Here is a 461,373-nt window from a genome sequence, read left to right as displayed (position 1 = left end):
CCGGTGGCTCGACCGGAGCCACGATGGCAGCCTCCCGCGTGGTATAGTCACAAGCAGCAAGGCCTGGCGCCAGCCAGCAACAGGTCAGCAGTAAAATGGCACGTCGCATAATTTTGTCCCCGCCCGGCCCAGCGGACTCACTGCACCGCACTCAAAATATCCCATCGCCCAACTCAATTACCTGAAGCCGCTACCTGCCCTCTGCCCGGCCGACTGGCACCGATACTCCCGCCGATGCTCCCGCACCCAATCCAGTTACGTTGACATTCTGCGTGACCGGAGGCCGCTGGCCCATGAGTTTCGTCGGATCGCCCATGTCGGGAAGCTGATCCACCGGCTGTTGCTGGTTGCCGTAACGCGTCACCGCGGAGCCGACGCGTCGAGCATCGTATGCGATCCGGCGATCGCCGACGTATCGCGGCCATGGATGGATTGTATGGGTGACGGCGTTGACCTCCTTGGCATTGCCGGCACTCATCGTGATGGTGTCGGAACGCTGAAAGTAGCGATCCACCTCGTCATGACCGGCGACGCCGTAACATCCCCCGAGGAGGAAGGGCGCAAACAGAGCCAGATACCTGATCGTCATCTCGCGCGTCCTCTAGTTTAGAGTTTTGACGACCGTCTGATCGGCACTCGCGGCCGGGACGACGACGGGGGCCCTGAGTTCAGGCGCGATGATGTGGCCATACGGTCCCTTCACCTCGCCTCCGGAGTTGACGTAGTCATGGTAACGCTTGCGGACTTCCATCTGGCCATTGAGGAAGAAATCAACGTCATTGGCCGGAAGGCGGGAGTCGAGCGGCGACGCCAGTTGCTGACCGGGTGCGGCCGGCGCGACCAGGCGTGGCGTCACGATGATGACGAGATCGGTTTCCTCCTGCTGGTACGACTTGCTGCTGAACAGGGCTCCAAGCACGGGCACCGAGCCGATCCAGGGCAATTGCGAAATGTCCTGACGGTTGCGGGTTTGCAGCAGGCCGGCGATTGCAAAGCTCTGGCCGTCGCGCAGCTCGACCGTCGTGCGCGCGTCGCGGCGGGTCAATGCTGGAACAGTCGTCCCCTGGATCGTCACCGCATTGGTGAAATCAAGCTCGCTGACCGACGGCTCGACGCGAAGATTGATCACACCGCGCGATAGCACGGTTGGCACGAAAGCCAGTTCGACGCCGAACTTCTTGTAGTCGATCGTGATGGTCGGAAAGCCGTTCGTCGTCTGGGTCGGTATGGGCACTGGAAACTCACCGCCAGCCAGGAAGCGGGCGGCATCGCCGGAAAGCGTGGTCAAGTTTGGCTCGGCCAGTCGGCGGGCCAATCCCTTGGTTTCCAGCGCGGAGATCAACAAATCCACCGAGCCGCCATTGCTGGTTCGAATGAGACTGGTCAACAGACTTCCGAACGGTGCCGGCGCGACCCCCCCTGCAGTCCCGGCAAGCGTCCCCAGAGTTCCGAGGATCGGAAGACTACCCGTCGGCGGAGCGCCGACAGCTCCTCCCCCGGCACCGAGAGGACCGTTGGCGGTATTGATTCCGCCAATCGGTGCTCGACCGGCGCGTGTCACACCGCCCAGCCCGCTGTTGCCAACGTTCGTCCCATTGGCATTCGCCGCATAGAGATTGACGCCCAAGTTGCGTCCAGCCTCCCGGCTCACCTCGAGAAAGCGCACCTCGAGCATCACCTGTTGCGGCGCCGCGACGCTCATCGCGTTAACGACGACGCCCCCTTTCGCGACCGTACTGGTGGCGATCGCCATGGCCCGCTCGGCGGTAACCGCGTCGGCTGCGGTCCCGCTGAGCACCACCTGTCCCTCGGAAGCCGACACGCGAATACCTTGGCCACCGGTGCTGGTCCGGATGTTCTGCTGTAGATTTCCGGTATCGATCACGACCTCGACGTCGAGGATCCCGATCTGCTTCATCGATGAATCAAATAGTATGACGTTTGTTGTGCCGGTCTGCTTGCCCTGCACGTAAATGAGGTGATCGCTGAGCGATTTCACGTCCACAATATCAGGCGAGCCGGCCACGATGGTTGCGAAAGCAGTATCGACCTTGAAGGTGCGTGACTTGTTGACGACGAGCTTGACCCGCTGGACGTCGTTCATTTCGCTGACGAAGACGCCGCCGGAGGACCCCCGCCGGTCTGCAGCCGTCGCGCGGTCAGGGGTCGCAAAGGAGGCGAGCGCCGCACCAAGACCCATCACGCCAAAGGCGAGAAGCCTCCCTGCAGCCCTACCCGAAACGCGATCACCACCCATTCGAGTCCCCCCACTGTAATCCGCGGCCATCCCCGCAAATCTACGTGCTCGATGCCCTCAACAATTCTCCTCCGCGTACCACGTCGCAGAGCTTACGATCTGTCCCACTACAATTCGTTACTACGTGCTTCCAAGATCATCGTCCTTCATGCAGGCAGCTTGCAAGACGAGATACTTACCGCACAGCCGCAAGCAGAAAGAAAACCCTGCAATGTTGCCAGCGCGCATCATTCTCTCTGGTTGTGGGGAACTATCCCGCGGCGCGACCGCTCTGGGCACGCGCTCCGGTCGTCGCTTTGCGATCGAAGGACGGTCGGTCGCACGCTTGGCGATTCGCTTGGCCGAGTAATTCCGCATCCGCGCGTTTGGCCCGCATGCCGCGGCCACGAGGCACTGCCGGGGGAAACATGTCAGACTTGCTGCCATATTCGCCCTAGAAGGGAATCTGGTTGGAGGCGCTCGGCGCATTGAGCGCTGTGCCCCATATGGGCATCAGCATCGTAAAGTTTGCCTGGGAAGCTGTAACACTCAAGCTGTTGCTGGTGGCCCCCACGGTCAACGTTGGCGTCAGACCTCCAAAAAACAGGAAGGGGGCCGCGGTCTGCTTGGCGGCGGTGGACAGGGGATCCCCGGTGCAGCCGGCCGGCGACTGCGGCGGGCTTTGAAGCAAGGCAGGCGTATAGCAGCTAATCATGACCGCACGGGCGCCAGCACTCGCGAGCGTCCGCAAGGATTGCATCGTGATGGCATAGCGTCCGAGATCGAAGATGACGAACATCAACGTGAAAAGCGGCACGAATACCATGATGAATTCAAAGGGCGCGATACCGCGATTGTCGAGCTTTCTCATTACTGCACCAAAGCGACAACTTGGGTGTAAATGATCGTGGCCGGAGCACAGCCTTCCGTGCTGAGGTAGCCGCCACCGCTCATGTCGATCGTTTTGGCGATCACTTGCGAACAGGTCGTATTGGTGCTGGCAGTCGTACCGGCCCAGCTAACGTCGACCTTGGGAAAGTAGATTGCCCCGCCCAGACTAACCAGACCGCCACCGTTGATGGTGACCTTGTTGCTGATCTTGCTCGGAGCCTGATCGTCGATCAGGACGCCATTTAGATCGGAGGAGAACGTGTTAGTGACAGGCGCGGAAAGATCCGCCGTACCCCCGTTGATGGTGAGCTGCGAGTCTCCAAGCAAGACGAGGGTTATGCCTACGCCTTTCAGTTGTCCGCCGGTCATCTTTATATTTGCTTTGTAGAAGAAATATGTTCCCGGGTCCAAAACGTACTTGTCGCCGTTCTGCACCGTGAAACTGCCGTAAGCCCCAGTCCCGGCGCTATTTGGCGCGCAATGCTTCCAGCCATCCGCCTGAAGGGTGCATGGCATATTTGTATTGCCCGTCCTGCTGTTGAACGATGCGGTGTCCAGTTTGCTGAGCGGATTGCTAGCGTACGTCATGAAATAGTTGTGCGGCACGCTAAGACCGCTGCAGGTGCCCGACGGGGTGCAGCCACTTACACCATAGACCGCCCATCCCGAGCCGGTGAAAGATGGAGTGCTGGCGAGTTGGACACTCGTATCCGACATCAGCGCGCAGCCAGTTCCGTTGTTGCTGAGATTGCCAGCCAGCTTGAGTGCGCCTGAATCAGGTCCAAGCGCGAGGACGCACGCCTTGGTCGGCTGCTGGACCAGTGCAATGGCTTGGGCGGGGATGTTGACGGTGGTCAAACCCAGCACTGCCGCCAAGTACGCCGGTTGTTGCTGGCTGACCCTGGCGCGAACGGCGTTGCCGGTGCCTGCAGGTGGTGTTGTGAACGTGCCCGCACTGTAGTCGCCGATATCGATCTGCACGGCCCGCGAGATTCCGGTCGGTAGGGTTGTCGGACAGTTTCTGCCCGGATAGCCGGTAGCGTCGTTGGGACTCGAGTTGCAAAATCCGTTCTGTGCCGCGAATTCCTTGCCGCGATAATCCACTGATTGCGTGTCGCAGGCCGCACCCGCCATCGTACATGAAAGCCGCAATGCGCCCGAATAGGCGGCCGAGTCGGCCGCGTTCTGCGCATGCTGGCGGGTGACGTACCACGATCCGGCCTCCGCCCCGAGTGCGACCACTCCGATGAGTGGCACGAGAGCGATGACTGTTGCGAATGCGATGGAGCCACGTTGGGAACGGAGTAGACTACGCATGGAAGCCCCCTACTGGAACCGTTCTGAGTAAGGCAGCGTGTAGGTACAAGTGGTGGGACACAGCACCCCTCTCCACACAATTGGAGCCAAGGTGATGGTTGTCGAGAATGTAATGTACTTGGGAGACTCCAGATTGCCTGGCGAACAGGTGGCCCCTGCGTCTCCGCACAAAACCTGAAGGTTGCTGATCGCATGACCGGCGACTGTCGTCTGTAGCCCTGTCTTCCAGCTCACCGTGCCGTCAGGGGCGAGCGGATTAGCGTACTGCACATACTGCCCGAAGGAGCGCAATGCGCTCCAAGCGGAGATAAACTGGAAGCCTGCAGCAGCCAAGTCGGCGAGCGGCATGAGCAGGAACGCCACCAAAACCGGGTAGACGATCAATGTCTCAAACGCGACGGCCCCGCGTTGATCCACGATGAACGACTTCTTGTGGCTCATGAGCCTACCTCGACCGCGGTCGTCGACCGGAACGGCAATCACCAAACATAGGGGATCACCCTCCAGCGCGAGGCTTCGTAACTCGAATATTCAGGGCAGTTGCGCCGAAGCAGGTCCTCTTCGTAATGAATTCGGCAAATCTGGACGCCGATATGCAGGACGAGCAGGATAGCGGTCAGCAGCGACGGGTTTTTCAGCACCACACCCAATACCGCGATTTCTTCCGCAAGGTAGAGCGGGTGCTTGATCCACCGATACGGACCTGTTTGCACCACGTTGCGCGCCTGTGGCACCAAGCTGAACGACCTGCCAAGATGCCTGATGGTGACCAGCATCATGATCATGCCGATCAACACGCAAGCGGTGGATGCGAGGTTTGGGAGCGCCTGGTCGGTCTTGCCGAAGAGCGCGATCGACCATGGCATGTAAGTGCCGACGAACGCCGCTATTCTCGGGCGAAGACCTTCCGCCTGCGCCTTTGCCGGCGGCCGCGTGATGGTCAACAGAGCCAGCAGTACGTAGAAGATCGCAAGGCACACGCTCGACAAGAGCGAGGGCCAGGGATCATCGGGCGACGAGCCAATCTTGAAGGCGACGCCAAGTGCCAGCAACATGAACCACATGCCGCCGAACAGCTGCATCGTCCGATCGTAAGAGGAGGCTTTCGACAGGACAACGGTGCTCATGGCTATTTACCGAAGCTGGCAAATGAACGTACGAGATGCAGAATGGGACTTCCTCCCAAAATGACGAACATGGCTGGAAGCAGGAACAGCACCATGGGAATGGTCAGCTTGGCGCCCAGCTTGTGTGCTCTTTCTTCGAGCTTGGTAATACGTTCCCGCCGCAGGTCGACGGCGATGCTCCGCAGCGCCTGGCCAATCGGCGTCCCGTATTGCAGGCTTTGGGCGAGCATAGTCCCGAATCGGCGCAGCCCATCCGACGTAGCTCCCAGCTTCTCGAATGCCTCGCTGCGGCTAGGCAGTATCCGCAGATCATCAAGAAGATTCCTCAAGACCCCGGCCATGGAGGGATTGGTCTCATTCATTTCCTGCGCAACGCGTGCCAGCCCGCTCTCCAGGCCCATTCCCGCTTCGCTGCACACAACCAGCAAATCGATCATATCCGGCGTGCCCAGACGAATGGCCGCATCAAACCGCCGCTTCAGCATCGCCAGTATCAACCGCGGTCCCACGATTCCGACCGCCACGCCCATCAGTGTGAAGACAAGCACGTCCAGCAGCGGCTTCCCCAAGAGCTGAGCGACCCCTCCGGCAATGATCGGGCATAAGAACATGCTGACGGCCTTGACACCGATCCAGGTCGGCAGGGCTCGACGGTGATTGAAACCGGATGATTGAAGAATCGCTCGCAGCTGATCCAGATTTTCCTCGGCGTAGAAACGGCGGTACCGCATGCCGAGCGACGAAAACCAACCGGTCATGTCTTGGAAGGGCGCTGACCGTCCAGCAACGCCCATCACGGCGTTCGAGACCCGCACGTCCAAAGCGCGAATGTGCATTTCGCGGATGATCAACACGCAGCTCGCAGCACCAGCTGCCAATGCGAGAGCCACCAGACCAAGACCGAGCGTCATAGTGCCGTTTCCCGTCTGACCATCCAACTTATCACCAAGGCCCCGACAAGCACCGAGACCACTGCGTAAGCCAGCAGCTTGTTTCCAACGGGATCAGTGAACAACAGGTCGACCGTTTGCGGATTGGCCGCGTATAGCACCCCGCCCCCAAGCAAGGGCGAGATCGTCAGCGCCCGCGAGGAAAAGATCACCTCTCCTGCCAGCGCCTTGGCCCGAGCAGCCAGTGCAACACGTTGCCTCACGGTGTCTCCCAGGTTCTGTAAGGTCTCCGCAAGGCTACCACCCGACTTCAACTGAACTGCAAGGGTCACCGCGAACATCGCATATTCCGCCACCTGCGTTCGCCGATAGACACTTTGGACGGCGTCCTCCGGAGGTCTTCCAAGGTTCACCTCGCTGCATACGATGGCAAACTGCCCAGCTGTTGGTTGCGGCATGTCGCGCGCGAGGGCGCGAAAAGCTTCGTGCACAGGCAGACCCGATCGAACGGTGCTCGTCACGAGCTGGATCGCATCAGGCAGCTGTCGAAAGAGCTGCCTGGCGAAGCGACGTTGCTGCCACCCGAAGAGGCCTCGCACGACGACGATGGCGGCAATTGCCGCCGCGACGGACACGTAAAGAATGGAGAATCCCAGCAGGCGATTGGTGTAAAGGATTGCTGCTGCTGCGATGGCACCGGCAAGCAACACATAGATTGGATGCCAGGCGTAAGGAATCTCGCGATTGTAATTGGCCACGCGATGGAGCAACAGCGACGAAGACCCCGCCTCCAACCGGCGAATGGATGGTAGGTTGACTGGATGGGAAGCTGGCAGAGCAACCGCCAGCCGGCGATTGATGCGTCGCTCCCGAGCATCGAGCCACAACGAAATGGCTGCCGCGCACATCGCGAGCGCCAGAAAGGACGCGATTACGGACTCCGGCATCATATCTGCCTCATTGCCTCGGCCCACGCTCCATCCAGCCCGTAATAGACAAGACGGCTCTTGAATTTCGGAGTCGCAAGGTTGCACCTATAGGTGCCCGATAGACGACCCTGCTCATCCTCCTCCTTGTATTCGAAGGCTGCGATGTCATTGGTGGTGATCACCTCCCCTTCGAGGCCGATGACCTCACTGATCTGAACGATACGACGTTGCCCGTCCCGCATGCGTTCGACCTGCACAATGAGATCGAGTGCAGCGACGATCTGAGCTCGAATGGCTCGCGACGGTAGATTGACTTGTCCCATCTGCACCATGTTTTCGATGCGGGTCAGGGCGTCCCGGGTACTATTGGCGTGGACCGTGGAGATCGAACCGTCATGGCCGGTGTTCATCGCCTGGAGCATGTCGAAAGCTTCCGCGCTGCGGACTTCGCCGACCACGATTCGGTCGGGACGCATGCGCAGGGCGTTCACCAGCAGATCGCGTTGCGTCACCTGCCCTGTGCCCTCCAGACTGGGAGGCCGGGTCTCCAGGCTGATCACGTGCGGCTGCTGAAGCTGCAACTCTGCCGCATCCTCGATCGTTACGATGCGTTCGCTGTGATCAATGAATTGACTCATCGCGTTCAGGAGCGTCGTCTTGCCGGATCCGGTACCGCCGGAGACCAGAACATTGAGCCGAGACCGGGCGGCGATCTCCAGCAGTTTTCCGATGGCCGCGGTCATTGAGCCATTTTCGATCAATCCACCAATGTCCAAACGCCGGGTTGGAAACTTCCGGATGGAGATGCACGGACTATGGATCGCCAGCGGCGGGAGAATGATGTTGACGCGGCTGCCATCCAGCAGGCGGCAGTCCACCATCGGGCTGGATTCGTCGACGCGCCGGCCAACCTGCGCGGCAATCTTCTGAGCGACGGAGGCGATATGATCATTGTCGCGGAATCGCACTGCGATTCGTTCCAGCCTGCCGCTTCGTTCCACGTAGACGTTGCTCGGACCGTTCACCATGATATCGTTGATCGATTGATCGAGCAGCAGCGGACGAAGCGGCCCGTACCCCGTCATGTCGTCGGCAATCTCGTCCGCAAGCTGAAGCTGCTCGCGCCCCGACAGCTCGAGCCGCTCCTGGTTGGCAATTTGATGGATGATTTCCTCGATCTGCCGCCGAAGAACTTCGCGCGAAACGGTTGCGGCCACCGCTGGCTCGATCTGCTCGATGACCCGTTCACGCAACGAAGCCGGTATCACCGGGTGGTGGATCGGGGGTTCGTCGCGCCTCGGCGCGGATGCGGGCACGTTTGACACGAGTGGAGCACTCGGCGCGGATGCAGCAACGTTGGGCATCGACAGAGGCAAGCCTGCCGCAGGACCAGGCAGCCCAGCCCCCAACGCACCTGCAAAAACGGACGCCTCTTCCTCACGCCGACCGAACTTTTTCATCCCAGATGTGCTGTGAGCACCCTCCTCCACCAGCTCTTCCGCTCGGCGCCGACACCGCTGATCTCCCGTACAATCGGCGCCAGGTGACGTCGCAACTTCCTGACGTGCTTCAGAGCCGGAATTCCGAGATTGACCGCCTCGGTCATCCCCTTGCCGAGATCGGGAACGACGATGTCCGGCTCTGCGCCCATCGCCTTGACGACTGCCGCCCTGGGAAGTCCACCGGGACGACCGGCCCGGTTGAGCAAGGTAAAGACCCGATCTTTGCCGGCTATGTTGATGACGGCGGTGCGCAGCGCGTGGGCGTTGCGAAGTCCGGTCACCTCGGCTTCGAGCAGCACCATCACGTGACGGGAAAGCGTAATCACCGGATAGATCGATGGCGGGAACGGGACGGGCACATCGACAACGATGTAGTTGAATCGTTGACGGAGCAGACCCAGCACGTGTCGTACGCCGGCTTCCGTGATTTCGAGCTGCGCATCGAGATCCTCGTCGGCCGAGACCAGACAGACCCGCTCGTTGACTTCGATTGCCGCCCGCTCGAGGAACAGCGTGTCCGCCCGCATCGGATTCTCCAGGGCGATGCGCAGCCCCGGCCCGGGACGGACACCCAACATCACGGCGGCTTCGCCGCCCTGCAGATGAAGGTCAAGCAGCGCCACCTTGGCCTTGGTGGTCTCGGCAAGCTGCAGCGCCAGATTGATCGCGATGCTCGTGGCACCGGCGCCGCCCTGTGCTCCGCAGATCGAGACCACATGCCCACCACGATCGATCTGGTTGGCCGCCGTATCGCCCAGCAGCTTGGGGCGCAGCTGATCCAGCACCAAATCGCGCGTGAGCGGCCGCGGCAGATACTCGGCCAGGCCGAGCTCCAGAAGCTCACGGTAGAAGGTGATCTCCCTGTTCTCGCCAATCACAGCTACGCGGACATCGGGCGGACAGAGGCCGGCCAGCCTTTCCAGTTCAGTGAAGGGATCATCGATGCCGCTGATGTCTGTTACCAGCGCGAACAGGTCTGTGTCGGATTCCAGCATCCGTATCGCATTGCGGATCGTGCCGCGCCTGATCGAGAGGTTGGCGCCTTCGAGGCCCTTGCGCAAAGCCGCGGCGCTGATCTCGTCGTTTACGAAACAGACGATGCGGTTACGCGTGACGATCGATGTCGATTCTTCGGGCGGAGCGGCTATGGCAATGTTCATCAACGTTTCTCCGAAAACCTGTTGGCATAAGCTTCGGCCGTTGCGGTCTGGTGCACAACTTCCGAGGCCCCCTCGCAGCTGACGAGAGCGTCCTCGTCTTGCTTTCTGACCGTATATTGCTTGGTCTCGCCGCCCGAATGAATGACGACTGCCGTTCTCTGACGTGCGATCGCGTACTGACGAGCAAGTTCCGGGGACACATCACAGCTTGACATCGCGCCAGTGTCGGCCTTGTCCCATTGATCGACTGCTGCACGCACGGCCAGAGACAGTGTTCCGAGCTGCTTTGCGACGGTGACTTTCTTGACCTGCTCCTGCGCAAGCTCCAGGGACACGGTTTGCGTTTGCTTGCCTGCCATTCCGCCAATTGGTCGTGCACCCTGCACGATCTCCTGGTCGATCGCGATCACTCGAACGTTGCGCAGAACGGTCTCGCTGAGGGCTCGACGTGCGGTGTCGACCTTCTCGAATACCTGGGTCAATACGACATCCACATGATCACCCGGCCTGATCAGGCCGGAGACGCCCGCCTCCTCGTCGACCTTGATGCTGATGGCACGGCTGTCCGGTGCCAGGACGCTGGCCAGGAAGCCTCGGTCCCGCGGACGCAGAATGTCCTGCAACGTCACGGGACTGCCTGCTTCAACGAACCTGCGGATCAGAGAACCGGGAAGTCCGGCCTTGGACTCGGGCGTTTCAAGGATCGCGCCCTGAGGAATGCGCTCCGGTGGCACCGATCGCACCGTGAAATCTTCTTCGCGAGCCAAAGTTCCCTTCGGCAAGGAACGCGCCGCGACGAAGTATCCGGCGGTCGTCGCCGGTGCCGGGGCCGTCTCCGTGACTTGCACCGGGGCCGGAGCGGGCGCCTTCGGCAGGTTCATGTTATAGGCAATAAGCCCGAACGCCGTGGTTGCGAGCAGAAGCACCATGATGATCGACAGACGCAGCGCGGATGACATCTCACAATCCTTTGCTCAAAATCGTCCAGATACCCCCGCACGCTATTGCAACTCCGTAGGGCAGCGGGGCGTGTCGCAAATGGCGCCAACGTTCGATCGCGTAGACCCGGCGCGGGAGTGACGATCTGGCGGGTGCCAGTTTGGGATGAGGCAGGTGGCGCATCATCAGATGCACCAGGGCAAGAACGCCGCCGGCCAGCGCAGTTATGGTCAGGAGCTGAATCTGGCCGGTCACTGGAAACCCGATCGCCAGCGCAGTCAGCAATTTGACATCGCCGCCGCCAATCCCTCCGCGCGCGTAGAGGACGAACAGCAGCAGAAAGAGAATCGCGGCCGATATCAGCGACTCGGCAACTTGCATTGGATTGGGCAATTGACTGGCGATCCCGAGCGCCGCCAGCGCCAGACACATTTCGTTTCGGATCAGGCGCGTCGCGACATCGATCGTTGCGACGTAGAGCAACAACAGGATTTCCAGTATCGAGGCGACGTATGAAACCCAGGTCATGAAAATGCATGCCTCAAAGAGGTGGAAGGCACACTAGGAATGCAGGAAAGAACATTCGAGAGGGGGACACATTCCGATGCCCCCCTCTGGTGTCAAATGGCCGCTTCAGCCAGCGATCGCGGTGGCGAAGGCGGTGGTGATAGCGGTGATCCCGGTCGTCAGGGCGGCCCCGATTTGGCCACCAGCTCCACCGCCGAACACGGCACCTACTGCGCCAACGATGCAAACCGCGACGATGATGTATTCGAATGACACCACGCCGTCCTGGTCCGTCCGCAGACGCTTCAACGCTTCCTTGGTCTCGATGAAATGATGCAACATAGGAGGAAACCCTTCTTTCAAGATGAATTTACAGACACCTCGGCAACTTCAGCGGCTGCGGATTTATTTCCGGCCCCGCCAGCGGTAAACTATCCATTAAATATTTATTATCGTCAACATTTAATGTATTAATGCCTTAATTGAATAACCCAGCGCAAAACGAGCCCGTCGCGACCGACCAGGAATCGACAAAAACGCCGTAATACGAACGCGATAGCTAACCTAGCAATCGAATCCTGGGCAGAGCACTGGCTGGAGCCGGCAAAGAATCACCGGGTTATTACGGATGAACATCGCTATAATAAAATTAATCGATGCTGCGCCCGCTCGGCACGCATGAAGCAACTTTCACGACGTGCGAAAAGTCGCAACAGGAGCGGGATTCGCTCAAACCCAACGAGATGCCGGCTACTCAGAAACGGCGGGATGCCTCAGGGCAGTCAGCAAGGCGTTAGGATATCCAGGCGAACCAGGTACCGACTTTGCAGTCGGCACCCTTAGCCATTTCCCCGCAACGCGTCAGACTAGATCCGCGTGGTAGCTGATAAGCGTTCCCATGTTCTTATCTGCCTCAGCCTGGAAGCTCGCGGGATCGTACTGGCCCAGCAAGCTGATATTGGCGGTATGAACTCCGTCAGTCACCGAAAGGATTCCGCCAGTGCCGGCCTGATTGGCGACATACCTTGTAGTCGTGCCGTCCCCGAATGCGACGTCGAGCAGATCCAGGTGGTCATCTTCGTTGAACCCGGACACGACGCCGCTGAAGTCGAAGGAGTCATGGAGCACGATTGTCCCAGTGGCTGCGGCATCAAGCGCAACATGCGCAGATGAAGCAGCTCCGAATTCGATCGTAGCCACGCCATCCATCAGGGCGGTGCCGCTGCCGCTTACGGTGCCATTGAGAGTGATGTTGGCGCCATGCACCCACAGCAGCCCCGAATTGTCCATGTTGCTGTCGACGACCAGACCGCCGCTGCCGCTGGCCGCAATCATTCCGGAATTGACGATGATGTTGCTACCGGTGTCAATCTCGAGCGCGTTGGTGCCGGTGGCGTTGATTGTACCTTGGTTGACAAGGCGCAATGTCCCCTCGCCAAGCTGTCCGGCTCCCGAAATGGTGTTATCGATGTTGGTCAGCGTGACGTCGGAAACAGCTCCACTGATAGTATTCTCGCTATTGTCGGACAACAGCACCTGACCGCCACCTTCAAGCAGAATGCCGTGCCCGACAAGTTGGAGGTTGGTCTCCGCGCCGGTCGCGTTCAACGAGATCGTGCCCGTATTGTGGATGTTACCAGACAAAGGCAGCATTGCGCCGTTGCCGATCATCATTGTGGCGGCGTTGTCGACTGTGGGCTCAAAGTCGAACACGAAGTCGTCCGCTGCGAGCGAGGCGGCATCGATGCCATTCAAGGTGATCGTTTGACCATCGGCCAGCGTAATGACGGCATCACCGTCATCGTCGCTAGACAGTTGCGTCTGGATGTCGGCGAACGTCTTGAAGCCGGCGTAGCCGATCAGATCGATCTGATCATGCGCAATGTCGAAATTATAGATGACGTCGTGGCCGATCGGCCGAGAGAATACAAGTAGATCGCTGCCACCTGACGCTGTGAGATAGTCATCGCCGGAAATAGCGATGATGGGGGAGCCCGTTGCAAAAGCTTCAACATTGTCGGCGAATGTCTCGATGACAGCCGAGCCGTCCGGCTGCATCCAAGTCACGGTCACGTCGAGGTGCAAAGCTCCGACGAAACTGATTGGCGATGTCACCATTAGCGAGCTGACGTCGGTCGTCTCGATCGTCCACTTGCCATCGCCGAGCAGCGTCCCACCATTCAGCGTCCAGCCGGCGGGCATGCTGGCGACAGTGACCGTGGCGAGTTGCCCCTCGTTGGCCGGCGAGTTGGTCAGACCCAGATTGATGGGCTGCCCCGATACGCCCGCAGGAGCAAGCGCCGTTCCAAACGCAAAGTCCGCCGCGCTGAAGGTACCGGTTATGCTGGCCAGAGTGGTCAGATTGTCCAAATCTGCAACGAGTATCGCGCCGCCCGCCACGCTCGGATTGGGATCGTAGTAGACCTGCGCGTGGCCCACTGTCGAATTGTGGAATACGAACAGGGCCCCTGTCGTGATATTCGAGTAACCGTTGATCGTTGATTGAACTGTCGCTGTCGTCACGGATGCGTCTGTTTTGATGCCGACTTCCGTGTTGGCGAGATTTATCGCAGCGTTGTTGCCAGTTCTGACGTTTTCAACACTTGTATCGACATCACCAATGACGAAACGCCCGGCGGTCACCGTGAATTCGAGCTTGTCCCCTGAGGTACTGAAGTCGGTGATGTGGTCACCGGCGTCGGTGACACGGAGATAGGCGAATGTATCGTTCCCACCACCACCAGTCAGCGCATCTGCGCCACCACCACCCACGATCCGATCCGCACCAGTACCTGCGCCACCGTTGATCGTGTCGTTACTGGAACCGCCCTTGAGGGTATCATCACCGCCGTTTCCCGAACTGCCCATGATGACAAACGATCCAGACGTGACTGCGCTGGCGTCTACGACCAGGTCGCCGTTACCAGTGATGCCAGATCCATCGATCGTGAGCGTTCCTCCGTTTTGGAATGTCGAAAGGAACGTCAAGGCGTCAGTGTGATTTCCGTTGTTGCTGTCACTCAGACTTATTGTCTCGAAATTTGTCAGCCCAATGCTTCCAGCACCATCGCCGAAGGTGAATGGCCCCAAACCGCCGCCACTGACTGCGAGAGTGTCCGTACCGCTTCCCCCAGTCAGCATGTCACCGTTGTTTAGCGTTAGGGGAGATTGCGTGCCGGTCACAGTATTGGTGCCCGATGCATAGATGACCGTATCGGTGCCGGTCGTGAGAGCGAAGGGGCTGGGGCTCGTGACCGAAATGGTCACGGTATCGACATCGGTCAATGCACCACCCGCTCCGGTGTGGCCATTGTCGCTCGTTGTCATCGTCAGAGTGCTCGTTCCGGCAAAGTTCGGTGTCGGAACGTAGCTGACCGTCGAGGCCAGCGTGGAATTGATGGCGCTGACTGTTCCGGTCAGCGTCACCGTGGATGTTCCGCTGCCGCTGATCCCTGCGGTACCTCCCGAAACGGTCAAGGTGCCGTCGGTTACCGACAATGTGATCGTTTCAGTGGCGCCGTCCGAGTCGGCATCGAAGATGCTAAGTCCAGTGATCGCCTTTGTCGTGTTGACGTTTGTCGTCTGTGCTCCCGGAACCGTATTCACCGGCGCGTCGTTGACCGGGATGACGGTGACTGTCGAGGTCACGATATTGCTGGCGTGGCTGACCGTCTGGCCGTCGTCAACCTGGTAGCTGATGGTGCGGGTCGCGCCCGACGGATTGTCACCGGAGTTCGAATATGTCACGGAGCGCAGAGCCGCCTGGTAGTTCGCCACACTCGACGAACCCGTCAGGGTCAGCACCCCAGTGCTGGCATTATAGCTACCGGTGATGCCGTTCTGATCGGTAAAACCGAGCACATCCTGGCCGGAGGCGAAGTTGCCCGTGATCGAGACCGTCGCGCCGGTCAGATTCGTGCTGTCAACATCCGACACGATCAGCGCGGTATCGATCGCGGTCGCCGCCTGCCCCTCGGTATAGGACAGTGAACCGCCATTGGCATTCAGCACCGGCGCATCGTTGCTGCCGGTGATGGTCACCGTCACCGTGCCGGTGGCGGTGCCGTCCTGGCTGGTGACCGTGAACTGGTCCTGGACCTGCTGGCCGGCGGTGAGCTCGTTGTGGGCACCGTTACCGGTGTAACTCCAGGCGCCGTTGGCATCGACCGCGAAGTCACCATAGGTCCCGTGAACATTGCTCTGAGCCACGAGATGGGCTTCGCCCGTATCCGGGTCGGTGATGCTGAGCTGGCCCGAGGTGTTGAGTGCCGATGCGGTATCGGCCTCGGTGACGGACTTCGAGTCCGAAGAGACCGTGGCAGTGTCGTTGGTGCCGGTGATGGTCACCGTCACCGTGCCGCTCGCGGTGCCGTCCTTGCTGGTGACCGTGAACTGATCCTGCACCTGCTGGCCGGCGGTGAGCTCATCGTGGACGTCGTTGCCGGTGTAGCTCCAGGCGCCGTTGGCATCGATGGTGAAGTCACCATAGGTGCCGTGGACGTTCGATTGCGCCACGACTTGGGCTTCGCCCGTATCCGGATCGCTGATGTTGAGCTGGCCGCTGGTGTTGAGCGCAGCTGCGGTGTCGCCCTCGGTGACCGCCTTCGAATCCGAGCTCAAGGCCGCGGTGTCGTTGGTCCCGGTGATGGTGATCGTGACGATGCCGCTCGCGGTGCCGTCCTGGCTGGTGACCGTGAACTGGTCCTGCACCTGCTGGCCGGCGGTGAGCTCGTTATGGGCGCCATTGCCGGTGTAGCTCCAGGCGCCGTTGGCATCGATCGTGAAGTCGCCGTAGGTCCCGGGAACATTGCTCTGCGCTACGACATGGGCCTGACCCGTGTCGGGATCCACAATCGTCAGCTGACCGGAGGCGTTCAATGCGGCGGCAGTGTCACCTTCCGTGACGGACTTCGAGTCCGAAGAGACCGTGGCAGTGTCGTTGGTGCCGGTGATGGTCACCGTCACCGTGCCGCTCGCGGTGCCGTCCTGGCTGGTGACCGTGAACTGGTCCTGCACCTGCTGGCCGGCGGTGAGCTCATTGTGCGCACCGTTGCCGGTATAGCTCCAGGCGCCATTGGCATCGACCGCGAAGTCGCCGTAGGTGCCGTGGACGTTGCTCTGCGCCACGACATGGGCTTCGCCGGTGTCGGGATCCACAATCGCCAGCTGGCCGGAGGCGTTCAATGCGGCGGCAGCGTCGCCCTCGCTGACGGGCTTTGCCTCGGAAGAGACCGTGGCCACATCATTGCTGCCGGTGATGGTCACCGTCACGATGCCGCTCGCGGTGCCGTCCTGGCTGGTGACCGTGAACTGGTCCTGCACCTGCTGGCCGGCGGTGAGCTCATCGTGGGCGCCGTTGCCGGTATAGCTCCAGGCGCCGTTGGCATCGATGGTGAAGTCACCATAGGTGCCGTGGACCTTCGATTGCGCCACGACATGGGCTTCGCCCGTATCCGGATCGCTGATGTTGAGCTGGCCGCTGGTGTTGAGCGCAGCTGCGGTGTCGCCCTCGGTGACCGCCTTCGAATCCGAGCTCACGGCCGCGGTGTCGTTGGTCCCGGTGATGGTGATCGTGACGATGCCGCTCGCGGTGCCGTCCTGGCTGGTGACCGTGAACTGGTCCTGCACCTGCTGGCCGGCGGTGAGCTCATCGTGCGCGCCGTTGCCGGTATAGCTCCAGGTCCCGTTGGCATCGATGCTGAAGTCGCCGTAGGTCCCGTGGACGTTCGATTGCGCCACGACATGGGCTTCGCCGGTGTCGGGGTCGGTGATGGTGAGCTGGCCGCTGGTGTTGAGCGCGGAGGCGGTATCGCCCTCGGTGACGGATTTCGAGTCCGAAGAGACCGTGGCAGTGTCGTTGGTGCCGGTGATGGTCACCGTCACCGTGCCGCTCGCGGTGCCGTCCTGGCTGGTGACCGTGAATTGGTCCTGGACCTGCTGGCCGGCGGTGAGCTCATCGTGGGCACCGTTGCCGGTGTAGCTCCAGCCCCCGTTGGCATCGATGGTGAAGTCACCATAGGTGCCGTGGACGTTGGTCTGGGCGACGACATGGGCTTCGCCGGTGTCGGGATCCACAATCGTCAGCTGCCCGGAGGTGTTCAGCGCGGACGCAATGTCGCCCTCCGTCACCGCCTTGGAGTCGGAGCTCACGGTCGCAGCGTCGTTGGTCCCGGTGATCGTCACCGTCACGATGCCGGTCGCGGTGCCGTCCTGGCTGGTGACCGTGAACTGGTCCTGCACCTGCTGGCCGGCGGTGAGCTCGTTATGGGCGCCATTGCCGGTGTAGCTCCAGGCGCCGTTGGCATCGATCGTGAAGTCGCCGTAGGTCCCGGGAACATTGCTCTGCGCTACGACATGGGCCTGACCCGTGTCGGGATCCACAATCGTCAGCTGGCCGCTCGTGTTGATCGCCGCCGCCGCATCGCCCTCGGTAATGGACTTCGCCTCGGAAGAGACCGTGGCCGCGTCGTTGGTGCCGGTGATCGTGACCGTCACCGTCTGGGTAGCTGTCGAGCCGTGACCGTCCTCGATCGTCACCACGAAGCTCTCGGTGACGGTCTGGCCCGCGGCGAGGTATTGCGCAGCCGCGTTGTTCAAATTGTAGTGCCACTGCACCGCGCCGTTGGCGGCATTGGCCGCCTCGTTGACGGGATCGAGCGAGAAAGTGCCGAGCGAAGTCGTGTTGGAAGAGGCTGCCGCGAACGAGGCCGAATGCGTGTCGCTGAGATCGGCGTCGTTGAAGCTGATAGTGCCGGCCGCGCTCTGCGAATCCGAGAGATCCGGTGTGGCATTCGCGTCTTCTACCACCGAGCCGCTCTGTGGACTTGATGTGGCGAAGACCGAATCGTTTGCGCCGTTGAACTGGAGTGTCACCGTCGCCCAGCTGAGCGTGCCATTGCCCAGCTGGATCGCGTAGGTGAATGTGTCAGTCAACATTTGCCCGACCGCCAGCGCCTGAAGCTGAGCGTTGATGTCGCCCTTGTCGTAATGAACGGTGCCGTCCGACTCGATCCAGATGCGGGCACCGAGCGCGCTGCGGTCACGGGTTCCAGCCATGCCGGCGGCGTCACTGCTGTACGCCACGTCCTTGACCAGCAGGTCAGCAGGTGCGTAGCTCTTGGTGGACGCGGAGGCGCTCGTGCCGTCGTCCAGCGAAAACAGCGTCTTGGCCGCGCCCCCGAGGTCATTTGCCAGCACGTTCAAGATGAGAATGTCGCTGGCCTCTTCCGTAAACGAGAAAATGTCCGAGTTAGCTTGCGGAGTATTGCCGAACGAAACCGTGCTGCCGCCGCCCGTTGTCTGCGTCGCCATAGCTCAAATCCTCTGGGTGATGCGCCGCCCGCATTCACGGACCGGCAGAAATTGCACAATGGCGCGGGGATGATCGCCCGTTGGCTTGTCTATGCTGTTGAAGAAGAATGCCCAGCTGCTCAGGATGCCTACCGTCCTGCTCAGCGCTTCGAAAATGTGCCAAGAGAGCACGTGCCGCTCAACTCCGCTCGAGGCTAGAGTCGCTCCGAGCCCGCGAGCGGATGTCGTGCGCACGGTCGCGCACCTGACAGCCGCCATGTTTGCAAACCGCAAACTTGGCTGGATCGAAGGATTGCAAATTGACGAAGAAGAATTCGAAACTGCCCGAGCCCCGCCGGACATTGCTACAAAATGCGTGCACGTCATTCGCAACCCTCGTCTGCCAATGCCGAGCAGAGAGCGTCGCCGCAAAATCAATTCACGCAAAACCGATAGCGCTCGCTCGGAGGGTGCTACGTCCACCAGCGACCATCGATCAATTGCTGCCAAGTTGCGTGAAAAGATCTGGAGCGGTATCCCCCTTGCCCATCGTGATCGGTGCTTGGCCGGCCACGTCTTGGCAACTTACTGATTCTGCAATATTCGCGGCTTCAGAAGCGACGACCGTGACTAGGAAGCGCCACGATCATTCAATCTCGATTAAATCGAACCTATTTTGAATTAAAGCCACTGTCCATTTATTTATTTATCTATTGATTTTTTGATTAATGCATCAAATTAATGACAATAAGGCTTTTGCGCCCCTCCTTGCGAGGCCGACACCGGAGTTCTACGGCTTGTCTCCCAGATGCTTTCGGTTCGCGATCTTTGCTTCGCTGCGACGCGTCGCCAACCAGCCAGACAACGCTTGAACTAACGCGGCGGCGAGACCGGCCGCCTATTCAGGATCGCGCGTTAGCTCCGACTTTCATTCGACGTTGCACTTCGGAACACCGCAACGAGTCGATCGCCTTCCCAAAGCTCAACGTCGTGCTCGTCATGCATTTGCTCGGCTCGGCGCCTCGCCGTCTGCTCGTCAATGCAGTCGAGCTTGGCAGCGCAGATCACTTGCCGGCTGCCGTCCACCACGAACACCTTGTACCGCATGATGCAGTCCGATCCAAAAGGGTGACCATCATCGTACCCGAATGTCCGGTTAAGGCAGTGCCAAACTAAGTGCGACGCAACGGAACCATTGTACGTGTGGCAGTTCGGCTATACCCATGCTTGGAGGCACGGCCATAGCGCAGTGAAGACATCGACGAGAATCTCAAGCGCGCGATGGCCCGTCTAGTCGCGATACCCTCTGAAGTGCCGCCTGACCGCATTCCACGCCCGAAGAGCTGGAAGGACGACGACGACGAAAAGAACTCTGATTGCAACCGGCGTCATCTCGCGCTTCAGAAGTGGTGGGTCGTGATCGTCCGAGCGACCGGCCGTCCTGTTGATCATCACCGGAGATGGAATTCCTGCGCGCCGAGTAGGTGCCGGTCTGCGCGAGGGCAGGACAGCTACAACGAACAGAACGTTCACCAGCAGCCAAATTCCTACCATGAGAAGGAAAGTACGCACGAGAACGACCATCGTTGATCTAATCTGCCGAGCTTACTCTGCCTCGTACCCGGCACGCAGCCGGCAACACAGCGTTCGCGGACGGAGCCGCTTCACCGCAGCCGGCACGTTTAGCATCCGCCGATGCCGTTGGGCCCTGAGCGCTTCGCGAGCGTCCACGATCGTTCGCAGCCTAGTCCGGCGCAACACTCGCGTCTGTGCGCTTTCGGACATTCAGCGCCCTTCAGGTATGCTAGTTCTATGCATCATCGGGCGAGCGCCGGACAGAGATGGCTCATCAGCCACGACTGCCGTCCTCAGGCCGCAATCCCTGAACAGGGGCCGGATCATGGAGCATGGCTAAATATCGCAGCACGAGGAGCGGCGAATTGGCGGTCCGCATAGAACCAGTCTCGAGTTCGGCAGTTGCCTCCCGGTGGATCCGAGCAAGCAATCTGATTGCTCGGGCCGAGGATAATTTTAAAAGCTAAGCCGGCACACATGAAGGACCTCCGACGACGTTTGGAAAAGGTCCGCGCTGACGCCAGAGAGTTTACGCTGATGAGTCAGCGGGCGACGGACATAGAAAAGCGCGAGCTGTTCAGGCGCTTGGCGGATGAACTCGCCTTCGAGGCTCTCGAGCTTGAGCTAATCGTGAAGAAGAATGAGCCACCTGATCCGTGTGACAAGCACGAGGTCGTGGAGTTTAAGTCACCCTCTCAGCGAAAGCGCGGCTGACGCGGAAGAGGTTAAGCCGGCTAGATCGTGCGTACACAATGAATCTTTGCGCCTGGCTCCGCCAGCGATCGCTGCCGCCTTCGCCGCATGGAATGCGCATTGCGGATCGGAGGGCTATCCGGAAGCGGTGATGGCATTGTGCGCCGCCGGCTTACGCGATCTCAGTCGCGAAGATGTGCTCGCGGTTGGTCAGTACCACGCGCCGCCCGATGGCGACTTGTCCATCTCGCGGATGATATCGCGGGTCACGGCGAAGCCGTCGTGATCGACCTTCCTCTTGAGGCCGCTCATTTGCTGCAGCGCAAATATGATTGCGGTCGACCCATCGCGCTCCGACAAGATCAAGACAGCGCCTGAATTCGCCCGGCTGACGGAACGGCTCGTCCAAGAGGAGCCGCACTGAGATCTTGACGGTTGTCGAACGCGCCTGACTAGCGGTGCTTGGCTTGCCAGGGCAAGTTGACGGACTTGAGCCTAGTGATACTTTTTGGCTGCGGTAGGCGGTAGCCAGTCGGGCCCCGGAATCAAGGCGTGACAGATAGGCCCGTAGTTTCACGAATTGCGCGCTCGTCGGGATCTCCTCGCCAGCACGCGCAAATAGAAATCTGCTGACGACGCCCCACTCTATGAGGCGACTTCAAGGGGAACGCAACGGCTCCTTCGGCTCGAGGGTGCGCGCATGGTTTACGGAGATGATCCTTCCTTCACTTTTGGGCGCAGGTTGGGCCCATGGACTACAGGTCCTCTGTGAAGAGGATGGAATTCTGTTGTGCCGTGCAGTTCGTGAATGCACTGAGGGCGAGCGCAAGACCGTGCTGGCCGTTCTCCCGGCAGCTGAACATCCGAATCCGCAGAGCATTGATCGCCTCACGCATGAATTCGGATTGATGAACGAGCTGGACGGCACGTGGGCAGCGAAGCCGCTAGAACTCCTGCGGGATCATGCCAAGCCCATTCTTCTGCTTGAAGATTTCGGCGGCGACCCACTCACCAGGCTGATGGAGGCGCCCATGGAGATGGGTGACTTCCTTTGTATAGCCGTTCAAATCGCAGCGGCCTTGGGCAGGGTCCACCAGCGCGGCCTCGTGCACAAGGACATCAAGCCGGCCAACATTCTGGTGAATCACACCAGGACAAACGTGCGGCTCACCGGATTCGGTTTTGCGTCGCGCCGACCGCGCGAACGACAATCTCCGGCGGCTCCCGAATCCATCGCCGGTACACTCGCCTATATGGCACCCGAGCAGACCGGGCGCATGAACCGATCAATCGACTCCCGCAGCGACCTGTACTCGCTCGGCGTCACGCTCTATCAGATGCTGACCGGCTCCCTCCCCTTCACGGCGGCCGACCCCATGGAGTTGGTGCATTGCCATATCGCGAGAAAGCCAACACTGCAAAGCGACAGATCGGAACATGTCCCACCTGCAGTGTTGCGGATCGTCATGAAGCTGCTCGCCAAGATGGCGGAGGAGCGTTATCAAACTGCGGCCGGCGCCGAGCGGGACCTGCAGCGCTGTCTTGCGGAGTGGAAGTGCCAGCGCCGCGTCGACGATTTCCCGCTCGGGCAGCACGACGCTCCCGACCGGCTGCTGATCCCCGAGAAGCTGTACGGAAGGTCGAACCAGGTTGAGACATTGCTCGCCTCCTTCGGCCGCGTCGTCGAGAGCGGCGTACCGGAATTGGTGCTGGTCTCGGGATATTCCGGCGTCGGCAAATCCTCGGTCGTCAATGAACTGCACAAGGTGCAGATTCCCTCACGCGGGCTGTTCGCGTCGGGCAAATTCGACCAGCACAAACGCGACGTCCCCTATGCGACACTCGCGCAGGCGTTCCAGAGCCTCATTCGACCGCTGCTTGGTAAGAACGACGCGGAGCTGAGCGGCTGGCACCGCGCGTTTCTGGAGGCGCTCGGTCCCAATGCACAGCTGATGGTCGAGCTGATCCCGGAGCTCGAGCTCATCATCGGCAAACAGCTTCCGCCTCCGGAGCTTCCGCCGCAGCGGGCGCAAGGCCGCTTCCAAGAGGTATTGAAGCGGTTCATCGGCGTGTTCGCCCGCGCCGAACATCCGCTAGTGCTGTTTCTCGACGATCTCCAATGGCTCGATGCTGCGACGCTCGAGCTGCTTGAGGACCTTTTGACGCGGTCAGATCTGAAGCACCTGATGTTGATCGCTGCCTATCGGGACAATGAGGTTGATGCCGATCATCCCCTGACGCGCATGCTCCACGGGGTCAAGCTCGCGGGCGGAACGGTCACCCAGATCACGCTTGCGCCGCTTGGCCGCGAGCACATCGGGCAGTTGCTCGCGGACACGCTTCGCTGCGAGCCGGAGCAGGGGGCACCGCTCACCCAGATGGTGCTCGAGAAGACCGGAGGCAATCCGTTCTTTGCTATTCAATTCATCTTCTCGCTAGTCGAAGAAGCATTGCTCACCTTCGACCACGCCGCTGCACGCTGGTCTTGGGATCTCGATGGCATTCACGCCAAGCGATATACCGATAACGTCGTGGACCTCATGCTCGGAAAGCTTACTCGCCTTCCGGCTGCGACACAGGCCGCCCTGCAGCAGATGGCCTGCCTCGGCAACACCGCCGAGACGGCAATGCTTTCGATCGTGCTTGGAATTCCGGAGGAGCAGGTCCATGCCGCGCTATGGCCGTCCGTTCGTCAGGAATTGGTCGAGCCGCAGCCAGGCGCCTATCGGTTCCTCCACGACCGATTTCAGGAGGCGGCCTACGCGCTGATCCCCGAGCGCGACCGGCCCGCAGTCCATCTGCGGATCGGCCGACTGCTCGCGGCACGGACGCCACCGGAAGCGATCGAGGAAAACGTCTTCGAAATTGTGAGCCAGCTCAATCGCGGAGCTGACTTGATCACCGATCCGGAGGAGCGGGAAAAATCGGCCGAGTTGAACCTCTTGGCCGGCCGGCGCGCGAAGGCCGCAACCGCCTTCGCCATGGCGCTCGCGCACTTCAGCACCGGTGAGGCGATGTTGTCGGAAGACCGTTGGGGGCGGACTTACGCCCTCAGTTTTGCGCTCGCCTTGCAGCGCGCCGAGTGCGAATTCTTGACCGGCGACCACGCCGCTTCGAAAGCGCGCCTTGCCGAACTGGCGGGCCGTACCACTACCCTCCCCGATTTGGCTGCCGTTACCCGGCTGCAGATGGAACCAAACGACCGTGACGTCGAAATCGGCCTCGCCTATCTCCGCCGCGTCGGCATCGCATGGCCCGAGCAGCCCACATTGCCGGAGGTCGCGCAGGAATATGAGCGGATGTGGCGGCAAATCGGCCCGCGCAAGATCGAGGCGCTGCTGGATTTGCCCCGGATGACCGACCCGGTTGCGCGTGGCACCATGGACGTCCTCACCGTCCTGGTGTCGCCCGCCTGGTTCATCGACGAGAACCTGCGTCGCCTCATCATCGCGCGCATGGCGAATCTGAGCCTGGAATTCGGCAACTCGGATGCGGCGTGCCTGGCCTATATCCTGCTCGGTACCGTGCTTGGGCCTGACTTTCACGATTACGAGGCGGGTTACCAGTTCACGCAGCTCGGCCTTGACCTGGTCGAAAGAAACGGATTGGACCGCTTCAAATCACGCGTCTACCTCGGCTTCGGCAGCTGGACACGGCATGTCCGAACCGGGCGGCCGCTGCTGCGGCGAGCCTTCGACGCGGCGCAGCAGGATGGCGACTTCAACTATGCCAGCTTCAGCCGTCACCACCTCATCACGCACCTTCTCGCCTGTGGCGATCCGCTCACCGAGGTGCAGCGGGAAGCGGAGGCCGGAATTGCGTTCGCGCGGAAGATGCGGGTTGACCTTGCGGTAGACAGAATCACTGGGCAGCTGCAGCTGATCCGGGCGCTCCGCGGCCTGACGACTAAATTCGGCAGCTTCGATGATGCTGATTTCAGCGAAGAGCAGTTTGAACGACGTCTGAAGGCTGACCCGCAGCTGGTGCATGCTGGCTACTGGTACTGGGTCCGCAAGCTGCAGGTGCGCGTCCTTGCCGACGATTCGACCGCGGTCACGGCGGCGGAGAACGCGGAAGAACTGTTGTGGACCTCCAAGGCCCTGTTCGATCGGGCGGAGCTGCACTTTTATGCCGCGCTGGCGCAGGCAGCTCACGGCGAGTCTGCATCCGCAGAGAAGCGAGCGCTGTGTCTTGAAGCGCTGGAACCCCACCGCAATCAGCTGCAGCAATGGGCGAGCATTTGCCCGGAGGATTTCGCGGACCGCGCCGCCCTCGTTGAGGCGGAGGTCGCGCGTATCGAGGGGCGCGAGTTCGATGCAATGCGCGCTTACGATCGGGCTATCGGCGCGGCGCGCGCAAGCGGCTTTGTCCATAATGAGGCTATCGCCAACGAGCTCGCCGGACGGTTCTATTTGGCGAGAGGGTTCGAGAAGATCGCTTATACCTATCTGCGCGACGCACATTATGGATATCTCCGTTGGGGCGCCGATGCCAAGGTGAGGCAGCTCGAGCGGCTTTACCCGCAATTGCACGTGATGGAAGACGATCGCACAGTCGCGAAGGCGGGTGGCTCGGTCCAGCAACTGGACGTCACCGCCGTCGTCAAGGCGTCGCAGGCTGTATCAAGTGAGATCGAGCTGCCAAGGCTCATCGAGTCGTTGATGAAGATCGCGCTGCAAAACGCCGGAGCAGACCGCGGCCTGCTGATTTTGCCGCGCCACGACGACTTCCGGATCGAGGCCGAAGCCCAGTCGAGCGCTGATCAGTTCACCGTGTCGATGCGTGAGGCCCTCGTCTCCGGTCCCGATTGTGCGGAGGCGCTGCTGCGATATGTCATTCGCACGCAAAAACCGGCCATCATCGATGACGCATCGCGGCCCGATTCACTCTGCGACGCCGAATACTTGAACAGCCGGCACCCCAGATCGATCCTCTGCCTGCCACTGATCAAACAGGCCAAGCTAACCGGTTTGCTCTATTTCGAGAATAGCCTGACCACACACGCATTCACGCCGGAACGTGTCGCGGTGCTGGAAATGCTGGCAGCTCAGGCCGCGATTTCGCTCGAGAACACCCTTCTGTACCGCGACCTGCAGGAGCGCGAGGCCCGCATCCGACGACTCGTCGATTCCAGCATTATCGGAATTCTATTCTGGGATGCTACCGGTAAAATCAGCTACGCCAACAAGGCCTTCCTGAGCATGACCGGCTATTCCAAAGAGGAACTGATGTCAGGAGCGGTGAGCTGGAGGGATATGACGCCGCCAGAATACGAAAATGACGATGCCGAGCGAATTGAGCAACTTCGCCGGTCGGGAGAGGTCGCGCCCCGGGAGAAGGAGTACTTTAGAAAGGACGGCAGCCGGGTTCCGGTGCTGGTCGGCTCGGCCGCAGTGGCCGGATCTTCCGATCAGAGCATCTCTTTCGTACTTGATCTGACAGAACGCAGGCGGGCTGAAGCCGAAGCGCACGAGAGCGAGCGGCGCTATCAGGAAATGCAGCTCGAGCTGGCGCACGCGAACCGAATCGCAACCATGGGACAGCTCACCTCATCGATCGCCCATGAGGTTAGCCAACCCATCAGCGCTGTTGCCATCAGCGCCGGCGCAGCCTTGAACTGGCTGCGCAGGAGCCCCCCTGCTCTCCAACAAGTGCAAGCTTCATTAGAGGCCATCGCCAATGACGCACAACGCGGCGGCGAAGTGATTAGCCAACTTCGTGCCCTCTACAGGAAAGCGCCGCCACGCAAGGAGCTCCTGAATTTCAATGAGGCGGTCGAAGAGGTGATTGTCCTGATCGGTAGCGAAACGTTCAAAGAGGGGATTTCGGTGAAGACGCAGCTCGCGGACCGTTTGCCTCTCATCAAGGGCGATCGAGTGCAGTTGCAGCAGGTTCTGCTCAACCTCTTTGTCAACGCGATCCAGGCCATGGCCACAACGGCCGATGGAGCACGAGATCTGTTCATTACAACCTGCTTGGCCGAACCTGGCTCTGTGCTCGTGAAGGTCGCTGACACCGGGCCAGGACTCGATCCACAAATGCTCGAAGCTGTTTTCGATGAATATTTCACCACCAAACCTCACGGAATGGGGATGGGTCTGGCAATCTGTCGTTCAATCATCAATGCGCACAATGGACACTTATGGGCGAGCGCCAACCAGCCGCGCGGCGTCGTCTTTCAGTTCACGTTGCCGGCGGGTCCGCAGGACGGAGTCTGACGGGGTCCGGGAAGCAAAAGCAGGCCTGCCGGAGGGGAACGGCGACTTTGCGTAGCGCCATTCGAGACTTGTCTATCGACCCGGGGACAAGTGAACGACATTCCAAGATGCCGGCTTCAGCGTTGCGCGCATCCGCGCGCCGTCGATGGTCACGCCCTGCAGCGGCTCCGGCTTCACGCGCTCGGTTGCGTCCCTGGTGTTGCTCGCCTGGAGATCATCGTGGCGCAACTCGAGCGCCTCGCTCACTGCGAGCGGGCCAAAGCTCCGCGCCTCGAGGCTCACCTCCATCTCCTGCATCAGGTCGCGGTTCAGCATGAACAGCGTAAGAGTGCCGGCTTCTCTTGCAACAGCCGCGATCTTGAGATACGGCACGTTCGGCACCGGAAAACTCAGGTCGTGGGCCCCACGGGGATCGTAATAGAAAGAATCGTAGGCATCCGACTCGACCTGAGTACGCAGCACCTTGCCACGTCCAAGACGGCTCATCTGGGCGAACGGAAAGAAAATGGTCTGGCGCCACGCCCCGCCGCCGGTTTCGGTCATGATCGGCGCAATCGCGTTGACGAGCTGCGCAAGGCAGGCCGCTCTCACCCGATCGGCGTGATTGAGCAGCGAGATGCAGGCGCCCCCGAAAGCGAGCGCGTCCTGCATGGTGTAGATTTCCTCCAGGATCGGCGGCGCCACCGGCCACCCTTCCTTGACACGATCGGCCCGATTGCGGCGGGTTCGATACCAGACATTCCATTCGTCGAAACTCAGCATCATGCGCTTGTGGGAGCGGCGCTTCGCCGCCACGGCGTCCGCGAGCGCGACAACCTCGTCGATGAAGCGATCCATCAAGTCGGGGCTGGCGAGAAACGATGCCGTATCCTGCCTGTAATTGTTCAGATACGTGTGGAGCGAAATGTACTCGGCGTGATCGAACGTGTGCTCGATCACCGTGTCTTCCCACTGGCCGAATGTCGGCATGTTTCGTCCGGACGAACCGCATGCCGCGAGCTCGATCGTCGGATCCACCCACCGCATCATCTTGGCGGCTTCGCGCGCGATCGCGCCATAGGCCTCGGCGCTCTTGTGTTCCATCTGCCAGGGACCGTCCATTTCGTTGCCCAGGCACCAGAACCTGACATTGTGCGGCTTCTCCCAGCCATGGGCGCGGCGCAGGTCCGACCACGTCGATCCACCCGGATGATTGCAGTATTCAACCAGGTTGCGCGCAGCGTCCCCACCCCTGGTGCCGAGATTGACCGCCAACATCGGCTCGACCGCAGCAGCCTTGCACCAGTCCATGAACTCATTGGTGCCGAAGCTGTTCGGTTCGGTGCTGAACCAGGCGAGGTCGAGGCGTACCGGGCGCTTCTCCACCGGGCCGACGCCGTCCTCCCAGTTATACCCGGAAACGAAATTGCCGCCGGGGTAGCGGATGATTGTCGGACCGAGCTCCTTGACCAGCGCCAGCACATCGCCACGAAAACCGTTCTTATCCGCGGTGGGATGGCCGGGTTCATAGATGCCGCCGTAGACGCAGCGTCCCAGGTGCTCGACGAAGGCGCCGAACAAACGCGGGTCCGTGTGACCGATGGCGAAATCGCGGTCAATCAGAACGTTTGCTTTTCTCATGTTCGCCTCTCAGGTGCCCTGGAGCTTGTGAGGTAGATCATGCCGACTTAAAGGCCCGCTGCGAAGTCAGGCAATAGCGCGGCCTCGCGCAACTGACGGGAATAGGGATGCTGCGGCGCATTCAACACCGCTCTTGCGTCGCCGCTTTCGACGACGCTGCCTTGCTGCATGATGATGATGCGGTCGCTGACGTAATAGGCGGTCGCCAGATCATGAGTGACGTAGATGATGGAGATACCGAGATCATCGCGCAACGTCTTGAACAGGTTGACGATGGATATGCGCAAGGATGCATCGATCATGGAGACCGGCTCGTCGGCCACGATCAGCTTCGGATTGGCGAGCAGCGCGCGGGCGATCGCGACCCGCTGAAGCTGTCCGCCGGAGAGCTCGTGCGGGTACCTTCGGCTTACCTCTTTCAGCGACAATCCGACCTTGTGCAGCGCCTCGTCAACAGCCATCTCGGGCGCGAGCCTACCATCGGCCGCGATGAAGCGGCGGTGCGTCATGAACAAATAGCGATCGATCCGCTTCAGCGGGTTGAAGGATTCGAACGGGTTCTGGAAGATCGGCTGCACCTTGTGCATGAAGGCGAGGCGGTCGGCGGCGGTGCGGATCGTTGCAAGATCGACACCGTCGAACCGCAATTTGCCGCTGGTGGGCGTGTCAATGTTGAGGATCATCCGAGAAAGCGTGGTCTTGCCGCTGCCGGATTCGCCGATGATCGCAAAGATCTCGGGCCGCCCTGCGGCGAGCCGGAAACTGACGTCCTTGACCGCCGCAACGCGTCGCCCCGTCAGCACCCCTCCCCGCATGAAGGTCTTGCTGACCTGGCAAACCTCGAGCAACAGGTCGCTCATGTCCCACCGCTCCGATTGACGGCAAAGCAGGCGACGCGATGCGCAGGCGCGTTCTCCCGCATGGCTGGGACCTCGTGCCTGCAAATCTCCATCGCCAGCGGGCATCGCGGATGGAAGCGGCACCCGGTCGGCGGATCGGCAAGATTTGGCGGAGTGCCGTCCAGTGCCTTCCGCGGGACGTCATCGCCGATGCGCGGCAGGCTGGAGATGAGATGCCTGGCGTAAGGGTGCAGCGGATGGCGGAAGATCTCCAGCGTTGCGGCCTCTTCGATCAAGCGGCCGGCATACATGATGCCGAGACGATCGGTCACATGCGCATGAACGCCGAGATCATGGCTAACCAGCAGGACCGACGAGCCGATCTCGCGACGGATGGCACTGATCAAGGCGAGCACCTCCTTCTGCACCACGACGTCGAGCGCGGTTGTGGGTTCGTCGGCAAGAATGACATCGGGCCGGCAGATGGTGGCGAGTGCAATGGTGGCGCGTTGCCGCATGCCGCCGGACAGCTCATGCGGATAGGCCTCCAGCACCGAGGGGTCGAGCTTGAGCCGCGCCAGATGGGCGACCACCTCCTGCTCGAATTGCCGGCGGCTCTCGCCAATATGCGGATATGCGAAGTCGACGAAGGCTGACCGGAGCCGGCGCACCGGGTTCAACACGTTCATCGAACCCTGCATGATGTAGGACAAATGCCGCCAGCGGATCCGCGCCACCTCGGCCTCAGGCGCGCAGTGCAGTCCGCCATAGCCTGGCAGGAAGGCGAAATCCACGCGGCCGCCGACCACCTCCAGTGGCGGCCTGACCGCGCCTGCGATCGTCTTGACCAGCGTGGTCTTGCCGGAGGAGGATTCGCCTGCGAGCCCGTAGATCTCGCCGCGGCCGACCACGAAGCTGATGCCGTCGACCGCCTTAACGGCCCGCTTAACCCCGTGGCGCTCGGTCCGGAAGTGGGCCTGCAGGTCGTGCACCGACAGGATCGGCTCCGCCTCCTTGGACGGGTCGCCCTGCATTGTTGCGGCCGGAATCACGGCGCGCCTCCCAAGCTGCCGAGACGGCTGCGCGGATCGATGTAGTCGTTCATCGACACCGCCAGCAGAAACAGCCCGATGAAGGTCATGATGACCGCGATCGTCGGAAAGGCGATCCACCACCAGACTCCCGCAACCATCGCGGTATGCTGGTTGGCCCAATAGATCATGCCGCCGATCGTCGGCGTGTTGATGTCGGTGAAGCCGAGCACCGCCAGCGTCACCTCCAGCCCGATCGACCATACCATGTTGTTCATGGTCGTCGAGAACACGATTGGCAAGACATAGGGCAAGTGCTCTTGGACTAGGATCTCGCGCGTGCTCATGCCGGAGAACAGGCTGCTCTGGGTAAATTCACGGGCCCGCAGGCTCATCGCCGCCGAGCGGATCAGACGCGCGTCGTAGGCCCAGCCGAGGCAGGCCATGATCAGCGCCAGCAGCAGCCAGGACATGCGGTCGCGCATCACGAAATAGAACAGCACTAGGATCGGCAGCAGCGGGATGACGATGAAGGTGTCGTTCACCGACATCAGCGCCCGATCGATCCAACCGCCCTTGTAGCCGCTGAGGAGCCCGACCATGAGCGCCAACAGACGGCTGATCAATGCCACGGTGCATCCGAACAGCAGGGTATTGCGAAGGGCAAAGGTCAGCTGCCAGAACACGTCCTGGCCGCGCGATGTGGTGCCGAACCAATAGGTCAGCGCCGGCGGCACATCCGGCGGCACCACATAGACGTCCTGCGGCGAATAGGGCGAGAAGCCCGCCAGCAATGACAACAGCAGCACGATGGCGATGAGCGCGGCCCCGATCCGGAATTCGGCGTGGTAACGCAGGAGGTCACGCAGGATTGCAGTCATCAGCTGACCCTCACCCGGGGATCGAGCAGTGGATACAGCAGATCGATCACGAGCACGCCGGTCGAAACGCCGAGGATGGAGACCGTGGTCACGCCGAGCACGAGCCCGTAGTCCCCCGCATAGACGGCATCGACCAGTAACGAGCCGACGCCTGGATAGCCGAATACCTTTTCGGTGATGACGGCACCGTTGAAGATTCCGCCAAGCGAGATGGCGAGCCCTGTGAGCTGGGGCGGCAGCGCGTTGCGCATCACGTAGGAAGACAGGATGCGCCCAGACCTGACACCCGCCAGCTCGGCATAGAGCACATAATCCTCGGTCACGACGTTGGACACCAGCGCGCGCATCCCGAGGAACCAGCTGCCCACGCCGATCAGGATCAGCGAGAGCGCGGGCAGGATGGCGTGCTGCAGTACGCTGACGACGAAATCGAATGTCAATGTCTGCGGCAGGTTCATCGCCGAACCGCCGGTGATCGGCAGCACCGGCCAGAGGAAGCCGAACCCGATCAGCAGCACGAGCGCCACGATATAATAAGGGATCGGATGCAGCCCCATCGCGACCAGCCCCATCAGCTTCAGCCCGCGGTTTTTCTGGTAGTAGCCGGCAAGTCCGCCGAGCAGGCTTCCGAGCCCCCAGGCGATGATTGTGGAGATCGCGAGCAGTCCGGCGGTCCAGGGTAGCGCACGGCCAATCAACGTTGAGACCGGCGTTGGAAACGCCGAGAGCGAAGGACCGAAATCGGCGCGCAGGATCCGCTTCCAGAACGCCAGATATTGCTGGGCAGGCGAGCCGCCAAGTCCGTAGAGCTCGCGCAGCGAAGTGCGCATCTGCTCGATTGCATCCGGAGCCGTGTTGCCAAAGGAGGTGACCGCCGAGATCGACTGCTCGACGGGATCGATCGGCGTGGCATGGGTAATCACATAAGCGAGGTTGACGCCGATGAAGACCACGAGCACGAACTGCGCCAGCCGTCGGCCAACATACGCAACATATCCGCTCATCGACACCCCCAGAAGGTCGGACCGCGGCGTTCGGACAGACGCGACCCGCCGCCTCCTCATGACTCCTAGCCGGCAGGCTTGAGCTTGACGAGCATATAGCGCGAATTACCCCAGTTCGGCACCGGATTGGTGTAGGGATTTTCCGACGTGGGATATCCCGTCCAATAGGTCTGGTCCATCGCCGTGAAGACGTTGTACGCCATCAGCGGGATGGTCGGCATCTCCTTCACCGCGAGCTTGATGTAGTCCTTGCCGAGCTCGATCGATTTCGGATCGTCAAAGCCCACCATCCGGATGGTCTCGATGATCTTGTCAAGCACGGGGCTGGACCAGCGCTGCCAGTTGCGCAGCGGTTGCGATTTGCCCGGCTCCGCGACGAACTGCGAATGCCAGCTGTCGAGGAAGTAGGACAGGTCGGGGTGGCCGCCCCAGGTCTCGACACTCCAGCCGATGAATGTGTCGAAATCGCCGGCCGCGCGCCGGGTCGGCAGCGTCCCCTGCGCCACATCGATCCGGGCGTCGATGCCCGCCTGTTTCCATAGCTGCACGATCATGCTGCCGGCCCGCGTCATCACCGGGCGTAGGTCGCCTTCGACCATCACGCGAACGGTGAAGGGCTTGCCATCCGGCGTGATCCAGGCGCCGCCGCGCTTGGTGAAACCAGCCCTCTCGAGCAGTTCCTGCGCGGCCTGCGGATCGACCTTCCACCAGCCCATGCCAAAGGCACGGGCGATCTCCGCGGGATCGGATGGTATCTGCTCGCCCATCGAAGGCCGCAGCATTTCGGCGATCTGCTTGCCGATCGTGGGATCGTACGGCTTGATCTTGCGCTTGCCGGTGTCGATCTCGAAACCCTTGAGCCATTCCTCTATCGGCTGATGGTACGTTGCCGGATGGGCGCCGGTTGGCGGCACGCCGATGGCGGATATGGTGGCGGCGCCACGGTAGGCCGCCATCGACACCGCCTTGATGTCGATCAACAGCGCGAGCGCCCATCGCACGTCGGGGTTCTTGAACAGCTCGTTCTGCGTGTTGAAGATCACCGCCGGGAGCGTCGGATCGGGATGGGCATAAGGAAATCCCTTGAACCATGCCCGTGTCACCTTGCTTTGCTTGGCGAGGGCAAACATGCCCTCGGGCGCGATGTCATGGACCACATCGAGCTCGTGGTTAAGCTGGGCAATGACCCGCTTGTCTGGCGGGCCGGGATCGATATACGCGAGATATTTCGGCCCGGGCTTGCCGTAGCGGGCGAGCGTGGTGCGCTGCCAGTCGTCCCGCAATTGCCAGATGTACCATTTGCCGTCGGGATCGTAGCTGTACAGCACATAGGCGCCGAGCGAAGCCGGCTTGTTGAAATCGAACTTGGCCGGATCATCCGCCTTCTCGAAAACATGCTTGGGCAATATCCATACCGCGCCCCAGCGCACAGTGAAATTGGCATGGAAGCGCGAGTTGGGTTTCTTGAGCTTGAACACCACCGTATACGGGTCTGGCGCCTCAACGGATGCCACGTTACTCGCGAGCACCGCGCTGAAGCGCATTCCCGGATGCTTGATCTGGATCGTCACCGTCGCGACGACATCATCCGCGGTGAACTCAACACCGTCGCTCCAGAAGATGCCCTTGCGGAGCTTCGCCGTCATCTCGGTAAAATCGGCATTGTATTGCGGCTTGTCGGCGGCCAGCGAGTTGTCCCAAACGCCGTCCACACCACTTTCGGGATCGATGTACCAAAGAGTATCGAGGGCGACCTGTTGCAGCCCGTTCGACTGCGATCCGGCGTTGATGGCCCAGATGTTGAACCATCCGGCGTTCTTGACGGTCCCTTCCGGGTTTTCAAGGATGAGCAGTTGCTTCCTAGGGATGTTCTGTAAAGTGCCCTGCGCGTGGCCCGGGGCCGCCGACAGCAATGCCACCATCACGAGAGCGCACGCAAGCAACCGAATTGCACGAAGGCAGCGCATCATCTTCCTCCCGGTGCAGCTTGGTTCGATACTTGTGCGACGAATGCTAAAGGTGGCAAAAACGAGTAACAACAGAAATCTTGCTCGGGGTGAAGGATCGGTTCCCTATGTTACGCGCATACGTCTGGTCAGCACGGCGGGGTCACAGCTCTGGCCCAGCAGCCTACGGCGTAGAGTGCGCAGCGACCTCGCATCGCGGTTTCGCAATCGCCACGAGGTGCTCTCTGCTCCCGTTGAACGCCGGAGGACACGCGACCGCTGCCCGCGGCGTCGTCCTGCGCGCCCGTCTAAACGACCGGATGTTTTTGCACACCCCTGGGCATCACCGCGGTGCACGATCGAGAACATCTCTCCGGACACTGCACGGGCGAACCGAACTTCGTTGCGTTGAAGAAAGCGTACGGCACACGATACATCTACGCCGGGCTTGGTACATCGCTGGTCATCGGGCCCGACATAATTCCAACGTCCGGCGCGAGCGATCTCGCGACCTATCGTAGGCTCGCCAGTGGCAAAGACTGATTTCAAGTCAACAGGAGGACTCGGTCATGACGAATGTCCCTCTCGAGTATCAGTACCGGCATGACCAAAGGCTGCCTTGGCCCGCTCGCATCGTCCTGTTCAGGTCACTTGCGCGAAGCAGACCTTTCGGCGCTTTGAGCTAAGGTCGGGCACGGGCCTGAAGCGACGGTCGTCAACCAGGGGACGATGCAAAGCATTCGCCCTTATGTTATTTCTGGCCGACGCAGGGGCCTAAAGTCGGGCAGGCATGCTATCGCTCGTTCCAGCTCTCTTGCGATTGCCTTGTAACGAGTGAGCGCCCGCGCATAGACATCGCGCTTGAGCTGGCTCCTTGCTGCCTGCTGAAGGCGCTCGCACTCGGCCATTTGCACGCGGAGCAGTTCCAGATGGGCCAGCATCTCTTTCATCGACAGGTAATCTATCCCACATCAGCTTCGGTTCAATAGCGAACGACGTTCGATTCATCTGAACGGGGGAATATTGCAGATGCGAACCATTCGGGGAGCTCAGCTTCTCCTCATCCATTCGTTTGATCCTCTGGCGCATCGCGCAGTAACACTCACAAGCGACGTTCTCGAGCCGCGTTCGATGGACCTCCAACGCGCCGCGCCGCTCCGATATGATGCGGCCGATTGCCCGAAGTTTACGCATGGTTAGAGTCACGGTCGTTCGCCGCACTCCGAGAAGTTGTGCGAGCGCCGCCTGCGTCAATCCAATCTCGCTGCTCGCAACACGGTCATGTATCTCGACAACAATCGAGCCATACGGCATTCCACCGGGTGCACCGCGTTGCAGGCAGCCACATTCTGAAGCTGCAACAATTGAGTGCGGAGATGGAGGCGCAGAACACGCTTGATGGCGCCGCTTTGCTCATAGGCTTGTTGGAACCGTGGGACGGGACTCTGGAGCGCAGCTCCGGCCACATAGGCCGTTGCTGTGACTGGCGAGTGCGAAGGACTTAGAATAGAGAGAGCCCCGACCGCTCCTTCCGAGCCCATGAGAGGGAAGCGACAATGTGTCCGTCCGACATCTCGACCAGGAACGCCAAGACCCCGCTGAGGGGAAAATAGACTTGTTTGAGCTCATCTCCGGTTCGCACGCGTACAGCATCAGATTCGAAGCGGGAAGCTCGAGGTGAACCAGAAGCGAAGACCTGAAGCCGGCCGCCGTTCGGAGAGTACGAAATCTAGAAGGCGCCGGTCCGGGGTCGTCCTTGAGAGCGCCGCGCCAGATCCGCGGCGAAGGCGCGGCTAAACGGTGGTGTAAACGGCGCTTATTTTGCCGTTTGCTTAAACCGCTAAGTGTTTGATTTATATGGTGGGCGCACCAGGGCTCGAACCTGGGACCCGCTGATTAAGAGTTCGAAACCGGCGCCTCTCTGCGATTTCTGAATCTGCGCCACACTACGATGAACTCGAGAAAGGTCTTTTATTTATAGAGACTTGTCGCATAGCTTCGCAGCCCAGCGAACTCTGACCTTCAAACACCTCAGTTCGCCAAAACCGTTTGAAAACCGTTTTAGCAGTTCACGTCGACCCTCATGACCGACATTCGCATTGCTCTCAACGATAAGGCCATCGCTCAGCTGCCGACTCCTGAAGATGGCTGGTATTTGGCTCGCGACACCGAGTTGAAAGGCTTCTTTGTGGTTGTCGGGAAGCGAAAAAGGACCTTCACTGTTCAAGGTGATCTTAGACAACGAGGAAAGCGGGCCTCCTCCATCAGAGTATCGATCGGTGACGCCAGCGAGTTGACCACCAGGGCAGCCCGCGCGATTGCCAAGGATTATATTGCTCAGATCAGCAAGGGACAGCACCCGAAAGCGAGGGAGAACGGAAACTCCGAACAGGCCGGGACCGATGGGAATGGTGCTGCAGGGGCCGCCACCCTGGAGCAGGCTTGGCAACGCTACCTGGAAGCCCACTTGATCCGAAAAGGCCGTAGCGAGAAAACGATCAGCGGGTATCGCGATCACGTTGAACGCCTCTTTTCGGAATGGCTGAAGACCCCTTTGCTGGATCTCGCGAATGATCCCGCTCGCGTCGCCAAAAAGCATGATCAGCTTACTAAGGAGAACGGTCCCTACATCGCGAATGGCAGCATGCGGACGCTGCGGGCCATCTACAATCATGCGCGGAAGACCAATCGATCGCTCCCGCGTGACAACCCCGCAGATGCTGTCGATTGGAATCAGGAAGAGCGCAGGAACACTGGTATGGGGACCGGCGATTTGAAAGGATGGTTTCTCGAACTGGCCAAACTAGAGAACCCAATCCGGCGCGAATTCCATCTTTTAGCATTGCTGTGTGGGTCGAGACCCACCGCCTTGCAGCAGGCCAGACCCGAACACATAAATTTTCGACGGCGTACGCTCCACATCCCAAAGCCCAAAGGAGGCAGCAAGCGAGCGTTCGACATCCCGCTATCTCGGCAAATGATCCTGTGTCTCATTCGGGTGCTTCGTTTCGGCAGGCAAATGCAGCCGTCTCAGGCGCAAAAGTGGTTGTTCCCCGCTGAGAGCGCCTCTGGACACTTAGCGGAAACAAAGGAGGATCGAGAGGTCTTGTCAAAATGGGGCAATGACCTTCGTCAAACATTTCGGACGATTGCCACCGCTGCCGGCGTTTCCGAATTCGATGCTAAGCTCCTCATGAACCATTCTATCCCTGGCGTGAACGCAGGCTATGTCACTCGGCACAAGCTGGTTGAAGACCACCTGCGCAGCCAACAGCAAGCTATCAGTACCGTGGTGTTCTCCGCACTTGGTGACTCGCTAATGGAACATAAAGCTCTGATCAATTGGCTCGGTCACGGGGCTAGCCGAAGAACCGTTAGCCAAGTCCGATGGGAGCCAAACACTCTGGGTGAGGGGCAAAAACAAATTCAGCAGGCAGCATGACTTCGAGTTGGCCCCCTGAGGAGTGTGGCAGTGTAACTCGGGAGACTGTTCTGGACGGTGTGCCGAGAGTTAGCAGCAGTTTCCAAACGCACCCCAAGGACCCGCGCCTAACGGCCTTCTGTACGTAACGAACTCAAGGGCTTAAGCGTCCTTTTGAGCGCAACGGATCAGAATCCGAATGGCGGAATCAAAAGTAACCGCTAAGCGGGAACCCTTGCTTCGGGACTGGGATGGCTGTGCGAAGAAGCCTCCGGTTAGGACGGAGGCTTCGGATGGGATTGGACAGCAAAAAGGACGTCTATTTGGACGGCTCATCGGCGGTGTCGGTGAGCCGGCTGGAGATTCTTGAAGGGCCGTCAGGACGTCGTGTGCGGTCGGAAGCTGACAGAGCTCGGATCGCCGCGGAGAGTCTGTTACCCGGCGCCCAGGTATCCGAGGTAGCGCGCAAGCACGGAGTGACGCGCTGGCAGGTCTACGATTGGCGACGGCGGCTTCGACAGCGAGGTATGTTGCCGCCGTGCGAGGCGTCTCCACCAACGTTTGCGCCGCTGGTTGTGGAAGATGCGTTGGAGGAGCGTCAGGCTCCGGCGGTCAAGCTTGAGATTGCGATCGGCGATGTCGTGCTGCGGACTGACACAGCCATAGATGCTGACCAGCTATCCCGGGTGATCCGTGCGGTGCGAGCGTCACGATGATCGCGGCCGGTGCTGATCTGAAGATTTACGTTGCCACGCGGCCGATCGACTTCCGCTGTGGCCACGACGGGCTGCGGCGAAGGTACAGGAGATGCTTCGTCTCGATCCGTTCAGCGGCGCAGCCTTCGTGTTCCGATCGAAACGAGCGGACCGGATCAAGATTTTGGTCTGGGATCGAACGGGTCTGGTGTTGGTGCACAAACGCCTCGAAGGTTGCAAGTTCGTTTGGCCAACGATCGCGGACGGAGTGATGCGCATGTCGCCGGCGATGTTCGCTGCCTTGTTCGAAGGGCTGGATTGGAGATTGGTCCGCCCGGAAGAAGCACGGCGCCCGCAGGTGGCGGGATAACTGCGGCAGAATGACTCGGCAGCTATTTTGATCGTGGCACGGGCGGCGGCGATGTGCTCGAAATAGCGCATGAGCATCGCGACACTGCGCGACGAAAACGAACGTCTAAAGGCGCTTCTGGCGCAAACGCAGGCGGCTTTGAGCGAGCATCAGGGGGCACTGGCGGCGTCGGAGGAGGCGCGGCGTCGGCTGGAGATCATTCTCGGCGAATTGCGACGCGACAAGTTTGGCGCGAAGTCCGAGAAGCTACGACCAGATCAGTACCATTTGCCGCTCGAAGACGTGGAGATCGCGCAAGGCATCTTGGATGCGGCGCAGGAGAAAGCCGAGCAGGTCATCCAGGGCCGATCGCGGAGCGTGACGGATCAAGAGTCTCATCGCAATCGCGGCTGCTTGCCTGCTCATTTGCCGCGGGTGGAGCAGATCATCGAGCCTGCGAGCACGCTCTGTCCGTGCGGTTGCGGCGCCATGACGAAGATCGGCGAGGATATCAGCAAACGTCTCGACGTAATCCCGGCGCAATGGCGCGTGCTGGTCACGCGCCGCCCGAAATACATCTGTCGCCGCTGCTCGGGCCCTATCGTGCAGGCGCACGCACCGGAGCACGTCGTGCCTGGCGGGCTGCCGACCGAAGCGGCCATCGCGCACGTGATCGTCTCCAAGTTTGGCGACCATACGCCGTTTTACCGTCAGGCCGAGATCTATGCGCGCCAGGGGATCCGGCTGGATCGGGCGACACTGGGCAACTGGTCTGGTCGCGCCTGTTTCCATCTTCAACCCATCGCGGACCACATGCGCCGCCACCTGGCCACGGCGGATCGCCTGTTCATGGACGAGACCACGGCGCCGGTACTCGATCCGGGGCGCGGCCAAACGAAGAAAGGTTACTTCTGGGCGATCGCCTCAGACGACCGCGGCCACAGCGGTCCAAGTCCGCCGGTCGTGCTGTTCCGATATGCCCCCGGTCGCAGCGGTGCCTTTGCTGAGCAGTTCCTCGAGGGTTTTGGCGGACGCTACCTGCAATGCGACGCCTATGACGGGTATGACCGGTTGACCGAAGTCGTTCGACCGCAAGGGCCATGGACGCTCGTGCATTGCTGGAGCCATTTGCGCCGCCGCTTTGTCAAGTTGGTGCGCAACAGCAAGTCGCCGATCGCCGAGGCCGCCGTTCGGCACATCGCGCAGCTTTACGCCATCGAAGCCATGGTTCGCGGCGCATCGCCGGACATCCGGTTGGCCGCGCGCAAGGAGCACTCGCTGCCCATGGTCGCCGCGTTGAAGTCGTGGTTTGAGAAACAGCTGTCGATGATCTCCAGCGGTTCGACGCTCGCCGAGGATATCCGCTATGCGCTCAATCATTGGCAGGGGCTGACCCGCTTCCTCGAAGACGGGCGTCTCGAGCTCGACACCAACCCGGTCGAGAACGCCATCCGGCCGATCTGCTTGACCAGGAAAAACGCGCTCTTCGCCGGACATGAAATCGGAGCGGAAAACTGGGCTTTGCTCGCCTCGATCGTCGCCACCTGCAAACTCAACGACGTAAACCCTGCTGCCTACATCGCCGAAACACTCGAGGCGATCATCGACGGCCATCCCCACAGCAGGATCGAAGACCTCATGCCGTGGCGATTCCGCAAAGCGTCAAGCCCGCATCAATAGGGTGACGGCTAAGCGCTTACAATCAAAACCTGCTTGATTATTCAATGATTTCAAAGCGGGCCTGGAAAAAAGGCTCAAAATGCCTTCCAAATTCAATAGTTTGGCAGCTGCTTCCAAATGAAAGCAGTGCTCCACGTGGTTCGCTATTTCTGACGATGGCGCTCAATGTCCCCAACGCCTAGACTAAACCAAAAGAGCCACCGCTTTGGTGGCCGACGTTTTCGTTGCTGTACGTCAGCAGACGAAGTGTACGATCTGGACAGCAGTCAGTTTTAGGGATGTGGACCGATTCCAGGTGAAAGCGTTTCCCGGTAGTCGCCAATGCTTCTGCGTGGGAGAGCGCTCCACGCCGCCGCGGAACGAGTTAGCCGCTGTGGTAACGTGCAGCCATCCCGCCACTCGCGTCGGACGGCGGAGGCGAACTCGTACGCGTATTGAAAAAGGCTCCAAACTGAGAGGTCCGATCTGAACGCTGGTGTGGTATGTGATTGGTCTGCCTGGCGGCGCATCAGGCTTCTAAAGCGGACCCGCTGATTAAGACACACGCTGCCAGCATTGATTTTCCTACCATTACATGTCAATGGCTTGCAGCGAAATTTCCAACCACGAGAGCGCCGTCGTCGGGAGATCCATCATTCAAGCGTCGTGGGTTCGAGTCATTTGCTCCGCTGCATGCGAAGCAATCAATCGCAATTGATCGAGTTTAGGAGGCGGTAGGCGAGCTTGGGCCGAGGCCAGTCGACTAAAACCAAGCAGGCCTCTCCAATCGAAACTCCGCAATGCCGTTGGTCGGCTGATCTGTGAAATACTCTCCGCTCAGGAGCTTGGTGTCCTGCCTTCCCACCTGGATGATGGCCACACCTCGATAGATTGTCGGGTAGCCCGGCTTCGTGAACTCCGGCTTCCTTCGGTTCTCGAAGACGTAGTAAACGTGGTACTGCGTGCCGGTGGGATCACGCGTGGCAACTACCGCCAGCGTGGTCGAAGTCGATTCCCTGGTCTCCAGGACGAGCGACATTTCGCTGAGACGGTGTCGGATGGTCAACACCGCGTCTCGGAGTTCCTGCCTATCTGGCGGACCATAACGCAGCACGCCGGTCCAGCGGCCGCCCAGATATGGGAAAGTCGCTCGTTGAAATGCAGGGATCGTGCGCCATGCCACGTACAGGGCTGCGACAAGGCCAGCCGGTATTCCGAGAACGTACCTAGCGAATTTCCAGACGTCCTCGTACGCGTTTCCCGTGAACGCGTCCGCGAATTTCAGCGAGGCGAATATCGCTATCGCGAGGCCAGCGACTATCGTAAACAGGTGCCGTGTCTGAAGAAAGCTGATCATGTCGAGGACCGCGCCCAAGATTACCGGATTTGACGAGATATTCAGAGGTCTGGCCGGACCTCCGGCGGTTTGCGATCCGCTAATTTGCTGTCTCTACGACTACGATAACCCACCACCCTTCGCCGAGCCAATGCCGCGGGATCCTCATCCTGAGGTCGGGCAGGTCGTCGACAGCAATTTCGCTGAGGTCGTAAGGGCGGCGATCGCACTCAATGAAGCCATTCACGACGGAGCGATCATGGCAGCCGTGGATCATGGTTCGCGGTGCACCATCAGCGGATGGTCCTATCGGCTCTTCCCACCGCCTGCTGAAATACCCCCACCTCCCAATAAGGGATCGGCATTCAACAGCTGCGCAGCGATGTCTCTCGTGCCAGGCGTCCTGGCTCTGTATCTGGTCTCGAAAGGATCGGCCTGGCGGTTTGAACGAGGCGGCGTCGATCGTCTTTAGCAGCCGCAAGCTTCAACCTGGTATCTCGATCGAGTCGATAGCGTCGCGCGCTACTCCCCAGGGAATGCCCAGGTCAAATGTCAATTGCGGCCTCTGCTCCTTGGCGACGTTCTTCACGAGATCATCGATTTCGTGGGAAAGTGCTTTCATGCCTTCGTACTTCTCCTGGGTATCGAAAATGACGCGCGAGCCATCCGGGACGCGCAACTTCTTTGCTTCTTCAGGATTGTGATAGAGATAGTCCAGATGCCGCTGCACCTCCGCGAGGATCCGGAGCTCGTATAGGTATCCGATTTTCAGGGCCGTCTGATCTGCATGGTACATAGTCGCGGCAATATCGAAGCTGGAAAAGTTAATCCTTGTACCCTCCTCGACAGCATCAGCTTTGACATTCTTACAGAGTCGTACGGCTTTCCTAAGTCCACCTAGGCACGAATTGCATCGATCTTCGATCAGCTTTATGTGCTTGAAAGGGAAGTTTTCGATCGTTTTTGGCACCTTGCGATCGAGAATGACCACTCCACGGTCGTGGAGCTGTCTAGACTCCTGGTAGGTGATGGTATCGTACCAGTGGGAGGGAACGACATCCACCGGTCGTGCCAGCGACCCTCCGGAAATGGCAATCGCTTTTCCGCCGGATGTATCCACCTCGGCCGCCGGAAAGCTTGCCGGCAGGATCTTCTCGATCGAGGAACGCAGGTCATCGAGCACTCCGAGCGACGTGCGTGCGGTCGGGCTGTAGGCGCTGGCCAAAGGACCCGATGCGTGGAAGATGAGGAAACCGGTCTCGAGCGTGAGGAGGTCGACGTCACTGACTCCCCGAATGTGAATATTAAGCGGAACCGAGCCTTGGATCCGGAATTCGAGCGTGTCGATACTTTTCGCGATCTGATTGCCGACGCGCTCTGCCGTTTCAATGCTGATCCTGGTGTATTCGGGCCCGACTTCCTGCATCGCACCGAGCGCGTATCGCGTGTAAGCATGCGTCGGCGCTCTAGTTTGCCATTTTTCCGCAACTACGCTTTTTGACAGGATTTCCTTGCGCGAGGCTTCATTGAGCCTCCCGAGACGATCGACGCCTTTTCGGCGGAGCCGTAATTTATCTAATCGACTATTGATGTCCCTTGCCATGGTCTCTCTTCAGACTCATCATTCCAAAAGTGAAGCGGCCGTGCCCGTTGAAATACTCTCCCTCCGCGGATTGGATATCCTTGGAAAATAAGAGCATGCATGAACCGAGATGACTCCGAAGTTCGACTTCGCCAATGTTTGGATCGTTACGATAGTTGTAGAGCAGTCTATAACCTTCGGCGTCATCGCAGATCAGAGCCGCAGCAATGCTGTCGGATCCTGATTGATCAGTCTTCATCCTGACCCGGATCTTGTCCCAGGTTTGAAAGATCGTGAGCGTAGCACTCCATGTGTATCCGACACTCCCATCGGGCTTCAGGCTTCGACCTTCGCAGGACCACCTCCCCGCGAGGTCGGGTACTTTGAGCGCCGCATTGAGAAAGGGCCATCTCCAAGCATACCGATTGAGAGTCCAGAAGAGCACGGTGTATACCATTCCCGCGCCGACGAGAGACAGGATGGCTGGCGGCAGGTTGACATTGAGCCCGTAGCGCTTCGCCACATCCACCGCGGAAAGAAGAACAAACACCACCGTCCCGGATATTGATGTGGCAACCAGCGTCAGATACCTTCCGACCTTGGCCCGGTTCAGTCCACCATGGAACGAATAATCGTGTTCTCTCACTTTGACGTCCTGCCCCGGATTGTTCGACTACGACCGGGGCCGTGTGGATCGACTCTCGCCCCACGGTGGCGCCCTGAACCGATCTCCGTAGCGGAATGTGAACGCCTGCGATGCATATCGTGCGAATTTGAGTTCTCGGTGAGATCACCACGCGAGATGTCACGGCTGTCCTGAGACAAGAGAATCAGGCTGACCAGCCTCGTGATGAAAGCGGGCTCGGCGAAAGAAGTCCATATTGGGCCGCGTCGTTCCCAGTCGAAATCGGCGCAAACGCGCAGGAATACTGCGTGCAAGCCAACTGCGATTCCGGAATTGCGGTCCGGGCACCAAGCAAGGCGCATTGCGGAGAGAACCTTAACACTAGCACTCTTATTGAGATCGCTTCTCTCTCGAATTCGAATGGATTGAGCGAGAGGAAAATCCCAAGCTCCTTCTGCTCATGTTGCTTGCGTGTGTCGATCTCCAACTCCTTCTGCGTGCCCCTCATGTTTTCTTCGACTCGAAACAGGGATCTTTCGTCCTGGTGCAATGGTGACATGGCGAATATCATAAGTGCCGCAGGCCCTGCCTTGACGCTCAAATTCCACGTTTTAGTGGCTATTTTCGACGAATTTCACCAGAGCGATTGTGCGAAGTTGCGGACGTGTTTGAATCGGCGGTTGGTGCCATCTAAAAGGCAACGAAGGGCGTTGCCCGGATCAGGCGCGGACCTGCCGCATGAGTGGGGCCAGCTTGGTGTGCCGGGAGCGCAGTTGGTGGGATCGCGATTGTCGGGTCAGCGCGCAGCACTTAACGGATCAAGGCCGCTCGGCCGCACAGCATTGGCCCCTCTTGAATGTTGCTAGCGCGAAAGAGTTTGCGGGTGGAGCTCCTGAGATCAGATGCCGCCAGATTTGCCCAGCCTGACAACAAGACGTGGGAGTGGCTCTGCTGCCCTTGCTCGCGCGCAACGGCGCTGCCGGGATCTCGAGGGTGAGGGAGACTTCGGGGATCGCCATCGATCCCCCGGCGGACTGAACGGGAGCTTCGATCCCAGTCCGCGAGCGAGCGCGGCGCGAATCGCGCGCCCAAGAGCCAGAGCTAACCGAAGTCAATCCAGCAATCCTGAACTCCCGCAGGAAAAAGTAGGCGCGCCGGCCCTTGCGCTCCCGAGAGAGTCCCGCCATTTCAACCACCAGTTTTAATCACGTCTTTCGGGATTCCACCAAAACCGTTCGGAGTCGCCGCGCGCTTTTGACTGACAGTCCGGCGCCGTAACGAGGCGCGCTTTGTCACAGCTTGCTGCGGGCTTCAACCTCTCCGCAAAATGGCGCAACGAACGAACAATTAGTCGACTTTGAGACGTATAGGCACGCGCGTGGTTGCAGGTACCGAGAAGGCCGGGGCAGAAGGATCGGTCGACGTCAAGGCCTACCGGGTGTTGAGCCTGGACGGCGGTGGCATGCGCGGGATCTACACCGCCGCGTTCCTCGATCGCCTCGTTATTCAGTTCGCGCGAACGCGCGGAGTAGAAAGCCTCGATCTTGGAAAAGGCTTCGATCTGATCACCGGCACAAGCACCGGCGCGATCGTCGGTTGCGCACTCGCCGTCGGCCGCCCAATGGGGGAGATCGTCAAGATGTACCGCGACCACGGTCGTCAGATCTTCCCGCATCGGATCAAAGGTACGTTCAGCGCGATCTGGCGCATGTTCATGGGCGGACGATACGTTCGCACAGGCGACAAGGTGCTGCGCAAGGCCCTCACGGATGTGCTCAAGGAGACGACCATGATGGACGTCTACCGAGAGCGCGGCATCTCATTGTCGATCCCGGCCATCCTGATGAGCAGCCATCGCTCCTGGGTCTTCAAGAAGACGCCGGCGAGCGGAGTACGCGACGACCACTACAAGCTGGTCGACGTGTGCATGGCGTCGAGTGCCGCACCAATCTTCCGGTCACTGGCGGCGATCGACGATCCCAACAACGATCACGGCGTCGTACAGGTGTTCGCCGACGGCGGCCTCTGGGCGAACAATCCCATCATGGTGGGGCTGGTCGACGCGCTCGCGTGCGCGCCCAAGGGCGCGCCGATCGAGATCTTTTCGCTTGGTACCTGCTCGCGGCCGGAAGGTGAACTCATCCCCGCACGCAAGGTGCACCGCTCGATCCTCGGCTGGAAGATGGGGGCGGAAGCCGCAGGCCTCAGCATCACCGCCCAGGAGTTTGCCTTCGACAACATGGCGCGGTTCATCGGCAATAAGCTGACCGAACTGGGACGGCCCGTCAGCAGATTGCGCTTTCCAAACAGGGATGTGCCTGCGGAAATGATGAAATTTCTGGCGCTCGATGACGCTCGCCCGGAAGCCGTGAACAGACTGATCCAGCAGGCGAGTAACGACGCCGACCTTGCCAAGAGCGCTTGCGACGATCCGAGTAATCCCGAGGGACGCATGGTGAAGACACTGATGATGAGCCTGCCCGAGATGCCCAAGGCCGGCGTGACGATGGAGGAGACGACGTGAAGGATTGCAGCGAACAGGTTGCAGGGTTCGAGCGCTCGGAAGTGCGCATGTCGGAAGACGACCGCGCCGACATCTTTGGAAAGGCCAAGACCAATCGCGGTCGGCTCAAGTCGGGCCTCGACCGCAACGGAAGTCCCAAGGCGATCGGGTCGCGCACGCAAGGGTCCTACGCGATGCGGACGATGATCCAGCACGATCGCGGTGACTACGATGTCGACGACGGGGTCTACTTCAAGCGCGACAGCCTGAAGAACGATCAAGGCGAGGATAAATCGCCCGAGGACGCCAGAAAGATGGTCAGCGACGCCCTGCAGGACGGGCGTTTTGCAGACCAGCCCGAGCCCCGGAACAACTGCGTGCGGGTCTATTACAAGCAGGAGGGCTATCACGTCGACGTGCCCGTCTACCGTGAGAACCGCACGACGGATCCCTTCACCGGCGCGGAGAAAAAGTGGTTCGAGATCGCCGCCGGCGACAAGTGGAGAAAATCCGATCCGCTCGCCAACACACAATGGTTCAAGGATGAGAATAAGAAGAAGTCGCCGGACGCCACGGCGAACGGAAACGATGGTCAGTTCATGCGGATCGTCCGCCTAGTCAAGGGTTTCGCCCGGAGCCGCTATGGCTGGTCGAACAAGATCGCGAGCGGGTTCGCGATTTCGAAACTCGTCTGCGACAACTTTGCGCGGGACGACGGACGCGACGATCGGGCTTTCCGGCAGACAATGAAAAACATCAGCTTCGCCCTAAGCTTGAGCGACGCCATCCGGCACCCGGTGCTGGACGAGAACATCTCAGAATCCGGCGACGCGAAGACCGCCTTCCTCAAGGAGAAGATCGACGAGAACCTGAAGCATCTCGACGTACTCGACGAGGCGGATTGCACGCATGAAGAAGCGATGAAGGCGTGGGATAATCTGTTCTTCACTGACTGGTTCTCTAAGCAGCCCGATCCCTCCAAAAAATCGAAGGTCGAGAAGGCCAGCGGCCCCGCCGTGATCAAGCAAGGTGAGAGCCGATACGCCTCGAAGGAGACGCGCCACGCGTGAGCCTTCCGCTTAAAGCGACGGCTGCGGCCGGCTCCACAGCTCAGGGCCTGGACGCCTGGTTCATCGGGCTCGGCGACGATTTTCTCGGCCGCGTGCCCGCAGACTCGCTGCGGCCCGCCATGGTCGAAGGCTGGCGGTTGCGATGGCGTGAGCGGGAGCTCCAGGTTGAGGTCGACGCGGACTTTCCCTACAGCGTGGCGCGGATCTATCTCGTCGGCTACGCGCGCGCGCAGGCTCAGCCACACATCGAGAAGGACGGTAAACTCTGCCTGGGCTGCAAGGCGGTGCCCAGTGATCGTGTCCGCACCGTCCAGATGGCGCTCGCCGAGGCCTTTCAGCTTCTCACCGAAAACGAAACAGGCAGCACGACGACGACTTCCGCGAGGATTTCGGCGCCTATTGGCTGACCTGGGCGGACCGAAGGGACCTACTCACCGAAGTTTTGCCCGGCTTGGGAGGGGCGCGCAAGACGACGCTAGCTCGCGCGGTGCGAACGGAAGGTCGGGTTTTCGTCTTTCCGGGCAAGGACAAGGCTGCGAGGTTTTGGGCCAATTTGACTGGTGATGCGCCGAAGTGGCTCAAGGAGACGCCGGTGATCTCCATCGATCCCCTTCCCGCCCCCAGCCGTTATCCCGACTCCGCGGCAGAGCTGTGGGCGCTCGTCCGTACGCGGTCGCAGGGCGGTACGGACCTGTTGGCGCGGTTGATGGCCAACACTCCGATGGAAGGGTTCGTCGTACTCGCCGGCATTGCCCCGTCAGGTCGCGAACACTATGCCGGGCTGCGGATCCGACGGCCCCTTGACCGCTCGGGGCAACCCATCAAGCGGCGCGCCATGCGCGAAGGCATCGAGCGCACAGAGGACCCTACGCGAACCCTCTTCGAGCGCTTCAAGGTCGAGCGTCTGCCCACGGATCGATTGGATGCGGGATCGACGCGATTGCCCGAAGGCGTCCAGCGCGAGATGTCGGCGGCCAAGGTCGTCGTCGTGGGCTGCGGTGCTCTCGGATCCGGCGTGGCCCGCATGCTGGCACAGGCCGGTGTCGAGCACTTGAGCCTCGTCGATCCCGAAAAACTCGGATGGGAGAACATCCGCCGCCACGAACTCGGGGGTCGCGTCGTAGGGCATGGAAAGGCGGAGGCCTTGGCCGATAGTATCCGTGCCGGCCTGCCGATGATCGGCTTCGCGCAGGGCTACAAGATGACGTTCGCAGCGTTTGCGCGCGAGCATCACGACTCACTCAGGCAGACAGATCTGATCGTGAGCTGCACCGGCGAATGGACGGCCGACGCATCGGTCGAACTTGCGTTGAGGCAGCCCGGCCATAAGGGTGCGGCCGTGTACGGCTGGATGGAGGCGCACGCTCTCGCCGCTCACGCTGTCCTGGTCGGAAGCTCCGGCGCGAGGTTGGCCGACGGCTTCGACGAAAACGGAAAATTCCGTCTGCCTGTCGTCGCCGGCGGCAGGCCGCCCCCGCCCGAATGCGGAGGAGCGTCGACGACGTTCGGTGCGGTCGAACTCGCCCACGCCCAAGCTCTCGTGGCCAGGCTCGCAATTGACTCGTTACGGAAGCTCGAAACCGGGCCGGCATGGCGTTCCTGGCTTGCGGACGCTGCGGCATTCGACGAAGCGGAAGCCACCATCGCTGCCGGCTGGGTGGCGGCGCGAGGGAAGCCGGACGACATGGGCGGCTTGTTCAGCGGCGAGTGGACGTTCCGGTGAGTGAGCCGCATCTGACGTTCAAAGTCGGGCGGATCTCGGTTCGTATCGGAGCACAAGCTCTTGCGACATTCGATTTGCACCGGCAACGTCGGTTCTTTCAGCGCGAGGCTGGTGGCCAGCTTTTCGCGCGGGTCCGCGACACCGAGTGGGAGATCGTCACGGCGACCGGGCCGCGGTCGCGGGATCGCCGGGGCCGCTTCTCGTTCTGGCCGCATCGCGCTTCCGAACAGGAGGAAATCTTCGAGAATCATGCCCTGGGGCTCGACTACGTCGGCGACTGGCATACCCATCCCCAAGACACGCCAACCCCCTCACCCGACGACCTGACGAGCATCGCCGAGGTGGTCCGCTGCTCCACCCACCACCTTCCCGGATTTCTGCTTATGATCGTGGGACGCAGCCCGTATCCCGAGGGTCTCTGGGCCTCATTCCACTCCGTGGACGGTGCTCGCCTCGTGGCTGAGGACATACGGGTCATGCCTGGTTCCGACGACCCGCTCCGGAACCTCGTAAGCTCCGCCGCAAGTCCTAAGGTTTCAAAGAGTTGCAAATGGCGGAAGACCACAACAGGTGCGAGCAGAGCGCTTTATCGTCCCGATCGGGACGATTAACGCAAATCCCAATCCAAAAATCGCCCTTAACATTCCCGATCGGTTCTTTTTCTTGGTAAACCTTCCTAGAACTAGGCAAAATCATCCCGATAGGGACGACCATGGCAAAAATCACAACCAGCAAAAGCCTCGGAGCACAGATCCGGGATGAGCGCAAGGGCCAAGGGCTGACCCAGGAGCAGCTTGCCGGCTTGACCGGAGTCGGCGTGCGTTTCGTCCGCGAATTGGAAGCTGGAAAAGAGAGTTGCCAGCTCGGTCGCGCCCTTCAGGTCGCTGCCGCATTGGGTCTCACCGTCTCGGTTAGCAGCCGCCGGGAGACTCCGCGATGAGCCATCTGCTGGATGTCTATTTCGGCAGGGTGAAGGCCGGCATCCTCAGCCAGGATGAAGCTGGCATGCTCAGTTACAGCTATGACGCCGGCTACCTTGCCGGCGAGGCACCTCGAGCAATCTCCTTTTCCATGCCGCTACAGGAGGCCCCCCACCCGGATCGCATTGCCCGTCCCTTCTTTTCAGGACTTCTGCCCGATGAGGGCGCCCGACAACGGCTCGCCGGCGCGCTGGGGATCTCCGCGGGAAATGCCTTTGGCCTGCTTGAAGTGATCGGCGGGGAGTGCGCGGGCGCCTTGTCGCTGTATCCAGCCGGCCAGGAGCCTCCCTCGTCCGATAACGACGGCGTCGAGGCATTGACCCCTGCCCGGCTCGAGGAAATTTTGGGTAAACTTCGCGAACGTCCCCTTCTCGGTGGGGAGGAGGGCGTGCGGCTCTCGCTCGCCGGAGTGCAAGACAAGCTCGCCATTTGTCTTGAGGAAGAGACAATTGGACTTGCCAAGGGAGGCCGCCCAACCACGCACATTCTAAAGCCTTTCATTCAAGCGCTGGAGGGCAGCGTTGAGAATGAACTGTTCTGTCTGCGCCTCGCTTCGCGCCTGAAGCTGCCTGTGCCTGACGTCCAGATGCGACGGCAGGGGGCCATTTCATTTCTTCTTGTCGAACGGTACGACCGTACAAGACAGGACGATGGCACCATCTCACGCCTGCATCAGGAGGATTTCTGCCAGGCATTGAGCGTTCCTCCGGAGCTCAAATACGAGGAAGAAGGAGGACCGGGGACCGAGCGTTCACTAGACCTGGTCAATCGGGCCACAGCACGACCGGCGGCCGACCGGCTGCAGTTCATCCGCATGCTGATCTTTCACTATCTCGTCGGCAATGCCGACGCACATGGGAAGAACTATGCCCTGCTCTATCGAGGCGAGGTGCCGGACCTCGCCCCGCTTTATGACGTCGTCTGCACAGCCGCTTACCCGCGGCTGGCAAAGAAGATCGCCATGGCGATTGGCGGGCGGTCGGTGCCGGATACGATTCAATTGCAGCACTGGCTGACACTCGTTCCAGCAACACGTGCCGCACAACGTCTCCTCATCAAGGATATCAAGGAAACGGCGGACAGCATCAGAAGCGCGGCCGACGGCCTCCTCCTAGAGCTGGAAGAGGCAGGAATCACGCACGCAATTCTGAAGACGATCCGGGACGTCATTGAGACCCGTGCCTCTCATCTGCTGCGAATTGCAGAGAAGGCGTGAGCCAGCGGACGCATGCGATAAACTACCGATGAATAGCGGATTACTAACGATGTCGAGTCTGCCAAGAAACTTCTTCGCGCGTGCCGTGGACCCACAGAGCCGTCAATCTACATTAGCCATGGCCGCGGCTCGCATGGCGGGAACGCTACACCTGCGAAATCCGTTCACGACAACGCCGCGGTCTATATCAATGCTGGTCAGAGCCTGAATCAGGAATCAGCGACGCGCCCCAGACCGAAATTGGCCTTCTGGTTTAGAGGGTTTGACCGCTCTCTTCGCTGGCCTCTTGCAGGCGCGCGGAATTGTCGTGTTCGGAGCTGACCTTTGGGCAAGCGATTGGGAGCACATAACTCCAGAGCAGGAGCTCACAATTCTGATCAATCGGCTCGAGGCCGCTCGTAAGGGCATCATTCTGCTGCATGATGCGCAGACGCGAACGGCGGCCATGCTGCCTGCGTTCCCTGCGCTACGTGCATCAGAACGGATATCGGATCGTGCATCCGGTGCCGGCTGCCGCCAAGAGCGCTGACGCCTCATTGACGTCTTGGCACCACGCCTTCCTGCAGTGAAGGCGCGCGAGAAGTGTCGGAGATGAACTCCTGGGGGGCAGAGACGGCTACGGGCGACTCATGGCCTGATCGGGTTCGATTTGCGAAGCCTCAACGTGACGAAGCTGTTCCTGCGGCACGGCGATCATGCCGCCCTGGACGCCCTTGCGCCAAGGCGAAACAAGAGCTGCCCCACTTCGGCGGCTGGCCTGGCGCCACTGAACAAGAATCCTTGCACCTCGTTGCAACCCTCGGCACGAAGCCAATCGAACTGCTCCGTGGTCTCCACCCCTTCCGCTGTCGTCGTGATGTTGAGGCTCCGGCCGAGGCCCGAGATCGCCCGCACGATGGCCCCGCAATCGGAGCGTTTCGCCAAATCCTTCACAAAGGAGCGATCAATCTTGATCTTGTCGAAGGGAAAGCTGCGCAAGTAGCTGAGGCTCGAATAGCCCGTTCCAAAGTCATCCAGCGATATGGAGACGCCGAGCTCGCGGAGCTGGTGTAGGATCGCAAGATTTGCCTCCGTCTCCGCCAGAAACACCGATTCGGTGATTTCAAGCTCGAGCCGCTTCGGGGCTAAGCCGGAATTCGCCAGCGCTGAAATCACCACCTGAACCAGATTGCGGCTACGGAATTGCACCGGCGACAGGTTGACCGCGACCTTGATCTCCGAAGGCCACTTTGCCGCCTCGTTACAGGCATCGCGCAGCACCCATTCTCCGAGGGGCACGATCAGCCCGATTTCCTCCGCAAGGGGAACAAACTCGGCCGGCGAGATCATGCCCTTCCCTGGGTGCGGCCAGCGCAAAAGGGCCTCAAAACCTGAGATCTTGTCGCTCGCGATGTCAATCAACGGCTGATAGTGCAGCTCGAACTCGCTGCTGGCAAAGGCGCGGCGCAAATCAACCTCCATCTCGCGCCGCCGCTGCACCTGCTGGTCCATCTCCCGCTCGAAAAAGCGATGCGTTCCGCGGCCATCCTCTTTGGCGCGATAGAGCGCCATATCGGCATTACGCATCAGCTCGGCGCTGCTGGTGCCGTCGCCTGCTGACAACGCGATGCCGACCGAGGCACCGATAATGACTTGGTTGCCGTCAATCTCATAAGGCGCACTCAACGTCCGGATCAGGTTAGCCGCGAATTGGCTCACATGCGTCGGCGAGGTATCATCCGTGAGAATGATCGAAAATTCGTCGCCGCCGAGCCGTGCCGCCAGATTGTTGCCGGCTACCTTGGACCGCAGTCGGTCGGCCACTTGCTCGAGCAGGTGATCGCCGATGAGGTGGCCGAACGAATCGTTGACGTTCTTGAAGAGGTCGAGGTCGATGCACAGCGCCGCGACGCGGTCGCCAGCTGCATTAGCCCTTTCGAGCGCCTCTCCGAGCCACCTCTGGTGGAGCGCGCGGTTTGCGAGGTTGGTCAACCCGTCGTGAAGTGCCATATGGGCGATGCGGGCCTCGGCCTTGCGCCGTTCGGTGATGTCGACCACCACAACCAGATAGCCCTCGCGTCCCTCGATCATGAGGCGCCGCCCAAAGGTCAGCACAGAAATTTCAGTGCCATCAGCCCTGACATGGCGCCAGGGATGTTCGGACTGAGAGATGTCGCCCGCTTCTTGCAGCGCCCGCGTATAGCTGACCCGCTCGTCGTCTGGCCAGATCTCCTGAACCTTCATTCGCAGGAAGGTCTCGCGAGCATAGCCATAGTGCTGCACTGCCGCGTCATTGACCCTCACGAAGTCCATTGTCACGGCATCTAACGCCCACATCGGCATCGGATTACTGTCGAACAGCAACCTGAACGAGGCATCCCGGCGCTTGAACGACGTAACGTCGGAAATGACCACGGACACGATGTCTCCGAAGGCACTGAGGCGCAAGCGCAGGCTCTGATCACCGTATTCGATCTCGAACTGGTCACCGAAATCATCGGCGACCGCGGCGCCCAACCGCTCCATCACCTCTTTCGAACAAAGCAGATGGTCTGAATTGCCGAGGCGCTGCCACAACAGGCTGCCCTCTTCCACACCGAGGAGCCTTGCTGCTGCCTGATTGTGGTGCACGACCTGAAAATCAAATGGTCTGCCTGCGGGATCGCGAACGGTTGAGAGCGAGATAACGCCATCGTCGGTCTTGCAAAAGATTGCATCGATCAAATTGTATTCTGTAGCGCGCTCGTTGACATAGACGCCGACCAGCGTACCGCCCCAACGCGATAAGGTCGGCAGCGCCAGCACGTGGTCCGCACCATGCCGGCGTGCACGCAATGAGCGGTTGCCAGATAGGGATGGTTGTTTGCAATCGCATTCGAGGCCGCCCCGGTGAGGGCTGTCGCGCAATCTGGACGCAACGCATCCAGCGGAATGTCCCAACGGGCCTCGCCCAACCAGTTCTGAGCATAGCGACCAGTGCGCGAAACGGCAAACGCGCCATTGTCACACCTGAGCAGCACAAGATGATCGGCAAGCCGCCCGAGGCTCCCCAGCAGCACATTTTCGTAGCGGGGAAGCGTTTCGCCGGGCTTGAGCGCAGCCTGCCACTTGCGCCGCAGGACCGGCATGTCATTGAACAGCCTCGTATCTGATTCCGCGAATTGCTCGTTGGCAGCACTCATCACACGTCCCACTCACCTAAGCTTCCTGCGCCCGGGCGGCATCAAATCCAGCTTGGCTTAATTCGCTCTTAAAAGACGAGACGGTCGCGTTCGGCCCCTGCTGATCGATGCCGTTGCCTGAAACATGAGGCGCGACTGTCTTCAAGACTCATAACGCAGAAAATCCGCGGCGGTAATGCATAATTCGACGAAAAGCGTTTGCCAGCGCCCCTGTGACGAGGAGAATCTTCGAACGAATGATTTGACCGTCACGCATTCTACGAAGGAGCGCTCGTCGTTGCGCGCGAAATTTTTCGTCGGATGTCCGATTTGTACGACTACCATTTGCCGACGGCGCAGGCACCAGCAAATCCTCAATGCTAATTGTGCTTGAAGGACCGTCCCAGGGAGATGCGGGATAACTAAGCGCATGTTAAAGAAATGTGACGACTGCCAGCGCGAGGAAGCCACGCATGAAAAAGAGTGATGCGACGTGCTCGGAATGCGGCGCTGGTTTTTGCCGTCTTGAGCTTACGTACGAACGTGGCATCCGAGGAAACTACCACTGCCCTGCTTGCGGCACACCGATCGAGGAGCTCGGAGCGGCCCACCTCGTGCTTTATCGCCTGACCGTACAGCCTTCCATTAGAGCAATCCGCAATCAATAATCCGTCGCGGTAGCCCGCTTGGCTAAGGAGCTTTAGTGGGTTCGCTCAATTTTGGTATCTGATAGCGAGATCAGCGCGCCCCTTCCTTGAATCCACAAACAGCATCCTTGCCGACCTTCAATGGTTGCGCCGTGACCGACTTGCTTGCGGGCTTTCCTGCAAATTGCATCGCCTCCCTCGTTAACGGATTGCCGAGCAGGCGCAAGTAATGCGTCTGCCACGTTCCATGAAAGATCTTGAGCTTGGCTCCAGCTGCGGGAAGCTGAGTCAGCGGCCTGAATTCGGCAGGCGTTGCGCTGCTGACGTCGACTTCGGGCGAATATACCGAAGATCTATCGTCAACGCGTATTGCGGGCATCCAACCACAGGGCGCCACAAGAACGTAAGCGGAGTTCTGCTGCTGCCGAAGCTGCAATTTCGCGATGAGCGATGGCAGCTCCTTTCATCGGCAATCCATAGACCAACTATCCGCTTCCCAAGGACTCTCTACCACTGCGTATTACACCGTGGACAACGAGGGCATCCCTCGCACCGGGCAACGGTGTTGCGTCGGATCGGACTGACGGCAGCGCGCACGCCGCCGCCTCCCGCGCGTTCAGGCCGGCGCACGTTGGTCTCCTCCTGCAGCGTCGCTGCGGTAGCGGTTGGTCGAGGTCTGGTAGTACTGCGCGCGGATGGCCGCCATGGCCTCGATCAACGGTCCCCAGGGCGCGGGAAAGCGTTCTTTCACTATCACCCGATCCAGCATGCGCGTATGGCCGGCCAGCTCGTCGTTGAGGAACTCCACCACAGGCATAGCCGGATAGCGCTGCAGCAGCAGGATCGCCGCGTTGTCGGTCTCGCCGGCCGACCTGTCCCTGTCGCGTCCATGCAGATCGTTCTGCAGACGCCCTATCGCGGAGATGAGCCGCAGGACCTGGCGAAACGCCGGACGCGCCCGCAAGGTCGCCATGTCTAGTCCCCACAGCAACGACAGGCAACAGAACACATTCGCGTAGGCGATCGAATCGATGCCGTTGTGCAGGTACTCGGCGTAGGACCAGCGTCCCGCCCCTGCCGCCTGCGCGTGTCCGGCGCGCAGCGCCGCGCAGTAGCACCGAGTATCTTCGAGAAGCTGAACGTAGTCGCGACGATCGTAGGCGAGCGCGGCCAGCGAAGCGCGCAGCACAGCGCAGCCCTCGAATCCGGGGAGCGCGCACGGCTCGCCCTGCCCCAGCGCCTGTTCCACCGCGGCGAGCTGCTCCGGCGCGATCAGGCCAAGGTCGTTGCAATCATCGAGCCAGAACAGCAGCGCCAGTTCGCGATAGAACGCCACGGTCAGCGTTTCGTCCTGCGGATCGCGGCCGGTGCGGGCGCTGATGTCATGCAGGCTCGGGTGGATGCGCTGCAGGATGTACTGGCCACCCCTGACCGCTTCCACGGCGTGCTCGTCGGCGAACGCGGTCAGGGAACGCCCCCACTCCAGCACCTGCTGCAGCGCGCGTTCGGTCTGAATCATGGCGCCGCTCCTGTTCCCTCGGCCAGGACGCGCCGCTCCCAACCAAGCGCCAGCCACAACCCGGCGAGTTCGGCGACGCGCACGACCCGGGTGGGGCAATACAGTTCCTTGCCGATCCACAGCGGAGTCTGCGGCAATGCATGCGCCGCATGGCGGGCGAGCATCCACGCCAGCGCACGCGCCACCGCCTGCGCAATGCGCCGCCGCCCTGTCGGCTCTTCGCTCCCGTCCATCACGTGCAGCGCGAACAGCGCATAGGCAGTTTCCTCGAATGTGGACGCGCGACCGGCGCCCCAGCCGCCGTCGTCGCGCTGCGCCTGCAGCAGCGCCGCCAGCGCGCGCTCGTCGCGACACCGGGGCTTGCCTTGCGCCAGCGCTGCGACCGCATGCGCGGTGGGATACAGCCACGAAACGTGCCATTTTTCGTTGTCCCAGAGACCGTGCGGGTTGCGATTGGCCTCGACGTAGGCGCTGGTGCCGGCTGCAGGCTTTCCCAACAGTCGCAACGCATGCAGGGCATGGATGTTGGTCGACACCGAGGCATTGCGCTCGCCGGGGAAGGTGACGAACAGCTCGCCGATTTCGAAATGGCGCAACGCATCGACCGCCCGGTCGCGGCCTGCAAGGCGCAGGACGCACAACGCAACGGCGGTGTCGTCCGCATCTGCCGCGAAGTGCACGGCCGGGCCCAGACCGCGCACGCCCAGGCGGGCGTCGAGCTGCGCGACGATCACGCGAACCGCCCCGGCGAGCGCGGGATGCGCGAACAGACCGGCCAGATGCAAGGTGTACAGCGACCAGCATGGCTCGAACACATTGATCGGCCAGACGTTGGGAACGACACCTTCGATGCCGCTGCGCGTCGCTCTCGATGCCGCCTGCAGATACGCGTCGGCGCGCCCGACCTGCGGCGTGCTCGCCTCTGTCACGGCGTGCGCACGCCACGCGGCGGTGGCCGCCGGACTGATGCCGATGCTGCCGTGATCATCTGGCCATGTGGTGGTCGGCGACGTCCCCCAGGCTTCCCAGGAGTGCAGCAACGGATGGCCGCCCGGCAACGTCGCCACGGTCCTCAGCTTGACCCGCGCTTGCCGCAACGGCAACAGCGCCGGGTGGCGCGGAAACGCCACGGCGCCCGGCAAGGATGCGGCCTCATCGCAAAACCGCGGCAGGATCAGCTCCGCGCCGATCGGCGAGTCGTCCGGCACCGCATGCGCATAGGGATCGGGCTGGCGCTGGAGGAACCGCGTTGCAGCCTGGACAGCGTCGGCAGCGCCAGGAAGAGAATCGACACGCTGCAATGCCAGCAACGCCGCCCATGTCGGCGCATGACGGAACAGCGGGAAGTCCGCGCTTCCCCATCCGCCATCGGCCTGTTGCTGCGCGATGAGCCACGCGTATGCGTCCTGCCGACCGGTGACGTTGCCGTGGAACTGCAGAGCTCGCGCCGTGTCGTAGACGGATGGACCGACGCTGCCGTCATCGCGCATCTCGCTCAGCAGTTGGCGCAATTCGGAAAGGATCTGTTCAGCCAGCGCGTTCACGCGGGATGTTCCTTCTGCAGACGGTTGATGGGAACCAGGATCGGGCAGACGCCGCGCACGTCGCCGCAGGCCCGTCGCGGCCGTGCTGGGCAACTGCTGCGATCGGCGTCGCCGCGGAATCGGACACAGTACAGCATGCACCGCTGCCGCCGGCCGATCGCAGCTGCACAGGGCCACGCCATGCGGACGGGCGCGCTCATGCGCATGGCGCGTGCTTGAACAGATGCGCGTTGGCCCGCTGCAGGATCTGCGCCAACCGTTCCCCACGCGGCCCCAACGGGGCGACGGCCTCCCCCGCGTCGCGCAACAGATCCGGCACGAACTGCCGCGCTGCCTGCAGCCCCATGATCGACGCGCAGGTCGGCTTCCGCGCCGCCGCGTCCTTGCCGGGGGTCTTGCCCAGCGTCGCGGTATCCGCTGTCGCGTCGAGAATGTCGTCGATCACCTGCAACGCCAGGCCGAAACAGGCGCTGTAGCGATCGAGCGCACGGTACAGCGTAGCGTGCGCGGCATCCTCCGCGATGGCGCATAGCGCGCCCATGCGAACGGATGCGCGCACTAGCGCTCCGCACTTCATCCGGTGCATCACCAGGATCCTGTCCAGCCCGACGTGCTTTCCAACCAGCGACAGATCCATGGCCTGCCCGCCCGCGGCACCCTCGGCGGACACCGCCTGCGCCAGTTCGCGCACGAGCGCGATACGGTTGTCGCCCGGCGCATCCAGGCTCGCCAGGGTCAGGAAGGCGTGCGCCTGCAGCGCATCGCCGACCAGGATCGCGGTAGCTTCGCCGAACTTGACGTGCACGGTCGGAAGGCCGCGGCGAAGCACGTCGTCGTCCATCGCGGGCAGATCGTCGTGGACCAACGTACAGGCGTGCATCATCTCGATGGCGGCACCGACGTCATCGAGCATGTGCGCCGGCGTGTCGGCCAGTGCGCCGGCAGCCAAACAGAGCAAGGCGCGGGTGCGCTTGCCGCCATGCAAGGTGGCGTAGCGCATCGCCGCCATCAGCTTGGTCTCACCGTCGTCTTCGGCGCAGAGAAGACGCGTCAGCGCCTGTTCGACCCGCTTTGCGCCGTCCTGCATCCAGATCTCGGGCAGCAGCCTGCCGGATGCGCCGCGCGCCTGCGCGCCCAATCCGCCGTTCGCGGAAGCGCCAGCTCGGTCGTCGTGTGGCGTGGAACCGATCTGCATGTTGTTCATGTCCTTGTACCTGCCTGGAGACGGCCACGGCGAGCGGCCGCGGTGTTGCCGGCCTCGCACCGAGCGCGCGCCGAGTGCAGCAATGCCGCGCGTCGCGGGCGCCGCTGCCTTCACGACGCGGGGCATGCGATGCCAGCTCATGAGAATCCGATCCGGATAGTCATGGACGGATGTGCGGTCGGGTAATAGCGCCGGCCTTTTTCGACGCCGCTCAGCAACCGCGGCCGCACCCCGGCCTCGTGCATGGTCAGCGCCAAGGCGATACAGAACTGCACCAGTTCAAGCCATGCCAGGTGGTAGCCCATGCAGACATGTGGGCCGGTACCGAACTGCAGCATGTCCACCGGCCGGATCGGCTCGGTGCGTTGCAGCCACCGCGCCAGCCGAAACTGATCAGGCGCCTCGTGCAGCAGCGCCGAGGTCGAGAAATGCAGCAGCGGGATGCACAGATCGGTGCCCGCGGGAATGCGCCGTTGGCCGAGTCGCAATTCACGAAGTGCGCGACGCACTAGGATTGGCGTCGCCGGATGCACGCGCAGCGTCTCGCGGAACAGCGCCTCGGCCACCGGACACTGCGCCAGGTCCGCGTGCCGGGTCGGCACCGCGCCTACGCGTTGCGCCTCCTCAACCAGGGCGTCCCACAACCCAGGCTGCCGCGCCAGCTCGATCACCATCCAGGCCATCGTCGAGGCGGTGGTGTCGTGACCACCAAGCAGCAGCAAGCGGATATTGGCGACGAGGACGTCATCTGAAATCGCATCATCGCTGCGATCGAAGGCACTCACCATGTCGTTGATCAACCCGGTGCGCGAGGCATGTTCGCGCGAGGCGCGGACAAACTGGCGCAACCGCACATCGATCCAGTCGCGGGCGGCACGGCCGCGCCGCAAGGGCAGTCCGGGCAGGTCGACCGGGGGCGCGACGATCAACTGCAGCAATTGCCGGTACTTGCGATGCCATCCCGGCAGGTCCTGCGCGGGGATTCCCATGAGACTGAAGATGAGCTTGAGCATCAGATCGCCGGTTTCGCGCAGGATGGTGACGTCGCCCCGGTCGCGCCACCTCTGCACGCGCGCCCGGATGACGGGCGCGAACAGCTCGCCGATGCCGGCCTGGGTCAGCCCCTTGGGCAGAAGCGCCGCCTGGATCGCATCGCGCGCCTGCCGGTGCGCGATGCCGTCCTGGGCGACCAACGTTCCGCCAAACAATTCGGGCGCGATGTCTTTGATCAGCGCCGAGGACACGTCCTTGTGCCGCAGCAGTGCGAGAGCATCCGGATCCATGCAGGTCATCAAGTGGCCGGCAGGGCCAAAATCCAGCCAGAACTGGCTACCGAGCGTCCGTTCCGCGCGCCGCAGCAGGCGAGGCAGGTCTCTGGCGATGGCGGGAAGATGCCCGACCAGCGGGAAAGCGCCGGGCACGACCGGGATGTCGTGCCGCAGCCGATGCCGACGGTTCAGCGGGTTGAGCAGCATGTCCATCAGCAGCGCGGCGCCGCGTCCGCTTCGGCGGTGTCGCCGGCAGGCCGCGCGGCGCGGCTGTTGCCACCGTCGGCGTACGTCGGCACATGCGCCAGCATGCCGCCGTCGATGCACACGACCTGGCCGGTGATGAACGCAGCATCGTCGGAGAGCAGGAACGCCACCAGCCCGGCCACGTCCTCGGGGCGGCCGACGCGCGGCAGGAGCTGGTGGCGGCGCAGATGCCGTTGCATGCACGCGTCCAGCTTGGCGAGGAGTCGCTCGGTCATGATGAGACCCGGCGCAACCGCATTGCAGCGGATCTGCGCATGACCGTACTGGGTGGCGAGTGAGGCCGACAGCATGTTCATCGCCGCCTTCGATGCGGCGTAGGATGTCAGCGCGGTGTCACCGCTGAGCCCCTGGCACGACGACATGTTGACGATCGCGCCACCGCCGCGGGCGATCATCCGTGGGATGGCCTGCCGGCAGCAGAGCAGCGTGCCACGCAGATTGGTCGCCATGGTCTGATCCCAGACTGCTAGGTCCAGCTCGAGGATCGCGCGGTCGCGCGGTGTCAGATGCATCGCGCTCGCGTTGTTCACCAGCAGGTCGACCCCACCGAAGTGCCGCTCCGCTGTCTCGAACAACGCTGCCACCGCCTGCGCATCGGCGATGTCGATCGCCAAGGCGAGCGCGTGGCCCGCTTCGGCCGCGATCTGCGCGGTGCAGGCGATGGCCGCCGAGCCATCAATGTCGGCCACCACCACTCTGCCGCGCTCGCGCGCGATGGCGAGGGCGCATGCCTTGCCGATGCCGGCCCCGGCGCCGGTCACCACGGCCACTTTGCCTTCAAACCGTCCCATCGTGTCATCCTAGATTGTGCTGGTCTTTCGCGGCATGCCGCTCGGCCTCCGCTGGAGAAGGCGCAGGGTCGGCGCTGCCGCGCTCGCCATCGCCAGCGTCGCTTTCGATGACCCGAATGGCGGCGACCGGGCACTGGCTGGCCGCGAGCCGCACGGCGGCGTGCAGCGCCTGCGGGACCGTCGCCACGCACACTTCGGCGACGCCGTCCGGTTCGCGCTGGCGAAAGGTGCCCGGCAGCGTCAGCACGCACTGCCCGCTGGTTCCGCACAGATCCTGGTCGACCATGACGCGCATCTCAGCTCCCCTGCGCCTGCAGCCGCACCGGCAGCGCGCGGAACGTCCGAAGGAACGCCGAGGGCTTCCGGGTCGGCTGCTCGGCCAATGCCAGCGTGGGGAAGCGGGCCTGGATCTGCGGCAGGCTCTCGGCCAACTGCACCCGGGCCAGTTGCGCCCCGAGACAGAAGTGAATGCCGTGGCCGAAGCTCAGCATGATCTTCCCTTCGGTCGACATGCCTGGGCTGGTGCCGTAGAACCGCGCGGGATCGAAGCGATCGGGATCGGCGAAGGCGTCCGGGTCGCGATTGCCGGACGCGATCAGCACGCGCACGTCCGCGTTCTTCGGGATCACCACGCCGCCCAGTTCGATGTCGCGCTGGGCGATACGCGGGATGGAGCTGAACATGACGGGCGCGTCGCAGCGCAGGACTTCTTCGACGAATGCCTTCACCCCCGCGGCGTCTGCCTGCAGCCAGTGCCGCTGTTGCGGATACGCCAGCATCGCCAGGACGGCATGGTCGATGCTCGCAGCAGTGGTGGTGAAGCCGCCCAGCAGCATGCCCCAAAGCATGCTGATCAACTCCGCATCCGACAGCCTGTCGGCATCATCGTCATGGGCGCCGACCAGCATCGACACGATGTCGTGGCGGGGATTGGTGCGCTTGCACTGTATGAGGTCGCCGAAGTAGGCCTGCACTCTGGCGCTGGCCGCGTCCGCCGCGGCGAGCTGGGAATCGCTGGCGTGCGGGCTCAGGCCTTCCAGAATGGCGCCGATGCCGGGGGCGAGCCTGAACATGTCGTCCTGGGGCATGCCGAACAGTTCGGCGAAGACTAGCATGGGCAAGGCCAGGGCGAATTCCCGATGCAGGTCCACCGCCTCCCCGCGCTCCAGCGCGGGCGCCATGCTGTCCAGGCGCGCTGCGACGATGCGCGCGATGCTCGGCCGCAGGTTGTCGATCTGGCGCATGGTGAAATCGCGCGAGATCAGCCGTCGCAGACGCGTATGCGTCGGTGGATCCTTCATCGCCAGCGTGGACGCCAGCAGATTGAGCGACAGGCTTCTCGCCGCACGGGGGAAATAGCGCGCCGGTTCGCCCGTCGCCGGTCCCCGAAACGCATCGCCCGTGGCCTTGAACGCCCAGGAGATGTCCGCGTGGCGGCTCAACAAAAAGAGGCCCGACGCCGCGCGATGCACCGGATCGTGCTCGCGCAACCACCGCAGGAACGGATATGGGTCGTGAATCCATGCCGGCGACGACAATTCGGCGAAGGCGTCCCGGCATGCTGTTTCTTGCACGTCCATCCTGGTTTCCTGTTGGCTGGCTGATCTGACCGGTGCGCGGCAGGCACGCCGGCAGTTGCGGAGACGATCACGATCCCCCAGCGGCCTCCGCACATCACCAGAGCACCGGGAACTCCTCGAACCCACCAGTGATGATCTCCTTACGCAACTTCAGTTCTTCGGGCGCTACGCCCAAGCGCAGCTCGGGAAAGCGCTGGAAGATCGAACTGAACACCGCCTTGAGTTCCAGTCTGGCCAGCGCGCCACCGATGCAGGAGTGCGGCCCGTAGGAGAACGCCAGGTGCGGCTTTTCCTGGCGTCCGATGTCGAAGATTTCCGGGTCGACGAAATGGCGCGTATCGAACGAAGTCGCCGGCAGGCCGACCAGCACCTTGCTTTCCGGGGGAACATGCACACCCGCGATGGTCACGTCGGTCCTCGGATAGCGCATGATGCCGTCCCAGCCCGCGCCCGGCGGGTACATACGCAGGATTTCCTCCACCGCCTTGTCGACCAGGGATGGATCGCGGACCAGGCGTTCGCGCTGTTGCGGATGGCGGAACATGGCCAGCAGGCCGAATTCGATTTGCGCGACGGTGCTCTCGTGGCCCGCCACCAGCATGCCGGCCGCCAGGCCGATCGCCTCTTCCTCAGTCGCCTTGCCCTGGTCAACCGCCGCGAGCAGATCCGTTAGCAGGTTGTCGCCCCGATCCTGGCGCTTGTCCCGCATCTTGCCGCGAATGTAGGCGCGCAGTTCTTCCCAAGCCAGGCGCGACGCGCTGCGTGGGCCGCTTTCATGCTGGTGTGTCATCACCTCGTCGGACAGCCCGGCGAAAAAGGCGTGATCCTCGTAGGGCACGCCCATCAGCGTCATGATGACCATGGCCGGAAGCGGAAAGGAGAGGTGGCGCCGCAGGTCGGCAGGCTGGGGCTGGGCTGCCAGCGCCTCGAACAACTGCGCGGCGATCGCCTCGACCTGCCGCGCGAGCAGCTTCACCCTGCGGTCGCTGAAGGCCGGCGCCACGATCGCGCGTAGCTGTGCATGCTTGCCCCCCTCGTGCGAGACCAGCCACCCTGGCGAACCGAGAATCACCGAATCCGGGGTGAATCCCGCCGGCGGCATTCCCGCGGGCCGGAACGCCGCGTCGGACAGCACCGCCTTGGCCTCGTCATAGCCTGTCACCCACCAGCCTTCGTGCCCGGACGGGAAGCGCACGCGTTGGATCGGACCGTTGGCGCGCCGGGCCAACATCTCGGGCGAGGGCTCGATGTGGTCGACGCGCCACATCGGCAGTGTAGGCAAGGGTTGCTCGGACATGTAGGCACTTCACCCTTTAAGCGATAGAAGAGCGGAAGGTGACCGGCAGGGGCTGCGGGCAACCGAAGGCCAGTCATTGCCACAATAAACCGTCGGAACGGACCGGGCGGGAACAGCGCCGCGCGCTGTGACCATCCCGAAGACCATCGCACTGCGATTGATGATGATGCCGTGAACGGAGCAAGTCGCATGCCGAACTGAATTGCAGGCTCAGCTGGCACTTCGTAGCGGCGCGCATTGTCAGGTTTCTGGCATTTAGTCTCAATACCGACATCCGACGCAGCAAGTGCCCGACCAAGGCCTGCTCTGGCCGAGCTCGGAGACAAGCCGCCAAATCGCTGCCTTGTCCATCCACATCAGCGGCGTGTGTAGATGAAGTCCCTCAACATGCCATGGTTGAGCGCACCGTTCAGCGAGCGGATGGTCACGTCCCGGCAATCGGGGGCGCAGGAATGATCTTTCTCGCGCATGCCGCCAACGATATGAGAAATCCGGCGCGGATAGGCGAGCGCCGCGGCAAAGGTCAAAAAGATCAGATTGCGGCCTGGCACGAACGTGTTGGGCATCCCGTCCGCGCCTATCTCGATCGCCACCTCGCGGGTCAGTGCGGTCTTTGATATCGCAGCCAGTGTGGGGATCTCAAGCGTATGGTTGTCGCCGAGCTTGCTCGCCCAGTCTACGCGCAGCTTCTTCAGTCCGTTTGCAGCAAGTCAGCTCGATCGCATGGCGTTGGCCATAGGCAAAGCCGACGGTCTCAACCCGGGCAAAGCCCGACAGCGCCCAAGCGAGGCAGGTGGCGGAATTCCTGTTCGCCAGAAAATAGAAATCAGCGTGATTTCGGATGTGAAATCGGTCATTGAGAGGATTTGCTTAGAATGTGAAGAGTTGAAATCAGGCGCGCTTAGCAATGGCGAACAACGGCAAAGGAGCCTGCGATGAATGCCGTTTTCCCTTCATTGAATTCAGTCTTAGAGGACGCAATTCATGATCGTCTCTAAGGTGAAATCCGCAGAACGCTTTAACGCGCTCGGGTTGCTTACCGCACGCCGAGACACTTGTGCGTCTGAATGCTGACACGCCAGTCGCGCGCAGTCGCCTCCTGAATGCAAGCTTCGTCGCCTTCCGGCTTTGGCTTAAGGGCTGCAGCCATATCATCAGCATGAACTCACGAGGGATGTTGAGGGCCAGGAACTTCTCGATATCGGCAGGCTTGCCCACGCTATGTTCGATCTCGTTGCCACGCCGCAGCGCTTCATCCAAAACAACGAGCCCGCCGGGCATGCCAACTTTCGGGCTGATGGTCACCCACGTGCAGGGGTGCACCTGAATGGCATGGGCCCGATGTCTCCAACTGCACCGAGAAGCCATTGGAGGCTGGCGCGCAGTCCGCGAGCTCGCGCCGATTGCGCCCGAGAACGTGGCGATCCTCGCGTCCCGCAAAGACCGGCGAGCGAATTCAACGGAAACCGGACATCGGCCGCGTGGCTACGACGGATCAAAACCTCCGCGACCGCACTCGAGCAACACGCCCGCCAAGTCGAGTCGGCCGTACTTGTGATCCGCCGCTATTCGGTCGATCGCTCACGACATTCGCCACGTATCTGCCACACTGCGGTCGAGCCCGGCGCTTGCACTGCCCTGAATGTCATCTCAAACGACGATGACGGCGTGCGCTCCGGCTGCGTGATCACGCCAACCTCACGCGACGTGACGTTATCAGCCCATCGGGCAAGCCTTGCCCGGCTGGTCCGGGCGCGGTCAGTCGCCGGCCTCTGCATGGACAAATCCGTCCACAGCATGGCGTCTCAGATAATGTAGCCGCCTGGCGAGCGATCACCGTGCGAAGCAGGCAATTTTCTGTGGCCTGATACAAGCGCGCTTCATGTCTGAAACTCGCCTCCAACTGTCTTCGAAAGCCACATTGCGCCAAAGGAAGCGAGCGTGCCCCTTCTACAGTGCTGGCCCGAATCCTGCACCGCCTCTCCGCGTCATGGGCGGCGGCAGCAAGATGGGAGTCGTGTTTGGGCCTCGATCTGTCAATCGACAATGTGGTTGCCGCGCCGGAGGTCGCCTGTCTGCACCGCGCTGGGGGAACGGAAGACGCTCCTGCTTGCCACGGCCTCGCGCGGCTGACGGCTGCTTGCTCACCCTGACGAGAGGCGTCAATACATGGTCGATGAATTGGATCTGCGAACCTTCACGCCACATCCGCAACGCGACGCCGTGCTCGGCGAAGTGCACGCACGCCCTTTCACGCGCCTTGTTTCGCCATTCAGCGTGATCCACTTGGCTTTTCTTGCACAGGGTGAGGCGGCCACAAGCGATCGCTGCCGTTTTATCGATTTTTGCCTCGAGCGCAATCTTCCGCCACCTGAGCAATCGGCGAAACTTCATCAGATTGTCATCGGGTCCGCTACGCTACGCTGGGAGCAGCATTCGGAATTCACAACGTTCACCTGGATCTGGAGTAACACAAATGGTTCTGCCGCAGACCGATTTGACAAAGTTGATGGTACCGTCCGATCGCTGATCCACGCGTTGCGTCAGACCGGACAGTTGCTGGTCGCGATCAGGCTAGAAGTGGAGCAGGACGCCTCGCCGACCAGGCGCGCCGAACAGGTTTTTGACAAGAACAGCCTGGCCATGGTTGCCACAAAGAGCGGCGCAGGTGTTGCCGCCTCAGACTTCCGCGTAGACGAGAAAGGCTTTACGAAAATCCTCGTCTGCGACCTCGGATTGACGTCGCACGATCTCGGAGCGCTGGTGCAACGGCTCCTGGAGATCGAGACCTACCGTCCGCTGGCGCTGCTTGGCCTGTCGGCGGCCCTTGAGCTTGCACCTTCCGTTGATCGCATCGACCGCCGTCTTGTTGAGGCGCTCGAAAAAATGCAAAGCGGTGAGGGGCTGCAGTTCAACAACCATCTGCTTGCCGAACTGACGGCGCTGGCCGCCTCCTTCGAAAAAGGCGCGACCGGCAGCCTGTTTCGCTTCGGCGCCAGCAGGGCCTACAACGAGCTGGTCCAATCGCGACTGTCCATCATCGAAGGCAACGATGTCTCGGGTTATCCAACCTGGTCGTCGTTTTTGGCGCGCCGCATGGCGCCCGCAATGCGAACCTGCGCGACCGTAGAGGATCGTCAGGCGGCTCTGTCAGTCAAGCTCGCGCGTGCCGCCGATCTGTTGCGGACCCGTGTCGACGTCGAAATCGAGCGACAACATCGTGACCTGTTGCAGGCTATCAACGAGCGCGCGAGACAGCAACTTCGGCTGCAGTGCACGGTCGAAGGATTATCCGTCGGGGCGATAGGATATTATGTGGTCAGCTTGTTTAGCTATCTTGCCAAGGGCGCGCATGACGTCGGACTGCGAGTAGAGCCCTCGTTTCTGACCGCAGCCTTCGTGCCTATCGCAGTCGGCGTGATCTGGCTGGTGAGTTACAATGTCCGAAAGCGACACCTCAAGCACGACGACGCGCCCTCGGTTGCTTGCGACTGAAGCTCCTTGAGGCAATCAGTGCGTCCATCCTGCGAAGCTCACATGGTCGTGGTGCGACGATGCCGCAAGATCGCCCCGGCTCCTGCGCAAGGTAATGCACGCCCGGACTAACCGGGCGAGGCATTTTTGGATCGTGTCAGTCGCCGTTGCGACGGCTGGGGCGCGACCAGATCAGGCTGAAGCCCTCACCTTCCTCGTCGGCAAAGAGGTTGGCGAAGATCGGAGCAGTGAAGCTCGGATCGTCGAGCTTGAAGCCCAGATAGTCGCGGCCCCGTTTGAGTGCTTGGTCCAGGCGGCCCCGATCTCAATCCGGCCCACATAGACGCGGTGGCTGGGAGCGTTCTCGTTCGAGCGGTGGTCTCGGGGACGATGCGGACCCCTGGCTTGCAGACTCAGTGTGACGATCTCACCCTGGAAATCGTTGCCGACCTTTTTGAAGGAACCGATGCTAGCCATGTCACTTCTCCCTGAGTTGTTTCGAGCTCCGCGACCACCGCGGCCTCGATGGCGATCTGAGGGCCAAAGACGATCGGCGACGCACCCGCTTTCTCGCGGGCCGGAGCGTTAAGCGGAGGACGCCGACGGGGGACTTTCTTGTCTCGCGAGGAATGGGCGTTAGCCCAGAGGAAGAAAGTCTCAACCGGCGGCGTTGCGGCTCAGACGATCGAGGCGCAGCCGGTCTTCGGCCAGATCAGGCCAACGAGGCGAGTCGCGGCGAGATCACGATTGCTTCGATCCCGGCCGCCTGCGCTCGATCGATCAAGGTCGTCATGGCGCTGTCACCGGCAGGATCGTCATCACGCGCGATGTAGAGCCGGCGGAGCGTGTCCGGAAAGAGGATTGCAGAAAGATGCGCCGCCGAGAGGGCTGCGGCCATCGGCATGGTCGGCAAAGCACAGCGGAGCGACAGCATCGTCTCGATGCCCTCGCCGGCCGCCATCACTTCGCCGGCTACGTCAAATCGAACGGCGTGACCAAGCAGGTCGCCAATCGCCCCGTTTCGGCGTGTCGATCCGCGCCTTGCCGAGCGTCGTCTCGCTGAAGCCACCGGGGTCAAGCCAGGTGCGATGCGCGCCGGTCAGGTGACCGCGAAGATCGGGACGGCGGCGATCATCGCCGGCCGGGTCTCGGTCGGGCTGTGGTCATCGGGCCGGTGGTAGCAACGCGGGTGAAAACGCAAACATCCGGTTTCGTGCAAAGCCGTAATGCCGCGATTGCGGAGATACGCCCCTACGAGTGTGCCAGTGATCGGCTGCGACATGCCGAAGAGTCGTCGCCGCCTCTGGCGACCCGAGTGGCGCGGGCGATTTTCGTGACGGGGGCCGATTTAGCTCTACCTCCAGTTCTGGACGCGACAGATTCAGAAAGCGTCGGGCCTCATTGGCGACATCGCGAAAATTGATGAAACCGCAGCTCTCGCGGATCACGTCGAGGAGGTCGCCATGTTCGGCCGAGGCGGCATCTCGCCCGTGCCCGGCGGCGCCAGGACCAGATTCCGGTCCGCTGAGCCGGACGAACATCGACCGGCCTGGAGTATTGCGGACGTCCTACTGTCCAATAGCGGCCCTGACGCCGCCCGTTGGACAGGTAATGGCGGCACACAGCCTCGGCGTCACGCGCGAGACGGCGGGCCAGTTCCGGACGCGTTGTCGCGGGCCATCAGGCGGCTTCCCGCTCACTGACGCGGGCGACCGGATAATGGTCGAGCACATTTGCCAGCACCGCGGCACCGGTCTCATTGGTCGGCATGAACATGCGCAGCTTCCACGAGATGAGGCTGCGCTGTCAACTCAAGTCCGGCAGCTTATGCTCCAAGCGGTCGGAGAATGTGAAGCTTCTGCAACGCGGACAATTCACCGGCACACGGTGAATTGTCGACGTAGTTCAAGCTGGCTGTGTACAAAGCTCCAGTCCAGCGCCTTTGGCTCAGCTGCCGTACAAGAGTCTCATTGTTGCCGCCGCGTAAGCCTAACGAACCCTCCTTCGGCTAACTCGGCATTGTAAGGCTTGCCATTGAGGAAAATGGACGTCGGGTGGTTTGCGCTAGGCATGAGTCCTTCGTCACGCAGCTTTTCAATTAGGGCCAACGGAGCCCATTGGTCTGGGACGACAGCACCATGGTCCCGGGCCTCAATGAAGAACGCTCCGAAATCCGGCACTCCCGCCTGCCCGGCTCCAAGCGCTTGGGCTTCCGGAGGGTTGTGAATGAGACGAACGTGCCCCGACGGGTCGAAGGCAGCTGTGTACTGGTGTCCCCGAATATCGTAGGTCATCGTCGGCTGCTCTGCATCAGGCACGAGACCCAAGTGGCTCAATCGATCAATCATGCGATCTGGCATCGGTCGTGCTTCGGAGCGGTGCCGGAATTCCCGCGGAGCAGCGTGGGAGACATCATATACCACCTCCTCTGGAGCGGCGGACGATGATGGACCGGTTTCACTAAGAATTTGCCTGAGTAGATCCTGATCCTCTTGATTCAATTCCTCGAGGCCTGGCGACCCATGCGAGCCGGCACCGTTGATCGGGTTCATATCCATATAGTTCTCCTTCCACGAGAATTCGAGAATATAGGCACGATCCGCCTGTTCCTTCGTTAGGTTCGTAACCACTTCGGTCATTGGCAGCATCGTGATCGAGAGATCACGTTCGCATGGTCGCAACCTTAGCTTTCGAGAAGCTGACCGATCTCGGGGAAATCACGACGGACGCCATGCCGTCGTTCCGCAGCACGATCTCCCAGTTCAATCCACCCTCGTCGACTGCGAGTCGGGTCGTGAGAAGGACGCCGGCATCGCGGGCTCCTAGTTCAAGGGCCGCGCTATGCATCGGCTTCGCCACTCGGATCCGGCACGCCGAACTCTAGCGTGAGCCGCCCCCAGCACGGCTCCAGGCAGGACATAATCCGTGTCATACGCATCGTTACGATAACGCAACGAGGTAATGCCGTCTTGTGTGCACCCAACGACGAAGGGAGAGTCGGCCGCCTTCGCGAGGCACGTCGCCTGTTTTGCGCGGGCGTCACGCGCCCGCGAAAAGAAATCAGTCTGATTTTTCAGGAGCATCATCACTCGCCGTGGGTGAAGGAGCTGTTTGACAGGGGAAAACAGTGAATGTTGGACCACATCTTCCTCATTTTCCCGAAATGATCTAGAACATTTCGATCAACTATGTGGAGCACCTTGTGCTCCGCATGAACCAAGAAAGCGAGTTCGCGCGACCCGCCATCTCAAAAGCTGGATCACTACGGCGCAGCCGTGAACCTGTACGTGGGCCCATTACAATCTTTGTCGTGTCCATGAAGCCCCGCGGACAACGCCAGCGATCGCGATCGGCGTCGCTGATCGGGTTTTGGATGATCGGTGTTTTGTTGGCGCGCAGCGCACCAGATGCCTGCGCTTGAAAGGATAGTGTTGTAGCTCAGAGAATGCCGGCAGCACATCGACCGCCCGAGCTCGTGAATCGGTGTTGTCTTTCGACCCCAGATGATGTCCGCGGGCCCTGCGCGCCATATCGAGTCCGCACCAAGGGCAAGAGCCGCCTTCGCTCACGCTCCGGACCATTGCCTCTCGAGCTTTCGGCGTCAGAGGCACATTCTTGTGGGTATCCATTCGGCTCTCCCCACCGGCAGCCGCCCCCACTTGGCGGATCAATTGAGTCCGACCTTGGTCTAGTTGGCCTCAAACTGACGGCCGCTGCCCCGGTTTATAGCTGGTCCTTGTCTTAGGCAGAGCGAATTTCAACCAGAGATTAAGGCCGTGATGCACGATCCGGATGCGTCGGCCCCTCGATCTTTGTCTGGTTTTTCACAGCCTTGTACAAAAGTTGTAAGATCCAAGACATCGCGCGCCGTGCCGCATGGCAAACTGTTTCAAAGTGTAACCAGGCGGTTTAATGCGCGTGGAGCGCTGGCATAGTCATTGCTCTCGCAGCACGCCACAACGGCGCTGGCTACTCCGCGTCTGTCGCGAGAGGAATGGTCCAATATGAGCTTGGTAAGGTCATTGGAAGGGGCAGAAGTTGACGCTTTCTATACGCTCAATGAGGGGCGTCTTGCATCAGTCACGCGCGAATTCACCGAGCATTTCTCAGGACGCGTGCTGTATGCGGTGAAGGCGAATCCGTTGCCAAAAATTCTCCAAGCGGTCTCTCGCGCCGGAGTGGCCGGATTCGACGTGGCGTCGCTGGCCGAGGCCCACCTTGTCCATTCCACTATTCCCGGGGCCCGTTCATGGTTCATGAATCCCGTGAAATCTCGTCGCGATATCGAACGGACGTTCCGCGATCTTGGGGTTCGCGACTATGTCATCGATTGCGAAGCCGAGCTGCGGAAGCTCCTCGAAGTCTTGCCGTCGCATGATCCGGAACTACGAATCTACGTCCGGTTCAAGTGTAGCAGGACGTGCGCCATCTTAGACTTAAACGGCAAGTTTGGTGCCTCGCCCGCCGAAGCGAGCCGTTTACTGGATCTCGTCAACGCGCAATCGCGCTGGACCACGGGGTTGTCTTTTCACCCGGGTTCCCAAACGATTGTTGTCGATCCCTATCTGGATGGCATTCGGGCGGCCGTCGACATGATAGAAGCTGTTTCTCCTGCCCCCACAGCGCTCGATATCGGTGGCGGCTTTCCCGGCCATTATCTGAACGTTCCCTATCACTCTCCCTTGCGCATGCTCTCCGAGATCACGAAACTGGTGCGCGGAACGGATGCACTAAAGCGTGTTGAACTGTTGTGTGAGCCCGGACGAGCACTGGTTCATGATAGCATCTCGCTGTTTTGCCGCGTGATCTTAAGAAAAGGCGAGGCGCTCTACTGCGGCGCGGGCATCTACAGCGGGCTCTCACCTTCCCGACAATGTTTTCTGCTCCCCGCCCGCGCTTGGCGTGGGGGACAGCCGATTCGGACTGGGGAGTGGCAGGACTTCATCATCTTTGGCCCAACTTGCGACAGCATGGACAGGCTTGGATTCTCGTATTCACTGCCACGCGATTTGAGCGAAGGCGATTGGATTGAATTCCAGAATGTGGGCGCTTATACGGATATGGCGCGATTCAACGGGTTTTCGGTTGATAAGATCGTGGCCGTCGGACAGGATGAACTTACCATGTTGCCCGCCGCCATTCAGTAGTTTTCATGAACATACTAGGGTCTGTACCTGATTAGCATCACCTGATTCTCTGGCCTGTGGTTGATTTGGGGCGAGAGAATGCGTGGGGTCTGTTTTGGCTGAATGACAAGCAATAGGCGCGCATCGAACCTCATCTGCTGACGGGGCCGGAGCGGGACGACGATCGGCGCATCATCAGCGGCATCGTTTACATGCTGCAATCGGGTGCGCGATGCCGCGATTGTTCGCGTGAATATGGCCCTTGCACGACGGTCTACATTCGCTTCAATCGTTGGGACATGTGTGGACGGCTCCGGGTTGGCAAGGAGCAGCTGATCACCCAGAAGAACCTTCGTCCGGGTGACAAGCTTCCCATGGAGAAGGAGCTTCAGCGACTGTTTTCGGTCAGCAAGAGCACGATCCGCGAGGCTCTTAAGTCGCTCGAGGTGCAAGGACTGATCACGATCAGCACCGGCCCGACCGGCGGGGCGACGATCATGGAGGTCCCGCTCGAGCGCACCTTTCAACTGTTGCAGAACTACCTGTTCTTCAAAGAAGTCAGCATGGAGGACATCTATGCGGCGCGGCGCTTGCTGGAGCCGGAACTGGCTGCCGGCTCGGTACCATTTCTGTTGGACGAGCAGCTCGATGCGCTCGAGCAGAACATTGAAACATGCCAGCCGGCCTCGCAGGAGCCCTCGCTTCTGGTTCGTCAGCGCCAGGCCGATCTCGACTTTCACGACATCCTGGCTGCCGCAAACCCCAACCCCTTCCTGCGCTTCGCATGCGAGCTGATTAACGAGATGCTGCGTCGCCTGGTTGTCTTCAGCACCCAGACGCCTCCGGAAGAGCACACGCGATTCGGATGCGCCAACGTCAAGATTCACACGGAGATCGCCAAGGCCGCCCGCGCGCGCGACGGCGAGCGCGTGTGTGCTCTCATGAAGGCGCACATGGAGGAAGCTTCAGAATACGTGAAGCGGGTGGATGGTCGGCTCGATGGTCGACTTATCCTCGACTCGGAAATGGCGCCGCGGCCGCGACCACTGTCCTGATGGACCTCTGCTTGCAGACGATGGCCGATCGTGGCAGTTCGTTGCTAGTCGCTAACGCAATGCCGGTTGCAGCTTCGCCAGGTGGACCGGGTTCAGTAATGTCGGAACAGTTGCTTCGCGGCTTTTCTCCGGCGAGCACGCGGCGAACGAAGGCCAAGGCATCGGGAAAGGCGGCGTTCAAGGCGCCGTTGTGCGTAGCACCGGGATAGATCTTCCAATTGACGTCGTTTCCCACGGCGCATAGAGCCGCGACCTGCGCATATTGACGTGTCGGCACCAACGTAGTGTCGGCGAAACCGATGCCCGAGGAGCATGGTCACATGAAGCCTTCTTGCTCTCATGTCGGTGACAGGTGTCAGTCGCGCCAAAACCTGCACCATCGGCTGGACACGCTATCCGCGGTAATGCCCTCCCGACGTGCGACATCTCGCATTTCTGGTGCGCAGCTCTCATGGGCTGCCTTCAGAATTGGCTCCGAGACCAGATCGTCAACCGTGGGGGCCCCTTCGGCCAGCTAACCGCCGAGCATCATCAAGGTCGTGTAGATCGGGGACGCTATGGCGGTCGTGTGCGGTCTGTAGGGTGCGTCCGCGAACGTCGATACAAGGCCCGTAGCCACAGTCGCAAGCAGCGGCACATTTGCAGCGTAGCTTTCCGAAATCATCGTCGCTCCAATCGCGGCACCTGAGCCTTGGGACTGCCCCGTGATAAAGACTTTCGATGCGATCCTGTCCGGATGCCCCGACAACGCGGCTCTCACCGCATCGAGCACAGAGCGGCCTCCCGCCTGCCAGACCAGGTAAGGATCTGGGCCTGGTCCGCCGAGCCCCTGGTAGTCCGTGGCTACAATGCGTTCTCGAGCCATCGCTGGATATAGGTGGCATCTCGCGGCTTGTGTCCGGTCCAAGATGGGGCACATGCGTCGGATACGCCGAGCGTGCCATGCGCCCAGGCGACTAGTGGCCAGCCGCCTCCCGGCGACTCCCCGTTGGGCAGGTAAAGTGTCCCACTCACCGGAAAGATCCCGGCATTCCAGCGCAGATCGGTGGATGTGTAGAGGATCCGGTGGGCGAGACCTGCGCTTAGATTTCGGGCTGCGCTGGCACCGTCTCCTCCCGCAGCATCAGCCCCGGTCGTTCTGGCAGAGTGCCGGACCAACGATAAAAAGGGTGAAAGGTCCAAATCTCCCACCCCCGCTCCGATCGGAAGTAGGAGGGCTCGGTTCGCCCCGTCGAGATTCCAACGCCCATGGCCGCTGTGAGCGCAAGCAACAAAACCGAGACGAGGATTCCACACATGAGCTTCTCCATCACTGCTGACGTCGGCTGATGATCGCGCGTTGACCCATAGTAGCTTGGATCAATAACTCCCAGCGGCACGAAGATCATTCAGCTATTGGCAACGGCACAGGGTGGCTCGACCGTATGGTCGTCGCACAAGGTGTATAGAGTCCAGTGTTTACAGCCTATGCAAGACGTGAATGACGATTGTCGACTAACGGGCGTTGCAGGTGCCGCGTCATCAGTTCGGCCGCTTCCGCATAGTGGCGCCCCTCCAGCAGATCGAGCAAGCGCAGATGCTCGCGCACGTGACGGCGCATGCCTTCACGGTCGGCGAAGCTGCGGTAGGCGAACAGGCGACGGATCGAGTTCACGCGCTTGAGCGCTTCGACGAAGAACGGATTGCCCGCCCCGCGGATGATCTCTTCGTGGAATTCACAGCCGGAGTGAAAGATCTCGCCGATCGTCATCTTCTCGAGCTCGCCGTCCAGGACGCGCTGTTGGCGCTCGCGCAGGCGGGTGATCACCTCCTGGGCCAGCGCAAAGCCTGGCTGCGCGATCGCCGCCTGCTCGATCACCGCGCGAAACGCCTTGGCCTGCGCTTGCGCTTCGGGACTCGAGACCGTCTCCGCGAAACGCCAGCCATAGCCGGGCAGGCGTGCGATCCAGCCCTCGGCAGCGATACGGTCCAGCAGTCGCTGCAATTCCGCGCGGCTCAGATCATAGCGGCGCAAGAGCTCCGCCTCCGTGACGTCGGCCGGAAGCCGGCTCGCGAGCACGTCGCCTGCGATGGTCGTATAAACCTGCTCGCTGCGCCTGACGGCCGCGAGAGCCGGCTGGGCAGCGCCGCTGGTCGGATTCTTCGCCAGCACGAAGCCGCGATGCGGTTCGCCGCGCGCCAGCCCCGCCGCTTCCAGCGCCTTCAGGCCGAGCCGGATCGGCGCGCGTGAAAGGTCCAGCGCATCCGCAAGCCTTTGTTCGACCAGGCGGTCTCCTGCCTTCATGCCTTCGCGGCGGGCGAGCGCCATGATCAGGCCCGCGAGATGCTCGGCGCGCTCAGAACCGTTCTTGTCGCTGCGCTGTTGGGAACTATCGGTGGCGCTCATTTGAAGTGCACGCAAGTTTTAGGGGTTGACAGACTGTTCCATAGATTGTTCTTTTACGCAACAATATACAATCTGGGAGACCCACATGGCGCGCGAGCCCGACGTCCACATTTGCGAGGTCGCGCCTCGCGATGGTCTTCAGAACTTGGACATCTTCGTTCCGACCGAAGCCAAATGCGCGTTGATCGACACGATCGCCGCAGCGGGCGTCCGCGAGATCGATGCCGGGTCGTTCGTCCCGCCGAAGGTCGTGCCGCAATTCGCCGACGTCGATGTGGTGATGGCGCATGCGCTCACGCACAAAGCGACCACTATCGGCGCGCTGGTGCCGAACCCGAAGGGCGGCGAGCGTGCCATCGGCGCCGGCGTCGACGCCGTCTATTTCGTCATCTCGGCGAGCGAAACGCACAATCGGGCCAACGTGCGCCGCAAGGTCGATGAGCAGATCGAGGGATTTCGCGCGGTGCGCGCGGCGATCGACGCCCGGCCCGTGGGCCAGCGGCCGCAATTGATGGGCGCGATCTCGACCTCGTTCGGCTGCTCGCTGGAAGGCGAGGTGAGCGAGGCGGCGGTGTGCCGGGTCGCGGGCGCTTTTGTCGAGGCCCGTGCCGACGAGATCGGGCTTGCAGATACCGTCGGTTATGCGACGCCAAAATCGATCCGGCAGATCGTCACCGCTGTGCGGCGCGAGGTCGGAACACGAATGACGCTGCGGCTGCATCTGCACGACACCCTCGGTGCCGGCCTCGCCAATGCCGTCGCCGGCCTCGAGGCCGGCATCCGCCGTTTCGACGCCGCCGTGTCCGGCCTCGGTGGCTGTCCCTTTGCACCCGGTGCGCGCGGCAACATCGTCACCGAGGATCTCGTGTTCATGCTGGAGCGCATGGGGCTCTCCACCGGCATCGACCTCGACCGCCTGATGCAGACGCGCGAGATTCTCGCCCGTCATATCCCGCCAAGCCATCTGACCGGTCATCTGCACGAGGCCGGAATCCCCAAGGTCCTGCGGAGCGCGGCATGACCACGGCTGCGCGTGAGACGGCATCGGTGCTTCGTCCGTTGGCGGGCCTTCGCGTGATCGAGTTCAGCCAGATGGTGATGGGGCCGAGCTGCGGCCTGATCCTGGCCGATCTCGGTGCCGACGTGATCAAGGTCGAACCGCCCAAGGGCGATCGCACCCGCACCTTCAAGGGGTCTGCCGCAGGCTTCTTTGCGACCTACTGCCGCAACAAGCGCAGCATCGCGCTGGACACGTCGAGCGCGATGGGCCAGGACATCGCACGCAAGCTGATCGCGAGCAGCGATGTCCTGATCGAGAACTTCCGGCCGGGGCTGTTGAAGCGGATCGGCCTCGACTATGACAGCGTCGCGGCCTTTGCACCACGCCTGATCTATTGCTCGCTCAAGGGCTATCTGCCTGGCCCCTACGAGAACCGCCTCGCACTCGACGAAGTCGTGCAGATGATGGGCGGCCTCGCCTACATGACCGGCTTGCCGGACAGGCCGATGCGCGCGGGCGCTTCCGTCAACGATGTCATGGGCGGTATGTTCGGCGTGATCGCGATCCAGGCTGCGCTCGCGGAGCGGCAGCGCACCGGCCGGGGCCGCTACATCCAGAGCGCGCTCTATGAGAACAACGTGTTCCTGATGGCGCAGGCCATGATGTGTGAGGTGGTCAGCGGCCAGCCCTCGATCCCGTATTCGATCAAGGACAGCCCGTGGCCGGTCTACGACCTCTTCGATACTAGGGACGGCTCAAAACTGTTCGTCACCATCGTGGGCGAAGAACAATGGGACGCGTTCTGCCGCGCCTTCGATCGCGAAGCCTGGCTTACCGATCCCCGCTTTACGACCAGCAATGACCGCGTCGATCATCGCCCCTGGCTGATTCCCGAGATCGCGAAGATCTTCAAGCAATGGAACAAGGCCGATCTCGCCGCGCGGCTTGAGCAGCTCGATCTGCCCTACGCCCCAGTAAACAAACCCGGCGATCTCTTCGACGATCCGCATCTCAGCGGGTCGGGCGGCCTGACCGACATTCGGCTTCCTGACGGCCGCGAGGCCAAGACGCCGCTGTTGCCGATTTGCATGGACGGAATGCGCCTGCCCAATCGCTACGATCCTCCTGGGATCGGTGAGCACAGCAGCGAGATCCTGAGCGAGATCGGCGTGTCTGCGAAGGAAATCGAAGCGCTCCGGCAGGCAGGGACGATCAAGGTCGCGCCGTCCTGACAGGGCAGCGCAATCAAACAAGATCAAGGGAGGAGCAGCACATGAGCATGAACAGGCGCCAGGCGCTGATCGCGGGCACTGCATTGGCCGGCGCGTCGCTGCTGCCGGGACGGTTACACGCGGAAACGAAGCAGGTCTCGCTTGCGTTCGGGCCGGTCTCGCCGGTCTACGCCATCGGCATGATCGCTGAGCTGAAGGGTTACTTCAAGGAAGAAGGGTTCGATTCCAAGCTCGTCATAGGTAACGCCGGCACGTTCGGCCGCCAGACATTGGCGGCGGGGCAGGCGCTATTCGCGCATGGCGATGCCAGCCATCCGCTCCAGCTCGGCGCGCGCGGCAAGCCCTGCAAGATCCTGCTCGCGACCGAGATGGTGTGCTCCTACGCCAACATCATGGTCCGGCAGGACCTCTACGACAGCGGCATCAGTTCGGTCGAGAAGCTTGCGGACTACAAGCGACCCGACGGCGCCAAGCCGATCGTCGCCGCGACCGCGATCGGATCGGGGACCTGGGTGTTCGGTACCTATGTGTTCGAAGCGCGTGGGCTCGGCAACAAGGTGAACTGGGTCGCGGGCGGCGGGCCCAACACGATGTTCCCTTCGCTGCAGACCAAGCAGTTCGACGCCATCATGGCGCCGCCGAGCTGGATCGTCGAGGTCGAGAAGAAGGGCTTTGGCCGGACGATCTACGACACGTCCATGCCCGGCGTGTTCGACAAGGATTTCGGCGGGACTCTGCCCGTGCTCGTGATCTACACGCTCCAGGACACGGTCGAGCAAGACAAGGCGATGGTGCAGGCCTATGTCAACGCGATCTACCGCGCGATGGTCTTCGTCAAAGCGGCGCCGCTCGCCGAGGTGCAGGCGCTGGTCACGCCGAAATATTTCTCAGGGATAGATCCCGATGCGGTCAGCGCCGAGCTCGGCTTCGACAAGTCGACCTGGGCCTATGACGGCGTCATCGACAAGGCTTCGTTCGAGCGCGGCGCCAAGCCCTGGTACCGCAAGGGCACCGACATTCCCGAGACCAGATACGAGGATGTGGTCGAGATGAGCTTTCTCGAGACGGCCACGGCGAAATACAAATGATCGTCGCGCCAGACCAGGGGCTCGCGCTTGCGCGCGATGAGGATCAACAAGCGGCTGCGCGCACGCGCATTGCCGTGCAGGGACTCTCCAAGCGCTTCAACGCCTCCGGCCGCGAGTTCGTGGCGGTGGATGACGTCTCCTTCGAGGTCAAGCAAGGCGAGTTCGTCGCGCTGCTCGGTCCATCCGGCTGCGGCAAGAGCACCATCCTCAACATGGTCGCGGGGCTGTTGTCGCGCTCGGGCGGACGAATCCTGATCGACAGGGATACGGTCGAGACCGGCAAGGTCAATCCCAGGGTCGGCTATGTCTTCCAGCGCGATACGCTGTTCCCCTGGCGCACCGTTGAGCAGAACATCGGCTATGGGCTGGAGATCGCGGGACTGCCGAAGACCGAGCGCGCCGGGCGCGTTGCCACGGCCGTCGACAAAGCCGGCCTCGCGGGCTTTGCGCAGAGCTTTCCGCGCATGCTGTCCGGCGGCATGCGCCAGCGCGTCGCCTTGATGCGCACGCTGATCCTGGAGCCCGAGCTCCTGCTGATGGACGAGCCGTTCGGCGCGCTCGACACCCACACCAAGCTCGAGATGCACAAGACGCTGCTCGAGATCTGGGAACGCGAACGGCAGACCGTGCTGTTCGTGACGCACGATCTCGGCGAAGCCTTGACGCTGGCGAGCCGCATCATCCTGCTCTCGGCGCGGCCCGGGCGTCTCAAGGAGGACTTCGACGTCGCCATCCCGCGTCCGCGCGATCCCGTCGCCGTGCGCGAGACCGCCGAGTTCGGCCGACTCTATTCCCACATCTGGCATTCCCTCGGCGAAGAATTCCGCCGCACCAGGGCCGACTGACCATGTCCAACAGCCGTACTGTCATCCTGTTCTGGCAACTGGCCATTCTCGCAGTCGTTCTCATCGTCTGGCAGTGGGGCTTCGAATGGAGCAAGGCGCTGCTGCCGAAAGCCTACGTGCCGAAACTCCTCGATCCCTATTTCGTCGCCAAGCCATCGCTGATCTGGCAGAGTTTTTTGCGGCTCGGTTGCTTTTCCGACGCGGCCGGCTTTACCGCCTGTATCACGGGCAGCGACAACAATCTGTGGCTTGCCACACTCGTCACCCTGAAGAACACTTGGTGGGGCTTTCTGTTCGGCTCCGCGAGCGGCATCGCGGCCGGCCTGATTCTCGGCCGTTCCGACTTCCTTGCCCGCGTGTTCGGCCCCTACATCGTGGCACTCAACTCGATCCCGCGCATCGCACTGGTGCCGCTCGTCATCCTGATCTTCGGCCTCGGTGACCTCTCGAAGATCGCAACCGCCTGGCTCGTCGTGTTCTTCGTGGTGTTCTTCAACACCTTCGAGGGAACACGTGCGGTCGACCGTGATCAGATCGCCGCGGCGCGCCTGCTCGGCGCCGATGAATTCACGGTGCTGCGCACCGTCGTGATCCCGTCCGCGCTCGCCTGGGTATTTGCCTCGCTCTTGCCGGCTGTTTCTTTTGCCTTAATCGGCGTCATCGTCGGCGAGTTCATCGGCGCCGAGCGCGGCCTCGGCAAGCTCATCATCGAAGCCGAGGCGCGGGCCAACGCCAGCGAGATGATGGTGGCCATCTTCGTCATGATGTTCGTCGGCATCCTGCTGGCCATCGCAGTACGCGCGCTGCAGTCCTATTTGTTGCGCTGGCAACCGCAGTTCGAGCACTCGTCATAGTTTCTGCGAAGACGCTTCGACTATGGGCCAGTGTTATGTCTCATTGATATCAAAATGGCGGAACGTCGCTTCCGTCCGGGAGCCTTTCGCAATAACGCTACTGATAGAGTGGTGCGCGGACGCGTCGCCGCTGCTCGATCTCTGCAATAGAGACAGAGGTCAGCTATGGTTACGACTCCCTGCGTGAATCGTTCGCAAGGCGAGCCGTTACCGAGAGGTCGCGAACGGAGCCGTTATGACTGCACGAAAGACAAGCAGCGCAAATGGCAGCATTCTAGCCTTGCACATCGTTGTCGCACTTCTCGCGATGTGACTCCGAACAGGTCATCTGAAAGAACGTCCAACAAGATGAAAAGTGGGCACGGCGTAAACCTGGCGCCCTTTGCCGCGCGAGGGGATTGAATCAGGGGGATCCGGCAGATTTGCCTCCGTTAGTTTCAGAGGAGGTATCAGCAGACAGGTGACTGCGGTTCACCGATGCTTGCAAAGTTCTCATTTGTCGGCCAGTTCCACCTCGACGCAGACTAGCCCCAAAGTCAACGCGCTCGAGCGCTTTGGGGAGGATATGTGCTTCTACAACGCCAACTGGCGTCCATTCAGGTTGCGGGCGACAAGCTGGACCAGCGATGCGCCCGCGCTGCAAATCCTCGAGATAGATGAATTTGTTTCTCTCGGCGGGGGGCCGCCGACAGCGTCCGTTTACGCCGGGGCTGGCTAAGCGGGCAGAGATCACGGGAGAAGCGCTCCGAAGCCGGCTCCGCCGGACTCCGGACGTCCAGAGAGGAGGAGGAAGGGATGAGGTTCACGACGTTTCTCGGTGCGGCCGCAGTACTAGCGCTTGCCGCAGGTTCAGCGCCGGCCGCCGACAAGGATGCCGCCGAAACAGCAGTGGAGGCCGCGAAGAAGTACGCGGGCACAACCATCAGCATCGTCTGGGAGGCCGGCTTGCAATCGCTGGATCCGCTGAACTACTCCGGTCCGCAATGGGAGAAGCTCACCGGCATCAAGGTGAAGGTGGTCGAGGTGCCGACCGACCAGATGTTCACCAAGATCATGCAGGATTTCAAATCAGGCGCCGGGGCTTATGACGCGCTGAACGTCATCCCATCCTGGATGCCCGATCTTGCACGCGCCGGCGCGCTCGAGCCTCTCGACAAGTATGTCGACAAGTTCGGCTACCGCGACGAACTGCAGGACATCGCGGCCGCGTACCGCGACAACCAGATGCAGTATGACGGGAAGATCTACGGCTTCCCGGACGACGGCGACGTGATGCTGCTCTACTACCGGAAGGACATCTTCGAGGATCCGAAGATGAAGGACGAATTCAAGGCCAAATTCGGCTACGAACTCGCGCCACCAAAGGACTGGAAACAGTTCGACGAGATCGGCCAGTTCATCACCGACAAGATGGCGCCGAAGGTCTACGGCGCCGGCTTCTTCCGCACCGCGCCCTATCCGCAGTACATGTTCCAGGAACGCTTCCGGATGGAGGGCGGCAAGTTCTTCAATGCCGACACCATGAAGGCGACGGTGAATGGCGACGTCGGTCTCAAGGTGTTCAAGCAGATGCTGGCGGAGAACAAGTTCATGCCTCCGGGCGTGGAGCAGTGGAATTTCGTCGACAATCTCGCCGCGTTCCTTCAGGGCACGACCGCGATGACGATCTCCTGGCCGCCCTACGGTCGGTGGGCCGCAGGCTACGGCTCGGGCGAGCAAGCCCTGAAGTGGGTGCCAAAATCGCAGGTCGCCGGCAAGGTCGGCTACGCGCTCACGCCTCTCGGCCGCCCCGAACTCGGCGTCGGCTTCGACTTGTCGGTGTCGGCCACCAGCAAGAACAAGGAGGCCGCGTATCTCTTCATCCAGTGGCTGAACAGCAAGAAGACCAGCCTCGAGCGCGTCCAGCTCCCGTATACGCTGCGCGATCCGTTCCGCCTCTCCCACTACGCGAGCGAGAAATATCGTGGGCTCTGGCCTGACGCTGCCGCCTATCTCGACACAATCAAGACGTCGGGCGAGAAGGGCCTGCTCGATCTCTCGCTGCTGCAACAGGACAAGTACGACGAGGCGATGACCAAGGCGATTTCGAGCCTGTGGGCCGGTGAAGATCCCAAGGCCATTCTCGATCGCATGGCGCAACAATTCGACGCGATCACGGAGAAGGTCGGCATCGAGAACCAGAAAGCCGTCTACAAGGTCTGGGCCGCAAAGCCCGGCGCCTACCCGCAATAACTGACTGGATACCGCACGGGAGGCATCGCCCTCCCGTGTCTTGCCGTTTTCCGGACTGATGATGACAGTTTCTGTGAGCCTCAATGGCGCCGAGCAGCGCCGCCCCAGCCGCTTCGGGCGCATGCTCGAGGACCGCCTGCCCTATCTCATAGTCGCGCCGGCCATCCTGATTCTCCTCCTGGTCGGCCTGTTCCCTCTGATCTACTCGCTGATCGTGAGCTTCCAGCGCATCACGATGACCGAGAACGACACCTCCTTCGTTGGTCTCTTGAACTATGCGGAGCTGTTCAGGGATACCCGCCTCTGGGCTTCGCTCGGCCACACCGCCATCATCACCGCGATCGCCCTTCCCCTGGAGCTGCTGATCGGCTTCCTGATGGCGCAGCTCTTCATCGATCGAATGCCGGGTCGACAGATCTTCGTCGCGCTGCTGGTGCTTCCGACGGTGATCTCTCCGATTGTCGCGGGTGCGACCTGGCGTCTGATGTTCGACGTCCGCTTCGGCCCGATTGGCCAGATTCTGAGCTTCATTGCTGGAGAACCGGTCCGGATCCTGTGGACGGTCAATCCCGCCTACGTCTATCCGGCGATTATCATCTGCGAGGTCTGGCAGTGGTCGCCCTTCATGTTCCTGCTGCTGCTCGCCGCGCTGTCGAATGTCGACCAGTCGCAGCTCGAGGCTGCGGAGATCGATGGGGCGTCGTACCTGCGCGTGCTTCGCGCGATCGTTCTGCCGGCGATCGCGCCCGTGATCGCCGTCGCCTGTCTGATCCGCGGCCTCGATCTCGTTCGCATCTTCGACATCATCTGGGCCCTCACCGAGGGCGGGCCGGGCTCGATGACCGAGACCATTTCGCTCTACACCTATGTACAAGGCTTCTCGCAATTCGAGACCAGCTATACGGCCGCGATCTCGTTCCTGGTGATTGCAATGCTGACGCTGATCACGACCCTGGTCCTCAAGCGCATGGAGCTCGCGCGATGAGGATCGGCAGGCTTCCGGCCAGAAAAGCCCGCATTCTCGCCGTCCGCTATCTCGGCGCCGGCATCGTGACCCTGCTGTTCCTGTTTCCCGTCTATTGGCTGTTCATGATTTCGTTCAAGACACCGGACGAGATCTATCACGTCCCGCCCTTGTGGATTCCCGGACAGATCCAGTTCTCGAACTATTACGTCCTGTTTAGGGATGGCGACGTTCTGGCAATCCTGAACAGCCTGATCGTCGCCGGCGTCAGCTCCGGCATCGCAATCGTTCTCGGGACGCTCTGCGCCTACAGCCTCGCCAGGTTCGGCACCGGCGGCGAGAACCTCGCGATGTGGATCATCACACAGCGCATGATCCCGCCGATCGCGGTCGTCTTTCCGATCTTCCTGATCTACGTGTATTTCGGTCTCGTCGACGGCTATTTCGGGCTGATCCTCCTCTACACCGCATTCAATCTCCCCTACGTGATCTGGATGATGCGTGGCTACATCGTCGACGTTCCCCTGGAGCTCGAGGAAAGCGCGCTGGTCGATGGCCTCAATCGATGGGAGGTGATTTGGAAGGTCGTTTTCCCGATGGTTCGTCCCGGCCTCATGGCGACGTCGGTCTTCACCTTCGTGTTCGCCTGGAACGACTTTCTGTTCGCGCTCGTGCTCACGCGCACCGAGGTCATCACCTTTCCGGTCATGCTGACGCGCTATTTCGGCGGCCAATCGAATTTCTGGGCGAAGATCGCGGCGATGTCGGTCCTGGGGACGTTGCCGATCTTCGTCGCGGTCTCGGTGATGCAGCGTTATCTCGTGCGCGGCATCTCGCTGGGCGCAGTCAAGGGTTAGGGAGAGCGGTGTGGCTGACGTCAAGCTGTCCGGAGTACACAAATACTACGGCAACGTGCATGCGGTCCGGGGAGTTGATCTCACCATCGCCGATGGCGAATTCGCCGTGCTGGTGGGGCCGTCCGGCTGCGGCAAGAGCACGCTCTTGCGAACGATCGCCGGCCTCGAGGATCCGGATGGTGGGACGATCACCATCGGGGGCGCGGTGGTCAACGATCTGCGCCCGCGCGAGCGCAACATCGCGATGGTGTTTCAGAACTATGCGCTCTACCCCTATCTGACCGTCAGCGAGAACATTGCCTTCGGTCTGCGCGCGCGCAAGACTCCCGAGATCGAGATCAGGAAGCGGGTCAGTGAAGCCGCCGAGATGCTCGGCATCGGCAATTTCCTGCAGCGCTATCCGCGGCAGCTCTCCGGTGGACAGCGTCAGCGCGTCGCGATCGGCCGCGCCATCGTTCGCAAGGCCGACCTGTTCCTGTTCGACGAGCCGCTCTCGAATCTCGACGCGCAGCTGCGTGACGAGATGCGGACCGAGATCAAGCGCCTGCATCACGAGATCACGACGACGATGATCTATGTTACCCATGACCAGGTCGAGGCGATGACGCTGGCCGACCGGATCGTGCTGCTGCGTGACGGACAGATCGAGCAGCAGGGCGCTCCGCTCGAGCTGTTCGAGCAGCCGCGCACGGGGTTCGTCGCCGGCTTTCTCGGCTCTCCCTCGATCAATCTCATCCCGGCGACCCTCAGGAGAAACGGTCCCGCCTCAGCAGTTGTGTTTCAGTCCGGCGGTGAACTGACGCTTCCGAGCGCGAAGGCGGGGCCGTTGGCCAGTATGGATGGGCGAGAGATTCTCCTGGGCATTCGGCCCCAGCACTTCAGTCGGGCCGGCGGGCCGTTGCGCGAAGGCGTGGTCTCCTATTCGGCCACCGCCGATCTCATTCAGCCGACGGGGGCACGCACCTTCACCACCATCAGGATCGGCGGCGTCGATGCCGTTGCCGAACTGCAGGCCCATGACGTCAGCAGCCATGGCGAGCGAATCGATCTCGCCATCGACCTCAATCGCGTGGTGCTGATCGATCCGGCCAGCGGCCTGGTCATCGCATAACGAGAGCAACTTTCGAGAACGGGAGGGATGAATGGCATCGAGATTGTTTGCAACCGGAATTGGCGCGCCGGAGGGTCCGGTGTGCCTGCCCGACGGCTCGATGTATGTCACAGAGATGTCCGCGTCGACCCTTTGCGTCACGCGGCTCGATCCTCGCGGCAATCGCCGCGTCATCCGAACGACGGCTGGTCGTCCGAACGGACTGACGACCGATGGCCACGGCCGGATCTGGATCGCGGAAGCTGGCCTGCGGGCGCTGATCTGCATCGACGAAAGCGGAAACGAGATCCGGCGCATGCAAGGGGAAGGCGCGGAGCGCTTTCTGTTTCCGAACGATCTCTGCTTCGGTCCAAACGGGCTGCTGTACATGACCGACTCCGGGATGGCCGCCGAGGATTTCATCAACGGCCAGGCCTTCGTCGACGGGTATATGGATCTCGACTGGGACGGCCGTGTATACGAGATCGATCCCGCAGCCATGAAGGTGCTCCGCGTGCTCGATCGCAAGATCCGCTTCACCAACGGCATTGCCTTCGGTCCCGACAATCACCTCTACGCCAACGCATCCTTCACTGGCGAGATCTACCGTTATGACGTGCTTGGCGAGGCAGCGCCGAAACGCGTCGTCTTCGGCAACGTGCTGCAGCCGGATGCCAATCCGGATTTCAAAGGGCCGGACGGGATGGCCTTCGGAACGGACGGCCGGCTCTATTGCACGGTCTACAACCAGAAGAACGTTACGGTGCTAGACCGGCGCGGTGAGGTCGTCGATCGCTTGATCCTGGATGGGCCCCAGCCGACCAACTGTGCCTTTGCGCTGGAAGGCAGGAAGCTACGCGTCACTGAGGTCGGCAAGGGCCAGGTCGAGGAGATTGACATGGCCTGCGAGGGCCTGCCGCTTCATCTGCCGAAATTCGCCTGACCAGGAGCCTCGTGGTGGCCGCGAGGCTCCTTCGGAGCAGTCAAAGGAAGCCGATCGACAGCCAGGGCACGGCGGCAATAATTAAGGTGCCGATCAAGAGTGCGATCATATAGCCCACAATCGGCTTCATGCCCTGGTCCGGATTGATGCGGCTGATCGCGCAGGCCGCGTAATAGCCGACGCCGAACGGCGGCGCAAACAGGCCGATGCCCATGGCGAGGACGACCACCATCGCGTAGTGTACATCGTGCACCCCGACCTGCCGCGCGATCGGGAACAGCAACGGACCGAACAGGACGATGGCCGGGATTCCCTCCAGCACGCTGCCGAGGATCACGAAAGTCACGATCGTAACTGCCAGGAAGACGGGGACCCCGCCGGGTAGGCTGGTCATGAATTTGGCCAGAGAAGCCGAAAATCCCGACTGGGTCAGCGCCCACGCCATGCCTGTCGCCGCGCCGATGATGAGCAGGATCGCCCCTGACAGCGAGGCTGTCTCGACCAGCATCGGGTAGATGCGACGCCAATCGAACTGCCGATAGATGAACAGACCGGCGCAGACCGAGTACAGGATGCCGATCGTCGAGACTTCCGTTGCCGTCGCAACGCCCTCGACGACCGCTGTGCGGATCACGAACGGCAGTGCGATAGCAGGTATCGCGATCACAAAGGCCCGCCCGATTTGCCGGCCGGTAGCCCGTTTGACGTGAGACAGGTCTTCGCGGCGGTATCGCCACCAGACTACGGCCGCGAGCATAACCGCGAGCACCACGCCGGGGAGCAACCCGCCAGTGAAGAGGGCCGAGATCGACACGCCGGTCACCGAGCCGATCGTGATCAGAACCAGCGAGGGCGGGATGGTCTCGGTCTGCGCGCCGGTTGCCGCCAGAAGCGCAACGAGGTCGCCCGGCTTGGCCCCGCGCTGCCGCATCTCGGGAAACAGGACCGGAGCCACCGCAGCCATGTCGGCCGCCTTGGACCCAGAAATGCCCGAGACCAGATACATCGCCCCGACCAGCACGTAGTGCAATCCGCCGCGCACGTGGCCCAGCAGGCTCGCCAGGAAGCTGACCGTGGCGCGCGCCATGCCCGTCATCTCGATCAGAAGGCCGAGAAAGACGAAGAGCGGCACGGCGAGCAGGATCAGGTGGCTCATGCCCTCGTCCATTCGCCCGATCATCACCACGTCGGGCGTGCTGGTTGTGAGAGCGAGATAGCCGACGGTGGCGAGGCCGAATGCGAAGGCGATCGGGACGGCCGCGAAGACCATTGCGCCGACGACGAAAACGAAGAAGATCAGAAGATTCAGATTGCCGAGCGGCTTCAAGACGGGAGCGAGCAGAACGAACATCGCGAGGATGCCCGCGACCATCGCGACCGAAGCCAGCAGGTTGCGCAGGGTCGCGATGCGGATCAGCCGGATAACCGCTGCGATCAGCATCAAGCCGATGCCGATCGGCAGCGCCGCCGCGCGCCAGCTGTTGACGATCTCGAGCGCCGGCGTCGTGACGAAGGCCTCGTCGGCCGCGAACTCATAGGCCGGCCAGACGACCAGCACGAGGAAGGCCAGCGACGCTGCGGCCGCGATGGTGTCCAGAAACGCGCGAACTTCCGTACTCAGTACGCCGACGATCGCGGTCATCCGCATGTGCTCGCCGCGCTGGAACGCAATCACGGATCCGAGCATGGCGAGCCAGAGGAACAGAATGCCGGCAAGCTCGTCAGACCAGATGATCGGCGAGCGGAACACGTATCGCCCCACGATGCCGGCAGACAGCACAGCGATCTCCGCCAGCACGAGCAGTGCTGCCGGGACCGCCACGATATGGCCAAGCACGCTGTTCGCCGTTATCACCCAACTGCGCCAGCTTGCATGCGGGGCGCTGGCCGCCACACCGGCATCGACGTGGGGCGGATGGCTCACGCTGGTCATGATAACTGGCCTGCGGCTTTTTCGAGCTGCGACCATGCCTCCTCGCCAAACTTGGCTTTCCAGTCGGCGTAGAAGCTGGTTTTGGACAAGGCCTGGCGGAAGGCGGCGCGATCGACGTCGATGAATTTGAGGCCCTTGGCCGAAAGATCGGCGCGCAGTGACTGGCTGAGCTTCGCGATGTCGGCGCGCTGATCGACCGCGGAGCGGTCGAGCTCTCGCGTCACGATCGCCTGCACGTCCTTCGGCAGGCGCTCGAAAGCGCGCTTGTTGCCGAGGATCCAGTAGCCGTCCCAGACGTGCCCCGTCAGGCTGCACGTGCTCTGCACTTCATAGAGACGGGCAGTCGCGATGATGGGCAACGGATTTTCCTGCCCGTCAACGACCTTGGTTTGCAACGCGGAATAGACCTCGTTGAAGTTGATCGGCGTCGGCCCGGCGCCGAGCGCCTTGAAGAGCGAGGTGAGCAGCGGCGCGGGCGGAACGCGGATCTGGAAATTCTTCAGATCATCCGGGGTGCGGATCTCGCGGCCGGACGAGGTCACCTGACGGAAGCCGTTGTCCCAGGTCTTGGACACCGCCATGATCGGCGTCTTGGCGATCTGCGTCCGGATGTAGGTGCCGAGCTCGCCGTCCATGGCCTTCCACACGCTGTCGTAGTCGGTGAATGCGAAGCCGGTGTTCACGATGCCGGCGCTTGGCACCAGGGTGGCAAGGATCGAGGAGGATTGGTTGAAGAACTCGACGCCGCCGCTGCGAACTTGGGTCAGGAGCTCGGTGTCGGAGCCGAGCTGATTGGCCGGGAACAGCCTGATCTCCAGCCGGCCGCTGGTTGCTTCGCGGATACGGTCGATCGCCTCTTGCGCTCGTACATTCACCGGATGGGTTGGATCCTGCCCGGTCGCGAACTTATAAACGAACTCGGCGGCAGAAGCCGGGCGGGTCAGAATCCCGCAAAGAGGTACGGCGCTGGCCGCGAGCAACAGCGAACGTCGGCTGATGCGCCCGGTCTTCGAGCTAGTCATGTCTTCCTCCTGCTCCTTCATTGTCGTTGTGCCGGCTGCAACAGCCTACTGTGTGCAAACCTTTTGTATTTTTCGTTCACCAGCTCTCGATCGCCGGCGTCTAGACAAGAGGCGTCGTTCGCCGCCGCGACGTGCACCGCGGGTGGCTGCTCACTAGAGCCTGGCTGGGTTGGCGCTTAGCCTCGCTGCGCTAAAGCCACAGCTTCACCTGCCTCGCAACCTCTGCGGTGGAAATGCCGTAGCGATCGTGCAGGGTCGGAAGTGCGCCCGCGTCAAGAAATTCGTCCGGCAATGCAATCTGGCGGAACGGCGGATGGACACCGGAACGCATCAGGAGTGCGGCAATCGCCTCCCCGAGACCGCCAATCGTCGTGTGGTTTTCGGCAACGACGACCAGGCGGCCCGACTTGCCGGCTTCACGCAGTATCGTCTCGGCGTCGAGCGGCTTTATGGTGGGGACATGGAGCACCGCAGCATCGATGCGGTCGTTCTTCAGAGTTTGCAACGCCTCAAGCGCACGCATGGTCATGATGCCCGATGAGATGATCAGAACATCCTTCCCGTCGCGGATCAGCTTGGCCTTGCCGAGCTCGAACTTGTAGTCGTATTCGTCAAGCACGACCGGCACCTGGCCTCGCAGCAGGCGCATGTAGACCGGCCCCTGATGCGCCGCGATCGCGGGCACCAGCTGGTCGATTTCATGCGCATCGCAGGGATCGATGACCGTCATGTTCGGCATCGCGCGAAAAAGCGCGAGATCCTCCGCGGCTTGATGACTCGGGCCATAGCCCGACGTCAGACCGGGCAACGCGCAGACGATCTTCACGTTGCGGTCTTCCTCCGCAATCGTCTGGTGAATGAAGTCGTAAGCACGGCGCGAAGCGAACACCGCGTAGGTGGTAGCGAACGGCATGAAGCCTTCGGCGGCAAGACCTGAGGCCGCGCCGAACAGAAGCTGTTCCGCCATGCCCATCTGGTAGTAGCGATCCGGAAATTCTTTCGCAAAGATGTGCAGGTCGGTGTATTTGCCGAGATCGGCCGTCATGCCGACCACATCGGGACGGCTGCGCGCGAGCTCGACGAGCGCTTGTCCAAACGGCGCCGGTTTCGTTTTCTGCCCTTCCGATGCGATCGAAGCGATCATGGCTGAGGTGGTCAGGCGCGGCTTGCCCGGCTGGGGTGCTGATCTGACGGTCTTCATGCCTGCCTCCCGGCTTCCAGCGCGGCCAGCGCGAGCTGCCATTCGTGCTGCTCGACCCGGATGAAATGGTTCTTTTCGCGCTGCTCCAGGAAAGGAACGCCCTTGCCCATCAGCGTGTCGGCGACGATCATGCGCGGCTTGGGCGCTGGGTGAGACTTGGCGGCATCGAACGCGGCAACCACGGCGTCGAGATCGTTGCCGTCGATCCGCTGTACGAACCAGCCGAAAGCCTGAAGCTTCTCGACCAGCGGCTCGAACGCCATCACCTGCGTCGAAGGACCGTCCGCCTGCTGATTGTTGACGTCGACGATGCCGATCAGATTGTCGAGCTTGTAATGGCCCGCCGACTGGATGGCCTCCCAGACCGAGCCCTCATCGAGCTCGCCGTCGGAGAACAACGTGTACACCCGCACCTCGGAGTTCTTGCGCTTCAGCCCCAAGCCCATGCCGACGGCGATGCTGAGCCCAAGCCCGAGCGAGCCGCCCGACATTTCCATTCCGGGCGTGTAGGAGGCCATGCCCGACATCGGCAGGCGACTCTCATCGCTGCCATAGGTTTCGAGCTCGTCCTCGGGGACGATCCCCGCCTCGATCAAAGCCGCATAAAGCGCGATGGCGTAGTGCCCGTTTGATAACAGGAAGCGGTCGCGGTCTTCCCAGGAGGGATCTTCCGGCCGGTAGCGCATTGCGTGAAAATAGGCCACGGCGAGGACGTCGGAGATGTCCAGCGCCTGGGCGATATAGCCCTGGCCCTGGACCTCACCCATGCGCAGCGCATTGCGGCGAATGTTGTAGGCGCGGTCCGCCAACTTGGGCGTGTTGGTCAGCTTTTCCATCGATCTGGACCTTGTCTTGCTGGCTCAGTGGATGAGCATGCCGCCGTTGACGTCGATCACGGCACCAGTTACGTAGGCGGAGAGATCCGAGGCCAGGAAGGTGTAGATGCCGGCGACGTCGTCTGCCGTGCCAAGACGATTGAGCGGAATGCCTTCCAGGATCTTCGTCCTCATCTCGTCGGTCAGCTTGCCCGCGGTGATATCGGTGCCGATCAGGCCGGGCGTCACGCAATTGACGCGGATGCCGTCCGGTCCGAACTCACGGGCCATCGCCTTGGCGAGACCGAGCACGCCAGCCTTCGCGGCCGAATAGTGCGGACCGCCAAAAATTCCGCCGCCGCGCTGGGCCGAAACCGACGACATGCAGGCGATCGATCCGGACTTGCGCGCGCGCATGTGCGGGATCACCGCCTGGGAGAGGAACAGAATGCCCTTCAGATTGACGTCCTGAATGCGATCCCAATCAGCCGGCGAGATATCCAGGAACTTGACCGGCTGGGTGATGCCGGCGTTGTTGATGAGAATATCGATGCTTGCGAAGGATTCGATCACGCGAGCGACGGCCTGCTCGCAGGATGATTTGTCGGCGACATCGCATTGCAGCCCAATGTGGGACTTGCCAAGCGATGCCGCGGCGTCCGCCGCCGCGCTCGCGTCAATGTCGAGAATGCCGACCCGGGCGCCCTCGGCGGCGAACCGCCGTGCCGTGGCAAGCCCGATGCCGCGCGGCGATGCCGCGCCCGAAATGATGGCCGTCTTGCCGCTGAGCAGCATCAGTCCCTCCCCTAGATTGTTTCTCGGCAAGGCTAGGAATGCACCCGGGACGCGCAACAGACAAACGCACAGTTGTCACGGATCGATGAATCTGGTTCACTTATGGAATGCTGTCGAATGTCCCGATATCGGCAATTCGCGCCTTTGAAGCCGCTGCTCGCACGGGATCATTCCGCGATGCGGCGAATGAGCTTCACCTGACGCCGAGTGCGGTCAGTCATGCCATCCGCAAGCTGGAGGACACGCTTCGCACCGTTCTGTTCGAGCGCAGCGCGCGATCGGTGCGGCTCACGCCAGCCGGCGAAAATCTGATGCGACACACGGGAGCGGCATTTGATCAGCTTCGCCGTGGCCTTGAGGAAGTCGCCGCGCGCGGACCGCAATTGGTGCGCGTCCATTCGGCACCCAGTTTTGCCGCGCAGTGGCTTGCACCACGGCTTGCACAGTTTCTCGCCGCTTATCCGAAGCTCGAAGTCCGCCTGGCTGCGAGCACGGACTACGCTCGCTTCAGCAACGATGATTTTGATATCGACATCGTCTACGGTCCGCCGCGCGCGGAGGGCGTGGAGGTTGTTCCTCTGCCGGAGGAGACGGTCACCCCGCTGTGTTCCCCTGTTCTCGCCAAAGGGATCAGAAAGCCCGCTGATCTCCTCGATCAGACACTAATCCGCTCTGATGTGAAGCAGGTTCAGTGGCACCAATGGTTCACGGCGAACGGATTGGAAGCCCCTGCCCTCCACGGCATGAGGTTTGATCGCAGCTTTCTGGCGATCGCAACGGCAGCGGAGGGATTGGGAGTCGCGCTAGAATCAACGCTACTGGCCGAACGTGAACTGGCGAGCGGGCGATTAGTTGCACCGCTGGCTGGACGCGCCAACGATATCCGATATATCGGTCACCGCCTGATCTACCCGCGCGCTAGCCGCCAGAGATCGGCAGTGCGGGCCTTTGCAGATTGGGTCATGGCGCAACTCGATGGCGAAAATACCATTCCCCGGCGCTGAAATTCTTCGCACCACGTTCGATAGTACACACGCCGGCGAAAGAGCAGCGACGGGCCCTAGCTCGGGATAGAGCCTGCTCCTATCGATGTGAATGGCACCAACTCAAAAATCATGGGAGCGGCGTGAACTGGCTGAGGGGCGCACCTTGTCGGTGCGCGTCATCTTAAACTCGGTGCTCGGACCAAGCCACTTGTCCCAAAGTTGGTTGATCTCGCCATCGCGAGTAGGATCTCGTTGATCTTCTCGAGCAACGCCGGATCGTCCTTCTTCATGCCGACGCCGATCGGCTGCAGCACCAGTGGCTCCTCGATCATCTTTAGCGGCTGCCCGGCCTCCTTGGACTGGTTCACGACTATTTGCTACCATTCCGCCGCCTTGTTCTCTTGAACCGCCATGAAGGCCGAACCAGTATCGACGAAAGTCAGCGGGTCGGATTCGTTCATCTTGATCGCGAGTTCCGCATCGATTGCTCAAGATCACGACTTGCAGGTTGGCTCGGGAGAGGTGCGTACCGGCGCGCGAGTCGCGGCGCGATTTCCGGTAGGAGGCAGGATATGGTCCGAACCGTTACCTAAGTGGAGCAACGATCGATCTGAGGCTCTAAGCGTTGAAGATTCAGCCCGCGATATGGGAGAGTGAAACGATCTAGCGCGGAACGTCGGTCACTTTCTCCAGCTTCTGCAGGCAACGCGAAGTGCGGACCACGGCCGGCATCTCCTCGTCCGGGAAGTTCGTCTTCCAGTCGGTGACGCCGACCTCGCCAACATACATGTCGCCTCTGGAGTCTAGCGCGATCCCATGCGGCGCGAGGAACTTGCCGCTCGCAAGACCGGGGCCATCCTCGCCGCCGAGCCGCGCGATGCGCTTGCCCTTGGCGTCCACGATCGACAGCCGCGGGCCGAGATTGGGCACTTTGCGGTTGACCGGCATGGCGGGACCGAGTTCGCCGATCGGGTTCTTAGCCCCGCCGCAGCGGCACAGCGCACACGGCCGGTGGAGGTTATTCCACTGCGCCTCGTATTTGCCGTTGCCGTCGAACACCTGCACGCGATGGTTCTCGCGGTCGGCGACATAGACCCAGCCATCGGCATCAGCGACGATATTGTGCACGATGTTGAACTGGCCGGGATCGGTGCCGGGCACGCCCCAGCTTCTGATCAGCTTGCCATTCGGCGTGAATTTGTGGATGCGGGCGTTGCCATAGCCGTCGGAGACGTAGATCTCGCCCTTCGGCGACAAAGCCGTGTGCGTGCAGCGATGGAAGGGATCACCGCTCATGAACGGTGCGGGCTTCTTGGGAATGCCGATCGTCAGCAGCACCTTGCCATCGGCGGTGCATTTGCGCACGGTGTGGTCGCCGTCGTCGGTGCAATAGAGGTTGTCGTCAGCATCGATATGCAGGCCGTGGGCGCGGGAGAAAAGCCCCTCGCCCCAGCCGCGCAGGAAATTGCCGTCGCGGTCGAACACCACCATCGGATGGGCACCGCGGTTGAAGACGTAGATGCGATCCTTGCTGTCAACCGCGACAGAGGCGACATCGGTGAGCTGCCAGCCGTCCGGCAGCTTCGCCCAATTGTCGATGACGCGATAGCGATGCTCGCCCGAGCCGAGAATGGCTGACACCTGATTTCCCATAACTGCGTGCTGCGGCGCTTGCTCGCTCAGGCGAAGGTGCAGCCCTTGGATTCCAGCACCTTTCCGATGCCGGAGAGCTCGAGGATATCGCCACCGGCCTTGAGGGCCTTCATCACGCCGGCTTCCTTGTCCTCGCGCGCCGCCGACTTGACGCAGACATCGGCGATGTTCTCCTTCGGCACGATCACGACGCCGTCGTCATCGGCGCTGACGATGTCGCCGGGGCGGACGGCGATGCCGCCGATGACGATCGGCTGATTGATGGTGCCGAGGGTCTCCTTGACGGTGCCCTTCATGCAGAGTCCGTAGGAGAAGACGTTGAAGCCGGTGTCACGTACCGCAAGGCCGTCGCGAACGCCGGCATCCGTGACCAGGCCGACGATGCCCTTGGCGACGCAGGCCGTCGCCAGCACCTCGCCGAAGCCACCCTGCTCGGGATGATCGCCCGCGCTGACCACGAGCACGTCGCCTGGCTCGGCCAGCGAGATCGCTGTGATCAGCATTATGTTGTCGCCGGGGTGGCAGCTCACCGTCAGCGCCGGTCCGCAGGCGCGCATGCCGGAATAGATCGGCTTGATGCGGGAGGTCAGCGCGCCCGATCGCCCCTGAGCCTCGTGCAGGGTGGACGGAGGAAACTTCTTGATGCACTCGACAAGCTCGGCGGCGGGCCGATCGAATGTCCTGATCACATGCACCATGAAAACCTCCTTACGAGCGCGATCTCCGTTACACCTCCATAACCAACGGCCTCGAGGCGGCAAATCCAGAATTTGGGATTGCCGCATCGTGTTTCGTTATGGCTCGTCCTTCGGCGCGTCCAGAGGCGGCGTCGGGCCACCCGTGGCAATCGCAGCCGAGCCGGGCTGGGCATCGAACGGCCCCCAGGTCTTGACGATGATCTCAAGCAGGATCTTGTAGACGGCGAATGCGGCGTCGGACAGCGGGGCGCTGTCGGAGATGCAGAGCGACATCTGCTGCGAGGCCGACGGCGCGTTGATCCGCCGGATGCAGAGTTCGTCGAGGTTCGGCAACTCCCGTGCGATCGACATGGGCAGCACTGCCGCCCCCACTCCGGCGGCAATCGCCGAAGAAAGGGTCGATTGGGAATGAATCTCGGCGACGATGCGCGGCCGGAGCCCGGCCTCGGCGCAGACCCGTTCCACCGTCTGCCGCAGGAAGGATTCCCGATATGGCAGAAGGAGGTCGAATTGCGCGACCTCCGCCGCCGAAACGTCCTCCGAAGGCATCTGCTCCGGATACATGCTGCGGGGCGCAACGAGATAGAAGTACTCGCGCATCAGCGGCTTGTAATCGAGACCGGTCACCGGGCGTTCGCCGTAGAGGACGGCCATATCCATGCTCCCCTTCAGCATCATCTCGCTGAGCATGACCCCGGAGCTGTCGTAGATGTGCGGCACGATGCCGGGATAGCGTTCGCGTATCTGCGTGAGCAGCGGGGTCGCCAGCAATGCCGCTGAGCTGAGTGGGGCCAGACCGATCGTGACGTTGCCGGTCAGCTCCGGCTTGTTGTCCAGAATGGTGCGCCTGGCTTCTTCGATTTGCCGCTGGATGGACTTGGCGTAGCGGTAGAGGATTCGTCCGGCCTCGGTGGGTTTGACCCCGCGGGCGCTGCGGTCGAGCAGCTTGCACTTGAAATCCGCCTCCAGGCTCGCAATGTGCTGGCTCAGGGCCGGCTGCGCGACATTCAGCACCTTCGCCGCGCTCGTCATGCTGCCGAGATCCACGACCTTGATGAAGGCCTCCAAGCGTTTCGTATCCAATACGGCGTCTCCGGATATCCAGTCAGGGAGCAGTGCAGCAGCGATAGGCTGAAGCTATGGGATCAGAAGGAATTGTTCTTACCACTGGGAACCTGAGGGGCCTATAGCTAGTGCTGAACTCGTCCGCCGCTCGCGTTGCAGCCGACGCCACCAGCGGGTTGGACGGTAGCAGAGGAGCCCTCGCGGATGGGATTTTCGGACTATCGGACGGCCCTGGTGACAGGCGCATCCTCCGGAATAGGAGCTGCAACGGTTCGCCGCCTGAGTGCGGAAGGGCTCGAAGTCTATGCCGTCGCCCGCGACGCCGCTCGCCTGAGCGCCCTGTCGGCAGAGACCGGATGCCGCACCTGCGCCGTCGACATCAGCGACCTCGATGCGCTTGCCTCATTGGCGAAGTCGGCCGAGTTCGACGTCCTGGTCAACAATGCCGGCCAGTCCCGGCGCGGCAATATCCTGGACACCACGGCGGAGGATGTCGACGCCCTCATCGACGTCAATCTGCGCGCGGTCCTGCATCTGACGCGGCTGATCGTGCCGGGCATGGCGCAACGCGACCGCGGTCATGTCGTCAACATCTCCTCGATCGCCGGCCACTACGCATTCGGCGGCGGCAACACCGTGTATCACGCCACGAAGGCGGGCATTCACTCGCTGTCGCAGCAGCTGCGTGTCGATCTCTACGGGACCAGGGTTCGCGTCACCGAGATATCGCCGGCCCGGGTCGAGACCGAGGTTTTCGGCCGGCTGCTCGGTGACCTCGCCGAAGCCAAGCGTCGCTTCTTCGACGACTATGATTCGCTTCAGCCCGAGGACATCGCCAATTCGCTTGCGTTCGCGGTTGGATCGCCGGCGCGCATGAATGTCGCCTTCATGGAAGTCCTGCCGACCCAGCAGGTCGTCGGCGGCCTCAATTTTGCACAGAAGAGCCGGCGGCCTGCGGAGTGACGCATGAACGCCCCGAACTCGACAGGCCTGCAACGCGGAACGTGACTGTGGACCTCGCCAAAATCGAACAACTCGTCGATCTCGTTACGCGCTCCTCCATCGCGGAGCTGGATCTTACGCAAGACGGTACCCGCATCCGTATCCTCAAGCGCGCGTCGGCTGACGCGCCTGCGGTCCCGGCGCACCATGCAAACCGGGTCACGGTTGAGGCCGCCGCCACGCTCGATCACCAGGAACGCGCTGCTCCCGAGGCCACCGCCGACATTGTCGTGCCCGCGCCGATGCATGGCATCTTCTACCGGGCCGCGGCGCCGGACGAGCCGCCGCTGGTCGAGGTTGGCGCACGGATCGAGGCCGGGCAGAAGATCTGCATCGTCGAAGCGATGAAGACCTTCATCGACATCGCCGCCGAGGCGCCCGGTGTCGTGCTCGCGGTTCTCGCGGAGAACGGTGAGGAGATCGCAGCGGGTCAAGCCCTGTTCCGGATCGGTCCTGCGGGTTCATCCTGATGTTCGACAAGGTCCTGATCGCCAATCGCGGCGAGATCGCGCTTCGCATCCAGCGCGCCTGTCGGGCGATGGGTCTCAAGACGGTCGTCATTCACTCGGAGGCGGACCGCGACGCACGCTATGTCGCACTCGCCGATGAGGCACTCTGCGTCGGACCGGCGCCGGCGAGCAGCACCTATCTCAACGTTGCGTCGATCCTGCTCGCAGCCGAGGTCAGCGGCGCCCAGGCAATTCACCCCGGCTACGGATTTCTCTCGGAGAGCGCGGAGTTCGCCGATCGGGTCGCGCGCGCCGGTCTCACCTTCATCGGCCCGCCTGCGGACTGTATCCGGACCATGGGCGACAAGGTCGCGGCCAAGCGCGCGATGCGGCTGGCGGGCGTGCCTTGCGTGCCGGGGCCGGACAGCGCCCTGCCCGATGATCCGGCCGAGGTGCGCGCGATCGCGCAGGACATCGGATATCCCGTCATCATCAAGGCTGCCGGCGGCGGCGGCGGACGCGGCATGCGGATCGTGCGCAGCGAAGGCGCACTGGACGAGGCGCTGGCGCTGACCCGCGCGGAAGCCAGCAAGGCCTTCAAGAACGCTGCTGTCTATATCGAGAAATTCCTCGAAAAACCCCGTCATATCGAGATCCAGGTGCTGTGCGACCAGCACGACAACCATCTCTGGCTCGGCGACCGCGACTGCTCGCTGCAGCGCAGGAACCAGAAGGTGGTGGAGGAAGCCCCCGCGCCCGGCATCGATCGCGCGCTGATCGAGCGGGTTGGCGCGAGCTGCGTCGAAGCCTGCCGGCGGATCGGCTATCGCGGCGCCGGCACGTTCGAATTCCTCTACGAGGACGGGCAGTTCTTCTTCATCGAGATGAACACGCGCGTCCAGGTGGAGCATCCCGTCACCGAGATGACGACGGGCATCGACATCGTCAAGGCGCAGATCCGCATCGCGCAAGGCGAGCCGTTGGGCATCGCGCAGGGCGACATCGCCCGTGTCGGCCATGCCGTCGAATTCCGCATCAATGCCGAGGACCCCACCACTTTCGCGCCCTCGCCCGGCACGGTGACGCGCTGGGATGTTCCCGGCGGCATCGGCATCCGCGTCGATTCGCATATCACCGCGGGCGCTACCGTTCCCCGACACTATGACTCGCTGATCGGCAAGCTGATCGCCCACGGCGGCACCCGCGAGGAGGCCCTGGCACGCGCGCGCGTCGCCTTGTCCGAACTCTGCGCCGAAGGCATCCGGACCAATGTGCCGTTGCATCAGGCGATCCTCGCCGATCCCGCGTTCTGCCGCGGCGGCTACGACATCCATCATCTCGAGCACTGGATGAATGCGAAGGTAGCCGCGCCATGACCACGCCGGACCGGCCGCGGATCAGCCTGCTCGGGACGTCGGCGCTCCTGTTCGAGGCGCCCGGCGCGTTCGACCTGCCGCATCAGCGGCGCATCTGGGCGTTGGCGGCCACCGCGTCGAAATGGCCAGGAATCCGCGAGGCCATTCCCGGCATCACCAACATGATGCTGACTTTCGAGACCCCTCCGCGCGAGCTGGACGCCTTGATCGCCGCTCTCAACGACGGCTGGGACGCGGCGGACAGCCTCGCGATCGGCGGCCGCGAGATCAGGCTGCCCGTCACCTATGGCGGCGAGATCGGATCGTCGCTTCAGTCCGTCGCCGATCATTGCGGCCTGTCCGTCGACGACGTGGTCTCGATCCATGCCGCGCCGCTCTACACCGTGTTCGCGCTCGGCAGCCATCCCGGCTATTGCTATCTCGGCGGCATGGACCCGCGCATCACCATGCCGCGGCGACAGACGCCGCTGCAACGCTCCGCGGGCGGCTCGGTCTCCATCGGCGGATCGCAGACCGGTGTCTCCGCATCATCAGGGCCGAGCGGCTGGCACGCCATCGGGCATACGAGCTGGACATTCTTCGATCCATCCTGGCCGACGCCAGCCGCGCTCGCGCCGGGCGATACGATCCGGTTCGAGATCGAACGGGTGATCCTGTGATCGAGATCCTGTCAGTCACGGGGCCCGCGAGCGTCCAGGATCTCGGCCGCCTCGACCAGTATCGCTTCGGGGTCGGCACGTCGGGTGCGATGGACGATGTCGCCCTGCGCGCCGGCAACATCCTTCTCGGCAACGACGAGAACGCCGCCGGCATCGAAATCCCGATGCTGCCGTTCAAGCTTCGATTCGACCGGGACATGGCCTTTGCGCTCACGGGTGCCGATATCGAGGCCGAGAGCACAGGACGCGTGATCCCGCCATGGTGGCGGTCGCACGCCCGTGCCGGCGATATTCTCACCATCAAGGCAATGCCCCGCGGCGCACGCCTCTATCTGACCGTTGGCGGCGGCATCGACGTGCCCATGGTGCTGGGCTCGCGCAGCACGCAGTTTCGCGGCGAGTTCGGCGGCTGGCACGGACGGCCGCTCCAGCCAGGCGACATCCTGCCTTGTGCGGCATCCACCGCTGCCATCGGCGAGCTCGGTGTCGAGCCGGCCGAGATCACGCTGGCGCGGCCGAGCACCGCCGCGGACGAGACCATCGTCAGGGTCGTGATTGCCGGCGAGTATGACGGGTTCGACGCCGCCACGCAGGCGCTGTTCTGGTCCAGCAGTTGGAAGATCACGCCGCAGAGCAACCGTTACGGCTACCGCCTGCAGGGCCCCGCCGTGAAGCCGGAGGTGCCGATCGAGAAGCGCTCGCACGGCATCGTCCCCGGCGTCATCCAGATTCCGCCGAACGGACAGCCGATCATCCAGATGCGCGACGCGCAGACCTCCGGCGGCTACCCGAAGATCGCAACCGTGATCGGCGCCGATTTGTGGCGCGTCGGGCAGGCGCGGCTCGGCAGCAGACTGCGGTTCGAGCAAACTGCTTACGCCGACGCGCTGGCAGCCGAAGCCGAGATGTCGGCCTATCTCGATCGGCTCAGGACCAATGTGCGCCTTGTCGAGGAGACCAGAACATGCCGATAGAGCTGACCGATATCGCGCGTCTGGCGCAGATCCTCGAAAGGTCCGGGGTCGACACGATCGAGATCGAGGAACCCGGCCAGTCCTTGAAGCTCGTCGTCGACACGGGACCGCGAATGGCCGTGTCACCGACGCTCGCCGTCCCCGCCGATGATCATTCCGTCGTCGCCAAAGCAGACGTCGCGGGGCATTTCCTCGCGGCTCATCCCTGGCGGGATAAGCCGCTCGTCGCACAGGGCCAGCGCATCGAGGCCGGGGCGATCGTCGGCCTCGTCAAAATCGGGCTCTTGTATGCGCCCATCGTGGCGCCGGCCGCCGGCACCGTCGATGCCGTGATCGCGGAGCCTGGCGCTACGATCGGCTACGGCACACCGGTCGTGCGCATCCGCACGCTCAGTTGAGCAGGACGGTCGCGGGCGTGACTTCGCCGCCGCCCTGCTCGATCACGCGGCGCACGGTCGCGGCAAGGTTGACCGATCCGGGCGTGTCGCTGTGGATCAGGATCGAGCGCGCGTCGACCTTGATCGACTTGCCCTCGATGGTCTGCACGGTGCCGCTGTCCAGAAAACGCTTGACCCGCTCGGCCACCGCCTCGGTCGAGGTGATGACGGAGTTGGGAAGCTTGCGGGACACCAGATGGCCGTGCTCGTCATAGGCGCGGTCAGCCAGGAACAGAGTGAGAATGCGCAGGCCCACCTTGCGCGCGGCGCGCACGATCTCGGCGTCAGGCTGCGAGAACACGATGAAATCGCGGTTGATGGTCGCAATGGCGCGGGCAACGACATCGGCCATGTCGGGGTCGGCATTGACCATGTTGCCCATCGCGGCGTGGAAGCTGACATGGGTCACGCGATGGCCCGCATTGGCGGCGATCGCCTGCAAGGCGCCGATCTGGTAGACCATGTGCTTCTCGAGCTCGGCGGCGTCCATCTGGATCACGCGGCGGCCGAATCCGAGCAGGTCAGGCAGGCCTGGATGGGCGCCGACCTCGACTCCCTTCTGCTTCGCCAGGCGAACCATGCGATCCATGATGATGGGATCGCCGGCGTGGAAACCGCACGCCACGTTGGCCGACGAGATGATGCTCATCAGCGCCTCGTCGTCGCAGATGCGATAATTGCCAAAACCTTCGCCCATGTCGGAATTAATGCCGATTTTCATGTTCGTACCCTGCTCTTGTTGTTGTTGACGTCCACTCAAAGCGCTCGATAGAGATCCGCGGTCGCACGCAACTTTGCAAGATAGTCGTTGACGGGAGCCATGGCCGCGACCGCGTCCTGGTAGCTCACCTCACTGAAGGCGATGACCGATCCCGGCGTCGCCTGGCCGAGGCGCCAGAGATCAGCCTGGATCACGGCCGCCATCTTCGGATAGCCACCGGCCGTATTGGCATCGCTCATCTGGATGATCGGCTCGCCGGCCGGCGGCACCTGCACGACGCCGGCCACCACACCGTGCGAACGCATCTCGACCGGCGCGTCCAATGTCAGCTTGCCGCCGGTGAGACGGTAGCCGCCCCGATCGCTCCGGGCGCTGATCTTCCATCGCGTCGACCAGAACGTCGCCTGCATCGCCTCCGAGAACAGATCGTACTCGCCGGCCCGCATCACGCGTATCTGCAGCACACGGTCATCCGCTGGAGCTGTGCCCGCGAACGCGACATCCGGCGGCGCGACGCCGAAGTCGAAGCGACCGTCGCTGCTGTGCGACGAATTCCCGATCGGCACGACGTCGCCCGCTTGCAAGGTACGGCCCTCGAGCCCGCCGAAGCCGCCGCGCAGATGCGTGCTGCGCGAGCCCAGCACGCGCGGAACATCGATGCCGCCGCCGAACGTCATGTAGACTCGCGCGCCACGCCGCGGCGTCGCGATCGCGAGAATGTCGCCCGCCTTCGCCCGCGTGCACCACCACGGCCGAACGGCCGATCCGGCCAGCGTCGCGTCGTGATCGGCGCCGGTGAGCGCAAAAGCGGTATCGGCCGAAAAGCGCAGGCGGAACGGAAAGGTCTGGATCTCGATGCCGGCCGCATTGTCGTCATTGCCGAGCAGCGCATTGCCGGCGGCGAGCGCGACGGGATCCATGGCGCCCGACGTGCTCACACCGAAACGGCGCGCGCCAAGGCGACCCAGATCCTGGATCGTGTTGAAGGCGGAGCTGGTCAGGATCTCGATCATAGTTCGATCCGATCGATCCTGAACTTGACACGGTCGCCCGGAAGCATGAGCGAGGGCTGTTCGGAGCTCGGATCGAACATGGCGACCGAGGCCCAGCCGATGGCATTCCATCCATTCGGGCTGGTCAGCACCGCAACACCTGTCTGCATCCCGCCGATGGTCACCGAGCCGGCCTGCATGTTGAGCGACGGCACCGATTTACGCGGCATGTGAATGCGCGGGTCGAGGCCGTGGAGATAGCCGAACCCCGGCGAGCTCGCGACCGCGCAGACAGTGTATTCGCCGTCGCTGTGAATCCTGATGACGTCGCGCTCGGACAGTCCGGCTCGGTCCGCGACCGCCGGCAAATCGAAGCCGAGCTCGCCGCCATAGACCACGGGAATCTCGATGAGCTTGCCGTCGGCCTTGCGGCCGGGCAAACGATGCCACAGCTCGACGATCGAAGCGCCGAGCATGCCGATATCCGCCGGCGGCTGCTCGAATACGAGCATCACATTGGTGACGCCGATGACGGCTTCCTGGACGTTGGGCCAGGCGGAAACCGCATCCGCAAGGGCCCAGATGCGGCCCTGTTGCACCAGGTCGAAATCACCCGGCGCCTCGACCAGCATCGCAAGCGTGCCAATCAGGCTGATCTTCGGGCTCTTTTCGATCGTGCCGACAAAGGGAGCGTTTGGCTGATTAATCGACAAAAGGGCCTCGCTGGTCGAACGCCCGTGGCGCTGCCACCCCTAGATCTAGCCAAGCGGCGCAAGCCGATCCAAGACGATGTTCGTCTGCGGGTATAAGGGATGTCGATTGCCGGCAGGACGTCGCGCTCGCCTCCGATTTCAGTGACGCGCAATGACGTGATTGCTGGGCGACTCCCACCGCGCCACGACCTCCTCACCCACCGCGTATCGGAGCCCGGCCTGCTGCGTCTGGTTCTGCTCGAATACGATGATCTGGCCGCCACTCGGCGTCTTAAGATAGTAGTGACTGACGAATCCGCGATAGATGGCCTGGTCGACACGCGCCGTCACGCTGTTGGCGCGTTGCGCCGCCGGGTTCTGGCCGGCTCGCTCGACGACGATCGCTTCGGGCCTGATCGAGACCATCACGTCGCTGGCCGACGACGGGATCTGATCGACCTGAAGGCTCAATTCTGGCGAGACACGGATGACCGCTCCGCGTCCGCTACGCTGCTCGACGGGCCCCTGAAACAGATTTGACGCACCGATGAACTGCGCGACGAATTTCGAGGCCGGACGCTGGTAGATTTCCGTCGCCGAGCCGACCTGCTCGAGCTTGCCATCGCGCATGACCACGATCTTGTCGGCCATCGTCAGGGCTTCGTCCTGGTCGTGGGTCACCATGACGGTGGTCAGACCGAGCCTGCGCTGAAGCGCGCGCAGCTCGACCTGCATGCTCTCGCGAAGCCCCTTGTCGAGCGCGCCGAGCGGTTCGTCGAGGAGCAGCATGGCGGGCTCGATCACGAGAGCCCGCCCCAATGCGACGCGCTGCTGCTGGCCGCCGGAGAGTTGCGCCGGATAGCGCTTCCCGAAGCTGGACAGCTGGACCAGATTGAGGGCTTCGGCCACCTTCCTTGCGGCATTGGCCTTGGATATTCCGCGCATCTCGAGGCCAAAGGCGATGTTCTCCTCGACGGTCAGATGGGGAAACAGCGCGTAGTTCTGGAACAGCATCCCGACATTGCGGCGGTGCACGGGAACGTCGGTCATCCTCTTGTCGTTCACGAAGACGTCGCCGGATGTCGGACGGATCAGCCCCGCGATCATGCGCAGGCAAGTGGTCTTGCCGCATCCGCTCGGACCAAGCAGCGCCACCATGTGGCCCGGCTCGATCGTGAGCGAGACGTCGTCGACCGCGACGGTGCGGTTATATTCCTTGCTGAGGCGGTCAAGCCTGACTTCGGAAGACCTCATGGCAGCCTGTCCTAGCTCGTGAACACCTGATTATAGCGCTCCAGCCACGGGCCGCGGCGAGGAACGATGAACTTCCAATCCGGCGTGAACAGTCCGAGATCGGTCGCCTTGGTGTCGGGATAGGCAAGGAACTTGGCCGTCTCCGGCTTGAAGTCGATGCCGCCGACCGAGGGCGCGCTGAGCGTCTGCTCGGACAGCATCTTGGCGACCGAAGGCTCCAGAATGCGGTTGATCAGGGCACAGGCGAGCTCCGGCTCGGGCGCATTCTTGACCAGCGTCATGCTGTTGATGCCGGTGAACGCACCTTCCTTGGGGAAGGTCATGTCGATCGGCATGCCCTTCGCCGTGTGCGGATAGATCGCCTTCGAATATTCGATGCCGCCGATCGTCGCCTGGCCCTGGGCCACCTGAAGCACCTGCGCCTCGCTGTCGTAGATCGTCAACACGTTGGGCTTGAGGGTCGCGAGCTTGTCCCAGCCGCTATCGACCAGGTATTGCGCCTCCTTCAGCGGCTTGCCGGTCACGAGCGCCGTCGCCACGATGAGCATCAGCACGCTCTGGGTGTTCTTGGGCGTGTTGAGCAGGATCTGCTTGCGATACTTCGCGTCGAAGATCTGCTCATAGCTCTCGAGCGGCTTCGTCACCTGCGGATTGATGAACATCGCCGCGCTGGAGATCGAGAAGCCGACGCCATAGCCGTCCTCGAAGAGATAGCGCGGATAGACCTTCGCAAGGTTCGGAATCTTGGCCGCATCGAGCTTGTCGATCAGCTCCTCCTGCTTGGCCTGGGGGATGCCGACGTCGTCCATCATCATCATGCTGAAGCGTGGCGTATCTCGGGTCGCGCGGAGCGCAGCGATGTTCGAAAGTGTTGCGCCTTCGATCGTGAAGACGCGGCATTTGAACTCGGCCTCGAACTTGGGAATGACCTCCTTCTGGATCAGCTTGCCCAGCGCCGAGTTGTAGACGCCGACATGCAGTTGCTTGGCGTCCTGCGCCCACGACCGGCTGATGATCGTCGGGAAAGCCACCGCGGATGCACCGGCCTTAATGAGAGTCCTACGTGTCAGCTTCATGGGTCCAATCTCCATCTAACCAATGCACATCAGGCAGCCAGCGCGCGGCGAAGGCCGACCAGTTTCTCCAGCAGCAGCACGCCGACCATCGCCATCAGGATGATGATCGTCGACATCGCCGGCACGGAAGGGTCAAAGACGTTGACCAGTTGCCGCATCAGCACGAGCGGCACGGGCGAGTATTCCGAGTTCGCCAGCCACATCGTGACCGGGTAATTGTCGAAGGACACCATGAAGGCGAACAGCCCGCCGGCGGCGACGCCCGAGGCGATCTGCGGCAGCGTCACGCGCCAGAAGGTCGTCAGCCGGTTGGCGCCCAGGGTGCGCGCGGCATCCTCCAGGTTCTCGTCCACGAGCTGGAGGCTGGTGACGACGGTGCGGATGACATAGGGCGACGTCACCACCACATGGCCGATCAGGAGATTGAGCCGCGCATCCTGCGAGCCGAGCTTGGTCAGGACCTGAAGCAAGGCCAGACCGGTGACCAGCGCCGGGAAGATCAGCGGCGATAGCAGGAACCCCTTGATCGCCGCCAGACCGAAGAACCTGCCACGGACCAGCGCAAAGGCCGCGGGCACGCCGAACAGGAGCGAGCCCGCCGTCGTGCCGAGCGCGAGCAGAATGCTCAGCCTCATCGCCTCGAGGAAGTCGCGGTCCTGCAGAACCTTGGCATACCATTTCAGCGTGAAGCCCTGCGGCGGGAATGTCACGAAATAGGAATCGGAGACCGACACCGCCATGACGAGGAGCAGCGGCGCCAGGATGAACAGCATCATGCCGGCGGTGACGGTGTAGAGGATGAAGGCGCCGAAGCCGGAAAACCGCTCGTCCATCACTCGGCCCTCCTCAGACGCCGGCCTTCCAGAAGCCACATCGAGACGCCATTCACCGCGAGGACCAGGCCGACGAGAACGACGGCGATCGCGGCACCAAATGGCCAGTCGTAGACGACGAAGATCTGCTGCTCGATCAGATTGCCGAGCATGACCGCCGATGCGCCGCCCAGGATCGCCGGAATGACGAAGGAGCCGGCGGTGAGCGAAAAGACCAGGGTAAAGCCCGCGACGAAGCCGGGCATGCTCAGCGGAAGTGTCACCCGCAGGAACACCTTCCACCAGGGCGCGCCGAGCATGCGGGCCGCATCTTCGAGGTTGGGATCGATCTTGCCGAGCGCCGAGGCCAGCGGCAGAACCATCATCGGGAAGAACACGTGCAGAGATCCGATGACGACGGCGGCTTCGGTGTAGAGGACCGATATCGGGGCGTCGACGATGTGCAGCGTCATCAGGATCCAGTTCAGCATCCCCTTCGGGCCGTTCTGGAGCACGAGCTGCCAGCCGTAGCCACGAACCACCACGCTCACGATCAGAGGCGCGATGACGATCAGGGTAATGATCCGCGTGACCATCGGACGGCTTTTGACCATCACCAGGGCGACCGGATAGGCGAGCACCGTCGCAAGCACCGAGGTGACGATGCTGATCCGCAGCGTCGTCCAGAGCACACGCGCGTAGAGCTCGACGTTGATCAGACGGGCGTAGTGCGCCAGCGTGAACGGGCGGCCGATGATGCCGCGGCTATCCTGGGTCTGGATGCTCGAGAGCAGCAGCCCCAGCGCCGGATAGAAGAAGAAGTACGTCAGGAATGCCAGCATGGGGACGGCGAGAAGCCCGACAGGCAATGCCAGGCGCCAGCGCGATGCCCGCCGGGTTGCCGGTGGAGCTTGAATACCTAAGACTGCCACCGCATCGTCGCTGGTGGTCATCGCTGGCCGTCCTCGACTGCGCGATACCAAGGCAATACCCCTCTTTGCACAAAGCTTATGCGTCGGCATCCTACAGGACCAAGAACATCTTCGTTTAGGGGCATTAAGAACGATTATGACAATTGGTTCGGCATACTGCTCCGATCTTGGTCGACAAATGCCGCTGGCTGCATCTTTCATTCTCCGCCGAGGGCCAAGCCCCCTGACATATTGACGCGTCAGCGCAGGCTTTCGCAGAAGCTCGCGATACGCCGGCAGCCTTCCTTCAGCGATTCGGTATCGGTCGCGTAGGAAATCCGGAAGTACGGGCTCATGCCATAGGCGCTGCCCGGGACAGCCGCGACATGATGTTCTTCCAGCAGAGCCGCAATGAAGTCGGCATCGGTGTCCAGCCGCCGTCCGCCCTTTGTGGTCTTGCCGATGCAGCCGGCGATGTTCGGAAACACGTAGAAGGCCCCTTGGGGCTTGTGGCAGGTGATGCCCGGAATCTGATTGAGGAGCTTGACCACCAGATCGCGCCGATCGCGATAGATGTCGGCGCGCTCCTTCAGGTAGTCCTGCGGTCCGTCCAGGACGGCGACGGCTGCGGCCTGGCTCACCGTGCAGATTCCGCCGGTCGCCTGACCGTGGACATTGTTCATCGCCGCAATCAGATCCTTGGGACCGCCGCAATAGCCGACCCGCCAGCCGGTCATGGCATAGGCCTTGGACGCGCCGTTCACGGTCACGACGCGATCCTTCAGCTTCGGCTCGACTTCCGCGATGGTACAGAACTCGAAACCATCATAGGTGAGGTGTTCGTAGATGTCGTCGGTGAGGATCCAGAGGTTGGGATGCTTCAGCATGACCTCGGCGATCGCGCGCATCTCTTCGCGCGTGCAGGCAGCCCCCGTCGGATTGTTAGGAAAATTCAGGATCAACCACTTCGTTTTAGGCGTGATCGCCACCTCCAGATCCGCCGGGCGGAGCTTGAACTGGTTGTTCTCCGGGCAAGGCACCGCGACGGGCGTCGCCTCCGCAAGGAGAACTATGTCCGCATAGGTGATCCAGCCTGGCGCCGGAATGACGACCTCGTCGCCGGGATTGCAGGTCGCAAACAGCGCGTTGAAGATGATCTGCTTGCCGCCGTTGGCGATCAGGATCTCGTCGAGGGCGTAATCGAGATTGTTCTCGCGCTTGAACTTGCGCTGCACCGCGGTCCGCAGCGCCACGGTACCCGGCTGCGCCGGATACTTGGTGTCGCCTGTGAGGGCGGCCCGATGTGCGGCCTCGATCGCATGCGGCGGCGTCGGAAAATCGGGCTCGCCGGACGACAGGCCCACGATCTTGACACCGGCGTCCCGGAGCTCGCGCGCCTTGTCCGTCATCGCCGCCGAGGCCGACACCTTCACAGTCTTGAGGCGGGTTGCGAGTTCAGGCATTGTCAGCTCCACTTCTCATTTCTTTCAAACGTGCGGCCTCGGATCGGCTCGCAAATCGCAATTCGCCGACGACCTGGAACGTGGGTACGACCTCGATCGTCGCGACGTTCATCCGCGCCGGCGATCCGACCGCGAACGCAATGGCATCGGCGATGTCTTCGGATTGAAGTGTTTCGAACGCCCCGACGAAGCGGGTATCCGGATTGTCGGCATCGTTCTGGTTCTGGAAGATGCTCGTCGCCACACGCCCGGGTGAGACTTCGGTGACACGAACGCAGGTGCCGTAGAGATCGACGCGCAATTGCTGCGACAGCGAATGAACGCCGGCCTTCGCCGCGTGATAGGCCACAGATGAGTTGAATGTCGTGGCGTTCTCGCCGAAGGCATAGTGGCCGGCGATCGACGAGACATTGACCACGTGGCCGCGGTTGCGCCGCGCCATACTTGGTGCGATCAGCCGCGTCAGGTGCAAAACCGCGCGCAGATTGACGTCGACCAGCTTGTCGACATCGTCGGGCGCCGTATCCAGGATGGTGCCGCGCTGGGACTGACCGGCATTATTGACGAGAACATCGAATTCGGCCGCGCTCGCAAGGCGCGTCAAAGCGTCGAGATCGTTGACATCGACCGCGCACGCGTGACATCCGGTCTCAGCCGACAGGCTGGCCAACCGGCGACCGTCACGCGCCAGCGCGTGGACCTCGAGCCCCTCGGCGCGGAGGCGACGAACCGTCGCAGCCCCGATACCGGAGGACGCGCCCGTCACCAACGCCGTTCGGTAGTCCGAAAATCCCATTCGCAAGGCTCGCTTGCCGTCAGCCAGAGCGGCGGGAAGCTACGTGCAGGGATTGGCACCCGCATACAGCGGATTTGTTCTGCCCTCATAAGGACATTCAATATCCCCCAGCCGAAAGTCGTCCGGCGTGCGAGCCATAAGCACACCCGATGCAGGCAGAGTGAATTTCTCTTACTCGTCGGCGCGCGCATCCGCCTACATTTTGCGATGCGCTTCGCTCACCCATGGGAGACGGACTAGTGTTGGAAGTCGGCAATCGGATCGTCATGGTCTCCGGGGCTTCGCGCGGCATCGGACGCGCCGTCGTCGACCGGCTGCTAGAGTCGGGCTTTCGCGTATCGGCGGGGCTTCGCGATCCGAGCCGCCTCGTCGAGAGCGAGAGGCTCATGACGCACTACTATGACGCCGAAGACGTCAAGAGCCCGATCTCCTGGGTCAACGCAACGGTCGCGCGGTGGGGGGGCGTCGATGCTATGGTCAACGCGGCCGGCATCAATCCGAAGGTCCGTGTCTCTGATGAGGGCGAGAACGAGCTGGATGAGATGTGGCGCGTGAACGTCAAGGGTCCCCTGCGCCTCGTCAGAGCCACCCTCCCCCATCTGGCCGTATGCGGTCATGGCCGGGTCGTCAATCTGGGATCGCTAGCTGGCAAGCGCGTCGGAAGCAACGTTGGTTACGCGATGACCAAGTTCGCCGTCGTTGCACTCACCCACGGCATTCGCCGCGAAGGACGCGCGGCGGGAATTCGGGCGACGGTCGTCTGCCCGGGTTACGTTGCCACGGACATGACGCTGAACGATGACGAGATCCCGCGCCACGAGATGAGCCAGCCGGGCGACATCGCACGCTTGGTGGAAACTGCGCTCATGATGCCGAACAATGCGTCGGTCTCCGAGATGCTCGTGCACTGCCAGTTCGAACCGATGATATAGGGCCCGGCCGGAACGGTTATGATATGCAGAGATTGACCCGAACGGCAACCCAAGAACTGCCGCGCTGCATTGCGTCTTCGTTTAACTTTCCGCCAACTCAACGAAGCGGATGCGCAGATCTATCTTGCACCCGCACCGCCCAGTCCCACGTGCTTGAAGCTCACTCGTACGTTCGCAGATCGGATGCGGCCCACTTCCGGGGCCTGCCCACCAAAAATCTGCCGGCATCATCATCACGGGCGTGCAATGAGCAGCAGCATGCTGAGCATCATGGTGCTGCTGATGATGGGCGGGATATACCGGTACCATTGCTGCCGACCTGGCTGCTAGGCTCGCGCAGAACTATCTTTCTTGGCGAACAGAGGCGCCGCGCTGTCGAGCACCTCTTTCGGAAGCATCCTCAATTGCTCTGCGTCGAACGGAAGGTGAGTGAGATAGTTCGCCACCAGAGCGCCTACGGCTCCAGCCTGCGCTGCATCTCGTTGGCGTTTTAGCGCCTCCCTGTCCGGCCGACGGGACAGCCATAGTTTATGGGCGGCCCAAACCCGCGGGTCGGGCGCCACGATACGCACCGGTTCGCCTTTTTCGTCGATGGCCACCGCCTCGAACGCGGGGGCATTCTGCAGCCAATTGAGGCCTTCGATCTGCACAGCGGCTAGATCTTCCGGGTCTAGGCCGATCTTGTCTGGAGCCTTCTTCCAAGGTGGGCTCTGCATTGGCTTGATCAAATCGACGAGATAGCCATCCCGGTTTACGGCACGGAACGTCTGCTTGGCACGTTCGAAGCTGGTATCCACTCGCTTGAGTATCTTCATGAGCGATGATTCAGAGACGTCGTCGTCCGCGACGAACGTAAGGCCGCCGCGTGCGTCGAACAGCAGATCGAGGTCTTCCGTCGTAGCCAAGCCTGGATCGAGTCTGACGCCGGAAGAGGCCTCATAACCGTAGATCGCGTTCGTCCCAAGGATCCGAATGCCGGAACCCAGAATTCCGAAGCCGTCGAGAGCGCGCATGATCCGAGCTCCCAGCAAAGGCACGCGGCCCAAGCCGAGCGCACGATTGACCGCGGCTTGCCGTTCCAGGGTATCGCGCAAATTCTTCACCCTGTCTTCTGCAGCAGCACGTTTCGCTTCGAAGTCCGCCTTCATCTTTTCAGTTTCGGGGGAACGCGCGCCCAGCGAGGCCTGCTTCCGGACGCCTGCGTTGTTGTAGTAGCTCCGGACGAGGTACTGGCGGCCTTTCGACTCCGCCCAAGTCAGGGAACCCCGATGAGCATTGTAGGCCTCCTTTGCGTCCCGTAGGGCCTGGAACCGTTGCTGACTATTGATCACCTCTCGGCGCTGGTCATTGTTAAGCTCTTGAAAATCCATGGTTTCGACGACCCCAACTGATTTTAGACCTCACTGTTGAAACTGTATTTATCCTTAAATATCAATAGTTTCAACAGTCCAATCGAAAGTGCAAGCCAGGTGTTGAAACAACAACCCCTCGGCCCCCTCGGGGGACAGATATTTCTTTCGTTTATGCGCTAATTGCGTCTGCTTCGAATGGTGCTTTCATACCGCCCATCAGCGAGAATCACACCGTGCCAGCCTATGCCCAGGAGCTAGGGGTTGACCGGCTGCCTCCGCCAGCGAGAAGGCGGCCGCCAACTCCGATACTGGGGTCCCATGCTCATGGCGGCGTCAAGCTGCCTTTGCTCCAGGACGAGCACAAGAAGCCTACTGAGATCACCCTGCCCCCAAGCCTATCGTGCCTGCTGATGCAATTGTTGGGGCAAATCGCGCGTGGCGATGCGGTGTCGCTTGTGCCCGGGCATGAGATGCTGACGACGCAGCAGGCAGCGGATAACCTGAATGTTTCGCGTCCGTTCCTGATCTCACTTCTGGAACGAGGTGACATGAATTACAGAATGGTGGGCCGTCATCGCAGGATCAGGGCAGAAGACCTGTTTGCCTATAAACGCGTGCGGGACAAGAAACGCAACAAGGCTCTCTCCGACCTCGCCGAGCTGGACGCCGAGAACATGTAGAGCTTGTTTGCAAATCGATTTACTGCACTTGGCCGCCTGCACTTGCGAGCACAGGAAGCCGCGGAGCTGCAGGAGACGGTTGACCTGCTGAGGCCGTACGTCGAAGCTCTCCAGGGCTAGTGCGAGTATCGGCACTACCGCCAGACCCGGTAGCAGCAGCGCATCATGCTGCCGGGCATCGCATTTCCGAGCGACGACCTGAAGGCAGATATGGTGCGAGCAAGCAAGAAAGTCGAACCATGTTGCTTCTCAATCAGCACACTGAACACGGCACCTCCTTGGCTGCATCGGATGCGGAAATATTGAGCGTCGAAGCCGCTCGCGAAGTGGAGCGGTTTCTACGGCATCGCGCCGACTACAAGGAGACTCCACTCGTCTCGCTGCCGGGTCTTGCTCGTGAGATCGGCGTGGCCTCGATCCACATAAAAGACGAGGGCCATCGGCTCGGTCTTGGCAGTTTCAAAGCCTTGGGTGGATCCTATGCCGTGATCCGGCTGGTCTTGGAGGAGGCAACTCGGCGGCTCGGCCGAGCTATTGACGTCTCTGAGCTTCAGACACCTGACGTGATGGCCGTGGCTCGGCAGATGACGGTATCGTGCGCCACCGACGGAAATCATGGCAGGTCAGTCGCGCTAGGCGCCCGACTCGTTGGCGCGAAATGTGCCATATTCGTTCACTCGGGGGTCAGCGACGAACGTATCAACGCAATCGCCCGTTTTGGTGCGCAGATGATCCGGGTCAACGGCAACTATGACGACTCGGTCGCAGAAGCATCCCGAGTTGGCGCAGAAAAGGGTTGGATCACGGTCTCTGATACGTCCTGGCAGGGCTATGAGCGTATCCCCGGATTTGTAATGCAGGGATATACCGCACTCTTGAGTGAAGCACTGCGACAGCTCACCAAAATCCCGACCCATGTCTTCGTCCAGGCCGGGGTTGGCGGAATCGCCGCAGCGGTAGCGGGACATCTTTCGGTTCTGTTCGGCAACAACCGCCCGTTCTTTACGGTTGTCGATCCCTCGCGTGCAGCGTGCCTCTTCGAGAGCGCTCGAGCTGGCCGTCTGGTCAAGGTGCCTCATGAGCGGCCGACGGTGATGGCGATGCTCGAGTGCTATGAACCTTCGCTCATCGCTTGGCGCATCCTGTCGCGTGCAGCGGACGCCTTCATGACTGTCGACGAGGAGGACGCAATAAATGTTATGAAGCGCCTTGCAAACCCCAGAGATGGGGACCCCGCTATTGTTGCAGGAGAAAGTGGCGGTGTTGGTCTTGCAGGGTTGCTGAGAGTTGCTTCGGACCGCACATTGCGTCGTAGGATTGGCCTTGGACAAGATGCACGGGTATTCCTAGTTAATACCGAGGGCGCGACCGATCCCAGCCTCTACGAGGAGCTGGTTGGTGCGCCCCCAGCGCAAGTGGCGGCCGAAACTGACCGGACCAAATACAGGTCAACAGACCTTATGTCTTAAGCAATCTGACAAGCTCACCGCGCGCTTAGAGTTCGTCGCGAACGCCGTCCAGATATGCTTGCCTTCCGGCGCTCAGCCTCTCCCAGCTCAGGCGCGGCAATTGCGCTAAAACCCCCCTTGTCTCTCAAGTCCCGGTCTTCGCCCAAGCGTTTTCGATCATGTTGGCGGCACGTGGCCGGCAAGTCGCGCAATTGTGAAATAGCTCACGTAGCGCCTCCGACCCGAATCACCCTGAAGACCTGAAAGGCCCATCAGTCCCGCGGAAGGACATGCGGGTGCTCAAGCTTATTTTGAGATTGCAAAACCTAACAGACCGATGCTGCATTGGGGATGATTTATGCGCAATCAGAACCTTGTCTCAGGCATTGCAACGCGCAATCAGGCGCAGTCAGTTGCCAGTCGACTCTGCGGCACACCGTGTAAAGTCTGTAAAGTGACCAGAATTCAGAAAATCTTTGCTGGCGCTGCGGCGGCGGCGTGAACTAGCGGGACAACCCAAGCCGAACTCGCGGACGATCTTGGCATTTCGGCTGGCTATCTGAGCCAAATGGAAGGAGATCAAAGGCCGATCACGCGCAAGCTACTAATGCGGCTCAGCCATCTGCTCGGTATTGGATCGAATTATTTCGCGGCTGACGATGGTTGAATGGAAGCGAATTATTCGACGCGCTTGATCATGTCGCCCAAAGACTCGCTGAGAGACGAAACGACCATCCCGAGTACCACAGTGGAGACTTCATCAAGTTTCTGCGCGACGCGTATGGGATCCGCAAGGCGCAAGCTCCAGAGGATCTTGGCAAGGGCATGATCTTGATAACAACGCCAAGGCTCTTTTTCTATCCGGAGATGCCCGCGTAGAACCGGCTGTTCTGGATCGCTCACGTCATCGTCCTCCTGGAACGGCGAGAGAGCATCGAGCGGCAGATCAGACAGGCACGATTAAGCAATGAGGAAGCCGCACCGCTAGCACGTTCGCTCTCGCCAACTGCTATGCCGGCGCACTGGTCATGCCGTACGAAGCCTTCCTCACCACCGCGCTAGGCGCAGTACGACTCGAACGACTTCAACGACGCTTCGGAACGAGCCTCGAACAGGTCTGCCACCGCTTGAGCACACTTCAACGTCGGAACTCTCCGGGAATTCCGTTGTATTTTTTTGAAGATCGACATCGCCGAAAATGTCCTGAAGCGTAGCAGCGCCACGCACTTTCGGTTCGCCGTTTCGGAGGCCCCTGCCCCCGTCTGGAACGTGCACCGATCGTTTCCGCATCATGGCAGCATCCTGGTCCAGTTGGCCGCCATGCCGGAGAGCCTGCGAACTTGTCATCACTGGGCGCTACCGCCGATCGGACATCCGCTTGACGTCAGTACAATCGAAAGAGGTCGTTCCGTATCAAATCAACACCAAAATTCCGCGAACCAACGTCAGCAGATGACGACGCAAGAGCAACAACGGCGGCTTCGGCAATCGGTTGCGCGTGGACGTGGACGTGTGTATCTGTAGTCAAGTTGAGGGCTAGCGCACGACAGGCTAACCGCATCCAAGATGCCCGCCGGCCTTGCAGGAGCAAGGAGGCCTAGGAATTTAGACGTGGGCCTTCTTTGTCCCACCCAGGCCTGAGCCGGGGTGCTCCGGATTGCAACAAGAGACAGCCATGTCGGATACCAGACTTTCCTCCTATTCTTGGCAGCGGCCCTGCTTGTGGCGATCACGCCAGGACCGGGTATTTTCTATATCGTCGCGCGAACACTTGCCGGCGGAAGGGGCGAAGGTTTGGCGTCGAGCGTTGGTCTGGGTCTCGGCGGGCTTGTGCACGTACTGGCTGGCGCGGTCGGCCTCTCCGCCGTCGTCATGGCGAGCGCGGAGGCTTTCACTTTGCTGAAGATCGCGGGAGGCCTGTATCTCGTCTGGCTGGGCATCAAAACATGGCGCGAAGCGCGTATCGTCGAACCGACCGACGTGCACACAACCGGAGCGCGTCGAGCCTTCCGTGAGGGCATCGTCGTTGAGGCGCTCAACCCCAAGACAGCCGCTTTCTTTCTCGCATTCATCCCGCAGTTCGTCGATCCATCCGCGAACGTTGCCACTCAATTCATCACTTTGGGCCTCCTCTCCGTCGCACTTAATACGGGCGTAGACCTAATTGTTACCCATTGGGCCGCGAAAGCGAGAGCTGGATTTGCAACGCGACCGTCGTTCATTGTCAAAACGCGACAGGCGTCGGGTGCTGTCATGTGCGGTCTGGGAGCGACGTTGCTGTTGGCTCGCCGCACAAGTTAGCCTTCCAGGCTCGCAAATCGCCGCCGCATTTCAGCGTCGGGACGCTCCGTGCTCCGCTCACCAATAGGGAGACCGTGGGAAACGTGCCGGTGTTCGAATCATAACGGTCTTCTGGAGCAAGCTCCGGAAGCAGCCTTGTTGTGTCCGTGAGTTCGGACAAGAACCCCGCTCCAGTTAAGGCGGATCTCCTCTTCCACCAATGGCCCAGCCATGCGTAGGGCGAGGGGCAAGCCGTCAAGATCAAAACGAGTTGCCGGGCCTCGGCAGCGTGTGCGTTTAGGAACGTGGGCGCGACGTACTTCAGCAATTCGAGGCGACACTCTCAGGCCTCGAAATCCCGCAAATTAGCGGTCTGTCGTATTGAGACTTGCACCCCGTTGCTGGTCCCCGCGCCATTCTCGTGCAGTCCGTCATCCGATCGCTTCGTGCCCCGAGGTCGCTTGAGAGGCGGCAAAAGCGCCCAAAGAGCAGGAGAGGAGCCGGCGCGATATCGCCGGCCGATCCGTCACCGAAACCATGTTGCAATGTCCGGTTTCCCGTAGACAGCCGATATCGCGACGCCTCGTTTCTTGTTCAGCTTGGGGCCAAAACTAGCCTCACGCGCTGGGGCGGCTTCCGCTTGAAGCAGAACGCAGCTTTGGTATCTGGGGGCCGCATCAATCTGCTGAGGTCGCGCGCAGGATGGCTAAATTGACCTTTGCCCGCATCGGCTGCGGTACCCCATACATGCAGGAGCGCCAGAGCCACTCGACAGGACCGAACCGATAGCGGCCCAGCCACCACGCGCTGAATACCACCTGCACGACATACACGAAAATGCCGATCGCCAGTGTCGCGGCCACTTCGTGGCGGCCAAATTGGCCTAAAGCGTGATGACATTAGGTTCGATAGCCTGAATTTTTGAGGTAGTTGGCGCATTCCTCTGAGGTAAAGGCATCGAGTGCGTGGCCGATTGCTGCGCAGACAGCGTCGACGGTTCGCGCGGCAGCTTTGCGGACCAGGTGCTTAAGCTTGGCAAAGACTTGTTCGATCGGGTTCAGGTCTGGCGAGTATTTTGGCAGGAAGAAGAGTTTGGCGCCGACCGAACGGATGAGCTGGCGAACCACTTTGCTCCTGTGGCTACCGAGATTATCCAAGACGACGATGTCACCGGGCTGAAGGGTCGGCAGGAGAACCTTCTCGACATAGGTGCGGAAGCTCACGCCATCGATCGGCCCCTCGATGAACCATGGCGCATCGATCCGGTCATGGCGCAGGGCCGCCAGGAAGGTCATGGTCTTCCAGCGGCCGTGGGGGACTTTTGCGTGGAGTCTGCTCCCGCGCGGCGCCCATCCCCGCAAGGGGGCCATGTCGGTCCTGGTCCAGGTCTCGTCGATGAAGACCAGCCGTTCAGCTTCGACGCGATCTTGATACTTTGCCCACTGGGCTCGCCGCCGCGCGACCTCGGGACGATCGCGTTCGCCAGCCGCCACGCTTTTTTTTGAAGCTGAGCTTCTCGGCATGCACGAAGTCCCATACCGAGTGATAATCGACTTTCAGGCCGCGCCCGGCGAGCTCAGCAACGAGACCGCGTATGGTGAAATCGCCGTCCTTGATCCGCTGCGACAGCCAGACCGCGTGCTCACCCGAGATTGCCTTCGGCTTGTAGCCGCCGATCTGGCTAGGCTCGACACTGCCAGTCTCATCAACCCGCTTCATCCAGCCGATGGCCGTGCTGATTGCCACCCCAAATTGCTTGGCGGCCTGATTGCGGGACATCCCGCCCTCGATCGCGGCCACAACACGCTTGCGAAGATCAAGAGAGTACGGCTTGCCCATCCATGCTGGCCTCCGTCCAGCCAGCATGGTGAATCAGAAACCGGCTGATTTGGGAATCCCAAATCGATTCAGCATAAACCCATCCCGCTTTAGTCCATAGCCGTAGAAGATCCAGCCGCAGATCACAGATTGCGCCAGATAGTTGGTGAGAGCCATGCGGCCAAGCGGTGCGGCCCAGCTCAGCATCCTCCACCCGCCGGAGAGGTTCACAGCGGCGATAACCGCAGCCGCATAACCCAGGGCCAACACGACCGCCGCAAGCTCTTCAACCCGAAAATGCGCGCGCCCGAGCGACGGCCAGTCGAAGAGCTCTTGTCCGGCTGCCGCGAGACTCAATCCGCCGCCGAGAAGAATGCCAAAGGTTGCGACGACGAACAGCAGGCGCCGGTTCGCCGAAGCCCGACGCAAGACCCCGCTGCGCCACGCGAAGGCGCCGACCAGGAACAGCGCGATAGTGGGCGGCAAGGCCATGACCTGCAGCGGAAGAATCACCGTCACCTCGCGGATCCGGAACGCGAGCACATCGAAAAATCCGCCCGTGCCGTAAGCACGCGTCGCGTCCGCGGCAAGAGCGGCCATCCCGGCCGCATCCGGCAGCGGCACGATCGGCGGTAGCACCGGCATGGTCATGTAGAGCCCAAGGAGCAGCAGTGCTGCACCCGCCATGAGCCACCGCGCGCCGCCGAGGAAGGGCAGCACCACGAAGCCCGCCAGCGCATAATGGACGAGAATGTCGCCGCTCCAGATCAAATGGAGATGCACCAAGCCAATCCCCAGCAACACCACCAGCCTGCGCACGAGCAAGATCATGCGCCGTGGATTGCCGGCAAGCCGCTCGAATTGGATGGCGAGGCCGACGCCGAACAGCAGCGACAGCAGCGCAATCGCCTTGGAGTCGACGGCGACCGTCAGCACGGCCGCCACCGCCCGATCGAGCGGCCCCGCCGGCTCCGCGTTCGGCAAGAACGACGCGAAGATGGAGACCCGAAATATGGTCACGATGTTCATGGCCAGCACGCCGAGCAGGGCCAAGCCCCGCAGCACGTCAATCCCGTCGAGCCGCTCCGACGGGCTCATAGGCTTTGCAGGCGCGTCACTCGCCGGCGGGGTTTGCGAGACGATGCTTCCGCCGGTCATTGCAGGACTCTCCCATTTCCGATGGGGAGATTTAGGATGCCGCCTCGTGCCGCATCAAACTACCTGAATTGGGGGGCTGATTAGAACCGTGACAAATGATTCACCGCCATGCACCACGAAATAAACATGGACTTGGATTGACGGGAGTTGGCTCAACTTGATCTCCCGGTATTGCCGCGGCTGTTAATTCGGTACCGTTCGATGACTGACGAGGACGCAGGCCGGCTCTCCGGCGCGATCCTGCTCCTTTTGCTCGCTAGGGTGAGGAGCCGACCCAACCATTCCCCGGGGTAGGAGCGCGGAACACTTGGACTGGATGTACATTAATCAACATGAACGACCAATTCAGGAAAGTTGGCGTCATGGGTATCGAGCGTATGCACTCGCCTCAGTACTGGGAGATGCGAGCGGAGGAGTTTCGGACGAAGGCGGACAACTGCGAGCATCCTGAGACAAGGAAAAGCTTGCGTAACGTCGCCAAGACCTATGAGGAGCTCGCCCGCCGCGCGGAGCAGGTCCGCACCCTCCGAGACGTAGCAGAGTAGCCAGTTAGGAACTGCCGCAACAAGTGCGGCACTGCTAGCGCGCGTTCGTGGGCAGAGGGGGCCTACTCGACGGATTGGCTATCTTGAGGGTGCGACCCTGTAACTGCCGCTGTTCAAAGGTGTGGCAGGGAAGCTTGCGCATCATGGCCGGATTGAAGAACACGATCATACCGATCGCCTGTCGCGATTAGACATACTCTCCGAGCGTCAGTGCAAGGCACGGGCAAGGCTTGCCGATGCACACTACCTGTTAGACCAGTCCTGACGCTCTTCGATGGCGAGTTCCACCTTGATCGCGAGCCCCAATAGGATCGACGAGAGATCGGCAAACAACTCCTTCTTCGATTGGTCGGCTGCGTGGCGTCTGCTGATAAGCGCGCACTCTTCCGCTTCGGTGAGGAGTTTTTCTAGGTGGGTTTGCATGTCGTGCATGGCTGTACCCTTGCGGCACTAACGTGCTGGCAAGCCAGCGTGTCGCGGAGCTGACATCCACCATCTTCAAGGGGCAGCCCGGTTGGTCGTTCCTAAAGCTAATGTTGATATTGGCCAATTCGGCTAGTTTTGAGTCAGTTCCCGGATGGTTCCGTGCGCGGAAAGAAATAAACCGTTGGCCTTGTCTTCTTCCTACCTGCACATGTGTTCCGTGAGCGAGTGGTCAAAGTCCTGTATCGGGGTGTAAACACCAGTTGCGCTCCGCCGAACTCACCAATGGAGCAGCGCCATGATAGAGGGCCGTCGGTTCAAGCAGACCCAATCTCTCGAAGAACGGCTTCATCAGGAAGCCGATCGGCTGTGCGAGGAGGCCAAGTGTCTGCCGCGCAGCCCTGAGCGCGAGCAACTTCTGCGGAAGGCCTGCTAAGCCGAAACCGGTTCGCATGTGAGCGCGTGGTTGACGTCGCCCAGCAAACTCCGTCAGATGCTAGCACTCAGCTCTACATCCTTGTGTATCAGACGACGCACAAGGCTTCCATCAGTCCGTCTCCGCCACGTTCCAGGATAGTGGGCGAGGATCCACGTTTGTGCTGGCAGAGAACAATGACGATTGGGAAAAACTCGGCAATGCTGCAAGACTTGAGACGACGATCACCGCGGGAACGAAACTGAGTGGCCGCTGGGAATAGTTGTTCGGATGCGATGCAACTCTGCATTGTCTGACAAAATATCGGCGATCTCGAACCCCGCTTTTGATCAATAAGACACCCGGCGGGTTCAATGGGGGCGCGCCCAGGGAGCGCCAGGCGCGAGAGCCCCCAGAAAATCGGCGCCTTCGGGGGCGTCGCTGCTACACACTTCGCTAAACTTTGTGGGCCACTGAGTTGCTCTCACTCCTCTTAATAGATCGGCGCGCCCTTGCAACCGCACAGACGGCATCGGGGCCCTTGTACTCTGGTGGTGATGGCGGGGAAGGTGCCCGGCGCAGATCTCTCCCTGCAAAACCGCTTTGCGAGCATGATTGCCATGCCAATGGCCGCGCTCGCCAGCTTCTCGGCCGCCGCGGCGCTGCGGGCTTCGCGCACAGGCTGCCGCCGCCGCACAGAACGCCGGCCGGTCGGCGACGCCGGTCTGGCTCTACCCGTAATGAAGACGTCCGAGCGCAATTCTTCCCTCGGGCGGACGAGTACCGGGTCGGGGCCACCAGATCGGCCCCGGGGAGGCTATTGGCAATGCTCAAGACCCGTGCCTCATCCGTTTCAAGAGCTATTTTTTGCGCGAGCATGACATCGCCCAGGGCCAAGCCACCCACCGGAACGAAGCACCACACTTGCCCGAGCCGCCCGTATTCGTCGATCTCGTTGACGTTGCCGGACGTTCCTCGCCGGATGCGGTACCGCTTTCCGGTATCGCACCCCACGACGTCGAAGCGCCCTCTCCTTTCGAACTCGACCCTTCGCCGGGGTGAAAGCCAAGAACGCAGCAGTCGCAGCGCTCGAGCTTGGGCCGTTTTCTCTTCGTTTACTGCTTGATAAAGCCTGCCAACAGCCAGGTTTTGAAGGGTCCACGGGCCGATGCGACCGATCCTTCTCTTCATCGGTGCTCACCCGCCCACGAGCCGAGGGAAGAACAATGTTTCTTCGGCCGTCGGATCGAACGCGGTGATCCGGCTTACCTCACCGCGCCCCTTCCGCACCGCCGCGGTATATCCTTTGCTGGTAAATTGGAGGAAAAGCCTTTCCGCCTCTACCAATGCTTCTGCATTGGAGTTGTCGAAGAAGTGCTGACTGTCGCCACTGTGATCCATCACGATTTGTACTGCCATGCTGAGACTCCCGATTGCACCTCACAAGCAATGTGGAATCCGAGCCCTCGTTCCTAACTGACCCAATCGCCACTGCGACACCTTCTATCGCTCTGCATCATGGGCATAGGACGGTGCAGTGGCTTTCTCTCCGACGTCCCTGACGATCGCCTCAGCTTGTTCGTGCTCGACCGAATATCGATAACGGTGTCGGGCCATGGCGAGCAGTGCCGGCTTCCCAACCGGTCGATTGCGTGCTGCCGTGGAGCCTGTCACTGCCGCACCATGTTAAGTTCACCCGCCTCTAGCCCACTTTATGACTCGTGTGCTAAAGACCCCCATCCGACGCTGACCGACTGGCCCTTTGTGTCGATCACAACAACTTCGCGGAGATTGTGATCGACAACCGCAGGTTCCTGTGATTTTTCCAGGATTACTGTCAGCTAGTGAACACACAATCGGACCCCACCGAAGAGCGGCCTTATGGATCGCTTATGACCCGTCACGGGCCGCTTGGCCCGCGGCGCAAGCAAACGAGCAAACCGTCACCGATTTAGGACGAATTGAGCGCGACCCGTGGAGCCGGATGAGCAAAACAGCGAAGTCGATCGCCGAGGTCGAGTACCGGGCAGTCGGCAGGGGTGCGGCGCGTGCGTGACAGCCTTGGCGGCAGAACTATCGGCGGGAACAGGCGTTTACCGATCATGTCAGACGCATTCGACTATTTCCGCGCCCATGCCGTCCGAGCTCTTTGCAAGGCCCGATCGATGCCGAAGGGCCGGATGAAGCAGCTGCAGCTTGTGGTCGGCCGGATCTATAACCTCCTCAACAAGGAGGCGGCCTACGGCCCAAACACGCAACATCTGGAAGACTTCCGACCAGCGCAGAAGCTAGAAAGATCTCTGGATAGTCGCCCGAACGACCCGGCCGCTCGAACTCGTTTTGCCGCCACAAATCCTTATCGCGCAGAACAGGAGGTTCGTTGAGTGGCCTCCCTCGACGCTCGAACCGTAGCAAGCCTCCTGCGAGAATATGCGCAGCGCGCCGCCCTTCGTGGCGGCAACCCGTACCGAGCAAAAGCCTACTCTCGCGCGGCGGACAGCCTGGGCGCCCTTACGGTGCCTTTGGACGTCCTCGTTGCCGAAGACCGGCTCACTGAGGTCCCCGGCGTCGGCGACACGATAGCCGACATCATTACCAAGCTTCACAAGACGGGCACTGATCCAAGTCTGGAAAAGCTGCGGAAGGAGATCCCCGAGGGCGTGCTCGAGATGCTCGCTGTGCCCGGCCTCCGTCCGGAGAAAGTGCTGCGGCTCTACAAAGATCTGGGCATCGCCTCCCTCGCCGAACTGGAGGCCGCCGCCAAGGACGACCGCATCAAGAAGGCGAAAGGACTTGGTGCCGCGCTGCAAACTAAGATTCTGCAGAACCTGGCCATCGCGAAGAGTGGAGAAGGCCGCCTCCACCTGCACCGTGCCGCCGCCCTGCTCGCCCACGCGCAGAATTCCATCCGGAAGGCTCAGCCCGAGCTCAAGCGCGTGACGATCGCCGGCGAGGTCCGCCGTGGCTGTGAACTCGTCCGCGACCTTGCGATCGTTGCGGAGGCCGCTAAGTCAAGCAAGACACCGAAGCCACCAGCGGATGGTCTGCAGATCTCCGTCTCCAACCGCAAACACTTCGGGGCCGCCCTTCTTTTCGCCACCGGCTCCGCCGCCCATGTCGAGCAGCTCCAGACGTTGGCCGCGGAGAAAGGAATGCGGTTGGAGCCCGATGGCTTGCATAAGGGCGCCACGCTGATCGCCGGCGAGGAGGCCGACATCTATCGCGCTCTCGGGCTGCCGTTCATCGATCCCGAGCTCCGGGAGGGGCGCGGGGAGGTCGAATTGGCCTTGAAAGGCAAGCTGCCGAAGCTCGTCACCGACGACGATCTCCGCGGTATCCTTCACTGCCACACGGATGCTTCCGACGGCGCCGAGACACTGGAGACGATGGCGAAGGCGACCCGTCAGCGCGGCTTCGAGTATTTCGGGGTCGCGGACCATTCGAAGTCCGCGCACTATGCCGGTGGTCTCACCGTGGAGGAGATCGTGCAGCAGCACCGGGAAGCGGACCGGCTGAATAAGCGGTTCGCCAAAGATTTCCGAATATTGAAAGGTATCGAATCCGACATTCTAGCGGACGGATCGCTCGACTACGACGATGAGGTTCTTGATCGTTTCGACTTCGTCGTCGCCAGCATTCATGGTCGTTTCAAGCTGGACCGCAAGGCGCAGACGCAGCGTTTGCTTCGGGCCATTTCCAATCGTCACACAAGCATCATCGGCCACATGACCGGGCGGCAGCTCCAGCGGCGGCCGGGCTACGAGATCGACGTCGAGAAGGTACTGCGGGCATGCGCGAAGCACGACGTCGTCGTCGAGATAAACGCGCATCCCTGGCGTCTCGACTTAGATTGGCGCTGGCACCAGACGGCGCTTGAGTTCGGCTGCATGCTGAGCATCAATCCAGACGCGCACTCGATTGAAGAGCTTGACCACATGCATTGGGGCGTCGAGATGGCCCGCAAGGGCGGCGTGCCTGCCGATCGGGTCCTGAACGCGATGCCGCTTTCCGAAATCACGCGCTACCTCCGCCAGAAGCGACGTTCGCTTTCCCGCGCTGCCTGATGTCGCCCGGGCACGATCTCGCGATGGAGGGAAGGGTGGTTGCGGTCGCCGCCGATCGCGGGCACCACTTCAGCAAGCCTTCCCGGGACTGGATCGTGCTGCTGGAAGGCCACGGAGTCGAAGGCGACGCCCACGGCGGCCCCTTCGTCCGGCACCGTTATCTGGCCCGCCGCCGACCCCGGCTTCCCAATCTGCGGCAGGTCCACTTGATCCGATCCGAGCTCTTCGCAAGCCTCGGGGAGGCTGGCTTCGAGGTTGGGCCCGGAGAGCTCGGCGAGAACGTCACCACTGCGGCCCTGGACGTCGAACGGTTGCCGCTCGGGACGCTGGTCGAACTCGGGCCTACGGCGATTATCGAATTGACTGGGCTCCGGACGCCATGTGTCCTGATCGACCGCTTTCGGGCCGGCCTTAAACGGCATGTGCTCTTGTCGGCGGAAACAGGCCCTGCATTCAGATGTGGGGTGCTGGGCGTGGTGCGGGTCGGAGGGGCGGTCGCGGCCGGCGATATCGTGCGGGTGCGTCTCCCGCCCACCTCGTTTCAGGCCCTACCGAGCCTGTAGGAGCTCGGTGCACCACTCGGCCGCCTGATGGCCGAAAAAGTGGTCGGTAGATGGGGCCGGCATGGCCGCAAACAAGGTAACGGCGGTACGCTTTGGGGCTGGGGAGGCAATCGACAGTCCGGACTAACAAAGCCGCCGAGCTCCGCTGGCGGATTTTTTCTTTGACTAGGAGGCGTTCGCCCTGGCTCGTTCGCGGGCCTCGCGCCGGCGTTCACGGCGTTCGCGCCGCAGCTTCGCACGGTCGGCGGGCTGCGGCGGCAGCGGAGGGACCGCCTCTATTTCGGCTACCGGCGGACCCGTCTCGCTGGCCGCCGCCGCTTGGATTGGCTCCGACGTCGGTCGGGCTTCCATAAATTCAAGCACTTCCCGCCCTTTGGAAGTCAGCCTCCAGCCACCGCTTGTGCGTTCGATGAGCCCTTGTGACCAGATGTCGAGATCCGGCACCCGCGCCGCGAGGCGTCTGGTCCGGTCCGCCCAATCGCGTCCGCTGGTCGCCAGGATAGCCATGTCCCTCTTGAGGTCCTCCATCACGGCAAACCCATCCGGATATGCCACCAGGATCTTGAGAACCGTGACGTGGAAGTTCACGTCCGTCCCCCGCGATCAACGCCACATCGTTCGCACATGCGAAAGGGCATCTCGCCCCATCGGCCTAAGCCTCTCGCGAGAGACTTCGCCCCTGGTCGCAGCTTCCAGGATCTTCGAAGCAACGTACGTCCGTGCGCCGATCTGTCGGCCTAAGATGCTTTCGCACATTTCATCAAGTACCGCGCGCAAAAGCGCGATGGTTGCCGTATCGAACATGAGGTGCCCCCAGAAGGGAAAATCCCATCTTAGCCCGGTTTTGCCGACGTGTGGATTCGGCACGTTAGCCTTTGTGGAAAATACGACCGAACTAGAAACGGGCGCAAGATTGGGTGCCGATGCCCCGCCCGTCACTTGGGTTCGAAACCGAGCTCGCGCAAAACAACGCGCCGTAACGATTCATGACAACCCACTGTCACTGAAATATTGTGTCTCGTTGCAGAGGTGCAGTCCAGTTGTGGAGACAGCGCTAGCTTTAGGCGCCGCCCGTGATGAACAGCAATTTCTGTAAGGGCGCTCCTGATGAGTCGCACGCGCATACTTGGTGGCCGATGGGACCGCACGCCCTTTAGCTAAAGGTCGCGAAGGCACTCGTCCCGCCCCTTCCATCCACAGCCCGCAGTGTTTGTCGATCGCGCCGCGAACAAATTGACTCGCAACTGGCAAACCGGTCTGTTCGAAGCAACAGATCCGCATGGAGCACGCGGACGCTAAGCTCACCCGGCCTTAGAGCGACGCCTCTTCGAGGGCGGAACGCGGCTTCGCCCGATCTCTCCATCGCGAGCCTAACATTTGCCGAAAAGCGGCTCAGTCAGGCTTCTCGCGCTCCATTTCGCGCATTATACGCTCGTTTTCGGCGATCCGCTCTGTTTCGGCGGCTTTAGCCTCATCGCTGGTCCGCCAGCTGCCTAGCCGCGAGTCCGAGGACCTCAATGCCGCTGTTTTTGTTTTTCTCTTGCAACTGCACCAGTTCCGGGATCGCCGCGACACACGGTGGGCACCAAGTTGCCCAGAATTCGACGACGTAAACGATTCCGGGCTGGAAGCTCGCGAGAGGCTGGCCACGCAGCCAGTTCTCCACTTTTATCGGAGGAACTGGGGATTCTAATCCGAGCACCATGTTACTCTCCAAAACTTAGTGCCCAACCTTGGGCGACTTTTGTGTAACTGATCTCGGATCGTAGGCGCGACCGGCTTGCCGCATGAGGGCTTCCCAGCGAGATCTGCGGCGAAGGTCGGCGCCGCGCTAAGCGCGACGATGCTCCAAGTCACAAGCAGGAAGGTTTTCACTCATGAAGGGGTACATCCGTTCAAGGAAGCAGAGCTTCGAGTGGCGCGCATCTATGTGCACTCAGTACTCGTTCGCTATTGCTGCACTCCAGTAGCAAGGTCTGTGCTACGTCGTCTGCGTGCATTAAGGCCCTGATCAAGACATGCAAAGCTCGACGGTACTCTGCGGGAACTAATTTGAACCCGACGGGCGCGTGCCGCCGCCGTCTCGATCCAGATGAACTGCCCATAACCGACGAGCCGCCGGACGTGAGCCCCTCGTTGAGCGCTGAAATCGCAGCGCTCAATGCTGATGAAGACCGGTTAATGCAGCAAATCCCACATGGGCACCTAAATTCGGCGCTGCATCGGCTTCTTTCGTGGTTTTTGTGCGCATACCAGCGGTTTAGAGCGGCCGAGCAGGACATTTGATTACTGCGCCTGCTGTGATCATCGGTGAAAGCCCGCCATGTAGCGGATTGCGAAGAAAGTCACGGCGATGACGGCGGCCGTTACAGCGAGTGAAAACGCTACTCGCGCCAAGAATTGGCCAGGGCTAAGTCCGTCCCATGAACTCATTTTCGTGCTTTGCGTTACGATTCGGATTTGCGCCTGCAGCATGATCATACGATACTCTAGCTTGCGAGTAATCAGCGGAAATTCGGTTTATGCGCGCCGCGAATCGTCGCGCCCGTTGAGGCAGTCACTCTGCAACCCTAAGATCCATCGGGGTACAAAATTCCACTGCCGAGCAACTGACCCTTTGAATTCGTAGAACCAAGTAGGATTGCCATCTTTCGCGACCCGATCTTTATTGTCGATGCACAGCTTATTGTCGGCGGTACTCAGAATAGTAACTCCCATCGCTGCTTGGGATCGGCAGTGTTGTTGACTGCAAGCGTCAGCGTTACTTCCAGTGCGATGAATCGCCTTCGTGTGCGATTACGAGCTTACCTGCGCTTGAAATCAACGTTGATCGCGAATGTCGGGTTGCAAACATTTTGCGTCCTGATGGACATTGGGACAGAACAAAATAGGACAAACTCGACAAGTATACACAGCCAGGGAGGTGCAGCAGCCTTTTGGAAGAAAGGCACGTTGCTTGCTTGGGTGCAGTGAGCGTTACCGGTCTTGCAGGGGCTGGTGATGCTGGGGCGGGCCTGACATGTTTCAAGACCATTTCGGGTCCGCCTCGTTACTCCTCGCGAGGCAACAATGGAGCAGCGTATTCGAGCGGCTTCAGCGGCTATCGCGTTCGCTCATGCGCTCGGTCGCGAAGTCCTCAGCGTGTACGAACATGAAGGCCGCAGGTACAACAGAATAAGCGTCCGCGTAACCGGGAGCATAACAAACGGTTACGACTTTGAAAGTGAGTGCCACATCGCCGGTGCGCTGCCGAGTATATATCACTTCGGTGCTGAGTCGCATTGGCTACTGAGGCCCAAGTACCACGACTCTACAACGGCCTCGATTATTGCACCTCAACCCCCTTCTCCGTGAGAGTGACGGACAATGGTGTCCAGATAGTCGATTGGCGGAGGAATTCCTTCACATACAACATCTGGTGGGTGGTCCGTGCGATAGAAGGAAGCCGACGAAGGAAACTGCGCTAGCAATTGGCGCTGTACTCGCTTCACGGCAATCACGGTCGCTTGCCTGTGAGCGCTTGGAGCCTGGGGTGGCTGAGTATCTTGGTGAACGAGGCCGATGGAGAAAGCTTTTGTTACCATGCCGCTCCTTCCGTCGAATTTATGTGCGGTCCGGATTGGCCTGAGGCATCCCTAGCGCTCGTGCTGTTGTGGGTGTTGATTGTGCGAATTCCGCCGGAACAAACGGGTGCGGATTGCTCGAAAGCTATACGGGTGCGTGGCCTAATTCGCGGCCCGCTCTCAGGGCCGCGTTTTGAGCGGATCACTCTGCAAGCTTAGGTTTCAGGTACTTCGGAGAGTAGGGCGGGTCAGCGGTCGGCCTGACGGCACCGAAACGCCCATCTTGAAGGCCCTGATCTCATTGGTGCTTCCTTTGTAGAAAACAAGGCAGTCACCATTGCTCAATACGCGCGCTAAATTGCCTCTATTCAGTGAACCGCCGCGCCGCCGGCATGAATGCGCCGTGTGTTACTCCGGCCAGGAGTTCGTGGAGCTTGTTGAGATTGCCGCTACCTCGATTGAACGAGCTTGGTTTTGAAGCCGAGCAGGCGCAGACTGGTCTGGCCAGTAGCCATTTTTGGTTAGGTTCATATGGTCCAGATCAAGGTGCCGTCACACCGCGTCGGGCAGATAGGAGCGCGTCGGATCTATGAAGTGCTCAGGGATCAGATCCTGGGGCGCGTATACGGCTCCAACGGCTCGCTGCCCTCGTCCCGCGCTCTCGCCGGAGAGCTGGGAGTATCGCGCGGGACGGTGACGGCCGCATACGAACAATTGGCGGCTGAGGGATTCATCGAGACCCGCCATGGCGCTCGCCCAAGGGTCGCAAAGGCTGTCCTCGGGACCGGGCGGACAGGCACGAAAGCACTGTCATCTACACGGAAGGCACGAGTCTCGCGGTATGGTGAACGTTTGCGACAGGTCGTCCCACGCTCAACCGACCAACGTCGCAATCTCGTTGCCGACTTTCGCTATGGTGATCTCTCACCTTTGGACTTTCCCGTACTATCATGGAAGAGAGCCGTAATCGGTGCGATCACGCAGCGACCCCGAACATTGACTTACGATGATCCACGTGGCGCGCTGCGCCTGCGGACGGCACTACAGGGCTATCTCTGGCGTTCGCGGACCGTACGATGCGAGATCGATCAGATCATCGTCGTCAACGGTTCGCAGCAAGGGCTCGATTTGTGTGCTCGGCTGCTGCTTGATGCTGGCGATCGGTTCGTCATGGAAGATCCTGGCTACCCTATGGCGCGGCACATCCTCTCGGCGACCGGAGCCATTGCGGTGCCAATTCCGGTCGACGCAAACGGGCTGGACACGGTGAGGCTTGCAAGGGCCGAAGCTCGTCTCACCTACGTAACGCCCTCACACCAATTTCCACTTGGCGGTGTCATGCCGATCGGGCGCCGGCACCAATTGCTCGCCTGGGCCAAGAAGGTTGACGCCTACGTCATCGAGGACGACTACGATAGCGAGTACCGCTACGACACGAAACCTGTCCTCCCGCTGCACGCTCTCGAAGGAAGCGAGCACGTCATCTATCTTGGGACCGTCTCCAAGACGCTCTCGCCCAGCTTGAGGATCGGCTATGTCGTCGTGCCTCCTGAACTACAGTCCGCGTTCACCGCCGGAAAGCAGATCATGGACCGGCACACACCTCTCATTGAGCAAGAGGCACTCGCGACGATGCTCGATACGGGCGCCTACGAGAGCCATGTCAGGCGGATGCGGCGGCGCAACGAGAAGCGCCGGCAAAGCCTCGTTGAGGCATTACGGCGGAGATTTGGCGACCGAGTTCGAATCGAAGGTGACGCTGCCGGCTTGCATCTGGTCGTCTGGTTCGATGATCTGCCCAAGAAGTCCGAAACAGCATTGATCGAAGCAGCCCGCGCAAAAGGCGTCGGCATCTACCCTATCTCGCCGCTGTACGACCAACGTCAGCCGGTCCGCCGGCGCGGACCAAACCTTATCGGGCTTATCATGGGCTATGCCGCGCTGGAAGCTCGTCAGATTGAGCGTGGCTGCCAGCTCCTGGCGCAAGCGGGCGACCAGCTTCGTTCACAGTGATAACCGCGAAACAAACTGGACCAGCGAAATCGTGACGAACTGGCCTTTCTATACGTACCGGGCTTGGGCTATTTCGGAGCGGAGAACGGAGAAGCGCTATGTACGTGCCCCCCGCCTTTCGGGATGATAACATCGAGAACATCCGAGCGACCATCAGCTCCGCACGCTTGGCGAACCTAATCACAGCCACGGCAGAAGGGCCGCTCGCAACATCACTTCCGCTATTCCTCGACGCGATGGAAGGCGAACGGGGCGTCCTGTACGGCCACCTGGCCAAGGCCAATCCGCAATGGCGCGCGGCTCCGATCGGCGAAGCGCTGGCCATTTTCATGGGTCCGGAAGCTTACGTGACCCCCTCATGGTACGCCACCAAGCACGAAACCGAAAAGGTAGTGCCGACGTGGAACTACATCGCCGTCCATGCTTACGGTCCGGTTGAGTTCTTCGAAGATAACGAACGTCTGCTTGATGCAGTTACCCGATTGACGAACATCCATGAGGGCTCACGGGTGACACCTTGGTCTGTCAGCGACGCTCCGGCAGACTTCATCGGCGCCCAATTGCGTGGGATTGTCGGCATCCGCATTCCCGTCACCAAGTTCGAGGGCAAGCGCAAGATGAGCCAGAACCGTCCTCTTGCCGACCGTATCGGTGTCGCCACCGGCCTTGCCGCGAGCCAAGAACCGCGCGATCAGGAAGTCAGCATCGTGGTCCCAACGCTGGCCTGAGCCATGACGCTTCAGACCGCAACGCCAGGCCGAGCTGTGTTGGGGTACCAGTTCTTCATTTTCCTGGCAGCGGCGATGCTCGTGGCCGTCACGCCCGGACCTGGCATCCTCTATATCGTCGCGCGAAACGCTTGCTGGCTGCAGGGGTGAAGGTTTGGCGTCGAGCTTCGGTCTAGGGTTTCGGTGGGCTTGTTCACTCACCGCCCTCGTCATGGCGAGCACGGACGCGTCAAAGCGGCCTGGCCTTATAATGCCAGCAATTACACCTACACCACCCAAGGCGCCATCGGTGGCACGTCATCCTATGGCAGCGTACCAAGCTTCACCAAGCTAGTCATCGGCGCGACCATGACGGGTGGGATTCCTCTCAATCGTTGGGATCGCCGTATCTAGTAGATGCGAACGCGACGCTACGCTGATGGACAATACCCGTTGAAGATCGTCGCCAACTTTGGTGCGCGTTGACGAACGGACCGGCCGACCTACAGGGAAAGATTCTCCAGCGTCTTTGCGATACCGCGGAGCCTTCCGATCGCCGCGTCAAGCTCTTCGATCAGATCTTGCCGGTTTTCTTCTTTTCTCGCGTTCATGGCCTTCAATTAAGCGCTGACCTCCTCGCAATGCCTGGACGGCGACCTGGGGGCCTGCTTCTGATGGTCCTGGGAGTTGTCTTAAGCTCGAGCCGCGTGCTGCGACGTCGTGTTGCGCCAAGTAGGCGACGGGCCTGCACCAGCGGCATAAAGGCCCCAGCCGCAGGGCTAATTCGTGGCTAGGACTAGTCTACTCGCATCCATCGCTGGCGGATGCTCCCTACTAAATCGGCGGCACACCTTCTTCGATTTAGCTTTCCGCTCGGATCGGCGGCCTTCTTCAACGCGCACGTGGTGTTGCTCGCAGCCGGTGGATGGTACCGCCTCCGATCTCGCAACCGCAGTTGACTTCAACAACGTCGAAGCAGCAGTTAGCCGGAGGGTTATGACAGCAAACCTGCCACATGCTCCTCGTCGCCGACGGCGCTAAGGACATTCAGTTGAAGAGCCGCCCAGCATCGGGATGATGTTTCGCGGGGAGCACCCGCGCGTTGAAGCTAACCCAAGGCCAGAGACAGATCTGAACCAACGCCCCGGACTGACCAACAAATACTTTGAACCTGTAATAAACTCCGCGTTTTGCAAGCTCACATCGATATTTGGAGAGACGCTCGGCCCGAAGCTCTCGGGCGAATGCTGATACGGCGCGATGCGGAGCTTAGTTGGGGCCGCCGGGCCGCCTGACTGGAGTTGCTCATGAGTACTGAGCGGAATCCCGACCCTGTGATCCTGTTGTTCGCGATTGCCGTGATCGTCGCCGCCTTAGCCGCATTCGTCACGACGTTTGAGCGGGTTGGGAGCACCACAGCTAGTGGCGAGGCTCCTCCTGTACCACGGGGTTGGGCAAGCCTCGGCCGCCTCTTGAGCGGCACCCGGCCAATCAGTAGGGAAGTAAGCCCCCATCCGAACCGACAAAAAGTGTCCATCGTTGTGCTGCTCATCAGACCCGCAACCTGGCTCAAGTCGACCGACTTTCGAATGAAGCTGAGCCGAAACCAAAGCGAAAGTGACCCGCAACGATACCCCTCTGGTGTCAATGGGTCCTTCCACGCTTTATCCTGGCCTTTTAGCTTGTATGATCCTACCTCCGGTTGCATACTCTTCCCGTTTTCGCCCGATATTGTTTCAATAGGTCATTGTTCGAGGCAGTAATGAGTAATCGGCGTCAGGTTTACAACTATTCGGCTATTCTGCGTCAACGGGTCGAGGGGCTTATCGCACTATTTGGGGAACTGCAGGCGCTCCGGCGACGCCTGCGAGCCGCTAACGCGAGAAGGATTGGTCGGCGTATCCAGAACGCCGCGCGGAGAAGAAGAGTTGTTCGGCGGTAACAGCTCCCGTTCAATGCAACGATCGCCCGTCCCCGCTTCGACATTGATACGAAGCCGGGTCAGGTCGCTTCACGAGCAGCTACCATCTGCAGCCACTGGCGGGAACACCGAAGCAAACTGTTTCCCGGCACTTTGACCAGTGCGCGATTCTTAATCTTCGCCGCGTGGGCTCTCAGACCTGCTCTCTGTACGAAGCAGACAGAACGGGGCGGGGAATGATTGTACGCGCGGCGGCCATTGTTGAGTTGCTGCTGATGCCCTGGGGTCCGAAGCCTTAGCTTCGCGTCACCACAGGCCCACAACTCGCATTATCTTGCAGCGAGGTCAGATATTACGTCGTATTCGGCACCGGTGGCCGAATGTACGCTCATAATCACGGCGCTACCGACGCACAGTTCGAGGGCGCGACGTTGCGGGGCCTCAAACGAAACTGCGGAAACCGACCGACCACGCCCTTATACCGCTTGAAGCCCTACATCGGCTCCCCAATGACATGATGTCTGCTGCTCACTCCGGAAGCTCGACCAAACGCCGAAAGGGCTCTGCTTTGCATGGAGCTGCGGATGGGACTTACGTTTAACCCAAGATCTCACGTCAGAAGCAAATGACTTCATCGCACCGCCAGATTTGACCCCCATGGCCGCCTAGGTCTGCGCGAAGGGTCATCCCGGCGGGGCGCGATACTGGGATTCTTCCATGTCCGGCTATTTGCGATTGTGCTTCGTCATCCTCGTTCTTTTTGAGACTTTTTAACGGCTTCTGCATCCGCCAATCCTCTTGCGGGACCTCTTCAATACTGCTGCACGCCAACCTGCACCGACCTCTCCGAGGCAACCGAAATGGGTGGGACCCGGGCAACTCGTCCCCGCTCCCGCGGCCAGCATTGGGCCTATCGGTGGAGGCACCGCAAGTGCCTCCTAACCGAGGGTACCGCGAAGGTGAAAAAGACCGTTCGGCGGCGCGTGGCCAAAGATAGCACCGCCAGTTTAAACGAGAGCGGGACCGCGCGGCCCAGGCAGAGCCGAATCCTTGATGCTGGCGCGGCGTTGCTGCGCTCCGCACCGGCCGAGCCTTCTCAGCCGCCTCACGCCAAGGTTAAGGTAGCTGATGCTGCGTCCGATCTTGTTCCGGACACCGCTGTCATGTCGGCCCCTATCTCTGCGCAGGCCCATCGGCCCACGCCCAGCCAAGTCGATGTTGAGCAACTTTTCGCGGCCGCGCCGGCAAACGATGTGACGACTTCGTCCGAACCTCCGAGCATGCCGATCGGCTTACGCTCGCGGAGGCTGATAACGAGGCGGCGAGCCGGACGGCAACTTGGTTTGGCGCACTGCTGATGATGCTGGGGGATGCTCTCCATCTTAAGCTCGAGCCGCTTCGCCACGCGGTGAGATTGCGATGCTGAAGCGCGCTACACTGGGCAGGATAACTGACGCGCCGTGTGACGAAAAGAGTCCAGGCGACGGTATAGGCAAGTGGCCACACGTACAAAGGTTCCGCGCGTCTGCGCTTACTTTAGGCGCTGCTTTACACGAACATTCGACTAGGATGACAGCTCCTTTGGGATGGGACTGTCATCATGCGGTACAGAGTGCTCGTGGTGGACAGCAGCAGGCGAGTGATATGCGCCGCGAAGCTCGACTGCGTCGTCGAGGAGGCTGCGAGATGTCGGGCCGAGCAAATGTATGGCGAGCACGACGTTGAGCTTTGGGAAGGGGATCGGCTCGTTGCCGTTTTCCCAAGTGCAACGTCGCATGAAGATCGAAGCGACCGCTTGTCGTGATTAGAGGGTCCGCCACACCGCCGAGTTTGCGCGTGTACTCAGTGCGCGGCCGAACAATGATGCCCGATTACAAAAAAAGCGATCCAACCAATCTCGCAATTGCGGTTAATGGACGTCTCGGTCCAACTCTCGCAACAACCGATGCAGGAAGTCGCTGGCGTGGTTGTATTGTGCGCAGCCATCCAGGATCTGATGAGCCAGTGGTGACATTATGTTGCCAACGACCTCAGGGCCAATCAGCTCGGTCCGTGACGACCACAACTCCAGCAGCCCGTCCGGGATGTGGTCGCTCGATCCAAATAGCTTCAGGAGCCGGGCTTCGGCGAGACCATTATGATCATGGTGTGCCTTGGCCGCATAAAAGGCGAACAAGCCACGAAAGGCGTCACGGGAAACGGAAGGCTTAGCCATCGCAATGTCCCCCACAGAATCCTTCAAATGAATTTGCTTAAGCCGGAGCTGAACGGAAGCTATTCCTTCGAAATCCTCACACGAAGAAGATTCTATAACGGACCGGGAAAAAGCGGCAAGCCTTTAATCCATGTTAGATACGACGGATTGAAACCCGGCTTTGTTCGTCTTGTACAAAGTTACCGTTGCTAGCGTACGGTTCACACTCAACGAGACGTCTGCTTTGAGGCGGATGGTGCTCTCGGCGGCTCCGCCGCAGTGTGGCGCTCAGCCGTCCGAGGCCGGCCGTCCCCGGCCCGTTCCCGCTTTCCGCCGGAATGGCACCCTAGACGACCATGACCATTCCAGCTCGCGCATAAGGCATGACGAAGGGAGGCCGACTCCAGCGCAGGGGCCGCTCTTCCTAAATCGGCGCGGTCAAAGGTTGCGGCCGCATCCATTCCGTCCCAAACTGCGAGCTTTTGCAGAGCAAGCGGGCGTCAAACGCGCTGTCACGCCCCACATGCTACGCCACAGAGCGGCCACCCTGCTGATTGAGAGCGGCGTCGATATCCGAATGGTTCAACGTCTTCGCGGACTTCGAGCATAGCAACAACAGAGATTTACACTCACGTTTCCGACGAAGCATTGCGACGAACGCTTGACGAGCAAACGCTATAGGTGCGCTTGCGGCGTGATCACCTTCCGCAGCAAGGTTGCCCAGTCGGGTATCGTTCATGGCGGGATAGTCTTCCCTGCCCGTTTGCGATGCCTCGCACCCCGCATGTGAATGCGTTGTTTGGGCTACCGGTTACAGCGCTCCTTGGGTGTCCTGAATGTGAGGCCGTGTAGGCGCGGCGAGTCCCAGGACGCGATCATGACGCATCGCATTTATGGTTTCTGGACGAGGCCACAAACTTCGCTACGCTCGCACCCCCGGGTGCAGGCCACGATGAGAACTGCCAGATTGCAGGCGTGGCGCACGCGCTTCTTTTGGAGCGATCTACCGAAATCGGTCCGCACAAACGTTTGTATGTATTGGACAGGCGCTTCCACCAGCTAAGTTGAAACGCCGAAAGAGGGCGCTGGCAGCGGAGAGGCTTCCAGGGTTTGGCGACTTGTTCGCCGTCGTTTGGGACAAGGCAATGGCTTCTTTCGACCTCTCGGGTCGGAGATCATCTTGATAGGCACTTCAATGAGTACTTTGATTCGCCTCCGCTACAACACAATGGCCGATGAAAGTCCGGGCGGCGAATGGAGATGGCGGGTGATCATGGAGAGAGATGGCGGATATGAGGAAGTTCTCGTAAAAGAGCTCTCTATCAACGTGCCTTCATTCTCCCAGGCAAACGAGATGCCTGTTGTTGGGCGCAAGTACCATATCGCTTGCCACGGCACACTCACGGTGAAAGACGGTCTCGGTACTATCAGGTGAGCGGAATGACGTCGCCCCGCTGGGGCTGAGCCGGCCTGGCTCGTCCTTACGCTCTAGACATCTGCCCTGGACTTAGACGGGCGACTGAAACGATGAGGCGCCAGGCGCCTGGTCCGGAAGGTCATTACCGCCTCCGCATGTTGAACCTGGCACACTTTTCCGCCCTACCGCACTACGGCAAACGGACCATGGCATCCCGCTCGCCGGAATGGTCCAGTAAGCGGAGAAAGGCTGAAATGAAGAGAATGTCTCTGATCGACATTTGTAACCTGTCCTTGTAGAGGACTGACACGAGCGTGACTTTCGCTCGCTGGTTATTGTACAGCATAACCGCGATACGTTTTCGCGTGCGACGCTCATTCGAGCCAACACGACTAATATCCAAGCATGCGCTTTTCGCCGAAAGGGCCGTGCGCAATTAACCCTCCATCAAGGCCACCTCCTCCGGGAAAATACGGGAGCTGCCTTCGATTTACAGTTTGCAACTTGCGCGATCACTCCGGCTTCGCTTGAATGTTCCCATGCAGGGCTGGACTGTGATCGTGCTTCTGGGCCTTACAGCCATTGGAGCCTATTCCGTTGGCCGTCACGACTGGCGACCCTCTACTTCCGCGCTTGCAACGGTAGCGCAGGTAACCAGCCCCCCAGCAAGTCCGCTCTCGCTGACAGCGGCGCCGGGCAGCCCTTCGCTGCCGCACGCTTCCAAGACTCCTCCGCCCAGCCCGAGTGGCGCCACCACAATACCCGAGACGCCGCAAGATCCCGCGCCACAGCAAGCCGACACAAAACGCAAGATCGAAGTTGCGCTGACCGCCGCGGCCATCGCCGCGATCCTGATTAAGGCCAGCCGGGATCAATATCACGCGACTGGCAGACCATGCGCATGCCCGGACGACACGATGCGGAATGGCCGTGCATGCGGCAGCAGAAGCGCCTATTCGCGGCCGGGTGGCGCGGCGCCCCTGTGCTACCCGGGTGATGTTACGACAGCAATGATTGACGAGCACCGAAAGAAGATAGCTCGATAGTCGATTGGGGGCGGAGTTGTTTCAATTCAGGGATTTTTCGTGTGGCCGACTGCGGGCCTTACCTCAGTGGCAGTTGCGGCGATGACATTAATGGAGCGAACGCATCTAGCTCTGTCGGGACGATCTTCGATGACTTGCAGCGCAAAGGCGTTATCGGAGGACCAAGCTAAGCAAGAGGCTTGCACCAGCTCGCCGAGTGTCGATCTCTGACATATGCAGCTCCCCGGACATTCACGATTACGCAATTCAAGCCGCATGGCTCTAATCGTCGACGCGAGCCGGTTCGACAGCCTGTTCGCAGGCGCGCTTCGACGAAGTCGAGGGTAGCATCCTCTTCGTCTATGCTAAAGAGGAGGACACAGCAGCACAGATAGAAGATGAATTCGCCCTGCACATTTGGATTATCGCTTCAAAGATACCGAAACGTAAGACCAGCATCGTGACAGTGTTGCCGAAGTAATTGGTTGATTGGAACGAACAGCCTAGCTCTCGCTCAAAGTATAGCCGGGAGCACTTAAGGCTACACGCGCACTGATGTGAAGCCCTAAGGGTACCCGTAAATTTCCCAAGTGCGCGCAAGCAGTCATGCTCGCAAATTGGTGCTGATTGGAGGGCCACACCATGAAGAAGTCAAAACCCAAGCAATGGGCCGAGCAGGAGGTCCGACAACTGGTCACGCTAGCTCGAAAGGGAGTTGGCGCAACCAAGATAGCTGCTGAACTGGGCCGCTACGCTGGCTCAGTGAGGCGAATGGCACGCGCGATAGGGATAGTGTTGAAGAAGTAGCCGTCCGAATGCGCGGGAAAAGGATGATTTAGCTGATACACTAGACCTCCGGTTAGGCCGTCATAAAATGATACTTGCATACCATGCTGGACTGCGAAGCTAAGCCGAGCTACGTGGTCCATAGTTCTGCGGCCGTAATTTGCGATCTTTGGCATCTACTTCAGATGCCGCATCGGCAATTTGGGGCTCGAGACTAAACTTCGAACCTGAGCCTTCGGAGAACATTCTTTGACTCTATTCAACAGTCCCGATCAAGGCCGTTGAAATGGCTTGAGCCAGAACTTGGCGGTTTTCGGGACTGGCCACCATTGTCACGTGGTTGCCTGGAACAGGTACCGCATGAATGGCCCCCGCATTTACGACCATGTCCCAGCCAAGCTTTGGTAAGTTTGCACCGCGATTAGTTTGTTTGTCAGGCGGTGCCCAACAACCGAGAGGCTCAGTGGCATTAAACTGATATATTTCAATCGGGAGCGACGGAATGCGATACGATCGTAGCGCTTGGTAAAATTTCGCTGCCCTTCGATACATCGAAACGTCACTGTGGAGATCGTGACCTGCAGGTAACGCTCCTATTTGCTGGGCCTTTTCAAGCAACTCAGAGATGGAACATTGTTCCGTGTCGCGTTCCAAAACTTCGCGATATTCATCGCGCAAGATTCCACAACGATCCAAAACAAATTCTCGCGCCAAATTCTTCAGTGAAGCGTTTGAATAAGCCGCAGGTAGACTAACATCGATGAACGCCATGAATGACACCGCTTCATCAATACTCAGTAACCGCTCGGCAATTGCATAAGCCAGGATTGCACCTGACGAGTATCCAGCAAAGCGGTATGGGCCACGTGGCTGGATCCTTTTAATCGCAATAATCAGCTGCGCGGCCATCGCCTCAAGGGTTGGCGGACAAACATCATCGAAAGGGGGCCATGGCAGAGCGTAGACCGAGCAGTCTGCGTCCATTTGCGCAGCCAGAGAGAGGACATACGAACAATCTCCAAAACCTGTGGGGACGAAGAAGAGCGGTGGCTGGGATCCAGTCACACGAACGGAAATCACCCCGGAGTTACTGGGCTGCACCTCCAAACGAACCCTCGATGCAAGCTCCTTCAGAATAGGGGCTCGGAAGAGGTCGTTGGCGCTAAAACTCAGCCCAAGATTTAGCGCTCGACTGAGCAGCTGCACGGCCAGGAGCGAGTGGCCGCCCAGTTCGAAGAAGTGGTCGTTGCGCCCGATGCGCTCGACACCAAGGAGCTCGGCCCAGATCCGCGCCAGCGCCGTCTCGACCGCACCTTGCGGCGATTCATAGGCCGCCAGCGCATAGGCCTGATCGGCCGGCGGCGGCAGCGCGTTCCGATCGAGCTTGCCGTTGACCGTCAGCGGAAGCGCCGCCAGCTGCACGAACGCGCTCGGCACCATGTAGTCCGGCAGCCGCGCACTTAAGTGCGCGCGCAACGCGCCCGCAAGCCCCCCTCCATCGCCCTCGCCCGAGCCGGCCTCGGGCGCGCAGACCACATAGGCGATTAGATGCTTGTCGCCGCCGCCGTTCTGGCGCGCCACCACCACCGCCTCGCGCACCCAGGCGTGCTCGCAAAGCCGCGCGACGATCTCGCCCGGCTCAATGCGGTAGCCGCGGATCTTCACCTGGTCGTCGTTACGGCCCAGGAACTCAAGATTGCCGTCGGGCAGATAACGTGCAAGGTCGCCGGTCCGGTACAGCCGATCGCCCTCGACAAAGGGACTGGCGATGAACCGCTCGGCGGTCAGCTCAGGGCGGTTCAGGTAGCCACGTGCCACCCCCGCCCCGCCAATGTAAAGCTCGCCCACCGCACCGAACGGCACCGGCGCGCCATGGCCATCCAGCAGGTACACCCGCGTGTTCGCAATTGGGCGCCCGATCGGGACCACCGCACCCTTGAAATCAGCCGGGCAAGTCCAGAACGTCGCGCAGACTGTCGCCTCGGTCGGGCCATAAGCGTTGACAATTGATGCTGGGGTCAGACTTCGAATGAGTTCGGGCTTGGGCAGCTCTCCAGCAAGAATGAGAACTTGCGCTGCCAAACCTTCTAGATCCTTGCTTGTCTGAAGCAACGCGGGTGGTAATGTCGCGTGGGTGATGGCCTCGCTTCGGAGATAATCCGATAGCTTGTTACTCGCTTGCCGGATCGCTTCCGCAGGCAAGTGCAAAGAGGCTCCGGAGCCAAACGCCATAACAAGCTCCCAAGCGCTTGCATCAAAAGCAATGGAGGCGAACTGCAGGACTCGGCTGTTGAAAGAAGCGCCAAAGAGGCCAACCTGAGCCGACAGCAGATTGACCAACCCCCGATGCTCGACCATGACCCCCTTTGGGGTTCCGGTTGATCCTGAAGTGTAGATCACATAAGCGAGATGGCCCGATGTGAGGCCAAGCGTCCGCCGGTCAGGGTCCGAAGCCGGCCGTTCGGCCCAGGCTGTGGCCGTATCCAGATCAATGACCGTCACATTGGTCAGCACCTCGGGACGGAGTGCTGCGCGACCAGCGAGATCGCAAAGCAGCAGCCGCGGCGCGGCATCGTCAACAACCTGCTGCAGCCGCTCGCTGGGATAGGCTGGGTCGAGCGGCAAATAGGCACCGCCCGCCTTGAGGATCGCCAAGATACCAACCACCATCGCCACGCTGCGTTCAAGACAGATCGCCACCGGCTGGTCCGGCGTGACCCCGAGCTCGATCAGATGATGCGCCAGCCGGTTGGCCCGCGCGTTGAGCTCGCCATAGCTCAGCCGCTCGTTCTCGCAGACCAGCGCCACCGCCTCCGGCGCCTTGTGCACCTGCGCCTCGAACAGCTCATGGACGCACAGCTCCGATGGGTAGGCCTTCGCCGTCCGGTTCAGGTCCTCCAGCAGATAGGTGCGCTCCTCGGCCGGCAAGATGTCGAGCTCGCGTACCGGCGTGTCCGGGGCATGCTCCAGCGCCTTTGCCAGTTGCTCGAGCACCCGCTGCATGTAGCCGCAGATCCGATCCGCCGAGATGGGCTCCGCCACCTGCACAGTGAGGCCCAGCGCCTCGCCAAAATCCTCTACCGACAGGGTCAGCGGATAGTTGGTGCGTTCCTCCCCAGACAACCATTTCATACCCGACAAGACATCATCCGCCCCGGAGCCGGGCACAACCGGCGCCTTGTTGTGACGATAGTTCAACAACGTGCTGAACAGTGGCGCCGACGCCGCAACGGCGCTGCAGCGTTGAGCCAGCGCCAACGAGGCATGCTCATGTGCCAGCAGCTCGGCCAGCCGGGCGTGCGTCGTCCGCACGCTCGCCTCGACGGCGGTCTGATCAAGATCAAGTCGCAACGGCAGGGTGTTGATGAACAGCCCCATGGCGCGGTCGGCGCCCGCGCTGCCCTGCAGGCGGCCCAACAGCACCGTGCCGAACACCACCTGCTCGCGGCCGCTGCTGCGCGCCACCACCTGCCCCCACGCCAGATGGCACAGGCTCGCCAGACTCACGCCCAGCCGGCGGGCCTGTTCCACCAGCCGCGTACGGAGCGCTGGCGGCAGCATGCGATGCGCCTCACAAACCCCACCGCCGTCGCCTCGCACTTCCCTCAACTCGAAGGGCGTGGTCGGTTCGTCGATGTCGGCCAGCAGCTCCCGGAAGAAGGCTTCATCCGCCTTGGCATCACCGCGTAGATGTGCCTGCGCCACCAGATTGCGGAATGGCTGCGGCGCCGGCAGTTCATGCTCGCGCCCCTCCAGCTCGGCCCGGACCTCGGCATGCATCACGTCCCGCGTGGTGTGATCCCCGATCAGATGATGCTGCAGCTCCAGCAGCAGCCAGCGCGTGCTGCCGGGCTCGGGCGCGATCACAAACCGCAGCAGTGGCGCCCGGCCAAGGTCGATGCGGTGCCGGCGGGGATCAAACCGCGCCCTGAGCTGCTCGGCGCCAGCGCCATGACCGCCATCGAGCTGGACTTCGATCACCTCCAGTCGCGCTTCCCGCCACACCACCTGGGCCGGCCGCGACAACCCCTCCCAGACGAAGGAGGTACGCAGGATGTCATGCCGATCCACCACCCGCTGGACCGCGGCAAGATAGCGCTCGAGCAGCCCACGCTCGGCAAACGCCATCTGCGACACCAAAAGGTATGGATCGCCCTTTGCCGCTAACAAATGATGGAACAGGATGCCGTCCTGCAGCGGCGACAGGCCGTAAATGTCCTGGATGTTGCAAACCCCGCCGGGTACCGTGGCGATGATCCGGTCGATCTCATCCTGCGCCAGCTCGATCAGGGGCAACATCTCCGGCGTTATCGCCGCACTCCGCTCGGTGATCAGATTGCCCGGGACTGCTACTTCGTGATGGCGGCGCAGGCTTGCGGCCAGATCCGCCAGCACCGGCTTGACGAACAAGGTGCGCACCTCGATGCCCAGTGAGCGCCGCCGCAGACGCTCCATCATCTGCACCGCCAAGAGCGAGTGCCCACCCAGTTCGAAGAAGTTGTCGTGCCGTCCGACCTGCTCCAGCCCCAGCAGGTCGGCCCAGATCTGCGCCAGCACCGTCTCCATCTCGCCCTGTGGCGGCGCGTAGGTCCGGCGCGCATACGCCTCGTCGCCCGGGGTCGGCAGCGCTTTTCGATCGAGCTTGCCGTTCGGAGTCAGCGGAAGCGCCGCCAGCCGCACGAACGCGCTCGGCACCACGTAGTCCGGAAGCCCCGCACTCACATGCGCCCGCAAACCGCCGGCGAAATCAGATTCCTCAGCTTCTGCGGCAACGACATACGCAACGAGGCGCTGCTCGCCGCGACCATCCTCGCGCGCCACCACCACTGCCTCGCGCACCCAGGCGTGCTCGCAAAGCCGAGCGACGATCTCACCCGGCTCGATGCGGAAGCCGCGGATCTTCACCTGCTCGTCGTTGCGCCCTAAAAACTCCAGATTGCCGTCCGGTAGGTAGCGTGCCAGATCGCCGGTCCGGTACAGCCGGTCGCCGTCCACAAAGGGACTGGGGATGAACCGCTGGGTTGTCAGCTCAGGGCGGTTCAGGTAGCCACGTGCCACCCCCGCCCCACCAATGTAAAGCTCGCCCACCGCACCGAACGGCACCAGCGCGCCACAACCATCCAGCAAATAGATCCGCGTGTTCGCAATAGGGCGGCCAATCGGGACAATGGCCTCATTAAACTCAGCCGGGCAATTCCAGGCTGTAACGTCGATCGCAGCCTCAGTCGGACCGTATAGATTGTGCAGGCCCGTCCAGGGCAATACGCGCCGAACCCTATGCGCACTGGCGGCAGGGAGCGCCTCGCCGCTGCATAAAACTCGCCGCAGCGACGTGCAGCGTTCAACACTCTTCGCATCCATAAAGCTGACCAGCATGGATGGCACGAAGTGAACCGTCGTGATGCCCAGGCTGACGATCAAGTCGACCAATGCATCGGGATCTCTATGCGCACCAGGCGGGGCCAGTACAAGGGTTGCTCCTTCAAGTAAGGTCCAAAAGAACTCCCAGGCCGAGACATCGAAGCTAAATGGCGTCTTCTGCAACACGACATCAGTTGCCTTGAGACCATAGGCCTTTTGCATCCAAGTCAGGCGATTGACGATAGCCCGATGCTCATTCTGTGCCCCTTTGGGCGTGCCTGTGGATCCCGAGGTGTAGATCACATAGGCGAGATTGCGGGAGGTCAGGCTGAGAGCGCGCGGGTCAAGATCGGCTTCCGGCAGGCTGGTCCAGGCCGGCGCCGCAGCATCGAGTTCTACCACGCTCACATCGGCCGGCACATGCGCGCCCAAGGCTGCACGGCCGGCCACATCGGTCAGCAGCAGGCGGGGCACCGCATCGTTGAGCACCTGGCGCAGCCGCGCCGATGGATAGGCAGGGTCCAGCGGCACATACGCCCCGCCAGCCTTCAGGATCGCCAAGAGCCCCACCACCATCATCGGACTGCGCTCGACGCAGATCGCGACCGGCTGGTCAGGCCTGACCCCGAGGGCGATCAGGTGATGCGCCAGGCGGTTGGCCCGCGCATTGAGCTCGCCATAGCTCAGCCGCTCATCTTCGCAGATCACCGCCACCGCATCCGGCGTCTTCTGTACCTGCGCCTCGAACAGCTCGTGAATGCAGCGCTGCGCAGGATACGGGGCCGCCGTCCGGTTCAGCTCCTCCAGCAGATAGGTCCGCTCGGCGATTGGCAGCAGCTCAATCCGGCGAACCTCTTGCTGTGCATCGGCAGCCATCGCCCGCAGCAGCGCCATCAGGTAACCACGCTGCCGCTCGATTGTCGCCTGATCAAACAGCGCCGTGGTATAAGCCAGCGTTCCGGCGATCTCCTCGCCATGCTCGCCAAGGCTCAGCTCCAGATCGAACTTAGCCTGATCAATCTCCTCCCCGGCAGCTTCCACACTCAGCCCCGGCAGGTCCAATGACCCAACCGCATTGTTCTCCCAGGCCAGCATCACCTGCAACAACGGCGTGTGATCAAGAGCCCGGGGTGGCTGCACGATCTCCACCACCTGCTCGAACGGCAGGTCCTGATGCTCCTGCGCAGCCAGCACCGTGCGCCGCGTCCGCTCCAGAAGCTCCGACACGCTCGGTTCGCCCGATAGGTCCAGCCGAAGCGCCAGGGTGTTGACGAAGAAGCCGATCAGCTCTTCGATCTCACGGTGCCCCCGATTGGCGCTCGGCACGCCAATCACAAGATCGTCCTGCCCCGACAGACGCGACAGCACCGCCGCCCAGGCCGCCAGCACCGTCATGAACAACGTCGTACCATGCTGCAGGCTCAGCCGCTTCAGCTCCCGCGTCAGATCCGCATCGATGAGGATCGGGACCGCCGCCGCGGCAAACGACTGCTGGGCAGGCCGCGCATGGTCCGTCGGCAAAACCAGACGGGCCGTGCCTGCAAGGGCCTTGCGCCAATACTGCGCCTGCTTCTGCAGCCGCTCCCCCGAGAGCCATTGGCGTTGCCAGGCGGCGTAATCCGGATACTGGATCGCAAGCGGCGGCAGAGGATCGTCCTGCCCAGCCTCGAATGCCCGGTAAAGCTGGCTAAGTTCACCTAACAGCAAGCCCATCGACCAGCCGTCCGAGACGATGTGATGCTGGGTCAGCAGGAAGACGTGCTCCTCGTCGGCGATGCGGATCAGCCGACCGCGGATCAGCGGACCGCGCGCAAGATCGAACGGCGTGCGCCCCTCTTCATGGCACAGATCCAAAAGTGCCGCTTCCGCATCCGATCTCTCCCGCAGATCTTGCTCAAGTATCGGCAGCCCCGCATCCGGCGGCAGAACCTCAACCCGAGGCTTGCCCTGCGTCGCGACAAAGACACTGCGCAGCGCCTCGTGACGCGCAAACAGACGGTCAAGGCTGCGCTGCCAAGCCCTGCGGTCGAGGAGCCCGCGCAGTCGCAAGGCTAGCGGAATGTGATAGTTGGTGCTGCCTTCGTGAAGCTGCGCCAAAAACCATAGCCGCTGCTGCGCAAACGACAGCACAAGCGGCTCATGCCGCGACACGGTTGCAATCGACGGCAGCTGTTGCGGACCGGAGCGGCCCAACAGCTCCACGATGCTGGCCGCCAGGTCAGCCAGCACTGGCCTTGCGAACAGCGTCGACAGCGGCAGTTCGACCCCAACCGCCTGTGACAGCCGGCTTGTCATCTGCACGGCCAGGAGCGAGTGGCCGCCCAGTTCGAAGAAGTGGTCGTTGCGCCCGATGCGCTCGACACCAAGGAGCTCGGCCCAGATCCGCGCCAGCGCCGTCTCGACCGCACCTTGCGGCGATTCATAGGCCGCCAGCGCATAGGCCTGATCGGCCGGCGGCGGCAGCGCGTTCCGATCGAGCTTGCCGTTGACCGTCAGCGGAAGCGCCGCCAGCTGCACGAACGCGCTCGGCACCATGTAGTCCGGCAGCCGCGCACTTAAGTGCGCGCGCAACGCGCCCGCAAGCCCCCCTCCATCGCCCTCGCCCGAGCCGGCCTCGGGCGCGCAGACCACATAGGCGATTAGATGCTTGTCGCCGCCGCCGTTCTGGCGCGCCACCACCACCGCCTCGCGCACCCAGGCGTGCTCGCAAAGCCGCGCGACGATCTCGCCCGGCTCAATGCGGTAGCCGCGGATCTTCACCTGGTCGTCGTTACGGCCCAGGAACTCAAGATTGCCGTCGGGCAGATAACGTGCAAGGTCGCCGGTCCGGTACAGCCGATCGCCCTCGACAAAGGGACTGGCGATGAACCGCTCGGCGGTCAGCTCAGGGCGGTTCAGGTAGCCACGTGCCACCCCCGCCCCGCCAATGTAAAGCTCCCCCACCGCACCGAACGGCACCGGCGCGCCATGGCCATCCAGCAGGTACACCCGCGTGTTCGTAATTGGGCGCCCGATCGGGACCACCGCACCCTTGAAATCAGCCGGGCAAGTCCAGAACGTTGCGAAGGTGGTCGTCTCGGTCGGGCCGTAGCAGTGAATGAGACGTACGGGGCCCTTTTCTTTTAGCAATCTCAGAAACGAGGCAAGATCGCTGCGCTCACCCCCACAGAGGAGGTGCTTCAATTGCGCCAACGTCGGAGCGATCGATGATGTATATTGATTGAATAATGCTGTTGTTAGAAACAGTGACGTCACCTGGTGCTGTTCAAGCGCCCGGGTAAAACTGGGAGTATCCCTGACGGTGGCGGCATGCATGGCAACAATGCAACCACCATTAAGCAGCGGTGCCCATACTTCGAATGTGCTTGCGTCGAAGGCGGGATTGCCAGCCCATGCCACCCGATCTCCTGCATTGATCTTCACATACCCACTGTTGATCACGAGCCGGTTGACGGCACGATGAGGAACAACAACTCCTTTGGGAAGCCCCGTGGAGCCCGAGGTGTACATGACGTAAGCGGCACTTTCAGGGCTTAACGCCAACCCAGGATCGGAACTAGATCCCGCTCCAGCTATGAGCGGCTCAGTAGCCAGACCAAGTATCCTCGCCTCAACCAGACCATCCCCGCAGAGTACCAAGCGTGCAGCACAATCGGCCATCAGCGATTCTTGTCGCGCCGACGGAAGAGCGCGATCGATCGGTACATACACGCCGCCCGCCTTTAGAATAGCCAGCTGCGCCACCAGAAGAGCGACGGAGCGGTCCAGCACCGTGGCAATGCGATTCCCAGGCCTGACCCCGAGGGCGATCAGGTGATGCGCCAGGCGGTTGGCCCGCGCATTGAGCTCGCCATAGCTCAGCCGCTCATCTTCGCAGATCACCGCCACCACATCCGGCGTCTTCTGTACCTGCGCCTCGAACAGCTCGTGAATGCAGCGCTGCGCAGGATACGGGGCCGCCGTCCGGTTCAGCTCCTCCAGCAGATACGTCCGCTCGGCGATTGGCAGCAGCTCAATCCGGCGGACCTCTTGCTGTGAATCGGCAGCCATCGCCCGCAGCAGCGCCATCAGATAACCACGCTGCCGCTCGATCGTCGCCTGATCAAACAGCGCCGTGGTATAAGCCAGCGTTCCGGCGATCTCCTCGCCATGCTCGCCAAGGCTCAGCTCCAGATCGAATTCGACTTGATCAATCTGCTCGCCGGCAGCTTCCACACTCAGTCCCGGCAGGTCCAATGACCCAACCGCATTGTTCTCCCAGACCAGCATCACCTGCAACAACGGCGTGTGATCAAGAGCCCGGGGTGGCTGCACGATCTCCACCACCTGCTCGAACGGCAGGTCCTGATGCTCCTGCGCAGCCAGCACCGTGCGCCGCGTCCGCTCCAGAAGCTCCGACACGCTCGGTTCGCCCGATAAGTCCAGCCGAAGCGCCAGGGTGTTGACGAAGAAGCCGATCAGCTCTTCGATCTCACGGTGCCCCCGATTGGCGCTCGGCACGCCAATCACAAGATCGTCCTGCCCCGACAGACGCGACAGCACCGCCGCCCAGGCCGCCAGCACCGTCATGAACAACGTCGTACCATGCTGCAGGCTCAGCCGCTTCAGCTCCCGCGTCAGATCCGCATCGATGAGGATCGGGACCGCCGCCGCGGCAAACGACTGCTGGGCAGGCCGCGCATGGTCCGTCGGCAAAACCAGACGGGCCGTGCCTGCAAGGGCCTTGCGCCAATACTGCGCCTGCTTCTGCAGCCGCTCCCCCGAGAGCCATTGGCGTTGCCAGGCGGCGTAATCCGGATACTGGATCGCAAGCGGCGGCAGAGGATCGTCCTGCCCAGCCTCGAATGCCCGGTAAAGCTGGCTAAGTTCACCTAACAGCAAGCCCATCGACCAGCCGTCCGAGACGATGTGATGCTGGGTCAGCAGGAAGACGTGCTCCTCGTCGGCGATGCGGATCAGCCGACCGCGGATCAGCGGACCGCGCGCAAGATCGAACGGCGTGCGCCCCTCTTCATGGCACAGATCCAAAAGTGCCGCTTCCGCATCCGATCTCTCCCGCAGATCTTGCTCAAGTATCGGCAGCCCCGCATCCGGCGGCAGAACCTCAACCCGAGGCTTGCCCTGCGTCGCGACAAAGACACTGCGCAGCGCCTCGTGACGCGCAAACAGACGGTCAAGGCTGCGCTGCCAAGCCCTGCGGTCGAGGAGCCCGCGCAGTCGCAAGGCTAGCGGAATGTGATAGTTGGTGCTGCCTTCGTGAAGCTGCGCCAAAAACCATAGCCGCTGCTGCGCAAACGACAGCACAAGCGGCTCATGCCGCGACACGGTTGCAATCGACGGCAGCTGTTGCGGACCGGAGCGGCCCAACAGCTCCACGATGCTGGCCGCCAGGTCAGCCAGCACTGGCCTTGCGAACAGCGTCGACAGCGGCAGTTCGACCCCAACCGCCTGTGACAGCCGGCTTGTCATCTGCACGGCCAGGAGCGAGTGGCCGCCCAGTTCGAAGAAGTGGTCGTTGCGCCCGATGCGCTCGACACCAAGGAGCTCGGCCCAGATCCGCGCCAGCGCCGTCTCGACCGCACCTTGCGGCGATTCATAGGCCGCCAGCGCATAGGCCTGATCGGCCGGCGGCGGCAGCGCGTTCCGATCGAGCTTGCCGTTGACCGTCAGCGGAAGCGCCGCCAGCTGCACGAACGCGCTCGGCACCATGTAGTCCGGCAGCCGCGCACTTAAGTGCGCGCGCAACGCGCCCGCAAGCCCCCCTCCATCGCCCTCGCCCGAGCCGGCCTCGGGCGCGCAGACCACATAGGCGATTAGATGCTTGTCGCCGCCGCCGTTCTGGCGCGCCACCACCACCGCCTCGCGCACCCAGGCGTGCTCGCAAAGCCGCGCGACGATCTCGCCCGGCTCAATGCGGTAGCCGCGGATCTTCACCTGGTCGTCGTTACGGCCCAGGAACTCAAGATTGCCGTCGGGCAGATAACGTGCAAGGTCGCCGGTCCGGTACAGCCGATCGCCCTCGACAAAGGGACTGGCGATGAACCGCTCGGCGGTCAGCTCAGGGCGGTTCAGGTAGCCACGTGCCACCCCCGCCCCGCCAATGTAAAGCTCCCCCACCGCACCGAACGGCACCGGCGCGCCATGGCCATCCAGCAGGTACACCCGCGTGTTCGTAATTGGGCGCCCGACGTGAGGCATCTCGGGCCAACATGACGGATCAGCTGCAAGGTGGTGCTCGGAAATGACGCTGATTTCCGTGGACCCATATTGATTGATCAATCTCGCGTTGGGGTGTGCTTCGAAGAACGCTCTCAGCAGTGGAGTGGCCTGCAATCGCTCGCCGGCTGTATAAAGCTCTCTCAAAGAAGGCAGCTGCACGCGCTGCGCGATCCAGACTTCCGCAAAATGGTTCAATGCGACGAATGGAAGGAAAAGCCGCTCGATCGCCTCCCGCTCTACAAATTCCAGCAGGTCGGAGAAGTGCCTCCGGGTCTCTTCCCGCAGGAGCACAAGCACTCCGCCGTCCTTCCAACAGATGAACAATTCCTGGCAGGACACATCGAAGTTCAGGGTCGCGAATTGAAGTGTGCGCAGTTTTGACGTGCTAATCCCCTCAAGCGAATTCACAAGCGCGCCGTGGGACATTTCCACGCCCTTTGGGATTCCCGTTGAGCCGGAGGTATAGATCACATAGGCAAGATGACGCGATGTGAGGCCAAGTGTGGCGCGGTCCGGGTTCGAAGGCGGCCGCTCGGTCCAGGCCGGGATCGCCCTCTCCAGATCGACCACGGTCACATCGGCCACGGCCTCGGCGCCCAATGCGGTTCGACCGACGACATCACACAGCAGCAGTTTCGGTTCTGCATCGTCAACGATCTGCCGCAGCCGCGCTGACGGATAAGCGGGATCCAGTGGCAAATAGGCACCTCCGGCCTTCAGGATCGCCAACAGACCGACCACCATCGCTAGGCTGCGTTCCACGCAGATCGCCACCGGCTGGTCAGGCTTGACTCCGAGCTCGATCAGGTGATGCGCCAGCCGGTTGGCCCGCGCATTCAGCTCGCCATAGCTCAGTCTCTCCTTATCATGGACCACCGCCACCGCTTCCGGTGCCTTTTGCACCTGCACCTCGAATAGCTCATGGATGCATCGTTCAAACGAACAAGGCGCCGCCGTCCGATTCAAAGCCTCAAGTAGATAGGTGCGTTCGTCGGTTGGCAGAATGTCGATTCGGCCGACAGACTGCCCCACATTGGCTATCACGCCGCCTAACAAGGCTTGCAAATGCTGCGTCATGCGGTCGATCTGCTTCGGCGCCAATCGAGCGGCATCAAAATGCCAGCGGAAGCTCCCATCGAGAGCGCGAACCTCAAAAGTCAGCAAATCGCCGCATAAGGCTTGGCCGGCTTTGTGGCTCGTCGTCAGATCGTCAGCAACGGAACCGCTCTCTGTCGTGATTGCAATGCCAATCGGCCAAGGCTGGCGCGACCGTAACGCCTCCACCCATCTCAATGTTGGGCACCGCGCGATGAGATCCCGGGCAAAGCTAGCGTGCGTCCTCAGCTGAGCGACTTCGGCCGCTACGGTTTTGCGCAATTCTTCAAAATCATGAGCAAGCTCAACGCAAACATCCATCGGCACGACGGAGGCGATCAACATCTGGGCGAGCTTGGAGCCAGTTTGCAATCCATCACATACAGGCTTCCATCCCAGTTGCAGTTGTTTCTCTCCCGTGATCCGAGCGAGATAGATCAGCCAAGCCGTTACCAAATAATCCGAGCGATCATGTGCGGATAGTTTGGCCAAGGTGCTCAGGCTGGACCACGAACTCGACTGCCATCGTGAAGGCGCTGCAGCCACGAACGATGACAGGAAAGGAAATTGTAATCTTCTAAACTGCCCGAGCCGCTGCCGCCAAAACGCCTCCATAGGCACTAGGAATTCATGTGCGGCAATTATGCTCTGCACCTGTTCATCGCTCGCGATAGGAAGGCGACTACCTTGCTCCACATTGAAGCGCCTGGCCAGGGCTCGCGCGTCTAGCATCTGCCCCTCGGGTTCGCCAAAGCAAACCTCTACATCCTCTGTACCCGTCGCTACACGCCAATGCTCGGCATCGACTTCAACCAGGGAGCCTGCCGGAAGGCCCGAGCTCCGAGACAATATCTCCAGGTGTCTGACTGCGACGGCCTGATCGCCTAAGAGAACCTTGGGCAGAGACATTGGATTCGGATCATAGGGCCCAACGTCTAGGGCCCGTGTCACCGCTGACAACTCCTGCGCAGATCGATCCCATCGCAGACAGCCTGCCGAATTTGCCCATCGTTGTCTCGGATCAGAACTTCTGTCCACTAGCGGCTGCGGACAGGCCGCAAGTTTCCCGCTCTCAAGGCCGGTTAAGAGTTCGTGAAAGCCCTCGATCGCAGCATCATGACATTTGAGGTTCAGGGTCAGCGCGGAATCTGTGGGTGCAACCAGCACTTGGCGCTGAACCACGACGTCACCGAGATCAACGCCATGATCGATCCGGTGCCACTTGATGGCATATTCGGTCTTCTGCGCCAGGAGCGCGCAGGACGCCGCGTGCGTTGCCGCACATCGTGGCAATGGGCCGTCCTGGTATTTGAAAGCACCCCGACGCACTCGCCCAAACACGTCCTGTGGCAATGTGAATGGATGGGCAATTGAGAAGATCCAATCCACCGGCTCAGCCTTTAAAAAGGATGAGAGCTCTTCAATACTTTCCATGCACCGAATGTTCGCACCAATCGCCCACTGAGCAAATATGGAGTCGCCACACAACGCTGCACCAATGACGTGGTCCATCGCCACAGCCAACTGAGCGCAGCGGATGGCGGGCGTGCCGCTGCCAACAAACGCGCTGGAGAAGGTTGATGGCGTGGCAGACTGTCTATCCCGATCGTGTGGATCGTAGGCGATCGCGCGCCCGAGAGAAGATCGATGCACCATCTTCACACTTTCAGCAGTTCAGCCATCATGCTCGCCTGTCCTATCCAGGCGCGGCACCAAGAAAACTCGCTCTCACTGGTTCGGATCTGTTCAGGGCTTAACCTGGCCTGCATTGATGCGACGAAACCTCGCCCCCAAATCCCTCAATCTCCCTGCCAAGCTCCCGCATCACAGTCGCACGCAGTGTCGCAGCTACCACTCAAGCGGGCCTAAGTTTCTGGTGAGCCCTCTCATTGAACGACTTCTCCTCTATGCCCTTTAGAGGATTACGCATGTATCGTGCCAAAGGTGAAGTCGACCGCAATCAATGCGATAGCAATAGCGGTGCTATGTCAGCTGTCCAACAGCGTTGCCCGACATCGTACAATTGAGTGCGCCATCATTCAGCGTAGGCCTCGGGGCTCTCGCCACGTGTTGCGGAGTAAGAAGTTTGGACCTGGAATGCCGAAGTGATTGATCAGCTCGGCCGAACGATACTTGGGCCGCGGCTCAGCCGAGACGGTGGCGATGATTTTTTCTGAGATCCGCGTTGTGAGGTGCAAGGCAGTGCTGGATCGCCACCGAATGCTTCCGGCAATTAGCGGTTCATATGAGAGTGGCGTGTCTTCGCATCGCTCAATACGTGGATCCTGCCGGGTCGTCGAGCTTGTGGCGCTCGGTTCCGTTAAGGGGTGGGTTAAAGATGCTAACGAGGATTAGGTCCTTATCCCGTCCCCCGCGCAGGAAATGCTTGTCATGCTTGTCAAGCACGTACATGTCACCCTTGCGAATGGGAAAGACATTGCCGTCCATATCCTCGACCTCGCCCTCTCCCGCGATGCAGTAGCAGGCTTCGAGATGATTCCGGTATTGCAGAAGCGAAACGGTGTTAGCGCGCACAACGGTGTGGCAGATGCTAAAGCCCATCCCGTCCTCATCCGTCAAAAGGCGGTGGCTAGTACCATTGCCCCAATCGACGAAGTGATTGGTCGCTTCAACGTCGTGCAGGCTACGGACAATCATAGCGTTCGATTTCCTGATGCAGGTTAAAGTGAACATCGCGAAAGCTGGAGGCGGTTGTTCTGACCTGCAAGCGCAGCTTCCCGGTCCTCCAGCGGAAAGTCATGGTATGATCATCTGTGCGTTGCAGGCAGGCAAGAACCTACCAATTTAGGTTCGCCACTCCCCCGTGCCGGCTAGCGAAATATCCCCTCTGATCCAACTCGGTCCTTGCACTCCTGTTATTGCGTGGGACACGGCGGAACTCCGTCGGAACAACCTCTCGGCGATCGTCGAGAACAAATGCACTGGTCTTCCGGAATCGGCTACGCCTAACACGCTGCCTTTCTCCGCGTGGGGACTGGATACAACAATCGGCGTGAGGGTATTGCGCAGGCGGCGGCAGTGGCCCGCGCGTACTATTTTGATGCTCCCTAGTTCGCCCGGCATCGTCGCTTACGTCCGTACTGCCCAGAATGCTGTTGACGGTTCTGCCGACGACCCGAAGTGTTTCCGATCGCAGTTTTGGCAAGCTCTTTTCCTTCCTTTGCTGTGCCTCGCGGCACGAACAGAGCTCCGGAGCCTCTCAGCTCATAGAGCAAATCCCATGCCGCGGCCCCAGACAGATAATGGACAACTTTTCCGGTGTTTCAGCTGCCTAGCGAGTGGAAGGATTCGGCTGGGTGGTGTAGCAAATCTAACAAGCTGCCAAGAGATATGGCTGACGCGAGCAAGCCCGCGAACCACGACCGGTCGGACAGTGCGGCTTGTTAATCCCGCGCTGTTGGTAGGCATTTAATACGATTGCCTCAGACGTTCGGCAGACGTAACGCCCTTTGCTGTCGAGCTGATGATCGTCCTGCCTTATCGCCAGGAGCGCATCACTCGTGATGCTGTGCATTGATGCGAGGTCAACCACTCTCGAGGCCCTCCGGAGAATGGCTCGATCATCTATTAATTCTTCTTCCTCCAGCGTCGCTTGGGTCTCACGCAACTCCGCCCCACCACGCGGCCGCCCGGGGCGCCAAGCCGCAGCTCGCGGCGTCAACGATTGTCAGCGCGGCATAGCAGCTGTCAGATGTCCGCAGCGGGAAGAATGGGTCCTTTGTCGAAGGGGCGGCTAATGATCGACAGCGCGTCCGGCGCGGCGAAGATGGGGTTTGCGCGCGTAGCCGGCACGCTCTTTCAAGACCTTATTCTCGACTGGTGTTGCTCGCGAGGATACAGGCACCGCAATACTGAGAAGCGCGGCCAGACGCTTGACGGTCAGCACCGGCTAATGCGACAGAACATGAAGTGCGCGCAGACTGGCTGAGCCGTGGCAACACTTCCGTCGCTTCCGCCATAGTCGCCAAGTGCAGACAAAGCGTCGCGGGTTTTCAGGAGCTCATCTGTGGTGAGGGCGATCGCACTCCGCCATGAATCAGGCCGCTTCACGCCCTTCGAGGCTCTGCTGAGCTGCCTTGATAAGCTGTCTTGCGGGCTTCAATGTACGGCGACACGTAAACGGCATCATTTCCTTCAGCGGCGATCATCAATGGCAAAAGCAGGCGGCCAACGCGGCCGAACAATCGGTGTACGCGCTGCGCGATCCGCTCAAAGGTGGCATCAACGTAGTTCGAAGTTCGCAGCAGCCGCTGAACGTGCTCTTAGCGCGCTAAAACAATCCCGAAGGACGGGAGCGACAGACAACATGTGACCACTAAGCGTTATCGAGTCAACACCGTGGAGAGAATCTAAGGCGGTTCTCGGGTTTTGGAACAGTGCATATGGCCCGCACAGAGCCGCATCAGAATGAATGCAACTCTCTTCAAGTCCGGCGCCATGTGAGGCTTCGCGAGCCTTGCTGACGTTGTCCTTGCCCTCCTTCATTGTGGTCCCAATGTTTGCTACCACAATCGCTGACCGATGTCGAAAGCGGTCGCCTTTCGCGCAAGATCGTCATAGGCAATTTCTCCACTGCAGCCGGACTGCACTACAGCATGCTCGAGTCGGAGAAGCCGAACAGCCTTCCTCACACTGTAATGTCTGTCACTCGAGAAGTATCCTAGTCCATCTGGAAACAGTTCTCGACCGAGATATAGCCCATACGCATTTCTTTCAGCCCCTGTACTCGTAACTTAACCCCAAGCTTCAGAAGGAGCCGCTCGGAGTAGCTGGGCAAAAAACCCGATGACTTCGCATTCCAGAAGACGGGAGCTGATCCGATAGGATTGGGGGCCAAAGGGGCCGCCGAAATTGTTGCCTGAAACAGTCATGAAACGCCACAACGATTCGTAGCTGAATCCTTTAGCGAAGGGATAACCAAGGAAGGATTCGTTCGCTGCCTTCATAGTCTCAAATAGATCATCAATGCGTCTTTCGTGTTGTTGATCAACCATCAAGAGCCCCTGCGAACATTTCAAGCGATCACGCCTTTGGTTGGCGTAACATGGGGAAGAACGGTGGAGAACCGCCGACTTGGACTTCCGTCAAAACACTCCAACCTTGTTGAGCATAAAGTCGCATCGCGTGCGGACTGGTCGCCTCCAAGTGCACAGGTCTCTGCGCGGCATCTGAGATCTCGGTTGTGTGCCGAAGAAGATGTCGTGCGAGCCCTGATCGCTGATGTATGGGATCAATGGCTACCATGGTCACGTACCAATGCGGCTGATGCGGATTGTACTTACCGAAAGTTTCGAAAACTCTTTCGGTTTCGGAACGCCGGTGCGCAGGAACGCTGTTTAGAAGGAATTCCATCATGCTGGTGTTGTCGCGCTTTTCGCCAGCTGTGTCCCATAAGATCGCCCCCTTGTCGCCGTCGTTAAGGTATGCGCCGCTCGAATATGGACTGCCGCAGTAGTGCTTAATAAATCCGTTAAAATGCTGCAGGTACTCCCGCGGTTCAGGGTACAGCCACCGCAACAAAGGACACATCGTAAATGCGGTTGTTAGGATCGCAAGGACTCTAGAGTGGTCCTGAAGATCGATAGTCTTGATCGATAGTGCATCCCCATTGGTGGATTGCATAGTGCCTCCTTGCGCTGCCAGTGCCGAAATTGTGGCCCTACCGATCTAGCGCTTTGAATGCACCGACCGCGTCGCCAAAAAAGCTGCGGTAGCAAAAGCCAGGCCAACGAATTGTGCGGCTCGTCTTGCTTCTTGGAGTGGAATGTCTTCTTCGCGACAGGACGAGACGCGGTTGCCGTTGGGAAGCTAGCGCTTGCGAAAGCGCTAGCACGGGCTGGCTGATGCGCAACAGCCACCCGGGAATCGCCTGCCGTGAGATTTTCGGCACGGATATGGGCCGAGCGTTCCTGTCGGCCGCGAAGGCTCGGAGAGAGTCGTAAGGATCGCCGGCTTCGGCGGCTGTTCTGCCCGGCCAGCGATCCGCCCAGCTCAACAGGATCATCCTGCGGCGCGGCTTCCTCGCCTCACCGGGAGTTAGCGGCCTCCGGGCGGCAGGAGAGCGAAGGATCGTTTAAAGCCGTAAATATCCGTATCAGGTGGAGTGAGATGGTTCACTCTTCACGCTCGGCATTTACCCCGCGAGGCCCCCGCAGCAAATTGCAGATGCTGTGATGTTTCTCAGCTCGAGCTTGGCTGACCACATCCATGGTCAAACCATTCTCGTCGATGGCGGATGGACATTGGGTGTCTCCACTCAACCCTAGCTGCAGGCCATAAAATCGAATGCCTTCAACCTAGCTGTACCAAGCGTGAGGAGGTGGCGAAGCCACACATCGTGATCGCCAGGTCGCAGCAACAGCGCGGCGGCATCGGGTATGACTGACCTTATGCCTAGGCCGAAGGTTTCCACCTTGAAGTCGTCTCGACGGGGGCACGGCGCCATTGGATGTTGCGAAAAGCAGCGGATCGTCCCTGAGAGCTATGACGGTCGACGTCTGGTGTTGGCGATGGGGCGACGTAACCGGCTGCGTCTGAAACTCGACGAAGCGATGAGCGATTCCACACGCTGGCCTAGGCTATGCGAGCTTACTCTGGCCTAGGCCGACCGGATCGTTTCTGGAGGCACGTAAATTGCTGGATAACGAGCAGGAGCTCGCGCAAGGAACGCAAGCCGCAGCGACTATCTCGGAGTTCTAATGTGGCTGATCCGATTAATCCTGTTCCACCTGGCTTTGATGCTGCTTGCACCTGAATTTTCAGACCCAACGAGTGCTGCCGCTGGCGCAAGTCCTTCGAGCGTCAAAGCTGTGGCGACATTCAAGCAGAACGGTCCCGGAGAGGTGCTATCAAGCTTCAGGACTGGCGGCTCCTACGACAGCCAAACGACGCTAGCCGCCCCTGGTCAACCGGCGGACAACTTCCGGCCGGTCAATCTGGCTGGCGATTCCGCGGGGCTGGAAACCGGCCTTATATGCATGATCCGCACGCCCCAACGCCCGACTGGCAATTTCCTCGATGACGCTGATAGGATTAACATCCCCCTCGTGACGTACGGCATGTGCAATCCTGCCGGTCCGCCTTTTAACCTCTTAGCTGCAGAGACGCCGACCTCAAGCAATACAGCGACCCTCGGCGGGATGCTGGTTGTCGCTTTTCTGACTATTCTTGTCGCGATTTTGGTAGAAATAAACGGCCCAGGTGCGGGCACGTGAGGGAAGCAGATCTGAGCTATATCGCAGTTGCCGTTCAGCTGACCTCCTGCAACTGTTCACTAGTTGCGATCCAGCGTTCATGCCGACGGACCCACGGGAATCTGTCGTCCTCCAGGGTACGGCAAGACCACCCTCATACGCTGCATTGCCGGGATCCAGCGTCTGACGTGGAGTCTGCTGGGTCGCGCACTCATCTACGTCTCATCGCGGGTGTATTTCAACGGCCGCTTCTTCTCATTTGTCTGCGAAGCGTACTCTCCTGTAGAGCGCGTCATCGGGGCGCTGGAGCGACAATCCTTTACGCATCTTCGCGAAATAGACCAAGCAGCATTTCTCGTTCTCATGAATCCAGGACCACAAGCGATTGGTCCTTCTTCGCTGGCAGTGAATTCAGAGCGCCGCGCGGAACGCGTCCTGGTCAGCACTGATCTACGCCAACCTCGTCGCGCGCGCGGAGCTCCGCGGTTCTACAGCGTCGCGCGTCACTACTCTTCGGCTTCGCTCCACTGGACAAATATTGCCCTTTTGTCTTCCTTTGAATCAGTCGAGCGCATCTTACCTGCATCGCACCGAAGCAATCGCAATCGCGGCCACAGAGCAGTTGGCAGCAGACCTCATCAGCTCCCCACGGTTCTCCCCTAACGAGAGGAGCGCCCTTCACGTGGCTGCGAGAGGAATGAAGCACAGAACTGTCAAGACCAGCTAGATGATCTCGAAGTATCTCCGACGTTCAAAGTCGGTCACTCGATTCTGAACGGCGTCCCATTCCCAACGGCGCGAGCAAGAAAACGTTTCAACAAACCTTTCTCCGAAAACCTCGTTCGCTGCTTCCGACTGTGCAAAACGATAAGTTGCCTCTGATAGGCTTTGAGGTAGTCTTGCGGTCATTTCCACGCTTGCATCGCCGGCGATCGACGCGGGTAGTGCCACACATGTCTCGACCCCCAATATTCCGGAACCAATGGCACATGCGAGCGCAAGATATGGGTTTACGTCTGCGCCTGCCAGCCGATATTCCAGACGATGGACAGAAGGCTCTCCCGAGATAACGCGAACCGCGCAGGAACGGTTGTCAAATCCCCAGCTTGGACAGATTGGTGCCCAGCAGCCCGGCACCAACCTCTTGTAGCTATTGAAGTTCGGCGCAGCGAGCACACAAAACTCGTTCATGTAGTTTAATTGTCCGGCGATGAATTGCCTCATAAGCTTTGAGAAGTTGCCCGCCGCATTGCTGTCGTGAAATGCATTCTGACCGCCCGAGGACATCGAAATGTGAATATGGCCGGACTGGCCCGGCCAATCCTCGGAAACCTTGGCCATGAATGTAGCCATCATGCCTCGCCTTTGCGCCCATGCTTTTATCATCGACTTGAATATGGTTGCTCGATCGGCAGCTTCCAAAGCATCACAATGACGAAGTGACGCTTCGACCACGCCCGGTCCCGTTTCGAAGTGCAGCCCGCTGAGAGGTATTCTAGCCTTTTCACAAAGGGCCAAGATCTCATCGAACAGCTCATGTTGAGCAACAGAGCGCATAATCGAGTAGCCGAACGCACCCCGCGTTAAAGGAACCCATTCGCTGAACGGCTTATCCTCAATTGTATCGGCGTTCTCCTTGAACAACATGAATTCAAACTCGAATCCGACAGCGCATCTGTATCCGAGGTCAGCAGCCCTTCTCAGGACCTTACGCAGAACACCTCGCGGGCAGATGTTCTCATGTGCGCCAATGAACTCGGCGAGGTAGAGATATTGATTACCGACATCAGACACCGAGCGGCCGGTGGCAGACAGAATACGCAGATCAGCATCCCCAAATGCTGTTAATGGCTGCTGCGTGAAACTGATCGGAATGACCCGATCCGAACAATCCCACGCCAGCACTGCTTCAGAGAACTTGATGACTTTATCTCGACCCGAGAGATCTTCACCTAAGACGTGTTTGCCTCGCAACACACCGTCGAAGTCGCTTACGCCGATCATCGCCGCGTGGGCGGGAACGGCTGCGGTCACGGTTGCTTCAGTTGCCATCACTGGCTATCCCGCGCCACCAATTCGAACACCTGGTCCATTCGCATTGCTCGCAACTTGCGATAGTCATCGTCAAGCTGACTCTCGTCGCCATTCACGAGATAGACGATGCCTGGTGTCGACGCCAAATCGATGGTCGGAACCAGCTTTTCACCAATTGGAACGAATGCAATGGCATCCGCAAAGCTCGGGAGCTTGCGGATTGCTTCGAGTCCCGGGTAGCCGGCAACGACACCGCCCCTGTCGGAGATCAGGGAGACACATAGTGCGTGCGCCGTCCGCTTGTACGGCCCGCGCATCCTCATGTACTCACCAAAGCCTTCGGGATTTGCGTAGCGCCAAGCGGTCAGCGTGATATGGTTGTGTCCCAACGCCATGGTTCGTGCTTTTGCCGACATAGTCCCTTGAAGCCTCGCCCCGAAGTCCACCAGAACGGGCCCCCGATGATCGACAATGATCTCGGCATGAGCCGGTCCCTCGAGGATCTGAAGTGCCTGCAACGCACGTTTCAGGTAGTTAGTGAGCTCCTGCACGATAGGTTCGCTGCCGTCCAACAATCTCTCGAGTGAGCAGACCGATGATGCCCCCTCGACAGGAACGGTGTCATAGGTCCAGGCCTCCGTAATGAAGGCATCTCCGTGGATCGAGACGGCGTTTACGGTGTATTGTTGACCGTTTATTTTTTCCTGCCCGAGGGCAAAACGATTCAATGCTCCGACACGGTTCGTCTTCCCGATAATCGTTCTTAGAGCACGCTGAATATCGGAATCTGTCGAGCAAAAGAATACGTCCTCGGTGCCCGTACTGTTCAGAGGTTTGATCACAATCTCGTCGAAGTTCGCCTCGCGCTTCCAGCTTGCGATCTCTACAGCATTGTCAGACACGATTTGTCTGATCGATCGCACACCGGCATAGGTCAGCGCGCAAGACAATCGTGCTTTGTCACGCCGAGCCGCCGATAGCGCGGTCCCGTTTGAAGGTAAGCCCAGCCGCTCGGACAACGAATCGGCGAGTTCGACTCCAGACTCGCAACCCGCGATAACGAATTCAACTTCTCTGCCATGTAGAGCCTGAAGATGATACTCAACGACCTCATCATACCCCATGCGTTCACCGGGGCGCATGACCTCATCGTACAGATCCGCATCGAAATGCGCTTGGAATATGGGTGGAATCTGTGCGGCCGACATCACATGCACGGTCCCAATTCCATAGCGCTTGAATTCTTCGGGTAGGTAGCGGCCGGTAGAGTATGCGTCCACGACAACACATTTCCGTTCTTTCATGCGGATCTCCGATACTGCAAGTAGATGTTGCTGACAGCGATAGCCGTAATGAGGACATTTCCAACGAACGTATGTGACGAATGCACGATGCGAGAATCGAAGTACTGGAACAGGAAGGTGACGATGGGGGCGGTGGACAGGACCATGTTGACGGTGAAGGGCTCTACGCGGCGAATGCCCTCCTGAATCAAGAGCAAAGGCAAAACGATTGTCGACAGCCCAATTGCTGCGATCGGAAGCCAATGCTGCGAGATCTCAGGCACGATAGATGAATAGTCGACCAGCCCCAGCAGCAAGAGAATGGTTCCATAAAAGCGATGCGCCAGCACTTGTCGGCCGGAAAACCCACGATCGAACAGCACCTTGACAAGTATATTTGTAAGGGCGAGCGATAGGCCGGCCAGGATGGCCAAGACGATGCCAAAGGACGATCGAGCCCCCCACTGCACGCCCGCATTGCCGCTGGCCGAGATCCAAATCATGTAAGTCCCGATCGTCGCAATCGCAGCGCTCACGACAATATCGGATGTTGGCGGGGCGCCCCTGCGCCTGATCAGGGCGTTTAACCACACTGTTGCGGCAGGCCCCAACGCCACCATGAAAGCGGCCACGATCGCAGGTTCAGCGTATTTCAGTCCTATAAATAGGCCGATCCAGCTGATCGCCGTCACGACGTTAAGTGCGACGAAGACCAGGAGCGGCCATTTACCGGCTCTTGCTTCGCCTCCCTCGTGGCGAGCCAAGAAGTTGAACGTCAGACAAACCACAGCGAAAGACAGCAGGAGCGCCACGAAGACATCGGCTTGCTGAAAATACGATGCCGCATAAACCTCGCCTGCCGCGCTCAGAGCGACATAAAGCGCCACAAAGAACACTCCTAGAACGAAGCCACTCGTCAAGCGTCCACCCTTTTTGTGCCCGCGAGGCCGGGCGGAGCTCTCGGAAGCCCAGGCGCGTGCGTCGGTTTCGGAGGGCGGCCCCTTCGGCTCGCGCGAGCCGCGTTTCGTTTGCAATATCACGATCTGCCTCTAGCCGTTCTTAGTCCGGCAGTACCCAACACACGCCTCTCCAAATGCTTTGAACAGTTGCTTGCTGAGGAGGTCGGTTGAGACGTGCCATTCGGGGTGCCATTGCACGCCGATTTGCAGCGTCGGAGCGCCAATCACTGAAGCTGCCTCGACCAGACCGTCAGGCGCCCACGCCTCGCCCCTCAGCGCTGGGGCAAGCGTCTCAATGCCTTGATTGTGCAGCGAGTTGACTTGCGCTTCGATCATCCGCGCGATTGGAAAGAGTGCGCCATCGGATGATATCCTGACGGGGTGCGCGGCATCGTACTGACGGTCCCTGGGACGATCTGGCTTCTCGGCATGCATGGCGCCGCTTTCTCGCCTCCACTCCGCAAGCGATGGGCGGAGTGTGCCGCCAAAATAGACGTTGAGTTCCTGAAGCCCACGGCAGATGCCCAGAATAGGCATTCCGAGGGCGATGGCGCTCTCTATGGCTGCGGCAGAGAGCCTGTCCCGCGGACGGTCAAGGATCCCAGCCTCAACATCCTGCCGATCAAAATCCACAAAGGACGCGGGCGCTGACAGAACGGCGGGGTCCACGTTCGATTCATCCCCTGTCAAGACCAGACCGTCGAGCCGGCGCATGATGGCCGGGGCGACTTCGTCCCTAGCATCTTCCGCGTCGACGGTCGGCAATACGACGCAAGCCACTCCCGCATGACGATGGAGTGCCTGCACGTACTTGCGTCGTAACCAGTCGCGATGCACACCATCGACCAGAAGACGGTTCGAAGTGACGGCGACAACGGCTTGGGTGCGCTCGGGCTGTTGCAACCTCACGCCACCTCGCCTCGCGTGCGAACGCCGGCAACGGACTGCTCATACAGCCGTCGATTTCGCTCTTTCAACTGAGTTATGACGCTAGGCTGACCTTGAGGCCCCGCGACAAAGAGCCCGCCCCAGGTGGCGGCGACCTTCGCGTAGTTCGGATCCTGCATTCGGATTTTCTGAGCCTTGCGCAACAGCCAAAACGGGATGCCGGGTGAAAGGTGGTGCTCAAGGTGGTACTCATCGAGATTCTGCCCTAGGATGGCTCGTTCGAGGAAGCTTCCTTTCCGATTCCTGGTGAGATAGACGTTCTGCGTCTCTGTTTCGCACATGGGTGAGTGCTCAGCGAGTTCGATAAACCAGCCGAGAACCTGAAACGTGGTGAGATAGGGCACGATCCAAAACAGGACGACGACATGGAGCAGACCAAGAGCGTATGACCCGGCCAGGATGCTGAACCAGAACAGATAGAAGCCATACCTGTCGACAAGTATGCCTGAGCGGCTCTGATCTTCGGTCTCTTCGATCGAAAACCGATTAGTCCAAAGATACTTCAGATACGCCACTGTCGCGCCGCCGAAGATCGGCTTCCAGATGATGTTGAAAGCGTATTTCTCTGGAGGCTTCACATCGTAGACGCCGCTGGCCAAGAAAAACTTCAGGTCGGGATCCTTGTCCGGGTCGCCGAGATAAGGATGATGCAAGTAGACATGGGAGATCCGGTAGGCCCAGTGGCGCTGGAACAAGGGATAGGAAGCGAACAGAATGCCCAGGACATAATTCCAGGTCGTGTTCTTCGCGAGCGTGCGGTGAGCCGCATCGTGAGCGATGGTTGTCAATCCGCGCTGATAGGCACCAATCAGGAGAACGGCCAGCGGATAGAGCCACCACGAGACAGACACGGTCGCAAGCGTGAACGCTGTGATGACAGCGTAATCTTTCACAATGTAGGCGGCCCCCGTGATGTTGTCCGGCCTTAGCTCCGAAAGCTGCTTATTGATCTCCCGACTGAATTGAACGGCCTCATAGCGTGATGACCTCAGTTTCCAAGCGTCTGCATGATTCATGAGAACCTCTTCCTGATCGCCTTGCAGGTTGTCAGATTGCGGAAAGCGCTTTGTCCAGATCGCGCAAGATGTCGTTAACATCTTCGATGCCGACACAAAGTCGGATTGAGCCGCCAAATATGCCGGCCGCTTCGCGCTTTTCCCGCGGGACAGTGGTGTGGGTCGTCGAGACAGGATGAGTCACGAGCGTGCGGGCATCTCCCACATTGGAAACGTGATACATCAAATCAACGTTCTGGATGAACTTACGCCCGGCCAGTTCGTCTTCCACTTCGAACATGACCATCGCCCCATACCCGTATGCGGTGTTGAGTGTCTGCTCGACGATTTCCCGATCGGCGCCTTCAAAGAGTCCCGGGTAAAAGACGCGACGCACTTTAGGATGCTCCTTCAGAACGCCGGCGACGATCCTGGCATTCGCGCAGTGCTGCTTCATGCGGAGCGGCAGCGTTTCAAGGCCTTGGATCAGTTGAAAGCTCGCAAACGGGGCGATAGCTGCGCCCGTATCACGCAACCAGGTCATGCGAGCCTTGAGAAGAAACTCGCTCTTTCCCAGATCATCGACATCGCGCACGGCGTTGTGCCAGACAATTCCGCCATGCGCTTCGTCGGGACCGTTGAACAAGGGAAAGCGAGAGGCTCCCCGATAGCTAAATTTTCCGCTGTCAACGATTAGTCCGCCGAGGGTCGTGCCATGACCGGATATATATTTTGTTGCAGAGTAGGTCGTAACTGCAGCGCCCAGGTCTGACGGCCGACATACCATTGGCGTCGTCGTATTGTCTACGACCAGAGGCACGCCGTACCTTCGGCCGATTTCCGCCAGTTGCTTGACGGGGAGCGGAATCAGACACGGATTCGAAATTACCTCCCCGAACAGGCAAATCGTGCGATCATCAATGGCACGTTCGAAGGTCTCGGGCCTTCGGGGATCTGCTGTCCTCACGCTGATTCCCAAACGCTTTAAGGTGTTGTGGAGCAGGTTCCAGGTATTGCCATATAGATACGGAGAGGCAACGATATTGTCCCCTACTTCGCCACTTGAAAGGTTGATGATAGCAAGGAACGTCGCCGCTTGACCTGACGCAACAGCGAGCGAGTCGCTGCCCATGTCGACAGCGGCGTAGCGCTTCTCCAGCGCGCGGGTCGTCGGATTGATAATCCTGGTGTAGGTGAACCCATCCGCCTTGACGTTGTAGACGTCGGCGATGTGATTTAGATCGCCATCGAGTTCATAAGCCGTATTCTGGTAAATCGGCACTGCGACGGCTTTTGTCACCGGGTCGCGTCGATAGCCCGCATGCAGAACAGCAGTCTCGGCGGAAAGCCGCAGCTGCCGCTCTCCAGCTGCTTGAGCCGGTATCTTTAGGCGCGCCCCATATGCCTCTAGGCCCGACGCCGGCCGTGCTGACCGAGCCTGACCGGATCGGAAATATGAACGAAAGGCGCATCCCAACTGCTCAATCCAGCTGGATTGGATTTCCCCAATGCAACCGATGCGAAAGCTCCGCGTCGCAAGATGCAGCTTCGAGTAGACGTAAAGATTATGGGCCGCCAAGTGGCGATACAGCCCATCGAATGCTGGCTGGTCCACTATTCCGGGTGGCGCACTGAACGCAATACAGACCGGGGACTGCAACTCGGGGGACAATAGCGGAGCCACTATCCCTTCGAGTTCCTTGATGAGGTCGTCTCTAACCTTCTCATACCTGAAGCGCCTCGCATCGATGCCTTCCTCGTACAGAATCTTCAAAGCCATTGTCGTTGCCTGAACGACGTGGGTTGGAGGGGTCGACCGCCACTCACCCGTGCGCTCGAGCGAGCGCCATTGATCTCTCACATCGAGCACAAACGATCTCGGTTCTTGAGTCGCATTCTCCAGTAGCTCGCGCGAGGCGATGACAAACGCTACTCCCGGTGGCCCTTCTATGCACTTGTTGCTCGATGTGACCAGCACGTCAGGTCCACGCTGGCTCAGATCGATATTGAGGGCGCCGAAGGAACTCATCCCATCGATGATGGTCTTTACGCGACGTCGCCTCGCTACCTCCACGATCTCGTGCAGCGGATTGACAATTCCGGTTGTCGTCTCACAATGCACGAAACACAGGTGCGTAACGCCGTGATTTCGGCTCAGATACTCACCGATTTCTTCCGGATCCAAAGGATCGGTCGCGCGCTTGACAAGCTTCAGCGCTTCGACACCCCACAGCCGCAGCATTTGTAGAATGCGCTCGCCATAGATGCCGTTTACGCAAACGAGCGGCCTGTTGGCTCGGGGCACAAATGAAGAGAGGGCCGCCTCCATTGCAAAGGAGCCACCTCCTTGAATAGGGACTACCGAATATTCCTCAGCGTTTCCCAGCAAGCTGAGCATCAGCCGCCTCATGCAGGCGGTCACCTCCTTGAACTCGTCATCGCGAGACGCGAGATCAAGCTGCATCTGGCTCCTAACCGCCAGCGATAACGATAGTGGACCAGGCGTCAGCAAAGACCGCTGTCTTGTCAAACCATTCCTCCTAACATTGTATTGGTCGATGACCTGGAGTACGCACAGCAGGGAGCGCTGGGGCGCGCGTCCCATTCCTCATCAACAGCTTCGAATGAAGCGGCATGTATCGCAGACCCGCTTCATGTCCGCGGCCTTAACGGCTGTCGGATGACAACCTCCCTATCTCATCGCGGATGAGAGCGATGTTTCACAAAGCTCCTCATTGAGGCCCTTCAGACCTCTGAATTTTCCTTTGGCACTAAACGCTCGGTCGCAACCGGCGACGTACTAACGCTCTCATCCACTGTGACGTATGTGCAAGCTTGAGCGCGGTCGCCCTCTTGCAGCTATGAAGCGCCAGTCGGCTGACGATTTACGTGCGAGCCTGTCCGGTCAGGCACTCTTTACGCTAACCAGGCGATGAGACAGGAGTCCACGTGCCCGCATGATCAACGCAAGGCACACTCGATAATCATGGTTTGCAGCGGGAGTCTAATGCGTTGCTTGGGACTTGATACATTTGCACTCCGTCGCTGGTTGGAGAATCTCGGATCCTGATGGCTGTCGATTTCGAAGATCGTACAACTTGACGTTACGGGCGGTTCAACCCTCTCCTGGGATTTTCTCACGTGAATTTTTCGTGACGTAATCCTATTTGGCGGCGACAAGCTGACGTAAGCAGCAGAGGACAGAGGATTCACAGCGCGGATTGAACGTTAAGAGTTCAATTTTGACCTATCGCAAGCATTCCGCCTGCAAGCGCGGGCCGGACCGAATTGGGGCTAGTCGTCCCGTTTACGTGCCATCCAGGCCAAAGCGCCATATGCTCGGAGCTTCTCCGCGGTGCCGGCAAGATCACTCCTGCATCGCTTTGCTGTTATCAGGTCCTTTGAATAGGGCGAACTTTGCCGCCCGCAGTCGAGCCTCAACTTGATGGCGATCGAGCGATCCTGGATGCTGGCCGCTTAGCAAGGATCAGTGCGAGACCTTTCGGCGAGCGGCCGTGCGACAGAGCATATTGTCCTGATTTGCTAGGAGGCGTCGAACCGCGTTCAAATGAGTGGCGACGCGTGTCCATCTCTCAAATCGACCGCTAGGTCGGCTGCATCCATTGTTCGCGCTACACGTCGCTCGCCGCGGGACCTCTCACCGAGCGATCATGGCGGCGGTCAAGGCACCGTGATTTACAGCGGTCCAAACGCTTGAGCTGGCGAGCCATGCATCATCAGCGGTGAGCGCTAGTACCTCGCCCATGAGGCACTCTAGTTCGACGATAGTCACTTCCGATCCGTTCTGCTCGCTTTGATTACTCCGCATGCCCGCTCGTTGATGTGCACTCGCGTTCTACGCCGTCTTCATTGCGGTCAAGCGCGTCGATGGCTGACCAGATCGGCTCATCGAGAGATCATTCTTTGTCGCTTTGCCAGCGATGAGCTCCCTTTCCTTTTCTGCCGCGTCAATTGCCGCCTTCATGGCAAGCAACGATGGGAGGGCGGACCGGAGCATGACGCTAACACGCGACGGAGCTCCTTAACGCAGGATGGCTAATGTTCGCGGCAGCGTTGCCTCGCGATGCGAAGGTACTGGGCGTACGCCGACGGTGTTCGCCTACGAGCGGCGGCCAAAAGGAAGCAAGCTTGCCGGACGTTACCATAGGCCACGACAGGATGGATCGCGACCGATGCTCGCTTCAGATTGGTCAATATACCTGGAGTAAGCCCAGGCTCGCCGGATAGCCAGCCCGGAAAATCGCGCCCCGAGCTTCGGACCATGTGGGAGATTGAAGCCAGCCGATTCGTGCCCCCGGCTCGGCTTGAAGGGCAGCTCGGCGTGTCCTTCGCCGCACGCGCAGCAAGAGCGCCAAGCAAACACTCAACCTAGAGGAAGTCGGACTTCCTCTCTGGCCTTTCTCACCGCATCGTAGATTTTGATCTGCAGCATGGGACGGCGTCTCTTGAGCTCCACCGCTTCTGACCATGCTCCATCCTTGCTTGCGTACTCGGTTTTGAATTGGCCATCCACTTCGAGCACATAATCGGAAGCTGGCAGTACACGAGTGGGTGCGACCATTGTGTTCCTTTCGAACGAAACGTTCTACGGCAGGACCCGCCTGAGCCAGATCGCCTGTGCCGCGCCAGCAGGCTATTGTGCGAATTGACGTGGCGCGAGGACATCTAACCATCAAGAATTGAGCGCGCTATCAAGACGTCCACTACCGCTTTCGCTGAATGCTCTAGGTTCTGCTCAATGGTCCTGAGATGAATATCCGGTGTTTCTGGTGCTTCGTAGCACGCGTCGATTCCGGTGAAGTTCTTTATGTTGCCTGATTTCGCCTTTGAGTACAGCCCTTTCGGATCTCGCCGCTCGCATTCCTCGATCGGCGTATCGACAAAGACTTCTATGAACTCTTTCTTGCCAACCAGGATGCGCACCCTCTCCCGTTCGGCTCTCGTGGGCGAGATGAACGAGCAGATCACAATCAAGCCGCTCTCCGCCATCAACTTGGCAACTTCACCGACACGCCGAATGTTCTCCACGCGGTCCGCCTCCGAGAAGCCCAGATCCGAGCTTAATCCGTGTCGGAGGTTGTCGCCATCCAGCAGCATTGTATGCCGCGACATCGCGAACAGCGTTTGATCAACGAGATTGGCAATAGCCGACTTTCCCGCGCCAGACAGGCCGGTGAACCAAATGACGCAAGCTTCTGATTCTTGAGCGCGGCACGCTCCCCCCTATCCACGGATAGCGCTTGCCTAGCAATATTGGCGGTCTGCCGTAGCGGAGCGGCAATCATGCCGGCGCCGGCCGTCCGATTGGTGTAACGATCGATGAAGATGAATGATCCGGTCTTCCGATTGACATCGTAAGCATCGAATACCGCGGGCATTGTGGTCGCAACATTACAGAAGGCGATCTCGTTCAACGAAACCATCCCGGCGGCCAGATGCTCACAAGTGTTGACGTCGATCCGATGCCGAATTTCGGTAATGCTGCCGGAAATCGTCTGCGATCCAATCCGCAGGATGTAATTGCGTCCGGGAGCGAGCGGCTCCTCGTCCATCCAAATCACATAAGCAGCGAACTGGTCGGCGACCTTCGGTTGATCGTCCGGTCGGGACAGAATGTCGCCACGGCCGATATCAATTTCGTCTTCCAGTGTAATGGTCACCGCATCCCCGGCTTCGGCGCCGATAAGGTCGCCACCGTGGGTCACGATCCGCTTGACGCGCGTGGTCCGTCCCGACGTGGCGACAATGATCTCATCCCCCACCGAGATCCTCCCGGAAGCGACCGTCCCGGCATAGCCCCGAAAATCCGGGTTTGGCCGGTTCACCCATTGTACCGGAAAGCGGAAAGCCTGGCTTGCGGTGCCAGACTGGATGTCAATGCCCTCCAAATATTCAAGCAGGCAGGGACCACGATACCAGTTGGCACGCGCGGAGCGGTCCACGACGTTATCGCCGTAGCGGGCCGAGATTGGGATCGGAACGATCGAGGTGAAGCCGAGACCGGCGGCGAAGGTCATATAGTCACGGACGATCCGGTCGAAGCACTCCTTGTCGTATGCGACAAGATCGTTCTTGTTCACTGCCAGCACGATATGACGAATACCGAGAAGCGCACAGATAAAGGAGTGGCGGCGCGTCTGAACCATCACGCCTTTGCGGGCATCGAGCAGGATAATGGCGAGCTGGGCCTGCGAGGCGCCGGTAGCCATATTGCGGGTATACTGCTCGTGGCCCGGAGTGTCGGCCACCATGAAGGAGCGCCGCGGCGTAGTGAAGAAGCGGTAGGCAACATCGATCGTAATGCCCTGCTCCCGTTCGGCCTCGAGGCCGTCCACAAGCAGCGCGAAGTCGATGTTATCCCCGGTGCTACCGTACTTGATGCTGTCGCGTTCTAGCGCCGTGATCTGATCGTGGTAGATCATCTTGCTGTCGTGCAACAATCGGCCGATCAGCGTCGATTTGCCATCGTCCACCGAGCCACATGTGATGAATCGCAGCTGATCCTTCGTCGGGGCCGGCACCGGTTCCGCTGTCGGTTTTGTAAACATCAAAAGTAGCCTTCCCGCTTCTTCTTCTCCATTGAAGCGGCTTCATCGGTGTCAATCAGGCGCCCCTGGCGCTCAGACACGGTCGCGGTCTGCATTTCTGCGACGATATCTTCGATCGTCGTCGCATAGGATTCAATAGCCCCGCTCAAAGGATAACATCCAAGGGTGCGAAAGCGGATCATCCGCATTTCCGGCGTCTCGTCGCAGTTAAGCGGCAATCGCTCGTCGTCAACCATGATCATCGCACCATTTCGATGCACTATCCGTCTTCGTTTTGCGAAGTAGAGCGGAACGACCGGAATTTTCTCGATCATGATGTATTCCCACACCTCGAGCTCGGTCCAGTTTGACATCGCAAACACGCGCATGGTCTCGCCCTGGCGAATCCGTGTGTTGAACAGGCTCCAGAGCTCCGGACGTTGGTTACGGGGGTCCCATACATGTCCGGCCGAACGGAAGGAGAGTATCCGTTCTTTTGCGCGACTCCTTTCCTCATCGCGCCGGGCTCCGCCAAAGGCGGCATCGAATCCGTGGAGGTCGAGCGCCTGTTTCAGCGCGTCCGTTTTCATCACCTGGGTGTGGAGCGCCGAGCCGGAATCGATCGGATTGATCCCACGCGCACTGCCGTCCTCGTTGACATGGACAATCAGGTCGAGGCCGAGCCGCCTGGCTGTCGCGTCTCGGAAGCTGATCATCTCGCGGAACTTCCAGGTCGTATCGACGTGAAGCAGGGGGAAAGGTAGTTTTGCCGGATAGAACGCCTTGATCGCAAGGTGTAGCAAAACGCTCGAATCTTTTCCGATGGAGTAAAGCATGACGGGCCTTTTGAACTCGGCGACCACATCACGCATGATTTCTATCGATTCAGCTTCGAGACGGTGCAAATGTTTTGGCAGCATATATCTTGCTTTCGGTGCAGGATCTCTGTTCTTCGCCGCTCTATAGCTGCAGCAGCCTAGAGCGGGGAACAACCGCGGCAGAAACGGCCGGTGAAGGCGCATGGCTTGTCAATGAGGCCAAGCCCGGTTCGACAGCAGACTTCGGACGTGGCAGCATATCGCATTGCTCGTACGGCCGGCGCGTGCGGCACACCTGATCGGGAGATCAGCGCGCCGGTTACTCTTGCTAAATCAACCAGCATGGCTTGATCACAAGCATTCAGACTCCTTAGGAGATCCTGAGGATCTGCTCAAGCCGCGCGACCTCGCCTCGCAACATCTCGATAGCCACGTCCCGATTCTCCGAAATGTTCCAAGCATTGTGGGCCGACTCTCCAGCGTGAGATAAGCTGGACAGTCCTCCCGCCTTGGCACTTCGCAAATCCCACCAGGTTCGGAATATCCGACGATAAAGTTCGGTTACTTCGCGTCCCCTGTCCAGAACTCCGGCTTTCTCGGCATGCAGCAGTTCCCGCTCATACCCGAGTTCTACCAAAAGCTCGGCACCGACCAGATCGGTCACAGTTTGCATCTCTTCGACGCTCAATTGAGATTGCCATGATTTGACAGAGCTTTCGTCGATGGTGTTTCGTTCCAGGATTTTTCGGTCTCCAATGCTGCTGGACCGAAGATAATCTGCTCGTCCCATGCTTACCGATGCGACGCCTCCTGGATCACAGCCGAGTGCTGTCAGCAGACGCTGGATTTCCTCGTCCGGGTGCGCCACGAGCAGTTCGTATTGCACCAAATGAGTCCGCGACCGAATACGTTGCGCGGCGAGCCTAGGAAGACCCAAAACCAAATCGGCCAGTGAAGATATTATGCCATCGGGCAGTCGAAGCATGAGATCAGCGAGACTGGATACGCTGACCGGCTGCGCGCTTTCTGCCCGCAGTGGGATGCCCCACGTCGATTTCAGTGAAGCGGCGATCGCGTAGGGATTGCGCATCAGAAGGATGTGTGGCGCTTCCGGATAGACGGATTCAACAAATTCAAGTGCTGTCCAATAGCGTGGTGTCTTATCTAAGATGATGCGCTTGCCCGCTTTTGCCAGATACTGATCGTATGCTGCATCTGCAAAAGCGCGGCTAACAATCATGCGATCTATCCGTCCCAAGAATTCGGAGGTCGCGGCCTCAATTAGTGAGCTGCCGGCCGGATGACGCCGATCCACCTTGCCAAATGCTTCAAGCGCCAGCATCAACCAGGGTTCGGGCGGAGCCACAATGTCTGGATGGAGCTGCAGCAAATGCGCCAGGAGTGTGGTCCCGGATCGTGGAAGTCCAAGGAGAAAGCACACCTCAGATGAACGACCGAGACGTTCGCTCATCATTCAGACACTCGTGCTTGGCAAGCGCCATCTGTCGGCGCTAGCTCGATTGGGCGAAACAAAGCCGGCCGCCGGATCACATGGGGGCGACCGCTTACGTACCAAGTGTCGAAAGGACAAGAATTTTGTCTGCCACTCATGACTTGAGACCCGTTCAGTCCCGATCGGGCGGGATCACAGAACGATGACTGCAATCGCTTCCCCGATTATTCGACCGATAAAGCGAAATCAAGCAACAGCTCAATTGCACGAAGATTGACTGTGAATATGGGAAGGTTGAAAAGACCTATACGGAGGTTTGCCAAAGACCGCGCGCGGCACATGGAAGGTTGCTACGTATAGAAGATGCATGCGCTGGGGCATTGAAGAGGTAACTGCGACATGCACCTTGCTGAGGCTCGGCATACACAAACAATTTCGGCATATGAGCGGAGTGCTGCAAAGAAGCAGACCATATCGCGGACATCACACATGGCAGGACGCAGCAATCTTCTCAGCGCGGGATCGATCCAGACGCTACCTCCAGTGAGCGCCGCCGTTGGTCGGTCAACACACTGGATCGGCCGTTCGTGTGGGAGATCCTTGACGAGGCCATCACCAAGACAATGTCTTCACTGCCAATTGGTCACAACCGTTGAGACCACGTCTGAGATAGTCCGTCAATAATGTGAGGATGCTGGAGCTCCCACCGCGACAGTGAAACACCATCCAAACACTCTCTCAGTTCCGACAAAATTTCTATGGGTACTGAGGGCGGCCCAGCGAGCCGCCCTATCGCGCCAGTACCAGCGCTGCTCAAAACTACCGCTGATGTCCGAGTCCGATTCCAAGATGCAAGGCCTTCTGGCGGAGCGCACCGATGCTGCGTTTGGTCATCTTTGCTATTTTTATGACCGGGGTTCGGGCCTTCGAATGGACTTTGAGCTCCTTGATATCTGCCCTCGTCCATTCGCGCCGCTTAACGCGTTTCTTGGTTGCTTTCTTCACGATGAATGCTCCTTTTGAGAGGAGCGGCTTGTAGCATAGTTTTCACGACACGACGACCGCAAAAAATAGACAATATGATAGGAGTGGCGCCAGGGTATAGCTTGGTCATGCCTTCCAAACGCGAGACGTCTGGGCTAGTATAGCTGTGGAACTGTAAACTTCACATACACCTCGCGCTCTGAGAACTTTCCAATCGACGCCCTTCTATTCGCAGCTAAGCAATTGACACTCTCTAGAATGAGTAAGCCAACCGAGAGATCAGTTTAGCCGACCGGCTCGACCACGCTGATGTGCATTTCTCCATCCCTCAGATTAAAATCAAGCCAATATCCCCTCGCCGCGTTGAACAACTTCGCAATACCCATTACACGCCACTATCTCAAAATGTGAACTTCAAGATCTAGTTGAGTAAATCACCATCAGCTAGGAGATCGGCTGGCCGTCACGGCGGTAGCGGTTTACGTGGGCTCAATCGCTTGCCGTGGGGCGCTTTCTGCCCGCGTTCGTTCCCAGCTGCGAAGTCAAAGGGGTTGCTCAGCTTTCGGCTGTTTGGGCGATCTCTCGCTCAACCTACGCCTGCATAGCATACCGATCTAAGTGTTGGAGCGTCTCAAGACATTCCCTTCCCTCCTCGGTGAGGATCCAGCACCCGGCTTCCCGCATCAGCTTTGGCCGAAGATACCGACTTGGGGCGCGCGGCCTGCGATGCGCTTCATACAAGCTGGCCACTATCTTCAGTATAGACAGCAGAAAACTCACGCACACGCCATTGACCCGAGGAAAAGCCCGATAACGCCAAATTTGCGGTAAGCTCCAGAGGCGTGCCCCGCCTTCAAACGAAAGCTTCCTCCTTAAGCCCAATGCGCGACACCCGCCTCCTGTCGCCGCGGTAAGCAACGCTTTCGACGGCATCGGCCACATCCTGCCCGACGTTTCCGAAGAACGATTCAGCATCAGATAGCTGCGTTGACTAGGAGTGTGACGAGGTCTCAAGTGTCGCGTTGGACCGGTACGAGATCAAACGACGTCGGTGGTAACCACGCTGTTGTACATCTTGACGAATGACGTCGCTCACGGAACGAACCGCCCGCTTCTTTATCTTCCAATTGCCGTCCAATCCCGCGGGGATCCCAAAGCTTGTCGGAACGACCAAGAGATCGTGTCTTTGGTTCAAATAGATATCGAACATGTGGTGTCTCTTGTCGCACGAGCGTAGATCGGTCGTTCATCGGTTTGGTGACATCGAAGCAACAGTCTCCTTAAAGTCACTGGACGATCAAATGACATTCGAAAGCTCCCGTCCTGATACGTCAAGACCGTCACGGGCACGATGGTGGCGCAAGATGTGAGCGTGTTCACGTCCCAACTTAGGGTCCGCTGAGAGGCGCACTCGACGATGGTCGACCTGAAACTTGGCGAGAGTACATCTAATTGACTCAGCTACTTTGCGGCTCTGCGGAACCTACGCTACAATTTTTGGGTTCTGGCAACTAGTTGATGCAGCATAACCCTGACCAGTCCTAGCGAGCACACCCTCGCCAGCTATCAGGCCCCCCAAGCAAAGGCTTTACGAGGCGCCGCCTCGAGAAGCAGACGATTACGTTTATCGCGGTACTAGTTTGAAGTAATCTCCGACCCGTCTTCGCGGACCGTGTCGAGAGTAAAGCAATGGCCCCCCGACAAAGATCCACCTATGGCGGTGCCGAGCCGGACGACCGGAAAGCGACTGTGTTCAAGGAACCGGGCCAGTTCGGGGCAGGCGTCGTTGACTAAAACGACCTCAGGAGGGACCGAAATGACGTTGATATCTATGTAATGACTGGACAACAGCAGATCGTCATCGTCGTAAGCGGGGGAACTATTTTTGAGTGGTTCGGGCGCGACTATCACCTGCGCATTGCTTCCGGCAAATAATCGGTCACCTTTCGAGACCGCACGGGTCATCGGGTCGATGCACGGTCACGTTAAGTTCCCGCAACGTGTTCACAATTCCTTCGACGTCCTCATTCAGTTTGTCGAGATAGCGGTTCTTGATCCGGTGGCGGACCCGTGAGCCAGCTTGCGTACCTGCTGCCGCCCACGAGAGAACGCGGATAATACCACGCCGGGCGAAACTTAAGATTGATATAGAAGAACAGATCGCAAGAGAGTTCGCGATCTTGAGCCGCATGATTGGTGGCCGTACCCACCACGACTTCCTTCAATCTCGACCACTGGTCGTACGAATTTAAGATCACGCCTACCCCGCATTGACCGTGCCTTCAGATTCCATAGACCGACTGCCGATCTGTGCCGATTGTGTAAGTGGAGCCTCTGCCATAGTAAGGCTACCACACGGAATGGCGGCTGCCGGAAGTAAGCTTGATCCGGAGCGCCGCCGCCAAGGCTCGAAGGCGGACGCCGGCCATTGTAGAATGGCGAGGCATCGTCCGATCGAGACGCGGGCGTCGGACAGAGTCAAATAGGCATGCCCGACGAACACGTTGTCGCGCCGGGCAAGCAAGCCGTGCATGCTCGTGGCGATGCCATGACTGGCGAGCACGCCGGTCAACCTCGCGCCCGTGAACTACGAGCCTTGGTCGGTGCTGAAGATGTCCCGCTTCCGTGGAACATTCAGGAAGTGCGAAACCCTTGCTTACTCATGAGAGCTCGTCCTTGCGGGATGCTCGAAAGGCTGATGCGGACGGATTAGCTAATGCAGGTGGGGTTCGAAGCTCCAACACATCGGCGAAGACTGTCCAATCGCGGACACTCTTTTGCTTGCAAAAATCAGTTTCCGCCTGCTGAGCAGCAGCACTCAGGGAGGCGGCATCGACCTTGAATGCTGCCTGGCAGGCACGGTGCTCGCCGCCAGTATCGTCACAAACGGTCTTAATAAACCGAACGTTAAATGAAGGCATGCCCCTCTCTTCCCGTGGTTCGCCCTATCCACTATTCTGCCATTCGCACCGAGAGTACTTGATCTGCCTCAAGCAGCACCCCAAGAGGTCTGTCTGCTCCTCCGAAGATAGATCCAGATGTAACAGCGCGGCGCGAGCCGCTTGTTGTTTCGCGAAGAATAGGGATGGCCTGTCTGTCCTACCTGCCTTATCGCACGACGCTTTGAGCCGAGGGGCAGCGCCTCTCAGGAGCCTCATGCCGCCGACCGGCAAACTCACGTCTTTGATCGGGGATTGTCTCGCAGAGACGATCGAGGGCAACATGCACTATCATCGCAGGCGCGCGCGCGGATTTCTCATATGCGGCGGCGAGGGACTATACGCGCAGGCGATCGTAAGCAGGCAAGGAACCCCGATCTTGCATCCGACGGTCCACCAGCCGCCCCCACAGCAAAGCCGATCATAAGGCTTGTCGCAGCCCACGTTTCGATGAGCCCTAGGCGCAGGATTTCAGTGCCAAAACCTAAGGATGGAATCAGCCCCGGCAAGGCTACCGACAATGAAAGGCGAACAATCGTTTGACCATCCGCGTGCACGGAGCAATGAGGAAAAATGCTGCCGTAGCCCATGGAGCGTGAGTTGCGCCTCAAATCAACACACTGGCGTGTTGCGGGGAGCGCGAGGCCCTGGCGGACGCCCGAGTTCGGACATGTCGACTGCCAACCCGGGCGTCTGCGGCACGTAGCGGCCGCTCGAGCTCAACCACTCGGACGGACCAGCCTTTTGACCCGCATCAATGCTGCGGCGGCTGCGTCCTGATAGAAGTGATCCTTTAGTAAGGTCAGACGCATGGCGGAAAGAACGACTTAAGCCCATGATGCTTTCATGTCCGGGTACCAGCGATCACTTTTTAGGACTTCTTCCGGGCGCAGCCGAGCCGCGGATCAATGACCTGCACGTGATAAGTTGCGCCGCTTGCGATGGCGTTTACTTTATCGACCTGCGGACAGGCCGGATCATGGGCACCGAGCGAAGCTACGTCCATCCTAATGGTGTCAACCGAATCCGGCGTCTTCGCGCTCTCGCTGGAGCGCGTGCTACGCGCGCGAGAGCGCGGCTGAGGTCGCCCGCACCCCACGCGGTGACGCTGCAGAATACGGAGATGTCTCCCAACAAGGGACGTGACATGACAGAAAGCCGGACCATTTACCCCGCTGCGGGCCGGATTGCTGGAGCTGCAGACAAGTTTAGCTCGTGCAGAACAGTTACAAATACCAACAGCCGAGGTCTTGAGCTAACCCAGAGCGATTCGACGGAAGCTCAGGCCTTGTTTCCCGGCGGAACTCCAAATATTTCGGCTCGCGAGCGGATCGTGTTCCGTACCAACGATGCCAGGGCCGATAGCCCTCTGCCGCGGCTCACGCCATCGAGACCGCGCGCCGTCCGGTCGATTCGGGCAGAGCCTGTTCGCGCGGAAGCCAATCGATGTTCGTAATGTTCACAAGGTTGTCTGAATTTGTCAGCTCGCAGCGATGAACTTCGTCCAGGATCTAATGGCGATTTGATCTGGGAGCGGCTCGAAATCATGCCGCCCTTCGATCAGGATCTGGAGATTGCCGTGATCGAGGGCAATTCAATTCACCGGGTGGCCTTTCCTTGTCGCCGGGTGTTCGGCGGATGGGTCAACGCGAATAACGGAGAGCACGTCGCCGTGCAGCCGACCCATTGGCGTATCTGGCTCGGATAGCGGCGGCCATCCCGCAGAATAAATTGGCGTGAGTTAAGGCAGGAACTGGTTTCGGCACACTCTCGTCGGACGATGTAGAGTTCCTTGAATGAGAAGTACCTGACGGGAAACATGCCCGAGCGGACCGATTGCGATCGGCCCGTGCACTGACGTCCGGCATCGCTCCTCTCATTGCTGTCGCAACCGTTCCCACTGTAAACGTGTCGATATGATTCCATATTTTCGGCGAATGTTCTCGCCTTAATGAAACGTCGGCTATTCTCTCTGGGCCAAGTACCGCGCCCGGTCAGCGTCGTTCCTCCGGGCCGACCGCTAAGTGGGGCCAAGCATTTTTTGTTGGCCCCAAGGCTTGCCTCGAGATCATAGAGCACGGTAATGACCACAAGCGAATTAGCTTGGTCGAGAACAGACCCGAGCCCGGTATCAATGGTTTTGCGGATAGGATGCAGCGCGCAGTTCGCGGGCGGCAGCGACCATGTTGGTTAGCGCAGGCCGAACCTCCTCCCATTTGCGCGTTTTTAGGCCGCAGTCCGGATTGACCCAGAGCTGCGATTCCTGCAAACGCGTCCGAGCCAGCACCAGCAGCTCCTTCATTTCGTCCGCCTCGGGAACACGTGGAGAGTGGATGTCGTACACGCCCGGTCCGATTTGATTAGGATATTCGTACTTTCTGAATGCGTCCAGTAGCTCCATTTTCGATCGCGACGTCTCGATCGAAATGACATCCGCATCCATTGCAGCGATCGCACCGATGATGTCGTTAAACTCGGAGTAGCACATATGTGTATGGATTTGCGTCTGATCGGTAACGCCTGATGAGCAGATGCGGAAGCACTCTCCGGCCCAATCGAGATATGCCTTCCACTCCGATCGGCGCAAAGGCAATCCTTCGCGGAGTGCCGCTTCGTCGATCTGGATCATGGCCGCACCGGCATTCTCGAGATCGCGGACTTCGTCGCGGATCGCCAGCGCAAGCTGACGGCAGACCTCGCTTCTAGGAATATCATCGCGAACAAACGACCAGTTCAGGATCGTCACCGGCCCGGTCAACATTGCCTTCATTGGCTTGCTAGTTAGTGATTGCGCGTAGCGCCACCAGTCCACAGTGATCGGTTTCGACCGCACTACATCGCCAAACAGGATCGGGGGCCTGACGCAGCGCGAGCCATAAGACTGTACCCATCCCTTCCTGGTAAATAGGAAGCCGGCGAGTTGCTCGCCAAAGTACTGCACCATGTCATTCCGCTCAAATTCGCCGTGCACGAGGACGTCAAGACCGATGTCCTCCTGCCAACGCACGGCGCGGGTTATCTCCTCCTTGATGAACCTATCGTATTGTTCGTCGCTCAACGCGCCTCGCGCATGCGCCGCCCGAGCATTTCTGACTTCTGTGGTCTGCGGAAACGATCCGATCGTCGTGGTGGGAAACGCTGGTAGTCCAAAGCGTTTCCTCTGGATCTCGGAACGACGGTCAAACGGGCTTGCCCGCCGACGCATCGTCTGGTCGATCGCCCTCATCCGGGCAGCGACATTGGTGTCATGGATCTTCGGCGAAGTCCGGCGGGCGGCCACAGCGCATTCCGAATCGGCTAGAGCGAGCCCGACATTCTGGTCGCCAGCGAGCACCCGCGCCAGGATCGCAAGCTCGCGCATCTTCTGAACCGAGAAAGAAAGCCAGCTCTTAACGTCAGACGCGAGCCCGGTCTCGAGTTCAACATCGACCGGCACGTGAAGCAGCGAGCAGGATGGAGCGAGCTGCACACGGTGCTTGCCGAGCTTCGCAATCGCGGGCTCCAGCCTCTGACGGAGCGACGACAAGTTCGACCGCCATACATTCCGGCCGTCGATGACCCCGAGCGACATGACGAGATCACTTCGGCCGACAGCGACGATCTGATCCAACAACTCTGGCGCTCGAACCAGATCAAAGTGCAGACCGGAAACCGGGAGGCTCAAGGCTGTATCCAAATTGTCGCCTAGGTCGCCGAAATAGCTGGCAACCATGATCCTGATAGCCGGTCCCTCCTTTGCGAAGCGGTTATAGGCATGTAGCAATGATTTTCGCACCGCTTCGTCCAGATCAAGGACCAGGCAGGGCTCGTCAAACTGAACCCAACTTGCCCCTCGTTCGGCCAATTCATGCAGAACCTCGATATAGACCGGTATCAAATCATCCAATAGGGAGAGGGGCTGGAACGCGCTATCGGCACTCTTGCCGAGCTTTAGGAATGTGACGGGCCCGATCAGGACAGGGCGGGTTTGAAAACCTAGAGCCTTTGCTTCCACATACTCTTCAATGGGTTTGCGAGAGCAAAATCTGAACTCCTGTCCCCTGTAAAACTCGGGAACCATGTAGTGGTAGTTAGTATCAAACCACTTAGTCATTTCCTGCGCGGGTGCGCCAGACCCCCGCGGGCCAAGACGGCAACCCGCATCCTGATCGTCGCATTGTGATCCGCGAGCCATGGCGAAGTACGTCTTGAGGAAAACGGATTCTCCTTTCGAGGCGTAGATCTCTGGGATAGCGCCAACCATAACACTTGTATCGAGCACCTGATCATACAGCGAGAAGTCATTCGACGGAATGACCGTGACGCCGAGAGACTTCTGACGAGCCCAGTTCGCTGCGCGCAGGCCGGATGCGTCCTCGAGCAATTGCTGTTCGCTGATCTTTCCCGCCCAGTAGCTCTCGAGAGACAGTTTGAGCTCACGCCTTGGACCGATGCGTGGCGTTCCGAGCGTAGCAACCGGAAGAGAGAGATGAGACATAGTGTTAACCCCTGTTGGGGGCGGAGGCCATGGCGGACGCAGGCAGAGGAAGTCGCGGGCGCGACGGCTGCTTGGCGCACCACCGAGACACCCCGCCCGTGGACCAATCTATCGTCGGGGCAGGTCTCCTGGCTCGCTGGTCATCGCTGCTGTCCGGCCTTCCCGAAGCCGTGCGGCTTCAGTGACATCGTTAGACAGTAGCTCGCCGCTCACAGTTGCGGGGGCAGCGCCGGCATTTGGACCGGCTTCCCTCTTAGCTCCGGATCAAGTGTGATTCGGAGAACCTCGACGATTTGGATTATCGGCAGGAGGGCTCTTCCGTCAACCTCTCAGATTATGTGCCAGGCTAATCTGCGACATCTACTAGGCGAATGACCGTGCATCCGGATTCTATAATCAGGTCGCAATCAGAGATGTCCTTGTCAGATGTCGGAGCGAGCATCGGAGCTGCCTTGAGGCGACGCCCCCCGCCCCATCAATGAAAGGGACAAAACCAGCCTGCGCGGGGAGGATTACCGCTGGTTCGAGCAGAATGCATTCGACGCGGCTTCCGATTTCCAGCGGTTCGCCCAGCACGTCCGCTGGCCAGCCATTTCCTCGACTAGAAGATCCGCATTGAATGGGTCAAGGCAAGCGGCGCAATCTAGCAAGATACGCGGCGAGCAGGTTGATTGTCGTGCCAGCCAGAGTTTCAAGTTCGTCGAGTCGGCTTCGCCTCGCCATCATGTAGGCCGAACGCCGACGGCAACTATAGCGAACCACACGGTTCAATGACTGCGAACGCACTCCCACTTCTCATCAGGCACTTGGCATCGGGGCGTTCACCTCTTCCGCAAACTAGAGTGCGGGACTAGGATGCACAAAACTACGGCCGATACACTGAATGGAGACATCGAAACGAGCGTAGGTCGGAAAGTCGACAAGATGGAGATAAAACCCGTGCAAATCTCCGCCTGCTGCCTGGCACAAAGAATGCAAGCCCCTCGACATGCCCAGTCTCTCCTGCTGGACATGTCCAGCTCGGCCAATTGACGCTGTCGCTGGTTAGGGAAGTTAGCGGCGCGTGACATAGAGGGAGCTCCTGCCCGCGCCGGGACAGCCGCGGGTGCCCCCGTCGCGTCTCCGTAAACTTCTTGCGCTCGCTCATAGCAGGTTCAAGGTTGCCCGCTTTGAAAGATGTACGGATGAAACGCGATAGGCCGAGGGTTATGAAGAGAATGTCTGGAAGATCCGCGCTATGGCGTTACTTGGGCGGACTTCTAATCTGCCTAGCCTGGCCGGCTGCCATGAGCAACCCTATTCGCGCAAGCGACATGCCACTTGTCGAAAGACTCAAGTCAACTTGGCGAGCACAAGATGGTGAGACGATAGAACAAATTATCTCCAATGTCTCGAAGGTGGCACAGTTCGTCCCTCAGACGTGGGGCGTCGTTGAACTTGGCGAAAACGACCATGTTTTCGTTTCATGGACCAGGCACCGAGACAACAAATCAGACGAACAGTACGCTATCACCTGGAAAGTTGCGCTCGACGGTACGACTGAACTGGCGTCAACCTATGCGAAGCCCATGGAATTGGGCTGGCGCGCCCTAGCGCTCTCGTTGATCGCCAGAGAAGTCGCAGATGGTGAAAGGAACGCAAATCTTCGCTTTCTGCATGATCCGACTAACTTCAACTTTGTGACTACGCCGCAAGGCCGGCTCGGCGATCTTCTAGGGCAAGGCCGATGCACTATCATTGAACCTGTTGGGGTAGACTACTTACCGAGGCGGAATGACAAGCCGAACGAGAAAGGCGATCTGTGGCGTATTCTGCTCTTGGTGAATTGCGATCTCCAAGGACCACGTTATTTTACACACAACGGGGTCATCACTTTCGAGAAGAGCGAAGGCCAAGATTGGGAGCCACAATCCTCCTTTGCCAAGGGGATCGCTAAATTTCCTCCGGGATCCTGGTTCCAACGCACCGAGCCAAAGGAAGAGGAAGACTTAGGAGACCGAAGGCCTTAGTAGACGGTCGCGCAAAGCAACATCGGACCGCAGCTGCCGTACGGTCGAACGCCTCGTACCAACTGCAAGACATACGCGGTCTGCAGTTGTGATGTTTACGGCTCCGCAACAGTGCGCCTGCCCTTCTCGCGGCATTTCGGCCCGCCGTAGGAAAGGTCGAGCAGCACGATTGCGCTTTTCCGCCAGGTGTCGAGCTCAGCGGCGCGTACTAGTTTGCGAGATGTGGTTTGCCCGCCTGCACTCCACCCAGCGAGAGCAACCAAGTTGTGCGGGCACCAGCTCTCATGCATTCTTCACTAGAGCGCTTGGGGATGCCTCGGGCCCGGGCCGATTCGGCGTGTGTGCTCCGCACGTCGCGTGACTGCGTGGCGTGCGCCAGAGCGTGAGCGTAGCGACCTTGACCCGGCACTAGGAACCGATGCCGAGACGAAATGGGCGAGGAAGTTACACTGGTAGCAAGCCCGGCATACCCGCTGAGCGCCTGCCCATTTGCGAGTGCGCAGGCCGGGAAGCTCCGGAGCTGTACGCAGAACGTCGAGCGCCACTGACTCGGCCCTAGATTTCCTCGCACTCGTTTGTCTGCACGTCATAGACCCGGATTTTAAGCTTGGGAAAGCGCTTCTTTAGTTCTGCTCCACCTGCCGTGGCACCGTCTTTGGTTGCGAATTCCGCTCTGAGCTGGCCATCTACTTCAAGCGCGTAAGAAGAGACCGATACTTCTCGAACGACTGCGACCATGTCATTCCCATTATTAGTGAGGTGCTGAAGAATGATGTGTAGCTTGAGTCGGCTAAACCGCACCAGAGCTATTCGCCCCGAGTGCGCCATGGGCAAACGCGTATTGTGGACTGAACCCTCACACTGAATTGCGTCAGGAAGGCACTCGCGATTGTCCGAACACGTGGGCAGCTTGCGCACGCCCGGAGCATCCACGGCAAAACGCGGCTCCATATCGCAGCCGTTCCAATTCCTGGAGCAAACGGGCGCTGATGCTAGCGTTCCTGGGTAAGCCACTTGAGATCGCAGGAACCGTCACGACCAAATAGCGGCCGCCCGTAGCGCTGCCTGAGTCATAAACAATTCAGTTCTTGTGCAAATGTATGGGCGGTAGCACCAACGAGCTATGGTGCAGCGCGGAGGAGCCAAATGCCACAATGCGATTGGTAGCAACGATCATATGGCTCGGCGTAAGAAGGTACCGGATTTCCGCGGTTTGCTCGAAAGAACGCTTCATTTATGCGGCGAGCATTGAGGCTGAACTCCGTCGCGTACTTTGCCTACACAGGCCAGAGCGAGTCAGACCAGATCATTTTTGCGAATCTTTTTCGTGACACGACTTTTGGGGCGAATCATCGCCCTCGTCGGAACTGTCCGGTTTGCCGATGGAAGTCGTCATCAACCATGGCAAGGTTGCTCCTCCAAGCCTGACTCCGCCGCAAGCACCGACGCTTCATGGTCCTCACTTTTGCAAAGAGGTAGCACAGCCTTCCAAGGCTCGGGTTTGTCCGGCATCTCAAGTTCGGCGCCACGAGGATCTCCTCCTCAGGTCCAGAGGGTACAGCACGTTCAGGGTAGGAGAGGCGTCGATGATCGAAAGATACCGCCGCACGCACACGGGAAGAAATCTCTTGATCCTTACGCAGCGTCAGGTCGTAGCTTCGAACTCACGCTAGGCTCTCATAAAGTACACATCGAAAGCCGAACGGAAATCTGCGGTCGAGCAATCGAATGTATCGGCACCGGATCGTGCGTGAACATGGATCAGGAGCGAAAGGTTATTGTCGGGATGAAGCACCCCGGAAGTATGTTCGTATTGATCGCCCTCATCACATCTCCGGTTTTCGCCGAGACACTCAGCGGTGCTCCGCGCATCCTCGACGGCAATACGATCGAGATCGAGAAAACAAACGTCCGGCTCTCAGGCATCGAAGCTCCTGAGACGGATCAGATTTGCCTCGACGCACAGGGCCGGAAATGGGCCTGCGGCGTAGCTGTTCGCGACGAGCTCAGCAAGCATTCGAATGGGCGAACGTGGGATTGTCATACCGAAAGAGTCGATGAGTATCGGCGAGCCCTCGGCAGCTGCTTCATCGAAGGCGAGGATGTAAACGCCTGGATGGTACGCTCGGGCTTGGCGCTATCGGCTGGTGCATCTCACCATACCTACATTGTCTATGAGTTGGTGGCGAGCACAGCCAATGCGGGGCTGTGGTCCGGCGCATTCATCGCGCCCTGGGACTGGCCTCGCCGCAATCGGGGCACGATTATCGTGGGCGCGACGTCGGTTCCGGTCGACGCTCAGGAAATTCTGCTTGGATCCGTCTTGCTATCGGAACCGCCGTCGCCCGAGTGCCTGATAAAAGGCACTGTCGAGCGCAGAGGCGACCGCATTTACTACCTGCCAGGGCAACCCGGTTACGAACAACTCGACATGACGAAGAAGCGCGGTGGACGCTGGCTCTGCAGCGAAGCGGAAGCCGACGCCACCGGGTGGCGTAAGGCCGTGCGATGAGGCGACACATGAAAGCAGCCCATTCTCAAGACATGTACCATTTAACCAGGCACGCGCGTTCGCGCCGGTCACTGTTGCTGTTCGCTGTTTCGACAGTTTTCCTGCGGTTCGGCAGTAAGATTGTCGATGCGAAGGAAGCAAAAGGCCCGCCCAAGCCAAACAACCTGCTCTCGCCAGATGCTGCCCTGAATCGGTTGCTGAAGGGGAACGATCGTTATGTCCAGGGCGCACCACGAGCCGACGATTTCAGCCGCGAGCGGCCGGTCTTGGTTGAGGGACAAAATCCATATGCAGCGGTTCTGAGCTGCGCCGACTCCCGCGTGGTCCCCGAACTTGTCTTCGACAGCGGATTAGGTGATCTGTTTGTCTGCCGCGTGGCCGGTAACTTCGCTAACGATGATACGCTCGCCAGTATGGAATACGCGGCTGCCATACTCAACACGCCGCTGATCCTCGTACTTGGCCACGATCATTGCGGTGCGATAGACGCCACGATCAAGTCGCTCCATGAAGATAAGCGGCCGCCGGGGCACATTTCATCCCTGGTAACTGCACTTTCTCCTGCAGTGAAAGCATCTCGCGACCAAGCCGGCGACGGGATCGCCCAAGCAACCCGACAAAATGTGATCGATAACGTCAACAAATTGAAATCGACAGGTCCAATTCTGAGCGGCGCAGTCGAGCAGAACCGACTGAAGGTCGTCGGAGGCCTGTATCGGATCGACACCGGCAAGGTCTATATCGTGACCTGATGCTAGCGCCTTCACGCTCCCGGCAATCGTCTGCCGCCTGATACATCGCTTCAGATCCGCGCAATATTGTTGGTCCAACGTCTACCACAAATACCCGGATACTATCCGCTCTACAATTGTCATCGCTTCAGGACTCCTTAGATATGCGCGGCCTCTTAATTCTTCTCGTGTTTTACGCACTCATGTTGGCAACGCGCGGCCAGCAACAAGAAACACACATAGCGCGTCCGGCAGCATTCATGCCTCCTAATTGAGCCGCCAACCCAATGGAGGTGGTTCGGGTAGCAGATTGCAATGCGAAGCATTGCAGGCTCTAAACTCCAGAGCACGCGACGATCCCGATAGCTTCTCGTCTCCGATTGGGTAATGCATCCACGGTCCCGCTTTTATAACCGAGCTCAGCCAGGGCTGAGGGATCATACAGAACAACCAGCATGACTACCCGGCCGGGTTGTAAAGCAACATGCTACCTGTATCCGTACCAGACAGCCCTCCTGCATGAGCCATTTGGTGACCGGGACCATCGGAAAACCAGCCGCGCGTCAATCATTCGCTAGATGGTCTCGTTCGCCGTCCTCCATGACGAGCTCGGCACGAGAAGAAACCCGAAGCTTACAAAGTGCGTCGCCTTTACGCGGGGGCTGGTAGGTTCTAAGTCGCGGCGAGACTTAGCAGGTTTCTCGTTCTATCTGCGCAGGTGAATTCGGTGCGACAACAGCCATGTTTCAGCGCGCGCACCGCGCCTACAGGCCGGAGAGCATCTGGTAACCGCGCTTCCAGAATCAGGCCCTTCAACCACGGATTCGCTTAGTGGGAACAGAGCACTGGCTTCAAAACGTGTCGTGCCTGGTCTGTCACAACGCTTGTGGCGCGCGCATAGTTGTCGCACGAATTCGGCAAGCTCGGCCAAGCTGCAAGCATAGATAGATCGCCGACGAAAGAGGCGCCACCGGCCGCAAGAGGGTCGGCCAGTCAGGAATGTGCTCGAACTTGCGTTCGGTATGACAGAACGTGGACAGACTCCTCTGTCGCTGGCAAGCCCGGAAAGCCACCGAAACCTGTTCGAAACGCTTCGTCTTCGCTCGCATGAGCGGACCACTCTTGCAGTCACCTCGAACGCGGAGTTGATCGTGCAATTGCAGCGTCCGGAGCCGCCGTGCGTTTCACGAACACCTGCGTTCTTGAACTCTGCTTCTAAGCAAGCGCTCACCAGCAGTCGCAGGAGCAGCACATTTGGGCTGTTGGTAACCTCAGGAGACCGGAGCCGGACTTAAGCTTAAGCAGGAACGTTGAACCGGGTTGGTGGCGGTCGCGGTCCGCCTCTGTGGTTTTCTTCGCGGCTTGTTAAGGACATCTTGTGTCTAAAAGCAAACCGGAGCGCAAGAGCATTGCGCTGGCACGGCACGGCGGAGTGATCTCGCGCGGTTCAGACAAAGCCGGCAGCTATGCTTGATGGCACGTCAATTGCTGGGAAGACGGGCAAGAGACCGCAGGCTTGGGCGCTCTCCCAAGCACAACTCAGGAATTCCAAACGTGGTTCGACCCGGCCTGTCACAAGTGTGACCACACGTTCATGTGGAAACGACATGCACCGCATGCCCCGATCGACCGCCGGAGATTCAGTTCGACAAACGCGGATCGATGCCGCCGCAGCCTATCGGCTGCTTTGCCGGTCAGCCTCAATGGCAGGGCGACAGCTATATCTCGGTCAGGCGTCCGGCCGCTCAAGTTTGGGAAGCTACCGTGTCCGATCTCATGGACTCGATATCAAGTGCGACTGCTTTGAGAACGCCGTCCAGCGGGGTCAAATCACCTGGCCTTGCCATGCGGCGCCCATATGAACGACGCGCGGCGATGACCGGCTCAAGACACGGAGGATGATCTATGAACGCTCCACCAGAAACGGTGACTTCCAGAACCCACGCCGCGGCTGCGACCTGGGCTAATCTGTCGCCGCTACTCGTCGAGATCCGTGCGCGTCGCAACGAGTTTAGCCGCACGCAGAAGATTCCAAAAGAAATCATCGACGGCTTCAGACGCGTCGGCGTCTATCGGGCTATGGCTGCCAAGCGATTCGGCGGTGAGGAGCGAACGCCAGCCGATTTTTGTCGGCTGGTGGAGTGCATTTCCGAGGCCGACGGCTCCGCCGGTTGGGTCGCCAGCTTCGGGGATGGAGCTCGCTACCTCGCTGCTCTTCCGGACGACACGCTTCGCAAAGTGTACGCCAATGGACCTGACGTGGTGTTGGCGAGTGCGCTTTTCCCACTCCAACCCGCTAAGCGATGCGCCAAGGGACTTATCGTGCATGGCGTGTGGCCATTCGCTAGCGGCTCACCAGAGGCGGATTTGATAGGAGTTGGTATCACGTTGGAAGACGATCCGAGCGGTGATCTTCCGCGTGTAGCGGTGATGCCGGCCGAGAAGGTGACAATTCGGCCCAATTGGGACGTCATCGGACTGCAAGGCACCGGAAGCCACGACGTCGTCGTCAGCGACGTCATTGTGCCAGAGGAATGGACGTTGATCCGCGGCGGTCCGCCGACACTTGATGGGCCGCTCTATTGTTATCCATCTGTCGCCTTCGCCGCGCAGGCGCATGCGATTGTTGGCATCGGGATTGCGCGTTCCGCAATAGACGAGGTGATTGCCATGGCCGCAACCCGTGCCTCGATCACTGGAGCGCCCGTGATGGCTGAGCGCGGCTATGTGCAGCTTGAAATCGCCAAAGCCGAAGCGATGCTACGTTCCGCTCGTTCTTTCTTTTACGACGCCACCGAGGAGCTGTGGAAGGAAGCGCTCAAGGGTGAGGTAAATCTTGGCACCACGGCGCTAATGCGGCTCGCGGCGACGAACGCCGCGCGGCAGGGCGCTGAGGTCTGCAGAATTGCCAGCGGTCTGGCTGGAACTGAGGCGCTCTATAGCGCCAGTAATCTAGCACGGGCCATGTGCGACAGCTTCGTGGTTGCCCAGCACGCAGCTTTAAACGAGGGAACGCTCCAGAGCGCTGGCCGCGCCCTTCTGGGAAGTGCAATACAGCCGGGCTTTCCATAAAGTTGGTCACGCACGGGCAAGCCACACGCCACGCCAACGGATTACTGCACTTGCGCGATGAGTGGCCTGCCGCTGAGGGCGTGGCCCCTTGTTTCAATTTGAACAAAGACACCGCAGGGCAAAGGATCCCGCTACATATCCTGGACTACCCGGTCGTTGTCCAAACATGCGAGTCCTTATAAGCCTCTTAGCCCCTCAATCTTGACGTTACCGAGCAGGATATACCTGAACTTATGCGAAACGGCTCGCGGTTCAACTCACGAACTCTCCAAATCACGCGCTAGCGGGACTCTCGCACCGGTTGCCTACTTGCCGTTTGTGGCGCACGGTGCGGAAGAAGCTCTCAATGGCGCATTATCCTAGCATTCACCCTTGCGGCTCATCGATGCGAGCAGGCAAGCGCTGGCAGCGGCCGCGCGACCTTAGCCTGCGCGTACTGTATACGCCCGATCGGAAAGTCGATCAATCCACTCTTGCCCGCTGCTGGCGAATTGGCATCGACGGCGCGGAAAAGACGCTTCGGCCTTCATGAGGTCGCGCTTGGCCCGGCCGGCTATCTTGCGGCTGATGAGATCCATGGCGGCAGCCAATACAGCGAGCCCTATGCGGTTAGGATGGAGTGATATCGGCAAGCCGGACTGGTTTTGACTGCGCCGGTGAAGCCGCGCGATCAGATTCGGCGTGATCGGCATTAGATCCTGGCGAGTGTCGGTGGAGCGGGTCCGACGTAGCGGCGCCAAGAGCGCGCGAGCGCCGTGCTGCTACGGTTCGGCCGCGTGGACCCCAGGACCGCCATGGCGCTGGCCGCTCCCAATGGATCGGCCGACATGCACGCCGGCCCAATGGACAAACCGCACTGCCTGTCCAGCTCGCGATAGCCGCTTGATGATCACCGTTGTGCAGCTGTGGCCAGCACGGAGTCCGCTGGTCAGGCCATGAATGAGACGCTCGATATGAGCCGCTAGGCGCGCGCATTTCTGAGCAATACATCACCTTCCACTGCGCGCGGATAGTGAGCCGCCACTTCAAAGGATGGCAATAAGTTAAGAATGGCTTGCAATGACAACTGCCCTTCGTAGAGCTCGCGGTCACTATACTCGGTGTAGATGAAACGCGTGTTGCTCAACGTCCGCATACCGCCGGCGATAACGTCGGCTTCGGCTCCCTGAACGTCCATCCAAATAAGATCGACTCCGTCAAGCTTGGCTTCGCTGCACCAGTCGTCCAGCCGCCGTGTTTCAACCGAGACAGGATGATCAAACCGGACCCAATCGTACTCGGTAAGATGGTTCTTCGGACGGCGTATTGAACCGGATAGGTCCCAATCCTTTGCATCGCCATCTGCATTGCTGGGGTGGAAGTCGATCGTCCCGTTTCGATCACTGATGGCTATTTCAAACAGCTTCACCCTATTGAGGGATGGGCCGAGCTTCTTCTTGAAGCGCGCGATCGCTCGGGGGTCCGGCTCAAAGCAGTAGAGCTGGGGTTGCGGGCAGAGTTCTAGGAATTTTTGCGTATCAGTCCCGTCATTGCAGCCGATATCCAGGATGACTGGATTCGGCTTCTTAAGAAGTGAGATGATGTGCTGATGTACTTCTACGGACGACACAGCTGCTTTTCCATGGTGCGCGGAGATCTGGTGAATTTCGACATCACACGCCAGAAGCCGCTGCACAATGTATATCAAGGTATAAGCTCCATTTGTCAGTCAGTCCTCTTGATCGACGACAGCTGTTTGGATGCCATCGACATCAAACGGAGAGGCTATCCCTCGCGATGCAATTCTCGAACCTATCGTCGGAACGCGCGGCCTCGGTGAGCCAGATCGTCGTATTGGCTCTTTCAAGTTGCCGAAAGACCGCCTTCCTTTGAGCGTCACCTGTCGGATATGGACAATTGCGCCGAATGTGCTCTGCCGACTGATGGCCGCCATCAGATTCGCTGCCAGTAGCTCCCGACGGTCTTTCCCTCGGAAGCTTAGGCGAGGAACAAGGTCGGCGAAAGCCCCGATGCACGCGTTGCTCGGCGCAATCAAGCTTTCGCGGCGCTTGCAACCTTCTTCAAGTGCTGTCGGCTTACGAATGACCAGGGTCAAGTCGGTAGGCTTTAAGTGCCCTGCCACGGCTGGATACCGGCGATCCGGTACAATTCGGTGGTGACCTGCCTTGGAGCAGGCCGCCTCTTACAACGAGCAGAACCTGATTTTTCGATATCGTTGCATACTATTCGTATGCACGACTCCGGCAGATTTGACGAGCCGCTCTTCGATAACCCTTGTGGACCGCACGCTTCGCCGGCCAGACTGCTAGATTGGTACCGTCAGGCAATCATGTGCAATCCCCACGTCGTCGAAACACTCTCGATCAGTGCAACCGCCGTCCGAGCAAGGTTGAAGTGTCCCGCGGCTCAATGCGCGTGTTTCCAGGAAGCGCAATGTCATTTTCACAACAGCCGGGGGGCTGTGCGCCTCAGCGCGTATGCTTCCGGACAAGCACACACGCTGCCGGGCAATGCTTTTGCAGAACTGTACGGATAGATTGCTCGGCGCATTTCTGGCCTGACTCTTGCTATAGTTTACTGGTCACATTGTGCCTAATCTCAACTTGTTCAAACGCTCAGGAGACCTCTATGAAATTCCGTCCGCTTCACGACCGCGTCGTGGTCAAGCGCATCGACGCAGAAGAGAAGACCGCTGGCGGCATCATCATTCCCGACACAGCGAAGGAAAAACCATCGCAGGGCGAGGTCATTGCAGTTGGGCCGGGCGGCCGCGATGAGAGCGGCAAGCTAATTCCGATCGACATCGAAGTCGGTGAGCGGGTGCTGTTTGGCAAATGGTCCGGCACCGAGGTCAAGATCGATGGGCAAGACCTGTTGATCATGAAGGAGAGTGACATTATGGGCGTTCTCACGGATGTGTTCTCCAAGAAGAAGGTCGCCTAATCCTGGGCTCCCACAGCTCACCCTCCGAGGAGAGCCTACCGGGCGCGCTGGAGGATCATTTAATTGGAACTGAAGGAATTCTCTATGTCAGCTAAAGAAGTCAAGTTCGGAGTAGATGCGAGGGATCGTATGCTGCGCGGCGTCGACATTCTCGCCAATGCCGTGCAGGTCACTCTTGGTCCAAAGGGCCGCAACGTCGTGCTCGACAAGTCGTTCGGCGCGCCACGTATTACCAAAGACGGCGTTGCCGTTGCCAAGGACATCGAACTCGACGACAAGTTCGAGAACATGGGCGCCCAAATGGTGCGCGAAGTGGCTTCGAAAGCTGCGGATGCTGCCGGCGACGGCACCACCACCGCGACCGTCCTGGCCGCCGCAATCGTGCGTGAAGGCGCCAAGTCGGTCGCCGCCGGCATGAACCCGATGGACCTCAAGCGCGGTATCGACCTGGCGGTCGAAGCCGTCGTGGCCGACCTCGAGAAGAACTCGAAGAAGGTCACCTCGAACGACGAGATCGCCCAGGTCGGCACCATCTCGGCCAACGGCGATGCCGAGATCGGCAAGTTCCTCGCTGACGCCATGAAGAAGGTCGGCAACGAGGGTGTCATCACCGTCGAGGAAGCCAAGTCGCTCGAGACCGAGCTCGACGTGGTCGAGGGCATGCAGTTCGACCGCGGTTACATCTCGCCCTACTTCGTCACCAACGCCGACAAGATGCGCGTTGAGATGGACGACGCCTACATCCTCATCAACGAGAAGAAGCTCTCCTCGCTGAACGAGCTGCTGCCGCTGCTCGAGGCCGTGGTGCAGACCGGCAAGCCGCTGGTCATCGTCGCCGAGGACGTCGAGGGCGAAGCCCTCGCGACGCTCGTCGTGAACCGCCTGCGCGGCGGCCTGAAGGTCGCGGCCGTCAAGGCTCCGGGCTTCGGCGACCGCCGCAAGGCCATGCTGCAGGACATCGCGATCCTGACCGGCGGCCAGGCGATCTCGGAAGATCTCGGCATCAAGCTCGAGAACGTCACGCTCAACATGCTCGGTCGCGCCAAGAAGGTGATGATCGACAAGGAGAACACCACGATCGTCAACGGTGCCGGCAAGAAGGCCGACATCGAGGCGCGCGTGGCTCAGATCAAGGCGCAGATCGAGGAGACCACCTCGGACTACGACCGTGAGAAGCTCCAGGAGCGTCTCGCCAAGCTCGCGGGCGGCGTCGCGGTGATCCGCGTCGGCGGCGCGACCGAGGTCGAGGTGAAGGAGCGCAAGGACCGCGTTGATGACGCGATGCATGCGACCCGCGCGGCCGTGGAAGAAGGCATCGTTCCGGGCGGCGGCGTCGCCCTGCTGCGTGCCTCCGAGCAGCTCAAGGGCCTGCGCACCAAGAACGACGACCAGAAGACCGGCGTCGAGATCGTGCGCAGAGCACTGTCTTGGCCGGCCCGCCAGATCGCGATCAATGCCGGAGAAGACGGTTCGATCGTGGTCGGCAAGGTGCTCGATAACGAGCAGTACTCTTTTGGCTTCGATGCGCAGACAGGCGAGTACAGCAACCTCCTCTCCATAGGCATCATTGATCCGGCCAAGGTCGTGCGCATCGCGGTCCAGAACGCCTCCTCGGTGGCCGGGCTGCTGATCACGACGGAAGCGATGGTTGCCGAGCTGCCGAAGAAGGCTACGACTGGTCCAGCAATGCCTGGCGGCCCCGGCATGGGCGGTGTGGACTTCTGATCCACTTCTCAAATTCTCGATGACATGCGAAACCCTGGCAACAATGTCAGGGTTTTTTGCATCGAGCGGCCGGTAGCCCGTTGCCAGCCCGCCGAAGGTCGGCCCATCGGTCTATCCGCGGCGGCAGCGCCCCAACTCAATTTTCTTAACCGTTCCTTCCGCAACGACAGGACCGCGTGCGGTACGACGATGAGCCGGTCTATGGCGATTTTGACTTACGAAGCTGTCTCTGCTCATCCAAATGTTCGAACCCTTGGCGTGCCGTAGACTCGGCGCCGCCTGTCCGCTTTCGACCTCCTTGTCCGCTTTCTTCTGCTGTAGCGTAGCTGGAGGCGACGAAATGCCTTTCGTGAAGTATCGCACTTACATCTTGTGGCCTGAGGGCTTGTTTGAACCCGGAGAACATTCTCATAAACCACAGTATTTTGCGGAAAGTGCGATGATTATTCTGCGCCTCGTTTGGTCCTCGCGGACGGGGCTCCCCTCAACTCCCCTGCTGCGGACGTGTTTACGCTCAATCGGGGAGACGCAGGAACGCTTAGCTGAAGGGCATGCAACTGCACGATACTCCAATTTTATCGCTGAGCTCAGTCAGCTCACTTTCGCAGACGCGGATGGCCGCTTACCCCGCATTTAAGCGTTCTGCTGCCACCTTCTCGCTGGCACATGGCATATGCAAGTTTTCACGACCTCTTTAAGGAAGAGCTTGTGTCTGTACTCAACCACACTTTTAAGTGACCCTTTCGCTAGGCGGGTGGCGGGGTTCAAGACAGGAGGGCCTCCCCCGCACGGCCCGCTTTCGCTTGATGCTTCGCGTCGGTTTCGTCAGCTTTCGGAAAGCTCCCCCGTCTACATCGATGTTGAAGTTAGCAGCACGTGGTAGGGACAGCGCTTGCCCCGAGTATGCGTGGGGATTTTGGCGCCGAGTCACGTTTCTGCTAACTTCAACCACTAGTGCGAGCGTGGCAGAGAGAACATCTGATACATCCAGCCCGGCCAACGTCGTTTCGCGCGCCGGTTGCTTCCGGCGTCAGACTGGGATCAGATCGGCACTACCGGGCGACGGTCTTCCAGATCAAGCTAAATGCCCGCATGCGATTGTTCCGTAGGAGAAGAATGTCATTCGCATTATTCGGCAAGGTCACTTCGCAAACGGCTTTGTAGTCCAGCTCGGCGGCAAAGTTCGACCGTGAGGCTTGGAACGACGCACTGCATAGTGTTGCCACTGAGCTAGATCGTGGATGAGGTCTTCACCAATAGACGGACGTTACGGGAAGTGCAGTGACGAGGAAAAGGCGCGGATTGTTGCGGAGCTCGTGGCGAGTGAGGACTCGGTTTGGCCGCCGGTACGACTGCATGCAATTGTCGTCGGCTGCAGCTATTCGGTTGGCGACTCAGTATCGAAGGGCCGGCCAGGACTCCGAAGCAGTCGAACTACAGCTTGTGCCGGCTCTGTGGGTGCCTAGTCAAGCCTTAGCTCTGTGCGCGATCTCTCTGCACTACTTCCAGAGAGCATCCGCCCAGAGCACGGGTCCAACATCCGAACACCGTGGCGAATGCACCATGGTAGGCGCCGCGGCTGTCGCGCATCGACCGATGAAGTTCCGTGCGGTGGCATCCGGCGAGGTCCGTTGCAACCTATAAAGTTCTCACGTCATCCTTTGTGTGGCGACAGTCAATATATCAAGGTTGTTCGGGGGGCTCCTGTAGCGCTCCGCAAGACTCTTGAACAACCCTCCGACCCGATCCGACGGAACATCAAATTCGCCATAGTTGGGATCAAAGAGGGTCGTCGCTCCATTCGACGTCACTGTCGCAATGATGTGGGCGCCACCTGCGGCGAAACGCATCCTGACCAAATACATGGACTCATCCTTGGTGATCTCCTTCACGATCCGGTCAATGCACGAAGATGTATCAAACCTATATCGCGTCTCTTCAGCAGACGGTTGAAGGTCAGCGTTGCGTAGCGTTGTGCTTCTTGCCTGGAGGTCGCGAGACCCTTCCGCCCCATCGTTTTTCAATTGAGCCTTGAGCTTTTCGTACTGTTCCTGCCGGCTTCCTGCTGAGCGGTGCTTTTCAGTGTCCGGGAGCAGAGCCCTCATTCGGGATGACGGGCTGCTTGGGAGGTCTAGGAGCCACTCCGCTACCAATCCAACACAGATCCCGCTGACATTCGCTTCGGGCAATTCAGCAGTCCTGTAATCGAATAGAGAGCGAACAGGGCTAGCTGCCGAGGATGACTCCGAGCTGGAGGACAGAGAGGATATGCTGTGGCGCGAGGTGCTTGGACTATCAAGGATTACATCTGAGGTATGTGGCTTGCTGAAGCAGAGCCCCATTCTGTCGAACAATTCGCCGGACGGCCGGCTCTCCCGTCGCGCGAGTTGGCTGAGTGTTTGCGCAAATTCGTTACTGTCTGCGGGCCTACTCGATCCGTCAGCTTGAATAGCCCATGTGTACTGGCCATCGACTCGATTATACACGCTGGTTCACCTGCTTCTTCGGCGCACGCGTCCTCAGAGGGAGCGCGCTGCCTACATCTTGCCGCGGATGATATCACAGCAAACTGACGAAGAGCTGACCACCAAACAGCCTAGGGAAGCTACGGCCAATTGGTTGCGCGATCTTGCGTGCTCACTAGCGCGGCTGCAGGTGTGAGGTGATGGCCGAACAGCTAGTGACTCTTGCACGCTTACCGAGGGCGAGTTCGGACCTGCAGATGCATTCAGGATAATGACTACGCTGGACAGCGTGACCGTCGGTTTGGTGGTCGATCTTACCTTTATCGTGTTGCGACGGTCGGCCGGCACAACCTCGCCTCCAAAAAGTGCGCAATTCGCGTCCCCGTGATCGGCCATCGGCCAGACGACGGCATTTCGGGTTCAGCCAGCCTGCATTCTACAACAGTCGAGCGAGCCCGACATACACTCGCATGTGACACGTCATTGCGGGAGACCGAGCCTGTGCTTGTGCACCTGCTCGACCTCACCATCTGCTGGACTTTTGTAAGCTCAGGCCGTCATGCTGTCGCGCTCCGCGAACAACGTTGCCGCATCTGATGGACTTAATCCAATGACGCCTACGAAGCTTGGGGACGGCATCGGAATGTCTCGATAGGTGGGTCTCCACAAGTGAAGGCAATATCGGCTGTTATTCACGTACGTCGAATGTGGCGGATGCAGTTGCATGACGCACTCTTCTTCATCCCAGAACAGGTCTTTCACAAAGCACATCTCGTCCCAATTCGGACAGCGCCGCGGGGTAGAAACAGCGACATGCTCCCAGCCAGGACGGACAAATGCACTTATCTTAAGTTCACAACCACAAGGCCCCTGCACAAGGAACAGACCGCAAGGGCCTGACCCTGGAGCAGTAGCGAACCGGCCGTGCTGCACGCGGCCGCCCTCCAGCTTCTCTATCATCTGCGCTCGCACGCCCGCTCCTTCGCCTCTCGGATAGCCCTGAAGTCTACGTAGATGACGTTGTTTCGTAACAAGTTAACCTGCTCGGTCCTCCGCCCAGCGTTCCTAACCCACTCCACAGCGCGCCATCCGCTAAAGCCGTAGATGTCTGTCATCACTCACTCTCCTTCGATTATTGCTCTAAGGCGTATTGCGGCCTCAGTCCGCCGGTTGCCTTAGCATGAGCGGTACCAATATCTGCGCGTTGGGCGAATTGAAGCGCCGGTTGGACCTCCCGCTACCCGTGTAAGTCTGTCATTAAGTCTCTCCGAGGCGAAGCCAGTTTGTCATCGATGCCAGGCAGTATTCACCGCTCATTGCCAGCATAGCGCCCATCCTGGCTGAGCAGGCGAAATCGGCGACTCTTGACGCGTCACCTCGTCTTCAATGAATTCGTCTTCATCATGGCATGCTCCCTTGTTGGCGATGACATCTAGATCTCATGATGCTCGCAAAACCAGTAGTGGCACCAGATAGATCGGGGTGACAATGCTGCTTCGTGAGAGAGTACTTGATCACTCGACGACCTCCTCGCCAAGGCTGAACAGTCCTAATGCGCCATTTATGTGAAAATGGTTCAGTTTTATGGCGTCCAAATCGGCACACACACCCACACAGCCGCGGACGTAGGCATGCCCGTTCTTTGAACTGAACCATTCGGCGGATCGCCTGCTGTCTTGGTCGTAAGCTAACGGTCAGGAACAATGATTAGTCGATCTCATCGACTGCAACTGCGAATGTTGCCCAATTTTTCCCGCATAACTGAGATGCAGCTCCTAACGCGTTGTCCATGGCATGGCGCCCGCGAACCGCTCACCTTTTGTCGCTAATGCGGGTGTTGTTTTCGACATGAATGTCGCGATTCAGACGTCGCGCAACGGATCCGTGTCACCAATCGACCGCATCAAAAGCGCCGCAGCTAGTTCTACCTCGTGGCATGTCGCTTGCTGTGCTGACAGAACGCGACCTCGCTGTAGCGAAAGTGCACGAGCAATGAATCGGCCGGACGGCCGCCGCAACGAACATCGGTTCTGATGCCCAATGAAAAGAGGACTGCTAACTTATGAGTGATAGGAGGCATGCAAAGCTTGGCATTTTTCTGTTGACCGGCGCTCAGCCTAATCAAACGACTAATTGGCGCGCAACAAAGCACCCAACGATCATGCATTTCGGCGCCGATCGTCCCTCCCGGCGACCCCAGAAAAGGTGGAACTTGTGGCTTCTGGCCGCACTCCTCATAAATGCGCTGCTTTGGGCCGGGATCTACTTAGTCATCGCGGCGTTCTTGTGAAACACTCTCGCGCATGGCAAACGCCCGATGGACTTCTGGCGCCTCGCGCGATCGCGGGCTGCCACCGCTGCGAACAAACTGGTGCCAGGGCGCTTCGCGCTGCTACCTGGACATTGAGTGCGCTGCTCCGGCGGACGCAAAGGACATTTCGACTTACCCAGATGTCTCGAATTTGCACCACTGCTGTGCCGCGTGAGGAAGCGCCAAATTGACCTTTAGCAGCTCAACGCGTTTTGCGGCGAGTGGCATCCGGGCTTCCAAGCGAGGCGCAACGGATCGACTGCAAGTGAGGACTAGGGCCCGTATTCCCTTATGTGACAGTTAGCTTTCGAGAAGCTGACCAAACGGGGTGAAAGGAACGTGGGCCAAGCGGCCGGCCGGGCCCTCACGGGCGTGTGGCATAGGACGTCAGGTGCCTTTCCTTCTGGCTCTCTCAATGCTCCGTACAGGCAGCAGCTTAACTTGCTTGCTGACCGATATCTACCTAGCCATCTGGAGATCGACAGGCTGAGCTAAGGACGGTACCGACGTTACAGCTCTTGCTCAGGCCACGTATCGTCGTCATTCTTGCGCATCTGCCAGACGTGGGCACGCCGCGCTAACTTGTCGTACTCCAATGCGATTTTAAGCAGCTTGTCTTTGGCTTTTCCGTCGATGAGCGCTGCCGCTTTCTTTCGCGTTGCTTCCGCGCGGCCTCGCCAGTGATCGGGCTGGTACAGTTTACTTTTCGGGTTCATGCCGAGAGCATGCAATCCGTAGATCAACGAATTGCGACAGCGACACTCCGTATCATCACGTAGGAGCGACGCTCGTGGCGCCGGCTACCGAAGCAGTATCAGCCCCCAGCCCAAAGCAATCATTCAGAAAAGGACGAATGCGTATTGCAGTCGATGCTCATACGAAGAATGCACAGCCACCGACAGCTTCAGACCATTTCTCCCACCAAAAGACTTGAATCGCACGTGGCGTTAGATTGTAGGGTTCTGGACAAGTGGGGATCACCTCTGACAATCAGTCGAGTGACAGTTCACGTGCATTTGGAATGCCTCAAGTATCTACAATAGCCCGGGACGACCGAACAGAGAGCCTCACGTCATCCAGGCGCGAGCCTGCCCCCAATTTCTCGAATGCTATTCCTGCTTCTGCTGAACTAATCGCGGGTTACGACGTCTGCGCGGCCAGGGTCCGAGCACCGCAGCCTTCCCTGACCCGACGCAAGACGCAACCTAACTCACAGATAACCCCGCCCAACCTCTTCAAATAAAGTGGAAAAGAAGCGCGATGACACCAAACATTTTCTCAGCCCGTCATCATGGTCGCTCTTGCAAGGCCGAGCGCATCATCAACAACGACATAAGCACATCCGCGCCTTCTGATCCCTATGCTTCGCCAGAGCTGGCCGCGGCCCGTTCGAGCGGCATCGTGGCGAGTCCGCCGTCGCTCATCGGCCGGCGATTAGGCTGACCATAGTACCTCAGGTCATGCCAGGCAGCCCCAAGCACTCCTCGAGACATCGAGGCATGCACTGGCCGCATAATCATCAGCAACTCCAAGACGTTCATCTGGTGCGTCGGCGCGGATGTTAGTACCTCGCCCCTTCGTAAGGCTTTGCCGACGTGCATGGTGGTCGTTTCCTGTCGTCCTGGACAAATGACGAGTCCGAGAACGGCAAAAGTAGAGCAACGAGCTTGCAGACAGCTAAGCAGATCCGCCTGTTTCCCGTTTTGCACGTGATGCGTTCCGGGCAGCAAGAACAATGTAGCTCCACCGAATTGAAGGAATGTCATGATGCAAACAAAACGAATTCAGTTGGCTCCGCACCTCAGACTCTACTACCGCGATATCGCCCTAGCCCTGGCAATGGCAACTGTAATGCTTGCGCCGGTCAAGGCGAGTGATCGAACGCCGACCGCAGACGAGAAAGAGGCCTGCATGGGAGACGTATTGCGACTTTGTAGCAGTCACATACCAGATCGTACCGCTATCACTGCCTGCCTCAGATCCAAACAAGATCGTCTCAGTCAGCAATGTCGCTACGTGATCTCCGGGCGGGACATCGGCAATAAGAGCAGCGGATCGAAGTGAAGATGCTGCGACCTGTCCCTCCTACTCCTCTCCAGAAGTCGTCCCAGCTTGACCTACAACACGTCACATGAGGGCTTACCGAACGGCTCACCACTTCATGCGGGGCCGGTCGACGGACGCATCCATCGCTCCCTGGAGGCTGTCATGCGCAGGTTCATCACAGTGGCATGGGATCATTTCGTAGAGCGAGCTAAGCTCAGCTTGAAATTGGCATCGACATATTCACAGCACGTGCGGAAGCCACTCTGCGGCTCCGCCACGCCGGCACCGGAAATCGGCGCCCTGTGATCGGCCGGAACTTCGACAGGAAGCGGGCGCGAGACAGAGCTATAATCCTCGCATCAACCAAGAGCCCCATCGAATGGAGAGAGCTTGACCCTCACGTAGCGTCAGGTTGTAGCGTCGCCAGACGCCACGTTCATCCGACGCCCCGCCTCGAGGAATCGTGCGGCTTAGCGAGTGCGGATAGACCGGCAGCTGCAGCAGCGCACCCGGTTGTGAAGGGGCCTGGCTGAACGGACGGACCCTAGTTTGGAAGGAACGTGTAAAGTTCGATGGAACCGCTTAAATCGATCATCGGTAAGGTTGCCACCGGCGCCACTCTGACCCGCGAGGAGGCAGCGTCAGCCTTCGACAGCATGATGTCCGGCGACGCAACTCCCTCGCAAATCGGGGGCTTGTTGATTGGGATGAGGGTCCGCGGGGAGACGGTCGAAGAAGTCACCGGCGCCGCATCCGCAATGCGAAATATAGTGCCAAGGGTCGAGACGCGATGTGATCCCATCGATATCGCTGGTACGAGCGATACCGTTATGTGTTCGCTCAACGTATCGACGTGCGCTTCGTTCATCGTCGCCGGCGTCGGCGTTCCCGTCGCCAAGAATGTCAACCGCGCTGCGTCTTTGCGCTCCAGCACGGCAGCGGTGTTGGCGCACGTCGGCGTAAAGGTCGATCTCAAGCCAGAGTCAATTGCACGTTGTGTGCACGAAGCCGACATTGGCTTCGTGTTTGCGTCACCCGACTTTCCGGCGATGCAGCGCATCAGGCAGATCCGGGGCGTACTTGGAACCCACACGATGTTCAATCTAATCGAGGCTCTGTCGAATCCAGCCGGGGTCAAGCGGCATATCCTTGGAGTGTCCACTCCCGAATGGGTGCAGCCTCTGGCGCAAGTCTTGAATAACCTTGGTGCCGATTCGGTATGGGTGGTTCATGGCTCGGATGGGCTCGATGATTTGTCCCTCACCGACACAAGCTTTGTTGCTGCGGTTGAGGCGGGTACAGTCCGCACGTTCGAAGTCACGCCGGAAGAAGCCGGGCTCCCCCGCTACCGCGCCGATGCGCTGGAGTGCAGTGATGTTGAGGCTCATGCGTTTGCGTTACAAAACGTGCTCGATGGCCTGCCAGGTCGTTTTCGTGATGCCGCTCTTCTGAATGCGGCGGCCGCACTGGTGGTGGCCGGGCGGGCCTCGAACCTAGAGGAAGGCGTGGCGCTCGGACAAGAATCACTTGATCGGGGCGCTGCAGCCGCTCGACTGAATCGGTTGATCGCGGTTTCGAACGCCTGACAGCCGAGCTCGTTGATGCCGCAACCTTGCGATCCATAGTGGCTTACGCGCGAGAACACTGTTGCAGCTGCGAATGCGCGTTACTTGTGCCGATTTCTCAGGGAGCGCCGCTTGCGCAAGTCCAGGTCAAAACAGCTCGCGCTGAACACTTAGCCCGACAGCCAACGTTTGATGCACCAGAGGCTGTTCGAGCCCCGCTTGTTGAGGTGAGGACCGGCGACGAAGCGTGCGCAAGCGCCAAAGGAGACAATCGGATATGCCCTGGCAGAGGATTGAAACACTTGGAACCATCGCAACGATAGAACACATCATTCGAAAGTTTCGAGAATTGATCGATACAGATAGCTCGATCCCGCCGGAGCTGCGGCGTACGCTGCACGAGACGCTGGATGGGCATCTTCTGGAAGCAAAGCGGCGTGTTCTCCTGAGAGAAAATTAGGTCCGTATGCCGTCTACACACGGAGGGACACTAGCAGGCCGCGCTCTACGCCCACGCTCAAAATCGTTGCGGCCAAGACTGGGTTCGAGCTGCTCGCTCGTTCAGCGGTGGCTCCGATGACGATTGCTTCGCGCCGTTCATCTCGCCTTGTCGGACTGGTCATCGATGGTGATGGCCCGCATGCGCACCCTGGCCAGCTCTAGATTTCGTCGAAACTCGGCGACTGGGGTCATTCGTTGGACACGCCTCCGGCGCATTCGCGGGATCGATCCTCAAAGGCCTCGTCCACAGGCTTCCCCGTCAGGGCACCGCTGATGCTTGCGACACCAGCTCTTCGGGCGCCCTCTTCGGGCATGAGCTTGGCCACGTTCTCATTGGGTCCGCAAAAAGGGGCTTGAACCTGACGTAACGTTAAATCGTAGGCTCTTGAGGTGTTACCTACATGGGTGTGAAGGACTTCGGATGCCTCAGCCGGTCAACTCCGCGGACCGATCGCTGGTCATGCTCCTTATCCCCGAGGGCCATCGCCGCAATCGCAACTCGCTGCAAAGCCCTTCGACCGTGGTTGCCATAACCAACTCATCCTGATCAAGTCCAGATGCCCGGAGGTTCGCGAATGCCGCGAATCCTAATTATGAATGCCGGTACGCCTCAGATGTCAGGCGCCCATCTAACAAAGGATCAACTTTCGCTGGCCGCCAGCTCGGCATTCCGTTCAGCGTGGTTTGCTCAGGAGGGCGACCTAATCGTCTCCCCGGTAGTGATCCCGGCGGATCTGCTATCCTTCATTGGCGCGACGCTCGATTTCGATGCATCGAGTCTTCGCCTGCTTGTACCAACGAGCCGCCAACCGACCATCCTCGATGATTACGCGTTGCTGTCCGAGACTGTTGTCGCGCGAATTAAAAGACATGTTCGTCAACAATCCACCTGGCGATTGTACCCCTGCTACTTTACTGAAGGCGTCGCACACTTGGCGGCCAAACTAAGCATACCAAAGATTGGCGACGACTTCGCCCTGCAGCGCGGTCCTGATTTACTGAATCGCAAGAGTCACTTCCGTCAGTTGGCAACAAGCGTCGCACTTCCGATTCCTCATGGATGTGTCGCGACAGATCCAAATGGACTGTTAAGAGCAGTCACTTACCTCAAATCCGAGACCGGCAGGGTCATCGTGAAGTTGGATAATGGAGCTGGAGGGTTCGGAAATGTCATTTTGACGAGCAGTACAAGCGATCCCCTACCTGGAGCCAGAGATACTCGGTGGACTTCCTGGCGTTCGCTTGATCCTGACGCGCTTTACTCCGAGATCACAACAGCATCGTGTAAGACGCTGGTCGTTGAATCGTACCACTTGGCCCGATCCTTGTTTTATCTCGAGTATGCAATCCAGGATGATGCATCAATCGCTTTCATCAATAGTGGAAATATACGCCTGCATAAAAGCCCAGATCGGTCCGAAAGGGCTCTCATCTGGACAGGGCTTGAGCTTCCCAGCGATCTAGAGAACGAGCAATGGTTGACTGCCCAGGAGCATGCCTACCGATTTGTGGCGCTAGCGAGAGACCTCGGCTATCGAGGAATGATCAACATCGACGCTATTTTCGCCAAAGACGGACGGTTGCTGTTCAATGAAGCGAACGGCCGCTGGGGTGGCGGCTCGGTGCTACACAACATTGCAGTTCGGCTGCTAGGCCCCGACTATTCCAGTCGCAACGTCATTCTATCTGTTAGAAATGTGCGATCACCATCCTTTCAAGCGGCGCATGATCGCTTCTTCAAAGAGGGATTGCTATTCGACCGCAAACGTAAGGCAGGCGTGATCCCGCTTGCCGCCGACAAACAGGCCGGTACCGTGGAGTGCGTTGTGATTGCGCCCGACAGGGCCGCGGCCCACGATCAGCAACACCGACTGTTAAGGTCCTAGCGAACACATCCGTTCCCCCCCCCAAAATACAAGAGGGCACGGCCTGAGCAAATAGGTTCGGCGCGGCGGCTGGCTTCACTCACTGCAGCGCCGGCCAGGGCGAGAGGCTAGGTTTATCCTTATGACCTTGCGCGGGAAATATTCTCACCCAGCGGATCGATCGCTGCAACAGGCTGTCCTGCGCAACGGCATCCGCTAAGCGCGTTGCGTCCGTCAACCCGACTTCTCTCGGTGGTGATTAGAGTCATGCTCAAGCGGCTCCGTTTGGAGCCACCGACTTGCGCAACTGCACGAGTACGGCACCAATCTTCGGGTGCAGATGAGGGCTGACCTTATAGTGAATAGATCTTCGTCGAGTGACTGATCGGAAAGCTGAGCAGCGATCCCTGGCTGAAGTTGTTGCGCAGATGCTCATCCAAGCTACCAACAGCAAGAGCATACTGTAGGCAGCTGAGCCCTCCCACTTGTTCATCCTTGATGATAGTCGACCTGTATACTCTCAAGACCTCCGGTTCATGGGAACGGATTGGCCTGGCTTTGCGAACGATGCTGACTCCGCCCGTAGCGCGCGAGGCGCGCATACGACCGAGTCCGGCAAGGGCGCTACGCTCGCCGGCCTTCTTAACGCTGCGGCATCGTTGCCCGTGTCGTAAAACGCTCGGCTATGCCCAGCTTCTCTTTGTAGTCGAGCCATCATCCGCCTGATGCGTGCCCGACCTTACCACCTTGACAAGAGGCGCATCTTGGGAATCGAGAGGCTCGCCACTACCATCTGCGAACCCCCGCGCTCCCCCCGCGCTACCCGGAATACAGCATCGCGCAGCGCCGAAGCGCCTCCCTGGTTTCACCCAGCGATAAGATGGCCATGACCAGCCAGCAACTTTTGCTCGGAGGGCGCGTGGTGGCCTGTACATGGACGAATGTTAACCATGGCTGCCGACCAGAACTGTCGCAGACGTTACGAGAAACACTGACCACAAGATGTGAAAGCGTTTGAATTTCCCGGAGAGCTCGCCCGCCACTCGGTTCTCAGAGACTCATATTAGGCGCGCTACCTCATAGCCGATCGGTAGAACTTTCGATGATCCGGCGGTTTGCGCCGCCCCTTTTTGAACAGAAGTAGACGAGAGATCGGCGTTCCCCGCTCGACACCGGCTTTACTTCATGCCGTACCTTACATGTCGTGACAAGCACGGCGCCATATGGTGGCCGGAATACATGCTGTTCGTACCCGGTAGGATATACTACGAACTCACCCCCCTCGAAGTCTCTCGCTAGCTGCACAATCACCGCGTACTCAAAGTCCGGATCACTCTTCGCATCCAAATGGATTCCCACGAAAGACCCGGGCGGCATACGATGCATTTGGCATCGGCGAACCACGTAATCTGAGGATGCTCCGAAGATCTGTCTAAGGGCGAAGCTGCGGTCTTTACTTTCAAGTAGCTCCATGATCTGCCCTGAAGCTGTACCACTGACGTTGCTGGGCGCGCGGCCGGGTGGATCCACCCTTACGCGCTTGACAAAGACGCTGTGCAAGTCGCCGGCATCTCCCTCCCGCACTTCTTCTTCGGCAATCTCAGCCTGCAGCTGATCGATCTTGGTCAAGTCGGCTTGAGTGAACAATATCTGGGGGGCGATAAGGGCCGTCCCCTTTACTAACAGCTCTATGCGGTACTTTGTCAGCATTTCTTCTGAAAGCTGGCGGGATTTATCACTCATTGCGCGCGCCATTCGAGCTCATTCCTTTGGTCTTCGAAGCAGGGCTCCGGGTCCTTGTGCATTGAGACGAATGCTCGCTCCCAATGCTCGCCATCGAACTCGGTTATTCTTACGCGTGCGATCGTCCTTCTATCCAGGCATCGAATATTTACGCTGAACCCGGAGGGGTTCGACCTCGGCCTATAGAATGGCTTTACCCCACAAAGCCGGCAAAACGTGTGCCGAGCAATGTTCTTGTTGAACTGATATGTCGTGAGGAGGTCTTCACCGCGCTCGATGCGTAGCTTATCGCCAGTGACGAGTAAGTGGAGAAACCCAGACATTTGGCAAATCGAGCAATTGCAACGAACTCCAGAGAGCTCTCGCGGCGCTCTGACGTAGAACTTGACAGAGCCACAATGGCAACGGCCATGATGTTCGATCTCCGAGTGATCATCTCCCGTGCGCGCCGCATTTGCGATGAGATCGCGGCACCACTGGACGCTGAGCCGATAGGCTCGGAGGAATTCATCCAAGAAATGATCACTACGGTCAGCCTGCACAAGTTCACCAATCAGCCGGCCTGTCATTTCGCCGTGGTACTTCTCCGCGGGATCTTCTCCGCCCACATGGCTGCGAAAGTACTCCAGATCGTCCGGCTGCACTTTAAACATTTCGGCCAGAGTCGTCCACAGCGACTGGATCATGTCCGCAGCATGTAGCTCAAAAGCTACCATGTAAGCGCAACGAACGAGGGAGTCTTTCGATGACAATCCGGCGTAGAGAGAATGCAGATACTGCTTCGTCTTAGAGCTATGGTTGGGCAGTATCGCTCGGCCGAGTAGTTGGGAGGCATCTTTCTTCAACAGGTTGGAGTGAAAGTTTTCTGTCAACAGAATATCCGGTAGCGCAGCCTTGCCTCCCTGGAGAATTCGGCCGTGGCCACCGGTCTCATCCCAACAGATAAAGTTCGCGACCACGCTGGTCAGTTCAATGTCTCTCGCAATATCCCGATTGTGATACATTGCATCGAATATGAGGTCCCTTTGGGACCCCGCCTGCAGGTACGGGAACGCCTGTGACATCGCCAGGTATTCGGGCAGCAGACTGGCGACCTGAACCTCGGACAACTGCGAGGCGAACGGATGCGGGCCGAACAAGGCTCGCGCTTGCTCCGTCAAGTACTCGTAGCATATCTTCGGAGGTTGATCGGCTGCAAATCGAGACGCTTGAGATGTCATTTGACCCCTGCAGATGAGAAGCGAACGGTCCTTGAGGAAGCAACTTCGTGTCCGGACCAACTATTAACCACCCTGGGCTCATTGGCTTCGATGGGCCAATGACTGCGTTCACCTTCCGGACGAACTTTTGGTAGTTTTCTTCGCGATGGCAGACAGCGGTATGCTCGATCCAGCTAATGAGCATCGAAGGGAATGCGTTCATTATTGGAGCGCGGGGAATCCGGTCGGATTCCTGTCCACCAGCAGTCCGACGCCGCAATGCCCACCACGATCAGCATTCGCGCGGAGACTCAAAACGGATACTGCGCCGCCCACGCCATTTTGAAGCTAATGTCGCGTGCGCGAGTGGCGTGCCTGGCCGCTTGGCACGCGTGCAGCTTTCGCGATCTTGGGCGAACGGATCAAGCCATCGCGGTTGCCGCTCGCCCCATTTCGCCGAACTGCCGTGAGCCTGGGACAGCATTGTAGACTCCAATTTGTACGTATGATGCTCTCAAGGCCTTTGGTCCCTGGTGTCATACCGCTCCTGGGCGGCACAAAGCATCTCAAAGCAACCCTCGCCCGATCTTCGCGTTCGCGATTTACAACTCTAACTTCTAAGTGACTCACAGCAATCATCGTGCCAACTCCCGAAATCGATCCGTAAGATCTAAACAGGTTGATACAACGGCAGTGACGCTTCCTCATTGCGAGTGTCAGAGGCTACGCGCCGCTGTCAGAAAGCAAACAGCGAAGCGCCAGCGGCCGCTCACATGCGTACAGGTCTGCTCAATCGCGGAGATTGGCTTGGCGACGCATAGGTTGACTTTGCGCCCGAAGCCAGCGACAGCGCTTTTAGGTGCAGACGGCAGCGCCAGTACGGTAACCCGGATCGCTGACTATTCCGTGTTCGCTCGTGACCGTTACGGGAAGACGCAATGGCCTTCCACGTCGTCGAACACGGCCGAACGGTGCCCCTGGAACAGGCGCAGGCCTCTTTGCCTGTGCCCCGACAATCCCGCGCGACTCCGGGAATCGATCGTGTGATCGACGGAGCATGCGGCCCCAGCTGCTCGCGAGTTCGACGGTACCATAGGCAGACCCTAGTGGTAGCTTGCCGAGATGCGTGGCTACATCTTGCGCGGTCTTCGACACGGGTGCGGCGATGATACATTCCTGGGGCGTATCTACTATGATGGCCTGGACTCTCCAGATCGGGCGTCACGAGCAAGCGCCGCAAGATCGGTTTCGAGCTTCGGTTGAAGCGAGAAAATTGCGTCTATCAACGCCTGCGCCGGTTGCTCGGCGGCCTCAACCAGCGCCGCCCTCTCGGCCCGTGCAGAGGGAGCGAACACACGCTTAACGACGGTCGGCGAGCCCTTGAGCCCGCAGTTGGAGGTGTCTTCGACACCGGCTTCTTGCGCGCTCCATTTCACGATTTTGGCACGCGCGGCACGCAGGGCATCCGCCATCGCGCCGCGCCGGATCTGATTTGTCGCCTCAAGCATCGTGATGAGGCACGGCAATTTGGTTTGCAACACCTGCACACCACCTTCGCAGCGTCGTTCCACTTCAATCGTTTGAGCAGCGAGGTTCAAGGATCTGATCTTCGCAACGTAAGTTAGCTGCACTACGCCCATTCGCTTTGCGATGCCGGGCCCAACCTGCGCAGTATCGCCATCGATAGTCTGCTTTCCCGTGAAAATGAGATTTGTCGGGCCATAGTCCTTACCGATTTTCCGGATGGCAGTTGCGAGTGCATACGTTGTGGCCAGTGTATCGGAGCCCGCAAAGCAGCGATCGGTGAGTAGGACGGCGCGATCGGCACCATAAGCCAACCCCTTTCGCAAGGACTCTTCTGCCGATGGCGGTCCCATGGTAAGCACAGTAATTTCGCCGCCGAACCGATCGCGCAGTTCAAGTGCGGCCTCGAGCGCGAAGAGGTCATATGGGTTGATGATGGTCGGCACTCCCTGACGCATGATTGTATTGGTCACGGGATGAACACGAATTTGCGCCGAGTCCGGAACTTGTTTGATGCAGACGACATTGTGCACGATGTTGCTCCAAAAGTTGCGATAGCTGCGAAGCGAACAGCAAGTGTTGTACCACCGCCGCCGTTCTGGAATCGGTTCGATGTCGCGAAGGCTTAAATGGGGCGATAACGCGCTCCAGCCCGCTTTTTCTTAACGAACGAACCCCGACACAGGTCAGGGCACCGACAACACCGTCCCGCTCGGCACGCCAGCCAAGAGACCAAGGACTGTTCGCAGGATAAATGCCGCACAACCTCTGCTGACATTTGGTTGATCGAAGGTTAAGGACCGTCGCTCACTCGTCCGTAGAATAGGGACGATAGCTTGTTCCCTGTTCGAGCTACGGACGTTTCGCGATGGCATGGCCAGCAGGTGAGGCTCTGTAACTCATGGCGTTCAAATCCATGTTGCGCGCCACGTCGTTGCCGCAGGCCGGCCGCTTCTCTTGCGATTGCGTAGATTGCCTCTTCGGGATCATTCTTCACGTATCTGTTTGGCATTAGCGGCTCCGGCGGATGTGGTCGTTCAGAACCGCTTTATCTCAACTCCATATTTCCGCAGCGCATAGCCAATTTGGCGCGGGGTTAGTCCGAGTAGGCGCGCTGCCTTGGCCTGCACCCAGCCAGATTTCTCCATGGCCGCAATGACCCGCTCGCGATCGGTCATGCTCGCACCACCAACGAGAACTGTGCCGGCAGGTGCCAGTGGGGCCGGTTCGCAAACAGACAGCGGTGGCGACGTCGTTTGAGCTAGCGGAGTGATGGACTTTGCATGCAAGGGTCGCATGGGTACCGCCAGGTCGGACTTGTCGTCCGATGTGCTTTTCCAGAGCATCATGGAAAGGCACTGGCCTTGGCAGCATGCAAAGTCACTTCTCACAATCGACGGCCCGGTACACAGCGTCGCTGTTCGCTCGATGCAGTTTTCGAGTTCGCGAATATTTCCCGGGAACCCGCAGTTCATCAGTACATCAATCGCACTGGCCTCCAGGGTGAGCGTACGGCCGTTCTCGCTGTTGAACTTTCTGAGGAACTCTCGGGCTAGCAGCGGAATATCACTGCGTCTTTCGCGCAGCGGCGGCAATAACAATGGAACTACGCTAATACGATAGTAGAGGTCCGCGCGGAACTCGCTCCTTGCCACGGCCTCTTCAAGGTTCTTGTTGGTCGCAGCTATGACTCGAACATCGACCTTAATCGTGTGATTGCTGCCGACGCGCTCGAACTCCTGCTCTTGCAGAACTCGCAGCAACTTCGCTTGGAACGGAGCTGAGATCTCTCCGATCTCATCTAAAAATAGCGTCCCTTTGTCAGCAAGCTCGAACCGCCCCTTGCGCGAGCTTACCGCACCGGTAAAGGCACCTTTCTCATGGCCAAACAATTCCGATTCCAGGACCGTCTCAGGCAGCGCCGCGCAATTCAGTTTAACGAACGGTCGTTTAGCGCGGGACGAGGACTCGTGAATGGCCTTGGCTACGAGCTCCTTGCCGGTGCCGGATTCGCCACGTAGCAGAACCGTGCTGTTCGATTTGGCTACAACCGCAATCTTCTCGAGCAGCCCGCTCAGCGCGGCGCTGTCGCCAATGATCCCGTGGGCGTGAAGCTTCTTGCGCTCGCGAGCGGCCATCCCAAGCTCAACGATCTTCTGTGGCTGGTCTTTGTCCACTAACAATCGTTCGCGATCGCAGGCCAACAAGCGATGTAGCTTCACTGTTTGCCCCACCAAATTGGCGACCATAACGAGCAGCCGCGCATCGTGCTCAAGCTGAAGACTGGAACTATCGTCCTTGATACGGTCTACCGTCAGCGTACCAACCACCCTCGGATCAATACGAATAGGAACCCCAATGAACGATACGGGCATGCTGTCGGAGGCGCCGAGAAGCTCTCGGTCCGCAGCGCTGAAGGCCGGCTCGTCGGCTACGCTCTCGACAACAAGAGGCCTGTCTGTCGCCACGATCTGGGCGATTGCTTTCTGCGGCAGGCACGTGCGGTAACGTTCGTCGCTGCCTTCGCTCCAGCCGGAGCCAACTGTAATTTCTGGGATGCCGTCATCGTCTAATAGTGAGACGATGCCGTGTCGCATCTGCACAAACGATTGCAGGAGGCCAAGGACCTTGGCCAACGTGACTTCGAGCCGACCAGGAGCGCTGACTATTTTCGATATTTCGAAGATGCCGGCCAGCGCGCTCTCATACGACGGCTGCCCCGAGGGATTACGCTCCGGCTCCGGTTGCGAGGCAGGTCGTTCCGAGGATGGGATATGCAGCATGAGCCTCTCTCCGTTGTCTTGAATATCCTCCCTGTTGCCATGTTGGGATTGGCGAGCTTCGTTTTGCATGTCACTCTCGATCCAGCCTCAAGTGTTGACGAGATGACATAGAACCGTGACACCTGATTATGGCACGACACCACACTTGCAATGTGCCCTCGTTTCACTTTTTGCGGATCGTGTGCGCGTCGTCAGCCGAGAACATGCGTGCCGCTACAGGACAAGTCAGCTGGGCCGCCTGAGCGGCGGCTTTACAAATGCTGCCCGCCATTGATCGGCACCTCGGCTCCCGTGACATAACTCGCCGCATCCGAGCACAGGAAGAAGATAACCTTGGCCACTTCATCCGGGGTCCCCACTCTGCGCAGCGGGATGCTTGGCACGAGACGAGCTTCCGTGTCTGGCGACAGCATGTCGGTCTTGATTTCGCCGGGCGCGATCGCATTCACGCGAATGCCATGCGGCGCATAATCATAGGCCAGTTCGCGTGTGAGGCTCGCAAGCGCCGCTTTCGACGTCGCATAGGCGCTACCGGCGAATGGGTGCACCCGTGAGCCTGCGATTGAAGTCACATTTACGATTGATCCAGACGCGGCTCTTAGCTCGTCAAACAGACCCTGCGCCAGCAGGATCGGAGCCACTAGATTAAGATGAAACACCCCCATCCAGGTCTCGGCGGACGTGGTCAACGACGTCATCCGATCGCCAGTGGCCGTTTTCGGCGAGACACCGGCATTATTCACCAGCGCGTGCAAGGGCGCACCGGCCAAGCGCTTCTTGACCTCGGTGATCGCACGCGGCAGCATTCGATGATTGCTGAGATCGATCTGGAAATGATCGTCATTCCCTACCTCCCAGGGGCATCGCTCGCTGTCGAAAGGTTGGCGCGCGCAAGAAATCACGCGCCAGCCCGCCTCCGAGAACAGCTTGGCAGTGGCGTGACCAATTCCGCGTGATGCCCCGGTGAGCAACATCGCCTTCTGTTCTCTACGATCATCGCGCGCTTTATCGGCGTGAACGAGGCAACCAAAATGTGTTTCGGCCAGCGGCTCTCTAATCAGATTGTCATTCGGCAGATCGAGACCCAAGCCCGCCTCCTCTACTGTTACGCCGGCGCACGCGTAGCAGGATTTGCGCCACTGCGGTGCAGGTAAACCCCTTCCGTTTTGCGTCCTAACGTCGCGCACGCCGTACACTTGACGGATTTCAGACAGTCGTGGGTGTGCTTTGTGACAACCACGATGGCAAATCAGCTACGTAAGCTCTCTAGCACACTTGCCTGCTTCATCACAGGGGTACGGACCGCGTTCGCTTTCTTGATCGCGCAACCGAATGAACCTGCGGCTGGTCGACGCCTCGCCGAAGCTAAAGATCGCTCGGGAGCGACCATAGTCATTTTGCCGCACTAACTCCAAAACTGACGTACCAGCCTCGCACGTCAGATTCGTCAATCGTCGATCTTGATTTGTCGCTCTGAGCAGAACTGGGATATCGCTGGCGTACGGATACGTTTATCCACGCTAGAGCACTGATTAGCTCCGATTTCTGGCTGGCCCAAAGGATGAGGACGACCTGTTCCGTCTGCTTACGCTGCGCAGCACTCTAGGGCCGTTGTTATCGCCGTCACGGCTTGATCGACGGCACTGGGCCTTGGCTTCGTTTTGTTCTTCGCTGTGAGTTCGCGCCAACAGCATCACACTGGGCAGACGATTGCCGCGCATACAAGAACTGGCAGCACTCTTGGATGCAAGGAGCGGCAATCACGTTGATCAAGCGGCTTACAACTTTCGTCAAACCACCAGCTCTTGCGAGCTGTCTTCGACCAAGATCAACCTGCTCGGATCGTTCAAATCGAATTCTATAACGCGTGGAGAAAAGAGACGCGCATAGCGCGTGAAGGCGCTCGTTGGGGGGAAACGGATCACCGTGTCGCAGCGCGCAAGAAGATACATCTCAGTGAGGGCAGAAAAGCCACCCTCGGCTCCAAGACCGGCGTTGTGCAACGGGCCGGCGTGAGGCGCCTGGAACTGCTTTGGAATCGCAAAAACATCAGGAAATTTTGCCGAAACCTTCTCAAGGATGAGCGCGCTGTCTGTGCACAGGAACGCCCTCACAGGCTTCGCATGTGGTAACGCCCTCGCCTTGTCAACGGCATTACAGACCTGTCGAAAGGCGCGCTCCGCGTCCGCCCAGTAGGGCGCATGCCCCATAATGTCCTCACCGTTACCATGCCGGACATGAATGCCGATCACGCTGTACGGCTCAAAGTGCTCGCGGTAGATAGCATCAATCCGCGCCTGAATTGCAGCTCGCGGCTTGATACTCCGAAATATCTCTCGCTCCGCCTCTTGATCGCAGCGCCACATCAGGCAGGCATCACACACCACCGTGTTAGCGTCGCTATCCCTCTGACTTTGGAACAGTTGATCGAGTTGGTCGCGTTCCCGGAAGATCTGCTCGTCCGGACGATAGACGCAATCGAGAGATGGCTTATTCCACCATGCCGGAAAGTATGGTCCCGGAAACGAGCGCTTATTGATGTCGTCGTCGCAAATCACCCGCACGCCGGCAATGTCGTCAACCGGTTCGAAGAAGACCGGAAAGGCATTGGTGAATGGTTCATCAAGATAGCAAGACCCCCGCCAATCGATGGCTAGCGTCCGCCCCGTCTGCTTTGCAAAGCGCCAAGCTGCTGCCAGTGACCACAGACAGTCGCCCAACCCCGTACGTCGTCGGGATACTACAAACCGATCATTCATCGAATCGCTACCCATCTCGATTGCCTTTTCGCGCGCTCCTGGTTGGACAAGAGACATCGATAAAGACATCTCCGGTATCTTTTTGCCCGGCGTCACGGTCTGAAATCGCGGTGCCGGCGAGCTGCGTCGGTAGAACTTCATAGCAGGGCTATCCGTGATGGCCGCGTTCTCTCAACACTTTCTGTCCTTTCTTCAGCGGTGTTGCATCGACCGGCCGGAAGTCCGGTGCCCAATGCCCTCTGCGCGTCGGATGGACCGGCCCGCTCACATGCAGGCATAGGCGTGGCCATGCTCATGACTTACGGCTATGCTCCGCTTTGCACTTTATTGTGGCCCGAAGCCCCGCGCAGCGGATGAAGGCGAACGCCCCGCAGCTCCCATACGAGCCGCAATTCCTTCACAAGGTCTTCACGCTTGGCCTGGTCCAGCATGGCTGCGTCGAAAAGCCACCCGAGTGACGCCTCGCCTTCGATCCGCATCAAGATCTCGAAAAGCTCAGTTGAGATACGCATACTAGAATGTCCCGTGCGTATCTCGCAAACCGTTTCCTGTCGATCTGGCGCTGTGTAGGAGCGAACACGATGAAGGGATGCATACGGCGGCAATGACACGCCCAGCGCACTCCAATCCTGCAGTGATGCTAGCCGCTTCCTGACGAGGAACGGGCCAACAACAAGTCCATCCAGGTCAGTCGTTAAGAACGCGGTGATCGCATCTGACACGGACTGCACAATCGGCTCGGCGTTGTTGTTAAATGAGGTATTCAGAAGAATCGGAACGCCGGTTCGCTTCTTGAACGCATTAATTACATCCCAATAGGTGGGGTTTGTCTCACGCGATACGGTCTGGAGCCGAGCGGTCCCATCGACGTGCGTGATCGCACCGAGGACGCTGCATTTGGCTTCACGCACACGAACCACGAAGTTCATGAACGGGAGCTGCCGCGTACCGTTCGGGAGCTCAAAGAACTCGCTCGCATCCTCCTCCAGTACAGATGGCGCAAAGGGGCGATAGCCCTCGCGCTTCTTGACCATCGCGTTAATGCGGTCCTTGTTTTCCGCAGGCCGCGGGTCCGCGAGAATGCTGCGGTTACCAAGCGCACGTGGGCCAAACTCAGAGCGGCCCTGAACCCAGCCGATTACAGCGCCATTTGCCATCCAGTCTGCCGCACTGGATGCAATGTCATCACTTCGTTGAATGTCGAGGTGGCCTGACCATGCGTTGAGCTCATGCTCTATGGCTTGCTCGTTCCCGAGATCGGGCCCCCAATAAACGTCCGGCAGTCGCTCGCGCGGCGCTGGCCTGCCTAACTTGTTTGACACCATCAATGCAGCGCCGAGTGCGCAACCAGCGTCGTGCGCCGCGGGTTGAACAAAGATGTCGTCAAATAGACCCGAATAGAGCAGCCTTCCGTTCAGCGTGCAATTATGGGCCACCCCGCCAGCTAGGCACAAGCGTGTCATGCCCGTCGCTTCGCGATGGTGCCGCAGAGTGTGAAACACGATCCGCTCCAGCGCTTCCTGCAGCGACGCGCTGACATCTCGATGCTGTTGGGTGAATGGCTGTCCCTTGCGCCGAACCTGAATGTTGCGGACCAGGGCCGGTCCGATTCGATCCAGGTGAACGCGATAGTCACCGCTGTCCAACAACTCGTAGAACTGTGCGAAGAGCTCGCGATAGCGATTGGGATCACCATACGGTGCAAGCCCCATCACTTTGTACTCGTCGAACATCCCGTAACCGAGATATCGAATCGTCTCGAGATAGAATAGCCCTAGGGAATTATGCTCCGGGAAACTTACAAGTTGTGCAATTTCGGTGCCAGACCCTACCGCCAATAAGCCTGAGAGAAAATCGCCGCCGCCGTCGATCGCAAAGACGAGACTTTGCTCGAATCCGGACATGGCAAACGCGCTCACGGCATGCGCTTCGTGGTGATTCACGAAGGAAAGCCGGGACAAATCGAGCTCGGCCCCGAACTCCCGTGCCAGCAGCTGCCGCAGCAACAGTTTTGCGTCCAACGTAACGGGTTGAGAGACAGAAAGACGCTCGAGCATGGTTTTGCAATAGGCTTCAGTCGCGTAGAACGCGATACGGTCGATCTCGCCCAGTTCGACTCCTGCGGTAGAAAGGCAGTATCGGATCGAATTGCTGGGGAACTTGTTGGAGTGCTTGACGCGGTTGAGGCGCTCCTCTTCGACAGCAGCAATTACGCGCCCATCCTGCACAAGGACTGCAGCGCCATCGTGGAGAAATGTATTCGGCAGCTCCGGAGAGCTTTCATAGATTCTGTCAAGGCCGCCACTCAGTCCCAGGCACAACATCCCGTTCTCCACTCGTTTTGATGGGGACGCCAACGTCCGTCCCACCGAACTAACCTGTACACTCATGCTCCCCCGCTGCGCAGGCCAGACAGCACAACACGACTTTGCAAGCTCCGTCTCGGCGGGCCTAGCGACAGGCCGCGCAGAAATGGGGGTGTCGGCATCCGACACCGATCGACCGAACAGGCGGCCGTAGAGCTGGTTGGATCGCGGCCTCTTAAGGTCATTTCAGAAGCTGCTGCAACAGACCAGGTCACTCCCGCGCTACCGCAGAGCGCATCATGACGCCGCATCGATTGCACTTTCTCCGTTTCCCTCAACTCACGTCAGCGCAGCAGGCGGCGCCGAAATAGCGCTGTCGACGCGAAAAAGGGCAAGACCGCGTAAACACAGAGCGCACCTACGTGCAGGGCGGCACTGTCCGCTCCGCGCTCAAGCATCATTGGACGAATAAGGTCGACCGAATGTGCGAGCGGCAACAAGCCCGCAAAGTGCTGAAATGAGTCAGGCAGTTGGCTCGTCGGAAAGATCGCGCCACAGAGAAACACCATGGGCGTAAGGACGAGCGACTGGTAAAACACGAAGTAATCGTAAGTTGGCGCAAGAGATATGACGACCATTGCCAGGCTGGCGAAGACAAGACCCGTAAGGGCGACTGTTGGTAACGCACAAAGAATGGACGTCCAGGATGCATAACCCAGCGCTGCAGCGACAATCCCGATTGCTGTCCCCGCTAGCACGGACTTGCTGGCCGCCCACACCAACTCACCTAGAACGATATCGCCGAGCGTGAGCTGTGTGAACAGAATTCCCTCCCAGGTGCGCTTGACACCCATCCTAGCAAAGGCCGCATATAGGGTTTCAAAGGTCGCGGATGTCATCGCAGTGACTGCGATCATACCGGCCGCCAAAAAGGCAATGTACGAAGTCCCCTCAACCCGTCCCACGATGAGTCCGAGGCCAAAGCCAAGGCCCAACAGATTAGTTATGGGGTCTGCGAGATTGCCGAGAAGCGATGCAAGCGCGACTTTCCTCCATGCCAGGAAATTTCGTCGCCATACCGCGATCCAGTTGTACGCGTTAGCCGGCATCACCGACGCATAACCATCATCCATCGCTCATTTCTCCATCTCGCGCCCGGTCAACCGCAAGAACACGTCTTCGAGATTCGGAGGGCGCTGCAGTACGCGAAGGTTTGCTTGCCCGCGCAGGTGCACGCGGACCTGCTCCGGATATCGCGCGTAACAAAGAAGCGTCTCTCCACTCACTTCGATATGCCGCGCATAAGGTCTGATCAGCTCTCTGAGTTGATTGGGATCACCGCCATAGATCTCGATCACGTTGCAGCCGATATGCTCGTCGATCAAGGCGTCTGGTTTTCCTTCTGCGATTTTGCATCCACTTTCAAGCACGCATAAGCGATCGCACAGGCGCTCGGCCTCTTCCATGAAGTGAGTGGTCAAGAGGATCGTCTTGCCACGCGCTAGAAGGGCCCGCAGGCGCTCCCAAATCAGGTGGCGTGCATGCGGATCCAACCCAGTGGTCGGCTCATCCATCACGAGCAAATGTGGATCATTAATCAGGGCACGCGCCAGCGTCAGCCGCCGCCTCATGCCACCGGACAACTCGGAGACACGCACGTCCGCTTTGCTTTCAAGACGCGCAAACTCAAGCAGCGAGGGCGCAACCGCCTCGATCCTGCGAGCGCTCATGCCAAAATAGCGGCCAAACACAAGCAGATTCTCTCGCACTGTGAACTCGAGCTCGAGGTTGTCGAACTGCGGCACCACCCCGACGCGCGTACGCGCCGCACGAGCGCGGGAAGGCACAGGCTCATCGAGGACTGTAATCTTGCCTCCGTCGGGCGAAATCATGCCGAGGAGCATGCGCGCAATCGTACTCTTGCCAGCTCCATTCGGCCCTAGCAGTCCGAAACACTCTCCGCGCGCGACCGAGAACGACAGGTCGTTGACGATAAGCTTGTCGCCAAATGACTTTTTTACACCGGCAAGGTCGATCGCCACAGTGGACATGTTCATCTTAGGCTGACAGAAGTCGTTCCGTGGACGATGGCTTCTTGACGACCGTCTTGCTCCAGAGCATGCCCTCGCACCAAACATGCTCGACACGCCCCCATTGGCAAGCTGCCGCAGCGTCCGGAAAGAATCCCCGTCCGTGGAGGTTGGCGCTCGTGTTGCAGAGCAGCGGAATACCCGTGAGTTGCTCGAATTCGACGAGAAGCGCGGCAATCACGTGAGGAGAGTTGCGGGAAATTGTCTGCAGCCGCGCCGAGCCGTCAAGATGGACCACCGCGGGGACCTTGGCGCGCCAATTCGCCCGGGTCTGGTGATCGAACAGCATGTAAGGATCTGGCGTGCCCGGGCTGAAGATCTCCGGTGCCCGATCCTCCAAACAAATCGGCGCCACCGGTCGGAAGTGCTCGCGACGTTTGATGTCGTTGAGATGATCCTTCATTGCCGGGCTCGTTGGGGCTGCAAGAATGCTTCTACCGCCCAACGCCCGCGGCCCAAGCTCGGCACAGCCGGAAAGAAAGATGACGGGCTTGTTGTCGGCAAGAAGCGACGCAAGTTCACTCAAACTGCAAGGAGCGGCCTCCCAGTCCGGCGGAACCTCGCTCTTCTGGAGGGCAGGACCACTGTAAACTGACCATTCCAAAGGACCGAAGCCATTCTGCGCTGCCATAGCACCGCACGCCGCGCCGATTGCCGAGCCGCTGTCATTCGGAAACGGCGGCACCCAGACATCATCGAACAATCCCGTCGCGCGAAGCGCGCTGTTCCATTTGATATTGAGACCGCAACCTCCGGCAACACATAGATTTCGCGCCCCAGGAAGCGACGAATATCTCAGCAGAAGCAGCGCGATCTCCTTAACAAGAAGACGTTCCAGAAACACATGGAACGAGGCGAGGACGTCCTCCGCTCGCTTGTTCGCCAGGCGCAATGCGCTTGCCTCGAAGAACTCGTGCATAGCTGCAAGAGACGATTCCGCATTGTTGACGTCTTCGCGATAGCGGCGAGCCTGCTCCGTGTCGGCCGCCAAGCGCGTTTCGTAAAGCTCCTGAAACACTTCCACGATGCTTTCATCGACGGAGCCAAGCGCGATGTAGGCCATCAGCTTACCGGCGATACCCAGATCCCAACTGGAGCGGGTCGGCTGCCGGTATGGCCCGAAGTGAAGGCCCGCGGCAGCATAGGCGTGGCCAATCATCGGAAACAGCGACCCAATGAACCGAGCGCCGAGCGGTTCGACATAGTAAAGACGCGGAAAGATACAGCCATCCCACACCAGACAGAACGAGGGTTTTCCCGCGGCTGCAAAGGGGCTGGTGCTATATGCTGACGCGACATGGCCCGTGACATGCGGGTAGCTCTTATATGGAAACTGCTTGCCGCCGAGCAGGAGGCCAAGGCCGTCGACGGGATCAAGGAGGCCCTCAGCATGACGCTCGACATAGGGCGCGCCTTTTAGCGCGACCGGCACAGCTCCGCTTGGGAGCTGGAATTGCGATTCATTCTCCCCGTCCCAGCCGTCAATGACGAACTGATCGATATCCCGTGGATCCAGGCCATGCTCCGCCAGGGCGAGCACGACTGCATCGAGATTGTCGATGGATTGATACCGTGGACCGTTGCCGCGCTTCTCTTGCTCGACACAAAAAAGAAGCCGACCGTCTTCGACGACAGCGATTGCTCCGTCATGTGTCAGCTTTATTCCGCAGATGCGCATACGTCCTCCTGGCCTATTGACCGACGTTACATTGTTCTGACGAGGCGCCTGGCCTCCGAAACCGGACGATCAAGCTGTCTTCGTTCGCTACCCCGGTGCAGCAGTGCCGACGCTCGACCTCCGATAGGCTCTCGCTAAAGAGAGCGATCACAGTTTCAGCACCAGCAGCATGCCCCCAGCGTTGACATAGCTCATCACGCGCGGACCCGAGAATCAGAGTGCCACTTGGCGCAAGCATACTCACCAGGTTGCGGATAGCCGCATGCATCTCGCCCACGTCTTTGAGGTAGTAAAGGACCTCGGCCACGACAATTAAATCGAACTGCTCAGTGGTCGAGAACCGCTGAATGCCGCAGGTAACCCAAGTAATATGTGACCACTTACTCGTCCGCAATCGCGCTCGCTCGATTGCCTGCGGCATGACATCGACCACGGTAAGTCGCTCGCATAGCGGCGCTAGCAGCTCCGTGAATGCACCCGCTGCGCATCCTACTTCGAGGGCAGACGCAGTAACTCCGCTGCCGCATGACATCCGGAGCATTTGCGCGTATCGCTCCTGCTCGAACGAGCTACTGTCAAGGCGCCATGGGTCGTCGGCAGCCAACTCTTGCTCTAATAGCTGATGGTTTGCGTCCGGAGTCATGAGCCGACCACTTATTCGTAGGCAGTCGAGCGATCGCGACCGGAAACACTCTCCGTGGCGGCCAGGCTCGATGGGCGGTGTGCTAACCCCGCCTTATGAACGGGATTAGGCCCCACCCCTACACCAGCCGCACTTCGTCCAGCGTTCCAGCGCAGGATGACACGCTGTTTCTCCTCTTCGCCCGACACATTGGTCACTTTTCGCGATAGCCAATCGCTATTGCTCAATGTACAAAGCGCATAGGCCTTCAATGGTAGCAAAAGAAAGATATTGATCGGTGTGTGGAGCGAGAAGCCGATAAACCGCAAATCGCGAGCGCGAAGCGCTGCCACACTGCACCGGACCATAGTCATTGCAGCAATCGTCAATCCCGTCCACCAGGGTATAGAGCCACCGATCAGGAGCTGTGCAAGTGCAGCAAGTGTTGAAATGGCCAGCAGAAATGGGCCGAGATTTTGCCCGATAACATCTAGCGTCAAATAGCCATCGAGGCCTGGGAGCAGGCGCAATGCAAGAAACGTATCTCGAAAGGTACTGCGCGCCCAACGAAGCTGCTGACGCAGATATGGCCCAAGACTGTGCGGGACGACTGTGGCTGCTATCGCGTCTGGGACGTATTCGGTTCGAAACCCCGCCTTGAGCATAAGTATCGTTAGATGGCGGTCCTCGCCGAAATCACTCGGCTTCCCACGGAAGAACTGCGCTTCGTATTGATCGAGAAGCAAGGTCAGCGCGGAACGCCGATACATGGCACAAGGGCCGCAACAACACATGACGGCACCGAAGCGCGCCTGTGCCGCGCGCTCTTCGTTGCACGCGAGCCAATATTCCATATCGATCAGCCTGGTCAACCAGGTCTGGTTACGATTACTTGCTATCAGTTGACCCATCGCCGCACCGATTTCCGGGTCACTCATCTTCAATACAAGCTTCGTGACGACGTCGGCAGCAAGTATCGTGTCGGAGTCGACGTTGAGAACCAGATCACCGGATGAGCTGCGTATCGCAGCGATCTGCGCTTTGCGCTTTCCGACGTTGTTTGCCAGCAAGATGATACTGAATCTCGGATCGTTGGCATATGTCTGGTGTACAGGCGCGACCACGTCGCGGTTTGCAGATCCGTCATCGACCACATAGACTTGTATCTTTCCGGCGTAGTCTTGACTGCAAATCGACTCCAGGCACTCGGCGAGCGTGTTTGGATCCTCGTTGAAGCATGGCACGATGACGTCCACGGTGGGAAGGACCACCTCCGCTTTTGCCAAGCTGTCCTGTAATGAGGAGTTGATCGCCGGCCGGGCATAAAGCGCTTGCACGCTTTTATAGATAGTCGAGAGTACCGCATAACTTGAAACAGCGGCAGCACTGGTTGTCGCGAGCAGGTCCATTGGGTGTCAGTTCTTGTTCAGTGAAGTTGAGGAAGTGGACGGATTGCAAACCCGCGCCGTTGTAGTGCCGGGATCAGATATGCGAGGGCCGTGGCGGTCTGATCGCGCAGCGTTTCATCGGTGCACAGTCTCTCCTCATCGGGAGGATACCCGTCGTGCAGGAGCACAATTGCACCCGGCCGAACGTTCGCCAGCACCGAATTCACAATTGTATCAACTCCAGGGCGGGACCAATCTCTCGGGTCGACCGACCAGTGCAGAGCCGTGAGACCAGCGCTCGCCGTCATTGCGAGCACCTGTTGCGTCCATATGCCGTAAGGCGCTCGCATAAGCCTGGGCGAGGCCTTCGGGCACGCCAGACGGATCGCCTCGCTCGCGGTCAGCACTTCATCCTGTAGCTCCGCAGGTCCGCATCTGGATAGATCAGGATGGGTCATCGTATGGTTCGCAACCTCATGACCTTCCGCAATCACTCGTCGGATGAGGTCCGGATGCTCGATCGCGTACGTGCCGATGACGAAGAATGTCGCGGGAACCCGATGTTGCGCCAGCACATCGAGCACCTCTGGCGTGCAAAATGGGTTCGGCCCGTCATCAAAGGTCAGATAGACAGCTCGACTTCCACTCACATCAGCGTAGTCGCAGCGGACAGTGGATGGGGTGAAGCGCTCTGTCACAACTCAGGCCCGTTCCGATCGATGACAGTCCCGGCCGGCCAGTCGCTTATCGAGCGTCCCAGCGGAAACACTACAACTATCGCGTCCTCGAGGCGGGTCGGCGATAAATTGGGATAGACATCCGGCTGTGTGGAACGGACGCGAATGCCATGCATCAGGGTGGCGAGTCCCTGCCTTTCGACCAGTCGCTTCATATGTTTCTCAAGCGCCGACCGAACCGTGCCAAAGCCGAATGGAACACCAAGCTCCTGCAGTACGGGATACATCACGCGCATTGCGTGGCTTATTCCGAGCCCCTCGAGATCCGGGCGCACCGCATACAACCCCAGCTCCGCCACAAGGAGATCGACTTCACTAACTTTGATGAAGCGACGTAGCAGCCCGATGTGAGCCGCTACCCCGCGCGCGTCGTAACCAATTGCACGAAGCTCCGGTCTTGCGCCGGCCCAGCTTCGGCTTCCCTCAAAGGGCTGCGCATTGTACGCACCTGTGGGCCCATAACTCTTGCGGAAGAACTCCGCGAGCTCGGCATGATCGGCGAGCCGCAGCTCGCTCTCCCAACGAAGGCTCCACTGCACTTGAGCGCGCGCAGACGCACGTTCCGCAGTCGGGGATACGGCAATGTTCATGGCGAGCATCCTTGCGCCTGATGAATTGAACGGGAGGCGGTCACGTGATCTCTACCTGCAGGGCTGCCGATCAATACTGAAATGCCCCGCTGTACTTTGTCGGAGCTCCGCACCGCAGGCCTGCACCCGCGCCCTTCGCCTCCGCTCGCGAATAGCTATCGCTTGGTTCGCGCTCGTCATCCTGCTGATGTGCCATGCCCGTGCGGAAGACCCCGTTGAGGCAATTGGACTAGCCAGAACCGGTCTGCACCAGGGAGCGCTTGCGCCCTCCGTTGCATCGCCGTCCGGCGAATTGACGGTTGCGGGCAAGCCACCGACGCGCGATTCGTCATCGATGACGCATCCGAGCGGCATCAGATCACACTGGCTCCTATACATCTTAAACAGACCCCAAATAGGCTGGACAGGCGAGCCGTTTGGAATGGCGCCTGAAATGCTTGGCATCCGCAATCTGCGCCTGCCGCTATGCCCTGACACTAGATTGATACTGAAAGCGCTCTCAAGTGTACGCGGGTAAACCTCGAATATGGGAATGGATGACAGCCCCATACGAAGGTTTATCGGGTCCCGCTCGGCGCTCAAACGAGCGCACATCGCACGGAGACGCAGCACGACTCGCACGCCGCGCCTGTAGACGCCCATGAAATGGACGCGGCGGTGCGCTCGCACGTACAGGAGCTTTTCTCTGAGCTCACCTGAACGACCATAAACCATTGTGGTGTGCCTGGTTCGTTTTTCAAACTTCAGTTTGCTATCCAACATCCCGCTATTTGGTAAAATCGATTGTTTCGATAGAACACATCCACACTATGGATAGACTCACAACATGCGGTTCAAGGGACTTGATCTAAATCTTCTCGTTGCGCTCGATGCCGTGATGACGGAACGCAACCTCACAGCGGCGGCTCGCAAAATTAACCTGAGCCAGCCCGCTATGAGCGCTGCGATCGCGCGGCTCCGCGCCTATTTCCGCGATGAACTATTTACTATGAGAGGTCGCGAGCTCGTCCCGACACCTGGCGCAGAGGCGCTTGCAGGTCCAGTTCGCGAGGCCCTGCTGCACATCCAACTCTCAATCATATCGCGCGACGCGTTCGACCCGACTCAGTCGAGTCGACGCTTCAGGGTCATTCTTTCAGATTTCATGACGATCGTTTACTTCCGCAGAATTGTGGACCGCATGGCACAAGAAGCTCCCGCCGTGCGGTTCGAATTGCTGCCCTTTTCCGATGAACCCGATGAGCTGCTTCGTCGGGGCGAGGTCGACTTTCTCATTCTGCCGGAACTGTTCATGTCGAGTTCGCACCCTAAGGCGACGCTGTTCGACGAGACCCTCGTGTGTGTGGGATGCCGCACGAACAAGCAGCTATCCCGACAGCTTACGTTCGAGAAATACATCTCTATGGGGCACGTTACTGCCAAGTTCGGACGGGCACTGAGACCGAACCTCGAAGAATGGTTTTTGCTTGAGCACGGTCTGAGGAGACGAATTGAGGTCGTCGTGCAGGGCTTTAGCCTGATTCCGCCCATATTGTTGGACACGAGCCGTATTGGCACGATGCCCTTACGGCTGGCCAGACACTTCGAAAAGCGGATGCCACTGCGGATCATCGAACCGCCTCTCCCCCTACCCATATTCACAGAGGCCGTGCAGTGGCCCTCGTTCCACAATACCGACCCCGCGAGCATTTGGATGCGGAGGATATTGCTCGAGGAGGCATCCAACATGGCATCTGGTGAGCAAAAGCCTCCAACTCGCAGGCGCTGTTAGGCTTAGCGCAAGCTGCCGCTCCGAATATCCCAATCACGTTACAGGCTCTTTCGACGTGTTCGGTCCCTTTCCTCGCACCCGCGTCTCCTGGGGAGACACTGCCACGACCTCACAATGCAGCGATCCATTGCGAAGACTTTTTCAGTTGTAAGCGTGATGACTTCCCAGGTGTGGTTTGATGGCCTTGCGCTGCATTCAGAGCTGCCCCTCGCACTATCGCGGACAGAACACGCCTCCATTACAACTCCTTCGCTTGGCCAATAAAATGGCTTGAATCGCACATTGCGTCAGGTTGTACGTTGACCGTCACGACTAGCGCTGCACGACGCAGCCGTCGACGGAGCGCTTTGGGGACCTCACGACGCTCGCGGACCCTGGGATGACTGCTATCGGCGAGCTGAACGGGCCCAGCTCCGTGATCGGCTGGAACCGGCGAGACCAATCAGCTTGGAGGCTCCTGACGCTTTCCTGCCCCTGCCGGTCGGCTTACCGCGGCTGTCCATTCTTGTGGTCATTTCGCGAGCTTCTCTTCGCGATGGCAGGCTTGAGCCAATCTCCGTTTGGGCGAGCCAAGACGATTGCCTCAGGCGGCCGCAACCGCACGTTTTGCGCAGCAAGGACGTCTGTGCCGGATAGGAAGAGATGCGTTTCAAAGGTCTGGATCTAAATCTTCTCGTCGCGCTGGATGCTCTGATAAGTGAGCGCAGTCTCACCTCAGCGGCACGCAAGATTAATCTCAGTCAGCCGGCCATGAGCGCAGCCGTTGCCCGGTTGCGCTCATACTTCGGTGATGAACTGTTTGGAATGAGGGGGCGCGAACTCGTTTTGACCTCGCGCGCGGAAGCGCTCGCGGCTCCTGTACGCCAGGCTCTGGTGCACATTGAACTCTCAATTGTGGCGCGCGACATGTTCGATCCAGCCCGATCGAGCCGACGATTCAGGATCGCCCTTTCTGATTTCATAACAATTGTATTCTTAAAAAACGTCGTTGAGCGCGTCACGCGAGAAGCCCCCACCGTCAGCTTCGAACTGGCGGCGCCGACCGATGGGCACGAGGAGCTCCTTCGCCGCGGCGAACTCGATTTTGTTATCCTGCCAGATTTTCTTATGTCCAGCGCGCACCCCAGAGCTGCCCTATTCGAGGAGAGACTCGTCTGCGTAGGCTGCTGCATGAACAGGGAATTGCAACGCCGGCTTACATTCGATCGATATATGTCGATGAGTCACGTTGCAGTTAAGCACGGAGTCCCCCAGACGCCATTTGAGCAATCATTTCTGATCGATCTCGGCCCCGCTCGGCGCATCGACATTCTCGTCCAGAGCTTCAGCATGATTCCGCCCCTCCTTGTTGGGACGAACCGCATAGGCACGATGCCATTAGGGCTCGTGAGGCATTTCCAAAAGATGATGCCTCTTCAGATTGTCGAGCTTCCGGATCCATTCCCCGTCTTCACTGAAGCGGTCCAATGGCCCGCACTTCACAACAATGACCCGGAAAGCCTCTGGATACGGGAGATATTGCTCCAGGAGGCCACGCGCATGGCGACTGCACAAGAGCACACCGTCACCAGCACTCCGGGAGGATCGGGCAGTGCCGGAAACTTCGTACAATCCGTTTCGCCGTTGCCGTAAGGACGCTCGTGAGGTCTACGAACCTCACGTTCCAACACTTGTCTCAACACCCACCATCTGCCTGGCTCCTTTGTCGCGGGACAAGGACGCTTCGGGCGCGCGATTATGAGAGCTACTTTATATCTCTCGCGCATTGGCGTTAGGCGCGATGCACAAACCGCAGAGTGTTGGCCTTGCTTTAGAGATAGGGACGGAGCAGCACGTTCACGCTTAGGCCAGGCGCTACGTTGCAACCGCGCGCGCCAAGCGCTCTCTCCAGAAGGCGGGACCGGCACAGGGCTCCTGTCGTCAACTCTCTGAGTTAGTAGTTTCTCCCGATAAATGGAGGTGATCGACTTCCTTGGAGTCGCAACACAATGCATCGTGAGCATAGAGGTCGTCGATAACACAGACGAAGCCAAACATCCGCGCTCGCGTGTGGCCCTATGGCATCACTCTACAGTACACCGCATCTCCATCGCTCTGCGCCGCAGGTATGACTTCTTTTGGCCCCACCGCGGCCAAACGTCTTGACGACGTGCGCTGCCCTGGACCAGGACCCAATTCAAACAAGGAGCTGAAGGTTGAAGCTATCCAGCGGCGTGTTCGATCCAGAAGAGCTTTCTGCCCTTGGACGAGTTTATGATGGCGCCGTCGACGCGCTACCCCCATCGATGCGGAGTCCAGAAAACCGCACGGCAATCGCCAAGCTCATCCTGGAGCGTACAGTGGCGGGCGAGACTCAACTGGCATGCCTAGCGAACTTGTTGATCACCCTTTCCCCTCAGGGTTGATCCGCCGCCATTCTAAGGATAGTCACCACTCTCGCGCTGGAGAATAGAAGGCGATTCAGGCTGACGCTTAGAAAGCAGCTTGAATCATACGTGACGTCAGGTTGTAGGCTTCAAAATTGAACAACATGAACAGACCTACACCCAGACGGCGTCGATGGCGCATTGGCGAACTTGCAGAGGCGACCGGTGTAACGGTTCGCACGCTGCACCATTATGAGCACACAGGACTCCTAGCAGCCACAGAGCGTACTGACGGCGGCCACCGGATGTATGACCGTGAGAGCGTGCAGCGGGTTCAGCAGATTCGCGCGCTGCGTGAGCTTGGCTTCTCACTTGTCGAGATCCGGAAAGCCATGGAGGGCACGACCTCCCTCACGGACCTACTGCGCAAACATTTAGAGCGCATAGAACTTCAAGTCGCTCGAGCAACTCTGTTGCGCGATCGTTTGCGAACCATGACAATCGAGGGCGAGGTGCAAGTAAGTGTGGATGAGCTGCCTGCCACTCTGAATGCCATGTCGCGAGTCGAAACGCGTGGTCAAACGTCCCGATGCATCTGCAATTTAGCTGCGGAGCGCGAGGACCGGTGGCGGCGGATCCGCGACGACCTTCGCGATTGCATGGATCGCGGCGATCACCCTTGCGGTGAACGTGCAAAGGCTGTCGCGGTTGCAGCGCGCTTGCTGATCAGCGAAATCGCGGGGGCCGATTCACGCGTTTCGATGATCCTGAAGGTACTTGCACGATTAAGCGCCCCCCGCGCTCTGGCTGGCTGGGATCCGTGCCTGATGCAATATCTCGATCTGGCTCTTGGCGGGTTGGAGGATCAGCCGTACTGACCATTCATGGCCGGTACCACACGTAGGTTGAGGGTGCCGATAAACGCTAGGTTGATCGGCCGCTCTCAGATGCGGGCAGAGCTTTATGAGCTCAAGCGGACAGATGGTCATGGCCCGCCCCTATCCTCGCCTCTGACGCACCCATCGTTCTCCCCAAAGGTGCTTGATCCGCACGTAACGTCAAATTGTAGGCTCGCGCATAATTGGGAGCTCGTCGAGCCAGCGCACGTTTGGCCTAGAGCGACCTCGATCTGCAGGAATGTCCTGATCATATTTGCTTACGGTTCACTTATTGGAAGCTCCACAATGGCAAATAGGCGGCGCGCTTCTGTTGCAAGTGCAGCGATTCTCTTTTGCGCTCTTGCCGCCCCGGCCGCGCGCGGCTCTGAGGTAAAGATCGCCGTGGCTGGACCAATGACCGGAAGCAGCGCCGCGTTCGGCGCGCAAATGCGCGATGGTGCAGCGGCGGCGGTCGAGGCCTTGAACGCTTCGGGCCTACTTCCCGATAACGCCAAGGTTGTATTGATTGTCGCTGACGACGCCTGCGACCCAAGGCAAGCTGTCGCAGTCGCGAATAAGCTCGCGACAGAGCGAGTCCTGTTGGTGGTTGGCCATTTTTGTTCCTCTTCGTCGATACCGGCCTCGGACATCTACGCCGAAGCAGGCATCGTTCAGGTGTCACCAGGCTCGTCAACTCCTCAGCTAACAGAGCGCGGCCTTGAGACTGTCTTTCGGATCTGCGGCCGCGACGACCAACAGGGAAGCGTTGCCGCGAAGTACATACACGTGAACCATCCCAACGAGAATATCGCGGTGCTCGACGACAAAAGCACTGCTGGCAAGGGCATTGCCGACATGGTTGAAGCCCAGCTTCATCGATTCGGACGAAAAGTCAGTCGGCAAAGCTACATTGCAGGAGAACGGGACTTCAGAGCGTTGGTCTCAAGAATGAAAAAGGAACGAGTGCGCGTCGCCTATATCGGCGGCTATCATACCGAAATCGGATTGTTTGTACGCCAAGCAGCAGAAGCAAAAGCCGACTTCGTAGTCATGGCAAACGATCCGCTAATGACCTCTGAATACTGGGCCATTACCGGTAGCGCCGGGAATGAAACATTGTTTACCTTCATGCCCAATCCCACCGGGAATGCCAACGTGGCCGGCGCGGTCGCCGGACTCAAAGCTTCCAGCCTGTCCGCTGAAGGCTACGCGCTATTCGCATATGCAGCTGTGCAAGCCTGGGCAGAGGCGGTGAACTGGAGCGGCTCCTTCCACGCTAAGCGGGTCGCCAGCGCACTTCGTTCATGGCCGATCGATACCGTGATTGGCCCGGTCCGGTTCGACAAAAAGGGAGACAATTCGACTTCTGGATTTTTGGTTTACCGCTGGCGCGACGGCCGTGTTGAGCATGTTAAGAACTACTGATTGGTACGTACCGCCGGCGCCCGCAAAGGCAAAGTATCACGAATGATGAGACCTCCCCAGAACGTTATCGCAGCGATACTCGCCAGCTCTTTTATACTTGCTGCTTTCGGAGCGTTTTTCGCGCTCGCTGCGTCGCTCGCAGAGCTAGCCAACGTCGAACTGACGGAGGTGCTACGTCCAATGATTGACAAATAGCAGCCCAGTTGTCCTGATCCGTCAGGCAGCACGCGATCCCAGAAGCGATTGCAGTTCCGGCGAATTTGAAGGCATGACCCTTCTGCCGCCAAGTGATCGACGGTTCAGGACGAGGAACGCAAAGCTAACGAACTTATAGTCACGCAATGCTCAGCCGGAGGCGCGTTCGCTACTTCGATCACACTGATAGCCGGACCGCCATTGACGCATTCTCCTGTACTGATCATATCGCGCAAGCTCGAATCCACGCAGGGAAGAGAGAGCGGGACGGCATGGAGCAATTAGGACCCACCACATAGGCCATTGCCGGGTACTACGGGTAACCGCGGCTGGCGGATAGTCGGGGCCGACATTGCATGCCTCTCTATTCGGTCTGGGACTACTGCAGAACTTCTTGGGCCCCATATTCGCAACCGCGCAGCCATGCGACTTTTGCTTTGTCAATCATCGTCACTGATCAATGGAGCAGCAACCCTGCCCGACATCCCTTGTGCTCTGAACCCAGACTGTGGGAAACACCCGTCAACCGGCTCCGGAAGGCGGTGAGACTGCTCGCGGCGCTATCAACGAACTGGATGCATCCCATCAACACTTTCGATTTTACTAATTCAACCCAAACATCCCATAAGTCGACGCCGGATTACGGAAAGAACAGTCCACGAATGTCTCGTGACAATGACTCCTTGCAGCTTGGCCGCAGCCCAATTCGCATCTGTCGTGCCTGCATCACGCAATGTCTGACAGCGAAACATGCGGGGCAATGCAGGGCGATGAACAATCGCAGGTGGGCGCGCAATCTATCAGGTTGTCGTCTCTCGCCTTTGCAATGATACTTGGCGGCTCCAAGAAGACAGCTCACGCACACTGTTCGGCGAAGGTAAATGGGTCCGCAGCATAGAACTCGCGCAGGTGACCTGTCCTTTGCACCGGTGCGGGCCGGATTTTTCGCTCTGACCGGGCCGATAACGTCAACAATCCAGCACGTATCGCCGCGGCTCCAAGCAAGGAAGTACAATCACCTGTGTGAGTCCGACTGGAGTCACTGCAATTGCCCGACGCGCTGGACGGCTCGATCACGCTCCAATAGACTTCCGGGTCATCTAGAACGCTTGTCGGCTTTTCCATATACGCTCATTTCCCCTTTGCAATCCTTTCGCGGCACATCTGTGCCGCCTTCCGGCGACGCATCCGCGGTCTGGCGAACGGGAAACGATACCTTTATTCCGCCTGTCTTGCATTTCACCACTTTGGAGAAATACCGTGGAACTTGACCCTTCCAATTCTCGCATACAGGACCTCGAGGATCGCATCGACCTGCAACTCGACATCGTGGCGGCGCTCATGCGCGAACAAGGCAACGAGCTCGAAGCGATCCGACTGCTCAATGCACTCATAAGCCAAATGATTACGGCGGAGCTGGAGCTCGGCCAGCGATGCGATCCGAGCACCGGCGATGGACGAATGCGACTGTCACGAGACCGTGGCGTTTACCACCCCGAGGACCTTCAGTTTTTGGGACGCCTCTTCGATCAGACTGTGGCGGCATTACCAACAGCGCTACGAACTTCCGTCAATCGAATGACGATCGCCAAGCTGATTTTTTCACGTGCGGCGGCAGACTGACGTTTCGTTTGGTTTTTTTCTGGACGTTGATGGCGCCGACCGCACGTTTATCGTTGGACTGACAACCGTGCCAAGGTCGTCCGCACCAGGGATCGAGGGTATGCGGCTTATGGGCTCCCCGTCCATAAGCGGGTCGTTTCCGCTGGCTTTCTATGTCGCAACTGCTCGCGACAATGTTCGAGAGCAGGCTCGCTTTAGCTCGCGCCGTGGACGATACAGTTGAGTTCGATCTAGCAAGACCTTGCCGTTCTTCGACGCCTGTGCCAGCAAGAGCTGACAGCGGGGAAGCGCAACCCAACACATACGTTCGAGACATCGAATGGCTATCGGCGCTTCCGATTCCTCCCTGGCTCGACCTTCCTACGCCACTCTCTCTTGGAAACCCGCAATGCACGGGACCGACCCTTCTTTGCCAGATGAGAAGGAATCCGTTGTGGGCCACGTTGCATCTCGCTTCCTCTCCTAGGGTGACTAACCTGGAACGAACACCACACTGAGAGCAGAAAACCATCCGCAGAGTGAAGAGCGCGACAACGGGCTGCGGACATCTCAGAAAGCAAACAAGTAGCGTCCGGAAATCGCACATAAATCCAAATACGATCCCCACAGCAGGCCTAGCGGATGTGATTTCTTGCTTGTGATCGAGCGCCAACAGGCGACATGTTGGAGGTATGTTGTCCCTTCCGAAAAGTTAATGCTCGTAACTGGCGACCAGCCACTCCGCACGTTGAGCACTCTTTCCGGGAGGCACCACGACATGGTCCGGCCGCGCACTGGTGGCGCTAAGACGGGGCGCGCGCACCACCTGTCCGTACTGAGAACCTCAACTAAGCTTTCCCGAGGCCGGCTAGTATTGCAGCCTTGGTCGCTTCTTGACTTCAGATTGAGTAACGCAGCGGAGCGATCCATTTTCATCCCGTCCGGTTAGTCGTGACCGGCCTGGCGCGGATCTTGCGATTGCAAGAAGAAGATCCACAATTTATTGTCGATGCCAATCGACAGCTCACTACGGTAAAGAAGCGCGGTAGAATTCCTGCTCGTTTCACTCCCTTGAGAATTATTCGACTGCACTTGTGAATACGACATTCGGTCATCTGACCTTCAACAAATATCTATAAACTCTCTAAAAGCACCGAGTGCAGCTCGATCAAGCGTCTGCTCGCTGATGTCTTGCTTGCTAAGATACGTCAAGAAATCTCGGTTAGCTTTTGGGAAGGTACTCCCTTGTATCAGGATGTCGAGGAGTGTTTGACATGGATCAGTTTTCTTCCGACCAAGTGCCGGTGCCAGATGCTGTCGTGTCCGTCGCATTTGACAAGGCTTGGGGCTTTGTCGAGAAGGATCCGTTGCTTGCACATAATCTCAAGGCCGTCCTTCATAGCCGATTGCGCACGTACCTTGAGTGCTCGATAAGAAACGGCGAACGGAATACCCTCAATCTGGCAAACGAGGCGATACGCAACTTGCGCGCTGAACTCGCGCCGTCGGCCGAGCAGTGAGCGCTTGCACCCGCGGCGCTGGGAGCGTCTGGCCTGGTAAACGCATTTAGACGGGCCCTAAGCGATAGACAAATCGGACCAAAGTGTGGTCACGCAGACTTTTTGCCGGCGCGCTAGTATCGCTCGCCGGGAAGCCGCCTACCGTTTTCTCTCCTGACCTTGAGCTCGGCATGACCTTGCGCAACTTCAGATAAACGCGTTCTCAAGCATAGCCGCATCGGCTTAGCCCCCCCTTCGATCGACGTAGACGTTGACGGACGTCGAGCTACACCTGTGACAGGGCCCGAGCCAAAGCGCTCGAGCCTGCGATTGATCATCACGGCGTCGCTCACGATTGCAAGCGATAGCACGACCGCGCCGCGCAAAAAATTGACTTTGGGCGCCCGAGGCGGGTCTGCAATCAAGGTCATCATTGCCTAGCGGTCTGAGCCGGCAGCATGTACTGAGCGTGTAGGCACGGTCTCGCTTTGCCATTCGTTAGCGACCGAAGGAGCCAAGCACCGGCCAACGTTTCTTCCCATCGCAGGTCACCATGAACGGCTCGTCTTCACAGAAGGACCCGCGCGAGCCGCCACTGCCGGACCCGCAATGGATGCGGACAAGCGGCATTTTGCGCGCTCCACAATCTGACGCCGCGTACGATTGGAGACATTTCTTTCCAAGACATGTTGTGCGGCAGTTACAGCAATTCGCGTTCATATTGTTAAACGCACGGCGCCGGGGGCCACCGAAAGGAAACCACACTCGAATGAAAAACATTCTGATTATGACTGCAAGCATCGGCGCACTCGTTGCGGCCGCTCCCTCCTTCGGCACGGACCTGGCCGGGCAGCCTGTCAAGGTCAAAGCGGCACCGCAGCCGGCCGCGGCCCCGATTACCGATTGGTCCGGCTACTATATCGGTGCAAATGGCGGCTGGGGAACGAGCCACAATTGCTGGGATTTCAATGGCGCCACTCCCGAGGGCTGCCACAATTCCACTGGCGGGACCATTGGCGGCCAGATTGGCTATCGTTGGCACATCTTCAACATGGTCTACGGCATCGAAGGTCAAGGCAACTGGGCCCACTTCAACGGCTCCAATGTCAGCACCGCCTTTCCGGCAGACACCGTTGGCACCAAAACAGATGCATTCGGTCTACTCACGGGCCATATCGGCTACGCGTTCAATGCCGTGCTGCTGTACGGCAAGGGTGGTGCTGCGGTGACCAGCAACACCTATCAGGTCAGCTCGGTGACTACTGGCACCGAGATTGGCAAAAGCAGTGATGTGCGTTGGGGGGGCGTGCTGGGAGCCGGTGCCGAAGTCAGCCTCACGTCGAACTGGTCAGCTGGCGTCGAGTATAACCACTTGTTCATGCAGCGCAGCAACATCAGCTTCCCAGCGGCTCTTGGTGCAGATCGCGTCCACCAGGACGTCGATCTCATCACGGCACGGCTCAATTACAAGTTTGGCTCGCCCTTTGCTAGATAGTGACCTCCACGCGGTTGCGTGAATGGGAACCCCGGCCGCGGTCGGGGTTCTCCTCAACTGCTCCTCTCCCTGCCGGCCGCCCTACCCCAGTTCCGAAGCATCAGGTGCAAGCTCGTCTAAGCAATGGGGCACAGGCTAAGTCGTGTGTGGCCGAGATGCCCCAACGCACTGTGCAAGAGGTCAGTCGATTCGATAATTTCATCGATCTTATGAAGTCGCACAACCTCACGCAGCGTGAGATAGCGGACTTGCCCCAAGGACCGTCGCATCTGCGAGCTCGCCTAAGGTGCCATGTTCAACATGCCAGAAACTGGGTCAACGGATCTGCAGTGGGCGCCACGTTCCTCAAAATTCAAAGAACAATTGAGGCGAATAGCGATAGCGACCGCTTGAATTCGGCTGGTTGCACCCAGCTTCCGCATCGAATTCTTGACATGAAAGTTGACCGTATTCTCGCTGATTCCCATGATCCTTCCGATTTCCCACGACGATTTGCCCTCTGCCACCCACCGCATGGGCCAGCGCGTTGAGATGACCGATGCGGTGCTGAGGGTCAGCATCGTCGAACGCGGATGCAAACGACACCACAGACACCCGACCCAACGGGCCAAACCATGGCACGCTCATGCCATGCTTCAGGCCCGCCTCTCTCGCCTCGTCCAGTACGTGTCTCTCGTCCGGTTGAAGTTGATAGTAGTCGGCGAGTTGATCCCACAAGTACGGCCGCGAAAGCATCGGCGTCCGCCGGACCACCGGATCGATAGTATGGTACTTGCGCTTGAAATATCGGTCGCACCAGTCTGGTGGCCACTTCACAGCGACAGTCGGAGGTGGATACTCCGCCAGCCGAAGCGGATCAACGAAGTTGAGAGCGCCGTAGGCGACTTCACTAAAGCCTTCCTTGGCGGCACAGCCTACAAGAAGCTCGAACAGCGCTCTGAGTGAATGAGTCTGGTTCGCACATTCAGTAAAACTAAAGAGGTCCATAATGGGCGCCTCAGTACCACGATCGAGCTCCCGGTCATCGTGTTCGGTTGCGCCTATTTTCAGGCGGAGCCACATTCCATGAGCTGAACTCGACGTTTTGTTATTCGCGCAGTCTGAGCGCTCGCCCGCTATTAGATGCCATCTGGGCACTTTGCATGCGCTTCACCAGTAGGCCCAGGTCAGAGTAGCAAGTGTCGTACCAACTGTTGATTTCGCCAAAATCAAACGTGACGAAACCGCTTTAAAGGCGGTCGATTGGTTGCGAGCTCAGCGCCTTGAAGCATTCAAGACATTGGTAGGGAAGGCGACCGCACCATTTGCGAGCCGCGCCACAATAATTATCCTTTTACCGGTCCCCGAGTGCGTTCGATGCCTTCGGCATTGTGCAACAGAGGTCGGATGGGGTGCCAACTTTCAACTGATCAAGCTAAGCGGCAATCTCCTCGATGCCTGGGTAAGCTCAGCTCTCATTCGAGCAAGAGGATCTCCAGGCTCGATTGGCCTACCGAACCACAAACTTCCTCGATCCATTGGGAATGGAGCTGAATACCAGGATGGGAACGCATTTTCATGCGGTGAAAAGGCGCAAGATCTCCCAGCAGGGTTCTGCATAGACGGCTGCAGCTCACAGCATTGAGAACGTAGTGACTGACGGTCGACGCCCCGACCGGGCCGCCTATGTGAAATTGAGAGCTGCAGGTGCATCGCATCGATGCGACCCAATGAAAGCTAACGGAATAGATATGCGCGGTCTGGACCAATCGATAGCCGCAAAGGCGATCTTTAAAACGAACTAACTCAGCTGATGAAGCAGAATAGAAATTGTCGCAGATAATAAGTGTCACGTCCGATGCATCTGGCCAAGATTCCCTTTGTTATCGGCAAAACGTCCACAGCCGGTGAGCTGCATTGGACAGGAACGAGATGCCGCCGAACCAAGGCGCCCCGACGCACTTCGCCGGGGGGCTGAAAGTGCGCCGGGTTCGCCCCAACATCATCAGTACATCCGTGATGATGCTTGTGGCAATGAGACAAGCAGCGTGGCGGAATTGAGGCTTATGCGTTCGATACTAGAGATCAAAACGAGTTTCCGTCGGCTGCCCCAGGGGACTTGAATCGCACGTCGCGTCACGTTGTAGCATTGCCCTCCTCTCGCTCGCATGCAGCAAGCAACTTATCTTCCGTGGCACTCGGCTTTGGACGGGAGGCATCTATTGACCTCTGTAAGCAACCAAATCAGCCTGTGCTTCGAAAGCACGCTTTGAAAATCCACCGGGAAGCTTAGCTACCCCTGAAGAGACCCATAAGTCCGTCTTTTCGTCGCAAAAATGACTGACCATCAGGGAGTGCGGAAACGACGTATCCTCGGATGAGCAATTGATGGTTGCAGGCTCGTCGGCACCTCAGCCGCTTCAACCGTGCTCGCACGAGAAATTCACATCTCGAACGTGCAGATTGCCCCCAACGAGCGACTCTCACTCCCTTCGCTCTACCTCCAAGCCGCGTTGGCAGGAACATCGAAAACGGGGCCAGATCTCAGAACCCACTAGGCGGGTTTGACATATCGCAAAGACATTAAAGAGGGTATTCGTCAGCTTTATGCTCGCCTGACCATTGGAAAGCTAGGATTTGCAGACCTCCCTTCTGAACAAGTACTGCGATGCCCGCCTGCCTTGGTACACCATCTATCCCACCGTACAGGATTTCTCCGCGACGGTCGGTGCCAAGACTTGCGAGACATGGCTGAGGCGGCTGCGGCCCGACGAGCCCGTATCGCTCTACATCCACGTTCCATTCTGTCGTTCCATCTGTTGGTATTGCGGCTTCCCTACAAGCCTCACTCGCAGCGAGCAACCGGTCCGCAATTACTTGGCAGCACTGCGAGACGAGATAGGCTTGGTAGCAGAGCAAGTGCCGCGCGCCATGCCGGTGAGCGACGTGCATTTCGGCGGCGGGACGCCGACCACCATTGCACCGAGCGATTTTCTCCTCTTGATGGAACTCGTGCGCCACTGCTTTACGTTCAGCAAATCAGCTACCATCGCCATAGAACTCGATCCGCGTGCGGTCACGTCTGAGATGGTAGAAACTTTGCAAGCGGCCGGGGTCAGCCGCGCGAGCATCGGCGTGCAAAGCTTCGACCCGGTGGTTCAGAGGTCGGTCAACCGCGTGCAAAGCGAGGTGCTAACGGCTTCTGTCGTCGACAGTCTACGCCAGCATGGGATCAGCCACATCAATTTCGATCTCCTCTTCGGACTACCGCATCAAACGGTGCGGTCCTGCGTGGACTCCGCGCGGACAGCTCTGGCCATGCGACCAGACCGACTTGCGGTTTTTGGATATGCTCACGTCCCGTTCTATATGAAACGTCAGCGCCATCTCGATGAGACGGCGCTGCCGGACAATATTGCCCGCGCTGAGCAAGCCGCAGCCATTGCAAATACCCTGGTCTCGGCCGGCTACCACCAGATCGGGCTCGATCATTTCGCCCTGCCCAACGACGAGCTCGCGCTGGCGCAGAAAGCTGGTCGACTGCGCCGCAACTCCCTCGGTTATTCTGCTGATACCTGCAAAACCGTAATCGGCTTAGGTCCGTCCGCCGTCGGCCGTTTGCGTGAGGGTTATGTGCAGAACGAGATCGCAACCACTTCCTATCACGAACACGTTCGTGCCGGCCGCCTGGCAATCTCAAAAGGCCATTGTCTTTCGGCCGAAGATCGCCTCCGCGCCACAATCATCGAGCGTCTAATGTGCGATTTGCACGCCGACATACCAGCGATCTGTGCTGCTCACGGATATGATCCGACTCCTCTTCTCAAGCCTGCAGGCCGGCTGGGAATGCTTGTCGAAGACGGGATAGTGGACATTGAAGAGGGTTTGGTTCGGGTCAAGCAGGAGCATCGGTTTGTCGTTCGTGCAGTTGCTGCCGCATTCGACACTTATCTCGACCGTACCCCTATTAGCTAAGCCACGCATGTGCAGATTCCAACACGTCTAAGCTCTTCGCGAGGGAATGATCCTAAGAGGCGCCCCCGACAGACAGGCCAGATTTCGAGGATGGAGCGGCGGTGTTAGATATAGCCTCAAATCGGCGAGGGCTGATCAGAAGCGAGCCGATTGAAAGAGAGGCTCAGCGGATTCCGCCGCTCCGGCCCCCTCTGTTGCGTGGGAACGCTCAGCCGTTAGCTGCGCCGGAGTGGTCTCGATTGCAGTGAGCGCCTCAGCGAAACCCCACTCGATGCGTCGGCATCAGCACAAGCTTCAGGCATTTTGCGGCCGGAGCAGCTTTGCGAAGCAATGGTCCTCCTCGAGCAGAGTTGGAGCCTCGAGTACACCTGCAGCAGTCTCAACCTTAAGGCTCGGCTTTCTTATCCTTGCGATCACTGGCGCGCGTCCGACATAAACGAGCCTTTCTGGTTTGGACGGCCGAAGGGTTTCCTGGCGTCGCTTGAAACAGCCCGGGCTGGCGACAACGGAGCACGGGAGCAGCAGATGGGAGGGGTGTTAAACTCTGCAGCGATTCGATTCGCGAGGTCAGCATGGTGATCTGATCCAGGATCCCTTTCAGGTCACCACGCTGGCCAGCGACCGGGCGGTTGAGTTCCACGATCTCATCGTCAGCTTTATGTTGCGCCTCTTTTACGTCGGACTGAATTGCTCTGTCCCCGGGTGATGGGCGCATCGTTGAGGGTACATCTTGAACTTCTGTCGTCTCGACAAATTGTTCAATCTTAGCCTAAAGCTACGCGCCAAAAGCATACGGGCCTACGAGGCAGGTGGCAGCACTAAAACCGCGAGGATCCGTCTTGATGGCCTTTGCAAGAGCGGCCGATTGATCAATCAACTCCATTGTTCTTCGCTCACCATCCTTTCCAGCAGATTTCTTTGTCGAAGCGAGAGCCTGTGATGCTGACGTGCTCCAAGGGCTGCCAGCGTGCATATTCAGTAATCTTGGCGACGTTTCCGATCGGCTGCTCCTGCTTCGATGCCATCCCGTTTAGCAACTCGACGATTTGCGCTCGTTATCCATGATAAAAGCCCGCAGCGAGCAATGATTGTCGTCGTCGTTGCCGAAGGCGCGGCATTTTCTCCTCATTCAGACGACTGTTGCAGATTTTCTCGAACGTCGCACGAATGCAGATGTCCGCGCCTTCCTGCATTGCGTTGGATGGAGCAGCCTCGCCCCAGGCCTTGACGACGTCACAAACTTCATCCGGGACAGGCCACATAGGCACGCCGGTTGAACGGCCAAGCCGCAATGGCCGATTGGACCAGTTATCGTTGCAACCGTTCAACTCTCAGTTCTGGCAGGTTGTTTGAGATTACGGATACATGGCAAGCGGACCAACGAACGCTGCACACGTCAGGACTCGGATGCAACACAGATTTGGCCGTGAAAACCGTGGTAACAGAGCCAGCAACCTGCTCGCGGGTAGCCAGCAAACCTGCTGTATGGCTGATTCCTCCGGCCTCCTAGGCCATCAGGTTAGCCGTGTAATTGCCGGACGCGCAAATCAAAGGCGCCTCGGCAAGCTCGGCGATTGTCTCGTATTTCCGTGACACCGATACCAATGAAGCGCTTCGTGAAGCCTGGCCTCACCGCAAAATCGGCTGACTCACGGTGAGCAAGGTGGACATTCGCAACGCTTTTGTATCCATGACAGCAGGGCACTGCGCGCTCGTCCTTAGCATCTTGATGAACCGACGCTCGGGGCTAACTCTCGGCGCACCGGTGTCGTTCATAGGCATTGTTGCAAAGCAGATCATCGCGTCGCGAGCTAACAGCTCTACAAAGCGTCAGCGGTTCTCGTCGGAAAACTCGAGATCTAGCTCGTCTCCCTCGCCCTCGGACGTGAAAACGCTGAGAGATTACTCTTGGCCGATCAGGCCGCAGCGCAATCTATTCATGGCCGACAGAGATGGAAGCAAGGTGCGCCGTGCGTGATTGCCTTCTTGAGACGAGTTTGGGATGCCCAGCGGCCAAAGCACTATCCTTCAATCTAAGGCGCAGGGGAAAGCAACGTAGGCTTGTTATCGCAGTTTCGCTCGCAGCTTACCTGGTCGACAATTCCGTACTGGCCCAAACCACCAGCCGGTATGATCCTAGTAGCCCCCCTGTGCATCAGGCCAGCAAAAGACCAAAGGCTTCTGATCCGGCCGAAAAGCTCTGGATCGACCTGGCAATCAGCTCTCCTGCCCCGACGCCAATACCAAGTCCCGGTGTGCCTTTCGAAAAGCGCGCTAGTGCGGACAGTGCTGCTCAGACAAGAACGCGAAAGACGGTCGATCCCTTCGCACGGTACGATAATCTGCGTGAAAAAGGGGTGTGGTTTACCATACCTGGCGCTGCGGACACGATTGATCAGGACAAGGGCGGCGTTAGATCGGCGCTTGCAGATGTCGGCATCGGCTACATCGGCTGGACACACAACAGCTTTGCAAACAACCTGCTGCCGAATGCCGCCAGAAACACTATCGAAAACCAGCTCTATATCGGCCAGAATCCGACCTTCGCGTCGGCAAACTTCATGATCGTCACCTACGATCTCAGCCGGTTTGGGATTTACGACGGACAAATTGTACTAGGGGCCGAGCAGCAACACTGGACGTGGGATCGCGCGGGACCAGATCGAGTGGGGCTTAATACGCTCGCCTACTACCAGACTTTCTTCGATAGGACGCTAGAACTCAAACTTGGCTATCTCAGAAACCAAAATGAATTCACCGGCACATTGTTCGGAGGGATTACGGGTTCGAACATGTCTGCCTTGTTCCAGGGAGGCATGAGCACCAATGCCGCACCGACGCCGGCGGTCAACCTGAAGTACAATTTCTACAGTGGCTTGTACAACAAGGTCTCCGTCCAGCGCTCAATTAGTCCAGATGGTCCCTATGTCCAGATAACGGAGAATCCCACGGGCTTGAACTGGAGCACGCCCCATGCAAGCATTCTTCTCATTGATGAAGGCGGCTACAAAAGCAAGGCAGCTCCCGGCGTACCCGATACCTGGCTGCGGGCGGGCGTTGGTTTCAACAGCAGCAGGTACACGAGTTTGACGGATCCCAAGCGACGGAGGGATAGCGGGAATAACTTTCACTACATCGCTGCGGACAGGCAGTTCTGGCAGAACGACCCCGATGGGACGCCATCTCGCGGGATCTATGGCGGCTTCTCCATTATGGAAGCTCCGCCGGACCTGAACAGGATCAGCCGATATTGCGAGCTTCGTCTTTACGCGAGGGGAGCATTTGACAGTCGGCCCAGTGATCTGATTGCACTCGTTGCTAGCAACACGAGCTGGAGCAAATTTGCGGTGGATGCTGCCCTCGCCAAAGGGCAGCTTGCGCATCGCGAAACAACAGCAATCACCGCAACATATACCGCCCATCTCGCTCCGGGAATATATGCAGGGGTGGGACTGTCATACATTCATAACCCGACAAGCATTACGCACACTCCCCAGACTAAAGACGCGCTCAATCTGTTGCTATCTACGTTGATATTCTTCTGATCATCGCAACCGCCATTCTGCTACGGCCTCCTCGTGACCCGGGGGAGACTTGAGCTTGGCGATTTCTTTGAAATGATCCGCCGCATCTGCGCTAGCCAAGCATTGTTGCTCGGCTTGATCGGAAGTCGCTGACCCGGCGATGACGGGCGCGAGTTCAGCGGGGACGCTAATAGCAACTGACTCGTTAAAGCATTGGAGTATCTACGGACCTTTCGCTCGACGGGGGGCGTCGTCCCCATCGTGCGTCCAAGGCACACTCGCGCTAATCTCAATCCTTTCCCCGCAGAACCGGACTCTTATCAATCCCGAAGACGCCATACCTACGGAGCCGACAAGCATCGATGGCGCCCCTGTGCAAAATCGCGCGCCCGCACGAAGCTAATCGGCAAGAGGAGCATCAGACGGGCATGATAATACGCCCCTACCGTCGGCTCTCCACCGAAGGACAGGTCCTTGTCGGTCCAGAGCAACTTCTTAAGAAGCAGCTTCGGCTGCCTACTGGATCATCTTTGACAACCAATCCATACCCTTGCCAGGTTCCGTCCCTTCACAGGAGCTTCAGCAGCTCGAAAGGACTTACGTGGCGAGCTTCAGCGGCAATCGGAGGATCCCTGGCTTCTCGTTTTTCGTTGTCCAGAGAAGTTTACTGGATGAGGAGCAGTTCTCGGGGGGAGTTCGACGCAGAGCAGAGCTCTCGGGAGGAACCCTCGGGTAAGTGTTGCAGGGGGTCTCTATCGAGAGGGGTGCACACGGCGTTGGCGAGAGACAGTCGTCTTCGAAACCAATCTCGTGTCTGAGTACGAGCACTGGAATTGTAGCACGATAAACCGACCGCCAGCAGCATCGAGAACGTCACGCCTCACCTCTGCAATCTACATCGACGGGATGCATGGCCCGTCAAGCGCGACGTGAGCGAAGGCCGCGCGCGAACTGCCCGCCGAGCATTTGGAAACAGCCAAGTTTGGTTCTTCAGCCACGTTCGGGATAGACGCGAACGCGCCGGCGTCCCTCGCTTTCCGCCAGCTCGCCCCTATAAGGCACTCCACGGATCTCGAAATAGGTCGGGCGCCCGACTTCGGGCATGATGCGCTGGCCTTCAAGGACGCGGACAAGGTAATCGGGCAGGAATCGCTCCCGGTGCTCCCATCCGCCCCGAATCAAGTACCCAAGATCGACTGTACCTTTGTCGGGTCGCGCGGCCCTGACGATCTGCGGGGGACGATAGAGGGGCTGCGATGGGCCAGCTTCGTTTATCCCGCCAGCGCGCGGGTGATGGATCAGGCGAACATCCATGGGGCCTTCCGGGCCGACAGTCGCGGAATAGTGCTCCCCATTGATCGCAAACTGACTTGGCCCAAACTGGTTTGGCAGCAGATTGATATTGCTCAATACATCGATCAACACGTCCGAAGCCGCCTGGGAGCCGTGGCGCCAGTCGGCGCCAACGATCGCTCCGATATCCCGCAGCTCCGGAGCCGGCCCCGGCGGTCCTGCGAACCACGAGGGGGCTGCAAATTCAGGTGCTGGCGCAGAGCGCGCATCGTCACGCAAGTCGTGCGGTGTGGGTGGATCCAGATCAACGAAGGAGTCGAGACCGCCGTAGATGTTTGACGATCGGGGCCTCACCGATGACGGTGATGCGGGTTCTTGCATTTGTTGCCCAATCCAGGCCCAGGCTCCCTGGCTGGGGGTGGCCGGAGTAGCAGGAAGCTCGAGCGGCGGATGAGCTTGCGCGGCCCAGTGCGGCGCTGGCACTGGTGAGGCGGGTTCGTGGATTTGCTCGCCAAGCCAATCCCGGGCTGCCGCGCTCAGCGTTGCCGGGGATGCCGGAAGCTGTTGCGACGAACCGGCCTGCCAATCGCTGGGCTCTCGCATCGATGTGGTGGGCCCGTGGATCTGCTCGCCAAGCCAATCCCAGGCTCCCGCGCTCGGGGTAGCTGGCGTTGCAGGAGGCTCCTGCATTGAGTGCGGCTGTCGAGCAGCTTCCCAAGAAGGCTGGCCCGGATCGTCAGGAGGCTGCAATCCAAGCCTCCTGTTCGCCTCCATGATTTGTTCGTATCGGCTAAGTCTGACCAGATCAGGTTTGATCTTGCTGTCCTTGGTTTCGCTCCTGTACTTCTCTACATCCAGGTCAAGCGCTGAGGTGGAAAGTCGGCCAGCGATTGGCGGCCGATCATGCGTCTGCAGCCACTCACTCAGCCTATACATGCGGCGAGCTTGCCTATCGATCGTCTCCGGCTCGATCCTGTGCGTCGCCTTTTCCGCGGCCGCCCACATACCGATCAGGGTTGCGTCCGCGCGGTGAGGGGCCAGTCGGCGGAGATCAGCCGCCAAGGCGTTCCCGGCACCGACCTCACGGAGTTTCTTCAAGGCCGCCTTGATGCGCGTGCCGCGGTCCTTTGCGTAGGTGTCGACATCCTCATCGAGTTCAGCTTCGAGCTGGTGGTTTTCCACGCTCGGATTTTCTAGCTGCGCGTTTTCCCGTTCCCGGCCAATTCGATCCGCGATTGAGGGCCTGCCGTTCGCGCTCAGGCGCACGCTCAAATGGCGCAGATCGGCTGCGGCATTCTTGATCGTTCCGTCGGTGAGGTTACCTGCCGCCTTGTTTCTAAAATCCTTTATCAGCGCCTCGTCCTCCTCAGGGACCGGGCCCCCGCGCGTCCGGCCCGGCTGCCGAGCATAGTCAATGCGAAGATTCGTGGAAACGGCATCCCCCTGTCCCGCGTCGCGCGAGAACTTTTCGCTGCTGCTCCTGCCAAAAGCCTTGCCGATTCCCGATTTGAAGAGTGACCATAGTCCGCCGCTTTTTGCGCTCTTTGTCGACGCGTTGGACTCTGCGTCCGGAAAGCTGTAGCGCGCGCTGCTGAACAGATCATCTCGCAAACTGGACTGCGGCACTTGCGCCAAAGCGGGAGGCTGAAAGCTGGGAATGTCTACGCTCCGGCGCGTGTCGTCCAGCGCACCCTCCCTAAAAGCGAAGTCCGTCGGCACCCGCATCGAACCGCCGAAATCCTCCCGCCGGACTGCTCGCCCCCCTCCCGCGGGAGCCCGATTGGGCGAACTTGAGTTGCTTTCATCAGACGGATCGAGACTCAAATCCTCCAGCCGCCGTTCAAAACCACCGGGATCCCTTTGGTTGTCTCCTCGCTGCGCGGTCCGCTCTTGCAGGGCGGCGTACTCCCGCATCCAGGCTCCTGAATTGAAGAATGGGTCAACCGGATCCACCCTGCTCTCCTCATGTTTGTATAGGCCCTACAGCAATCAGTACTGCCTCGCAGCAGATCGTCTAGCAAGAAACGGATTGTCGATTGTTGTAGCCGCAACCTTTCGAAAAGCTGACGAGATCAGGGCATTGCTGCGCGATTGACGGACTCGCATCGGCCGCCGCCTGGCGACGGGACGGGGTCGCTCCAATTTTGTCGCACTTCTTCGCCCGGACTGTTCCAGTCGACGAAATTCGTAAACCGATAATGCCAATGGATCGTCCTGTCGATCGTGCGAGAAATTCAAGCATCAGGCCGGAACTCACTCAGCCGCTAACAGTGTCTAATGTCATGGTGACGAACATCTTCTCCGCAACTTTGGCGCTGAGCTTATCCTGCGGCAGTTGCAGAATGGCTAAAGGGCAATCCACAGGAGGGAGATGGGGAGGTGCTCGCCGCTGGGCAGAACTTTGCAGAAGAGCCTGGCGCTCGGGAATACGGACTTTTCCTCGGCAAGCTGTTCGAGTCCGTCAACTCTGGCAATGAAGGGTTCCGGCAATCGGTGGCCAATGATCTGCGTCAGGCGGCAAAAAACCCCAATTGCGTGCCCAGTACTTTCAACTGGCATGGGACGCAAACCAGAGCTGCGAGGATCGCAGAACATTAACCTGGAACGGCATGCAGACCGCGCGCCTCATCGCGGAAGTCGAGAACGGCCTCTATGATAACAAGGCAGGACTTGCCGATCTCGTCGAATTGGGGCGCGTCATGTTCCGCATCGACGCGCTCGAGGCTATCGCGCGCGATAAGGCTCACTCGCTCGCCTCCATCGACAACATAGAAGGCATAGACGCCGTTGAAGTCTTTCTTGCCTATCAGAACAAACTGCGCGAGCGGTTGGGACTACAACACGTCGCGCCGGACATGCGCTTCTTTGAGATCTCCGGGGTTACCGGCTCTGACGTTGACAAGGCAGAGACATCAGTTCGTGACAGGGAGGCGGCCAAATTTTCCGACTATTTGGCAATGGATTGGCAGCCTTGGGACGATGCGATTCGCCGCATCGCACCTGAAGAGCATGCCAAGACGCAGGACCAGCTCATTGGTGCAATGGGAAAGGAGTTCGACAGACGAATAGAGCAACAGCTCACCGATCAAGGCCTGACCGGGGCTGAAGCTGGCCCCGTCGAAGATGCCAAGCGAGTGTTGGGTGCCGCAGTTCGCAAAGAGATCGCCCGTGAGATCAAGGGCGCCCTAAGAGATAAGGTGCTCAATGAGCACGGCCTCGCCCCGTGAAGCCGCATTTGCCGTAGGGTGCTGTTAATTTTGCTCCCGTTCCTCTGGTGCGCCGGTTGGCCGAGAGGAATGCGTAATGCGCAGCGAGTGCAGCGAGGCTGCTATCCAGAAACCGGCGTTGCTCCTATCTATCATGCTGCCGCCTGATGTAGGTCAGGTCGACGCTTGGAGTAGACTGGCTGCTAGCTCTGTACTGAGGCTCCTATGCGCAACGATCAGTCATACCAACTCTCAATGCCGAACACGCCAGTACACGTTTATCGGACACGCCTGCAATGTTGAGAGAGTTCAAGCTGGCTTATTCGCGCGTTTCGATCTCCGCGCAGTGGCGCATCAATTCGTCAAACATGGTCCGGTACATCGAGCAACAGTCCGTCATCAACCATGTGCTGGTAATCCTGCTCCAAGACGGTTCGGGACTCTCCTTCGGGAACAAGCTTCAAGGCACCGCCGACGGCCACGCAATAATCGACGACCGATCCCGCGGCGTCCTTTTTTGAGAAAAACCACGACTTGTGTTCTGCGACAATGGCAGCCAGCTTCCGGTCTTTCAGAGACTTCTCTGTAATGCCGGCATCGTACAAGATCGTACCAATGGCGCGCAAAGCGCTCACCTTTCAATTTGCCCTGAACGCAAAAAACATGCATCGCAGTAGCCTTCTCCCAGAAGTTACGCTCTGCCTTCATCGTTTTCGGCTTGGCCGTCGGAAATTCGAGCGTCTCAAGATATTGGGCGGCATCGCAAACGACGTCATGAACTTCACTCGGCTCGCCCGTTGATCGTGCGCCGAATTCGAGCATGACAGCGGAGCTCACATAACCGCTGCCGGTTTCCAAAGGATCGTAGGTGACAAAGATCTTTTCGTCCTTGGCTTCAGCCTTTGCGTTGAGCTTGTCGTCCTGCAGGCGTTGATTGAGCACGGGCAACGCTTCGTCTCTGACCCAGATTGGAAGACGCTCTCGAGCATGGGCGCTCCACTTCCTGCCCTGACCACGATTCTGGGGAACAGGATTGTCGTCGCTTGTGGTCACGAGATCCGGTGCGATCGCCCGGATGTCGTAAGTGAGATCGACATCTTCCGAGAAACGGCGGATTGCCCTGTATGCCTTTGAAAGGGACGTTCCGCCCTTGAAGACGAGATGCTCGTCCAACGGCGAGGAAAAGTGGGTGTCCAAACACCAGACGACCCAAACATCCTTTTCAAGCAGATGGGCTGGCCGTCCGGAGTTTGGCAAGCGCGCGCACCACCTCACCTGCTCGACGGTTTGCGAGAGCGAGCTGCCAACCGGGCGCATGCTTGAGCTCTACGATCTGCTTGCCGAGGTGAAGCTCACGAGAAGGACCGGACGTCAGATAAACCTGGCGAACAGGGACCTGCGTTGTCAAACCGAGACGGTTAGCTGCCGCAGCCCCGCTGGACACAATGATCTCACCGCTACGAACCTTGGTCTCTTCGACGACCTTCTCAACCGACGGAAGAGCCGCTACAACCCCGTCACCGGCCCCATGCAGGTCTGCGTGCCGTGATAGACGCATGCTCTTGAAGGGCTCTCCTTGATGAAAAAGGCCATCGGCACACTTGGAAATGTTGCGTAGCACTTGAGATGAGAAGGAGTCGATTGACCGTGTTGTCTTGAATGCCGACAGGCAGCGCCTGACAAGAACTTTATGCCAACTTTGCCTTCATCTGAGCCTGAAGAATGACCTTCTGCGCTCGCTTGTGCATTCGATTAAATCGAGCTGCGATGTTTGCCTCACATTCCATTTAGGCCCATTGGTGACACTCTTCGACGGGTAGTTGGCCAGGCTGCCAAGAAGGGCGGGAAAGCGGATGATCGCATCCCGCCGCGAGCGATGGAGCGTCTTAACGAGCTCCTCTAAGCGTGGAGAAACAGCCGAAGCGCCGACCCTCTCACGTCCCCGGCAGTTTGGTTGCTGGACACCACTTTCCATCAAGTCCGCTCTCTCCGTCATTCATCCGAGCATCGCCGTCGTCCCCTCACCGTCAGCGTTGTTTTGTCTTCCATCGATATGGTTCCGCAGGCAGCCAATCTGTGGCCCCCCCGAAGAACGCTGTCAGCGACCATCTCGCGGCTTCCCCATCTGTCAGTTGATGGGAGTAAGGTTCGCGGCCTGAGGGGTTAGCCCCGACCCCGAAGGATCTATATTCGGCATAATAGCTCGTGCTCAAATTGTTGGTCTTGCCCCTCTCCCATTCGCGCCAGCCCTCCGGGATGACCTGCGCATCTATCTTTGTCGACAGAAAGACCACTGTGGCATACGGCCGCCAGGGGCGGCCAAGCGCGATATCGCGCGCGGCAGGGTCGGCACTTAGAGTGCAATGATCAAAAACATAGCCGCTGTCCTCGTCCGGTGCTGACTTGCTCTGAGCGGTAAAGACGACCGCTTGATTGGCAATGCCGTGCAACTCACATTTCCGGAACCAGGCCTTGGCGTTGCCAAATACGAAATCGACATGCCCTTCGATGTAGCAGTTCGAGAAGTATTGACGTGACATTCTGCCGTTTGGACCCTTTCCGGCAAGCAGCGTATCCTGGGCGCCGAGCAGGCGGACGCGCGTAACGACGTTCCTGTCTCCGGTAACGGATAGTGCAACCGCCTGCGAGGGTAGATTGGCCGGGTTGAGAGAGTAATCGTTCTGGATGGTCAAATTCTCGAGCCGGACGTCATCGCCAGTGGCATCCAGCGTCGCCGACCGGGCGGTTCCTCCTACATTGATAGCGCCGTCGCCATACACAATGACGGTATTCTCCGGCTTGTTGCCAGTCCCTGAGAGATGAACACCGGATTTGGAAATTTTGACCTTCTCACGATAGATACCCGGCGCGATCCGAACATCTCCGCCTTCATCCGGCAACGCGTCAATGGCTTGCTGCACGGAGTGATAATCGGCATTGGCGGCATGCGACACCAACAGTGGCTGAGCGTATGCTGACGAGATGCAGAAACATCCCGTCAGAAGTGCAGCAGGGTGAACGAAGATAGGCATGATCTTACACTTCGTTGAGTCAGCGGCACCTCGACGCAGTCGACAGAGCCTATCTCTGCGGGGATAGCCGCCGCGCATGGGCAACACATTTTTCACGGCAAACCAGAGCCTCCACGTCACCTTTCGCATTCCCGGCCCTGCAAACCGTCAGACAATTGCAAACAAGTCCGGACATGAGGCCGACCTTCTTCAACACCGGTAATCTTGGCGCAGACGCTGAACTCACCACCCGAGTTCGGCGCCGGATGTAGTGCTTACCGATTACTGTTGCGGAACGCCCTGGAACATACCTCCGAGCCGCGCAGCAGCGGTTTTGCAGCTCGTCCGGGCAGCGGCGGTGATACGTCAGAGTGATTTGCGGTGACGTTCGCATGCTCAACTTGCCAGGTGGCGGAATCGGCAAATCGGACATCTTCGAGCGTCACGTCAAGTGCATGCTCCTCGTCTACGCCGCGCATCAGCAACACACCGGTGTCGCCATGCACATGACGGAGAACGATTCGCCGATAGACCGGAATTCTCGTGCCTTGTGCGCGCGGATCATATTTTGTATCTAAAGCTAGCGGCCACCGGTTTCCCCTCAGGCACACGTACTCATAAGTTACGCCCTCGACCAGACCGCCTCGGCTAACATCGCTCTTGATGCGCAGGCCGGACGTCGTACCATCCAGCGTCAGATTACGGACCACTATGTCTCTGGCCCCAGAATTCAACTCACTGCCGATCGACATGCCATGCCCCCAGCCGAAATAATTGTCCATGATCGAGATATGGCTGCTTGAGCCATTGTCGCCGGCCTTGATTGCGACGTTGTCGTCACCGGTACGGATCAAGCTGCGGGTAATGGTCACATCCTGACTCGCGCCGAGATCGATGCCATCGGTGTTGCGGGCATCCGCCGGTGAATCGATCATGAGGCCCCAAAACGTGGCACCTTCAACCCCGTTCATTGCGACATGAAAGTTGGGAGCGTTGCGCAAGGTGACACCCGACAACGTGATGTCCTGCGCATGATCGATCTGAATTAAGCGCGGGGCGTTCTGGCTGCCGCCCTGGGCTTGGGCGCGACGCGCCAGCTGCCACCAGGTTTCCGTGCCGCCGCCAATTATTGCGCCGCCCTGGCCATCGATGATGCCTTCTCCGTAGATGCCACCGCCGCGCGTTTTCGAAAAGCTGATGAATGGCCGGCAACCGCCGCCCTTTTCCGCAATACGACCACATTGTCCGAGGCCCTTGTCGTAAGCAGCAGGTTCGGGAATGGCGATCAGCGTCGCCCCGCGTCCGACCCATAACGTCACGCCCGATTTCATCTCGAGTGGGCCCGACCGGAACTCGCCACGCCCTAAATACACCGCGGCCCCGAAAGGACACTGGTCGATGGCATTTTGCAACGTGGTCGTATCTTTCTTGCCAGACGGCACGAGGCGCTCGCACACCATATGAGGTGCAACAGGCTCGGTGATAGTCCGGCGGTCCTGCGCTTTCGCGGCGGGGAAGACACCGATGGAGGTGAGTATGAACAATAGGGCCAAGTTGCGAAAACGCCTTGTCATCGACCTCCTCGTGCTTTGTCACGCATCCACGCTCCATCGGTATGGAGCCGCTGGCTCGATCTAGCCGCCGCGCGCGTCACTGGCGCGCGCAAGATGACATTTATAAGACGCAGCAGAGGCCCGGACCGTGCACCTGCGCAGCAGCACTTTGCAGATGCGCAAAAAACACGAAGCGTCATGCGATGGTTCAAAATCCGACAGCTTCGTCAATGGTCGGCCTTCTTACGCCAATCAAGCGGGTCGCCGGATTCGGCTTTTTTGCATCTAGAAAGTCGTCGGCGCCCAGTGCTTGCTCTTGATAACGATTTCGATAAGCGGCGCATCAGCCTCACTGGGAGCAATTGGTGTACGCCCAGTACCCGTCGAAGCCGCAGCACTCACGCGCGCCTGACCCCGACTGCTGCTGCTGAACCTCCGCGCTGTTCTTGAAGCGTCCGGAAAGCCATACCTGCGTGCTTGTTCTCCTTGAACACCTTGTTGGCGAGCAGGTTTAGTGTACTGTCATCACAGGCCAGGAGCGACTGGCCGCCCTCGCCGGGAAACTCCGCCACCTTAAAGCATCTGAAGATACTTCTCAGCCGTAGATGGTGACAGTTTCCGACGAGTACTGGGACCGCTCACCATCTCGTGAAGGTAATCATAATCCGCGCGCGAGACATTCGACGGCGGATTGCGACCGCGGCATCGAGGCAAGGCCTGCCACGCGTGCTGTATTCAGTTGCGGCTCAAAGGCATCTTCTTCCGCCAGTTTCGGCTGCTGATCGTTTAGTCCGGCGTGCTGTACCGATGGCGGAGGGGCAGCACTGGATAGTCGAAATTGTGCGAGTGCACACCCGTCTCCCGTCCAGGATCAATGGGTTTATCCGTATTCGGAGAATCTTTCGAAAAGCTGACGAGGTTACGGCCGGGAAGATGGATGCGAACTGGCCCTGAGCAAGGGGGACAGCTCTTGACGTTCAATCCAGACATGTGCGTGAGCAGCCCTCCAGACAGGAGGCTTTAGTCAACACCGCGGGGAGACGTCCCGCACGTGGCGTTACTCCGCGCCCCATCCGCCGGCCCAACGCACCGCGATCACCAAAACGCCCGGCATAAGGGCAGGCCTCCAGTTCGCCCGCCCGGGTCCGTAAAAATGATGCCTCGCAAGCCGGTCGGTACTCTCGCCGTTAACGTGGGTTGCGGCAGCTTTCAATGGTCTCATGATCGCCTGGAAAACGCCACGGCAGCTTCCTGGTCAACAGGATCATCGATGCCTCGCGGTTCGCGCGGTAGCGTGTCACGTATTGAATTGTTTGCCGCAGACGTGCGGCGGCGTTCATCGATCGGCAATGAGATTGCTCGACGCTCAAGCCTCCGCTCTAAATCCGCCAATCCTGCCTTACATTCGGCGACGACCGATTGGGCACGAAGCAGCTTGACCTTGAGCTCGTCCTTCTGCCTGACTATTTTCTCAGGATCCCAATCGTCCTGCAACAGCTCATTGACCATGTGTTACCACTGATGCAAGGCCGGCGCTTAGCTCCAAGAACCCAGGCTTGGCATCTCGCCGATACGGGCGCTTGAGCCACGGTTTAAAGGTGGCGCAAACGATCGTCCAGAAGCGTAACGCCTTAACCCCGGGGTGCGCCATCTTGTTGAAGACCGCCATTGGTCGCGAGCCCGTTGCAGGACCGTCGGATTCTGGCCGGCAAAGCAAACGGCAATCCGACGGTAGCAGAGTTCGCGATGCTGGCACGCGTTTTGAAACGTGCATCAAGAGAGGTCTGCCATTGATGAAGTGGGGACCTTTCATTTGAATACCTGGATCGGGTGCTGAACTCGTCAATGTCATGACCAAATTGATGCCGTCACAAATTCAAGCAACCGACATGCCAATGCCCTCGAGTATTTTTATAGACAAAATCATGTAGGTTTTCTCGCGCCATCTGGCTGTCCGCGACCCTATTTGTCGCGACTGAAACAACCGATGTCTTGAGCAAGACAGCGAAAGCCGAAACCACGAGTCTGTAGCAGCGCTCGCTACGGCACCGATGTCGGCCAGAGTGCTCCCACCATTTTTGCACAGGACGTTGTGGCGTGAGCCGCAGTGACGGGCGTTAACGCCAGACTGACGGTGCTGTGCGGCTGATCGGCAGTCGATCCGCAATACAGAAGGGCGTTGGAGGCTCATCGCAATCTGATGCCACGGCTGTTCACCATACTGACCTCACGCTTAAATTCCGAAACCGCGTTTGGCCCAGGCCTGGTCGAAGATCAGTTCGTGGCCCGCTTGCATCTACGTCGCGGTGCTACGCACCTGCGCCGCTCGGAACGGATTGTCTCACCTTCAATCGGCATGGGCATCTTTAGCCGCTCGAATACGTTGCTCCATGTCGCCTCGCGAGCAGTAACGGGGCGGACCCGAAATGGTCTTGAAACATGTCAGGCCCGCCCCAGCATCACAGCCCCTGCAAGACCTGTGACGCTCACTGCACCCAAGCAAGCACCGTGCCTTTCTTCCAAAAGGCTGCTGTACCTCGCTTGGGCTGTGTATACTTGTGAAGCGTGTCCTATTTTGTTCTGTCTCCATGTCCATCAGGACGCAGAATGTTTGCAACCCGACATTCGCGTATCAACGTTGAGCTCAAGCGCAGGTAAGCTCGCAATCGCAAAGGCGATCGCATCGCTCCGGAAGTAGCGCTCACGCTTGCAGTCTACAACCCTGCCGATCCCAAGCAGCGATGGGAATTGCTATTCTGAGTATCGCCGACACTAACCTGTGCATCGACATCAAAAGCCGCGTCACGAAAGACGGCAATCCTACTTGGCTCTACCAGTTCAAAGGGTTAGTTGCTCAGCAGTGGAATTTTGTACCCCTCATGGACCTTAGGGTTGCAGAGTGACTGCCTCAACGGGCACGACGATTCGCGCCGCGCATAAACCGAATTCCGCTGATTACCCGCAAGGTAGCGTATGGTACGATCATGCTGCAGGCGCAAATCCGTGTGCGCAAAGCACCAGGATGAGTTCATGGGCGCCTTAGCCCCATCATTCTCGATGTCTCTCCGCCGTCCTTGGCGCTTGCATTATCGATTGGCTTCTTCAGATCAAGCAGCATGTTCTTGACCCAGGTCATTGACATTTCATTTTCCCCAACGGGAGTACCGAGAGCGGCAAAGCCGCGGCGGCGTGCTTCAGCAAGTTTCAAGTCAGGATAGTGACCCAGCCGAATTTTGGTGCGGTTGTTTGACAACGACCCAGGTCTTTCGACTCTTGCGGACACGCAAGGCAAAGGCCGGCGTCTTCCGGTCCATATACAGACCGGGCTTCAGTGACTGAACGGTGAGACCTGTGAGTCCAAGAATTGGCACGATCTGGCACGCCTCTCACGTGGATTGAGGCGGACAAGCATGCCGAGGTATATGTGGGTCGAATTCGCGTAAACCACGGCATGAAACGGGGTTTACGGGCACTCTGTGGAATGGTGGAGTGGCTTCACAAAAAATTCGTAAGCTGGCGGCAGTGGTCTGAACAATTGCGTTTAGAATTATGGTAGCCCCTGATCGGCAAGATCGAGTGCGGCAACTGGCGCGTCGCCTTTCTTGCAGCCAGCGGCAAAGCCCGTCAGCTTCTCGCAAGGTCTCCGGTGTAGCGGTGCTGTCCTTGACAGAAGGAGCAGAGCGTGGACAATCCTCCGTGTTGAGCCCGACGGCTTTGATGGTTCCAGGACGAGTTCGTGCCTCAGGCGGCGTATGCCAGGCAATAAATTCCGGACCATCTTCAGCAGGCAGTTCAGGCAGAGCAGACACGCCAGACTCTCCGCCAGAGCACGGTGTGGCGCTATGCTGACGCGCCTTTCTAGCTCGGCTCTCGTGATGAAACAATCACCGCACTCGAACCACAATCACTACGAGCCCGCACCGAGAACTATTTGTCGCGGGACTGACGGCTCTGCGCCAACAGCGCTTCACCGATGTCGCAATCAAAAATGCCTGGGCGGCGCACGCCTCGGCTATGTTGCTTCAGCTGAGAAGGGGAGCTGGTCACTTCAACAAGACCTCACCATTACCTGACAACTATCCTCATCAACCCGAGACAGAGACCCCGCTCTCGTCCAAGACGTCATCCGGCGTTCGTATCAGCCAACCCGGAGATCTTCAGCTGAGATCTTGCCCGTACGCCCGGCCTTGGGCTGATAACTTACGCGGGCCCCCTCTTCGAGAGTGGTGTAACCGGCCTTTTCCACGGCACTGACGTGCACGAAGACATCGGGGCCTCCATCCTCGGGCCTAATGAATCCATAACCCTTTGTCGGATTGAACCACTTCACAATACCCATTGCCACGTCGGCACCTCCTTAGTGAACCGTTGTGATCTAGCGAAGAGTCTTCCGGCCATCAAGAGCAGCGGCAAAAAAACATCGCGCTATGGATGCGAAGGTCTCGTCTCATTTTTCTGTCGGATCGCCTAGCTGTCGCCCAATATGCAAACGATAGAAAGCCCCTGACGCGACCGCACTTCGCTTCCATTCCTGTGCATCCGGATGACCATTTGACCTTCGCTTCAGTTGCTGCGGCGAACGGTTCACAAGAGAGTTGCACGCATCGAACATGCTCCAATAATCCAAAAACACGACGTCTGCATTGATGGTCCGCGAAGTGTCGGTCACTAAGCCAGCAACGTTTCGTGAGAATCATCCGAACTTGGTTAAGCGCGCTAGTTCGTGCGTCTACCAGCAGCGTGTTTTGGAAATGCGTCTGCCGACCATCATTGCGGACTTAAGGTCCGGCCCGCGCTGTCCGAGCCGCGTTTGGGTGATCACAATTTCAGCACGTCAGCCGCCATGATCACCAGATTTCAGCTTCCGACACATATCGAACCGCCACGCCGGCAAGGGGAGGACGGACATTGGGATTCGACGGACCGTCAAGCTTTCAAGAGTGTGATGCGCGTGCGCCGTTAGCTTGATTACCTTGTCCGCGGCGCCTCACCGTAGCAATCAGCGAGGACATGGAAGCACGCACTGTACATAGTATCAGCGCCTCTATCATCGCTGTACACTTGCCACGTGACGTCTGCTTGTATTTCGCCACAGCGCCACCGAAACCGCGGCTCAAAGAAGACCCAAACGCCGCGCCTTGACGACGCACTGCGTCCGGCTGGTCGTTTCCAACTTTCGCATCGCATTCTTGACATGAAAGTTGACGGTGTTCAGGCTCACTTTCAGGATCACTCCGATAGCCCAGGATGACTTCCCTTCCTCGACCCATCGCAAACACTGTCTTTCCCGTTCCGACAGCACAACCTCTCGCCTATCCGCCATGAATTTCTCCTGTAGTCCAGAGAACAGGAAAGCATCAGCAAATGCCATACCACTCAGTGGCGCCAGCAAACTGTCGGCGAGGCAGGACAAGTTCTTCGGCGATTGCCGCTCCATTCGCACGAGGCTGCCATCCTGCTGTAGCCCTATCGACGGGCTTTCGACATTGTCGTCAATCCGACGGCAGCATTACGACAACCGTGGTTGTCGATATTTGCGTCTAACTATGTGAGCCGGATATCACCCTTTCTCTAAGCACTCCTCCCCCGAAGGAGTGTGGGAATTCTCTCTGGAGGCGTAGCACGGGCTCGCGAACCCAGGTCATTCATTTTGCATCCAAAGCCCTTCTTTCCAGCCTTAGGCGCGAGGCCAATCAACCCATAGCGAAAGCTTTGCGTTCGGCGCGCCTCCTATGGCGATCATGCAAGCCTTTGCGGTCCCAATAAACTACCAATGCTGTTCATTGAGCGGCATTACGCCGAAAAAATAGAAGCAGCGATGTTGGTGGCAATCTAGGTCGGCTTACAGGATCTAGGCATGCAGCATCAAGCACGAGCCGTTCGGTCCACCGCAGGTCAACAACGCGCGCGGCCCTCGCCTGTGGAAATGCTTCGTGCCCAGGTCTGCTCGAATGATAAGCTCTCGTTTTGATGGAAGCCCATGATGGCCTTTCCGCCACAATTGCCCAGCGCTCAGGATTCAATGGGGCTCTGGGCGTTTGGTCTGTCGATTGCCAGCTCGCTGGGCTATCGTGATGCCAATGAAGCTTGATGAACCGGCTCGTCCAGAGCGTCGAACGCATGGTGGACTCGACAGAGCTAGCTGTGCTCGTTGACGGGGATGGCGGCTTCGGCAATTTCAACAATGCTCGCCTGCTCGCACGCAAACTTCGTCAGGCTCGCGCGGCGGGCGTCTCGCTTGAGGACAGCTGCTTTCCGAAGCTGAACTCGCTGATTGGTGAGCGGCATCCGCTCGCCGATATTGATGAATTACGCGGTCATCTGCGGGCTGTGAACATGCAGTCGCCGAAAATCTTGTTCTCGTGGCCAGGATCGAGGCGCAGATTGCCGGTCACGGATTGAACGAAGCTATGCTCCATTCGATTGTCGCCTTGTGGTGCCTGCCGTCCCGCAGTAGGGCATCCAGGCGTCGCACCAGGTCGCCGGCCCGGCCGACGAGTCCGTGCCCGACCCGCTCGGCGTACTCAATGGTGTTGCGGACCCGGGCTTCGAGCTGCCTGCGGAAGGCCTCGATCCTTTCGAACATCTCCCCGATCTGATAAGATGCTTTCGATGGCCAGCAGGTCGTCGGCAACGGCCATCCGACCGTCCTCGATGTCGGCTGCCATGCTGGAAGCTGTGTACTCCTCGGCGAGGGCCTGCACGGTTTCCGGAGTGTAGGAGATCCTCCGCGCGAGATCGACGATGGCGTCGCGGAAGCGGACGCGCTTCAGGTCGGCCAGAATGGCCCGCAGGCTCTTAGACTAGTGAACTGGTCGGCCCTGATTGCGCGCCTCGCGGACGGCGAGCGCGGCTTCGCGCTGCTTGCGGTCGGTGATCTCGGGCCTCAGTTTTTCGACGGCCTCCGTTGAGGCGGATTTGCACGATCAAGCCGCCGAATCACTGCGAGAGATCCTTATTGAGGCTCGCGAGCCGCTCCGGAAAACGAGACCTTTCTCAAAACAGAAGCGAGCCAACCGCGAATACTATTACTACAAGATCTACACGCCCTCGGTGGCGAGGGATCGAAGAAGACGACCCTCAAATATGTCGGTCCGACCGATGATCCCGAGATTGCCAAACGCGCGGGAGCTTTCCAGCGCACCAAGATTGGCTATCGCGCGCGACGCGAGCTGGCAGCGAAGTTGAGGCGGGCGGGCTACCCTGGCTTCCCCACATGGAAGGTCTCGTCGTCAACGAACTCGCGCGCGCGGGACTTTTCCCGCTTCGCGCCACGCTCGTCGGTTCGATGGCCTATCAGACATACAGCGGCGTAGTGGTGAGCGCGCCGTGCGTCGGCGACCTGGTGAGCTCGCCGCCAGAGCGACCATGCGAGAACACGGTCGATTGAGATGCGCCGTTGAGCGAGCTTGATAGCGATGCGACTGGTTTCCTGGATCGGCCAGCCACGCCGCGCACCATCGAAGATACCCGGATCGAGGCAGTAATCGTCCGCACCCTTGAGACGAAACTGCCCAAGGCCACTCACTGGAGCTCGCGCAGCATGGCGAGGGTTAGTGGACTGTCGGTCTCGACACTACAGCGGATATGGCGCACCTTCGTGCCTGCAGCCACATCGGTGGAGACCTACAATCTTTCAAACGATCCTGACTTCGTCGCCAAGGTTCGCGACGTCGTCGGCCTCTGCGTGGTCCCGCCCGAGCGAGCCATCGTGCTGTGTGTCGACGAAAAGTCGCAGATCTTGGCGCCGGATCGGAGCCAACCCTCGTTCCGCATGCGGCCTGGTCAGGTGGAACGCCGCAGTCACGACTACAAGCGCCATGGCACGACATCGCTATTTGCCGCTCTCGACATCGCAACCGGCCGGGTCATCGGCAAGTGTTACGGGCACCACGGGCCACGGAATTCCGCAAGTTTCTGATGAGATCGAAGTCCCCGTGCCGGAGGATCTGGACGTCCATCTCGTCAAGGACAATTAGGCAACCCATAAGACACCGCTGATCCGTAACTGGCTGGTCAAAAGACCGCGCTGGCACGTCCATCTGACGCCAACCAGCTCATCCTGGCTCAATCAGGTCGAACGTTTCGTTGCCCTCATCACCGAGCGCAAAATCAGGCGCGGCATCTACCGCAGCGTGGCGGAGCTACGTGCTGAGATCATGTCCTTCATCGAACAGCACAACGCCGACCCCAGCCCATTCCGATGGACCAAACCAGCTGACGACATTCTCAGCTGCACCGAACGCTTCTGCGCTCACAATCAGCCATGGCCTAAAACGCCATGAACTTCTGGTTTAGGACACTAGATTATCCGCGATGTCCCGCGTACGGATTTTCGCCCGAAACGTACGCGCGCCCATTGCTGCGCCGATCGCGTGAAATTTCCAGAGGAAAATGCCCCCAATGCAAGGCTGTCGAGTGACGGTGTGCTGCCCCCAGCGCGCTCGCGAAAATTTCGCGCTTCTGGCTGCGGTCATGTACTGCAGGTGATGATCCCGCAGCTGAGGCGGTTATCCCGGCGTCCGCTGTCTTCAGCAGCACAGCAGCTGCGATGGAAGTGGACCCGAGGCGACATGGGCTTGTGCATCGGAAAAAACGCTCTTGGTCAGCTACTCGTCAGCGAAGCGGTCTAGCCAGGAAGGCTGCGCGTTCTCGACTCTTCTATCGGAGATAAAGTATGACGGGCATCGGCCGAGCTGGCAAATCGCACGTTGGAGCTGCAGGAGCCGACAGCACTGGGGTATCGAGCAGTTCGAGCCTGGAGTTCAGCCTCGTCCCTGGGGAACGCAGTCAATCTTTCGAGGCCGTCGTGGAGCGGATGCGCTCCGGACCTCAAGATAGAACCGCGCCGCTCGTGAACCGGCAACCAACTTCGGATGTCGCGGCGCCAACACGAGATGAGGTTAAGGCAGCAAAGCGAACGTTGGGCAGCCTGCTTGAGGACCTTAATACTTGTCGTAGGGCAGCCACGCGCGGCCGGACCTTTTCCGAGAGGCAAGAGCTGATCGATCAAGTCGTCAAGGCAGGCTTAGCAGTTCTGGACTACTACGCTGCTCTGCCCCGAGGTTTCGCGGGGCGCATTCTGCCCGACGATCGGGCTCGCCAGCTCCGCGATGAGACGCTGGGCGCGGCCGACGAAGGTAACGCCGTGGCTGCTGCGATTTTCGATGACCTGGAGAAGAGCAGACACAAAGCAGCAGCCCTGCTCGGCAGGATCATCCGCACCGCTTCGCCTGACCAGCTGAACCGCGTGCTTTCAGGCGTGGAGCCCTACTATGAGCACGGCATGGAGTGGTGGAGAAAGAGGGCATTGCGCGCGGAGCGGATGCAGTCCGTCTGCGCGGCTACTGCCGACCTACCAAGCAGCACGCCCGAGTTGCGGAAGTCCGAAGAGGCCGCGCTACGACTGCATACCGGCTATGCACTCAATACGAAGTACAAGTATCTGGAATCGCAGATCACTCTCGCGCAGCTCTCCCTAGCGAGCAGGTTGGGACCAGCCGTGCGAGACGCCCTTATTGATGGAGACGGGCGGGTGCGTCTGCTCGGCACCTTCATCGAGGATGTTGTTCCGGCATTCGCCTCGACGGCCGAGGCCGTGATGAACCGCAACGGAGCGACGCTTGACGCTGAGCACCGCGACGTTCTGGAAGGAGTCATGGAGCGGCTTTCGGAATTTGCATCAGGAGTGAGCGGCATGGTTGCCAGCCTGACGGACGCCGGAGCGGGAGCCGATCTTCCGTTAGAATTGCTGGATCAGATAGTGGAAGGTGCGTGGCTTACAGCGGACGAAGTCATGCGGCTGCTGGCACTTCAGCCAAAGACGCCAGCCACGATTGAACCGGCGGCTTGGGCTGTGCTGCCGGAACATACTGCCGGGGTGGGCGAAGGCACTGCAGCGCGCAGGAAGGGCAAAGGCAGGCGCGCAGCGGCCGCAAGCGAGGGGAGTTCGACAGCTGGGGGCGCTGAGCCGCAGCTCGCCGGGTCCGACGCTGGCACGGGCTCAACACGCAAGGTTATCGTACTCTCGGATCTGGGTACAAAGAAACTCACGAGCGCGGAGGAGGCCCGCGCGCGGGCGTCATCGTCGGCGAGCGGAAACCTGACGATGTGGCAGGCTCCGCCCTCCAGAGAAGCGCTGACGGGACTGCTCAAGCGATTGGACGAACTTTTGCAGTTCGATCTGCCCGCTCAGCAAAGCGCCGTTTCGCAAGCGCGTCAGATGAAACCCGAGGACGCCGACCACGTCCTAAATATCGTCGTCGAGCGCCTCCACGGACAAGCCGCCGAGATCGAAGCCTGTGTAGCCGCGGTGGAGGAGCCTCGTCGAAGTGGCTTGCTCACGCCCGCGCAAGTGCCCGAAGTGCACGACAAGATAGTCCGGCTCAAGACGATGTATTCCGAGGTGCAGGGACAGGCAAACTCATTGAAGAGGCAAAGAGCCGCGATCATGATCGATTGCATGAAGAGCTACGGCTTTCCCTCGCAGAAATACCTTGAACGGTTGCGGGCGGCCGGGGAGTTGGAGCCTCCGGATCCACCGCGCGCATTGAGCGGCGATCCGGGGACGCTGTTCGAGATTAAGCTGCGGCCTAAGGCACTGCGCAACGGTGCGGCGGCGAATCCGATGTGGGTGCACATCCATACGAAGCGGCCGGTACATGCCTCGCAGTTGGCGACAGCGGCTGACGCCGACTTCGCCGCTTGCCATGTGAAATCCAATGAACAGCGCGGCTACAATCGGCACTGGCAGAGCGCGCGAGCCGCGATGGGGCACGAAAACGTCGTGATCCACCGCGGCAAGCTCACGCCTGCATTCTGCAGCTCCTTGTTGAACAACGCAGTTGGTAACCTGTCCGACGTCAGATAATTTGAGACTGATTAGGCTTTTCGCGAAGAGAGGCTCTGGGCTCATCTAAGTTAGCATTACAGTTGCATTTTTCGTCTGAGGTGAGCGCGGCGAGCGTCGGTCAGGTGAGCTCGCCGCCAGAGCGACCATGCGAGAACACGGTCGATCGAGATGCGCCGTTAAGCGAGCTTGATAGAGATGCGACGGATTTCCTGGATCGACCAGGGGATCAGGAACGATGTTTGGTGCGCCGGCGTCGCGTTTTTTGAGCGCTGGCTCAGCATTGGCCCTATGACGGATGACGGCCATCATGGAAGGCCAGCATGACGAGTGAGACATGGCGATGCCAGCCATGCCAGGAGCGGCTTTCGTTGTGATCAAGGCCGAGCTCGTTCTTGGCGGTTTCGAAGCTGTCCTCGATGGGCTAGCGATGGCCTTCTACCGACACCAGCTTCTGCATGGAGGTGCCCTTGGGGCACCAACTGGAGAAGAAGGCCAAGCTACCGTAGGCGATGTTGCGGCGGATCAGAAGACCCCGCGTCCATTCCCCGGCAAGGTCGTCGTTGTATTCACTGACGTCGAGATCGGCCCAACTCGAAGATAGGCCCAGTCGTGCCAGCGCGGACCTTTGGTCCCTCCGCCGGATGACAGACCGCGCCAGGCCTTCTTGGGAAGGCTCTGCGCGATCGCGGAGGCGGTGCCGGCGGCAGGCTGCGGCTTGCCCCAGGAACGGAACACGTGATTGGAAGCAACACCCAGAACATAGCCTTTGCCCGCCTCGCGCAGCAGGGTTTCGCTCTCGCCCGTGCCATACAGGCTGTCCGCCGCCACGAACGAGAACGGCGCCTTTGCGGCGATCGCACGAGCGATCATTCGACGCGCGATCTTGGGCTTGGTCGCAAAGTCCACATCGCTCGGTACATGCGGTGCCTTCAGGCGAGCGGGGGCGTCCGTCCATTCCTCCGGCAGGTAGAGCGTGCGATCGATAAAGTCATGGCCATGCCGCGACACATTGGAGGCGAACACTCCGATCTGGTAATTGGTGATCTTGCCCGCCGAGCCAGTGTACTGGCGTGCGACGCCGCACGATGCCTTGTCCTGTTATAAAAACCCGGTCTTATCGATAACCAGAACCGCGTCCTCATCGGCAAGCGTTTCCAGCGCGTACTCACGCACAATGTCGCGCAGCGCGTCGGCATCCCACTGCCCCGGACCCAGGATCGCCTGCTGGCGCCACGGGCCTGGATCGCCGGCCGCTTCAGCCCGCATCCAACCCGTCTTGCGCGGCTCGTTACCCAACAGTCCGTCGAGAAACCGCCACGCCGAGGCCGCCACCCGCTCCTGCGTAAACAACGGACGGATGCGTTGCTTGGCATCTCGCAACGAGGAAGCCCACAGCGTCAACGTATCTTCAACCCACGCGCCGCCAATCATCAGATTCCGAACATGGTCCCACCCATGGATTCAGAACTCACCGAAAATAGCAACGGTAATGCTAGGGCGATAGGGCTGCTGCGCCTTTCGGCGCTGGCTCGGTTTGCTTCAGGCGCTCTAGGTAGCCGCTTGCGCGCGAAATCACCGCCTCCACGACAGTGTCCAGGACGGGATCGCCGCGGGCAGGCATGGCTTCGACCTCGGCCTTGGCCACCATTGCATGGTGTGTCACGGCCTGAGCAATCTCGGAGACGCGGCGGATCGTCTGTGTTGGAGAGAGCTTGCAGTCGATGGCGAAGCGCTCCCAGTGGTTGCGTCCAAGCTGATCAGCCTGCTTCTGCCCGCCGATCTTCTGCGCCATGTTGCGTGTGATCTTCGGATATGGCGCCGCACAGACGATGTCGTAGCCTGGCGCCATGGCGGCGCCGCGCGCCGATAGCATCAGCGAGTAATTTTTGGCGTGGGAATCCGTGTTCCACACCATTGGATTGAAGATGGCAAGGTCGACGAAGCGGGCGGTCTCATGTGCTGTCATGTGGCGCTGGGTCACGCCGACCATGTCGGCCAATGATGGTCCTTTTGGGCCTCTATCGTTGTTCTGGTACTTGGCAGCTGGCGGTCGGCCCAGGGCTTGGCAGAAGTCCTCCTGATGCAGCCGCCGCCACCTCTTGCCGTCATGACGGCGGTCATAGCGCTCAACCAGCAGGTAGCTACGTTCGCCTGCCGTTCCGGTCGTCACCTTCGGCGTCGGGATTCCGATCATGCGCGCGAGCGTCAGGCAGAATGCCTCGTTCTGGACGGCGCCAGGTAAGTGCTCGCCATCGGGCTTGATGATGTGGGTCGATGGCGCGCCGTCGATCGGTATGTACAGGGTGTCGCCATTCAGAGCGACGGCGAGCTTCGTCTGCACACCGGCAAGCGACATCGACACGCCATCTTCGCCGACGAGGAAGGGCTTGTGGGGTAGCTCATTGAGGATGCGCTCGAGCGCGGCCTTGTCGGGGATCTCTCGCCATTTTCCGGCGATCAGCCCGGTGCCAGGCTGTCCGACGGAGAGCGCGCCGGCGGTGTCGCGGCCCATCTCGGCAAGAAGACCGATGACATCGGCCGGCGACTTGCCGAGCATATGACCTACGATCCCGAGAGTTGCGTTCTCTGGCAGCAGATTTGCCGCCCATGGCAGAATTGCCGAGGCATCGTGGGACGCCCGCGAGAGCGGCATGGTGAGCGACACAGGGAAGGCGCCGGTCAGCCCGCGCCAGGATTCGGCATAGGTGAAGCCTGACGCTTCGTCAGCGGTCGTGATCCAGCCGACCTCTCGCGTCTCAAAGTAGACCGGAAGACGGTCCATCAGGCTCCTCCTCGTCGCTCTCGGGAATGTCCGGTGTCTCGGAAGTGTTCGCGCGGCGGGCTTGGGCGTCCTTGAGAACATCCTCGATGCGCAGCCCGAGCACGTTTGCCACGTGCAGGCTGCGCCCGAGCTGACAGGTGCTTTTTCCGGCCTCGAGGTCGACGATGAAGCGCTTTCCTGTCCCACTCACCATGGCCAGCTTGTCCTGCCGGAGGCCCTGGCGTTTGCGTTCTTCCTGGATGAGGCGACCGAATGCTGCAGCGAACTCGGCGGCTTGGCGCGCGACACCGGTCTCGCCAGGAGCGTCCTTTCCCCCTGAGGGGGGAGTGCCCTTTGGAGGCGTGTTCATAGCTCTCTCGTCGTAAAGTTACCGACCGGGAACTTTATAAGCTGAAAGGGCGGAATGTCCAGCGAAAAGTTACCGAACGGGAATTTTTATGCGTAGTTCCGATATGAAGAAGCAAAAGTTACCGAGCGGGGACTTTTACTCCAAGCCCGGGTTGGGCGACCCAGAAAGTTACCGATCGGGAATTCTGCTGCAAATACCAACTCGGTTCTTTGGAAATCGATGATGACCCGAGGAATCCCGCTCATCCCGTCGAGCGAAACATGATCCTTGGCGTCCACTCTCTGTGGCGACCTCCTCACGTTCGGCGAATGAGGTAGCGTCCTTTTGACGATCGCGATAAATGTGTCGGGGTCATACCGCCCGCTCGTGTAGCTGGCAGACAATATTGTGCAACCCTGCGCGAACGCTTTCTCACCGCGGAAAGACAATCATTCCAGACCCATCAACAATCGCTGTCGATTTGGATCTATGCTGCGTGAGAACGATAGCACTTTACCTGAGTTAAGTGCCGCGCGCGCTTCGCAGCCGGGGTGGCAGCCGAGGCGACTGCTGCGTCACGCTGTGCGTCGATTGGATCTGCCGTTCCTGCGTCGCCGCGGCCTCTGACGGCGACTGCGCGGAGGAATAAGCAATTGGTCGCATCCGTGACCGCTTGCGTAGCGACTTCACCGTACGAGAAATAGATGGTTGATCAGGGCATGTCACGTAGCTCAATGCAGGCAAGGCGCGGATTGACAATCCTCAATCAAGGAAGCCCATCTGGCAACTTACTTCCAGCTCGTCATGTTGTGCTTGGGACGCCAGGAAATCCGCTCGCCAGCGGCGGAAGCTGTTCAGACCGGTAATTTGCGCATCTGACGAGCTTCATCGAGTCCGACCACCCTCATCAGCTCTCTCGCCTTGCGTTCCATGAATTCAGATGAGCAATGTGAGGAGTTGAGATAATCAATGGTCTCTAGATATCGACTTCGATCAGCCCGTCCGCCGAACTTACTCAGAACAAAGCCGCCTCGATGCATAGGTGTATTCAAGGGCGAGTTGACGCGCATCTTCCACGAGATTGGCCGCGGCGCTATGTCCGCCGTCGATGTTCTCGTAATAGAAGTAAGGCTGGCCCAGCGCGGCGAGCTTCGCGGCAGCTTTGCGGCCGTGCGCCGGATGCGTGCGGTCGTCCTTGGTGGAGGTAAGAATTAAGGGAGCGGGATAGGTCGTGCCCGCCACCAGCTTCTGGTATGGCGAGTAGCCTTCGATCCACGCACGCTGCTCGGCAATGGCGGGGTCACCGTACTCGCCGATCCAGGAGGCGCCCGCGCCCAGCTTGGTGTATCGAAGCATGTCGAATAGCGGCACCTCGATGATCGCCGCGTGAAGAGCTCGGGACGCTGGGTGATCGCGGCGCCAACGAGCAAGCCGCCCTGGCTGCCGCCAATCGCGCCCAGCTGGCGCGGACTAGTGATCTTCCGACGGATCAGGTCATCGGCAACGGCAATGAAATCATCCCATGTCGTCTGCTTCGTTGCCGCCTGGGCCGCTTGGTGCCATTGTGGACCAAACTCACCGCCCCCGCGCAGGTTCGCAACGACATAGGCATTGCCCCGTTTGACCCATAGCCGCCCCATCGATCCCAGGTCAGAGGGCAGTTGCGGCTCCTGGAAACCGCCATAGCCATGGAGAAGTGTCGGGATCGTGCCGTCAAACCTTGCGTTTTTGGGCCGCACCAGAAAATAGGGAACTGACGTGCCATCACGCGAAATGGCCTCGAGCTGCTCCACCACATGGTTCGACGCATCGAAGGCAGAGGGTGCCTTCTTCAATTCCTCCAAGCTTTTGCGTTCGGCATCAAACGACCACACTGAGGTTGGTCTGAGATAGCTCGAGACGGTGAATATGACCCGGTCGGCTTCATGTGCCGGGGCCCAGGCTGAAAGACGAGCGATGGTCTGGCGCGCAAAGGATCCTGTTTCCATTCATCGAGGTCATACGAGATCATCGAGCCGGCCGTGAAGCGGATGACCTCGGATGGTGTCCAGTCCTCATCAGGTTTCACAAGGCGGCCGCACGCGAGCGTGGCGATCTCGGCCTTCTTCGGCAGATCGAGCTTGACGGGCCCATCGGGCGGAAGACCACATACTCGGACTCGAAAGAGCTGATTGCGCGGGCGGCGCCGGTCGCATGAATATGACCCTCGCTATCACGAAGCACGAAGGGGGACGCCCCAACGTCGGTGGGCTCGCCCCGAAAGATCTCGCGAGCCTCACTGAGCGGCTGAGCACGTTTGAGCTCCTTCACTACAAAGGCGTAGCCGGCTTGCGTCAAAGTCCCCTCGCCCCAGTCCCGTGCAACAAGGAGGGTGTCACCATCGACCCAGCTGACGTCCTGCTTGCCCTCGGGGAGATGAAAGCCGTCCGCGACGAAGGTCTTGGCGGCGCGATCGAACTCTCGTATGGACACGGCATCCTTTCCGCCATCGGAAACACTAATCAGGCAACGGCGCTCTTCAGGCGGAAGGCAGCTGTGACCTTGAAAGACCCAGTCTCTGTTTTCGACGGCGGCCAAAGCGTCCACGTCGAGGATGGTTTCCCACTTTGGGTGTTGGCGACGATCGCTCTCACGCGTGGTGCGCCGCCAGACGCCGCGCACCTGATTCTCGTCTTGCCAGAACTGCTCCAAACCGCCCCCTTCGAATAGAACATCTGCGATCCGATCTTTGGCCTGCAGGATGGAGAGCGCCTGTTCGTAGAACCGCCGAAGCGAGGATCTGACTGAAGCACCTCGAGCGTCTTCTCGTTCTCGCCGCGAGCCCAAGCCAACGCGCCAGGCCCTTCCATCTCTTCGAGCCAAAGGAATGGGTCGTCAGTCACCGCCGCATCCGTTTGCTCCTGTGAAAGCGCGGTGGACGTGGCGCTAGCAATCGAAGGCAACACCGCGGACAAGAGTGGTGGCGTGTTCATGGACTTTTCTCGATAAGATCGGCGGGCCACGCTGGCCGGCCCTGGCGCGTCAAGCAGACGCGGCGGAAACCATGGAAGCGCATGACATAGCGCGGCCTGCGCTATGTCATGCGCCGCTTACTGCAAGCCGCGTGCCGGCTAAGGAGTCGCAAGTTTCAGCCGTTCGGGGGCTGCACGACCGTGTTGCGTTGCCGCTGGCAAGACTGGGACGCAGCGATGCTGCTTACCTCCGCATCCGAGGTTCTCCTGTTGGCGTCACCGGGCAGACTTGTCGACGGGCATCATCAGCACAACGATCAGCGCATTGATCAGCAGCCAGATCGACATCATGCCAAGGGTGGTATGCATGGCGATCTCCGACGCGTCGGCTGCAAGCATTGCCGAGTTGGAGGAGCTTTTTCCTTGCGCAACACACGAAGTCACGCCGACAACTCGATTCGTTAACAGACTGCCGGGAGAATTGCGCTGCCGACGTGAGAGTAAAAATGCCCAAGAAACGACCTACGCTGCAACACGTCTTGGGATTGAGCCAACAAACAACATACAAGCACCAGATCAGGTTCTTCTGCGCAACAAAATGGCGAAATCATCAGCGGCAATTCTGCGCACCTGTCGTATCCACCTCGCGGAGAATGCATATGAGCTCTACATTGCGCAACGATTGTAGTCGCGTTGCACACCTCGCCTCCCCGTGGATACTGCAACTTTGCACATCATTGATGGCGCCCTCTGGTCGTGGTCCAACTCAGTCAGCTTGACTTTGGAGTCGCCTGCCTTTCCAGAGATACCCGGATCGCGGCTTCCGCCGCAAACATGTTTAGCTTATCTCGAATCCGCTACATCATCGGAAGAACCGAACATTCGCATTGGAGGTCAGCGAAGAGGTCGCTCATAGAGCCAGCTACGCTTCGTGAGGATTGCCCGCACTTGGTAGCGCGCAGAGCGCTAGAGTATGGGGCAACGTCTAACAGCACGCTTTCGAAAATCGGTTCACGGACTATCATTGCCGTCTTCGTGCCCGGCCTAGGCTGTCTACACAGCCTTTCCGATGACAACGACTTTAGTACCTAAACCGCTACGACCGCCTCCCAATTGGGACACGCATCCAACCGCCGCGTCCGCAGCACGGGGACGGATCGATCAGAACGTTAACACAGGGATTCGACAGACCCTCGAGCTTTCAAGAGCGTTTTGCGCCGCGATCTCACCTCCCCTGGTGGTCCACGGCGCCCCGTGACGATCGGCGACGAAATAGAAGCACACCCTTCATAAGCAGCTGCGGGCGCGTAATTTGCTTCACATTCCGCTGGAGCAACCCAAAGTCGCGCCTAACACTTCGCCATACTTGCATTAGGGGCAACGGAACCGATGCCGTTATCTTAGATAATACCCTGACGTCGCGCTTTGACGACGCACTAAGTCCGGCGGGACGTTTCCAGCTTTCGCATCGCATTCTTGACATGAAAGTTGACGGTGTTCTCGCTCACGTTCAGGATAACTGCGATCTCCCTGGATGACTTCCCCTGCTCGATCCATCGCAAGCACTGTTTTTCTCGTTCCGACAGCACACCCTTTTTCACATCCGCCATGATTTTCTCCTGGAGTCGAGAGAACAGGAATGCCATCAGCAAATGCCATACCACTCAGTGGCGCCTGCAAAGTATCGGCGAATCCGGACAAGTTCGTCGGCGATTGCCGTTGCACTCGCATGAGGCTGCTATCCTGCTGTAGCCCTATCGACGGGCTTTCGACATTGTCGTCAATCCGACGGCGGCATTACGACAAGCGTGGCTGTCGATATTTGCGTCTAAATCTATGTGAGCCGGATATCACGCTTTCCCTAAGCACTCCTCCCCCGAAGGAGTGTGGGAGTTCTCTCTCCGGGAGTAGCACGGGCTCGCGAACCCAGGTCATTCATTTTGCATCCAAGCCCTTCTTTCCAGCCTTAGGCGCGAGGCCAATCAACCCATAGCGAAAGCTTTGCGTTCGGCGCGCCTCCTATGGCGATCATGCAAGCCTTTGCCGTCCCAACAAACTACCAATGCTGGTCATTGAGCGGCATCACGCCGAAACGATATGAGCAGTGACGTTGGTGGCAATCTAGGTCAGCTTACAGGATTTAGCCATGCAGTATCAACCACAAGCCGTTCGGCCCACCGCAGGTCATCAATGCGCGCGGCCGTCGCCTGCCGAAATGCTTCATATCCAGGTCTGCTCGAATGATGAGCTCTCGTTTCTGATGGAAGCGCATGATGGCCTATCCGCCACAATCGCACAGCGGTCAGGGTTCAAGGGGCTCTGGGCGTCTGGTCTATCGATTGCCAGCTCGCTGGGCTATCGTGATGCCAATGAAGCTTCATGGAGCCAGCTCGTCCAGAGCGTCGAGCGCATAGTGGACTCGACAGAGCTACCTGTGCTCGTTGATGGGGATGGCGGCTTCGGCAATTTCAACAATGCTCGCCTGCTCGCACGGAAGCTTCGTCAGGCTGGCGCGGCAGGCGTCTCGCTTGAGGACAGCTGCTTCCCGAAGCTGAACTCGCTCATTGGTGAGCGGCATCCGCTCGCCGATATCGATGAATTCTCTGGTCGTCTGCGGGCTGCAAAGGATGCAGTCGCCGAAAATCTTGTTCTCGTGGCCAGGATCGAGGCGCTGATTGCCGGGCACGGATTGAACGAAGCTATCTTGCGGGCTCACGCTTATGCCGACGCGGGAGCCGATGCTATCTTGATTCATTCACGAAAGAGTACCGCGGACGAGATGCTTTCGTTCGTCACCGAGTGGCGGAACCGGCTACCGGTCGTGATCGTTCCGACCACATACTATCGAACGCCAGTCTCAGCCTATCGGGATGCGCGCATCTCCACGGTCGTCTGGGCCAATCACTCCATGAGAGCTGCGGCAGCTGCGATGCGGCGCGTCTGCGATAGTATCGCAGCTCAAGAGAGCGTTGCGAGCATTGAGCCTCAGATCGCACCGCTCAGCGAGATATTCGAGCTCCTGAGGTATGACGAACTCGCCGTGGCCGAAAAGCAATATCTGCAGCTCCGCTAGCCTATGGCAGCAGGATTTGTCACCTAAAGCTTTCTTTATCAAATCTGCCGATGAGTCCCTCACCTTTCGTCGGCCCCGCTCCAGTGTCACGCAACTTGGCAGCGACATAAACTCCTGGAGAGCTCTCGACATAGCAAAACAGCTTTGCCTACGGCACACACAGCGGCTAATGCAAGTGTATACACCGTCACGCCTACCTCCTTCACTCTTTGGGGTGGTCTGACAAGTCTGCGGCACCTGACACTTAACAAAGGCGTTCACGATGCGTGCAGAGCGATAGGCGGGATGAAGAAAGCGAATTGAAATGCCAATGAATGTTCCCAAGCATGCTCTCATTCTTGCCGCTGGAATGGGCTCTCGTCTACGGCCGCTCACGGAGCTAAGCCCAAAACCTCTAGTCCAAATCCATGGCACCCCCATACTGTACAACGCGCTACATAACCTTGGGTGTCTTGGCGTGGAACACGTAACGATCGTTGTGGGGTACCGAAAAGAGGCGATCCAAGAGGCCTGCGGCAGCCGCTTTGGCAGTGTTACGATTAACTACATCGAATCCTCCGTTTACGACCGTACTGGCAGCGCCTATTCGCTCTGGCTGGCGCGTGACGCACTCCTTTCCGGAGATTACTTCGTTCTTGAGGGCGACGTCTTCTTCGAGGATAATGTATTGCGGCAGCTGATCATCACTGAAGCGCCCAACGCTGCTGCTGTCGCTCCCTTCCATGAGCTGATGCAGGGATCGGCCGTCCTGTTGTCCGATCTTGGCTTCATTTCAGAATTTCGCTTGAAGCAAACAGCGCGAGATCTTATCGCGGGTGGCCCCCCTCTCTACAAGACGATGAATCTGTTACGGCTGTCCGCGTCTACTCTGCGGACAGAGGTCATTCCGGCCCTAGACGACATGATCAGGGCCGGAGCTACCCAGGCCTACACCGAGGAGCTTCTTTCCTATCTCGTGGAAACACGAGGCCTGCTGCTTGCTGCGGTGAGATGCGATGGCCTCAGGTGGTACGAAATCGATGACGCGGAAGATCTGCGTACCGCCGAGCGCATCTTCGCAGAAGCCGAGTACGTTTGATCCTATCGGCCAGGGTGAAGTTCAAGACGGTCACGGAAGGTTTGTCGCTGCGCGTCTTTGACATTCGCGGCTGCCTCTGACGCCCGGCGGGTAAGATCGGCCTAGAACGGACGCCGCAATCAAAGCGGCGCCTATGGTCTTAGCAGAACGCAAGCGCTCGTCCGGCATACAATGTAAAAACACGTCCCAAGCGATGGTGGTAGCGAAACAGTCATTTTGCGCCCAGCCGCTTTGACCACGGGAATGGGACGAGACCTAGACCTTGAGGGAGGCAGATGATTTCGATTTGCTCGCTTGCGCTTTTCCGGATCGAGACTTTCCTGCAAGCGACTGCTCCGCGGAACTATTCTCTTTGAAGTCGAATCTGAAGCTAATTCTTGGTGCGCAAAGTACATTCTCGCCAAATTTGATCGGAATACGGCCGGAGCAATCAAGGCCCTCTTTGACGAAGACCGGCGCCGAAGTGGACATTTCCAGCAGGCGCGCCTCACGGGCGAAGGGCAGACGCGCGCTTATCGTCACCCATTGCTGCGAGTAGTCGTCAATTCCGATGCGCCTGAGAGCTGTCGAGATCGAGTTGGTGCCAGAGAATTTGTCCAGCAGTCCGGGAGTGCGTTTCGACGGAAAGTAGCTATGCGCGATGACGATCGGGATCTCGTCCTGGTAACTGAGCGTGTCGATGCGCAGCACATCGTCACCGGCCTGCAAGTCGAGGTAGCCGGCCAGCCGCTCGTCTGCCGGTACCGTTGAAGCAGACAGGATCTTACGACGTGCCAAGCGGCCTTGCGAGATGAGATTGTCGGTCAGCCGGGTTTGAGGAGAGAGAAGATAGGGTGTTGGATGTTCGACAACGAAGGTCCCTCTCCCCTGCTCGACACGAAGCAGTCCTTCCTGCTCAAGTCTCCGAATGGCGTATCTCACGGTGTGCCGGTTGACACCATATTTGAGAGCAAGCTCGACGTCGTTCGGAAGTTTTTCGCCTGGCCGAAATCGGCTCGACGCAATAGCTTCTTCGATGTTCGATCGAACAAATTCCCAGCGTTTTCCTTGATACATAGGCCAAATAGTCCGTGGTTCAGGTGTTCAACTGCGTCGGATTAGCGTCACGTCTATCGTTCTTCGGTTGCGCCAGCCGCGTTACGGCCGCTCCCCTCAGATAAAAACGCCGACCGTAATGCTCCCGGAAGACAGTTGCCCGGCGCGCTGAAGAGGCAATTGAGACGCTCGCATCTTCGACATCATACTGACGTCCGTCCTGGCGATCTTGCAAAGCTTCATGGATGATACGGCCCTGCACAGTCAACGGTAGCGGCAGTCTCAAGCTGGACAGGATTGTCGGTACCAGATCAACGATGCTGGTCGGGGCAGCAGCAACTCCGCTTTTAAAGCCATTGCCAGCAAGGATGCATAATGAAGACAGCTCGTGCGCCGAAAGCCCGCCGTGCATGCCAACACCGATCGGATAGGCTCCATCGTAGTACACGGCGTCGGGCGGAGCGTTCCGATGGGCCGCGCTGCAATCGGCGAGAACAAACGACAGATCCGCGCTTCGTTGGTGTTCGGCCATGACAGCCGAAAGCGGGAGGGTGTTGGCGACAAGTGGAGAGCCATCGGCGGCCTTACGTGAGAAGGCCACGCCAAACCATGGCTGCTCGGAAAGGCTGTGATACATCTCTGTCAGAAGATGGCCTTCTCTGTCCCGGACCCAAATGTTGACAACCCTTTGAGCGGTTATTGCGGCGTCTACGTCGGGCGTGAGCTCGTATCCGACCTTGAATCCCGACCGCTGCAGGTGGTTCAATACGGAGACCTTTTCTCCAATGATGGCGTGCCCGTGATCGGATGCAGCAATAAGCTGTACTCCCTCTCGCTCTCCTTTCTCGCTCCACCAAGCGAAAATGCGCCCAAATTGCCGATCGACCTCGTGGAGCACCTCACGGGCCGTAGGATGCTGAAGTCCGAACATGTGATATGTAATGTCCGGCTCCGAAAGCCAGAGCAGGCTGACCTCCGGAAGCGCTTCTTTCTTGAGGAATGAAAAGAATAGATCGACAACACGTTCGATGGTAGCACGCGCCGGCCGCTCGTCGGGAGGGAGCAGTGGAAACGATGACGCAATCCGGCGATTGGCCGCGTTGTTACTGAACTTCGGTGGGTCGTGAACCCAGAACGCCGGCGCACCAGCCTGCCAACTGCCCCAGCTCGAAAGTCCAAAAGAGCCCTGCGACTGAGATCCGATCGTCAGCATCGCACGACCATGAGCCGCCAAGACTTCGCCGATCGTAGTGGCGGTGAGGACGCCACCGCGTTCGCTGCCGAGCGTCAGGAGCGCCGAGAGCGAAGATCCGTCGATGGACCGACCGTCTGCCAAAAAACGGTTGCCGATGATTCCATGAGCCGAGCTATGTCCGCCCGTGGCCAGCGCGGCCGATGAAACCCGCGTCTCACTGGGAAAAGATGAGGTATGGCGGTCAAGTCGAAGGCCGATTTTGGACAGCTCGGCGAGATTCGGCGTGACTGCGTCGTCTAGCTGGTCAGGACGAAGGCCATCGAGCATCACAATTACAAATTTCATTTGGCCACCTTCCCGCTCCGATTCCGCAGCCCCAACCTACGGGAGTGGCAGCCTTCTTGTCCAGAGCTACCTAGGCACCTAGGTTTGTCATGATGGTGTCACATGGTGTGAATTATATCTCGCAGTACTCGAACGGCCCCGCAGAAAAACATTGTGCGAGCCCCGCCCTGACCAAACGCGAGCACGTGGTCCAGAAGCTCCGCAATCGATAGCTGATGCTACTAAAGGATGTTCAATGAATATTCACAACCGACGTGAGGTTCTCAGGTTTGTCGGCGGGCTGTGCTTGCTTCCATCGACCTCTGTCTTCGCCCAAGACGCTGGCCGAACGGTACTGCGGATTGCAATGCAGGATCTGCGCGTCGAGCTCGATCCGCTCCATCCCCGCGCTACGGCGCTCGTGAGCTTCCGGGTACTCGAGAGTATTTACGACAAGCTCTTTGCAATCGACTATCAGCGCAACGGGCAGATTCGGCCGATGTTGGCTGAAAGCATCGAAGCCCTCGACAGCACCACATATCGCGTGTCTCTGCGGAAAGACGTACGCTTCCACGATGGCGAAGAGCTAACGGCAGAGGACGTCGCATTTACTTTTGGTGCAGAGCGTATGCTCGCAAAGGACAGTCCGGGTTTTGGCGTTGGCCAAATCAGCTTTCCATCGATGAGCGCGGTGCGGGCAACCGGTCGACATACTGTCGAGTTTAGCACCAAGGCGCCCGATCCTGTTTTTGTCAAACGCCTGACCTCCTATGGAGCCGGCATCGTCTCGAAATCGGCCTATCTGAAGGCCGCGACATTCGATCAATGGGCCAGGGCTCCCATAGCGGCGGGGCCTTACCGGGTCGTTGAGGCCGTCGAAAACCGCTACATACGCCTTGAGGCGCACGACGGATACTGGGGTGGAAGGCCGCCGCTGAAGGGGATCGAGTTTCGGATGGTGCGCGAGCCGGCGGCACGCGTCGCCGGCCTTCGCGCCGGCGACTTCGATATCGTCACAACCATAGCGCCGGATCAGTTCGATATCCTCGCGGCTGACAACCGTTTGGACGTGGTTGGAGGCGACACGATGTCCTTCCGCACGTTGGTCTATGATTCGGCCACGAACGATGTGCTGCGGGATCCGCGCATAAGGCGCGCCATGAATCTTGCGATCGATCGGCAGACCATTGTCAATAGTATTTGGCGCAAGCGCATAAGTGTGCCGCCCTCCCATCAACATCCTGCGTACGGGGTTCTCTACAATCCTGACCGGCCAATCCTTCGGTACAATCCGGAACAGGCGAAGCGACTTCTTGCCGAAGCCGGTTATAACGGGGCGGCAATTCCTTTCAAAACGGTCGGCAATTATTACACGGCCGAGCTTATCGAAACTCAAGCCATCGCAGCGATGTGGAGGGCTGCCGGCCTCAACGTCGATATCCAAATGAAGGAGAACTGGTCCCAGGTGGAAGACCGTCTGGGCCGCGGCGTGAACAACTCGTCCGATGGAACATACTACCCCGACCCAACCGCCTCGTTCGTCTCGCGCTGGGGGTCTCAAAGCAATTTTCAGAGGGGTGGGTATTGGCGTAACGACAGATTCAACGTGCTGGAGACGATCTTGCTAAGGGCGCAGGATGCGGTCGAAAGACGAGCCGCCTATCAAGAGATGCTCGACATATTCGACGAGATTGATCCACCCGGAACGGTGCTACATTCACTTGGCGAGTTCTTCGGAAAGCGCGCCAACATCAAGTGGACACCGACGCCGACGGGTTTGATGGATTTTCGGCCAGGCGCAATCAACATCTAGCCGAGAACGCCTTGAGCCAGACCCAGAAGAATATTGTCTGCTCGGAAGATGGAATCATGGACCACACCACTTCGCATGCACTTGGAGCGCCTTATGTCCAAACCTTTGAGCACGGAAATGCCGGACGCCCGGCCATTGCGGCTGGCAGCCCGCCGCTCCTGAGCATTAATGGATTGACTGTTGTTCTTGCAGACCGGCCCGAGACGCGCCTCCTGGAGGACGTTCGGTTCGAGTTGCGGAAAGGTGAGCTTTTAGCGCTTGTCGGCGAAAGCGGCAGCGGAAAAAGCGTCCTGTGTTCGACCATCATGGGAGTAGTAAGTTCCGAGCTGAGATGTCTCGGCGACATTCACATCGAAGGCCGGCCTCTTACGGATGTCGATAGGCGCCTGCGCGCGATGATCTACCAACAGCCAAGTCTATATCTTAACCCCGTCCGGAGCATAGGATTCCAAATTCGCGAGACTGTCCAGATGATTGGCGGCTTGAGCAAGCGAGAGGCGAGCGAAAGGGCTGCAGATCTGCTCTGCGATGTGGGGATCGATGACCCCAGAGAGACGATGAGAAAATATCCGCACGAGATGTCTGGCGGAATGAATCAGCGCGTCATGATTGCAATGGCGCTCGCGATGAAGCCGAAGCTTCTCATTGCAGACGAGCCGACCTCGGCTCTCGACGTAACCACGCAAAAGCAGATCCTTGACTTGCTTGAACGGCTCCGCTCTGACATGGCAATCCTCTTTGTGACCCATGACCTCGGCGTTGCCCTGCAGCGGTCGGATCGCATTGGCGTTCTCTACGCCGGCCAGTTGGTCGAAATCGGGTGCGCCGATCTTGTCGCTCGAACTCCCCTGCACCCCTATACGCGCGCGCTATTCTCCGCCGTCCCCCCGCTTTCAGGGCATCCCCGGCGTCTGCACAGCTCTGCAGGCAGCCTCCCTGAACCTACTCAGCGCCAGGCCGGCTGCAATTTCGCATCTCGGTGCTCCGGAACGATGGAGATTTGCCGACACACAAGGCCTGCCTTGCAGGGCATTCCACAACAAGTGGTGGCATGCCACAACTTGGAGGCATGAATGACGTTGCCAATCAGGCTTCCTCGCGTTTGCACACCGCGCCCGTCCACCGAGTCCATTCTCGAGCTGCGCAATATCGATTTTTGTTACCCTGCTCGCCGCTCCGCTGCGGAGGTCCTTGGCGGCGCGAGGTTGACCAAGATCAACATGAGCATCCGTCGTGGGAAAGCCCATGGGCTGATCGGGGAGTCCGGCAGCGGCAAAAGCACAATTGCGAAGCTTCTGCTTGGGCTGACAGCGCCACAAGCGGGCCAGATCTTTTTCGATGGCGAGCTGCTAACGCCGGCTCGATTGGCTGCGTTCCGCCTCCGTGTCCAACCTGTCTTTCAGAACCCTATCGACGCACTGAACCCAACCACCCCGATCGGGAAACAAATTATCGCGCCCCTGCTTGTGAACTTCAAAATGAAGTCTTCCGGTTGTCAGGCTCGGCTCGCCGCAGCAATTTCCACCGTTGGCCTATCGGGTGAGATCCTTGGCAAATTGCCACATCAGATAAGCGGCGGACAGGCGCAGCGGGTCAATATAGCGCGGGCGCTTATTCTCGATCCCGAGGTTCTGATCTGTGACGAGCCTGTATCCGCACTCGACATGACCGTTCAAGCTCAGATCCTGAACCTTCTGTCGGATCTGCGGGAGAGCCGGGGTCTCTCCCTCTTATTCATCAGCCATGACATCAGATCCGTCGCTTATCTCTGCTCAGAGATCACTGTCCTAAAGCGAGGAACCATCGTTGAGAGCGGTTCACGCGAACAGGTCCTGTTCGACCCGAAAACGGATTACATGAAGTCCCTGCTGAGGGCGGTGCCCAATTCTGAACTCGACGTTGAAAAGGCATTACCTTCAAAGCCCTGCTCGCAGCCAATAGGGCGTCGGCACTTGCCGGCGGAGAGGTGAGAGCCGCATGAGGCGAAAAGCCCAGAAGGTATTTGCGAGCAAAATTGCCCGCGCATTTGTCACGCTTGTTCTGATGGTAACAAGCGTATTCATTCTTATGCGCTGCGCGGGCGATCCGGTAACCGTCTTACTCGGGCCGGATGCGACCGCGGACATGCGCGCCGCATACTCGGGCGAATTGGGGCTCGACCGCCCGATTCTGGTACAGTACCTGGCCTATCTCCATAACGTCGTCCGAGGCAGCTTAGGCGTTTCTTACGTCTACCGACAGGATGCACTCGGTGTCGTCCTCAGCCATCTTCCGTTGACGCTGATGCTCACCTGCTCTGCTCTTACCTTGGCGGCGGTCACGGGCATTGCGGGAGGAATAGCTGCCGCGGTGTTTCCATCGAGCTTCATAGGCCGTGCGTGCACGATCGCGAGCCTGGTCGGATTGTGCGTTCCCAGCTTCTTTCTGGCAATCGTCCTGATGCTGGTGTTCTCAATTCAGCTCAATTGGTTGCCGACCGGCGGGGCTGAGAGCTGGCGCAGCTTGGCTCTGCCGGCAGTAACCATTGCGGCCGCAAGCTCGGCCGTGCTTGCCCGCTACACGCGCGTGGCCGTTCGTGAATCGCTGGAAAGCCGGTATGTGTTGGCTGCGTTTGTGCGCGGCATTCCGTTCTCGCGGATATTGATCCACCACGTACTGCCCAATGCGGCGGTGCCAATCCTGACCATACTTGGCCTACTCATCGGCGGAGCGGTAACTGGTTCGACGGTCGTCGAGACGGTCTTCTCATGGCCCGGTATTGGAAATCTCTTCGTCACATCCGTCGGAAGTAGAGATATTCCAGTGGTCCAGGCAATTGTCCTGCTTGCTGGCACTGCGATGATCATGACCAACTTGGCCGTCGATCTCGGTTACACCTGGCTTGATCCGCGGTCGAACTCCTCGGAGACATAGATGAGTACCGTCTGGGCGCGTGATTGGACTTGGAACGTCTTTCGTTTGCCGAAAGACGGACGCGTTCCGCAAAGGCTACCCAAGATAGGATTCTATGGTGCCTCCATATGGATTGTCGGATGTCTGTTGATTGCCGCACTGGCCCAGGTGATCTCCCCCTATCATCCAGCACAGATCTCCTTGAATGCACGGCTTTCGCCACCACTGCTCTTCGGCGGCACGCTGGAACATTTGTTGGGCACCGACGAGCTCGGCCGGGACGTGCTGGCTCGCTTGATATATTCGATCCAGATCAGCATGCTCGTTGCGGCTTGCGGGACCTTCATCAGTACGCTGCTCGGCGTTTCATTGGGCTTTCTCGCTGCCGAGCTTGGCGGACTGGTCGATGACGGGGTTATGGCGCTTGTTGATATGCAGGCTGCTGTGCCGTTCATGATGACCGCACTCCTTGTCATAACAATATTTGGCAATTCCCTGGCACTCTTTGTGTGCCTTGTGGGCTTGCACGGTTGGGAGCGCCACGCCCGCATCGCCAGGGGACTGGCTTTGACGGTCCGCAATCGGCTCCACGTAACGGCGGCGCGGACCTACAACGCTTCGCGGATCCATATCTACGCAAGGCATATTCTGCCTGCCTGTGCACCTACCATCGTGGTCGGCATGACCCTTGGGCTCACCGAGACGGTCCTACTGGAAAGCACCCTGAGCTTTCTGGGACTGGGGATACAACCGCCGATGTCCAGCTTGGGTAATATGGTGGGATTCGGCAGAGACTATTTGATGACCGCATGGTGGATCGCGCTCGCGCCGGGCCTCGTCATCGCAGCGACAGCGATCGCCCTCATGACAATCAGCGAGTCGCTGCGCCAGACGAGACCTCGCTAAGCTTCTTCACATCCATCTAAGGTGGCGTCATGTCGCGTCCGGACTTCGAAAGCTCAACCAATCAAATGGCCAGGAACGTTCCTCTCTATCGGCAAAAGAGGAAGTTCACTTGTGGACCATCTTCCCTGATGATGGTCATGTCCGCGCTGGACCAGCGATATCAGCCGAATGAAACAGCTGAGCTCGAGATCTGGCGCGAGGCAACGACCATTCACGGCGGCTGCGGGCCGGTTGGTCTGGCATTAGCTCTCAAACGCCGCGGCTTCGCGACGCTCGTAGTCGTGAGCCATGGTGGGCTCTTTCTTCAGTCTCGCGCTTCACAAGGCGGCGAGGTAGAGGTGATGCAGATTCTCCAGGAGCGAGATCTCGCCGAAGCATACCAGCGCGGCATACCTGTCCATATTGGCACTTACAGCCCCGACGACCTCTCGAAATGGATGGCGGTGGGGTGGTATCCCATCGTGATGGTCAGCATCGAGTTCGAAGGTAAAACCATCACTCATTGGGTGGTGGTGACCGGGGCCGACCTCGATTGCGTGTTCTTCAATGATCCTCTCAAAGATCCCGCCGAGGCAGATACTGCCACGCGCGTCGACCACGAGAGCTTTGCCAGCATGACGGAGTTCGGTCCCGACCGGGAAAGAGCGGTCATTCTTGCGGGCCTTCCAAAAATGGCGAATGTTGCGCTTCCGCTGCCCAGGATTCCTGCTGGCCCTCAACTTCGGCCTGACACACCGAGTGTTTCTGGTCCCGAACGCTGATGTATTTTGGTAGGCGCTAAAAGCCCAACATAGCCACTATCAGCTGATTCGAATGGTGCCATCGGTCGGCAGCGCCGGTACGCGCCGCGTCCGCCAGTAGCATAACCAGCCATCAGGATTGGCCGGCCCTGCATTCCTACAGGGCGTTAGTCTAACCTGCGTTTTCCGGGCGCAGAAGGGTTAGGCCGCAATCATGGTCGACTACCTTCACTCGTGTCTTAATGCGTCAGGTCTAGTTCGCCGCCGTTCCAGCTGCCCTCAGAACGCATCATGCGAACTGGGTCGCACGATCGCGCGTCCACACATTCTCCATTTCGCCCTCTGGCATTCTCCCGCTCCGTACCGATCGGCTCGAGGCTTACCGCTGATGGGTACGGAATTCCGGATTGCCCTCGCGCCACCGCATCCGATCCTACAAAGATCTATGAAGATAGCTCACGAAGGAACACTTCTAGATTGCAGATCAACCAGAGCTGTTTTCCGAATCTATCGTTGGCCGCTTGAGAGTGGCGTGCATACCATCGTCGGAGAGCGCCAACATCGAGATAATCGGCGATCGCGGGACAGTCTTTGAAGATTAAATCTCGAAACGGCGCCGAGCTCTGGTCTGTCGCCCACTTACCTAACGGCAACGGAAACCCGAGCTTCTTTCTCGTGATCACGCTTGCGGGTATTCGGTCTTCGTAAAGAGTGCGCAGAGCGGCCTTGGAAACGTCAAGCGTCTCGCTAAATTTCTCAATCGAAGTGAAGGCCGCCTGAAACGGGGCGAAGGCATGCTTCCAACGCAGATGTTCTGAAAACGACATGCGCAGAGCCAACGCAACGATACGATGGTCTGTGAAGGGCACTCGAGACTCCACCCCCGCCGCCATTGTGGTGTTGTCGACCATTTCCAGCAGCGCCGGCAGATGATGCCGTACAAAGAATTGCCTGATGCGCTCGACCGGAGTGGCGCCGCCTGAATGGTAGGCGTTATTCATCCAATCGATCAAATCCGCATCGTGAACAATGTCCCTTCTCCATGCCGGTGTCCCCAGCTCCAGCTTCTCGGCTTGCGGAAAGTAGGTGTACCGCGCAAGAAAGAGGTCGAATTCGCTCGCCTTGAACTTGGGAAGGCCGATATGACGTCGCGCCGGGCGGCCAATGACGTCAGGCAAAGCGGCTAGCACTGCCTGTCGGCGAAGGTCGAAGGACAATCTGAAGATCCGGCTATATCCAAGGAATATCTCGTCGGCACCCTCGCCGGTCAGGAGAACCTTGTGAGAGTGGCCGACCGCCCGCGCGAGCAAATACATCGCCGCTTCGTTATGCATGCCGACTGGATGACCACGTAATGCGGTAAGGCGCTTAACGACATCCAGGCTTGTTGCCCCGGGCAGCCGAACCAAGACGTGGGCGAGCTTGAGGGATTTAGCGACCTCGACAGCATAGGGGCTTTCATCGTACTCATCATCGCATACGACGCCAGTGAAGCATGTCGGCTTTTGTGCAGATTGCCTTGAAAGCTCGAAGGCCAAGACACTGGAATCGAGCCCTCCGGAAAGCAGCGCGGCAACTGGGGTGTCGGCCGCCAAATGTTCCTCCACGGCGCCGCCGATCAACATTTCGAGAGAACAATCACCGATATCATCGAGGTGCGCAGGATCCCACCAACGCGTATGCTCGTGCGATTGCGCTGTGATCTTCAGCCAGGTGCCAGGTTGAAGCTTTCGAATATCTGCGAACAGCGACCTCTCGCCGAAGACGGCACGGTAGGAGAGGAAGCTTGATAATCCAACCGGATCGAGCTTTGAGCGGACTCTCGGCCAATGCAGGATGGCTGACGGCTGTGAGGCAAAGACAATTCCATTATCTGCGCAAGCGTAGTATAAGGGCTTAATTCCAAGCCGATCTCTGACGAGGAACGCTGTGCCGGTCTTTTGGTCGTGGATTGCGAAAGCAAACATTCCCCGCAGACGTTTGACGCTATCAATCCCCCAACAAGCAAACGCCTTGCAAAGTACCTCCGTATCCGACTCTGTCCGAAAGCGGTATCCCCGCCGGAGCAAGTCCCGCCTTAGGTCTCGGTAATTGTAGATCTCCCCATTGTAAGTGACTGCCAGGCCGAGCTCATCATCGAGGAACGGTTGATTCGACCGAGGGTCCGGATCGATGATAGAGAGCCTCCGATGCGCAAAGGCAAACGAGGGCGTTACGCAACTGCCACTCGCGTCGGGCCCGCGGTGGGCGAGCCTCTGAACGCAACGCGCGAGGTTCCGCTCCGTCACCGACTTATCGGTAATCCTTCCGATGAATCCGCAAATTCCACACACAGCTAGCCCTCCTCATGTGCGCTAGGCCGGCTCCCAGGCGGTCGGGTCGCCGGCCCGCTGGCACCTCTCCATAGGCCGGATGCTCCAAAAACGCCCTCCAGAGCTAGGATCACGGTCAGGTCGCGGAGCGGCAGTGTGCCGGCAACAGACTGGCCTCCGTTGACCTTCTCGAAAAGCGCGATCTCCAATATTCCGGATTACCTGCCGTGCTGCGCGCCAAGTCGAACCTGACCCTTGGAGGCTAAACACCACGAATGAGCGTCCGAACCTCATCGGTCAGGACTCGTTCCACGAGCCACTTCGGAGGCTCAATACGTGGTGGAAGATATAGCGCGCGATAGAGCCGATCGAGTTCTTCGGCGCTTCGTGGAACGTCCGACGAATCCAAGAGTGCGGTCATCATGCGCATGGGATAGAAGCAAGGCTTGCGCTTATCTTGAGCGATCAACAGGTCTTGAGAGCGACGGGTAGCCGATCCGTCCAACAAACGCAGCCACACCTGGCAAAACAGCGCGTAGCCATAAAGTTGGGCTCTGGTATCTAACGAAAGAGCTGTCTCTGAAGACAGGACGGGGAATTGCAACTCGCCGATAATATCGCCCCTGTCCACTCGCTCCGACAGATGGTGGACAGTCACCCCGAAGCTCTTCTCGCCATTGATTATGGCATGCGTCCGCGCAAAACTGCCGCGATATTCAGGGAGCGGGCCTGGATGAAGATTGATGCCTCCTCGATCAAAGCCTGCGAGGATTCGGGCGGGGAAGATCTTGTTCCACATGACACTGACGAGAAACTTTCCGAGAGGAGGAACATCGTCTATCGATTCGAAAAACGGTATGCCGAAGCGATCTGCGACTTGCCAAAGCTCCTCACTGGTTTCATGCCGCCACCATGTTTTCTCGTACCGGGAAGCGCCGAGAATGCCGGCGATGTGGTCTTTGCCGCAGGTCTCGATGACAAACAGAAGACAGCGGGTCGCAAGTCCCCTGGTTCCGGCAAATACCACGCCATCAATTAAACTCGACATTTCTCAGCCTTATCGCGTTCCAGGCGACACCGATTATGCGCCCGTTCTACTCGCAATCAGCAGTCCGGCGGACCCGGTGACCGCTACGCAGATGGTGATGACATGCACAAGAGTGCCTGAGGCTTTGATCTTGAACGGGGCGATGTGGAGCAGCGATAGCGGTACAAAGACAGCAGGAAGAACGATGTCCAACTCAAGCGGCGCGATCGTGTGGTCAATTAGCAAGATCGCCGCGAGCACTGGCAGAGCGTAAGAGAGAGGTAGACCGGTCGAATAGCCGCGATCGTCCAATCCGAAATAGTCAAAATATGCCAGGCGAAGAGCTCCGATCAATATCATGAAGGCTGTGAATACCGCAGATGCTGGCAAATCGATGAAGGATGCGATGACAATTGCCGGGAGGACTGATCCAAAGATGAGGTCCGAGAACGCATCGAGAGCTTTACCAATGGCTTTGGTGGCCGCTGTACGATTCTTGGTGCGCCGGGCAATTTCGCCATCCACATCATCAGCGATAATGGCCCAGAGTCCGAGCGCTATTCCCACCTCCTGGTGTCCTCTCGTTACTAGCCCCATCGCTGCACCAGAACAGAGGATCCCCACTGCAGTAACGGCGTTCGCGCGGTCAGCTAGGAAGGCGATCATCGGACCTCGATATTGTTGTTTCTGCCGAAGGCGATCGCAATCACGCCCTTGCGGCCGCTTACGTACCGCAACTACGCTTAAATTGGGCGAGGTCCACCAAGTCCGCAAACTACCAGTTCTAGGAGGCGCGCTTAATGGTTCCTCGAGCTAAGATGGCCGCTCTTCCCGTCGCGCGGAGCTGAGACGAGACGAGTCCGAGCATCGGCTAGCTTGGCCCTTCTCCTATACAGGCTGAAATTCAAAGGCTCCAAAGCACCGTCATCGCGAGGAGCACTCCCTGACTCGTCCTAAGCGAAGCCGCAAACAGAGCCCTTTTTGCTCAGGTGAGCCGCATCAGGCGAGACACTCGGCATATGCTACAGGAGCCGAGAAGATCACGATGCCTCTGGGAGGATGATAGGCTGATTGTCGTGGCATTGGGCGGTGCAGGAATTATCAGCTACGGCACGCTCTATTATTGCGTAGGGGCCATCGCAAAAGAGGCTTCCCGTGACCTCGCCGTCACAGAGGAGTGGATACTCGCTTGCTTCTCCTTAGCGTTGTTTGCCAGTGCGCTGATGTCGCTGATTGCCGGTCGGCTCATGGACCGATACGGCGCAGGCAAAACTATGAGAGTGGCCTCATTCGCTGGAGGTGCTAGTCTGGGACTTGCGGCAATATCTTGGAATGCAGTCGTTTTCGCGATCGCCCTATTCGGCATGCAACTTGCGTCGGCCTTTCTCTTTTACGAGGCCGCATTCGTGTTTTTGGTTCAGCGAGATGCGGTTCATGCCAAAGGGGCAAATTGCTCTATTGACATTGATCGTGGCTTTCTCGTCAACGCTGTTTTGGCCGCTGACCTCGCTGTTGCTCGCTTCGATATCCTGGAGGCAAGTCTGTTGGATCTACGGAGGCTGCAATGTTCTTCTCGCCCTCCCTTTAATCCACTTGGCTCTTGGAGGGTCCTCCGTGACACTTGGACATCAGCGCAAGGTCCATGGGCCGCAAGCCCGCTCCTTTTCCAAGCTGATCGATCTTGTCTTGGTATCGGTCGGCTTTTCGCTGACGACCTTTGTTTTCTCAGCACTTCTCGGCCGGATGATCCCAATCCTTTCGTCGACCGGTTTAGAGATGGAGCGGACAGCGCTGGTTTCGACTCTCTTCGGCCCGTCGCAGGTTGCGGTACGGCTATTTGCAGCCTCGTTTACCGAGAGGGTATCCCCAATTCAGCTCACCATGCTCTCATGTGTTATGCTCTCGGCTGCTACATTCGTCATTATGTTGGCGTCTCACACTCTCGTCGGAATTGTAATCTTCATTGCCTTCTTTGGGTTTAGCTCTGGTCTAAACAGCATCTGTCGTGGAAGCTTGCCGCTCTCAGTCTTCGGTCCGGATGGGTATGGAACACGAGTCGGGTTGATCACGACGTTCCGATTGTCTACGGCATCGTTTGCGCCATTCTTCTTCAGTTTCATCCAAAGCCACTATGGTATCGTGCTCGCATTGGCATCTCTAGCTCTCTGCGCAATAGGAAGCACGCTTTCATTCGCATTTGTGAGCGCTCGGTCAAAACGAGAGCCGAGCCGTTGAAGAAATGTGTTTCCACCTCAGAGTGAGGGCGACCTAGACTTGACCGGATAGTAAACAATTGTCGGGGCATCTTCGATGGAGAAATCGCATGCCTAACAGTTTAGGTCGCCAGGCCGAGGTCGGCGCGTATCCGGCAGAGTTGTGCTGTGTAAGATCCGGAAGTCGCAATCAACAGCGCGAGCCGACTGGAGCGACCAACCTGGGCACACCAAGGCGCCGCAAGCCGCACTGGAATGACCGAAGCACAGGCTGAGGAGGGGCACGTTGATTTGGTCATCGCGACTGACGCCACCATCGGTGGGGCATTCCGCGGCGTGTTGCAGCCACTTTCGTCCGAGTCCAGCCATGGTCATGATACGAAGTACGTGGCAAGCCGACTTTCAAAGCGTTTGGTCGGGTTAACCGTGATGCCAGCCGGTCTCGATGTAACTGTCCACACTAAGCACACCTATCAGGCGCGGCCGGCATGCACTCTAAGCGAGCATCGACATGGCTGACTTACCGTCCACCGTGATTCTCTGCAGTTTGCTCGGGCCTACCTTTAAAAAGGCCGCTGCCTAGCGACAACTTGCACAGCTTACACTGTCGGCGTGATTTGTTCGGGTACGCTCAGCGCGCCAAGTCGCTTGTCCGAACTGCCGCCTAAAGGTAATGCCGCTGTACTTGGGTGCGGATGCACCCAAGTGAACAACGCCCGTCAGGCTGCCATCGCGAAGCGTTCCTTCGAACTCGTAGTCTAAGCCCAAGGGGTCTCCCGGCAATTGTGAAAGGAGCTTCAATTTCGACCCAATTATGTTGCCTCGGCAGCTACCCGAAACCTCGGCGCCAATGTGCGTGCCCGCAATATCTTGGCGATCCTGTAGTAGCGTGAACGCATGGACAGCGCTGCCGTGAAGAAAGTCGATAAAGACCTGCCATGCTCCCGCTAGCTCCTCGAAAGCACCCTCTGGTGGTGCCGCTGGCGCTAACGGCGGTTCTGCAATGGCATGAACGATTGAACGGCCAACGATCTCGGCTTCAACTTTGGTCAGATTGGTCGGATCGACTACGATCCGTTGGGGGCCTTGCCAACAGTCGTGCAACACAATGCGTGGCCGAGCGCTGTCCAGCTTTTTGGCGATCAGATTGGCGTTCACAGAGAACGTCCTAACGTCCCAAGAAACTGCTATTCGTGGATTGCAGAACGCAGAGTCCGGTTCCATCTCTTGGACATAAAGGCCAGGCACGCTCAAAAATTCCCGCTTCATGATCGAAATACACTCGCGCCATCTTTCCATCGCACGAGCAGCCCCTCCCTTTACCCATTGCTCCAACGCGACGTAAGCGCCAATGATCTCGTCTTTACCAACCTTCATTGACCGACCAAACGACTGGCAAGGAGGCCCATTTAGATACGCCGCTCTGCACAATCTTTCCGAGCCGAGTAGGAAGCCGGTAGATTGCGGTCCGCTGATATACTTCCCGCCTGAATGAATTAGCAGGTCGGCACCGTTTTGAAGCCAAACGTTCGGAAATTTGGGTGCCTGTCCGGCCGCGTCTACGATCAGTGGAATTCCCAGTTTTTTGGAGCGCAGAGCGATTTGTTCGAACGATAACGCCGACTTCGGAGTATCTGAGGCAACAACGCATATTGCTGCGATCTTCTCAATTTGAAGCTGTTCGAGGTCTGAGACACGGCCGATCGGAAGCACCATGCAACCGACCGCTCGAATTGCGTGTTCGTAGGCCATTCGCTGATCAGCAGCCACAACCACCATCTTCTCGCCTCGTAACGGGAGCTTCAGCATCTTTTCTGGGTTGTTACCAGCTACGCAAGCAGCGACCGCCTGGCTTACTGCTGCGGCACTTCCAGCGGTCACGAGCCCCCATTCGGCACCGGTGAGCGCAGCCAATTTCCGTCCGATCGCTTCCGCTAGTTCATCCAGAACGACAAAGCCCTGACCCGACGCTTCCATTGCGGCGACTACAGGTCGGGTTGGATTGCATCCGCCGTAGGAGGTACGCACGCCGGTGCAGTTAATGATCGGCTCAATGCCAAGTTCGCGGAACACTTGACCTGCGACGGGACTGACATGCGGCGCACCCTCGCATTCAATATCCAAGCTCATGCAAGCACCTCCTGTAAGGCTTCAGGGAAAAGCCGACGCGGATTGCATTGCTGACGTCAGGGAACCAAGACAAGCCCGAGACCGCACAAACTCTCGAGCCTGCTAGGCTAGCACTCGCCATCGATAAAAAGCGGCTGGAGCCAGCCGTCAAAATATTCTTCCCGAAGTCGACTGGCCCATAGCGTCGAGGTCGCGAGCTATGCCATCCCTGGCATCCAATAGCATGCAATTTGAAGCATGCGATTTGACCGAGGCCCGTCATGCCGCTTTCCCTCCTCGGTTGACCCAAGAGGGTAACCGAACATCATTCCAGCCGGCAACGCCTGCCGAACCGCGAGGAAAGCATCAAAACTCGTGCCACTTCGCTGATTGCGCCAAGCCCTCGTTTATTGGGTTTCCGTCGGTTCGGCTCTGCGAACATGTTGCAACACCTAGGTCACGAACCCAACAAACCCGACAAAGGTTGGTCTCGTTCTTTTACCGTTATCCGCTTCTGCCATTTTGATGGTTTGAGCGTGAGCGCGTCATGTTGAAGCGTATGCGGCGTTGACGACGTAGTTGGCGCATTCCCGGGCGTGAAGCGGTCCAGCAAGGCACCGTTGCGCTTCTAGATTGTGTTTACGGTTGCTCGGCGGCCTTTCGGAGTTGAGCTTGGCGGAGACTTGCTCGATCGGGTTGAGCTCGGGCTGTGGGGCGACACGCAGAACAGCTTTGCGCCTCCGGTCGGATGACGCGCACGCACGATCTTTCCTTTGTGGCTGCCGAGATTCTTAATGACGACGGTGTCGCCGAGCAGGAGGGATGGCACCAACACCTATTCGACGTAGGCCAGGACGCTTCGCCCTTGATCGGCCCGTCGATCACACCGGGAGCGCTGATGCGACCCCACGTTCGCGCGCTCTCTCTCTGGAGTGCTCATAGGCAACGGTGTCGTACCTTGGGGGGAACGACAGCCACAGGTCGCGCCAGCGTGCCCCCGGAAATCGCGATCACCTTTCCGCCAGAGGTATCCACTTCGGCGGCCGGAAAGCTTGCCGGCAGAATTCTCGCGATCTCCGGATCATTTCCTGATCAAAGCGGGCTCCCTGACCGAAGTCCATATTGATGCAGGTCGCTCTCGGTCGATATGAGCCGGAAGGAATGCTCCAACGAGGCCCGTGGAGACACGCAGTCGCTTATGGATGCGTCCAACACGCGTATTGAGCTCGGTTGAGCAGGGTCACAGAGTCCGCTGTCGGTGCTTCAGACGCGTTGAGGAAAACATGTCCAGCCGGTACCGATGGCAACGCCATTCGTCGGACTGCTAGTTGAAGCAGCCCTCGACCTTTTGATCTCTCGAACTCAAGAGACGCAGAAAAACGGACTGAGGCTGACCGGCCGGAAGGTTGAAGCGCCCGCGACAACACTATGGAGTGTATCAACGCTGGTCGGAGCCGGCATCAGCAATTAGCGGCGCACCGCCGATCGAGATTGGGCCTTCTGACTTAGAGGGCTGGACCACTCTCTTCACCGGCCTCGATACAGGACGCGCTGCTGGCGGAGACGGAGCCGCCGACTCAGATGTAGGGACCGGTGAATTCTGCAAAGACTCGATCTTGGCCGTCAATGCCTCGATCTGGTCCGCCATCCGCTTCAAATCGGCTTGCTGCGCACCCATGTTACGATTGAGCTCTGTGATTCCATCACTTGCCTTCTCAATTTGATCATTTGCCTTCTGTTGTCCCAATCGGATCTCCCAGAGAGCTTCCTTTTCTTCGTGTGACAAGCCTGCTTCACGCGCCGATGACGTCCCGGAAAGTGCCTCGGCGCTAGTCCAATAATAGGCACCCCCAGCGCACAGGCCGATGGAGACGGCCAAAAGCACGAGGATCCAAGAAAAGCGCCTTGAAGGCCTGTGCAAGTCGGGCGGCAACGCCGAGGCGTTCGCTTGATCAATTACATCCATGTCCAGTTCCTATTGGCTTTTCTCGTTGACGCCATACCGGCCAACCGTCAAGTGGTACTGTCGGCGACAGCACCTCTTTGCGCAATATTGCCAGTGCTCACGCTCAGTTCACGACGTGCTCCGCGAGCCAGCGCTACCTTGCTGCTGTTACGGCCACTTCCTTGCCGTTGAAACTCCAAGAATTGGCGGGGTTAAGTGAGCACTGACACACCAAGATGACGGATGACTTTCCTCGGGACTAGCACGATCTCTCCCCGAGGAGTGCTCCATGTAAACGCAAACCTTCTTATGGCTTTGCCGATCCAGCGGCGAAAACGGATGGATACGGGCGCTTAACGCACCCAGTGAGGACTGATGTGAGGTCGTCGAAGTCAGCCGGTTGCTTGCGAGACGCCGGCAGACCTTCAAACTTGCTTTCCAGCAAATCGACGCGCAATTGGCGAAGACGCGAGAACTGATGTCGCTCTCGTCGTCTGGTTCCCGCATTGCGCCGACCATTTCGGCGACCGGGAGCGCTCGTCTCACATCAAAGTAGCCGAGCATCGGCTTACCGAGCGGACGCCGCGACCACTCTTCGGGAGATTCAGGCCGTAGGGCGCCGGGATCCGGCGCGACTTCGGGTATATGCGCCGCATTCCACTGCCGAATGCAAGATAAGGCAGCGAACTACACGATCTATGTTGCTACCCTTACGCGACTTACTTGCTTCGAGGTTTGAATATGAAGAGACTTCTAGGACTTTTGCTGCTTGCCCAATGCTTCGTGGTATCGAGCGAGGCCACGGCGCAGGGTCTTCCAGCTCCTTCATTCTGGAAGAATGAACGGGGCTCAGAACTGTTCGTTTTCGCCAACAGCGGGGCAATACAAGGAACTTTCACAAACCACGCTCACGGTTTTGCCTGCCAAGGCATCCCCTATCCCGCATCCGGAGCCGTTAGTCCCAGGGGGTTGTATTTTGTTGTCACTTTTGCCCAGTGCAATTCCTTTACCCGCTGGGTTGGCAAACTTAATGGCTCCAAAATGCCAACGTCATGGACGCTGTTCTACTTTGACCAGAACGGCAAGCCCAGCAAGTTGAAGGGCGCGGATACATTCACGCGCGTATGGTAGTCTCGCTCTTCCTTGCAACGTCGCGACCTTCGATCGGCGCTCTCGCAAATTTGGCTGGTCGCTGTGAGACGTTGAGGCTTGCCTTTCGTAAAGCTCTGCGCTCTCCCAGCGTCACTCAACATTGGATGCTTGGCAGCCCAATATTCCGGCGTAGCCGATGAATAACATCAAAAGGCCCCTTCCCCATTCGAAACGGCAGTTCAAGCTTGCGCCCACACTGTGCGACTTTCCGCGCGTTAGCATTACTGTTCATGTTCTTGTCTTGAAAGAAGCGCGCGGCCGAGCAGGGGTGCCGCCAATATGTACGGCGTTCGTGTTGCGGCGTTTGGTTGACGGATGTGAGTTTTCAGCTCTCGATACTTAAAATTCTCGCCGGCCAACCGGAGGGCCGCGCCAGTCTCGCCGTCCTGAAGAATTACCTGACAGTGTTCTACACCAGCGGCCCGGAGTGGGCGGCTCGCATGAAGCGACTGGCCGAGCGGGCACCAGGTCTCAATATTTTCGGGCAGAAATTGGTTGAGCGAGACTCCGGGCACTGGATCATAACAGAAGGGGGACGCGCCTTTCTTGCTTCACTGGAACGTGCGGCGGTGACGATCACTCAGGAGCGAGCGCTCGAAGAGACGATTGAGACGCCTCTCGCAAGTAAACTTCCCGCGTCTCCTCTGACGTCGGGACGCCGCAATGCCAGTCGCAGACATCGCCGCTGCAATCGGTCGTCCCGGCGCGAACGCCACTCCCCATAGCCCCGCAAAGCGATTGCGATCGTCACGTGCACCCCAGGTACGGAATCGATCGTTGCGCAAACAACAGCTACATCGTAACTGGAGATAATGACGTGGCGGCTGGCATGGTAAAGTGGTTTAACGCGGCGAATGGCTACGGTATCATCAAGCCTGATCGTGGTGGAGTCGACTTATTCGTGCAAATCAGGGGGGTTGAGAAGGCCCGCTACGCCGCTCTGGCGGAGGGGAGCTCAGGACAACAGCTCAGGCAAAGTGCCTGTAAGAGTCTCCGCATTGGATGATTTTAGCCCTTCAGCTGCGGCGGGGAACTCTTGCTGGATCCGCTGCGCTCGGCCCGCGTGAAGTCCATCTCAAGCATCTGCCACCTTCCGCCCGCCTTACAGGGCGACCAAAAACACCAGATCGCATATTTGCGCTGAATTTTCAGGTTTCGTCGATCGTTTTCTGCATTTTGTTCGAAGAGACGATGAGAGAAGCCGTGCCCGTGCGAGGCTGGCTAGTACTCGGGTTCGAAGCGCGCAATTCTGCGCGGTCCATCCCAGAGTTCTACAGGATCGTCCTCGAGCAGGTCCTCAGCACGTGCCTTGGCTTCGTCCTCGGTGGCACAAACTAAACCAATCGTCAGAATGACTTCGCCCTCGACCGTGAGGACAACCGCCCGAAATGTTTTCATCGACCGGAGTTACACCTGTTCCCCTTCTCTTCCTATCCTTTTGTGTTCAGAGCCTATGATTTTGCAAACAAGCGCGACGGGGCTGCGAGCAGCGCCCTGGATCGGCACGGCGGCGCGTTGGTGATCGAGTAACAATTTCATTTGGGGTGTCCTTTCTTGGTCATTGGTTTTTGGCGTAGGGCGCAGCCCTCGCCATAAAACCAATGGCGTCATTCTCTTCGGGGCAGCGCGTGCAAGGGTTCGATAGGCGAGCTTGCCGTAGGGTGTCGCGACCGCGACGTCGAGTTCGTTGCGGATCTCATCCCACGCCGGATTTTCCTCGAAACCGTCCCGTCTAGCGTTAGGTATGGCCGCCTTCGGCTCGAGAAAGATCTCCCCCACGTACCAATCGGCGAAGCGAGCGTAGGAACTTCGCGCCTTCGTATCGGCGCGACGGGAAACAGCGAAGATTTCACGAATGATTTTGGTATCATCGATCTGGATGTTGCGTACCCTTACCCTGATGCCTCGCGAATCCTGATCCTTGATTCCGCCGGAAAGCTTGGGCCTCCCGACCCAGCCCCACTATCTTCCGGACGGCGATACCAGAATATCCGTCGTCACTTCTACCTGCCTATGGCGGTGCCAACCACGTTCGCCTTGTGAACAAGATGAAGGTGAAACTCGTCCCTCGCCTTCTGCAGGTCCGTGATCGAAAGCATCCCGAAGTCGTCTTGCCGCGACAGATAATCGGTCATGCAGCCCCCCTCGCCGCCTCACGGCGGTCGCTCAGCCTTTCGTGTCGGTCGGAAATCGCCACGCCGAAAATCGGCAGCAATCACTCGGTAGCAACAATTAAGTTCGCAATCTCAGTATGTATGGCGTAAGCACCACGCGCTGTCAAAGGAGGTCGTCGGAACGAGGACCGTCATTGCAGGCGATGCGCGGCCGGCGCAGATCTCACGGCAGAAAAGCACCTTCTTCCATGAAGATACGAGACATACGATCAAGCGGGAGAGGATGGATTGGCAAGCTGTCCTCACCGGGCTGTAAGGGACCGCTTCCCCAAAATGCTTCAAAGCCGCCGGCATCCGCGGAGACATTCAAAAAGTCGCCTGGCTTCGCACGGTCGTCCTGAGGACCGCGTATGACGGGCAACTTGCGGAGCCGCATCGCTTGGGTCAACAAGGCGCGAGTCCGCGAGAAGAGGCAAGCCGGCGCGGCCTCTGCTGATCGGAGAAGATCTTCGACACTTCCTCCCGGCGTGCTCTTCCGGTCCGCCAAGACACGCATCGCGAGCAAGAGATGCGTGTCCGCGACCGAGGGAAGGAGCCTGCGCAGATTTTCCAACCACTGAACCGGAACACGCTTGGGCGCGAACCTTGCGAGGAAGTGAGCGGCCAGCAGCGCAGCGGCAGGATCGCTCGTCTTGTCGACGAGAAGCGCGAACGCGTCGTCATCACTTCCCGAGAATCTATCGTCCCAGATGTTCTCGGCTCCTGAGAACGAGGCGGATGCCAACGCCGACAGAAGATCGGACAACATCGGCGATTGAGGCAAAGCGATAGCGACGGGGACCCTGACAGCCGAAGGATTCGAGATCCGTTCGCCAGCGGCTTCGGCCGCCACTCCGTCCGCCAAGAAAGTTATCCTCAAATCGCACTTGAACGGCGGAACCATGACGACAGGGCCATAACCCCTCTCGTTCAGGAGACCAACCGCTCTCGGCTCGACCGTCGTGTTGGCATCTCCTCTGAGAGAGATGCCCAGATAGTCGGACCTCGCTTCATAGTCGTGCAACGAATCCGGCGGACTCCACGATCCGTTCCTGATCTGCCACTGAACGAGATAGAAGCTCTTTCGTCTGAGGAAGGGCTCGTTCCCAAGCACGTCAAAGGCGCCGTGCGAGACCAGCACGGATTTGAGGTTCCGTCCCGCAGTGCCGCTTGCACCTGTCAGGACCGTACCGAGAGACGCTGATAGTTTCGAGCCGGTCTTGGTCACGCTGGATCGCCGCACGACGGAAGGAACAAGGCCGCGTTCCGCGGCGTCCGAAAGAGTTTCCGAAGACGCGTGGCCGGACGCCGCGAGATCGACCGACGCGGTGGTAGTGATGCTAACGCGCTGCGCCAAAACCTCTCCGTTAGGTCGAGTAGCGACGACGGCGTAATCTCCCGGAGGGACCTCCAGGCTCGCCGACTCCCGATTAGAGGACAGCGACAAGGAATTCACGGGAGCGCTCGTCTCGCCACGAGCATCGATCACATCCACCGAAAGTGGGCCCAAACGATACGCGGTGACGGTGAGTGTTGCCATCTCCTAGCCCTCGAACATTATCTCGCAGAGAGGGGGTGTAGCGAATACCCCCTGCTGCTGGATCACGGCGTTGGCGTCGAAGGCGGCTTCAAGGTCGTAATCGAGCCAAGGCGTGACCACTACCTTGTAAGGTACGGATGCGCCTTCGCCCGGCCGTTGCTCAGCGACGACTTGGTTTTGGCATTTAACGGTCACGGTCGCATGCTTCAGGCGTTGCGCGGGCGTCGATTGGACTAGCATCGTACACCGGGGTTTTTCGTTCCTGCCCAGAAATAACGGAGGTGACGGCGCGTCCGTTTCCGTGACCCGCGCAAACGTGAAATAATCCTGCTCCTCGACCGGGGCGACACGCTGCGCATAAGTCGCCATGGCCTCTTCGATCCCCTGCTGATCGACCCACCACTTCCCGTTCGTCGGCTTGCGGCATCCTGCCCCTGCGCACGCCTCGAGAAAGGCTTCCATGAAACGAGAGGGCCTGCCCTCCTTGCCGAACGCGAGGGCGCCTTGGCTGGCGGATTTGACGATCACTTGCGAGAGATGCCCGTAGTCCTCCTCCGCGGCTGCCCGCTGTCCTTCGACGCTAGACAGGAGCGCGGTCGCGCTGGAGTTCGTTTGCTTCAGAGCCTGGGGAGGAGTGTTGTTGCAGCAATCGAAGATGAGCCACTGCTGTCGAGGCTTGGCTTCGCCGAGCGCGAACGCAAAGTCGTCCAACGCGACCGCGTCGGGCCAAGGGTCGTCTTCGTCGCTCCCGAAACTTGCGCTTAGAAACGTCCGACCACAGGAAGGGAGCCAGATGCCATGGCCACAGCAGTAAAAGATCAGAACGTCGTTTTCGGAGACGTCATTCATCCACGCCTTCCGCGCCTTCTTGATATTCTCGATTGTCGGCGCTTCGAGTTGGATTTGGGTACCATCTGCAGCGACGAACTTCGTGCCATCTGGTTCTGCCGGGGAGTCGACTAGAAGATCGACCGAGGCGAGCGGTTTCTTCAGATCGGTTTGCCAAGTGGCAATGACCTCGGCCGCGAGGCGCAAGGCGCTGGTGGAAGCGCTGGATATCTGAGCCAGCCTGGGCACCCGCAACTTGTTGATCTGGGCGTGGTTGTAGGCCGACGCGCCCAGAATGAGAAAGCGTGTTCCACCGTTCGGCTGCGCCCTCTCGAAAACTCTCATCTCACTGGAAACCCTGTTCCTTGAGCCTCAATTGCAGCCTCTTGTAGAAGCTCGGCTTCTGGAAATAGGCCGAATGCGCATGAAGCAGATCGACTGAAGTATCGTATCCGAAGTCCTCGACGTCCGCGAAGACCGGCTCGCACAAGAACGAGAATACGTCAGTAAAATCGTACACATTCATCCAACGCGACACCGACTTTGGTCTCGGAAGAAGCGCTGCCCCTCGATCACCGTAGAGTTTGAGGTCGGCGAAAAACCCGGGCTGCGACCCCACGGTCAGGAGCGCGTCGATCTTGAATTTCGGCGCCTCATCGCTCAGACGCTTGAGGCACTGATCATCGGTAAGAATGTCGTAGAGCAAGACCCCGCCGAGGCTGTGACCTATCACGACGAGCGGCTCATTTTCGTTCTTCTTCACGTTGGCGGCGGCGATCAGATCCTTGAGAATGGGCTCAAAGATCCTGTCCCTTACTCCTTGGACGCCCACTACGTCCCGCTGCTTGAGATAGACGAAAATATCGCCGAGAAAGTAGGTTACGGATTTGCTCAGATCGGCGCGTTTGGCACGGAGCACCGCGTCACTGGCTGCATTGCCGATCCAGCCTCCGAGCTCGTCCACCGCCTCCTTGATACGATCCTTAATCCCGAAAGCTTGCGCGGTGCCGGCTTTCTTCAATTGAAGCTCACCCTGAAGCGCGTCGGCGAACTCATCGTCCTTCGTCGCCACGAGTGCTGGAATTCCTTTCGGTTGGCCCTTCCCCTGGGCCAACACCGCCGGTTCGAGATAGTCGGCGATCTCCGTCACAAGTGAGATCAGGTTCGTGTTAGTAGCTGCCCCGGGCTTGGCTTGGCCATCTCGAAGAGCTTTCTCGAGGGCCGCGTACGCCGCGAGATCGACGGCTTGAATGCCATCGACCTTCGCGATCCGACCCAAACCCACCTCACCGCTCGCATTGGCGACCCCAAATGCTTGATTTCCAGTCGGCTTCGGAAGCCAAGGCATCTTCACGTCGAAAGCGGCAGCATGACTGCCCCAGTCGGGGTTCTTAATGACCGTGTCGGCGCTTCGGAAGACTATCGCTCGGAACAATGCGTCTCGCTGAGCGATCGCCTCCGTCTGCTCGAGGCTTGGTCGATTGGCCACTCCATGAACGAAGACAAGCGGCATCGGGAAATCTCGCTATGAAATAAAAATAAGCTAACGCAACTGCGAGCCGTCGCGCAATAGCAATGCTCGCTGACCGCGATTATGAATTTAGGAGTGGGACAGAAGTGTGACGATGTTTCGGTCGCCATAGCACTTCCGACGCTCGTCCGAAGGGCCGTCCAATTGCGAGATCTCCTGCGGGTCTCTGCGCTTCCGATGGACAGTATGTTGCGAGGCAAGCCGGACAGGCGCGAGCTGACCTGTGTCAGCGCCAGCGCCATCGAGATCCCTGCCGCCGCACCTCGTCGAACCGCGCGGGGATGCTATTCGGGTGAGCGCCGCAAAAGTATCAGTCCCGGGACAAAATAAGGGCGGCTCAGAATGAGCCGCCTCAACACGCATCCGCCTTCGGACGACCTACCTGGTGAAACTCCGACCGGTCTTTCCTCCGTCAAGAAGATCAAAATCCGTATCTTCGCCAACGGTACAGACGCCTTCTACCGAGCGGCGGAGCGCTCCGGCATATCTATGCTCCACTTCGACGCTTAGGGCCGTGTTGGGATCGCCCGCAAGGATATTGAGGCTCGGCACCTTGCTCACCAACTCGCGTATATCGACTTGTTGCCCGCGAGCACTATCGAGCATCTTTGACGCATTCAAACAGACGATCAGTTTATCTTTCATATGCGTCTTCCATGCTTGACCACAGTATGGGGTGATTCCGTTAAAGTTGCACTACACATTGCATTTGGGTAACCGCGGAACACCGATCCCTTGTCTCTCCCTTTCCATACCGACGTCCTGGGACAGTCTCTTCAACGTTTCCCGAGCGTGTTGGGTCCGCGCCGAAGTTCCTCCCATCCCTAGATATTCCCTGTCGCGGCCTAACGCAATCGCCAGCACGCCCACCACCATCGGCGAAGCGTAGGAAGTACCTGATAATGCGTAAGAAACTTCTCCCCCGCGCTGCACCAGAATTCCGATGCCGGGCGCGGCTACTTCAATGCCACCGGCCGTGCACTCACTCCAGCTGTATACGGTGCCGACCTGCGGGACCCGCCCAGCGAAGCCCTTACGGCCCAAGGCAGCGGTAGCATAATACTTCACGAGCGTGCCTTTTTTTCCCCATTTTTTGAGGCCCAATGCTCCAGCTGCGACACAGTGGATGTCCCTCGCAGGGTACCGTACGCGCTCTTCGCCAGGTTCATTTCCCGCCGCCGCTACCACGAGAACCCCCATCTCCGACGCCGTTTGTAGAGCGGCGGCGACGTGAACATCCTCTCGTGTATGGCCCCAGCTGAGGTTCAAAAGATGGACACCTTGGCTCACCAGTTGCTTGATCGCGATCGCTGCCCGGAAGCCGCTGACGCCTCCCTTTCCGTTGGACGCGTCGGCAAACACGACTTCCGCTCCAGGAGCGACGGACAGTAGCTCGGCCGCCATAGGCTCACGATCCGCCAGAATGCGGCATACCGCCTCGCCGTGTCCCCAAGTGCCTTCTTTACCGATCGCGAGCCCCGTGGGCCCTGTCGTCTGCTTGATGTGTTCGATGCCGGCCGACTGCTGGAAATCGGCATCGACGACGCCGATCTTTATATGCTTGCCTCGATCGTCATCCTCCGTATCCACGTTCATGCAGCGAAGCCACCAGCCAGGCTTCCGGATCATCGGCAACGAGGAGAGCCGCAGTCGGTCGAAAGGCTCGGCGTTCTCGATCCGCATCACCCAAAAGCCAGGCACCGTCGCGCCCACGATGATCTCATCGACCTCGTGGCCCTCGGGGACCGGAAACGATACCCTCCCCTCTTCGTCCGAGAACCTTTCCTGCCTTGGACTTCGTTCAGATCCGTTTCTTGTCCGGAGCAGGACGTGGGCGATTAACGGATCTCCGTGCTCGCTCAACACGACAAACGAGATTTCTTCGGTGCTCAATCGGAAATTCACTTGAGAGGAGAGAAAGAGAGACGAGTTTGGGAAAAAAATGCAACACGAACACAGCCGACCTACGCTTTGGATTCGGCGCGTTGCCGATTATGTTATCGTTTTCCCCCAAGTTGTAAAGTTTTGTATCACCATCCAGGCTCCCGCACGGTGTAGGTCGGAATTCATCCTTGATCCCGCGGCAATGCTTTCGAAGTCTGTCCACCTTCTCGCCGCAAGGTTCAAAAGCGTCCTTTTGTTCGAAGTTCTTTTATCGCGCACAACGCCTTCGGCGCTGTCTCCCTCAAAATAGCCTCGCCGCATCACTTCGGTGCTGCTACATTCATACACGTCGTGGCTAACAACGCTCGCACAGACAGCTTCTTAACGGAGGTTGCAGTGGCAAAGATCGAACCGATCAGCATTCCCGAGCGGCCAAATCTGTATGCTTCCGTTGTTCGATCAATGGATCGTGCACCTACGGCGTTCGTCTTTCACCGCGACCGGTTGTCTTCACATCGAGAACTCCTCGCGGACATCTTGACCGTAAGCCCCGCCGAGATCCGAAGGCAGGCGAACCTGGACGTCGAACCCCTTGCCTGGCTGGTCGAGATTGTCCCAGCGATCGAGACCGGCACAGAGTACGCCGACATCAGGCCGCTCGATCGCCCCGTTCCAGTTGCGACCGACGTCGAACTTTCAAGGTTTGCACTTCTCTCATGCAAACCACGTCTCAGAAATGGAAGCTCTTTCGACATCCAAGTCCAGGCGACCGGCGACCTTCTGTTCGTGCATATATCCACGCGAAACGGCCGCTTTCAAATGCTGACGTTAGGTCCGGACGAAGATCGCGATAAGATCGCCGAAGTGGCCGAAACACTCGCAGATCCTCAAACGGCAGAAGCGCCGGGCGGACTAGACGCCGCGCTCAAGCTCGGCGGAGTGATCGCAGGATTGCGCGATATTAGCAGCGGCCAGCGAGACGATGATCCCTGGCGCATGTTCCATGGTCTCGTGATCTTCCTCCAGTCTTGGAGAAAGCTGCCGGAGCCGATACGCGAAGGCACTGAAAAGCCGATCATCGAAAACACTTCTGCGCCGGAAGGGTATGAACCGCCGCCCACCGGCCCCGCTTCTCGATGTGGGATCCAGGTCCGCCGGTGGATTTCAAGGTCCCGGGAAGCGGAGTATTGGCGGCTTGCTCGGTGATGTCGAACAGCGTCGTCAGGGGAAACGTATCGGGCGCGAAGGGATCGCCCGCATTCAAATAGAGCGTAACCTTGGCTTTCAGACGCTCTGAATCAACTTCCTGCCAGCCTTCAGCCAGGCGAACATCACGCTGGCGTTTTACTCGCCAGACGCCGTCCGAGTTCGCCACCACCTGCAACCGGCGACGGGATCTGGCGCTGCGCTATGCTGAGGGCACCGCGCCAGCTCCCGTCGCTACCACCGCCCAACCGGGCAAATCCAACGACCGGGGCGAACTCAGGACTGGATAAAACTTGAGGAAGAACTTCTCGATCTGCTGCAGAGCGCCGCCGAGGTCGAACTTGAGGCGATCGCATCCCAGGGCTCGGCAGCTTACACGACCCCCTCTGGTCCTGTACTGGACCTCCTCACCAAACTCGCGGAAGAGGACGATCTCGCGAGCTTCTCGCGGGCTTTCATTCTTCTGGCGCGCGCCGCACCGGCTAGCGCCGCGTTTGTCGCGGGCGCGGTGCCGGCAAAGATCTCCAACTTCCTGATCAAGCATCGCGGCGTCAAGGCGACCGCGCTGATCAAGTGGACCGAGTCCAATCCGGATTGGGCTGAGGAGCTCAAGAACGCACTGCGTGATCCCGATCTATTTGTTCGGGTCGTCGAAGGCTTGGCCTCTGCGATCAAGCAAGGTGCCGCCGCTCACTAGACCTTTGACAAAGAAACCGGCGCCGTTTCAAAAAAGCAGCGCCGGTTTCCTTGTGACTCGGATGAGCCTTTACATTGAATGCGCCTTAGGGCGACTCGCCTTGCCATGTTAGACTGGGCGATGCCCTTTCCAGTCACCGCCACAGCCGGAGACGATCCCCGCCAGTTTCTGATTCAAGACCCGACGGGGGTTCGCCATCCGATTATCTCCTTACTGGCAATTGACAACCACACAGAGCGCATCTCTGGTCTCGGCACGGCGTTCCGGATCGACCCCTTCGGAGGATATCTGACCGCACAGCACGTGCTTCAAGCATGGCTCGGGCCTTCGCGCCCGCGGTCGACGGTTGTCGGTCTGCTCAACCCGGGGCTTGTTTATGGGCGCGCCCCGATTGGGGTCGACGGGATGGTCGTGATTGCGTCAGCGACCGCCTTTCGCACCCCGCCAGAAGATATTGCCCTTGATCGGCTGCTCAACCGTGACTCGAGCCGCATGTCACTCGACTGCATGACGCTGTCGTTCAAAGCGGACAACACGCGCCTGAACGAAGTACGCGATTTTCTGCCCCTGCGGCTGATCGGAAAATGGCCCGAGATCGGCGATGAAGTCATGGCGGTGGGATTTCCCGAACTGCGTTCGATACAGGATCGCGAGATCGACACGGATGTTCTGACCGAGCGCATGTATGGGTCTATTGGCCGCATAACGGCAGTGCCGCCGAGTGGTCGCGAACATCGGCCTTGGCCGACATTTGCGGTCGACAGCTATTGGCCCGGCGGTATGAGCGGCGGACCCGTGTTCAACCAGGACGGAGAGGTGATCGGCCTCGTCAGCTCGAGCGACGAGCCGGGAAGCGACGGTGCGCAATCCTGCGCCTTCTGGTTTGCGCCGATCCCCGGTCTTCAACGCAACCTCCCTCACGTCGACCCGTCGAACCCGGGATGGGTGCGCGGTTGGGCGGTGGTGCGCAACGTTCCCTGGCATGTTGCGGCAATGACCAACGACCGAGCACGGGCAGAGAAAATCTGCGCGACGTTGGCGTCGGACTATTCGGTTCGCTTTGGCTCCCTGCGGGCTGGCTCAGATGACTTTATGGGCTCGGCCGATTAGGCGGCTCAGCTAAATTGGAAGCCGACCAGGTATGCCGATTTCACCGAGTCGTGGGCTCGACCTTTCCCACGCGCAAAGGCAACGATGCGGGATATGAGCAAACCATTTGGTTCTCTCAATCTCTATGCCCGCTTCAGCCGCGAGCGAAAGATTTCCGTCACGGCGCCCCAGACAGCTCAGAAAAACGGGACGAACTCGTGAAGAAGCTCCTACCGGTCATCATGGGCAACCGGATTGCCGGACTGGTAATCGCCCTGAACAAGACGGAGTTTCGCAACGCGACAAAGGCCAAGGAAGAATTGCTGAAGGCACTCGGCAATCTTATACGACCTGCTTTCATTGGCTGGTGCAGTCAGTTGTCGAATTGCTCAAACTCGGCGAGAAAGAGCCCCTCAAATTCGTGCACGAAAACAACTTTACGAGAAGGAAGCCAAATCCTCGTTCGAGTTCATCGCCAAGGACGCGAATCCAAAGAAAGTGCCGACGAGATTGCTCTTCGGCGGCAAACTCGAGCAGATGCCGTTGCGGACGGCAGTTATCCTCGCCTACGAGGCCTATAAGCGATTTCAGGAGCCAGACAAGCCGGAACGAAAGCCTTGGCAGATACTAAAAGCCAAAGATTGTTTCGGTTCACGTCGGCAAGGACAAATGGGTGAGTTGGTTCAGTCACTCGAAGAGATCATCAAGAACATTACTGAGAGCGAGGGCCAATCGACTCAGAAGACCTCAGCCTCCGGCTATAGTGCTTCTCGGTATTCGCTTGCCTGCGAACCCGCCGGAAACGGAATCACCCGGATCGGCAAAGGGCCCTGGTGATCGCCGGGGCCCTTTCTTCCTGCTCAGGGATACTTAGTTCGCCTTGGTGCCGTCGGATGCGTTGGCGGTTCTCTGGTCTGCCTTGCACTGGCCGCCGGTGAGGGGCTTTGCAAGCGAGGCGATCTGCCCATCCGGGTCCTTGATCCGTTCTTCCAGCATCTTCTGGAATGAGGACTGGCGCTCCGGCTTGCCGACGACCACCCAGAAATGCGTGAGCACACACCGCTGGCTACCGTCATGAGCCTGGGCCTGCATCGCCCCAATGTAGGTGCCGGGCGTATTCATTGCGTCGGCACTGAATGAGCCACCGCCGAACTCGCCGTTGAAGTGGCTAAACGCGACACTCATCACATTGCCATTCCACGCGCCATCCGTCCTGAACTGGACAGGGGCGGGATCGTCCTCCGGATCGGGTACCGAAGCACAGAGTTTCGGGTCGGTGATTTCGACCATGCGGCCGAGGACGGAGTTCGACCAGGGGGCGACCAAGAGCTTGTAGCAACTCGCCACAACGGGCTTTCCATCAGCGGCCTGCTTGTAAATCTCGACCCGCTCATACTGGCTCGTATGTTCTAGGATCAGGGGGATGAGGCGCGTCTTGACAGGTTCTTCGAGCACAGCGGAAAGGACGGCGCCCGCCACCAAGGTAACGGAGCCGACGGCGATGGTTTCGTAGAGGGCAGAACGGAGCTTCGACCATTCGGGAAGCAAGCGCTTGATGCCATGCGGCGCATTAGCAGCATTTGGAGAAGCATCCTCGACCGTAGTCATCTGATCCTCGTTGAACAAATGAGAAAAGGGGCACCCCGGCGCAATAGGCGCCGAGGTGTCGTGTTTCACCGGCACGTTAGCACCTCAGCATAGACGGGTGCACAACCGGCCCGTGGCCAGGACGCGCATGCGATCCTCCCTCTTTCGGACGGACGGTGCCGAGAACTGGATACGTGACGGTGTTCTTCGCAAACAACGGCACGCCCTGCACCTGTCCGCTCGAATAGCTGGGGAGGTCCCTGTGACTTGCCAGAACCTCGATGCAAGAAAGATCCGGGCGTGACACTCTTGAAACGCCACAATCGCGTACTTACCGCAAGCCAATCAATGCAAGTGCATCCTTTGCCAAACGTTATCAACCAATTCCAAACAGATCGATCTTGATGGCGGGCGGCATACCGCTGGTCAGAACGTTTGAGCGCTATTTGAGACATCCATTGAGCAGCATCGTTCGCTTTGCTCATTTCGTTCGAGTGGTTATTATGAATGGACCGGCATTATTCCTCGCTCTCATCGGCGGCCTAATGATCGCTCATGGCTGCTAGACGTGATTGCTGCTCTCGTCGGCTGGAGAGGCCTTGGGATAATCGGCCTTGCGCTCGCCCCCCCGCCGCAAACCCAGCCTACAAACCATCGCCCCTCCGTCACGAACCTCCTTGGGCGATTGTGAAAGTCGGACCATGCGCGGCCGTAAGCAGGGGCTTTCGGCTCTGCACGGCCAAAGCGGTCATCGATATTGAGCTAGCATTCACTGTCCGTCAAAGAGCTTACCGCCACCGCAGCCTAAGCCACGGCGGAATTTTTTACCTGGAACGCCTGTAGGAAATCCGCCGCGCGTTGCGCGTGCGAGGATTCCGTGAAGATCGCGCGCTTGTCGTTCTTCAGGACTTTGATCCACGAGGTGCTATAGAAGGCATGATCCTCCCTCACCTCAGGCGTCAGGCCAAGATCGGCCGAAAGCAAACCGACGCCGAGTTCAGCGACCAGTTCTTCCATCGCGTAGCCTGCATCGCCGAACCGCTTGCGCCCAAACTCACGATCGAGGTGCTTCTCATGCTGCGTACAGTGCGTACACTCATGCTCGCGTAGTCGCTCTCGACGTCGCGAAAGAAATCGATGCAGGGCATATGAATCCATCGAAATTGGTCGGATCATGAGGCTGGCGAAACGTGAGGATCTTCAACCCACCACTCGACGTCTATCGCGACTTTGAATGCCGCCGCAATGAGCACGTTAGCCCTAACGCTATGCATTCGTCCCGTATCCGCGCCCGGCCTTTAGGCGCCGGAGTATATCGATGCCTTGGCCCAGCCGCTTGGTGCCGTGCCCGGGATAACCGAAGAGAATTTCGATATTGAAAATGGAGTACGCTGAGTTGCTGAGGCTTAGGATCAAGCTGTGCATTGATGCTAGCTAACCTATGCAATGGGCAGCTCGTAATGCAGGACATCAAATCAAGACGGGTCTCAACCCTGGCTGCGATTGATTGGCTGTAGGCATACTGGCGCGCTGTTCAAGCTGTTTCCGAACTAAACGCCTTGCAGACATACTACGCGTCCGATCAGGACTACTGCAGGCATCAACGATTGATCGTTTTGGCATGAACAATGCTGCAGAGCGCATTGAAAAAATGAGCAATCATTCTCGAGTTACCCATTCCATGGCACGATCATGACGTACATGGGCATTTGGTCGTTCTCGTCCCTAAAGGTTCTTAGCAACAGTCCCTAAATTTTTAGCTGCCAATCAATCGGTAAACCGCAGCAAGTGTGGCCAACGCGCTAGCTTTGTTGCAGGCCACGCATCAAAGCACTACGCGGGCACGGCGCCGCAGCGGTCGGCTCCTCCGACGCGCAGCCCCACGTCTCAACATCGGCAGAGCCGCAAGCCTGTTGGTCGATGCGGGTCATGGAGCGTCAGCTAACCTTCCTCACCCTCGGCCCTTTGAGAAACTCCGAGAATGCCTTCAGGGTCGCTTCCGAAACATGATGCTCGATGCCTTCGGCGTCCGCCTCCGCAGTCTCCCGAGGCACGCCAAGCGCGAGCAGCATTTCCAGGACCAGACGGTGACGCGCGCGCACCCGCTTGGCGAGCGCTTCACCCTTCTCGGTCAGGAAAATACCGCGGTAAGGACGAGCCACCACGAGGCCTTCCCGCTTCAGCCGCGTGATTGTGTTGATCGCCGTCGGATGAGACACCCCGAGCCGCCGCGCAATATCGGTGGCGCGGGCCTCGCCGGTCGAATCAATCAGGTCGGCAATCAGTTCGACATAGTCCTCGAGGATCGCAGTCGAACGCGCCGAACGAGCCTTACCAAAACGCCGCGCCTGCGCCTGCTCGGTGGGAAGCGCATGACGCGATGGCGCGGCCGCGGAAGGCTTCGAACGCATGTGAAAAGATCCGGAATCTCAGAGCTCCGACCATGAACCCTCGCTAGCGACATTGCAAGCTCACGCAGCTGCTTTCGCGCTTGTTGCAACAGCCTCGCAATTGCAACAGGCTTGACATTGTAGTTTTTGCTGCGCATTTGTAGCTTTATCTACATTTTGGTGTACCTACTAAGTACCGCTTTGCCCGCGGTGCTGCCGCTGGGATAGAAAATGCACGTTCACTTAACTCGCTCGGCTCTTCTGAGCACGACGTCGATTGTCATGATGTGTCTGAGCGAATTCGCTCACGCCCAGCAAACCTCACCCGGGGCGACGTCCGCTCCACCGGCCGAGCAAGCGAGACCAGGCCAGCAGGCGCCCGCCGCTCCCGCGACATCCTCCCCATCCGAGGCGGCGGCTCCGCCTGCTTCCCAATCATCAAGCACCGCCGCCTCGCCTGCGTCATCCGGCTCGCCGGCCGATGTGGAAATTCCGCTGGTGACGGTCGAGGGCCGGCAGAAGAGGCTGGTACGCCGTGCCAATCGCCGAGAGACCGCCGACCGGCGCGTAACCGAGGCACCGCCAGCGCCGGCGGCCGGATCCACGACGCCGGATTCTGGCAACCCGCCCGTCGTGCCTTCCACCATCACGAGTGGTCAAATCCAGTCGAGCCCCACCCAGGGCTTCGGCAATCTATTCTTCAGCGCGCCCGGCGCCACGTCGGCCGGTATCTCGACCCAATCCTCGCGCCCGGTCCTGCGCGGACTGTCCGATGCCAGGGTTCGCATCCAGGAAAACGGCGTCGGCGCCGTCGACGTCTCTGACATCGCCCAGGATCACGCGGTGCCGATCGATCCGCTGGCTCTGCAGCGCGCGCAGGTGCTTCGCGGGCCGGCCGCGCTGCGCCTTGGGTCGCAGGCGGTCGGCGGCGTCGTCGACGTGACCAACAATCGCATCCCGACCGCCGCGCCGATTGGAGGCATGGCCGCCGAGCTGCGATCGGCTATCACCTCGGTCGACAGCGGCTGGGAAAGCGGCCTGCTGCTCGACGCCGGAAGCGGCAATGCCGCCGTGCATGCCGATGTCTATGGCCGCGGAGCGAAGGACTATCGTATCCCCAGCTACCCCTATCTGGCTCCTCCCGATCCCGCGCCGACATTCAACGGACGCCAACCTAACTCCGCGGCACATAGTGAGGGCGCATCGATCGGCGGCTCCTATCTGTTTGATGGCGGCTATGCCGGCCTGTCGGTCTCGCGATTCACAAGCGACTACCACATCCCCGGCATCGCCACCTCCGAGGCAAAGCAGCACAACCAGCTCGAGCAAACCAAGATCGCGAGCAAGGGCGAATACCGCCCCGACGCAGCAGCCCTCGCAGCCGTGCGCTATTGGCTTGGCTTTTCGGACTACCGGCACGACGAGGTTGTCAACAGCAGCGCGGCCCTCGGCGATTTCCAGAGCATCGGCGCAACGTTCAAAAACCGCCAGACGGAGGGCAAGCTCGAGTTCGAGACGCAGCCGCTCGCGACGCCGTTCGGCGCTCTGACCGGCATCGTCGGCACCCACGGAACCTACCAGCGTCTCGATACTGTCGGCCAGGCGATCCTGCGGCCGGCGCAAACCACGACGGCCGCCACCTATTTCTTGGAGGAACTGAAGCTCACCCAGACTCTGCGGGCGCAGCTCGCCGGCCGCCTCGAACATGTCGAGGTAACCGGTACGGCATTCGCATTCCCGTCAAACTACCTGCCCCCGCCGAACGAGCCGGGCAGCACACCATCCCGATCGAGTTTCCTGCCGACAAGCATCAGCTTCGCGACGATCAAGGATCTCCCCTCCTACATTCAGGCGAGCCTCACGCTGCAGCGGATCCAGCGCGCCCCGCGCCCGCTCGAATTGTTTGCCAGCGGGCCCGACGATTCCGAGAAGACCTTCAAAATCGGCAATCCCGATCTGACGCTCGAGACCGCCAACACCGTGGAAGTCGGCCTGAAGCGCACGCGTGGCGATGTCCGGTTCGATGCCCATCTTTACTACACCCGTTACAGCAACTTCATCTACGGCCGGGCGACGGGCAATTTCTGCGATGCGGATTTTTCGAGTTGCGCGCCCGCCAGCAGCGGCGACTACATCCAGGTCGCCTATTCGCAGGGCGATGCACTCTTCCGCGGCGGCGAGTTGACCTGGCAATGGGACGTGGCGCCCCTCGCGAACGGCATCTTCGGGGTGGAGGGACAGTTCGACGTCGTGCGCGCGACCTTCACCGACGGCACCAACGTGCCGCGCGTCCCGCCGATCCGGGCTGGCGCTGGCGTTTACTGGCGCAACGACAATTGGTACGGCCGGCTCCACTACCTGCATGCGTTCAGGCAGAACCACTTTGCAGAGTTCGACACGCCCACTGACGGCTACGACCTGCTCAAGGTTCAGATCGAGCACCGGCAGCAATGGCGGATGTCGGCCTGGGGGCCGGTCGAAATCGCAACCGGCCTGGTCGGCGACAATCTGCTGAACGCGAACATCCGTAACTCCGTGCAATTCCACAAGGACGAGATCCTGCTGCCCGGCAGAACCTTCAAGCTGTTCCTCAACATGAAGTACGGCGCTGACGCGCCGGCCGATGCGCCGATCGGCGCGGCGCGCGGGCAGAACGCAATGTTCTTCACGAAGGCCATTCCTGCGGCCGCATGGAGCTGGAGCGGGTTCTATGCCGGCGGTCATGCCGGCTACGCCTGGGGCACGGCAAAGACCCATGCCGGCTTCATCGAAACCGCGACGGAGACGCCGCTGTTCGGCAACACGCCGGTCGCAAGACTCGATCATGCGAGTGTCGGCGTCCTGGCCGGCCACGACTGGACTGCGGGCCGTCTGGTAGCAGGCATCGAGGGTGATTTCACTTACGCAAACCAGCACGGCCGTTCCGCCAGCACGTGCCCGGGCGCGGTCTGCAATCCGGCGCTGGCCCCGCTTGAGGCGCCGATGTCGGCCGAACTTTCCTACCGGTTCGACTGGCTCGCAACCGTGCGGGGTCGCATCGGCGTTGCGGTCACCCCGGAAACCCTCGCCTATGTCTCAGCCGGCGTTCCCTTTGGCACCGTCACAGCCTCCGGCTTAGTGTCGGGTACGACGGCCGCCGGCATTGGCTTCAGGACACCTTACAGCGTGGATAGGTTCCGCCTCGGCTGGGCCGTCGGCGCGGGCATCGAGATGAGGCTGACAGGCAACTGGACCGCAACGATCGACTACCAGCATTCCGATCTCGGAGCGCTCCGTGCCACGCCGACCTTGCCTGAGGGTGCGGTGACGTTGGTCGATACCGACGCGCGGGTCAGGACCGATGCCGTGCGCCTCGGCGTCAACTACCGCTTCGGTGCCGCCGATCGCCTGTTCGCGAGGAATTGACGGCTCTGTTAGACTGAACCGGCCGCTATTTGACCGTGAAGCGGATTGGCAGTCTCACGGCGACCGATTGGCCCGCAAACGTGTGAGGCGGCGCAGGAAACGGCTGCGCCCGCTGGAGCAAGGCGATGGCTTCGCCGTCGAGCGCACTGGAGCCGGAGCTTTGCGTGACCTGCGCATCGCTGACCAGTCCCTTGCGGTCCAGCATGAACCGGACCTGCGTGGTCCCCTGCTCATGGCGGGAACGTGCGGCTTCCGGATAGCGCTTGTTGCGCTCGATCAAGGCGAGGATCTGCGAACGCCAGGTGGCAATCGCCTGCTCGGCCTTGCGCTCCGGCCGCCCCTGCGTCAGTGCCGTGGCCACCGGCCCGACGCGGTCTGCAACCGCAGCCGGTGCCGTCGTGGCGTCGGCGGCCTGCTGCTCGGGCACGGCTTCGGGCTGCGCCTTGGTCGGCGCATCGACGACAGCCTCGGGTTTATGGGCCGGCGGCAGCTCCGGCGTGTCCTCCGGTACCGGCGTGTCGGACTTCGCCTCTGGCCGGGCCTCGGCAGGCGTCTGCTCGGGACCTGGCGCAACATCTGTGGGCGTCGTCAAGGGCGCGGCCGACACGGGCGCAAGATCCACAACGACCGCGCCAGAGGATTCGTCCGGCTCGAGATAGTCCGGCTCGCCCCATGCGACCAGCGATGCCGTGAGACCGCCGTACAGCGTGACCACGACGAGCCCCGAGAAAGTCCAGCGCCTCAGATCCGAGGCATCTTCGGCCGCAAGAACTGTCATGGCGCAGCCGACTGCTCCAGGCCAACCAGCGCCACCTTGAGGTAACCGGCACTCCGCAAGCCATTCATGACCTGCATCACCTCGCCATAGGGAACGGCCTTGTCGGCGCGCAAAAATATCCGGCTGTCCTTCCGGCCCTGGGTCGCGGCATCGAGCGCGTCGGCAAGCACCGCGCGGCTCACTGTCGCCTCGCCGACCGAGAGCGAAAGATCGGGCCTTACCGTAAGATACACCGGCTTATCGGGACGCGCATGCGGCTGCGCGTTCGAAGCCGGCAGGTCCACGGCGACATCGACGGTGGCGAGCGGCGCCGCCACCATGAAGATGATGAGCAATACGAGGATGACGTCGATGAACGGCGTCACGTTGATATCGTTGATCTCGGCGAGCTCGGTGCCGGACTGGCTGAGATTAACCGCCACGGGATCACTCCGCGGCCGCGAGCTGCGGTCGTCGCACGACAATCGCGCCGCCGTCGAGATCGCGGCCTGCGAGCCGCACGATCTCCGCAACGCCGTCACCGAGTAGTGCCCGGTAGGCAGCGATCTGACGGGCGAACAGGTTGTAGATCACCACCGCCGGAATGGCCGCGACGAGCCCGAGCGCGGTCGCCAGCAACGCCTCGGCGATGCCGGGCGCGACCACTGCCAGATTGGTGGTCTGGGACTTCGATATGCCCACAAAACTGTTCATGATGCCCCAGACCGTGCCGAACAGGCCAACGAAGGGCCCGGTCGCACCGATTGTTGCCAGCACGCCGGTGCCGAATGCGATGCGCCGGCTGGCGCCGGCCTCGATTTGCTGCAATCGGGACGTGATGCGAGCCTTGATGCCCTCGCTGTCCATGCGATCGGTGCTTAGGCCCAGCTCCGCGACAGCGCCGTCCAGCAACCGCGCTATGGGCCCCGGGGGCATCGTTCGCACCGCATCTTCGATGCTTCTGGCCTTCGCGAGCTCGTGCAGCGAGCGCCTCACGCTCCTCCGAGCACCGAAAATCTCAATCGTCTTGGACAGCCATACCGTACAAGTCACAAAGGTGGCAAAAGCCAGCCCAATCATCACGGCCTTTACGATAACGTCGGCTTGCAGGAACATGCCCCAGGGACTGAGGTCGCGAGGCAGGACGGCGCTTCCGATTGCCGCGCCTTCGGACGGGCTCTGCGCGTATATTGGGTCCATGGCGGCGGCCAAACAGAGCATGACGATCATGACGCAGCCAAGACTGCCGGTCCCAGGCCTCCTTACCGGCACAGCTGGACCTGCGCAACGGCGCGAGATTGTCAAGAATTGCATTGAACCAGGCCCTCCAGCAGTTGTTGCGATATTGCTTCTACATCATCATGTAGCATCAGCTACCTCTTGCTGCAAATGCTAAGTCAGGAGAAGAACGATGCAACTTCACCGACGTCGCGCTCATCGCGTTCCGTCGTGGGGCCATGGCTGCGGTGGCCAACGTCTATGCTGGCGCCGCTGAGGCCATGCCTCCGGCACAGATGGGCGACCAAAACGCTGGCCACATGCTCCTTTAAGATTCCGATGATCTGCCCTCCGAAAAGCGGCTATGCTTCATGCTCTGGGTCCTTGCCTTGGGCCTGCTTCAAACGGATTAAGCCGGCAGGGCAAGGTCACGCCCTCGTTGCTACAACCAGCGTAGATGGACGCGAAGACTCAGGTCGAGTTGCCGTCTGCTTTTGTGCGTCTTTGACTGCGGGCAATCTGCGAGCGACGTTGCTCCTATCGACGGGCAGCGTAACTAGCCCGGCGGAGCTTTGATGCCCCGCTAAAAGCCGTCCGTGTGCGCGATCTACTTGCGCGCCTGTGCGGTTCGGACTTGCTCGGCAACGTTCGAAGCGCTACTGGCTCATCGTCGCCTCACGAATTAGGCCGCGCAGCTTCGCCGGCGTCAACGGCAAGAAGTCCGCCTTGGCTGAAGAGCTTCAACGCGCCCTCGAATGCACTGCCTATGGCGGGCGGAGCGCCCATTCTGCCACCCTCGCCGCTGCCTTTGATCCCGTATTCGGTAAAGGGCGATGGCGCTCCCACGTGACCAACCCGGACATTTGGAGGCACTTCGTTGATACTAGGCAGGATGTAGCCGGCGAAGTTTGCGTTCAGTAGCTGGCCATCGTCGCCGTACTTGTACTCCTCATAGATTGCTGAACCGATTCCCTGCGCCGTACCGCCGCGGACATGGCCTGCGAGTGTCATCGGGATACCGTGGGGCCGCAATCATGCACGGCGACATAGTCGAGAAACTTGACCTTGCTGGTCTCAACGTCAACCTCGACGACCGGCATGCAATGGCGCTCGCTTCCGGAGACAGGCGGCCGGTCCGATAGGGCCTGGCGCTGCCGTACTTTTCCTCGACTTTGCGGGCGGTTGAAAATTCGCCTTCTAGCCCAACGAATGATTCTTTGGCCCTAAGCGGAGAAGCAGTGGCTTATGGCGCCCGCACGCGTACCGGTATAGAGGCCGATCGGCGTGAACCGTGCGACGTGCCTCAACGGTCGTTCATCGGACAAGCTTGGATGGCGATCATGTACCGTCGTGTCGGTCCTCTGCCGAATGCCAGTCCGCGCCGTAGAGATGAATCATCTCGCGATGGGACCGATTGATGAAGGCGCGCTCGATGCAATAGCCGGCCGCGAATGAGACTACAAGCGCAAGGCCACAGGCGATGTAGCCGTTAAAATCCCACAAAATGCTGACGCTGGCGCTTGCGATAAAAGTGACAGCAATGACCGTATTGCGAAATGCGTTGACCATGTTGCTCCCCAACCAGTCGCGGCGGAACAACCTAGCATTGCGTCCATGACGATTAGCGGCGAAAATGGCCGACCACTCGCCGTCTTCCTGCTCATCGAGTCGGCACTTTCTTGCCGCACGGCTCCAGAAGATCTGCCGCCACGAGGTGCCGCCCCTAGCTCAAATCGAACTGGCGATGGCGCTCTCGTCGTACCGAAGCAGTCCAGGCCACTTCTTGGAGGTAGTGCTGTGTGCACCACGAGTATCCAGGATCCGCTTATTCCCTCCCTCCCTGACTACAGCTACGGCGCCTTAAATTAAGGCAAATGCGAGCAAGCTAGAGCACAGAAGCGCGATACCGACAGCGGTCAGGGCCAAGAGACTACCCGAAACAAGGTCGTGATCGCGCATGGAGCCGTCCTCGATTGCGCCAAGAAGCCAATACAAACCGCCGCTGCTTTCCCGCCGATCAGCACTTTTGTTCAACTCTGATGCAAAATTCCTTCCCTTCTCGATTGGGAATGCATGTTTTCGTCGTTCTCAGGGCGAGTTTGCTGTTTTGCGGCAGGACAACCAGCATAACCATTACCGGCTTTTGCGAACCGAAGGTGTTCGCGCCTCACGAGCCGCGGGTTCGTAGTTAACGCTTCGCGGTCCTTGTGAAGCATCGGAGCGAGACGTTTCATAGTTGCTCCATGGCTTTCGGATTGATGTCGTCAAATGCGCGGCTTTTTCATTCTTCTTGTGGCCTTTGCGATCATGGTGTCCGCACGCGGTCAGCTCCATACTGACTTCGTGCCGCGACCGACTGCGCCCATGCCACCGGTCAATGCACCATAGCTCAACGGCGTTTGGAGCCGCAAAACTTATTGCTGAACTTCCAACCCGAGGAAACATAGCGACCCTCACACAATACTTTCGATCTGTACCGCAGCTTTCGACGTGAGCACCCGGCCCGCCCTCGCCGGGTCAGCCAGGTCATTCCATGAATGCAGAACTGGCGCAGCAGCACTTAAGCCCTGCGTCGAAGCGTTTGGCCTCTAACCTCCTGTTAAGCTCAACTTTCCGAAATGGCCGCCGTTTATGGCAGTTGCGACTCGTTCGAAACCGACCTCTTGCGGGAGCCCGGCCTCATCGCCGCGGTGATCGCCGGAACGGAGCAAGATGACAGGACGTGGGAGCTGAGACTCTGGTCTCTCACAAGGTCGATTTTCTGACGCCATATCGCTCGCATTATCGACAGAATTACCAACTGTACCGAGTGCACGGATCCTGGTCGGCTGGGTGGACGATTGCTTCTAAATCTGCCCACAACGCTGAGTTTTCAGGGAATGAGCACTTGTAAGCGGTCTGACCTAAGATTGCGTGGAGCGCCTTCTTTCTCCGAGACGGTCAACTCTGAGATTTCCGAATGTTCACCTGACGTACGGCATCATTCTAGTCACTTACCGCCACATGCTCGGCGCGTGTCGGAGCGCATCGAGCCCAATCTGCTCGAGACGCTCGCGCGTCCTCTCACCTTTGCTGGCGGCTTCCAGAAGCTTCGAGGCGACATGTGCCCGCACGCCACCATCACTCCCAGGCACGTTTACACAGACCGTTTCGAGGATCTCCCGCAGAAGTGCTGTGGTAGTGGCATCCAACATCGGAGAATCCCTCCAATTGAAGGGCGATGATAGCACAGCGCGATTTCTAGTTGAATTGATCGAGTAACCGAAACACCAATACCGCTTGCTTCGATCGATCGTCTGCCTCAGCTCCCCTCCTCCTGTGCTTCCGCCTACCCTTTCCGTTCTGTGCCTACTCCCTGCTGGGCCAATTCCGATGCGTCAATCTCAAATTGTAGTCTTGTAGCCCTAGCGAGACGGCCATCGCGCACGCGGCGGCCCTAAACGCCAAAATTCCTCGCTCGAGTGGAGATTTTCAGCGAATTCCACCTCTGCGATCGTGCGAAGTTGCGTCGCATGTGCATCGAAGCGGCGACTACCGGGAGCGGAGCGATAGGATACTGCCCTCAGCCCCGGTACTCCGCAGCTCGCAGTCGGTCGACCCAACAGCCTGATCTCTCCTGAACAGCAAGGTCCCCAAAACCGAACCGATGGAGCGTTTCCTGCTAGGTGGGCAAGCTGGGTAACAGACTTACCGCGATCAGGCACCAGCTGCAGAAAGCTTGCTGGCAGACCAACAAGAATCCGGAGGTGTAATCCAACAATCTTTTGAATGCGCGGCGTATTCTTTGTGTGGTCTCGTCTCCTGATGTTTTGATGATTCACTCGGGCGTAAGCCCCTTGTTAGAGAGGGACGGATGAAAAGGAATCAAGAGAGAGAGACAATTGGATCGTCTGAGCGGCCACATCCTAAACTACCGGAAAGATCCAAAACAAAGAAACTGACCGCGACCATGAAAAGGCGTGCCCTGAAGGTTAGAAAGTCCGAGCACCGTGCTCCTCCATCCTCCTGAAGGCTATTGCTCCGCAATTCTCATAATCTAATCGGGTGTCTCGACTTCGCTGCCAAGACCCTGCTGCCACTTCGAGAGGGGCTCTGTCCCTTCTTATTGACCGACCGCAGACGGCAGGTCCGCCATGCGAGTGCGGCGGCGCAGCACATGTCCCCCCTGCTCCCTGATCGCAAAGCGGTCGGAGGTTTCGCCGGAGGTCGTGTACTAGTTACGTCGTGGAGGGGCAATTTAAGGCGCGGACCGATTTCAGCAAAGCCGGCCTTCAAATATAACGCTGAATTCAGGCTGCGACTCTACACCGGTTGCTTGGGAGCCCCGACTTCAAGTTGCCCCCACCCCTTTGCCGTACCGAGGGCCACGGCCGCCTCGATGAGGCTCATCGCTACCCCAGACGAGCGGTGATCCGGTACGACGTAGAGTTCGGTGGTGATTCCGTAGGAGCCGCGCGCAAAAAGCGAGATACTTTCCGCCACCATGATAATGCCCACAGCGCGCTCCTCGACAAAACCGAGAAATCCATGAATGCGCTCTTTCATGGCAAGCAGGCCGGCCACCAGCCGAACATCCAGTTCGGCCTGCACGTCGCTAGCGTCGAGTTCTGTAAGGAGAGCCCCAACCATCTGGGTCACGGTTGTGGCGTCATCGACAGAAACTTCACGCGTGCTCACCATGGCACAAGCCCCTTCATCAACCAGAACACGTCCCGCACCACCGGCCTAGACCAAAGGTGCCGCCGCATACGTGTTTGTGCAGATATGCCCCATATTGACGCTCAGATGACGCCCTGTTCACAACATTTGGAGCCGATAGGCGTTGATGTCGCTGACCGCTGTAAGGACAGCGAAACGCTTGAAAGTGAACGCGACGCCTTCTCATTCATCCGGACGTTCAACCCGATTTGATACTCGTGACAGCACGAACATAGTTTTGCTCGCGCCTACCGCCTACACGGATTCGTCAACGATCTCGTTCCAGCTCATCAGCCCTTTCTCAGGAGAGCACTATGACGAACGAATAGTCTCAGAGAATAACCGGCCGAGCCAGTCGAAGACGAACTCATCTTCAGCGTAACCGCAAAATCCGCTTTCTAAGATTCACGATGTGCAGACTTCCATTTCAGGGCGAGCCAATTCGCCTCCCCGAGAGCGTTCTCGCCTCCATGACGATTTTCTCTCGACCCCTTTGTAAATCTTGATCGCCAAATAATGTTAGAAGCCCGCAGCTGATCGTAGGGCTACAGGGATTCGCTGAACTACTAAAGCGTACCGGGAAGATCGCGCTCGCGCGAGGACTTAGTTCGCTAGCCCGAGTGGCCGCGCAGCGCCGTTTCGGTTGATCCAGCCGAAACGCGCTTACGTCACCGCGCAAGATGCGAGCTTGCGATTAGCCCAATTATGCCGCTTGGACTCTCCTAAGGAAACCTCCAAGTTCGTGCTTTAGTCGAGAGCTTTCCTCAGACAGCAGTTCGGCAGACCTCAACACTTGCATCGAAGCCCCTCCTGTTGCCTTCGCCCGATGCGTGACTTCACCGGCGCTCGCCGCGACCTGAGTGGTCTTGCTCGCAGCTTCCTGCAAGTTGAACGCGACATTCTTGCTGGTCTCTTTTTGCTCACCGATGGCTTGGACAACAATCATAGCGATGTCGGAAATGCGAGCGACGATAACGCCGGCTTCGGTATTCGCGCCGACGGCTTCAGTTGTCGCAGCCTGAATATCGTTGATTTGCTTGCCAATCTCGACGGTCGCTTGAGCGGTTTGCATCGCGAGGGATTTGACTTCATCGGCGACAACTGCAAAGCCCCGGCCGAGATCGCCCGCGCGAGCAGCCTCGATAGTCGCATTCAACGCGAGCAAACTGGTCTGCCGCGCGATCGCTGCGATAAGTTGAACGACGCTGCCGATCTGCTCCGCCGCGGACGCCAAACCAACCATACGCTGATCGCCGAGTTCGGTCCTACGGACCGCTTCGCGCGCCATTTCAGCTGCTTCCTCGACCTGCCGCCCTAGATCAGCAATAGTTATAGCCATCTCGCTTGTCGAGGTCGCTACGCGTTGAACGTTCGCGGACGCGTCGTCGGATGATGAGGCAACCTCCATCGCGAGTTCGCGGCTCTCAACCGCAGAAGAGGTAAGGCTCCGGGCGGACGCTTCCAGCTCCGTCGACGCGGACGAAACGGCTTCGATCACCCGCCCTACGGCTGCTTCGAATTCGCCCGCAAGCCGAGCAATATCGGCCTTACGCAGGTCAGCAGCAGCCTGGTCCCGTTCGACCTTGGCATCAAGCTCCGCCTGCAGTTTTTCACGAGCTCTCAGCTTGAACATTTCTACCGCTTCGGCCATATCGCCGAGCTCATCCTTTCGACCAAGGCCCGGCAAAACTACATCGAACCGACCCTCACCTAGCTGGCGCATGGCCGCGGTCATCGAGGCGACGGTTTTGGCAATGCGCTGCCCAAAGAGCATGCTGAACAGGCCCGCAAGCAGCGTTGCAAGTCCAATGAGCCAAACCAGCCTCTGCCGAATCTCTCCGGCTCGGATCTCCATAGCGTACGCATGCGCGTCTGCCGCGGACATGACCTTTGCGATTGCCGGGCGAATGCGGCTGTAAATCTGTCGAAGATCATCCACCTGATCGCTCAGCGTCTGCTGTGTCACCATGAATGATACAAAATTCTCCTTGTACGCCCGCATCAGCTCGAGAAGCTGGGATTTCTCCTCCGTAGGCAGGTTTGCCTGAGCAAGTTCGGTTTCGAACTCCATCTCCCTGGCGGAAAGCTGATCGCCGTATTTTTCTTCGCCCCGTAAGATAAAGTCCTTCTCATGGCGGCGCATCATCAGCATCAAGATCGTCAGGCGCGGCTGCTTCACCTGGCTCAATCGCCCCTCGATGGCGTGCACGGCTATGCGCAACTTGCCCTGAAATCCGTCATTCTCATTGAAGCCTAGGTTGCGTTGTGCTGAAACGACGTTTCCAAAGCGGGTCGCATAGAGATTAATTACCGGCCGCAGGGAGGCTGCCTGCCGCAGCGGATCATCCTCGGGCAACTCCCCGATCAGTTTTTCGACTCGACCTAAATCTTCGAGCTGGCGCTCAAGCAGATCCGCATGCTTCTTGACTGACATTTCAGTGGGCTTGCGGAGGAACTCGGTCGCGATTTGGCCAGACTCCAGAAAGGTTTGTGACAATGAAACGACACGGGCTTTCAATTCATTGCTCGCGCTCGCCTCTCCTTGAACAATGCTCGCGTAGTGCAGAGCTGCGGCGCAGATTACGCCCGTGACCAGCACACCAGAAATCCCGAGCACTGCCATCTGCTCGCGCAATCCGATTCGAAAGCCCCATGGGACGGACGAACGTTCGCGAGTGCCGGAGGATTTCTTGCTCACTTTTTGTCCCTCGAAGTGACCTGATCTGTTTGAGCAGTGCTGACAATCGCAGGTCAGCAGGTAGCGCGCACGTTGATCGAACTGGGTCAACCTGCTTCGTTCAATCAACAACGGGCACTGCCTAATTTAGACTGATTTCGAAATCCTGAACTCGTGCGCAAAACGCGCGCGCCCCGTGCCGGTGCACGACCTAACTGCTGTTGCGTCAGTTTGACGAACACAGAGCGTGGCATGACGTGATCATTTTGAATTGAGCGTCTCACGGAATAGCTGCATCTAAACCGTCCAATTCGCATAAAACATGCGGCGGATGCGCTAAATTCGGACTCAATCAGCACAAGAATCGGATATTTCGACATCCGGCTTGCGCGACTTGACCGTAGGCGCAAGCTTGGAGCTCCAGTGAGTGGTGGGCACTCACTTGATGCTCTCTTCAGCCGCCCTTTGGGGCGTTTCCTCCCTGACTTGGCCGTGCGGAATTTTCGCACGGCCTTTTTTTCGCGATCCGACGAAAGCAGATCGCTCACGTCAATCGCACAATTTTTCGACCTAAGCTGTGGCCCTACGTTGGAGCCCACGATCGTGCTGCAACCTCTGCGAAGGCGTTAGTCAGCCAGGCGCCCCTGGCGCGGGCGGCGAACGCACGCAACTATGTAAGGAGGCGATCGCGTGCAGACTAGCGCTTCACGCGCCTGTGGGCGTTGCCGACCAGGCGAATGGCCGCTCCAGCGCAGGGCTGGAGAGTTGGTGAAGGTCAGGACGTTGATCCGCTTCCCGGTAGACGGCAATGCCGTCGGACTCCGCGGGATCTTGGGGAGCGAGGCTGTGAGGAACGACTTTGATCGCGTCCCGCTCAAGCTCTAATGAAAGTCCGGCCGCGATTGAGGGTTTGGAGGACTTCAATTCATTCCCAAGCTGCATGAGACTGTATTGAAACCGGACTTTTTGCAGCATTTCGCGCCTGCTGTGCTGCCGCAATGCAGCTGCGAATGTACGCATTCGGAGCCGATAGAAATGGCGAACCATATCCTTCTCCCCCTGTGCCGCCTCCAGACACTCTATCCGACCTGCCAAGGCCGGAGCGCAATGCTGCAGACTAGTGCGCTCTTGGCACTGATTTGATGCAATCAATAACATGTCAACGCTCAAATTCCGCGCGGGCGCGCCGGTTATCGTCCAATTTCCGCATCACGGCTTCTTCTGAGTGGGGTCTAGGACCTGATCGCCGGCATTGGCCGGGCCTGTGGCATTGCACTTTCGTCAATCCTACTCAGTTCTATTGTTTGCATATCGTCCTCACTCCGTTCCTGTTGGAGCCTTCCAGTTCGCAATGGTCTCCCGGAGCTCCTCGGGAAGCCAATAGCATTCCTGACTCCCAGGGAATGTGCCCTGACGGACATCGACCGCCCAGCGTACCAGCGCCTCCTGTAGAACCTCCCCATTCGCGTAGGTGCGAACGAATTTTGGCCTTTTACCTTCGACCAGCCCTAAGACGTCGTGGAATACGAGTAGCTGGCCCGAGCAGCTAGGCACGGCTCCAATCCCAATGGTGGGTATTGTCAGGGCATCGCTTGCGCGTTCCGCGAGCTCGGCCGGAATGCCCTCGAGGACCAAAGCGAAGCAGCCGGCCTCCTGGAGACGGTGAGCCATCATCGAGCAGACGTAACGCTTCGGCTTTCCTGCCCCGCACCCTGAAGCCGCCCATGACATTGAGGTTCTGAGGGGTAAGGCGAAGATGCCCCATCATCACCGGAATTTCCGGCACCCCGCTGCAGGAAGCCTCCGGCATTGCGTATTGTTTCATCGAGACTGAGATGAAAGCTGAGGAACGGCATGTCGGCCAACCAGGGCACGAGGCCTTCTGCGCGAGACTGCTTCCAGATGATGATTCATCATTGCTATGCTGACGGGAAGCGTATCGTCGAAGCCCCAGGCAGACATTGTCGACACTATCGCTGACGAGAATAATGTCGATCGCTGTGTCCGCGATGCGCGTCGTGACCGCATCGTAAGCTGTCATCATCGCGATGGGACGTCGCTCCGTTTTCCATTGCTGCAGGACTGGAATGGTGACGACTTGCAAAGCCGACTCTGAAGAGTGGCTCATGCGTGGGCAATCCTGCGACACTCATCGTTGGACCGGACACGGAAAGACTTTCGTTCAGAAGAGGAGAGCAGCTTCACCTCCCGACGCGGAAGCATCGATCAAGGCACGTTCCAAGCGCGACGATGCAGTTTTATTTGCTCGAACCACACGGAAGCCGCCGTCGATACGGCGCACTTTGCAACAACAGGAAGAGAGCTTTGTTGGCTTCATAGCGTGCCGCGGCTCGGCTGCTTTGCGTTCCCGCCATGACCAATGAGCCATTCGTCCCGGAGATGGACCACGACCACCTTCGACGGCAACGTTCAAGCGAGACTTTGTAAATTGAAAATCGATCGGACATGGCATCCCCGCTCAAGCCATACCTCTACCCACGATCTATCCTGTCCGCATGGAGATCACCGGAGGCCGCCATGCCTTTCCCGAGTGTCGAATGCAAGCGGGCAAGGCGGTCGATGATCGCCATCCGACGGACTGCGCAATGCGGCCAGACCAACTTCGAAGAACCGATTCTGCCGCTTCAGCAGTAGTTCCAGTGGCCTCGTTGCCCGCCCACCTCGGCAAGGCTGATGAATGCGAGTGCCGGAGAGCGTGGGCGGCCGGCTAGAGTTCGCAAGCCGTTCGTGGCCAATACCATAATAGCCGCTCAACTCGCAGCCTGTCTGCGGCAAATACCAAAGAATGAGTCGGAAGCTGCTTCTCCCAGCATCACGCCCGTCCCTGTCGACCGGTCAGGAATGTCCCGTTCTGCAGACAGACCCATCAGGGTGAACGGGATCCATGCGAGAGAAACCCAATAGAAATAGTACGATGTGAGCGCATCATTGGAGGCGGTCGCGCAAGGTCGGCCAGATGACAGCATAGCCGTAGCGCCCTTGTTCAGCCTGCAAGCATTGAAATCAATGATTGTTGCCGAGGTCCGTGTCACTTAATTTTCCACCCCCCCTTGAAAGCGCCTCGCTCGACTCGCTGGCCTGTCGGGTGACGTCGCGCTAGACATCGGCCGGCTCAGGGCACTGTCCAAGGGAGCTCACTTAGTGACAGCTGTCAAGCTGCTCGCAACCAGCGCAACCATTTTTGGTCGGCCTCCCGCCGCAACTTGAAGCGGTCGACGCACCTTTTGGAGCAAAGCGCCGTTCGCCAGCAGTAGTAGCGGATCAGCCCGAACTTGCCGCCACAAATAGCGCAGCACCTTCCACCATGGAAAGCGTGAGAGTTATTGCGCATGTTTGCCTCCTATCGGCGCCACTTAGATCAGTCCCATGCATTCTCCACTTCCCACGTCACAGCGCCCGCACATCATGCGCGGCCTCGCCAATTCCGATTCTCGGGTATGCACGAACCAGCAGGCGCAGCAGAATGATACTGATGCGCGCCTTCTTGGCGCGGCCTCTGAGAGCAGTTGCGCCAAACTTCCCCAACTATAACGGCTATTTTGATCCTGAATAATGCAATGAACAGCATTTGGCCGCGCAAATCCTGCAATATTTCAGCTCTGCTTGAGGGTCTTCACCGCAAGAGATCATTCCGGATCTTCGCGGTTCTTGCTCGCCGTGCATCAAGCGAACAGATCGGCAGCTTCCCCGATCGCCGCATAAATCTGATCAATTTCTGCGGCGGTAACGCAATAAGGCGGCATCACGTAGATCGTATTCCCGAGCGGACGCAGGAGGAGATTTCGGTCCTTGAAGAAGGCCTGAAGTTTCGGACCGATGCCGGCGAGATAACCGGCGTCATTTGTTTTCAGATCAAGCGCAGTGATGGTGCCGGTCCGACGAACGTTTGCAAAACGCGGATCAGCCCGAAACGGCCGAATTGCGTGCTCTTGCATGGACGCGAGGGTTGACACGCGCGTGCGCGCATGGGCGTTCTGCCAAAGGTCCAGATTGGCCTTTGCGGCGGCGCAGGCAAGCGGGTTTGCCGTATATGAGCTCGAATGGAAGAACGTCAAATTGCGATCGTTCGAGTAGTGCGCCTCGAAAATATCACCGCGACAGAGCGTCACTGCGAGCGGAAGCGATCCACCAGTGAGCCCTTTCGAATAACAGGCGATATCCGGCGTGACGTCGGCCTGCTCGCACGCAAACAGCGTTCCGGTTCGACCCCAGCCCGTCATGACCTCATCTGCAATGAAGAGAACGCCCCAGTCTTCGCAGATCCGCTTCATTTCCCGCAGCACCCAGGCTGGGTACATCAGCATTCCGCCGGCCCCCAAAATCAGAGGCTCCACGATCAAGGCCGCCGGCATCTCCTCCCGACACACTGAATATAACGCACTAAGCGTGCCCCGCTCGCGACCTGGCGCTGGGAACGGGATTGGTGTGACGTCAAATAGCAGAGGCTCATAGGCTGCATTGAACACGCCACGGGCTCCGACCGACATCGCTCCTACCGTGTCGCCATGGTAGGAGTGTTGCATCACCACAATGCGAGTCCGCGGTTTGCCGATGTTATTCCAATAGCCGAGCGCCATCTTCAGCGCGACTTCGACGCTCGTCGAACCGCTATCTGAGAAGAAGACGTACTCAAGAGCAGGCGGCGTGAGCTGCAGGAGTTGCGCTGCAAGCTCCTCGGCTGGCTCATGGGTATACCCCGCAAAGATAATCTGATTGAGCTTGCCTGCCTGTTCCTGGATGGCGCTCACAATATGTGGGTGACAATGGCCGTGGGTCACGACCCACCAGGACGAGATTGCGTCCATGATATATCGGCCGTCGACGGCGTGAAGGTAAGCCCCCTCACCGCGCGCGATCCTTGTCATCTCGCCTTGAAGCGCGTGCTGCGTAAACGGATGCCAAATTGGCGAGCTTGGGGTCGGCATTTCAACTGAAATCGTCAGCACGGAATGAAGACTTGAATGCCGTCTGAAGCGCCTCTGGCGTGAGAGGCGAAAGCAGAGGCAGTCGTCCCAACCAGCGCACGCGGCCAATCTCACGAATGGCAGTCTGAGTTTCCGCGTTGCGTTCGCCGATGAACGCAATACCCAGAATCGTGATCTGCCGCCTTCGAAGAGCCTCGATCGACAGCAGCGAGTGATTGATTGTACCGAGTTTTGTGCTGGCGCAAACCACGACCGGAAGCTGCCACCTCTCAAGCACGTCGATGTAGAGTGTATCGCCACTTAGCGGGACCATAAGCCCGCCAGCGCCCTCGATCACAAGAGGCCGTCCTTCCGTGTCCGGCGGACTTATGGAAGCTGTGTCGATGCGAACCCCGTCCATTTCGGCAGACTGGTGGGGCGATGCGGGCGTTCGAAGCCGGTAGAGCTCCGGCACGACCCGATCGGCTGAGAGACGAGCCAACCTTGTGACCGTTTCGGTATCGGTTTCTCCGTCAAGGCCGGCTTGTATCGGTTTCCAATAGCTCGCGCCGAGAAGATCGGCCAAGCCTGCGGCGAACACAGTCTTCCCAATCCCGGTATCTGTTCCGGTCACCACGATCCGCAAACTCATCGAGCCTCCCCCTTCGTCTCATCAGCGAGCGCATCGACCATGGAGACCACATCATCCTCGGTGACGTTCAGCGTCAGTGAAATTCGCAAGCGCGCTGTCCCCGCCGGCACTGTGGGCGGCCGAATTCCGCGAATATCGAAGCCGCGATCCTGCATCGCAGAGGCGAGCCGCATCGTATGAGCATTGTCACCGACCATGTATGGGAGGATCTGTGAGCTGGAAGGACATCGCACGCCGCGGGCTTCCATCTTCTGATGCGTGAACGCAACCAGCCTTGCGAGGCGCCGCTGCCGCTCGGGTTCACGCTGCAAGATAAGCAGTGCCTCGCTGACGGCAACGGCAATTAACGGTGACGGCGCGGTCGCGAAGATGAACGGACGACAACGATTGACCATAAAGTCGCGTAGCACACCGGAAGCAGTGACAAGCGCTCCCGCCACTCCCAACGCCTTGCTGCAGGTATGTATGACCAGGAGATTTTCACGGCGACCGTAATGGCTGGTGAGCCCTCGGCCCTGCTCACCGTAAACACCAGTAGCATGGGCCTCGTCAACGATCAGGAAACCGTCGTAGCGATCGGCGAGCGCGACCAGATCATCGAGGGGTGCGAAGTCGCCGTCCATACTGTAAAGACTTTCCGCGACGATCCAGACACGTCCCATTCCTCCATCGGCACGCCAGTCGCGGATCGCACTTTCGATGGCTCCGAGATCGTTATGGGCAGCTATGCGAAACTCGGCCCTGCCAGCTCGCGCGCCTTCATGAATACTGGCGTGAACCAGAGAGTCGAGGACGAGCAGATCGCCACGCTGCGGCAGCGTCGTCAGGACCGCAAAATTGGCAACGTAACCGCTAGCGAAAAACAGCGCCGTCTCTGCACCAAAGAACTGGGCGGCTTCCGCTTCGAGGCATTCATGCTCTTCACAATTGCCGCGCAGAAGTCGCGAACCGCCCGAACCGAGCGGGGTGCCACGTTCGATGGCCGCCAAGACGGCCTTTTTCATACGTGATGCACTCGCAAGCGCCAGATAATCGTTAGATGAAAAATCAATTCCGGCACGCGAATTGAGACCGCGCAAGCGGTTGTTGTCTTGCAGCGCGCGCAATTCCTTGACGTAGGGTCCGAATTTATCCATTCGCGACGAGCTCATTGCGCACTCCACCCCATGCTGCCGGCGTTTTGGCGATAGCCGCCGACGACGAGCTTGAACATGGCACTCAGGTCTTAATGGGTGAGGATGTCATTGTTGCGGTCAACGAGCACGACACGCGGTTGGAGCTCTGCTTCAGCTTCGTCAAAGGATGCATAACCAATGAGAGTAATTTTGTCTCCTGGCATCGCCAAATCGTGCCGCAGCACCATTCAAACCAATGATACCGGACCCACGCGGTGCCTCGATGACATAGGTTGCAAAGCGCGCTTCGGTATCCATGTTGTAGATCTCGACGCTCTCATAGATCAGGACCCTCCGCGTCCAGCAACGCACGATCAATCGAGATTGATCCTTCATAGTGAAGATCGACTTCGGTCACGGAAGCGCGATGGATTTTGCCCTTCATGAAGGCGATGTTCACTTCACACTCGCCCGTCACCGCCTCGATTCTCTGCGCTGTTTCGCTCGGCAAGCTCAGACGTGATGCCGAGCCGCGCGAATAAGTGCGCGTCGCGATCCAACTTGGCGTTTTCTGTCGTCAGCAGCGTATCACCGATGAAGATTGAGTTCGCGCCAGTTAAAAAGCACAGAGCTTGCAGTTCGTCCGTCATATACTGCCGTCCGGCCGACAACCGGACCACGCTCTTCGGCATCATGATTCGAGCAGTCGCGACCAGGCGCGCCACGGCGATGGGATCAGGACGCTGGGCGGTTTCATTGACCGGCACGCCCTTGACCTCGTTCCATAGGTTGATCGGCACGCTTTCCGGATGGCGTGGGAGATTTGCAAGCAGCACGAGCATGCCGAGACGATCCTCGATGCGCTCGCCCATCCCAATGATGCCTCCACAGCAGATCTTGATCCCGGCGCCGCGAACGTGCGCCAAGGTATCGATGCGATCTGCTAGCGTACGGGTTTTGATGATGCTGCCGTAAAATTCAGGCGAGGTATCGACATTATGGTTGTAGAAGTCGAGCCCAGCTTCAGAGAGCTTTGCCGCCTGGCTCGCGGTCAGCATACCGAGCGTGACGCAGCTCTCCATGCCAAGACCTTTCACGGCCTTGACCATGTCGCACACTCGATCAAGATCGCGATCTTTTGGACTACGCCAGGCGGCAGCCAGGCAGAAGCGAGTTGCACCTGCATTTTTGGCACGTTTTGCTGCGGCCAGCACATCGCCACCATCCATCAGGCGGGTCGCCTTCAGATCTGTAGCGAAGTGCGCGCTCTGGGAGCAATAGCCGCAATCCTCCGGACAGCCGCCCGTCTTGATGCTAAGTAGGCTAGCGGTCTCGACGTAATTTGGATCGAAGCTCTCGCGATGAACGTTTTGCGCCTGGAATATCAGGTCTGCAAACGGCAGCCTATACAGAGCTTCGGCCTCGACGACCGTCCAATCAAAGCGGACAAGCCCTTTCTTATCGCGACTGTAGTGCCTGGCTTCTGCGGCAGGATTCATGCATTCATCATTGTCAGCTTGGCAGGACACCTTCTGAAACTCGATTGAAGCTCGCGCTTTTTCGAGGGCAAAGGTATAAGGGCGTACTCTCGCTCAAAGACGGCGGAAATGCAGCCAGATTGCATGATTTCTGCGAAAAGAGCCCCACGCAGTATCGATTTCGACTCTGAGCGAGATCATGTTGCGGCCGTTCGTCAGCAAACATTCGAGCACCAACCGCGGGCTGCGCAGCGGGCGCCGCCATTGCAGCGACCTCACGTTTCGAGGTAGTAAACCAAGCTACACTCCTCGGAATCGCCGACCATCCATGATTCGTCACATCGTGTTGTTCACCGCCAAGGATCAAGCTCAGATTGAGTGCATAGTCGAAGGTCTATCGATCCTCACGAAAATCCCACATCCACGTCGGCTGGAGATTGCCCGCAATCGCAAGAGCGACCCACTCGGGAACGATATCGATATCATCGTTTATGGTGAATTCGACAGCGACGCCGAACTCGCAGCTTACAAGGGGCATCCTTTATACCAGGAATCATCAGGCGTGTGCGACCTCTTCGCGAGCTACGGTTCGCAGCGGACTATAGTGTCTAATGGATGCAGCGCCCACAAGATCGCCGAGATCGTTGTGGGCACGCAGGCGAGCCTGCAAACTTAGTGCGATTGGGCGAACGTAGCCAAATTTGTGTTACGACCGTGCACGCGCTGTGACGCGCCGCCCGGAGCTCGGTAGCAAGCAGCATGCCGCCGACAAACAAAGGGCTTCCGGTGCATCGTGCCGCATCGCCGTGCCAGCTTCCTGACATTGGCTCTGAAAGCTGACAATCAGGCGTCCGCCGTCGTCGGCCCTACCCGGACATCCACCCAACAACGCGCGTCGAGAGCCCAGCCTCAAGGCTAAACCTCACAATCGCGCGCACCTGGCGCATGACCCCCTCGTCGTGGCTGATCGAGCCTTAGCGCGGACAACCGGCAGCACCGCGGGCACATGATCCAACCCGATCGCGTTGCACAACGCGCACCTGAATGTTTATCTCGTGATCGAGAAGTTCCGCGATGGTCTCCAGGTCGTCGACACCTTCATACTACCGACCCAGAGCACTATTAAACGCAAGGATGTGAAGTAGCCTCGGACGCAGGGTGTCCCAAGTCGACGCTGGGGTATATATCGATCAAAAAGCATGGACTAAGATTAATTTCGAAACAACAAAGCCGGTTGTCGAGAAAAAAGCTCCTTAAAGGCGCGTATGATGTGGGGGTTGCTTACAGCATATCGACGCTCGAACACCCGACAAGCTGGAGATCGTACAAGAAATCGGCGAGGCCGTGACGAAGTGCCAGGTGTACGGACCACGGCCCGCTACTCGGGCACGATCATCGCCAGCCCCTATCATGAGTTGCATGACGTGCTGCCTTGAACACATCACAACAACATGAACGAGCACCGTCATAACCTCATCCCCTCCCGACCCGCGAACGAAACTCGTCATTGCTGCTCTGACCATCGCTGCGTTCCCTATTGGCCTGGACACGTTTGTCATCATTGGAGCGCTCGATGTAATCTCTCGCGATCTTGCAATTTCAACCGGCGCGGCGGGTTCGATCATCTCGATTTACGCGCTCTGCTACGCCGTCTTCGCGCCGCTGAATGCCTGGATGTTCAAGGCCATGAGCGGCCACAATGTTCAGATTCTGTCTGTATTCGATCTTCATCATCGGTAACCTGATCTGCGCGATCGCGCCGAACTTCTTTACCCTTGCTGCAGGTCGCGTCATGTCGGCCTACGGCGCGGCGATGTTCACCCCGCCGGCTACTGCGCTGGCCGCTGAGCTCCTGCCGCCAGCCCGCAAAGGGTTAGCGTTGTCTCTCATCTTTGGTGGCATGACTGTTTCACAGGTTGCGGGCGTTCCAGCCACAAGCTGGATCGCAGATGCTATCGGCTGGCGCTTCTCGTTCGGCTTCGTCGTCATTGCCGGGCCTCTCGCATTGGTAATCCTCGCCCCGATGATGTCCGGAATGGCTGCCAATGCGCCGGAGCGCGGACACGGCCCGATTTCGCAAGGCCTCTCAAAGAGCATCTACGGTATCCTTTCGGTGACGCTAATCATCGTCGTTTCCGAGTTCACCGTTTACTCCTATGTGAGCGTCTTCATCATCGGTTCTCTGCTTGCCGGGGTGCCGCTGCTTTCAGCCGCGCTCCTTGCCTACGGTCTCGGAGCCGTGACGGGAAACGTTGCGTGCGGCGTTCTGACGGACCGTTTTGATCCGTATAGATGGCGGTGCAGGCGCACAACTCATCCTGCTCGTAGGTTTGGTTGCGTTCAGACAGCATGGTGCCCTCACCCTGCTCATCGCCTTCTTTTGGGTATGGCGGCTACATGTATCTCGTTCCGATCCAGCACCAGCTTCTCGGTCTGGCCGGAGATCGTTCGAATCTGGTGCTGGCAATGAGCAGCTCAACCTCGTTCGAGGATGGCCATTGGAGCTTTTCTCGGCGGCATCCTTGTTGAGACTGGCGGCGTTGTGTCTCTGGCCGCGGCATCGCTCCTGATTGGTCTCATCGGCATCGGGCTTTCTGTTGCCTTCATGCGTAGTGGAGCACCTGCAGAAGTCGCGACCGCAGAATGACCTAGATGATATCGGTCAACGATCGAGTTATCGTCGTCCCCAAATAAAGACCGCTTGCGCATGTGCGACATTTCCGCCGCCTGCTATGCATTTCGATCGAAGCCGCGCGCGTTCCGCCTCGTAACAACTAAGGGGCCGCTTTAACCTCAATTATTGGCTCATCCAAGCACCGGCGCCCTGGAATTTGACCTCGCCGCGCCGCATCCGCCAATGCGCCTTTGTTTACACCGGCCTTCGAAGGCTCACGGCATCAGCGGAGCAGAATCAGACCCGCAGCCTGGCGCAGGCAGCCGGTATGATCAGTAACGGACGAACCCGGTTCTGCGAGCACCTTTGAGCTACATGCATCACGCCTGGACGGGGAGCCCAGCCGGGCTGCCGTCCACTTCCCAGCGCGTTGGTCACGAGCGCACGGCTCGGGCCGTTCGGGGCCGCGGGCAGGAATGGCCGGCCAACCTCAATCGAGATGCCTTTTCCGTATGATTTATCACGCGGCAGGGCTCGGTTGCGTTTCAGCTTCGTTTTGGTTCATATCGTTGTCGAAAACGAAGACCCGGATCTCATCCGAAAGTTCGGCTTTGGGGCTTCGCTCCCTGCCTTGCCGCAGATGCCGATGACAAGGCTCCTCATCCCCGCTTTCATAGTGCCATGCGACAACACCCATTCAAATTGGGCCTTTGTCACGGAAGATTTCGTCGTATTTTTCACCTTCGAGGATTTCCTGCGCGGAGTGGTCATCTCGCGGCGAAATTCGTCTCAGGCTGGAGTTGATTATGCAGTACGACCGGATAGATGCCCGCATTCTCGAGATCGTGCAAAAGAACAACCGTCTGACTTCAGATGTCATCGGTGAGATGGCCGGGCTTTCTCCTACCGCTTGCCAACGACGGTTGAAGAGGCTCCGCTCGGAGGGCATCATCCAGGCCGACGTGTCGGTTGTATCGCCAAGGGCGGTCGGACGACCTATTCAAGTGCTTGCGCTGGTGACGTTGGAGCGGGAAAGCGCCGAGATCATCGATCGGTTCAAAAAAGCCATGAAATCATCAATCGACGTCGTCAACGGCTTTTACGTAACGGGCGATGCCGACTTCGTCCTGTACATTACGGCGCGGTCCATGGAGGAGTACGAGGAGTTCACGCGACGCTTCTTCTACGAAAATCGCGACATCAAAGGCTTCAAGAGCATGGTCATATTGGATCGCGTAAAGGTCGGATTTGCTGTTCCGGTTGAGCTTCCCTCAGGCGATTGATGCTCCGGTGAGCGTCTCTTTGCCGCTATCGAGGCGTGTCGATCTGACCGTTCCACTCTCCCGCGTATTGAGTCCGACCCGGCGCAAACGCCTTCATTCTCTTGGTTGAAAATCGGCGAAGTTAAGCCTCTCAACGCGGGATTTGGGCGCGTATGAGTTGCTCGCTGCGCCAATCAAGATGAAGATGTTGCTATAGTCGTAATCACACTCTCGTTACGGTCAGCGCGCAGGCTAGCGAAAAGCCTCCTGCCAAAAGACGGACTATGACCGACGGCGTGCCCGCCGCCCAAGTGCTTTACTGCTCTCACGATAGAGCTCTCGAGCAGCTGTCCAGCACACGGCCGGAGCATCAGCGTTCTCTTCGGGTGGGTCCTGCGAAGCGGCCTGTTGTGAGGAACGCAATCCTGGCGCGTCTTTCTATCCAACAGCTTGCGGCAATAGGGGAATGCCCCCGAACCGATCGTCTTGAAAGAACGCATGGTTCTGCAAGAGCCAAAAAGGCCGGTCGAGCACGTCTACTTCATGGAGAGCGGCCTCGTTTCGCTGAGAGTTGTTGCCGCAGGCAGTATGCTCGAAACGGCAGTCATAGGCTATCGTGGCGCCGTTGGCACTTCTTTCTTGTGGGGAAGGACATCTTTCGGCGCATCAATCGGTCGTCGTCTTCCCCGGAAGTGCTCACAGAATTCGCGTCGAGGATCTTTGTCGGATCATGAAAACGCGTCCCGAGATCGGAGACCACATGTTCGAATACGTCCAAGCGCTGACATTTCAGTGCGTCCAGGCGGCATTGCGCGGGGTTCGGCACCATCGTGAACAGCGCCCCGCGAGGTGGCTTTGCCTTGCTAGTGAAGCTGTTAACGCCCGCGTGCTGCCGTCACCCACGATTACCTTTCCTCGGTGCTGGGACTTCGCCGCGCGGGGGTGACCGAAACCTTGATCCGCTTCGAGCGCCTAGGACTTCTTCGCAAGATGCGGGGCGTCTTGCAGATCGATGAACACAAATTGCTCGAAGAGAAGGCATGCTGTTGCTACAAGCTCGTCTCAGCTGCCTATGCGTCCTCATCAGTGCGCACCCTCAGTGAAGAACAGGCGAGTTAACAACTTCCAAGCTGCCTTCTGCATCACCTGCTTAGGCTATTTATCCTGGGGCGTAGATGAAGCAGGGCTCGCGGAGCAGGTCATATGATCGCCTATGGAGGCTCAGCACGAGGGCTGATCTTATCAGCACCATGATGCAATAGTGGGGGACGTGCATCTTGAGAACGGACCCTGCAGGAGGACGCGATCAAAGTCCGGTCAACCGACTTGCATGCCCATAGGGTCGTTAGCGGGGGAGCCGGATCTCCTCCTGCCTCCTGCTTACCGATCTATTCCCTGATCACCGCGACCGACGGTCGAGACGAAGTATCCCCCGGCCCAGAAAGTGCTGCCGAGCGAAGTTGCGCTTCCTCTCTCCATCCCGCGCCAAGTGGATAGCGCTCTTGCCCTTGATGCACCCCATCACTTGCAACGCACATATTTGGGGGGATCATCATGTGAACATGAGCGGGCACCAAATGCCCCGCCTCGACCGCGCATTCCTTCTACATTGCCAGTCTGCGGAACACATCGCCGAGATGCTGCCAGTTTTGATCTAGCCTACTTAGGCCGGACATTTTCGCTCCTCTCGCATTGTGCCAGAACTGGTAGGAGAAGGTCGGTCGAATTCGGCGTATTCATTGCGAGCTCGGTGCGCGGCTTGCGCCTAACGCCATAGCTTGTGCGGACCCTCGCGACAACGAGGTTGATGTCACTCCATTTCTATAAGTCGCCTGACAATTGCGCGACTGTTTGTGATGCGACTTGGCATGTCTCCGCTATCGATTCCGTCACAGGAGCCTCAGCCGTCGTTCCACGAGGGGACAGGATGACTCGGCTCCTCGAGTCCGCTTCGCGCGGCTCCGCCACACGGATCGTTCTTGTTGGCAGGAATCGGGCCGGCTACTGGGTCGCGCTTGAACAAGGGGGCTTCTTTGGCGGCCTTTTTGTCAACCGCGCGCATGCCATGAAATATGCGCTGCTCAAGAATGGAGGCCATCCAGAAAGCATCATCGAGGTCACGCGTGAGATTGAACTGGAGTTTTGCACCAGCTCATGAGCGCCGCAGCGTCATATTTCGTAAACAGATATCCTCGAAAGAGTGAGCCGTTTGCCATACCCGCCGCTCCCGTCCATGCCGTACGCCAGTACTGGGATCGGTATTAGCCGAGCAATCCAGCTTAACTGCCGACCCGCATCCGTAGCGAAATGCTCAGCTTTTCCTCGCGTGTCACCTACCAATGCTAGCAATTGATCGAGTCGCTTGACAATGGACCGGGCCGCAGCGAGCGAACCTTGGCGCTGCTTCAAGGGGCGCCGCGCATTTTCTTCGTCGTGAGCCGAAAAGCGGTTCGAGTCGTTTTAGGCTAGAACATTCACACGTCTGCGCGGCGCCCAACGCACAAAGCGCCGAGTATATTGTTCTGCTGGTGAAGCGCGGCCGCGAAACGCGCCGTCGCCTACGGCGATTGCGACAAGGCATCCAAAGTTGCGATGGTTTCATTCAACAAACATAATCTCCGATCTGTCCGCAACTTTGAGTAGAAGCCGTCAACGATCCGGCGTCAAACTTCAGGTGCTCCTATTGTCTCTCGTTGCAGAACGGCTCAAGGCTGGTCCGTTTCTCAGAAGCCGAGGCCATGACGGCGTGAGCAGTCGAGCTATGCGAAAGTGCGGACGCGATCATACTTGGTCAGAGCGCCCCTTCGAAACCTCACTTGCTGCCTTCGAGGCGCGCATCTGCGCAATCCGCCACGGGCCGACGAAATGCACCGCGCTCATTGCGAGAAGGCGCCTGGGCAGGCCGCGGGGACTTGGTCGCGATCATGTCGATCAGACCGCGGTCTTTTCCGGCGAAGCAGGCGTGTTCAACGCGAACTTTGCAAGTCTCAATGCCGGCAACGGCGGTTCGAAAGCCAACGCAATGATGAGTTGGCACGTTCCGTATGGCGTCGGACTTTTAACTCTGGTCAACGTCATCAATCTCGTCCGGTGTCGCACCTTTTCCAAGGGAGCTCGATCGCGCAATATGCAGCTGTCGGGCGCGGTCTGGCACCCGGGATCATCTAGGCAATTCGCGCGCGCTTCCGCAACGCCGCGAGGCTCGTCGTCGCGAAGCTGAACCAGGCGGAAGGACCATCGTGCCCCTTATTCGGCTCATTTTGCGCATTTTCCTCCTGCGCCACTGAACGCAAACGCACGCCGGGCGGCAAGGTGACAGATTGGCTGCCATGTTCGCCCTCTGGTAGAGCTGCTCCCCGGCGGCTTCCGGGCTACGCCCCTACATTCGCATCTGCCATGCTTCCTCGCTTAAGACTCTCACCCGCGCCTGGGACCGGATCATCACCGCTTGCACCGCCCATCTTGAAAGACGTCGGATGTCCCCTGCCAAACGCCTGCGCGCCCGGACGGCCGAAAGCAGTCTGTCCACGTTATGGCAGCTCACAGCCCCCTTCAGCGATCCTCGCGGAGGAAGCCGGCTCCGATGAGCTGTGGGCCTCCGGTTTAACTTTCCGCACTTTATAGCTTGGCTGACATGAGCCTGCCTGATCTCGATGGCCCAGGATCTGGATATGCTGCGAGCAATCGCTGGACGCACGACGATCCCGATTGTGGCCGACATCGACACAGGCTATGGCAATGCCATTATGTCATCCATGCGATTGGCGAGTATGAAAGGGCCGGCGCCAGTGCCGTTCTCATCGAGGAGAAGATATTTCCGAAGGTTACAAGTCTTGCTGCGGACGGCCGCCAGAAACTGCTGCGCATCGAGGAGTTCCGGGGGAAGATCGAGGCTGCTCTTACCGCAAGACGCGATCCAAACTTTCTTGTGATCGCGAGAACCGAAGTGCTCATCGCAGGCCTTGGCGAAGCCGAAGCCTTCCGCGCAAGCATATGTGAAAGCTGGTGCGGACGTGATCCTGGTCCTGGCGAGATCGAAAGCTTCTCCCGCGCCTGGACCGGTTCAGTGCCGCTGGCCATTTTGCCAAATGCTTATCCGGATCTGGATGCCCGTCGGGTCAAGGCGTTGGGCAACGTCCAGATGATAATCTATGGCAATTACGGCATCCGAGCCTCTAGCACGGCATTTGAGGGACACCTTCCGCCGTATCATCGCTGATGGCGGCGTCCAGAGCGTCCACAAGGATATTGTACCGGTAGAGGAAATCTTCAGACTGCAAAGAATGGACGAGATTGAGGCAGCTGAAACGCGCTTTCTGCGCTGATGCGAGGCTGTAGGCCAACTCCAACCTCGCCTGATCGGCTGTGGCAGCAATCTCGATGGTTTGCGCCGGCTCATTCATCGGGGTGCAATTCCGTTCGAATGAAGGACCATCGCCGCCCGCTCACTCAGCATCTTTGCCTTTGGCTCGAGGGCCCTCACGCAAACTGGTAGCGGAATCGAACGGCTGGCGAGCCAGCAGTCAAGGCCGGCAAAACCCGCCCCGCCACAAACTGACGGGCAATCGACATACGAGCGCTGATGCGCCCCCCGTGGCGTCGGGAAACACGATTACGCATCTTATAATTCGATCGAAAGCCTCAAAATTGTGATGTTTTTATGTAGGTTATAGCCAGTGGTTTGATGGCCATCGAAATGGCTGCCTTCGCGCATGAGAGCTCGTGCGCTTGTGGCTTACAATGTGCGCCGGATCCGCGTCGAGCGCGGTATTCCGCAAGAGCAATTGGCCTACGATGCAGGTGTTGATCGCTCTTATATGAGCGGACTTGAGCGCCAGGAGGCGAACCCGACAGTCGATCTTCTTGATCGCCTTGCCGAAACGCTCGGCGTTGCTGTCTCCGAGCTGTTTGTTCGGCCATCCAAGGGTGCGCCGCCGCCCGCCACCTTACCTAAAGGTCGCAAGCCGAACGCGGCACGCCGCAAAAGGACCTAGTCCCCCTGACAGCACCGAGCCATTGGCGCCGATCTTGTGCGGTACTGGTCCAAGTATGAAAGCGCTCCCACGCGGATTTTCTGCGCAGCCGAGCCTCATTCGCGGCAATCCCGCTGTGGACATCGAATAATGTGATGGATGTTCAATCTGGCGGCGGAGCAGACAATGGCGGCTGAAGACGATGAAGTTCCTTTGAACGCCATCCGCGCTTTTGTAATCGTCGCACGCGAAGGCAGCGTCACGCGCGCCGCCAGCAGCTTGGGAACGACGCAGAGCTCGGTCAGCCGCTATTTGTCGGTCCTGCGGGACTATCTCGGTGCGGACCTCATTGAGCGGCGCGGCCGACGCAGTCATTTGACCGAGTTCGGAAGACTGTTTGCTAATGCAGTCTCTGAGCCGCTCGAGACAGTCGGCTTCACCGCCAAGAGAATGCGGCGGCGGGCGGCCGCGGGCACCAATCGGATTGTCGTTCGCACATCACTATCGACTTTTGCTTCCTCGCTTCTGATTCCAAATCTGCAAGCGTTCTCTGCTGAAGCGGGCGGTGTTATCGTGGACGTCGTCAGCTCGCTATCACCGCCGACATCTTCTGATGACTACGACATATTGATCACACGCGACCTTTCCGTCATCGAACCTGCCGATAGTTGGGAGATCTACAACGAGGAGCTGGTATGCGTGGGGCCGCCAAATCTGGTCGCGGGCAGAGAGCTTTCGATCGTTCGGTCAACGCCGATACTGAACATCACATCTCGTCCCGACATCCTGCCGACGTGGCTGAGGGCGATGAACCTGTCCTCGAACGACATACGAGCGGGCGCGCGCTATGATCACAACTATCTTGCTCTGCCGGCGGTCATGACAGGAAAATGCCTTCTTGTCGCACCAGAAATCATCGTCAGTGATCTGGTGCGAAGTGGCGCTTTGCAGATCATCCCCGGCTCGCGCGCTCCAAGTGGCATGCAGTATCGGGCCTATGCGGTGGATCGCAGCGAACATCCCGAAATCGCTCGTTCTTTTTGCCGCTGGGTCGCTCGTCTTTGCAAGAGGGCGGCGCTAGCTCAGGGGACCTGAAACACCTCTCCAGGTCCCTTCAATGACTCTGCGCCAGATCGATGTACCGCCCCCAATCATGTCGAGAGCACTCAACCTGAAATCCGAACAAGGCGGCGGCCGGCGTCTTCTTTCAAAGATTACCTCTCTGTTGCAGCCATCCCGACGGCAAGGGTCAGAGATCGGAGCGCACAGATCTCCTCCTATCCGTGATCGTGCCATGTCAGAGGAATTGGCTGCACAGAACGGCCGTTGATCGTCCGAGAGCTCACGAACTGTCGTTCCTGCGTCTGCCCTTGTGGAGCAATGCGCGGCAGCGAAGGCGCATGAGGCGCCGCCCCAGCTCAACAAGCCGAATGGTTCGGCTGCGCAGGTCGTCTGTTTTCCAGCCCCGCTTGCCAATACGATGGCTTCCAAACAGACCTTGCGCGATTTGGCGATAGCTATTTCCTTGCTGCCATCCATCCAGTGCGCGCAGCGCGAGGATAAGCTGCCGCCGCTTCAAAGCTGGCAATGCAAGAGGAGGCGTTCCGAGCGGCCGATGCTCAAGGGCGAGCCAAAATCGACGTGCGGCGTGCAAGCGAAGCTCCAAATTGGCGTCGAGCGGCAGGTCGAGCACGACAGCAGACCCCCTCGCCGGAAGGCTCTTCAGCCAAAGGCGATGCTTCGCGCCTCCGAGCGGCACGATCGCATGCCAGCCATCCGGCGCGTGACGAAGGTCACTGCCCGGCAGATTGCCGAAATCGACTTGGTAGCCTTTGGGCGCCGCGCAGTTGACCGCCCGCACAGGCAGTACGATCGACAGCACTTCGGGTGCCCAGAAGACTGCTTGCTTGTCGAATGTCTTTTGCGGATCAGCTGGAAAACGAGAGCCCCCACTTCCGTCGCAAATGGTCTGTGGTTGCGCTGGACCGTTGGCGGCGAGACAATCGCCTGTAATCCTCTTGGTAGTCGGGATCCCGGCGCAGCCACTCCCAGGCCACGTCGGCAGCTTCTGCCTTCTTGAGATGGCTGTATGCTTCCTCAGATCTCCAGTTAGTACCCGGCATCGCACCATTTCCCCGCAAGATTTCACGCACGGCGAAGTACATCCCATGATTGCGGCCCTTTCCGGCTACGCACGTACCGCGTACCGGCTTTGCAAGCACTTAATCGATGCAATGATCGCTTTTTGCGATTGCAGGGAATTCCGCCGGTCCTGAGATCGGCCGTGTCATTGCTTTGGCCAACCGCCACGCAGCAGATCACGATAGCCATGGCCTGCTAGCCACTTGGCCCGCGTCAGATGACTTTCGAACGTGCGTCGCGCACGATCCGGTTCAACGGTCGGGTCAAGCCCAAGCACAACGCGCGCGACTTCGCTCCAATCTGCTTTGTCAGCGTCGGCATCGAGAAGTCGCATGTAGGTGACAGCGTGCTCCTTGTCATATGACGTGAGCTCGTGCGCACTGGGAGCCAATTCTGCGATCTTCGGGTCGGCCGGCACTGACTGAAACTCCTACCGAACTGAAAATTCTATCGAAATCCGAGCGACGATAACGAACTTGTGGTCAGTTTGGTACCGCTCGAATCGTCGCGGCCCCTTCTCTTTTTGACCGGACCAATAGCCCCGAACGCATATCGGATGGCTCCATTCTGCGCATTTGCTCTTTGATCGGCGCCGATCTATTCGCAGTCCATGCGGTGACTGATCGCCGATTTGCCGCACAGTTGACGCTGTCCTTGCTCGTCACACCCTCCTGGGAACGGGAGTGGTGGCCCGTCGTTTGCCCGCGCGCTGGTGAAGGCAGCAGCCCAGAGGGCACCCAACTGGAAAAAGTTCGTTCACTTTTCGAGCTCCAGCAGAACGTTTGTCCTATTTGGTCGCGGAGCCGGGAGAAAGCCGCAGGACCTCTGGGTCATTTTGCTGTGCCGCAGTAGCGAGCTCCCCGCGAGCTCGCTTGGGACGGGTCAACCGCATTCAACGATGACAAACTCCACGACATCTGCGTCCCACGATGGACCTGCTTCGTTAAAGCAATAGTTCGCGGACAACCAACTCCTTCTGGCAGCTTATCGTAATACCCTGTCTATAACCAGTGGTTTCATAGTCGTCAGAATGGCTGGCTTTGCGCATGAACGCTCGTGCGCTTGTGGCCTGGAATGTGCGCCGGATCCGTGTAGATCGCGGCATTCCGCAAGAGCAACTGGCTTATGATGCCGGGATCGACCGCTCGTATTTGGGCGGCATTGAGCAGCAGAAAAAGAACCCGAGCATTGATCTCCTGGACCGTATCGCCAGGACCTTGGGTATTCACCTGTCCGAATTGTTCGCTGAGCCGGCCAAAGGTGCGGCGCCTCCCAAACCAATGTCCAGAGGACGCAAGCCGCCCCGCCGGTGTCGGAACAGGACGTAATTATCGAGAGAGCCATGTTTATCGCTAACGACGGGGGAAGCGAGCCGGAGCGGCTCACGTGCCCCCTTCGAATCTACGGCGGCCATTCCGACCTCCAGCTCCAAAACAGCGCTCAGCGAGATCTGTTTGGATGTAAGCCAGAGCATCTTCGAGATGAGCGCTTACGCCGCTCGCGTAAATCGATTGACTGGTCGCTTGAGCCCGAGATTTTCTCTAAGAGTGCCTCCGGAGCTTGCCGACCTAAACTTGCCGCGTCGGCGCAGTTCTGGAACAACGAACTCCGTGAACTCCTTGAGCCCGCTCGGAACAATCGCGGGAATCACATTGAATCCATCGGCCGCATATTGATCGAACGCGTCAATCATGGCTTCTGCCACCTCATCTGGCGTTCCGACCACCATCAGATGCCCGCGGGAATCCGAAATCAAGCGAATCAGCTGTCGCCAGGTCATGTTTCGGCGAGCACCTAGCTCGAGGAGCACCTTTTGGCGACTCTGAATGAAGTTCGTCGGAGGGAGGGTAGCGGGAACCAAAGAATCGAGATTGATCGAACGCAGATTGGTGACGAAGCCCAGCCACCGATCGGCCGTCTCCATCAAGACGTCCGGATGCGTATAGGACTGCAGTTTTTCAAGCTTATCGGAGGCCTCCTGCTTGGTCCTTCCGATGATCGGGACAATGCCCGGCATCACCAATATCTGATCGTCCTCGCGCCCCAGCCCGCGAGCCTTCTCCTTCAGATCTGTGTAGTACTTCTTACCGCTTTCAAGCAAGGGCTGTGCGGTGAATACAACTTCGGCGAATTCTGCAGCAAATTTGACTCCGACCTCGGACGAGCCGGCCTGAACCAGTACAGGGTAGCCTTGGGGCGGCCGTGCGATATTCAGTGGGCCTCTGACCGAGAAATAAGCCCCACGGTGGTTGAGGAAGTGCAGCTTCGCCGTGTCTGCGAAGATACCGCTTTGCTTGTCACGAACGAACGCGTCGTCCTCCCATGTATCCCAAAGTCCCTTCATGACGCCTACGAACTCTCTAGCTCGCTCATATCGCGCGTCATGCTCTGGAATCTCCTCATCGCCAAAATTTGCCCCTTCGAACTTATTTCCGGAGGTAACGATATTCCAAGCCGCACGTCCGTGCGAGAGGTGGTCAAGGGACGCCATCATACGTGCCAGATGATAAGGCTGGTGATACGTGGTTGTCGCTGTTGCAACAAACCCGACATTCTTTGTTTTTGATGAGAGAGCCGACAAGAGCGTGATCGGCTCAAACGTATCGTTTCGGCCTGCACGCGCTATGTCCGCATTCTCACGTTCGACGACACTTGGGCTGTCCGCAAGAAATACGAAGTGAAATGCCGCGCCTTCGGCAAGCGCCGCAAGGTGCGCATAATGGTCGATATCGACTCCGCCAGTCTCCGGCACGCTTGGATCCCGCCAAGCACCCTCGATGTACCCAGCCTGTAAGACGTATAATCCAAGCGCCATTTGACCATTACGCGCCATGCCGTACTCCTCTCTCAAACGCCTCTCATGTTAGAGCGACCAGCCCATCGGTCGAAAACCCACATTCTATGACCTAAACACCGCGCCATGTTCTTTCAGAGCAGCAGGAGGCAACAAATCAGCGGAGAGCATGCCTCCGGTCGGTACAGATTACGAGTCGCTGCTGTGCAAGCGCTGTTCCTTCACCTTAGGCTTTGCACAAAGCTATGCTACAGCTGCCTCGCTCTTTTTCAGCAGACGTCGATAGTATAGGTGACACGGGTACATTTCCGGAGCAACAGCGAGCACTGGTAGTTGACTTCAATACCACTTTCATCTTGCTATGGACTTGCGCCCGAGTAGCAGCCCGACTTCCAGAACGTTCGATTCTACCGGTGTCGACCAGCCTGCAACGGGCGTGTGATCGGTGCAATTCGAGTTCATCCACGACAAGATGCATTTGCACTGTAGACGAGCCAGCTGATCCAGTCAGGATGACGGGCGATCTTTGAGCCCGCTCCTCTGGGCAAAGTGGCAATCGTTTCGCGGGAAGGCATGAGGATCTTGACCTATTCTATCTAGCACAAGGCGAGTGAGCCGACGCCAATGCCTCAAGTGCAACTGCGCTGTTATCAGACAATCAAGCCTTCGCTCAGCCCGGCAAAATCTGTACACCTGCGACTGCGTAACCATACACCTTGTCCTCAAGCCTCCGTGAGAGCCACGCGCAAACGCGAGGCTACATCGTCTAGGTTTATTGAGAGCTTCGTCTTTGGCTCAGCTCCATCTCCGAGAGCATTTTCGTCCCGATGATTCCCTTCCTCTTGAGATCAGCGATTTCCGCCTCGCAGAGTCCTAAAAGGCCGGTCAGAATTTCCGTGTTATGTTCTCCCAGAACCGGTGCTGCTCGGCGGATGGAATGAGGCCGTGCGCCTTCACGAATCGGGATCGACGATTGCGGGTGCCGACCGATGAAAGCGCGTTCGACGTCCTGGAAGAATGAACGAGATCTGAGTTGCGGATCCTTTAGCAGGTCGATTGGCAGGCGAACAACGCCGGCTGCGATGCTTGCGGCCTGCAGCTGGAACATCGCCTGATCTGCATCACGTATGCGCGTCCAGGCTTCGATGGCCCTATCGATCGTATCCTCCATCGAACGGCGGCGGTCCGCAACTTTCAGCGAGGGGTCGGCAGCCCAGTCTGCTCGGCCGATCACGCTCGCAAGCCTCTGCCACATACCCGCATCGGTGGCAGCCACTGCAATCCAGTTGTCTTCCCCGGCGCAGCGATAGCAGCCGTGGGGCACAAACTGAGGATGCCGATTGCCGTACCTTGTCGACGTACCGCAAAGCGATTGGATAATGATCCATGGAGCAGCAAGCGGCAACATGCATTCGATCTGCGCCAGATCGATAAACTGCCCCTGCCCAGTCTCGCGGGCGTGGATCAGTGCAACAAGCACTGCAGCGCAACCATTCAGACCACCTATGGCATCCCCGAAAGCAACGTGACTCATGACCGGCGGCCCATAGGCGCTTCCGACCACGCTCGGCAACCCCGAGCCCTGCTCCAGCGTCGAGCCGTATGCCCGGCAATCGCGAAAAGCGCTGTTCTTGCCAAAGGCTGACATCCCCATCACCACGAGGCGCGGGTTGAGCATTCTCAATACGTCGTAACCAAGCCCAAGCTTTGGCAGCACATCCACCGAATAATTGTCGACAACAATGTCGGCATCCGCTATTAGGCGCTTAGCAAGGATGAGGTCCTCGGGTCTGGTCAGATCCAGCGTGATGCCGCGCTTATTGCGATTCATCATGCAGAAGCGCAGCGTTTTCTCGTACATCTGTCGGTTTACGTAATCCGGACGGCGATCGACACCACGCCACCAGTCCGGGTACTGGATCGCCTCGATCTTGATCACGTCCGCACCGAGGTCGGCAAGGGTGCGCGTACACAACGGGCCAGCCCAGCCCATGGAAAAATCGATGACACGAGTTCCCAGCAAAGGCTGTTCGGCCGGGCTGCCGGATTCGAAGACAATCGACGCTCCACTGGTGGGCTTCGGTCTGCTATTCGTGAATACCTGCCGCTCGCCGGGACACGGAACTCTTCCGCCCCGGCGCGGCGGTGTCAATGTCAGCCGCTGCATCGAGCCCGCCGTCAGCGCGCTTTCCTTGCCGAGCAGAATGGGCACGATTGCACCACGATCGATCTTCTCCTTATCCTGGAGAAGATCGGACATCTCTGGCACCGGTACAATCGGGATCTTGCGCTTTAGTCCTTCGGCAAACCACTGCTGCGCGGTCCGCTTCCGAAGCCTTGGGATGAGCAGTCGTTCGATCTGCTCCATATGGTTCAGACGGTCGGCACCGAGCACCAGGGCTGGATCGTCACGCAATTGAGGAAGGCCGAGCATGTCGCAGAACGCACGCCACTGGGGCGGGGTTATTGTCGTGACGCCGAGCCACCCCTTTTTTGTTTTATAGATGCCGACCGGAAAATTCGGACAGAAGCGATTGATGCCAATCCGGCGCATCACGTAGCCGCGCTGACATGCTTCAAATAGCTGATACTCGCTGAGCGTGATACATGCCTCGAAGATACTGAGCGAGTACGATCGACCTGCTCTACTCTGCATTCGCGCAAGCACTGACGAGGCAGCCGCGATAAAGCCCCATAGACCCGCCAGGATACCCGTCTGGAAATCCGGCGCGTGCAAAGGAGGCCCTTCGACTGGCCCAACCAGCTTGATGAGACCGGCAAGGGCGCGAACGGTCGTGTCGCTCGCGGCGAATTCAGCATAGGGCCCGTCCTTGCCGAACCAACTCACATCCAAGTAGATCAACGCAGGTTGCCGTTGTCGGATCGCGGCGACATCAACGGGCGGACAGTTCGCGCCATCGATATCGCGGCCATCGATCAGAATGTCGCAATCCTCGATCAACAATGCCAGTCGCGTGGCGGCCTCTGGGTCAGCAAGATCGATGACAAAACTTGACTTGTTGAAGTTCAGGAACGCGAACCACGCGCTCTGGCCACCTGGGGTTAGTGGAGCGCTGGAGCGAAGTGGATCGCCGGCACGCCGCTCGACCTTCCAAACCTCAGCGCCGAAGTCGGCAAACAGCCGCGCACAATAGCCGGTCGCAGCTGAGCTACCAATTTCGACCACTCGCAACCGCGACAACGCCTCTCTGGTTGGATTCATTTTCTTCAGCCACAACTACGTTTTGGAACTACTAGCCTGCGGATGCGGTGCCCGTAAGCACCCCACTGTTCAGGAGAGCCCAGCACCTGGGACGATTCAAGCTATGAGAGCTGATAGACCGTCACCATGCGTGTCTTTTGATCTACCTGCTTGCCTTCCGCCAATTCTCGACGACTTGCTGAAAGGAAGCGGCGAAGTCCCTGCAAGGACGTGCGGGCGCGCAATGTCTCGAATAATTTCTCTTCGACACGGCAGGAGACGCTTTCGACGGAGAGCTATCTCAAGCGGCGAGAAAGCGCAGCTAATGGGTATGAGGCCCGATTCTGAGCAGGGAAATGCACTCTCCGTTCCCCTGGGGCCATCAGAACGCGCGGCTTGTACACAGGCGAACAGGCCACCGCTCGTCATCAGCAGTTCGAGAATGCTAGGAACAGTCGTGGACGACGATACGCTTCCTCGCTCGGCTGCCGCTTGCGCCAATTGGGTTGCGGGCGCTCGTATGCCGACCGACAACATAGCACCATCACCTCGAATCCAATGCCGGAGTTAAGCGTCTGAGATCCACCAGGCGATTTCTGCTCTTCAACCAACATTCCTGGCCGGTAGCGCGCAAAATGCTGGAGGTCAGACACACAAGTCTCGCGCCGTCCCTCCAGAGCGTTGCATGCCGGTCTTCGCCCTAGTTGGAAGATGTACAAGTGAGATGCAGCATCGCGTCATGACTGATACACCTCCACCACGCACAGCGGCCAGCGTTTTCGTCTCTCTGGCTTGCTTTTCTGAGAAAGCATGCCATCAGCACGGCCGAGCCGACGACGTCAGCGGCCCAAGAAGTGGTAGTGCTTGCATCTTGAGATTGTTTTACTTGGCTGATCCCGTCCCAACTCAATCCAATGCATAGAGAACGCTATTGCGCCGTAACGGCGCTCATCGGCTAGGCGGCGAACTCGCCCCCCGTGATATCGATCGTCGCACCCGTAATAAAGCTAGCCCCCGGCGAGGCTAAAAAAGCAGCGAGGTGCGCCACCTCTTCGGCCCTTCCGAAACGACCGACAGGAATGCGGCTGAGAGCGGAACGGTTCACTGCCGCCTCTGCCGGCCCAGTTAGGTCACTCAGAACCCGACCCGGGGCGATACAATTGACCGTAACACCGTATGGAGCGAGATCGCGTGCAGCAGCGCGGGTCAACCCGACCAATCCCGCTTTCGATGCAGCATAATGCGGACCTGCGATCAACGGCACGGCGCGGCCCGCCAGGGAGCCGACGTTGATGATGCGTCCATAGCCGTTTGAAATCATTGAGGGCGCTAAGAGACGCATTAGAAAGAACGGGCCGCTTAGATTGACATCGATGACTTTTGCCCATTCCTGAGACGACATTTGCGAAAGCCAAGGAACGTTTTGGTCCACGCGCTTTGGAGAGATTCCGGCATTGTTTACCAAAGCCGTGATTTCGCCCCACCGCCCCCGGATCTGGTCAACAAATCGGGTCACCTCAGTTTCCTGAGTGACGTCGACTACCCCCGCACAGAGGCGATCTTCCCAATAGCTAAGGATTTCGAGTGCATGCTGCACGTTCTTCGTCTGTGTCGCCACGAACGCCACTCGATAGCCATCCGTCAAGAACCGTCGCACGATCTCAAGTCCGATGCCGCGTGCTCCTCCAGTCACGAGGGCAACGCCCGGAACACTTTCTCTCAGCTTTCCTGTTACCATGGTTCAGACCGTCGAAAGGAGCGCCTTCCGTTGCGCTCAACAAGGGGGAGATGTCTTTCGAAGAGAAGCACCGTATCCACAGCTAAATGAGCGCGTATTTCCTGCGTCGCCACAGGTGCACCTCATTGCAGCCCTCCTGCTTCGTGGTCCCCTGCGAGTCAGCAGTCCCATCATTGCGCCACGGTCTTTGCTGAATTGTCGACAATGGCATCTGGTACTCTCTCCAGAATGCAGTCACACAGCCGTTCTATGTCGCCAACCTCATGATCTGCCGTAACACACACGCGAACGCCTGCGTTTCCTTGGGCAACGGTCGGAAAGAAGATCACGGAGGTGTAAAAGCCGGCGTCGAGAAGCTCTCGTGCCACTGCAATAGCTTTGGCTTCCGATCCGATAGAAACCATTCTGATTGGAAGTGAACTCCCTTGCTCGACCGTCGCTACACGATTGTCAAACACTTTGATCCGTTGCACCAACTGCTTCTGACGTTCGCCGAGTTCTGGCGAGAGGTGGATCTTACAAGAGCCCAGCGCCGCACCGACTGCTGCCAAATTTGGTGCCACCGAGAATGCATAGGGGATAGAGTAACGTCGAAACAGAGCTTCCTGCTCGGCTGTTCCTAGCATCAACATGCCGCCCGATGCCCCGAATCCCTTGGCGAGCGAGGCTGCGATGATTGTGCGATCGCCCAGAGCTTCGGGGAACTGAGTGCGCGCAAATCCTTCTCCATGGCGTCCGAATAGCGATATGCCGTGAGCATCGTCAATATACAAAAAGAGCTTATAACGTTCCTGGAGCTCGCGCAGCTCTTTGATCGGCGCGTTCCCCCCCATCGAATAGACGCCATCGCAAACATAAGCAACTACCGGGTGTTTGCGACACAAGCCTTCAAGAGTGCCAATATCGTTGTGCGCAATGGTCTCCACTCGCGTTTCATCCGCAACGACCGGCTTGTGATATGCGAGCGAGAGGTGCGCGTTACGATCAAACACGACAACCGGCTTCACGCCTTCTGTTAACATGCCAGAAGCAAGAAGGGGCATGGCTCCGAGATTTGCGAGCATGACGGTTGAAAAGGCGATCACCCGCGCGCAGAACATTTCCGACAGATTGGCCTCGAGCTTTGCCAGGAGATCGAAATTGAGTCGGGTTCGAGCGCAAGACCAGTGCAGTGATCGATGCGCCTCGATCGCCTTGATCGCGCCAGCTACGATCATAGGATGATTGTCCAGCCCCAGATACGAACACCGTACAAAATCAATTATCTCCCGCCGATCATCAAGTGGACCGGTGCCTAACGCAAATGCGCGTCCGGTCGTAGAACGTCCTTGAACAGCCATGAGACCAGCGGTGTGAGCTGCATCAAAAAATGGCCTGCTCTTGTTGATGACGTATGCGGTGTTCCGAAAGTGCCCTTTCGGGCGACCACCTTCAGGGGGCACGATCTGCTGCTTCATGTCGCTCTCCATTCCCTCTGCAAGCGTGCGCTCCAGGCTGCTGAGATTAGGTACGGTACGCGGTTTGGCGAAGTCGGGCGGACTCTCTAGATATTCCGAGAAACGGTCTTGTCCGATGTTAAGAGCCGGCACCTTACACATGGCAGGTCGCTCTCGCAGCTACTACATCAAATAGGGCGCTGTAGTCCTCAACGGGGCTGCGACAACGCCCTGCCGAATGGAAAACTATCACGTCGTAGCGACCCTCTTCTCGACGCGATACGCTGCATCGGTTTGACACCTGTAACGTATTCAGATGCCTGACCGTGCCATCTACAAGCCTGCGCTCCAGTGTCAGCCAGAGCCGATGATCGATGGCTCTGCTAGTCTCATTCCGAGCAACTCACGCTCCACGCCACGATTTCTGCACCCAGTTTTGGAAGGCCTGAATAGCTCGCATGGAGGACGCCCGTGGAACAACGCGCCACGCAAGTTGACACATGACGCAGGCTTCGCGGTGGCCACGGGTATTCATCTACCTCATCCAGCATGTCCGGTGATATCGAGAAAGCGTGCAAATACATCGACAACGAATTCAGCGTCAGCGCGAGTCATTGGTGTTGACATCGAAGCGGTGCCACCATGCGGTAAGATGACGCCATTCTCCGCAAAGAAGTCACCAAGCTGCGTCATGAGTTCAGATGTGCTTGGCGATGGCCACGCGTCGCGATTGTCGTTCGGCGCTACAGCCATCGGATGAATGCGAAAGAGAGACGCGGCTCCAGTGACGCAGAGCGGCGCCCTCTTTTTTGAGATCGCTCGCGCAATACCGTCACGAACAACATATCCAAGCTGGTCAAGCTTTGCGAAAGCCGCATGATCTAGATGCTTCATTGCTGCAAGACCAGCTGTAATAGACAAGGGATTGGCCGAAAACGTCCCGCCTTGCGGAAGTAGAGGACGGCCCACTGATGCGTCGAATACTCTCATCACCTCCTCCCGCCCGCCGATTGCTCCAATTGGCAAACCACCACCGATGATCTTGCCCATCGTGATGATGTCTGGGATAAGGCCATACAACGCAGAAGCTCCCCGGAAACTCTGCCGGAGATTAAGAATCTCATCAGCAATCACTAGAACACCATTCTTACGAGCCGTATCCTGAATCGCTGCAATGAACTCAGGCTTGGGCGCGACTAGACCACCGCGGCTTGCCATCGGATCTACAATGATTGCAGCAAGACTTCGGCCATGAGCTGAAAGTAATCGGCGTGCGCTCTCGGCATCGTTAAAACGGAGCACCATCACTTCTTTCAGCACGCTCGCTGGCATCCCGCGGTAGAACGCCGTCGATCTCGGGGCTGCGGGATCACCCCAATTGTCCGGCGTTGCCGCCAGACTCACCTCAGCCCAGTCGTAAGCGCCATGATACGCGCCCTCAAGCTTGGCTATTTTGGAACGGCCGGTGAAGGCGCGCGCAGCCTTGATTGCAAACATCACCGCCTCGGTCCCGGTGTTGACAAAGCGAACGCGTTCAACCGCCGGAATACGACCGCAAAGTAGTTCGGCGAGTTCGATCTCGACCTCCGTGGGATTTGCGAAACAGGTACCGCGCTGAAGTTGGCGCGTCAGCGCTTCCACCACGGGCGGGAAAGCGTGGCCGTGTATTAACGTGGTGAAGTTGCTATTCAGATCGAGAAACCGGTTATCGTCGACATCGAAGAGGTAACTGCCTATTCCGCGCTCAACATAAAGCGGGCTCGGATTCCGCTCGATCGTCACTCGTGACGTGCCATCGGGAAACACCCGCCGCGCCCGAGCGAAGCTGTCTTTTGATCTTTGCCCAACTTGCGAGACCATGTTCGAACCTTGCTGGTACGCCGTCCCCCGGCGAAGAACGAGTACTCACCTTCAAGCCAGCCTTATCTTGCCAATTGCGATCGTCCTGGGCGTATCTACGCTCCGTCGCGAGATCTACTCGCGCTTCGTCAGGGCGAGGCGCAACATTGCCTCGTATGATCAGCTGCAGACATTTTCATACCTCGTGCTCTCTTGGACGCCGAACGTTGAGCCCACACAATAGCGCAACTTATGCCCCTCTTTAGAACACTTGGTTCGATACTCACGCGCACAATGCGACCTCGCCTGTTTCGTGGCCATTGAGAAGACATTCCAACTCCTCACCAGTTAACCAGGCGAGTAGATCGTCGGCGACAATACCCTCTTCCGCCAGATGGAGCACCGATCCGCCTGGCTCACAATGCAAATGTCCGTACTGCGCAAGAACGCCCTTAGACAGTAGCCAGCGCTCTGGAAGTCCTACGAGGAAGTCGGGAGCCCACATCGAGAACGACACGCCACGCAATACCGCAGCCATGATCTCAGGCATGCCCTGTCCTCGAAAGTCTTTGCGCAACCAAAAATCCCCGTGGTAGGCTACTTTTCCATTGATCTTCTTCGCACTTGGCGCGGTGCAACTACAACGATCCTGAGGGTGCGCCTGTGTCGCCGGATCGGCATAGAATGCCTTCAGGGATTCAAGATGCTCTGCAAAATTGCTGTGCGAAAGATCATACAGCCGCGCAGCCTGCACAAGCACGACTTCATTATTCTTGTCGAGGCCGATCATCCAGTATCCCTCACCTGCCTTAATGGAAGAGCGATCCGGGCGGAAAGTTGGATATGTCGGCGCTTTAGTCGCAAGTGCTTTTGTAATCGATACATACTTGTGAAAATCAAACCCTATCGAGAGCTTGATGCCCTTCTGAGCGGCGGCTTCGTCATATGCTCGAAGGAAGCGCGACACGTTCAAAGGATTAACTATGCGTTTCATATCATTTATCCTGTTGTGATCAGCAGCCGTCAGAGTCTGAGGCAGAAAGTTCAGGGTACAGGTTGGGCATGGAGCGGGCCACTACCAACTCCAGTGAGGACAACGGAGAACGAGGAATGAACTCGGTACGATTTACTCAGGCGGCCTAGCACATGATTTGCCGATGCGCCCCTAATTCAATCAATCGGCATACGTGAGCCCCCCCAAGTCCGACGTTAGAAACACAGCTGCCACAAGACTTCCTTCTCCAAGCATAAGAGGCTTTCCGAGAATGCACCGCGTGATCCAGTCAATCCCGCGCACGCAGCTGCAAGCCATCGGAAAACCTTCCTGCTATTCGAAAGGCCGCCCAAGCTTTGCCGACGGCGCATGTCACACAAGTTCTTTGGACCATTTGTTCAATCGCCACAGAGCCGTTGGGGAGCAGTCGCGACAGGCCGAACGACGAAAGATTGATGGTTATTCGTACTCCCGCTCCTTCCACCATGGAAAGAAATCGGGCAGATCGGCCGGTACCCGATCTTTAAACACCGCCGGCCGCTTCTCCAGGAACGCCGTAATGCCTTCCTTAGCGTCGGCGGAGCGGCCGCGCGCGTACATGCTGCGGCTTTCGATCTTATGGGCTTCCATAGGATCATCGGCGCCCAACATGCGCCACATCAGCTGCCGGATCATCGTGATCGAAACTGGCGAGGTATTGTCCACGATCTCGTGGGCGAGGGCACGTGCGGTCGGTAATAGCCGATCGCCACGCACGATCTTGCTAACTAACCGACCGGCAAGCGCTTCCTTCGCCGTAAATAACCGCCCGGTGTAAGACCACTCGAGTGCCTGCGCTATGCCGACCACCCGGGGCAAAAACCAACTGGAGGCTCCCTCCGACACTAAGCCACGCTGGGAGAACACAAGACCAAAGCGCGCGGCGTCGGACGCGATCCGAATGTCCATCGCGAGCTGCATGGTGACGCCCATGCCGACCGCGGGCCCATTCACAGCAGCGATCACAGGCTTGAGACTCCTGAAGATCCGCATAGCAATTTTGCCGCCTCCGTCGCTGACTGAGGGATCGCTGTAATCCACCCTGCCATCGGGCAACCGTTTCACTGGCCCGCGCCGCACGTCACGGTCGAACGTATCCGCTCCTAGGGAAAGGTCGGCGCCAGCGCAAAAGGCGCGACCTTCGCCGGTCACAATTATCGCGAGGACGTCATTGTCTCCGTCGGCGCGGTCAAAGGCATCTACAATTTCGCGCTCCATAAGGGAGTTGAACGCGTTGAGTTTCTCCGGCCGATTCAACGTAATCGTGAGGATTTGCTCGGCAACCTCATACTTGATCGTCTCGTACGCCATAGCCTTTCTTTCACCTGTTGGAGATCCAAGCCTTGACCCAGATCACGATGGCCTAGCCTGTTTCAGCGCTTCGTCCAATGAATGCTCGAATATCGAAAGACCGTCATTCAGTGTCTCAGAGTCGATCGTGAGTGCAGGCAGGAATTTAATAACCTGATCGACCGGTCCACATCGTTCGACAATCAACCCCTTTTCAAATGCCTTGCGTGCTGTAGTTGCCGCAAGTTCTGGCATTCCACAATCAAAACCCAACGCCATTCCGCGCCCTCGAACGGAAAATCTGTTTCCATACTGGGCCGCTATGGCCTCCAGTCGATGGCGCATAACTTCTCCCGTTCGCTGAACTCCATGTGAGAAGATATCGTCTCGCCAGTATAGATCTAGTGCTGCCGTTGCAGATACGAGCGCCAAGTTGTTTCCTCGAAATGTGCCCGTGTGCTCGCCTGGTCGCCACGCGTCAAACTCTTCCTTGATCAACAACATGGATAAGGGCAGACCGTAGCCACTCAGCGATTTCGATAAGACAACGATATCTGGCGACAACTCGGCGAACTCGAAGCTAAAGAACTCGCCTGTGCGACCACAGCCCATCTGGACGTCGTCAACTATGAACAGCGCGCCCGCGTTCTTCGCGATGGTTTGGATCGACTGCAGCCACTCCTTGCGGGCGACGTTTATGCCGCCTTCACCCTGGACGGTTTCGAGAAGAATGGCGGCTGGATAATCAACGCCACTACTCTCGTCTGTCAGCAATTTTTGCAAATATTCCGCTGCATCAATGTCCGGGCCAAGGTAACCATCGTAAGGCATGAAAGTTACGCCTGACAAGGAGACTCCGCTGGCTGTGCGATAATAGCGATTACCGCTCGCGGCAATCGCTCCTAAGCTCATGCCATGATAGCCATTCGTGAAAGAGATTATATTCTGCCGTCCTGTGACTTTGCGCGAAAGTTTTATTGCTGCCTCGATAGCATTGGCGCCCGTTGGCCCAGTAAATTGGAACCGGTATTGCAGATCCCGTCTGCGAAGTATGACAGAATTAAAAGTCTCGATGAACTCGAGCTTCGCAGGAGTGGCCATGTCTAGGCCGTGGATTACAGCATCCGATGCCAGATAGTCGGTAATGGCGGCTTTGAGCCGATGATTGTTATGGCCGTAGTTAAGGGTTCCAGCACCGCAGAGGAAGTCGACGACCTTCCGGCCATCCTCGGTCAGCATGATTGAGCCGCACGCTCGACAGAAGATGGCCGGAAACGAACGTGAATACAGCGCACGCGGGATTCCAGCGATTCCAACATTTCCATGTTGCGCGACTCGCTTGTCGCTCCAGCCATGTGTCACCCTCCGACAAACGAGTGGTTCGAGGAATGGGCAGGGGGCTAACTCAGCACTATCACGCTTTCCGGCGGCCCTCCTGCCAGCTTAATTACCTGAGACGGGGGAACAACAAAGCTACCAGGACTTGTAGGGGCACCGTGGGCAAGAGTCAGGCGTGACCTGTCACTTGCGGACGCTATCACCCGCGGGGAAATTGCATTATCTTCATGAAAAGGCACCGACGAGTTCGGGAGTCGGGAGCGGTTAGTAGTGCCATGCGAGCCGAGCTGAACTAAGTTGCAGCGCCTCTGGCAATAAGATGGTCAGAGCCTGATACCCACGCGAGATTACACTTCCAACGGCCGGCTCAGTCATTGCCGGACGCGGCGGGCTTGCGACCGCACGCCCCGGCTGTTCATACGAACAATGCCCTGAGTTTCGGAGATCGCGCCAACCTCGGTTTCTCGAGCAGACAAAGGTCCGCGCCGGAAGGCACCTCATCTGTACGCATGCGCTTGCGCAACAGCCTGCATTGTCGCAGATAAGATCGACGTCTTGTGACCGATGTAGCCGGGCGAGTGGCCGCTCGTGTCCTTGTTCGAGCTCTGCCATTTCGTCAGGCGCAGGGGATTGATCGAATGGCTTCGATCGAACAAATGGGCTCATGTGCATCAGCACGCCTCAAGTGCTCCTCGGCGGACCTCTTCCCCGTGTATGGTGGGCAGCCGCTCCAGAAAGCGTCAGTGTTTGTCAGTCGTGAACACCGCGCAGCCTCTCTCGATTGAAGGTGTGTTCAGCATTTGTGAGTTCCGCCTCGGAAAGCATCGACGTACCAATAATGTGATCCCTGGATAATTGCTCGATCTCCATATCAGAGAGCCCGAGAAGCCCCGATAAGATTTCTACGTTATGTTGTCCGAGAGTGGGCGCCGCTGTACGAATCGGATAGGGCCTCGCGTTCTCTCGAATTGGCATTGACGGCTGCGGGTGCAACCCCACGAAGGAGCGGCTCACTTCCTGCAGAAATGAGCGGGAGCCGAGGTGCGGGTCCTTGAGCATATCAATTGGCAGGCGGGCGGTGCCGGCCGCAACCCTTACCGCTTGCAACTCAAACATGGCCTGATCCGCATCGCGGGCGAGGGTCCAGGCTTCAATGCCTCTCTCGATATCATCCTCTATGGCGCGGCGGGCTTCGGCTGATTTCAGAGATGGGTCCTTGGCCCAGTCCGGTCGGCCGATAAGGGTGGCAAGCCTCTCCCACATGGCCGCGTCGGTAGCTGCTACTATGATCCAGTTGTCCTCACCGGCACATCGGAAACAGCCGTGTGGGACTTGCTGTGGATGCCGATTTCCATATTTGGGCGCCGGCATACCATCGATCGAGTGAACCGTCATCCAAGGGGCTAGGAAAGGCATCATACAGTCGATTTGCGCCAGATCAATGAATTGGCCTTGCCCGGTCTTGCGGGCGTGGATCAAGGCAACCAGAACTGCAGCGCAGCCATTCAACCCACCAACGGGATCGCCAAACGCGATGTGACTCATAATCGGCGGTCCGCCGACGGTTCCGATCACGCCTGGAAGTCCTGAGCCCTGCTCAAGAGTCGAACCGTATGCCCGGCAGTCGCGATGGACGCTGTTCGTGCCAAAGGCCGACATCGACATCATAACCAGCCGAGGGTTGAGGGTCCTGAGCACGTCGTAGCCAAGCCCCAGCTTCGGCAGCACGTTGACCGAGTAATTGCCTACGGCGATATCGGCTCGTTCCAACAACCGCTTGGCAAGCGCAAGGCCCTCCGGACGCTTCAGATCGAGCGTCATGCCGCGCTTGTTGCGGTTCATCATGCAGAAGCACGGCGCCCTTTCGTAAATCTGATCTTCCACGTAGCGAGGAGGCCTGTCTACGCCGCGCCACCAATCCGGGTATTGGATAGCTTCGATCTTGATTACATCCGCACCAAGATCAGCCAGTGTGCGAGTACATAAGGGTCCTGCCCAGCCCATCGTGAAGTCCACCACGCGAACCCCTTGCAAAGGCAGGGGGTACGAATCGGTGTAACCCCGCAAGGATCGCGGAATGCTCGGCTCGGTTGGTCGTACATCACCGCCACGCTGTTGTTCGCCCACCTCCGGTACCTGCCCTCCCCGACGTGGCGGTGTCAATGTAAGCCGCTGCATCGAGCCGACGGTGCTTCCCTCCTCTTTGCCAAGACGAACGCGCACGATTGCACCTCCGTCTATTTTTTCTGCATCCTGGAGCAACTCCGAAACTTGAGGCACTGGAACTATCGGGAGTTTCCGTTCCAGTGCTTCCGCAAACCACTCCTGGGCTGTCCGCATCTTCAGCCTCGGAATCAGCTGTCGATCAATATGGTCCATGTGTTGCAGACGGCCTTCGTTAGAGGCAAGATCTGGATTATCGCGCAGCTCAGGGAGGCCAAGCATTTCGCAGAATTCGCGCCACTGTTTCGGAGTAACCGCTGAAACGCCGAGCCACCCTTCTTGTGTTTCATAGATGCCGACCGGGAAGTTCGGCCAAAAGCGATTGACGCCGATCCGACGCATCACGTCGCCGCGCGCAAACGCGTCAAACATCAGATACTCGGTCGGAGCGAGCATCGCTTCGAAAATACTTAGTGACCACGACCGACCCGCCCCACCCTGCATTCGCGCAACCGCCGAAGATGCCGCCGCGATGAACCCCCATAGACCGGCAAGGATACCCGCCTGAAAATCCGGTGCGTGCGAGGGCGGACCTTCGGACGGACCAACCAGCTTCACGAGACCGGCTAGTGCCCGCACGGTAGAATCAGTTGCGGCAAACCTCGCATACGGCCCCAGGCTGCCGAACCAACTCGCTTCGAGATAGATCAAGCCGGACCGCCGTTGCCGGATAGCCCCAATATCAATGGCCGGGCAGTCGGCGGCACCAACATCGCGTCCGTCGATCAGAATGTCGCAATCTTCAATTAATGCCGTCAACCGTGTGACCGCATCTGCGGCAGTGGGATCAATGATAACGCTAGACTTGTTGAAATTCAGGAATGCGAACCATGCGCTCTGCCCACCCGGCGTAACTGGCGCGCTTTGGCGGAGAGGATCACCTGCCGGCGGCTCGACTTTTTGAACATCGGCGCCGAAATCGGCGAACAAGCGCGCGCAATAGCTGGTCCCGGCCGAGCTGCCGATTTCGACGACCCGCAGATTGGATAAGACTTCCATCGAGAACTCATTTTCAAGTCATGCTGATGCTTTGAACGTGGTCGGCCCCAGCTTACGATGAGCGTGGCGCCGCTTATAGTTTACTGACGAGATAGTGAACGCCGACTCGATGTTCTGACAATCTCGCGCGCAATCAACGGTTCACGAAATTGACTAAACCAGTGGCTCCACCGCTCGGACAGCTACCAAATCAGATAGAGTTGATGACGCAACGAGCACGTGATAGTCGTGCCACCTCCATCGCTTCGAAATAGGTTTCGCTACTCGCGTCTAGCCGATGTGTATCCATGTTCCCGGCGCTACCGGTTTCTCGCTACGTGGGGGGCGACGGGAAGGCGACGATTGCGCCGGCGATCTGCGGCGCGCACGATTCAATCGTCGCGACACTTGCGAGTCGCCACTCCCCGCTTTAGCTTCCGGAAGCACACGAAGACAGGTACATTCTTGAGACATATAAAGGCACTGGATGGCATCGCGTTTCGAATAGCTGCTTCGCGTCCACGAGCACGGCCGCCCTTCAATTGGCGGGACACGCTCAAACATAGCCGCCCTCAACAGACCGGCGTCTCGCCGCTAAACGTGTCACAATGAGGTCTCAACGATGATCACGTGTCTGCTCACGTCTGCTCACGTAGCGCCTCAAAGCCGCTCGCGAACCGACCCTTCTTGGGCTACGGACGCCACCAGCGTGCCGTTGGGCTTAAAGATCAGTCCTCGCGCAATGCCACGACCACCCTGCGCACTCGGAGAATCGTGCGCATACAGCACCCAGTCGTCCGCGCGAAACGCCCGATGGAACCACATCGCGTGATCGAGGCTTGCAGGTATCATCCGCTTGTCGAACGGCTTGCGGCCATAACGCGCGGTCACCGCGTCAAGTAACGTGTAATCGGAGGCATAGGCCAGCGCGCATAGATGCAGCATCGGATCGTCCGGCAGCTTCGCCGCGGTCTTGATCCAGACATGGATGCGGCCATCATCAAGCTTGTGACCGAAATAACGCCCAGTCTCAACCGTGAGTAACTCAATCCCATAGTAGCGGCGGATGAATTCAGGCGTCTCAACAAACATAGGCTGATTTGACAGCTCCTCCGATGTGACTTTTACTAGGCACGGCACGTCCGGCATCTTGTCCTGATGATCGAAGGCGCCCTGCTCTTCAGCGTGAAAGGACACCATAATGGAGAATATCGCGTCACAGCACTGCATTGCTGTGACGCGTCGGCTCGAATAGCTCTTGCCGTCGCGCAGGACTTCAACTTTGTAGATGATCGGCACCTGCGGATCGCCCGCCTTAACGAAATAGCCGTGTAGCGAATGCGGTAGCAGGTCTTTCACTGTGCGGCATGCCGCAACCAGTGCCTGCCCGATCAGCTGGCCGCCAAATACCTGTTGCGAGCCGATGTTTGAGTTGTTGCTGCGAAACAGATTCAGGTCGAGCTGCTCGAGGTCGAGAATAGCAACGAGATCGATCAGGGTTTTTGACATTGAGGGGCTTCGAGCCTATTGCACCGCCATGCATTCGAATCTCAAGAAGTTGAATGATGCTGGGCCATCTGAGCTTGTTCATGATCTCTCTTGCCACCAAAGGCCGTCACCCCAATGACGAGATCGTTGCGCCCATCGATGGTGGATGGCTATACCCCAACTCAGTTAGACAATCTCAAAGCTGATCCTGCACAAGCTGAAACAACCCTTTTATTCGCCCAACCTGTCAGAGGGTGAAGATCCGCCCTGGGTTCAGAATGTTATTCGGATCGAGCGCGCGCTTCAGCGTACGCATTGTTTCGATTTCCTCCTGCGTCCTAGTGATTTTCAGGTATGACCGCTTGAGGACGCCGATACCGTGTTCGGCCGAGATCGAACCTCCGAATTCTCCCGTAACATTATAAACAAGCCTTTCGAACTCCTCCCGCCTGTCAGGCGTGTGCTCGTGGTGCAGTTCCAAATGCAAGTTGCCATCTCCGACGTGACCGAAAACGATCGTGAACGCCCGGACGTCGATCGCCTTGATGCGCGCGCCAATGGCGTTCGCATATTCATCCATGCGGCCAATAGGAACGCTGACGTCGAAGCCAATACGTGAGGCATAGGGGAAAGTGCGACCAAGTTCCAGCGTTGAGTCGCGGATACGCCATATCGCTGCTGCCGATGTCTTAGAAGATGAGAGCGTCGCGTCGAGAATCAAGTTCTTGTCTTTCGCGGTCTCAAGCAGCCTCTCGAAATCGGCATAGATTCTGTCAGCATTGTTCCCCGAAGCTTCGAGAAGGACATAAAAAGGATGATAGGTTGGCAGCGGCCCGACCACGCCGTTCACGCGCTCGATGGTCAGGCGGTAATATTCGTTCCACATGGCCTCGAACGCCGTCAATTCTCCATCGAGATGTTGACGCGCCATGCGGAGGAACGAAGAGACTTGCTCGAATGAATGCAGAGCGCAAAGTGCCACTTGCCGCTCCGAAGGTGCGGGAAAGATGCGCAATGCGGCTCGCGTGACTACCCCAAGAATACCCTCGCTGCCGACGAAAAGCTGCTTCAGGTCGATCCCCGTGTTGTTCTTGATATATTTGCGCAAGCCAAGTAGGATCGTTCCATTGGCAGTAACCACTTCGAGGCCGAGTATGAGGTCGCGGGTCATGCCGTAGCGAACTACGCGATTGCCGCCAGCGTTGGTCGAAATGTTGCCACCGATGGTGCAGCTACCGCGCGCGCCGAGATCAAGCGGGAACATGTGGTCTTCCTGCTCGACCCGCTCCTGGATCCTCTGCAGCAGCGCCCCGGCTTGTGCAATGGCTACTCCTGCCGACGTGTCCACCTCCTCGACCGCATTCATGCGCTCCATCGACAGGACAATTTCATTCGCGTTTGGTAATGCGCCACACACCAAGCCTGTCATGCCACCCTGCGTTGTCACCGGAACTTTCTCGTGATGACACAGCCGAAGCAAGTCCGAGACCTGCTCCGTTGTCCTTGGACGGACGACCGCACGGGGCTTGGCGACCGTTCTACCCGCAAGGTCATGGTAATAGCGCTCGTCGATATCGGCGCCGGTCAGTACCGAACTGGTGTCGAGCACCTCGTGCAGTCGGTCAATGAACCGGTGAGACATGTCGGTCACCCAAAATTTCCAGTGAACTGATATTTGGGATCCTTACCTTGGTGAACTACTAATGTTGGTAGTGAACGTAACCAAACGAAGTGCCTGAGAAAAAGCTCAATTTGCGAGGTGTGCGCTGGTCAGAGCGAGCGCTCTGGTTTTCCTCATAGTCGGCATACTGAGGCTCGTTCTTGCTCGTGGTCGCGGGCCTGGGTAACTCCCAGGCAACATCTGCTTTCTGGACGAACGATCACGCAACCCTTTAACACCTTCTGCGCCGAAGCGCTTGACCCATTTGGCGACGGGGGCGTCGTGTTAAACAGGTCAGCCGCGCCGGCTTGGCTCAACGCACCTTCCACCACGCTTCTCACCATCGCCTCTCGACCTTTGAGCGTCAAAGGCGCATTCTTGTGGACATTCATCTGGTCTCTCCCTGGAACACTGAAGCTTCGCAACCTCAGCTTCCTTGGTTCAGGCCAGGACAACCTCGTGAGACCACACCTAGGCGGCGCTCGAGCGGTGCCGGTGTTGCTATGGGCCCAGAACGTGCGAGGCGCCTGCTATTCTCGCGCTTCCCGTCGATCCAGTTGACGAAATCGTCGTGACTGAAGCGTACGGCCGGCGCGGTCAACGCTTTCTGCACGGCCCTCTCGCTCGTGAAACAAAGCACAGATGAGCATCGCCGCGCCATGCTAGATTTCAGCTAGATACTTTCGGCAATGTGCCACACGCGGCTGACCACTCCCTGCCGGTCAAGTTGATGGCGCCAAGCGCGATCAACGCATTACTGCGCGGCAAATCGCGCCAACGCCTTGCGGTCGATTTCGATCCCGAGTCCTGAGCCGTCCGGCACGCGAACAATGCCACGGGTATGCTCTATCGGCTCCGCGAGAATTGCCTGCCGAATCGGGTACTCGGTGCGATCGAACTCAAGCATCGGCTCAATCGGTCTGAGCGAGGGCGGCGTGTGCGACGGCAGAACGGCGAGGAGATGCAGTGACGCAGCGATCGCAATGCCGGTACCCCAGACGTGTGGGTTATAACGGACGCCGAACGCTTCAGCCATGTCGGCTATCTTCTTGCATTCGGAAAGTCCGCCAGCTGCGCAGGTGTCGGGCTGCGCGATGTCCAGCGCGCGCGACACGAACAGGTCGCGAAAGCCAAAGCGGGTAAACTCGCATTCCCCACCGGCGATCGGGATCGAGAGTGCCGCCCTTACCGCCCGATAGCCGGCAACGTCCTCCGGCGGCACCGGCTCCTCGAACCAGCCAATGTCGTAATGCTCAATCATGCGGCCCAGACGGATTGCGGCCACACAATCATACGCATGATTCGCATCCACCATCAGCATCGCAGTCGGTCCGATTGCCTCGCGGACAACGCGCGTCGTGGCCGTATCCTCCTCCACACCAAAGCCGACCTTCAGCTTCACCGCGGAAAACCCTTCAGCCACATAGTTAGCCGCCTCATCGGCGAGAGACCGGATCGGATCGTCCGCTTTTCGCCGGAGCAGGCCAGTCGCATAACAAACAAATTCCGTCCGGCGGGCGCCGCCGAGCAGTTGTTGCACAGGAACCCCGAAATACTTGCCCTTGATGTCCCACAGTGCGATATCAATGCCGCTCAAGCCTTGGATGATGACACCCTTCTGCCCATGATCGCGCAAGCCTGCATAGATCATTTGCCAGAGATAATCGGTACGCAGCGGATCCTGCCCGATGAGCCATGGCACAACGCTATCGACCACTGCTGCGGTCATCCGCGCCGGACCGTAGCATTCGCCCCAGCCGACGATACCCTGGTCCGTCTCGATCTCGACAAGCATCGCAGTGCGCTTGTCATACCAAGCACGTGAAGAGGCAAGAGGTTGCGAGAGTGTGGCTTGAAGAATGTGCGTCCGAACGCCTGTGATCTTCATGAGTAATCCGTCTTGTGCTAATATTCATCACTAGCTTCACGCGTCACCTGTGCTGCATCGAGCTCGGTACTAAAGGTGGTGACAACGCCAAAGGAGGGGACGCATACCGCTCAGTTTCAACTCTTGCATTCATTTCTGTCCATCGCTTGGCGCCGCACACATCGCGTCTCTCGGGAAAGTGTTCAAACTCCGCTTTCATGCGTCCGCCAGAGCGAGCCTCCTCGCCAGCAAGAGGAGACGCAAGACGAGAAGCGCCGCATATGCGGCCGTCCCGATAGACAAACCAATGCCGATACCAGTCGCTCCAAGGCCGCTCTTGAAGCCAAGCAGGTAACTGAGGGAAACGCTGATAAGCCAATATGCGCTCCCGGCAAATAGAAGCGGCACTCGGGTGTCCTTCATGCCCCGCAAACTGCCCGACGCGATGGTGCACACTGCAGCAGAGATGAAGGCACTTGCGCCGACCAAAAGCAGGTGTGCACCGAGTCCGATCGTGGCATCGGCGTCATTGACCAATTCGCCCAGAAACAACTCCGCGATCTCAAAGCGCGCGGCAATCACTGCGAGCGTCAGTACCGCCACGATCACGATACCGAGGAGCATCGCGGTCAGACATGTCCGCTTGACACCGGAAGCGTCATTGCGGCCCACCGCATGGGCAACCCGCACGGTCGCCGCCATGCCGATACCAGAGGAAATCATAAAAACGAAGGCGCTAACTTGAAATGCAACCTGATTGGCCGCAAGTGCTTTTGTACTGATCAGGCCCATCAAGAGGGCTGCAGCAGACGAGATTCCGCTCTCCAACAAAACGGCCATGGAGATAGGCATACCGATCACGATCAATTGCCGCATCAACGGCCAATCCAAGCGCCAGAGCTGCGCCAGCGCGTGATAGTCCCGGAACGATCGAGCCGCTGTGGCGAACCAAAAACCAGCAAAAAATGACGAAAGGTTCACTACTGTCGTCGCCAGACCCACACCGAACAACTCAAGCCGCGGCAGGCCCAGATTCCCATACATCAGGAGATAAACCAATAGGGCGTTGAGAGGGACGGCTGCTAGGGTGATCCACAAGACCGGCGCCTGCCGATTGACCGCGCTCATGAAAGTACGAATTGCAAAAAATGATAGCACCGGTGCGGCGCCCCAGGCTGCTCCAGACAGATATTGCTGCGCGAGCCGGGCCGTGTCGGGCGCCTGACCAAGAGCCAGCAATATGTGCTCGGCGCCTAGCTGAAAAGCCATTACCGGTAGCGATAACAGCAGTCCCATCCACAGCCCCATGCGCAGCGAGCGCCTTACCAGATTTAGATTATTCGCTCCAAACGCCTGTGCCGCAAAGGATGCGCTCGCCGCGATCAGGCCCATCCCGAAGGTGACGCTAATCCAATAGATCCTGCCGGCCAGAGCTGCCGCCGCGGTCGCCTCGGCACCCATGCGTCCGATGAAGGCGAGGTCCGTCGCCATCATCGCGACCTGCCCAAGGTTGGTCAGCACTATTGGCAGCGCAAGTTTCGCAATTTCGCCAAGCTCGACCGCGAAGTGATGCTCAGCCGCCTGTCTCACGACCCCGTATCGCGAAAGCGATGCTGGTTTTGTTTCGGATGCCTTTTCCGGGCAAATCATCCTGCCCGCCTTCGTCTCAGCGGACTTTCCGGAGCATCCTCCAGCCGTCCTATAATCTTGTGAGTCATCTCTGCAGCTGCTTGAGCGATCGGTGTGCTGGATAGGATCCTCTTCAAGGTTTGTGCCAATTCGGAGAGCTTCGTTGAATTCCATTTGTACAAGCGATGTGTCGTTAGATCGACAGCATGTTGAAGATCTGACACGTCGTAGGACATACTTGACCTCAACGCCATGCTCAACGTAGAGCTGCGAACCGTGTTTGCGGAGTTGCTAAAATCCGGCTATCATTTTGGGCAATGTTGAGAACAATCGATCAGACGACCTGCAGTTTATATAAAACCAATGCATGACGGAACGCCCCCGACCCGAGATCCACTGTATGTGGCAGGGCGCCGCCGAAGAGCAACATCATCTTCGCGTCACATGATCAGACGTAGAGTGTGGTTCCTCCGGAAACTTAGCCTGCGCTTCTGCGCAGCTTGCTTACTCCGCGCTTTAGAAGAGGTCGGTGAGTCACGACCTTTCGCCAGATTACCCTGATTTTGCGAGTCTCGACGGCTCGGAAATGCGCTTGAGTTTGGCGGAGATCTGCTCAATCGGTGGAGATCCCGGACTCTAGGTGTTTAGTCCCGGCATCTGCTGGAGCAGGTTTGAATCGTTTGATTAGAAGTCCAGCACTTGCAAATGTATGACTAAGGTGTGGGGCGCTTCAGGGCCTCAGCCGTTGAGCGCAGCTGTAGGTGGCAATGAAGTCGGCTAGGTGCTTCGAGGTGACCGTGCCGCTCATAATGATAGCGTTGGACTGTCGCTTCCATAAGTGCGCGGTTCATGCGCTTTACCTGATTGGTCCAGGGATGCTTGATCTTGGTCAGCCGATGCTTGATCCCGTTTTCGTGGCATAGCGTGTCGGACATATGCGTTACGTCTCGGGCCACCGGTAGCATCGGTGCGGAAGGTGAACTGGATGCCCATTGTCGGTGACAACCGTGTGGATCTTGTAGAGGACGACCGCGATCAGAGCTTCGAGCACTGCGAGGCGGAGGTTCTCCCATCTTCCTGGCCAGAAGCGAACTCGTGGTGCGCACACTGGAGTTTCGCAACCTCAGCTTCCTCGGTTCAGACCAGATGGACAACCTCCTGAGAGACCACACCGGTAGGGAGAGCAAATGCGAACCCGTGCTTACCTTTGTGACGGCCGACATTATCGAGGAACGGACGCCGGCAGCGGCGGCCATCGAGCAGCGGCGCCTCTTTGCGCCATGGTCGATCGAACTCGAGCTCTTCCTCGCACGTATCCGTCTAGCCGCAGGCGAAATATCTCTGGGCATGTTCTGACTCCTCAACCGAAGTAGCTTTTACACGCAGTTGCTATTGCTCACTCTGGCCTTACGACCAACTTGGTTTCGTCGAGAACGTCGCTCCCGTGCTCCTGCGACCAAAGCACAATAATTTCCCGCTCAGCCGTCGACCTGGAACTTCATCGTGACTTTCACTGGGCTAACGTTCAGAAATCGTCGAGCCGGCATCGTGCTCCAATTGAAGTTCGGGAAACCGCTCATATGGCTAACACTCTCCGCACCTCGCTAAGGTCTTACGAAGCGAGAAGAGCCGCAGGATGGTCGTTGCGTGCCTGTTGCCTCGCTACCAACAAAGATCAGAGCAGCCCGCCACTCTCACTGACTCGCCGGAGGTGGTAATCGGCATCGCCAAAGGCGTGCTCGATCATAGTCAACCGCTTAAAATAGTGGCCAATCTTTGCTTCCATGGTCATGCCGATGCCGCCGTGCAGCTGAATCGATTGCTGGCCGATGAATTTTCCGCTCCTTCCGATCTGAACTTTTGCCGCTGCAATCGATTTCGTCCGCTCGGCCGGATCGTCGAAATTGACGGCCATAGTGGCAAACATCGACATTGAGCGCGCCTGTTCGAGCGCGACGAACATGTCGGCGGCGCGGTGCTGCAGGCTCTGAAAAGATCCGATCGCCACCCCGAACTGCTTTCGAGTTTTCAAGTGTTCGACGGTTATTCTCAGAGATTCGTCCATAAGACCGACCGCTTCTGCGCAGAGGGCGGCTCGGGCTTCATCGACCACGCGCTCGATGAGCGGCAGGCCATTGTGGAGATCGCCGATCGCCGCTTCTGCGCCAATCTCAACACGCGATAGGACAATATCAGCAGCATGAAGGCCGTCCTGGGTTGGATAGCTCTTTTTGGAGACGCCCTTGGTGGTAGCTGGCACCAGAAAGAGCATGATACCGCTTCTGTCACGCCGGGTACCATGCGTGCGAGCGGTCACAATCAGCGTGTCCGCGTTCTCTCCGTTCATGACAATGACCTTTTCGCCATCGATGACCCAACCGTGGGCCTTCTTCTCCGCACAGGTGGTGACGTCGTTCAATTCATAACGTGAGCGCTTCTCTAGCTGGGCAAACGCAAACGTCCTGCTCCCGTCGACAATCGAGGGAATATGCGCAGCCTTCTGCGCGGCTGAGCCGCCATACCGCAGGAATCCGCCGCCGATCACAACGGTCGGCAAATAGGGCTCAAGTACCAGCGCTCGTCCCAGCGACTCCATCACAATCGAGGTCTCAACCGCGCCGGCGCCGAATCCGCCGTCTGCTTCGAGAAATGGCAGACCGAGCACGCCCTGCTTGGCTAAGCGACTCCATATCGCTCGACTCCATCCGCCCTTTTCCTTCATGTACTTGTGTCGCTGCGCGAAGCCATAGGCATCCGCCAAAAAACGATCGACACTTTCCTTCAGGAGCCGCTGCTCGTCCGTTAAATCGAACTCCATCTAGGGTTTCCTCTGACGATAATGCCGGGTCCGACGTTCTGAATTGTTGCTAGACAGAACTAAGGCTCAGCACCGCCTTGCTAATGATGTTGCGCTGAATCTCGTTTGAACCGCCGTAGATCGATACCTTCCGGTTGTTGAAGTAGGCCGGCGTGATTTGGGCTATCCAATCTGTTGATTCATTCCAACAATCGGGATGACCGGCACAGGGCGCAGCGAACGGTCCAATTATTTCCATCAGCAGCTCGGTGGTGGCCTGCTGAATCTCAGAGCCTTTGATCTTGAGCACGGAAGACGCGGGATTGGGCTTCCCCTTGCCATGCTTGCCTTCATGCGCGACGACGCGCAGCTGGGTGAGCTCTAGAGCCTTCAGTTCTATCTCACAAGCGGCGAGCTTCTGGCTGAAGACAGTATCCTCGAGCACAGACCGGCCGCAGGATTCAAGTTTCGAGGCAACTTCTCTGATTCGGCGGATCCGCTCTTTGGAGACGCCGACACGCGCGATGCCTATGCGCTCATTGGCAAGGAGGAATTTTGCGTAATCCCAGCCCTTGTTCTCCTCCCCTACGAGATTTTCCACGGGCACCTCTACGTCGTCGAAGAACAGTTCGTTAACCTCGCAGTTGCCGTCGATGGTTTGGATCGGGCGCACCGTGATCCCTTTGCTCCTCATGTCGACCAGTATGAAAGAGATGCCGATCTGCTTCTTGGCAGTTGGATCAGTACGGCAGAGGCAGAAGATCATATCGGCATATTGGGCTAAGGTGGTCCAGGTTTTCTGCCCGTTCACAATGTATTTGTTGCCTTTGCGCTCGGCTTTCATCTTCAGCGACGCGAGATCGGACCCGGAACTAGGCTCGGAAAATCCCTGACACCACCAGTCGTCGACATTGGCGATGCGCGGCAGATAGTACGTCTTCTGAGACTCGTTACCGAACGTGTAGATAACCGGGCCAACCATGGAAACGCCAAAAGCTAGCGGCGTCGGGACCGGATACATCTGAAGCTCCTCGTTGAAGATGTAATGCTGAACCGAGGTCCAGCCGGCGCCCCCATATTCCTTTGGCCAGTGGCCAACACCCCAGCCTCTCTTTTGTAGAGTGCGCCACCAGGCGACCATCTCGTCTTTAGACAAGTTCTGGCCTTCGACCAGCTTCCGCTGCATCTCCGATGGCGCGTTGTCGCGCAGGAACTGCTGCACCTCTTCGCGAAATGCTTGCTCCTTATCTGTAAAGGCGAGCTCCATTCGTTTCTCCGGTGACGACCATTGAGTATTGAACTACAGCGATCATCATTCTGATGCCTTGCGCAGAGTCTGGCCGAAGAGGCCCTCTAACTTGTTGGAGTGGCATCAATGTTGAGCTAAACTGATAACTGCTCTGCAGAACCGCAACACACGACTAACTCTCCAACGTATTTTCGCCTGCCTCGAAGATCGAGCCCACCTCGAGAACGCTCTCATGAGCCCTTCTAAAGTTCCTGCTGGTTCGTATTGCGAGAGAGCTTGGCGCGGCCAATGGTACTCGTGGCACAAGAGGCAATTTCTTTCATTGAAGGCACATTCTCTCCATCAACGGATATAATGACGCTCAGCCGTTCTGGCGCGCTTGCTCTCAGTCAAGGCGAGCATGATCTAGCTCGGCCGGCCCGTCTCCACAGCGCCTCAATAGCAACGTCTGTGCCACCGACCTTCAAGGCCTTAAGCGCCTGATTCACTTTGAAGAGACATCGACCGCAAACGGTGGCTGTGTAGCAAACCAAACAGCCGTCGTATCACTGTTAGGAAGCAGCCGAGGATCAGTGACTTCTATGCGTCGGGTCGTGAGACGCGCCCCGCCAGTCGAGCACGATTGACGGCGTCAACGACGCACAGTTCGGGACCTCTACCATCGTGTCATAGCGATTCGCGACCATAGCATGGAACACGCATGTCACTCTGCCGTCCTGTGCGAAGGCGGAGCCAGTTGCCGGCCCGAGACAAGGCCCAAGGCGGTCACCTAGTTCAGCCCCACTAGCTAATGGCCAAAAGCGGTCGTGGAGTTACCGCGTGAGCACACGCGAGGCTCGGTCACGCTAGCCGCTGGTGTTATATACACGGACTTCGTCAAGCGCCGAGTGAGCTGACCTCGGACGGCGGTCGTCTTCTCGAACTTGCGTCTAGAACACGCTCGTCCGTACTCATTCGTGGGGACATATCTTTATGCGTGAGACAATGTGGACACCGCAACAAGATCAGCGGCCAGAAAGAAGCTCGCGACAGCCGAAACGCTTGCGCGCAAGAATCGAGCATCCATAAGACCGATGTAGCCGCTCTTCCCGCGAGGAGGCATATGGGACTCGATCTTTGTCCAGCGCTGACCTGTGCCACCCCAATCGACCTTAGAGTCGGCCTGAATGCACCGAGATAGAGCGCCTTTACATTGAAGCCTTCAGTTCGCTACGGCCTCAGCTCGGCATAGATAGGGACTTGACATTCGACAAATAGTCGCCCGCCCCTGCCCGGGCGATCCGGGTCATGAAACGCAAACCGCCGAATGCAAAAACAAACCGCCCACCCCGTATAGACTTTCCACGAGTCCTACGCCAGTTTAGCTGACCAATCGCGTTGATCGTCTCACGCGCCGCGACCATGGACGTGTTTCGCCATCTTAAACTTAGCTGTTTGTGAAGCAATCGTTCTGCTTCAAGTACTCCGAGGAAGGCAAAAACAGCTTAATTTGTAAACAAAGAGCACAAGTCAGCAGAAACTCAGCGTCCCCCGTTTCAGTCATTTTGACCAACACCTTCTTGGTGTGTGAGCCCGCCTTCTGAGAGCATCGCGGTACCAATGATGTTCTCCTTCACCAGTTGAGCGATATCGGCATCGGTGAGATCAAGAATCCTTGATAGGACTTCTCCATTATGCTGCCCGAGAGTCGGGGCGGGCGTGCGGATCGGGAAGGGTTTAGCATCTTCGCGAATTGGCATCGACGGTTGCGAATGCACACCTATGAACGCGCGCTCGGTTTGCTGCAGAAATTCGCGTGATTTCAATTGCCGATCGTTGAGCAGGTCAATCGGCATGCGGGCTACCCCGGCAGCAACTTCTACTGCTTGCAATTGGGACATTGCCTCGTCCGCATCACGGCTGAGCGTCCAGGCCGCGATGACTGTCTCGATTTCGTTCTCAATACACCGGCGAGCTTCCGCAGAATTGAGCGACACGTCCGCGGCCCAGTCAGGCCGACCAACAACCAACGCGAGCCTATGCCACATGTCGGCATCCGTAACCGCTATAACAATCCAATTGTCCTCGCCAGTACAGCGGAAGCAGCCGTGGGGCACGAACTGAGGATGCCGATTGCCGTACCTTTTTGGCGCGGCGCCGCCAATTGACTGCATAGTAATCCATGGCGCCGCAAATGGTATCATGCATTCGACTTGCGCCAGGTCAATGAACTGTCCCTGCCCCGTGCTGCGAGCGTGAACCATAGCGATCAGAACTGCGGCGCAGCCATGCAACCCGCCTACTGGATCTCCAAAAGCGGTGTGGCTCATCACGGGCGGCCCGTCGGGGCCTCCAACCACCCCCGGGTACCCCGATCCCTGCTCGAGGGTCGAGCCGTAGGCTCGGCACTCTCGATGAATACTGTTCGTGCCAAAAGCCGACATCGACACCATCACTAGGCGTGGGTTAAGCGATTTTAGCACGTCGTAACCTAGACCGAACCTCGGCAGAATATCGACTGAATAATTGTCAACGACGATATCGGCTTTCGCCACGAGCCGTTTGGCGAGAGCGCAGCCGCGAGGGCGGGTCAAGTCAATCGTAATACCGCTCTTATTGCGATTCATAATGCAGAACCGCTGCGTTTTTTCGTACATCTGGCTTTGCACGTAAGCAGGACTCCGATCAACACCGCGCCACCAGTCCGGATATTGCACGGCCTCAATTTTGATAACTTCGGCCCCCAGATCTGCCAGTGTGCGCGTACACAAAGGGCCCGCCCAACCCATCGAGAAGTCGATGACTCGTATGCCGTGCAGCGGTTGCCGGCCAGTCTCTATGCTCGTGCTACATGGTGAACCGGTGTCGGCTAGGCGCCTTCGCTTACTTGCGGCAGCCCGCTGCTCGCCAGGATTCGGAACGCTTCCCCCTCGAGTTGGGGGGGTCAACGTAAGCCGCTGCATTGAGCCTGCAGTGAGCCCCTCTTCCTTACCAAACTGAACGGGCACAATCGCGCCGCGCTCTCTTTTTTCCATATCACTGACCAGATCGGACATTGTGGGCACCGGCACGAGCGGGATCCTTCGTTTCATTCCCTCCGCAAACCACTCCCGCGCTGTCCGCTCCCTCAGCCTCGGGATGAATTCCCTTTCGATCCGTTCTGCATCTAGCAGACGATCTTTCCCAAAGACGAGACTCGGGTCATCCCTCAGTTGAGACAAGCCGAGCATATCGCAGAACGCCCACCATTGGGCAGGTGTGACCGTCGTTACGCCAAGCCAGCCGTCTTTTGTTTCGTAGATGCCCAACGGAAATCCTGGCCAGAACCGATTAATTCCCATCCTGCGGATCACGTCCGAGCGCTCAACGGACTCGGACATGAGATACTCGCTTGCAGTCAAGCTAGATTCGAAAATGCTCAGGGACCACGACCGACCTGCTCCACCCTGCGTTATCGCCAGCACCGAGGAAACTGCAGCGATGAAGCCCCATAGGCCAGACAGAATACCTGTCTGGAAATCTGGTGCGAGCACCGGCGGGCCCTCGGCCGGTCCGACCAGCTTAATGAGGCCGGCCAGCGCACGTACCGTCGAATCGGTTGCCACGTATCCTGCATAGGGGCCGTCGTGTGCGAACCAACTCGCCTCCAGGTAGATTAAGTTGGGATGTCGCCGGCTGATCGCTGCGATGTCAATTGAAGGGCAATCCGCGGAAGCGACATCGCGACCATCGATTAGAATGTCGCAATCCTCGACCAAGCCACTCAAGTGAATGATCGCCTCGGGATCATTAACATCGACGATGACGCTTGACTTGTTAAGGTTCAGGAATGCGAACCACGGGCTCTGGCCCCATGGCGTCAGTGGTGCGCTGCTACGCAATGGATCGCCTGCGGGCGGCTCCACTTTCTGAACATCGGCCCCGAAATCCGCAAATAAACGGGCGCAATAGCTGGTTGCAGCCGAGCTACCGATCTCGACCACCCGCAAATGCGATAGCACTCCGGACAACTTAATCTCCTCAGCCATACAGATGCTCCGAAGTATTATCGGTTAACCCTTGCGAGCCTGCCTAAGTACGAGCGTGCCAATGGCGGCGGACCGTTGACGCAATTCTGATTGCAGCCAACGCGGTCGAGAAGTGAGCAGCAGCTCTCCACAGAGCCTAAGCAACGACCGTGCCAGAGCGAGCCGACATAGCCGTGCCGCATTTAGACTTGCATTGCGCTGGGCACGGGTATTCTGTAGGGACCGGCTGCCACAGACTTCTGCGAGTTGGCTCAGAAGTAGCGCCCAAGCTTTCGAAACCTTCTACCTACTTCCGTATGCCAGGTAGATTATCTTCCTCGCGTGGTCCGATGCGCCATTATGTCGTGTTAAGATCCACTGACGTTGACACTCCGACAAGGCCCAGAGCTCTCCAACGGTACGATCGCGAACGTCCGTGCTTCTGTTTACTTTCGTAGGCTAACATCCCACTTCCGGCATGGTGCTTGCTAGGAATGCAGCCGAGGACGGCTCGCGTGGCTCATATCGTTTCTTAGGTGCGCCTGAGTTTTGCAGCTCCTTTGAATCCGAGCGACCAAACCTCAACAAGGGACACGCGTCGTGCATGGAGATCTCAATCCATCAATCATGCTGCTGAGAATGCCTCGCCATCAATGCACCTTAAATCAAACGCGGCGAACTGCTCACATTCCCTGAAGCACTTAATCTTGGCAAGGCCACTTGCCGGCCGTTCAGAAGCTCACTGCACGAACAGTTGGGCCCATACGGTAGTTCTCAGTACTGCGCCATCGATGACGTGATCGTGCGCGTTTTGGGGAGGGTGAACACTCGTCAACATGAATCCAAAAACATATTTGCGGCCATCGAGAACTGGGCGCCGGCTCGGCCAAGTTCGAGCCGACTCGTTGCTAGGCACACTTGCTGGAGAGAAGTAGCCGGAGGTATCATGAGCACCAATCAGATTGATGGAAGTACCAAGGTTTACGGAATTGTCGCCGATCCGGTAGCGCACATTCGTACCCCGGAGGCAATGAACAAGATCATCGCGAAGCGGGGAAGCCAGGCAGTATTCGTCCCCTTCCACGTTCATGCGAACAATCTGCGTACCTTTGTCGCGGGGCTTAAGGCATGGCAAAATCTCCCGGGCTTTACCCTCACCGTACCCCACAAGGAAGCTATCCTAGCCTTATGTGATCACCTTGGCCGGATGGCAAGAATCACCGGATCCGTGAATGTAGTTAGGAGAGGAGCCGGCGACGCATGGGAAGGTGAGACATATGATGGTCTTGGCTTCGTCGCCGGAATGAGATCTCAGGGCCTTGATCCTGCGGGTGCGAGAATCTACATTCAGGGTTCCGGTGGTGCTGCCAAGGCCATCGTGGCAGCTCTCGCTGAAACAGGTGCCGGTCGTATTAGTGTCGCCAATCGTTCTCAGCCCAGAGCTACGACCCTGATCAACCGTCTCAACTCCGCGTACCCCGGGCGCTGCGTACCGGCCGCTGGCTCTGATTTAGCTACCGCCGATATTGTCATCAACGCGACCTCACTCGGGCTGCACGAAAAAGATGCTCTGCCGATAGACGTGTCTGCACTCAGCTCTACGCAGATAGTTGCCGAAGTGATCATGCAACCACACACTACGCCACTCCTTCGGGAAGCGCGAGCACGGGGATGCCGCGTTCATCAAGGCATTCACATGCTCACCGGACAAGTTGTTGAGATCGCCAACTTTCTTGGAATATGACGCCGATTCGGACGCATTTCGTAGCGCTATTGGAAAGTAGCAGCTGAGTTGGCCGGTGCACCTGTTTGGCGGTCAGCCGTACGAGAAGCGAACCGGCGTTGGCTCGCCGCTGCTCTGGCATCGGTCGTCGGGGCGGATCGGAAGATGATCCACTATCGCTCCAGCCGCCCGCCGGACGCAGTTCTGTGTGGCCGATTGCGCGATCTCGCCAACGAGCGGCGGCGTTTCGGCTATCGCCGTTTGTTCGTCCTGCTGCGGCGCGAGGGCGAGCCATCGGGGATCAACTGGATCTACCGGCTTCATCGCGAGGAAGGCTCACCGTTTGCAAGCGGCGGGCTCGCCGCAAGGCGGTGGGGACCCGTGCCCCCGATCCTGTTCGAGGCGAGGCTCACCACAGTATGGGTGCAACGCGCTTGCTTCGGCCGCGACGCCCGCCGGTCACCTCGATGTAAAATCCGGCGCTCTGTCGGATGTGCTGTCGCACTCCCCGGATAACGTCGGCAGCGACGCCACCGGCTTATTCTCCGCAACAACTGCCTTGACGAAGGCGTCGAATTTGGTCCGGCTTCCCGCGAAAGCTCTTTGCCAAGTGACTAGAAAAGAACCCGACAAGCCGTATCGCCGCATTGTCGCCGTAGCCAGGCGCGGCTCGGACAGACTCTCCAAAACATGCGCCTTCTCCTCCTCAGACCAACGCCGCCCTCGGCCCATTTCCACCACTTGAGTCGATTCAGCGCACTGATTGTATCGCGTCCATACGTACACTTCCCGACCATCAGGCCACCCGCAGCTAGGCATCTTTCCTCGGAGGCTTACGGAGCACCTATGCTTGGGTTATCTCCGTTCGTCCATCTGCATTGATCTCGATCGACAGTAAAAGACGTCCGACGATGAAATCAGCATCGGATGCGTTTAGCTTAGCTTTGACGCGAGCTAAGTTACCATCCAGCTCTTCATAGAAATGTCTGGATCTACCGTAGTGTTTCAGTATTGCCGCAAAGGCTGAGTGATTGGCCCGAAATATTGCGTCCTGCATCCGAGATCAAAAACTGAATCATCTCCGCGATCTCCTTCGGCGGGATCATTCGTCGTAACGAGACAAGATCGAGCCATTTCCGCTGCATTTCGTCAAACGACAAGCCCACAGCTTCCGCTTTAGCGGCAATGACACGATTTATTCGATCTCCAAAGACCACCCCCGGCATGATGGCATTGACCCGCACCCCGTCTGGACCGATCTCCATCGCAAGAGACTTCATCAATCCCACAAGCGCCCATTTTGAGGCCGCATATGGCGTTCTCAATGGAAAGCCTAGACGTCCCGCCGTAGAGGAGATGAAGATTAACGCACCATCACGCTGCTTTCGCAAATAGGGCACGACAACCTTGCAGGCGACGAATTGACTTTCGACATTGACCCGAAAGACACTTTGCCAGTCCAGAAGACAAATATCTTCAATGTGAGATGTTGGACCAGAGATTCCGGCATTGTTAACTAATGCATCTAGACCACCGAAGTAACTGATTGCGTATTCCAGGAACTTCGCTTGCGCTGCTGCGTCCCTGACGTCTACGAGCTCCGAGCGGACCTCAGGCAGCTGCTTACGCAACTGTTCGATACCAGGTTCGGAGACGTCGCATGTCGCAACGCGAGCCCCAGCATCCGCTAGCTGGTCGACAATCGCTCGTCCAATTCCGTTCGCTCCAGCGGTAACAATGACCCGCTTGCCTTCTATTCCTGTTCGCATGGCTCAACCTCCGTCCAGCTTCTCAATCTTCAACAACAGCGTCGCAAATTCAAAAAGCTCGTATCAATCCGCGACTGAGGCCACTCGAGCCATGAAGGGAACCCACATGGTGAGGAAACGCCGCAGAGTTGGCGTCCACCGGCCCGGCGAGAAAGGGCGAGCCGAACGCGTCCCCAGCTTCGGCTATTGCTTCGGGACAGGATGTAAGCTCGCAATCCCCGCTGCATAGGCGTCCTTCGCGTCTCCCGCGATTCGCTCCAAACCAGCGAGCACGCTTTGGTTCACCTTTTGCTTCGTTCGCCTAAAGCTCACTTCAGGATATTCGCTCAGAATCTGAGCGCGCGCGATAGCCTTCTCCTCACAGTGCGGCGAATCAACAATCTCATGAAGCAGCCTATGATCGAGGGCCCATGACAGCGGCATGGCCTCGCACCTATAAATAATATCGGACATAGCCGCTCGACCGACGAACGTCTCCATCATGTACGCGCCGATTACACAGGCGCTACCCTGCTTTAGTTCCCGCATCAGCAGCTTGGTTCCTGCCGATCCCACGCGCCAATCACAGCATAGTACGATCCCAAGGCCAGTACCTATTGCGTATCCGTCCACTGCGGCAACACTCGGTTTCGTTACTCTCAATATCGCAGAATAAAGATCAATTACCCTTTCAATGGCAGAATCAGCCCAGCCGTACCCGGACAGCTCGGCCAGTTCTTTTTGATCACCTCCGGCGCAAAAGGATCGCTGCCTTCCTCCCGTCAGCACCAAGGCACCGATCGCAGAGTCGTCCTCTACTTCCTGGCAAATGGAACGAATAGCATTCTCCAGTGCCAAATTCATCGGATTATGAGGGTTGGGATGATTGAAGCGCGCGACCAGAACTCTGCCCCTGGTCTCCGTTTGGAGAATCGTCATAGTGTGTCCAATCAGGCGTTAGCGTCCGGAAAATGCGACCAGCGGACTCAAGTATACGTTCGAGTCCACGTGCACATCTCTAAAGTACCATTCTGCGGTCTAGATAGCGCACAACTCTTGCGAAGCGTCCTGCCAATTCTGGTAATCGAGATCACTTGCTTCGGCCCAACCGCTCAGTTGTCGATCGAAGAAGAGGTTTTCCTCCGACTGAGCCAATGAAGCCGCGTCTCGCGTCGGCTCGGCAACTTTGCGCGAATGAAACGATGATGTTGGTCCATCGGTCTTGACACTGGGCATATTTGCAACCATTGCGCGACACAGTTGGCTGAGGAGCAGAACCTCAGTCGGATGTTTTATCTTCAAGCCCCGTCGGATATTCTGGCTGTGTGGTGAGGGTGAGAGGGATCTCCTGCAGAGATCCTCGATGAGGGTGGCCAGTCTGTGAGCCGAAGCCAGCCACGTGCGAGGCGGCAGCAGGACGGGCACGCCGTCTCAGTCGCTACGCGACGGTAGCGAGGGCTGGCGCGAAGCCCCATGGGTTGAGCAACCTCAATGAGACGGCAATGCTTGCAAGTACAGCCTTAATCTCTCTAGATGATCGATGATGAAGCTAACTCGATGAACCTCCGAAAACGATAGAGTTTGGAGGCGTATCGTCCGCGCCGTTCGGACGAGGCGCTCAAGTGTAGCTGAAGGGTGTCGACTAGGACGCCCATCTGGTAAAAGAGGATGTTCATCCCATTCCGGAGACGATTCGCTCTTTGTGGTGTGACACGCCAGCTCTCGATGTCTATCCGAGAGATGGTCACACCGTCTTGACAATTGCTCAGAAGGAATTCGCTCCCTTGAGCGGCACTCGCGAAGATTTCAACTCCGGAGGCAGCCTTCTCGGGCTGTTCTCTAGGCGCAAGTCGTGGGGACTCTTGGCCAACAGCATCGTTCAATGGCTTGCCCACAGGCCTTAGGTCCTCGATGAGGCGCGAGATTGCTCAGATTGGTGGCAGCTCGAGTTTAGGAACGGTACCAACATCAATTCCAAGTGCCTGAGCCTTCTTAAGCACCTCCAGGGCGGTCCGAACGCTCGCATAGTCTAGCATCGTCGATTTGTACCGAACCGCGCCTTCACCGCGCGCAGTGGCCTCCGCCATGATGGACACGATCTTACAAGCCTCATTGATCTCTTCCTGCGCGGGCGAGTAAATCTCATTGATGATGGGGATATGGCTAGGGTGGATGGCTGCCGCAAACGATGCGCCCATGCGCTTCGATCTTTCACCTACTCGCCGGACCAACTCGAGGTCGTCCACTGTTGCTGGCATGACACCTTCAATCTGTATAATTCCCGCAGCGCGAGCTTGCAGCACCGAATAAGCTCCAAAGCAATTCCCCTCATCGGTCGCGTCGTTGAGCTGCACGCCGAGTGAACGAGCCGCGTCTCCGCCTGGCGTTGGGCCACCAGCACCACCGGTCCGCCTGATCCTCTGAGAGGCCATGCAGATATCGTAGAGCCTGTAAATAGCTTGTGCAGTTTCAGCATGGGCACAAATCTCGATTCGGCCGACCGGCAGGCCCCGCGATCTCTCAAACTCCCCAAGCAGAAGGTCTAAAGCGGCAATATCTTCCGGAGTTTCAGTCTTAGCCAGCGCCACGCCGTCGAGGCCATCGATCACAACAGCATTAAGGTCCTCTACCACACAGCCTGTTCCCCACCTATTCAGTCTCACGAACCGCCCGAAGGAGCCGGTGCCTAGTTCTCTAATAGCTTTCGCGACCGCGTTCCGAGCACCAGCTTTCTGAGAAAGCTCGACCGAGTCTTCGAGGTCGAACATTAGGGCATCCGCGCCATATTTGGGCGCCTTCAACATCCAGTCGAGCTTGTCTCCAGGGACGTAGAGCATCGAGCGATACCAGGGAGCGTCTCGAAATGGCTGGGGCACAATATGATCCTCATTCGGAACTCACATTTCCAAGGTCGCATCAGGTCCGGGCCTGCCTCGGATCGATGACCATTTTGGTATACCACTGTTTGCATATCTGAATTGCACGTGCACCTACCTGTCCTTGTGGGCATACCGCGATGAGGGTCGGCGGAAGCAACTCGCGTAAGCTGCCGAAACCGCAGCGCGAGCCGAACGCTCCTTGCCGACCGATCGCGGGAGGGCCAGGGACCAACCCTAATGCTGACGTGACTATCCGCCGGAAAGTGCAGTTTTCCTGCCGTCAAAGCTGCTGCTCACCGACCATGCAGAGCTACGTTGAAAGGGCCGTTCGCTTTGCTTGCAAGCGAGGCGCATTATTAGTCAGCTTGGCAAGCATGCATCAAGCAGCCTTGCGAAACGCCTGCGGGCTCGGGTGGTTCCCGCATTCGTTGCGGAACTGAACCACCAGGACGCACTGATGAAGAGCGAGGAAGGTTCAGAGAATAAGAGACGACCGCGGTCTTGAAGCAGCAAGAGGCTGGGCCTCAGTAGCGGGCTCGGCTCGCAAGAATGTTGTCTCCGAAGCGCCTATCTATTGTCAAACTCGGCGGCATGGATGCGCATTTAGCAAATAAGGGACAGCAGTTTCGCTAACTGACGAACAGCACTTTCGCTAAATCGCGGACAGCGTGGCGGCGCTGGCCTTCGGTTCCCTGACTGTTGAAATGGTTGGTATTCGTTTCGTCGATTTCGATGGCGGCGAAGAGGCACGTGGCTTTCTTTCTTCCGCATGCTGTCGCCTTCGAGGGCGTTACCGTGGGAGTTGTGGATGATCCGGTCGAGGATGGTATCTGCGGATGCTTGGCTCGCCGAGCACGCCGTGTCGTCGATCACCGGGTAGCTGGGTGGCAATCAGGGTGGATTGCGCCCGTAGCGTTCTTCGAAGATTTCGAGAAGATCGAGGCGCTGTTGATCATTGAGGGTGTGGGTGCCCCAGTCGTCGAGAATGAGCAACTAGACGCGTGCGAGCTTATCTATGAGGCGCGGGAAGACCGTCGGGACGGGCCATGGCGAGGTCGTCGAACAGGCGTGGCATGCGCAAATAAAGGACGGAATGACCGAGCCTTGCTGCGCGGGGGCCGAAGGCGCAAGCCAGCCAGGTCTTGCCAGTCCTGTTCGGGCCAGGTGATGATGAAGTTCTCATGAGCTTCCAGCTGAGCGCCCTACGCCTGCTGTAGCGTGTTACGCTGGTCAAGTCCGCCGCGGGACGCGAAGTCGATATCTTCGATGCAGGCATCGACGAAGCGCAACTTGGCTACGGCCAGCCGGTTGGTCAGGCGCCGGCCGGCGCGCATGGCGGCTTCGCGGTCGGGCATCAGACCGAGCCACTCGTAACGGCTTAGATCGGCGGCATTAACCTGTTCGGCCAATTCCCGATAGGCGGTCGCCATTCCGGTAAGGCCCGAGGGTCTGCACCTGAATGGGTAAGCATCACGATGTTCCCTTACTTCATTGATAGTGGGTACCGCTACGGATGTTGGCGTGAGAGGAGCAGCTTGAATGGGCTCGGTGGCAGGGCTCGCACGTGTCGAGCCCGGATTTGAGGATGGCACTCACGGAGGAGCGAGCTGATCGCATTGATGGCGAGCGCTCTCTCGCGGGCTGCATCCAGCGACCGCACTGGTGGCGGAACGATAGCCCTGCTCAGGAGGGGGGCGCTCACGCATCATCCGCTCGACCAAATGGCGGCGTTAAGGCCGATCCGCCGGACCACTTTGATCAAGCTCGCCGGCGTCATATTGGCGTAACGGTGATTGGCCTTGGCCATGCTCGTTCACCGTGACGTGGCCGCCACGCTGGGAACGGCGTACATGGCTGGCGACACGCGTGTAATCCTGGAGGATCTCGACAGCCCCGATACGTGAGCCGGACGCCTACTTGATGGCGCAGCCGTGCCGAATCCAGCGCTCGACAATCAGCACCGCGCCTTCAACCTTGCCCTTCGCGCGGCTTGCGGCTGCGGGTCGGCAAAATCGTCGTGTCGTAGTGCTCGGCCATGGCGGCAAAAATTTGGTTAAGTGCCGGCTCGAACCACGGCGCCTTGACGACGCCGGCCTTCAGATTGTCGCAGACGATCGCCTTGGCAACTCCGCCGAAGTAGTGCCCGGGTCCGGTCTTCGATCCAATCTGGCAGTCGCTGACCGAGCTCCCCATAGCGAGTCAGACGAGGCTCCGAGTACCGCTACAAATATGTGTGCCTGACGGATCTCGCCGGTTTGCGCATCGATCACCTCCGCCGGGCTGGCATAGTCGGTCTTCATCACCGCACCAGCCGCGCGGCGGTGGCGGAGCTTAGTTTCATTGAGGGGCCGCGCCCTGTCTGAGAGGATCGAGAGCTTTCTTTTCAGAGCCAACACTTCGGATAGGACGTTGTCCGATGGCCCTGGTGAGCTCCGCCGAAGCATGATTGAGGACATGATTGTGCGCAGCTTGTCGCCAAGACCGCAGCGATCACATCTCACGTGCATCGAAGTTCAGCCATTTTGAACGATCGCCCGACCACCGGGGCTTCGAGACAGTTCACGGGTTGCAGGTCTAATGGCGACTGGGATAAACACGGCTTGCTCTTAATCAGATTGTCTGTGGGTTGCGCTTTTTCATTTCGTGCGCTCGGCCACAGCTCGAGCCCGGAGCGCATTGCCTACGGTATCGGCGCAAGCGGCCGGTCGTGGGCTAAAAAGAAACTGCACAGCATGGACGACACTCTATGCCGACAGATTCTGAGTGCGTGAGGTGGTCTTTCCTCAAGATCGGGCCGAACAAGGCAAAGGAGGCCGGTACTAGGTCATGCTCTTGCCGCAGCTTCACAGTTTGGCCACCCATCTCTTGGAGAACGGCGCGGACCTGCGTGCCATCCAGGTGCTGCTCGAGCTTGCTAGTCTGCAAAGCATGGCACCCAACGCGCAGTTTGCCACCAACGATCACCCAGACCTTGAGCCCGCTTGATCGTCTGCGATCGGAGATCGTTCCACCCGGCGGAGGGCACGCGCGCAATCTCTCGTCGAACGGTGCCGTACTTGCTTGCCAGCCCCCGCCGAAGACATCGCCTTCCAAATAAAGTCACCGTCTATCCATCCTGCTCCGCTACGCCGCCGAGACGTTCACCACCAGTGCGGCCGACCCCAAGCACCTCGGCGCGCAGCTCCGCGTGACTGCCGTCCTCTGTACCTGAGGCCCAACCCTGCAACAGCACCCGCCTAATGGTGGACTTTCGCCCGATGGCATACGCTGAGTCGCTTGCCGGCCGGCTTCTTCCTGCCGGTGCACGTTCTCTCTCGGCTGCTCCGACGCGTGTTTCTGCAAGAACTGCAAGCAGGTATGAATTGGCGGATTACCTGCGCCCTTTGCGGCCTAAACTCTACCTGATTTGGCAGCTGTCCAAGATGTAAGCCGTCGTTTAGTTCAATCGCAAGAATCCGCACGATCTAGTGCTTTGCTCGTGTGTTAATCCCAGAGGCTATGCTTGATCGCACGGAATTCTCGCATTGCTTCGAGTTCAGGCGAAGGATTGCATCATTGCAAAGCGCCACATTGCGGAATTCCGCCTTGAGGATCCCGTAGTGTTCCCGGAGAAACTCCGTGCAGCTATCAAAAGTGTGCGACCGAGGAGTTGACGTGTTTACTTAATCATCTGGAGATCTCTGACATGAGAAAAAGGCTAGGAATGAGAGGGAAGATCGAGGAGATCATCTACGTTCGACTCGAAGCCGGCGAAGATTTCGTTCACGCCCTTTGGGACATCTGCAAGGAATACGATATCAAGACAGGCGTGCTCCTGGACGCCACCGGCAACTTAGCCAAGGTTAGGTTGATGCGGAATTCCAGAGAGCCAAGGAGGGATAACTGGGGAGTTGATTTCCTTGAGATCCCAGGACCGCTAATGGTGAGCGCGACTGGCATCCTCGGGACGGGCTGGGTCCCGGAAAACTTGCCGCCATCGCCGGAATCTCACCGTAACTACCCCGACACAGGCTTCGGTCCTGGCGGCTGGGAGGGGCACGATACGCCTTACTTCAAGATCAATATGACGGCGACGAATGCTTACGAGACGATCTGTGGGCACCTGTTGCAGGGTTCACTGGTTGCCGCCATCAATCACGACGGGAAAGCTGATGTGCCGTCGCACTTCACGGTCGCTATTGCAAAGGTTTCGGGCGTCATCTTGCGGGCCACCTACGACAAGACCGGCTTCTATCACGACCTCGTACCGGCATAGCCCCATCGACCGAAAAGAATACGGCGCGGCGCGGTGAATCACCAACACGCCAGGATGAACTTACGCTAGGACCAGCATATCGGCCGGCGCGCTGGCGCTGATGGTCGTGCCGGCCGATGCCTCGCAACAGGCGAGGCGTCGCGGAGACAATCAGTCATTGTGCGGAACGCCGCCCCAAGTGGCACATCACGACCGAAGACAGCGGCAGACTAAGGCTATCGGGCGACTGCATCGCTTACGTGATGTGCACAGACGTGCACGGCAAGCATGTTGGCTACAATACGCGGTCGGTAAACGCCGAATGAACAGCGACATTTAGTAGCCTGATGACGCCGGAATCTGTTCCCGCAAACGGAGGCGCCTTCGGCATTCCGAGTGGACCTCAAGCGCCGGCAGGCAGTCTGAATGAGATCTCTGTCCATTCGGAAACCCCGCACGATTCCTCAACTGGGATGCCGCCCTAGCTGCGCTTGCTTCAGGGGGAGGCCGCGCGCGGATTGCCGCGAGGGTGCAAGAGCTCAATGTTGGCGTCGAGATTCGGCGCGTGTTGCCCGCGGCCGTCCCGAGAGTGTCGCGCGGGGTCGATGATTAACTGTATAACGATTGGCCTTGCAACTCAACGCCGGCCGTCGATCGGTTAAGAAACGAATGAACCGATTGACAGAAATCCGGATGAGCGCGACATTTAAAAAAGTCGATCGCGATCTTCGCCGGAACCCGGAGATGAGCTTCCGCTTCATCGAAGATCACCGCGACACCTATCCGATACAATTGATGTGCGCCATGCTCGATGTCTCGCCGGCCGACTACTATGCCTGGCGCGATCGCCGGGTGAGCGAGCGGACAAAATCCAATGCCACGCTCCTGGCTGTTACCCGGCAGGCCCATCGAGACAGCAGCGGACGCTACGGCAGTCCTCGCGTCCATGCCGTCCTGCGGACGCAGGGACGTGGCGACCACGGAAGGGGGGTTGTACCTGGCGGCTGTTATGAATTCTTCAGCCGAAAGATCGTTGGCTGGGCCATGCGCGATCATATGCAGGTCGAACTCGCATCCGCGGCACTAACGAGAACACCAACGGTTTGTTGCGGCAGTACTTCCCGAAAGGCACAGACCTGAGCATCCACAGCGCCGACGAGATATCCGCTGTGGCAGCGGCCCTCAATGCCCGACCGAGAAAGACACTGGGTTGGAAGACAACCGCGGAGGCGCTTGACGCCTTGCTGTCATGAGCGAAAGTAACTGGTGTTGCGACGACCGCCTGAATCCGCCCAGTGTGCCTCACACTCTTATCGCGACGCTCTCGCGGGCGCCGGCATCACCGCATCAATGAGCCGCAAGGCCCATTGATACGACAATGCCCATGGAGAGCTTCTTCCATACCCTGAAGACCGAACTCGTTCACCATCGCGGCTACAAGACCCGCGCCGAGGCCAAGCGCAACATCTTCTTCATCGAGGGCTTCTACACGGAACCCGGCTCCATTCCGCAATCGGATAAATCGCCCCGATCGAGATGGAGCTAAAACCGCCTAAACCCGTCTCTTCTTCGGGAAAGATAATGTCCAGATCGATACGTCGCTGATTCGCGGCAACGTGAGTTGGGACAGCCTCACCGAGCAACATGTGCTGGATGTACTGAGCAAAAATTAAGGACAGGATGAAAGCGAGGTCGAGAGAACGGGGCGACAGAGCGGCAAGTACAAGAAGGTCTGCACGACCGATCCGGATCCAAAGGAATGCCCGGAGGCGGCTGGAGCCCTCTTACAAGCAGCACACGGCCGCAACGAGGAAGCAGCCAACAGTTCCCAGACGCCATCGTCATCATGGACAACTTGTCCAGCCAAGGACCAAGGGTCCGCCACATGATCGAAGCTGCGGGTGCAGGCCTGCTCTACCTGCCTACAGCCCTGATTTTGATCCGACCGAGAACGCCTTCGCGAAGCTCAAGGCGCTCTTACATCAGGCTGCAGAACGAACGGTCGACGGCCTCTGAAGTGCGGTCGGTCGCATCCTTGATCGCTTCACACCAACCGAATGCGCCAACTACTTCACCGCCGCAGGATACGTTGCAACATGACCGGCGGCTGCTTTAGCGGTTGGTGATCCACCGTCGAAAGCTACGCCGCGTTCCTTTCCAGCCTCCTCGCGCCCCCACCTAGGCCGGCACGAGCTCGTGATAGTAGCCACTCTTGTCGTAGGTCGCCCTCAAGATGACCCCTGAGACCTTTGCGATAGCGACTGTGAAGTATCCAGTTCCCACGTATGACCCCTCCATGAGGTGCCCACAGACCGTCTGGGAGGCGTTCGTCACCGTAATATGAACGTGGATATAGGGTGTCTTGTGTCCCTCCCAGCCTCCGGCACCGAAACCCGTGTGGCCGCCGCCCCGGGTAAGCGCTGGCGAGGGTTTTATCGAGTCGTCAGGGACCCAGCCCATCCCGATGATGCCGTGCCCGCTCACCTCTAGCCCACCCGGAATTTCAACAAAGTCAATCCCGGCTATTCCCGTTCCCGGTCGTGGCTCGTGGGGTTCCCGCTGTACCCTAACCTTCCTCATGTAGCCGGTCACGTCCAGAAGGACTCCTGTCTTGACATCCTTTTGTTTGCAGATGTCCCAAAGAGCTCGAAGAAGGTCTTCGCCTTCCTCGAGTTGAGCGTAGATGATCTCCTCGATCTTCCCACTCATCATTTTCCTAGTCATGTCACAGATCCCTAAGTGATTAAGGCAAAGCGCGTGAATTCCTCACGCCCTTGAGGTCTTTTAAAGGGGGCCGAGGTGTGAAGCGCTGCGGAATGCTATGGGATTCCTTAGCCGAATTTCCGCAATGCGCGGCCTCGCAAGCACGAAAGTCTCCGCCTGAGCCCGAGAATTCGAGGCTTTTATGCGATCAAGCGTCGCTTCTAGGTACACGAGCGCGTCCAACTCGGTCGGGGATCACCGAAGGCAGTCGCCGATTATCGAGATCACAGCCGTGCTCGGCAGACCGGCCTGAACGCCCAGAGCCATCGGATACTTCCAAATTGATTTGGCCCGAGGACACTGGTCCTTCTGCCGATCAGCTCACTCGCGCGAGAGAAGCCATGCCGTGTCCTATCAGACTCGCTGGTCGCGCAACCAAACTCGATTACGTGAACAATTGAGGGGCCGCTTGAGACCAAGATTCTCTCTTGGAGTCTGCCCCGCGTATAGGATCTGACTTTCCTCGACGCCGTAATTCCAGAGATCGGACCATGCAGCTTCATGACATCCCGCCTGAAGAAGCATAATTCCAAGTATAACGTCGTAGCGCATACCGCACCTCTCGATCTCATTAGGCTCGTTCACCATGGTCCGAGCAAACGATCAGTAGCGCCCTTTTGCCGGTTACAGCAAACGCAAGCCAGAACGAAAGCCAGCGTAGATCCGCGGCTGAGAAAGAAGGCTACCAAGCATCGCGCCTGAGAGGCTATGATGAACCGTTATCAGGCCACATCGGATTCGTCTAATTGTTGGGGCGATTAGATCGTCCTCCACTAAGGCAACAAATGTATGTAACTCAATGCAAGCGACGGTCCCAACGCCAAGCGCTGAATGCGTCGACGCATGCAACTCGTTACATGCTCTGATGTCAAACTCAACCACCAGCATCGGTAGGTCGCGCGAAACAAAATCTGGCAACTGGGAGCGTCTTCAATCGAAGGTAACGGCACAGGAGCCCATCACAGCGCAGAAGCGTCTGCGCCGCGGGCGGGCATGAGCGAAGCAAGCAGCAGCGCAATCTACCACGACATTATCATCTTCACCGAAGAAGAGACGGGTTTAGGCGGCTTTAGCTCCATCTCGATCGGGGCGATTTATCCGCATCGCGGAATGGAGCCGGGTTCCGTTGTAGAAGCCCTCGATGAAGAAGATGTTGCGCTTGGCCTCGGCGCGGGTCTTGTAGTCGCGATGGTGAACGAGTTCGGTCTTCAGGGTATGGAAGAAGCTCTCCATGGGCATTGTCGTATCAATCGGCCTTGCGGCTCATTGATACATCGTGAAGCGGGTCGTGCGTTCGCACGCCTGCCGATCGACTTCCCGGACGACAAGACGATGCGCGTCAGCCACGAAGCCATCTATCAGTCCCTCTTCGTTCAGGGCCGGGGAGTGTTGCGCCGCGAGCTGACGGCTTGCTTGCGAACAGGACGCGCGTTGCGGATGCTCTTCGCGCTCCACCAATGACAAGTGTCGCCCGGAGAAACGCCTTGGCCACGCGACAATAGGATTTGCCGCAGCCTGACGCCATGTCTGGTTGCCAGGCGATTCAGGCCCCTTGATGGCCGCATGAAGAGCTTGGCATCCGTCGGAAAGGTGATGGCCTTCGGCTGAACCGTGGTGTCGACCGTCACCCCGCTTGAGGTCCTCGCTGCGCAACGCGCCGGCCTCGTGCGTCACCCGCAAGCTCTCGGCGAGCAGCAACTCCAGCTAGTCGCCGAGCCGCTTGCGCCAATGGCTCAGGTCCGAGCGCTCGTGTGGGAAAGCGTGCTGGAAGAACTCCTCGCCGGTGAAGAACTGGAAATACGGGTCGTGGACCCAGCGCTCGCACGCCCTCTCATCAGACAGCCCGTAAATGTGCTTGAGTAACAACAGCCAGATCTGAAGCGGGTTTCGATCCCCCGCTGGCCGTTCTCGCTGTAAAGCGGGGCGATCTCGCCGTCGATCCAGTTCCAGTAAACCTTATTGGCGAGCAGAATCAGCTCGTGCTTCATGTCGATGATCTGGTCCAGCCTGGCCCGGAACAGACCGCCCGTTCGCGTCGTCCTGTGCTTCTTCGGTCGCATCGTCCCCCTCCGATGCGGTGACGCAATCACGACTGGCGGTTCGACGGAGTCCTGAAAATGAAATTGAAGCGTTCCGATGCTCGAAGCATCAAAATCCTGCAATCTAAAAACAGTCCACAACGAAAAATGCAATTCTAGCTCAATCGCTTAGCCGCTCGTTACTGACGACTACACCTGACCTGGCTCAACGCTGCGGTCTCCTCGACCCGCTGCATCCAGCCAATGGCTGTGCTGGTCGCCACCCCAACTGCTGGGCTGGCCGACTGCGGGATATCCCGCTCTCAATCGCGGCCACGACACGCTTGCGGAGATTCGGAGAATAAGGCTTGCCCATCCATGCTGGCGTGCAATCCAGCCAGCATGGTGTATCAGAAACAAGGTGATTTTGGAAATGTCAAATCCTTTCAACCTAACCCTACCCCGCTTTAGGGCCTGAATTGCTCCTGTGCTGGTCGGTGATTTAACAGCGAGGATACGCCGTGTCCCTGTCCAGCAACTCAACTATGCGGGCACGAGGTCGTGATAGAAGCCGCTCTTGTCGTAGGTGGCCCGCAAGATGACCCCCGAAACCTTTGCGATAGCGACCGTGAAGTGCGACGGCACAGCAGCTTTTCCGTCGTGATTGATGTTGCCCACGAGTGAACCCTGCAAGAGGTGCCCACAAATCGTCTCCGAGACATTCGTCACTGTAATATTGATCTTGAAATAAGGGGTCCCGTGTCCCTCCCAACCTCCAGCACCGAAGCCTGTGTCGGCGTAGCCACGATGAAACTCCGGCGTCGGCGGCAAATTATCCGGGACCCAGCCGGTCCCAAGGATCCCAGTCGCACTCACCTGCATCGGCCCCGGAATCTCAAGGAAGTCAACTCCCCAATTGTCCCTCCGTGGCTCTCTGGAAATCCGCATTAACCTAACCTTGGCCAAGTTGCCGGTCGCGTCCAAAAGGACACCTGTCTTGATATCGTACTCTTTGCATATGTCCCATAGGGCGTGAACGAAGTCTTCGCCGGCCTCGAGCCGAACGTAAATGATCTCCTCGATCTTCCCTCTCATTCCCAGCCTTTTCTTCATAGTATAGATCTCCAGATGATTAGCAAACGCGTGAGCTCATCAGGGCGCACGTTGTTTGGGGTACCGCGCGGAGACTAAGGGATTCCGCAGCCGAATTTCTGCAATGTGTCGCTTCGAAAGGACGAAAGTCTTCACCTGAATTTGTGACCGCGGCGCTTCTGCGCTATCCAGCCTCGCTTATGGGATCGTCGCTAGATGGCATGAACTCTTGGCATCGAACCAAGCCGCCGTCCACATCGCTATCCTGATGAGAGGGCTTGATCAGGCCGACTGTACTTGCCTGGCGAACGCCCACGCGAAGCATACGCAGACGACGAGGACCGCCTGATGACGCATGCGCGGGTACGGCGAGCTCTACGATGACGTTCCATGGAGGTTAGGCGGCCTGGTGATCGGCAGGTTCTTCGGCTTGGCGCAGGAGCTTCCATGCCCAGGGCAGCAGTTCGTTCAGACACAATGCGGGAAGATCGGCAATATGGGCGAGGAAGTCGGCGAACCATGGCTTCGGATCGACATCGTTGAGGCAACAGGCGGTGATCATCGTCAGCATAATGGCCGTACGGTCGGCGCCCACGCTGACAATGATCTGAGGCCGGCAAACTGGACCATTTTTGGCTAGAGTTGGCGCTGCGTAAATCCCTCGACTGGGAGGAGCGACGACGATGAAGGCCTCGAAGTTTTCGGACGCCCAAAAGGCGTTCATTCTCAAGCAGGGCAACGACGGGGTCCCGGTTGCGGAGATCTGCCGCAAGGCCGGGATCAGCCAGGCGACCTACTTCAATTGGAAGAAGAAGTATGACGGTCTGCTGCCGACCGAGATGCGCCGGCTGAAGCAGCTCGAGGACGAGAACGCCAAGCTAAAGAAGCTAGTAGCCGATCTGTCGCTCGACAAGGAGATGTTGCAGGACGTGATCCGCCGAAAGCTATAAAGCCTGGTCGGAAGCGCAAGCTCGTCGATGAGGTTTGTGGTGAGTGGCAAGTCTCGATCCGCAAGGCTTGTGAGACCCTCGAGTTCGATCGCTCGACCTACCACTACAAATCTCGTCGCTCCGGCCAGGCCGCCCTCGAAGCTCGGATCAAGGAGATCTGCCATGTTCGCGTACGCTACGGCTATCGCCGCGTCCACGTCCTGCTCCGCCGCGAGGGATGGCGTCATGGGCAGAACAAGACCCGTCGCATCTATCGCGAATTGGGCCTGCAATTGCGCAATAAATCGCCGAAGCGGAGGGTCAAGGCCAAGCTGCGCGATGACCGCAGGCCAGCGACGCGCGCCAACGAGACCTGGGCGATGGACTTTGTTCATGACCAGCTGGCAAATGGTGGCAAGCTCCGGGTGCTCACGATTATCGATATCTTCTCCCGCTTCTCGCCCGCCCTGGAGCCGCGGCTCACTTTCCGCGGCACCGATGTTGTGGAGGTGCTGGAAAGGGTTTGCAACGAAGTGGGCTTCCCGGCGACGATCCGCGTCGACCAAGGCGGCGAGTTCGTGTCGCGTGACGTCGACCTCTGGGCCTACCAGCGCGGCGTCACGCTGGACTTCTCACGCCCGGGCAAACCGACCGACAACGCCTTTATCGAAGCGTTCAATGGCCGCTTCCGGGTCGAATGCCTCAACGCCCATTGGTTCCTGTCGCTTGCGGACGCCCGGGAAAAGGTGGAGACTTGGCGCAGATACTACAACGAGGAGCGGCCCCATGGAGCGATCGGCAATCGGCCGCCGATTTTGCTGCAAAATCACGCCGGCGCCACCAGCCCGCCAACGTGATAAGAGCGCAAAACTCTAGTTCTGGGTGGTCCAAAGTTCGGTCTCGCTACACAAAACCCCGAGTCTCTAACCGCTGCTGGATGAAAGTTCGGTGGCAGGTCACGCTGCACAAAACCCGAACTCTAACTGCCGCTGGATGAAAATTCAGGGCAGGTCAGCGCCTTCCCAAGGCGAAGCCTCTCAATGCGCTCAGCACAACATTCGTTAAGCAGATCCTGCCAGTCGTCCAGGAAGCGGGCGAAGTTCTCCCAGCGCCTGAGCATGTAATTCATAGGCTTCAGAACTTCCGAGGAGCGCGAGAGGGTTTCTCGCTCGCGGAGCAGCCAGGCGTGCATGTCTTCGAGAAGCGGCTTGCACTTGTCCCGGCGCGCGGCGCGCCGTCGTCGGCGCCCCGGCCGTTGCTGGCGCGCTCGATCTCGAACAACTCATCGGGGCGTCTGACCGCTTCCAGCGCAATCGGGGAGACCGGTTTGCGCTTGTGGCTTCCCGGGCGTCCTTCTCGATGCGGGCGAACTCGAGGAAGCCCGCCGCGCGTGGGCGAAGCAAAAATGCTGGCGTAATCGGCAACACCTTCTTCTGCGGATTAAGCAGCGGGCTCGAAGCCGTTGTAATCGCAGGATGCCCGCGGGCGGCCAGATGCTCCTGGGGATGCTCGCCTCGTCGGTCACTCGAGGCGTAATAGACCGCCGCCGGCGGCGCTGCCCGGCAAAGGGCCGGTCATCCCGCACATAAGTCCAGATCCGCCAGGTCGTGCACTTGCCCTTCGCCAGGATACGGATGGTGTTGCCGTCGTCATGAAGGCGCTCGGCAGCGAGCATCTGGCGTTCAATCAAGTGAAAGAGCGGCTTGACGGCGAAGCTCCCGTGGCCGACCTGGTCCGGCAGCGTCGACAACGGCGCGTCGATCCCCTCGGCCTTAAAGCGCGCACTCTGACGCTTGAGCGGGTTATGCATACCGAACTTGTCGAACAGGATCGTCCCCAGCAATTGTGGGCCGATGAAGTCGCGCGGCGTGGCGTGGAACAGCGCGGGCGGGTGGCTGATCTTCTCGCAATCGCGGCAGGTGAACTTCTCGCGTACCGTCTGGATCAGCTTGAGCAGCGCGGGATCTCCTCCAGCCTCTTGGTGTCCTCACCGCTTTTTTGCCAGCCCCGATCCACCGCAGCAGCCACAGGTCGTTGGAGCCTCAACGACGATGCGCTCGCGTTCGATGTCATCCGGCCATGGCTTGTGCACCGGCCGCTAGCGCATAGAGGGGCGGACGTTCTGCGTCTTTGTCGCGGCGGCCTGCGCGGCAAGCTCATCCTCGCTCGCTGTGGTGACGAGTACTTCGAGTTCCAACTCCAACTGCTTGAGCAGCCGTGCCGTGCGCTCGGAGCACTACCCATACAGTTCGCGTTTGAGCTTCTCGATCCGCAGCTCCAGATGCGCGATCAGCGCCTCATTGTCCGACAGCTCCGCGCGCGCACTGGCAGCCACCGCCTCGGCTCGCAGCCACCCTCACGCTCGGCCTGCAGCGCCCCACGGCAGTGACAAGGTCCGATGGAAGATCGTCCGGCTTCGGTATCATGAAGCCATTGAATCAGATCAAGCAGCAGATTCAAACCGTAAACGGCTATCCAATCCGCGTCGGACGCCGGGTTTCTTGAGGGCAACGCAAATCGAACGCGGACAACAGATAGCTCAACTGCGCCGGAGAGATCGTTACCGATTCCCCGGTAACCAATGGTCAGATGACATGGCCTTCTCCGACCCGTGATGGCATCCTGGGCGCCGCCCGGCTAGGACCCGGCAGGAAGGAGAAATGCTATGCAAGGGTTTGTGCCTTCGTTGGTTTCGACGTACACGAGAAGACAATTTCTGTCGCGTCAGCGAACGCTGGGCGAGGGGGGGGTGAGGTTCAGCACGTCGGCACGATCAAGAACGATCCGGCAGCGATCGGCAAACTCGCGCGGAGTCTGGCGCGTCGGCATGGTGTGGTCGAATTCGTCTACGAGGCTGGATCATGCGGCTACAACGTCCAACGTCACCTCTCGACAATGGGGATGATCCGCAGAGTGTGCGCTCCCTCGCTGAGGCCGCGCAACACGGGCGAGCGGATCAAGAATGACCGGTGCGACGCCATCAATTTTGCCTCGACTGCATCGGGCTCGTGAGCTCACCTATGTTTGGGTGCCGGACGCGCTTCATGAGCCACTACGCGACTTGGTAGAGGCGCGGGCACGCAGCCGGTCAGGATGTCCGCCCGGATGATTCGCATTCAGGCGTTCATGCTGCGTCCTGCGTTTTCAAAGAGTAAAGCCTGGAGCCGCCGACATCGGATCTGGCTCTGCAACAGGACGTTCGCCCATCCGGCGTAACAGATTGCATTCCAGACCTATCTCAACGCACTCGACCACGACCAAGCTCGCAAGACTGGAGTAGACGCGCAAATCAGCGAACTACACGCGCGAGTTCCCGTGGGCCAAAAAGATGCAGACTCTGCAAGCATTCAAGGGCGTCGGTCCGGTCGTCGCCGCTACTGTGCTCGCCGAGGCCGGAGACGTTGCCTACTTCCGCCTCGCTCCAGGCAAGCACAGCAGCGGCAGTACGGTAAAGGCCCCGTGGCATCACCATGGCGGGCAGTTCGATTGCGCGGGCCGTGCTGTGTGAAGCCGCCCGGAGCTATCGCACTACGCCGGTAAGCGGTAAGCCGCGGCCGCCACACGGCGTGGTTTCATGGGATAAGCGCGTCGATTTCGCTGCTCGGCCAGCCGTTGGCTTTATGCTGAAGCGTTAGGCTCAGCCAGGCGAACGGATCGACGTTGTTCATTTTCGGTGTCTGAAGCAGTGTTGCGATTGTCGCCCAAGTTCGTCCGCCGCCGTCGCTGCCCGCGAAGAGACTATTCTTCTTGCAATTGTCTGTGGTCTGATGGCGCGCTCGACGATCTTGGAGTCGAGCTCAATGGGGCCATCGGTCAGGAAGCGTTCGAAGAGGGTACATCGCGAGACGGGGTAGCGGGTTGCGTCGGCCAGTTTTGATTTGCCGGAGATCCGCCGCAAGGTCTGCTGCCAGAGGCAAGAGATCCGCGACGATCGCCGCGGAAGGTTGCTGGCGCGGGGCAACGCGTGCGTTAGGGCGCTGGCCACGTACGGTCTTCTCCACCACCTTGCTTTCCGCTTGCTCACGGCCTTTACTGACCTGGGCCTTGATCGCAGCGATTCCGGTCTTGATCTCCTCGAAGACAAAGGCGTGCTGTACATCGTCGCCGTTCGCAGAGCCGAGCTTTTCCAATGGTCGGCCGAAGCGGGCGCGGTCGAATGCCTTCAGGATTTGTGTCGGTTGCGCGATGCGCGCATCGGCATCGGCGTTGCGCGCCTTGAGATCGTCGACCTCGCTCTCCAGAGCATCGGCGCGGGCCGCCTTCCCGGCCACGGCAAGCACCATGGCTTGCAACATCTCTACGTCTTTCGGGAGGTTGAGATCGGACGGCGTGATTGACCCGACCAGAGCACATTTTGCCCCGGTTCTCTCGTCCTTTCAGGCCGCTGATCCACTTCGCCGCAGAGCTTTTATCCAACAAGCTGCGGCGGCCTGACCGGCACAGCCCTGACCCGCTTTCAGTCCATCCCATCCGCCAGTGCCATTAACTGCCCGGAGGTGAGCTGCACCGGTGATGCCCGATCCGCGGCCAGCAGAACTTCGCAGAGGCGTTTCAATAAAGGCACACGCCGAAGCCATCCCACCATACGATCTTGATTCGGGCGGCTCTTCGGCCCGGAACACATAAAGCACCCCATCGAACGGATCTGAGCCGGCATCGGGCACAAGCGCAGCAAGCCCATCGATGCCCCTTGCCGAAGTTCGACCGGATGGCTGGCGAGGAACACCTTCACACCAGAGGGATCATGCCGATCGGACCGCCCGGATCACCCGCCGCAAGTGTGCCTCATCGACATCAGCGCGCACGAGGACCTCGCCAATGGAAATCTCGAGCACTGACATGCACGCCACCGCGGCTTCGCTTCTCGAAGGTGCGACAGGTGAGTTCGTTGGGCCCGAGCATCGGTAAGCATCCGGCGTAGGCCGCGGGCTTGAGCGGATTATTGGGTCGACCAGCGTTTGAGCAACTCGGGATTTTCTTTATAGACTTGGATGAGCTCGATGAGGCGCTCGATGCCGAAGTCGGTGAACGCTTGAACGCCGTCTTCGCCAACGCCAAACACCCAAATGGCGCCGTCCTCGATCTCCATTTCGTTGGCGACGTCTCGTAGCCAATCTTCATCTTCGTCGAGATCTTTCGCGACCTGGGTGATGGTGGTGACGTGATGGACCTTGTTGACGTGGGTGGTCATGCTGCTCGAGCGTCGATCGCTGATGCTGGCGTCCAATTCCAGGGCAGCAGTTCGTCCAGCCGATGAGCCGGATGGGCAGCGATACGGGCGACGATATCGGCCAGCCAGGCTTGCGGATCGACGCCGTTCATCTTGGCCGTGACGATGAGGCTGTAATGGCCGCCCCGCGCCGTCCGCCACGATCGGAGCCGCAGAACAGCCAGGACTTTCGCCCAAGAGCGATGCCTCGCAAGCCTCTTTCGGCAGCATTGTTGGAGAGGCACACGCGGCCGTCCTCGAGGAACAGCGTGAAGTTCGCCCATCGCTTCAGGATATAGTTGAACGCCTTGGCTAGGTCGTGCCCCCGAGACAGCTTGGCAAGCTGCTCCCGCATGTAGACCTGGAGGTCCTCGACCAGAGGCCGGCTCAGCGTCTGCCGCACCTGAAGGCGCTCCTCGGCACTCTTGCCGTTTGATGGAGCGCTCGATCTCGAACAGTGCATCGATCCTCCGCACGACCTCGATCGCGATCGGCGAGAGCGGGATTTCCTTCTTGCCGGCGGCCTTGCGCCGGGCATTCTCTTCGATGTCAGCCATGGCAAAGAACGGGCGCCGTCCGTGCGACCAGCAGGCCGCTTCCCGGATCGGGCCAGGTTGGCGTCCCGCCAGATAGAGCTGGTTGTACCCGTCATACGCGTCGGCCTGCAGGATGCCGGCATAGCCCGCCAGATGCCCCTGCGGACGCTCGCCCTTGCGGTCGCGTGAGTAATAGAACATCGCCGCCGGCGGATCCGTGCCCCCAAACGGCCGGTCGTCGCGGACGTAGATCCAGCATCGTCCCGTGTCGGTCTTACCCTTGGCCAGCACCGGCACCGTCGGGTGAGTAGGCCGGAGGGATTTCACCTCCAGCCTCTCGCAGAACCGGGCGTGAGACTCTCGCCTCACCCGGCTCCCATCAGGCAAGCTTGCCGTCATCGCCGAGTTGCCAATGCACAAAGAGCCTGCGGTTCTCACGCGCGATCTTCTCCAGGAAGAGACGTGCGCGTCCCAAGCGGTGATGGAAGCGCTTGTACTTTCGCTTCAACCAGATAGCCAACGTCTGGTTGATGTAGCGCGCCAAAGGATAGAGCGCTGAACGCGTATATTGCCCATAATAAGCGATCCACCCCCTAACCATCGGGTTTAGCTCGCGGGCAATATCGTCCAAAGTCACCTCGGTTCGCTTGCGAAGTTTCAAGCCTCGGATCGTCGCTCGCATGGCATTCAGCGCTGGTTTGCTGACCGCCGGAGTGAACCCGCAGAACATCCTCTGCGAACGCGTCCCCAGGACCGATCGCGGCCGGAAGCAATAACCGAGAAAGTCAAACATAACCGTCTCAGTCTTGCCCCGGCGTCGGTCGTCCTTGCAGTAGACGATCCTCGTCTTCGTAGGATGCAGTTCCAGGCAGCACTCCGCCAGCCGAGCCTGGAGCGCTTCGCGAACGCTTTGCGCCTCCATCTCATTCCGACAATGTACCAACCCGTCATCCGCATACCGACACCACCTGAGATCGGGGAACATCCGTGCCATCCAGAGATCAAATGCATAGTGCAGGAAGAGGTTGGCGAGGATCGGGCTCACCACGCCCCCTTGTGGGGTACCGCGGCTTCGCTCGATTATCGTTCCATCCTCTTGCACCATCGGCGCTGTCAGCCATCTTTCAATGTAGAGCAGCGCCCATGCGCACGTCACATGTTTCCGGACGGCCCGCAGCAGAAGCTCGTGGTCGATGTTGTCGAACAGTCCCTTGATGTCGAACTCCAGAACCCAATCGTACTTCCAGCACCGCTGTCGCGTTACGCCTACGGCATCGAGAGCCGATTTACCGGGTCTGTAGCCGTAAGAATCCGCCAGAAAGATTGCGTCGAGAGCCGGCTCAATTAGTTGTTTGACAACCGTCTGTGCCACGCGGTCTGCCACAGTGGGCACCCCGAGGATCCTTTGGCCCCCACTCTTCTTTGGAATGGAGACGGCGCGAACAGGCGGCGGAAAGTAAACGCCTGAGCTCATGCGATTCCAAATCTTGTAGAGATTGCTCTTCAAGTCGGACTCGAACTGCTCAATCGTCACTCCGTCGACACCGGCTGCGCCACCATTGGATCGCACCTGCAGATATGCTTCGTACACCTCTCTCTTGTCGATGTTGAACGGTTTGCTCGGCTGGTTCACCGTCGTCCTCCTGTTGTCAGTTGCGCCGGTGGCCAGCCCTCCTGATCCGATCCCTTTGCTCCGGCCCCATTACGAGCCTTCGTCGCTAATACGGATCGGTCCGTCCCAGTGCTCCGCGTTGGTAATCTCGCCTCGCGGTCTTCTCCGCTTGTGCTTCTCCCTTTCCATCGGAGCGACTGGTTCCTGCAGTTCCGCGGCAGCGCCTGCATCCGATTCACGCCCCCTCAACGCCGGTCGCCGCCCGCCCGGTCATCAGGCTTCCGGCGGGCTCATCCCAGAGGGACGACACACCTCTGGTTTTGACGACGATTTCCACGTTACGACGGTTCATCGGCGGGTTCATTTTCATTCGTCTCTCGGACGCCTATCCGTTCGGGTATTCCCGACCGTTGGCTTCAACGCTCACGACCGCGCCTCTTAAGCGAAGCCGCTTGAAGTGATTTGGGACCCACTCCTGAAAGTCGATCCCGAGGGGCCCACCCTCATCGCTGCCACAGCTTGTGCACACAGATTTTCAGATCATCTCGATCATCCTTTCCGTGTGCTTCTGCAGCACACTATCATCGGCATGAAGGCGCTCGGCCCGCATGACATAGGCTTCCAGCAGGCGCAGCAGGGGATCCAGCGAGGCACAGACCGCACCAACGGCATCGGCCATGGTCGACAGTGCGATCGGCACGCCTTCCAGCACGTACCGCTCGGCCTGGCGGTTCAAGGGCTGATGCTGACCGAACTTCTCGAACATGATCATGGCCAACAGGCTGGGCCGGCCCATCCCCGCGCGATGGCATGGAATGGCGCCGGAGCCTGGCTGATCTTCTCGCAGTCGCGGCAGGAGAACTTCTCCCGGACCGTCTCGATTACCTTCCACTGGCGCGGCACCACTTCCAGCGTCCGCGTGACATCTTCACCGAGCTTGCGCAGACGGTTGCTGCCGCAGCATTCACAAGCTGCCGGCGGATCAATTACCACCCGTTCCCGTGGCAGATGCTCGGGGAAGGTCTGACGGTCGGGGCGCTTACGTGTAAATCCGCGCACCGTCGTCATCTTGGCCACGGCCCGTTCGGCCGCCAGCTCGTCCTCGGTGGCGTTTGCTTCCAGCTCTTCGAACGTCAGCGCCAACTGCTCGATCAGGCGCGAAGAACGCTCCGACCGTTGCCCATAGATCTGATGCTTTAGCTTGGCGATCTGCAGCTTCTGCTGTGCGATCAGCGCCTCGTCTTCCGACGCTTTCGCACGGGCGACAGCGAGCTCGGCGGCGATCTCCAAACCCTTCGCGCGCTTGGCTGCCAGCGCCGCCTTCAGGTCGGCAACGTTATCCGGAGCAGCGTCGCGATCTGCATTCATGCGACGCAGTGAATCACAGATTGGACGCGATGGGACTCCCCAAAATGCAAGAAGCTACAGATTCTGCGCTCAGCCCGCGCTCTGCGGCCGCCAGCTCAGTTGGGGATTCCGGCAGTCGATGCCCTCGAGCATGTAAGCCATTTGCGCCGCCGAGATCGATATCGCGCCGTCCGACACCGAGGGCCAGATGAACTTGCCGCGGTCCAGGCGCTTGGCATAGAGCGACATGCCAAGCCCGTCATGCCAGAGTATCTTGACCAAATCGCCGCGGCGACCCCGAAAGATGTAGAGATCGCCACCATGAGGATCGCGCTTCAGGCTCTCCTGGACCGCAAGCGCCAGGCTTTGCATCCCGCGGCGCATGTCGGTGTGGCCGGTGGCGATCCAGACCCTGACGCCGCTCGGGATCGGGATCATCGCCGTCTCAGAAGCTCAAGAACCCGCTGCAGCGCCTCAACGTCCACGTCGCGGTCAACGCGAACACGACAGCCGCTAAGCTCGATCTCGATAATGCCGGCCCGTGCACGTTGCGCAGGCGGTGAAGACACCGGTTGCGGCGCGCCACTCGAGATCGGAGCCGCCCAAGGCGTGATCTCAACCGGAACAAGCGTCGGCGCGGCATCCCCGCTCAACTTGCCTTCGCGCGCCAACCGGCGCCACGTGAACAATTGACTTGTCGACAGCCCGTTACGTCGTGCCGTCACCGACACCAGACGTGGCCCGTCATAGCTCTCGGTGACGATCCGCTGCTTTTCTTCCAATGTCCAACGGCGTCGTGCGCCCGTCGAGACGACTTCAAGTCGGGAAACCTTCGGCATAGGCATATGGTCAGTCATACGCCTATGTCTTCATCCCCCATCAAACCGCGCAAGGTGGTCCTCGCCGGAGCGATACGAGCATCGCGACGCCAGGCGAAGAGCTGCGATGGGTGAATGCCGATGCGATGGGCGATCCCCGATTTACTCGCCTCGGGCTCCAGCGCCTCTGCCACGACTTCTGCCTTGAGCTCGTCCGACCAGCGTCGGCGAAGCTGTCGGGCCCCTCAAGACGCTCGGCGACCCCTTGGAACATACGGAAGGTTCTAGTTTCAGGACTAGGCACACACATAGAAGCTCACATCGGCTCACAGACTCCCTGCCCCATAGCCGATCGCTCATCCTCTCCGCCAGATCGGGTCTCTTTGCCGCTTACAGGATTATCTCTAGGACCTGCAGCGCTCGCGTCCCTCAAAAAAAGCGGCCCGTAACGGAGGAATACCAGGAAGCCGACCAGTTCATGGGTGAAAGCAAGGCAGATTGCCGGCGTTCGCTTGCCGCGCCAAGCGAGCTTTCAGCAGTGAGCAGTCAGGCGAGTCTGCGCTGCGCCCTCCATGCGATCTCTCGCACGCGATCCGCTACTGCTTGTGTTTCCGGTCTTCGGCGGGTTCCGATACGTCTAGGCGCTCTCGGCCACATATGGCGTAGGCGGTCATTGCCGACCTTAACGATGCCGCCACGCCTGACCGTCTGCCCGGTCAACCGGCATTAGGCCGAGACGGCCCATGAGCTGCTCAAGCACGTCCGCACCTATCCGCAACAGGGGGTGGACGATGCGATGTGAGGTCTCAAAACGGCTCACGTCGCCAACCTCGGTGACGCATGCGATCGCGGCAACCAGATGGATGCCTCGCAATGTCTGAAGCGCCGGCACGCGCGGCTCAAGAGACCAGGCCAGGATGAATCGACCACGCGTTTCAGCCGGTCGAGCCGCTCTCCTGGCAACGCCAACTGCTTCGACCATTTCCTGCACGGCGACCTGATGTGCGGGGTGATCAAACTGCTGGTTTGAAGCCAAACGGAGATAGCCACAAAGGCGCTCATCTGTTGCCGGTGTATCCGTAGCGCCTTAACTGCTGCCGCTCGGGGACGAACGAGATCTCGCATCGCTCATAGCATCATCGGGCCTCATACCGTCGTTAGTCGCCGCGCGCAGCAACCGGGCGCGCGCGTGCGCGCGCGCGCGAGAGAGAGAGAGAGAGAGAGACGGCGTCCCAGCGGTCGCTCGATCACCTGCCTTCCTTGGAATCAGCGATGGCGCCACCACCGTGCATTCGTGGCCGCGCGACTGGATCAAGCGGTCAAACCGGCCGGCTACTCACACTATACACGTCGCGTCGTCTTGACGAGCCGAAGCATCGATTCTCCGAAGAAGCGAATCTCTCCGTCCGCCTGCCCGCTATCGCGACGGCATTTCTCAGCTTGGAGACATCGATTCCGACAAAGGCCAATGATGCGCGACGGCTCGTCCTCCTGTGATGAAAATCGGTTCGGACCGTCCGAGCAACCTCGGACGCGCAGTGTATGGCGAGCCACCTCACTGGCAGAGGCGGACATACAGTCTTACAAAATTGCGGCGAGAACGCGTGGACATTCTATAAGCTCCGACGGCGGGCGATTGGTCAGAGTATTGGCTGAAGTTGACACCACGTCGAGAGATGATCGCTGCGTCGCAAGCGACTTGGTGCGGACAGTTATGCCTTCAATCATGTCGCGGCGAACCTCACTTAGCCATCTGACAACCTCCTCTCCTCAATGTTGTGCCAGCGGCTTATCTGTAAACAGGCCTTAGTCGTACGAAACATGGGTCATTCGACTCGCAGGCTGGTTCAACCTAGCAGACACCTGACCTCGAAGCGCGCGGTGAATCGCACGTACCATTCGTCAACCGCTGATCGCGTGGGCGTCGGTGATTCTTGAACCGGCGGCACGGCTGGACAGGCGCGGCGCCGGGCCCCGTCAAATTATTTCATCATTGTTCGTCGTTCGCAGCCCACGGCAACCAGAAACACGGGGAAGGCCTCACGATGAATAAGCTAGCGCGACCCAGCAGCAGCGGAATCACTGCGCCCGCCATGCCAGCCAGCGCTCCTGTATGTTGTCCGCGTTGGTCTTGCCATCGGCGCGCTTCGCCGTAAGCCAGGCAATGTCGAGCCGGACCGCCCCAACCGCGTTGTTAGGGTTTATACTAATCAGCGGCACCAGATCGGCTGGCAAGTACTTCAGTTGATTTAGGTTCGGGCCGGGATAGCCTGTCCCTTGCGTAAAGGCGGCCGCCATTTCGGCCCGATTCACGAATGCGATGAATTTCTGTGCGTTTGCGGTGTTCGGCCCGCCCTTAAGAACAGTCCAGTAGTTATCCCCTAAAGTTGCGCCGTCCCATACCATGCGAAGGGGTAGTCCTCGCTTAATCGCCGCGAGGACACGGCCATCCGGGGCACTCGTCAGGGCGTATTCACGGTTGATGAGCAGCTGTATGGGCTCCCCCCCTGCCATCCACCACTTCGTGATGTGCGGCTTAATCTCGTCGAGCTTCTTCAGGGCCCGATCGATCTTAGCATCAGTCAGCGGCCAGAGATCCTTCTGCGCGACACCGTCGGCCATCAAGGCAAACAGCATGACAGTTGGACCACCGCTGCCATTGAGCCCCCTCGGTCCCGGAAATTCCTTGACATTCCATAAGTCGGCCCAATTCTTCGGACCGCTGTTCGGGAAAGCTCGTTCATTATAAACCAGCATAGTCGCGTTTTGGAATGCAACGACTGCGTCGTTAAGACGGGCAGATTCCGGCACTCCCTTAAGCGCCTCGTTGTCCCATAGGCTGTAGTCGATAGGCATATAAGTACCGGCCTGCTGCATTTCCACATAGCCTTGGAAGAAAGGCGAGATAAAAGCAGTGTCCCAGTCCACGCGCTTGGCTGCGCTCATTGCTTTGACCTGTGGCTCCGCAAAATCGGCTGTCACATCGATAACCTTGATGCCCGTCGCCTTCGTGAAGGGGTCAGAGACATACTTACGCAAGTTTTCTGTGAACGAACCACCATAGCTGTGAACTACCACTTCGCCACTACCGGCGAGTTTTTCTTGCCCGAATGCTGCAGTGGCTTTTGCCACAAACGGTGCGGTCAACAGCGCTGCCGACCATTGGAGAACCGAGCGTCGGCTCACAGCACCGTATGAACGATTGCAAGAATCTTGCTTGCTCATGGAGTTCCTCTACTAGAAGCCGGTGCATGTTTTTGTGTGCTCCAAGAGAGGGCACACACATACCTCGTAGTTAAACGAGAACGTAACGGATCAATGGAGACGAAATTCACCAATTGCAGGCGGCAGATCGACGAAATTCCGCATCTCGGCCGGACGATTTGCTGATACTGCAGCGGAAATGGCAAAAGGAGACCACCCCTGAGTGCCAACCAGGAGGCAGCAAGAGGCGTGTCGAGAACCGGGTTGGCCTGGTTAGGGAACGCTTCTTCACGTCACGGCTTCGGTCCAAAAGCCAGGACGGGCTAACGGCTGGCTGCTCATAGTCAAAAAGCCGGTCACGTCCAGCGCGATTTCGTTATGTAGGAATGATCCAAGGCCAGCGCCGAAGATCGATTGTGCGATGAACATCTTGGGTCGGCGACGATATACGTAAACAGGCGCTCGGTATTTCAGCGAGCGTCGCACCGGCCTCGAAAGGGTCTGCGTTGTCTCCACTTATTCGACGAGCGTAATTGGGTCCGCCGGGTTATCGTGTTTGGTGGGCAACGAGCCGGTTACTCCAACCGCAACTAAATCGACAGACGAATTCTTGGCGCGCCGTACCATCGACATCAACTCCCCGTTTCAGCAGTGTTTTTTGGAGGACGGCAGGCGAAGGATCTCCGTCCATAAAATGGATTGCGGATAGCGGGCGCAGCGGATACCGCGCGCTGGTTCAGCGCCTGCCTCATCGCCTTTACGAACGTTGCTCCGGGAGCGCGAATGGCGGTCATAGTCGACATCCAATTGAGAACGGATTGATCGGCGGCTCTGGGTAGCACGCCCATTGACGCGTTGATGCGTTCGGAGGTCAGCCGATGGTCCTCTTCAGTTACGGCTCGTGTTGCTAATTTGTCTTCTGCTAGTTCCTGGCGCCAACGTCGTTCCTGTGAGTTCAGCGCGGCAACGTCACTGTCATGTGCGTGTTGATGAAGAGGCGTCCCACAATCTTGCTAGACTTTCGCGAACTCAGCTCTATAGCGTTTGACCAAGTCTTGACACGAATTACAAATGGTGCATCTTAAACGTGCGACATAAGCTGTCGCGGTCCCGTCGGGCCAAAAGATCCTGACGGATTGGCAGGCACAGGTCGCGCCCCATAAGCTTAGCTGCTTTCTCGACCTCACCGTCTGTCAGTAAACGTGACAGCTTGAGGTCGTTATGATCAAAATATCCTTGGTGGTCGGCAATCCAAAGCCGGCGTCGCGAACTCGCAGGATTGGGGAACAGCTGGTCGGACGGCTCTTTCCTTCGGGTTCGTATGAGTTTGTCGTCGTCGATTTAGCAGATCACGCGGACAAACTTTTCACATGGCCCTGTGAGGAAATTGCGAAGCTAAATGCCGCAGTAGCCTCAAGTCAGTTGGCCGTGTTCGCCTCCCCAACTTACAAGGCGACATTTACGGGCCTTCTAAAGGCATTTCTCGATCGATACCCGGCGAGCGGACTGCGGGGAGTAGTGGCTATTCCGCTTATGACAGGCGCAGATCTTGGTCACTCCATGGGGCCGGTATCCAATCTTACTCCACTTCTTATCGAACTCGGAGCCGTGGTGCCGGTGCGTGGACTCTATTTTGTTACGGCGCACATGGACCAATTGGACATTTTTCTAAACAAAGTCGCCGGTGAGGTGACGCAGTCGTTGCGTGCCGTGGCTTCGATCGCGTCACGACTCCATTCTAACATCGACAACTCTGAAGAGGACGCCCGAGATGACCGCTTCGATTGATGCTTTCCAGTTCAGGCGCATGCTCGGTTATTATCCCTCTGGCATAACGGTTGTATGCGGATCGGATTCCGGCCAGCCTTTAGGATTTACATGTCAATCATTCCATAGCGTTTCGCTCAATCCGCCTCTGGTCTCTCTCTCTATCATGTCGACTTCGAAGAGTTGGCCGCGAATACGCGCTAGCGGCCGCTTCAGCGTGAACATCCTTTCAGAGGCGCAGAGGGACATTTCCGATAAGTTTGCAGAGCCAAGCGGCGATCGATGGGCGGGAGTGAGATGGGAAGCAAGCGGAGCTGGCAATCCAATAATTCTGGGTGCAATCGTCTGCCTTGATTGCGTTCACCACGCTGAGTACGAGGCCGGAGATCACGTGATTGCTATCGGCAATGTGCTGAATATTTTTGGCCCTGATCCGTTTGATCAAAGAATGCCTCTGCTTTTTTACCAGGGCCGATATCACCGTATTGTTGAGGATACCTGAACCCATGGCAGAGGAATGCTTGGGCAAAATCCAAATCAAACGCAAAGAAGCTCTCCTACTGAGCCCGAGACGCCGCATGACGTGGCCGTTCATGCTTTTCGAGCACGAGCGCAATTGGCCTCGGCAAGGGTGAAGAAGGCCTTATACCGCAGCACCCGAGAATATAGGTTTGGGCAAACTTCACCCCGGCCTCAATTTTAACCTTCGCTCGGAAGGAAGCGGAATTCGTCGAGCAGCCGCGGACAGTTGGTGAATTTCGGCTGCATTGCTCCGTTACGTTTCGGTGAACTGCAAGGTAGGTGGTGCCGCCTCGGAGCACACAAAAACATGCACCGGCTTCTAATGAGGAACATTCATGACTAGGCAAGATTCTCGCAATCGTTCCTACGGCACCGTGAGCCGACGTTCGCTCGTCCAATCGACAGCGGCCCTGCTAAGTCTGCCGATGGTCGCCAACACCACTGTTGCCATCGCGGGCGAAAAACTCGCCGGGAGTGGGGAAGTGATCGTCTACAGTTATGGTGGCTCGTTCACGGACAGAGTTCGGCGACATGTCTATGAGCCCTTCACGAAGGCGACAGGAATACAGGTCGTGGATGTGGTGGCCGATCTCGCCGAGCCTCAGATCAAGGCTATGCGCGAAGCTGGCCGGGTCGACTGGGACGTCGCTATTATCTATCCCGGGGCCTATCTGGAGCTGTCACAGGCGGGCGTATTTGTGCCTATCGACTACAGCCTATGGGACGACGAGGGGCTTAACGGAGTGCCGGAATCTGCCCGTCTTAAAGACGCTGTCGTTGCATTCCAAAACGCGTTTCTGCTGGTTTATGATGAACGCGCTTTCCCGAACAGCGGTCCGAGGAACTGGGCCGACTTTTGGAATGTCAAGGAATTTCCGGGGGCGAGGGGACTCACTGGGAATGGCGGTTCAAGTACCTTGCTGGTTGCCTTGATGGCCGATGGTGTCGCATACAACGACCTCTGGCCGCTAACTGATGCTAAGATCGATCGGGCGCTGAAGAAGCTCGACGAGATCAAGCCGCATATCGCGAAGTGGTGGATGGCGGGGGGCGAGGCCGTACAGCTGCTCATCAACCGTGAGTACGCGCTGACGAGTGCCCCAGATGGCCGCGCCCTCGCGGCGATCAAGGAGGGAGCACCCCTTCGTATGGTATGGGACGGCGCTATCATAGTCGAAAACTACTGGGCTGTTCTTAAGGGCGGGCCGAACAGCGCAAACGCACAGAAATTCGTCGCATTCGTGAATCGGGCCGAAACGGCGGCCGCCTTTACGCAAGGGACAGGCTATCCCGGCCCGAACCTAAATCAGCTTAAGCACCTTCCGCCCGACCTACTTCCACTGATTAATATAAATCCCGAGAACGCGGCGAAAGCAACGCGTTACGACGTTCCCTGGCTTGGGGCGAAACGCGCCGATGGCAAGACCAACAACGATTACATATTGGAGCGCTGGTTGGCATGGCGGGCACGATAACCTTCGCCGCGACCGCCGCTCGTCCGATGTCTTCGCTAGCTTCATCGTCGTCCGAGCCACCCAATGGGCTTGGCCGCTGCTGCTTGGATTACTCAGAAATTTTCCTACTTTATCTCGTGGTCGCTCGTCGGTTGCTTTGTGCAACGGCAAAATAATACGAAAGGGTGGAATATGGCGGGGAAACGACAGATCGTGCTAGGAGCAGCGATGATCCATCCGCACGGGTCTCATGCCGCTTCGTGGCTCATGCCCGAGGCACAGGACAACGCTTCGAATGACATCGGTTACTATCAGCACATAGCGCAACTATGTGAGCGAGGAAAATTCGACCTCTTTTTCATAACCGATACTCCAGCGGCCCGAACAGACCATTTACTTGCCTTGAGCCGTTCGCCGGACTTCATGAACGTATTCGATCCAATTACTTTGTTGGCAGCCATTTCAGGAGCGACGAGAAGAATCGGTCTTGCTGCTACAGCTTCAACAAGCTTCTCGGAACCCTATACCATTGCGCGTCAGTTCGCCACACTCGACCACATCTCTGGTGGTCGGGCCGGATGGAACGTGGTGACTTCCGCTAATGACTCCGCCGCACGTAACTATGGATTGGATCGCCTGCCACCGCACGAAGATCGCTATGAACGCGCCCGCGAATTTTTGGATGTCGTCAAGGCCCTTTGGGATACGTGGGAGGACAATGCCTTTGTCTACGACAAAGAAAGCGCCCTTTCGTTCGTACCCGAAAAGTTCCATGTCTTGGACCATCACGGCAAGTATTATAAGGTTTTCGGCGGCCTCAATCTAGCTCGTCCCCCGCAGGGTCACCCTGTCATATTCCAGGCGGGCGCCTCGGACCCGGGTAAAGAACTAGGTGCGGAGACCGCGGACGTCGTATTCGGCGGGGGCTCCAGCATTCAATCTGCGCAGGCTTTTTATCGCGATCTAAAAGGCCGCATGGGTAAATACGGTCGCAACCCAGACGACCTCAAGGTTCTCGCTGGCGTAACGGTCGTGATCGGAGACAGCAAATCTGACGCCGAACGGATTTTCGCCACGTGGGAGGAGAAGATACACCCGGATGTTGGCGTGATGAAGCTGGGACAGGATCTCGGGGCCGATCTGTCAGATCTCCCGCTCGATCAAGCGATACCGCAAGACCGCGTCCCAACAACGTCCAATTTGCAGAAGTCCTTTTTCGATCAAATCGTCGGACTTATCAATCAGGGCGGTAGCTTGCGTGACATTGCGGCGCAATACAAGAGAGGAAAACCCACATTTTCCGGCTCTCCAGCCGATATCGCTGACCACATGGAGCAATGGATAAGCAACAAGGCCTGCGATGGATTCCTGATTTCTTTCCCGGTGCTTCCCAGCACCCTTTCTAAGTTTGTCGATCAGGTTGTGCCGGAGCTTCAACGTAGAGGCTTGTTCAAAACGGAATATGCGGGGGAAACTCTTCGCGAGAACCTAGGTCTGAAGAAACCACCCAACAGGCACGTTGTTGCCAAGGGTAATGTCCGCGCAAAATTGCCGCGGGAGACGCAATCAAGCAGGGGGAAGCAAGAACCAGGCTAGTTCTACTGCGTCACAAATATCCAAGGTTTGGGCTTGGCGCGCGTGACAGATGGGGATGTCCGAAGCGGCGTTTGCAGCATGGACATCGCGACAGTGTTCGAGCAATAGCGACCGCGAGCCTTTGGCGCACGGTCGCGATCGAGTTTGGGATGTGGCGTTCAGGCCGCAAGGGCGGATCCTCTGGGTCGATAACCGTCGGAAAGCACAGCCGGCGGGAGCAGCCCGGCGGAACGTGTTGCTGAGGGGGGAATCGTCTCCCGCTCGGAGATCAGGAATCCGTAAGCGGCGATGCACAGCGTGGCGTGGTGGTGGAAGCCGCGCCATCTGCGGCCCTCGAAGTGGCCACGCCCGACCTCCTGCTTGAGCTCCTGGTAATCACGCTCGATGCGCCAGCGCAGCTTGGCGAGATCGACGAGACGGGCAAAGCCGATGTCGGCAGGCAGGCTCGATAGCCAGTACTTTGTCGGTTCCTTCTCGCCTTTGGGCCATTCGATCAGGAGCCATTCTTCCGGCCAAGGCTCGCTGCGGTTGAAGTCGCGCCGCGCAATGCGGATGCGAACGCGCGCAAAGCGGGATTTGAGCGACACGTTCGTTCCCTCGCGGCCAAGTGATCGTCCGCCACGCCTTGGCCGGCAGGCTTAAGGCGAGATCCTTGACATTGATCGGCTGGTGCTCTGCATCGCGACGCAGCTGCTTGGTCGGCCGTCCGCGGCCAGGCACGTAGGGCTTGGGCGGCAAGGGCCCCGTGCCGGGCGCCCACACCGTGGTGTTAGAGAGAATGCCGGCGACATAGGAGAGCTCGAGCCGCGTAAGGCTGGCGCGCAGATCGCTGTGATTGCCGTAGCCGGCATCCATCAGCACGATGCCGCGCGGCAGGCCGGCGGCGCAGGCTGCACGGATTTGATCGAGTGCGATCTCATGCTTGGTTTTGAAGCCAATGTCGTCAGGCACACCTGCCTTGCGCAGACGCTCGCTGTCGTTGGTCCACTCCTGCGGCAAATACAGCCGATAGGCCACCGGCAAGCTTGCATGATGATTGGCAATCGACAGCGACACCGCGACCTGGCAGTTGTCTTCCTTGCCGAGCCGGCCGCAATATTGCCGCGCAACCCCGACCAATGCCGTCCCTTCTTGGGGAAGCTGGTATCGTCAATGATCCACGCCTCGATCGGTCCGTGTTGCCCGATCCGAGGCAGCACCATCTCGCGAACCTTGGCTAAAACCTGCTCGTCCGACCAATGGCCCTCGCCGACAAAATGCAGCAACGATTGGTGTTGGGCCGCTACCCGCGCCGGCGCCGTCACCGCTGCCATCGGCTCCACGCTTTTGCGCTCACCTGGCATGATCAGCCCAGTGCAATAGTCCCGCAGCGGCTGCGCACGATCCGCATGCCCGATCACGCCCACAAGTCCCTCGACATACGCCGAAAACCGCGATTCACTGCTCCCAGACACTCGGCGACCCATGGCAGCCTCCATGCTGACCTGAATCCCCTTGTCTATCTGAGTCCCGCCCGCCTTCGTAACGCAACTTTCTGACTCAGTAGAACTAGAGCATGATGCTTTTACACCGAAACGTTTTTGAAGTAGTTGGTGCACTCCTCCTCGGAGAAGAGATCGAGGAGTTCACCGACCTTTCGCCAGGTTGCCTCCACATCACGGGGCTCCGCAGCTCGCATGAGGTGTTTGAGTTTGGCGAAGACCTGCTCGATCGGATTGAGGTCAGGGCTATATGGCGGCAAGAAGATGCGGTGGGCGCCTCTGGCGCGGATGGCTTGGGGAGCCGTGGCTGCCAAGATTGTCGAGGATGACGATCTCGCCCGGTGCGAGGGTGGGTCCCAACACCTTCTAGACGTACAGGGTGAAGAGTTCACCATTGATGGGACCGTCAATCACCTAAGGCGCGCTGATCCGATCGTGACGCAGCGCCGCGATGAAGGTCATTGTCTTCCAATGGCCGAAAGGTGCAGATGCCCGGAGGCGCTGCCCACAAGGCCCCCAGCCGCGCAGCGGTGCCATATTGGTTTTGATCCACGTCTCGTCGATAAACACCAACCGCGCGACGTCGATCCTGTCTTGATGTGCTTTCCAGCGGGTCCGCCTACGGGCGACGTCGGGGCGCTCCTGTTCGGCTGGTAGAAGTTTTTTTTGAAGCTGAGCCCTTCGGTGTGAACAAAAGTCCACACCGCCCGCACGTCCGTCTTGATCCCGCGTGCGGCCAGCTCCTGCGTCAGCTTGCGCAGGGTGAATGGCCCCGAGCGAATGCGCTTGCGCAGCCAGTCGGCGTTGGCATCCGACAGAACCCGCTTCTTGTGGCCGCCGATTTGGCCAGGTGACAGGCCTCCGGTATCCCGTCTCAGATTCTTCCACTTCGTCACGCAGGAGGGGCTGATCTGCAGCGCCTCTGCAATCGAACGAACCGTTTCGCCCGCGTCAGCTCGCGCCAAAGCCCGTTCCCGGATGTCTTCCGAATAAGGTCGTGTCATCCATGCCGGCCTCCGCCCTCCAGCATGGAGGTTGAATCAGAAATCGCTCGCGGTGGGAATCCCGATTCCAGTCAAAAACAACATGCTCCTAGAGCAATGCCCAAGCAATTCGGAAACCGTGCAAGCTTCGGCAATTCCCAAGTAGACCGTCGAACAAGCGGACTTCAAGACCAGGGCGTCGGCGCGTCCATCAAACATTTCGCGTGCAATAATTGCCGAACATCGAACGTACCTCGAGGGACTCAGTCGTTGAGGAGCGGGCGTTGCGCGAGAATATCTCAAGGGCTTCGAACGTGCGACCGCGCAAGCTGATCCTTGGTCAGTCATAACGTTCTGTACCGGCTCAATGGCGAGCAGATAGCAGTAAGCGGGCGGCTGCAGACGGGTATTCTCCGAAGCGATTTGCTCGCCACCATGCGGTCGGCATCATCGAAAACCAGGTCGTGAACAAGGTCTGCGAAACCATCCTCCGCTAGAGATCAATGTCTTCGAACATCGCGATCAGGCCGACCTACGGCGTGCAGTTCTATCCGGAGTCGATACTTACACAATAGGGACGATTCGCTGCTTTCAACTTCTTGCGGCTTGCAGGCACGTCTGCACGTCCCGAGTTGCGGGCGCCGGAAGGCCTTCTCGTCCTCGTGCGGTTCGATATTGCCTATGGTGCTCGGCTTCTATTCACTCGTTTGATGGTTGCAGAGAATGTGAGTACCAGCCGTTCACTAGATTTCAGCTCACCTCGGACAAAGATCAGTGAGCCGCCGGCGCGGGTGACCTGGCCTGTGGCTTCGATCAGCTCATTCTCGCGCGCAACGTCGAGGAATTCGCTGGACAAGGAGACCGTGACCCCGGGGCCGTCCAGCACGAGGCCTGCGATGGCAAACACCGAATAGTCCACGAACGTCATGAAGCAGCCACCATGGACATTTCCGTGGCCGTTGAGGTGTTTCTTTTGCGCGCGGAAAGCGCAACGTACCGTTCGATCCGCCTCTACGCGATGCCAAAATGGCCCGCTCTGGTTCAAGAAACTATCAAATGTCCAGGTGCGCCAGCCCTTGAACTCGCCCTCCGTCGCTTCATGCAAATCGGCACGTGTGAGCAGGGCTGACTTGCTGATGTCTTTTACGTCATGCACTTGGGCCTCCAGATGTGCAAACTCAACCTCTGAACAGCAGTTAGCTAGCTGTCACGGGCGTGCGCCTGGTGAGCGTTTCCCTTATCGGCCTTTCAAAAAGTCGATTTGGTTCATGCTCTTCTTTCAAGGTTCCTAAGCTGCTGCCGCCGTACGCGCGTTGCCTCTTCATCGATTTGCAGATCTTTGCCTGTCAGAACAACTCCGTAGTCTGCCTCCGCCTTTTCACGGCTCACCATTCCGTCGAGCACGTCGTTTAGAACTTCCTCCGCAGGCCGCAGATATGGCGCCCCGAAGCCGCCACCGCCGGCGGCCTTGATCGTGAGTGTCAACGGGGGCAGCCGCTCGACACCGAAACGGGGCGGCACGTATGACGAACCATCCTCGAAGTTGATCGAACAGCTCCCGACGTCCGCGGCATGTCCGCCCAGGACGCCAAAGGACGTCGGATTGCCGTTGCCTTCGCCGCGAAACGAGTACTCTGCAGGATACTGTACTTTGACCGTTGCTACCGCACCGGTGCCGCCCCGGTAGCGGCCCGCGCCACCGCCATCAGTAACAAACTCCTGACGCTCAACAAGGAAGGGATAGCTTGTTTCGAAATCTTCAACATCGGGCAATGCGAGACCGCCGAGCGTGGTGATCTGCCCCATGACATTGAATCCATCTCGGCCTTTGACGGCGCCGGCTCCAGGCTGCGCCAGCCACTGATATGCAACGTAGTATCGTCCGCTGTCATCTGTCCCGGACGTGTTGCAATGCGAGATCCGGCTCCAGCCTGCGCAGCTCAATTCAGGAGCCGTTGGGCTCAATGCCTGCCAGATCGCATGGATGATTTGATGCGCTGGATAGGTGGTCGCAGAGGTGACGGGGGCCGGCGATTTCGCGTTGACAAGCGATCCCTCAGGGGCCTCGACGCGAACGCGGCGAAAGACGCCATCGTTACGAGGGATGTGTGCACCAAGAAACGAGACCAGCCCAAAGAGCACGGCTGATCGCGTATTCGCCAGTGAGCTGTTCTTGAAGCCGCGCATCTGGGGGCTTGTGCCTGCGAAGTCCACGAGAACTCCGTCCGGCCCGATGGTAATGGCCGTCTTAATGCGTGCGTGTGTGGCCTCGAAGCAATCGTGATCGAAGAAATCCTCGCCCGTGTACGTTCCAGGCCTGAGTTTACGGATCGCTGCGAGAAAGCTTTCCTCTGCCCAGTCGAGCAGCGATGCGAACAATTCGTCCAGTCCCTCGGCTCCCATGGGGCTTGCCATGTCCTGAACACGCTTGGCGCCGATTTCCGTGGAGCCCAGCATGGCGCGGAGATCGCCGTCCAGAAGGTCGGGGGTCCTCGAGTTCAGAAGGATCAGGCGCCAAAGATCATCCTGGATTTCTCCTTGTGAGACCAGCTTGATGACGGGTATGCGCAGCCCTTCCTGAAAAATCTCCTCGGCTTTCGGATTGTACGTGCCGGCCGCTCCGCCTCCGATATCGGATTGATGCGCACGATTACAAGTGAACGCGACGAGCGCATCGTTCAGGAACACCGGTCGCATGACTGTGAAGTCCGGCAGGTGATTGCCGCCGGCAACATACGGATCGTTGGCCAGAAAACAATCGCCGGGATGGATGCGGTCCCCGAAAGTTTCCATAAGCCGTGTCAGCGCAATCCCACCTCCCCCGGTATGAATTGGAATGCCGTCGGCTTGGGAGACGACCTGCCCGGACCTGCTTCCGATGAAGCAGGAAAAGTCGTGCGACTGGCTGAAGATCGGGCTTCGCGCGGTGCGCGCCATGACCCAACCCATCGTGCGACAGATATGATCGAGTTGCTTCTGGCCGAGTGCCAAGCTGATTGGATCGATTGCCCTCATGCCTTGCCTCCTTGAGCCGGAACAGCCAGCCGAACAACGAAGTTGTTCGTCGCGTCCACTTCCAACCTGTCATCCTTTCCGATGAACACGGTGGTCGTCATATCGTTGATGACTGCAGGTCCACTAAGATGCGCGCCTGGCCGCAGATCTGAGCCTTTGTAGACGTTTGCATCTACTGCTCCAATCTCCGGACTGACGTGGATGCGGCGTTTGCCAGAGGGGGGCGGAACGTAGTCGGTTACTGGCATTTTCTGGATCGAAACGCCCGGAAACTGGCGAGATCCGCTGACACGCAGCGCGCAGGTCATGATCGGTGAATGCTTGTGAGCGTGGCCATAAAGGAGACTGTAGCGCTCCTCGTAGTTCGCGACGATGCTATTGATATTATCATCCGCCCACTCGATCGAGAGCTGAGACTGCTGATCCAGGTAGTTGAGATCGATGTAGCGGGTGAAACGCGGATGGCTGCCAGCCTCGCCGTATGCCATGAGACGTGTGCGCAGCGCGATTTCCAGCTCGTGCGCAACACGCTCCAGATCCTGAAGGGCCTGCTGATTGAAGGGCCGGCGGATCGTTCGGACCTCGTCGAGGCGCACGTCGGAATTGAGCATGCCGAATGCGCAGAAGACGCCCGCAAGCCGCGGGATGTAAACGTTCGAACAGCCGAGGCTTCGGCCCACGGAAGATGCATGCAACGCGCCGGCACCGCCGACGGCAACGAGCGTAAAGTTGCGAAGGTCAAAGCCACGCTCCGCGCTCACATGCTCCACGGCATGCCGCAAATTCTGGTCCATCAGCTCGACGATGCCAAGCGCGGCCGCTTCGGGCGCTAGCCCAACGGTATCGCCATAGACGCGCTGCAGCGCCTGCCGGGCCGCCTGATCGTCGAGATCGAGCGTGCCGCCGGCGAACGGTCCCGGGGCAAGACGGCCGAGGACGAGCTGGGCGTCAGTATTTGTCGGGTTTTGTCCGCCGCGCCGATAGCAGACTGGGCCAGGCACCGATCCGGCGCCATCGGGCCCGAGCGTCACCATCCCGCCAGCATCGAGGCGAGCAATGCTGCCGCCGCCTGCGCTGACAGAGTGAATGTCTACACTCGGCACAAGGGCGAGGTATCCGGCAATATCGATCCGGTCGGTCGAATGGACGCGCCCCCCTTCCATCAAGGCGAGGTCGCAGCTCGTCCCTCCCATCTCCAAAGAGATCAGATTATCGGTGCCCGCAGTCGCCGCAACATGTCTCAGCGCACCAACCTGCGCCGCAGGGCCGGACAGAAGCAGGCAGGCCGGATTACGCGCGATTTCGTCAACGGACGCGATCCCGCCGTTGCTTTGAATGAGGAGCAGCGGACCGAACAGTCCGCTCTGGCGCAAAATACCTTCCAGAGAGCGCAGGTAAGGAACGACACGCTTCGAGACATAGGCCGCGAGCACCGTCGAGGACGTGCGGCCATATTCACCAGCGTAAGGGGAGATCTCGTGGGAGCAGAAGATCGCATCCGGATCCCACTCCACCGACAGGATCTCCATGGCCCGACGCTCCTGCGCGCCATTGATATAGCTATGGAGAAAGGACACCGCGACACAATCGAGGCCGGCGGTCTTGAATGCCGCTGATGCCGCCTTCACCTCTGCCTCGTCCAGCGCTGCGAGTTCACGCCCATCCCTATCGAGACGCCCGCTAACCCCCAGACGCCAGCGGCGTGGCACCAGCACGTTCGGGAACGCCGGACGATGGTTCCAAGGCTCCTCGCGGATGCCCCGCCGGATCTCAAGTGTGTCGCGAAATCCCTTGGTCGTGAGAAGGCCGACCTTAGCCCCCTTGCCTTCGAGTACCGTGTTCGTCGCAATCGTCGAACCGTGCACGAGCATCGCGCAGCCGCCAAGCAGGTCCTTCGTAGCAAGGCCAAGGCGCCGCGCAAGCCCTTCAAGTGCCGCCATCACGCCAGCTGTGGGATCGTCAGGCCTGGAAGGCGACTTGAGGACCTCGATCTGGCCGTTGCAATCAATAGCCACGACATCGGTAAACGTGCCTCCGATGTCGATTCCGATCCGCCAGGGGGCAACAAGCATGGGTCTCTCCGTTTCGGTACGATGGGTCGGAACGACAGTCATTACGGAAAAAGGCCTCGGGTACTCTTGGCTGATTGCACAACACTCACGCCGATTGCCATGGCCGCCATGCGATGAGAAATGCCGTCGCGTTTGGCGCGGGCAATCACTTGTTGAAAGGAGCGCTCGAGAATCCGGTAGAGGCGGTCGAACACTTCGGCCTCCTCCCAGAATAGCCGCTGCAGATCCTGCACCCATTCGAAATAGCTGACGATGACCCCGCCTGCGTTACAGAGAATATCGGGCAGCACGAAGATCTCGTCGTGTCGTCGATCCAGTATGGCGTCGGCTTCGGGCGTCGTTGGACCATTGGCGCCCTCTGCAAGAATGCGGCATTGTAGCTCGGAGGCATTTTCGCCCGTAATCACCTGCTCCATCGCAGCTGGTACGAGCACATCGCACTTTTGCAATAGCAGCTCCGAAGGCTCTATCGTGCTCTGGGTCGAAAACCCCGCAAGCTGGCCTCGCTTAGTGATGTGTCTCTGTAGCTCGGCGACATCCAGCCCCGATGGATCATAGTATGCGGCAGTGTGATCGCTGACCCCGATAATTTTCACGCCTCTCTCCGCAAGAGAATAGGCAGTCACTGACCCCACATTGCCGAACCCCTGGACAATTGCCGTCGCATTGCCTGCCTTGATCCCAAGATGATCAAGGGCCCGGCCCACAAGATAGGCGACCCCGCGCCCGGTCGCTTCGCGGCGACCAAGTGTACCTCCTGCCGAGACGGGCTTTCCGGTTACGATCTCGTTGATCGTCTGGCCTTGGTACATGGAATAGGTGTCCATGAACCAGGCCATGACCTGCTCATTCGTACCCATGTCCGGCGCCATGACATCGGTGTGCGGCCCGACAAAGGGTATCATCTCCTGCATGTAGCGCCGGGACAGCGCTTCGAGTTCGCGCGGCGACAGCGTGTACGGATCGACGGTTATTCCACCCTTTGCTCCGCCATAGGGAAGTCCCGCCAGCGCGCATTTCCAGCTCATCCAAACAGCCAGTGCAGCGACCTCGCCGACATCCACTGAGGGAGCGAACCTTGTGCCGCCCTTCGTTGGCCCGAGCGTCAGGTGATGCTGTACCCGGTAACCCTGGAAGACTTCCGTTCGGCCATCGTCCCGGTGAATGGGGCAGGACACTGCGATTGCGCGCTTCGGATAAAGCAGCCGATCCCTCTCCATTTCCGGAATCTGCAGGTGATTGGCCACCTGCTCGAACTGCTGCCGAGCCATCTCGAAAACGGGACCGCCATAGATTGAACTACTCATCGTCAGTCATCTCATCGAACTGGATCTAACGCCCGACCGGAGAGCTCAGTTTTTAAGAGAAGAAGTGGCCGCCCCATAAAGGGCGACCAGTTCGCATTCGTCGAGGGAGGAAAGACAGTGAGGACGGAGGATTGAACACAGCGTGCTCGGTGAACAATCTGCGCACGCTCCGCCACGCGATATCTCAGCCATTCTCATGTGTCGATAAACGACCATTTGGATCTCGTCTTTTCCAGGCGCCATATTGGCTGCCTCATTGGCCGTCGGCGATCAGGCGCAGCAAAGTCAGCGGGCTCCCGGGAAGCTCGCCCATAGACGAGGCCTCCCAGGGCCCCTCGAGTTCTCCTTCGACAGAGCAGATACCTGATGAGCGTCGACACACACGTGTTTCTCAAACGGACGCGAGAGCTCGATCAAGCGTCCCGTCGAAAAGCGAGATGGGCGGATGAGCCGATGGATCGGTCACCACCTCTATCAACCACGGTCGCCGCTCTGTCAGCGCAAGGTCGAGCGCCTTCCCCAGATCGCCGGGCGCTGAAACCACGGCGCCGCCGCATCCGCACGCGCGCGCGATCGCTGCGTGATCAACAGGCGAGAAATGGCAGGCTGTCGTGTAGCCGCCAAACTTCACCGTCTCTGCATCTTTTTGAAATCCCAGAATGCCGTTGTTGAGCACGATAACGACGACAGGCACATTGCTGCGGACCGCAGTTTCAAGTTCGGCCCAACTGTGCGCAAAGCCGCCATCTCCGACCAAGGCTACGACAGGGCTCGCGGGCCGCGCCAGCTTGGCGCCGATAGCAAGTGGCAGCCCCCAGCCAAGTCCCGCCAAACCGCGGGGCGTGATAAATCGCTGGCCTGCCGTTCGGCCACGAAGCTGACCGACAACCCACATCGACGAGTAACTTGCGTCGGCGACCACGATTGTTTCCGGCGCCAGACGCGCCTGGAGTTCGTGCATCACACGCTCAGGCCGGATTGGGCTTCCATTACTGCCCGAAAACACGGAGCGCTCATTTTCGAAAGTCTTCCAAGCCGCGGCGATACGTTTCTCCAAGCCGCCACGACTATCTCGACGCAATGAAAGATCGACCTGTTCGATCGCACCGCAGAGTGCCTCCAGCGTTGCCGCAGCATCGCCAACAAGACGCGTCGCCTCATAATTTCGCCCGATCTCCTGGGGGTCGACATCGATGTGGATGACGCGCGCATTTGCAGGAACTTGTCGCCAGCTGTCAGTGCCATTCTGGTTGGTGCGCGTCCCGACCAGGATAACGAGATCCGCCTCTTGCAGGATCGGCAGAGTGTGTTTGCCAAGCGAGCGAGGACCGACCAGAACGCCAAGGACCCCCGCGGAGAGTGGGTGCGTTTCGTCGACCGCGCCTTTGCCCATGGTCGTGGTAAATACCGGCAAATGCGCGATGTCCTGCAACTTGGCTATCGCAGCAGCCGCGGCGGGAGATGCAACACCGCCCCCGGCGAGGACGACGGGGGCCTTTGCTGCCGCAATCGATACGGCCGCCGCGCGAATCACCGCCTCGCTGGGGCGCGGCCGATCAATTGGCCATTCACCAAAGCTCGACCGGCGCTCACGATTTGAAGCGGGCGCTTTTTCGCGCAACAGATCGGCCGGCAACAATAGGACAGCTGGCCCCGGCCGGCCGCTGCCGGCAGCGACAAAGGCCGCATCGACATAGTCGTCGATGCGATCTGCGGTGATGATTCGCCGCACAGATTTGGCGCACGACGAAAATAGCGCAAAATGATCAAGCTCCTGGAAAGCATTGCGGTCGAGCTGGTTACGCTCCACCTCCTGCACCAGGGCGACGATGGGAATACTCGCCTTGTATGCCTCGGCGAGAGGGGGGACAAGCAAGGTTGCCGCAGGCCCGTTTTGAGCGGCAACGACGGCGATCTGACCTGAAACGCGCGCAAAGCCGTCGGCCATCGCGCCGCCCATGTTCTCCTGTCGGTAGGAGAGCTGTCGAATACCGATTGCTTCGCAAGCAAGAATGACGGCTGACGGCAGGCTTTGGCCGAAGATCACCTTCACGCCGTGACGCTGCAAAGCGAGGGCAATACGCTGCGCAACTGTTACTTCGGTCACTTCTGCACCTCAATGCCGTCCAACTGGTTTTGACGATTATCGAGAAAGCCTTCGAACACCTCGATAATGATCTCAGCGTCCGCGCGAGTCATCGGTGTCGAGAGCGCAGCAGCGGCGCCATATGGCAGGATGATGCCATTAGAAGCAAAGAAGCGCGTAAGCTCCTTCATGAGCGCCGCTCCGCTGGGAGACGGAAACGCATCGCGATAGTCGATCGGCGGCTGCGCCATGGGATGAATGCGAAATAGTGAGGCGGCGCCCGTCACGCAGAGCGAGACTCCCTTCTTTTCGATAGCTCGACTAATTCCGTGTCGTACAAAGTTGCCAAGCACCTCAAGATGGGCAAAGGCCGCATGGTCCAGGTGCCGCATTGAGACAAGGCCAGCGGTCATCGAGAGGGGATTGGCAGAGAACGTCCCGCCCTGCGGAAGCAGGGGCCGGCCCGCCGAGGCATCAAACACCTTCATCACGTCCTCGCGGCCACCGATTGCGCCAATCGGCAGACCTCCACCGATAATCTTGCCCATGGTGACGAGGTCCGGAACGAGGCCATAGCGTGCGGCAGCCCCTTCAAAACTCTGCCTGAGATTTAAAACCTCATCAGCAATCAGCAGCACGCCGTTGTCACGTGCAGTCTGTTGAACCGCGGCAATGAATTCCGGACTAGGCGCAGTCAGTCCGCCGCGGCTTGGCATCGGATCCAAAACGACAGCCGCGAGATCGCGCGCATGCAGCGACAATAGCCGGCGCGCACCCTCAACGTCGTTGAACCGGAGTACAACAACTTCGCCGAGAACACTTTCAGGCACGCCACGATAGAGAGGCACAGACTTGGGGGAAGCAGGATCACCCCAGTTATCTGCCGTCGCCGCCTGGCTCACCTCGACCCAATCGTAGGCGCCATGATAAGCGCCTTCGAGCTTGGCGATTCTTGAACGACCGGTGAAGGCCCGAGCAGCCTTGACGGCAAAGAGGACGGCCTCGGTTCCCGTGTTGACGAAACGAACCCGATCAACCCGCGGAATCCGGTCGCAAAGCAGCTCTGCCAGCGCAATTTCTCCACGTGTCGGATTTGCAAAGCAGTTGCCGCGTTGCAGTTGATCGGTCAAAGCTTCGACAACAGGCGCGAATGCATGACCATGGATCAAGGTCGTGAAGTTGCAGTTGAGATCCAGGAATCGCCGGCCATCGATGTCGAACACATAGCTGCCCGATCCGCGCTCGATGTAGACCGGCTCCGGATCCCGCTCGACGGTGACTCGCGAGGTCCCATCAGGGAAAACAAGGCGTGCCCGAGCAAAGCTGTCTTTTGAGCCTTGCCCAGCACGCGCATATTCTGTCGCTTTATTCGAACTTGCCCGACCCCGTGTCACGATATCCTCGCCGAATTCGATGAAACGCGTGAACTCCTGTCCACGGACGACGGCTAAGACTTAACCAGACACGACCGATCCAGCATTCACGGGAACGAGTTTACATAACCCGAAAGCTGAACCCCTTCGATTTCAGTCGCTATGCAGACCGAATCCTGCGGATTCGGGCGCAAATCGATCTCTTTTCTTCACAGACCAGTCGAATGGCTCCGAAGATGAAGCATTTCAGGTGGCGATGACATTTGAGGAGGAAATGTCCTATCCTCGTAAGACCCGCCATTCCACTGCAGCAAGCCATAATCAACACTTTCCTGAGTATCAAAGCACTTACAATAGGTCTCCATCCGGACCTTAACTGGATCGAGACTGATGATGGCAATGTGCGATGTTTTGATGCTCCGGCGCGCCCCATGCAAGCGTGCCTGGCGGCTGAGTTGATCTGATCTCCAATCACTGTCTCTTTCCAATCTGTAGCCTGCAGGTCGAAATGCAGTTTCACAGCTTCGCGAATCTGACGTTCGAGCCGGGGATCGATCGGGAAAGAGTGATTGACGGGCGCTTTGCACCGCAAATGTACTGACGCCGCAGCCCAAGAACTTCGAGTATGCAAAGTCCGCAAGAAGCAACGAGTCATTGAAAAAATACGAGAAGCGGCTTTTTGATCAGAACAAGCGCGCAGAGCACTCCTAAGTACGTGGAAGCCGAGACAATACGAGCAGAATCTCCGCGATCAGGCCCGAAGACTAAGTGGTAGAAGATCGTGAGCAGGGCGGCGAGCGGGGTCCGCTCCATTCGTCCTTGCGCCGCGCACGAGCCTCTGGTCGACCGGAGTGACGGGGAGCGTCGGCAGGCTCATCATCGGCATGAGGATGAGGGTCGTGCCGAGGATTACGTCGAATCCTTTGTGGAGCATGCAGACGTAGCTCATTGAGCAGCAACTCGACGCGGGCGGCACGCATGGTAATCGCGCTGACCTGAGTCCTTCTTTCATCCAGGAATGAGCAAGGTCCCAGGTTGATTTGGTTCACCAAACCCTTCGGCCACGATCCGCTCGGTCTCGAGCTTCGGCAGGGCTATGCCCGGTCACGACGTAAGCTCCTCGAGCGGTTGGTGATCCACCGTCGAAAGCTACGCCGCGTTCCTTTCCAGCCTCCTCGCGCCCCACCTAGGCCGGTACGAGTTCGTGATAGTAGCCACTCTTGTCGTAGGTCGCCCTCAAGATGACCCCTGAGACCTTTGCGATAGCGACTGTGAAGTATCCAGTTCCCACGTATGACCCCTCCATGAGGTGCCCACAGACCGTCTGGGAGGCGTTCGTCACCGTAATATGAACGTGGATATAGGGTGTCTTGTGTCCCTCCCAGCCTCCGGCACCGAAACCCGTGTGGCCGCCGCCCCGGGTAAGCGCTGGCGAGGGTTTTATCGAGTCGTCAGGGACCCAGCCCATCCCGATGATGCCGTGCCCGCTCACCTCTAGCCCACCCGGAATTTCAACAAAGTCAATCCCGGCTATTCCTGTTCCCGGTCGTGGCTCGTGGGGTTCCCGCTGTACCCTAACCTTCCTCATGTAGCCGGTCACGTCCAGAAGGACTCCTGTCTTGACATCCTTTTGTTTGCAGATGTCCCAAAGAGCTCGAAGAAGGTCTTCGCCTTCCTCGAGTTGAGCGTAGATGATCTCCTCGATCTTCCCACTCATCATTTTCCTAGTCATGTCACAGATCCCTAAGTGATTAAGGCAAAGCGCGTGAATTCCTCACGCCCTTGAGGTCTTTTAAAGGGGGCCGAGGTGTGAAGCGCTGCGGAATGCTATGGGATTCCTTAGCCGAATTTCCGCAATGCGCGGCCTCGCAAGCACGAAAGTCTCCGCCTGAGCCCGAGAATTCGAGGCTTTTATGCGATCAAGCGTCGCTTCTAGGTACACGAGCGTCTCCAACTCCCGAGCAATGGCCGAAGCGCCTACGATCGAGATCACCGGCGTGTTCGGAAGACCGGCCTGGGCGCCGAGGGCCATCGGATACCCCAGCCGAATCCGGCGAGACCTCGAGGCGTGAGGAACCTCTACCCTGCGCTCGTTTTGACGCAGGCGTTCATCCACACCGAGGAATAGGTTGCAGCATCGGGCGTCAGAGCGCTCTTCAGCGCTTCCGATGATGCGCTCCAGCCGGATCGGGCGAGAGCCAAGGAGATGCGCAGAGGTTCCCCTCACTCTCCACCTGGCGGGCAGCCCTGATGGACTTCTGGATCTCACGGGCAGCTCGGAAGAAAAGTATGACGGACTGCTGCCGACGAGATGCGGTGCGAGGAAGCTTGAAGACGAGAATGTCAAGCTGCGCAAGCCTCGCAAGTCTTCCTCTCGATTTTGGCAGCTGGAGGTTTGAAGCCCGACACCCTACAGAACTCTCCACCGGAAGCCGAAGCTAGCTCGGTCCGGAGACTGCCCTCCGGACCGGTGCCCCGTTTGTGGAAGTCCTTCCGCTGAATGGTCCGCTGGGATCGATCGCCCCCGGAGCGGCACGGCCGATCGGAGCCCCGTTTTCCGCGCCCCGCATCCGGTGACGAAGAGTGGGCTCCGCACTGATAGGCCCGAACCCGCACCCTCACGAACGAAGAGTTGAAAGCGCTCTGGCGAGCCGCCGATAATCCCAGCGAGCTGTGGATGCGAGAAGCGCTATAGGCCGATGCTGGTGAGCGAGCCAGTCGGGATCCGCAACAAGCTTTGCCTGGTGATTTTGCAACAGCGCGCAAAGCCGCCGGCATAAAACCGGCGACATCATTTTACTCGTCGCGGTGGCTCATTCTGAGACTCCTGACCCATGAAGACGCAGCTCGTTCTTCACGACGCGTCCCTCCTTCATCACGAATTTGACACGCTCCAGCTCGCTGATATCCTTGAGAGGGTCTCCAGCTACCGCGACGATGTCCGCAAACTTGCCGGGTTCAATCGTGCCAACCCGGCCCTGCCAGCCCAGCATTTCCGCGGCGTTGACGGTCACCGCTCGCATGATGTCCAGTGACGGCATGCCCTCGCGACTCAGCTCCGTGAACATGGTGGCGGAAGCCTCGCCGCGAGTCTTGCCGGGAAAGTACAAATACATGTCCGATCCCGCGGCAAACTTCACGCCCGACTTTAGAACCTTCTGCACAAGCGCCGCGCCGGCGTTGCGGCCCCAATCGTCGCGCGCAACGCGCCGGGCGCGGAATTCCGCCGAGAGCCACGCAGGCGAATAGACCGTCTCCCAAACCCACGGCGTTATATCGAAGAAGATGCCCTTGTCCCGCATATCCTTCAGCTGCTGATCCGTGGCTTCGTCTCCGTGTTCGATCGAGTCTACGCCGGCGTCGATCGCTTCCTGGATGCTCGCTCGGTCATGGGCATGCGCAGCTACTTTCATTTTCTGGCGGTGCGCCTGCTCGACCACCGCGGCGAGGCTGGCTGCGGATATGCCGTCGCCGAGAATGACTTTGATCTGGTTGGCGCCCTGGAAGGCGTTCCTCTGTACTGCCGCGCGCGCCCCATCGGGGCCGTCGACGATCAAAACCTCGTGGTCTAGGATCGCGTCGGCGAGCGCGGGGTTCAGGTTCCTGAGGAGGGAGCCGCGCGCAATCAGCTTTCGTCCGGACGCCAGCAGGTGAGGCCCCTCGACCTTACCGGCGGTTAATTGCGTCGCGAAGCTCGGTATCACCGTCAATGCCAGAGTTCCCAAGATTCCTTACGGTCGTGAAGCCGCTCTCCAGGTCTTCGCGTGCGAGCTGCGCAGCTGTGAGCACGCGCTTTTGCGGCGATTCCACTATGGCGAGAAGCAGATCGGGTGCGGCATCCGGGTTCCACCGTCGGGTGAGCTCCGCGTCTGGAGGAATGACCACGTCGAGGAAGAGATGGGTATGGCTGTCGATCAGGCCGGGCAGGAGCGTGACCCCGCCCAGATCCAACACTCGGGCCTGCGAGGGCGCGCGGACCTGCGCCGGCGGCCCTACCTCAGCGACCTTTCCGTTTTCGATCAGGACCGCAGCCGGGGAAAGTACTTCTCCGGATCGCGGATCAAGAAGGCGGGCGGCCTTGAGGAGCGTTACGCCTCGCCCATCATTAGCCACAGCAGGGCTTCCGCTGAGCAAAACAGCACATAAGGCTAGAGCCAGCCACTTGAGCATTGATGTCCTCCCGATCACGTACAAAATCAGTGTGGTAGCGCTGTGAAGTTCTGAAACTCGATCTGCGCCTGTTGCTCTAGGAGCCAAGCCCAGCCGTACGGCCAATTGTAGCCGCGCGTTGACACTGGCGGGTGGGGACTCCTCAGCGCGCCGTCCAGCCTGGCTCGGATCTCGCCTGCAGCCCGTAGGTCCGCGAAGCGTTGATAGTGGGCGTGGACAGAGTCAAAGCTGCCGAAGATCGGATGCAGCGCGCGTGGCCCCCTTGGGTCAATCGACCCAGTCAGCACGTCGGGGTGGAGCTTGTTCAGGTATTCGCCGTCGACGTGATCGAGCCCGATCGCCTCGGTTCCTTTGGGTGTCAACTCGCTCATTCCGCCTCCCACCCGCACATCGCTCCGCAAGAGCAATGTGCACCACGTCAAGCATAATAGGATCGCGGCTGCGCGGGGTTTACGCGAATTCACGTCCCTTTTAAGGGAAATAATTCGGAAATGATGCGCGGGACGCGTAGGGCCGACTGTCGCTGGCATGCCGGCGAGATGCAGGACGAATAAGGGACTCCGCATTAGGTCCGCGAGCTTGCCGATTAAAACCCGATTCACCCAGGTATCCTGGATCACCGCCTCGTGCGGCGTGGCTTGAGAAGCGCAGGAAAGTGTCGGGCTCGGATCCGCAATTTGGAGATCTCTAGTGCGGTCGGCATGACATTAGCGATACCGATCCGCCAGTCGCTGAACTCACCTTCGAGCCGCCGCCGCTGGTACTCGAACGATCTTGCCTCCGACGGGATCACCTTGCACAACGTGTTGCGCGATACCTTAAGTGCCCCGGCGTGGGCGAGCATCTCGCCGGTGTGCAGAGTGATTGGCAGCCCAGTGCGTCACACGCATGATCCACGAACAATTTCCCTTATCAAGAAGGTGAATTCGCGCAAATCCCGCGCAGCCGCGATCCTATTATGCTTGACGTGGTGGACATTGCTCTTGCGAAGCGATGCGCCGCCAGCCGACGAAGGCAATATTGAGCAAGATGACAGCAGAGAGGGCGGAGGCTTCGCCAGGATTGCCCTCAGTCACATAGGGCGTGAGTACCCAGCCAGATCATCACATCGCGATTGGGCCGGACGATCTGAAGTGACCACGCGCGCTGCATCCGATCTTCTACGGCAGCTTAGACTGGCACTCGTCCGTCCACACCCACTGGCGCGCCTCTATCGGCGCTTCGTTGGCCTCCGGGTCGCGGGCGAGATTCGCGCTTGGTTAGACGGCGCCCTGACGCCTGACAAAGTCGCAGCCGTGCTCGCCTACCTCAATCGGCCAACATCGACGCGCGGCTTCCAGCGGCCGTACGGCTGGGCCTGGCTCCTGATGCTGCAGGCCGAGCTCGAGACGCACGTGACGGACGAGGCCGGCACTTGGCCGAGGCTCTGCGTCCTCTGGCGGAGCGTTCGCGGCGCGCTTCCAGAGCTGGCTGCCCCTGGCGATATACCCGATACGCGTCGGCACAAATGCAAACACGGCGTTGGCCCTCGTGCTGGCAAGACGTTACGGGCCCGCCGCCGGTGACCGCCAGTCGCCGAGACGCTCGCGGCTAGCGCCCGGCGCTGGTATGGTATGGACGCCGCGGGCCAAGCGTGGGAGCCGAGCGGCACCGACATCCTGTCGCCTACTCTGATGCAGGCCGAGTGCATGCGCGCATTGCTCCCCCGCGACGGCTCATGGCTCGGGCGCTTCTGCCGGGCTTGGCGCGCGGCGAGCCAGCGACGCTGTTCACGCCGGTGACGATCAGTGACCGGAACGACGGGCTGATCGCCCATCTAGGTCGGGCTCAACCTCAATCGCGCGTGGTGTTGGCGGCGTCTTCACGGCGGCGGCGCCTCCGTCGCTGAGGCCCAGGCTCGAAGAAGCAGGCTACCGTCACCTTGACGCAGCTCTTCCGCACCTCGCCCAGGCGAATGGATAGTACTGGCTCGCCAGCTTCTCGCACTCGACGATGGCGACTAGGTCTGAGCTTTCAGGAGGTTGTAGACGGTCTGCTTTTTTCCGCCTTGCCGTGATAGCGGGTTCGAAGCGCTCACAGCAACTCGTGCGGCATGCCGCCCAACCTCAAACCGGGCTGGATGGCGACGCAGCAGCGCAGCAGGCCGCTCAAGAGCGTCCAGATCAGCCGGCTGAGGGGCCATCGAGGAGCGCCGGATGATCTTGGGTCGGCTCATCAGTGAACACCACCTGGACGCGTCGAGCAATTACCATGAGCTTTACGCCGCGAACGTGCAACAGCGCTTTGCCGCGCTGCGGCCTACTGGCCCGCCAGGCGTTCTCACAACAACCCGCGTGCCGATGCGGCAAGACGCGAACCCCTGCCGTCGCCGAAGCCAAGCTGCTGATGGAATCGAGCGAGACGCATAGTTCGCTGGGCCTGCACGACTGGCGTCGATGATCTATAACTTCGCGCGGATCTCGGCGGCCGTTCGGGTCAACATCCGGACCTCCGAAGACCGCCGGCCGCTCGTGGCTAAGGTTGCACGAGAAAAGACTGCAAGGTGCACAAGATGCCCGTACACCAACGCTGGAACAGCACGAATTCTACCAGTTGGGCGGGCGCCGCAGGAGGCGAAGCGCTTCTTCGCTCAACGCGCGGGTGCGCCGGTGAGCTCACGTTCGAATGGCTGACGCGTTTCGATGCCCACGCGATAGCGCGCTGGCGCCAACACCGGCGGCGCGGCGAAGGTCGGCAATCACTCCTTCAGCGGGGCCGGCGTGATTACCTTCCAGCTTAACGACGGCTGGCTCGAGTTTGCCCACGAGATGGCCTATCTCGCCGCCGTTCGGGCAATGACCAGATCACCCTAGATCCCTTCGCAGACTACATCCGCGCACGCAGCGCATTGCCGCAAAGCAGCCCGTCAAGCGATGGGGTAGAATTAGCACAAACACGAGCGTAGTCACCGTAACACTCATCTCTAGCGAGACGCGTAACACGATGATGTAGAAAAGGGGTGCGGGAAATTCGCCAAGTCTGGTTTGGGATTCCAAGCGAAGGTCACAGAAGCCCAAGGAGCGGCACTACTAAAGAACTGAACCTCCTCCCAATGAGTGGGCACCTGTCGTAGGCTTGATAACCCAAGAAAGATGCTTCCAGGCAGTACACCAACCGGGCCCACTATGTAGGCTCGGCGAGGATGCCGACTCAGGGCCGGTAGCGGTTCAGGCTATTGTGTCCGCCATGCCAGCCAACGCTCCTGGACGTGGTCCGCGTTGGTCTTGCCGTCCGGACGTTTTGCAAACCACCAGGCCACGTCGCACCGGGCTGTTTTCGCAGCGTTGTCGGGGTTTATGCTAATCAGAGGCGTCAGTTCGGCTGGCAGGTGCCTTAGCTGATTTACATTGGGGCCGGGATAACCGGTCCCTTGCGTAAAGGCGGCCGCTATTTCGGCCCGATTCACAAATGCGATGAATTTCTGTGCGTTTGCGCTGTTCGGCCCCCCCTTAAGAATTGTCCAGTAGTTATCGACTATCGCAGCACCGTCCCATATCATGCGAAGAGGGATCCCCTTTTTGATGGCTGCAATGGCACGGCCGTCGGGGGCGCTCGTCAATGCATATTCTCGATTGATGAGCAGCTGTATGGGCTCCCCTCCCGCCATCCACCACTTGGTAACATACGGCTTGATTTCATCGAGCTTCTTCAGCGCCCGGTCGACCTTATCATTGGTCAGTTGGAAGAGACCCTTTTGCGTGGAGCCATCCGCGGCCAACGCAGCCGCTAAACTACCAATAGAATTGTAGACGCCGAGCCCCCTCGGACCCGGAAACTCTTTGACATTCCAGAAATCTGCCCAGCTGTTGGGGCCGCCCTTCGGGAAAGCGCGTTCATCGTAAACAAGCACAGTTGCGTTTTGATACGCTAAGACCGCGTCAGTAAGGCGAGCAGATTCCGGCACACCTTTGAGGGCTTCATTGTCCCATAGGCTGTAGTCGATGGGCATAAACGCGCCAGCCTGCTGGAGTTCCGAGTAGGCCGGAAAATAAGCATTGGGCATGGCGATGTCCCAGTCGACCCGGCCAGCTTCGCGCATAGCCTTGATCTGAGGCTCGGCATTGTCAGCTGTCGCATCGACAACCCTAATGCCCGTCGCCTTCGTAAAGGGGTCACAAACATACTTACGCAAGTTCTCCACAAACGAGCCGCCTGCGCTGCTGACCACTACTTCGCCACTCCCGGCGAGTTTTTCCTGCCCGAAGGCTGCAGTGGCTTTGGCGACAAACGGTGCACTCAATAGGACCGAGGTTGATTGGAGGATCGAGCGCCGGCTCACGCGACGGCACTGAAGTTTACGAGACATCCGCTCTGACACGATTTCTCCCTTCTTTTGGAAGCTCACGCTTGGACATCAACGACTCAAGCTTCGCGCGTTACCTTGAGCCTGAGGGAACCGTAGCTCGTCGACAAAGCGGGATTTTACCAATTGTCGACCCTACGTGGATGAAATCCCGCACTTCTGCCCGGCAAGTAGACGGTCTTGACAATATGACCGCTCAGTTGGCGACTGAGCGGGAGCAATAAAGGCTCGCCAAGCCTGCAGGCTCCCGCATCATAGCGCGAAGCAAGGCCAGGCTGCAGCCGTAGGCGAAAGGATACCTCAGCACGAACGGCCGTCACCGCAACACTGATGTCCAGCGGGACGCGCAACACAATTATGTAGACAAGTGGCTCAGAAAATTCGCGAGCGATCAGTTAGGCATCCCAAACGGAAGCAACAGAAGCCCGGCACAACAAAGGGCACGACAAGGAAGCCCAGAAGAACGTTGGCTGACCATCCACAGTGGCGGCGGTTATTGTGCCCGCCATGCTAGCCAACCTGAATGTGGCCGAGTTAGTCTCGTGGGAACATTTCGCTACAAACCAGCGATTGTTGAACTGGAATATCTTCGCCGCATTGCGGGGTTTATGCTTTGGGTTCGACGAGACCGCATCTGACGGAATGAGCCGAATTTCATGAATTATCAGCGGCTACTTCGACGAAAATTCTGCGTTTCCGCCCTAGCACGCGGACAGTTTACGTTGCGCTCAGCTTGGCAACAGAGCGAACGGCAGACTCAGCATGAGGACGGGACCGAAATCTCTTGCATGAAGTGAGAGTAGCCGAACACCGAAGCTGCTGGCCGACCGCGAGCGATACCGAGACCACGAAGTATGTCAGGTGACCTCCGCCTCCACAATCTGCCTGACCCGTGGCGTGGCTCGTCACAGCGTTCACGAACGCGGCGTCTGCCGCGCCGGCGGTCGCATTGCGACCGATCACGGTACACGGACCATTACATGGGCTTATTGAGCCAAAAGCGACCTCCGAAGCCGGCTCGTCCAATCCATCGAAGGTGGCACTCAACATATCGAGGATGCGTTTGCTTGGCCGCTTAGACGGCGCCAGGAGCCAATTCTGTTGTCCCGATGCTCTGTAACACCTCGGCAAAGGCGCTGGTCAGGTCTGACTTCCCGGCCTGCATAAGTTCTTCCCTGTGCAGCAAGCGTTCGTGACGACTGACCTAGATGAGCGGATCCAGGAGGATGGTCGGACGAAATGCAGCCATTCGCCAGCAGATAGCTCGAGCAATAACGCCCCCGCCTTGCGTATCAGATGGCCGAGGCGGAAACCGCCCGCTGATCGAGTGCGTGAGACGGGATCAATTCGGCCTTCAATCCTCGTCAAAGCGAAAACGTGTGTGGCCCGCCTCGCTCACCACGCGCCCTACGGTGGGGGCGGCAAAATGGGTCGTCAGCAGCTTCGTCGACGTGTCGATACACCGGGTAATCAGGTCGCGTATCACTTGGCTTGCCGCCGCGTTATCGTAGCCATCGTTAACCCACTCCGGCCGGGCCAACTGGATGGGGTGGTGGATGGCATCGGCGCTAAAGATCGCATCCCGAGACCGCGAGCAGAGATAAAGGCCGCAGTGATGCTTGGTGTGACCGTGGAGGGGCATGTAGCGGACCTCGTCCGGCATTTCGTTCTCGAAGCGATAGTCGTCTTCCACGAACGTCGCCAACCCGCGGTCCACCACGGGCAATACACTGTCGTCCCACGACAGCTTCCGGTACGGCTTCACACTACCAGTCTTGAAGGCGTCGCGCCACCATTCGAATTCTCCTTTGCTTATAAGGTATCGGGCGTTTGGGAAGGTGGGTACCCATTCACCGTCCTGCAGCCGCGTGTTCCAGCCGATGTGGTCTGCGTGCAGATGAGAGCACATGACGAAATCGACCTGCTCGGGTCGGACGCCCGCGCGCGCGAGGTTCTCGAGGAAGGGTGTCCGCATTCGATGCCATTCGGGGTAATACGGACGCTCCTTGTCATTGCCGCAGCACGTATCGAACAGAATCGTATGGTGGCGCGTGCGTATTAGATACGCATGCGATCGCCCTTTCAGATTTCGCGTTCCCGGTTCTACGAGACGAGGACCCAGCCAGTGCTCGTGTTCTGCAACGCCCTCCGGCGTCGCCCCTACCAACATGTCTCCCGGCGCGATCGACCAATCGTACTCGGGGATCGAGTCGACGCGAATATCTCCGAAGACTTGTGTTTTCACGCTGTAGCTCCCTTCGCTCGAAGCATGGCGATCTCATGTTCGTTGAATCCGAACTGGGTCAAGATATCATCCGTGTGCTCGCCGAGCATCGGGGCACGTGTGGTAGGCCGATCTCCCACACCCATCTTCACCGCTTTGGTCATAGCTCGGTACTTGCCGATCTTCGGGTGTTCGTGCTCGGTGACGAGCCCCTCCGCGAGGACTTGAGGGTGGTCGAACATGTCCCCGATCCCTCGGATTGCGATGCAAGGGACCTGGCCAAGCATCAGCTGCTCCCATTCCAGCGCGGTGTGCTGCATTAATCCCCCTCTGATCAAGGGCCTGATCTCGTCCCTCAGGGCAGTGCGCTTCACGTGGGTATCAAAGCGGGGATCCTCCCCCAAGTGCGGAAAACCAAGGTGTTTGGAAAGGTTCTTCCAAAATGGCAGAGTGGTGGCTTGCAAGAAGAGGTAGCCGTCCTTGGTCTCATATATTCCCTGGATGCCTGGCCCCCACCAACGGTCGATGTCGCGAGGCTCGCCATCGGCCCAAATGAACTGGCCAGCCTGCAACGAGAGGGCAGACCGCAACAACGAGGCCCTCACGTGCTGTCCTTCACCAGTCCGAAGCCGATGAACGAGGCCCGACAAGATCGCGATCGCGACCATTGACGATGAATAGTAATCAACGATCGAGCCCTGCAGGATCTGCGGTACGCCCCCGCCCCCCTGCATCGCGGCCAAGCCGGTGAAACACTGAAGCATCGTGTCGAACCCGGGGTGGTCCCGAAGAGGCCCGTCTTCGTTCTCTCCGTAACCCGTGAATGAGCAGTAGATGAGGTCTGGACGCCGGCTACGCAGTGTCTCGTAATCAATGCCAAGCCTCTTAGGGACAGAAGGACGAAAGTTATGCACGACGACGTCGGCCTGCTCGACCAGCCGGTAGAAGGCCTCCAATCCTTCAGGACGTTTAAGGTCGAGTACGATCGAGCGTTTGCCCCTGTTTGCTCCGATGAAAGATCTATTTTCATTAGGCAAGCTCGATGGATATTGACGACCCATGTCACCGGCGGGCGGCTCTATCTTGATGACATCCGCTCCTACATCACCAAGAAGAGTACAGCCATACGGCCCCGCAAGGTACTGAGTAAGATCAAGCACAACTATTCCTTGAAGGGCTTCCGGCATCTTTTGCTCTCAGGTTCAGGTATGATTTAACTTGCAGCGAATATCGATAACGGCCGCGCGCGAATGAGCGCCCGGCGCTCACCTATTAGTAGGCCGGAATTTCGATCTTCGGAACGTCGCCGATATTCATTCCCGCCGCCTCGGCCTTCTTGAGCACGTCCATAGCCGCGCGAACGTTTGCAAAGTCGACAAGCTTTGAATTGTAGCGAACCGCGGCTTGGCCACGAGCGATACCCTCTGCAAGCGCCGATACGACTCCACGCGCCTCATCCACCTCCTCTTGCGAGGGCGAGTAGATCTGATTGATGATCGGGATGTGACTGGGATGGATCGCAGATGCAAAGGAGGCGCCCATACGCTTTGATTTTTGGCAGTTCCGACGCACAAGATCGAGGTCGTTTAGCCGCCCCGTCATCGCGCCTTCGATTTGCACGATCCCAGCGGCGCGCGCCTGGAGAACAGAGTAGGCTCCGAAGGCGACCCCCTCGACGGCGTCCTCTTCGTCGAACTGCAGACCGAGAGAGCGCCCCCCATCGCCTCGGGGGTTTGGGCCGGTCGCTGCACCTGCCCGCCTCACGCGCTGCGAAGCCATGCAAATCTCGTACAGCCGGTACATCGCCAGAGCAGTTTCAGGATATGGACAAATCTCGATTGAACCAACCGGAAGCCCGCGAGACCGCTCCAGCTCGCCTAGGACGAGGTCAAGCGCGGCAACGTCTTCCGGGTCCTCGGCCTTGGACAGCATCACTCCGTCGAGACCGTCAACGACCACCGCGCTCAGGTCATCGATCAGGCATCCCGTCCGCCATGCGTTGACTCTTACGAACAGCCCGACTGGCTTGGCTCTCAGCTCTTTGATGGCTTCGGCGACCGCAATGCGCGCCGCCGGCTTCTCCGCGATTCCAACCGAGTCCTCCAGATCAAGGATCAGCGCGTCAGAGCCATATTTCGGCGCCTTCAACATCCAATCGAGCTTGTGTCCCGGCACGAACAACATCGAGCGATAACACTTAGCGTCGCGAAACGTCTGAGGCATACGCTCCTCTTAAGTTTTAACTTCTCTGACCCATGCTTCTTATAGCTACCTCTCCATGTGATTTGATGGAATTGACCTCCCTTTGCAGCCGAATTTCGGCGACAAAGAGGGCTTTGCGCAGGTTTTGCGCGATGCTATTGCTCCCAGGCGATGGGAGATCGACGAGTTTCTCGGAATTATTCCGAGCGGCGACGCCGGATATCAACCAAGCATCGTCATGCCGTTCTTGACAACTGTGACACCGCGTTTCTTCACGCTCGCTTCGAAAGAAACCGCGTTGCCATCCTTCCACATCTCCAGCGTAACAGTCTCCCCGGGGTAGACCGGCGATGAAAACCGCGCCGCGTGCCGCCTGAAGGCGCCTGGATCGTAATCGGCATAGGTCTGCAAAATGCCGCGGCAGGTGATTCCGTAGGTACACATACCGTGCAAGATTGGCCTCGGAAACCCAGCTTGTTTGGCGAATGCCGGGTCGGAATGCAGGGGGTGACGGTCCCCGCAAAGCCGATAGATCAACCCTTGATCGGGGCGCGTGCGAATATCGACGATCCGGTCGGGCGTTCGGCTCGGCATTTGGTGTGGCTTGGGCTGGCGATCGGACGGGCCGCCAAAACCGCCATCTCCACGCGCAAAGTAGGAGGTCACCAGGGTAGCCAGCGGTTCGCCGTGACTGCCCTTCAGCACCGTCCGGAAGCGGATCACTGCCCCCTTGTCCTTGCCTTTGTCGTAGACGGCAATCACGGAGGAATCAGCCGTGATATCCGCAGCGGGCGGAAGTGCGCCGTGAAATGTGATATCACGCTCGCCGTCTAACGCGATGGAGTTCAGATTGAACTCACCCGGTTCAGCGAACCCGGCAGCGACTGAGGCAAACGTAGGCACGACCTTCAGTGGCCGCGCTGTCGCTGTCGCCTCGTTCACGAAAGCGAGCTCCTTCTGGCCCAGGGGATCAGCTCCCATGCCGATGCCAAGAGCGTAAAGCATCACATCGCGATCGCTATAGCTGTATTTTTGGCCAAGTTTCTTCATGGCCATCAGCTCTTCATAGTTGATCGCCATTGTGATCTTTCCTCGCGGCACGGTCTGGTGAATCTATAGCGGTTCGACTGCTGAGGCTGTTGTGGGAGGAGCAAGCGACGATCACTGCTCGGCTTAGATCTGCCTCTAAGCCGAAGAGATCACGTCCGCCGCCTCTCAACTCAATCAGGCGGCGATACCCTTTTCGGCGAAGGTCTCGCTAACTAATTCTTGCAGCTCATCGCTGGCTCGCCCATTAACCTCCTTTGATCTTCTTTTTGACGATCAGGCAGTCAACGGCGGTCAGCCCGGTGCCACTGGCAGAAAGGATGACGGGATTGATATCGATCTCGCCGATCTCGTCTGCAAGATCGGTGCAGAGCGTGCCGAATCTCACAATGCAGTCGGCCAATCCGTCCAAGTCTGTCTTTGCGCTACCCCGCGCACCACGCAGAACAGTCGCGCCGCGCAGCCGCCCAATTGCAGATTGCACGTCGGCCCCATCGTAGGGCGGCAGCAGCACCTGCACATCCTTTAGGGCCTCAACCCAGATTCCGCCCAAACCAAACGCGATGACGGGCCCGAATTGCTGATCGAAAGTCGCCCCAAGCATGATTTCCGGCCCCGGTTTGGCCATTTCCTGCACCACGACTCCGGCGATCATCGCTTCAGGGCGATGAGACCGGACCGACGCCATGATTTGCTCAAACGCCTCCGCTGCTTTTTCCGCTGACGGAATATTCAAGATGACGCCGCCAACGTCCGTCTTGTGCACAATCTCGGCCGACTCGACTTTCATCACCACGGGGAAGCTAAGAGTCTGTGCAATGCGCACCGCTTCGTCCGTACTGGTAGCGAGGGCATCACGCGTGACCGGGATTCCATAGAGCGCGAGCAGACGCTTGCCCTCACGCTCCGTCAGAACGTCGTCCTTCGATTCGCGTACGGTGCGCAATGCGTCGGAATAGCAAGCGCTGCGTTGCCCCCGCTGGGCCGACAGACGATCGCCTGGTTTCCGGCCGCGTTGAAACTCAGCATAGCCAATGAGAGCAGAAAGCGCCTTCAGCCCGGGAGCCAGCCCTTGCAGAAACGGCATGCCTTGGAAATCGGCCCTTGGCTCGACCATCGTCTCCTTTGGATCGAGGGAAGTGTAGAAATGGCCGCCGGCAAGGCTCAATATCGGGAATACGACCTCTGGTGCCGACGCCGCGGCCTGCGACAAAGCTCGTCCGAGGGCCGAGCTCATATCGAGGCACGAAGGGAACCCGCGGCCCCAGATTACCATGTCATACGCGCCAGAGGTGGCAAGCGTGCTCAGTGATTCATCGATGATATGCGTATCATAGCCGCCCTGCGCGGTGAGATCGAGCGGATTACCGACATTGCCGAACTCGGGAAAGACCGCTTCCAGCCGGGCCTTCGCCGCTGCGGGCAGCGGCGGAAACTCTATGCCGTAAGAATCGGCGACGTCAGAGAGAATGCCAGCGGCGGTACCGGAGAAAGATGCAAACGCTACGCGGCGGCCCCGCGGCCGCTTGGTCGAAGACAACGCAACCGCGGTCTCAATCAAATCATCAACGGTATCGACCCGGATGACACCCAATCGCTTCAGAACGGCATCGATCGCCACGTCTGAACCTACGAGCGAGCCGGTATGAGCCAATGCCGCTTGGCGCGCCTTTTCAGAGCGGCCAACCTTGATCATCACGATGGGCTTGCCCTTATCGGCCGCGCGCTCGCAGGCTTTGATGAATTCAACCGGCCGCCGGATCTGCTCGCAGTAAGAGGTGATGACGCGCGTATCCTCGTCATCGACAAAATAATCTATGAAATCTGCGACATCGAGACATGCTTCATTGCCAACCGTGACCACACGGCCGATGCCGATTCCGCGTGCCAGCAATGGCACGATAAGGCTATAAACGAGAGTACCGCTCTGCAGGATGGAGCTAATTCCGCCTGCCTTCATGGTGTGAAAGTCCAGCGGCACTGCCATCAGCCGATTGGCCGCGTTCATCAAGCCGAAGCAGTTTGGACCGACCACTGGGATGCCCGTTCGTGCGGCCCAGTCCATGAGCCAGCGCTGCTTACTTGCCCCTTCCCCAGCTTGCTCGGCAAACCCGCTCGAGATGATCTGAATCGCTCGTACGCCAGCGGCTTCGCAATCCTCAAGGACCTCTGGAATGGCTTTGCTTGGAATGGCGACCATGGCAAGGCCAACGGGATGAGGTATAGCTTTCAAGCTCGGATAGCATCGCACGCCCGCGATCTGCGTGTAACGCGGGTTTACTGCAACGACCTCTCCCGAGAAGCCCCATTTTTTGATGTTGGTGAGGATTTCTGTTGCAAAGCCTCCCTTCTGGGATGCTCCTACGATTGCGACGGATTCGGGCTGAAAAAGCTGGCTGATCCTTGCCGCCGTTCCCTTTTGAAGGCGGTGGTCCTGTGGCAGCACACGATCAACTTGCATGTTCAACTCGTCGGTTCTCGTATTGCGTGACGCCGGCGCCTCGTTTCGGTTGAGGTCCCGGTCCTAACGTTGGATCGCTTGCTCGCCGAAAAGGCCTCCGAGCAAGGCGAGTCGCTGAAGATGGTGGTCGGCATCGCCGAACCAGGTGTCGATCATCGTCACGTGTTTGAAGTAGTGGCCGATGCTGTATTCCATCGTCATACCGATGCCACCATGGAGCTGGATGGCCTGCCGTCCGAGCGCTTTCGATGACTGACCGATCTGCGCTTTTGCCGCCGAGATGGCCCGTTCACGCTCGGTCACATCACCTTCTCCAGCCATCATGGTGGCGCAGAGGGCCATGGAGCGCGACTGCTCGAGTTCAACGAACATGTCGACCGCGCGGTGCTGAAGCACCTGGAAGGAACCGATTGTCGTGCCGAACTGTTTGCGCGTCTTCAGGTAATTGACTGTAATGGCGTGCATTTCAGCAAAGCAGCCGACCGCCTCGGCGCAGAGGGCCGCAACCGCCTCGTCTGCAACTCGAGAGATAATCGGGAAAGCGCCTGTTGGGTCTCCGATCGCGTCAACTGCCGCGATTTGCACGTTCTGAAGCGTGATCTCGGCCGCGCGCAGCCCGTCTTGCGTGGGATAGGCGCGAAGCACAAGACCAGGCGCATGAGCGTCGACCAGGAAGAGGCCAATACCGTCCTTTTCCCGCGTGCTCCCCGCCGTGCGCGCCGACACGATGATCTTGTCTGCTACATCGCCGTGGAGAACGAGACCCTTGGTGCCGTTCAGCACCCACCCCTCGCCATCCCTCTTCGCCCGAGTTTCCACATCGAAGAGATCATATCGTGATTGCGGCTCTGCGTAAGCGAAGGCAAGTTTCATCCGACCTTCGGTAATTACGGGGACGAGATTCGCCTTCTGGGCCTGGTTCGCCCCATGCCGCAAGATGCCGCCTGCGAGCACGACCGTCGCGAAATATGGCTCCAGAATGAGCGCCTTGCCGAAAGCTTCCATGACGATCATTGTCTCGACCGCCCCGGCGCCAAGCCGCCATCAGCCTCCGAAAAAGGAAGCCCGAGAAGCCCGAGTTCAGCATAGCGCGCCCACATCGCTTCGCTGAAACCAGACTTCTCTGCCCGGTACTTGCGGCGATCCTCAAAGCTATAGTGCTCGCGCATCAAGCGCTCGACGCCATCCTTAAGGAGCCGCTGCTCCTCGGAAAGATCAAGATCCACTACAAAACCCTCCTAAAAAACGGGGCCGCATATATGCCCCTCAAACCTTACAACCTGCGCAGTCAGCGTCTTATGACTTTGCTGAAGCGTCAGAGGCCGAGGACGACCTTTGCGATGATGTTCTTCTGGATCTCATCAGAGCCGCTATAGATCGGCACCTTACGTCCGTTGAAATAAGCTGGCGCGATCGGTCCGGCCCAATCTGGACCGATGGACGCCTCCCCTCGCTGAAACTCCTCCTCTGACTGATAAGGCAGCGCGTAAGGGCCGATCACATCCATCAGAAGCTCGGCGGTAGCCTGCTGGATCTCAGAACCCTTGATCTTGAGGATCGAGCTCGCCGGATCCTGGGTACCCTTTTCGCGTTTCGATTGGTTGGCCACGACGCGGAGCTGCGTCATCTCAAGCGCCTTGAGCTGGGCCTCGACCGCGGCGATCTTCTTGCGGAAATCGGCCCTGTCAATGAACCGCTCGCCACCCACTTTGGTGCGCGAAGCGAGCTCCTTGATGCGCCGGATGCGCTCCTTCGAAAGGCCAACACAAGCGATCGTGACGCGCCCGTTGCCGAGGACGAACTTGGCGTAATCCCAACCGCGATTTTCCTCGCCGACGAGATTCTCAACAGGAACCCGAACGTCGTCGAAGAACACCTCGCACACTTCTGGATAAGCGTCGTACAACTGGATCGGGCGCACTGTCACGCCGGGAGACTTGAGGTCAATCAGGAGAAATGAGATGCCCCGCTGCTTCTTGGCCTCAAAATCAGTCCTGACCAGACAGAATATCCAGTTTGAATATTGCGCCAACGACGTCCAGGTTTTCTGGCCATTGACGATGTAGTGGTCACCGTCGCGCACGGCCCGCGTCTTGAGCGAGGCTAGATCGGAGCCAGCACCAGGTTCCGAGAAGCCCTCGCACCACCAGTCATCAACGTTTACAATGCGCGGCAGAAAGTACTTCTTCTGCGCTTCATTTCCGAAGTTATAGATGACGGGGCCGACCAAGTTGATGCCGCTACCTGCCGGCTCCGGCGCCGGCGTCTGACTCACTTCCTCGCCGAAAATGTACTGCTGGACCGGCGACCATCCCGTGCCGCCGTACTCGACCGGCCAGTGCGGGACGGCCCACCCCTTCTGCGCCAGAATGCGCGTCCAGCGCACCTTGTCCTCCCTGCTGGGATGCCTGCCCGCAATCAATTTCTCGCGGATGTCCGCGGGGATTGCGGAGCGGCAGAATGCCCGGACCTCGTCGCGGAAGGCAAGTTCGTCGGCGGTAAAGTTCAGATCCATCGTTGCTTCCTCGTTGCGCGATAGGGCGCGTCGATCCTGTATTTGCAATATACCCACGGCTCCGAAGCCGAAACTCCCTAATCAGGCCGTGCGGAGCCGAAAAACTGCGCGAAACAGCGGAATTCAGAATATTTCGCGCGCCCCAAAGCTGAGTTGCTGTGATCCTCGACGTGATCTCGGCCCAATTTCGCGGAGACGTGCTGCTAATACAGGACGGGCTACGACCGAACGGTAAGCCTCCGTGACTGCCCCTAGTTAACTCGTCTCGGGCGGATGACGATCATGCTTAAGTGGCGTGAGCAACGTTCTGAGACGCCACTTCCGGGACATGAGCTGGTGGATCCGGTCGTTCGACTGAAGCGGGTCGCTTGCCACGCTCGTACGGCATAAGCCTCGCCAGCGCAGCTTCCCTGAGGGCGAGGTGGGCGTGCAGGTACGTCTGCGTCGTCTCGACCGATTCATGACCGAGCCACAGCACGATCACGGAGCAGTCGACGCCGCGCTGTGCCTCAGCACATGCGGTCACACGCCCTTGGCCTTCAAAGACGGACAACTCTTGTGAGCGACACGAACATGCTTTCCCAGCAGCGACTGGACGCTGTCGGCACTGAGCCGGCCCCGTGCACGTTTGGGAACAACGCTATTGCTCCTTTCCGTAACCGTTCCTTGAGCTATGCCTGGAGCGCACACCGAGCGAGTGTGGTCAGCGGAGTAGTCCGCTCCTCCGCCCTTTACCGACGCATCGTACATGTGCGCCAGACCCGAGGTGGACGGCAACTCCTTGAAGATCCGTTCATGCGGGGTGAGAGGCGGTAGCACTGACGGTGCGATCGCGCCTTCCTCGCGCAGCACTGATAGCCATCGCTTGAACGCAGCTTGGTCACCGGGTTCGATAGACTGCCTCCCGCCTCGATGTCGGAGGTACGGCTTAACGACCTGCTCATCGAGATCGACCAGCTTGTAGCGACGGCCCGCAATCCAACTCAGGAGCCCGCCAACCACGTTGAGGCAACGCCACGTGCCGTGCCGAACGAACCTCTTTTCGGCGAGACGAGTGGCGTAGCGCTCGATGAACTGTCCGTGCGCCCGCTTCTGAGACGCCAGTACAGCCGGTTTCTGGCCCAAAGTACTCTTCAACTTACATCTTCAACTTCCATCTTCCTGTTCTCCGCTGTTGAAAGCGGAGGCACAGAACGAACTATGCCGAACCGACCAAACGCCGGTCAGCGAGAAATCTGGGGAAAACGACCCGACTCGGCATAGGTCGGCGGACGGCATAAACCGCGAAGCTCAATTACATCGACCCGCAGGCTTGGCTTGCCGACGTGCTGGCGCATCTACCGGATCACCCTCCCAAGCGCATCCACGAACCCATGCCCTGGAATTGGCGACCTCAGAACATCGCGCAGGCCGCATAAGCGCAGTCGGCTATCCGCTCAAGATGACCTAACCAGTGGCCGTCACCGGACGCGTACGCAGCGCCCGCTTGCCCGCCACCATTGCCGAGTACGAGATCGCTGAACACGGCCGCCGCCCAATCGAGCGACCGTCTCGTCGCTGCGGGGGATGCGCTGCTTCAAGGGAAGCGTTGCATTGATTTGACCGATGAAGCTCTGCTTTGGCAGCGGGTGAATTTTGGTGGAGACGTTGCTTGCTGCCTGAACCGAGCCCAACTTCACTTCCTGCCAGCCGAAGAAGGCTTCTATCGGAATCCGCCCGAGCCGATATACTAGCGTCCGGGGTCGCCAACATGCGATTCCGGTGGACATGCTGACCGAGGATGCAGCCGGTTTCGCTGAACTGCGCGCCAATGCTGCGAGCACCTCCGGCGCCGATCTCGTCAATCTAAACATTAGCCTCCGCGCTGCTCAAGCCCGACAAGCATCTGGCGACTATCCAGTTCCCCTGACACCAGCAGGCTCCGCCTCAGCAAGGAAAAGGGAGGCAGTCAGCGAGGCAATTGGATCTCAGACGTTAGCGAAGCCGGTACGCAGGAATTCTGCACAAGGAGCTCATTTACGCGGCATTTGGTACGGAGAGTCCACCTATAATCCCTTCGAACGCGAATGAGGGCTTTCATGGTCGATGTTCTGCCGCGTTACAAAAGATCTTCAGTGGTTAGCTCTTGGAGAGCACAAGCGAAGCGTGGGTACGCATGTTGGTGCTTGCGCAACAATGGACATACACATGAGCGAGATAACGTACAGAGTCTTTCGCACTTTCAGGATTGACGGCTTCTTCTAGAATGAAGGAGCTTTGAATGAACGATGGGAATGCCATGGGTCAGGTGATCCAAATTGATGAGGCCCGGATTCGAGATCACCTGGGCGAGATGGTCCGCGGGACAGTGGAAGAGACACTGAACGCGATGCTGGAGGCCGAAGCGGACCAGCTGTGCGGTGCTGGGCGGTATGAGCGCAGCCCGGCGCGGCAGGACACGCGGGCAGGCAGCTACGAGCGAACGCTGCAGACCAAGGCGGGCGACGTCAATCTGAAGGTTCCGAAGCTACGGCGGCAAACCTTCGAGACGGCGATTATCGAGCGCTACCGGAGGCGGGAGAGCTCGGTTGAGGAGGCGCTGATCGAGATGTATCTGGCGGGGATTTCGGTTCGGCGGGTCGAAGACATCACGGAGGCGCTGTGGGGCACCCGGGTCAGCCCGAGCACAGTGTCGAACCTGAACAAGAAGATCTATACCAAGATCGAGGCGTGGCGGAATCGCAGGATCGAAGGCGAGCATCCGTATCTCTACCTCGACGGCATCGTGATGAAGCGCAGCTGGGCTGGTGAGGTTCGCAACGTGTCGCTGCTGGTGGCCTCGGCGGTCAATGCTGAGGGGTTCCGGGAGATCCTCGGCATCTGTGAAGGCGCCAAGGAGGACAAATCCGGCTGGTCCTCGTTTCTGCGGCATCTCGTCGATCGCGGTCTCAAGGGCGTGCAGCTGGTGATTTCCGACGCGTGCCGAGGTCTTGTCGAAAGCGTTGCGGATTATCTGCCGGAGGCACGCTATCAACGCTGCATGGTGCATTTTTATCGCAATGTCTTCAGCCACGTGCCGTCGACCCGGGTCCGCGAGGTGAGCCACATGCTCAAGGCCATTCATGCCCAGGAGAGCCGCGCCGCGGCCGACGAGAAAGCCAGGACCGTCATCGCGGATCTGCGGGCCAGCCGTATGGCCAAAGCTGCTGATCTCGTCGAGCAGGCGGTTCACGAGACGCTCGCCTACTATGCTTTTCCGGACATCCATTGGCGGAAGATTCGAACGAACAATCCGCTCGAGCGCATCATGAAGGAGATCCGGCGACGAACCCGTGTCGTCGGCGCCTTCCCCGACGGTCAATCCTGTCTCAACTTAGCGGCGGCCCGGCTGCGGCACATTGCCGGAACGGCGTGGTCGACCAAATGCTACATGAACATGCGACCGCTCTATCAGCCACAACTCTCTGAAACCGGAGCCGTCGCCTGATCAAAAGTGCGAAAGATTCTGGACAGTACCAACGCGATCGCTAGGGCGATCATAGTGGCCGGAGACATGAATATGGCCTGCGCGCGCAGACTGCTCGTTCGGTTCATGGGCGGTTCGTGCGGCCTGATGGGACAACTTTGACGCGCTTCCGGGACGAGCCGAGTTGACCCTTGCCGGCGGGGAAATGCGCAAATCAGGTCATCAGCCACTCCAGGAACCGGCGGCTTACCGCGTCGAAATTATCCGCCCAGTACGCACCATCCAAGATGAGATTATTGGGGCTATTTGGGTCCGGCTGCCATTTTCGCATCTCGGGTGACAACATCCCTGCAGCCGTCTTGGATACCGGTGTGACTGCGATTAGATTATAAAGCCTCGCCTGTACGTCAGGGCGCAGGTAATAGGTGATCAATTTGATCGCGTTTTCCTTGTTGGGCGCACCCTTGACGATTGCAAGACAATCGACATCAATTATGTTCTGCTCGAAGGAGAACGCTAAGGGCACGCCCCCCGAGTCGGTCGTCGATTTGACCCGGCTGGCGTAGCAGTTGCCGAAATCCGCCTCTCCAGTCTGCAATAAAGAGGTCAGCTGAGGAGTGGTCTGCGCCCATATCGTATTCGACTTGATCCGGTCGAGCGCCTTGAACGCGCGATTCAGGTCCAGAGGATAAATGTCTTTCGGCGACACGCCGTCACCGAGAAGAGCCGGCTCCAGCGCTATGGTACCCTTCTTAATCACACGGCGCCCGGGGAACTTTTTCATGTCGAAGAATTCGGCATAATTCGCCGGATGCTTGCCTTGGCCATACTTCGCCGGATCCCATGCAATGCCTTGGGCGAACGTTTCAAACGCCACGTAGTCGCTTTTCGGCTCAATCACCATATCCTGGAGATCGAATAGTGCAGGATCCAGGCTCTCCCAGAAACCCCGCTTGGATCCGGAAGCGGTGTCTTGGCTTCCGCTGAGCCAAACATCTATGTCGACGTTACCCGTGAGCTGTGAGGCCATGATCCGGTCGAGTCCCGGGGCGGGGATAATGTTGACCTTGATTCCCGTTTCCTTGGTGAACGGATCGTACACCGCTTTAACGGTGGCCTCTTGATAGGATCCACCATAATTGCATGTCGTTACTGAATCGGACTTGGCCGCGGCGCGACGAGTCCCGAGCACCATTGGCGCTGCAAAAAGAGTGGCGGTGCCGGCAAGGACGGCCCGTCGAGATATTTCTGTGAAATGTTTACTCACGGACGGCCCCCTTCTCTGAATTATTCTTTATCAAAAATATTGTAACAAAAGGCTTGCGCCTGATTCCGCCAATTTGGCCCGTAGCAAAGCAGATTTGCCGCGTCACGGCACCGACTAGGTGCGGTCATCCTGCATTTCTAGTTTTCGCGCCTTCAATGTGTGACTTCGATCGGCAATGGCTAGGACGCGCAATTGTCATTGGCGATGATTGAATATTGCGCAGGTTGGGCGGTGGAACGACGTCGGCTACCAGGGCGCGCTAATGCGGCATCACTCGGCGCACTGGGCTCCGCCTACCGTTCTAAGCACCCGAAGCACGACCCTTATGTGCCGGCGCCAAAAGTGTAAGGGCAGCTCTGCGGTCCCTCTTTCTATGTTTCCGGGGATGCGATGACGGCCGCCTCAAGCGCTTGCCGATCGATGACGCTGGGATCGAACTGCTCGGGCCCCGTGGCGCATATTTTCTTGTTCCTGGATGGGTGGGGGTCGCTGTTGGCATCGAGCTAGTCGGCGTAGCTGGGCGCACCTCCAACATCCTCTAGAGGATAGCGGCCATCGGCGCGCTCGCCAGTCACGGCATCGCCATCAGCATCGACGGCCGGGCTTCTGCCGCGACAACGTGTTCGTCGAGCGGCTGTGGCGCGGCCTCAAATATGAGGTGCTCTATCTGCGCCTACGACACCGTGTCCGATGCCCGCGTCTCGATCTCTGAGATCTCGACTTTTACAGTGGCCGCCGTCCTTACTCGAGCCTTGACGGCGGCACTCCGGATCAAGCTTACTTCAACCCGCTGCCGTTCCGCGCTGCCGCTTAACTTTGGCAGAATCTCCACTCATCGAGGCGGAATTGCTGTTCAGACAACCGGGACCACCTCAAACCCCTCTGCACACCGACTGGGCTGATTCACCCGTTGACCGATGAGGCGCGTCTCAAAGGTCATCAGCCCCAACGAAGTTCAGTCGAGCCTTCCGTTCACTCAATGAGTCAAATTGCAACGCCCGGGCATAGCGCCTCGGCCAGCCGGACCTTCTCGTGCAACTCGGCGCCAGGTGTGTCATTGAGCAGTATAACAACGCCGCCCTCGTCGCGCTTGGTCGAACACCTCCGACGCGGCTAGCACGCATTGACCACCACCCACGTACTTTTCCTTATCAACTTCGATGCGCATATTCGCAAGCAGCTTCCATTTTCTCTCTCATATCTGATCGAGCTGCTAGGCGGGCCGGTCGTTGGGTGGCCCTGGCACATCGAGGTGCGGTTCGCCGGGTCTGGTATCGTCATAGCTGTCGCGGAGCGACAACGCTCCCGATGGGCATAACGCGACCGCCTGATGAGCGAGGTCTTGCTCGGCGTCACTGACAGCGCCTTCAGTGAGCAGAAGAACTCGACTTTGTTTGCCCCTGGTCGAACAGGTTCGGAGCGGTGAACGCACACATCCCTCCGCCTACACATCGGTCCCGACCCCCAATGATTCTTGTCACCATCTCATCACCAAGTCACGGGCAGTTTTTCCGGCGAGTAGATGTCCCGATCGGTGTGCCAAGGTATATCCTCGGCCGGCACTGCCAGATCCAGATCTGGAAAACGCTGTGCAAGGCGGTGGAGCGCGATCTGGAGTTCCAGTCGTGCGAAGTGTTGGCCGAGGCATTGGTGAATGCCAAAGCTGAAGGTGAGATGCCTCCCTGCTTCCTGGCGCGTGAGATTCACCCGGTCAGGTTCAGCGAAGACCGCAGGATCGCGGTTCGCTGCTGAGAATGAGATGCCCACAGTTTCGAAGGCCTTGATGACGGTGCCACCAAGCTCCACATCTTCCAGAGCCATCCGGACACTGAGTTGTGAAGCGATAGCGAAGCGTAGCAGCTCTTCAACGATGGCGCCGACCGGCGCTGACTGGGTCTTGAGTTTGTTCCACCGATCACGGTCTTTCAGGAGTATGTAGACGGAGAATGCTAAAGTCCTGGCGATCGCCGAGTGAGCTGCCTGCAGCAGGGTAACGGCCGTAGCCACGAGCTCCTCATCGGTCAGCTTACCGCTGCGGACCAACTCGCTGAAAATATCATCGCTAGGTCGCGCGCGCTTCCGCGCGAATACATTCCTCATAAACGCACGAAACTCCTCGTTGATCTCTAGACTACCGTCGGAGGTGGCGTCTTTGCTTATCGCGAGGCCCGTAAGCCGCTCGAAGACATCACGGTCGCTTTCCGGTATGCCAAACATTTCGCAAGCCACCAACGATGGGACTTGACGCGCGAATGCCTCAACCAAATCGACCGGCGGCTGGAGCCGCTCGATCGCGTCCAAACAGCCAGCAACGATTCGCTCTATCCTTGCACGATACTCTCCGGCCTGTCGGACCGTGAAATAGCCCGCAAGCGCGCGTCGAATCCGAGTGTGCTCGGGCGCGTCCTTAAGGAAAAAGGGCAAGTTGCTTAGGGGGCACTCACGGACCGTTCTGAGGATTTCGGGATCCCGGAACGCGTCGGCGAGCCTCCCATCGCTCCGGTAGCGATCAACAAGGGCGCGAAGGGCCTCCGGAAATATCGGGTCATGGGAGATTGCATAATAGGCTTGGGTGAAACTCCCCCCCGGGGGCAAACTTTGCGCCCCAAGCCGAGTGAAACGATGATCACTCAGCACTGCGCGTGCGAGCTCCTGATTCGTCACTAGCCAGCCAGCGCGACCGTCGGGAAACCGAAACCGGCTAAGGGGCTGCGTTTCGCGCAGCTTATTGAGTTCGCTCGTCGGATCGAGCCACTCACGCTCTGCCGGAAGGCGAACCGGTTGGGAGCGCCTGGGGTTGGACGGCGGCAGAGTTGTCATAATCATAAACCTCCCTCTCTGGCCCGCCACGCGAGTGAGCGGGTAAACGCCCTGAGACGCCACCGGCGAGCATGCCAAAACCATATCAAAAATGTGCGCGAGATTTCGCTAAATTGCCCTACGCCAAGGCAGATTTGATGTAGGCGCCAACCATATTGCGCAGGAATGCTGCATGTCCTTTGGCTGAGTCGTGTTGTTGCAAGGCTTGTTAGTCGCGACGCGGTGTGCGTGGCTCAAGTTTCTGCCGGTGACTCGGAGCGATAAATCGAGTGCCATACCGAAGGAGCCCTATTCTGAGTTAGCCGGCAAAAAAGCCACATCCAGATCGGCTGAGCCGGTATGGCCCGCCGTGGGGAAGATGCCAGGCTACCTCTATGCAGATGCTATGTTTCGTGCCCAAGCTGGAGTATGAGCTGCGCGACGAGCACCGCATCTGCAAAGCAAATTGCGCAGCCGCACGGTCAGTATTAATCGGGGGAAGCGCTTCATTGGTTTGGATGGCAGGCCAGCCGACAGCGCCGGACAATGGTTACGATGAACCACCGGCGATCGAATCAAGCTTCCTGCTTGTAGTATACGCCCACGTTGTCGTGCAGAACCCATTGCTGTCCGTGTATTTGAAATAGACAGTCAGGATCTTCCCGTCCAGCGAGAGCGTGAGCGAACCCCTCCCCCATGGGCTTACCCGCCCTTTTCGCCTCGAACGTGATAGTGTTGGCATCAACTCGTTCGAAGGAGTACGTTTCGTCCGGATCTCCACTTACGGCAGCGGTCCGCCGATGGTGGCGTATCGCTTTCAGCCGCGCCGGCCAATGCGCGGTCCGCCATCTCAATGGTTATCGCGGTATCCTGCAGGTGGATGGCTATGCCGCCTATAATAAGTTGGCTCGCCCCGATCGCGGCAATGATGCCATCAACTTGGCTGGCTGCTGGTCACACAGCAGGCGCAAGTTCTACGAGCTGCATGTTGCAGGAAGGTCGAAAGTGGCAACGACGACAGTCGAACGGATGGCAAAGCTCTGGCGGGTCGAGAAGACTGTGCGTGGCCAACGCCCCAACGCACGCGTTGCCGCGCGCCAGCAACCCTCCGCGGCGATCGTCGCGGATCTTTCGACCTCTGGCAGCAGACCTTGCGGCGGATCTCCGGCAAATCAAAACTGGCCAGGGCAATCCGCTATGCCGTCCCGGCTTGTGTGGAATTAGGGACGAGGCAATGACAGCACATTCATGGCAAAGCGCTGCGATCTCTCGCTTCAGCCCATATCCCCTCGGCCCAGCCTCACACAAAACCTAGGAAAGCTACGGCGCCGGAAGTTCTGCGTCTTTGAGAAGCTGCCAGCATGCCTGGGGGGATGGAGGCACGCGGTGCGCCCACTATTGGGCACGCGAGATCGCAGCTCTCGTCATGCGGTCTGGCTCAGACGGCTTATGTCAAACGCTTCGTCAAGCGTGGAAAGACGGATGCGGCGGACGCTCAGGCCATCAGCGAAGCGGTGACCTGAACGACCATGCGCTTCGTGCCGAATAAGGCGGCTAAGCAACAGGGTGCCGCGATGGTGCGTACGCATCCGGCGAGGGCCCCGGCTGGGCCGTTTTGTTGGATGGCTGACCTCGCTTAAGCGGCGTGAGCGACGCTTTGGGGCTGCCAATTCCAAGGCAGCAGTTCGTCAATGTGCTTGGCAGGGTGATCCGGCAGGCGCGCCAGCACGTCGGCAAGCCAAGCCTGAGGTCGATGTCGTTGATTTTGGCGGTAGCGATGAGGTTGTAGATGGCAGCTGCACGCCGGCCGCCCGCGCGCAACCACGCCTGCAGCTCGACCATCAGAGGGCGGCTACGCTCCTGGCGCACACGCAAACGCTCCTGTGCAGCAAGACCGTTGATCTCGCGCTCGATGGCGAACAGGACATCGATGCGCTTGACCGCCTCGGCCGCGATCGGCGCCTTGCTGAGCCGCGCGGGATCGAAGAACTTGCGCCTGCCGTGTGCCCAGCACGCTGCTTCGACGATCGGGCCTGCTTTGCGATTGGCCTCGTAGAGCTTGCTGGACCCTGCATAAGCGTCGGCCTGCATCAGTCCGGCATAACTGGTCAAATGCTGCTCCGGATGCTCACCGCCACGATCCGGCGAGTAGAAGAACACGGCCTCTGGCGGATCTGGCCCGGCAAACGGACGATCGTCGCGTACATAGGTCCAGAGCCTGCCGTTTCGGGTCTTGCCTTTGGCCAGGACCGGCACTGTGGGGTGAGTAGGCCGGAGGGATTTCACCTCCAGCCTCTCGCAGAACCGGGCGTGAGACTCTCGCCTCACCCGGCTCCCATCAGGCAAGCTTGCCGTCATCGCCGAGTTGCCAATGCACAAAGAGCCTGCGGTTCTCACGCGCGATCTTCTCCAGGAAGAGACGTGCGCGTCCCAAGCGGTGATGGAAGCGCTTGTACTTTCGCTTCAACCAGATAGCCAACGTCTGGTTGATGTAGCGCGCCAAAGGATAGAGCGCTGAACGCGTATATTGCCCATAATAAGCGATCCACCCCCTAACCATCGGGTTTAGCTCGCGGGCAATATCGTCCAAAGTCACCTCGGTTCGCTTGCGAAGTTTCAAGCCTCGGATCGTCGCTCGCATGGCATTCAGCGCTGGTTTGCTGACCGCCGGAGTGAACCCGCAGAACATCCTCTGCGAACGCGTCCCCAGGACCGATCGCGGCCGGAAGCAATAACCGAGAAAGTCAAACATAACCGTCTCAGTCTTGCCCCGGCGTCGGTCGTCCTTGCAGTAGACGATCCTCGTCTTCGTAGGATGCAGTTCCAGGCAGCACTCCGCCAGCCGAGCCTGGAGCGCTTCGCGAACGCTTTGCGCCTCCATCTCATTCCGACAATGTACCAACCCGTCATCCGCATACCGACACCACCTGAGATCGGGGAACATCCGTGCCATCCAGAGATCAAATGCATAGTGCAGGAAGAGGTTGGCGAGGATCGGGCTCACCACGCCCCCTTGTGGGGTACCGCGGCTTCGCTCGATTATCGTTCCATCCTCTTGCACCATCGGCGCTGTCAGCCATCTTTCAATGTAGAGCAGCGCCCATGCGCACGTCACATGTTTCCGGACGGCCCGCAGCAGAAGCTCGTGGTCGATGTTGTCGAACAGTCCCTTGATGTCGAACTCCAGAACCCAATCGTACTTCCAGCACCGCTGTCGCGTTACGCCTACGGCATCGAGAGCCGATTTACCGGGTCTGTAGCCGTAAGAATCCGCCAGAAAGATTGCGTCGAGAGCCGGCTCAATTAGTTGTTTGACAACCGTCTGTGCCACGCGGTCTGCCACAGTGGGCACCCCGAGGATCCTTTGGCCCCCACTCTTCTTTGGAATGGAGACGGCGCGAACAGGCGGCGGAAAGTAAACGCCTGAGCTCATGCGATTCCAAATCTTGTAGAGATTGCTCTTCAAGTCGGACTCGAACTGCTCAATCGTCACTCCGTCGACACCGGCTGCGCCACCATTGGATCGCACCTGCAGATATGCTTCGTACACCTCTCTCTTGTCGATGTTGAACGGTTTGCTCGGCTGGTTCACCGTCGTCCTCCTGTTGTCAGTTGCGCCGGTGGCCAGCCCTCCTGATCCGATCCCTTTGCTCCGGCCCCATTACGAGCCTTCGTCGCTAATACGGATCGGTCCGTCCCAGTGCTCCGCGTTGGTAATCTCGCCTCGCGGTCTTCTCCGCTTGTGCTTCTCCCTTTCCATCGGAGCGACTGGTTCCTGCAGTTCCGCGGCAGCGCCTGCATCCGATTCACGCCCCCTCAACGCCGGTCGCCGCCCGCCCGGTCATCAGGCTTCCGGCGGGCTCATCCCAGAGGGACGACACACCTCTGGTTTTGACGACGATTTCCACGTTACGACGGTTCATCGGCGGGTTCATTTTCATTCGTCTCTCGGACGCCTATCCGTTCGGGTATTCCCGACCGTTGGCTTCAACGCTCACGACCGCGCCTCTTAAGCGAAGCCGCTTGAAGTGATTTGGGACCCACTCCTGAAAGTCGATCCCGAGGGGCCCACCCTCATCGCTGCCACAGCTTGTGCACACAGATTTTCAGATCATCTCGATCATCCTTTCCGTGTGCTTCTGCAGCACACTGTCGTCCGCGTGGATGCGTTCGGCCGCAAAGACATGGCTCCGGATCGCGTCAACCAGCGGCATCAGGGTTGCCGCGGAGCCTCCCACTCAATCCGCCAGCGTCGAGACATCGAGGTCGATGCTTTCACGCTGATAGACGTCGCTCTGACGATTGAGCGGCAGGTGCAAGCCGTACTTGGCGAACAGGACATGGGCCAACAGCTTGGGCCCTGCACGCCCGCGCGCGATCGGGTGCGAGGGAGCCGGCGGCTGGGTGATCGCTTCGCAAGCCCGGCAGACGAGCTTCTCGCGCACGTGCTGGATCACTTTCCACTGGCGCGGAACGAGTTCCAGCGTCTCGGGCACATCCTCGCCGACCTTGCGCAAACGGCTATCGCCGCAGCATGGGCAGGTCGCAGGCCAACTTTTGTTGGACCACCATGTCCGACTCATGATGCCGATGTCCCTAACCCGACAAAGCGCGCTAACCACTCCAAGGAGCGTACGCGCAGCTGTGCGATTCTCACTCCTTTCAAGCGGGACCCGGGAGTGGCACGCCGCTTGCTGGATGAGTAGGCCCATACAAAGCGGAAATAGTTTCCATGAAACTCGCTTCCGGATACAAAGCCTTCCGTGATGCCATCCACAATAACTACCCCGATGAACTGAGACCCGGCGGACTCGACGGAAATCTAAATCAGCCGATCTTCGATGGAATGAACGCCGTCCTCGAAGCTGATCATTCTGACCGCTTTGCAAAGCCATCTGATCGGTGGTGGATGACCTCTATCTACCCGTGGAGCCCTCTCAAACGCAACACAAAAGCTGGAGCCTTGGCGCAGACTTACAGAGGGCTGATACTTCTCAAGACTCCTTTTGATCTGGCTGTGTATCCAAGGCTCGTTTGGGAACTTCAGCCAAGGACAATTCTAGAGCTCGGTTCATATCAGGGTGGCAGCGGACTGTGGTTCGCTGATAATATGTCTGTGCTTTGTGAGAAGCCGGGTGAAGTTCACTCCTTCGATTTGCGTACCAAATGTGTCCATGAGGATGCAATTAGGCATCCACTACTTACCTTTCATGAAATTGACCTTTCTGATGTCGCCAACTTCGATGAACATTTGCTGATGAGGCTACCTCATCCCTGGCTTGTGATCGATGACGCTCACGTGCAAATATTTTCGATCTTTTCTTACCTCAACAACTTTCTGGTGTCAGGAGATTACTATGTAATCGAAGACAATCCTGTGCACGCAAATAGGGAGATTATCGATGGCTTCCAGTTGATTGAGCAATCAGGATTCTTGATTGATACTTATTACACAGATTCGTTTGGGACGAATGTTACTTGTGCGTCAAATGCCTGGCTTCGAAAGTCGTAAGCCTGCGACGAAACTTTCAATTACCCACAAATGCTTGATCCGATGGCGGCAGTCCTGATCGGAAAAGAATTGGATGAATCGCTTGTGATTCATTGTCGGGCATCTGAAGCAAGGTTGCCTTGATGTGTATAAGCAGAACGGGGTGTCGCTGCTTGGTCGTCCGAATGATGGTGATAAGTGCCGTCGAACAGTTCATGTGCCAGGACTGGGCGAACACGAAGGCGGCCTACCTCTTCTTCGCCAACGAGCGCGTGGAGGAGGCCGAAGTCCTCAGCGGCCACTTCCCCGCGACGCGCGCGTTACGATGATTGTAGAGGCCCGATCCTCCTTGTTCAGGACACGACGGAATTCCCCTACCAGCGCGCGAACACGAGCACACACGGCGTCGGGCTGCGGCAATCCTATTGTCGCGGGCCAAGGCCGCGACGATGATGGCTTCCCGCTACGTGCAAACAGTTCAGGCGGCATCAGCGACAGTGCGTATCCTGCGCAGTCGGCTCGGCCGGATCATGCGCGACATCCGCCGCAAAATCGAGGGCCAGCCGGCACTGGAGTCGCCGGGAGCCCTGCGATATTGACATGGAGGCCTTCACTCCGAACTCGTAGGGCGTGGCGGCCTTGCCCTTGCCGATGCACTCCACCTCCCGGGCATAGAAGGAATAGAGCTACCAGCCGCGCAGACGAATGAAATGGCCTCGTCGGATTCTTCATCAAGTCGCAGGCCAAGAGCACGGGCCGGTCCTCACCCGGCCCTGGGCCGCATGCTGCGCCCGCTTAACGCGTTGGGACGCCATGCAGATGGGGTAGAGCTACGGCAGTTTCGGCGTACGGGCAAATCTCGATTTCGCCGAGAGGCAGCTCCCGCGACCGCTCCAGCTCCCCAAGAACAAGATCGAGCGCGCGCGACATCCTCCGGATCCGGTCTTGGAGAGCATCACTCCGATGACCAGTGCAGTTAGGGCATCCAGCATGCACCCCAGCTCGCCACCCGTTGAGCCTCACAAACAACCCAATGGGCTTAGCGCGCAGCTACTTGATAGCGTGCACAACCGCAGTGCGAGCCGCCGGTTTTTCAGCTAGCTCTACAGAGTCCTCCAAGCCGAGGATCAGAGCATAGGAGCCATATTTGGGCGCCTTTAACATCCAATCGAGCTTGTGTCCCGGGACGAAGAGCATTGAGCGACAACACTTAGCGTCGCGAAAAGTCTGAGGCATCTAGCCCCTTAAGGCCTCGGTTTCACTGGTCCATTGCTTCTATAACGAGCGTTCGTTTGTTTTGATGCAATTGGCCTGACTTGGAGCCCAATTTCAGCGCCGTAAAGGCATTTAAGAATTTGTTCGGTTAGTCCGATGATCCGCATTTTTCCGGTCGAACCAATGCCAGAAGCTCAGATCCTTCGGCCACAAGCAGGCAACCGTCCGCCTTATACGTCATATTTGTGCGGCATCAGCTGTTGACCTTACAATCCCGCCGTTCGCTCGCCCCGGTAGACAACCACGCCATGGGCGTCAGTCTTCATCTTCGCAGCGGACATCCCCATTTCTATGGCAGCAGAGTCCTTCAAGGCGGCATTGTCCAGCATGGCGTCGGCCAAGAGCTGAATTCCACGCTCTCGTCGACCAGCTCTTCAGCGGCTTCGCTTGCAACACATCTAAGTCTGACTTTCGCCTTAGAATTCCAGAAGCTGGCATCTGCTAACGCCATGCTTGAGGCAATTGGGCACAAACTCAGCTTCGTGCTTCTTTAACCCCGATCTTTTGCTCGTCCGTAATGGGACTGCGCTTCGTACTCTGGCCTTCTTGGCCAAAGCGAACTGCAAGCTGAGTTAGCCGGCGGGGAAAGGACACCGTGTTTAATTTCTCCGCGCCGCGCTCCTCGCCATTATCCTCACAAATGCCGAACACCTCGCAATTATGCGGGCAGCCGGTTAATGCAGTAGCACCTTTAGCAGGCGTTCTCCAAAGTTTGTGCCCGTCAACTACCAGGCTCGATCATTGAACTTCGCGACGGACAGCGCAAGTGTTTCTTCGCGACCGGAATTTTCCGCTATCGCACCTTTGGTGGCTTTGGCCGGTCGCTCCCCTTGAGCAGCGAGTGCAATAACCTAGACCAGATGTAAGGAAGCGAGGATGACCGTAGCAAGTGACGCCTTCCGTGGTAGCGCGCCCTACTATGCCCGGCACTGGAAGACCTATCCGGAAGACTTATTCAGATCCTTGGTCAGGGTCTGCGGGCTAACCACAAGAAGTCGCGCAATCGATCTTGGCGCCGGCACGGGACAGGCCGCTATTCCCTTGGCCCGGTGGGTCGCGGACGTACTGTTCGTCGATCCAAGTGATGAAATGGTCGTAGAAGGGAAGCGAATGGCAGAAGCAGCGGGAGTCACGAATATAGATTTTCTCGTTTCGAGAGCGGAAGACCTAGACGAACGAATATCGTCATTTGACATCGCAACAATTGCGGGCTCCTTCCACTGGATGGATCGAGAGGCGGTCCTGCAAAAGTTGGACAAAATGATCAAACCGGGCGGTTGCGTCGCGGTCATCTATCCCAAGCTAGATCGCTCGGAACCTGGAGAATGGAGGAAAGCATTGATGAACGACCTCATTGAGTTCTGGGGAGGGAGTTGGCCGGGACTACCCGTGCAGCGGACCCCTCACCGAGAAGTACTTCGTGATTCCAATTTCGGCGAAATCACAGAGCTTCGTCACGATATCGAGGCGCGCTGGAATATCGAGGATCTTCTTGGCTGGGTCCACGGAACGTCCTTGGGTTCACCCGTCAGCCTCGGAGATCGTCTTGACGAATTTAGGAGTCGTGTTCGTCGGCTGTTACTGTCATACTCGCCGTCTGGCTTCTTTATGGAACGGGGTTACTGCTCGACGTTGCTAGGGCATAGGTTTTCGGACGAAATCGTCGGCCGTGAAGAACATCGATTTCGGCCCCAAACGAACTGAACTCCAACTTGAGAGCTGGGCAAGGGTTGGATCCAGTCAGCGAGTGACCGCCGAAGTTGCCTCTGCTGCGGCTGGGACGTGCCGATAGAGTCGTCCCTTCGCGGTACCAGAGCTACTTGCTGCTCACCCGGTGTTCGGATTGAATTGGCAGATAATCGGCTCAATGGCCGAGCGCAGAGCAAGGAACGTTCAGGGTCATCGTTCGCACGCCCGGCAGACGAGCTTCTAGCGCACGTGCTGGATCACTTTCCACTGGCGCCGAACGAGCTTCAGCGTCTCGGTCACGTCCTCGCCGATGTTACGCAACCGGCTGTCGCCGCAGCATGGGCAGGTAGCAGGCACCGGATAGACAAGGCGCTCTCGTGGCAGATGCTCCGGCAGCGGCCGGCGGACCGGCTTGCGGCGCTCGAACGATGGCACCGTAATCTTGTCGACTGCGGCCCTCTGCCGCGGTCTCGGCCTGCGCCGCGTTCTCCTCCAGGTCGGCGAGCTGCAGCTCGAGCTCGTCCAGCAATACGCCGCGCTCGGAGGACTGACCGAACTGCTCATGACGCAGCTTCTTGATGGTGAGCTTGAGCTTCTCGATCAGCAATGTCCGCGCCTGGGCTTCGGCCTCCGAGGCCAGGCGAGCTGCCCGCTCGGCGCGCAGCATCGCCTTTCAGGGTGGTCACAATGTCCGGGAGAGAACCAGCGGCGCCCATCGCCGACCAGAATCACAAGACGCGGTCCCTGTCCGGACTGCCATTCCTGCCATCGATTCAAATTGCAGCGATCACGCAGCCGCTTGCGGGCGCCACGTGCGTTGCGGCATCCGCCAGTCAATACCCTCGAGCAAGTAGCCACGCTGGGCTGGGGTGATGGTCACCACGCCATCAGCCGTCGCGCGCTCCAGCCGCTTTGCATAGAGCGACATACCGAGCCCATCGTACAAGGGATCTTGATCAGTTTGCCGCTCTTGCCAAGGAACACATAGAGGCCGCCGCCGTGCGGATCGCGCAAGGCTTCCTGCACCAGCAGGGCCAGCGGAAGTATAAGCGCGGGTTCGACCTTGAAGGCGAGTGTAATTATCATCCGTTGCCAATTACCAGGTAATCGGATCCGTTGATCCGGCGATTACCGTGGCTATTCTTGGCTAGGGACCGCTCTCTGGGCGCCAACGTTAAAGCGTCATCAGAGCGAAGGATTGCAGCGGGTGAGAGAACTCAGCTGGCTAAGCCCGCCAACGACGGTTTTCGCACTTCCTATTCGTCGCCGCTTAAAGGAACCTCGCTGCCGTGCGTGCCAGCGACCGCCTCGTCCGCGTCCCTTCGGCGGAATTCGTCAACGACGTTCGGTACAGAGATACGCTTGCCGGCGCCCCCGCCCTGCTGCATCCGCCGGATGGGCGGAGCCCCAATGTCCGATGAAATAACTCAGCGCTGTAGCCAATTGATGCCTAGGCTAGCACGCTGTTAAGATCGAAGTTCTCGTCCGCTGCTCTCTCTGGAGCGAGTGAACGGCCAATTCCAAGCATTCGACGGCCAAAAATGTGGTCCGATGCGCGGTTGACCGACTCGATGCCAACAAGCTTGCCGGCCTTGTAGCAAAACACTGAGAACGCCTTCCGCGCTGGAGTGCCACGCAGAACAACCTGATCATAACCGGTTATCAATCCCGCAATCTGCAACTTGCTATCTCCTTGATCGCTCCAGAACCACGGCTGACCGTCATAGGGTTTCTTGTGCCCGACCAAGCGGGCAGCCACGCAGCGCGCCTGATCCATCGCATTCTGCACTGACTCCAGCCGCAGTGAGTCGCCGAATCGCGAGCAGGTGAACAGTGCACAGTCCCCGATCGCCGAGATGTTCGGATCGGCGGTCAATAGATACTCGTCGACGACGACGCCTGACGCGACCGGCAGACCGGCTTCCGCTGCGAGCTCAATGTTTGGCAGAACGCCCACACCGACAACGATCAAACAGGCCGCCAAATGCCGGCCGTCGCTCAACGAAACGCCCGTGACCTTGGTTCCATCAGCCTCAATGCTGGTGGCATGCACGCCGAGATGAATGCGGATGCCAGCCTCGCGGTGCCCAGTCTGAAAGTAGTCCGATACTTCGGCCGTCACGGCGCGCGCCATGACGCGCGGCGCGAGCTCGATCACCTCGACCTCCAAACCTTTGTCGCGCGCGACGCTGGCGAACTCAAGCCCGATGAATCCCGCGCCGATAATTACCACGCGCTTTCTGGATGGAAGAACGCTGCGCAAGGCCTCGCTTTCATCGAGGGTGCGCAAATATCTTACATCTGGCAGATCGGCGTTCGCAAGGTCGAGCAGGCGATTGCGCGCGCCCGTTGCCAGCACGACGTGGCCGTAGTCGAACGACGCGCCGGACGCAAGCAACAGCTTTCGGTGCGGGCGATCGATCGCGACGACACGGCCTTGAATGATGTCTATACTTCCCTCGTGATAGAAACTAGCTGGCCGGAACAGCAGGCTTTCCGGACCTACGGAGCCATTGACGTAAGCTTTCGAGAGCGGCGGCCGCTGGTATGGCGGATGCGCTTCGCCATTGATAAGATAGACGCGTCCCTTGAATCCGAACTGGCGTAAGTACGCGGCGATGTGAAATCCCGCATGGCCCGCGCCGACGATAATCACCGGGCCGTCCGTCATCGGAATAGCCGCAGGAGCCTACCACAAGAGCTACCCATGTCCTCTTCTCTCCACTAAATTTTGCTTGGTGGGCGCCGCGCTCGCGAGCCCACCAATCTCATGCGCTCCGAGGAGTTAAACGAGCCAATTATGAAAGCGATTCATGGAACGCTTTCTTGCACCTGGCGGCATGTTAAGATGTTTGCCAATGACGACGCTAGGCCGTAAGCGGCGTCAAACCACAACGGAGCACAAGGACTGGATCGCGCCTGCTGTTCACTCAATGATTCGAATCGCAACAGCGGGGCACAGCGCCGCCGCCAGCCGAACCTTCTCGTGCAACTCGGCGCGTGGCGACTCAGTGAGCAGCACAACAACACCGTCCTCATCGCGCTGGTCGAACACCTCCGACGTGGCAAGCACGCAT

Annotated in this window: 325 protein-coding genes, 48 pseudogenes and 1 riboswitch (2 of these 374 cut by a window edge); of the genes and pseudogenes, 133 read left to right on the top strand and 240 right to left on the bottom strand. The window is 59.0% G+C overall.

Annotated features, from left to right (window positions below):
- The 15 genes from ACNJYD_RS11220 to ACNJYD_RS11150 form a co-directional block, all read right to left on the bottom strand.
- Positions 1 to 109: the 5' end (the start) of a tetratricopeptide repeat protein gene (locus tag ACNJYD_RS11220; RefSeq protein WP_135166076.1), read on the bottom strand. 428 nt of this gene lie to the left of the window's left edge; only the first 109 of its 537 coding nucleotides appear in the window; it begins with the start codon at positions 107 to 109; its stop codon lies off the left edge, out of view.
- Positions 110 to 190: 81 nt separating this feature from the next.
- A complete protein-coding gene (locus ACNJYD_RS11215) occupies positions 191 to 589 on the bottom strand; it encodes a hypothetical protein (RefSeq protein ID WP_172785647.1) in 399 nt (132 codons plus the stop codon).
- Between the two features lie 12 nt (positions 590 to 601).
- The gene (locus tag ACNJYD_RS11210; RefSeq protein WP_439366405.1) at positions 602 to 2,257 is read right to left on the bottom strand and encodes a type II and III secretion system protein family protein; all 1,656 of its coding nucleotides are present in this window, start codon (positions 2,255 to 2,257) and stop codon (positions 602 to 604) included.
- A 433-nt stretch (positions 2,258 to 2,690) separates the two neighbouring features.
- Positions 2,691 to 3,107: a TadE family protein gene (locus tag ACNJYD_RS11205; protein WP_439366404.1), complete on the bottom strand. Its 417-nt coding sequence runs from the start codon at positions 3,105 to 3,107 to the stop codon at positions 2,691 to 2,693.
- Positions 3,107 to 4,444 carry a TadG family pilus assembly protein gene (locus ACNJYD_RS11200; RefSeq protein ID WP_439366403.1) on the bottom strand — a complete coding sequence of 446 codons (1,338 nt, stop codon included), beginning with the start codon at positions 4,442 to 4,444 and terminating at the stop codon, positions 3,107 to 3,109. Before ACNJYD_RS11200 ends, ACNJYD_RS11205 begins: the two co-directional genes overlap by 1 nt.
- Before the next feature lie 9 nt (positions 4,445 to 4,453).
- Positions 4,454 to 4,885, bottom strand: coding sequence for a hypothetical protein (locus tag ACNJYD_RS11195; RefSeq protein WP_104464028.1), 432 nt, complete (start codon positions 4,883 to 4,885; stop codon positions 4,454 to 4,456).
- Between the two features lie 38 nt (positions 4,886 to 4,923).
- Positions 4,924 to 5,571 carry a methyltransferase family protein gene (locus ACNJYD_RS11190; protein ID WP_172785651.1) on the bottom strand — a complete coding sequence of 216 codons (648 nt, stop codon included), beginning with the start codon at positions 5,569 to 5,571 and terminating at the stop codon, positions 4,924 to 4,926.
- 2 nt (positions 5,572 to 5,573) lie between these two features.
- The gene (locus ACNJYD_RS11185) at positions 5,574 to 6,482 is read right to left on the bottom strand and encodes a type II secretion system F family protein (protein WP_172785652.1); all 909 of its coding nucleotides are present in this window, start codon (positions 6,480 to 6,482) and stop codon (positions 5,574 to 5,576) included.
- Positions 6,479 to 7,411 (bottom strand): type II secretion system F family protein, encoded by a 933-nt coding sequence (locus ACNJYD_RS11180; RefSeq protein ID WP_172785653.1) that lies wholly within the window; start codon positions 7,409 to 7,411, stop codon positions 6,479 to 6,481. The genes ACNJYD_RS11185 and ACNJYD_RS11180 overlap by 4 nt, the downstream gene beginning before the upstream one ends.
- On the bottom strand, positions 7,408 to 8,850 hold the full coding sequence (locus ACNJYD_RS11175; protein ID WP_246570733.1) for a CpaF family protein: 1,443 nt from the start codon (positions 8,848 to 8,850) through the stop codon (positions 7,408 to 7,410). The genes ACNJYD_RS11180 and ACNJYD_RS11175 overlap by 4 nt, the downstream gene beginning before the upstream one ends.
- Entirely contained in the window at positions 8,847 to 10,052 is a 1,206-nt protein-coding gene (locus tag ACNJYD_RS11170; RefSeq protein ID WP_172785655.1) for an AAA family ATPase, read from the bottom strand. The genes ACNJYD_RS11175 and ACNJYD_RS11170 overlap by 4 nt, the downstream gene beginning before the upstream one ends.
- A complete protein-coding gene (gene cpaB / locus ACNJYD_RS11165) occupies positions 10,052 to 11,011 on the bottom strand; it encodes a Flp pilus assembly protein CpaB (RefSeq protein ID WP_212255193.1) in 960 nt (319 codons plus the stop codon). The genes ACNJYD_RS11170 and cpaB overlap by 1 nt, the downstream gene beginning before the upstream one ends.
- Before the next feature lies 1 nt (position 11,012).
- The gene (locus tag ACNJYD_RS11160; protein WP_172785657.1) at positions 11,013 to 11,519 is read right to left on the bottom strand and encodes an A24 family peptidase; all 507 of its coding nucleotides are present in this window, start codon (positions 11,517 to 11,519) and stop codon (positions 11,013 to 11,015) included.
- Positions 11,520 to 11,624: 105 nt separating this feature from the next.
- Entirely contained in the window at positions 11,625 to 11,840 is a 216-nt protein-coding gene (locus tag ACNJYD_RS11155; protein ID WP_018318137.1) for a hypothetical protein, read from the bottom strand.
- 519 nt (positions 11,841 to 12,359) lie between these two features.
- On the bottom strand, positions 12,360 to 18,809 hold the full coding sequence (locus ACNJYD_RS11150) for a VCBS domain-containing protein (protein ID WP_439366402.1): 6,450 nt from the start codon (positions 18,807 to 18,809) through the stop codon (positions 12,360 to 12,362).
- A gap of 226 nt (positions 18,810 to 19,035) precedes the next feature.
- Between ACNJYD_RS11150 and ACNJYD_RS11145 the strand changes: the two genes are divergently transcribed.
- A complete protein-coding gene (locus ACNJYD_RS11145; RefSeq protein WP_212255191.1) occupies positions 19,036 to 19,380 on the top strand; it encodes a hypothetical protein in 345 nt (114 codons plus the stop codon).
- A gap of 323 nt (positions 19,381 to 19,703) precedes the next feature.
- Here ACNJYD_RS11145 and ACNJYD_RS11140 read toward each other — a convergent pair whose 3' ends face one another.
- On the bottom strand, positions 19,704 to 19,895 hold the full coding sequence (locus ACNJYD_RS11140) for a hypothetical protein (RefSeq protein WP_439366401.1): 192 nt from the start codon (positions 19,893 to 19,895) through the stop codon (positions 19,704 to 19,706).
- A gap of 945 nt (positions 19,896 to 20,840) precedes the next feature.
- Between ACNJYD_RS11140 and ACNJYD_RS11135 the strand changes: the two genes are divergently transcribed.
- Together ACNJYD_RS11135 and ACNJYD_RS11130 are read left to right on the top strand one after the other, a co-directional pair.
- Positions 20,841 to 21,077, top strand: a complete 237-nt coding sequence (locus tag ACNJYD_RS11135; protein WP_212255190.1) for a hypothetical protein — start codon at positions 20,841 to 20,843, stop codon at positions 21,075 to 21,077.
- A gap of 692 nt (positions 21,078 to 21,769) precedes the next feature.
- On the top strand, positions 21,770 to 27,274 hold the full coding sequence (locus ACNJYD_RS11130; RefSeq protein WP_439366400.1) for an AAA family ATPase: 5,505 nt from the start codon (positions 21,770 to 21,772) through the stop codon (positions 27,272 to 27,274).
- Positions 27,275 to 27,346: 72 nt separating this feature from the next.
- On the opposite strand, the gene arfA is transcribed toward ACNJYD_RS11130, so the two are convergent.
- The 7 genes from arfA to ACNJYD_RS11095 form a co-directional block, all read right to left on the bottom strand.
- On the bottom strand, positions 27,347 to 28,894 hold the full coding sequence (arfA, locus tag ACNJYD_RS11125; RefSeq protein WP_439366399.1) for an arabinosylfuranosidase ArfA: 1,548 nt from the start codon (positions 28,892 to 28,894) through the stop codon (positions 27,347 to 27,349).
- Positions 28,895 to 28,941: 47 nt separating this feature from the next.
- A complete protein-coding gene (locus ACNJYD_RS11120) occupies positions 28,942 to 29,754 on the bottom strand; it encodes an ABC transporter ATP-binding protein (RefSeq protein WP_439366398.1) in 813 nt (270 codons plus the stop codon).
- Positions 29,751 to 30,767 carry an ABC transporter ATP-binding protein gene (locus ACNJYD_RS11115; protein WP_439367461.1) on the bottom strand — a complete coding sequence of 339 codons (1,017 nt, stop codon included), beginning with the start codon at positions 30,765 to 30,767 and terminating at the stop codon, positions 29,751 to 29,753. Before ACNJYD_RS11115 ends, ACNJYD_RS11120 begins: the two co-directional genes overlap by 4 nt.
- Before the next feature lie 14 nt (positions 30,768 to 30,781).
- Entirely contained in the window at positions 30,782 to 31,645 is an 864-nt protein-coding gene (locus ACNJYD_RS11110) for an ABC transporter permease (protein WP_212255186.1), read from the bottom strand.
- Positions 31,645 to 32,649, bottom strand: a complete 1,005-nt coding sequence (locus tag ACNJYD_RS11105; RefSeq protein ID WP_212255185.1) for an ABC transporter permease — start codon at positions 32,647 to 32,649, stop codon at positions 31,645 to 31,647. Before ACNJYD_RS11105 ends, ACNJYD_RS11110 begins: the two co-directional genes overlap by 1 nt.
- A gap of 65 nt (positions 32,650 to 32,714) precedes the next feature.
- On the bottom strand, positions 32,715 to 34,616 hold the full coding sequence (locus ACNJYD_RS11100) for an ABC transporter substrate-binding protein (protein WP_439366397.1): 1,902 nt from the start codon (positions 34,614 to 34,616) through the stop codon (positions 32,715 to 32,717).
- A 753-nt stretch (positions 34,617 to 35,369) separates the two neighbouring features.
- Positions 35,370 to 35,909: a helix-turn-helix domain-containing protein gene (locus tag ACNJYD_RS11095; protein ID WP_439366396.1), complete on the bottom strand. Its 540-nt coding sequence runs from the start codon at positions 35,907 to 35,909 to the stop codon at positions 35,370 to 35,372.
- A gap of 769 nt (positions 35,910 to 36,678) precedes the next feature.
- Here ACNJYD_RS11095 and ACNJYD_RS11090 point away from each other — a divergent pair.
- The 4 genes from ACNJYD_RS11090 (at position 36,679) to tnpC (ACNJYD_RS11075) (ending at position 40,740) form a co-directional block, all read left to right on the top strand.
- Positions 36,679 to 38,037, top strand: a complete 1,359-nt coding sequence (locus tag ACNJYD_RS11090) for a tyrosine-type recombinase/integrase (RefSeq protein WP_439366395.1) — start codon at positions 36,679 to 36,681, stop codon at positions 38,035 to 38,037.
- A gap of 272 nt (positions 38,038 to 38,309) precedes the next feature.
- Positions 38,310 to 38,732, top strand: coding sequence for an IS66-like element accessory protein TnpA (gene tnpA / locus ACNJYD_RS11085; RefSeq protein WP_439366394.1), 423 nt, complete (start codon positions 38,310 to 38,312; stop codon positions 38,730 to 38,732).
- 91 nt (positions 38,733 to 38,823) lie between these two features.
- Positions 38,824 to 39,081, top strand: coding sequence for an IS66 family insertion sequence element accessory protein TnpB (gene tnpB, locus ACNJYD_RS11080; RefSeq protein WP_246161162.1), 258 nt, complete (start codon positions 38,824 to 38,826; stop codon positions 39,079 to 39,081).
- A gap of 69 nt (positions 39,082 to 39,150) precedes the next feature.
- Complete coding sequence (tnpC, locus tag ACNJYD_RS11075) at positions 39,151 to 40,740, top strand: IS66 family transposase (RefSeq protein WP_439366393.1); 1,590 nt, start codon at positions 39,151 to 39,153, stop codon at positions 40,738 to 40,740.
- Positions 40,741 to 41,482: 742 nt separating this feature from the next.
- On the opposite strand, the gene ACNJYD_RS11070 is transcribed toward tnpC (ACNJYD_RS11075), so the two are convergent.
- The 3 genes from ACNJYD_RS11070 to ACNJYD_RS11060 all read right to left on the bottom strand — a co-directional run bounded on the left by ACNJYD_RS11070 (position 41,483) and on the right by ACNJYD_RS11060 (position 44,283).
- Positions 41,483 to 42,076, bottom strand: coding sequence for a hypothetical protein (locus ACNJYD_RS11070; protein WP_439366392.1), 594 nt, complete (start codon positions 42,074 to 42,076; stop codon positions 41,483 to 41,485).
- 463 nt (positions 42,077 to 42,539) lie between these two features.
- Positions 42,540 to 43,658, bottom strand: coding sequence for a hypothetical protein (locus tag ACNJYD_RS11065; protein ID WP_439366391.1), 1,119 nt, complete (start codon positions 43,656 to 43,658; stop codon positions 42,540 to 42,542).
- Entirely contained in the window at positions 43,639 to 44,283 is a 645-nt protein-coding gene (locus ACNJYD_RS11060) for a Cap15 family CBASS effector (RefSeq protein ID WP_439366390.1), read from the bottom strand. Before ACNJYD_RS11060 ends, ACNJYD_RS11065 begins: the two co-directional genes overlap by 20 nt.
- A 1,357-nt stretch (positions 44,284 to 45,640) precedes the next feature.
- Here ACNJYD_RS11060 and ACNJYD_RS11055 point away from each other — a divergent pair.
- The 8 genes and pseudogenes from ACNJYD_RS11055 to ACNJYD_RS11020 all read left to right on the top strand — a co-directional run.
- Entirely contained in the window at positions 45,641 to 46,786 is a 1,146-nt protein-coding gene (locus ACNJYD_RS11055; RefSeq protein WP_439366389.1) for a patatin-like phospholipase family protein, read from the top strand.
- Entirely contained in the window at positions 46,783 to 47,835 is a 1,053-nt protein-coding gene (locus ACNJYD_RS11050) for a cyclic GMP-AMP synthase DncV-like nucleotidyltransferase (protein ID WP_439366388.1), read from the top strand. Before ACNJYD_RS11055 ends, ACNJYD_RS11050 begins: the two co-directional genes overlap by 4 nt.
- Entirely contained in the window at positions 47,832 to 48,242 is a 411-nt protein-coding gene (locus ACNJYD_RS11045) for a hypothetical protein (RefSeq protein WP_439366387.1), read from the top strand. The genes ACNJYD_RS11050 and ACNJYD_RS11045 overlap by 4 nt, the downstream gene beginning before the upstream one ends.
- Positions 48,243 to 48,427: 185 nt before the next feature.
- Positions 48,428 to 49,558 carry a ThiF family adenylyltransferase gene (locus ACNJYD_RS11040; protein WP_439366386.1) on the top strand — a complete coding sequence of 377 codons (1,131 nt, stop codon included), beginning with the start codon at positions 48,428 to 48,430 and terminating at the stop codon, positions 49,556 to 49,558.
- Positions 49,555 to 50,169, top strand: coding sequence for a Mov34/MPN/PAD-1 family protein (locus ACNJYD_RS11035; RefSeq protein WP_439366385.1), 615 nt, complete (start codon positions 49,555 to 49,557; stop codon positions 50,167 to 50,169). Before ACNJYD_RS11040 ends, ACNJYD_RS11035 begins: the two co-directional genes overlap by 4 nt.
- A gap of 101 nt (positions 50,170 to 50,270) precedes the next feature.
- Positions 50,271 to 50,498, top strand: coding sequence for a helix-turn-helix domain-containing protein (locus tag ACNJYD_RS11030; protein WP_439366384.1), 228 nt, complete (start codon positions 50,271 to 50,273; stop codon positions 50,496 to 50,498).
- Positions 50,495 to 51,754: a HipA domain-containing protein gene (locus tag ACNJYD_RS11025; RefSeq protein ID WP_439366383.1), complete on the top strand. Its 1,260-nt coding sequence runs from the start codon at positions 50,495 to 50,497 to the stop codon at positions 51,752 to 51,754. The genes ACNJYD_RS11030 and ACNJYD_RS11025 overlap by 4 nt, the downstream gene beginning before the upstream one ends.
- A 283-nt stretch (positions 51,755 to 52,037) precedes the next feature.
- Positions 52,038 to 52,323: pseudogene (locus ACNJYD_RS11020) on the top strand (polysaccharide deacetylase family protein); the annotation flags it as partial.
- Positions 52,324 to 52,447: 124 nt separating this feature from the next.
- On the opposite strand, the pseudogene ACNJYD_RS11015 reads toward ACNJYD_RS11020, so the two are convergent.
- The 11 genes and pseudogenes from ACNJYD_RS11015 to ACNJYD_RS10965 form a co-directional block, all read right to left on the bottom strand.
- Positions 52,448 to 54,915, bottom strand: a pseudogene (locus ACNJYD_RS11015) (putative bifunctional diguanylate cyclase/phosphodiesterase).
- Between the two features lie 1,242 nt (positions 54,916 to 56,157).
- On the bottom strand, positions 56,158 to 57,060 hold the full coding sequence (locus ACNJYD_RS11010) for a terpene synthase family protein (RefSeq protein WP_439366382.1): 903 nt from the start codon (positions 57,058 to 57,060) through the stop codon (positions 56,158 to 56,160).
- A complete protein-coding gene (locus tag ACNJYD_RS11005) occupies positions 57,057 to 58,604 on the bottom strand; it encodes a hypothetical protein (RefSeq protein WP_439366381.1) in 1,548 nt (515 codons plus the stop codon). Before ACNJYD_RS11005 ends, ACNJYD_RS11010 begins: the two co-directional genes overlap by 4 nt.
- 196 nt (positions 58,605 to 58,800) lie before the next feature.
- Positions 58,801 to 59,799, bottom strand: coding sequence for a polyprenyl synthetase family protein (locus ACNJYD_RS11000; protein ID WP_439367460.1), 999 nt, complete (start codon positions 59,797 to 59,799; stop codon positions 58,801 to 58,803).
- Between the two features lie 146 nt (positions 59,800 to 59,945).
- Positions 59,946 to 61,289 (bottom strand): cytochrome P450, encoded by a 1,344-nt coding sequence (locus tag ACNJYD_RS10995; protein WP_439366380.1) that lies wholly within the window; start codon positions 61,287 to 61,289, stop codon positions 59,946 to 59,948.
- Positions 61,289 to 62,134 carry an SDR family oxidoreductase gene (locus ACNJYD_RS10990; protein WP_439366379.1) on the bottom strand — a complete coding sequence of 282 codons (846 nt, stop codon included), beginning with the start codon at positions 62,132 to 62,134 and terminating at the stop codon, positions 61,289 to 61,291. The genes ACNJYD_RS10995 and ACNJYD_RS10990 overlap by 1 nt, the downstream gene beginning before the upstream one ends.
- Before the next feature lie 4 nt (positions 62,135 to 62,138).
- Positions 62,139 to 62,429: a ferredoxin gene (locus ACNJYD_RS10985; protein WP_439366378.1), complete on the bottom strand. Its 291-nt coding sequence runs from the start codon at positions 62,427 to 62,429 to the stop codon at positions 62,139 to 62,141.
- A gap of 1 nt (position 62,430) precedes the next feature.
- The gene (locus ACNJYD_RS10980; protein ID WP_439366377.1) at positions 62,431 to 63,714 is read right to left on the bottom strand and encodes a cytochrome P450; all 1,284 of its coding nucleotides are present in this window, start codon (positions 63,712 to 63,714) and stop codon (positions 62,431 to 62,433) included.
- 94 nt (positions 63,715 to 63,808) lie between these two features.
- The gene (locus tag ACNJYD_RS10975) at positions 63,809 to 65,011 is read right to left on the bottom strand and encodes a cytochrome P450 (RefSeq protein ID WP_439366375.1); all 1,203 of its coding nucleotides are present in this window, start codon (positions 65,009 to 65,011) and stop codon (positions 63,809 to 63,811) included.
- Positions 65,012 to 65,278: 267 nt separating this feature from the next.
- A pseudogene (locus ACNJYD_RS10970) lies at positions 65,279 to 65,868 on the bottom strand (7-cyano-7-deazaguanine synthase); the annotation flags it as partial.
- A gap of 34 nt (positions 65,869 to 65,902) precedes the next feature.
- On the bottom strand, positions 65,903 to 66,316 hold the full coding sequence (locus tag ACNJYD_RS10965; RefSeq protein ID WP_439366373.1) for a hypothetical protein: 414 nt from the start codon (positions 66,314 to 66,316) through the stop codon (positions 65,903 to 65,905).
- Positions 66,317 to 67,180: 864 nt separating this feature from the next.
- Between ACNJYD_RS10965 and ACNJYD_RS10960 the strand changes: the two genes are divergently transcribed.
- A complete protein-coding gene (locus ACNJYD_RS10960; RefSeq protein WP_439366372.1) occupies positions 67,181 to 68,506 on the top strand; it encodes a DUF3422 family protein in 1,326 nt (441 codons plus the stop codon).
- Positions 68,507 to 68,642: 136 nt separating this feature from the next.
- Here the strand turns inward: ACNJYD_RS10960 and ACNJYD_RS10955 are convergent.
- From ACNJYD_RS10955 to ACNJYD_RS10945, 3 genes and pseudogenes are all read right to left on the bottom strand, one after another.
- Positions 68,643 to 68,962 (bottom strand): annotated as a pseudogene (locus ACNJYD_RS10955) (DUF736 domain-containing protein).
- Between the two features lie 250 nt (positions 68,963 to 69,212).
- A pseudogene (locus ACNJYD_RS10950) lies at positions 69,213 to 70,166 on the bottom strand (DUF7146 domain-containing protein); the annotation flags it as partial.
- Positions 70,167 to 70,452: 286 nt separating this feature from the next.
- Entirely contained in the window at positions 70,453 to 71,124 is a 672-nt protein-coding gene (locus ACNJYD_RS10945; protein ID WP_439366370.1) for a hypothetical protein, read from the bottom strand.
- Positions 71,125 to 72,489: 1,365 nt separating this feature from the next.
- Here ACNJYD_RS10945 and ACNJYD_RS10940 point away from each other — a divergent pair.
- From ACNJYD_RS10940 to ACNJYD_RS10930, 3 genes and pseudogenes are all read left to right on the top strand, one after another.
- Positions 72,490 to 73,632 carry a hypothetical protein gene (locus ACNJYD_RS10940; protein WP_439366368.1) on the top strand — a complete coding sequence of 381 codons (1,143 nt, stop codon included), beginning with the start codon at positions 72,490 to 72,492 and terminating at the stop codon, positions 73,630 to 73,632.
- 122 nt (positions 73,633 to 73,754) lie between these two features.
- A pseudogene (locus ACNJYD_RS10935) lies at positions 73,755 to 73,919 on the top strand (transposase); the annotation flags it as partial.
- The gene (locus tag ACNJYD_RS10930; protein WP_439367459.1) at positions 73,911 to 74,666 is read left to right on the top strand and encodes a FadR/GntR family transcriptional regulator; all 756 of its coding nucleotides are present in this window, start codon (positions 73,911 to 73,913) and stop codon (positions 74,664 to 74,666) included. The pseudogene ACNJYD_RS10935 and the gene ACNJYD_RS10930, both read left to right, overlap by 9 nt.
- Before the next feature lie 514 nt (positions 74,667 to 75,180).
- Here ACNJYD_RS10930 and ACNJYD_RS10925 read toward each other — a convergent pair.
- On the bottom strand, positions 75,181 to 75,531 hold the full coding sequence (locus ACNJYD_RS10925; protein ID WP_439366366.1) for a lipase family protein: 351 nt from the start codon (positions 75,529 to 75,531) through the stop codon (positions 75,181 to 75,183).
- Positions 75,532 to 76,131: 600 nt separating this feature from the next.
- Complete coding sequence (locus ACNJYD_RS10920) at positions 76,132 to 76,974, bottom strand: GntR family transcriptional regulator (protein ID WP_439366364.1); 843 nt, start codon at positions 76,972 to 76,974, stop codon at positions 76,132 to 76,134.
- Between the two features lie 163 nt (positions 76,975 to 77,137).
- Here ACNJYD_RS10920 and ACNJYD_RS10915 point away from each other — a divergent pair, with 163 nt between their 5' ends.
- The 10 genes from ACNJYD_RS10915 to ACNJYD_RS10870 all read left to right on the top strand — a co-directional run bounded on the left by ACNJYD_RS10915 (position 77,138) and on the right by ACNJYD_RS10870 (position 88,157).
- Positions 77,138 to 78,073: a hydroxymethylglutaryl-CoA lyase gene (locus ACNJYD_RS10915; RefSeq protein ID WP_439366362.1), complete on the top strand. Its 936-nt coding sequence runs from the start codon at positions 77,138 to 77,140 to the stop codon at positions 78,071 to 78,073.
- Positions 78,070 to 79,284, top strand: a complete 1,215-nt coding sequence (locus ACNJYD_RS10910; RefSeq protein ID WP_439366361.1) for a CaiB/BaiF CoA transferase family protein — start codon at positions 78,070 to 78,072, stop codon at positions 79,282 to 79,284. The genes ACNJYD_RS10915 and ACNJYD_RS10910 overlap by 4 nt, the downstream gene beginning before the upstream one ends.
- Positions 79,285 to 79,325: 41 nt before the next feature.
- On the top strand, positions 79,326 to 80,372 hold the full coding sequence (locus ACNJYD_RS10905) for an ABC transporter substrate-binding protein (protein ID WP_439366359.1): 1,047 nt from the start codon (positions 79,326 to 79,328) through the stop codon (positions 80,370 to 80,372).
- On the top strand, positions 80,369 to 81,217 hold the full coding sequence (locus ACNJYD_RS10900) for an ABC transporter ATP-binding protein (protein WP_439366357.1): 849 nt from the start codon (positions 80,369 to 80,371) through the stop codon (positions 81,215 to 81,217). The genes ACNJYD_RS10905 and ACNJYD_RS10900 overlap by 4 nt, the downstream gene beginning before the upstream one ends.
- Positions 81,218 to 81,219: 2 nt before the next feature.
- Positions 81,220 to 82,071, top strand: coding sequence for an ABC transporter permease (locus ACNJYD_RS10895; protein ID WP_439366355.1), 852 nt, complete (start codon positions 81,220 to 81,222; stop codon positions 82,069 to 82,071).
- Between the two features lie 795 nt (positions 82,072 to 82,866).
- Entirely contained in the window at positions 82,867 to 84,303 is a 1,437-nt protein-coding gene (locus ACNJYD_RS10890; RefSeq protein WP_439366354.1) for an ABC transporter substrate-binding protein, read from the top strand.
- A gap of 61 nt (positions 84,304 to 84,364) precedes the next feature.
- Positions 84,365 to 85,288: a carbohydrate ABC transporter permease gene (locus ACNJYD_RS10885; protein ID WP_439366352.1), complete on the top strand. Its 924-nt coding sequence runs from the start codon at positions 84,365 to 84,367 to the stop codon at positions 85,286 to 85,288.
- The gene (locus tag ACNJYD_RS10880) at positions 85,285 to 86,124 is read left to right on the top strand and encodes a carbohydrate ABC transporter permease (RefSeq protein ID WP_439366350.1); all 840 of its coding nucleotides are present in this window, start codon (positions 85,285 to 85,287) and stop codon (positions 86,122 to 86,124) included. The genes ACNJYD_RS10885 and ACNJYD_RS10880 overlap by 4 nt, the downstream gene beginning before the upstream one ends.
- 10 nt (positions 86,125 to 86,134) lie before the next feature.
- Positions 86,135 to 87,235 carry an ABC transporter ATP-binding protein gene (locus tag ACNJYD_RS10875; protein WP_439366348.1) on the top strand — a complete coding sequence of 367 codons (1,101 nt, stop codon included), beginning with the start codon at positions 86,135 to 86,137 and terminating at the stop codon, positions 87,233 to 87,235.
- A 31-nt stretch (positions 87,236 to 87,266) separates the two neighbouring features.
- A complete protein-coding gene (locus tag ACNJYD_RS10870) occupies positions 87,267 to 88,157 on the top strand; it encodes an SMP-30/gluconolactonase/LRE family protein (RefSeq protein WP_439366346.1) in 891 nt (296 codons plus the stop codon).
- Positions 88,158 to 88,197: 40 nt separating this feature from the next.
- On the opposite strand, the gene ACNJYD_RS10865 is transcribed toward ACNJYD_RS10870, so the two are convergent.
- From ACNJYD_RS10865 to ACNJYD_RS10845, 5 genes are all read right to left on the bottom strand, one after another.
- Entirely contained in the window at positions 88,198 to 90,090 is a 1,893-nt protein-coding gene (locus ACNJYD_RS10865; RefSeq protein ID WP_439366344.1) for a TRAP transporter large permease, read from the bottom strand.
- A complete protein-coding gene (locus tag ACNJYD_RS10860; protein ID WP_439366342.1) occupies positions 90,087 to 91,112 on the bottom strand; it encodes a TRAP transporter substrate-binding protein in 1,026 nt (341 codons plus the stop codon). The genes ACNJYD_RS10865 and ACNJYD_RS10860 overlap by 4 nt, the downstream gene beginning before the upstream one ends.
- A 190-nt stretch (positions 91,113 to 91,302) precedes the next feature.
- Positions 91,303 to 92,313, bottom strand: coding sequence for a transketolase family protein (locus ACNJYD_RS10855; protein WP_439366341.1), 1,011 nt, complete (start codon positions 92,311 to 92,313; stop codon positions 91,303 to 91,305).
- Positions 92,310 to 93,149 (bottom strand): transketolase, encoded by an 840-nt coding sequence (locus ACNJYD_RS10850; RefSeq protein ID WP_439366339.1) that lies wholly within the window; start codon positions 93,147 to 93,149, stop codon positions 92,310 to 92,312. Before ACNJYD_RS10850 ends, ACNJYD_RS10855 begins: the two co-directional genes overlap by 4 nt.
- A 24-nt stretch (positions 93,150 to 93,173) precedes the next feature.
- On the bottom strand, positions 93,174 to 93,923 hold the full coding sequence (locus ACNJYD_RS10845; RefSeq protein WP_439366337.1) for an SDR family NAD(P)-dependent oxidoreductase: 750 nt from the start codon (positions 93,921 to 93,923) through the stop codon (positions 93,174 to 93,176).
- 107 nt (positions 93,924 to 94,030) lie between these two features.
- Between ACNJYD_RS10845 and ACNJYD_RS10840 the strand changes: the two genes are divergently transcribed.
- The gene (locus ACNJYD_RS10840; RefSeq protein WP_439366335.1) at positions 94,031 to 94,927 is read left to right on the top strand and encodes a LysR substrate-binding domain-containing protein; all 897 of its coding nucleotides are present in this window, start codon (positions 94,031 to 94,033) and stop codon (positions 94,925 to 94,927) included.
- Between the two features lie 109 nt (positions 94,928 to 95,036).
- Here the strand turns inward: ACNJYD_RS10840 and ACNJYD_RS10835 are convergent.
- From ACNJYD_RS10835 to ACNJYD_RS10820, 4 genes and pseudogenes are all read right to left on the bottom strand, one after another.
- A pseudogene (locus tag ACNJYD_RS10835) lies at positions 95,037 to 95,388 on the bottom strand (ABC transporter); the annotation flags it as partial.
- A 184-nt stretch (positions 95,389 to 95,572) separates the two neighbouring features.
- The gene (locus tag ACNJYD_RS10830) at positions 95,573 to 96,550 is read right to left on the bottom strand and encodes a peptidyl-alpha-hydroxyglycine alpha-amidating lyase family protein (protein WP_439366333.1); all 978 of its coding nucleotides are present in this window, start codon (positions 96,548 to 96,550) and stop codon (positions 95,573 to 95,575) included.
- A 38-nt stretch (positions 96,551 to 96,588) separates the two neighbouring features.
- Positions 96,589 to 97,260: a 4-carboxy-4-hydroxy-2-oxoadipate aldolase/oxaloacetate decarboxylase gene (locus tag ACNJYD_RS10825; protein WP_439366332.1), complete on the bottom strand. Its 672-nt coding sequence runs from the start codon at positions 97,258 to 97,260 to the stop codon at positions 96,589 to 96,591.
- A 96-nt stretch (positions 97,261 to 97,356) separates the two neighbouring features.
- A complete protein-coding gene (locus ACNJYD_RS10820) occupies positions 97,357 to 98,328 on the bottom strand; it encodes a LysR substrate-binding domain-containing protein (RefSeq protein WP_439366330.1) in 972 nt (323 codons plus the stop codon).
- Positions 98,329 to 98,529: 201 nt separating this feature from the next.
- On the opposite strand from ACNJYD_RS10820, the gene ACNJYD_RS10815 reads away from it, so the two are divergent.
- The 6 genes from ACNJYD_RS10815 to ACNJYD_RS10790 are packed head-to-tail and all read left to right on the top strand — an operon-like array spanning position 98,530 to position 103,183.
- Positions 98,530 to 99,288, top strand: a complete 759-nt coding sequence (locus tag ACNJYD_RS10815) for an SDR family oxidoreductase (protein WP_439366329.1) — start codon at positions 98,530 to 98,532, stop codon at positions 99,286 to 99,288.
- A 47-nt stretch (positions 99,289 to 99,335) separates the two neighbouring features.
- Positions 99,336 to 99,797 carry an acetyl-CoA carboxylase biotin carboxyl carrier protein gene (locus ACNJYD_RS10810; RefSeq protein ID WP_439366327.1) on the top strand — a complete coding sequence of 154 codons (462 nt, stop codon included), beginning with the start codon at positions 99,336 to 99,338 and terminating at the stop codon, positions 99,795 to 99,797.
- Positions 99,797 to 101,152: an acetyl-CoA carboxylase biotin carboxylase subunit gene (gene accC, locus ACNJYD_RS10805; protein WP_439366325.1), complete on the top strand. Its 1,356-nt coding sequence runs from the start codon at positions 99,797 to 99,799 to the stop codon at positions 101,150 to 101,152. The genes ACNJYD_RS10810 and accC overlap by 1 nt, the downstream gene beginning before the upstream one ends.
- On the top strand, positions 101,149 to 101,811 hold the full coding sequence (pxpB, locus tag ACNJYD_RS10800; RefSeq protein ID WP_370141715.1) for a 5-oxoprolinase subunit PxpB: 663 nt from the start codon (positions 101,149 to 101,151) through the stop codon (positions 101,809 to 101,811). Before accC ends, pxpB (ACNJYD_RS10800) begins: the two co-directional genes overlap by 4 nt.
- Positions 101,808 to 102,785: a biotin-dependent carboxyltransferase family protein gene (locus ACNJYD_RS10795; protein WP_439366323.1), complete on the top strand. Its 978-nt coding sequence runs from the start codon at positions 101,808 to 101,810 to the stop codon at positions 102,783 to 102,785. The genes pxpB (ACNJYD_RS10800) and ACNJYD_RS10795 overlap by 4 nt, the downstream gene beginning before the upstream one ends.
- Complete coding sequence (locus ACNJYD_RS10790; RefSeq protein ID WP_439366322.1) at positions 102,776 to 103,183, top strand: acetyl-CoA carboxylase biotin carboxyl carrier protein; 408 nt, start codon at positions 102,776 to 102,778, stop codon at positions 103,181 to 103,183. The genes ACNJYD_RS10795 and ACNJYD_RS10790 overlap by 10 nt, the downstream gene beginning before the upstream one ends.
- Here ACNJYD_RS10790 and ACNJYD_RS10785 read toward each other — a convergent pair.
- From ACNJYD_RS10785 to ACNJYD_RS10745, 9 genes are all read right to left on the bottom strand, one after another.
- Complete coding sequence (locus ACNJYD_RS10785) at positions 103,176 to 103,943, bottom strand: LamB/YcsF family protein (protein ID WP_439366320.1); 768 nt, start codon at positions 103,941 to 103,943, stop codon at positions 103,176 to 103,178. The genes ACNJYD_RS10790 and ACNJYD_RS10785 overlap by 8 nt on opposite strands.
- 35 nt (positions 103,944 to 103,978) lie before the next feature.
- The gene (locus tag ACNJYD_RS10780; protein ID WP_439366318.1) at positions 103,979 to 104,956 is read right to left on the bottom strand and encodes a biotin-dependent carboxyltransferase family protein; all 978 of its coding nucleotides are present in this window, start codon (positions 104,954 to 104,956) and stop codon (positions 103,979 to 103,981) included.
- Positions 104,953 to 105,648: a 5-oxoprolinase subunit PxpB gene (pxpB, locus tag ACNJYD_RS10775; protein ID WP_439366316.1), complete on the bottom strand. Its 696-nt coding sequence runs from the start codon at positions 105,646 to 105,648 to the stop codon at positions 104,953 to 104,955. Before pxpB (ACNJYD_RS10775) ends, ACNJYD_RS10780 begins: the two co-directional genes overlap by 4 nt.
- 138 nt (positions 105,649 to 105,786) lie before the next feature.
- Positions 105,787 to 106,881, bottom strand: a complete 1,095-nt coding sequence (locus tag ACNJYD_RS10770) for an ABC transporter ATP-binding protein (RefSeq protein ID WP_439366313.1) — start codon at positions 106,879 to 106,881, stop codon at positions 105,787 to 105,789.
- Between the two features lie 11 nt (positions 106,882 to 106,892).
- The gene (locus ACNJYD_RS10765) at positions 106,893 to 107,957 is read right to left on the bottom strand and encodes an extracellular solute-binding protein (protein ID WP_439360729.1); all 1,065 of its coding nucleotides are present in this window, start codon (positions 107,955 to 107,957) and stop codon (positions 106,893 to 106,895) included.
- A 29-nt stretch (positions 107,958 to 107,986) separates the two neighbouring features.
- Positions 107,987 to 108,790: an ABC transporter permease gene (locus tag ACNJYD_RS10760; protein WP_439366312.1), complete on the bottom strand. Its 804-nt coding sequence runs from the start codon at positions 108,788 to 108,790 to the stop codon at positions 107,987 to 107,989.
- On the bottom strand, positions 108,790 to 109,791 hold the full coding sequence (locus tag ACNJYD_RS10755) for an ABC transporter permease (protein WP_439366310.1): 1,002 nt from the start codon (positions 109,789 to 109,791) through the stop codon (positions 108,790 to 108,792). Before ACNJYD_RS10755 ends, ACNJYD_RS10760 begins: the two co-directional genes overlap by 1 nt.
- A gap of 149 nt (positions 109,792 to 109,940) precedes the next feature.
- Complete coding sequence (locus ACNJYD_RS10750) at positions 109,941 to 111,143, bottom strand: pyridoxal phosphate-dependent aminotransferase (RefSeq protein WP_439366309.1); 1,203 nt, start codon at positions 111,141 to 111,143, stop codon at positions 109,941 to 109,943.
- On the bottom strand, positions 111,136 to 111,939 hold the full coding sequence (locus ACNJYD_RS10745; protein ID WP_439366308.1) for an SDR family oxidoreductase: 804 nt from the start codon (positions 111,937 to 111,939) through the stop codon (positions 111,136 to 111,138). The genes ACNJYD_RS10750 and ACNJYD_RS10745 overlap by 8 nt, the downstream gene beginning before the upstream one ends.
- A gap of 239 nt (positions 111,940 to 112,178) precedes the next feature.
- Here ACNJYD_RS10745 and ACNJYD_RS10740 point away from each other — a divergent pair, with 239 nt between their 5' ends.
- Positions 112,179 to 112,871 (top strand): SDR family NAD(P)-dependent oxidoreductase, encoded by a 693-nt coding sequence (locus ACNJYD_RS10740; RefSeq protein ID WP_439366307.1) that lies wholly within the window; start codon positions 112,179 to 112,181, stop codon positions 112,869 to 112,871.
- A gap of 326 nt (positions 112,872 to 113,197) precedes the next feature.
- On the opposite strand, the gene ACNJYD_RS10735 is transcribed toward ACNJYD_RS10740, so the two are convergent.
- Positions 113,198 to 114,241, bottom strand: a complete 1,044-nt coding sequence (locus tag ACNJYD_RS10735; protein WP_439366306.1) for a GSU2403 family nucleotidyltransferase fold protein — start codon at positions 114,239 to 114,241, stop codon at positions 113,198 to 113,200.
- Positions 114,242 to 114,567: 326 nt separating this feature from the next.
- Here ACNJYD_RS10735 and ACNJYD_RS10730 point away from each other — a divergent pair, with 326 nt between their 5' ends.
- From ACNJYD_RS10730 to ACNJYD_RS10720, 3 genes are all read left to right on the top strand, one after another.
- Positions 114,568 to 114,903, top strand: a complete 336-nt coding sequence (locus ACNJYD_RS10730) for an excisionase family DNA-binding protein (RefSeq protein WP_439366305.1) — start codon at positions 114,568 to 114,570, stop codon at positions 114,901 to 114,903.
- Positions 114,904 to 115,142: 239 nt separating this feature from the next.
- Complete coding sequence (locus tag ACNJYD_RS10725) at positions 115,143 to 116,372, top strand: diaminopropionate ammonia-lyase (RefSeq protein WP_439366304.1); 1,230 nt, start codon at positions 115,143 to 115,145, stop codon at positions 116,370 to 116,372.
- Positions 116,373 to 116,919: 547 nt separating this feature from the next.
- Positions 116,920 to 117,018, top strand: a complete 99-nt coding sequence (locus ACNJYD_RS10720; RefSeq protein WP_439366303.1) for a hypothetical protein — start codon at positions 116,920 to 116,922, stop codon at positions 117,016 to 117,018.
- A gap of 11 nt (positions 117,019 to 117,029) precedes the next feature.
- Here ACNJYD_RS10720 and ACNJYD_RS10715 read toward each other — a convergent pair whose 3' ends face one another.
- Positions 117,030 to 117,254 (bottom strand): hypothetical protein, encoded by a 225-nt coding sequence (locus tag ACNJYD_RS10715; protein ID WP_439366302.1) that lies wholly within the window; start codon positions 117,252 to 117,254, stop codon positions 117,030 to 117,032.
- 125 nt (positions 117,255 to 117,379) lie between these two features.
- Here ACNJYD_RS10715 and ACNJYD_RS10710 point away from each other — a divergent pair, with 125 nt between their 5' ends.
- From ACNJYD_RS10710 to ACNJYD_RS10700, 3 genes are all read left to right on the top strand, one after another.
- Positions 117,380 to 117,565, top strand: coding sequence for an ImmA/IrrE family metallo-endopeptidase (locus tag ACNJYD_RS10710; RefSeq protein WP_439366301.1), 186 nt, complete (start codon positions 117,380 to 117,382; stop codon positions 117,563 to 117,565).
- Positions 117,528 to 117,875: a short-chain fatty acyl-CoA regulator family protein gene (locus ACNJYD_RS10705; protein ID WP_439366300.1), complete on the top strand. Its 348-nt coding sequence runs from the start codon at positions 117,528 to 117,530 to the stop codon at positions 117,873 to 117,875. The genes ACNJYD_RS10710 and ACNJYD_RS10705 overlap by 38 nt, the downstream gene beginning before the upstream one ends.
- A gap of 180 nt (positions 117,876 to 118,055) precedes the next feature.
- Positions 118,056 to 118,652, top strand: a complete 597-nt coding sequence (locus ACNJYD_RS10700) for a LysE family translocator (protein ID WP_439366299.1) — start codon at positions 118,056 to 118,058, stop codon at positions 118,650 to 118,652.
- Positions 118,653 to 119,308: 656 nt separating this feature from the next.
- Here ACNJYD_RS10700 and ACNJYD_RS10695 read toward each other — a convergent pair.
- The 6 genes and pseudogenes from ACNJYD_RS10695 to ACNJYD_RS10670 form a co-directional block, all read right to left on the bottom strand.
- A complete protein-coding gene (locus ACNJYD_RS10695; protein WP_439366298.1) occupies positions 119,309 to 119,494 on the bottom strand; it encodes a DUF418 domain-containing protein in 186 nt (61 codons plus the stop codon).
- 36 nt (positions 119,495 to 119,530) lie between these two features.
- Positions 119,531 to 120,470, bottom strand: a protein-coding gene (locus ACNJYD_RS10690; RefSeq protein ID WP_409241862.1) for an IS630 family transposase whose coding sequence is annotated in 2 segments (ribosomal slippage) — positions 119,531 to 120,133 and positions 120,135 to 120,470 — 939 coding nt in all. Because the reading frame shifts where the segments join, the coding sequence is not laid out codon by codon here.
- Between the two features lie 33 nt (positions 120,471 to 120,503).
- Positions 120,504 to 121,607, bottom strand: a complete 1,104-nt coding sequence (locus ACNJYD_RS10685) for a DUF418 domain-containing protein (RefSeq protein WP_439366297.1) — start codon at positions 121,605 to 121,607, stop codon at positions 120,504 to 120,506.
- A gap of 788 nt (positions 121,608 to 122,395) precedes the next feature.
- Positions 122,396 to 122,584 (bottom strand): hypothetical protein, encoded by a 189-nt coding sequence (locus tag ACNJYD_RS10680; RefSeq protein ID WP_439366296.1) that lies wholly within the window; start codon positions 122,582 to 122,584, stop codon positions 122,396 to 122,398.
- Positions 122,585 to 123,794: 1,210 nt separating this feature from the next.
- Positions 123,795 to 124,181, bottom strand: a pseudogene (locus tag ACNJYD_RS10675) (hypothetical protein); the annotation flags it as partial.
- A 6-nt stretch (positions 124,182 to 124,187) separates the two neighbouring features.
- A complete protein-coding gene (locus ACNJYD_RS10670) occupies positions 124,188 to 124,409 on the bottom strand; it encodes a hypothetical protein (RefSeq protein ID WP_109142812.1) in 222 nt (73 codons plus the stop codon).
- Between the two features lie 761 nt (positions 124,410 to 125,170).
- On the opposite strand from ACNJYD_RS10670, the gene ACNJYD_RS10665 reads away from it, so the two are divergent.
- From ACNJYD_RS10665 to ACNJYD_RS10655, 3 genes are read left to right on the top strand one after another with little or no spacing between them, the layout of a single operon-like run.
- On the top strand, positions 125,171 to 125,374 hold the full coding sequence (locus ACNJYD_RS10665) for a hypothetical protein (protein WP_439366295.1): 204 nt from the start codon (positions 125,171 to 125,173) through the stop codon (positions 125,372 to 125,374).
- Positions 125,375 to 127,054, top strand: a complete 1,680-nt coding sequence (locus ACNJYD_RS10660) for a PHP domain-containing protein (RefSeq protein ID WP_439366294.1) — start codon at positions 125,375 to 125,377, stop codon at positions 127,052 to 127,054.
- 35 nt (positions 127,055 to 127,089) lie between these two features.
- Positions 127,090 to 127,617: an MOSC domain-containing protein gene (locus ACNJYD_RS10655; RefSeq protein WP_439366293.1), complete on the top strand. Its 528-nt coding sequence runs from the start codon at positions 127,090 to 127,092 to the stop codon at positions 127,615 to 127,617.
- Between the two features lie 165 nt (positions 127,618 to 127,782).
- Here ACNJYD_RS10655 and ACNJYD_RS10650 read toward each other — a convergent pair whose 3' ends face one another.
- Together ACNJYD_RS10650 and ACNJYD_RS10645 are read right to left on the bottom strand one after the other, a co-directional pair.
- Complete coding sequence (locus tag ACNJYD_RS10650; RefSeq protein ID WP_439366292.1) at positions 127,783 to 128,205, bottom strand: hypothetical protein; 423 nt, start codon at positions 128,203 to 128,205, stop codon at positions 127,783 to 127,785.
- Positions 128,206 to 129,088: 883 nt separating this feature from the next.
- Positions 129,089 to 129,322, bottom strand: a complete 234-nt coding sequence (locus ACNJYD_RS10645; RefSeq protein ID WP_439366291.1) for a TlpA disulfide reductase family protein — start codon at positions 129,320 to 129,322, stop codon at positions 129,089 to 129,091.
- 2,389 nt (positions 129,323 to 131,711) lie between these two features.
- Between ACNJYD_RS10645 and ACNJYD_RS10640 the strand changes: the two are divergent.
- From ACNJYD_RS10640 to ACNJYD_RS10630, 3 genes and pseudogenes are all read left to right on the top strand, one after another.
- Positions 131,712 to 131,873 (top strand): annotated as a pseudogene (locus ACNJYD_RS10640) (GntR family transcriptional regulator); the annotation flags it as partial.
- 303 nt (positions 131,874 to 132,176) lie between these two features.
- Positions 132,177 to 133,193, top strand: coding sequence for a PLP-dependent aminotransferase family protein (locus ACNJYD_RS10635; RefSeq protein WP_439367458.1), 1,017 nt, complete (start codon positions 132,177 to 132,179; stop codon positions 133,191 to 133,193).
- A gap of 98 nt (positions 133,194 to 133,291) precedes the next feature.
- On the top strand, positions 133,292 to 133,921 hold the full coding sequence (locus tag ACNJYD_RS10630; RefSeq protein WP_439366290.1) for an FMN-binding negative transcriptional regulator: 630 nt from the start codon (positions 133,292 to 133,294) through the stop codon (positions 133,919 to 133,921).
- A gap of 3,809 nt (positions 133,922 to 137,730) precedes the next feature.
- On the opposite strand, the gene ACNJYD_RS10625 is transcribed toward ACNJYD_RS10630, so the two are convergent.
- Positions 137,731 to 138,036, bottom strand: a complete 306-nt coding sequence (locus tag ACNJYD_RS10625) for a hypothetical protein (protein WP_439366289.1) — start codon at positions 138,034 to 138,036, stop codon at positions 137,731 to 137,733.
- 232 nt (positions 138,037 to 138,268) lie between these two features.
- Between ACNJYD_RS10625 and ACNJYD_RS10620 the strand changes: the two genes are divergently transcribed.
- Both ACNJYD_RS10620 and ACNJYD_RS10615 read left to right on the top strand, forming a co-directional pair.
- The gene (locus ACNJYD_RS10620; protein ID WP_439367457.1) at positions 138,269 to 138,625 is read left to right on the top strand and encodes a tyrosine-type recombinase/integrase; all 357 of its coding nucleotides are present in this window, start codon (positions 138,269 to 138,271) and stop codon (positions 138,623 to 138,625) included.
- Positions 138,626 to 139,210: 585 nt separating this feature from the next.
- Positions 139,211 to 139,450, top strand: a complete 240-nt coding sequence (locus ACNJYD_RS10615; RefSeq protein ID WP_439366288.1) for a hypothetical protein — start codon at positions 139,211 to 139,213, stop codon at positions 139,448 to 139,450.
- 2,048 nt (positions 139,451 to 141,498) lie between these two features.
- Here ACNJYD_RS10615 and ACNJYD_RS10610 read toward each other — a convergent pair.
- Positions 141,499 to 154,650: an amino acid adenylation domain-containing protein gene (locus ACNJYD_RS10610; protein ID WP_439366287.1), complete on the bottom strand. Its 13,152-nt coding sequence runs from the start codon at positions 154,648 to 154,650 to the stop codon at positions 141,499 to 141,501.
- A 360-nt stretch (positions 154,651 to 155,010) separates the two neighbouring features.
- Between ACNJYD_RS10610 and ACNJYD_RS10605 the strand changes: the two genes are divergently transcribed.
- Positions 155,011 to 155,292, top strand: a complete 282-nt coding sequence (locus ACNJYD_RS10605) for a hypothetical protein (protein ID WP_439366286.1) — start codon at positions 155,011 to 155,013, stop codon at positions 155,290 to 155,292.
- An 897-nt stretch (positions 155,293 to 156,189) separates the two neighbouring features.
- Here ACNJYD_RS10605 and ACNJYD_RS10600 read toward each other — a convergent pair.
- The 3 genes from ACNJYD_RS10600 to ACNJYD_RS10590 all read right to left on the bottom strand — a co-directional run bounded on the left by ACNJYD_RS10600 (position 156,190) and on the right by ACNJYD_RS10590 (position 159,561).
- Entirely contained in the window at positions 156,190 to 156,576 is a 387-nt protein-coding gene (locus ACNJYD_RS10600; protein WP_439366285.1) for an ectoine synthase, read from the bottom strand.
- Positions 156,577 to 158,672: 2,096 nt separating this feature from the next.
- Entirely contained in the window at positions 158,673 to 158,933 is a 261-nt protein-coding gene (locus tag ACNJYD_RS10595) for a hypothetical protein (RefSeq protein WP_439366284.1), read from the bottom strand.
- A 28-nt stretch (positions 158,934 to 158,961) separates the two neighbouring features.
- Positions 158,962 to 159,561 (bottom strand): GNAT family N-acetyltransferase, encoded by a 600-nt coding sequence (locus ACNJYD_RS10590; RefSeq protein ID WP_439366283.1) that lies wholly within the window; start codon positions 159,559 to 159,561, stop codon positions 158,962 to 158,964.
- Between the two features lie 551 nt (positions 159,562 to 160,112).
- Here ACNJYD_RS10590 and ACNJYD_RS10585 point away from each other — a divergent pair.
- Complete coding sequence (locus ACNJYD_RS10585; protein WP_439366282.1) at positions 160,113 to 160,205, top strand: hypothetical protein; 93 nt, start codon at positions 160,113 to 160,115, stop codon at positions 160,203 to 160,205.
- Between the two features lie 432 nt (positions 160,206 to 160,637).
- Positions 160,638 to 161,153 carry a hypothetical protein gene (locus ACNJYD_RS10580; protein WP_439366281.1) on the top strand — a complete coding sequence of 172 codons (516 nt, stop codon included), beginning with the start codon at positions 160,638 to 160,640 and terminating at the stop codon, positions 161,151 to 161,153.
- A gap of 702 nt (positions 161,154 to 161,855) precedes the next feature.
- Here ACNJYD_RS10580 and ACNJYD_RS10575 read toward each other — a convergent pair.
- From ACNJYD_RS10575 to ACNJYD_RS10515, 13 genes and pseudogenes are all read right to left on the bottom strand, one after another.
- On the bottom strand, positions 161,856 to 163,184 hold the full coding sequence (locus ACNJYD_RS10575; protein WP_439366280.1) for a glutamine synthetase family protein: 1,329 nt from the start codon (positions 163,182 to 163,184) through the stop codon (positions 161,856 to 161,858).
- Positions 163,184 to 164,470: an ATP-grasp domain-containing protein gene (locus tag ACNJYD_RS10570; RefSeq protein WP_439366279.1), complete on the bottom strand. Its 1,287-nt coding sequence runs from the start codon at positions 164,468 to 164,470 to the stop codon at positions 163,184 to 163,186. The genes ACNJYD_RS10575 and ACNJYD_RS10570 overlap by 1 nt, the downstream gene beginning before the upstream one ends.
- On the bottom strand, positions 164,467 to 165,336 hold the full coding sequence (locus ACNJYD_RS10565; RefSeq protein ID WP_439366278.1) for an EamA family transporter: 870 nt from the start codon (positions 165,334 to 165,336) through the stop codon (positions 164,467 to 164,469). Before ACNJYD_RS10565 ends, ACNJYD_RS10570 begins: the two co-directional genes overlap by 4 nt.
- Before the next feature lie 162 nt (positions 165,337 to 165,498).
- Positions 165,499 to 166,317 carry a gamma-glutamyl-gamma-aminobutyrate hydrolase family protein gene (locus ACNJYD_RS10560; RefSeq protein WP_439366277.1) on the bottom strand — a complete coding sequence of 273 codons (819 nt, stop codon included), beginning with the start codon at positions 166,315 to 166,317 and terminating at the stop codon, positions 165,499 to 165,501.
- Complete coding sequence (rtxC, locus tag ACNJYD_RS10555; protein WP_439366276.1) at positions 166,314 to 167,372, bottom strand: dhydrorhizobitoxine desaturase; 1,059 nt, start codon at positions 167,370 to 167,372, stop codon at positions 166,314 to 166,316. The genes ACNJYD_RS10560 and rtxC overlap by 4 nt, the downstream gene beginning before the upstream one ends.
- A gap of 31 nt (positions 167,373 to 167,403) precedes the next feature.
- A complete protein-coding gene (locus ACNJYD_RS10550; RefSeq protein ID WP_439366275.1) occupies positions 167,404 to 169,815 on the bottom strand; it encodes a 2-aminoethylphosphonate--pyruvate transaminase in 2,412 nt (803 codons plus the stop codon).
- A 2,222-nt stretch (positions 169,816 to 172,037) separates the two neighbouring features.
- Positions 172,038 to 173,920: pseudogene (gene cysN, locus ACNJYD_RS10545) on the bottom strand (sulfate adenylyltransferase subunit CysN).
- Positions 173,920 to 174,819 (bottom strand): sulfate adenylyltransferase subunit CysD, encoded by a 900-nt coding sequence (gene cysD, locus ACNJYD_RS10540; protein WP_439366274.1) that lies wholly within the window; start codon positions 174,817 to 174,819, stop codon positions 173,920 to 173,922. Before cysD ends, cysN begins: the two are co-directional and overlap by 1 nt.
- 268 nt (positions 174,820 to 175,087) lie before the next feature.
- On the bottom strand, positions 175,088 to 176,191 hold the full coding sequence (locus ACNJYD_RS10535) for a sulfotransferase family protein (RefSeq protein ID WP_439366273.1): 1,104 nt from the start codon (positions 176,189 to 176,191) through the stop codon (positions 175,088 to 175,090).
- 798 nt (positions 176,192 to 176,989) lie between these two features.
- Positions 176,990 to 177,175, bottom strand: a complete 186-nt coding sequence (locus ACNJYD_RS10530) for a hypothetical protein (RefSeq protein WP_439366272.1) — start codon at positions 177,173 to 177,175, stop codon at positions 176,990 to 176,992.
- Positions 177,176 to 178,789: 1,614 nt separating this feature from the next.
- Positions 178,790 to 179,119 carry a hypothetical protein gene (locus ACNJYD_RS10525; RefSeq protein ID WP_439366271.1) on the bottom strand — a complete coding sequence of 110 codons (330 nt, stop codon included), beginning with the start codon at positions 179,117 to 179,119 and terminating at the stop codon, positions 178,790 to 178,792.
- A gap of 381 nt (positions 179,120 to 179,500) precedes the next feature.
- Positions 179,501 to 179,777, bottom strand: a pseudogene (locus ACNJYD_RS10520) (IS3 family transposase); the annotation flags it as partial.
- A 37-nt stretch (positions 179,778 to 179,814) separates the two neighbouring features.
- Positions 179,815 to 180,075, bottom strand: coding sequence for a hypothetical protein (locus ACNJYD_RS10515; protein WP_439366270.1), 261 nt, complete (start codon positions 180,073 to 180,075; stop codon positions 179,815 to 179,817).
- 1,564 nt (positions 180,076 to 181,639) lie between these two features.
- Here ACNJYD_RS10515 and ACNJYD_RS10510 point away from each other — a divergent pair.
- Positions 181,640 to 181,801, top strand: coding sequence for a hypothetical protein (locus ACNJYD_RS10510; RefSeq protein ID WP_439366269.1), 162 nt, complete (start codon positions 181,640 to 181,642; stop codon positions 181,799 to 181,801).
- A 423-nt stretch (positions 181,802 to 182,224) separates the two neighbouring features.
- On the opposite strand, the gene metE is transcribed toward ACNJYD_RS10510, so the two are convergent.
- Positions 182,225 to 184,570 carry a 5-methyltetrahydropteroyltriglutamate--homocysteine S-methyltransferase gene (gene metE, locus ACNJYD_RS10505; protein WP_439366268.1) on the bottom strand — a complete coding sequence of 782 codons (2,346 nt, stop codon included), beginning with the start codon at positions 184,568 to 184,570 and terminating at the stop codon, positions 182,225 to 182,227.
- A gap of 101 nt (positions 184,571 to 184,671) precedes the next feature.
- Positions 184,672 to 184,873, bottom strand: a riboswitch (cobalamin riboswitch).
- Positions 184,874 to 185,856: 983 nt separating this feature from the next.
- Between metE and ACNJYD_RS10500 the strand changes: the two genes are divergently transcribed.
- A complete protein-coding gene (locus tag ACNJYD_RS10500) occupies positions 185,857 to 186,579 on the top strand; it encodes a nodulate formation efficiency C protein (RefSeq protein ID WP_439366267.1) in 723 nt (240 codons plus the stop codon).
- A gap of 555 nt (positions 186,580 to 187,134) precedes the next feature.
- On the opposite strand, the gene ACNJYD_RS10495 is transcribed toward ACNJYD_RS10500, so the two are convergent.
- Positions 187,135 to 187,317, bottom strand: a complete 183-nt coding sequence (locus ACNJYD_RS10495; protein ID WP_439366266.1) for a hypothetical protein — start codon at positions 187,315 to 187,317, stop codon at positions 187,135 to 187,137.
- 1,018 nt (positions 187,318 to 188,335) lie between these two features.
- Between ACNJYD_RS10495 and ACNJYD_RS10490 the strand changes: the two genes are divergently transcribed.
- The 3 genes from ACNJYD_RS10490 (at position 188,336) to ACNJYD_RS10480 (ending at position 192,894) form a co-directional block, all read left to right on the top strand.
- Positions 188,336 to 189,091, top strand: a complete 756-nt coding sequence (locus ACNJYD_RS10490) for a thermonuclease family protein (protein ID WP_439367456.1) — start codon at positions 188,336 to 188,338, stop codon at positions 189,089 to 189,091.
- A gap of 8 nt (positions 189,092 to 189,099) precedes the next feature.
- Positions 189,100 to 189,843 (top strand): carbonic anhydrase, encoded by a 744-nt coding sequence (locus ACNJYD_RS10485; protein ID WP_439366265.1) that lies wholly within the window; start codon positions 189,100 to 189,102, stop codon positions 189,841 to 189,843.
- Between the two features lie 1,884 nt (positions 189,844 to 191,727).
- On the top strand, positions 191,728 to 192,894 hold the full coding sequence (locus ACNJYD_RS10480; protein ID WP_439366264.1) for an acyl-CoA dehydrogenase family protein: 1,167 nt from the start codon (positions 191,728 to 191,730) through the stop codon (positions 192,892 to 192,894).
- Between the two features lie 961 nt (positions 192,895 to 193,855).
- Here ACNJYD_RS10480 and ACNJYD_RS10475 read toward each other — a convergent pair.
- Positions 193,856 to 194,503 carry an FkbM family methyltransferase gene (locus ACNJYD_RS10475; RefSeq protein WP_439367455.1) on the bottom strand — a complete coding sequence of 216 codons (648 nt, stop codon included), beginning with the start codon at positions 194,501 to 194,503 and terminating at the stop codon, positions 193,856 to 193,858.
- Between the two features lie 1,019 nt (positions 194,504 to 195,522).
- Between ACNJYD_RS10475 and ACNJYD_RS10470 the strand changes: the two genes are divergently transcribed.
- On the top strand, positions 195,523 to 195,837 hold the full coding sequence (locus ACNJYD_RS10470; RefSeq protein WP_109142784.1) for a co-chaperone GroES: 315 nt from the start codon (positions 195,523 to 195,525) through the stop codon (positions 195,835 to 195,837).
- An 84-nt stretch (positions 195,838 to 195,921) separates the two neighbouring features.
- Positions 195,922 to 197,562, top strand: a complete 1,641-nt coding sequence (gene groL / locus ACNJYD_RS10465; RefSeq protein ID WP_439366263.1) for a chaperonin GroEL — start codon at positions 195,922 to 195,924, stop codon at positions 197,560 to 197,562.
- A gap of 1,649 nt (positions 197,563 to 199,211) precedes the next feature.
- Here groL and ACNJYD_RS10460 read toward each other — a convergent pair.
- From ACNJYD_RS10460 to ACNJYD_RS10445, 4 genes are all read right to left on the bottom strand, one after another.
- The gene (locus ACNJYD_RS10460; RefSeq protein ID WP_439367454.1) at positions 199,212 to 199,904 is read right to left on the bottom strand and encodes a YopT-type cysteine protease domain-containing protein; all 693 of its coding nucleotides are present in this window, start codon (positions 199,902 to 199,904) and stop codon (positions 199,212 to 199,214) included.
- Positions 199,905 to 200,576: 672 nt separating this feature from the next.
- Entirely contained in the window at positions 200,577 to 200,798 is a 222-nt protein-coding gene (locus tag ACNJYD_RS10455) for a DUF7694 domain-containing protein (protein ID WP_439367453.1), read from the bottom strand.
- Between the two features lie 185 nt (positions 200,799 to 200,983).
- Positions 200,984 to 201,142, bottom strand: a complete 159-nt coding sequence (locus ACNJYD_RS10450) for a hypothetical protein (RefSeq protein WP_439366262.1) — start codon at positions 201,140 to 201,142, stop codon at positions 200,984 to 200,986.
- Positions 201,143 to 202,847: 1,705 nt separating this feature from the next.
- A complete protein-coding gene (locus tag ACNJYD_RS10445; RefSeq protein WP_109142780.1) occupies positions 202,848 to 203,054 on the bottom strand; it encodes a hypothetical protein in 207 nt (68 codons plus the stop codon).
- A 1,902-nt stretch (positions 203,055 to 204,956) separates the two neighbouring features.
- Between ACNJYD_RS10445 and trpD the strand changes: the two genes are divergently transcribed.
- Both trpD and ACNJYD_RS10435 read left to right on the top strand, forming a co-directional pair.
- Positions 204,957 to 205,970: an anthranilate phosphoribosyltransferase gene (gene trpD, locus ACNJYD_RS10440; RefSeq protein ID WP_439366261.1), complete on the top strand. Its 1,014-nt coding sequence runs from the start codon at positions 204,957 to 204,959 to the stop codon at positions 205,968 to 205,970.
- Positions 205,971 to 207,043: 1,073 nt separating this feature from the next.
- Positions 207,044 to 208,336 carry a peptide ligase PGM1-related protein gene (locus ACNJYD_RS10435; protein WP_439366260.1) on the top strand — a complete coding sequence of 431 codons (1,293 nt, stop codon included), beginning with the start codon at positions 207,044 to 207,046 and terminating at the stop codon, positions 208,334 to 208,336.
- 1,056 nt (positions 208,337 to 209,392) lie between these two features.
- Here ACNJYD_RS10435 and ACNJYD_RS10430 read toward each other — a convergent pair.
- The 14 genes from ACNJYD_RS10430 to ACNJYD_RS10365 form a co-directional block, all read right to left on the bottom strand.
- On the bottom strand, positions 209,393 to 210,058 hold the full coding sequence (locus tag ACNJYD_RS10430; protein WP_439366259.1) for a 2OG-Fe(II) oxygenase: 666 nt from the start codon (positions 210,056 to 210,058) through the stop codon (positions 209,393 to 209,395).
- Entirely contained in the window at positions 210,055 to 211,197 is a 1,143-nt protein-coding gene (locus ACNJYD_RS10425) for a GFA family protein (RefSeq protein ID WP_439366258.1), read from the bottom strand. Before ACNJYD_RS10425 ends, ACNJYD_RS10430 begins: the two co-directional genes overlap by 4 nt.
- A 1,250-nt stretch (positions 211,198 to 212,447) precedes the next feature.
- Positions 212,448 to 213,314 carry an electron transfer flavoprotein subunit beta/FixA family protein gene (locus ACNJYD_RS10420; protein WP_439366257.1) on the bottom strand — a complete coding sequence of 289 codons (867 nt, stop codon included), beginning with the start codon at positions 213,312 to 213,314 and terminating at the stop codon, positions 212,448 to 212,450.
- 504 nt (positions 213,315 to 213,818) lie between these two features.
- Positions 213,819 to 215,633, bottom strand: coding sequence for a nif-specific transcriptional activator NifA (gene nifA, locus ACNJYD_RS10415; RefSeq protein ID WP_439366256.1), 1,815 nt, complete (start codon positions 215,631 to 215,633; stop codon positions 213,819 to 213,821).
- 182 nt (positions 215,634 to 215,815) lie between these two features.
- Complete coding sequence (locus tag ACNJYD_RS10410) at positions 215,816 to 216,652, bottom strand: SDR family NAD(P)-dependent oxidoreductase (protein ID WP_439366255.1); 837 nt, start codon at positions 216,650 to 216,652, stop codon at positions 215,816 to 215,818.
- A gap of 702 nt (positions 216,653 to 217,354) precedes the next feature.
- Positions 217,355 to 218,464 (bottom strand): nodulation protein NodZ, encoded by a 1,110-nt coding sequence (locus tag ACNJYD_RS10405; protein WP_439366254.1) that lies wholly within the window; start codon positions 218,462 to 218,464, stop codon positions 217,355 to 217,357.
- A 164-nt stretch (positions 218,465 to 218,628) separates the two neighbouring features.
- A complete protein-coding gene (locus ACNJYD_RS10400) occupies positions 218,629 to 220,647 on the bottom strand; it encodes a carbamoyltransferase family protein (protein ID WP_439366253.1) in 2,019 nt (672 codons plus the stop codon).
- Between the two features lie 326 nt (positions 220,648 to 220,973).
- Positions 220,974 to 221,762, bottom strand: a complete 789-nt coding sequence (locus ACNJYD_RS10395) for an ABC transporter permease (RefSeq protein WP_439366252.1) — start codon at positions 221,760 to 221,762, stop codon at positions 220,974 to 220,976.
- Between the two features lie 3 nt (positions 221,763 to 221,765).
- Positions 221,766 to 222,686, bottom strand: coding sequence for a nodulation factor ABC transporter ATP-binding protein NodI (nodI, locus tag ACNJYD_RS10390; protein WP_439366251.1), 921 nt, complete (start codon positions 222,684 to 222,686; stop codon positions 221,766 to 221,768).
- Position 222,687: 1 nt separating this feature from the next.
- Positions 222,688 to 224,397 (bottom strand): nodulation protein NodU, encoded by a 1,710-nt coding sequence (nodU, locus tag ACNJYD_RS10385; protein WP_439366250.1) that lies wholly within the window; start codon positions 224,395 to 224,397, stop codon positions 222,688 to 222,690.
- Positions 224,398 to 224,410: 13 nt separating this feature from the next.
- Complete coding sequence (gene nodS, locus ACNJYD_RS10380; protein ID WP_439366249.1) at positions 224,411 to 225,040, bottom strand: nodulation methyltransferase NodS; 630 nt, start codon at positions 225,038 to 225,040, stop codon at positions 224,411 to 224,413.
- An 11-nt stretch (positions 225,041 to 225,051) separates the two neighbouring features.
- Positions 225,052 to 226,428 (bottom strand): chitooligosaccharide synthase NodC, encoded by a 1,377-nt coding sequence (gene nodC, locus ACNJYD_RS10375; protein ID WP_439366248.1) that lies wholly within the window; start codon positions 226,426 to 226,428, stop codon positions 225,052 to 225,054.
- A 17-nt stretch (positions 226,429 to 226,445) separates the two neighbouring features.
- Positions 226,446 to 227,105: a chitooligosaccharide deacetylase NodB gene (gene nodB, locus ACNJYD_RS10370; protein WP_439366247.1), complete on the bottom strand. Its 660-nt coding sequence runs from the start codon at positions 227,103 to 227,105 to the stop codon at positions 226,446 to 226,448.
- A complete protein-coding gene (locus ACNJYD_RS10365; protein ID WP_439366246.1) occupies positions 227,102 to 227,734 on the bottom strand; it encodes a NodA family N-acyltransferase in 633 nt (210 codons plus the stop codon). Before ACNJYD_RS10365 ends, nodB begins: the two co-directional genes overlap by 4 nt.
- A gap of 826 nt (positions 227,735 to 228,560) precedes the next feature.
- On the opposite strand from ACNJYD_RS10365, the gene nodD1 reads away from it, so the two are divergent.
- From nodD1 to ACNJYD_RS10330, 7 genes are all read left to right on the top strand, one after another.
- Positions 228,561 to 229,505 carry a transcriptional regulator NodD1 gene (gene nodD1, locus ACNJYD_RS10360; protein WP_439366245.1) on the top strand — a complete coding sequence of 315 codons (945 nt, stop codon included), beginning with the start codon at positions 228,561 to 228,563 and terminating at the stop codon, positions 229,503 to 229,505.
- 642 nt (positions 229,506 to 230,147) lie between these two features.
- Positions 230,148 to 231,137, top strand: a complete 990-nt coding sequence (nodD2, locus tag ACNJYD_RS10355) for a transcriptional regulator NodD2 (protein ID WP_439366244.1) — start codon at positions 230,148 to 230,150, stop codon at positions 231,135 to 231,137.
- Between the two features lie 898 nt (positions 231,138 to 232,035).
- Positions 232,036 to 232,749 (top strand): MerR family transcriptional regulator, encoded by a 714-nt coding sequence (locus tag ACNJYD_RS10350; RefSeq protein ID WP_439367452.1) that lies wholly within the window; start codon positions 232,036 to 232,038, stop codon positions 232,747 to 232,749.
- 306 nt (positions 232,750 to 233,055) lie between these two features.
- Positions 233,056 to 234,174 carry a branched-chain amino acid ABC transporter substrate-binding protein gene (locus ACNJYD_RS10345; protein ID WP_439366243.1) on the top strand — a complete coding sequence of 373 codons (1,119 nt, stop codon included), beginning with the start codon at positions 233,056 to 233,058 and terminating at the stop codon, positions 234,172 to 234,174.
- A gap of 1,455 nt (positions 234,175 to 235,629) precedes the next feature.
- Positions 235,630 to 235,992, top strand: coding sequence for a NolY (locus ACNJYD_RS10340; protein ID WP_439366242.1), 363 nt, complete (start codon positions 235,630 to 235,632; stop codon positions 235,990 to 235,992).
- Between the two features lie 1,253 nt (positions 235,993 to 237,245).
- The gene (locus tag ACNJYD_RS10335) at positions 237,246 to 237,491 is read left to right on the top strand and encodes a hypothetical protein (protein WP_439366241.1); all 246 of its coding nucleotides are present in this window, start codon (positions 237,246 to 237,248) and stop codon (positions 237,489 to 237,491) included.
- 748 nt (positions 237,492 to 238,239) lie between these two features.
- Complete coding sequence (locus ACNJYD_RS10330) at positions 238,240 to 238,965, top strand: outer membrane protein (RefSeq protein ID WP_439366240.1); 726 nt, start codon at positions 238,240 to 238,242, stop codon at positions 238,963 to 238,965.
- A 281-nt stretch (positions 238,966 to 239,246) separates the two neighbouring features.
- On the opposite strand, the pseudogene ACNJYD_RS10325 reads toward ACNJYD_RS10330, so the two are convergent.
- Positions 239,247 to 239,952 (bottom strand): annotated as a pseudogene (locus ACNJYD_RS10325) (helix-turn-helix transcriptional regulator).
- Positions 239,953 to 241,581: 1,629 nt separating this feature from the next.
- Here ACNJYD_RS10325 and hemN point away from each other — a divergent pair.
- Both hemN and ACNJYD_RS10315 read left to right on the top strand, forming a co-directional pair.
- Positions 241,582 to 242,919, top strand: coding sequence for an oxygen-independent coproporphyrinogen III oxidase (gene hemN, locus ACNJYD_RS10320; RefSeq protein ID WP_439366239.1), 1,338 nt, complete (start codon positions 241,582 to 241,584; stop codon positions 242,917 to 242,919).
- 2,150 nt (positions 242,920 to 245,069) lie between these two features.
- Positions 245,070 to 246,464, top strand: a complete 1,395-nt coding sequence (locus tag ACNJYD_RS10315; protein ID WP_439366238.1) for a carbohydrate porin — start codon at positions 245,070 to 245,072, stop codon at positions 246,462 to 246,464.
- 969 nt (positions 246,465 to 247,433) lie between these two features.
- Here the strand turns inward: ACNJYD_RS10315 and ACNJYD_RS10310 are convergent.
- Positions 247,434 to 249,689: a hypothetical protein gene (locus tag ACNJYD_RS10310; protein WP_439366237.1), complete on the bottom strand. Its 2,256-nt coding sequence runs from the start codon at positions 249,687 to 249,689 to the stop codon at positions 247,434 to 247,436.
- 426 nt (positions 249,690 to 250,115) lie between these two features.
- Between ACNJYD_RS10310 and ACNJYD_RS10305 the strand changes: the two are divergent.
- Positions 250,116 to 250,963: pseudogene (locus tag ACNJYD_RS10305) on the top strand (NEL domain-containing protein).
- Between the two features lie 378 nt (positions 250,964 to 251,341).
- On the opposite strand, the gene ACNJYD_RS10300 reads toward ACNJYD_RS10305, so the two are convergent.
- The 8 genes and pseudogenes from ACNJYD_RS10300 to ACNJYD_RS10265 all read right to left on the bottom strand — a co-directional run.
- Positions 251,342 to 252,259 (bottom strand): nucleotidyl transferase AbiEii/AbiGii toxin family protein, encoded by a 918-nt coding sequence (locus tag ACNJYD_RS10300; protein WP_439366236.1) that lies wholly within the window; start codon positions 252,257 to 252,259, stop codon positions 251,342 to 251,344.
- Positions 252,189 to 252,401 (bottom strand): annotated as a pseudogene (locus tag ACNJYD_RS10295) (DUF6088 family protein); the annotation flags it as partial. The pseudogene ACNJYD_RS10295 and the gene ACNJYD_RS10300, both read right to left, overlap by 71 nt.
- 568 nt (positions 252,402 to 252,969) lie before the next feature.
- The gene (locus ACNJYD_RS10290; protein WP_439366235.1) at positions 252,970 to 253,974 is read right to left on the bottom strand and encodes a pectinesterase family protein; all 1,005 of its coding nucleotides are present in this window, start codon (positions 253,972 to 253,974) and stop codon (positions 252,970 to 252,972) included.
- Positions 253,975 to 254,228: 254 nt separating this feature from the next.
- The gene (locus ACNJYD_RS10285) at positions 254,229 to 255,527 is read right to left on the bottom strand and encodes a glycoside hydrolase family 28 protein (RefSeq protein ID WP_439366234.1); all 1,299 of its coding nucleotides are present in this window, start codon (positions 255,525 to 255,527) and stop codon (positions 254,229 to 254,231) included.
- A gap of 1,197 nt (positions 255,528 to 256,724) precedes the next feature.
- Positions 256,725 to 257,015 (bottom strand): hypothetical protein, encoded by a 291-nt coding sequence (locus ACNJYD_RS10280; RefSeq protein WP_439366233.1) that lies wholly within the window; start codon positions 257,013 to 257,015, stop codon positions 256,725 to 256,727.
- A 1,519-nt stretch (positions 257,016 to 258,534) separates the two neighbouring features.
- Positions 258,535 to 258,759 carry a hypothetical protein gene (locus ACNJYD_RS10275; RefSeq protein WP_439366232.1) on the bottom strand — a complete coding sequence of 75 codons (225 nt, stop codon included), beginning with the start codon at positions 258,757 to 258,759 and terminating at the stop codon, positions 258,535 to 258,537.
- A gap of 885 nt (positions 258,760 to 259,644) precedes the next feature.
- A complete protein-coding gene (locus tag ACNJYD_RS10270) occupies positions 259,645 to 259,851 on the bottom strand; it encodes a cold-shock protein (RefSeq protein ID WP_036030656.1) in 207 nt (68 codons plus the stop codon).
- A gap of 768 nt (positions 259,852 to 260,619) precedes the next feature.
- Positions 260,620 to 260,814: pseudogene (locus ACNJYD_RS10265) on the bottom strand (response regulator transcription factor); the annotation flags it as partial.
- Positions 260,815 to 261,596: 782 nt separating this feature from the next.
- Between ACNJYD_RS10265 and ACNJYD_RS10260 the strand changes: the two are divergent.
- Positions 261,597 to 261,908 (top strand): isocitrate lyase/phosphoenolpyruvate mutase family protein, encoded by a 312-nt coding sequence (locus ACNJYD_RS10260; RefSeq protein ID WP_439366231.1) that lies wholly within the window; start codon positions 261,597 to 261,599, stop codon positions 261,906 to 261,908.
- On the opposite strand, the gene ACNJYD_RS10255 is transcribed toward ACNJYD_RS10260, so the two are convergent.
- Positions 261,898 to 262,092 carry a hypothetical protein gene (locus ACNJYD_RS10255; protein ID WP_439366230.1) on the bottom strand — a complete coding sequence of 65 codons (195 nt, stop codon included), beginning with the start codon at positions 262,090 to 262,092 and terminating at the stop codon, positions 261,898 to 261,900. The genes ACNJYD_RS10260 and ACNJYD_RS10255 overlap by 11 nt on opposite strands.
- 630 nt (positions 262,093 to 262,722) lie before the next feature.
- Here ACNJYD_RS10255 and ACNJYD_RS10250 point away from each other — a divergent pair.
- From ACNJYD_RS10250 to ACNJYD_RS10240, 3 genes are all read left to right on the top strand, one after another.
- Complete coding sequence (locus ACNJYD_RS10250) at positions 262,723 to 262,896, top strand: hypothetical protein (RefSeq protein WP_439366229.1); 174 nt, start codon at positions 262,723 to 262,725, stop codon at positions 262,894 to 262,896.
- Positions 262,897 to 262,905: 9 nt separating this feature from the next.
- Positions 262,906 to 263,427, top strand: coding sequence for a hypothetical protein (locus ACNJYD_RS10245; RefSeq protein WP_439366228.1), 522 nt, complete (start codon positions 262,906 to 262,908; stop codon positions 263,425 to 263,427).
- A gap of 756 nt (positions 263,428 to 264,183) precedes the next feature.
- Positions 264,184 to 266,376 (top strand): hypothetical protein, encoded by a 2,193-nt coding sequence (locus ACNJYD_RS10240; RefSeq protein ID WP_439366227.1) that lies wholly within the window; start codon positions 264,184 to 264,186, stop codon positions 266,374 to 266,376.
- 258 nt (positions 266,377 to 266,634) lie between these two features.
- On the opposite strand, the pseudogene ACNJYD_RS10235 reads toward ACNJYD_RS10240, so the two are convergent.
- The 5 genes and pseudogenes from ACNJYD_RS10235 to ACNJYD_RS10215 form a co-directional block, all read right to left on the bottom strand.
- Positions 266,635 to 267,789 (bottom strand): annotated as a pseudogene (locus ACNJYD_RS10235) (IS701 family transposase); the annotation flags it as partial.
- 61 nt (positions 267,790 to 267,850) lie between these two features.
- A complete protein-coding gene (locus tag ACNJYD_RS10230; RefSeq protein WP_439366226.1) occupies positions 267,851 to 269,140 on the bottom strand; it encodes a type II toxin-antitoxin system HipA family toxin in 1,290 nt (429 codons plus the stop codon).
- Entirely contained in the window at positions 269,115 to 269,489 is a 375-nt protein-coding gene (locus ACNJYD_RS10225; RefSeq protein WP_439366225.1) for a hypothetical protein, read from the bottom strand. Before ACNJYD_RS10225 ends, ACNJYD_RS10230 begins: the two co-directional genes overlap by 26 nt.
- 990 nt (positions 269,490 to 270,479) lie before the next feature.
- Positions 270,480 to 271,108 (bottom strand): annotated as a pseudogene (locus ACNJYD_RS10220) (prolyl oligopeptidase family serine peptidase).
- 424 nt (positions 271,109 to 271,532) lie between these two features.
- A complete protein-coding gene (locus ACNJYD_RS10215; RefSeq protein WP_439366224.1) occupies positions 271,533 to 272,294 on the bottom strand; it encodes a hypothetical protein in 762 nt (253 codons plus the stop codon).
- A gap of 492 nt (positions 272,295 to 272,786) precedes the next feature.
- On the opposite strand from ACNJYD_RS10215, the gene ACNJYD_RS10210 reads away from it, so the two are divergent.
- Positions 272,787 to 273,107, top strand: coding sequence for a hypothetical protein (locus ACNJYD_RS10210; protein WP_439366223.1), 321 nt, complete (start codon positions 272,787 to 272,789; stop codon positions 273,105 to 273,107).
- A gap of 748 nt (positions 273,108 to 273,855) precedes the next feature.
- On the opposite strand, the gene ACNJYD_RS10205 is transcribed toward ACNJYD_RS10210, so the two are convergent.
- Positions 273,856 to 274,029: a helix-turn-helix domain-containing protein gene (locus ACNJYD_RS10205; protein ID WP_439366222.1), complete on the bottom strand. Its 174-nt coding sequence runs from the start codon at positions 274,027 to 274,029 to the stop codon at positions 273,856 to 273,858.
- Between the two features lie 605 nt (positions 274,030 to 274,634).
- Here ACNJYD_RS10205 and aepX point away from each other — a divergent pair.
- Both aepX and ACNJYD_RS10195 read left to right on the top strand, forming a co-directional pair.
- A complete protein-coding gene (gene aepX / locus ACNJYD_RS10200) occupies positions 274,635 to 275,492 on the top strand; it encodes a phosphoenolpyruvate mutase (RefSeq protein WP_439367451.1) in 858 nt (285 codons plus the stop codon).
- A gap of 304 nt (positions 275,493 to 275,796) precedes the next feature.
- A complete protein-coding gene (locus tag ACNJYD_RS10195; RefSeq protein WP_439366221.1) occupies positions 275,797 to 276,570 on the top strand; it encodes a phosphocholine cytidylyltransferase family protein in 774 nt (257 codons plus the stop codon).
- A gap of 255 nt (positions 276,571 to 276,825) precedes the next feature.
- On the opposite strand, the gene phnF is transcribed toward ACNJYD_RS10195, so the two are convergent.
- Together phnF and ACNJYD_RS10185 are read right to left on the bottom strand one after the other, a co-directional pair.
- Positions 276,826 to 277,626 carry a phosphonate metabolism transcriptional regulator PhnF gene (gene phnF / locus ACNJYD_RS10190; protein ID WP_439366220.1) on the bottom strand — a complete coding sequence of 267 codons (801 nt, stop codon included), beginning with the start codon at positions 277,624 to 277,626 and terminating at the stop codon, positions 276,826 to 276,828.
- Between the two features lie 19 nt (positions 277,627 to 277,645).
- Positions 277,646 to 279,145 carry an alkaline phosphatase family protein gene (locus tag ACNJYD_RS10185; protein WP_439366219.1) on the bottom strand — a complete coding sequence of 500 codons (1,500 nt, stop codon included), beginning with the start codon at positions 279,143 to 279,145 and terminating at the stop codon, positions 277,646 to 277,648.
- Between the two features lie 235 nt (positions 279,146 to 279,380).
- On the opposite strand from ACNJYD_RS10185, the gene ACNJYD_RS10180 reads away from it, so the two are divergent.
- Genes ACNJYD_RS10180 through ACNJYD_RS10155 form a run of 6 tightly spaced genes read left to right on the top strand, consistent with a single transcriptional unit; the run spans position 279,381 to position 285,496 of the window.
- Positions 279,381 to 280,937 carry an ABC transporter substrate-binding protein gene (locus ACNJYD_RS10180; RefSeq protein WP_439366218.1) on the top strand — a complete coding sequence of 519 codons (1,557 nt, stop codon included), beginning with the start codon at positions 279,381 to 279,383 and terminating at the stop codon, positions 280,935 to 280,937.
- Positions 280,938 to 280,948: 11 nt separating this feature from the next.
- Positions 280,949 to 282,010, top strand: coding sequence for an ABC transporter ATP-binding protein (locus tag ACNJYD_RS10175; protein WP_439366217.1), 1,062 nt, complete (start codon positions 280,949 to 280,951; stop codon positions 282,008 to 282,010).
- Entirely contained in the window at positions 282,011 to 282,907 is an 897-nt protein-coding gene (locus ACNJYD_RS10170) for an ABC transporter ATP-binding protein (protein ID WP_439366216.1), read from the top strand.
- A gap of 7 nt (positions 282,908 to 282,914) precedes the next feature.
- On the top strand, positions 282,915 to 283,850 hold the full coding sequence (locus tag ACNJYD_RS10165; protein ID WP_439366215.1) for an ABC transporter permease: 936 nt from the start codon (positions 282,915 to 282,917) through the stop codon (positions 283,848 to 283,850).
- Positions 283,851 to 284,735, top strand: a complete 885-nt coding sequence (locus ACNJYD_RS10160) for an ABC transporter permease (protein ID WP_439366214.1) — start codon at positions 283,851 to 283,853, stop codon at positions 284,733 to 284,735. It begins immediately after the preceding gene.
- Between the two features lie 29 nt (positions 284,736 to 284,764).
- Entirely contained in the window at positions 284,765 to 285,496 is a 732-nt protein-coding gene (locus ACNJYD_RS10155; RefSeq protein ID WP_439366213.1) for a peptidase C39 family protein, read from the top strand.
- A 422-nt stretch (positions 285,497 to 285,918) separates the two neighbouring features.
- Here the strand turns inward: ACNJYD_RS10155 and asnB are convergent, their stop codons facing one another.
- The 3 genes from asnB to ACNJYD_RS10140 all read right to left on the bottom strand — a co-directional run bounded on the left by asnB (position 285,919) and on the right by ACNJYD_RS10140 (position 289,480).
- Positions 285,919 to 287,763 carry an asparagine synthase (glutamine-hydrolyzing) gene (gene asnB / locus ACNJYD_RS10150; RefSeq protein ID WP_439366212.1) on the bottom strand — a complete coding sequence of 615 codons (1,845 nt, stop codon included), beginning with the start codon at positions 287,761 to 287,763 and terminating at the stop codon, positions 285,919 to 285,921.
- Between the two features lie 286 nt (positions 287,764 to 288,049).
- Complete coding sequence (locus ACNJYD_RS10145) at positions 288,050 to 288,835, bottom strand: formyltransferase family protein (RefSeq protein WP_439366211.1); 786 nt, start codon at positions 288,833 to 288,835, stop codon at positions 288,050 to 288,052.
- 33 nt (positions 288,836 to 288,868) lie between these two features.
- Positions 288,869 to 289,480, bottom strand: a complete 612-nt coding sequence (locus tag ACNJYD_RS10140) for a CDP-alcohol phosphatidyltransferase family protein (protein WP_439366210.1) — start codon at positions 289,478 to 289,480, stop codon at positions 288,869 to 288,871.
- A 666-nt stretch (positions 289,481 to 290,146) separates the two neighbouring features.
- Between ACNJYD_RS10140 and ACNJYD_RS10135 the strand changes: the two genes are divergently transcribed.
- Entirely contained in the window at positions 290,147 to 291,049 is a 903-nt protein-coding gene (locus ACNJYD_RS10135) for an MFS transporter (protein WP_439366209.1), read from the top strand.
- Between the two features lie 557 nt (positions 291,050 to 291,606).
- Here ACNJYD_RS10135 and ACNJYD_RS10130 read toward each other — a convergent pair.
- Together ACNJYD_RS10130 and ACNJYD_RS10125 are read right to left on the bottom strand one after the other, a co-directional pair.
- Positions 291,607 to 293,157 (bottom strand): hypothetical protein, encoded by a 1,551-nt coding sequence (locus tag ACNJYD_RS10130; protein WP_439366208.1) that lies wholly within the window; start codon positions 293,155 to 293,157, stop codon positions 291,607 to 291,609.
- A gap of 1,417 nt (positions 293,158 to 294,574) precedes the next feature.
- Positions 294,575 to 295,102, bottom strand: coding sequence for a hypothetical protein (locus tag ACNJYD_RS10125; RefSeq protein WP_439366207.1), 528 nt, complete (start codon positions 295,100 to 295,102; stop codon positions 294,575 to 294,577).
- Positions 295,103 to 295,822: 720 nt separating this feature from the next.
- Here ACNJYD_RS10125 and ACNJYD_RS10120 point away from each other — a divergent pair.
- On the top strand, positions 295,823 to 296,212 hold the full coding sequence (locus ACNJYD_RS10120; RefSeq protein WP_439366206.1) for an avidin/streptavidin family protein: 390 nt from the start codon (positions 295,823 to 295,825) through the stop codon (positions 296,210 to 296,212).
- Positions 296,213 to 297,062: 850 nt separating this feature from the next.
- Complete coding sequence (locus tag ACNJYD_RS10115; RefSeq protein ID WP_439367450.1) at positions 297,063 to 297,239, top strand: cold-shock protein; 177 nt, start codon at positions 297,063 to 297,065, stop codon at positions 297,237 to 297,239.
- A 215-nt stretch (positions 297,240 to 297,454) separates the two neighbouring features.
- Here ACNJYD_RS10115 and ACNJYD_RS10110 read toward each other — a convergent pair whose 3' ends face one another.
- From ACNJYD_RS10110 to ACNJYD_RS10075, 8 genes are all read right to left on the bottom strand, one after another.
- Positions 297,455 to 297,631: a hypothetical protein gene (locus ACNJYD_RS10110; RefSeq protein ID WP_439366205.1), complete on the bottom strand. Its 177-nt coding sequence runs from the start codon at positions 297,629 to 297,631 to the stop codon at positions 297,455 to 297,457.
- Positions 297,632 to 297,640: 9 nt separating this feature from the next.
- The gene (locus ACNJYD_RS10105; RefSeq protein ID WP_439366204.1) at positions 297,641 to 298,012 is read right to left on the bottom strand and encodes a hypothetical protein; all 372 of its coding nucleotides are present in this window, start codon (positions 298,010 to 298,012) and stop codon (positions 297,641 to 297,643) included.
- A gap of 224 nt (positions 298,013 to 298,236) precedes the next feature.
- Positions 298,237 to 298,368, bottom strand: coding sequence for a hypothetical protein (locus ACNJYD_RS10100; RefSeq protein WP_439366203.1), 132 nt, complete (start codon positions 298,366 to 298,368; stop codon positions 298,237 to 298,239).
- A gap of 202 nt (positions 298,369 to 298,570) precedes the next feature.
- On the bottom strand, positions 298,571 to 299,926 hold the full coding sequence (locus ACNJYD_RS10095; RefSeq protein ID WP_439366202.1) for a hypothetical protein: 1,356 nt from the start codon (positions 299,924 to 299,926) through the stop codon (positions 298,571 to 298,573).
- Between the two features lie 3 nt (positions 299,927 to 299,929).
- Positions 299,930 to 301,099, bottom strand: a complete 1,170-nt coding sequence (locus ACNJYD_RS10090) for a caspase family protein (RefSeq protein ID WP_439366201.1) — start codon at positions 301,097 to 301,099, stop codon at positions 299,930 to 299,932.
- Between the two features lies 1 nt (position 301,100).
- Positions 301,101 to 302,267 carry a hypothetical protein gene (locus ACNJYD_RS10085; RefSeq protein WP_439366200.1) on the bottom strand — a complete coding sequence of 389 codons (1,167 nt, stop codon included), beginning with the start codon at positions 302,265 to 302,267 and terminating at the stop codon, positions 301,101 to 301,103.
- A gap of 396 nt (positions 302,268 to 302,663) precedes the next feature.
- Entirely contained in the window at positions 302,664 to 302,930 is a 267-nt protein-coding gene (locus ACNJYD_RS10080) for a hypothetical protein (RefSeq protein ID WP_439366199.1), read from the bottom strand.
- Positions 302,931 to 302,981: 51 nt separating this feature from the next.
- On the bottom strand, positions 302,982 to 304,178 hold the full coding sequence (locus ACNJYD_RS10075) for a S8 family peptidase (RefSeq protein ID WP_439366198.1): 1,197 nt from the start codon (positions 304,176 to 304,178) through the stop codon (positions 302,982 to 302,984).
- Positions 304,179 to 304,565: 387 nt separating this feature from the next.
- On the opposite strand from ACNJYD_RS10075, the gene ACNJYD_RS10070 reads away from it, so the two are divergent.
- The 4 genes from ACNJYD_RS10070 to ACNJYD_RS10055 all read left to right on the top strand — a co-directional run bounded on the left by ACNJYD_RS10070 (position 304,566) and on the right by ACNJYD_RS10055 (position 307,998).
- Positions 304,566 to 305,375, top strand: a complete 810-nt coding sequence (locus tag ACNJYD_RS10070) for a hypothetical protein (RefSeq protein ID WP_439366197.1) — start codon at positions 304,566 to 304,568, stop codon at positions 305,373 to 305,375.
- A gap of 508 nt (positions 305,376 to 305,883) precedes the next feature.
- Positions 305,884 to 306,072 (top strand): hypothetical protein, encoded by a 189-nt coding sequence (locus ACNJYD_RS10065; protein ID WP_439366196.1) that lies wholly within the window; start codon positions 305,884 to 305,886, stop codon positions 306,070 to 306,072.
- Between the two features lie 120 nt (positions 306,073 to 306,192).
- Positions 306,193 to 307,182, top strand: a complete 990-nt coding sequence (locus ACNJYD_RS10060) for a S1 family peptidase (protein WP_439366195.1) — start codon at positions 306,193 to 306,195, stop codon at positions 307,180 to 307,182.
- Positions 307,183 to 307,521: 339 nt separating this feature from the next.
- Positions 307,522 to 307,998 carry a hypothetical protein gene (locus ACNJYD_RS10055; protein WP_439366194.1) on the top strand — a complete coding sequence of 159 codons (477 nt, stop codon included), beginning with the start codon at positions 307,522 to 307,524 and terminating at the stop codon, positions 307,996 to 307,998.
- A gap of 33 nt (positions 307,999 to 308,031) precedes the next feature.
- On the opposite strand, the gene ACNJYD_RS10050 is transcribed toward ACNJYD_RS10055, so the two are convergent.
- The gene (locus ACNJYD_RS10050; RefSeq protein ID WP_439366193.1) at positions 308,032 to 308,769 is read right to left on the bottom strand and encodes a hypothetical protein; all 738 of its coding nucleotides are present in this window, start codon (positions 308,767 to 308,769) and stop codon (positions 308,032 to 308,034) included.
- Between the two features lie 260 nt (positions 308,770 to 309,029).
- Between ACNJYD_RS10050 and ACNJYD_RS10045 the strand changes: the two genes are divergently transcribed.
- Entirely contained in the window at positions 309,030 to 309,314 is a 285-nt protein-coding gene (locus ACNJYD_RS10045) for a hypothetical protein (protein WP_439366192.1), read from the top strand.
- A gap of 238 nt (positions 309,315 to 309,552) precedes the next feature.
- Here the strand turns inward: ACNJYD_RS10045 and ACNJYD_RS10040 are convergent, their stop codons facing one another.
- Together ACNJYD_RS10040 and mntR are read right to left on the bottom strand one after the other, a co-directional pair.
- Positions 309,553 to 309,906 carry a zincin-like metallopeptidase domain-containing protein gene (locus ACNJYD_RS10040; protein ID WP_439366191.1) on the bottom strand — a complete coding sequence of 118 codons (354 nt, stop codon included), beginning with the start codon at positions 309,904 to 309,906 and terminating at the stop codon, positions 309,553 to 309,555.
- Positions 309,907 to 310,685: 779 nt separating this feature from the next.
- Positions 310,686 to 311,159 (bottom strand): manganese-binding transcriptional regulator MntR, encoded by a 474-nt coding sequence (gene mntR / locus ACNJYD_RS10035; protein WP_439366190.1) that lies wholly within the window; start codon positions 311,157 to 311,159, stop codon positions 310,686 to 310,688.
- Between the two features lie 477 nt (positions 311,160 to 311,636).
- On the opposite strand from mntR, the gene ACNJYD_RS10030 reads away from it, so the two are divergent.
- On the top strand, positions 311,637 to 314,543 hold the full coding sequence (locus ACNJYD_RS10030; protein ID WP_439366189.1) for a TonB-dependent receptor domain-containing protein: 2,907 nt from the start codon (positions 311,637 to 311,639) through the stop codon (positions 314,541 to 314,543).
- A gap of 25 nt (positions 314,544 to 314,568) precedes the next feature.
- Here the strand turns inward: ACNJYD_RS10030 and ACNJYD_RS10025 are convergent, their stop codons facing one another.
- From ACNJYD_RS10025 to bioB, 16 genes and pseudogenes are all read right to left on the bottom strand, one after another.
- A complete protein-coding gene (locus ACNJYD_RS10025; RefSeq protein WP_439366188.1) occupies positions 314,569 to 315,321 on the bottom strand; it encodes a TonB family protein in 753 nt (250 codons plus the stop codon).
- Positions 315,318 to 315,743 carry a TonB system transport protein ExbD gene (gene exbD, locus ACNJYD_RS10020; RefSeq protein WP_439366187.1) on the bottom strand — a complete coding sequence of 142 codons (426 nt, stop codon included), beginning with the start codon at positions 315,741 to 315,743 and terminating at the stop codon, positions 315,318 to 315,320. The genes ACNJYD_RS10025 and exbD overlap by 4 nt, the downstream gene beginning before the upstream one ends.
- A 4-nt stretch (positions 315,744 to 315,747) precedes the next feature.
- On the bottom strand, positions 315,748 to 316,500 hold the full coding sequence (exbB, locus tag ACNJYD_RS10015) for a tonB-system energizer ExbB (RefSeq protein WP_439367449.1): 753 nt from the start codon (positions 316,498 to 316,500) through the stop codon (positions 315,748 to 315,750).
- 278 nt (positions 316,501 to 316,778) lie between these two features.
- Positions 316,779 to 316,891 (bottom strand): annotated as a pseudogene (locus ACNJYD_RS10010) (transposase); the annotation flags it as partial.
- Positions 316,892 to 317,193: 302 nt separating this feature from the next.
- On the bottom strand, positions 317,194 to 317,529 hold the full coding sequence (locus ACNJYD_RS10005) for a molybdopterin cofactor-binding domain-containing protein (protein ID WP_439366186.1): 336 nt from the start codon (positions 317,527 to 317,529) through the stop codon (positions 317,194 to 317,196).
- Entirely contained in the window at positions 317,526 to 317,618 is a 93-nt protein-coding gene (locus tag ACNJYD_RS10000) for a molybdopterin cofactor-binding domain-containing protein (protein WP_439366185.1), read from the bottom strand. Before ACNJYD_RS10000 ends, ACNJYD_RS10005 begins: the two co-directional genes overlap by 4 nt.
- Before the next feature lie 238 nt (positions 317,619 to 317,856).
- A complete protein-coding gene (locus ACNJYD_RS09995; RefSeq protein WP_439366184.1) occupies positions 317,857 to 318,087 on the bottom strand; it encodes a hypothetical protein in 231 nt (76 codons plus the stop codon).
- Between the two features lie 2,733 nt (positions 318,088 to 320,820).
- Complete coding sequence (locus tag ACNJYD_RS09990; RefSeq protein ID WP_439366183.1) at positions 320,821 to 321,198, bottom strand: hypothetical protein; 378 nt, start codon at positions 321,196 to 321,198, stop codon at positions 320,821 to 320,823.
- 721 nt (positions 321,199 to 321,919) lie between these two features.
- Entirely contained in the window at positions 321,920 to 324,004 is a 2,085-nt protein-coding gene (locus ACNJYD_RS09985; protein WP_439366182.1) for a methyl-accepting chemotaxis protein, read from the bottom strand.
- A gap of 594 nt (positions 324,005 to 324,598) precedes the next feature.
- On the bottom strand, positions 324,599 to 324,940 hold the full coding sequence (locus ACNJYD_RS09980; RefSeq protein WP_439366181.1) for a hypothetical protein: 342 nt from the start codon (positions 324,938 to 324,940) through the stop codon (positions 324,599 to 324,601).
- 270 nt (positions 324,941 to 325,210) lie between these two features.
- Positions 325,211 to 326,021 (bottom strand): annotated as a pseudogene (locus ACNJYD_RS09975) (3-methyl-2-oxobutanoate hydroxymethyltransferase).
- A gap of 1,555 nt (positions 326,022 to 327,576) precedes the next feature.
- Complete coding sequence (locus ACNJYD_RS09970; RefSeq protein WP_439367448.1) at positions 327,577 to 328,839, bottom strand: adenosylmethionine--8-amino-7-oxononanoate transaminase; 1,263 nt, start codon at positions 328,837 to 328,839, stop codon at positions 327,577 to 327,579.
- Between the two features lies 1 nt (position 328,840).
- Entirely contained in the window at positions 328,841 to 329,470 is a 630-nt protein-coding gene (gene bioD / locus ACNJYD_RS09965) for a dethiobiotin synthase (protein ID WP_439366180.1), read from the bottom strand.
- The gene (locus ACNJYD_RS09960) at positions 329,467 to 330,606 is read right to left on the bottom strand and encodes an 8-amino-7-oxononanoate synthase (protein WP_439366179.1); all 1,140 of its coding nucleotides are present in this window, start codon (positions 330,604 to 330,606) and stop codon (positions 329,467 to 329,469) included. The genes bioD and ACNJYD_RS09960 overlap by 4 nt, the downstream gene beginning before the upstream one ends.
- An 89-nt stretch (positions 330,607 to 330,695) precedes the next feature.
- Positions 330,696 to 331,045 (bottom strand): annotated as a pseudogene (gene panD / locus ACNJYD_RS09955) (aspartate 1-decarboxylase).
- Between the two features lies 1 nt (position 331,046).
- Positions 331,047 to 332,084: a biotin synthase BioB gene (bioB, locus tag ACNJYD_RS09950; RefSeq protein WP_439366178.1), complete on the bottom strand. Its 1,038-nt coding sequence runs from the start codon at positions 332,082 to 332,084 to the stop codon at positions 331,047 to 331,049.
- A gap of 307 nt (positions 332,085 to 332,391) precedes the next feature.
- Here bioB and ACNJYD_RS09945 point away from each other — a divergent pair.
- The 3 genes and pseudogenes from ACNJYD_RS09945 to ACNJYD_RS09935 all read left to right on the top strand — a co-directional run bounded on the left by ACNJYD_RS09945 (position 332,392) and on the right by ACNJYD_RS09935 (position 335,960).
- Positions 332,392 to 332,675 (top strand): annotated as a pseudogene (locus ACNJYD_RS09945) (Dabb family protein).
- Between the two features lie 1,087 nt (positions 332,676 to 333,762).
- Complete coding sequence (locus ACNJYD_RS09940) at positions 333,763 to 334,533, top strand: MFS transporter (protein WP_439366177.1); 771 nt, start codon at positions 333,763 to 333,765, stop codon at positions 334,531 to 334,533.
- A 950-nt stretch (positions 334,534 to 335,483) separates the two neighbouring features.
- Positions 335,484 to 335,960, top strand: coding sequence for an Lrp/AsnC family transcriptional regulator (locus tag ACNJYD_RS09935; protein ID WP_439366176.1), 477 nt, complete (start codon positions 335,484 to 335,486; stop codon positions 335,958 to 335,960).
- Between the two features lie 1,377 nt (positions 335,961 to 337,337).
- Here the strand turns inward: ACNJYD_RS09935 and tnpA (ACNJYD_RS09930) are convergent.
- Positions 337,338 to 337,579, bottom strand: a pseudogene (gene tnpA, locus ACNJYD_RS09930) (IS200/IS605 family transposase); the annotation flags it as partial.
- A gap of 287 nt (positions 337,580 to 337,866) precedes the next feature.
- Between tnpA (ACNJYD_RS09930) and ACNJYD_RS09925 the strand changes: the two are divergent.
- The 4 genes from ACNJYD_RS09925 (at position 337,867) to ACNJYD_RS09910 (ending at position 342,007) form a co-directional block, all read left to right on the top strand.
- Entirely contained in the window at positions 337,867 to 338,097 is a 231-nt protein-coding gene (locus ACNJYD_RS09925) for a hypothetical protein (RefSeq protein ID WP_439366175.1), read from the top strand.
- 1,476 nt (positions 338,098 to 339,573) lie between these two features.
- Positions 339,574 to 340,158: an isocitrate lyase/phosphoenolpyruvate mutase family protein gene (locus ACNJYD_RS09920; protein ID WP_439366174.1), complete on the top strand. Its 585-nt coding sequence runs from the start codon at positions 339,574 to 339,576 to the stop codon at positions 340,156 to 340,158.
- 493 nt (positions 340,159 to 340,651) lie between these two features.
- On the top strand, positions 340,652 to 340,933 hold the full coding sequence (locus ACNJYD_RS09915) for a helix-turn-helix domain-containing protein (RefSeq protein ID WP_439366173.1): 282 nt from the start codon (positions 340,652 to 340,654) through the stop codon (positions 340,931 to 340,933).
- 165 nt (positions 340,934 to 341,098) lie between these two features.
- Positions 341,099 to 342,007, top strand: coding sequence for a LysR family transcriptional regulator (locus tag ACNJYD_RS09910; protein WP_439366172.1), 909 nt, complete (start codon positions 341,099 to 341,101; stop codon positions 342,005 to 342,007).
- A gap of 247 nt (positions 342,008 to 342,254) precedes the next feature.
- On the opposite strand, the gene ACNJYD_RS09905 is transcribed toward ACNJYD_RS09910, so the two are convergent.
- The 3 genes from ACNJYD_RS09905 to ACNJYD_RS09895 form a co-directional block, all read right to left on the bottom strand.
- Positions 342,255 to 342,794: a DUF2285 domain-containing protein gene (locus ACNJYD_RS09905; RefSeq protein ID WP_439366171.1), complete on the bottom strand. Its 540-nt coding sequence runs from the start codon at positions 342,792 to 342,794 to the stop codon at positions 342,255 to 342,257.
- A gap of 46 nt (positions 342,795 to 342,840) precedes the next feature.
- Positions 342,841 to 343,035, bottom strand: coding sequence for a transcriptional regulator domain-containing protein (locus tag ACNJYD_RS09900; protein ID WP_439367447.1), 195 nt, complete (start codon positions 343,033 to 343,035; stop codon positions 342,841 to 342,843).
- A 164-nt stretch (positions 343,036 to 343,199) separates the two neighbouring features.
- Positions 343,200 to 343,472, bottom strand: coding sequence for a DNA -binding domain-containing protein (locus ACNJYD_RS09895; protein ID WP_439366170.1), 273 nt, complete (start codon positions 343,470 to 343,472; stop codon positions 343,200 to 343,202).
- 628 nt (positions 343,473 to 344,100) lie between these two features.
- On the opposite strand from ACNJYD_RS09895, the gene ACNJYD_RS09890 reads away from it, so the two are divergent.
- Complete coding sequence (locus tag ACNJYD_RS09890; protein ID WP_439366169.1) at positions 344,101 to 344,382, top strand: helix-turn-helix domain-containing protein; 282 nt, start codon at positions 344,101 to 344,103, stop codon at positions 344,380 to 344,382.
- Positions 344,383 to 344,543: 161 nt separating this feature from the next.
- On the opposite strand, the gene ACNJYD_RS09885 is transcribed toward ACNJYD_RS09890, so the two are convergent.
- From ACNJYD_RS09885 to ACNJYD_RS09820, 14 genes and pseudogenes are all read right to left on the bottom strand, one after another.
- Positions 344,544 to 345,887: an LLM class flavin-dependent oxidoreductase gene (locus ACNJYD_RS09885; protein WP_439366168.1), complete on the bottom strand. Its 1,344-nt coding sequence runs from the start codon at positions 345,885 to 345,887 to the stop codon at positions 344,544 to 344,546.
- Between the two features lie 733 nt (positions 345,888 to 346,620).
- Positions 346,621 to 349,086 carry a CaiB/BaiF CoA transferase family protein gene (locus ACNJYD_RS09880; RefSeq protein ID WP_439366167.1) on the bottom strand — a complete coding sequence of 822 codons (2,466 nt, stop codon included), beginning with the start codon at positions 349,084 to 349,086 and terminating at the stop codon, positions 346,621 to 346,623.
- A 919-nt stretch (positions 349,087 to 350,005) separates the two neighbouring features.
- The gene (locus ACNJYD_RS09875) at positions 350,006 to 350,788 is read right to left on the bottom strand and encodes an SDR family NAD(P)-dependent oxidoreductase (RefSeq protein ID WP_439366166.1); all 783 of its coding nucleotides are present in this window, start codon (positions 350,786 to 350,788) and stop codon (positions 350,006 to 350,008) included.
- 170 nt (positions 350,789 to 350,958) lie between these two features.
- Positions 350,959 to 352,245, bottom strand: coding sequence for an 8-amino-7-oxononanoate synthase family protein (locus ACNJYD_RS09870; RefSeq protein ID WP_439366165.1), 1,287 nt, complete (start codon positions 352,243 to 352,245; stop codon positions 350,959 to 350,961).
- A 519-nt stretch (positions 352,246 to 352,764) separates the two neighbouring features.
- On the bottom strand, positions 352,765 to 354,084 hold the full coding sequence (locus tag ACNJYD_RS09865) for an aspartate aminotransferase family protein (protein WP_439366164.1): 1,320 nt from the start codon (positions 354,082 to 354,084) through the stop codon (positions 352,765 to 352,767).
- 262 nt (positions 354,085 to 354,346) lie between these two features.
- Entirely contained in the window at positions 354,347 to 355,057 is a 711-nt protein-coding gene (locus tag ACNJYD_RS09860; protein ID WP_439366163.1) for a hypothetical protein, read from the bottom strand.
- 459 nt (positions 355,058 to 355,516) lie between these two features.
- Entirely contained in the window at positions 355,517 to 356,407 is an 891-nt protein-coding gene (locus ACNJYD_RS09855) for a crotonase/enoyl-CoA hydratase family protein (protein ID WP_439366162.1), read from the bottom strand.
- A gap of 42 nt (positions 356,408 to 356,449) precedes the next feature.
- On the bottom strand, positions 356,450 to 357,625 hold the full coding sequence (ectB, locus tag ACNJYD_RS09850) for a diaminobutyrate--2-oxoglutarate transaminase (protein WP_439366161.1): 1,176 nt from the start codon (positions 357,623 to 357,625) through the stop codon (positions 356,450 to 356,452).
- An 849-nt stretch (positions 357,626 to 358,474) separates the two neighbouring features.
- The gene (locus ACNJYD_RS09845) at positions 358,475 to 360,946 is read right to left on the bottom strand and encodes a CaiB/BaiF CoA transferase family protein (protein ID WP_439366160.1); all 2,472 of its coding nucleotides are present in this window, start codon (positions 360,944 to 360,946) and stop codon (positions 358,475 to 358,477) included.
- 639 nt (positions 360,947 to 361,585) lie between these two features.
- Positions 361,586 to 362,434, bottom strand: coding sequence for an acyl-CoA thioesterase (locus tag ACNJYD_RS09840; RefSeq protein ID WP_439366159.1), 849 nt, complete (start codon positions 362,432 to 362,434; stop codon positions 361,586 to 361,588).
- A 226-nt stretch (positions 362,435 to 362,660) separates the two neighbouring features.
- Positions 362,661 to 364,055, bottom strand: coding sequence for an FAD-binding oxidoreductase (locus ACNJYD_RS09835; protein WP_439367446.1), 1,395 nt, complete (start codon positions 364,053 to 364,055; stop codon positions 362,661 to 362,663).
- A 772-nt stretch (positions 364,056 to 364,827) separates the two neighbouring features.
- Positions 364,828 to 365,961: a mandelate racemase/muconate lactonizing enzyme family protein gene (locus ACNJYD_RS09830; protein WP_439366158.1), complete on the bottom strand. Its 1,134-nt coding sequence runs from the start codon at positions 365,959 to 365,961 to the stop codon at positions 364,828 to 364,830.
- A 195-nt stretch (positions 365,962 to 366,156) separates the two neighbouring features.
- On the bottom strand, positions 366,157 to 367,590 hold the full coding sequence (locus tag ACNJYD_RS09825; protein ID WP_439366157.1) for an MATE family efflux transporter: 1,434 nt from the start codon (positions 367,588 to 367,590) through the stop codon (positions 366,157 to 366,159).
- A gap of 615 nt (positions 367,591 to 368,205) precedes the next feature.
- Positions 368,206 to 368,649: pseudogene (locus tag ACNJYD_RS09820) on the bottom strand (IS481 family transposase); the annotation flags it as partial.
- A gap of 15 nt (positions 368,650 to 368,664) precedes the next feature.
- Here ACNJYD_RS09820 and ACNJYD_RS09815 point away from each other — a divergent pair.
- Complete coding sequence (locus ACNJYD_RS09815) at positions 368,665 to 368,925, top strand: hypothetical protein (RefSeq protein WP_439367577.1); 261 nt, start codon at positions 368,665 to 368,667, stop codon at positions 368,923 to 368,925.
- Between the two features lie 319 nt (positions 368,926 to 369,244).
- Here the strand turns inward: ACNJYD_RS09815 and pimD are convergent, their stop codons facing one another.
- The 3 genes from pimD to ACNJYD_RS09800 form a co-directional block, all read right to left on the bottom strand.
- On the bottom strand, positions 369,245 to 370,387 hold the full coding sequence (gene pimD / locus ACNJYD_RS09810) for a pimeloyl-CoA dehydrogenase small subunit (RefSeq protein WP_439366156.1): 1,143 nt from the start codon (positions 370,385 to 370,387) through the stop codon (positions 369,245 to 369,247).
- Between the two features lie 49 nt (positions 370,388 to 370,436).
- Positions 370,437 to 371,633, bottom strand: coding sequence for a pimeloyl-CoA dehydrogenase large subunit (gene pimC, locus ACNJYD_RS09805; protein WP_439366155.1), 1,197 nt, complete (start codon positions 371,631 to 371,633; stop codon positions 370,437 to 370,439).
- A gap of 1,517 nt (positions 371,634 to 373,150) precedes the next feature.
- Positions 373,151 to 375,622 carry a CoA transferase gene (locus ACNJYD_RS09800; protein ID WP_439366154.1) on the bottom strand — a complete coding sequence of 824 codons (2,472 nt, stop codon included), beginning with the start codon at positions 375,620 to 375,622 and terminating at the stop codon, positions 373,151 to 373,153.
- Between the two features lie 925 nt (positions 375,623 to 376,547).
- On the opposite strand from ACNJYD_RS09800, the gene ACNJYD_RS09795 reads away from it, so the two are divergent.
- Together ACNJYD_RS09795 and ACNJYD_RS09790 are read left to right on the top strand one after the other, a co-directional pair.
- Positions 376,548 to 377,345 carry a shikimate dehydrogenase family protein gene (locus ACNJYD_RS09795; RefSeq protein ID WP_439366153.1) on the top strand — a complete coding sequence of 266 codons (798 nt, stop codon included), beginning with the start codon at positions 376,548 to 376,550 and terminating at the stop codon, positions 377,343 to 377,345.
- 123 nt (positions 377,346 to 377,468) lie between these two features.
- Positions 377,469 to 377,737 (top strand): annotated as a pseudogene (locus ACNJYD_RS09790) (IS3 family transposase); the annotation flags it as partial.
- Positions 377,738 to 377,783: 46 nt separating this feature from the next.
- Here the strand turns inward: ACNJYD_RS09790 and ACNJYD_RS09785 are convergent.
- From ACNJYD_RS09785 to ACNJYD_RS09755, 7 genes and pseudogenes are all read right to left on the bottom strand, one after another.
- Positions 377,784 to 378,056 carry a transposase gene (locus ACNJYD_RS09785; RefSeq protein WP_439367445.1) on the bottom strand — a complete coding sequence of 91 codons (273 nt, stop codon included), beginning with the start codon at positions 378,054 to 378,056 and terminating at the stop codon, positions 377,784 to 377,786.
- Between the two features lie 260 nt (positions 378,057 to 378,316).
- A complete protein-coding gene (locus tag ACNJYD_RS09780; protein ID WP_439366152.1) occupies positions 378,317 to 379,093 on the bottom strand; it encodes an SDR family oxidoreductase in 777 nt (258 codons plus the stop codon).
- Positions 379,094 to 379,276: 183 nt separating this feature from the next.
- On the bottom strand, positions 379,277 to 380,011 hold the full coding sequence (locus tag ACNJYD_RS09775) for an enoyl-CoA hydratase/isomerase family protein (protein WP_439366151.1): 735 nt from the start codon (positions 380,009 to 380,011) through the stop codon (positions 379,277 to 379,279).
- 989 nt (positions 380,012 to 381,000) lie between these two features.
- The gene (locus ACNJYD_RS09770; RefSeq protein ID WP_439366150.1) at positions 381,001 to 381,909 is read right to left on the bottom strand and encodes an HpcH/HpaI aldolase/citrate lyase family protein; all 909 of its coding nucleotides are present in this window, start codon (positions 381,907 to 381,909) and stop codon (positions 381,001 to 381,003) included.
- 1,051 nt (positions 381,910 to 382,960) lie between these two features.
- On the bottom strand, positions 382,961 to 383,134 hold the full coding sequence (locus ACNJYD_RS09765; RefSeq protein ID WP_439366149.1) for an ATP-binding protein: 174 nt from the start codon (positions 383,132 to 383,134) through the stop codon (positions 382,961 to 382,963).
- Between the two features lie 19 nt (positions 383,135 to 383,153).
- Positions 383,154 to 383,381, bottom strand: coding sequence for an ATP-binding protein (locus ACNJYD_RS09760; protein ID WP_439366148.1), 228 nt, complete (start codon positions 383,379 to 383,381; stop codon positions 383,154 to 383,156).
- A gap of 243 nt (positions 383,382 to 383,624) precedes the next feature.
- Positions 383,625 to 384,302: pseudogene (locus tag ACNJYD_RS09755) on the bottom strand (IS21 family transposase); the annotation flags it as partial.
- 475 nt (positions 384,303 to 384,777) lie between these two features.
- On the opposite strand from ACNJYD_RS09755, the gene ACNJYD_RS09750 reads away from it, so the two are divergent.
- The 7 genes and pseudogenes from ACNJYD_RS09750 to ACNJYD_RS09720 form a co-directional block, all read left to right on the top strand.
- Positions 384,778 to 384,936 (top strand): hypothetical protein, encoded by a 159-nt coding sequence (locus ACNJYD_RS09750; protein ID WP_439366147.1) that lies wholly within the window; start codon positions 384,778 to 384,780, stop codon positions 384,934 to 384,936.
- A gap of 36 nt (positions 384,937 to 384,972) precedes the next feature.
- Positions 384,973 to 385,305, top strand: a pseudogene (locus ACNJYD_RS09745) (IS91 family transposase); the annotation flags it as partial.
- A gap of 331 nt (positions 385,306 to 385,636) precedes the next feature.
- Positions 385,637 to 386,206: a PCC domain-containing protein gene (locus ACNJYD_RS09740; RefSeq protein WP_439366146.1), complete on the top strand. Its 570-nt coding sequence runs from the start codon at positions 385,637 to 385,639 to the stop codon at positions 386,204 to 386,206.
- 648 nt (positions 386,207 to 386,854) lie between these two features.
- Complete coding sequence (locus tag ACNJYD_RS09735) at positions 386,855 to 387,325, top strand: hypothetical protein (RefSeq protein ID WP_439366145.1); 471 nt, start codon at positions 386,855 to 386,857, stop codon at positions 387,323 to 387,325.
- Positions 387,262 to 387,438, top strand: a pseudogene (locus ACNJYD_RS09730) (transposase); the annotation flags it as partial. The gene ACNJYD_RS09735 and the pseudogene ACNJYD_RS09730, both read left to right, overlap by 64 nt.
- A 125-nt stretch (positions 387,439 to 387,563) precedes the next feature.
- On the top strand, positions 387,564 to 387,731 hold the full coding sequence (locus ACNJYD_RS09725) for an IS3 family transposase (protein ID WP_439366144.1): 168 nt from the start codon (positions 387,564 to 387,566) through the stop codon (positions 387,729 to 387,731).
- Between the two features lie 282 nt (positions 387,732 to 388,013).
- A pseudogene (locus ACNJYD_RS09720) lies at positions 388,014 to 388,285 on the top strand (IS630 family transposase); the annotation flags it as partial.
- A 78-nt stretch (positions 388,286 to 388,363) separates the two neighbouring features.
- Here the strand turns inward: ACNJYD_RS09720 and ACNJYD_RS09715 are convergent.
- A complete protein-coding gene (locus tag ACNJYD_RS09715; RefSeq protein WP_439366124.1) occupies positions 388,364 to 388,909 on the bottom strand; it encodes a PCC domain-containing protein in 546 nt (181 codons plus the stop codon).
- Positions 388,910 to 390,007: 1,098 nt separating this feature from the next.
- Positions 390,008 to 390,184 (bottom strand): annotated as a pseudogene (locus ACNJYD_RS09710) (IS3 family transposase); the annotation flags it as partial.
- A gap of 63 nt (positions 390,185 to 390,247) precedes the next feature.
- Between ACNJYD_RS09710 and ACNJYD_RS09705 the strand changes: the two are divergent.
- Positions 390,248 to 390,388: pseudogene (locus ACNJYD_RS09705) on the top strand (IS30 family transposase); the annotation flags it as partial.
- Positions 390,389 to 390,428: 40 nt separating this feature from the next.
- On the opposite strand, the pseudogene ACNJYD_RS09700 reads toward ACNJYD_RS09705, so the two are convergent.
- The 3 genes and pseudogenes from ACNJYD_RS09700 to ACNJYD_RS09690 all read right to left on the bottom strand — a co-directional run.
- Positions 390,429 to 391,008 (bottom strand): annotated as a pseudogene (locus tag ACNJYD_RS09700) (transposase); the annotation flags it as partial.
- Positions 391,009 to 391,509: 501 nt separating this feature from the next.
- Positions 391,510 to 392,079 (bottom strand): PCC domain-containing protein, encoded by a 570-nt coding sequence (locus ACNJYD_RS09695; RefSeq protein ID WP_439366143.1) that lies wholly within the window; start codon positions 392,077 to 392,079, stop codon positions 391,510 to 391,512.
- Positions 392,080 to 392,455: 376 nt separating this feature from the next.
- Positions 392,456 to 392,650: pseudogene (locus ACNJYD_RS09690) on the bottom strand (IS66 family transposase); the annotation flags it as partial.
- 91 nt (positions 392,651 to 392,741) lie between these two features.
- Here ACNJYD_RS09690 and ACNJYD_RS09685 point away from each other — a divergent pair.
- A protein-coding gene (locus ACNJYD_RS09685; RefSeq protein ID WP_439366142.1) for an IS3 family transposase occupies positions 392,742 to 393,844 on the top strand; the annotation gives its coding sequence in 2 pieces (ribosomal slippage) (positions 392,742 to 393,003 and positions 393,003 to 393,844; 1,104 coding nt in all).
- A gap of 122 nt (positions 393,845 to 393,966) precedes the next feature.
- Here the strand turns inward: ACNJYD_RS09685 and ACNJYD_RS09680 are convergent.
- A pseudogene (locus ACNJYD_RS09680) lies at positions 393,967 to 394,797 on the bottom strand (IS66 family transposase).
- On the opposite strand from ACNJYD_RS09680, the gene ACNJYD_RS09675 reads away from it, so the two are divergent.
- Positions 394,792 to 395,376 (top strand): hypothetical protein, encoded by a 585-nt coding sequence (locus ACNJYD_RS09675; RefSeq protein ID WP_439366141.1) that lies wholly within the window; start codon positions 394,792 to 394,794, stop codon positions 395,374 to 395,376. The pseudogene ACNJYD_RS09680 and the gene ACNJYD_RS09675 overlap by 6 nt on opposite strands.
- 939 nt (positions 395,377 to 396,315) lie before the next feature.
- On the top strand, positions 396,316 to 396,495 hold the full coding sequence (locus ACNJYD_RS09670) for a transposase (protein WP_439366140.1): 180 nt from the start codon (positions 396,316 to 396,318) through the stop codon (positions 396,493 to 396,495).
- Positions 396,496 to 396,559: 64 nt separating this feature from the next.
- Here ACNJYD_RS09670 and ACNJYD_RS09665 read toward each other — a convergent pair.
- From ACNJYD_RS09665 to ACNJYD_RS09615, 11 genes and pseudogenes are all read right to left on the bottom strand, one after another.
- Positions 396,560 to 397,321: pseudogene (locus ACNJYD_RS09665) on the bottom strand (IS66 family transposase).
- Between the two features lie 605 nt (positions 397,322 to 397,926).
- Entirely contained in the window at positions 397,927 to 398,178 is a 252-nt protein-coding gene (locus ACNJYD_RS09660) for a hypothetical protein (protein WP_439366139.1), read from the bottom strand.
- Positions 398,175 to 399,065: pseudogene (gene tnpC, locus ACNJYD_RS09655) on the bottom strand (IS66 family transposase); the annotation flags it as partial. The gene ACNJYD_RS09660 and the pseudogene tnpC (ACNJYD_RS09655), both read right to left, overlap by 4 nt.
- Positions 399,066 to 399,111: 46 nt before the next feature.
- Entirely contained in the window at positions 399,112 to 400,365 is a 1,254-nt protein-coding gene (gene ltrA, locus ACNJYD_RS09650; protein WP_439366110.1) for a group II intron reverse transcriptase/maturase, read from the bottom strand.
- A gap of 214 nt (positions 400,366 to 400,579) precedes the next feature.
- Entirely contained in the window at positions 400,580 to 400,714 is a 135-nt protein-coding gene (locus tag ACNJYD_RS09645; RefSeq protein ID WP_256436599.1) for a hypothetical protein, read from the bottom strand.
- Positions 400,715 to 400,915: 201 nt separating this feature from the next.
- A pseudogene (locus tag ACNJYD_RS09640) lies at positions 400,916 to 401,712 on the bottom strand (IS66 family transposase); the annotation flags it as partial.
- 69 nt (positions 401,713 to 401,781) lie between these two features.
- Positions 401,782 to 402,129 (bottom strand): IS66 family insertion sequence element accessory protein TnpB, encoded by a 348-nt coding sequence (gene tnpB / locus ACNJYD_RS09635; protein ID WP_439366138.1) that lies wholly within the window; start codon positions 402,127 to 402,129, stop codon positions 401,782 to 401,784.
- Positions 402,126 to 402,548 (bottom strand): IS66-like element accessory protein TnpA, encoded by a 423-nt coding sequence (tnpA, locus tag ACNJYD_RS09630; protein ID WP_439366137.1) that lies wholly within the window; start codon positions 402,546 to 402,548, stop codon positions 402,126 to 402,128. The genes tnpB (ACNJYD_RS09635) and tnpA (ACNJYD_RS09630) overlap by 4 nt, the downstream gene beginning before the upstream one ends.
- Complete coding sequence (locus ACNJYD_RS09625) at positions 402,545 to 402,703, bottom strand: transposase (RefSeq protein WP_439366136.1); 159 nt, start codon at positions 402,701 to 402,703, stop codon at positions 402,545 to 402,547. Before ACNJYD_RS09625 ends, tnpA (ACNJYD_RS09630) begins: the two co-directional genes overlap by 4 nt.
- 266 nt (positions 402,704 to 402,969) lie before the next feature.
- Positions 402,970 to 403,978 (bottom strand): annotated as a pseudogene (locus ACNJYD_RS09620) (IS110 family transposase); the annotation flags it as partial.
- A gap of 610 nt (positions 403,979 to 404,588) precedes the next feature.
- On the bottom strand, positions 404,589 to 405,734 hold the full coding sequence (locus ACNJYD_RS09615; RefSeq protein ID WP_439366135.1) for an ABC transporter substrate-binding protein: 1,146 nt from the start codon (positions 405,732 to 405,734) through the stop codon (positions 404,589 to 404,591).
- A gap of 1,200 nt (positions 405,735 to 406,934) precedes the next feature.
- On the opposite strand from ACNJYD_RS09615, the gene ACNJYD_RS09610 reads away from it, so the two are divergent.
- From ACNJYD_RS09610 to ACNJYD_RS09595, 4 genes are all read left to right on the top strand, one after another.
- Positions 406,935 to 407,501 (top strand): NADPH-dependent FMN reductase, encoded by a 567-nt coding sequence (locus ACNJYD_RS09610; RefSeq protein ID WP_439366134.1) that lies wholly within the window; start codon positions 406,935 to 406,937, stop codon positions 407,499 to 407,501.
- Entirely contained in the window at positions 407,485 to 407,982 is a 498-nt protein-coding gene (locus tag ACNJYD_RS09605) for a flavin reductase family protein (protein WP_439366133.1), read from the top strand. Before ACNJYD_RS09610 ends, ACNJYD_RS09605 begins: the two co-directional genes overlap by 17 nt.
- 355 nt (positions 407,983 to 408,337) lie before the next feature.
- The gene (locus ACNJYD_RS09600; protein ID WP_439366132.1) at positions 408,338 to 409,477 is read left to right on the top strand and encodes an ABC transporter substrate-binding protein; all 1,140 of its coding nucleotides are present in this window, start codon (positions 408,338 to 408,340) and stop codon (positions 409,475 to 409,477) included.
- Positions 409,478 to 409,540: 63 nt separating this feature from the next.
- Entirely contained in the window at positions 409,541 to 411,052 is a 1,512-nt protein-coding gene (locus tag ACNJYD_RS09595) for an LLM class flavin-dependent oxidoreductase (protein ID WP_439366131.1), read from the top strand.
- Between the two features lie 158 nt (positions 411,053 to 411,210).
- Here the strand turns inward: ACNJYD_RS09595 and ACNJYD_RS09590 are convergent, their stop codons facing one another.
- From ACNJYD_RS09590 to ACNJYD_RS09530, 13 genes and pseudogenes are all read right to left on the bottom strand, one after another.
- A complete protein-coding gene (locus ACNJYD_RS09590) occupies positions 411,211 to 411,438 on the bottom strand; it encodes a hypothetical protein (protein WP_439367444.1) in 228 nt (75 codons plus the stop codon).
- A pseudogene (locus ACNJYD_RS09585) lies at positions 411,428 to 412,395 on the bottom strand (IS701 family transposase). The gene ACNJYD_RS09590 and the pseudogene ACNJYD_RS09585 overlap by 11 nt, the downstream one beginning before the upstream one ends.
- Positions 412,396 to 412,616: 221 nt before the next feature.
- Positions 412,617 to 413,537: pseudogene (locus ACNJYD_RS09580) on the bottom strand (IS630 family transposase).
- Positions 413,538 to 414,195: 658 nt separating this feature from the next.
- Positions 414,196 to 414,672, bottom strand: coding sequence for a PaaI family thioesterase (locus ACNJYD_RS09575; protein ID WP_439366130.1), 477 nt, complete (start codon positions 414,670 to 414,672; stop codon positions 414,196 to 414,198).
- Between the two features lie 110 nt (positions 414,673 to 414,782).
- A complete protein-coding gene (locus ACNJYD_RS09570; protein ID WP_439366129.1) occupies positions 414,783 to 416,531 on the bottom strand; it encodes a hydantoinase B/oxoprolinase family protein in 1,749 nt (582 codons plus the stop codon).
- Entirely contained in the window at positions 416,528 to 418,603 is a 2,076-nt protein-coding gene (locus tag ACNJYD_RS09565) for a hydantoinase/oxoprolinase family protein (protein WP_439366128.1), read from the bottom strand. Before ACNJYD_RS09565 ends, ACNJYD_RS09570 begins: the two co-directional genes overlap by 4 nt.
- A 41-nt stretch (positions 418,604 to 418,644) precedes the next feature.
- Positions 418,645 to 419,910: a Glu/Leu/Phe/Val family dehydrogenase gene (locus ACNJYD_RS09560; RefSeq protein ID WP_439366127.1), complete on the bottom strand. Its 1,266-nt coding sequence runs from the start codon at positions 419,908 to 419,910 to the stop codon at positions 418,645 to 418,647.
- 391 nt (positions 419,911 to 420,301) lie between these two features.
- Entirely contained in the window at positions 420,302 to 422,017 is a 1,716-nt protein-coding gene (locus ACNJYD_RS09555) for an acetolactate synthase catalytic subunit (RefSeq protein WP_439366126.1), read from the bottom strand.
- A complete protein-coding gene (locus ACNJYD_RS09550) occupies positions 422,014 to 423,390 on the bottom strand; it encodes an aspartate aminotransferase family protein (RefSeq protein WP_439366125.1) in 1,377 nt (458 codons plus the stop codon). The genes ACNJYD_RS09555 and ACNJYD_RS09550 overlap by 4 nt, the downstream gene beginning before the upstream one ends.
- Before the next feature lie 1,165 nt (positions 423,391 to 424,555).
- On the bottom strand, positions 424,556 to 425,101 hold the full coding sequence (locus ACNJYD_RS09545; RefSeq protein WP_439366124.1) for a PCC domain-containing protein: 546 nt from the start codon (positions 425,099 to 425,101) through the stop codon (positions 424,556 to 424,558).
- 1,081 nt (positions 425,102 to 426,182) lie between these two features.
- Positions 426,183 to 427,073, bottom strand: coding sequence for an amidohydrolase family protein (locus ACNJYD_RS09540; RefSeq protein WP_439367443.1), 891 nt, complete (start codon positions 427,071 to 427,073; stop codon positions 426,183 to 426,185).
- Positions 427,036 to 427,539 (bottom strand): amidohydrolase family protein, encoded by a 504-nt coding sequence (locus ACNJYD_RS09535; RefSeq protein WP_439366123.1) that lies wholly within the window; start codon positions 427,537 to 427,539, stop codon positions 427,036 to 427,038. Before ACNJYD_RS09535 ends, ACNJYD_RS09540 begins: the two co-directional genes overlap by 38 nt.
- Before the next feature lie 26 nt (positions 427,540 to 427,565).
- On the bottom strand, positions 427,566 to 427,910 hold the full coding sequence (locus ACNJYD_RS09530) for a DUF2891 family protein (RefSeq protein ID WP_439366122.1): 345 nt from the start codon (positions 427,908 to 427,910) through the stop codon (positions 427,566 to 427,568).
- Between the two features lie 775 nt (positions 427,911 to 428,685).
- Here ACNJYD_RS09530 and ACNJYD_RS09525 point away from each other — a divergent pair.
- The 3 genes and pseudogenes from ACNJYD_RS09525 to ACNJYD_RS09515 all read left to right on the top strand — a co-directional run bounded on the left by ACNJYD_RS09525 (position 428,686) and on the right by ACNJYD_RS09515 (position 429,320).
- Positions 428,686 to 429,104 (top strand): annotated as a pseudogene (locus ACNJYD_RS09525) (DUF2891 family protein).
- On the top strand, positions 429,010 to 429,213 hold the full coding sequence (locus ACNJYD_RS09520; RefSeq protein WP_439367442.1) for a hypothetical protein: 204 nt from the start codon (positions 429,010 to 429,012) through the stop codon (positions 429,211 to 429,213). The pseudogene ACNJYD_RS09525 and the gene ACNJYD_RS09520 overlap by 95 nt, the downstream one beginning before the upstream one ends.
- A complete protein-coding gene (locus ACNJYD_RS09515; protein WP_439366121.1) occupies positions 429,153 to 429,320 on the top strand; it encodes a DUF2891 family protein in 168 nt (55 codons plus the stop codon). The genes ACNJYD_RS09520 and ACNJYD_RS09515 overlap by 61 nt, the downstream gene beginning before the upstream one ends.
- A gap of 1,430 nt (positions 429,321 to 430,750) precedes the next feature.
- Here ACNJYD_RS09515 and ACNJYD_RS09510 read toward each other — a convergent pair.
- From ACNJYD_RS09510 to pimC (ACNJYD_RS09470), 9 genes and pseudogenes are all read right to left on the bottom strand, one after another.
- Entirely contained in the window at positions 430,751 to 431,923 is a 1,173-nt protein-coding gene (locus tag ACNJYD_RS09510; RefSeq protein WP_439366120.1) for an ABC transporter substrate-binding protein, read from the bottom strand.
- A gap of 675 nt (positions 431,924 to 432,598) precedes the next feature.
- Positions 432,599 to 432,931 carry a hypothetical protein gene (locus ACNJYD_RS09505; RefSeq protein WP_439366119.1) on the bottom strand — a complete coding sequence of 111 codons (333 nt, stop codon included), beginning with the start codon at positions 432,929 to 432,931 and terminating at the stop codon, positions 432,599 to 432,601.
- Positions 432,932 to 433,235: 304 nt separating this feature from the next.
- Positions 433,236 to 434,126 (bottom strand): MBL fold metallo-hydrolase, encoded by an 891-nt coding sequence (locus ACNJYD_RS09500; RefSeq protein WP_439366118.1) that lies wholly within the window; start codon positions 434,124 to 434,126, stop codon positions 433,236 to 433,238.
- Complete coding sequence (locus ACNJYD_RS09495; RefSeq protein WP_439366117.1) at positions 434,123 to 435,292, bottom strand: CaiB/BaiF CoA transferase family protein; 1,170 nt, start codon at positions 435,290 to 435,292, stop codon at positions 434,123 to 434,125. Before ACNJYD_RS09495 ends, ACNJYD_RS09500 begins: the two co-directional genes overlap by 4 nt.
- A gap of 85 nt (positions 435,293 to 435,377) precedes the next feature.
- Positions 435,378 to 436,328 carry an HpcH/HpaI aldolase/citrate lyase family protein gene (locus tag ACNJYD_RS09490; protein ID WP_439366116.1) on the bottom strand — a complete coding sequence of 317 codons (951 nt, stop codon included), beginning with the start codon at positions 436,326 to 436,328 and terminating at the stop codon, positions 435,378 to 435,380.
- Between the two features lie 201 nt (positions 436,329 to 436,529).
- Positions 436,530 to 437,387 (bottom strand): MaoC/PaaZ C-terminal domain-containing protein, encoded by an 858-nt coding sequence (locus ACNJYD_RS09485; RefSeq protein WP_439366115.1) that lies wholly within the window; start codon positions 437,385 to 437,387, stop codon positions 436,530 to 436,532.
- Between the two features lie 214 nt (positions 437,388 to 437,601).
- Entirely contained in the window at positions 437,602 to 439,815 is a 2,214-nt protein-coding gene (locus ACNJYD_RS09480) for an acetate--CoA ligase family protein (RefSeq protein ID WP_439366114.1), read from the bottom strand.
- Positions 439,816 to 439,878: 63 nt separating this feature from the next.
- A pseudogene (locus tag ACNJYD_RS09475) lies at positions 439,879 to 441,041 on the bottom strand (acyl-CoA dehydrogenase family protein).
- 89 nt (positions 441,042 to 441,130) lie between these two features.
- Positions 441,131 to 442,330, bottom strand: coding sequence for a pimeloyl-CoA dehydrogenase large subunit (pimC, locus tag ACNJYD_RS09470; RefSeq protein WP_439366113.1), 1,200 nt, complete (start codon positions 442,328 to 442,330; stop codon positions 441,131 to 441,133).
- 1,280 nt (positions 442,331 to 443,610) lie between these two features.
- Between pimC (ACNJYD_RS09470) and ACNJYD_RS09465 the strand changes: the two are divergent.
- A pseudogene (locus tag ACNJYD_RS09465) lies at positions 443,611 to 443,748 on the top strand (transposase domain-containing protein); the annotation flags it as partial.
- Between the two features lie 860 nt (positions 443,749 to 444,608).
- On the top strand, positions 444,609 to 445,796 hold the full coding sequence (locus tag ACNJYD_RS09460; protein ID WP_370090950.1) for an IS256 family transposase: 1,188 nt from the start codon (positions 444,609 to 444,611) through the stop codon (positions 445,794 to 445,796).
- A 193-nt stretch (positions 445,797 to 445,989) separates the two neighbouring features.
- On the opposite strand, the gene ACNJYD_RS09455 is transcribed toward ACNJYD_RS09460, so the two are convergent.
- Positions 445,990 to 447,042: an ABC transporter substrate-binding protein gene (locus ACNJYD_RS09455; RefSeq protein ID WP_439366112.1), complete on the bottom strand. Its 1,053-nt coding sequence runs from the start codon at positions 447,040 to 447,042 to the stop codon at positions 445,990 to 445,992.
- Between the two features lie 578 nt (positions 447,043 to 447,620).
- On the opposite strand from ACNJYD_RS09455, the pseudogene ACNJYD_RS09450 reads away from it, so the two are divergent.
- Positions 447,621 to 447,856: pseudogene (locus tag ACNJYD_RS09450) on the top strand (integrase core domain-containing protein); the annotation flags it as partial.
- A 674-nt stretch (positions 447,857 to 448,530) separates the two neighbouring features.
- On the opposite strand, the gene ACNJYD_RS09445 reads toward ACNJYD_RS09450, so the two are convergent.
- Positions 448,531 to 449,862 carry a cytochrome P450 gene (locus ACNJYD_RS09445; protein WP_439366111.1) on the bottom strand — a complete coding sequence of 444 codons (1,332 nt, stop codon included), beginning with the start codon at positions 449,860 to 449,862 and terminating at the stop codon, positions 448,531 to 448,533.
- Positions 449,863 to 450,626: 764 nt separating this feature from the next.
- Between ACNJYD_RS09445 and ACNJYD_RS09440 the strand changes: the two are divergent.
- Together ACNJYD_RS09440 and ACNJYD_RS09435 are read left to right on the top strand one after the other, a co-directional pair.
- Positions 450,627 to 451,046 (top strand): annotated as a pseudogene (locus ACNJYD_RS09440) (IS66 family transposase); the annotation flags it as partial.
- Positions 451,047 to 451,231: 185 nt separating this feature from the next.
- Positions 451,232 to 451,361 (top strand): annotated as a pseudogene (locus tag ACNJYD_RS09435) (IS110 family transposase); the annotation flags it as partial.
- A 116-nt stretch (positions 451,362 to 451,477) separates the two neighbouring features.
- Here the strand turns inward: ACNJYD_RS09435 and ACNJYD_RS09430 are convergent.
- The 4 genes and pseudogenes from ACNJYD_RS09430 to ACNJYD_RS09415 all read right to left on the bottom strand — a co-directional run.
- Positions 451,478 to 452,166: pseudogene (locus ACNJYD_RS09430) on the bottom strand (IS66 family transposase); the annotation flags it as partial.
- Between the two features lie 13 nt (positions 452,167 to 452,179).
- Positions 452,180 to 453,433, bottom strand: coding sequence for a group II intron reverse transcriptase/maturase (gene ltrA, locus ACNJYD_RS09425; protein WP_439366110.1), 1,254 nt, complete (start codon positions 453,431 to 453,433; stop codon positions 452,180 to 452,182).
- Between the two features lie 214 nt (positions 453,434 to 453,647).
- The gene (locus tag ACNJYD_RS09420; RefSeq protein WP_256436599.1) at positions 453,648 to 453,782 is read right to left on the bottom strand and encodes a hypothetical protein; all 135 of its coding nucleotides are present in this window, start codon (positions 453,780 to 453,782) and stop codon (positions 453,648 to 453,650) included.
- Positions 453,783 to 453,983: 201 nt separating this feature from the next.
- Positions 453,984 to 454,391, bottom strand: a pseudogene (locus ACNJYD_RS09415) (IS66 family transposase); the annotation flags it as partial.
- 182 nt (positions 454,392 to 454,573) lie between these two features.
- Here ACNJYD_RS09415 and ACNJYD_RS09410 point away from each other — a divergent pair.
- The 3 genes and pseudogenes from ACNJYD_RS09410 to ACNJYD_RS09400 all read left to right on the top strand — a co-directional run.
- Positions 454,574 to 455,353 (top strand): CmcI family methyltransferase, encoded by a 780-nt coding sequence (locus ACNJYD_RS09410; RefSeq protein WP_439366109.1) that lies wholly within the window; start codon positions 454,574 to 454,576, stop codon positions 455,351 to 455,353.
- A 122-nt stretch (positions 455,354 to 455,475) separates the two neighbouring features.
- Complete coding sequence (locus ACNJYD_RS09405) at positions 455,476 to 455,661, top strand: transposase DNA-binding-containing protein (RefSeq protein WP_439366108.1); 186 nt, start codon at positions 455,476 to 455,478, stop codon at positions 455,659 to 455,661.
- 70 nt (positions 455,662 to 455,731) lie between these two features.
- A pseudogene (locus ACNJYD_RS09400) lies at positions 455,732 to 455,922 on the top strand (IS5/IS1182 family transposase); the annotation flags it as partial.
- A gap of 460 nt (positions 455,923 to 456,382) precedes the next feature.
- On the opposite strand, the gene ACNJYD_RS09395 reads toward ACNJYD_RS09400, so the two are convergent.
- Positions 456,383 to 456,496, bottom strand: coding sequence for a hypothetical protein (locus tag ACNJYD_RS09395; RefSeq protein WP_439367441.1), 114 nt, complete (start codon positions 456,494 to 456,496; stop codon positions 456,383 to 456,385).
- A gap of 317 nt (positions 456,497 to 456,813) precedes the next feature.
- Positions 456,814 to 456,948 (bottom strand): hypothetical protein, encoded by a 135-nt coding sequence (locus ACNJYD_RS09390; protein ID WP_439366107.1) that lies wholly within the window; start codon positions 456,946 to 456,948, stop codon positions 456,814 to 456,816.
- 535 nt (positions 456,949 to 457,483) lie between these two features.
- Between ACNJYD_RS09390 and ACNJYD_RS09385 the strand changes: the two genes are divergently transcribed.
- Positions 457,484 to 458,311 carry a class I SAM-dependent methyltransferase gene (locus ACNJYD_RS09385; protein WP_439366106.1) on the top strand — a complete coding sequence of 276 codons (828 nt, stop codon included), beginning with the start codon at positions 457,484 to 457,486 and terminating at the stop codon, positions 458,309 to 458,311.
- 225 nt (positions 458,312 to 458,536) lie between these two features.
- Here the strand turns inward: ACNJYD_RS09385 and ACNJYD_RS09380 are convergent, their stop codons facing one another.
- The 5 genes from ACNJYD_RS09380 to ACNJYD_RS09360 form a co-directional block, all read right to left on the bottom strand.
- Complete coding sequence (locus tag ACNJYD_RS09380; protein ID WP_439367440.1) at positions 458,537 to 458,596, bottom strand: hypothetical protein; 60 nt, start codon at positions 458,594 to 458,596, stop codon at positions 458,537 to 458,539.
- A 13-nt stretch (positions 458,597 to 458,609) separates the two neighbouring features.
- Positions 458,610 to 458,963, bottom strand: a complete 354-nt coding sequence (locus ACNJYD_RS09375) for a transposase domain-containing protein (RefSeq protein WP_439366105.1) — start codon at positions 458,961 to 458,963, stop codon at positions 458,610 to 458,612.
- A 209-nt stretch (positions 458,964 to 459,172) separates the two neighbouring features.
- Entirely contained in the window at positions 459,173 to 459,382 is a 210-nt protein-coding gene (locus ACNJYD_RS09370; protein WP_439366104.1) for a hypothetical protein, read from the bottom strand.
- Positions 459,383 to 459,746: 364 nt separating this feature from the next.
- Complete coding sequence (locus ACNJYD_RS09365) at positions 459,747 to 460,967, bottom strand: NAD(P)/FAD-dependent oxidoreductase (RefSeq protein WP_439366103.1); 1,221 nt, start codon at positions 460,965 to 460,967, stop codon at positions 459,747 to 459,749.
- Positions 460,968 to 461,222: 255 nt separating this feature from the next.
- Positions 461,223 to 461,373, bottom strand: the 3' portion of a protein-coding gene (locus tag ACNJYD_RS09360) for a ferredoxin (protein ID WP_439366102.1). It continues 44 nt past the right edge of the window; the window shows 151 of its 195 coding nt (coding positions 45–195); its start codon lies off the right edge, out of view — the gene reads right to left on this strand; the stop codon is at positions 461,223 to 461,225.

This window comes from Bradyrhizobium sp. SPXBL-02, from assembly GCF_051853065.1.
GTDB lineage: Bacteria > Pseudomonadota > Alphaproteobacteria > Rhizobiales > Xanthobacteraceae > Bradyrhizobium.
This window is presented reverse-complemented; position numbering and strand designations above follow the sequence as displayed.

Bases quoted from the DNA above. Each gene is read 5' to 3' on its own strand.
- ACNJYD_RS09490 (WP_439366116.1), bottom strand. From the start codon at position 436,328: ATGCCTCAGACGTTTCGCGACGCTAAGTGTTATCGCTCGATGTTGTTC.
- ACNJYD_RS10115 (WP_439367450.1), top strand. From the start codon at position 297,063: ATGGTAAAGTGGTTTAACGCGGCGAATGGCTACGGTATCATCAAGCCT.
- ACNJYD_RS09495 (WP_439366117.1), bottom strand. From the start codon at position 435,292: ATGCCGGAAGCCCTTCAAGGAATAGTTGTGCTTGATCTTACTCAGTAC.
- tnpB (WP_246161162.1), top strand. From the start codon at position 38,824: ATGCTTCGTCTCGATCCGTTCAGCGGCGCAGCCTTCGTGTTCCGATCG.
- ACNJYD_RS10470 (WP_109142784.1), top strand. From the start codon at position 195,523: ATGAAATTCCGTCCGCTTCACGACCGCGTCGTGGTCAAGCGCATCGAC.
- ACNJYD_RS10880 (WP_439366350.1), top strand. From the start codon at position 85,285: ATGAGGATCGGCAGGCTTCCGGCCAGAAAAGCCCGCATTCTCGCCGTC.
- ACNJYD_RS10090 (WP_439366201.1), bottom strand. From the start codon at position 301,099: ATGAGAGTTTTCGAGAGGGCGCAGCCGAACGGTGGAACACGCTTTCTC.
- ACNJYD_RS09600 (WP_439366132.1), top strand. From the start codon at position 408,338: ATGACTAGGCAAGATTCTCGCAATCGTTCCTACGGCACCGTGAGCCGA.
- nodC (WP_439366248.1), bottom strand. From the start codon at position 226,428: ATGGACCTGCTCGCGACAACCAGTGCTGCCGCTGTTTCAAGTTATGCG.
- ACNJYD_RS11195 (WP_104464028.1), bottom strand. From the start codon at position 4,885: ATGAGCCACAAGAAGTCGTTCATCGTGGATCAACGCGGGGCCGTCGCG.
- trpD (WP_439366261.1), top strand. From the start codon at position 204,957: ATGGAACCGCTTAAATCGATCATCGGTAAGGTTGCCACCGGCGCCACT.
- ACNJYD_RS09375 (WP_439366105.1), bottom strand. From the start codon at position 458,963: ATGCTGCGCGCCGAGCGGGCAGCTCGCCTGGCCTCGGAGGCCGAAGCC.
- ACNJYD_RS10570 (WP_439366279.1), bottom strand. From the start codon at position 164,470: ATGAAAGAACGGAAATGTGTTGTCGTGGACGCATACTCTACCGGCCGC.
- ACNJYD_RS10745 (WP_439366308.1), bottom strand. From the start codon at position 111,939: ATGGGATTTTCGGACTACCGAACGGCGTTGGTGACGGGCGCGTCCTCC.
- groL (WP_439366263.1), top strand. From the start codon at position 195,922: ATGTCAGCTAAAGAAGTCAAGTTCGGAGTAGATGCGAGGGATCGTATG.
- ACNJYD_RS10755 (WP_439366310.1), bottom strand. From the start codon at position 109,791: ATGCCGACGCATAAGCTTTGTGCAAAGAGGGGTATTGCCTTGGTATCG.
- ACNJYD_RS10185 (WP_439366219.1), bottom strand. From the start codon at position 279,145: ATGAAATTTGTAATTGTGATGCTCGATGGCCTTCGTCCTGACCAGCTA.
- ACNJYD_RS11175 (WP_246570733.1), bottom strand. From the start codon at position 8,850: ATGAAAAAGTTCGGTCGGCGTGAGGAAGAGGCGTCCGTTTTTGCAGGT.
- ACNJYD_RS10455 (WP_439367453.1), bottom strand. From the start codon at position 200,798: ATGTGCTTTGTGAAAGACCTGTTCTGGGATGAAGAAGAGTGCGTCATG.
- ACNJYD_RS09605 (WP_439366133.1), top strand. From the start codon at position 407,485: ATGACCGCTTCGATTGATGCTTTCCAGTTCAGGCGCATGCTCGGTTAT.
- nodD2 (WP_439366244.1), top strand. From the start codon at position 230,148: ATGCGTTTCAAAGGTCTGGATCTAAATCTTCTCGTCGCGCTGGATGCT.
- cpaB (WP_212255193.1), bottom strand. From the start codon at position 11,011: ATGTCATCCGCGCTGCGTCTGTCGATCATCATGGTGCTTCTGCTCGCA.
- ACNJYD_RS09800 (WP_439366154.1), bottom strand. From the start codon at position 375,622: ATGGCTGAGGAGATTAAGTTGTCCGGAGTGCTATCGCATTTGCGGGTG.
- pxpB (WP_370141715.1), top strand. From the start codon at position 101,149: ATGACCACGCCGGACCGGCCGCGGATCAGCCTGCTCGGGACGTCGGCG.
- ACNJYD_RS10025 (WP_439366188.1), bottom strand. From the start codon at position 315,321: ATGACAGTTCTTGCGGCCGAAGATGCCTCGGATCTGAGGCGCTGGACT.
- ACNJYD_RS10140 (WP_439366210.1), bottom strand. From the start codon at position 289,480: ATGATCGCCTTCCTAGCTGACCGCGCGAACGCCGTTACTGCAGTGGGG.
- ACNJYD_RS09775 (WP_439366151.1), bottom strand. From the start codon at position 380,011: ATGACGATTCTCCAAACGGAGACCAGGGGCAGAGTTCTGGTCGCGCGC.
- ACNJYD_RS10595 (WP_439366284.1), bottom strand. From the start codon at position 158,933: ATGGTTGATCAACAACACGAAAGACGCATTGATGATCTATTTGAGACT.
- ACNJYD_RS10940 (WP_439366368.1), top strand. From the start codon at position 72,490: ATGAGCTTGGTAAGGTCATTGGAAGGGGCAGAAGTTGACGCTTTCTAT.
- ACNJYD_RS11105 (WP_212255185.1), bottom strand. From the start codon at position 32,649: ATGAGCGGATATGTTGCGTATGTTGGCCGACGGCTGGCGCAGTTCGTG.
- ACNJYD_RS10585 (WP_439366282.1), top strand. From the start codon at position 160,113: ATGTTTCTCAGCTCGAGCTTGGCTGACCACATCCATGGTCAAACCATT.
- accC (WP_439366325.1), top strand. From the start codon at position 99,797: ATGTTCGACAAGGTCCTGATCGCCAATCGCGGCGAGATCGCGCTTCGC.
- ACNJYD_RS09445 (WP_439366111.1), bottom strand. From the start codon at position 449,862: ATGACAACTCTGCCGCCGTCCAACCCCAGGCGCTCCCAACCGGTTCGC.
- ACNJYD_RS09765 (WP_439366149.1), bottom strand. From the start codon at position 383,134: ATGAGAACTTCATCATCACCTGGCCCGAACAGGACTGGCAAGACCTGG.
- ACNJYD_RS11155 (WP_018318137.1), bottom strand. From the start codon at position 11,840: ATGTTGCATCATTTCATCGAGACCAAGGAAGCGTTGAAGCGTCTGCGG.
- ACNJYD_RS09595 (WP_439366131.1), top strand. From the start codon at position 409,541: ATGGGCTTGGCCGCTGCTGCTTGGATTACTCAGAAATTTTCCTACTTT.
- nodU (WP_439366250.1), bottom strand. From the start codon at position 224,397: ATGCGCATCTGCGGAATAAAGCTGACACATGACGGAGCAATCGCTGTC.
- ACNJYD_RS10620 (WP_439367457.1), top strand. From the start codon at position 138,269: ATGGTGCTCTCGGCGGCTCCGCCGCAGTGTGGCGCTCAGCCGTCCGAG.
- ACNJYD_RS10430 (WP_439366259.1), bottom strand. From the start codon at position 210,058: ATGAGTGATAAATCCCGCCAGCTTTCAGAAGAAATGCTGACAAAGTAC.
- ACNJYD_RS09530 (WP_439366122.1), bottom strand. From the start codon at position 427,910: ATGAGCGAGTTGACACCCAAAGGAACCGAGGCGATCGGGCTCGATCAC.
- ACNJYD_RS10760 (WP_439366312.1), bottom strand. From the start codon at position 108,790: ATGGACGAGCGGTTTTCCGGCTTCGGCGCCTTCATCCTCTACACCGTC.
- ACNJYD_RS10615 (WP_439366288.1), top strand. From the start codon at position 139,211: ATGAGTACTTTGATTCGCCTCCGCTACAACACAATGGCCGATGAAAGT.
- ACNJYD_RS10510 (WP_439366269.1), top strand. From the start codon at position 181,640: ATGCCGCCCTTCGATCAGGATCTGGAGATTGCCGTGATCGAGGGCAAT.
- ACNJYD_RS10060 (WP_439366195.1), top strand. From the start codon at position 306,193: ATGCCCTTTCCAGTCACCGCCACAGCCGGAGACGATCCCCGCCAGTTT.
- ACNJYD_RS10205 (WP_439366222.1), bottom strand. From the start codon at position 274,029: ATGGCGGATGTGAAAAAGGGTGTGCTGTCGGAACGAGAAAAACAGTGC.
- nodI (WP_439366251.1), bottom strand. From the start codon at position 222,686: ATGAACATGTCCACTGTGGCGATCGACCTTGCCGGTGTAAAAAAGTCA.
- ACNJYD_RS11115 (WP_439367461.1), bottom strand. From the start codon at position 30,767: ATGCAGGGCGACCCGTCCAAGGAGGCGGAGCCGATCCTGTCGGTGCAC.
- ACNJYD_RS10170 (WP_439366216.1), top strand. From the start codon at position 282,011: ATGACGTTGCCAATCAGGCTTCCTCGCGTTTGCACACCGCGCCCGTCC.
- ACNJYD_RS10100 (WP_439366203.1), bottom strand. From the start codon at position 298,368: ATGACCGATTATCTGTCGCGGCAAGACGACTTCGGGATGCTTTCGATC.
- ACNJYD_RS10490 (WP_439367456.1), top strand. From the start codon at position 188,336: ATGGATCAGGAGCGAAAGGTTATTGTCGGGATGAAGCACCCCGGAAGT.
- pimD (WP_439366156.1), bottom strand. From the start codon at position 370,387: ATGGAGTTCGATTTAACGGACGAGCAGCGGCTCCTGAAGGAAAGTGTC.
- ACNJYD_RS10160 (WP_439366214.1), top strand. From the start codon at position 283,851: ATGAGTACCGTCTGGGCGCGTGATTGGACTTGGAACGTCTTTCGTTTG.
- ACNJYD_RS09695 (WP_439366143.1), bottom strand. From the start codon at position 392,079: ATGAAGAAAAGGCTGGGAATGAGAGGGAAGATCGAGGAGATCATTTAC.
- ACNJYD_RS09970 (WP_439367448.1), bottom strand. From the start codon at position 328,839: ATGCCGACCCCAAGCTCGCCAATTTGGCATCCGTTTACGCAGCACGCG.
- ACNJYD_RS11200 (WP_439366403.1), bottom strand. From the start codon at position 4,444: ATGCGTAGTCTACTCCGTTCCCAACGTGGCTCCATCGCATTCGCAACA.
- ACNJYD_RS11130 (WP_439366400.1), top strand. From the start codon at position 21,770: ATGATCCTTCCTTCACTTTTGGGCGCAGGTTGGGCCCATGGACTACAG.
- ACNJYD_RS10825 (WP_439366332.1), bottom strand. From the start codon at position 97,260: ATGGTGCATGTGATCAGGACATTCGATCGGCCCGCCGCCGAGCTTGTC.
- arfA (WP_439366399.1), bottom strand. From the start codon at position 28,894: ATGAGAAAAGCAAACGTTCTGATTGACCGCGATTTCGCCATCGGTCAC.
- exbB (WP_439367449.1), bottom strand. From the start codon at position 316,500: ATGGACCCAATATACGCGCAGAGCCCGTCCGAAGGCGCGGCAATCGGA.
- ACNJYD_RS10685 (WP_439366297.1), bottom strand. From the start codon at position 121,607: ATGACCGGCGGAAGCATCGTCTCGCAAACCCCGCCGGCGAGTGACGCG.
- ACNJYD_RS09405 (WP_439366108.1), top strand. From the start codon at position 455,476: ATGTGTATAAGCAGAACGGGGTGTCGCTGCTTGGTCGTCCGAATGATG.
- ACNJYD_RS09570 (WP_439366129.1), bottom strand. From the start codon at position 416,531: ATGAGGGCAATCGATCCAATCAGCTTGGCACTCGGCCAGAAGCAACTC.
- ACNJYD_RS09610 (WP_439366134.1), top strand. From the start codon at position 406,935: ATGATCAAAATATCCTTGGTGGTCGGCAATCCAAAGCCGGCGTCGCGA.
- aepX (WP_439367451.1), top strand. From the start codon at position 274,635: ATGCTTCATATCCAGGTCTGCTCGAATGATGAGCTCTCGTTTCTGATG.
- ACNJYD_RS10770 (WP_439366313.1), bottom strand. From the start codon at position 106,881: ATGAGGTCTTCCGAAGTCAGGCTTGACCGCCTCAGCAAGGAATATAAC.
- ACNJYD_RS09915 (WP_439366173.1), top strand. From the start codon at position 340,652: ATGAGAGCTCGTGCGCTTGTGGCTTACAATGTGCGCCGGATCCGCGTC.
- ACNJYD_RS10345 (WP_439366243.1), top strand. From the start codon at position 233,056: ATGGCAAATAGGCGGCGCGCTTCTGTTGCAAGTGCAGCGATTCTCTTT.
- ACNJYD_RS10495 (WP_439366266.1), bottom strand. From the start codon at position 187,317: ATGGTCGCAGTCGTTCGAGAAGTATCGGTCTCTTCTTACGCGCTTGAA.
- ACNJYD_RS10855 (WP_439366341.1), bottom strand. From the start codon at position 92,313: ATGAAGACCGTCAGATCAGCACCCCAGCCGGGCAAGCCGCGCCTGACC.
- ACNJYD_RS10095 (WP_439366202.1), bottom strand. From the start codon at position 299,926: ATGGCAACACTCACCGTCACCGCGTATCGTTTGGGCCCACTTTCGGTG.
- ACNJYD_RS09365 (WP_439366103.1), bottom strand. From the start codon at position 460,967: ATGACGGACGGCCCGGTGATTATCGTCGGCGCGGGCCATGCGGGATTT.
- ACNJYD_RS10460 (WP_439367454.1), bottom strand. From the start codon at position 199,904: ATGGGGCTCTGCTTCAGCAAGCCACATACCTCAGATGTAATCCTTGAT.
- ACNJYD_RS10860 (WP_439366342.1), bottom strand. From the start codon at position 91,112: ATGACTAGCTCGAAGACCGGGCGCATCAGCCGACGTTCGCTGTTGCTC.
- ACNJYD_RS11030 (WP_439366384.1), top strand. From the start codon at position 50,271: ATGGCAAAAATCACAACCAGCAAAAGCCTCGGAGCACAGATCCGGGAT.
- ACNJYD_RS10445 (WP_109142780.1), bottom strand. From the start codon at position 203,054: ATGAACCCGAAAAGTAAACTGTACCAGCCCGATCACTGGCGAGGCCGC.
- ACNJYD_RS09670 (WP_439366140.1), top strand. From the start codon at position 396,316: ATGCAGACTCTGCAAGCATTCAAGGGCGTCGGTCCGGTCGTCGCCGCT.
- ACNJYD_RS09735 (WP_439366145.1), top strand. From the start codon at position 386,855: ATGAACCGATTGACAGAAATCCGGATGAGCGCGACATTTAAAAAAGTC.
- ACNJYD_RS09565 (WP_439366128.1), bottom strand. From the start codon at position 418,603: ATGCTTGTTGCCCCCTGGCGGATCGGAATCGACATCGGAGGCACGTTT.
- ACNJYD_RS10930 (WP_439367459.1), top strand. From the start codon at position 73,911: ATGTGTGGACGGCTCCGGGTTGGCAAGGAGCAGCTGATCACCCAGAAG.
- ACNJYD_RS10845 (WP_439366337.1), bottom strand. From the start codon at position 93,923: ATGCTGCTCAGCGGCAAGACGGCCATCATTTCGGGCGCGGCATCGCCG.
- ACNJYD_RS10525 (WP_439366271.1), bottom strand. From the start codon at position 179,119: ATGACCCGTGCGGTCTCGAAAGGTGACCGATTATTTGCCGGAAGCAAT.
- ACNJYD_RS10720 (WP_439366303.1), top strand. From the start codon at position 116,920: ATGGAAGGAGATCAAAGGCCGATCACGCGCAAGCTACTAATGCGGCTC.
- ACNJYD_RS10995 (WP_439366380.1), bottom strand. From the start codon at position 61,289: ATGGACATGCTGCTCAACCCGCTGAACCGTCGGCATCGGCTGCGGCAC.
- ACNJYD_RS11170 (WP_172785655.1), bottom strand. From the start codon at position 10,052: ATGAACATTGCCATAGCCGCTCCGCCCGAAGAATCGACATCGATCGTC.
- ACNJYD_RS09505 (WP_439366119.1), bottom strand. From the start codon at position 432,931: ATGTTGAGTGCCACCTTCGATGGATTGGACGAGCCGGCTTCGGAGGTC.
- ACNJYD_RS10005 (WP_439366186.1), bottom strand. From the start codon at position 317,529: ATGACACTCGCAGGCCATGTCCGCGGCGGTACGGCGCAGGGAATCGGT.
- nodS (WP_439366249.1), bottom strand. From the start codon at position 225,040: ATGACTCCGGACGCAAACCATCAGCTATTAGAGCAAGAGTTGGCTGCC.
- ACNJYD_RS10395 (WP_439366252.1), bottom strand. From the start codon at position 221,762: ATGGATGATGGTTATGCGTCGGTGATGCCGGCTAACGCGTACAACTGG.
- ACNJYD_RS09770 (WP_439366150.1), bottom strand. From the start codon at position 381,909: ATGCTCTACGTCCCTGGAGACAAGCTCGACTGGATGTTGAAGGCGCCC.
- ACNJYD_RS10625 (WP_439366289.1), bottom strand. From the start codon at position 138,036: ATGGCTAAGCCTTCCGTTTCCCGTGACGCCTTTCGTGGCTTGTTCGCC.
- ACNJYD_RS09900 (WP_439367447.1), bottom strand. From the start codon at position 343,035: ATGCCGGGTACTAACTGGAGATCTGAGGAAGCATACAGCCATCTCAAG.
- tnpB (WP_439366138.1), bottom strand. From the start codon at position 402,129: ATGATCCCGATCCCGAGCGGCGTCAGGGTCTGGATCGCCACCGGCCAC.
- ACNJYD_RS10135 (WP_439366209.1), top strand. From the start codon at position 290,147: ATGCAGTCGTTTTCGCGATCGCCCTATTCGGCATGCAACTTGCGTCGG.
- ACNJYD_RS09740 (WP_439366146.1), top strand. From the start codon at position 385,637: ATGAGAAAAAGGCTAGGAATGAGAGGGAAGATCGAGGAGATCATCTAC.
- ACNJYD_RS10870 (WP_439366346.1), top strand. From the start codon at position 87,267: ATGGCATCGAGATTGTTTGCAACCGGAATTGGCGCGCCGGAGGGTCCG.
- ACNJYD_RS09870 (WP_439366165.1), bottom strand. From the start codon at position 352,245: ATGAAGCAGCAGATCGTGCCCCCTGAAGGTGGTCGCCCGAAAGGGCAC.
- ACNJYD_RS10865 (WP_439366344.1), bottom strand. From the start codon at position 90,090: ATGACCAGCGTGAGCCATCCGCCCCACGTCGATGCCGGTGTGGCGGCC.
- ACNJYD_RS10980 (WP_439366377.1), bottom strand. From the start codon at position 63,714: ATGGACGTGCAAGAAACAGCATGCCGGGACGCCTTCGCCGAATTGTCG.
- ACNJYD_RS10450 (WP_439366262.1), bottom strand. From the start codon at position 201,142: ATGACAGACATCTACGGCTTTAGCGGATGGCGCGCTGTGGAGTGGGTT.
- ACNJYD_RS10500 (WP_439366267.1), top strand. From the start codon at position 185,857: ATGAGCAACCCTATTCGCGCAAGCGACATGCCACTTGTCGAAAGACTC.
- cysD (WP_439366274.1), bottom strand. From the start codon at position 174,819: ATGCTGCCAAAACATTTGCACCGTCTCGAAGCTGAATCGATAGAAATC.
- ACNJYD_RS10515 (WP_439366270.1), bottom strand. From the start codon at position 180,075: ATGCCTTCATTTAACGTTCGGTTTATTAAGACCGTTTGTGACGATACT.
- ACNJYD_RS10535 (WP_439366273.1), bottom strand. From the start codon at position 176,191: ATGATGAGCGAACGTCTCGGTCGTTCATCTGAGGTGTGCTTTCTCCTT.
- ACNJYD_RS09845 (WP_439366160.1), bottom strand. From the start codon at position 360,946: ATGGAAGTCTTATCCAATCTGCGGGTCGTCGAAATCGGCAGCTCGGCC.
- ACNJYD_RS10725 (WP_439366304.1), top strand. From the start codon at position 115,143: ATGTTGCTTCTCAATCAGCACACTGAACACGGCACCTCCTTGGCTGCA.
- ACNJYD_RS10920 (WP_439366364.1), bottom strand. From the start codon at position 76,974: ATGGCGCTCGCCCGCCGCGAAGGCATGAAGGCAGGAGACCGCCTGGTC.
- ACNJYD_RS10330 (WP_439366240.1), top strand. From the start codon at position 238,240: ATGAAAAACATTCTGATTATGACTGCAAGCATCGGCGCACTCGTTGCG.
- ACNJYD_RS09960 (WP_439366179.1), bottom strand. From the start codon at position 330,606: ATGGATAAATTCGGACCCTACGTCAAGGAATTGCGCGCGCTGCAAGAC.
- ACNJYD_RS10630 (WP_439366290.1), top strand. From the start codon at position 133,292: ATGTACGTGCCCCCCGCCTTTCGGGATGATAACATCGAGAACATCCGA.
- ACNJYD_RS11070 (WP_439366392.1), bottom strand. From the start codon at position 42,076: ATGATCAGCTTTCTTCAGACACGGCACCTGTTTACGATAGTCGCTGGC.
- mntR (WP_439366190.1), bottom strand. From the start codon at position 311,159: ATGCGTTCGAAGCCTTCCGCGGCCGCGCCATCGCGTCATGCGCTTCCC.
- ACNJYD_RS10195 (WP_439366221.1), top strand. From the start codon at position 275,797: ATGCCAATGAATGTTCCCAAGCATGCTCTCATTCTTGCCGCTGGAATG.
- ACNJYD_RS09660 (WP_439366139.1), bottom strand. From the start codon at position 398,178: ATGACCACCCACGTCAACAAGGTCCATCACGTCACCACCATCACCCAG.
- ACNJYD_RS10765 (WP_439360729.1), bottom strand. From the start codon at position 107,957: ATGAAGCTGACACGTAGGACTCTCATTAAGGCCGGTGCATCCGCGGTG.
- ACNJYD_RS09675 (WP_439366141.1), top strand. From the start codon at position 394,792: ATGCATACCGAACTTGTCGAACAGGATCGTCCCCAGCAATTGTGGGCC.
- metE (WP_439366268.1), bottom strand. From the start codon at position 184,570: ATGTCTCATCTCTCTCTTCCGGTTGCTACGCTCGGAACGCCACGCATC.
- ACNJYD_RS10085 (WP_439366200.1), bottom strand. From the start codon at position 302,267: ATGCCGCTTGTCTTCGTTCATGGAGTGGCCAATCGACCAAGCCTCGAG.
- ACNJYD_RS09830 (WP_439366158.1), bottom strand. From the start codon at position 365,961: ATGAAGATCACAGGCGTTCGGACGCACATTCTTCAAGCCACACTCTCG.
- ACNJYD_RS10790 (WP_439366322.1), top strand. From the start codon at position 102,776: ATGCCGATAGAGCTGACCGATATCGCGCGTCTGGCGCAGATCCTCGAA.
- ACNJYD_RS10145 (WP_439366211.1), bottom strand. From the start codon at position 288,835: ATGTCGAGTTTAATTGATGGCGTGGTATTTGCCGGAACCAGGGGACTT.
- ACNJYD_RS09990 (WP_439366183.1), bottom strand. From the start codon at position 321,198: ATGGTGAGCACGCGTGAAGTTTCTGTCGATGACGCCACAACCGTGACC.
- ACNJYD_RS09855 (WP_439366162.1), bottom strand. From the start codon at position 356,407: ATGGCGTACGAGACGATCAAGTATGAGGTTGCCGAGCAAATCCTCACG.
- ACNJYD_RS10000 (WP_439366185.1), bottom strand. From the start codon at position 317,618: ATGCCGGTCGTCGAGGTTGACGTTGAGACCAGCAAGGTCAAGTTTCTC.
- ACNJYD_RS09420 (WP_256436599.1), bottom strand. From the start codon at position 453,782: ATGAAAATGAACCCGCCGATGAACCGTCGTAACGTGGAAATCGTCGTC.
- ACNJYD_RS09865 (WP_439366164.1), bottom strand. From the start codon at position 354,084: ATGGTCTCGCAAGTTGGGCAAAGATCAAAAGACAGCTTCGCTCGGGCG.
- ACNJYD_RS10665 (WP_439366295.1), top strand. From the start codon at position 125,171: ATGAAGCAGCTGCAGCTTGTGGTCGGCCGGATCTATAACCTCCTCAAC.
- ACNJYD_RS10280 (WP_439366233.1), bottom strand. From the start codon at position 257,015: ATGGTCAATGAGCTGTTGCAGGACGATTGGGATCCTGAGAAAATAGTC.
- ACNJYD_RS10040 (WP_439366191.1), bottom strand. From the start codon at position 309,906: ATGGATTCATATGCCCTGCATCGATTTCTTTCGCGACGTCGAGAGCGA.
- ACNJYD_RS10255 (WP_439366230.1), bottom strand. From the start codon at position 262,092: ATGTTCGAAAGGATCGAGGCCTTCCGCAGGCAGCTCGAAGCCCGGGTC.
- ACNJYD_RS10125 (WP_439366207.1), bottom strand. From the start codon at position 295,102: ATGGATGTAATTGATCAAGCGAACGCCTCGGCGTTGCCGCCCGACTTG.
- ACNJYD_RS11135 (WP_212255190.1), top strand. From the start codon at position 20,841: ATGAAGGACCTCCGACGACGTTTGGAAAAGGTCCGCGCTGACGCCAGA.
- ACNJYD_RS09795 (WP_439366153.1), top strand. From the start codon at position 376,548: ATGAGCACCAATCAGATTGATGGAAGTACCAAGGTTTACGGAATTGTC.
- ACNJYD_RS10850 (WP_439366339.1), bottom strand. From the start codon at position 93,149: ATGGAAAAGCTGACCAACACGCCCAAGTTGGCGGACCGCGCCTACAAC.
- ACNJYD_RS10435 (WP_439366260.1), top strand. From the start codon at position 207,044: ATGAATGCCGGTACGCCTCAGATGTCAGGCGCCCATCTAACAAAGGAT.
- ACNJYD_RS11090 (WP_439366395.1), top strand. From the start codon at position 36,679: ATGACCGACATTCGCATTGCTCTCAACGATAAGGCCATCGCTCAGCTG.
- ACNJYD_RS09615 (WP_439366135.1), bottom strand. From the start codon at position 405,734: ATGAGCAAGCAAGATTCTTGCAATCGTTCATACGGTGCTGTGAGCCGA.
- ACNJYD_RS10240 (WP_439366227.1), top strand. From the start codon at position 264,184: ATGACGGGCATCGGCCGAGCTGGCAAATCGCACGTTGGAGCTGCAGGA.
- ACNJYD_RS10120 (WP_439366206.1), top strand. From the start codon at position 295,823: ATGAAGAGACTTCTAGGACTTTTGCTGCTTGCCCAATGCTTCGTGGTA.
- ACNJYD_RS11065 (WP_439366391.1), bottom strand. From the start codon at position 43,658: ATGGCAAGGGACATCAATAGTCGATTAGATAAATTACGGCTCCGCCGA.
- ACNJYD_RS10580 (WP_439366281.1), top strand. From the start codon at position 160,638: ATGTGGCTGATCCGATTAATCCTGTTCCACCTGGCTTTGATGCTGCTT.
- ACNJYD_RS10130 (WP_439366208.1), bottom strand. From the start codon at position 293,157: ATGAGCTTGGATATTGAATGCGAGGGTGCGCCGCATGTCAGTCCCGTC.
- ACNJYD_RS10045 (WP_439366192.1), top strand. From the start codon at position 309,030: ATGCAAGAAAGATCCGGGCGTGACACTCTTGAAACGCCACAATCGCGT.
- ACNJYD_RS11150 (WP_439366402.1), bottom strand. From the start codon at position 18,809: ATGGCGACGCAGACAACGGGCGGCGGCAGCACGGTTTCGTTCGGCAAT.
- ACNJYD_RS09370 (WP_439366104.1), bottom strand. From the start codon at position 459,382: ATGATAATTACACTCGCCTTCAAGGTCGAACCCGCGCTTATACTTCCG.
- ACNJYD_RS09725 (WP_439366144.1), top strand. From the start codon at position 387,564: ATGCCCATGGAGAGCTTCTTCCATACCCTGAAGACCGAACTCGTTCAC.
- ACNJYD_RS10885 (WP_439366352.1), top strand. From the start codon at position 84,365: ATGACAGTTTCTGTGAGCCTCAATGGCGCCGAGCAGCGCCGCCCCAGC.
- ACNJYD_RS09910 (WP_439366172.1), top strand. From the start codon at position 341,099: ATGGCGGCTGAAGACGATGAAGTTCCTTTGAACGCCATCCGCGCTTTT.
- ACNJYD_RS10260 (WP_439366231.1), top strand. From the start codon at position 261,597: ATGAACCGGCTCGTCCAGAGCGTCGAACGCATGGTGGACTCGACAGAG.
- ACNJYD_RS09840 (WP_439366159.1), bottom strand. From the start codon at position 362,434: ATGTCAAAAACCCTGATCGATCTCGTTGCTATTCTCGACCTCGAGCAG.
- ACNJYD_RS10210 (WP_439366223.1), top strand. From the start codon at position 272,787: ATGGCGATCTCCGACGCGTCGGCTGCAAGCATTGCCGAGTTGGAGGAG.
- ACNJYD_RS09410 (WP_439366109.1), top strand. From the start codon at position 454,574: ATGAAACTCGCTTCCGGATACAAAGCCTTCCGTGATGCCATCCACAAT.
- ACNJYD_RS11120 (WP_439366398.1), bottom strand. From the start codon at position 29,754: ATGAGCGACCTGTTGCTCGAGGTTTGCCAGGTCAGCAAGACCTTCATG.
- ACNJYD_RS11180 (WP_172785653.1), bottom strand. From the start codon at position 7,411: ATGATGCCGGAGTCCGTAATCGCGTCCTTTCTGGCGCTCGCGATGTGC.
- ACNJYD_RS11110 (WP_212255186.1), bottom strand. From the start codon at position 31,645: ATGACTGCAATCCTGCGTGACCTCCTGCGTTACCACGCCGAATTCCGG.
- ACNJYD_RS09750 (WP_439366147.1), top strand. From the start codon at position 384,778: ATGCTCTTGCCGCAGCTTCACAGTTTGGCCACCCATCTCTTGGAGAAC.
- ACNJYD_RS10925 (WP_439366366.1), bottom strand. From the start codon at position 75,531: ATGGCTCGAGAACGCATTGTAGCCACGGACTACCAGGGGCTCGGCGGA.
- ACNJYD_RS10285 (WP_439366234.1), bottom strand. From the start codon at position 255,527: ATGACAAGGCGTTTTCGCAACTTGGCCCTATTGTTCATACTCACCTCC.
- ACNJYD_RS11190 (WP_172785651.1), bottom strand. From the start codon at position 5,571: ATGAGCACCGTTGTCCTGTCGAAAGCCTCCTCTTACGATCGGACGATG.
- ACNJYD_RS10335 (WP_439366241.1), top strand. From the start codon at position 237,246: ATGGATCAGTTTTCTTCCGACCAAGTGCCGGTGCCAGATGCTGTCGTG.
- ACNJYD_RS10180 (WP_439366218.1), top strand. From the start codon at position 279,381: ATGAATATTCACAACCGACGTGAGGTTCTCAGGTTTGTCGGCGGGCTG.
- ACNJYD_RS11185 (WP_172785652.1), bottom strand. From the start codon at position 6,482: ATGACGCTCGGTCTTGGTCTGGTGGCTCTCGCATTGGCAGCTGGTGCT.
- ACNJYD_RS09715 (WP_439366124.1), bottom strand. From the start codon at position 388,909: ATGACTAGGAAAATGATGAGTGGGAAGATCGAGGAGATCATCTACGCT.
- ACNJYD_RS09535 (WP_439366123.1), bottom strand. From the start codon at position 427,539: ATGCTCAAGTGGCTGGCTCTAGCCTTATGTGCTGTTTTGCTCAGCGGA.
- ACNJYD_RS10110 (WP_439366205.1), bottom strand. From the start codon at position 297,631: ATGAAAACATTTCGGGCGGTTGTCCTCACGGTCGAGGGCGAAGTCATT.
- ACNJYD_RS10610 (WP_439366287.1), bottom strand. From the start codon at position 154,650: ATGCTAGACGCGCGAGCCCTGGCCAGGCGCTTCAATGTGGAGCAAGGT.
- ACNJYD_RS11140 (WP_439366401.1), bottom strand. From the start codon at position 19,895: ATGCGGTACAAGGTGTTCGTGGTGGACGGCAGCCGGCAAGTGATCTGC.
- ACNJYD_RS09395 (WP_439367441.1), bottom strand. From the start codon at position 456,496: ATGTTAAAGGCGCCCAAATATGGCTCCTATGCTCTGATCCTCGGCTTG.
- ACNJYD_RS10960 (WP_439366372.1), top strand. From the start codon at position 67,181: ATGGTCGATGAATTGGATCTGCGAACCTTCACGCCACATCCGCAACGC.
- ACNJYD_RS11010 (WP_439366382.1), bottom strand. From the start codon at position 57,060: ATGATTCAGACCGAACGCGCGCTGCAGCAGGTGCTGGAGTGGGGGCGT.
- ACNJYD_RS11095 (WP_439366396.1), bottom strand. From the start codon at position 35,909: ATGCCGTATGGCTCGATTGTTGTCGAGATACATGACCGTGTTGCGAGC.
- ACNJYD_RS10975 (WP_439366375.1), bottom strand. From the start codon at position 65,011: ATGTCCGAGCAACCCTTGCCTACACTGCCGATGTGGCGCGTCGACCAC.
- ACNJYD_RS09515 (WP_439366121.1), top strand. From the start codon at position 429,153: ATGGACGCCGCGGGCCAAGCGTGGGAGCCGAGCGGCACCGACATCCTG.
- ACNJYD_RS09545 (WP_439366124.1), bottom strand. From the start codon at position 425,101: ATGACTAGGAAAATGATGAGTGGGAAGATCGAGGAGATCATCTACGCT.
- ACNJYD_RS10400 (WP_439366253.1), bottom strand. From the start codon at position 220,647: ATGTTGTGCCTGGGACTGAGTGGCGGCCTTGACAGAATCTATGAAAGC.
- ACNJYD_RS10155 (WP_439366213.1), top strand. From the start codon at position 284,765: ATGTCGCGTCCGGACTTCGAAAGCTCAACCAATCAAATGGCCAGGAAC.
- ACNJYD_RS10165 (WP_439366215.1), top strand. From the start codon at position 282,915: ATGAGGCGAAAAGCCCAGAAGGTATTTGCGAGCAAAATTGCCCGCGCA.
- ACNJYD_RS09835 (WP_439367446.1), bottom strand. From the start codon at position 364,055: ATGTCTCACCGGTTCATTGACCGACTGCACGAGGTGCTCGACACCAGT.
- ACNJYD_RS10365 (WP_439366246.1), bottom strand. From the start codon at position 227,734: ATGAACATTGCCGTATCCCCGACTGCGGAACGTGCGTCTGCGCGCGCT.
- ACNJYD_RS10905 (WP_439366359.1), top strand. From the start codon at position 79,326: ATGAGCATGAACAGGCGCCAGGCGCTGATCGCGGGCACTGCATTGGCC.
- tnpC (WP_439366393.1), top strand. From the start codon at position 39,151: ATGAGCATCGCGACACTGCGCGACGAAAACGAACGTCTAAAGGCGCTT.
- nifA (WP_439366256.1), bottom strand. From the start codon at position 215,633: ATGCAAAACGAAGCTCGCCAATCCCAACATGGCAACAGGGAGGATATT.
- pimC (WP_439366113.1), bottom strand. From the start codon at position 442,330: ATGGATCTGAACTTTACCGCCGACGAACTTGCCTTCCGCGACGAGGTC.
- pimC (WP_439366155.1), bottom strand. From the start codon at position 371,633: ATGGAGCTCGCCTTTACAGATAAGGAGCAAGCATTTCGCGAAGAGGTG.
- ACNJYD_RS10350 (WP_439367452.1), top strand. From the start codon at position 232,036: ATGAACAGACCTACACCCAGACGGCGTCGATGGCGCATTGGCGAACTT.
- ACNJYD_RS10080 (WP_439366199.1), bottom strand. From the start codon at position 302,930: ATGAAAGATAAACTGATCGTCTGTTTGAATGCGTCAAAGATGCTCGAT.
- ACNJYD_RS10945 (WP_439366370.1), bottom strand. From the start codon at position 71,124: ATGACCGAAGTGGTTACGAACCTAACGAAGGAACAGGCGGATCGTGCC.
- ACNJYD_RS10405 (WP_439366254.1), bottom strand. From the start codon at position 218,464: ATGAAGTTCTACCGACGCAGCTCGCCGGCACCGCGATTTCAGACCGTG.
- ACNJYD_RS10225 (WP_439366225.1), bottom strand. From the start codon at position 269,489: ATGAACACGCCTCCAAAGGGCACTCCCCCCTCAGGGGGAAAGGACGCT.
- ACNJYD_RS10550 (WP_439366275.1), bottom strand. From the start codon at position 169,815: ATGCAGCTTGATCTCGCGTCTCGCGATGACGAGTTCAAGGAGGTGACC.
- ACNJYD_RS09890 (WP_439366169.1), top strand. From the start codon at position 344,101: ATGAACGCTCGTGCGCTTGTGGCCTGGAATGTGCGCCGGATCCGTGTA.
- ACNJYD_RS11000 (WP_439367460.1), bottom strand. From the start codon at position 59,799: ATGCAGATCGGTTCCACGCCACACGACGACCGAGCTGGCGCTTCCGCG.
- ACNJYD_RS10895 (WP_439366355.1), top strand. From the start codon at position 81,220: ATGTCCAACAGCCGTACTGTCATCCTGTTCTGGCAACTGGCCATTCTC.
- ACNJYD_RS10815 (WP_439366329.1), top strand. From the start codon at position 98,530: ATGGGATTTTCGGACTATCGGACGGCCCTGGTGACAGGCGCATCCTCC.
- ACNJYD_RS10050 (WP_439366193.1), bottom strand. From the start codon at position 308,769: ATGACTACGGTCGAGGATGCTTCTCCAAATGCTGCTAATGCGCCGCAT.
- ACNJYD_RS10985 (WP_439366378.1), bottom strand. From the start codon at position 62,429: ATGCGCGTCATGGTCGACCAGGATCTGTGCGGAACCAGCGGGCAGTGC.
- ACNJYD_RS09825 (WP_439366157.1), bottom strand. From the start codon at position 367,590: ATGATTTGCCCGGAAAAGGCATCCGAAACAAAACCAGCATCGCTTTCG.
- ACNJYD_RS10910 (WP_439366361.1), top strand. From the start codon at position 78,070: ATGACCACGGCTGCGCGTGAGACGGCATCGGTGCTTCGTCCGTTGGCG.
- ACNJYD_RS09995 (WP_439366184.1), bottom strand. From the start codon at position 318,087: ATGGTCAACGCATTTCGCAATACGGTCATTGCTGTCACTTTTATCGCA.
- ACNJYD_RS10645 (WP_439366291.1), bottom strand. From the start codon at position 129,322: ATGGTGCTCGGATTAGAATCCCCAGTTCCTCCGATAAAAGTGGAGAAC.
- ACNJYD_RS10290 (WP_439366235.1), bottom strand. From the start codon at position 253,974: ATGCCTATCTTCGTTCACCCTGCTGCACTTCTGACGGGATGTTTCTGC.
- ACNJYD_RS11210 (WP_439366405.1), bottom strand. From the start codon at position 2,257: ATGGGTGGTGATCGCGTTTCGGGTAGGGCTGCAGGGAGGCTTCTCGCC.
- ACNJYD_RS10915 (WP_439366362.1), top strand. From the start codon at position 77,138: ATGGCGCGCGAGCCCGACGTCCACATTTGCGAGGTCGCGCCTCGCGAT.
- ACNJYD_RS09760 (WP_439366148.1), bottom strand. From the start codon at position 383,381: ATGGCGACCGCCTATCGGGAATTGGCCGAACAGGTTAATGCCGCCGAT.
- ACNJYD_RS10485 (WP_439366265.1), top strand. From the start codon at position 189,100: ATGAAAGCAGCCCATTCTCAAGACATGTACCATTTAACCAGGCACGCG.
- ACNJYD_RS10890 (WP_439366354.1), top strand. From the start codon at position 82,867: ATGAGGTTCACGACGTTTCTCGGTGCGGCCGCAGTACTAGCGCTTGCC.
- ACNJYD_RS11100 (WP_439366397.1), bottom strand. From the start codon at position 34,616: ATGCGCTGCCTTCGTGCAATTCGGTTGCTTGCGTGCGCTCTCGTGATG.
- bioD (WP_439366180.1), bottom strand. From the start codon at position 329,470: ATGAGTTTGCGGATCGTGGTGACCGGAACAGATACCGGGATTGGGAAG.
- ectB (WP_439366161.1), bottom strand. From the start codon at position 357,625: ATGCTGACCGAGGATGGCCGGAAGGTCGTCGACTTCCTCTGCGGTGCT.
- ACNJYD_RS09385 (WP_439366106.1), top strand. From the start codon at position 457,484: ATGACCGTAGCAAGTGACGCCTTCCGTGGTAGCGCGCCCTACTATGCC.
- ACNJYD_RS10250 (WP_439366229.1), top strand. From the start codon at position 262,723: ATGGAAGGTCTCGTCGTCAACGAACTCGCGCGCGCGGGACTTTTCCCG.
- ACNJYD_RS10575 (WP_439366280.1), bottom strand. From the start codon at position 163,184: ATGGCAACTGAAGCAACCGTGACCGCAGCCGTTCCCGCCCACGCGGCG.
- ACNJYD_RS09920 (WP_439366174.1), top strand. From the start codon at position 339,574: ATGAGCCTGCCTGATCTCGATGGCCCAGGATCTGGATATGCTGCGAGC.
- ACNJYD_RS09875 (WP_439366166.1), bottom strand. From the start codon at position 350,788: ATGGTAACAGGAAAGCTGAGAGAAAGTGTTCCGGGCGTTGCCCTCGTG.
- ACNJYD_RS10900 (WP_439366357.1), top strand. From the start codon at position 80,369: ATGATCGTCGCGCCAGACCAGGGGCTCGCGCTTGCGCGCGATGAGGAT.
- phnF (WP_439366220.1), bottom strand. From the start codon at position 277,626: ATGTATCAAGGAAAACGCTGGGAATTTGTTCGATCGAACATCGAAGAA.
- ACNJYD_RS10840 (WP_439366335.1), top strand. From the start codon at position 94,031: ATGCTGTCGAATGTCCCGATATCGGCAATTCGCGCCTTTGAAGCCGCT.
- ACNJYD_RS09980 (WP_439366181.1), bottom strand. From the start codon at position 324,940: ATGGTTCGCCATTTCTATCGGCTCCGAATGCGTACATTCGCAGCTGCA.
- ACNJYD_RS09460 (WP_370090950.1), top strand. From the start codon at position 444,609: ATGGGTCAGGTGATCCAAATTGATGAGGCCCGGATTCGAGATCACCTG.
- ACNJYD_RS10680 (WP_439366296.1), bottom strand. From the start codon at position 122,584: ATGCACGACATGCAAACCCACCTAGAAAAACTCCTCACCGAAGCGGAA.
- ACNJYD_RS10670 (WP_109142812.1), bottom strand. From the start codon at position 124,409: ATGGCAGTACAAATCGTGATGGATCACAGTGGCGACAGTCAGCACTTC.
- ACNJYD_RS09885 (WP_439366168.1), bottom strand. From the start codon at position 345,887: ATGGCGCGTAATGGTCAAATGGCGCTTGGATTATACGTCTTACAGGCT.
- ACNJYD_RS11025 (WP_439366383.1), top strand. From the start codon at position 50,495: ATGAGCCATCTGCTGGATGTCTATTTCGGCAGGGTGAAGGCCGGCATC.
- ACNJYD_RS11160 (WP_172785657.1), bottom strand. From the start codon at position 11,519: ATGACCTGGGTTTCATACGTCGCCTCGATACTGGAAATCCTGTTGTTG.
- ACNJYD_RS09940 (WP_439366177.1), top strand. From the start codon at position 333,763: ATGTTCAGATTCTGTCTGTATTCGATCTTCATCATCGGTAACCTGATC.
- ACNJYD_RS09785 (WP_439367445.1), bottom strand. From the start codon at position 378,056: ATGGGCCGAGGGCGGCGTTGGTCTGAGGAGGAGAAGGCGCATGTTTTG.
- nodD1 (WP_439366245.1), top strand. From the start codon at position 228,561: ATGCGGTTCAAGGGACTTGATCTAAATCTTCTCGTTGCGCTCGATGCC.
- ACNJYD_RS09860 (WP_439366163.1), bottom strand. From the start codon at position 355,057: ATGAAACGCATAGTTAATCCTTTGAACGTGTCGCGCTTCCTTCGAGCA.
- ACNJYD_RS10480 (WP_439366264.1), top strand. From the start codon at position 191,728: ATGAACGCTCCACCAGAAACGGTGACTTCCAGAACCCACGCCGCGGCT.
- ACNJYD_RS10300 (WP_439366236.1), bottom strand. From the start codon at position 252,259: ATGCGCCCGGTTGGCAGCTCGCTCTCGCAAACCGTCGAGCAGGTGAGG.
- ACNJYD_RS10600 (WP_439366285.1), bottom strand. From the start codon at position 156,576: ATGATTGTCCGTAGCCTGCACGACGTTGAAGCGACCAATCACTTCGTC.
- ACNJYD_RS09925 (WP_439366175.1), top strand. From the start codon at position 337,867: ATGACTCGGCTCCTCGAGTCCGCTTCGCGCGGCTCCGCCACACGGATC.
- ACNJYD_RS10785 (WP_439366320.1), bottom strand. From the start codon at position 103,943: ATGAAAATCGGCATTAATTCCGACATGGGCGAAGGTTTTGGCAATTAT.
- ACNJYD_RS10750 (WP_439366309.1), bottom strand. From the start codon at position 111,143: ATGCCTGAACTCGCAACCCGCCTCAAGACTGTGAAGGTGTCGGCCTCG.
- ACNJYD_RS11215 (WP_172785647.1), bottom strand. From the start codon at position 589: ATGACGATCAGGTATCTGGCTCTGTTTGCGCCCTTCCTCCTCGGGGGA.
- tnpA (WP_439366137.1), bottom strand. From the start codon at position 402,548: ATGACTGACCATATGCCTATGCCGAAGGTTTCCCGACTTGAAGTCGTC.
- ACNJYD_RS10590 (WP_439366283.1), bottom strand. From the start codon at position 159,561: ATGCAATCCACCAATGGGGATGCACTATCGATCAAGACTATCGATCTT.
- ACNJYD_RS10710 (WP_439366301.1), top strand. From the start codon at position 117,380: ATGCCGTACGAAGCCTTCCTCACCACCGCGCTAGGCGCAGTACGACTC.
- ACNJYD_RS10735 (WP_439366306.1), bottom strand. From the start codon at position 114,241: ATGGATTTTCAAGAGCTTAACAATGACCAGCGCCGAGAGGTGATCAAT.
- tnpA (WP_439366394.1), top strand. From the start codon at position 38,310: ATGGGATTGGACAGCAAAAAGGACGTCTATTTGGACGGCTCATCGGCG.
- ACNJYD_RS10230 (WP_439366226.1), bottom strand. From the start codon at position 269,140: ATGGACCGTCTTCCGGTCTACTTTGAGACGCGAGAGGTCGGCTGGATC.
- bioB (WP_439366178.1), bottom strand. From the start codon at position 332,084: ATGAATCCTGCCGCAGAAGCCAGGCACTACAGTCGCGATAAGAAAGGG.
- ACNJYD_RS10990 (WP_439366379.1), bottom strand. From the start codon at position 62,134: ATGGGACGGTTTGAAGGCAAAGTGGCCGTGGTGACCGGCGCCGGGGCC.
- ACNJYD_RS11205 (WP_439366404.1), bottom strand. From the start codon at position 3,107: ATGAGAAAGCTCGACAATCGCGGTATCGCGCCCTTTGAATTCATCATG.
- ACNJYD_RS09480 (WP_439366114.1), bottom strand. From the start codon at position 439,815: ATGCAAGTTGATCGTGTGCTGCCACAGGACCACCGCCTTCAAAAGGGA.
- ACNJYD_RS09645 (WP_256436599.1), bottom strand. From the start codon at position 400,714: ATGAAAATGAACCCGCCGATGAACCGTCGTAACGTGGAAATCGTCGTC.
- ACNJYD_RS10780 (WP_439366318.1), bottom strand. From the start codon at position 104,956: ATGATCGAGATCCTGACCAGCTCCGCCTTCAACACGATCCAGGATCTG.
- rtxC (WP_439366276.1), bottom strand. From the start codon at position 167,372: ATGAATCATGCAGACGCTTGGAAACTGAGGTCATCACGCTATGAGGCC.
- ACNJYD_RS09560 (WP_439366127.1), bottom strand. From the start codon at position 419,910: ATGAGTAGTTCAATCTATGGCGGTCCCGTTTTCGAGATGGCTCGGCAG.
- ACNJYD_RS09780 (WP_439366152.1), bottom strand. From the start codon at position 379,093: ATGCGAACAGGAATAGAAGGCAAGCGGGTCATTGTTACCGCTGGAGCG.
- ACNJYD_RS09935 (WP_439366176.1), top strand. From the start codon at position 335,484: ATGCAGTACGACCGGATAGATGCCCGCATTCTCGAGATCGTGCAAAAG.
- ACNJYD_RS09485 (WP_439366115.1), bottom strand. From the start codon at position 437,387: ATGGCGATCAACTATGAAGAGCTGATGGCCATGAAGAAACTTGGCCAA.